The organism is Afipia felis ATCC 53690 (assembly GCF_000314735.2).
GTDB lineage: Bacteria > Pseudomonadota > Alphaproteobacteria > Rhizobiales > Xanthobacteraceae > Afipia > Afipia felis.
On the sequence record NZ_KB375270.1, the window covers coordinates 1235459 to 1688681 of the forward strand.

General features: G+C 61.8%; 428 protein-coding genes, 2 tRNA genes, 3 pseudogenes and 3 riboswitches (1 of these 436 only partly in view). Of the genes and pseudogenes, 168 read left to right on the top strand and 265 right to left on the bottom strand.

Annotated features, from left to right (window positions below; translation table 11 throughout):
- From HMPREF9697_RS05845 to HMPREF9697_RS05860, 4 genes are all read left to right on the top strand, one after another.
- A protein-coding gene (locus HMPREF9697_RS05845) for an acetate--CoA ligase family protein (protein WP_002716244.1) crosses the window boundary here: on the top strand, positions 1-1059 show its 3' end. Its footprint begins 1074 nt before the window's first position; 1059 of the gene's 2133 nt are visible here — the last part of the coding sequence; its start codon lies off the left edge, out of view; the stop codon is at positions 1057-1059.
- A gap of 12 nt (positions 1060-1071) precedes the next feature.
- Positions 1072-2268, top strand: a complete 1197-nt coding sequence (sucC, locus tag HMPREF9697_RS05850) for an ADP-forming succinate--CoA ligase subunit beta (RefSeq protein ID WP_002716245.1) — start codon at positions 1072-1074, stop codon at positions 2266-2268.
- A 4-nt stretch (positions 2269-2272) separates the two neighbouring features.
- Entirely contained in the window at positions 2273-3181 is a 909-nt protein-coding gene (sucD, locus tag HMPREF9697_RS05855) for a succinate--CoA ligase subunit alpha (RefSeq protein ID WP_002716246.1), read from the top strand.
- A gap of 134 nt (positions 3182-3315) precedes the next feature.
- Positions 3316-4053 (top strand): GntR family transcriptional regulator, encoded by a 738-nt coding sequence (locus tag HMPREF9697_RS05860; RefSeq protein ID WP_172583891.1) that lies wholly within the window; start codon positions 3316-3318, stop codon positions 4051-4053.
- An 85-nt stretch (positions 4054-4138) separates the two neighbouring features.
- Here HMPREF9697_RS05860 and HMPREF9697_RS05865 read toward each other — a convergent pair whose 3' ends face one another.
- From HMPREF9697_RS05865 to gcl, 7 genes are all read right to left on the bottom strand, one after another.
- Positions 4139-4912, bottom strand: coding sequence for a fumarylacetoacetate hydrolase family protein (locus tag HMPREF9697_RS05865; protein ID WP_002716248.1), 774 nt, complete (start codon positions 4910-4912; stop codon positions 4139-4141).
- Between the two features lie 40 nt (positions 4913-4952).
- A complete protein-coding gene (gene pyk, locus HMPREF9697_RS05870; protein ID WP_002716249.1) occupies positions 4953-6362 on the bottom strand; it encodes a pyruvate kinase in 1410 nt (469 codons plus the stop codon).
- A 66-nt stretch (positions 6363-6428) separates the two neighbouring features.
- Positions 6429-7409 carry a pyruvate kinase gene (locus HMPREF9697_RS20100; RefSeq protein ID WP_002716250.1) on the bottom strand — a complete coding sequence of 327 codons (981 nt, stop codon included), beginning with the start codon at positions 7407-7409 and terminating at the stop codon, positions 6429-6431.
- 158 nt (positions 7410-7567) lie between these two features.
- Entirely contained in the window at positions 7568-8587 is a 1020-nt protein-coding gene (locus HMPREF9697_RS05885) for a 2-dehydropantoate 2-reductase (protein ID WP_002716251.1), read from the bottom strand.
- Between the two features lie 67 nt (positions 8588-8654).
- Positions 8655-9545: a 2-hydroxy-3-oxopropionate reductase gene (gene glxR / locus HMPREF9697_RS05890; RefSeq protein WP_002716252.1), complete on the bottom strand. Its 891-nt coding sequence runs from the start codon at positions 9543-9545 to the stop codon at positions 8655-8657.
- Between the two features lie 40 nt (positions 9546-9585).
- Positions 9586-10356 (bottom strand): hydroxypyruvate isomerase, encoded by a 771-nt coding sequence (hyi, locus tag HMPREF9697_RS05895; RefSeq protein WP_002716253.1) that lies wholly within the window; start codon positions 10354-10356, stop codon positions 9586-9588.
- Between the two features lie 53 nt (positions 10357-10409).
- Complete coding sequence (gcl, locus tag HMPREF9697_RS05900) at positions 10410-12203, bottom strand: glyoxylate carboligase (RefSeq protein WP_002716254.1); 1794 nt, start codon at positions 12201-12203, stop codon at positions 10410-10412.
- Positions 12204-12415: 212 nt separating this feature from the next.
- Between gcl and bhcR the strand changes: the two genes are divergently transcribed.
- Together bhcR and HMPREF9697_RS05910 are read left to right on the top strand one after the other, a co-directional pair.
- On the top strand, positions 12416-13240 hold the full coding sequence (gene bhcR, locus HMPREF9697_RS05905) for an HTH-type transcriptional regulator BhcR (protein ID WP_002716255.1): 825 nt from the start codon (positions 12416-12418) through the stop codon (positions 13238-13240).
- Positions 13241-13291: 51 nt separating this feature from the next.
- Positions 13292-13645 (top strand): GFA family protein, encoded by a 354-nt coding sequence (locus HMPREF9697_RS05910; RefSeq protein WP_002716256.1) that lies wholly within the window; start codon positions 13292-13294, stop codon positions 13643-13645.
- Between the two features lie 30 nt (positions 13646-13675).
- Here HMPREF9697_RS05910 and sucD (HMPREF9697_RS05915) read toward each other — a convergent pair whose 3' ends face one another.
- Complete coding sequence (gene sucD, locus HMPREF9697_RS05915) at positions 13676-14545, bottom strand: succinate--CoA ligase subunit alpha (protein WP_002716257.1); 870 nt, start codon at positions 14543-14545, stop codon at positions 13676-13678.
- A gap of 1 nt (position 14546) precedes the next feature.
- The gene (gene sucC, locus HMPREF9697_RS05920; RefSeq protein WP_002716258.1) at positions 14547-15719 is read right to left on the bottom strand and encodes an ADP-forming succinate--CoA ligase subunit beta; all 1173 of its coding nucleotides are present in this window, start codon (positions 15717-15719) and stop codon (positions 14547-14549) included.
- Between the two features lie 165 nt (positions 15720-15884).
- Here sucC (HMPREF9697_RS05920) and HMPREF9697_RS20825 point away from each other — a divergent pair, with 165 nt between their 5' ends.
- The gene (locus HMPREF9697_RS20825; RefSeq protein WP_115626075.1) at positions 15885-16106 is read left to right on the top strand and encodes a hypothetical protein; all 222 of its coding nucleotides are present in this window, start codon (positions 15885-15887) and stop codon (positions 16104-16106) included.
- Between the two features lie 113 nt (positions 16107-16219).
- A pseudogene (locus HMPREF9697_RS20340) lies at positions 16220-18532 on the top strand (PAS domain-containing sensor histidine kinase); the annotation flags it as partial.
- On the opposite strand, the gene HMPREF9697_RS05925 reads toward HMPREF9697_RS20340, so the two are convergent.
- The 18 genes from HMPREF9697_RS05925 to HMPREF9697_RS06010 all read right to left on the bottom strand — a co-directional run bounded on the left by HMPREF9697_RS05925 (position 18516) and on the right by HMPREF9697_RS06010 (position 37533).
- Entirely contained in the window at positions 18516-21482 is a 2967-nt protein-coding gene (locus tag HMPREF9697_RS05925) for a bifunctional [glutamine synthetase] adenylyltransferase/[glutamine synthetase]-adenylyl-L-tyrosine phosphorylase (protein WP_002716260.1), read from the bottom strand. The pseudogene HMPREF9697_RS20340 and the gene HMPREF9697_RS05925 overlap by 17 nt on opposite strands.
- Positions 21479-22888, bottom strand: coding sequence for a sensor histidine kinase (locus HMPREF9697_RS05930; protein ID WP_002716261.1), 1410 nt, complete (start codon positions 22886-22888; stop codon positions 21479-21481). Before HMPREF9697_RS05930 ends, HMPREF9697_RS05925 begins: the two co-directional genes overlap by 4 nt.
- Complete coding sequence (locus HMPREF9697_RS05935) at positions 22872-23591, bottom strand: response regulator transcription factor (RefSeq protein WP_002716262.1); 720 nt, start codon at positions 23589-23591, stop codon at positions 22872-22874. The genes HMPREF9697_RS05930 and HMPREF9697_RS05935 overlap by 17 nt, the downstream gene beginning before the upstream one ends.
- 137 nt (positions 23592-23728) lie before the next feature.
- Positions 23729-25309, bottom strand: coding sequence for a Do family serine endopeptidase (locus HMPREF9697_RS05940; protein ID WP_002716263.1), 1581 nt, complete (start codon positions 25307-25309; stop codon positions 23729-23731).
- Between the two features lie 163 nt (positions 25310-25472).
- The gene (locus tag HMPREF9697_RS05945; protein ID WP_002716264.1) at positions 25473-26108 is read right to left on the bottom strand and encodes a pyridoxamine 5'-phosphate oxidase family protein; all 636 of its coding nucleotides are present in this window, start codon (positions 26106-26108) and stop codon (positions 25473-25475) included.
- Positions 26109-26153: 45 nt separating this feature from the next.
- The gene (locus tag HMPREF9697_RS05950; RefSeq protein WP_002716265.1) at positions 26154-26645 is read right to left on the bottom strand and encodes a cytochrome c-type biogenesis protein; all 492 of its coding nucleotides are present in this window, start codon (positions 26643-26645) and stop codon (positions 26154-26156) included.
- Positions 26646-26649: 4 nt separating this feature from the next.
- Positions 26650-28638: a heme lyase CcmF/NrfE family subunit gene (locus HMPREF9697_RS05955; RefSeq protein WP_002716266.1), complete on the bottom strand. Its 1989-nt coding sequence runs from the start codon at positions 28636-28638 to the stop codon at positions 26650-26652.
- A complete protein-coding gene (ccmE, locus tag HMPREF9697_RS05960) occupies positions 28635-29111 on the bottom strand; it encodes a cytochrome c maturation protein CcmE (protein WP_002716267.1) in 477 nt (158 codons plus the stop codon). The genes HMPREF9697_RS05955 and ccmE overlap by 4 nt, the downstream gene beginning before the upstream one ends.
- Before the next feature lie 58 nt (positions 29112-29169).
- Positions 29170-30273 carry a c-type cytochrome biogenesis protein CcmI gene (gene ccmI, locus HMPREF9697_RS05965; RefSeq protein ID WP_002716268.1) on the bottom strand — a complete coding sequence of 368 codons (1104 nt, stop codon included), beginning with the start codon at positions 30271-30273 and terminating at the stop codon, positions 29170-29172.
- Between the two features lie 115 nt (positions 30274-30388).
- Complete coding sequence (locus tag HMPREF9697_RS05970) at positions 30389-31774, bottom strand: hypothetical protein (RefSeq protein ID WP_002716269.1); 1386 nt, start codon at positions 31772-31774, stop codon at positions 30389-30391.
- Positions 31775-31922: 148 nt separating this feature from the next.
- Entirely contained in the window at positions 31923-33308 is a 1386-nt protein-coding gene (locus tag HMPREF9697_RS05975) for a sensor histidine kinase (RefSeq protein WP_002716271.1), read from the bottom strand.
- On the bottom strand, positions 33298-33975 hold the full coding sequence (locus tag HMPREF9697_RS05980) for a response regulator transcription factor (protein ID WP_002716272.1): 678 nt from the start codon (positions 33973-33975) through the stop codon (positions 33298-33300). Before HMPREF9697_RS05980 ends, HMPREF9697_RS05975 begins: the two co-directional genes overlap by 11 nt.
- A gap of 139 nt (positions 33976-34114) precedes the next feature.
- Positions 34115-34429: a PilZ domain-containing protein gene (locus tag HMPREF9697_RS05985; RefSeq protein ID WP_002716273.1), complete on the bottom strand. Its 315-nt coding sequence runs from the start codon at positions 34427-34429 to the stop codon at positions 34115-34117.
- A gap of 166 nt (positions 34430-34595) precedes the next feature.
- A complete protein-coding gene (locus tag HMPREF9697_RS05990; RefSeq protein WP_002716274.1) occupies positions 34596-34847 on the bottom strand; it encodes a hypothetical protein in 252 nt (83 codons plus the stop codon).
- Between the two features lies 1 nt (position 34848).
- Entirely contained in the window at positions 34849-35241 is a 393-nt protein-coding gene (locus tag HMPREF9697_RS05995) for a hypothetical protein (RefSeq protein ID WP_002716275.1), read from the bottom strand.
- Positions 35242-35270: 29 nt separating this feature from the next.
- Complete coding sequence (locus HMPREF9697_RS06000) at positions 35271-35513, bottom strand: Pam3-gp28 family putative phage holin (RefSeq protein WP_002716276.1); 243 nt, start codon at positions 35511-35513, stop codon at positions 35271-35273.
- 119 nt (positions 35514-35632) lie between these two features.
- A complete protein-coding gene (locus HMPREF9697_RS06005; RefSeq protein WP_002716277.1) occupies positions 35633-36163 on the bottom strand; it encodes a lysozyme in 531 nt (176 codons plus the stop codon).
- 125 nt (positions 36164-36288) lie between these two features.
- Complete coding sequence (locus HMPREF9697_RS06010; RefSeq protein ID WP_002716278.1) at positions 36289-37533, bottom strand: hypothetical protein; 1245 nt, start codon at positions 37531-37533, stop codon at positions 36289-36291.
- A gap of 203 nt (positions 37534-37736) precedes the next feature.
- Between HMPREF9697_RS06010 and HMPREF9697_RS06015 the strand changes: the two genes are divergently transcribed.
- A complete protein-coding gene (locus HMPREF9697_RS06015) occupies positions 37737-38846 on the top strand; it encodes an acyltransferase family protein (protein WP_002716279.1) in 1110 nt (369 codons plus the stop codon).
- Here HMPREF9697_RS06015 and HMPREF9697_RS06020 read toward each other — a convergent pair.
- The 13 genes from HMPREF9697_RS06020 to HMPREF9697_RS06080 form a co-directional block, all read right to left on the bottom strand.
- Positions 38817-39947, bottom strand: coding sequence for a glycosyltransferase (locus HMPREF9697_RS06020; protein ID WP_002716280.1), 1131 nt, complete (start codon positions 39945-39947; stop codon positions 38817-38819). The two genes, HMPREF9697_RS06015 and HMPREF9697_RS06020, sit on opposite strands and share 30 nt — an antisense overlap.
- A gap of 137 nt (positions 39948-40084) precedes the next feature.
- Positions 40085-41521 (bottom strand): DUF2793 domain-containing protein, encoded by a 1437-nt coding sequence (locus tag HMPREF9697_RS06025; protein ID WP_002716281.1) that lies wholly within the window; start codon positions 41519-41521, stop codon positions 40085-40087.
- Positions 41522-41527: 6 nt separating this feature from the next.
- Entirely contained in the window at positions 41528-45397 is a 3870-nt protein-coding gene (locus HMPREF9697_RS06030; protein WP_002716282.1) for a baseplate multidomain protein megatron, read from the bottom strand.
- A complete protein-coding gene (locus HMPREF9697_RS06035) occupies positions 45397-45840 on the bottom strand; it encodes an NlpC/P60 family protein (protein WP_002716283.1) in 444 nt (147 codons plus the stop codon). The genes HMPREF9697_RS06030 and HMPREF9697_RS06035 overlap by 1 nt, the downstream gene beginning before the upstream one ends.
- A 10-nt stretch (positions 45841-45850) precedes the next feature.
- Positions 45851-46741, bottom strand: a complete 891-nt coding sequence (locus tag HMPREF9697_RS06040) for a DUF2163 domain-containing protein (RefSeq protein WP_002716284.1) — start codon at positions 46739-46741, stop codon at positions 45851-45853.
- Positions 46738-47379, bottom strand: a complete 642-nt coding sequence (locus HMPREF9697_RS06045) for a DUF2460 domain-containing protein (RefSeq protein ID WP_002716285.1) — start codon at positions 47377-47379, stop codon at positions 46738-46740. The genes HMPREF9697_RS06040 and HMPREF9697_RS06045 overlap by 4 nt, the downstream gene beginning before the upstream one ends.
- Positions 47380-47414: 35 nt before the next feature.
- Positions 47415-48005: a phage tail tape measure protein gene (locus tag HMPREF9697_RS06050; RefSeq protein WP_002716286.1), complete on the bottom strand. Its 591-nt coding sequence runs from the start codon at positions 48003-48005 to the stop codon at positions 47415-47417.
- Positions 48002-48205, bottom strand: coding sequence for a rcc01693 family protein (locus tag HMPREF9697_RS06055; RefSeq protein WP_002716287.1), 204 nt, complete (start codon positions 48203-48205; stop codon positions 48002-48004). Before HMPREF9697_RS06055 ends, HMPREF9697_RS06050 begins: the two co-directional genes overlap by 4 nt.
- 3 nt (positions 48206-48208) lie before the next feature.
- Positions 48209-48520 (bottom strand): gene transfer agent family protein, encoded by a 312-nt coding sequence (locus tag HMPREF9697_RS06060; protein WP_002716288.1) that lies wholly within the window; start codon positions 48518-48520, stop codon positions 48209-48211.
- 10 nt (positions 48521-48530) lie between these two features.
- Positions 48531-48938, bottom strand: a complete 408-nt coding sequence (locus HMPREF9697_RS06065) for a phage major tail protein, TP901-1 family (RefSeq protein ID WP_002716289.1) — start codon at positions 48936-48938, stop codon at positions 48531-48533.
- Between the two features lie 32 nt (positions 48939-48970).
- A complete protein-coding gene (locus tag HMPREF9697_RS06070) occupies positions 48971-49381 on the bottom strand; it encodes a DUF3168 domain-containing protein (RefSeq protein WP_002716290.1) in 411 nt (136 codons plus the stop codon).
- Between the two features lie 24 nt (positions 49382-49405).
- The gene (locus tag HMPREF9697_RS06075; RefSeq protein WP_002716291.1) at positions 49406-49726 is read right to left on the bottom strand and encodes a phage head closure protein; all 321 of its coding nucleotides are present in this window, start codon (positions 49724-49726) and stop codon (positions 49406-49408) included.
- Positions 49723-50292, bottom strand: a complete 570-nt coding sequence (locus HMPREF9697_RS06080) for a head-tail connector protein (protein ID WP_002716292.1) — start codon at positions 50290-50292, stop codon at positions 49723-49725. The genes HMPREF9697_RS06075 and HMPREF9697_RS06080 overlap by 4 nt, the downstream gene beginning before the upstream one ends.
- 56 nt (positions 50293-50348) lie before the next feature.
- Here HMPREF9697_RS06080 and HMPREF9697_RS06085 point away from each other — a divergent pair, with 56 nt between their 5' ends.
- Both HMPREF9697_RS06085 and HMPREF9697_RS06090 read left to right on the top strand, forming a co-directional pair.
- Complete coding sequence (locus HMPREF9697_RS06085; RefSeq protein ID WP_002716293.1) at positions 50349-51107, top strand: S1 family peptidase; 759 nt, start codon at positions 50349-50351, stop codon at positions 51105-51107.
- Between the two features lie 38 nt (positions 51108-51145).
- Positions 51146-51403 (top strand): porin, encoded by a 258-nt coding sequence (locus HMPREF9697_RS06090; RefSeq protein ID WP_002716294.1) that lies wholly within the window; start codon positions 51146-51148, stop codon positions 51401-51403.
- A 30-nt stretch (positions 51404-51433) separates the two neighbouring features.
- On the opposite strand, the gene HMPREF9697_RS06095 is transcribed toward HMPREF9697_RS06090, so the two are convergent.
- A complete protein-coding gene (locus tag HMPREF9697_RS06095) occupies positions 51434-51637 on the bottom strand; it encodes a hypothetical protein (RefSeq protein ID WP_002716295.1) in 204 nt (67 codons plus the stop codon).
- A gap of 197 nt (positions 51638-51834) precedes the next feature.
- Here HMPREF9697_RS06095 and HMPREF9697_RS06100 point away from each other — a divergent pair, with 197 nt between their 5' ends.
- A complete protein-coding gene (locus tag HMPREF9697_RS06100; protein WP_002716296.1) occupies positions 51835-52035 on the top strand; it encodes a hypothetical protein in 201 nt (66 codons plus the stop codon).
- 77 nt (positions 52036-52112) lie between these two features.
- Here HMPREF9697_RS06100 and HMPREF9697_RS06105 read toward each other — a convergent pair whose 3' ends face one another.
- From HMPREF9697_RS06105 to HMPREF9697_RS06145, 10 genes are all read right to left on the bottom strand, one after another.
- Complete coding sequence (locus tag HMPREF9697_RS06105; RefSeq protein WP_002716297.1) at positions 52113-52364, bottom strand: PilZ domain-containing protein; 252 nt, start codon at positions 52362-52364, stop codon at positions 52113-52115.
- A gap of 143 nt (positions 52365-52507) precedes the next feature.
- Positions 52508-53764 carry a phage major capsid protein gene (locus HMPREF9697_RS06110; RefSeq protein ID WP_002716298.1) on the bottom strand — a complete coding sequence of 419 codons (1257 nt, stop codon included), beginning with the start codon at positions 53762-53764 and terminating at the stop codon, positions 52508-52510.
- A gap of 11 nt (positions 53765-53775) precedes the next feature.
- Complete coding sequence (locus HMPREF9697_RS06115; protein ID WP_002716299.1) at positions 53776-54267, bottom strand: HK97 family phage prohead protease; 492 nt, start codon at positions 54265-54267, stop codon at positions 53776-53778.
- A 62-nt stretch (positions 54268-54329) separates the two neighbouring features.
- Positions 54330-54509 carry a hypothetical protein gene (locus tag HMPREF9697_RS06120; protein WP_002716300.1) on the bottom strand — a complete coding sequence of 60 codons (180 nt, stop codon included), beginning with the start codon at positions 54507-54509 and terminating at the stop codon, positions 54330-54332.
- 3 nt (positions 54510-54512) lie between these two features.
- The gene (locus HMPREF9697_RS06125) at positions 54513-54710 is read right to left on the bottom strand and encodes a hypothetical protein (RefSeq protein WP_002716301.1); all 198 of its coding nucleotides are present in this window, start codon (positions 54708-54710) and stop codon (positions 54513-54515) included.
- A 248-nt stretch (positions 54711-54958) separates the two neighbouring features.
- Positions 54959-56134, bottom strand: coding sequence for a phage portal protein (locus HMPREF9697_RS06130; RefSeq protein ID WP_002716302.1), 1176 nt, complete (start codon positions 56132-56134; stop codon positions 54959-54961).
- A 13-nt stretch (positions 56135-56147) separates the two neighbouring features.
- Positions 56148-57458 carry a DNA-packaging protein gene (locus HMPREF9697_RS06135; RefSeq protein ID WP_002716303.1) on the bottom strand — a complete coding sequence of 437 codons (1311 nt, stop codon included), beginning with the start codon at positions 57456-57458 and terminating at the stop codon, positions 56148-56150.
- On the bottom strand, positions 57409-57915 hold the full coding sequence (locus HMPREF9697_RS06140) for a hypothetical protein (protein ID WP_002716304.1): 507 nt from the start codon (positions 57913-57915) through the stop codon (positions 57409-57411). Before HMPREF9697_RS06140 ends, HMPREF9697_RS06135 begins: the two co-directional genes overlap by 50 nt.
- Before the next feature lie 43 nt (positions 57916-57958).
- Entirely contained in the window at positions 57959-58108 is a 150-nt protein-coding gene (locus tag HMPREF9697_RS21185) for a hypothetical protein (protein WP_169333023.1), read from the bottom strand.
- Positions 58109-58237: 129 nt separating this feature from the next.
- Positions 58238-58654, bottom strand: coding sequence for a hypothetical protein (locus HMPREF9697_RS06145; RefSeq protein ID WP_002716306.1), 417 nt, complete (start codon positions 58652-58654; stop codon positions 58238-58240).
- 159 nt (positions 58655-58813) lie between these two features.
- On the opposite strand from HMPREF9697_RS06145, the gene HMPREF9697_RS21190 reads away from it, so the two are divergent.
- Complete coding sequence (locus HMPREF9697_RS21190; RefSeq protein WP_002716307.1) at positions 58814-58987, top strand: hypothetical protein; 174 nt, start codon at positions 58814-58816, stop codon at positions 58985-58987.
- Positions 58987-59184: a hypothetical protein gene (locus HMPREF9697_RS06155; RefSeq protein ID WP_002716308.1), complete on the top strand. Its 198-nt coding sequence runs from the start codon at positions 58987-58989 to the stop codon at positions 59182-59184. Before HMPREF9697_RS21190 ends, HMPREF9697_RS06155 begins: the two co-directional genes overlap by 1 nt.
- A gap of 14 nt (positions 59185-59198) precedes the next feature.
- Here HMPREF9697_RS06155 and HMPREF9697_RS06160 read toward each other — a convergent pair whose 3' ends face one another.
- Together HMPREF9697_RS06160 and HMPREF9697_RS06165 are read right to left on the bottom strand one after the other, a co-directional pair.
- A complete protein-coding gene (locus tag HMPREF9697_RS06160; protein WP_115622222.1) occupies positions 59199-60767 on the bottom strand; it encodes an MDR family MFS transporter in 1569 nt (522 codons plus the stop codon).
- Positions 60768-60917: 150 nt separating this feature from the next.
- On the bottom strand, positions 60918-61427 hold the full coding sequence (locus HMPREF9697_RS06165) for a YcgN family cysteine cluster protein (RefSeq protein WP_002716310.1): 510 nt from the start codon (positions 61425-61427) through the stop codon (positions 60918-60920).
- A 397-nt stretch (positions 61428-61824) separates the two neighbouring features.
- On the opposite strand from HMPREF9697_RS06165, the gene HMPREF9697_RS06170 reads away from it, so the two are divergent.
- Genes HMPREF9697_RS06170 through HMPREF9697_RS06180 form a run of 3 tightly spaced genes read left to right on the top strand, consistent with a single transcriptional unit; the run spans position 61825 to position 65268 of the window.
- Positions 61825-64089 carry a transglycosylase domain-containing protein gene (locus tag HMPREF9697_RS06170; protein WP_002716311.1) on the top strand — a complete coding sequence of 755 codons (2265 nt, stop codon included), beginning with the start codon at positions 61825-61827 and terminating at the stop codon, positions 64087-64089.
- Positions 64090-64123: 34 nt separating this feature from the next.
- Positions 64124-64702: a DUF1214 domain-containing protein gene (locus tag HMPREF9697_RS06175; protein WP_002716312.1), complete on the top strand. Its 579-nt coding sequence runs from the start codon at positions 64124-64126 to the stop codon at positions 64700-64702.
- Positions 64699-65268, top strand: coding sequence for a DUF1254 domain-containing protein (locus HMPREF9697_RS06180; RefSeq protein ID WP_002716313.1), 570 nt, complete (start codon positions 64699-64701; stop codon positions 65266-65268). The genes HMPREF9697_RS06175 and HMPREF9697_RS06180 overlap by 4 nt, the downstream gene beginning before the upstream one ends.
- A gap of 5 nt (positions 65269-65273) precedes the next feature.
- Here HMPREF9697_RS06180 and HMPREF9697_RS06185 read toward each other — a convergent pair whose 3' ends face one another.
- Positions 65274-65507, bottom strand: coding sequence for a hypothetical protein (locus HMPREF9697_RS06185; protein WP_002716314.1), 234 nt, complete (start codon positions 65505-65507; stop codon positions 65274-65276).
- Positions 65508-65703: 196 nt separating this feature from the next.
- Between HMPREF9697_RS06185 and HMPREF9697_RS06190 the strand changes: the two genes are divergently transcribed.
- On the top strand, positions 65704-66003 hold the full coding sequence (locus HMPREF9697_RS06190) for a DUF3551 domain-containing protein (RefSeq protein ID WP_002716315.1): 300 nt from the start codon (positions 65704-65706) through the stop codon (positions 66001-66003).
- A gap of 37 nt (positions 66004-66040) precedes the next feature.
- Here the strand turns inward: HMPREF9697_RS06190 and HMPREF9697_RS06195 are convergent, their stop codons facing one another.
- The 4 genes from HMPREF9697_RS06195 to HMPREF9697_RS06210 all read right to left on the bottom strand — a co-directional run bounded on the left by HMPREF9697_RS06195 (position 66041) and on the right by HMPREF9697_RS06210 (position 68535).
- Positions 66041-66691, bottom strand: coding sequence for a TerC family protein (locus tag HMPREF9697_RS06195; protein ID WP_002716316.1), 651 nt, complete (start codon positions 66689-66691; stop codon positions 66041-66043).
- Between the two features lie 267 nt (positions 66692-66958).
- Positions 66959-67312: a hypothetical protein gene (locus tag HMPREF9697_RS06200; RefSeq protein WP_002716318.1), complete on the bottom strand. Its 354-nt coding sequence runs from the start codon at positions 67310-67312 to the stop codon at positions 66959-66961.
- A 234-nt stretch (positions 67313-67546) separates the two neighbouring features.
- Positions 67547-68275: a hypothetical protein gene (locus HMPREF9697_RS06205; RefSeq protein WP_002716319.1), complete on the bottom strand. Its 729-nt coding sequence runs from the start codon at positions 68273-68275 to the stop codon at positions 67547-67549.
- A 53-nt stretch (positions 68276-68328) separates the two neighbouring features.
- Positions 68329-68535 (bottom strand): hypothetical protein, encoded by a 207-nt coding sequence (locus HMPREF9697_RS06210; protein WP_002716320.1) that lies wholly within the window; start codon positions 68533-68535, stop codon positions 68329-68331.
- Positions 68536-68747: 212 nt separating this feature from the next.
- Between HMPREF9697_RS06210 and HMPREF9697_RS06215 the strand changes: the two genes are divergently transcribed.
- Together HMPREF9697_RS06215 and HMPREF9697_RS06220 are read left to right on the top strand one after the other, a co-directional pair.
- Positions 68748-69716: a DUF2336 domain-containing protein gene (locus tag HMPREF9697_RS06215; protein ID WP_002716321.1), complete on the top strand. Its 969-nt coding sequence runs from the start codon at positions 68748-68750 to the stop codon at positions 69714-69716.
- A 129-nt stretch (positions 69717-69845) separates the two neighbouring features.
- Positions 69846-70817 (top strand): molybdate ABC transporter substrate-binding protein, encoded by a 972-nt coding sequence (locus tag HMPREF9697_RS06220; RefSeq protein WP_002716322.1) that lies wholly within the window; start codon positions 69846-69848, stop codon positions 70815-70817.
- Between the two features lie 13 nt (positions 70818-70830).
- On the opposite strand, the gene HMPREF9697_RS06225 is transcribed toward HMPREF9697_RS06220, so the two are convergent.
- From HMPREF9697_RS06225 to HMPREF9697_RS06235, 3 genes are all read right to left on the bottom strand, one after another.
- Positions 70831-71175, bottom strand: a complete 345-nt coding sequence (locus HMPREF9697_RS06225) for a DUF1491 family protein (RefSeq protein WP_002716323.1) — start codon at positions 71173-71175, stop codon at positions 70831-70833.
- A 64-nt stretch (positions 71176-71239) separates the two neighbouring features.
- Positions 71240-71869, bottom strand: coding sequence for a peptidoglycan-binding domain-containing protein (locus HMPREF9697_RS06230; RefSeq protein ID WP_002716324.1), 630 nt, complete (start codon positions 71867-71869; stop codon positions 71240-71242).
- Positions 71870-71879: 10 nt separating this feature from the next.
- On the bottom strand, positions 71880-73682 hold the full coding sequence (locus HMPREF9697_RS06235; protein ID WP_002716325.1) for a sensor histidine kinase: 1803 nt from the start codon (positions 73680-73682) through the stop codon (positions 71880-71882).
- Positions 73683-74083: 401 nt separating this feature from the next.
- Between HMPREF9697_RS06235 and HMPREF9697_RS06240 the strand changes: the two genes are divergently transcribed.
- Both HMPREF9697_RS06240 and HMPREF9697_RS06245 read left to right on the top strand, forming a co-directional pair.
- Entirely contained in the window at positions 74084-74578 is a 495-nt protein-coding gene (locus HMPREF9697_RS06240) for a DUF5330 domain-containing protein (protein WP_002716326.1), read from the top strand.
- 148 nt (positions 74579-74726) lie between these two features.
- The gene (locus tag HMPREF9697_RS06245) at positions 74727-75158 is read left to right on the top strand and encodes a SufE family protein (RefSeq protein ID WP_040307827.1); all 432 of its coding nucleotides are present in this window, start codon (positions 74727-74729) and stop codon (positions 75156-75158) included.
- Between the two features lie 12 nt (positions 75159-75170).
- Here HMPREF9697_RS06245 and HMPREF9697_RS21195 read toward each other — a convergent pair whose 3' ends face one another.
- The 5 genes from HMPREF9697_RS21195 to HMPREF9697_RS06265 form a co-directional block, all read right to left on the bottom strand.
- Positions 75171-75320, bottom strand: a complete 150-nt coding sequence (locus HMPREF9697_RS21195) for a hypothetical protein (protein ID WP_002716328.1) — start codon at positions 75318-75320, stop codon at positions 75171-75173.
- 81 nt (positions 75321-75401) lie between these two features.
- Positions 75402-76010, bottom strand: a complete 609-nt coding sequence (locus tag HMPREF9697_RS06250; protein WP_002716329.1) for a DUF6456 domain-containing protein — start codon at positions 76008-76010, stop codon at positions 75402-75404.
- The gene (locus HMPREF9697_RS06255; protein WP_002716330.1) at positions 76007-76372 is read right to left on the bottom strand and encodes a helix-turn-helix domain-containing protein; all 366 of its coding nucleotides are present in this window, start codon (positions 76370-76372) and stop codon (positions 76007-76009) included. The genes HMPREF9697_RS06250 and HMPREF9697_RS06255 overlap by 4 nt, the downstream gene beginning before the upstream one ends.
- A 92-nt stretch (positions 76373-76464) precedes the next feature.
- Entirely contained in the window at positions 76465-76878 is a 414-nt protein-coding gene (locus HMPREF9697_RS06260) for a Ros/MucR family transcriptional regulator (protein WP_002716331.1), read from the bottom strand.
- A gap of 147 nt (positions 76879-77025) precedes the next feature.
- Positions 77026-77868 (bottom strand): hypothetical protein, encoded by an 843-nt coding sequence (locus HMPREF9697_RS06265; protein WP_002716332.1) that lies wholly within the window; start codon positions 77866-77868, stop codon positions 77026-77028.
- A 296-nt stretch (positions 77869-78164) separates the two neighbouring features.
- On the opposite strand from HMPREF9697_RS06265, the gene HMPREF9697_RS06270 reads away from it, so the two are divergent.
- Complete coding sequence (locus tag HMPREF9697_RS06270) at positions 78165-79817, top strand: glycosyltransferase family 39 protein (RefSeq protein ID WP_002716333.1); 1653 nt, start codon at positions 78165-78167, stop codon at positions 79815-79817.
- Between the two features lie 120 nt (positions 79818-79937).
- Here the strand turns inward: HMPREF9697_RS06270 and HMPREF9697_RS06275 are convergent, their stop codons facing one another.
- Positions 79938-81341 carry a M20/M25/M40 family metallo-hydrolase gene (locus tag HMPREF9697_RS06275; RefSeq protein WP_002716334.1) on the bottom strand — a complete coding sequence of 468 codons (1404 nt, stop codon included), beginning with the start codon at positions 81339-81341 and terminating at the stop codon, positions 79938-79940.
- A 68-nt stretch (positions 81342-81409) separates the two neighbouring features.
- On the bottom strand, positions 81410-83059 hold the full coding sequence (locus tag HMPREF9697_RS06280) for a helicase HerA-like domain-containing protein (protein ID WP_002716335.1): 1650 nt from the start codon (positions 83057-83059) through the stop codon (positions 81410-81412).
- A gap of 562 nt (positions 83060-83621) precedes the next feature.
- Here HMPREF9697_RS06280 and HMPREF9697_RS06285 point away from each other — a divergent pair.
- From HMPREF9697_RS06285 to HMPREF9697_RS06315, 7 genes are all read left to right on the top strand, one after another.
- Positions 83622-84029 carry a DUF4332 domain-containing protein gene (locus HMPREF9697_RS06285; protein ID WP_002716336.1) on the top strand — a complete coding sequence of 136 codons (408 nt, stop codon included), beginning with the start codon at positions 83622-83624 and terminating at the stop codon, positions 84027-84029.
- 73 nt (positions 84030-84102) lie between these two features.
- Positions 84103-84957: a dihydropteroate synthase gene (gene folP / locus HMPREF9697_RS06290; RefSeq protein WP_040307828.1), complete on the top strand. Its 855-nt coding sequence runs from the start codon at positions 84103-84105 to the stop codon at positions 84955-84957.
- Positions 84954-85319: a dihydroneopterin aldolase gene (gene folB, locus HMPREF9697_RS06295; RefSeq protein WP_002716338.1), complete on the top strand. Its 366-nt coding sequence runs from the start codon at positions 84954-84956 to the stop codon at positions 85317-85319. Before folP ends, folB begins: the two co-directional genes overlap by 4 nt.
- Before the next feature lie 3 nt (positions 85320-85322).
- Positions 85323-85814: a 2-amino-4-hydroxy-6-hydroxymethyldihydropteridine diphosphokinase gene (gene folK, locus HMPREF9697_RS06300; protein ID WP_002716339.1), complete on the top strand. Its 492-nt coding sequence runs from the start codon at positions 85323-85325 to the stop codon at positions 85812-85814.
- 35 nt (positions 85815-85849) lie between these two features.
- Positions 85850-86644 (top strand): RsiV family protein, encoded by a 795-nt coding sequence (locus HMPREF9697_RS06305; RefSeq protein WP_002716340.1) that lies wholly within the window; start codon positions 85850-85852, stop codon positions 86642-86644.
- A complete protein-coding gene (locus HMPREF9697_RS06310) occupies positions 86641-87309 on the top strand; it encodes a pyroglutamyl-peptidase I (protein WP_002716341.1) in 669 nt (222 codons plus the stop codon). The genes HMPREF9697_RS06305 and HMPREF9697_RS06310 overlap by 4 nt, the downstream gene beginning before the upstream one ends.
- 309 nt (positions 87310-87618) lie before the next feature.
- Positions 87619-88980 carry a TIGR03808 family TAT-translocated repetitive protein gene (locus tag HMPREF9697_RS06315; RefSeq protein WP_002716342.1) on the top strand — a complete coding sequence of 454 codons (1362 nt, stop codon included), beginning with the start codon at positions 87619-87621 and terminating at the stop codon, positions 88978-88980.
- Here HMPREF9697_RS06315 and HMPREF9697_RS06320 read toward each other — a convergent pair.
- From HMPREF9697_RS06320 to HMPREF9697_RS06335, 4 genes are all read right to left on the bottom strand, one after another.
- Complete coding sequence (locus HMPREF9697_RS06320; protein WP_002716343.1) at positions 88936-89271, bottom strand: TIGR03809 family protein; 336 nt, start codon at positions 89269-89271, stop codon at positions 88936-88938. The genes HMPREF9697_RS06315 and HMPREF9697_RS06320 overlap by 45 nt on opposite strands.
- Before the next feature lie 233 nt (positions 89272-89504).
- On the bottom strand, positions 89505-90932 hold the full coding sequence (locus tag HMPREF9697_RS06325) for a S8 family serine peptidase (protein WP_002716344.1): 1428 nt from the start codon (positions 90930-90932) through the stop codon (positions 89505-89507).
- A gap of 39 nt (positions 90933-90971) precedes the next feature.
- A complete protein-coding gene (locus tag HMPREF9697_RS06330; RefSeq protein WP_002716345.1) occupies positions 90972-91634 on the bottom strand; it encodes a hypothetical protein in 663 nt (220 codons plus the stop codon).
- On the bottom strand, positions 91631-92200 hold the full coding sequence (locus HMPREF9697_RS06335) for a sigma-70 family RNA polymerase sigma factor (protein ID WP_040307829.1): 570 nt from the start codon (positions 92198-92200) through the stop codon (positions 91631-91633). The genes HMPREF9697_RS06330 and HMPREF9697_RS06335 overlap by 4 nt, the downstream gene beginning before the upstream one ends.
- Positions 92201-92521: 321 nt before the next feature.
- On the opposite strand from HMPREF9697_RS06335, the gene HMPREF9697_RS06340 reads away from it, so the two are divergent.
- Together HMPREF9697_RS06340 and HMPREF9697_RS06345 are read left to right on the top strand one after the other, a co-directional pair.
- The gene (locus tag HMPREF9697_RS06340; protein ID WP_040307830.1) at positions 92522-93658 is read left to right on the top strand and encodes a GGDEF domain-containing protein; all 1137 of its coding nucleotides are present in this window, start codon (positions 92522-92524) and stop codon (positions 93656-93658) included.
- Positions 93659-93710: 52 nt separating this feature from the next.
- Complete coding sequence (locus tag HMPREF9697_RS06345; protein ID WP_002716348.1) at positions 93711-94823, top strand: DUF2336 domain-containing protein; 1113 nt, start codon at positions 93711-93713, stop codon at positions 94821-94823.
- Between the two features lie 196 nt (positions 94824-95019).
- Here the strand turns inward: HMPREF9697_RS06345 and HMPREF9697_RS06350 are convergent, their stop codons facing one another.
- Positions 95020-95490: a DUF992 domain-containing protein gene (locus tag HMPREF9697_RS06350; RefSeq protein WP_002716349.1), complete on the bottom strand. Its 471-nt coding sequence runs from the start codon at positions 95488-95490 to the stop codon at positions 95020-95022.
- 169 nt (positions 95491-95659) lie between these two features.
- On the opposite strand from HMPREF9697_RS06350, the gene HMPREF9697_RS21705 reads away from it, so the two are divergent.
- On the top strand, positions 95660-96172 hold the full coding sequence (locus HMPREF9697_RS21705; protein WP_430642198.1) for a hypothetical protein: 513 nt from the start codon (positions 95660-95662) through the stop codon (positions 96170-96172).
- 42 nt (positions 96173-96214) lie between these two features.
- Here the strand turns inward: HMPREF9697_RS21705 and HMPREF9697_RS06360 are convergent, their stop codons facing one another.
- Positions 96215-96853, bottom strand: a complete 639-nt coding sequence (locus HMPREF9697_RS06360; protein ID WP_002716351.1) for an NrsF family protein — start codon at positions 96851-96853, stop codon at positions 96215-96217.
- Positions 96850-97401 carry a sigma-70 family RNA polymerase sigma factor gene (locus HMPREF9697_RS06365; RefSeq protein ID WP_002716352.1) on the bottom strand — a complete coding sequence of 184 codons (552 nt, stop codon included), beginning with the start codon at positions 97399-97401 and terminating at the stop codon, positions 96850-96852. Before HMPREF9697_RS06365 ends, HMPREF9697_RS06360 begins: the two co-directional genes overlap by 4 nt.
- Before the next feature lie 213 nt (positions 97402-97614).
- Here HMPREF9697_RS06365 and HMPREF9697_RS06370 point away from each other — a divergent pair, with 213 nt between their 5' ends.
- Positions 97615-98271, top strand: a complete 657-nt coding sequence (locus tag HMPREF9697_RS06370; protein ID WP_002716353.1) for a hypothetical protein — start codon at positions 97615-97617, stop codon at positions 98269-98271.
- Here HMPREF9697_RS06370 and HMPREF9697_RS06375 read toward each other — a convergent pair.
- A complete protein-coding gene (locus tag HMPREF9697_RS06375; RefSeq protein ID WP_040307832.1) occupies positions 98261-100099 on the bottom strand; it encodes an acetyl-CoA hydrolase/transferase C-terminal domain-containing protein in 1839 nt (612 codons plus the stop codon). The genes HMPREF9697_RS06370 and HMPREF9697_RS06375 overlap by 11 nt on opposite strands.
- A 219-nt stretch (positions 100100-100318) precedes the next feature.
- Between HMPREF9697_RS06375 and HMPREF9697_RS06380 the strand changes: the two genes are divergently transcribed.
- Positions 100319-101716 (top strand): TolC family outer membrane protein, encoded by a 1398-nt coding sequence (locus HMPREF9697_RS06380; RefSeq protein ID WP_002716355.1) that lies wholly within the window; start codon positions 100319-100321, stop codon positions 101714-101716.
- 1 nt (position 101717) lies between these two features.
- Here the strand turns inward: HMPREF9697_RS06380 and HMPREF9697_RS06385 are convergent, their stop codons facing one another.
- The 3 genes from HMPREF9697_RS06385 to HMPREF9697_RS06395 form a co-directional block, all read right to left on the bottom strand.
- Positions 101718-104846 (bottom strand): efflux RND transporter permease subunit, encoded by a 3129-nt coding sequence (locus HMPREF9697_RS06385; protein WP_040308152.1) that lies wholly within the window; start codon positions 104844-104846, stop codon positions 101718-101720.
- A 118-nt stretch (positions 104847-104964) separates the two neighbouring features.
- On the bottom strand, positions 104965-106185 hold the full coding sequence (locus HMPREF9697_RS06390) for an efflux RND transporter periplasmic adaptor subunit (protein WP_002716357.1): 1221 nt from the start codon (positions 106183-106185) through the stop codon (positions 104965-104967).
- Between the two features lie 275 nt (positions 106186-106460).
- The gene (locus tag HMPREF9697_RS06395) at positions 106461-107636 is read right to left on the bottom strand and encodes a M20 aminoacylase family protein (RefSeq protein WP_002716358.1); all 1176 of its coding nucleotides are present in this window, start codon (positions 107634-107636) and stop codon (positions 106461-106463) included.
- A gap of 129 nt (positions 107637-107765) precedes the next feature.
- Between HMPREF9697_RS06395 and HMPREF9697_RS06400 the strand changes: the two genes are divergently transcribed.
- Both HMPREF9697_RS06400 and HMPREF9697_RS06405 read left to right on the top strand, forming a co-directional pair.
- Positions 107766-109385 carry a GMC family oxidoreductase gene (locus tag HMPREF9697_RS06400; protein WP_002716359.1) on the top strand — a complete coding sequence of 540 codons (1620 nt, stop codon included), beginning with the start codon at positions 107766-107768 and terminating at the stop codon, positions 109383-109385.
- A 191-nt stretch (positions 109386-109576) separates the two neighbouring features.
- Entirely contained in the window at positions 109577-109813 is a 237-nt protein-coding gene (locus tag HMPREF9697_RS06405; RefSeq protein WP_002716360.1) for a hypothetical protein, read from the top strand.
- Between the two features lie 83 nt (positions 109814-109896).
- On the opposite strand, the gene HMPREF9697_RS06410 is transcribed toward HMPREF9697_RS06405, so the two are convergent.
- Complete coding sequence (locus HMPREF9697_RS06410) at positions 109897-111288, bottom strand: aspartate aminotransferase family protein (protein ID WP_040307833.1); 1392 nt, start codon at positions 111286-111288, stop codon at positions 109897-109899.
- Positions 111289-111411: 123 nt separating this feature from the next.
- On the opposite strand from HMPREF9697_RS06410, the gene HMPREF9697_RS06415 reads away from it, so the two are divergent.
- Positions 111412-112020: a DUF2147 domain-containing protein gene (locus HMPREF9697_RS06415; protein WP_002716362.1), complete on the top strand. Its 609-nt coding sequence runs from the start codon at positions 111412-111414 to the stop codon at positions 112018-112020.
- On the opposite strand, the gene hpnN is transcribed toward HMPREF9697_RS06415, so the two are convergent.
- Positions 111973-114576, bottom strand: a complete 2604-nt coding sequence (gene hpnN, locus HMPREF9697_RS06420) for a hopanoid transporter HpnN (RefSeq protein ID WP_040307834.1) — start codon at positions 114574-114576, stop codon at positions 111973-111975. The two genes, HMPREF9697_RS06415 and hpnN, sit on opposite strands and share 48 nt — an antisense overlap.
- Before the next feature lie 211 nt (positions 114577-114787).
- On the opposite strand from hpnN, the gene dxs (HMPREF9697_RS06425) reads away from it, so the two are divergent.
- The 4 genes from dxs (HMPREF9697_RS06425) (at position 114788) to HMPREF9697_RS06445 (ending at position 120556) form a co-directional block, all read left to right on the top strand.
- On the top strand, positions 114788-116704 hold the full coding sequence (gene dxs / locus HMPREF9697_RS06425; protein WP_002716364.1) for a 1-deoxy-D-xylulose-5-phosphate synthase: 1917 nt from the start codon (positions 114788-114790) through the stop codon (positions 116702-116704).
- Positions 116697-117674 carry a 4-hydroxy-3-methylbut-2-enyl diphosphate reductase gene (ispH, locus tag HMPREF9697_RS06430; protein WP_002716365.1) on the top strand — a complete coding sequence of 326 codons (978 nt, stop codon included), beginning with the start codon at positions 116697-116699 and terminating at the stop codon, positions 117672-117674. Before dxs (HMPREF9697_RS06425) ends, ispH begins: the two co-directional genes overlap by 8 nt.
- Before the next feature lie 18 nt (positions 117675-117692).
- Complete coding sequence (hpnH, locus tag HMPREF9697_RS06435) at positions 117693-118883, top strand: adenosyl-hopene transferase HpnH (protein WP_002716366.1); 1191 nt, start codon at positions 117693-117695, stop codon at positions 118881-118883.
- 227 nt (positions 118884-119110) lie between these two features.
- Positions 119111-120556: an outer membrane protein gene (locus HMPREF9697_RS06445; RefSeq protein WP_002716367.1), complete on the top strand. Its 1446-nt coding sequence runs from the start codon at positions 119111-119113 to the stop codon at positions 120554-120556.
- A 97-nt stretch (positions 120557-120653) separates the two neighbouring features.
- Here HMPREF9697_RS06445 and HMPREF9697_RS06450 read toward each other — a convergent pair whose 3' ends face one another.
- The 6 genes from HMPREF9697_RS06450 to HMPREF9697_RS06475 all read right to left on the bottom strand — a co-directional run bounded on the left by HMPREF9697_RS06450 (position 120654) and on the right by HMPREF9697_RS06475 (position 128110).
- Positions 120654-121376, bottom strand: a complete 723-nt coding sequence (locus HMPREF9697_RS06450) for a phosphorylase (protein ID WP_002716368.1) — start codon at positions 121374-121376, stop codon at positions 120654-120656.
- Positions 121377-121381: 5 nt separating this feature from the next.
- The gene (gene shc, locus HMPREF9697_RS06455) at positions 121382-123343 is read right to left on the bottom strand and encodes a squalene--hopene cyclase (protein ID WP_002716369.1); all 1962 of its coding nucleotides are present in this window, start codon (positions 123341-123343) and stop codon (positions 121382-121384) included.
- Positions 123344-123353: 10 nt separating this feature from the next.
- Positions 123354-124619 carry a hydroxysqualene dehydroxylase HpnE gene (gene hpnE / locus HMPREF9697_RS06460; RefSeq protein ID WP_002716370.1) on the bottom strand — a complete coding sequence of 422 codons (1266 nt, stop codon included), beginning with the start codon at positions 124617-124619 and terminating at the stop codon, positions 123354-123356.
- Positions 124619-125446, bottom strand: coding sequence for a presqualene diphosphate synthase HpnD (gene hpnD, locus HMPREF9697_RS06465; RefSeq protein WP_002716371.1), 828 nt, complete (start codon positions 125444-125446; stop codon positions 124619-124621). Before hpnD ends, hpnE begins: the two co-directional genes overlap by 1 nt.
- Positions 125447-125453: 7 nt before the next feature.
- Positions 125454-126332 carry a squalene synthase HpnC gene (hpnC, locus tag HMPREF9697_RS06470; protein ID WP_002716372.1) on the bottom strand — a complete coding sequence of 293 codons (879 nt, stop codon included), beginning with the start codon at positions 126330-126332 and terminating at the stop codon, positions 125454-125456.
- Between the two features lie 188 nt (positions 126333-126520).
- The gene (locus HMPREF9697_RS06475; RefSeq protein WP_002716373.1) at positions 126521-128110 is read right to left on the bottom strand and encodes a B12-binding domain-containing radical SAM protein; all 1590 of its coding nucleotides are present in this window, start codon (positions 128108-128110) and stop codon (positions 126521-126523) included.
- 188 nt (positions 128111-128298) lie between these two features.
- Between HMPREF9697_RS06475 and fdhD the strand changes: the two genes are divergently transcribed.
- Genes fdhD through HMPREF9697_RS06490 form a run of 3 tightly spaced genes read left to right on the top strand, consistent with a single transcriptional unit; the run spans position 128299 to position 130147 of the window.
- Positions 128299-129117 carry a formate dehydrogenase accessory sulfurtransferase FdhD gene (fdhD, locus tag HMPREF9697_RS06480; protein WP_002716374.1) on the top strand — a complete coding sequence of 273 codons (819 nt, stop codon included), beginning with the start codon at positions 128299-128301 and terminating at the stop codon, positions 129115-129117.
- 57 nt (positions 129118-129174) lie between these two features.
- The gene (trhO, locus tag HMPREF9697_RS06485) at positions 129175-129933 is read left to right on the top strand and encodes an oxygen-dependent tRNA uridine(34) hydroxylase TrhO (RefSeq protein ID WP_002716375.1); all 759 of its coding nucleotides are present in this window, start codon (positions 129175-129177) and stop codon (positions 129931-129933) included.
- A complete protein-coding gene (locus HMPREF9697_RS06490) occupies positions 129926-130147 on the top strand; it encodes a SlyX family protein (RefSeq protein WP_002716376.1) in 222 nt (73 codons plus the stop codon). Before trhO ends, HMPREF9697_RS06490 begins: the two co-directional genes overlap by 8 nt.
- Before the next feature lie 8 nt (positions 130148-130155).
- Here the strand turns inward: HMPREF9697_RS06490 and HMPREF9697_RS06495 are convergent, their stop codons facing one another.
- The 14 genes from HMPREF9697_RS06495 to HMPREF9697_RS06560 form a co-directional block, all read right to left on the bottom strand.
- Positions 130156-131013, bottom strand: coding sequence for an aldo/keto reductase (locus HMPREF9697_RS06495; RefSeq protein ID WP_002716377.1), 858 nt, complete (start codon positions 131011-131013; stop codon positions 130156-130158).
- Between the two features lie 70 nt (positions 131014-131083).
- Positions 131084-132604, bottom strand: a complete 1521-nt coding sequence (gene glpD / locus HMPREF9697_RS06500) for a glycerol-3-phosphate dehydrogenase (RefSeq protein ID WP_002716378.1) — start codon at positions 132602-132604, stop codon at positions 131084-131086.
- Between the two features lie 96 nt (positions 132605-132700).
- A complete protein-coding gene (locus HMPREF9697_RS06505) occupies positions 132701-133609 on the bottom strand; it encodes a FecR family protein (protein WP_002716379.1) in 909 nt (302 codons plus the stop codon).
- 10 nt (positions 133610-133619) lie between these two features.
- A complete protein-coding gene (locus HMPREF9697_RS06510; protein ID WP_002716380.1) occupies positions 133620-134993 on the bottom strand; it encodes a tetratricopeptide repeat protein in 1374 nt (457 codons plus the stop codon).
- A gap of 152 nt (positions 134994-135145) precedes the next feature.
- Entirely contained in the window at positions 135146-136930 is a 1785-nt protein-coding gene (locus HMPREF9697_RS06515; protein WP_002716381.1) for a glycosyltransferase, read from the bottom strand.
- Positions 136931-136990: 60 nt separating this feature from the next.
- On the bottom strand, positions 136991-140074 hold the full coding sequence (locus tag HMPREF9697_RS06520; RefSeq protein ID WP_002716382.1) for a multidrug efflux RND transporter permease subunit: 3084 nt from the start codon (positions 140072-140074) through the stop codon (positions 136991-136993).
- A gap of 19 nt (positions 140075-140093) precedes the next feature.
- Entirely contained in the window at positions 140094-141302 is a 1209-nt protein-coding gene (locus HMPREF9697_RS06525) for an efflux RND transporter periplasmic adaptor subunit (protein WP_002716383.1), read from the bottom strand.
- 1 nt (position 141303) lies between these two features.
- On the bottom strand, positions 141304-142005 hold the full coding sequence (locus tag HMPREF9697_RS06530) for a TetR/AcrR family transcriptional regulator (protein WP_002716384.1): 702 nt from the start codon (positions 142003-142005) through the stop codon (positions 141304-141306).
- A gap of 145 nt (positions 142006-142150) precedes the next feature.
- The gene (locus HMPREF9697_RS06535) at positions 142151-143662 is read right to left on the bottom strand and encodes a tripartite tricarboxylate transporter permease (protein ID WP_002716385.1); all 1512 of its coding nucleotides are present in this window, start codon (positions 143660-143662) and stop codon (positions 142151-142153) included.
- A gap of 12 nt (positions 143663-143674) precedes the next feature.
- On the bottom strand, positions 143675-144220 hold the full coding sequence (locus HMPREF9697_RS06540; protein WP_002716386.1) for a tripartite tricarboxylate transporter TctB family protein: 546 nt from the start codon (positions 144218-144220) through the stop codon (positions 143675-143677).
- Positions 144221-144322: 102 nt separating this feature from the next.
- Positions 144323-145315, bottom strand: coding sequence for a Bug family tripartite tricarboxylate transporter substrate binding protein (locus HMPREF9697_RS06545; RefSeq protein ID WP_002716387.1), 993 nt, complete (start codon positions 145313-145315; stop codon positions 144323-144325).
- A gap of 71 nt (positions 145316-145386) precedes the next feature.
- Complete coding sequence (locus HMPREF9697_RS06550) at positions 145387-146595, bottom strand: pyridoxal-phosphate-dependent aminotransferase family protein (RefSeq protein ID WP_002716388.1); 1209 nt, start codon at positions 146593-146595, stop codon at positions 145387-145389.
- A 153-nt stretch (positions 146596-146748) separates the two neighbouring features.
- Complete coding sequence (locus tag HMPREF9697_RS06555; protein ID WP_002716389.1) at positions 146749-147819, bottom strand: Rossmann-fold NAD(P)-binding domain-containing protein; 1071 nt, start codon at positions 147817-147819, stop codon at positions 146749-146751.
- Positions 147820-147902: 83 nt separating this feature from the next.
- Complete coding sequence (locus HMPREF9697_RS06560; RefSeq protein WP_002716390.1) at positions 147903-149111, bottom strand: pyridoxal-phosphate-dependent aminotransferase family protein; 1209 nt, start codon at positions 149109-149111, stop codon at positions 147903-147905.
- Positions 149112-149267: 156 nt separating this feature from the next.
- Here HMPREF9697_RS06560 and HMPREF9697_RS06565 point away from each other — a divergent pair, with 156 nt between their 5' ends.
- The 8 genes from HMPREF9697_RS06565 (at position 149268) to HMPREF9697_RS06600 (ending at position 159052) form a co-directional block, all read left to right on the top strand.
- Positions 149268-149996 (top strand): GntR family transcriptional regulator, encoded by a 729-nt coding sequence (locus tag HMPREF9697_RS06565; RefSeq protein ID WP_002716391.1) that lies wholly within the window; start codon positions 149268-149270, stop codon positions 149994-149996.
- A 267-nt stretch (positions 149997-150263) separates the two neighbouring features.
- Complete coding sequence (locus tag HMPREF9697_RS06570; RefSeq protein ID WP_002716393.1) at positions 150264-153233, top strand: FAD-binding and (Fe-S)-binding domain-containing protein; 2970 nt, start codon at positions 150264-150266, stop codon at positions 153231-153233.
- 126 nt (positions 153234-153359) lie between these two features.
- The gene (locus HMPREF9697_RS06575) at positions 153360-154070 is read left to right on the top strand and encodes a transporter substrate-binding domain-containing protein (RefSeq protein WP_002716395.1); all 711 of its coding nucleotides are present in this window, start codon (positions 153360-153362) and stop codon (positions 154068-154070) included.
- Positions 154071-154162: 92 nt separating this feature from the next.
- Entirely contained in the window at positions 154163-154591 is a 429-nt protein-coding gene (locus HMPREF9697_RS06580; RefSeq protein WP_002716396.1) for a GlcG/HbpS family heme-binding protein, read from the top strand.
- A 75-nt stretch (positions 154592-154666) separates the two neighbouring features.
- Positions 154667-155860 carry a CaiB/BaiF CoA transferase family protein gene (locus HMPREF9697_RS06585; RefSeq protein ID WP_002716397.1) on the top strand — a complete coding sequence of 398 codons (1194 nt, stop codon included), beginning with the start codon at positions 154667-154669 and terminating at the stop codon, positions 155858-155860.
- Between the two features lie 14 nt (positions 155861-155874).
- Entirely contained in the window at positions 155875-156666 is a 792-nt protein-coding gene (locus HMPREF9697_RS06590; RefSeq protein WP_002716398.1) for an enoyl-CoA hydratase, read from the top strand.
- Between the two features lie 10 nt (positions 156667-156676).
- The gene (locus HMPREF9697_RS06595) at positions 156677-157777 is read left to right on the top strand and encodes a DSD1 family PLP-dependent enzyme (RefSeq protein ID WP_002716399.1); all 1101 of its coding nucleotides are present in this window, start codon (positions 156677-156679) and stop codon (positions 157775-157777) included.
- An 18-nt stretch (positions 157778-157795) separates the two neighbouring features.
- Positions 157796-159052 carry a Zn-dependent hydrolase gene (locus tag HMPREF9697_RS06600; protein ID WP_002716400.1) on the top strand — a complete coding sequence of 419 codons (1257 nt, stop codon included), beginning with the start codon at positions 157796-157798 and terminating at the stop codon, positions 159050-159052.
- Here HMPREF9697_RS06600 and HMPREF9697_RS06605 read toward each other — a convergent pair.
- Complete coding sequence (locus HMPREF9697_RS06605) at positions 159049-159645, bottom strand: hypothetical protein (protein WP_002716401.1); 597 nt, start codon at positions 159643-159645, stop codon at positions 159049-159051. The two genes, HMPREF9697_RS06600 and HMPREF9697_RS06605, sit on opposite strands and share 4 nt — an antisense overlap.
- 212 nt (positions 159646-159857) lie before the next feature.
- Here HMPREF9697_RS06605 and HMPREF9697_RS06610 point away from each other — a divergent pair, with 212 nt between their 5' ends.
- Positions 159858-161168, top strand: a complete 1311-nt coding sequence (locus HMPREF9697_RS06610; RefSeq protein ID WP_002716402.1) for an NAD(P)/FAD-dependent oxidoreductase — start codon at positions 159858-159860, stop codon at positions 161166-161168.
- Here the strand turns inward: HMPREF9697_RS06610 and HMPREF9697_RS06615 are convergent.
- The 7 genes from HMPREF9697_RS06615 to mobB all read right to left on the bottom strand — a co-directional run bounded on the left by HMPREF9697_RS06615 (position 161165) and on the right by mobB (position 166357).
- Positions 161165-161371 (bottom strand): hypothetical protein, encoded by a 207-nt coding sequence (locus HMPREF9697_RS06615; RefSeq protein ID WP_040308154.1) that lies wholly within the window; start codon positions 161369-161371, stop codon positions 161165-161167. The two genes, HMPREF9697_RS06610 and HMPREF9697_RS06615, sit on opposite strands and share 4 nt — an antisense overlap.
- A 101-nt stretch (positions 161372-161472) precedes the next feature.
- Positions 161473-162360, bottom strand: a complete 888-nt coding sequence (gene bla / locus HMPREF9697_RS06620; RefSeq protein ID WP_430642199.1) for a class A beta-lactamase — start codon at positions 162358-162360, stop codon at positions 161473-161475.
- Positions 162361-162453: 93 nt separating this feature from the next.
- Positions 162454-162579, bottom strand: a complete 126-nt coding sequence (locus HMPREF9697_RS21635; RefSeq protein ID WP_002716405.1) for an MFS transporter small subunit — start codon at positions 162577-162579, stop codon at positions 162454-162456.
- 12 nt (positions 162580-162591) lie between these two features.
- Entirely contained in the window at positions 162592-163995 is a 1404-nt protein-coding gene (locus tag HMPREF9697_RS06625) for an L-lactate MFS transporter (protein WP_002716406.1), read from the bottom strand.
- A gap of 347 nt (positions 163996-164342) precedes the next feature.
- A complete protein-coding gene (locus HMPREF9697_RS06630) occupies positions 164343-164570 on the bottom strand; it encodes a sulfurtransferase TusA family protein (protein ID WP_002716407.1) in 228 nt (75 codons plus the stop codon).
- A gap of 5 nt (positions 164571-164575) precedes the next feature.
- Positions 164576-165829 carry a molybdopterin molybdotransferase MoeA gene (locus tag HMPREF9697_RS06635; protein WP_040307837.1) on the bottom strand — a complete coding sequence of 418 codons (1254 nt, stop codon included), beginning with the start codon at positions 165827-165829 and terminating at the stop codon, positions 164576-164578.
- A gap of 3 nt (positions 165830-165832) precedes the next feature.
- Positions 165833-166357: a molybdopterin-guanine dinucleotide biosynthesis protein B gene (gene mobB, locus HMPREF9697_RS06640; RefSeq protein WP_002716409.1), complete on the bottom strand. Its 525-nt coding sequence runs from the start codon at positions 166355-166357 to the stop codon at positions 165833-165835.
- Positions 166358-166463: 106 nt separating this feature from the next.
- Here mobB and mobA point away from each other — a divergent pair, with 106 nt between their 5' ends.
- On the top strand, positions 166464-167096 hold the full coding sequence (gene mobA, locus HMPREF9697_RS06645; RefSeq protein ID WP_002716410.1) for a molybdenum cofactor guanylyltransferase MobA: 633 nt from the start codon (positions 166464-166466) through the stop codon (positions 167094-167096).
- A gap of 118 nt (positions 167097-167214) precedes the next feature.
- Here mobA and HMPREF9697_RS06650 read toward each other — a convergent pair whose 3' ends face one another.
- Positions 167215-167919, bottom strand: coding sequence for an outer membrane protein (locus HMPREF9697_RS06650; protein ID WP_002715740.1), 705 nt, complete (start codon positions 167917-167919; stop codon positions 167215-167217).
- Positions 167920-168210: 291 nt separating this feature from the next.
- On the opposite strand from HMPREF9697_RS06650, the gene ku reads away from it, so the two are divergent.
- Complete coding sequence (gene ku, locus HMPREF9697_RS06655; RefSeq protein WP_002716411.1) at positions 168211-169077, top strand: non-homologous end joining protein Ku; 867 nt, start codon at positions 168211-168213, stop codon at positions 169075-169077.
- Between the two features lie 27 nt (positions 169078-169104).
- Here ku and HMPREF9697_RS06660 read toward each other — a convergent pair whose 3' ends face one another.
- The 4 genes and pseudogenes from HMPREF9697_RS06660 to HMPREF9697_RS20830 form a co-directional block, all read right to left on the bottom strand.
- A complete protein-coding gene (locus HMPREF9697_RS06660) occupies positions 169105-169902 on the bottom strand; it encodes a TonB family protein (RefSeq protein WP_002716412.1) in 798 nt (265 codons plus the stop codon).
- A gap of 11 nt (positions 169903-169913) precedes the next feature.
- The gene (gene exbD / locus HMPREF9697_RS06665) at positions 169914-170378 is read right to left on the bottom strand and encodes a TonB system transport protein ExbD (protein WP_002716413.1); all 465 of its coding nucleotides are present in this window, start codon (positions 170376-170378) and stop codon (positions 169914-169916) included.
- Between the two features lie 12 nt (positions 170379-170390).
- The gene (gene exbB / locus HMPREF9697_RS06670; protein ID WP_051053903.1) at positions 170391-171293 is read right to left on the bottom strand and encodes a tonB-system energizer ExbB; all 903 of its coding nucleotides are present in this window, start codon (positions 171291-171293) and stop codon (positions 170391-170393) included.
- Positions 171290-171390, bottom strand: a pseudogene (locus HMPREF9697_RS20830) (PKHD-type hydroxylase); the annotation flags it as partial. The gene exbB and the pseudogene HMPREF9697_RS20830, both read right to left, overlap by 4 nt.
- Before the next feature lie 235 nt (positions 171391-171625).
- Here HMPREF9697_RS20830 and HMPREF9697_RS06675 point away from each other — a divergent pair.
- From HMPREF9697_RS06675 to HMPREF9697_RS06685, 3 genes are read left to right on the top strand one after another with little or no spacing between them, the layout of a single operon-like run.
- Complete coding sequence (locus tag HMPREF9697_RS06675; RefSeq protein ID WP_002716415.1) at positions 171626-172777, top strand: 8-amino-7-oxononanoate synthase; 1152 nt, start codon at positions 171626-171628, stop codon at positions 172775-172777.
- Positions 172774-173406, top strand: coding sequence for a dethiobiotin synthase (bioD, locus tag HMPREF9697_RS06680; protein ID WP_002716416.1), 633 nt, complete (start codon positions 172774-172776; stop codon positions 173404-173406). Before HMPREF9697_RS06675 ends, bioD begins: the two co-directional genes overlap by 4 nt.
- On the top strand, positions 173403-174665 hold the full coding sequence (locus HMPREF9697_RS06685) for an adenosylmethionine--8-amino-7-oxononanoate transaminase (RefSeq protein ID WP_002716417.1): 1263 nt from the start codon (positions 173403-173405) through the stop codon (positions 174663-174665). Before bioD ends, HMPREF9697_RS06685 begins: the two co-directional genes overlap by 4 nt.
- Before the next feature lie 16 nt (positions 174666-174681).
- Here the strand turns inward: HMPREF9697_RS06685 and HMPREF9697_RS06690 are convergent, their stop codons facing one another.
- The gene (locus tag HMPREF9697_RS06690; RefSeq protein ID WP_002716418.1) at positions 174682-176496 is read right to left on the bottom strand and encodes a methyl-accepting chemotaxis protein; all 1815 of its coding nucleotides are present in this window, start codon (positions 176494-176496) and stop codon (positions 174682-174684) included.
- 283 nt (positions 176497-176779) lie between these two features.
- Here HMPREF9697_RS06690 and HMPREF9697_RS20835 point away from each other — a divergent pair, with 283 nt between their 5' ends.
- Both HMPREF9697_RS20835 and HMPREF9697_RS06695 read left to right on the top strand, forming a co-directional pair.
- On the top strand, positions 176780-176986 hold the full coding sequence (locus HMPREF9697_RS20835) for a hypothetical protein (RefSeq protein ID WP_147293879.1): 207 nt from the start codon (positions 176780-176782) through the stop codon (positions 176984-176986).
- Positions 176987-177048: 62 nt separating this feature from the next.
- Positions 177049-178029, top strand: a complete 981-nt coding sequence (locus HMPREF9697_RS06695) for an aldo/keto reductase (RefSeq protein WP_002716419.1) — start codon at positions 177049-177051, stop codon at positions 178027-178029.
- Between the two features lie 49 nt (positions 178030-178078).
- Here HMPREF9697_RS06695 and HMPREF9697_RS06700 read toward each other — a convergent pair whose 3' ends face one another.
- Positions 178079-178993 (bottom strand): LysR family transcriptional regulator, encoded by a 915-nt coding sequence (locus HMPREF9697_RS06700; protein WP_002716420.1) that lies wholly within the window; start codon positions 178991-178993, stop codon positions 178079-178081.
- Between the two features lie 82 nt (positions 178994-179075).
- Here HMPREF9697_RS06700 and HMPREF9697_RS06705 point away from each other — a divergent pair, with 82 nt between their 5' ends.
- Positions 179076-180563, top strand: coding sequence for an FAD/NAD(P)-binding protein (locus HMPREF9697_RS06705; RefSeq protein WP_051053966.1), 1488 nt, complete (start codon positions 179076-179078; stop codon positions 180561-180563).
- Here HMPREF9697_RS06705 and HMPREF9697_RS06710 read toward each other — a convergent pair.
- Positions 180560-182977, bottom strand: coding sequence for a bifunctional diguanylate cyclase/phosphodiesterase (locus HMPREF9697_RS06710; protein WP_040307839.1), 2418 nt, complete (start codon positions 182975-182977; stop codon positions 180560-180562). The genes HMPREF9697_RS06705 and HMPREF9697_RS06710 overlap by 4 nt on opposite strands.
- A 264-nt stretch (positions 182978-183241) precedes the next feature.
- On the bottom strand, positions 183242-183991 hold the full coding sequence (locus HMPREF9697_RS06715; RefSeq protein WP_002716423.1) for a Crp/Fnr family transcriptional regulator: 750 nt from the start codon (positions 183989-183991) through the stop codon (positions 183242-183244).
- A gap of 404 nt (positions 183992-184395) precedes the next feature.
- On the opposite strand from HMPREF9697_RS06715, the gene HMPREF9697_RS06720 reads away from it, so the two are divergent.
- Positions 184396-184671 (top strand): hypothetical protein, encoded by a 276-nt coding sequence (locus tag HMPREF9697_RS06720; RefSeq protein ID WP_244597885.1) that lies wholly within the window; start codon positions 184396-184398, stop codon positions 184669-184671.
- A 29-nt stretch (positions 184672-184700) separates the two neighbouring features.
- Here HMPREF9697_RS06720 and sucD (HMPREF9697_RS06725) read toward each other — a convergent pair whose 3' ends face one another.
- From sucD (HMPREF9697_RS06725) to HMPREF9697_RS06755, 7 genes are all read right to left on the bottom strand, one after another.
- A complete protein-coding gene (gene sucD, locus HMPREF9697_RS06725) occupies positions 184701-185591 on the bottom strand; it encodes a succinate--CoA ligase subunit alpha (RefSeq protein ID WP_002716425.1) in 891 nt (296 codons plus the stop codon).
- On the bottom strand, positions 185588-186715 hold the full coding sequence (gene sucC, locus HMPREF9697_RS06730; protein ID WP_002716426.1) for an ADP-forming succinate--CoA ligase subunit beta: 1128 nt from the start codon (positions 186713-186715) through the stop codon (positions 185588-185590). Before sucC (HMPREF9697_RS06730) ends, sucD (HMPREF9697_RS06725) begins: the two co-directional genes overlap by 4 nt.
- A gap of 10 nt (positions 186716-186725) precedes the next feature.
- Positions 186726-188153, bottom strand: coding sequence for an acylating sulfoacetaldehyde dehydrogenase (sauS, locus tag HMPREF9697_RS06735; RefSeq protein WP_002716427.1), 1428 nt, complete (start codon positions 188151-188153; stop codon positions 186726-186728).
- Positions 188154-188229: 76 nt separating this feature from the next.
- Complete coding sequence (locus HMPREF9697_RS06740) at positions 188230-189513, bottom strand: MFS transporter (protein WP_002716428.1); 1284 nt, start codon at positions 189511-189513, stop codon at positions 188230-188232.
- A 204-nt stretch (positions 189514-189717) separates the two neighbouring features.
- Positions 189718-191235 (bottom strand): tripartite tricarboxylate transporter permease, encoded by a 1518-nt coding sequence (locus HMPREF9697_RS06745; RefSeq protein WP_002716429.1) that lies wholly within the window; start codon positions 191233-191235, stop codon positions 189718-189720.
- Positions 191236-191252: 17 nt separating this feature from the next.
- Positions 191253-191795 carry a tripartite tricarboxylate transporter TctB family protein gene (locus tag HMPREF9697_RS06750; RefSeq protein ID WP_002716430.1) on the bottom strand — a complete coding sequence of 181 codons (543 nt, stop codon included), beginning with the start codon at positions 191793-191795 and terminating at the stop codon, positions 191253-191255.
- A gap of 45 nt (positions 191796-191840) precedes the next feature.
- On the bottom strand, positions 191841-192746 hold the full coding sequence (locus HMPREF9697_RS06755) for a tripartite tricarboxylate transporter substrate binding protein (RefSeq protein WP_244597887.1): 906 nt from the start codon (positions 192744-192746) through the stop codon (positions 191841-191843).
- A 221-nt stretch (positions 192747-192967) separates the two neighbouring features.
- Here HMPREF9697_RS06755 and HMPREF9697_RS06760 point away from each other — a divergent pair, with 221 nt between their 5' ends.
- Positions 192968-193843, top strand: coding sequence for a LysR substrate-binding domain-containing protein (locus HMPREF9697_RS06760; protein WP_002716432.1), 876 nt, complete (start codon positions 192968-192970; stop codon positions 193841-193843).
- Positions 193844-193955: 112 nt separating this feature from the next.
- Here the strand turns inward: HMPREF9697_RS06760 and xsc are convergent, their stop codons facing one another.
- Positions 193956-195731, bottom strand: coding sequence for a sulfoacetaldehyde acetyltransferase (gene xsc, locus HMPREF9697_RS06765; protein WP_002716433.1), 1776 nt, complete (start codon positions 195729-195731; stop codon positions 193956-193958).
- 163 nt (positions 195732-195894) lie between these two features.
- Here xsc and HMPREF9697_RS06770 point away from each other — a divergent pair, with 163 nt between their 5' ends.
- Together HMPREF9697_RS06770 and HMPREF9697_RS06775 are read left to right on the top strand one after the other, a co-directional pair.
- Complete coding sequence (locus tag HMPREF9697_RS06770) at positions 195895-196671, top strand: IclR family transcriptional regulator (protein ID WP_040307840.1); 777 nt, start codon at positions 195895-195897, stop codon at positions 196669-196671.
- Positions 196671-197588: a bifunctional enoyl-CoA hydratase/phosphate acetyltransferase gene (locus HMPREF9697_RS06775; protein WP_002716435.1), complete on the top strand. Its 918-nt coding sequence runs from the start codon at positions 196671-196673 to the stop codon at positions 197586-197588. Before HMPREF9697_RS06770 ends, HMPREF9697_RS06775 begins: the two co-directional genes overlap by 1 nt.
- A 91-nt stretch (positions 197589-197679) precedes the next feature.
- On the opposite strand, the gene HMPREF9697_RS06780 is transcribed toward HMPREF9697_RS06775, so the two are convergent.
- A complete protein-coding gene (locus HMPREF9697_RS06780) occupies positions 197680-199002 on the bottom strand; it encodes an MFS transporter (RefSeq protein WP_002716436.1) in 1323 nt (440 codons plus the stop codon).
- A gap of 31 nt (positions 199003-199033) precedes the next feature.
- The gene (locus HMPREF9697_RS06785) at positions 199034-200659 is read right to left on the bottom strand and encodes a GMC family oxidoreductase (RefSeq protein ID WP_002716437.1); all 1626 of its coding nucleotides are present in this window, start codon (positions 200657-200659) and stop codon (positions 199034-199036) included.
- 111 nt (positions 200660-200770) lie between these two features.
- Here HMPREF9697_RS06785 and HMPREF9697_RS06790 point away from each other — a divergent pair, with 111 nt between their 5' ends.
- Positions 200771-201619, top strand: coding sequence for an IclR family transcriptional regulator (locus HMPREF9697_RS06790; RefSeq protein ID WP_040308159.1), 849 nt, complete (start codon positions 200771-200773; stop codon positions 201617-201619).
- 170 nt (positions 201620-201789) lie between these two features.
- Positions 201790-202011 (top strand): hypothetical protein, encoded by a 222-nt coding sequence (locus HMPREF9697_RS06795; protein WP_002716439.1) that lies wholly within the window; start codon positions 201790-201792, stop codon positions 202009-202011.
- 66 nt (positions 202012-202077) lie between these two features.
- On the opposite strand, the gene metE is transcribed toward HMPREF9697_RS06795, so the two are convergent.
- Positions 202078-204420: a 5-methyltetrahydropteroyltriglutamate--homocysteine S-methyltransferase gene (gene metE / locus HMPREF9697_RS06800; RefSeq protein WP_002716440.1), complete on the bottom strand. Its 2343-nt coding sequence runs from the start codon at positions 204418-204420 to the stop codon at positions 202078-202080.
- A gap of 104 nt (positions 204421-204524) precedes the next feature.
- Positions 204525-204739: riboswitch (cobalamin riboswitch) on the bottom strand.
- 38 nt (positions 204740-204777) lie between these two features.
- A complete protein-coding gene (locus tag HMPREF9697_RS06805) occupies positions 204778-205446 on the bottom strand; it encodes an epoxyqueuosine reductase QueH (RefSeq protein WP_002716441.1) in 669 nt (222 codons plus the stop codon).
- Positions 205447-205697: 251 nt separating this feature from the next.
- Positions 205698-205907: riboswitch (cobalamin riboswitch) on the top strand.
- Between the two features lie 103 nt (positions 205908-206010).
- Between HMPREF9697_RS06805 and HMPREF9697_RS06815 the strand changes: the two genes are divergently transcribed.
- Positions 206011-208911 (top strand): ribonucleoside-diphosphate reductase subunit alpha, encoded by a 2901-nt coding sequence (locus HMPREF9697_RS06815; RefSeq protein WP_002716442.1) that lies wholly within the window; start codon positions 206011-206013, stop codon positions 208909-208911.
- Positions 208912-208931: 20 nt separating this feature from the next.
- A complete protein-coding gene (locus HMPREF9697_RS06820; RefSeq protein WP_002716443.1) occupies positions 208932-210053 on the top strand; it encodes a ribonucleotide-diphosphate reductase subunit beta in 1122 nt (373 codons plus the stop codon).
- Positions 210054-210138: 85 nt separating this feature from the next.
- Here HMPREF9697_RS06820 and HMPREF9697_RS06825 read toward each other — a convergent pair whose 3' ends face one another.
- The gene (locus tag HMPREF9697_RS06825) at positions 210139-211752 is read right to left on the bottom strand and encodes a DHA2 family efflux MFS transporter permease subunit (protein ID WP_002716444.1); all 1614 of its coding nucleotides are present in this window, start codon (positions 211750-211752) and stop codon (positions 210139-210141) included.
- Positions 211749-212915, bottom strand: coding sequence for an HlyD family secretion protein (locus HMPREF9697_RS06830; RefSeq protein ID WP_002716445.1), 1167 nt, complete (start codon positions 212913-212915; stop codon positions 211749-211751). The genes HMPREF9697_RS06825 and HMPREF9697_RS06830 overlap by 4 nt, the downstream gene beginning before the upstream one ends.
- 189 nt (positions 212916-213104) lie before the next feature.
- On the opposite strand from HMPREF9697_RS06830, the gene HMPREF9697_RS06835 reads away from it, so the two are divergent.
- Positions 213105-213320, top strand: a complete 216-nt coding sequence (locus tag HMPREF9697_RS06835) for a hypothetical protein (protein ID WP_002716446.1) — start codon at positions 213105-213107, stop codon at positions 213318-213320.
- Positions 213321-213339: 19 nt separating this feature from the next.
- Here HMPREF9697_RS06835 and HMPREF9697_RS06840 read toward each other — a convergent pair whose 3' ends face one another.
- The 5 genes from HMPREF9697_RS06840 to HMPREF9697_RS06860 all read right to left on the bottom strand — a co-directional run bounded on the left by HMPREF9697_RS06840 (position 213340) and on the right by HMPREF9697_RS06860 (position 221975).
- Positions 213340-216660 carry an error-prone DNA polymerase gene (locus HMPREF9697_RS06840; protein ID WP_002716447.1) on the bottom strand — a complete coding sequence of 1107 codons (3321 nt, stop codon included), beginning with the start codon at positions 216658-216660 and terminating at the stop codon, positions 213340-213342.
- Complete coding sequence (locus HMPREF9697_RS06845; protein ID WP_002716448.1) at positions 216657-218192, bottom strand: Y-family DNA polymerase; 1536 nt, start codon at positions 218190-218192, stop codon at positions 216657-216659. The genes HMPREF9697_RS06840 and HMPREF9697_RS06845 overlap by 4 nt, the downstream gene beginning before the upstream one ends.
- Positions 218152-218964, bottom strand: a complete 813-nt coding sequence (locus HMPREF9697_RS06850; protein WP_040307843.1) for an ImuA family protein — start codon at positions 218962-218964, stop codon at positions 218152-218154. The genes HMPREF9697_RS06845 and HMPREF9697_RS06850 overlap by 41 nt, the downstream gene beginning before the upstream one ends.
- A 282-nt stretch (positions 218965-219246) precedes the next feature.
- On the bottom strand, positions 219247-220938 hold the full coding sequence (locus HMPREF9697_RS06855) for a cisplatin damage response ATP-dependent DNA ligase (protein WP_002716450.1): 1692 nt from the start codon (positions 220936-220938) through the stop codon (positions 219247-219249).
- The gene (locus HMPREF9697_RS06860; RefSeq protein ID WP_040308161.1) at positions 220935-221975 is read right to left on the bottom strand and encodes a ligase-associated DNA damage response exonuclease; all 1041 of its coding nucleotides are present in this window, start codon (positions 221973-221975) and stop codon (positions 220935-220937) included. Before HMPREF9697_RS06860 ends, HMPREF9697_RS06855 begins: the two co-directional genes overlap by 4 nt.
- Before the next feature lie 122 nt (positions 221976-222097).
- On the opposite strand from HMPREF9697_RS06860, the gene HMPREF9697_RS06865 reads away from it, so the two are divergent.
- Positions 222098-224659 carry a ligase-associated DNA damage response DEXH box helicase gene (locus tag HMPREF9697_RS06865; protein WP_040308162.1) on the top strand — a complete coding sequence of 854 codons (2562 nt, stop codon included), beginning with the start codon at positions 222098-222100 and terminating at the stop codon, positions 224657-224659.
- A complete protein-coding gene (gene pdeM, locus HMPREF9697_RS06870; RefSeq protein ID WP_002716453.1) occupies positions 224656-225351 on the top strand; it encodes a ligase-associated DNA damage response endonuclease PdeM in 696 nt (231 codons plus the stop codon). The genes HMPREF9697_RS06865 and pdeM overlap by 4 nt, the downstream gene beginning before the upstream one ends.
- A gap of 29 nt (positions 225352-225380) precedes the next feature.
- Here the strand turns inward: pdeM and HMPREF9697_RS06875 are convergent, their stop codons facing one another.
- Positions 225381-226031 (bottom strand): response regulator transcription factor, encoded by a 651-nt coding sequence (locus tag HMPREF9697_RS06875; RefSeq protein ID WP_002716454.1) that lies wholly within the window; start codon positions 226029-226031, stop codon positions 225381-225383.
- Positions 226028-228439 (bottom strand): hybrid sensor histidine kinase/response regulator, encoded by a 2412-nt coding sequence (locus HMPREF9697_RS06880; protein ID WP_244600269.1) that lies wholly within the window; start codon positions 228437-228439, stop codon positions 226028-226030. The genes HMPREF9697_RS06875 and HMPREF9697_RS06880 overlap by 4 nt, the downstream gene beginning before the upstream one ends.
- Here HMPREF9697_RS06880 and HMPREF9697_RS21440 point away from each other — a divergent pair.
- Positions 228426-228569 carry a hypothetical protein gene (locus tag HMPREF9697_RS21440; RefSeq protein ID WP_244600270.1) on the top strand — a complete coding sequence of 48 codons (144 nt, stop codon included), beginning with the start codon at positions 228426-228428 and terminating at the stop codon, positions 228567-228569. The two genes, HMPREF9697_RS06880 and HMPREF9697_RS21440, sit on opposite strands and share 14 nt — an antisense overlap.
- 284 nt (positions 228570-228853) lie before the next feature.
- Entirely contained in the window at positions 228854-229417 is a 564-nt protein-coding gene (locus HMPREF9697_RS21445; RefSeq protein ID WP_244597892.1) for a hypothetical protein, read from the top strand.
- A 520-nt stretch (positions 229418-229937) separates the two neighbouring features.
- Here HMPREF9697_RS21445 and HMPREF9697_RS20105 read toward each other — a convergent pair.
- The 6 genes from HMPREF9697_RS20105 to HMPREF9697_RS06910 form a co-directional block, all read right to left on the bottom strand.
- Entirely contained in the window at positions 229938-231620 is a 1683-nt protein-coding gene (locus HMPREF9697_RS20105) for a methyl-accepting chemotaxis protein (protein WP_002716456.1), read from the bottom strand.
- Positions 231621-231656: 36 nt separating this feature from the next.
- Positions 231657-232118 (bottom strand): cache domain-containing protein, encoded by a 462-nt coding sequence (locus HMPREF9697_RS06890; protein WP_002716457.1) that lies wholly within the window; start codon positions 232116-232118, stop codon positions 231657-231659.
- Between the two features lie 203 nt (positions 232119-232321).
- Positions 232322-233098, bottom strand: coding sequence for a 3-oxoadipate enol-lactonase (pcaD, locus tag HMPREF9697_RS06895; protein WP_002716458.1), 777 nt, complete (start codon positions 233096-233098; stop codon positions 232322-232324).
- A gap of 41 nt (positions 233099-233139) precedes the next feature.
- On the bottom strand, positions 233140-233715 hold the full coding sequence (locus tag HMPREF9697_RS06900) for a cysteine dioxygenase family protein (protein WP_002716459.1): 576 nt from the start codon (positions 233713-233715) through the stop codon (positions 233140-233142).
- A 195-nt stretch (positions 233716-233910) separates the two neighbouring features.
- Positions 233911-234867, bottom strand: coding sequence for an MBL fold metallo-hydrolase (locus tag HMPREF9697_RS06905; protein WP_430642233.1), 957 nt, complete (start codon positions 234865-234867; stop codon positions 233911-233913).
- Between the two features lie 304 nt (positions 234868-235171).
- Positions 235172-235246 (bottom strand) — tRNA-Gln (locus HMPREF9697_RS06910).
- 297 nt (positions 235247-235543) lie between these two features.
- Between HMPREF9697_RS06910 and HMPREF9697_RS06915 the strand changes: the two genes are divergently transcribed.
- Both HMPREF9697_RS06915 and HMPREF9697_RS06920 read left to right on the top strand, forming a co-directional pair.
- Positions 235544-236275 (top strand): cytochrome c biogenesis CcdA family protein, encoded by a 732-nt coding sequence (locus HMPREF9697_RS06915; protein WP_002716461.1) that lies wholly within the window; start codon positions 235544-235546, stop codon positions 236273-236275.
- A 9-nt stretch (positions 236276-236284) separates the two neighbouring features.
- Positions 236285-236863: a thioredoxin family protein gene (locus tag HMPREF9697_RS06920; protein ID WP_002716462.1), complete on the top strand. Its 579-nt coding sequence runs from the start codon at positions 236285-236287 to the stop codon at positions 236861-236863.
- A 167-nt stretch (positions 236864-237030) separates the two neighbouring features.
- On the opposite strand, the gene HMPREF9697_RS06925 is transcribed toward HMPREF9697_RS06920, so the two are convergent.
- From HMPREF9697_RS06925 to HMPREF9697_RS06965, 9 genes are all read right to left on the bottom strand, one after another.
- Positions 237031-238743 (bottom strand): dihydroxy-acid dehydratase, encoded by a 1713-nt coding sequence (locus HMPREF9697_RS06925; RefSeq protein ID WP_002716463.1) that lies wholly within the window; start codon positions 238741-238743, stop codon positions 237031-237033.
- A gap of 13 nt (positions 238744-238756) precedes the next feature.
- Positions 238757-240202: an NAD-dependent succinate-semialdehyde dehydrogenase gene (locus HMPREF9697_RS06930; protein WP_002716464.1), complete on the bottom strand. Its 1446-nt coding sequence runs from the start codon at positions 240200-240202 to the stop codon at positions 238757-238759.
- An 11-nt stretch (positions 240203-240213) separates the two neighbouring features.
- Entirely contained in the window at positions 240214-242151 is a 1938-nt protein-coding gene (locus tag HMPREF9697_RS06935) for a thiamine pyrophosphate-dependent enzyme (protein WP_002716465.1), read from the bottom strand.
- Positions 242152-242179: 28 nt separating this feature from the next.
- Entirely contained in the window at positions 242180-243529 is a 1350-nt protein-coding gene (dctA, locus tag HMPREF9697_RS06940) for a C4-dicarboxylate transporter DctA (protein ID WP_051053969.1), read from the bottom strand.
- 72 nt (positions 243530-243601) lie between these two features.
- Positions 243602-244609, bottom strand: coding sequence for a xanthine dehydrogenase family protein molybdopterin-binding subunit (locus HMPREF9697_RS06945; protein ID WP_002716467.1), 1008 nt, complete (start codon positions 244607-244609; stop codon positions 243602-243604).
- Entirely contained in the window at positions 244606-246498 is a 1893-nt protein-coding gene (locus tag HMPREF9697_RS06950) for a molybdopterin-dependent oxidoreductase (RefSeq protein ID WP_002716468.1), read from the bottom strand. Before HMPREF9697_RS06950 ends, HMPREF9697_RS06945 begins: the two co-directional genes overlap by 4 nt.
- Complete coding sequence (locus HMPREF9697_RS06955; RefSeq protein WP_002716469.1) at positions 246491-247411, bottom strand: FAD binding domain-containing protein; 921 nt, start codon at positions 247409-247411, stop codon at positions 246491-246493. The genes HMPREF9697_RS06950 and HMPREF9697_RS06955 overlap by 8 nt, the downstream gene beginning before the upstream one ends.
- A 144-nt stretch (positions 247412-247555) precedes the next feature.
- Positions 247556-248725 (bottom strand): zinc-dependent alcohol dehydrogenase, encoded by a 1170-nt coding sequence (locus HMPREF9697_RS06960; RefSeq protein WP_002716470.1) that lies wholly within the window; start codon positions 248723-248725, stop codon positions 247556-247558.
- Positions 248726-248751: 26 nt separating this feature from the next.
- Positions 248752-249612, bottom strand: a complete 861-nt coding sequence (locus tag HMPREF9697_RS06965; protein ID WP_002716471.1) for an IclR family transcriptional regulator — start codon at positions 249610-249612, stop codon at positions 248752-248754.
- Between the two features lie 213 nt (positions 249613-249825).
- Here HMPREF9697_RS06965 and HMPREF9697_RS06970 point away from each other — a divergent pair, with 213 nt between their 5' ends.
- Positions 249826-250680: a sulfite exporter TauE/SafE family protein gene (locus HMPREF9697_RS06970; RefSeq protein WP_002716472.1), complete on the top strand. Its 855-nt coding sequence runs from the start codon at positions 249826-249828 to the stop codon at positions 250678-250680.
- Positions 250681-250795: 115 nt separating this feature from the next.
- Here HMPREF9697_RS06970 and fdhF read toward each other — a convergent pair whose 3' ends face one another.
- The 4 genes and pseudogenes from fdhF to HMPREF9697_RS20840 all read right to left on the bottom strand — a co-directional run bounded on the left by fdhF (position 250796) and on the right by HMPREF9697_RS20840 (position 256086).
- Positions 250796-253564, bottom strand: a complete 2769-nt coding sequence (fdhF, locus tag HMPREF9697_RS06975) for a formate dehydrogenase subunit alpha (protein ID WP_002716473.1) — start codon at positions 253562-253564, stop codon at positions 250796-250798.
- Positions 253561-255276, bottom strand: coding sequence for an NADH-ubiquinone oxidoreductase-F iron-sulfur binding region domain-containing protein (locus HMPREF9697_RS06980; protein WP_040308166.1), 1716 nt, complete (start codon positions 255274-255276; stop codon positions 253561-253563). The genes fdhF and HMPREF9697_RS06980 overlap by 4 nt, the downstream gene beginning before the upstream one ends.
- 150 nt (positions 255277-255426) lie before the next feature.
- Positions 255427-255798, bottom strand: a pseudogene (locus tag HMPREF9697_RS21760) (arsenate reductase family protein); the annotation flags it as partial.
- Between the two features lie 135 nt (positions 255799-255933).
- Positions 255934-256086 carry a hypothetical protein gene (locus HMPREF9697_RS20840; protein ID WP_157223245.1) on the bottom strand — a complete coding sequence of 51 codons (153 nt, stop codon included), beginning with the start codon at positions 256084-256086 and terminating at the stop codon, positions 255934-255936.
- 63 nt (positions 256087-256149) lie between these two features.
- On the opposite strand from HMPREF9697_RS20840, the gene HMPREF9697_RS06985 reads away from it, so the two are divergent.
- Genes HMPREF9697_RS06985 through HMPREF9697_RS06995 form a run of 3 tightly spaced genes read left to right on the top strand, consistent with a single transcriptional unit; the run spans position 256150 to position 258414 of the window.
- The gene (locus tag HMPREF9697_RS06985; protein WP_040308167.1) at positions 256150-256845 is read left to right on the top strand and encodes an ABC transporter permease; all 696 of its coding nucleotides are present in this window, start codon (positions 256150-256152) and stop codon (positions 256843-256845) included.
- A 2-nt stretch (positions 256846-256847) separates the two neighbouring features.
- Complete coding sequence (locus HMPREF9697_RS06990) at positions 256848-257570, top strand: energy-coupling factor ABC transporter ATP-binding protein (protein ID WP_002716476.1); 723 nt, start codon at positions 256848-256850, stop codon at positions 257568-257570.
- Positions 257571-257583: 13 nt separating this feature from the next.
- On the top strand, positions 257584-258414 hold the full coding sequence (locus HMPREF9697_RS06995) for an ABC transporter substrate-binding protein (RefSeq protein ID WP_002716477.1): 831 nt from the start codon (positions 257584-257586) through the stop codon (positions 258412-258414).
- Between the two features lie 65 nt (positions 258415-258479).
- Here HMPREF9697_RS06995 and HMPREF9697_RS07000 read toward each other — a convergent pair whose 3' ends face one another.
- The 6 genes from HMPREF9697_RS07000 to HMPREF9697_RS07025 form a co-directional block, all read right to left on the bottom strand.
- Complete coding sequence (locus HMPREF9697_RS07000) at positions 258480-260399, bottom strand: molybdopterin biosynthesis protein (protein ID WP_002716478.1); 1920 nt, start codon at positions 260397-260399, stop codon at positions 258480-258482.
- Between the two features lie 54 nt (positions 260400-260453).
- Complete coding sequence (locus tag HMPREF9697_RS07005; protein ID WP_244597894.1) at positions 260454-261590, bottom strand: molybdopterin-binding protein; 1137 nt, start codon at positions 261588-261590, stop codon at positions 260454-260456.
- 122 nt (positions 261591-261712) lie between these two features.
- The gene (locus HMPREF9697_RS07010) at positions 261713-263938 is read right to left on the bottom strand and encodes a xanthine dehydrogenase family protein molybdopterin-binding subunit (RefSeq protein WP_002716480.1); all 2226 of its coding nucleotides are present in this window, start codon (positions 263936-263938) and stop codon (positions 261713-261715) included.
- 10 nt (positions 263939-263948) lie between these two features.
- Complete coding sequence (locus tag HMPREF9697_RS07015) at positions 263949-264407, bottom strand: (2Fe-2S)-binding protein (protein ID WP_002716481.1); 459 nt, start codon at positions 264405-264407, stop codon at positions 263949-263951.
- Positions 264404-265681 carry a c-type cytochrome gene (locus HMPREF9697_RS07020; RefSeq protein WP_002716482.1) on the bottom strand — a complete coding sequence of 426 codons (1278 nt, stop codon included), beginning with the start codon at positions 265679-265681 and terminating at the stop codon, positions 264404-264406. Before HMPREF9697_RS07020 ends, HMPREF9697_RS07015 begins: the two co-directional genes overlap by 4 nt.
- Before the next feature lie 301 nt (positions 265682-265982).
- Entirely contained in the window at positions 265983-266687 is a 705-nt protein-coding gene (locus HMPREF9697_RS07025) for a DUF1236 domain-containing protein (protein ID WP_002716483.1), read from the bottom strand.
- A gap of 486 nt (positions 266688-267173) precedes the next feature.
- On the opposite strand from HMPREF9697_RS07025, the gene HMPREF9697_RS07030 reads away from it, so the two are divergent.
- Positions 267174-268223 (top strand): YeeE/YedE family protein, encoded by a 1050-nt coding sequence (locus tag HMPREF9697_RS07030; protein WP_002716485.1) that lies wholly within the window; start codon positions 267174-267176, stop codon positions 268221-268223.
- 36 nt (positions 268224-268259) lie between these two features.
- Here HMPREF9697_RS07030 and HMPREF9697_RS07035 read toward each other — a convergent pair whose 3' ends face one another.
- Genes HMPREF9697_RS07035 through soxC form a run of 11 tightly spaced genes read right to left on the bottom strand, consistent with a single transcriptional unit; the run spans position 268260 to position 275889 of the window.
- Positions 268260-268760 (bottom strand): GlcG/HbpS family heme-binding protein, encoded by a 501-nt coding sequence (locus HMPREF9697_RS07035; protein ID WP_002716486.1) that lies wholly within the window; start codon positions 268758-268760, stop codon positions 268260-268262.
- A 25-nt stretch (positions 268761-268785) separates the two neighbouring features.
- Positions 268786-269238 carry a DsrE family protein gene (locus HMPREF9697_RS07040; protein WP_002716487.1) on the bottom strand — a complete coding sequence of 151 codons (453 nt, stop codon included), beginning with the start codon at positions 269236-269238 and terminating at the stop codon, positions 268786-268788.
- A gap of 12 nt (positions 269239-269250) precedes the next feature.
- On the bottom strand, positions 269251-269745 hold the full coding sequence (locus HMPREF9697_RS07045; protein ID WP_002716488.1) for a DsrE family protein: 495 nt from the start codon (positions 269743-269745) through the stop codon (positions 269251-269253).
- Positions 269742-271487, bottom strand: a complete 1746-nt coding sequence (gene soxB, locus HMPREF9697_RS07050; RefSeq protein WP_002716489.1) for a thiosulfohydrolase SoxB — start codon at positions 271485-271487, stop codon at positions 269742-269744. Before soxB ends, HMPREF9697_RS07045 begins: the two co-directional genes overlap by 4 nt.
- 21 nt (positions 271488-271508) lie before the next feature.
- Complete coding sequence (locus HMPREF9697_RS07055) at positions 271509-271820, bottom strand: hypothetical protein (protein ID WP_002716490.1); 312 nt, start codon at positions 271818-271820, stop codon at positions 271509-271511.
- A 9-nt stretch (positions 271821-271829) separates the two neighbouring features.
- Entirely contained in the window at positions 271830-272678 is an 849-nt protein-coding gene (gene soxA / locus HMPREF9697_RS07060; RefSeq protein WP_002716491.1) for a sulfur oxidation c-type cytochrome SoxA, read from the bottom strand.
- 29 nt (positions 272679-272707) lie between these two features.
- Positions 272708-273019 carry a thiosulfate oxidation carrier complex protein SoxZ gene (soxZ, locus tag HMPREF9697_RS07065; protein ID WP_002716492.1) on the bottom strand — a complete coding sequence of 104 codons (312 nt, stop codon included), beginning with the start codon at positions 273017-273019 and terminating at the stop codon, positions 272708-272710.
- A 14-nt stretch (positions 273020-273033) separates the two neighbouring features.
- Entirely contained in the window at positions 273034-273531 is a 498-nt protein-coding gene (gene soxY, locus HMPREF9697_RS07070) for a thiosulfate oxidation carrier protein SoxY (RefSeq protein ID WP_002716493.1), read from the bottom strand.
- Between the two features lie 20 nt (positions 273532-273551).
- Positions 273552-273905 (bottom strand): sulfur oxidation c-type cytochrome SoxX, encoded by a 354-nt coding sequence (gene soxX / locus HMPREF9697_RS07075; RefSeq protein ID WP_002716494.1) that lies wholly within the window; start codon positions 273903-273905, stop codon positions 273552-273554.
- A 15-nt stretch (positions 273906-273920) separates the two neighbouring features.
- Entirely contained in the window at positions 273921-274601 is a 681-nt protein-coding gene (locus HMPREF9697_RS07080) for a c-type cytochrome (protein ID WP_002716495.1), read from the bottom strand.
- Positions 274585-275889: a sulfite dehydrogenase gene (soxC, locus tag HMPREF9697_RS07085; RefSeq protein WP_002716496.1), complete on the bottom strand. Its 1305-nt coding sequence runs from the start codon at positions 275887-275889 to the stop codon at positions 274585-274587. The genes HMPREF9697_RS07080 and soxC overlap by 17 nt, the downstream gene beginning before the upstream one ends.
- 172 nt (positions 275890-276061) lie before the next feature.
- On the opposite strand from soxC, the gene HMPREF9697_RS07090 reads away from it, so the two are divergent.
- From HMPREF9697_RS07090 to soxZ (HMPREF9697_RS07100), 3 genes are read left to right on the top strand one after another with little or no spacing between them, the layout of a single operon-like run.
- Positions 276062-276409 (top strand): ArsR/SmtB family transcription factor, encoded by a 348-nt coding sequence (locus tag HMPREF9697_RS07090; RefSeq protein ID WP_002716497.1) that lies wholly within the window; start codon positions 276062-276064, stop codon positions 276407-276409.
- Positions 276406-277404 carry an MBL fold metallo-hydrolase gene (locus HMPREF9697_RS07095; protein WP_002716498.1) on the top strand — a complete coding sequence of 333 codons (999 nt, stop codon included), beginning with the start codon at positions 276406-276408 and terminating at the stop codon, positions 277402-277404. Before HMPREF9697_RS07090 ends, HMPREF9697_RS07095 begins: the two co-directional genes overlap by 4 nt.
- Before the next feature lie 37 nt (positions 277405-277441).
- Entirely contained in the window at positions 277442-277759 is a 318-nt protein-coding gene (gene soxZ, locus HMPREF9697_RS07100; protein ID WP_002716499.1) for a thiosulfate oxidation carrier complex protein SoxZ, read from the top strand.
- A 123-nt stretch (positions 277760-277882) separates the two neighbouring features.
- On the opposite strand, the gene HMPREF9697_RS07105 is transcribed toward soxZ (HMPREF9697_RS07100), so the two are convergent.
- From HMPREF9697_RS07105 to HMPREF9697_RS07130, 6 genes are all read right to left on the bottom strand, one after another.
- Positions 277883-278278: a c-type cytochrome gene (locus HMPREF9697_RS07105; RefSeq protein WP_002716500.1), complete on the bottom strand. Its 396-nt coding sequence runs from the start codon at positions 278276-278278 to the stop codon at positions 277883-277885.
- 145 nt (positions 278279-278423) lie between these two features.
- A complete protein-coding gene (locus tag HMPREF9697_RS07110; protein WP_002716501.1) occupies positions 278424-280097 on the bottom strand; it encodes a gamma-glutamyltransferase family protein in 1674 nt (557 codons plus the stop codon).
- A 29-nt stretch (positions 280098-280126) separates the two neighbouring features.
- On the bottom strand, positions 280127-280669 hold the full coding sequence (locus HMPREF9697_RS07115; RefSeq protein ID WP_002716502.1) for a DUF1097 domain-containing protein: 543 nt from the start codon (positions 280667-280669) through the stop codon (positions 280127-280129).
- 16 nt (positions 280670-280685) lie between these two features.
- Entirely contained in the window at positions 280686-281999 is a 1314-nt protein-coding gene (locus HMPREF9697_RS07120; protein ID WP_002716503.1) for an amidohydrolase family protein, read from the bottom strand.
- A gap of 152 nt (positions 282000-282151) precedes the next feature.
- The gene (locus tag HMPREF9697_RS07125) at positions 282152-282784 is read right to left on the bottom strand and encodes a response regulator transcription factor (protein WP_002716504.1); all 633 of its coding nucleotides are present in this window, start codon (positions 282782-282784) and stop codon (positions 282152-282154) included.
- A complete protein-coding gene (locus HMPREF9697_RS07130) occupies positions 282781-283848 on the bottom strand; it encodes a PAS domain-containing sensor histidine kinase (protein ID WP_002716505.1) in 1068 nt (355 codons plus the stop codon). Before HMPREF9697_RS07130 ends, HMPREF9697_RS07125 begins: the two co-directional genes overlap by 4 nt.
- Positions 283849-284010: 162 nt before the next feature.
- On the opposite strand from HMPREF9697_RS07130, the gene HMPREF9697_RS07135 reads away from it, so the two are divergent.
- A complete protein-coding gene (locus HMPREF9697_RS07135; protein ID WP_002716506.1) occupies positions 284011-284736 on the top strand; it encodes a type 1 glutamine amidotransferase in 726 nt (241 codons plus the stop codon).
- Positions 284737-284751: 15 nt separating this feature from the next.
- Here the strand turns inward: HMPREF9697_RS07135 and HMPREF9697_RS07140 are convergent, their stop codons facing one another.
- The 16 genes from HMPREF9697_RS07140 to HMPREF9697_RS07215 all read right to left on the bottom strand — a co-directional run bounded on the left by HMPREF9697_RS07140 (position 284752) and on the right by HMPREF9697_RS07215 (position 301549).
- A complete protein-coding gene (locus tag HMPREF9697_RS07140; protein WP_002716507.1) occupies positions 284752-287466 on the bottom strand; it encodes a bifunctional diguanylate cyclase/phosphodiesterase in 2715 nt (904 codons plus the stop codon).
- A 169-nt stretch (positions 287467-287635) separates the two neighbouring features.
- Positions 287636-288382, bottom strand: coding sequence for a GntR family transcriptional regulator (locus tag HMPREF9697_RS07145; protein WP_002716508.1), 747 nt, complete (start codon positions 288380-288382; stop codon positions 287636-287638).
- A 108-nt stretch (positions 288383-288490) separates the two neighbouring features.
- Positions 288491-289498, bottom strand: a complete 1008-nt coding sequence (locus HMPREF9697_RS07150; protein WP_002716509.1) for an Ldh family oxidoreductase — start codon at positions 289496-289498, stop codon at positions 288491-288493.
- The gene (locus HMPREF9697_RS07155; protein WP_002716510.1) at positions 289495-290415 is read right to left on the bottom strand and encodes a hydroxyacid dehydrogenase; all 921 of its coding nucleotides are present in this window, start codon (positions 290413-290415) and stop codon (positions 289495-289497) included. The genes HMPREF9697_RS07150 and HMPREF9697_RS07155 overlap by 4 nt, the downstream gene beginning before the upstream one ends.
- 62 nt (positions 290416-290477) lie before the next feature.
- Positions 290478-291749, bottom strand: coding sequence for a UxaA family hydrolase (locus tag HMPREF9697_RS07160; RefSeq protein ID WP_002716511.1), 1272 nt, complete (start codon positions 291747-291749; stop codon positions 290478-290480).
- Positions 291750-291756: 7 nt separating this feature from the next.
- A complete protein-coding gene (locus tag HMPREF9697_RS07165; protein ID WP_002716512.1) occupies positions 291757-292083 on the bottom strand; it encodes a UxaA family hydrolase in 327 nt (108 codons plus the stop codon).
- An 85-nt stretch (positions 292084-292168) separates the two neighbouring features.
- Positions 292169-293896, bottom strand: coding sequence for an L-aspartate oxidase (locus HMPREF9697_RS07170; protein ID WP_002716513.1), 1728 nt, complete (start codon positions 293894-293896; stop codon positions 292169-292171).
- Between the two features lie 3 nt (positions 293897-293899).
- Complete coding sequence (locus HMPREF9697_RS07175; protein ID WP_002716514.1) at positions 293900-294508, bottom strand: fumarate hydratase C-terminal domain-containing protein; 609 nt, start codon at positions 294506-294508, stop codon at positions 293900-293902.
- Between the two features lie 10 nt (positions 294509-294518).
- Positions 294519-295394, bottom strand: a complete 876-nt coding sequence (locus tag HMPREF9697_RS07180) for a fumarate hydratase (RefSeq protein WP_002716515.1) — start codon at positions 295392-295394, stop codon at positions 294519-294521.
- A 4-nt stretch (positions 295395-295398) separates the two neighbouring features.
- The gene (locus tag HMPREF9697_RS07185; RefSeq protein WP_002716516.1) at positions 295399-295746 is read right to left on the bottom strand and encodes a succinate dehydrogenase, cytochrome b556 subunit; all 348 of its coding nucleotides are present in this window, start codon (positions 295744-295746) and stop codon (positions 295399-295401) included.
- Positions 295743-296072: a hypothetical protein gene (locus HMPREF9697_RS07190; RefSeq protein WP_002716517.1), complete on the bottom strand. Its 330-nt coding sequence runs from the start codon at positions 296070-296072 to the stop codon at positions 295743-295745. The genes HMPREF9697_RS07185 and HMPREF9697_RS07190 overlap by 4 nt, the downstream gene beginning before the upstream one ends.
- Positions 296069-296815, bottom strand: a complete 747-nt coding sequence (locus HMPREF9697_RS07195; protein ID WP_002716518.1) for a succinate dehydrogenase/fumarate reductase iron-sulfur subunit — start codon at positions 296813-296815, stop codon at positions 296069-296071. Before HMPREF9697_RS07195 ends, HMPREF9697_RS07190 begins: the two co-directional genes overlap by 4 nt.
- Positions 296816-296853: 38 nt before the next feature.
- Positions 296854-297864 (bottom strand): ABC transporter substrate-binding protein, encoded by a 1011-nt coding sequence (locus HMPREF9697_RS07200; RefSeq protein ID WP_002716519.1) that lies wholly within the window; start codon positions 297862-297864, stop codon positions 296854-296856.
- A 62-nt stretch (positions 297865-297926) separates the two neighbouring features.
- On the bottom strand, positions 297927-298808 hold the full coding sequence (locus tag HMPREF9697_RS07205; protein ID WP_430642235.1) for an ABC transporter permease: 882 nt from the start codon (positions 298806-298808) through the stop codon (positions 297927-297929).
- Between the two features lie 7 nt (positions 298809-298815).
- On the bottom strand, positions 298816-299613 hold the full coding sequence (locus HMPREF9697_RS07210) for an ABC transporter ATP-binding protein (RefSeq protein WP_002716521.1): 798 nt from the start codon (positions 299611-299613) through the stop codon (positions 298816-298818).
- A gap of 436 nt (positions 299614-300049) precedes the next feature.
- A complete protein-coding gene (locus HMPREF9697_RS07215) occupies positions 300050-301549 on the bottom strand; it encodes a CoA-acylating methylmalonate-semialdehyde dehydrogenase (protein WP_002716522.1) in 1500 nt (499 codons plus the stop codon).
- 136 nt (positions 301550-301685) lie between these two features.
- Between HMPREF9697_RS07215 and HMPREF9697_RS07220 the strand changes: the two genes are divergently transcribed.
- Positions 301686-302573 carry a LysR family transcriptional regulator gene (locus HMPREF9697_RS07220; protein WP_002716523.1) on the top strand — a complete coding sequence of 296 codons (888 nt, stop codon included), beginning with the start codon at positions 301686-301688 and terminating at the stop codon, positions 302571-302573.
- A gap of 38 nt (positions 302574-302611) precedes the next feature.
- Here the strand turns inward: HMPREF9697_RS07220 and HMPREF9697_RS07225 are convergent, their stop codons facing one another.
- Positions 302612-303685 (bottom strand): peptidyl-alpha-hydroxyglycine alpha-amidating lyase family protein, encoded by a 1074-nt coding sequence (locus tag HMPREF9697_RS07225; RefSeq protein ID WP_002716524.1) that lies wholly within the window; start codon positions 303683-303685, stop codon positions 302612-302614.
- Positions 303686-303913: 228 nt separating this feature from the next.
- Here HMPREF9697_RS07225 and HMPREF9697_RS07230 point away from each other — a divergent pair, with 228 nt between their 5' ends.
- From HMPREF9697_RS07230 to HMPREF9697_RS07270, 9 genes are all read left to right on the top strand, one after another.
- Entirely contained in the window at positions 303914-305296 is a 1383-nt protein-coding gene (locus HMPREF9697_RS07230) for an MFS transporter (protein WP_002716525.1), read from the top strand.
- Positions 305297-305402: 106 nt separating this feature from the next.
- Positions 305403-307187 carry an acyl-CoA dehydrogenase family protein gene (locus tag HMPREF9697_RS07235; protein WP_002716526.1) on the top strand — a complete coding sequence of 595 codons (1785 nt, stop codon included), beginning with the start codon at positions 305403-305405 and terminating at the stop codon, positions 307185-307187.
- A gap of 156 nt (positions 307188-307343) precedes the next feature.
- Positions 307344-308090 (top strand): crotonase/enoyl-CoA hydratase family protein, encoded by a 747-nt coding sequence (locus HMPREF9697_RS07240; RefSeq protein ID WP_002716527.1) that lies wholly within the window; start codon positions 307344-307346, stop codon positions 308088-308090.
- 51 nt (positions 308091-308141) lie between these two features.
- Positions 308142-309074, top strand: a complete 933-nt coding sequence (locus tag HMPREF9697_RS07245) for a histone deacetylase family protein (protein WP_002716528.1) — start codon at positions 308142-308144, stop codon at positions 309072-309074.
- Between the two features lie 70 nt (positions 309075-309144).
- A complete protein-coding gene (locus HMPREF9697_RS07250) occupies positions 309145-309396 on the top strand; it encodes an exodeoxyribonuclease VII small subunit (protein ID WP_002716529.1) in 252 nt (83 codons plus the stop codon).
- Between the two features lie 188 nt (positions 309397-309584).
- Entirely contained in the window at positions 309585-311501 is a 1917-nt protein-coding gene (gene dxs, locus HMPREF9697_RS07255) for a 1-deoxy-D-xylulose-5-phosphate synthase (RefSeq protein ID WP_002716530.1), read from the top strand.
- Positions 311502-311635: 134 nt separating this feature from the next.
- The gene (locus HMPREF9697_RS07260; RefSeq protein WP_002716531.1) at positions 311636-312367 is read left to right on the top strand and encodes a TlyA family RNA methyltransferase; all 732 of its coding nucleotides are present in this window, start codon (positions 311636-311638) and stop codon (positions 312365-312367) included.
- A complete protein-coding gene (locus tag HMPREF9697_RS07265) occupies positions 312367-313608 on the top strand; it encodes a class I SAM-dependent RNA methyltransferase (RefSeq protein ID WP_002716532.1) in 1242 nt (413 codons plus the stop codon). Before HMPREF9697_RS07260 ends, HMPREF9697_RS07265 begins: the two co-directional genes overlap by 1 nt.
- A gap of 243 nt (positions 313609-313851) precedes the next feature.
- Positions 313852-315534 carry a methyl-accepting chemotaxis protein gene (locus HMPREF9697_RS07270; RefSeq protein WP_002716533.1) on the top strand — a complete coding sequence of 561 codons (1683 nt, stop codon included), beginning with the start codon at positions 313852-313854 and terminating at the stop codon, positions 315532-315534.
- 69 nt (positions 315535-315603) lie between these two features.
- On the opposite strand, the gene HMPREF9697_RS07275 is transcribed toward HMPREF9697_RS07270, so the two are convergent.
- From HMPREF9697_RS07275 to fabI, 4 genes are all read right to left on the bottom strand, one after another.
- Positions 315604-316137, bottom strand: a complete 534-nt coding sequence (locus tag HMPREF9697_RS07275) for a hypothetical protein (protein WP_002716534.1) — start codon at positions 316135-316137, stop codon at positions 315604-315606.
- A 109-nt stretch (positions 316138-316246) separates the two neighbouring features.
- Complete coding sequence (gene aroC, locus HMPREF9697_RS07280; protein ID WP_002716535.1) at positions 316247-317326, bottom strand: chorismate synthase; 1080 nt, start codon at positions 317324-317326, stop codon at positions 316247-316249.
- A 125-nt stretch (positions 317327-317451) separates the two neighbouring features.
- On the bottom strand, positions 317452-318051 hold the full coding sequence (locus tag HMPREF9697_RS07285) for a histidine phosphatase family protein (protein ID WP_040308168.1): 600 nt from the start codon (positions 318049-318051) through the stop codon (positions 317452-317454).
- Between the two features lie 146 nt (positions 318052-318197).
- Positions 318198-319016, bottom strand: coding sequence for an enoyl-ACP reductase FabI (gene fabI / locus HMPREF9697_RS07290; RefSeq protein WP_002716537.1), 819 nt, complete (start codon positions 319014-319016; stop codon positions 318198-318200).
- 233 nt (positions 319017-319249) lie between these two features.
- On the opposite strand from fabI, the gene HMPREF9697_RS07295 reads away from it, so the two are divergent.
- Positions 319250-319735 carry a sigma-70 family RNA polymerase sigma factor gene (locus HMPREF9697_RS07295; RefSeq protein WP_002716538.1) on the top strand — a complete coding sequence of 162 codons (486 nt, stop codon included), beginning with the start codon at positions 319250-319252 and terminating at the stop codon, positions 319733-319735.
- Between the two features lie 22 nt (positions 319736-319757).
- Positions 319758-320531, top strand: coding sequence for an anti-sigma factor family protein (locus tag HMPREF9697_RS07300; RefSeq protein ID WP_002716539.1), 774 nt, complete (start codon positions 319758-319760; stop codon positions 320529-320531).
- A gap of 102 nt (positions 320532-320633) precedes the next feature.
- Here the strand turns inward: HMPREF9697_RS07300 and HMPREF9697_RS07305 are convergent, their stop codons facing one another.
- The 4 genes from HMPREF9697_RS07305 to HMPREF9697_RS07320 form a co-directional block, all read right to left on the bottom strand.
- Entirely contained in the window at positions 320634-320984 is a 351-nt protein-coding gene (locus tag HMPREF9697_RS07305; RefSeq protein WP_002716540.1) for a PRC-barrel domain-containing protein, read from the bottom strand.
- A 156-nt stretch (positions 320985-321140) separates the two neighbouring features.
- A complete protein-coding gene (locus HMPREF9697_RS07310; RefSeq protein WP_002716541.1) occupies positions 321141-321437 on the bottom strand; it encodes a hypothetical protein in 297 nt (98 codons plus the stop codon).
- 85 nt (positions 321438-321522) lie between these two features.
- The gene (locus HMPREF9697_RS07315) at positions 321523-322509 is read right to left on the bottom strand and encodes a DnaJ C-terminal domain-containing protein (RefSeq protein WP_002716542.1); all 987 of its coding nucleotides are present in this window, start codon (positions 322507-322509) and stop codon (positions 321523-321525) included.
- An 83-nt stretch (positions 322510-322592) separates the two neighbouring features.
- The gene (locus tag HMPREF9697_RS07320; protein ID WP_002716543.1) at positions 322593-323162 is read right to left on the bottom strand and encodes an RT0821/Lpp0805 family surface protein; all 570 of its coding nucleotides are present in this window, start codon (positions 323160-323162) and stop codon (positions 322593-322595) included.
- Between HMPREF9697_RS07320 and pdxH the strand changes: the two genes are divergently transcribed.
- The 3 genes from pdxH to ligD are packed head-to-tail and all read left to right on the top strand — an operon-like array spanning position 323139 to position 327300.
- Positions 323139-323774 carry a pyridoxamine 5'-phosphate oxidase gene (gene pdxH, locus HMPREF9697_RS07325; RefSeq protein ID WP_040307847.1) on the top strand — a complete coding sequence of 212 codons (636 nt, stop codon included), beginning with the start codon at positions 323139-323141 and terminating at the stop codon, positions 323772-323774. The genes HMPREF9697_RS07320 and pdxH overlap by 24 nt on opposite strands.
- Before the next feature lie 45 nt (positions 323775-323819).
- Positions 323820-324575 (top strand): SDR family NAD(P)-dependent oxidoreductase, encoded by a 756-nt coding sequence (locus HMPREF9697_RS07330; protein ID WP_002716545.1) that lies wholly within the window; start codon positions 323820-323822, stop codon positions 324573-324575.
- A gap of 58 nt (positions 324576-324633) precedes the next feature.
- Positions 324634-327300: a DNA ligase D gene (ligD, locus tag HMPREF9697_RS07335; RefSeq protein WP_002716546.1), complete on the top strand. Its 2667-nt coding sequence runs from the start codon at positions 324634-324636 to the stop codon at positions 327298-327300.
- A gap of 1 nt (position 327301) precedes the next feature.
- Here ligD and cutA read toward each other — a convergent pair whose 3' ends face one another.
- Together cutA and HMPREF9697_RS07345 are read right to left on the bottom strand one after the other, a co-directional pair.
- A complete protein-coding gene (cutA, locus tag HMPREF9697_RS07340; protein ID WP_002716547.1) occupies positions 327302-327619 on the bottom strand; it encodes a divalent-cation tolerance protein CutA in 318 nt (105 codons plus the stop codon).
- A 26-nt stretch (positions 327620-327645) separates the two neighbouring features.
- Positions 327646-328623: a magnesium transporter CorA family protein gene (locus HMPREF9697_RS07345; RefSeq protein ID WP_002716548.1), complete on the bottom strand. Its 978-nt coding sequence runs from the start codon at positions 328621-328623 to the stop codon at positions 327646-327648.
- A gap of 307 nt (positions 328624-328930) precedes the next feature.
- On the opposite strand from HMPREF9697_RS07345, the gene HMPREF9697_RS07350 reads away from it, so the two are divergent.
- Positions 328931-329608 carry a L,D-transpeptidase gene (locus tag HMPREF9697_RS07350; RefSeq protein WP_002716549.1) on the top strand — a complete coding sequence of 226 codons (678 nt, stop codon included), beginning with the start codon at positions 328931-328933 and terminating at the stop codon, positions 329606-329608.
- A 70-nt stretch (positions 329609-329678) separates the two neighbouring features.
- Here the strand turns inward: HMPREF9697_RS07350 and HMPREF9697_RS07355 are convergent, their stop codons facing one another.
- Positions 329679-330581, bottom strand: coding sequence for an extensin-like domain-containing protein (locus HMPREF9697_RS07355; RefSeq protein WP_002716550.1), 903 nt, complete (start codon positions 330579-330581; stop codon positions 329679-329681).
- Between the two features lie 140 nt (positions 330582-330721).
- On the opposite strand from HMPREF9697_RS07355, the gene HMPREF9697_RS07360 reads away from it, so the two are divergent.
- A complete protein-coding gene (locus tag HMPREF9697_RS07360; RefSeq protein WP_002716551.1) occupies positions 330722-331450 on the top strand; it encodes a sulfite exporter TauE/SafE family protein in 729 nt (242 codons plus the stop codon).
- A gap of 86 nt (positions 331451-331536) precedes the next feature.
- Entirely contained in the window at positions 331537-332391 is an 855-nt protein-coding gene (locus tag HMPREF9697_RS07365; RefSeq protein ID WP_002716552.1) for a DUF1499 domain-containing protein, read from the top strand.
- On the opposite strand, the gene HMPREF9697_RS07370 is transcribed toward HMPREF9697_RS07365, so the two are convergent.
- The 3 genes from HMPREF9697_RS07370 to ribB all read right to left on the bottom strand — a co-directional run bounded on the left by HMPREF9697_RS07370 (position 332364) and on the right by ribB (position 335680).
- The gene (locus tag HMPREF9697_RS07370; RefSeq protein ID WP_002716553.1) at positions 332364-333290 is read right to left on the bottom strand and encodes an MBL fold metallo-hydrolase; all 927 of its coding nucleotides are present in this window, start codon (positions 333288-333290) and stop codon (positions 332364-332366) included. The two genes, HMPREF9697_RS07365 and HMPREF9697_RS07370, sit on opposite strands and share 28 nt — an antisense overlap.
- A gap of 21 nt (positions 333291-333311) precedes the next feature.
- A complete protein-coding gene (locus HMPREF9697_RS07375) occupies positions 333312-334517 on the bottom strand; it encodes an acyl-CoA dehydrogenase (RefSeq protein WP_002716554.1) in 1206 nt (401 codons plus the stop codon).
- Between the two features lie 83 nt (positions 334518-334600).
- Positions 334601-335680 (bottom strand): 3,4-dihydroxy-2-butanone-4-phosphate synthase, encoded by a 1080-nt coding sequence (ribB, locus tag HMPREF9697_RS07380; RefSeq protein WP_002716555.1) that lies wholly within the window; start codon positions 335678-335680, stop codon positions 334601-334603.
- 258 nt (positions 335681-335938) lie between these two features.
- Between ribB and HMPREF9697_RS07385 the strand changes: the two genes are divergently transcribed.
- Positions 335939-336397: a DUF2147 domain-containing protein gene (locus HMPREF9697_RS07385; RefSeq protein WP_002716556.1), complete on the top strand. Its 459-nt coding sequence runs from the start codon at positions 335939-335941 to the stop codon at positions 336395-336397.
- 33 nt (positions 336398-336430) lie between these two features.
- Here the strand turns inward: HMPREF9697_RS07385 and HMPREF9697_RS07390 are convergent, their stop codons facing one another.
- The 6 genes from HMPREF9697_RS07390 to HMPREF9697_RS07415 form a co-directional block, all read right to left on the bottom strand.
- Positions 336431-337165, bottom strand: coding sequence for an ABC transporter ATP-binding protein (locus HMPREF9697_RS07390; RefSeq protein ID WP_002716557.1), 735 nt, complete (start codon positions 337163-337165; stop codon positions 336431-336433).
- Positions 337162-337914: an ABC transporter ATP-binding protein gene (locus HMPREF9697_RS07395; protein ID WP_002716558.1), complete on the bottom strand. Its 753-nt coding sequence runs from the start codon at positions 337912-337914 to the stop codon at positions 337162-337164. Before HMPREF9697_RS07395 ends, HMPREF9697_RS07390 begins: the two co-directional genes overlap by 4 nt.
- Positions 337911-338867 (bottom strand): branched-chain amino acid ABC transporter permease, encoded by a 957-nt coding sequence (locus HMPREF9697_RS07400; RefSeq protein WP_002716559.1) that lies wholly within the window; start codon positions 338865-338867, stop codon positions 337911-337913. Before HMPREF9697_RS07400 ends, HMPREF9697_RS07395 begins: the two co-directional genes overlap by 4 nt.
- On the bottom strand, positions 338867-339733 hold the full coding sequence (locus HMPREF9697_RS07405; protein WP_002716560.1) for a branched-chain amino acid ABC transporter permease: 867 nt from the start codon (positions 339731-339733) through the stop codon (positions 338867-338869). The genes HMPREF9697_RS07400 and HMPREF9697_RS07405 overlap by 1 nt, the downstream gene beginning before the upstream one ends.
- Positions 339734-339876: 143 nt before the next feature.
- On the bottom strand, positions 339877-341142 hold the full coding sequence (locus tag HMPREF9697_RS07410; protein WP_002716561.1) for an ABC transporter substrate-binding protein: 1266 nt from the start codon (positions 341140-341142) through the stop codon (positions 339877-339879).
- Positions 341143-341689: 547 nt separating this feature from the next.
- Positions 341690-341766 (bottom strand) — tRNA-Pro (locus tag HMPREF9697_RS07415).
- A gap of 95 nt (positions 341767-341861) precedes the next feature.
- Between HMPREF9697_RS07415 and HMPREF9697_RS07420 the strand changes: the two genes are divergently transcribed.
- A complete protein-coding gene (locus HMPREF9697_RS07420; RefSeq protein WP_002716562.1) occupies positions 341862-342842 on the top strand; it encodes an L-threonylcarbamoyladenylate synthase in 981 nt (326 codons plus the stop codon).
- Positions 342842-344254, top strand: a complete 1413-nt coding sequence (locus HMPREF9697_RS07425; RefSeq protein ID WP_040308169.1) for an FAD-binding oxidoreductase — start codon at positions 342842-342844, stop codon at positions 344252-344254. Before HMPREF9697_RS07420 ends, HMPREF9697_RS07425 begins: the two co-directional genes overlap by 1 nt.
- Before the next feature lie 16 nt (positions 344255-344270).
- Here HMPREF9697_RS07425 and HMPREF9697_RS07430 read toward each other — a convergent pair whose 3' ends face one another.
- Complete coding sequence (locus HMPREF9697_RS07430; RefSeq protein ID WP_002716564.1) at positions 344271-345020, bottom strand: SOS response-associated peptidase; 750 nt, start codon at positions 345018-345020, stop codon at positions 344271-344273.
- A gap of 82 nt (positions 345021-345102) precedes the next feature.
- Between HMPREF9697_RS07430 and HMPREF9697_RS07435 the strand changes: the two genes are divergently transcribed.
- The 4 genes from HMPREF9697_RS07435 (at position 345103) to HMPREF9697_RS07450 (ending at position 346854) form a co-directional block, all read left to right on the top strand.
- On the top strand, positions 345103-345600 hold the full coding sequence (locus HMPREF9697_RS07435) for a hypothetical protein (protein WP_002716565.1): 498 nt from the start codon (positions 345103-345105) through the stop codon (positions 345598-345600).
- 4 nt (positions 345601-345604) lie between these two features.
- Positions 345605-346027, top strand: a complete 423-nt coding sequence (locus HMPREF9697_RS07440) for an NUDIX hydrolase (RefSeq protein WP_002716566.1) — start codon at positions 345605-345607, stop codon at positions 346025-346027.
- A gap of 55 nt (positions 346028-346082) precedes the next feature.
- The gene (locus HMPREF9697_RS07445) at positions 346083-346460 is read left to right on the top strand and encodes a TIGR02301 family protein (RefSeq protein ID WP_002716567.1); all 378 of its coding nucleotides are present in this window, start codon (positions 346083-346085) and stop codon (positions 346458-346460) included.
- A 130-nt stretch (positions 346461-346590) separates the two neighbouring features.
- Positions 346591-346854: a hypothetical protein gene (locus HMPREF9697_RS07450; protein ID WP_002716568.1), complete on the top strand. Its 264-nt coding sequence runs from the start codon at positions 346591-346593 to the stop codon at positions 346852-346854.
- 36 nt (positions 346855-346890) lie between these two features.
- Here HMPREF9697_RS07450 and HMPREF9697_RS07455 read toward each other — a convergent pair whose 3' ends face one another.
- Positions 346891-348225, bottom strand: coding sequence for a dihydroorotase (locus HMPREF9697_RS07455; RefSeq protein WP_002716569.1), 1335 nt, complete (start codon positions 348223-348225; stop codon positions 346891-346893).
- A 177-nt stretch (positions 348226-348402) separates the two neighbouring features.
- On the opposite strand from HMPREF9697_RS07455, the gene ygfZ reads away from it, so the two are divergent.
- The 6 genes from ygfZ (at position 348403) to HMPREF9697_RS07485 (ending at position 353528) form a co-directional block, all read left to right on the top strand.
- A complete protein-coding gene (gene ygfZ / locus HMPREF9697_RS07460) occupies positions 348403-349278 on the top strand; it encodes a CAF17-like 4Fe-4S cluster assembly/insertion protein YgfZ (RefSeq protein ID WP_002716570.1) in 876 nt (291 codons plus the stop codon).
- Complete coding sequence (locus HMPREF9697_RS07465; RefSeq protein WP_002716571.1) at positions 349275-349892, top strand: DNA-3-methyladenine glycosylase I; 618 nt, start codon at positions 349275-349277, stop codon at positions 349890-349892. The genes ygfZ and HMPREF9697_RS07465 overlap by 4 nt, the downstream gene beginning before the upstream one ends.
- Positions 349889-350503, top strand: a complete 615-nt coding sequence (locus HMPREF9697_RS07470) for a YfbR-like 5'-deoxynucleotidase (RefSeq protein ID WP_002716572.1) — start codon at positions 349889-349891, stop codon at positions 350501-350503. The genes HMPREF9697_RS07465 and HMPREF9697_RS07470 overlap by 4 nt, the downstream gene beginning before the upstream one ends.
- 70 nt (positions 350504-350573) lie before the next feature.
- Complete coding sequence (locus tag HMPREF9697_RS07475; protein WP_002716573.1) at positions 350574-351080, top strand: tyrosine phosphatase family protein; 507 nt, start codon at positions 350574-350576, stop codon at positions 351078-351080.
- A 4-nt stretch (positions 351081-351084) separates the two neighbouring features.
- Positions 351085-352065: an NUDIX hydrolase gene (locus tag HMPREF9697_RS07480; RefSeq protein WP_002716574.1), complete on the top strand. Its 981-nt coding sequence runs from the start codon at positions 351085-351087 to the stop codon at positions 352063-352065.
- A gap of 125 nt (positions 352066-352190) precedes the next feature.
- Positions 352191-353528: a DUF3422 family protein gene (locus HMPREF9697_RS07485; protein WP_081602523.1), complete on the top strand. Its 1338-nt coding sequence runs from the start codon at positions 352191-352193 to the stop codon at positions 353526-353528.
- A gap of 70 nt (positions 353529-353598) precedes the next feature.
- On the opposite strand, the gene HMPREF9697_RS07490 is transcribed toward HMPREF9697_RS07485, so the two are convergent.
- Positions 353599-354123: a hypothetical protein gene (locus tag HMPREF9697_RS07490; RefSeq protein WP_002716576.1), complete on the bottom strand. Its 525-nt coding sequence runs from the start codon at positions 354121-354123 to the stop codon at positions 353599-353601.
- A gap of 122 nt (positions 354124-354245) precedes the next feature.
- Positions 354246-355232, bottom strand: a complete 987-nt coding sequence (gene acuI / locus HMPREF9697_RS07495; protein WP_002716577.1) for an acrylyl-CoA reductase (NADPH) — start codon at positions 355230-355232, stop codon at positions 354246-354248.
- 273 nt (positions 355233-355505) lie between these two features.
- Between acuI and nadA the strand changes: the two genes are divergently transcribed.
- The 3 genes from nadA to nadC all read left to right on the top strand — a co-directional run bounded on the left by nadA (position 355506) and on the right by nadC (position 359157).
- Complete coding sequence (gene nadA / locus HMPREF9697_RS07500) at positions 355506-356612, top strand: quinolinate synthase NadA (protein WP_002716578.1); 1107 nt, start codon at positions 355506-355508, stop codon at positions 356610-356612.
- A gap of 62 nt (positions 356613-356674) precedes the next feature.
- Positions 356675-358273 (top strand): L-aspartate oxidase, encoded by a 1599-nt coding sequence (locus tag HMPREF9697_RS07505; protein ID WP_002716579.1) that lies wholly within the window; start codon positions 356675-356677, stop codon positions 358271-358273.
- The gene (gene nadC, locus HMPREF9697_RS07510; RefSeq protein ID WP_002716580.1) at positions 358270-359157 is read left to right on the top strand and encodes a carboxylating nicotinate-nucleotide diphosphorylase; all 888 of its coding nucleotides are present in this window, start codon (positions 358270-358272) and stop codon (positions 359155-359157) included. Before HMPREF9697_RS07505 ends, nadC begins: the two co-directional genes overlap by 4 nt.
- A gap of 9 nt (positions 359158-359166) precedes the next feature.
- Here the strand turns inward: nadC and HMPREF9697_RS07515 are convergent, their stop codons facing one another.
- The 3 genes from HMPREF9697_RS07515 to HMPREF9697_RS07525 form a co-directional block, all read right to left on the bottom strand.
- A complete protein-coding gene (locus HMPREF9697_RS07515) occupies positions 359167-360564 on the bottom strand; it encodes a cell wall hydrolase (protein ID WP_002716581.1) in 1398 nt (465 codons plus the stop codon).
- Positions 360565-360842: 278 nt separating this feature from the next.
- Complete coding sequence (gene ppdK / locus HMPREF9697_RS07520; RefSeq protein WP_002716582.1) at positions 360843-363758, bottom strand: pyruvate, phosphate dikinase; 2916 nt, start codon at positions 363756-363758, stop codon at positions 360843-360845.
- 116 nt (positions 363759-363874) lie between these two features.
- Positions 363875-364021, bottom strand: a complete 147-nt coding sequence (locus HMPREF9697_RS07525; protein ID WP_002716583.1) for a DUF3096 domain-containing protein — start codon at positions 364019-364021, stop codon at positions 363875-363877.
- 212 nt (positions 364022-364233) lie between these two features.
- Between HMPREF9697_RS07525 and HMPREF9697_RS07530 the strand changes: the two genes are divergently transcribed.
- A complete protein-coding gene (locus HMPREF9697_RS07530) occupies positions 364234-364590 on the top strand; it encodes a DUF1236 domain-containing protein (protein ID WP_002716584.1) in 357 nt (118 codons plus the stop codon).
- Positions 364591-364669: 79 nt separating this feature from the next.
- Here the strand turns inward: HMPREF9697_RS07530 and glyS are convergent, their stop codons facing one another.
- From glyS to HMPREF9697_RS07560, 6 genes are all read right to left on the bottom strand, one after another.
- Positions 364670-366745 carry a glycine--tRNA ligase subunit beta gene (gene glyS / locus HMPREF9697_RS07535; RefSeq protein ID WP_002716585.1) on the bottom strand — a complete coding sequence of 692 codons (2076 nt, stop codon included), beginning with the start codon at positions 366743-366745 and terminating at the stop codon, positions 364670-364672.
- A gap of 2 nt (positions 366746-366747) precedes the next feature.
- Positions 366748-367656 carry a glycine--tRNA ligase subunit alpha gene (locus tag HMPREF9697_RS07540; RefSeq protein WP_172583921.1) on the bottom strand — a complete coding sequence of 303 codons (909 nt, stop codon included), beginning with the start codon at positions 367654-367656 and terminating at the stop codon, positions 366748-366750.
- Between the two features lie 161 nt (positions 367657-367817).
- A complete protein-coding gene (locus HMPREF9697_RS07545; protein ID WP_002716587.1) occupies positions 367818-368003 on the bottom strand; it encodes a hypothetical protein in 186 nt (61 codons plus the stop codon).
- Positions 368004-368016: 13 nt separating this feature from the next.
- On the bottom strand, positions 368017-368898 hold the full coding sequence (locus HMPREF9697_RS07550) for a S49 family peptidase (protein ID WP_002716588.1): 882 nt from the start codon (positions 368896-368898) through the stop codon (positions 368017-368019).
- 243 nt (positions 368899-369141) lie between these two features.
- A complete protein-coding gene (locus tag HMPREF9697_RS07555) occupies positions 369142-369945 on the bottom strand; it encodes a tRNA1(Val) (adenine(37)-N6)-methyltransferase (RefSeq protein WP_040307850.1) in 804 nt (267 codons plus the stop codon).
- Positions 369935-370162 (bottom strand): putative signal transducing protein, encoded by a 228-nt coding sequence (locus tag HMPREF9697_RS07560; protein WP_040307851.1) that lies wholly within the window; start codon positions 370160-370162, stop codon positions 369935-369937. The genes HMPREF9697_RS07555 and HMPREF9697_RS07560 overlap by 11 nt, the downstream gene beginning before the upstream one ends.
- A gap of 92 nt (positions 370163-370254) precedes the next feature.
- Here HMPREF9697_RS07560 and HMPREF9697_RS07565 point away from each other — a divergent pair, with 92 nt between their 5' ends.
- Positions 370255-371265 (top strand): polyprenyl synthetase family protein, encoded by a 1011-nt coding sequence (locus HMPREF9697_RS07565; protein WP_002716592.1) that lies wholly within the window; start codon positions 370255-370257, stop codon positions 371263-371265.
- Between the two features lies 1 nt (position 371266).
- Here the strand turns inward: HMPREF9697_RS07565 and HMPREF9697_RS07570 are convergent, their stop codons facing one another.
- The 4 genes from HMPREF9697_RS07570 to HMPREF9697_RS07585 form a co-directional block, all read right to left on the bottom strand.
- Positions 371267-372148, bottom strand: a complete 882-nt coding sequence (locus HMPREF9697_RS07570; RefSeq protein ID WP_002716593.1) for a 4-(cytidine 5'-diphospho)-2-C-methyl-D-erythritol kinase — start codon at positions 372146-372148, stop codon at positions 371267-371269.
- Between the two features lie 119 nt (positions 372149-372267).
- Entirely contained in the window at positions 372268-374013 is a 1746-nt protein-coding gene (locus HMPREF9697_RS07575) for a tetratricopeptide repeat protein (protein ID WP_002716594.1), read from the bottom strand.
- Between the two features lie 266 nt (positions 374014-374279).
- On the bottom strand, positions 374280-375014 hold the full coding sequence (locus tag HMPREF9697_RS07580) for a sulfite exporter TauE/SafE family protein (protein ID WP_002716595.1): 735 nt from the start codon (positions 375012-375014) through the stop codon (positions 374280-374282).
- Between the two features lie 43 nt (positions 375015-375057).
- Positions 375058-376716, bottom strand: a complete 1659-nt coding sequence (locus HMPREF9697_RS07585; protein WP_002716596.1) for an electron transfer flavoprotein-ubiquinone oxidoreductase — start codon at positions 376714-376716, stop codon at positions 375058-375060.
- Between the two features lie 180 nt (positions 376717-376896).
- On the opposite strand from HMPREF9697_RS07585, the gene HMPREF9697_RS07590 reads away from it, so the two are divergent.
- The 4 genes from HMPREF9697_RS07590 (at position 376897) to HMPREF9697_RS07600 (ending at position 380145) form a co-directional block, all read left to right on the top strand.
- The gene (locus HMPREF9697_RS07590; RefSeq protein ID WP_002716597.1) at positions 376897-377712 is read left to right on the top strand and encodes a uracil-DNA glycosylase; all 816 of its coding nucleotides are present in this window, start codon (positions 376897-376899) and stop codon (positions 377710-377712) included.
- Between the two features lie 28 nt (positions 377713-377740).
- Complete coding sequence (locus HMPREF9697_RS21200) at positions 377741-377908, top strand: hypothetical protein (protein WP_002716598.1); 168 nt, start codon at positions 377741-377743, stop codon at positions 377906-377908.
- 130 nt (positions 377909-378038) lie between these two features.
- Positions 378039-378821, top strand: a complete 783-nt coding sequence (locus HMPREF9697_RS07595; protein ID WP_040308172.1) for an SDR family NAD(P)-dependent oxidoreductase — start codon at positions 378039-378041, stop codon at positions 378819-378821.
- A gap of 115 nt (positions 378822-378936) precedes the next feature.
- Complete coding sequence (locus HMPREF9697_RS07600) at positions 378937-380145, top strand: MFS transporter (RefSeq protein WP_002716600.1); 1209 nt, start codon at positions 378937-378939, stop codon at positions 380143-380145.
- A gap of 16 nt (positions 380146-380161) precedes the next feature.
- Here the strand turns inward: HMPREF9697_RS07600 and HMPREF9697_RS07605 are convergent, their stop codons facing one another.
- A complete protein-coding gene (locus HMPREF9697_RS07605) occupies positions 380162-380839 on the bottom strand; it encodes a GntR family transcriptional regulator (RefSeq protein ID WP_040308173.1) in 678 nt (225 codons plus the stop codon).
- 364 nt (positions 380840-381203) lie between these two features.
- Between HMPREF9697_RS07605 and oxlT the strand changes: the two genes are divergently transcribed.
- On the top strand, positions 381204-382508 hold the full coding sequence (gene oxlT / locus HMPREF9697_RS07610; protein WP_002716602.1) for an oxalate/formate MFS antiporter: 1305 nt from the start codon (positions 381204-381206) through the stop codon (positions 382506-382508).
- A 67-nt stretch (positions 382509-382575) separates the two neighbouring features.
- Positions 382576-384171, top strand: a complete 1596-nt coding sequence (locus HMPREF9697_RS07615) for a gamma-glutamyltransferase family protein (protein ID WP_002716603.1) — start codon at positions 382576-382578, stop codon at positions 384169-384171.
- A gap of 119 nt (positions 384172-384290) precedes the next feature.
- Here HMPREF9697_RS07615 and HMPREF9697_RS07620 read toward each other — a convergent pair whose 3' ends face one another.
- The 4 genes from HMPREF9697_RS07620 to HMPREF9697_RS07635 form a co-directional block, all read right to left on the bottom strand.
- On the bottom strand, positions 384291-385811 hold the full coding sequence (locus HMPREF9697_RS07620) for a glycosyltransferase family 39 protein (protein ID WP_002716604.1): 1521 nt from the start codon (positions 385809-385811) through the stop codon (positions 384291-384293).
- Positions 385812-385877: 66 nt separating this feature from the next.
- The gene (gene rnhB, locus HMPREF9697_RS07625) at positions 385878-386642 is read right to left on the bottom strand and encodes a ribonuclease HII (RefSeq protein WP_040307854.1); all 765 of its coding nucleotides are present in this window, start codon (positions 386640-386642) and stop codon (positions 385878-385880) included.
- A gap of 53 nt (positions 386643-386695) precedes the next feature.
- On the bottom strand, positions 386696-387154 hold the full coding sequence (locus HMPREF9697_RS07630) for a VOC family protein (RefSeq protein ID WP_002716606.1): 459 nt from the start codon (positions 387152-387154) through the stop codon (positions 386696-386698).
- Between the two features lie 20 nt (positions 387155-387174).
- A complete protein-coding gene (locus HMPREF9697_RS07635; protein ID WP_002716607.1) occupies positions 387175-388329 on the bottom strand; it encodes a PA0069 family radical SAM protein in 1155 nt (384 codons plus the stop codon).
- 116 nt (positions 388330-388445) lie between these two features.
- On the opposite strand from HMPREF9697_RS07635, the gene HMPREF9697_RS07640 reads away from it, so the two are divergent.
- Together HMPREF9697_RS07640 and HMPREF9697_RS07645 are read left to right on the top strand one after the other, a co-directional pair.
- Positions 388446-388772 carry a DUF3551 domain-containing protein gene (locus HMPREF9697_RS07640; RefSeq protein WP_002716608.1) on the top strand — a complete coding sequence of 109 codons (327 nt, stop codon included), beginning with the start codon at positions 388446-388448 and terminating at the stop codon, positions 388770-388772.
- A gap of 158 nt (positions 388773-388930) precedes the next feature.
- Positions 388931-389506 carry a glycosyltransferase family protein gene (locus HMPREF9697_RS07645; RefSeq protein ID WP_002716609.1) on the top strand — a complete coding sequence of 192 codons (576 nt, stop codon included), beginning with the start codon at positions 388931-388933 and terminating at the stop codon, positions 389504-389506.
- Here HMPREF9697_RS07645 and HMPREF9697_RS07650 read toward each other — a convergent pair.
- From HMPREF9697_RS07650 to ypfJ, 3 genes are all read right to left on the bottom strand, one after another.
- Positions 389496-390455 carry a phosphatase PAP2 family protein gene (locus HMPREF9697_RS07650; RefSeq protein WP_002716610.1) on the bottom strand — a complete coding sequence of 320 codons (960 nt, stop codon included), beginning with the start codon at positions 390453-390455 and terminating at the stop codon, positions 389496-389498. The two genes, HMPREF9697_RS07645 and HMPREF9697_RS07650, sit on opposite strands and share 11 nt — an antisense overlap.
- A 162-nt stretch (positions 390456-390617) precedes the next feature.
- Positions 390618-391172 (bottom strand): molybdenum cofactor biosynthesis protein B, encoded by a 555-nt coding sequence (moaB, locus tag HMPREF9697_RS07655; RefSeq protein ID WP_002716611.1) that lies wholly within the window; start codon positions 391170-391172, stop codon positions 390618-390620.
- A gap of 1 nt (position 391173) precedes the next feature.
- On the bottom strand, positions 391174-392121 hold the full coding sequence (ypfJ, locus tag HMPREF9697_RS07660) for a KPN_02809 family neutral zinc metallopeptidase (protein ID WP_002716612.1): 948 nt from the start codon (positions 392119-392121) through the stop codon (positions 391174-391176).
- A gap of 384 nt (positions 392122-392505) precedes the next feature.
- On the opposite strand from ypfJ, the gene HMPREF9697_RS07665 reads away from it, so the two are divergent.
- Positions 392506-393636, top strand: coding sequence for a site-specific DNA-methyltransferase (locus HMPREF9697_RS07665; RefSeq protein ID WP_002716613.1), 1131 nt, complete (start codon positions 392506-392508; stop codon positions 393634-393636).
- Between the two features lie 81 nt (positions 393637-393717).
- Here the strand turns inward: HMPREF9697_RS07665 and HMPREF9697_RS07670 are convergent, their stop codons facing one another.
- Together HMPREF9697_RS07670 and mutY are read right to left on the bottom strand one after the other, a co-directional pair.
- On the bottom strand, positions 393718-394338 hold the full coding sequence (locus HMPREF9697_RS07670; RefSeq protein ID WP_002716614.1) for a glutathione S-transferase family protein: 621 nt from the start codon (positions 394336-394338) through the stop codon (positions 393718-393720).
- A gap of 1 nt (position 394339) precedes the next feature.
- The gene (gene mutY / locus HMPREF9697_RS07675; protein ID WP_002716615.1) at positions 394340-395449 is read right to left on the bottom strand and encodes an A/G-specific adenine glycosylase; all 1110 of its coding nucleotides are present in this window, start codon (positions 395447-395449) and stop codon (positions 394340-394342) included.
- Positions 395450-395476: 27 nt separating this feature from the next.
- Here mutY and HMPREF9697_RS07680 point away from each other — a divergent pair, with 27 nt between their 5' ends.
- The 9 genes from HMPREF9697_RS07680 (at position 395477) to HMPREF9697_RS07720 (ending at position 405626) form a co-directional block, all read left to right on the top strand.
- Entirely contained in the window at positions 395477-395956 is a 480-nt protein-coding gene (locus tag HMPREF9697_RS07680; RefSeq protein ID WP_002716616.1) for a DUF721 domain-containing protein, read from the top strand.
- Between the two features lie 110 nt (positions 395957-396066).
- Positions 396067-396720: a DsbA family protein gene (locus tag HMPREF9697_RS07685; RefSeq protein ID WP_002716617.1), complete on the top strand. Its 654-nt coding sequence runs from the start codon at positions 396067-396069 to the stop codon at positions 396718-396720.
- A gap of 297 nt (positions 396721-397017) precedes the next feature.
- Positions 397018-400482, top strand: coding sequence for a chromosome segregation protein SMC (gene smc / locus HMPREF9697_RS07690; protein ID WP_040307855.1), 3465 nt, complete (start codon positions 397018-397020; stop codon positions 400480-400482).
- Positions 400483-400547: 65 nt separating this feature from the next.
- Positions 400548-401528, top strand: coding sequence for a small ribosomal subunit Rsm22 family protein (locus tag HMPREF9697_RS07695; RefSeq protein ID WP_002716619.1), 981 nt, complete (start codon positions 400548-400550; stop codon positions 401526-401528).
- Between the two features lie 67 nt (positions 401529-401595).
- Positions 401596-401991, top strand: a complete 396-nt coding sequence (locus HMPREF9697_RS07700; protein WP_002716620.1) for a COG4315 family predicted lipoprotein — start codon at positions 401596-401598, stop codon at positions 401989-401991.
- 183 nt (positions 401992-402174) lie between these two features.
- Positions 402175-402735: a LemA family protein gene (locus HMPREF9697_RS07705; RefSeq protein ID WP_002716621.1), complete on the top strand. Its 561-nt coding sequence runs from the start codon at positions 402175-402177 to the stop codon at positions 402733-402735.
- Between the two features lie 50 nt (positions 402736-402785).
- On the top strand, positions 402786-403946 hold the full coding sequence (locus HMPREF9697_RS07710; protein WP_002716622.1) for a M48 family metallopeptidase: 1161 nt from the start codon (positions 402786-402788) through the stop codon (positions 403944-403946).
- A 208-nt stretch (positions 403947-404154) separates the two neighbouring features.
- The gene (locus HMPREF9697_RS07715; protein ID WP_002716623.1) at positions 404155-404916 is read left to right on the top strand and encodes a P-loop NTPase family protein; all 762 of its coding nucleotides are present in this window, start codon (positions 404155-404157) and stop codon (positions 404914-404916) included.
- Between the two features lie 44 nt (positions 404917-404960).
- A complete protein-coding gene (locus tag HMPREF9697_RS07720) occupies positions 404961-405626 on the top strand; it encodes a hypothetical protein (RefSeq protein WP_002716624.1) in 666 nt (221 codons plus the stop codon).
- Between the two features lie 7 nt (positions 405627-405633).
- On the opposite strand, the gene HMPREF9697_RS07725 is transcribed toward HMPREF9697_RS07720, so the two are convergent.
- The 5 genes from HMPREF9697_RS07725 to petA all read right to left on the bottom strand — a co-directional run bounded on the left by HMPREF9697_RS07725 (position 405634) and on the right by petA (position 412026).
- The gene (locus tag HMPREF9697_RS07725) at positions 405634-406173 is read right to left on the bottom strand and encodes an adenine phosphoribosyltransferase (RefSeq protein ID WP_002716625.1); all 540 of its coding nucleotides are present in this window, start codon (positions 406171-406173) and stop codon (positions 405634-405636) included.
- Between the two features lie 16 nt (positions 406174-406189).
- On the bottom strand, positions 406190-408346 hold the full coding sequence (locus tag HMPREF9697_RS07730; protein ID WP_002716626.1) for an anthranilate synthase component I: 2157 nt from the start codon (positions 408344-408346) through the stop codon (positions 406190-406192).
- A gap of 231 nt (positions 408347-408577) precedes the next feature.
- Positions 408578-409252 carry a dienelactone hydrolase family protein gene (locus HMPREF9697_RS07735; protein ID WP_002716627.1) on the bottom strand — a complete coding sequence of 225 codons (675 nt, stop codon included), beginning with the start codon at positions 409250-409252 and terminating at the stop codon, positions 408578-408580.
- Between the two features lie 154 nt (positions 409253-409406).
- The gene (locus HMPREF9697_RS07740; protein ID WP_002716628.1) at positions 409407-411461 is read right to left on the bottom strand and encodes a cytochrome c1; all 2055 of its coding nucleotides are present in this window, start codon (positions 411459-411461) and stop codon (positions 409407-409409) included.
- Between the two features lie 34 nt (positions 411462-411495).
- Entirely contained in the window at positions 411496-412026 is a 531-nt protein-coding gene (gene petA, locus HMPREF9697_RS07745; RefSeq protein WP_002716629.1) for a ubiquinol-cytochrome c reductase iron-sulfur subunit, read from the bottom strand.
- 267 nt (positions 412027-412293) lie between these two features.
- Between petA and HMPREF9697_RS07750 the strand changes: the two genes are divergently transcribed.
- The 6 genes from HMPREF9697_RS07750 (at position 412294) to HMPREF9697_RS07775 (ending at position 416606) form a co-directional block, all read left to right on the top strand.
- Positions 412294-412770 carry a tRNA (cytidine(34)-2'-O)-methyltransferase gene (locus HMPREF9697_RS07750; RefSeq protein WP_002716630.1) on the top strand — a complete coding sequence of 159 codons (477 nt, stop codon included), beginning with the start codon at positions 412294-412296 and terminating at the stop codon, positions 412768-412770.
- Positions 412767-413399 carry a 7-carboxy-7-deazaguanine synthase gene (gene queE, locus HMPREF9697_RS07755; RefSeq protein WP_002716631.1) on the top strand — a complete coding sequence of 211 codons (633 nt, stop codon included), beginning with the start codon at positions 412767-412769 and terminating at the stop codon, positions 413397-413399. The genes HMPREF9697_RS07750 and queE overlap by 4 nt, the downstream gene beginning before the upstream one ends.
- Positions 413400-413430: 31 nt before the next feature.
- Complete coding sequence (locus tag HMPREF9697_RS07760) at positions 413431-413799, top strand: 6-pyruvoyl trahydropterin synthase family protein (protein WP_002716632.1); 369 nt, start codon at positions 413431-413433, stop codon at positions 413797-413799.
- A gap of 11 nt (positions 413800-413810) precedes the next feature.
- Positions 413811-414698, top strand: coding sequence for an oxygen-dependent coproporphyrinogen oxidase (gene hemF / locus HMPREF9697_RS07765; RefSeq protein WP_002716633.1), 888 nt, complete (start codon positions 413811-413813; stop codon positions 414696-414698).
- A gap of 115 nt (positions 414699-414813) precedes the next feature.
- Positions 414814-416238 (top strand): outer membrane protein, encoded by a 1425-nt coding sequence (locus HMPREF9697_RS07770; RefSeq protein ID WP_002716634.1) that lies wholly within the window; start codon positions 414814-414816, stop codon positions 416236-416238.
- 146 nt (positions 416239-416384) lie between these two features.
- Positions 416385-416606: a YodC family protein gene (locus HMPREF9697_RS07775; RefSeq protein WP_002716635.1), complete on the top strand. Its 222-nt coding sequence runs from the start codon at positions 416385-416387 to the stop codon at positions 416604-416606.
- A 29-nt stretch (positions 416607-416635) separates the two neighbouring features.
- On the opposite strand, the gene HMPREF9697_RS07780 is transcribed toward HMPREF9697_RS07775, so the two are convergent.
- The 4 genes from HMPREF9697_RS07780 to HMPREF9697_RS07795 are packed head-to-tail and all read right to left on the bottom strand — an operon-like array spanning position 416636 to position 419476.
- Entirely contained in the window at positions 416636-417904 is a 1269-nt protein-coding gene (locus HMPREF9697_RS07780; protein WP_002716636.1) for a CCA tRNA nucleotidyltransferase, read from the bottom strand.
- Complete coding sequence (locus HMPREF9697_RS07785) at positions 417901-418164, bottom strand: DUF6111 family protein (protein WP_002716637.1); 264 nt, start codon at positions 418162-418164, stop codon at positions 417901-417903. Before HMPREF9697_RS07785 ends, HMPREF9697_RS07780 begins: the two co-directional genes overlap by 4 nt.
- Positions 418161-418868 carry a CoA pyrophosphatase gene (locus HMPREF9697_RS07790; protein ID WP_002716638.1) on the bottom strand — a complete coding sequence of 236 codons (708 nt, stop codon included), beginning with the start codon at positions 418866-418868 and terminating at the stop codon, positions 418161-418163. Before HMPREF9697_RS07790 ends, HMPREF9697_RS07785 begins: the two co-directional genes overlap by 4 nt.
- Positions 418865-419476, bottom strand: a complete 612-nt coding sequence (locus HMPREF9697_RS07795; protein ID WP_002716639.1) for a DUF1285 domain-containing protein — start codon at positions 419474-419476, stop codon at positions 418865-418867. The genes HMPREF9697_RS07790 and HMPREF9697_RS07795 overlap by 4 nt, the downstream gene beginning before the upstream one ends.
- Before the next feature lie 200 nt (positions 419477-419676).
- Here HMPREF9697_RS07795 and HMPREF9697_RS07800 point away from each other — a divergent pair, with 200 nt between their 5' ends.
- The 7 genes from HMPREF9697_RS07800 (at position 419677) to zigA (ending at position 430876) form a co-directional block, all read left to right on the top strand.
- Positions 419677-420678 carry an AAA family ATPase gene (locus tag HMPREF9697_RS07800; RefSeq protein ID WP_002716640.1) on the top strand — a complete coding sequence of 334 codons (1002 nt, stop codon included), beginning with the start codon at positions 419677-419679 and terminating at the stop codon, positions 420676-420678.
- Positions 420678-421610: a DUF58 domain-containing protein gene (locus tag HMPREF9697_RS07805; protein WP_002716641.1), complete on the top strand. Its 933-nt coding sequence runs from the start codon at positions 420678-420680 to the stop codon at positions 421608-421610. The genes HMPREF9697_RS07800 and HMPREF9697_RS07805 overlap by 1 nt, the downstream gene beginning before the upstream one ends.
- The gene (locus HMPREF9697_RS07810) at positions 421607-424444 is read left to right on the top strand and encodes a DUF4159 domain-containing protein (RefSeq protein WP_002716642.1); all 2838 of its coding nucleotides are present in this window, start codon (positions 421607-421609) and stop codon (positions 424442-424444) included. Before HMPREF9697_RS07805 ends, HMPREF9697_RS07810 begins: the two co-directional genes overlap by 4 nt.
- Positions 424441-426507 (top strand): hypothetical protein, encoded by a 2067-nt coding sequence (locus HMPREF9697_RS07815; protein WP_002716643.1) that lies wholly within the window; start codon positions 424441-424443, stop codon positions 426505-426507. Before HMPREF9697_RS07810 ends, HMPREF9697_RS07815 begins: the two co-directional genes overlap by 4 nt.
- A gap of 127 nt (positions 426508-426634) precedes the next feature.
- A complete protein-coding gene (locus tag HMPREF9697_RS07820) occupies positions 426635-426991 on the top strand; it encodes a hypothetical protein (protein ID WP_002716644.1) in 357 nt (118 codons plus the stop codon).
- 89 nt (positions 426992-427080) lie between these two features.
- On the top strand, positions 427081-429480 hold the full coding sequence (locus HMPREF9697_RS07825; protein ID WP_002716645.1) for a TonB-dependent receptor: 2400 nt from the start codon (positions 427081-427083) through the stop codon (positions 429478-429480).
- A gap of 181 nt (positions 429481-429661) precedes the next feature.
- Positions 429662-430876 (top strand): zinc metallochaperone GTPase ZigA, encoded by a 1215-nt coding sequence (zigA, locus tag HMPREF9697_RS07830; protein ID WP_172583892.1) that lies wholly within the window; start codon positions 429662-429664, stop codon positions 430874-430876.
- A 3-nt stretch (positions 430877-430879) separates the two neighbouring features.
- On the opposite strand, the gene HMPREF9697_RS07835 is transcribed toward zigA, so the two are convergent.
- Both HMPREF9697_RS07835 and HMPREF9697_RS07840 read right to left on the bottom strand, forming a co-directional pair.
- The gene (locus HMPREF9697_RS07835) at positions 430880-431392 is read right to left on the bottom strand and encodes a GNAT family N-acetyltransferase (protein WP_040307857.1); all 513 of its coding nucleotides are present in this window, start codon (positions 431390-431392) and stop codon (positions 430880-430882) included.
- Between the two features lie 78 nt (positions 431393-431470).
- A complete protein-coding gene (locus tag HMPREF9697_RS07840) occupies positions 431471-431956 on the bottom strand; it encodes an NUDIX domain-containing protein (protein ID WP_002716648.1) in 486 nt (161 codons plus the stop codon).
- A 113-nt stretch (positions 431957-432069) separates the two neighbouring features.
- On the opposite strand from HMPREF9697_RS07840, the gene mbfA reads away from it, so the two are divergent.
- Positions 432070-433026 carry an iron exporter MbfA gene (mbfA, locus tag HMPREF9697_RS07845; protein WP_002716649.1) on the top strand — a complete coding sequence of 319 codons (957 nt, stop codon included), beginning with the start codon at positions 432070-432072 and terminating at the stop codon, positions 433024-433026.
- Between the two features lies 1 nt (position 433027).
- Positions 433028-433924: a metallophosphoesterase family protein gene (locus tag HMPREF9697_RS07850; protein WP_002716650.1), complete on the top strand. Its 897-nt coding sequence runs from the start codon at positions 433028-433030 to the stop codon at positions 433922-433924.
- A 2-nt stretch (positions 433925-433926) separates the two neighbouring features.
- On the opposite strand, the gene HMPREF9697_RS07855 is transcribed toward HMPREF9697_RS07850, so the two are convergent.
- The 3 genes from HMPREF9697_RS07855 to HMPREF9697_RS07865 form a co-directional block, all read right to left on the bottom strand.
- Positions 433927-434496, bottom strand: a complete 570-nt coding sequence (locus HMPREF9697_RS07855; RefSeq protein ID WP_040308174.1) for a hypothetical protein — start codon at positions 434494-434496, stop codon at positions 433927-433929.
- 192 nt (positions 434497-434688) lie between these two features.
- Entirely contained in the window at positions 434689-434895 is a 207-nt protein-coding gene (locus tag HMPREF9697_RS07860) for a DUF4170 domain-containing protein (RefSeq protein ID WP_002716652.1), read from the bottom strand.
- A 38-nt stretch (positions 434896-434933) separates the two neighbouring features.
- On the bottom strand, positions 434934-436571 hold the full coding sequence (locus HMPREF9697_RS07865) for an isocitrate lyase (protein ID WP_002716653.1): 1638 nt from the start codon (positions 436569-436571) through the stop codon (positions 434934-434936).
- 179 nt (positions 436572-436750) lie between these two features.
- On the opposite strand from HMPREF9697_RS07865, the gene HMPREF9697_RS07870 reads away from it, so the two are divergent.
- The 3 genes from HMPREF9697_RS07870 to HMPREF9697_RS07880 all read left to right on the top strand — a co-directional run bounded on the left by HMPREF9697_RS07870 (position 436751) and on the right by HMPREF9697_RS07880 (position 439999).
- Positions 436751-438208 carry a helix-turn-helix domain-containing protein gene (locus tag HMPREF9697_RS07870; protein ID WP_002716654.1) on the top strand — a complete coding sequence of 486 codons (1458 nt, stop codon included), beginning with the start codon at positions 436751-436753 and terminating at the stop codon, positions 438206-438208.
- Positions 438209-438339: 131 nt separating this feature from the next.
- The gene (locus tag HMPREF9697_RS07875; protein ID WP_002716655.1) at positions 438340-438843 is read left to right on the top strand and encodes a DUF1993 domain-containing protein; all 504 of its coding nucleotides are present in this window, start codon (positions 438340-438342) and stop codon (positions 438841-438843) included.
- A gap of 76 nt (positions 438844-438919) precedes the next feature.
- Positions 438920-439999, top strand: a complete 1080-nt coding sequence (locus HMPREF9697_RS07880; protein WP_002716656.1) for an alkene reductase — start codon at positions 438920-438922, stop codon at positions 439997-439999.
- A 104-nt stretch (positions 440000-440103) separates the two neighbouring features.
- On the opposite strand, the gene HMPREF9697_RS07885 is transcribed toward HMPREF9697_RS07880, so the two are convergent.
- Positions 440104-440301: a hypothetical protein gene (locus HMPREF9697_RS07885; RefSeq protein WP_002716657.1), complete on the bottom strand. Its 198-nt coding sequence runs from the start codon at positions 440299-440301 to the stop codon at positions 440104-440106.
- Between the two features lie 387 nt (positions 440302-440688).
- Complete coding sequence (locus tag HMPREF9697_RS07890; RefSeq protein WP_002716658.1) at positions 440689-442170, bottom strand: hypothetical protein; 1482 nt, start codon at positions 442168-442170, stop codon at positions 440689-440691.
- A 122-nt stretch (positions 442171-442292) separates the two neighbouring features.
- Positions 442293-442403, top strand: a riboswitch (TPP riboswitch).
- Here HMPREF9697_RS07890 and thiO point away from each other — a divergent pair.
- From thiO to HMPREF9697_RS07925, 7 genes are all read left to right on the top strand, one after another.
- Positions 442391-443458: a glycine oxidase ThiO gene (thiO, locus tag HMPREF9697_RS07895; protein WP_002716659.1), complete on the top strand. Its 1068-nt coding sequence runs from the start codon at positions 442391-442393 to the stop codon at positions 443456-443458. It overlaps the preceding riboswitch by 13 nt.
- Positions 443449-443646: a sulfur carrier protein ThiS gene (gene thiS, locus HMPREF9697_RS07900; RefSeq protein WP_002716660.1), complete on the top strand. Its 198-nt coding sequence runs from the start codon at positions 443449-443451 to the stop codon at positions 443644-443646. The genes thiO and thiS overlap by 10 nt, the downstream gene beginning before the upstream one ends.
- On the top strand, positions 443646-444443 hold the full coding sequence (locus HMPREF9697_RS07905) for a thiazole synthase (protein WP_002716661.1): 798 nt from the start codon (positions 443646-443648) through the stop codon (positions 444441-444443). Before thiS ends, HMPREF9697_RS07905 begins: the two co-directional genes overlap by 1 nt.
- Positions 444430-445038 carry a thiamine phosphate synthase gene (locus HMPREF9697_RS07910; protein WP_002716662.1) on the top strand — a complete coding sequence of 203 codons (609 nt, stop codon included), beginning with the start codon at positions 444430-444432 and terminating at the stop codon, positions 445036-445038. The genes HMPREF9697_RS07905 and HMPREF9697_RS07910 overlap by 14 nt, the downstream gene beginning before the upstream one ends.
- A gap of 18 nt (positions 445039-445056) precedes the next feature.
- Entirely contained in the window at positions 445057-445440 is a 384-nt protein-coding gene (locus tag HMPREF9697_RS07915; RefSeq protein WP_002716663.1) for a hypothetical protein, read from the top strand.
- A 28-nt stretch (positions 445441-445468) separates the two neighbouring features.
- Positions 445469-447385: a phosphomethylpyrimidine synthase ThiC gene (gene thiC / locus HMPREF9697_RS07920; protein WP_002716664.1), complete on the top strand. Its 1917-nt coding sequence runs from the start codon at positions 445469-445471 to the stop codon at positions 447383-447385.
- Positions 447386-447710: 325 nt separating this feature from the next.
- A complete protein-coding gene (locus HMPREF9697_RS07925; RefSeq protein ID WP_002716665.1) occupies positions 447711-447986 on the top strand; it encodes a helix-turn-helix domain-containing protein in 276 nt (91 codons plus the stop codon).
- A gap of 38 nt (positions 447987-448024) precedes the next feature.
- Here the strand turns inward: HMPREF9697_RS07925 and HMPREF9697_RS07930 are convergent, their stop codons facing one another.
- Both HMPREF9697_RS07930 and HMPREF9697_RS07935 read right to left on the bottom strand, forming a co-directional pair.
- Positions 448025-448441, bottom strand: a complete 417-nt coding sequence (locus HMPREF9697_RS07930) for a DUF1801 domain-containing protein (RefSeq protein WP_002716666.1) — start codon at positions 448439-448441, stop codon at positions 448025-448027.
- 24 nt (positions 448442-448465) lie between these two features.
- Positions 448466-449512: a linear amide C-N hydrolase gene (locus tag HMPREF9697_RS07935; protein WP_002716667.1), complete on the bottom strand. Its 1047-nt coding sequence runs from the start codon at positions 449510-449512 to the stop codon at positions 448466-448468.
- A gap of 175 nt (positions 449513-449687) precedes the next feature.
- On the opposite strand from HMPREF9697_RS07935, the gene HMPREF9697_RS07940 reads away from it, so the two are divergent.
- From HMPREF9697_RS07940 to HMPREF9697_RS07950, 3 genes are all read left to right on the top strand, one after another.
- Positions 449688-450743: an alpha/beta fold hydrolase gene (locus HMPREF9697_RS07940; protein ID WP_002716668.1), complete on the top strand. Its 1056-nt coding sequence runs from the start codon at positions 449688-449690 to the stop codon at positions 450741-450743.
- A gap of 183 nt (positions 450744-450926) precedes the next feature.
- The gene (locus HMPREF9697_RS07945) at positions 450927-451607 is read left to right on the top strand and encodes a YoaK family protein (protein ID WP_002716669.1); all 681 of its coding nucleotides are present in this window, start codon (positions 450927-450929) and stop codon (positions 451605-451607) included.
- Between the two features lie 71 nt (positions 451608-451678).
- Positions 451679-452269, top strand: coding sequence for a hypothetical protein (locus tag HMPREF9697_RS07950; RefSeq protein WP_002716670.1), 591 nt, complete (start codon positions 451679-451681; stop codon positions 452267-452269).
- Between the two features lie 18 nt (positions 452270-452287).
- Here the strand turns inward: HMPREF9697_RS07950 and bfr are convergent, their stop codons facing one another.
- Both bfr and HMPREF9697_RS20355 read right to left on the bottom strand, forming a co-directional pair.
- Positions 452288-452788: a bacterioferritin gene (gene bfr / locus HMPREF9697_RS07955; RefSeq protein ID WP_002716671.1), complete on the bottom strand. Its 501-nt coding sequence runs from the start codon at positions 452786-452788 to the stop codon at positions 452288-452290.
- Positions 452789-452911: 123 nt separating this feature from the next.
- On the bottom strand, positions 452912-453181 hold the full coding sequence (locus HMPREF9697_RS20355) for a (2Fe-2S)-binding protein (RefSeq protein ID WP_081602581.1): 270 nt from the start codon (positions 453179-453181) through the stop codon (positions 452912-452914).
- Positions 453182-453223: the final 42 nt, after the last annotated feature.

A 453223-nucleotide genomic window follows, 5' to 3' on the forward strand; every position in this document is an offset into this window, starting at 1 on the left:
GAGCTTCAGGAAGAAATCGTCAAGATCGGCAAGAAGTACGACATCCGCCTGATGGGGCCGAACATTTACGGCTTCTACTACACCCCGGCCAACCTCTGCGCGACGTTCTGTACGGCGTTCGACGTCAAGGGTTCGGCGGCGCTGTCGTCGCAGTCCGGCGGCATCGGCATGGCGATCATCGGCTTCTCGCGCTCGGCCAAGATGGGCGTGTCGGCGATCGTGGGTCTCGGCAACAAGTCGGACATCGACGAGGACGATCTGCTCGCCTTCTTCGAGCAGGACAAGAACACCAACGTCATCGCGATGCATTGCGAAGACCTGAAGGACGGCCGCGCGTTCGCGAATGCCGCCAAGCGCGTGTCCAAGAAGAAGCCGGTCATCGTGCTGAAGGGTGGCCGCACGTCAGCGGGCGCCAAGGCAGCGGCGTCGCACACCGGCGCCCTCGCCGGTAACGACAAGATCTACGAGGATGTCTTCAAGCAGGCTGGCGTGATCCGCGCCCGCTCGCTGCGTCAGCTCCTCGAGTTCGCACGCGGCGTTCCGTTGCTGCCGACCCCGAAGGGCGAAAACGTCCTCATCATCACGGGTGCCGGTGGTTCGGGCGTGCTGCTGTCGGACGCTGTGGTCGACAACGGCCTCTCGCTGATGACCATGCCGGCCGATCTCGATGCGGCGTTCCGTAAGTTCATCCCGCCGTTCGGCGCTTCGGGCAACCCGGTTGACATCACCGGTGGCGAACCGCCGATCACCTACGTCAACACCGTGAAGCTCGGCCTCACCGACGATCGCATCCACTCGCTGATCCTCGGCTACTGGCACACGATCGTGACGCCTCCGATGGTGTTCGCGAAGAACATGGTGCAGATCAAGAACGAGATGAAGGCCCAGGGCTTCGAGAAGCCGATGGTCGCTTCGCTCGCGGGCGACGTCGAAGTCGAGGAAGCTTCCGAATACCTCTACCAGAACGGCATCCCGGCTTATGCGTACTCGACCGAACTTCCGGTGGAAGTGCTCGGTGCGAAGTACAAGTGGGCGCGCGGCGCCGGCCTCATCAAGTAAGGGTCCAGCATAATGAATATTCACGAGTATCAAGCGAAAGCCGTACTGAAGGAATTCGGCGTGCCCGTCTCCAAGGGCATTCCGATCCTCAAGGCTTCCGACGCCGAAGCTGCCGCCAAGGAACTTGGCGGCCCGGTGTGGGTGGTGAAGAGCCAGATCCACGCTGGCGGCCGCGGCAAGGGCAAGTTCAAGGAAGCCTCTGCCGGTGATAAAGGCGGCGTCCGACTCGCGAAGTCGGTCGACGAGGTGAAGACCTTCGTCCAGCAGATGCTGGGCGCCACCCTGGTGACGGTGCAAACCGGCCCCGCGGGCAAGCAGGTCAATCGCCTCTATCTCGAGGAAGGCGCGGACATCGACAAGGAATTCTACCTGTCGGCGCTCGTTGACCGCGAGACCTCCCGTATCGCCTTCGTGGTTTCCACCGAAGGCGGCATGGACATCGAAACGGTCGCCCACGACACCCCCGAGAAGATCGTCACCTTCTCGGTGGATCCGGCGACCGGCATCATGCCTCACCATGGCCGCAAGATCGCACAGGCGTTGAAGCTGAAGGGCGACCAGGCCAAGCAGGCCGAGAGCCTCGTCAGCAAGCTCTACGCGGCCTTCGTCGGCAAGGACATGTCGATGCTGGAGATCAATCCGTTGATCCTCTCCAAGCAGGGCGAACTGAAGTGCCTCGACGCCAAGGTGTCGTTCGACTCCAACGCCATCTACCGTCATCCCGACGTGCTGGCGCTGCGCGACGAGACCGAAGAAGATGCCAAGGAAATCGAAGCGTCGAAGTACGACCTCGCCTACATCGCGCTCGATGGCACCATCGGCTGCATGGTGAACGGCGCGGGTCTTGCGATGGCGACCCTCGACATCATCAAGCTCTACGGCGAAAGCCCGGCCAACTTCCTCGACGTCGGTGGCGGCGCTTCCGAGGAAAAGGTGACCGCTGCGTTCAAGATCATCACTGCCGATCCGAACGTGAAGGGCATTCTCGTCAACATCTTCGGTGGCATCATGAAGTGCGACGTCATCGCTGCCGGCGTCGTTGCCGCGGTGAAGGCCGTCGGTCTGAAGGTGCCGCTGGTTGTCCGCCTCGAAGGCACCAACGTCGAGGAAGGCAAGAAGATCATCCGCGAGAGCGGCCTCAACGTTCTGCCAGCCGACGATCTGGACGACGCTGCACAGAAGATCGTCAAGGCCGTGAAGGGAAAGTAAGCCAATGTCAGTCATGATCGACAAGAACACGAAGGTCATTTGCCAGGGCTTCACCGGCAAGAATGGTACCTTCCACTCCGAAGCGGCGATCGCTTACGGCACCAAGATGGTCGGCGGCACCTCGCCGGGCAAAGGCGGCTCGACCCACCTCGGCCTGCCGGTGTTCGACAGCGTCGCCGAGGCCCGCGCCAAGACCGGCGCGGACGCCTCCGTCGTCTACGTGCCGCCGCCGGGCGCTGCGGATGCGATCTGCGAAGCCATCGACGCGGAGATCCCACTGATCGTCTGCATCACCGAGGGCATTCCGGTGCTCGACATGGTGCGGGTGAAGCGTGCCCTCTCCGGCTCGAAGTCGCGCCTGCTCGGCCCGAACTGCCCCGGCGTCGTCACCGCCGGTGAGTGCAAGATCGGCATCATGCCGACCAACATCTTCAAGCCGGGCAATGTCGGCATCGTGTCCCGCTCGGGCACGCTGACCTACGAAGCCGTGTTCCAGACCACCCAGGTCGGCTTCGGCCAGACCACGGCGGTCGGCATCGGTGGCGACCCGGTCAAGGGCACCGAGTTCATCGACGTGCTGGAGATGTTCCTCGCCGACGACAAGACGGAATCGATCATCATGATCGGTGAGATCGGCGGCTCTGCCGAGGAAGACGCGGCTCAGTTCCTCAAGGACGAAGCCAAGCGCGGCCGCAAGAAGCCGATGGTCGGCTTCATCGCGGGCCGTACCGCTCCTCCGGGACGCCGGATGGGCCATGCCGGCGCCATCGTGGCGGGCGGCAAGGGCGATGCGGAATCCAAAATTGCCGCGATGGAAGCAGCCGGGATCTCGGTCTCGGCCTCCCCGGCCCGGCTCGGAAGCACGCTGGTGGAGCTCCTGAAAGGGAATAAGCCAGCAAAACGAACCGCTTAAAAAAGACTGACCAAGGCCCCTTCTGGGGCCTTGGTTTTATGGGCCAAGACCCTCTAGTATAGGAATCGGACCCTAATACCCACTAAACCGCCAGTTACTGGCATACGGCAGGAAATATGCCAGATAATAACGGGATGGAACGCGTGAAACCAATCGCCCAGCGGGCGCCCTTGTCGAAGCCGGCACCTGAACTCGTCGTCGGCCGGTTCGCACCTGAGCAAACTTTCAAGACCCGCGCCTATGAGGCTCTGAAGCAGGCCATCCTCGATATGGATATCTACGCTTCCGCCGAGCCCGCGTGGATCGACGAGCGGCAGCTCTCCGAACAGCTTGGCGTCAGCCGCACTCCGGTCCGCGAAGCCATCGTGATGCTCGAGCACGAAGGCCTCGTCAAATCAGTGCCGCGCAAGGGCGTGATGGTTCTGAAGAAGACCAAACGCGAAGTCATCGACATGATCCAGGCCTGGGCCGCACTGGAAAGCATGGCGGCCCGCCTCGCCACCCTGCATGCGAGCGACGAAGCCATCGCCGGCCTGCGCCGCCTGTTCCGGGGGTTCGACGACGCCCACAAGCCGTCCGATCACCTCAGCGAATATTCTTCGGCCAACATTCTGTTTCACCAGACCATCGTGAAGCTGTCGGGCTCGCAGGTGCTGGTCGACATGACTGAGCAGATCCTGCTGCACGTACGGGGCCTGCGTCAGATCACCATCGGCCGCGACGACCGCGCCTCGCGTTCGATCGTCGATCACCTCGCCATCATCGACGCCATTGAGAAGCGCGAGACCGAACGCGCCGTGATCCTGTCGCGCGACCACACGCTTGGCCTCGCCGACTATGTGGCCGCCCACAGCGACGGCATCTTCGAATAGGTGCCTTGGCCCTGCTTGAATCGAAAAAGCCGCCTGCGATCGCAGGCGGCTTTTTTAATGTGGTGTCTTCTGCGGAAACCGGTTGTCAGTTCTCGTACACATTATGCAGCGTGCCGATGCCCTCGATCGTCACGTCCATGATGTTGCTCGGCTCCTTCATGGTGCCTACACCGATCGAAGTACCGCAGCAGATCAGATCGCCGGGATTCAGCGTCATATCGTGCGACAGCATGCTGACGAGCTTGCGCGGCTGGAAGATCATGTCAGAGACCTTGTAGTTCTGCCGCTCCGCACCATTCAGGACGAGACGCACCGACAACGTCGCCGGATCAAGTCCCGTCGCGATCACCGGACCGAACGGACCAAACCCGTCGTAGCTCTTGGCGCGGGTCCACTGAGCGAAGCTCTCATCCTTGAAGAGGACTTCAGCCGCCGTGATGTCGTTGACGCAAGTGTAGCCGAAGATCGCCTTCTCGGCCTCTTCCTCCGAGGCGTTGGTACAGGTCTTGCCGATGACGATGCCGAGTTCGCCCTCATACACGACCTTGCCGGCATAGGCTTTCGGCCGCTTGATCGTTGTGTTCGGCGAAGTAATGCTGGAATTCGCCTTGATGAAGTAAAGCGGCTCCGGCGGAATCGACTGCTTCAGTTTCGCCGCGAGTTCACGGAAATTATTCCACAGCGCAACGATCTTGGTCGGCTCGGACGGCGGCAGCACCTCGACGCTGGAAATCGCCAGCGTCTGCCCCGTGGCCTTGGGCGATGCGAACATGTCGCCAGTATGCTCGGCGATGGTGTCCCCGCTCAGCGTACCGAAGCCCGCCTTGCCGTTCGCACGATATCGAATCCACTGTGTCATCGTTTCCCCTGCTCTTACGCCTTATGTCGCGCGCTTCCGGTCAGACGGTAACGACGCGGAGATTGTTGGTCGAACCCGATTTGCCGAATGGCACGCCCGCGACCACGACGATGCAGTCGCCGTCCTTCGCAAGCCCGCTGTCCTTGGCATGATGAACCGCATGGCTCACCATTTCGTCATATGACGCAATATCGTCCGAACGCATGCTCGTCGAGCCCCACAGCCAGGCCAGCTGGCGGGCGGTCGACTCATTCGGCGTCACGCTCAGGATCGGCGTCGGCGAACGCTGGCGCGCGATCCGGTAGGCGGTCGCGCCGCTCGAGGTGAACGCCACGATACAGGCGGCACTGATGGAGTCGGCGACCTCCGTGGCCGCCGCCGCGATCGCGTGCTGCGGCAAAGGCTCGACCTGCGGATGCAGCGCCGCGACGATGCTGCGATACGCCTTGTGCTGCTCGGTCCGGCGGATGATGCGGTCCATCGTCTGGACCGCCTGCACCGGAAACTGCCCCGAAGCGGACTCGGCCGACAACATCACCGCGTCGGAGCCGTCATAGATCGCGGTCGCGACGTCGGAGGATTCCGCGCGCGTCGGCGTCGGCGTCTGGATCATCGATTCCAGCATCTGGGTCGCGATGATGACCGGCTTGCCCGCCAGACGGCACAGCCGCACCAGATCTTTCTGCGCGCCCGGCACGTCCTCCGGCGGGATTTCCACGCCGAGATCGCCGCGCGCCACCATGATGGAATCCGACAGTGCGACGATATCCTCGATCACCGACATCGCCGCCGGCTTCTCGATCTTCGACATCACGCCCGCGCGCCCGCCAACCAGCGTGTGCGCCTCGATCAGGTCGGAGGCGCGCTGCACGAACGAGAACGCGACCCAGTCGACGCCAAGCTCGAGGCCGAAGGCGAGATCGACGCGATCCTTCTCGGTGATCGGCGACAGCGCCAGAATCGTGTCCGGCAGGTTGACGCCCTTGCGGTCGCTGACGATGCCGCCGGCAATCACCCTGGCATCGATATAGCCCTCGCCCACGCCGGTCGCCGACAGCCGCACCTTGCCGTCGTCGATCAGAAGCTGGTTGCCCGGCACGATGGCGTCGAACACCTCCTTGTGCGGCAGCGGCAGGTCGTTGCCCTTCGCAGTCTTTTCGCAGACGAAGCGAACCGTGCTGCCGTTGGTCAGTTCGCGCTTGCCGCCTTCCAGCGGCCCGAGGCGGATCTTCGGACCCTGCAGATCCTGCAGGATCGCGATCGGCGTGCCGACCTCGCGCTCGACCGCGCGGATCGCCTCATAGCGCGCGCGGTGATCCTCGTGGGTACCGTGGCTGAAATTGAGCCGGAACATGTCGACCCCGGCATCATAGAGCTTGCGGATCATCTCGGGCGAGGAACTCGCCGGGCCTAGCGTCGCAACGATCTTCGCGCGCCGATTGCGGCTCATCTTCAATTCCTTCCGTCAATATAACTGGGATATCCGGGGCACGAAGCCCCGGATGTCCGGTATTGCTTACTTCTTGCCGGCGACCGCGTGGTTGGCCATCAGCTCGAGCGCCTTCACCATGCCCGAGTGATCCCACGCCTTGCCGCCATTGGCCGCACAGGTGTTGAACAATTCCTGCGCCATCGCGGTGTTCGGCAGCGCCACGCCGAGCGCCTTGGCACCCTGCAGCGCGAGGTTGAGATCCTTCTGGTGCAACTCGATGCGGAAGCCCGGATCGAAGGTGCGCTTGATCATGCGCTCGCCATGCACCTCGAGGATGCGCGACGACGCAAAGCCGCCCATCAGCGCCTGACGCACCTTGGCCGGATCGGCGCCCGCTTTCGAGGCAAAGATCAGCGCTTCCGCCACCGCCTCGATGTTGAGCGCGACGATGATCTGGTTCGCGACCTTGGTGGTCTGACCGTCGCCGTTCGCACCGACATGGGTGATGTTCTTGAGCTCGAGGCCGAAGGCGAGATCGACGCGATCCTTCTCGGTGATCGGCGACAGCGCCAGAATCGTGTCCGGCAGGTTGACGCCCTTGCGGTCGCTGACGATGCCGCCGGCAATCACCCTGGCATCGATATAGCCCTCGCCCACGCCGGTCGCCGACAGCCGCACCTTGCCGTCGTCGATCAGAAGCTGGTTGCCCGGCACGATGGCGTCGAACACCTCCTTGTGCGGCAGCGGCAGGTCGTTGCCCTTCGCAGTCTTTTCGCAGACGAAGCGAACCGTGCTGCCGTTGGTCAGTTCGCGCTTGCCGCCTTCCAGCGGCCCGAGGCGGATCTTCGGACCCTGCAGATCCTGCAGGATCGCGATCGGCGTGCCGACCTCGCGCTCGACCGCGCGGATCGCCTCATAGCGCGCGCGGTGATCCTCGTGGGTACCGTGGCTGAAATTGAGCCGGAACATGTCGACCCCGGCATCATAGAGCTTGCGGATCATCTCGGGCGAGGAACTCGCCGGGCCTAGCGTCGCTACAATCTTCGCGCGCCGATTGCGGCTCATCTTCAATTCCTTCCGTCAATTCCCAGGACAATCATTGCCCCAGATAATCCGATTCAAGCTGCAAATAAATATATCCTGCACGACATGCGCGCGAAAACGGGCAATCGCAGGGAGAGTTTGCGCACGCCGGAGCAAACATCCGGCATGCGCATGTCAAATCAGGCCGACACCGCTTCGGGAGCGCGGACTTCATCCGGGAACGTTGGATAGACGCCGTTGGAGCGGCCCATCTGCTGCACCAGCGCCAGCACCGTGTCGATATACGGCGTCTTGATGTTGGCGAGATGTCCCATCTCCTGCACCGAGGTCAGAAGCGCATCAATCTCCAGCGGACGCCTCTTGTCGAGATCCTGCAGCATCGAGGTGCGGTGCGCACCTACACCGGCGGCGCCGTTGATGCGCCGCTCCACGTCGACGCGGAAATTGGCGCCGAAATGCTGACCGATCTGCTGCGCCTCGAGCATCATGTTCTTCGCAACCGCGCGCGTGCCAGGATCGGTCGCGACGATGTCGAGCGTGGCGTGGGTGAGAGCGGACAGCGGATTAAAGCAGAGGTTGCCCCACAGTTTGATCCAGATGTCGTCGCGGATGTCGTCATACAGGCGCGGCTTCAGCCCGCCCGCGGTGAGCGCGTCGGCGAATTTGGTCAGGCGCTCGCTCGGCTGACGATTCGGTTCGCCGAGACCGAACTGATCGCCGTAGATATGCTTGATGACGCCCGGCTCCGTGATCTCGGTCGCCGGATAGACGGTGGCGCCGATGATGCGCTGTGGGCCGATCGCATTCCACTGGCGGTTGTCGGGATCGACGCTCTTGAGCCGCAGCGAACCGAACTTCTCGTCGAGGCCATAGAAATACCACCACGGCACGCCGTTCTGCGCGGTGACGACCACCGTGTTCGGGCCGAGCAGCGGCTTGAGCTGATCGACCGACTCCCACGCCTGGTGCGCTTTCAGCGCGATAATGATGTAATCCTGAGGGCCCAGTTCCTTGGGATCGTTGGTCGCCGGCATGTCAGCCGACAATTCCTTGTCCTTGAACACGACCTTCAGGCCGTTGGCCTTGATGGCGGCAAGGTGGGGTCCGCGCGCGACGAGCGAAACATCGACGCCGCCACGTTTCATCATCACGGCCATATAGCCGCCGATCGCGCCAGCACCGAAAATACAAACCTTCATGGACCCCTCCTAAAATTATTGTTCTGGGGGATATCCGGGGCGCGAGGCCCCGGATGTCCGGTATCGCTTACTTCTTGCCGGCGACCGCGTGGTTGGCCATCAGCTCGAGCGCCTTCACCATGCCCGAGTGATCCCACGCCTTGCCGCCATTGGCCGCACAGGTGTTGAACAATTCCTGCGCCATCGCGGTGTTCGGCAGCGCCACGCCGAGCGCCTTGGCACCCTGCAGCGCGAGGTTGAGATCCTTCTGGTGCAGTTCGATGCGGAAGCCTGGATCGAAGGTGCGCTTGATCATGCGCTCGCCATGCACCTCGAGGATGCGCGACGACGCAAAGCCGCCCATCAGCGCCTGACGCACCTTGGCCGGATCGGCGCCCGCTTTCGAGGCAAAGATCAGAGCTTCCGCCACCGCCTCGATGTTGAGCGCGACGATGATCTGGTTCGCGACCTTGGTGGTCTGACCGTCGCCGTTCGCACCGACATGGGTGATGTTCTTGCCCATCAGCTCGAAATACGGCTTCACGGTTGCGAAGTCGTCGTCGTGACCGCCGACCATGATGGTGAGCGACGCGGCCTTGGCACCGACCTCACCGCCGGAGACCGGCGCATCGAGATAGCGCGCGCCGAGCTTTTCGACCTTCGCGGCGAACTTCTTGGTTTCGATCGGCGAGATCGAGCTCATGTCGACCACGATCTTGCCCTTGCCGAGATGCTCGGCGACGCCGTTCTCTCCGAACAGCACGGATTCGACGTGCGGCGTATCCGGCACCATGATGATGATGATGTCGGCGTTCTTCGCGACTTCGGCAGCGTTCTTGGCAACCTTGCCCTTCTTGGAAAGATCGGCCGGCACGCCTTCGATAGTGTAAAGGTGAACCTCGTGACCGGCGGCGATCAGATGACCGGCCATCGGCGCACCCATCGTGCCCAGTCCGATGAAGCCCAGTTTCTTTGACATCTAAAAACTCCCTCGTGGATTTCTGAAACGGCGTCAGGCGTTACTTCGGCAACCAGCCAAGCCCTGCGACCGTATCGGTCTTAGGCTTGTACTCGGCACCGATCCAGCCTTTGTAGCCGATCTTGTCGATGAACTCGTACAGGAAGGGATAGTTGATCTCGCCCGTGCCCGGCTCGTTGCGGCCCGGATTGTCCGCAAGCTGGATGTGCGCGATCTTGGGCAAGTTAGCCTCGATCGTGCGGGCCAGGTCGCCCTCCATGATCTGCATGTGATAAATATCGTACTGGTCGTAGAGGTTGTCCGAACCGACCTCGGCGATGATGTCCAGCGCCTGCTTGGTGTGGGTCAGGAAGAAGCCCGGAATGTCGCGGGTGTTGATCGGCTCGATCAGCAGCTTGATACCCTCGTTCTTGAGCGCGGAGGCTGCGAACTTCAGGTTCGAGATCAGCGTGTCGTGATGCTTCTTCGCATCGGCACCCTGCGGCAGAATGCCAACGAGACAATTGAGCTGCGTGCACTTCAGCGCCTTGGCGTAGCTGATCGCCTTGGTGACGCCGGCGTTGAACTCGTCAACGCGGTCCGGGAAGATCGCGATGCCGCGCTCGCCCTTCCCCCAATCGCCCGCGGGCAGATTGTGAAGGACCTGCGTCAGACCGTGCGTCGAAAGCTGCTTGGCCAGTTCCTCAGCCGGGAAATCGTAGGGAAACAGATATTCAACGCCCTTGAAGCCGGCCTTCGCCGCGGCGGCGAAGCGCTCCATGAACGGCATTTCGTTGAACAACATCGTGAGATTGGCTGCAAAGCGCGGCAAAGCGCCCTCCTTCATTTCCAGTTTGTGACAGGTTGCGGGATCGCCGCTGCAGCCTAGACGGGCTGCAGCTTGCGAGGATTACCCTTACCTGCCGGCACTTCGTCAAGCGGAAGGTCGAGGACCTCCTCGAACTCGACGACATTGTCGATCTCGGTGCCCATGGAGATGTTGGTCACACGTTCGAGAATGAACTCGACGACCACCGGCACGCTGAATTCCTTCATCCACTTGCGCGCCTGCGTGAAGGCAGCCTGCGCATTCTTCGGGTCGGTCACACGGATCGCCTTGCAGCCGAGGCCTTCCGCGACCTTGACATGGTCGACGCCGTATTCGCCGATCTCCGGCGTATTGACGTTGTTGAACGAGAGCTGGACCTCGTAATCCATGTCGAAGCCGCGCTGCGCCTGACGGATCAGCCCGAGATAGGAGTTGTTCACGAGAACGTGGATGTAAGGCAGTTTGAACTGCGCGCCGACTGCAAGCTCCTCAATCAGGAACTGGAAGTCGTAATCACCCGACAACGCGACGATTTCGCGATCCGGATCGGCCGCGCGCACGCCGAGCGCCGCGGGCAGCGTCCAGCCGAGCGGACCCGCCTGACCGGCGTTGATCCAGTGGTTCGGCTTGTAGACGCCGAGGAATTGGCCACCCGCGATCTGCGACAGACCGATGACGCTGACGTAGCAGGTGTCGCGACCGAACGCCTTGCTCATCTCCTCGTAGACGCGCTGCGGCTTGATCGGCACGTTGTCGTAATGGCTCTTGCGCAGCATGGTGCGCTTGCGATCCTGACACGCCGCTGGCCAGGCCTGACGCTCCTTGAGCTTGCCGGCCTTCTTCCATTCCTTCGCGACCTGCACGAACAGTTCGAGAGCCGCCTTGGCGTCGGAGACGATGCCGAGATCGGGGTTGAACACGCGCCCGATCTGTGTCGGCTCGATGTCGACGTGAACGAACTTGCGGCCCTTGGTATAGGTCTCGATCGAACCGGTGTGGCGATTGGCCCAGCGATTGCCGATGCCAAGCACGAAATCGGATTCGAGCATGGTCGCGTTGCCGTAGCGGTGGCTGGTCTGCAGACCGACCATGCCTGCCATCAGCACGTGGTCGTCGGGAATGGAGCCCCACCCCATCAGCGTCGGGATTACCGGCACGTTCAGCGTCTCCGCGAACTGCACCAGAAGATCGGACGCACCGGCGCCAATGATGCCGCCACCGGCGACGATCAGCGGCTTCTCGGCGGCGTTGAGCATCTCAAGCGCCTTCTCGACCTGCTTGCGGGTCGCCGATGGCTTGTAGACCGGCAGCGGCGCGTAGGTGTCCTCGTCGAACTCGATCTCGGCCATCTGCACATCGATCGGCAGATCGATCAGCACCGGACCAGGACGGCCCGAGCGCATGATGTGGAACGCCTGCTGGAATACGCGCGGCACGAGCGCGGGCTCGCGCACCGTCACCGCCCACTTGGTGACCGGCTTGGCGATCGACTCGATATCGACGGCCTGGAAATCTTCCTTGTAGAGGCGCGCACGCGGCGCCTGCCCGGTAATGCATAGGATCGGAATCGAATCCGCGCTCGCCGAATAGAGGCCGGTGATCATATCGGTGCCGGCGGGACCCGAGGTGCCGATGCAGATGCCGATGTTGCCGGGCTTGGTGCGGGTATAGCCCTCGGCCATGTGGGAAGCGCCTTCGACGTGGCGAGCCAGCACATGCTTGATCGAACCGCGCTTCTTCAACGCCGAATAAAGCGGATTGATCGCAGCGCCGGGAACGCCGAACGCCTGAACGATGCCTTCCTTCTCCAGAACGGCGACAGCGGCGTCGATAGCTCTCATACGGGCCATGAAGGCTCTCCCTGAATTATTTTTCTGACTGGCATACTGAATGCCAAAAGGTTTTATTCGTCAACTCATTTCAGAATATTTTTCCAGTTTTGTCTATTGATATTTTATTCTATAGGATCAATAAGTTGACCTTATAAATCGTTTGATCAGGTTTCATTATAAAAAATATTTCCGTAATATGCGAAGAAACGGCAACTCTGGAGTCAGACCCAATGAGCACGGCAGATCACCGCAAGCGCGGGCGGCCGCGAAACTTCAATCCCGCAAAGGCTGGATCGATCCAGGCGCTGGACCGTGGACTTGCGCTGCTACGGCTGATTTCGGAGGCCGACGGCCTAACGCTGACCGATCTGGCGCAGCGCTCGGGCCTCGCCCCTTCCACCGTGCACCGCCTGCTGTTCACGCTCGAGGCGCACCGCTTTGCGATGCATGACGAGGAGCGTGGGCTCTGGCTGATCGGCGTCGACGCCTTCAAGACCGGCATGACATTCCTGCGCAACCGCCGCCTCGCCGGCATGGGTCGCGAGGTGATGCGCCAGTTGATGGAGCAGACCGGCGAGACCATCAATCTCGGCATCGAGGACAATGGCGAGGTGGTCTTTATCTCGCAGATCGAGAGCCATAACACGCTGCGCGCCTTCTTCCGCGCCGGCTCGCGCAGCCTGATGCACGCCTCCGGCGTCGGCAAGGCCCTGCTCGCGGGCCTGCCCGAAGCACGCGTGAAGCAGATTCTCTACGCGAAGGGTCTGCAACGCTTTACCGATAAGACCCGCGTCGATCCCGCGGAGTTGTTCGCCGAACTCACCGAGAGCCGTGAACGCGGCTGGGCGATTGACGATGAGGAGCGCACGCCCGGCATGCGCTGCATCGCAGCCCCCATCTATAACGAACTGGGTGAAACTATCGCCGCGGTGTCGATCTCGGGCCCCACGGTGCGGCTGACCACGCAGCGCCTTGGTGAATTCGGCCCGCTGGTGATGCGTGCGGCCGACCAGATCACGTCGTCGATCGGCGGGGTCCTGCCGCAGCGCGCTTGAGCGGATGATTTTCGCGCGCTAACCAGTCTCCGGTTCACGGAAACAACAGCCATGCCCGAGACCTACAGCGGCGGATGCCAGTGCGGCGCCGTGCGATATGAAGTGCAACTCGACCTCAACGGCGTGATGGCCTGCAACTGCTCGCGCTGCGGGCGGCTCGGATCGCTGCTCGCCTTTGCGCCCGCTACCTCCTTCACCCTCCTGAAGGGCAAGGATGCGACGACGGAATACACGTTCAACAAGCACGCTATCCATCATCTGTTCTGTTCGACATGCGGAATCCAGTCCTTCGCACGCGGAACGGCGCCGGACGGCCGGGAGATGGCGGCAATCAATGTGCGCTGCCTGGATGACGTCGATATCGACGCCCTGCCCGTGCAGAAGGTCGACGGCCGCAGTTACTGACGAGCAGTGCTCGGGCTATCAGCGCGCGCCCTACAACGCCTGACGAATCGTCGCGCCGACAAGATGCGAACTTGGCGCGACCTGCACCCCTGCCCGCTCCAGCGCAGCGATCTTGCTGCTGGCGTCGCCGCGACCGTACATCGTCAGCGTGCCGGAATGGCCCATGCGCCGCTCAGGCGGCGCGTACTGGCCGGCAATCAGCGCCACGATCGGCTTCGAGGCCTTGCGGCCCTGCAGATATTCGGCGACCTCCTGCTCCTCGGTGCCGCCGATCTCGCCGATCAGCACGATCCCCTTGGTTTCGGGGTCCTCAAGAAACAGCTCGACGCATTGAAGCATGCTGACGCCGTGAATCGGATCGCCGCCGACGCCGACCGTGGTCGACTGTCCGAGGCCTTCCGCCGAAATCTGCGCCACCACCTCGCTCGTGAGCGAGGCCGAGCGAGAAACGATGCCGACGTTCCCCGGCCGTTCGCTGCCGGTCGCCATCACGCCGATCATGCAGATTTCCGGCGCGAGAATGCCCTGCGAATTGGGGCCAACGAGACGCGTTCTCGAGCCATCGAGTGCCTGACGCACCCGCACCATGTCGAGCGCCGGGACACGCTCGGTAACCGCCACGATCAGCGGAATCTCGGCCTCGATTGCCTCGATCATCGCGCTGGCCGCGTTCGCCGGCGGCACGAAGATCATGCTGGCATTGGCGCCAGTCTCGGCCTTCGCCTTGGCGACGGTGTCGTAGATCGGTAGTTCGAGATGCGTGCGGCCGCCCTTGCCCGGCGTCACGCCCGCGACAACATCGGTGCCGTATTCCATCATGCGCGCAGTGTGGTGAGTGCCCGCCCAGCCGGTCATGCCCTGGCACAGCACCTTGGTCTCTTTGTTGACGAGGATGGCCACCTCATCCTCCCTTCTGCGCAATGGCGACGACCTTGGTCGCAGCCGTCCACATGTCCGGGCAATCGATGACCGGGCAACCGAAATTGACGAAACGCGAGCGCGCGAATTCCGCGTTGTTGCCCGCGAGCCGCGCCACCACCGGCAGCGAGCGGCCGGTGCGGCGCATGGCGATGCCGAGCCCTTCCGCGATGGTGTCGCAAGGCTGCATGCCGCCGCCATGCACATTGAGGAAGATCGCGCGGGTGGCGGGGTTATCGAGCAGGAGACCGAAGCCGTAGGCCACGTCGAGACTTGTCGCCGTGGTGCGGATATCCATGAAGTTCGCAGGCTTGCCACCCGCCGCGCAGACGAGATCGACGCTCGCAAGCCCTAAGCCTGCGCCGTTGGCGACGACGCCGATATTGCCGTCCATGCTGACGAAATTGAGCTGGTGGCGCTGCGCCTCGACCTCGCGGTGGTCGATGTCGTCCTCGTCGCGCAAGGCGGTGAGTTCTGGGTGGCGGAACAGCGCGTTGTCTTCCAGCACCATCTTGACGTCGAGAGCCTGGAAACTGCCGTCGCGCAGGATCGCGAGCGGATTGATCTCGATGAGGCTGGCGTCGAGTTCGACGAAGGCGCGGCGCAGGCCGTCGACGATCTTCTCGAAAGCCGCCAGCGATCCGGCGTCGATGCGGATGCGCGTGGCGAATGCCGCAACATTGTCGGCCTGCCGTTTGGAGCCATCGCCCAGGTTGAGCCGCTCCAGACGCAATTCGCCGCGCGCCGCGCGTTGCTCGATATCGTCCCCGCCCCGCGCGCTGCCGAACAGCGTGAGATGGCCGGAAGACCCGTCGATCAGAAGCGCGACGTGCAGTTCGCGCACCGGATCGACGGCGTTCTCGATGTAAATGCGCCGGACCACACGCCCGGCCGGGCCGGTCTGGGCGGTGACGAGTTTCTTGCCGAGAAGCGAGGCCGCGACCGATTTGGCTTCCGCGGCCGAATGAACGATCTTGACGCCGCCCGCCTGCGCGCGGCCGCCGGCATGAACCTGCGCCTTGACGGCCGCAGACGTCGCGCCGAGTTCGGTGAAGATCGCCGCCGCCTGATCGGGCGTGATGGCGACCTTGCCGCCCGGCGTCGGCAGGCCATACCCCGCCAGAATTTGTTTTGCCTGAAACTCGTGCAGATTCACGCGCGCATCTCCAGCCGGTGGCTTCGACCGATGCTGCGTAGGTTCGCCCCTCGATTCAACAATAAAGGGCCTTCAGGCCGACTTCGCACCGAACGACTTTCATCACCGGAATACCAAACTCGCCGCACCTCCGCAACGCACGAGGCTGCGAGACCACCCTGCAAAATGGACGACCTGACACAACCGCAATGGCAGGCGACAGACGAACAGGACGATCATGATGGCGTGACGCCTTGCTTCGTCGCGTTTGCGAGGACGACGTCATCTGTACTCACCGCTGTCCTGCCGCGTCATCGGCATCGTGCAGGCAAACGTTCTCGGTTCGGACTCAAAAAACCGTCATTCGCGACCTCAAAAGAAGCGTTGGATAAAATTATTTTCGATTAAGGATTCGTTGACTCTCGACAGCGTGGGAAAACTCGATTCAAATCAGCTTGCGATTCGAGAGCCAGTTACGCGTCAGCTTTCGGAGGGGACAACGGCAAATCCGGGGGCTGTTAATGACGCGCGTTCACGCGACGAGTTCGTGTGTCCAATCCGATTCCATCAAAGGATTGGCACAGTCGATAGCTCAACCAGCTTATAATCGCCTGCTCATTGCCGAACCGCTTCTGCGCCGCGCCGTTCCCACGCTCATCATCGCCTTCCTGGTGACGATCCTGATCGGCGCCTTCGTGCAGGTGCTCGATCAGAACCGCCAGAAACACGCCGCCACGACGCGCGAGATCGCATCCCTCGCCGACCTGATGAAAGAGCGCATCGATCATCTCGCGGCACGCCGACCCGACCGCGCATTGTCGGCAACGAAACTCCAGTCATCCCTGCCCGATCTCGTGCCGTCATGGGCCAGCGCCGCCGGGCGGCATATCCTCATCACCGGGCTCGACCGGCAGCAGGGTGCGCAGCTCGCGCTCGACGGCAGCAACGACACCGCCTTCGACGCCATCACGCCCGCGCAAATCCAGGCGCTGGACAGCACCGGCGAAGCCGTCACCGAACTGACACTGCCCGACGGGCGGATCACGCTGGCAACCCAACGCGCGCTGAACAATGCGCCCGGCAATATTATCGTCATGCAGGCGCAGAACGCTGCGTCATGGCATTCCGACACGACGCTGCAGATCACGCTGTCGGCGACCACCGGCTTCGTCGTGCTCATTCTTGGCTTTGCTTTCCACTGGCAATCGACCCGCGCGCGTGAAAGCGACCTCATCAACGACGCCGTTCGTGGGCGCATCGACACCGCGCTCAATCGCGGCCGCTGCGGATTGTGGGATTGGGATCTGTCGCGCGGGCGCATCTTCTGGTCGCAGTCGATGTTCACGATGCTAGGGCTGGAGAGCCGTAACGACCTGCTCGCGTTCGGCGAGGTCAACGCGCTGGTCCACTCCGAGGATATCGATCTGCTGGCGATCGCCGACCAGTTGCTGTCGGGCCAGATCACCCACATAGACCAGACCTTCCGCATGCGCCACGCCAGCGGCCACTGGATCTGGCTGTGCGTGCGCTGCGAGTTGACCGAAGCCCGCGGCAATGGCGGATGCCATCTGATCGGCATCGCACTCGACATCACAGAACAAAAGAGTCTTGCGCAACGGACGGTCGAGGCGGATCTGCGCCTGCGAGACGCCATCGAGACCATTCCGGAAGCATTCGTGTTGTGGGATTCGGAAAACCGGCTGGTACTGTGCAACTCGCACTTCCAGCGTCTGCACAAGCTGCCGGATTCCGCCGTTACAGCGGGCACGCCCTACGAGACGGTGGCCGAGGTCGGTCACATGCCGGAAATCCGCGCCCGCGTTGCCGATACCGACATCTCCGCCCCCGGTTCGCGCACGTTCGAAGCGCAACTCAATGACGGAAGCTGGCTGCACATCAGCGAGCGGCGCACCAAGGACGGCGGCTTCGTGTCGATCGGCACCGACATCACCCAGATCAAGCGCCACGAGCAGCGGCTGGTGGACAATGACCTGCGGCTGACGGCCTATGTGGTCGATCTCAAGCGCTCGCAATCGGCGCTCGAGCAGCAGGCCAAGGAGCTCGCCGACCTCGCACAGAAATATGCCGAGGAGAAACACCGCGCCGAGGAAGCCAACCAGACCAAGTCGAAATTCCTCGCCAATATGAGCCACGAGTTGCGCACGCCACTCAACGCCATCATCGGTTTCTCCGAGGTGATGGGCCGCGGCATGTTCGGCGCGCTCGGCTCGGAGCGTTATCAGGAGTATTGCCAGGACATCCTGAGCAGCGGCAATTACCTACTCGACGTCATCAACGACGTACTCGACATGTCGAAGATCGAGGCCGGGCGCATGAAGCTCAGCCCCGAGGCGCTCGATCTCGCGCAAACCATTTCCGAATCCACGCGCGTCGCCTCGAGCCGCGCCGACGGTAAACGTCTGACGCTCGACAGCCGGATCGACGGCGCCATGCCGGTCATCGCGGACCGTCGCGCGATGAAGCAGATCCTCGTCAATCTTTTGTCGAATGCGGTGAAGTTTACGCCAGACGGCGGACGCATCATGGTGCGCAGCCGCAGCATCGGCGGTAGGGTGACGCTGACAATCGCCGACACCGGCATCGGCATTCCAAAGGAAGCCCTCACCCGCCTCGGCCATCCGTTCGAGCAGGTCGAAAGCCAGCTGACCAAGAGCTATCACGGCTCAGGCCTTGGCCTCGCCATCGCCAAATCACTGGTGCAACTGCACGGCGGTTCGATGAAGCTGCGCTCGCAACTCGACGTCGGGACCGTGGTCAGGATCAGCCTGCCGTGCCAAGCCTGCGAACCGGCGATAGCTATGGCCGCGCCTGCATCAGCTTCAGGAAAATCTCGCGCACCTCGGCTTGCGTCTCCCGAAGCCGCGCCTCAACCGCGGAAAAGTCGGGCGCGTCGGCAGCCCGAGTCATCACGCGCAAAAGATCTTCCCCAGCCGTATCTGGTTTGAACTTCTCCGACACGCACAGCCGCAGCACCTGCGTCAGGTTCTGATAAAGCCGAGCGGCAGGCCGCAGCACTTCCGCATCCGACGATGCCAGCACGCCGAGTTTCACCGCGTTGTCGTAGACCTGCATGGTGTTGACGTTGAGAATGCCGGGCTTCTTGGCGGCATGAATGAGCTGCAGGTACTGCGCCAAAAATTCGATATCGACGATACCGCCCGCGGCATATTTCAAATCCCAGATGTCGCTTTCACCCTTCTCGTCGGCCACCGCCTTGCGCATTTCCAGCACGTCATTGGCGATGATGTCGATGTCGCGCGGCCGCATCAGAACGCGCGCAATCAATTCCTCGATCTGCTTCTGGAAATCCGGCGGCGCGGAGATCACGCGGGCGCGCGTCAGCGCCATGTGCTCCCAGGTCCAGGCTTCGTTGTCCTGATAGTCGGCGAAGGCATCGAGCCGTGTCGCAACCGGACCTGCCCGCCCCGAAGGTCGCAGCCGCATGTCGATATCGTAGAGCACGCCGTAGTTGGTCCGCGTCGTGAACGCGCTGATGAGGCGTTGGGTATAGCGGGCGAAATACTGTGCACCGTGTAGCGGACGCGATCCGTCCGAATCCGGATGATCGTGGTCGAAATCGTAAATCAGGATCAGGTCGAGGTCCGAGGACGCCGTCATCTCCCGCCCGCCGAGCTTGCCCATCGCCAGGATCGCGGTCTGCTGGCTCCTGATGTGTCCGTGCTGCTCGGCGAACTGGCGGGCGGTGAGGTCGTGCACGGTGCGCACGATACCCTCCGCGACGTCGCCGAACGCCGTGCTCGCCTGCTGCGCGGATACGGTGCCGGACAAGATCCGTGTGCCGATCAGGAACAGGCTCTCCTGCCCGAACATCCGTAGCCGGTCGAGGAATTCCTCGTAAGAATCTGCATCAGCGAGCGTTGCGGTCAGGCGCGCCGACAATTCGTCGCGATCGGGCATCGCGCCGAAGAAACGCGGATCGATCAGCCCGTCCATGATCTGCGGATGGCGTGCCAGCATGTCGCCGAGACGCGGCGCGGCACCGAGGATTAATGCCACCAGCGCCACCACGTCCCTGTTCTGCGCAAGCAGCGAGATCAAGCGGCCACCGCGGGTCAGTGCCTGCAGGAAGCGATCGAATTCATTGACGGCGGCATCGGGATGCTCGGCGCGCGACAGGCCGCGCAACAGGTTCGGCACGAATTCGCGGAACGCGTCACGCGTGCTCTCCACCTTCAGCGCACGATATTCGCCCGCCATCCAGTGCTGCACGGTCTGGGCGACCGTTCGCGGTGTCTTGAAGCCGAGGCGGCGCAACTGATCGAGCAGCCGCGCATCGTCCGGCCCCGCGCCGTAATCGACATCGGGCGCCTTCTCCGGCTCGGTCGGATCGCCCTCGAACAGGCGCTCGTAATGTCCCTGCACGCAGTTGAGGTGCAACAGCAGATCGGCGGCAAAGGACGCGCGGTCGGCATAGCCGAAGAAACGGGCGAAACGTTCGATACCCTCGCGATCGGCAGGCAACGTATGAGTTTGCTCGTCGGCGACCATCTGGATGCGATGCTCGACGCGGCGCAGGAATTCGTAGGCGCGTGTGAGTTCGTCGCGCACGTCCTGCGCGATCCAGTTGTTGGCGGCGAGAATGTCGAGCGCGACCAGCGTCGGCCTTACCCGCAGTTCGGGATGGCGTCCGCCCGCGATCAGTTGCTGGGTCTGCGCAAAAAACTCGATCTCACGAATACCGCCGCGCCCGACCTTGACATTGTGGCCCTCGACCGAAATCTCGCTCTGACCACGGAAGCTCTGCATCTGCCGCTTCATGTCGTGAACGTCGGTCAGCGCCGCGAAGTCGAGATGCTTGCGCCAGACAAACGGTGAAATCTCCGCCAGCAGCCCTTCGCCGGACGCCAGATCGCCCGCGCAGGGCCGTGCCTTGATCATCGCCGCACGTTCCCAGGTGCGACCCTCGCGCTCGTAATAGTGAAGCGCCGCCTCGACAGAGACCGCGGCCGGCGTCGAGGCGGGATCGGGCCGCAACCGCAGATCGACGCGGAAGACATAACCGTCGCCGGTGCGCTGCTGAAGGATCCGCGCAATGCCTTGCGCGATCCGCGCGAAGAACGGCGAGGCCTCGACACTCTCGGACAATTGTCCCTTCTCGGGATCGTAGAAAACGATCAGATCGATATCGCTGGAGAAGTTCAGCTCGCCGGCACCCATCTTGCCCATTGCGAGCACGATCAGGCCGCTGCCTTCTTCGGGATGCTGAGGAACTTTGGCGAGAAGCCGCCCGCGCTCGACTTCCTGCGAGAGCAGGAAATGCACCGCACACTGCACGGAGGTGACGGCGACATCGGTCAGTGCCGACGTCACCTCGCCGACCGACCAGACGCCGCCGATATCGCAGAGCGCTATCAACAGCGCCGCCTCGGCTTTTAGATGCCGCAAGGCCTGCATCACCGCAGGCTCGTCAGTGGCGGCCGCCGCCGCATGGCGCGCCTGCGCGATCAGCGCCGTCATCTGAGCTTCCGGCTGGCACGTGAACACCCGCAGGCCGCGCGCGGGATCGAGCCGGATCAGGTCGAACAGATAGGGAGAGAATTCAGCGATGCCGTGGAGGATCGCGCCGGCGCGGGAATGCGCGCCGATAAGGTTGCGCCAGGCATCGGCCCCCTCCTCCGGGAGGTCGGCGAGCCAGCCCGCGACGCGTTGCTGCGCCTCCTCAGGCGCGAAGGATGTCGGATTTGTTACAAAACGGGCGGCCAACGGTCGGGTGTCCGTGGCGCCTGCACTCTCTGACGTCATGCCCCCGCTTGTTCCACGTCTCGCCCCGGCATGGCAAGGGTTGCGCGCACGCCGGGGTGTGCATCGTCGAGACGAAGTTCGCCTCCGTGCAGCACGGCGACCGCCGAGGCCAAACTTAACCCCAATCCCGAACCCGGCAGAGTACGGCTGGCTTCAAGACGGACGAAACGCTCGGTGGCTCGCTGGCGGTCGGCTTCGGGAATACCGTCACCGTGATCAGTGACGCTGAGCTTGACACCCTCCGCATCCCGGCGCGCTTCAATCAGCACGGACGGCTTCACATCCGGCGCGGGCTGGATCGGCTTGCCATATTTGATGGCGTTCTCGACGAGGTTGGCGAGCGCCTGGCTGATGAGCTCGCGATTGCCGCGAATGACGGCAGGCTCAGTCGCAACCTCCAGCGCAAGGCCGTTGTCCTCCGCCAGTGGCTCGTAGAGTTCCTGAATATCGCGGGCAACCGTGGCGGTATCGAAATCGACCATGTTGTCGCGCGCCTGCCCCGATTCCGCTCGCGCAATCATCAACAGCGCGTTGAAGGTACGGATCAGACCGTCGGATTCCTCGATGGTCCGCTCCAGCGCGGCACGATATTCCGTCTCGTTGCCGGCGTCGGCCAGCGCCTCCTCGGCGCGGTTACGAAGCCGCGTCAGTGGGGTTTTCAGATCGTGGGCGATGTTGTCGGAGACTTCCTGCAGCCCCGCCATCAGCGCCTCTATCCGGTCGAGCATCGCGTTGAGGTTTTCCGCCAGGCGATCGAGTTCGTCGCCGCTGCGGCCGACGGGAAGCCGCTCACTGAGGTCGCCGCCCATGATCCGCTGCGTCGTCCCCGTCATCGCGTCGATGCGGTGAAGCACGCGCCGCGCGACGAAAATACCGCCGCCGAGCCCGAGCAGCAGCACGATCGCGACCGACCATTGCGCCGCCTTGGCGACGATGCTGAACAGCCGCTGCCGTTCCTCCAGATCGCGCCCGATCAGGAGACGGAAACCGCCGGACAGTTGTGTGACCCGCACCAGCGCGAAATGCTTCTTGGAGTCGTTTTCGTCGAGGCGGTGGTAGACAGTGTTCGCCCAGCCGGTGTTGTTCATCACGCCAGGCTGCAACGAGCCGATATTGCCGGCCACCGCCTGTCCCTGCGGCGTCGTCAGCAGATAGAGATTGGCGCCCGGGCGCATCGCACGGTTTTCGATCGCAAACACCAGCCCGCGAATACCACCGCGCGAATATTGCTGGTCAAGTTCGCTCAACTCGGCGTTGACGGTTTCGGTGATCTGCTCGGTGATCATCCGCCGCGTGTTCCAGGCGAAATAGCCGAGCAGCGAAGCCGCGAACAGCGCGAACAGGAAAAGGTACACCAGCGTCAGGCGGAACGCCGTGGTGCGGATCAGTTTACCGAAGGCCGTCACGTATCATGTATCCGGCGCCACGAATGGTGTGCAGCAGCGGCCGCTCCTGCCCTTTATCGATCTTCGAACGCAGCCGTGAAATATGCACGTCGATGACGTTAGTCTGCGGATCGAAGTGATAGTCCCATACGTTTTCAAGCAGCATGGTACGCGTCACCACCTGGCCGGCATGCTTCATCAGATATTCGAGCAGGCGGAATTCGCGTGGCTGCAGAGTGATCTCGGTCGCGCCACGCCTGACCTGATGCGACAGCCGGTCGAGTTCGAGGTCGCCGACACGATAGCTCGTTTCTTCCGAAGGGCCGCCGCGACGGCGCGACAGCACCTCGACGCGCGCCAGCAGTTCGGCAAATGAATAAGGCTTCGGCAGATAGTCGTCGCCACCGGCGCGCAGGCCCTTGATGCGATCATCGACCTGGCCGAGCGCGGAGAGGATCAGCGCGGGCGTCGTGTCGCCCTTCTCCCGAAGCGTGCCGATCACCGACAGGCCGTCGCGCTTGGGCAGCATGCGGTCGACCACCAGCACGTCGTAATCGCCGGACTGTGCCAGCGCCAACCCTTCCTCGCCGTCGCCGGCCAGTTCCGCAACGTGACCAACCTCGCGAAATGCCTTGGCGAGGTATTCCGCAGATTCGCGATCGTCTTCGATAATGAGCAGGCGCATCTGCGATGGAGTTGGCTCGGGATTATTCATTGTCACCATGGCGCGACGACCGTTTTCTTGCAAGGCATTGGGAACTGAAAAGAAGATGGGCGGCGAAGCTGGGGAAACCTCACCGCCCACCCATTACCCTTCCGACGGAGGGGGGCGTTTTCCATCGAAAGGAACTTCACATGTAGTTAGCCCTTACCGACCGGCAATGCGACGAAGCGCGAAGAATCGCCGCTCCGGACACGGATCAGGACACTATTCTTCTTGTCGGCACGGGCGGTGGACAGTTCGCTGCGGATGTCGTCCGCCGTGGCGACCGACTTGCCCGCGACCTCGAGGATCACATCGCCCTCCTTCAGGCCGCGTTCGGCAGACGCACCGTCCGGGTTAACGCTCGTGATCACGACACCTTCCTTGCCGGCACCCGCGACGGATTTCGCCGGCGCGACCGTCAGGCCGAGGTTGGGCACGTCCGAACCGTTACCGTTCCTGCTGGGGCCGTTGTCATTGTCATTAAAGCCGCTCTTGATCGCCTTGGCGTTCGGCAGTTCGCCGAGCGTCACGGTCAGCGTTTTCTCGGTACCCTTGTGGAGCACACCGAGCTTGATCGAGGCGCCCGGCGCCATGCCGCCGATGGTGCGAGCCAGTTCGCGGGCATCCTTCACCGGCTGATCGTTCACCTTGTTGATGACGTCGCCCGATTCAATGCCAGCCTTCGCGGCCGGACCATCCTTCTGCGGCTCGGCCACCAGCGCGCCCTCTGCCTTCTTCAGGCCGAGGCTGTCGGCGATTTCCGGCGTGACGGGCTGGATCTGTACGCCGATCCAGCCGCGGCTGACGCTGCCCTTGTCCTTGAGCTGCGCCACCACGTTCTTCACCGTCGCGGACGGGATCGAGAACGCGATGCCGACACTACCGCCGGAAGGAGAGTAGATCGCGGTGTTGACGCCGATCACCTCGCCTTCGGTGTTGAAGGCCGGACCGCCCGAATTGCCCTTGTTCACGGGCGCGTCGATCTGGATGAAATCGTCATACGGGCCGTTGCCGATATCGCGGCCACGCGCGGAGACAATGCCAGCTGTCACGGTACCGCCAAGGCCGAACGGATTGCCGACCGCCAGCACCCAGTCACCGATACGTGGTTCGCTGTCGGACAACTTGGCAAACGGGAAGTTGTTACTGCCGCCCTCGACCTTGATGAGCGCGAGGTCGGTGCGCTTGTCGGTACCGATCACCTTGGCCTTGTAGGTCTTGCCATCGTCGGTCGTGACCTCGACCTTGTCGGCGCCATCGACGACGTGGTTGTTGGTGACAGCATAACCGTCAGCCGAAATGAAGAAGCCCGAGCCCTGCCCGGTCACAAGGTTGCCGTGCCCGCGACGACCGCCGGGGCCACCCGGGAATCCATCGGGTCCGCCGAAGCGACGGAAGAAACGCTCCATCGGCGAGCCTGGCGGGAACGGCAGATCCTCGTTGTTATCCGCCGTCTGCTTCTCCTCGATCCGCACACGCACCGAAATCACCGACGGCTTCACGCGCTCGACGATATCGGCAAAGCCGATCGGCTGCTGAACCTGTCGCACGTCCTTGTTGACCTGGGCGTGCGCGGTGCTGACGAAAGCATCCGTCGCATACGGCGTGCCGAGGCCATAAGCGGCGGCGCCGAGACCGGCGACAACGGACGCCATCAGGGCGAATTTGCGCATGGCGAGAAGGCCGCGCGGCTTTTTCTGAGGCGGGATTTTCGGGAAGTCGGCGGGATTGGTCATGGGGGTCACTCCGGTGAATCGAAATTCGTGACGCGGGGATGCGTCTTCGGAGTGAAAGATGGGGGATGCGCCCTTACGGCACTCTGTCGGGGGAATTAAGGTTTTGTAATTAAGGCGATACCGCCTGCGGGCCGATGTCGCAGGCTCCCTGAAAATAACGCCCTCAGTACAGCGTCGCCTTGACCCGTGCGGGCAATGCGGCGTCGTAAGCCTCGCCATCAAAAATCGCGGCGGCTTCGTTGCGGGCCGTAATATCGCGCAGGATCATGCCGGCCGACGGCAAAGTGCGTCTGTCGACGTGCCGCTCGGGATTCCAAAGTTCGGCTCGGACCACCGCGCGTGAACACTGAAAGAATGCCTTCTCAACATGAACGATCATGACACTCGCCGGCCGTTGACCCGCCACCGCGAATTGCGCGCGCAGATCAGGATCGCAGGACAGCTCCGCGCGCCCGTTGACACGCAAGGTCTCACCATAGCCCGGGATCAGGAAAAGCATCCCGATACGGTCGTCGGACAGAATGTTTCGGAACGAATCGAGCCGATTGTTGCCCCGACGATCCGGGATCAGCAGCGTCTTCGAATCCTGCACCGTGACGAAACCCGGCGCATCCCCGCGTGGAGAGCAATCCAGTCCCTCGGGCCCTACCGTCGAAATCACCGCAAACGGAGAAGCGGCGATCAGGGCTGCATAGTTTGCATCCACATGATCGATTTCCTTGAAGAGCGAAGCCGGAGAAGGCTGATTCGGATAAGCACTCGCCAGATCTTCGGGTGAAGCGATGCGGTCGCCGGCCATATATCCTCCAGGAAGAGCGAAAAGCGTATCGCCTAGTCTAATCGCTCAAACGGATTTTTCCACGGAGTCGTGGCTGGCGATCAGCTTTTCCAGCCGCGCTTCTTCTTCAGGCGTCAGCGCCGTAATGTCCTCGCGGCGCGAGGCCCAGCGCTTGCGGTTGTACAGCCACAACCCTGCCCCGCCACCGATCAGGACGACGGGCGTGAGCAGCCACAGGATCAGCGTGTGCTCCTTGAGCGGGGGCTTCAGCAGAACGAACTCGCCGTAGCGCGCGACCAGAAAATCCAGCACCTGCCTGTCGCTATCGCCGGCCGCGATCCGCTCGCGCACCAGAAGGCGGAGGTCTCGCGCCAGCGGCGCCTCAGAGTCGTCGATCGACTGGTTCTGGCAGACCATGCAGCGCAATTCACGCGACAAGGTCCGCGCCCGCGCTTCCTGCGCGGGGTTGCTCATCACTTCATCGGGCTGAACCGCATGGAGCGCCGATGGCAGACCTACCATCAACACAAGCGCAACAAGGACTGCGAGACGCCGCATCGCCCTACTCCGCCGGTTGCGCGACGCCGCTGAGCTTAGGCCGCGCCGGCTTCGGCGCGCCGACGCGCAGGCGACGATCCGACAGCGACAGCGCGCCGCCGAACGCCATCAGCACCGGCCCGAACCAGATCAGGAGCACCAGCGGTTTGTAATAGATACGCGCGGTGATCGAGCCATTCGGCTCGGCGGCGCCGAGCGAAATGTAAAGCTGACTTGCGCCGCGCGTCATCAACGCGGCTTCCGTGGTGGACATGCCGCGCGTCGTGAAGCTGCGCTTCGACGGCGTCATCGTGCCGACCTGAACGCCGCCCTGCCGGATAGCGAACGTCGCGATGTCCTCACGGTAATTCGGACCCTGCTGCGATTTCATGCCATCGAAGGTCACGCTGTAGCTGCCAAGCTGCGCGGTATCGTTCAGCCGCATGGTGGCGATATGCTCGATGTTCCACGTCGACTCGCAGACCACGCCGATCAGCGCGATGCCGAGCCCGGCATGCGCGAACGCCGTACCCCAGGTCGAGCGCGGCAAGCCCCGGGCACGATCCCACGATGTCCCCAGGGGCGCGCGGAACAGCTTGATGCGTTCGGCAATATCAACCGCCGCACCGATGATGACGAAAACCGCGAGCCCGATCGCAAGTGGCGCAAGCGCGCTGCCACCCTTTTCCCATGCCCAGACAATCGCAATCGTCGCCAGCGCGGCGATGCCCGCCGTCATCAGACGCTGCGCAGCACCTATGAGATCGCCGCGCTTCCACGCAAGCAGCGGACCGAACGGCACGGCCAGCAGCAGCGGCAGGAACAGCGGCGCGAAGGTCAGATTGAAGAACGGCGCACCGACGGAAATCTTCTCGCCAGTCAGAACTTCCAGCGCCAGCGGGTAAAGCGTACCGACAAAGACTGTGGCACAGGCGGTGGTCAGCAACAGATTGTTGAGCACCAGTGCGCCTTCGCGCGAGATCGGCGCGAACAGCCCGCCCTGCTTCAGCGAGGCCGCACGCCACGCATAGAATGACAGGCTGCCACCGATGAAGACGCACAGGATCATCAAGATGAAAACACCGCGTCGGGGATCGGTTGCGAACGCGTGGACCGAGGTCAGCACGCCCGAACGCACCAGGAAGGTGCCGAGCAGCGACAGCGAGAAGGTGAGGATCGCCAGCAGCACGGTCCAGATCTTCAGTGCCTCGCGCTTCTCCATCACCACCGCGGAGTGAAGGAGCGCGGTGCCGGCGAGCCACGGCATCAGCGAGGCGTTCTCGACCGGGTCCCAGAACCACCAGCCGCCCCAGCCGAGTTCGTAATAGGCCCAGTACGAACCCATCGCGATGCCGAGCGTGAGGAAGATCCACGCCATCAGCGTCCACGGCCGTACCCAGCGCGCCCATGCTGCATCGATGCGGCCTTCGATCAGGGCTGCAATGGCGAAGGAGAACGAAATCGAGAAACCAACATAGCCGAGATAAAGCATCGGCGGATGCACGGCGAGGCCGGGGTCCTGCAGGATCGGATTGAGATCGCGTCCCTCGATCGGCGGATTGGCGATGCGCAGGAATGGATTGGAGGTCAGCAGGATGAACAGATAGAATGCAGTCGCGATCCATGCCTGCACCGCGAGCACATGCGCGCGCAGCGACAGCGGCAGGTTGACACCGAAGATCGCGACAAGCGCGCCGAACAGCGCGAGGATGAACACCCACAAAAGCATCGAGCCTTCATGGTTTCCCCAGACACCGGTGATCTTGTAAATCAGCGGCTTCAGCGAGTGCGAGTTCTCGTAGACGTTGACGACGGAGAAATCCGACATCACGTGCAGCGAGACCAGCGCGAAGAAGGACAGCAAAACAAAGGCGAACTGAGCAATCGCGGTCGAGCGCGACACGTTCATCAAGGCGGGGTCGTTCACGCGCGCGCCGATCAGCGGCACGAAGGACTGGATCAGCGCCAGCCCAAGCGCCAGTACCAGCGCGTAGTGCCCGCCCTCGGCGATCATCGCACCGTCCCCGGCGCGTCAGCCGCTGAGGTCTTGCCGTAATCGTCCTTCCAGTGACCTTCCTTCTTCAGTTCGTCGGCAACAGCCTTCGGCATATAGGTCTCGTCGTGCTTGGCGAGCACGGTGTCGGCGTGGAAGACGCCGCTGGTGTCGAGCGCACCCTCCGAAATCACGCCCTGCCCCTCACGGAACAGATCCGGCAGAATCCCTTGATAAGCCACCGGCACCTTGGCATTGCCGTCGGTGACCTCAAAGTTGACCTTCAATTGGTCGCCGCGCACCAGCGAACCCTTCTCTACGAGGCCGCCGAGCCGGAATTTCGTTCCCGGTGCAATGTGTTGCTCGGCGATCTTGCCGGGCGTGGTGAAGAACATGATGGAACTACGCATGGCGTTCAGCACCAGCGCCGCGGCCACGGCCAGCACCGCCAGCGCGCCCGCAATCATCGTCAGCCGCCGTTGTTTGCGCGTCATTTCAATCCTTCGCGCACGATGCGGCCCGATCGGTCATTCGCGGTTTCCGGCATCATGTCTACCCGTCTATTCCAAGTCCCTTGAGGCCATCATTGAGCTGGCGCAAATGTTCCGGATTGTCGGCCAAAGCCTGCCTTGCATTGTCGCGCGCGGCGTTGGCTTTGTCCTTCTCGCCAAGAACCATATAGGCTCGCACCAGCCGCAGCCATCCTTCGACGTCATCCTTGTTCGTTTTGAGACGATCAGCCAGACGCTCGACCATGCCCTCGATCATGGCGGTGCGGCCGGAAGCGTCCATTCCCTTCGCCATCGACATCTGCTCTTCGGACAAAGCCGGAGGCCGGCTGCCGGATACCCGCGTCAGCGCCTCCTGAACCAGCGGCCGCCACGGCGCATCGGCCGGGGCTTTTGCCAGCATGGCACGCCAGATGTCGGCGGCCTTGGCGGGCTGGCCGTCCTGCTCCATCGCAACGCCGGTGAAATAGCGGGCCTTGCTTTCGTTCGGGTCGAGCGCGAGTGCGCGGTCGAATTCGGCCTTTGCCTCCGCAGTCACCACGCCATTTGCGGCCACCGTGAGCGCCTCGCCGAGATCGGAATGGCGGCCTGCGGTCTCTTCATTATAGGCAAGCGCATTGCGGAAGGCCGGAACAGCCTCGTCGACACGGCCGAGCTTGAGCAACACCGGCGCCAGCACGCTCCAGCCGCGCCCGTCCTTGGGATTCTTTTCGAGGATCGCCTGCACGCGTTCAACCAAACGATCAATCGAGGCATCCTGCGGCTTCATCTGCTGGCGCGCGGCCAGCGGAAAATCGGGCAACGAAGGCGAACCGATCTGGACGTAAAGACCGGCAGCAATCAAGGGCAGTCCGACCAGCGCGACGATCGACACGGCGCGACGCCAGCTTCGGCTGACGGAAAGCGTGCCGCCCTCTTCGCTTGTGGCTGCGGCCAGCAGACGACGGCTAATCTCAACTCGTGCGGCCTCCGCCTCAACCGGGCCGATCAGACCGGCATCGGCATCGCGCGCCACTTCGGCCAACTGGTCCTGATAGACGACGGTTTCGCTGGCGGACGGCCCGCGTTTGACCTGCCGCCCGAGCGGCCACAGCACCGCGAAGACCGCCACAGCCGTCATCAACGCGAGCATGAACCAAAGCGACATTCCGGGTTTCCGCACAGAACAGGCCGACGCCCGGCCGATTTCAGGATGCGGCGGGGTTACACCACGCGCAGTCAAGCTTTGCAAACAGCAATTTCAATGACATAGAACAAAAAAATCAGGTTTTGCGTGCAGATTTCCGCTCGCCGGACCTCGCGACCTCGACCGCCTTCTTCATCAGCGAGGCATAATCGGGGCCGAACAGCACTTCGCAGAAGCGTATCGCGGCCTGCGCCTGGGCATAGCGGAACGGTTTCGTTCTGGCATCGCTCGCGCGAAGCGTTTCCACCAGCGCTTCCGTCGCCTTCTCGATGTACTGCTGCAAATCGCTGTAGGTGCGCCGCGTCACCTCGTTGATGGCAAGCTCGCCCGCATAATTGCGGCAGGTCGCGACGAAATCGATGAACGCTGCGGTCTCGTCCACCTCCATATCGTCGATACGGCTGTTCGCGGTGATGTCCTTGTCCGGCCGCTGGCGCAGCAACCGCCGGACGCGGCCAGGCACGGAGCCAATTTCAGAATCGAGCGCGTTCGAAATTTCAGCCCGCATCGATGAGAGCTGCCGACCCCATGCCGAATCGGAGCGGATATCCAGCTCGGTGCGCAAGCCACGCAGACCGTCGTGGAGGACTTTCAGAAGATTGGCGGTATCGTCGAACTTTCCGCGCCGGACGTCATTGCGCAGTTCGCCCACGAGACGTGACAGATCGTGGATCGCCATGGTGACGGCTACGCCGTAGGGCGTGCTCGCTACGCGAACCTCGTCGTCGGAGGCCGCCACCGAGATGCTGACGCGGATGATCTGCCAGGGAAACATCAGCCGCTGCATCACGACCGACAGCGCGAAAGGCAGCGCCTGCGGGGTTTGCAGCGAGGGAATATTCATTGCCGTCGTGACGGAGGCGATTTGCGCGTCGGTGAAAACGCGAATCTGGCCCGGCAGGCGCGCACCGAAAATTTCGAGGGATTCGCGAATCTTGAGAACGGCGCCGATCGCGGGAATGTCCTCCACCGCGGCGGGTGTCCCGATGCGGCCGAAGCCGCGGCGGTCGGTGCCGTTGGCCGCCGCCTCGATCGCCTGCGACGCCGCGAGCTGCATGTGGCGAACGGCGCGGTCGATCTCGGCCGCCGTGGCCTGCGGATTCTTCAGCACCGCCTCATAGGCCTGAACCTCGGTCGGCGTGCCTTCGCGCGACAGCCACAGCCAGACCGGAACGAGTGAGGATCGCCGGATCTGCCCCGGCCTCACAGCGCCTGTCCCCTCGATCAGGAACGACTCGACGGGCGTGAACAGCAGGCGTGCAGGATCATCAGTACGAGGTGCAGCGTTCTCATCGGGCGCGCGCACGATCTTGCGCAACTCGGCAAGAACGATGTTGGCGATGGTCGCGTCCTCGCCGCCGCGCTCGATGGCGCGCTCGAACTCCCGCATCAGCAGCGCCTGTGATTTTGGCGGCAGCTGCGCGAGAAATTCTCTCAGGCGTTCGAGTGACGAGGGACCCATCGATGCATAAACACTGCCAGCCGCCGGGACGGGGCGACACTTCTCTCAGCCTTACCCCGCACGTCGTTAATTTCACGTTAGGGCTGACCGCCGCCTGTCGCCGACCCGGCCCCGCGATCTCAAGCCCGGTCAAGGTGTTAGCGGATGGTCACACCACCCCGGGCAACCCCAGCTCGGCCCGCAAGCCGCCCATCGGGGCGCTATCGAACTTCAAGTTCCCGCCGTAAAGCCCTGCCAGATCAACAACAATGGCGAGTCCCAACCCCGAACCGGGCTTCGATTCGTCCAGCCGCTGCCCGCGCCGGACGATTTGCGCACGCTCGGCAACTGACAGGCCCTTTCCATCGTCGTCGACGACGATATGGAGCGTGGGGTCCAGTTCGTCGTCCCCCGGGGGAACCACCGAGACGCCGATCCGGACCCGACGCCCCGCCCATTTGCAGGCATTGTCGATCAGGTTGCCGACCATTTCCTCGAGGTCCTGCCGCTCGCCGCGAAACTTTGCCCCCTCGGCGACCTCCCAGTCGATCACGATGCCCCGGTCGCGGTGGATTTTCTCCATCGTCCGCACCAGCCCTTCGATCACGGGTTCGATCTCCGTGATGGTGGCCACCACCGTCAGCCGTGCGGCGATACGCGCGCGCTCCAGATGATGAGCGACCTGGCTGCGCATGACATCGCCCTGCTCCAGAATCTTGGCCGCGAACGGATCGGAGCCGTGCGTGTTGGCTTCGTTGATAATGACCGACAGCGGCGTCTTGATCGCGTGGGCGAGATTGCCGACATGGGTACGCGCGCGCTCGACGATGGCGCGGTTCGCATCGAGCAGAGCGTTGGTCTCGCGCGCGAGTGGCGCGATCTCGACGGGGAAACGCCCTTCCAGCCGCTCGGCCTTGCCGGAGCGGATATCAGCGAGCGCATTGGAAATGCGCTTGAGCGGCGCGAGGCCGAAGCGAACCTGAAAGATCGTGGTCAGCAGGAGAACAGCAGCCAGCGCAGCGAACGTGCCACCGAGATACCAGTCGAACAATCGTGTCTCGTCGAAAATTTCGTTGGCGTCGCCCGCCACGGTCACCAGATATTTGCCATCGCTGCCAAGGTCGATCGGCCGCTCCACCATGCGCAGCGGCTGGTCTTCCGGTCCCTTGACGTAACCAAGCCGAACACCTGACGCCGTAAGAGGAATGCTCTTCTCGTCGAGACGCGGCAGCGTCGCATCCCATAGCGAACGCGACGCACGCGCTTCCTGCTTGCTGGAATCGATGCTTTCGATCTGCCAGTACCAGCCCGACAGCGGCAGTTCAAACAACGGCTCGCCCAGCGCGGGAATGCTCTTTTCAGGATTCTTGGGATCGTCCGGTGTGCCGACCTCGGCGATCAGCGTGCGCAAATAAAGGTTGAGGCGACGATCGAAGGCGCGCTCCACCGAATGGTTGTACAGCGAGGAGAGCGCGAAGCCCGTGACGGTGAGAATGAGCGCAACCCAGACCGCCGCCGACAAAAATAGCCGGATGGCGAGGGAATTAGCGCGCATCGGTCGTGGGCGGCGGCGCCAGCAGATAGCCGAGGCCGCGAACGGTCTGGATGATGTCGACGTCGAGCTTCTTGCGGATGCGACCAACGAATACTTCGATGGTGTTCGAATCGCGATCGAAATCCTGATCGTAGAGATGCTCGACGAGTTCGGTGCGTGACACCACGCGCCCGGCATGATGCATCAGATACGCGAGCAGCCGGTATTCGTGAGAGGTCATCTTGATGGGATTGCCATCCACCGTCACACGGCCGGTGCGGGTATCAAGCACGACCGGGCCACAGGACAGTTCGCTCTGGGCATGGCCGGTCGAGCGGCGCAGCAACGCTCGAATGCGCGCCAGCACTTCTTCCAGATGAAAAGGCTTGGCGACATAATCGTCGGCGCCGGCATCGAAGCCCTGCACCTTGTCGCTCCAGCGGTCACGCGCCGTGAGGATGAGGACCGGCATCACCCGCTTGTTGCGCCGCCAGGATTCCAGCACCGAAATACCGTCCATTTTCGGCAGCCCGATGTCGAGCACGACGGCGTCGTAAGGCTCGTTTTCGCCGAGGAAATGCCCCTCTTCCCCGTCGAAGGCGCGGTCGACCACATATCCCGCATCGCTCAGGGCGGCGGTCAGCTGACGGTTGAGGTCGGGGTCATCTTCGACAACGAGAAGGCGCAAGGCGGTCGCTCCGGCATCCTGAACTGAACAGCTTCAAGATGACCCGCGCGGCCGTGAATGGCAAATGAATGCCCCGCCCGGGAAAACTTACATTTTGGTCAGGAGAACGCGCAGCCGCTCGAAAGGTGCCGGATCGGCTTCAGGCCGGGCGGTTGCCGCCTTTGGCGGGAGGGCGCTCGTTCGACTTGATGAAGTGGACCCCCATCTGATCGCCATTGATCCAGGCCATCTTGCAGCGACGAAACGCGACACCGGTCGAGGACAACGCCAGAAAGAATTCATCGAGAACGAGGCCGCCCAGCGATTGCTGAAACTGGAGCAGTGCACCGTCTTCAGACACGTCGAGAATGTTGCAGGTCCGATACCATGAACCATCGATGGCGATGATCTTCATGGCGAAGCCCTTGCCGAACTGAACGCGCTCCGTTTTGCGCCTCTGCTTCTGCTGCTCCATCTCAAATACCAAGGTGCTGAATGAGGTTGCTCTATGAATAAAGTATGAAATTGAAAAATCGCTTAAATGGTACGATTGTGGCCGACCACTTGCGGGTATTTACGGCACGTATTTCGGCAGAGCGCGCCGATGGCGGTGCCGAAATACCACGATCAGACCCGACGCATTATGTCGCAGTGGTGCCATCGTCGGGCGGCAGTGTTTTCAAGAATTCATCGGTTGCCGCATTGATCTGAGCGAGAGTGGCGTCGATCTGCTCCTGCGTCGCGTTGGTCCCCTGCATGAGCCCGGAGATCGCCTGCACATAAGGCAGAGACGATACAACGCCCTCTTGGATCGCAGGTGCGACCTTGACGATGGCACTAACGATGGCTTCCGCGATCGCCACACCGGCCTGGATTTCTGCTGCGGTCACCATGTCAGTTCGCTCCTGAAGCAAGGACGGCCTGAACGTCGCTCAGTGCAGCCTGCGCGGCCGCAACGACATTGGTCACGTCGAGAGTGGGATAGGCTTTCTGAAACGCGACCGCGTTGTTCACCGCAAGTCGCGCCCTGCTCATCGCGCTTTGCAGATTCACGATCACCGAACGCTTCGCACAGATGTTCGTCGCGCTCGGCCGCGTGCCGGTCCGGCACAACGGCAGAGCCTTGTAGGCATTCGCGGCATTGACGGCGATGCCGTAGGCGTTCTCGATGCCATAGATGGTATTGAGTGCCACGGCATTGGAAATATCGAGCGACGGCAGCGTCGTCTGGCAGCCCGCAAGCGCGAGACCGCAGGCCATCGCTGCGACGGCAAGAAGCTTTCGCATGAGGTCGTCCTTTCGAATGTGAGCAAGGGTTACTGTTTGACGGTGCCGGTCGCCGCGCTGACGACCGGAACTGAAGGCCTAGCGGCAGCATCGGCGGTGGTGGTTCTGGTGCCGTACTTCACCCACACGCCCCAACCGACAGTGATGATCGAGCCGAGCGCGCCGATCAGCGTCGTGACCTGGTCGGACGACAGATATCCCTTGGTGACGAGCGGTCCGAAGGCCAGCAGCAGCACATAGCGAACGAGCTGCCAGATCGTGTCTGACGTCATGTTTCCTCCTTTGAATGCATCGAACTGCCTGACACCGTCAGGCGCAGTAGAAGGCCGTTTTGGGGTGGATCGCCGCTACATTCCCGTGCGTGCGGCGCCGAGCCTCGTGTCCTGATCTGTCAAGACCGCGCCAGCGCGAGCGCGCCTTTTACGTCGCCGGCAAACATCAGCCCTTCCGCCTTGCGACGGCGTGTCAGGCCAGCCAGCACGCGGCCTCCCGCCCTGCTCCACTTCGCAAGCTCATTCGGCACCGCGACCTTGTTTCCTGCGTTGAGCTTCTTCCAGAGCGTGGCGCTCACCGGCCCACCCGTGTTGAACGACCACGACACCAGCGCATCGAATTCATGCTGTTCGAGCGAGACGTTGCAAAGCTGCTGGACGTGCCGCTCGAATGTCTCCATATCCCCAGCCAATGCCGTATCGCACTCGGCCTGAGTCCAGATCGCCTTTCCATCGAACCGCGGCAGATGATGATTGGTGTGTCCCCACCCGATAGTGAGCACGCCGGCACTGTCCCGATAAGAACGAAAGCAGCCTGGCCTGCCTTTCACACGTGCCATGCAACTCTCGAACGCCTTCACAAGTTCAAGACCGCTTTTGCTCATCCCCATAGGCACGACGACGCGCGCCACCGAAGCAGCGTTAGGCATTGCTTAAATCCTAATTTTGAAAGTCAGTTCAAAACTGATCCGGGCGCGGGCCGCTGTGAAATACAGCAGCCATGACGCATGGGACGGCCCTTTAAGATCGGATCGGAGGACCGACCCCAATCTCCTCAGAAGCCTAGTGCGCGAAGCGGCCTTGTGATGCGCCAGCTCTTCGAATTTTCCATCTCCGAAATGCGCGCACGGCATTCAGAGATTTCTTCAAACATCGATCTATGTTTTCCCGTCAGTGACGGATGTTTCGTGGATACGAATTTCTCACTTTCCCGTTCTCGCAAAGCCCACAATTTCGAATGGTGAGGATCTGACTGAGGCAAATGATTCAATATGTCATTCAGATAAATCCAACCGTGAATGCCGATGGTGATCCTCTCGACATCTTCCGCATCGAACTCTGTGTCAAATAATTCGTGCGGCTCATGACCGCACGCGACAACCGCCATCCGCGTGAAAATGCATTTCTTGCATCTCCCGCAATTTCGACCCTTAGCATGCGATTGATAGCAAACCCTGAGATTCTTCAGAGCAACACTATAGCTGCAAATCTCTCTCACCCGCTCCACACGGGTCAGTGTGCCACCGCCCTGAAATATCGCGAACGACGAAGATCCGAGCAGATAGTTCATGGCCATGTGATTTCCAAACAGGCCAACGGATAAATCCTCCAGATAACTGGCATCGCTCGCGATGATTCCCGCGCCGCACTTCTGTTCGAAGGTGCGCATGACGCCTGACAGAATCGAACTATGTCCGTCATCCCAATTGGGACAGAAATGATCCCTCCAATTCGTGGACACGAATGCAGCCTCAGCGTTGAAGGCCGACAAGGTTCCCTGCGCGGAAGAAAACGCCGTTCTTTGTCCGGATTGATCCTCATTACTGACGTCCAATCCGCCCACGAACACGCCTAACCCCACTCGCGGCATCGCGCTCGAAAGCTTCCGGTCGTTGTGGAGGATCAGCGTCGCAGTCGCATCGACGCCGCCGCTGAACGCCAGGACCGCCGAATCGAACGAGCTGGGCTCCGAGGCATGTTGCCAGCCATCCGCAAGGACATTGATCGGCCTGTACCGATCCGGACGCCACACCGACCAAATCTCGATGAATCGCTCCAAATTCCGCGCCTGCGTGCGGGTCATCAGCCCATGAATATGTAAGTCGCGACCTTGCGATGAAGCGAACTGAGCAAGAGCGACCGCCGCAAAATCCAGCGTTGCAGGCGGAGCCGACGGCCACAAATCCGCAGGAGACTGAAAATAAAAGCTGTTCTCTGCCGAGCCTTTGTCAACGCGGACCGCAATGCGGCGAGGAGTCCATTCCTCCAGATAAACCGGAAGTGGTGCAATCTCGGTCATGTAAAAAACTGTGTCGTTGTCGATAAATTATAGGCTCATAAAATAAACGCCGATGCCCACCGAATGCAATTCCATGGATGTCGCAGCCTACTCGCGCATGGTTCCGATAAGAGCGGAACAGGCCGGTGTGCCTCCTTATTGAATGTTGGTATTTGCCGTGGTCGGCGGTACGGTTTTCGAATCTGGGGCGAAACTCTCGGCAAATGAAGCGATTTGACCAAATTGAAGGACTGCGCGGTTATCTCGCGCTCTGGGTGCTGGTCGGCCACCTCATTGGATACTCCGGAATCACCCTATCGAGACCTGTTGCGCTGTTTACGGGGGCAACGAAGGCTGTAGACGTATTCATCATCCTGAGTGGTTTCGTCATCACTCACATGATGATCGAGCGGCCCGAACCGTACCTGCCTTACATTACGCGGCGCTTCTTTCGCCTCTGGCCCGTCCTGGTCGTCGCCTGTTTGTTTGGTTGGCTCACCTACGATCTGTTCATTGATGCGCTTACGAAGGCTCCGGGAACAATTGGGATCGCCGATCTTTTAAAGAACCGCGAAGCCAGCATTTATGCTAACCCGACAGTTCACATTCTTGCCCACGCATCCATGCTTCATGGAGCAATACCGGACAAATTTCTGCCCGGCTCGGACGGATCATTTGTCGGGACGGCATGGAGCACTTCTCTCGAGTGGCAGTTCTATCTGTTGGCGCCGGCCGCTATCTGGCTTGCGCGCAAGCCAAACGGTTCGATTTTCCTTCTTCTGATCTGCGCAGCATTGATGTTTGCATACGATCGCGGCGTGTTCGGCCATTACTACCGCTACTCGACCATTGTCGGCGCATGCGGATACTTCCTGATCGGCATCACCTCGCGACTCTCGATCGAAAAACCGGAAGCATCGTGGGCACCAAAAATGGCCCTGGCCATATCGATGATGGCTCTTCTTTATCTGAACCCAAGCCCGATCATCGTATGGGGAATTTTCTATACGTGCCTTGTCAGCCGCCGGAGTTTGAAGATATTCGACGCAATCTTTTCGAACAAACCGGCGAGATATCTCGGTAGCCTGTCTTATTCGATTTACCTGGTCCACATCATCGTGCTCGGGCTGACAATGTGGATCATCACAAGGTTCAGCGCATCACTGACAAACGGTCAGATGGTCGTCGCGCTGATCCCGTTTATTCCGGTCTCCATTGCGATTTCCGCAATAGTGAATGTGACAGTCGAAAAGCCGGGGATGCTGCTTGGTCGCAAGCTGGCACAAAGACTTCGAGAAGCTTCTTCATCCAAGGAAGCCATCACGCCAGCGTAACAACAGTCGCTCTCGCCGCGCCGACGTGAGCGGGTGCGGCCACCACAAACGCCGTGGTTTGACCTCTTTTACCGCCTGCAAGAACACATCGAAAATGCGTGCCGTCTGATAATTCGCAACCGCATATGCTCTCGCCGCGTCTTCAATTGCCGTGTCGCCCTCGCTTCTGGCGAGAAGACGATCTACCGTCGCCGACAACTCCTCGATCTCCGTCAGAAAGATTCCCGGAACAGGAGCAACGCGGGAAAAGGTCGACTTGAGCGCCACAACAGGCACACCCATCGCCAGCGATTCCGCAAAAACTCGGGGGAAACCTTCATAAGTCGAGGGGTGAACCATAATTCGCGAACTGGCGACATACTGATAAACGTCAGGACCTGAGCACTGACCTACAAAATCAAAATTCTTCGAATTCAGAGACGCCGCTTGCGCCTCAATCTCGGATTTCAGAGGGCCGCTTCCAACGAAGCAGCACCTGAATTTCTCACCTAACGACAGCAAGGCTGTATGATTTTTTCGCCCCTCGAACGACCCCACATTGACGATATCGTAGACCTTCGATTTGCCTTTCGCCGTTTCGACGGCGGACCAATTGACGAATTTAGGGAAGACCGAGATCCCTTTTAGTCTCGGGAATAAGCTTGGATCGGCCTGTCCTTCGTATTCCTGCAGAACATAATCAACCCTTTGATCGATAGCCGGATGCCGTGATTCCCCACCGCAAATAAGAATGACGGGAGTCGTTTCAGGCAGCGCTTCGACTGTCGTATGACATACCGCGTAGTCTGCGGCACGAATGACAACGATATCTGGTTTGTCCGCAATTGCTTCTTGGGTGAGAGCTGCAGACGTTGATAGCTGGTCATAGGCAACCGGCCCGTCCGACGGGAAATGCCTGATTAAACCTGTATCCTCAGGCTTTGGGATATCATGAGGATAGCAGCGAAACGCGATAGCATCATAACCCTGCGTCTGAAGCCATTCGATCAGCACCTCTTCGCGGAAAGCAGCCTGGAATCCGACTGACGTCGCCGCCATAATGAGTCGAATTCGGATCGGAGGCCGTACCAAATGAGCCAAACGCTCGAAAATAACGCCCATAATCTCTTTTCAAATGAAGCACGGCTGAATGAATTTTCAGATTCCTGCTAATCCTATATCCCGAGCTTTGCTTTTCCAATTACCTCGTCAGTCTCGCTCAACAAGTATCCAGCACCCAGCGCGCGAGAGAGACTCCGTCATCCGACCTGCCCTCCCGATGCCGTCGTGGCGGACGCATTTCCGGGTAACGTTCCGCCAAACGTAAGCAGAACGCCGTTTGTATTGACGTCATATGGCTTACCTGTCGCCGAACCGGCGTATGTGCTTCCGAACGCGATAGCCGAACCGCAGCGGCTACATCCGATAAATGCATTGGTGAATGCGGGCACACCTGAGAGCGTCACGGCTCGTCCCTGGTTACGGAACAGACCGCCGGCAACCTGGGCATGATAGGATGATCCGGCGATGATCGCATAGTCTCCGACAGCCTGGACAACGCCGCCTTCCGTGACGGTGATCTGGCCGCCGGGAGCGGTGCCGAACCTAACATTGCCAAAGTAAATCTGTCCTCCTGCAGCCGCGGCGAGGCACGAACCAGAAGACGATGAAATCTCCATGTCGAGAACCGTGCAAATTGCGTTCGCACTCTGCGCGGCGAACGTCGTGGCCGTCCCCGTCACCTTCACGTTGGCCGGCGTCGTGCTGTTTCCGCGAATGACCAGGCTGGACGGCGAGATCACGCCGACGCCGGCACCGATCGCAACCGACGAGCCGGTATAACTTCCGTCAGCGAGCTGGATGGTGACGGTAAAGCCGACAAAATCAAGCGTATTGAGTGCGACAGTGAGCGCTTTCGCGATGGTCAGGAACGGCTCGCTCGACGAGAGACCGTTGTTGCTGTCACTTCCAGTCGTGGACACGTAATAGATGCGGTTGGCGGTGAGAAGCTCGCGTGCGCCGCCCGATGGAAAAGAAACCCGCCCCGTCGTCCGCTCAAACCTCAACGCGTCACGCCACGCGGTCCCATCCGCGCTCACCTTGAGATGGAAATCGTCGTCGCCCGTGAGGCCGAATTCGGCACGACCGGAAAACGCGTTGGCGAACACAACCGAGGCCGTATTCTCCGCCGTCTCTTTCGACAGTTGCAACCGGATGTCGCCGGTACCGTCATCATCTGAGTCGATCGCATGAAACAGCACGTCGTCCGAACGAACGGTGAGGAGGTTTGTCTCGACTGCGGCCGTGTTGATACCGAGATGCGGCAGATTGTCGGATGAAAAAGCGGCCCCGCCTGCGACCGTCACCGGAATCCAGTTGCTGCCGTCGAACACCAGCAACGCATCATCTGCGATTGACCAAACGCACCATCCGGCTTTCGGCATGAGAAAACGCCACGCATTGGTCTCCCACGTCGCCACCGCATTACCATGCCCGACCCACGCGCCGCCTGCCCCATTCGCGACGATATGTCGCTCGCCATCAATGGGCGACGATGGCGGCAGGACGAGCGTGGCATCGCGCACCGCGATCTGGATCGCATCGTCCAGAATCCGCAACGCCTCGTTATGCGTGACATGTTTCTGCGCCTGGCTGCCATCGATGAATGGCAGGCCAAGATTGATTGTCTCTGTCATATGACCTCAAAGCGCGAAGGTGGATTGCGCGGGACGGCCGCGGCCAACCGCACTGGAAAGCTGGAAGACCCGAATGGTGAGGCTTGTCTGCGGCCCGCCGAAATCGGCGGCTTCATCCGACGCGACATATGTTGCAGCGGGCACGTTCACCGAAAGCGTGCGCTTCACGGTGCCGCCCAACATGATGTCGATCTCGTAGGCCTCAGCATCCTCGCCGAGCGGCACCTCGACGCCCCAAGCGTCGCCGTCCTTGCGGGTGCGCCTGATCCAGGACATCGCGATGTTGCCGCCACTTTCCCGCGTGGCGCGCAGATGCACCGGCGCAAGCGGCATCAATGCCGCCGGCTGCGGCACCAGCGTCATCGCAAGCGCGGACGGGTCGTCGTGACTGCGCCCCGTGGCGACGATCCGCAGATCGACCGACCGATCCAGCGCGCCGATGCCACGCGCGATCTCGATCAGATGATCGTCGAGCAGCACGAAAGGTGCCCCCGCAGGCAACGGCACCGCAATCGCATATTCGCTCCCAGCCTGCCCGCGCAGCAACCGACTCAACCGATAGGTCTTGTCATCGACAAGTTCGGCCTGCGCGAACTGGATCACCTCCCATGCGCCGTCCGCGTTCATCACCGCCGCCGCATTGGCGCCGTTGAGCACATTGGCATCGGCCAGCGACGTCAGAGCACCGCCGTAAAGCCGCACACGCACCTCGCTGCCGCGATCCCAGCAGGCGACCGGACCAGCCGGCAGTGGGTCGAGCGTCTCACCCATCACGGAAGGGACGTAGGCCGTCGCCGCACGCTCGAAGCTCAAGCCGTCCGGTGAGCGCCACACCGTGACCGGACCGGGCCACGGGCTTGCGAACACCGCAAGGCGCGTCAGCACCGGCGGGTCGGATGAGTCCAGCATCGGCAGATCGAGCGCGAGTGCCTGCACCGGGCCGAGCGCAGGCGGGATCGTCGGCGTGCTCAGGCGCGGCAACGGCAGCGGCACGTTGAAAATATCGGGATCGATGCTACGCGCACGGGCCTGCCGCTGCTCGGTATCGATCAGTTCGCTCACCTCATAAAGCCGCCGCCTGCCCTTGATCGTGACGCCGACGACATCGCCCGGCATCAAGGTGAGATGATCCACGCCGAGCGCGAACGAAATGCTCTCCCGCCCGGCCCAGAGGTCCTGCAGCCAGATATCCGCGCGACGTGTGGCGGCAGCATCGCTGGTGACGACGGCAAGATCCGAATGCAACGCCCGGTTCGCGCCGCCAATCAGTCGCCGCGACGTGACGGCCGCGCGGCGGTAATCCACCGAAGCGTCGGTGTAGCCGAAACTCACCTCGCGCGGCAGCTCCGTCTCCTGCGCGCGCGTCAGTGCCGCCAGTGCGTCTTTCCCCGAATCGACGAGATCATCTTCCGAAATCTCCATCACCGGCGCTCCGCCGCGCGGGACGAACACGAGATCGGCTCCCACCGCTGTCGCATCGAACGCATAAGCCGCGGTCAGCGGCTCGATCATCGCCCGCGGCGTCATCGGCCGGTCGACGACATAGCCGTCGCAACCGTCGCGCAACGCGGACGCATCGACACCCTCGACAGATGCATCGCTCAGAATCGCTGCCACAGTCGCATCGAGCGGTGCGCCGCCGAGACGTCCGGTCAGCCAGTGTCCGGTCTGCCAGTTCGGCGCATCATTCCAGACATCACTCGCGAGCGGAAACACCGGATAAGGCCGCGCGTCCCAGGTCCACAGATGGATGCCGGAGATATCGATCATCCGTCCGCCATAGACAGGCGAAACAGGATTGTGTGTATCGTCGCCGCCGAACGCAGAGTCGAACGCGCCGAGCATCGCCTCGAGCATGCGACGCTGGATCAGGTCATCGCGCTGGCCGTTCGAGAAATATGGGATGTTACCATCGGATGACTTCGCATCAGGAAACACGCTCGGCTGGTTCGCGCCCTTGTCCACCGCCGGGCAGCCGATCTCGGTCAACCAGATCGGCTTGCTGCACGGGAGCCACGCAGTCGGCGCACCGAGCTCCACGCCGCCCACCCGCTCGTAATGAGCATTGCGCCACCAGTTCCAGATATCCTTGGCGCGAAACGTCCACGGCTTTCCGAGACCGTCGGTGATGGGACTGCGTGCCTGTGCGACACGTGCGATATCGTCCGCGTAGTACCAGTCATAAGCCTCGCCGCTTTGCAGGCGGCTTTTGAGATAGCCACGATCGTAGATCGTCGAAGCATCCGCCGCGTCGAGATGTCCGGCCTCGTCGCGCCAGTCAGACAGCGGCGCATAGTAGTCGATGCCGACCGCATCGATGGCGGGCGATGCCCATAGCGCATCCAGCGGAAAGCGCACCTCGGAAGCATCCGGCGTCACCACGTCCGCTCCGTATTCAGTCCAGTCCGCGCCGTATGTCACAAGCGTCGACGGCCCGACGATAGCCTTCACGTCCGCCGCCAACGTGGCGAGCGCCGTCACCACCGGATAGACACCCGCGCCGGAGCGCACCCGCGTCAGCGCCTTCAGTTCGGAGCCGATCAGAAATGCATCCACGCCACCGCAGGACGCAGCCAGCGATGCATAGTGCAAAATCATGCGGCGATAATTCCATCCGCTCGTACCGCCGCCGGAGAAGAATTGCGCAACCTGGTCGGTTGCTGCTGCAGTCCCCTGCGGCGAACCGCTCACGCCGGGCGCGGGATCGCAAGTGATGTGTCCGCGCCACGGATAGGCTGGCTGCGTGGGCGCGCCGGTCCAGGGATCGGGCAGCGCGTTGCCCGGCGGAATATCCATCATCAGGAACGGATACACCGTCACTTTGAGTCCGCGCGCCTTCAATTCCGCGATCAGGTGCCTGACACTGTCGTCGGACGGCGTGCCGCCATAGGACGGAACGCCGTCGACGCTTGAAACGAGATAGGCGTTTGGCCGCGTCACACCCGCAACCGACCATGTGCCGCCGGATGTCACCTTGATCGCATTGTCGATGCCGGGCCTGATCCTGCACGCACCCGCGCGCAGATCACTGCCAAACCATGCGACCACAATGGCGACACGCTCGAGGTTTGGACACGTCGCCTGCAGATCGTCGAGCGATGCCACCACATCGGAAGACGCCGTGGTGACGTGACGGTTTTCCGGCGCCGACTGACCAGGACCGAGCACACGAACGACCGCGGAGGTCTCGTAACCGAATTCGGTGGAGCCCGGAATGAGCGTCACCGTGCGCGTCATGCGCTCAAGCTCGCCAACCGGTCGCACGATCTCGAACGACAGTTGCGGAATGCGGTTGCCGAATTGCGCCAACGGCAATCGCTCGAACACCACATAAGCAAGCCCGCGATAGGCGGGCGCATTCGCCGCGCCCTCCTTCGCCACGATCAGATCGTCCGGCGCCTGATCCTCGCTGCCGCGATGCACACGCAACACCAGCGTCGAAGTGTCGAGCAGATCGCCATCGGCCCAGATACGCCCGACGCTGCCGATCTCGCCTTCACACAGGCCGACAGCGAAATTGGCGAAATAGGAATAGGTCGTGGTGGTCGTCGTCGCCGTCGCGCCGCCAATGCCGCCCTTGCCGCCCGCGCTCTGGCTGCTGGTGGAAACAACTTCCTCCAGTCGCGTCGCCCAGATCACCTGCCCCGACAGCCGCGCACGTCCGTATAAGCGCGGGATCGGCGCGCCTTCTGTCGAGGCCATCACATCGAGATCGGCGAGCCTTGGCCCGGTGATGCTGCGCGCTGTTGAGCCGAACAGCGCCTGATCGATCATGTTGCCCGCGAGCGCGCCGACGATGCGCCCGGCAATGGCGCCCACTGGGCCGAACACGGCACCGGCCGCGCCGCCCGCCACGGAAAGAACCAGCGCCGCCATTATTCGATGACTCCCGGAAAGCGAAACGCATAGGCAAGGTGCCGCTGCCACCACGGCGTCAGCGCAATTTCGCAGACGGCCGCGCCATCATGGGCGTGGATCATGGTGCCCTCGCCGCTCGCGATCGCGACATGCTTGGCAATGAGGCCCTCGCGCCAGCGAAACAGCAGCACGTCGCCTGCGCCGATCTCAGATGCTTCGACTCTCACGAGATGCCGCATCGCCGCCTGCGCCAGTGTTTCCTCGCCATGCGCCTCGGCCCAATCCGGCGCGTAAGGCGGTGGCAGCTCGGGCTCATCGCCGATGCAGTTGCGCCAGACGCCACGCACGAGCCCAAGACAATCGCAGCCGACATGCTTCAGCGACGCCTGATGGCGATAGCGCGTACCGAGCCAGCTCCGCGCCTCTGCAACGATGGCAGCGCGGGTCACAAGAGAAGCCATGGTTTACACCTCAGGAAACGAGCGACCCGCCGTCATTGTTGGCGGACGCATCCGCGCCCGCGATGACGAAATCGTTGCCGGGGATATGCGGAAAGCCGCGAAAGTTCACGCCGTTGGCGAAACGGTCGCGGCAGGTCTCGAAACGCTTGTCGCATCCGGCTGTGATGGTGAAAGCATCGCCGACAGCAAGAGCCTCGCTCATCGCCTGCCACAGCGAGAGTCGCACCTCGCCACCGGCCATCCGATGCTCCTTGATCTCGACCGCGAGGCCGGCATTGGCGCCGCTCGTCCAGGTCAGGCATCCGGCCGTGAACACCCCCTCGGCGAAATCGTCGAGACCATCAGCCGCAATAATGGAAGCACCCAACAGACGCGACACGGTGCCCACGCCATTCAAGCCAGCCGCCGCGAGCGCGACCTTGCAGCGCGCATCGCCGAAGTCGGCGGTGCAGCGCGCGGTGTAGAGTCGCCCGCTCTCCTGCGAGAGCTTGTCGGCGAGACCGCGCAGCTCTGCGCTGAACGCTTCGCCTTCACGCTTCACTTCGCCGAGCGTCGAGCGCGACAGCAGCACTCGTAGCGTCACATCGCTCCAGTCCACCAGCCAGGTATCGACTTGCGCGGCATCGAAGCGCCCGGCGGCAAGATCAGCCTCCGTCAACGAGTCAGACGCAAACGCGCCGGAAATCTCCGCACCGTCGATCGACAGATCGAAGCGGCTGGTCGCCTCCGATGCGCCGAAACCTGTGCCGGCCCGGCAGGTCACGCCTTCAATGACCAGATCGCCGTCGTGATCGGTAAAGCCCTGTGTCAAGCCATCACGGCGCGTCACGATCCAGCATCGCGCCAGCATGGTGACGCCGGTGTCGAGCCTCGCCTGCAGCACAGGCGGAATTTCTCTCATGGCTTGATCTCCACGAGCGGAATTTTCGGAATGGCGCCTGCGGCGAACGCCGACAGATCGACTTCGAGATAGTCGGTATCGAACCGCACCGGCACGTCGAACAGGAAGCCTGCCGTCACCGCCGCGCCTGATGGTGGACTATGTCCCGGCAGAAACGTCACGATCCCCGTCGCGGAATCGCAGGCGAAGTCGGTGCCCGCCACTACCTCCACGCCCGCCACCGCGACGCGCACGCTGCCCGGCACCGGCTTCCCGATCGGCCGCGCATAAGGCGCGTAGCTGGAGCCATAAATCTTTGTGAGCTGAAACTGCGTCTGCGCGCTGTCGCCGGTTCCCAGCATCTGGTCGAGTGGCGATGGCGCGGCTGCATCGGCTGCGGAGGAATGATCGAGCCGGTCACGCCAGCGAAAACCATAGAGCTGTCCGCGACGCTCCTCGAAAAAGGCCACCACCTCCTGCAAGGCGGCGAGCGTCTTGACGCCGTAGCCAGCATCGTAGCGCCTGCGCGAATGCGCCCAGCGCGCGTTGCGCTGCTCCCGCCCCGAGCCGAACGCGACGATTTCCGTGCGGCGCTCTGGTCCGCCCGCACTTTTCAGCGCGATGTCGAGCGGAAACAAAATTTCGTGGAAGGATGACATCGAGTTCTCCGCGCCTTAGCAGCGACAGTGAATGTTCACAGGCTGCGCTGACCGCGCGCGACAGCACGCGCGATCTGGCCGGTGATGTAACTCTCCGAGCGGCGGAAACTTCCCGGGTCCGGCGTCGCGATCTGCACCGTGATGTTGTTGACGCCGCCGCCCGCCCCCGCGACACCGAGCCGTCCGTCCGGCCCGCGCTTCAGCGGCATGATCGCTTCCGGCCCCGCTTCGCCCGCAAGACCGACGCCACCCTGCATCAGCGGAAAGTAAGTCGGGGTGCCGATCACGCCGCCGGACGCAAACGGCTTCACTGCGCCGCTCGCTGCTGCAACCGCTGTGCTGGCGGATGTCCCCATTCCTGTGAGCCCCGAGAGCAGGTTTTCGAGTCCGCCGGCGATGGAATTCTGAACCGGCTTCAGCGCCAGATTGAGCGACAGGCTGGAGAGCCGCAGCGCCAGCAATTTCAGCACGTCATCGAACTGCCTGCCGCCGGTAACGGAAACAGCGAACGCATTCGTCATCGCCCGTGAGAAAGCATCCGCGGACAGTTCGAGGTCGCGCACCCGCAGCGTCAGGCCGTCGGCGAGTTGCGACGTGCTCTCGAGGCTGTTGAATGTATCGCTCATGGTCGGGGCTCCGCGCGATCCGGAAATTGCGTCATCAGTTCATCGAGCGCCGCGCGGTCGATCGGTTCAGTGACCGCTCCGCGAACGGCACGGATGGCGAAGGCCAGTTCGCGCGGTGTCATCGCCCAGAATTGCGCGGGCGCAAGGCGCAACACGCCAAGCCCGAACCCGACCGCATCAGCCCAGGGAAACGGCTTCATCGCTCACGCCTCCTCGAAAGTCGCGGCAATCAGTTCGGCGGAAATGCGGACATAGCTCGTTACCCCACCCTCGACCCGCAACGCGGCCACCTCGTCGTCGGAAATCGTCTCGCCCGCACCCCGCAGCCCGGCCGCGATGATGCGAACAAGATCGCGCGCCGATAGTCGGCCGGTGCCGAAGCGTTCCGCCAGTGCCATCAGATCGTCAGCGCCGAACGCGCTTTCGAGTTCGGCAAGCGCGCCGAGCGTCAGCACCAGCGTGCGCGGCCTGCCACCGAGTTCGGCGGCGATCTCGCCTCGATGGGAATTCGCCATCGACCACCTCCTACAGTGCGGTGAAGGTCAGCGCGCCAGCGGATTCCAACCCGATGTCGAACGTCACCTCGCCATTGTGCTCGCCGGAAAACTCCAGGCTGGAGATCTGGAACGGCCCTTCGATGGTGCCGAAATCCGGCACCATCACCTGGCATGCATTGATCGCGCCGTCGAAGAAAGATTGCCGCACCAGCGCATCCGAAGCAGCATCCTTGAACAGGCCACGCCCGGAAATCGATGCGCGCTTGACGCCCGCCCCTTCCAGCAATTCGCGCCAGCGGTCCGCCGACTCCGCATGCGTCACGTCCACCGTCTCGGCATTGAACGCAATCTTGCGGCTCCGCAGCCCCGCGACCGTCACGAACGCCGTGCCGTCATTCATTTTCAGCAGCAAATCCTTGCCCTTTTGCGCGCCCATGGTGTCTCCTTGATGTTCGATATGTCTGACGTTCAGGCTGCCGGCTCGGTCACGGCGCGAAAGCGCACCAGTGCGTGATAGGTCTTGCCGTCGTTCTCGCGGCGGATGTCGGCCAGCGCGAAGCGCAGATTGACGAGGCGGTTTTCTTCCAGCGGCAGCGGCGCATCGTCCAGCGCCTGCAACAGTGCACCTGCAATCATGTGCGCTTCGCGGTGCCCGCCTTGCCGCGACCAGGCATGCAGCGTGAGCTGATGCTCCTGTGTCTCACCGCCTTCGCCAGACGAGTCCATCAGCCGCGCCTCGCCGAGCGTCACATAAGGAAACGCGGCATTGCGCGGCGGTTCGTCATAGACACGGGTGCCGCCAAGCACTGCCGTGAGCCTGCTATCATCACGCAAAGCGGTGTGAATGGCGGCGCGCAGCGCCACGTTGGCTGGAGTCATATCGATGGTCCTGCTGGCGTTACGTCATTCAACGCGCAACTGCGCGTCGATCTCGATGAAGCGGCGGTCGCCCGAGTCCCGGATTGCAGCGATGTGATAGACTTTCGCCCCCTCCACCAGCCGGTGCTGCAGCGTCAGGCTGAAATTCGCACGCATGGTGATGCGATAATTCTGCGTCGCGCCGTTTGCATCGGCGTCCACGCCCGGCTGCGCGGCCAGCGGCACAACTTTCGCCCAGGCGTTGCCGTAGGACGACCAGACACGCGTCACGCCGCCTTGGTCGTCCGGCGTCTCGATCGGCTGCTGCAACACCAGCCGCGTTCGTAATTGTCCCGGATCGATCATAGCGACAGCACCCGATGGGAGGCGATCAGCGCGTTGACGCTCGGCGGCATCACCGCGATGCTCGCGCCGATGGCGATCATCCCGCGATTGTCGTACCAGTGTGCGATCAGCATCCGCAGCGCCTGCATCAATGCGGGTGGCACGTCGCTACCGGCATCGCCAAATCCCGCCACCACGTCGATCTCGATTCCCGCGGCAGTGCGTCCCGGTTGCTGCAACGAACAGGCGCGTACCGCGATCAGGTTCTGCGCTGCATCGAGCACGAAGTTTTCCGGATCGATCGTGTGCGCCGCGCCCACTTCGTCATAGACGCGCGCGTCAGTCACCGCAGACAGCGGCCCCAGTTTCGGTTTGATACGCCGGTCCGGCGGCCAGCCATCCAGCACCAGTCGCCACGTCTGCGTCAGCAACGCGCAACGGCCGAGCGCCTCGACATGGCTGCGCGCCGCCGCGATCAAGCTTGCGATCAGCACGTCATCGTCGTCGGTCTCGACGCGCAGATATGCTTTTGCGTCAGACACCGAGATCGGCTCGGCCTCCGGCGGAGTCAGAAGAATGGCGGCCATCGGCTCACTTCTCTTTCAGTTGACAAAACCCTTGCGCGTGGGCTCAAGCTGCGGGCATGACGCCGCTTCGCCTCCCCCTCGCTTTCATCCTGACGTTTGCGCTTGCGCTTCCCGCGCATGCCATCACCGGCAGTCGCTCTGCGCCGAGCGCTACGATCGCGCAGTCGCTCGTCACCGTGATCGGACCAAATGGCGTTGTCTGCACGGGCGCGGTGATCGCGCCGACAGTGGTGCTCACTGCCGCGCATTGCGTGACATCGAGCGCATCGCTGCGTCTCGTCGATTATTCCTCGCAGCCGCCGCGCCTCGTCACGCCACGCAAGGCGTTGACGCATCCGCTCTACAGCGCTCAGGCGATGGCCGCGCATCGCGCCACCGCCGATATCGCACTGGTGCAATTGCCCGCGCCGATGCCGGGCAAGACGCCGGTGGCGCTCGGCACGCCGAACCTGCCTGTGGTGCCGGGCGCGATGTTCGCCATCGCGGGCATCGGCTCCAGTGCGCCCGGCGGCAACGATGTCGGCACCGCGCGCGCGGCTTCCCTCACCGTCACCGGCAAGCCCGGCACGTTGCAGATCCGCCTCACCGATCCGCTGACGCAGAACAAGCGCGCGGGCATGGGCGGCTGCACCGGTGATTCCGGCGCGCCGATGCTCGAAAACCAGGGTGGACGTAGCGTCGTCGCGGGCGTGGTAAGCTGGTCCACCGGACCGAACTTCACCAACGGCTGCGGCGGTATGACCGGCGTGACGCCACTGACTCTATATAAAGGCTGGGTCGTGCAGACGGCCCGAAGCTGGGGTACCACGTTTTGACAGCCCCGCACGACACGCTCACCAGGCGGAGACCGTTGATGCTGCGCAAATCGTTTGTTGTTCTATCACTGTCAGTGCTTTTCGCGCTGCCATGGGCAGACGGCGCCTTCGCCCAACAGCAGAAGCACAAGCCGCGAAAACATCCCGCGCCGGAAGCGGCGACAACGCTCGCACCGCGCTCCCCTTCACACAACCCATGCGCGCAGTATGGCGCGGGCTTCGTCCGCGCGCCCGGTAGCGACACATGTGTTCGGATCGGCGGTTATGTCGGCGTCGATGTTGGAGGCCGGTTCTAGCCCGCTTTTCATGCGCTGCCGCCGAGCCCGTCAGTTATGGGGCTTAAGCTTCTTCTTGTGATGAACGACGGGTTGCGCCGGCGCGGGCTGCGTCTGCAACTGCTGCCGCGATTCCTGAAGCCTGCGCTGATAGCCGGGTGAGTCCATCAGGTTCGGCGCGCCACCACGTGCGAAACACGGGGATAGGTTTGCCAGTGCAGCAAGGACAAAAGATACGAAAACCATGATGCGCATCTGGAGCACTCCTCCTCTCAGAGAACAGCAATTTATATCTTGTACCGACCAATTATCTGAATTCGAAAAGTCGTTCCGCATAAAAACCCTGTAAACACGAATTTTTCTGAACAAGCATTCAGAAAATTATGAGCGATACGCCGGAACGTCATCATCGATCGCAGGTTCACCCTCCACTGAATGGAGGAGGACTTGATATGAAGAAAATTTCTTTCGCGTTCGCAGCGCTTGTTGCGCTGGTTATTGCAGCACCGACCATTGCCTCGGCAGAAACCGTCGTGATCAAGAAAGGCTACCACCACCATCACATGGATCGCGGCTGGCATCACGGCTGGCACCATGATCGCGGCTACGGCCATAAGACGGTGGTAATCAAGGAGCATCGTCGAGACTATTAAAAACAAATGGCCCCTTCATCGGGGCCATTTCCTTTTGTGTGCGCTATGAGTGGGGCAAACCGATGTGGAGCCGGTATCTACTGAAACGCAACCCCGATCTTTCGACCGTTGGTCCAGGCGACGCGGCATTTCTTCTTGATGGCGCCGTGGATCAATTCAAAGCGCTTCGGCAACACCACGCCGGGATTGACCTGCAGGCACACGCCGCCCGCGCCATAATCGATAATGAAGCAATCGATCAGCGGCGACTTCGCATCAATCGCAATCTTGCCGGAGCTTGAAATACGCCCCGAAGGTTTGACACGCGCGAAACGTCTGTTCTGAACCACGCACCACCTCGAAACTGGCAGCCAGCATCCACGGCCCAAACCGCCATAATCGGTAACATTATGACGCCAGAAGTGAACGACTGGTTAAGCGCGGGCCGACCCGCCTGCAACACGCAGACAAGCCGGCCACTGAATGGGGCACCTCAGCTTGCCGCGAATTTCACCAGCTTGATGGCGTCGAAGTCCTGGACACCGCCACCGACCCGCTTGGTGGTGTAGAACAGCACGTAAGGTTTTGCGGAATACGGGTCGCGTAGTACCCGCACGCCGAGCCGGTCGACGATCAGGTAGCCACGTTTGAAGTCGCCGAACGCGATCGACAGCGAGTTCGCCGCGATGTCCGGCATGTCCTCCGCTTCCACCAGCGGGAACGTCATCAGCGAGGCACGCCCGCCCGCTTGTGCCGGCGGCTGCCACAGATACGCGCCGCCCGAATCCTTGAACTTGCGGATCGCGGCCTGCGTCTTGCGGTTCATCACGAAGCTGCCGTTCTGCCGGTAGCCCGCCTTCAGCGCGTAAATCGTATCGACCAGCACGTCGGACGGATTGCTGGCTGGAAACGCGCCCGCGTTGCCGCTCGCGACATAACCGAGCTTGCCCCAGGCCCATGAGGCGTTCGCCACTGTGTCGTATTGCAGAAAGCCCTTCGGCTTGCTGCTGCCGTCGCCGTTGACGAAGGCCGCGCCTTCCTGCACCGCGAAGGTCAGTTCCACCTCCGAGGCGATCCAGTCGTCGATGTTCACGGCAGAGTCGTCGAGCAGTGTCGCGGTCGCCGCCGGCATGGCGTAAAGCTCCATGGCGGGAAACGACAACGCGTCGAGCGTGGGCGACGTGGTCTGCGTGCGCGAATCCGTCTCGCCCACCCAGCCGGTCGCGGGACCCGCGGTCATGAACGGCTTCTTGTAGACGCCGCCGGAAATCTCGCGCACGGATGCGATGGCGCGGATCGGCGAAATCGCCGCGAGACGTTCCCCGATCTCGCGTTCGAGTTCGGAGGGCACGAGATAGCCGCCATCGGTACTACTTCCCGCCGACATCGCCTTGGTCTCGATCTGGCGCAAGGCCGACGCCTCGCCGGAGCGCACATAGGATTCGAATGCGCTCTTGTGTTCGCGCGCGGTGTTGTCGGTGTGGCTCACGCGGCTGCCGTCCAGCGAAGGCCGCGCCGTTTTGAGCGCCAGTTCGTCGATCCGTTTCATCTGCGCGTCGAGCGCGCCGTTGATGCGGTCGACCTTCTCCTCCAGCAGCACGTCGGCACGGCGTCCGAGGGACGCCAGGCGCTCGTCGTTCGCCGCCTTGAATTCCTCGAACATCTGCATGATCTGGTCGTGCTCGCCGCGTGCGGCGGGAGCGATGCCGGATTTATGCTCCGGCGCGTGGTCTTGAATGTCGTAATCCATATGGTTCTCCTTCATGAAGAGGTTGAAAAACGTTTGGGCCGCGCACGTCCCTTCACCGCATGCACCCGCGCGCCGGCGAGCAGCGGAAACGTGACGATCGACACTTCCCAGAGATCGACCTGGTAGAGACGGCGGATGCGGGTTTTCGGATCGATCCGCCCGCGCACGGTGCGGTAGCCGATCGATAGCCCGTCGATCGCGCCTTCACGCACCAGCGCCATCAGTTCGCGTCCGCGCGCGACTTCGGGAATGAGACGCCCCCTCGCCCACAGCCCGCGCATGTCCTCACGCAACTCGAGCCAGATGCCGACAGGTTCGGACGGGTCGTGCTGGAACAGCATCGGAATGCGTCGCAACCCGCGATGCTGCAGCGTTTGCGTGAACGCGCCCGGCATCACCATGTCGCGCGCCTGATCGACCTCGCCGAACAGGCTGGCGTAACCTTCCACCGCGCCATCGCCAGTGAACGAAACGCGCGAAGCGGATGGCAGTGGCGCATGCATGGGCGTTCTCGCAGAATGCAAGTTGGAAAAGAAATCGGTAGGATGAACTGAGGTGCGGCGCGCTACTTCACGCGGCGTGGCTTGCGCTTGGCCGGTTTGGTGGCGGCCCTCACAGGTGCGCGCGGCGCCTTGTGCTGTATCTTTTCAAGATGTGCGAGGAATTCGCGGAACACCGTGAGGTGCGCAGGTCTAGCTTTCGTCTCGCCGCTGATCGATTGAATCACCGTATGCAATTCGTCCATCATCTAATCCATCGGTTTGCGGCGGCGTGCCCGCCGGTTGAAAAGAGACAATTCGCGCACGAAATCATCGAACCGCCTCAAAGCGGCCGCGAGTTCACGCAGCGTGAAAAGAAAGGCGGCGCTCGCCGCCACGGCCCATAGAAACAGCGCCAGATGCGCGAGATCGCCGCGCTCGGCAAAGGTGCGGACAAGATCATTCATTTGAATCGCCAATCCTGGAGACGAAAAAGGCGCATCGAACTTTCGCTCGATGCGCCTTCTCTTCCGAATCTCGCTGAACCAGGCGGGAGAACCGCCCTGTCCGAAACTCAATTGAGTTTAGCGGGCGGCCTCAGCGAGGTGACAGCGCTTGGAATGAAACACTGGACCACCTCCTTTCGTTGTTGACGATGAATGGAAGGTAATCGCCTCTTTCGATTTTGCAACGCTCCCGGTGTGGGTTCCCGCATTCACTCAAATCTATCCCCACCATCAACAGGCACGTAGCCCGCCGCCTCGCGCTTTTCGTTGAGCGTGAGGAACTGCGCGCGCGCGATGCGATCCCACAACGCGTTCCGATCAGAAACCAGCGCCTCGATGCGGTCGGTGTCGACAACGAGCCGCAGTTCGTTGCCGAACTGCGGCGCCAACCACTGCGCCAGCGCATGGCCGACGCGGGACGCGAGCGGCAGGATCGTCTGCCGCCACAGCGCGCGGTTGGCTTCCTGAAAATTCGCATAGGTGTTGTCGCCGGGAATGCCGAGCAGCATCGGAGGCACGCCGAAGGCCAGCGCGATTTCGCGCGCGGCTGCGTTCTTGGCTTCCAGAAAATCCATGTCCTTCGGCGTCAGCGACATCGCCTTCCAGTCGAGCCCGCCTTCGAGCAGCAACGGCCGCCCGGCATTGGCCGCGCCCTGATAGGTATCGGTGAGTTCGCGCTTGAGCCGCTCGAACTGGGAGTCGGAGAGCACTGCACCCTCCGGCCCGGCATAGACCAGCGCACCCGACGGCCGTGCCGCATTGTCGAGCAGTGCCTTGTTCCATTTTGCCGCGGCGTTGTGGATATCGACCGCGACAGCCGCCGCCTCCAGCGGCGCCAGGCCATACTGATCGTCGAGCGGATGGAAGAATGTGAGGTGCAGGATCGGCGGCACGCGTTGCGCCGATTGATCGAACCGCACGCTGCGGCCGCCGACAGTATATTCGTAGGCCTCCGCCCATCCGTCCGTGCCCGGGACCACCTTCATGCGGTCGGGCCGCAGCACATAAAGCTCGCGCACGTCGCCATCCAGCGCCACGCCTTCGACATAGGCGTTGCCGGAGAGCAGCATGTGCGCATACAGCGTCTCGAACAGGCTCGCGCCGTCCTGCCGCGGATTGGGTCGCGCCAGCAGTTGCGACAGCGGATGCGCCTCAAGCTCGCGCGCCCCCTCATACAAAAGATAGATGCACGCCGCCGCGTTCTCCGCGATCAGCCGTACCGCGCGATGCACCACTGCGTTGGCGAGATAGCCTTCACGTGCGAGCGCCGCGTAGTCACGCGGCGTCCATCGTGCGCGGCCACCGGACGCAAAAGCCAGCACCTGCGCGGTACGGCTCGCTTTAGATTCAGGGGCTGCGAGAAGTGTTTTCAAACGATCGAACATCGTCTCTCCAATGTCAGAAACTCCGCATCCGCGGCTGACCACGCGCGCCGTGCGTCAACGACGTCAGCGCCCACACCAGCGCGTCGAGCCGATCCGGCGAGCGGCCCGACGACAATCCCGTCGGCGCGAAGTCGCACATCTCGTCTTCCAGCGCGGCGAACAGGCCCACGTGCCTCACCCGCCTTTGCTCGTAGAGCGTGGCGATTGGTTCGGCCCGCAGCCACTTGCCGCGATGCGCGCGCACCGAAAGCACCGGCACGTCGGGATCGGCCTGCGCGATGACATCGCGCACCATCTCGCCACCCTGGTTGACTTCCACCACCAGTGCGTCGGCTTCCAGCCTGCGCCACAGCGCGATCGCCCTCGCGGACCAGATTTTTGGCGCGGCCTGCGCCAGCGTGTCGTCGGCAAGAACGTAAAGCGCGCCCTCGCCCGTGATGCCCGCCGCGACGATGCCGCAGGAATCAGCACGCTTGCCCGAGGTCGCTGGCGGATCGACCGCCACGACGATGCGTTGCAACGGCGGCGCTTCGCTCACGCGGCCTTGCTCGATGACTGAGCGAGTCCACAATGCATCCGTGCGGTCCTCGATCAGCTCACCGTCGAGCTCCTGCCGCCCGAGGCGCGTGCCGGCGTAGCGTGCCATCACATTCTTCAGAAACGTCGGCGCGAGATGCAGCGCATTGGCTTTCGTCGCCGCGCGGGTCGTCACGCAAGTCTCGTCCTTCAGCAAACGCTTGATGAGCGCGGTCGGGCGCGGCGTCGTGGTGATCAACTGTCGCGGCTGCGCACCGAGGCGCAGGCCGAACTGCAGCATATCGAAAGCCGCGTCGGCATATCGCCATTTCGCCAGTTCGTCCGACCACGCGCAGGAAAATTGCGGGCCGCGCAGGCTCTCGGGATCTTCCGCCGAGAACGCATAGGCCACCGCGCCATTGCACCATTCCAATCTTTTACGAGAAGGCAGCCACACCGGCCGCTCGTCGCGGCGATGCACCGCGAGCAATCCCGAGACCCCCTCGATCATCACCTCACGGACATCGTGTTCCGTCTCGCCGACCAGCGCGATTTGTCTGGCTGGCTCCATCGCCAGCGGCGGCAATCCTAAAGCCTGCGCGCGAATCCACTCCGCGCCCGCGCGCGTCTTGCCCGCGCCGCGGCCGCCGATCATCAGCCACGTCGTCCAGGGCTTGCCATTGGCAGCAAATTCCGGCGGCCATTGATGCGAATGCGCGAACAGTTTCCAGTCGGAGGCGATGGCGTCGAGTTCGTCACTATTCAGCCTCGCCAGGATGTGCAGCCTTTGCGTCGGCGACAAGTTCATCCAGTCGCTGCGCGAGCTGGCGTCGAAACTCGTCGAGGTCGCGGGGCACTGTGTCGTCATCCTCGCAGTTCTTCTCCTCCCTGTCGCGCAACAACATCACCTCGCGCAGCGTGCGCGCCAGCGATGCCAGAGTCCGCGCGCGGCGTTCGGCCTCGGTGCGATGGCGCGGGTGCACGTGCGTCCCGCATATGATGATTTCGATCTGCGTCAGTTCGCGCTCGATGGCGCTGCTCACACGCTTCAGCAAAGCTGGTAGCGGCGCGGGTGGCGGATCGTTGAGCCGATCGACCGCGCTGCGGATATGGCTGGCGCGATTCCGCGTGGACGTAGTGTCGGCAGGTTCGGCAATTTTGTTTTTTACAGATGTTTTCTTGGCAGGAGCTTTCTTCTGGATGCCGACAACACACTTGGCCGCCGCCGGTCGCCTGACCGGCACGGTCTTCTTTCCCACAGGCATGTCGAAGAACGATCCCCTGTTGCCGTCTTGGACGGCCGCCGCCTCAGGTGCGGAAGAACACGAACCAGACAATCGCCAGAGTGAATATCGCGGCGACCGTGCTGATGACGAGCAACGCCGCTACCGACGGCCCGGGTTCAGCCTGACGCGCCTCGGTCGGCGTCTCAACGATCTGACCGTGCTGCTTTGTCACCATATCCGCCTCAAACTTCACGTTCGCGTTGAATGACGCACCATCGCTCGGAAGCGATGGTGCATGTCAGTCAAACGCGGGAAGCAAAGGCGGGTTCCTGCGAACCCAATTCTCGAGCATGTCGCAACCCTACTGCGGCAGCGTCACGCTGTCAAGGACTATTTTCCTAGATCGCAATATTGGCCGGAACGTCATCAGAAACTGGCTCAAAAAGCCAAGGATGAGCAGAACTAATCCGAGATAGAGCAAACCCGGATATCGGGCCGTTACGATGGTCGCGGATATCGCATCGTCCCCGTCGGGACACTTCCTGACCCCAATGAAGACCGTTCCCCGGGAATCGACCGCCGCCATCGTGCGGTCGCGGATGCAAACGGCATAAGCATGGCTTGTCGCCGCGTCGTCTCCCGGCATCAGCGAGGCATTCGTCTCAGTCACGAAGCGAAAATCGGAAGGCATCGCCTGCAGCGACAGCAGCAAACATATCGCACCCATGAGATTGGCAAGCCGAGCCGCCCGCTCCCACGTTCTCACCGTCCCGATCACCGCTGCCTCCGTGAGAAACCCTCGTCTCTCGTTGGTAGCCGAACGCCGTCCCCTGGTTCAAAGAGCGTGAATTGATCGGCGATAAGGCGTCCGCCCGGAACGATAAGGCTCCCTTCCCGTTCCCAACACAGAACCATGAGAGCGCAAAAGGAGAGCGCCATGACCAGGATGCCACCGGTCCCGCCCGCGCAGCGAAGTCCGAAAGGCACGGGCAGCAGCCCCAAGACCGCCCAGAGTGACGCACGTGCGGGCCACGCACATTTCGAAGAACAACACCGCCAGGACAGCATCAAGCAGAACACCCACAATCAAAGCCGTCAGCAGGATCGCTAATGTCGCGCAAGAACCCAGACACCGAGCGCTTCGGCGGCCCGGGATCGTCGCAGCAAGACCGAAAGCATCCGGAAAAATTCGTCAGGGAGAAAGAGCCAAGGCCGGGCGAGCCGACCAACACGAACTCGTCGCGCATCTCAGGCGGCGGCGGCGAGCGCGACAAGCACCACTCGCACGATCCGCGCTACAAAAGCTGAAAGGGACTTGCGGCCTACTCGGCCATCGTCGTCGTGGGTGACGGCTTGCCGCCCGCCAGTGGGCGTTCTTCCATCAAGGCGAACAGCACAGCGGATATCGCCATCAGAACCGCCGCCGCGAGAAATACGAAGCGGAAGCCAGTGATCATATCGCCGGACGCCACGCTGTGAGCGCCGGTGGCTCCTTCACCGATTGGAATATCCTGTCCGACGGCCGCGAGCAGGATCGCGGTAAACATCGCCACCGCGAAGGACGACATCAGCGCACGGAAGAAATTCATCGCGCCCGTAGCAGTCCCGACCTGCGAACGCGGCACCGCATTCTGGATCGACACCACGCTCACCGGGAAACAGGTACCGATTCCCAGCGCGAGAACGGCAAGCAGGGTCAGCACCACCCAGAGCGACGATCCCGCCAGCAACGCCATCAGCAACAGACAGCCTGTGGCGATGGACGCGCCGCCGACTGCAGCCCACTTGTAGCGCCCGGTCACCGCCATGAACTGTCCCGCGCTCCATGCGCCCAGCACCGACACCGCGACCAGCGGGATCAGTGCGATGCCTGCTTCGCTGGCGCTCAGTCGATAGACGGATTCGTAATAGATCGGCAGGTGAACGATCATCGCGATCATCGCCCCCATCGCGCAGCCGCCAGCGACCATCGAGTACGGCACCACCGAACCGCTGATCAGCGGCAGCGGCAGGAACGGCTCGTCCGTCGTGCGCGCATGAACCACGAATGCTGCCATCAGCACGGCAGCCGATCCCATCATGGCAAGGATCGTCGGCGACAGCCACGCGAACTTGTGGCCGCCCCAGGTCAGCGCCAGCAGGAAGATCACGGCGGACACCATCAGCAGAAGGCCACCCGCCCAGTCGAGCTTGCGGCGACGGTGATAGTCGGGAATTTTGCGCAGCCGGGGCAGCAACAACATCAGCGATCCGACGCCGATCGGCAGGTTGATCCAGAAGATCATCGACCAGTGCAGATGCTGCGCGAACACGCCACCGAGGACGGGGCCACCGATGCCCGCCGTCACCCACACCATGCTGATATAGCCCTGATAGCGGCCGCGGTCGCGCGGCGTCACCACGTCGGCGATCAGCGTCTGCACCAGCGGCAGAAGGCCGCCGCCACCCAGACCTTGCAGGCCCCGCGCGAGAATGAGCGTCAGCAGGTTCGGCGACAGCGCACACAGCACGGAGCCGACCAGAAACAGGATGTTCGCCACCATCAGCATGGTGCGGCGGCCATAGATGTCGGCCAGCGCGCCATAGACCGGGGCCACTGCCGTCGAAGACAACAGATAGGCGGTGATGACCCACGACAGGTTCGACACGTCGTGGAATTGCGCGCCGATGGTCGGCAGCGCCGTCGCGACGATGGTCTGGTCGAGCGCGGTCAGGAACAGGTTGCACAACAGGCTCAGCACGATCGGCAGAGCTTCGCTGTGCGGCAGCGATGCGCGGAAGGCGGGCTCGGAATCCTCGATCCGGATGGCCTCGCCCGTGATGGCGGCCAGATCGTCCGGCGCCAGCGGTTCGCCCTGCATCTCAAGTTCCGGTCGTTGGATTTTGCTCATACCGCCCGTGCGCGACTGCGCGAATTGACGTTTAAATGTATCGGAAGAAGGTCAACAACTTACCCCAGACTTGGCCACGCCGTTAGCGGGCCGCGCGCATGGGGTGGTTTCGCCCAGCGCGCATCGATCAACGTGATGTGATGACGCGACTCAGGCGCGCCGCTTCAGCCGCGCGCGCTTGGGCAAAAGCGCCGGCCAGCGCACGATGTGATCCTCGAGGTCGGCATCGTCGACGTCATCCTCCGTGCCGAACACCCGCCCCCGCACCGAAACGCCCGCTTCATGGACGGTATTGGGATCGCCGGAAATCAGCGGATGCCACCAGTAAAGGTCCCTTCCCTCCGCGACCAGCTTGTAAGCACAGCTCGGCGGCAGCCAGTTCAAGGTCCGAACATTCTCTGGCGTCAGGCGCACACAGTCGGTCACTTTGGCGGAGCGGTTCGCGTAATCGTGGCAAGCGCACAGATTTGCGTCGAGCAACCTGCAGGACACGTGGGTGAAATAGATCTTGCCGGTGTCCTCGTCTTCCAGCTTTTCCAGACAGCAGCGCGCGCAACCGTCGCACAGGCTTTCCCACTCGGAGTTAGAAAGCTGCTCCAAGGTTTTGGTTTTCCAAAAGGAATTGGCCTGGTCGGACGGCTTCTCGGGCGGCTTGGTCATCGGTTCTCTGGTTTGGCCACGCCTCTTCGGCGGCATCCCGCAGCGGCGCCAGACGGCTCGCGCGGATCAACGGCTCCAGTGGCGTGGAAACAGACCTGGAAATTAGTCCTTCCCATGAAAAACGCCAAGGGCAGCATTGGTTTATCCCCTTACCTCGGCTAGAAGAAGGCGGATTCCCGGACGTGGAGAGAGTCCGGGAACTTCAGGCCGTCTCGCGTGATCTTCTCTCCGGCGCAGGCATCGACGCGCGGAACGGGCCGACGGGCTCTTCCCTTCGATGGTTGCCTTCACCATCGCCACGGGGATGCCGCAAACGAACGTCCATGTTCGCCTGCGCCATCGCCGCCGCCAGTGTCCGGGCGAACCACGGACGCGACCGACGATTTAGGAAATTTTGGTGCGCAAGATCGTACCCAGCGAGTGGATGCAACGGATCCGGAATTTCTTTCTGGATCTCGATTCACGTTTCGATTCCACGCTGTTCTCCTCGGGCCGCGGCCTGCGCGAACTCTATGAGCGCTATTCGGCGTTCATGGATCGCTTCTATGTCGGGCGCTGGAAGCGCTGGGTGTTCATCGAGCCTTTGTCGGAGATGGCGACCATCGGCTTGGCCGGCGGCATCCTGATGCTGGCGCTCGCCATCCCCTCTTTCCGCGAGACCTCCGACGAGGACTGGCTGAAGAAGTCGGATTTGGCGGTGACCTTCCTCGACCGCTACAATAATCCGATCGGCAGCCGCGGCATCAAGCACAACGACTCGATCCCGCTCGAGGACTTCCCCGACAGCCTGATCAAGGCGACGCTCGCGACCGAAGACCGCCGCTTCTATGATCATTTCGGCATCGACGTCGCGGGCACGCTGCGCGCGCTCGTTACCAACGCGCAGGCCGGCGGCGTGCGCCAGGGCGGCTCCTCGATCACCCAGCAGCTTGCGAAAAACCTGTTCCTGTCAAACGAGCGCACCATCGAGCGCAAGATCAACGAGGCGTTTCTCGCGCTCTGGCTGGAATCGCGCCTCACCAAAAACGAGATTCTCAAGCTCTATCTCGACCGCGCCTATATGGGCGGCGGCACATTCGGCGTCGACGGCGCGGCGCATTTCTACTTCAACAAGTCGGCGCGCGACGTAAACCTTGCCGAATCCGCGATGCTCGCGGGCCTGTTCAAGGCGCCGACCAAATACGCGCCTCACATCAACCTGCCCGCCGCCCGCGCGCGCGCCAACGTCGTACTCGACAACCTTGTGGACGCGGGCTTCATGACCGAAGGCCAGGTGTTCGGTGCGCGGCGCAATCCGGCCTCCGTGGTCGACCGCCGCGACGAGAATTCGCCGAACTACTTCCTCGACTACGCCTTCGACGAGGTGAAGAAGCTCGTCGCCACCTTCCCGAAATCCTACACCGAGCGCGTGTTCGTGGTGCGCACCACCATCGACATGAAGGTGCAGAAGGCGGCCGAAGACACCGTCGAGGATCAGCTCCGCCAGTTCGGCCGCGACTACCACGCGACGCAGGCAGCCGCGGTGATCGCTGACCTCGATGGCGGCGTGCGCGCGATGGTCGGCGGGCGCGACTATGGCGCAAGCCAGTTCAACCGCGCCACCGACGCGATGCGCCAGCCGGGCTCCTCGTTCAAGCCTTACGTCTACACCACCGCGCTGCTGAACGGCTTCAAGCCGACCTCCATCGTGGTGGACGGGCCGGTCTGCATCGGCAACTGGTGCCCGCAAAACTACGGTCGCTCCTATTCCGGCTCGATCACGCTGACGCAGGCGCTGACACACTCGATCAACGTCATCCCGGTGAAGCTGTCGATCGCGCTCGGCGGCAAGGCCGGACCCAAGGCCGGACGCGCCAAGATCGTCGAGACCGCACGCAAGTTCGGCATCGTCACGCCGCTGCCGGACACGCCGTCGCTGCCGATCGGCGCCGACGAAGTCAACGTGCTCGAACACACCGTCGCCTACGCGACCTTCCCCAACCGCGGCAAGGTGGTGGCGCCGCACGCAATCCTCGAAGTGCGCACCGGCGCGGGTGACCTCGTCTGGCGCTATGACCGCGACGGGCCGCAGCCACGCCAGATCATTCCGCCTTCCGTCGCCTCCGACATGGCGATGATGATGAGCCACGTCGTCTCGGAAGGCACCGCACGCCGCGCGCAACTCGACGGCATCCCTGCAGCAGGTAAGACCGGCACCACCAATGCGTATCGCGACGCGTGGTTCGTCGGCTACACCGGCAATTTCGTCGGCGGCGTCTGGTACGGCAACGACGACTATTCCTCGACCAACCGCATGACGGGCGGCTCGCTGCCCGCCAAGACGTGGCACGACATCATGGAAGTCGCGCATCAGGGTATCGAGATCAAGGAATTGACCGGCGTGGGCGCGGGCCAGAAGCTGCCGAAGGGCAGCGTCGCCTCCGTCACCGCCGCGCCGAAGATTCTCGACGTCGGCGCCGGACCGCCACCCACGCTCACACGTCGCGGTGTGAACACCCTTGTTCATATCGAGAAGGAAATGGACGAAACCGCCAAGACCGTGCCGGTCGGCAAGACCTCGATCAACGACCGCGCGCCGCCTGCCCCGCGCGCCGCGCTGCCATTCCCCGACAGCTTCGCCTCCGCGAACGACGCGACGGCATCCACCCCGCCGAAGAAATGAGAATGGGCCCGGCAATCATGAAGGCGATGCTGCCGTGCGGCTGATTTTCGTGCTGATCCTCACCATGGCGATTGCCACCTTCGTCGGCCTCGGCCTGACGTGGAATACCGCGACACGCGGCGTCGAGATCGGCACGCTGACCATCGGCCCGTGGACGGCGCGTCCGCGCATCGGCACCAGCGAGATCGACCCTTATGCGCGCGCGACGGTCGCCCGCAGCGGCGAACTGCCGATCGGCGCGGGTGATGGCATCACCTTCCGCGCCACGGCCGACAATTCCGGCAAGAAACTCGACGGCCGCTGCGACGTGATCGTCTCGGGCGTCACGCCCGCGGCCCGGTTCTGGACGCTGACGGTCTACGACCTTAAGGGCAAGCTCGTCGCCAACGGGCTGCAGCGTTACGGCTTCACCAGCCAGGAAGTGGTGCGTGCATCCGACGGCTCCTTCACCGTGCACGTCGCGCCGCGGGCGCGCGCCGGCAACTGGCTGCCGACCGGCGGCGTCAGCCGCTACCAGCTTCTGCTGCGGCTCTACGATACGCCTGTCGGCGTCGCGACGCGCTCGCAGAAGGATGCGCCGCTGCCCTCCATCACGACGGCGGGGTGCTCATGATCCGCTGGCTGTTTGCAATCCTCGGCGGCATTCTGCTCGGTGGCGTGGTGCATCTCGTCAGTGTGCTGGCGCTGCCGCGCATCGCTTCGCAGGACGCCTATGCGCGTCTCGCGCCGATGCTGAAGCTCAATGCCGTGACGCCGCTGCCGGACGCCACGCCCGGCACCGCGCCGATGCCGTTCATGGACCCGGCCTTCGCCGCCGCCGCCTGCAAATACGATCTCTCCAGCGGCTCGATCAAGCTGAGGGTGCCGGTGAGCCAGGCCTATACATCGGTGTCGTTCTACACCAACGAGGACATCTCCTATTACGCGATCAACGACCGTTCCGCCGGACGCAAGGTGATCGAGCTCGACCTGATGACGCCGCAGCAGAAGGCAGCGCTGCCCGAGGACGAGGATATCACCGCGGCGGACCGGCTCATCATCGAATCGCCGACCAAAACCGGCCTGATCGTGATGCGCGCGCTCGCCGCCGAACCGGGACTCATGACGCAGGCTAAGGCTTCGCTGGCGGCGGCCAGCTGCAAGGTGCAGTCGGAAATCTCGCAGCCGAAGCGGCGATAATCAGGCTAGCTCTGGGCTTGAACAGCCGCTTCGCTGGGCGCGGAAAGCGCTGTGTGACGGGCTTTTTCGCGCGGACGCAGCAGCCGCCTCACGTCGAGCCGAAAAGAGAAAACACATTCGTGGCAGCGCAAACCCTTGCCGCCCTTGACGAGCCCGAGATCGCGAATGATCGACCAGCGGCCATCGCTCATCCGCACCAGCTGCAAATCCGGGTAACGCCGTTTCAGATACGAAAGCATTCAGCACCGCATAATATTACGGTCATGATGCATCGTGGACTTCGACCGTCAATTCTTGACGCTGCACTCATAACGCCACAAGAACGAATCGTGACAAGCCGCGCACCTCACGCGGCTTTGACGTAGCCGTCTGCAACCGCACGTCTGGCGCAAGCGCTATCCGACCTTTATGTTGGTTCCAACAATGGAGCTTCACATGAAAATCCTGACAGCGACCTTTCTGACAGCGGCAGCGCTCGGCGCGGTGTTGACGACAACGCCGGCCGAAGCATTCGACCGGCGGATCTGCCTGGTCGGCGGCGGCTATCCTTACCCCGGTGATTGCGCCTACGACACATATGCCCAGTGTAGAGCTTCGGCTGCCGGCCAGCAGGCCTATTGCGGCGTCAATCCGAACTTCGCCTTCGCCGAAGCCGCAGGCAAGCGCTACCGGCCGCGCGACGGCTTCGACACCACCCGCTTCATCTTCGGCGGTGGCCTTCCGTCCAACTGGTGATGGGACGCGCGGCCATGAGCCGCGCGCCCTCCTCCCGTCAGGACGTGGCGCTGTGGCCGATCCACGACGACACCTGCGGATAGATCTCCAGGAAACCGCGATAGATCATGTCGCCCGCGACATAGAGGATCACGGCCAAGCCGACATAGGCGATCCAGCGGTGCTTCTGCAGAAGTTTCGCGATGAACGAGGCCGCAGCGCCCATCATCGCGATCGACAGCAACAGGCCGAACACCAGCACCCACGGATGCTCGCGCGCGGCACCCGCCACCGCGAGTACGTTGTCGAGCGACATCGAGACGTCGGCGATGATGATCTGCCAGGTCGCCTGCGCGAGCGTCTTACGCGGTGCGCTCTCGTCGTTGGCGAGTGAGTCGACATCGACGGCCGAATGATGCGCCTGCGCGCGCAGTTCACGCCACATCTTCCAGCACACCCAGAGCAGCAGGAGGCCGCCCGCGAGCAGCAGCCCGACGATCTGCAGCAACTGCGTGGTCAGGCCCGCGAACACTATGCGCAGCAGTGTCGCCGCGCCGATACCGATCAGGATCGCTTTCGCGCGCTGCTCTTTTGGCAGGCCCGCGGCGGCAAGGCCGATGACGATGGCGTTGTCGCCGGCGAGAACAAGATCGATCAGGATGACTTGAAAAAGAGCAGTGAGAACGTCCGGAGTAATGAAGTCGAACATGAGCCGGGCTCCTTGGCTTTGCGAAGGAGCAGCTCTCGTCGCCTATCCATCAACCGCATGACGGCCGAACAGCCGCGGATGCGAGGATCGACAAAGCCTTGATCGCCAAACGCCAAAGCCATGATTCCCTGCGGGTAATCACAGATCAAGGCATATGGAATGATCAAGACGGAAAAGGGCCACTCCCACTATGTCCAGTCCGACATCGCAGCATGTGGCTGCCAGAGGGGCCCGGTCTGGTTCCTGTTAAATAATATGTCTCTCCTGCTAATGCAATCCAAAACGGTACTCGAATAAATGCTCAAACAGTTCAACGGCATGCTCGGGATCGGCCAGCACCGACGCCGCGATACCCGTGATCGCGAAGCCGCCTGCCACATCCCAGAGCGAGAGGTTGCGTGAATTGTGTCTGCTGCCGACAAACCAAGCAATGGCCGCCGCGAGCGACGCGCTGAGAAAGAACATCAGGCTCAGCGCCATCATCGTCAGTTCTGAACCGATCATGCGCACGATCAGCAGGACTGGAACGGCAAGTACGAGAGTGAGCGCCGTGAGGGTTGCGACAGGCCGCTTCAATTCGGCGAACCTGTGTTTCCACCTGCCTTCGATGGACGCAATCATATCGTCCTCTTTCTTTCGGGCTGCAAAATGCTGCGTCCCGCTCACGAAAGAGAAGCAGGCCGCCTCCCGAACAGGGGGCACATCGCCCCCGACGCAATCATCACATAACGGCTCGCACGGATGCGCAACGTGGTCATCCGCCGCGTGTCATCCGGACGCGGTTTCTCTCACGCGCGCGTGATGGCTTCTGCGCCATCGGTGCAACGAAGTGCCGCTGGAACCAGAGAGAGAAAATCAGCCGCCGACGCGCAGCACTTGCCCCACCACGGGCGTCGCGGTGGTCCAGGCGCTGGCCGCACGGCGCGCGAGCTCGGCGATCAGTGCATCGGCCTGCGCCGCCATCCGGTCGGGCGCCATGATGACGAGACGCTCCAGCGCCCAGCGATACGACGACACGCGCTGCTCGACGCATTGCTGCGCCCACTGCACCACCAGCACATTCTCGCGCATCCGCGCCTGCGCATCGGCATATTCGCGCGGCGACACATCGCCGATATAGCCAAGCGCCTTGTTGCGCTTGATGTCGAGATCGTTGAGCTTCACCGCGAGCGGAATGAACTGATCGAGCATGGTGAGGTCATTGCGCACGTCCTCCATCAAGCCCTGATAGGACGACGCCTGCGAACGATGCGGCTCGTCGATCATCTTGCGGCCGTAGCTCGTGCGGTCGAATACCACCTTCACGCGCCACGGCGCGGGAAGGCGCTGGTAATCGCCGAACACGCCCTTCCACGCCGGGCGCGAATGGGGTGGCTCGATGAAATAATAGGCCATGTCGCGCAGCGCGCGTTCGTCGTCGGTCAAAAGGAAGGCTGAGGGTCGCCCGCCGAGTGCTTCGGTCGCTTCCGCACCGACCCATTGATGCATGTCCTGATGGTAGAACATCTGCCGGGTGCGGCCGAAATCGTCGCCGACACAGCCGATCCCGAATACCAGCGGCAAAACGAAAATTGGATTGCACATCCGAACGGCCGTTCAGGTTACAGATACGCCGGACAATCCGGCGCGCGCAGAAATCAGGACCGCGCCCGACGGCGACGGCGGCGGCCCGGTGCCGCTCCCTCTTCCGGTCCACGGTCGCCGCTGGTTTCCTCAGCATGCCGTTCGATCCGGACAACGGGAAGGATCAGCACGGTCGCTGTCGCCTCACGCGGGGCCGATCCCATATTTGAGTCCGCGCGCCGCGAAGCCGCATCCGCCGGAAATTCAAGAATGGTGCCCATCGATACTGTCTCCTCGTCACGACATCACTGCTTCGTGACGCATCCGCATTAGAATTGCGCATGGTTAACGGTGTCTTAAAGCCATGCGGATGCGGTTTCTGTTTTGTCGGGCGCACAGAGGCTTGCGGCGATTAACCGTTCGGTAATCTTAACTGCGCGTTAAAAAACCCGCTCTAGATTGAAGCGATCACCTTCAACGCGCGCTGGTTTGCATGAGTACGCCTCCCCTCTTTCAAGGCTTCGACGGCCTGATGTCCCTGTCCCAGCGCGAGGGCGTGGACATCCGCCCGACGCTGCTGCGCGTGCTGACCGATCTTTATGTGCAGACGCCAGACCACACGCCGGACGAAGAGCGCCAGTTCACCGAACTCACGATGCGGTTGCTCGACGAAGTCGACGACGCCACCCGTGCGGTGGTGCGCGGCAAGCTCGCGATCTATCCGAAGACGCCGCGCGACGTTCGCCGCAAGCTGCTGATTCCACCGCCGCCATTGTATCCGCGCGACGCCGCACCATCGTTACAGCCCGCGCAAAGCGAGGCTGAGCCGGCCATGGTGGCCGCGCCGCCGCTTGCCCCGCAGCAGCCGTCGCCAATGCTGTCGATGAAGCCACAGGACGCCTCCTCGCTGATCGAGATGTTCACCGCCGCGCCGTCGCGAGAGCGCGCTAAGATTCTCGAGAACCTGCTTGATGCGCCGCTGAAGCCGTCGGCCAAGATCGATCCCAAGCGCGCAAGCCGCGCTATCGCCTCGCTCGAAGGCGCCGCGATGGTCGCCGACGCGCAGGCCTTCACCACTGAGCTCGCCGATGCACTGATCCTGCCCGCTTCCGTGGCGAAGGAGATCGTCGCCGATCCGCTCGGCGAGCCGCTCGCCTGCGCGATGAAGGCGCTCGGCATGAATGCGGAATCCTTCCAGCGCGTGCTCTTGTTCCTCAATCCATCCATCGGTGCGTCGGTGATCGACGTCTATCGTCTCGCCCGGATGTACGACATCCTGAGCGAACGTGTTGCGCTCATCATGCTGGCGGCGTGGCGCGGCTCCTCGATCGTCACGACGCGCGCCAAGTACAAATCCGTTCTTTACGACGGCGAGCGCCAGCGCGCCCGCACCGCGTCGTCCGCCTCTCCGGCCCCGTCGCCGTCCGATGCACATCAGCCGCAGCGCCTGCCGCTGAAATAACGTCCCGTTCCCCTGATCGACCGGCCTTTACAGTACTTTAGATTATCCTAAAGTACCTGAACCGTCGCGTCGTGGCGGCAATCAGAAATCGAAGCGGAAGCGTCAATTTCCGTGCGGGGAGACGAAACTATGATGGCAAAACGAATGAGCCGCCACGCGGCAGCGTTATGGCTTGCACTTTGCGGCGGAGCGATATCCGCTCATGCAGCGCAGCCCACCGCAAGCACGGATTTCTATCCGCCCTGGCAGAAAGGCGCGAACAATCCGTCGCTGGATCAGGGCTTTGAGTTCACCGTCCACGAGGCCGACAACCTCGCGGACTTCCACGGCGACATCACCAATGCGCGGCTGGTTCTGTACGTCGGCGGCAACTACTTTTTCGCGATGGCCCCGCTCGTCAAGGCGTTCGAGGCGAAGCATCCGGAGTTGAAAGGCAAGGTCTACTACGAAACCATTCCGCCAGGCCTGCTGGTGCGGCAGATGAAGGCCGGCGGCCGCATCACGGTCGGCAACATGACATGGACCGCCAAGCCGGATGCCTATTTCGCCGGCAAGATCGCGGTACAGCGCCTGATCGACAGCGGCCTCCTCGTCGGTCCGCCAACCATCTATGCGACCAACCAGCTCGCGATCATGGTGCCGAAAGGCAATCCGGCCCACGTCAAGACTCTGAACGATCTCGGCCGGCCGGACATTCATCTTGCGCTTTCAAATCCGGAATTCGAAGGCGTGGCGCGGCAGATCAAGGCATCATTCGAAAAAGCCGGCGGCAAGGCGCTTGTCGACACGGTCTATGACGCCAAGGTCAAGGACGGCACCACTGTTCTCACCCGCATGCATCACCGCCAGACTCCGGTCTGGCTGATGAATGGCCGCGCCGAAGCCGGCGTGACGTGGCGTTCCGAGACGATCTTTCAGAAGGAACGTGGGCTCGCGACCGAGAGCGTGGATATTCCGCCCGAGCAGAATGTCACCGGCATCTATTCAGGTGCGGTGGTGAAGGATGCAGCCCATCCCGAGGAGGCCAAACAATGGCTCGCCTTCCTCGTCAGCCCCGAGGCGCAGGACATCTTCGCCCATTACGGCTTCGGCAAACCCTGAGCCGCATGGAAGGTTAGGTCTTGGCGAGATCGAGGAAGTGGCGGCCCCGCTTGTCCTCGATCTCGACGATCCAGGCGTCAGGATCGAAATCGATCTCGCGTCGCAGCCGCGTCTCCACGGTCTGCTCTTCCACCGGCTGCGCGGTCGAAGCTACGAACGCCCGGTCGGACGGCTGCGCATCGTCGTAGGAGGTCTGCGGCGCGGGCGAGAACAGCGTTGCGGTACCATCCAGCAGCGCGAGCTTGACGAACACCGCCCCCGCTTCTGCCGCGCCGCGCCTGCGCACGGCAGCGAAGATCCCCTCGCCCTGCAGGCGGCGCAGATAAGCCGCGACCCAGATCTCCGATTTCAGTCTCATGCGGTGGTGATAGGCGATCCACGCAACCTAAGCCAGCGCGATATCGCGACGGCAGAAGGACGGATCAATGGATCGCCTTGCCGGTCAGCTTCGCCATTTCCGCAAGCAGCCAGTCGGAGACCTGGCCGGTCTGCGCATGGCGGCGGTCGGCCTCGAACTTGCGGATCGCTGCGCGAGTGTCCGGCCCGACCATGCCGTTGGCCTTCAACTGGCCATAGCCGTAATCGGTCAGCACGCGCTGCACCGAGATGACCCGGTGATTGGCGTTGATGAGATCGCCGAGCGGATCCTTGTGAGCGGGCGTGGGCACGGATGCCGGCGGACGCACCGAAGCCGGCGCTGCGACAGGCTTGGCGGGCTGGGCCGCCACCATCGGCTTCGGATCGATGACATTTGCAGGCGCCGCTTCCGTCTCGGCCGGGCGCGGACGCGGCAACGGCTGCGGCTGTACGGCTGCGGGCGCAGCAACCGTCGTCTCCACCGGCATCGTGCCGAACATCGGCGACGGATGATGACCGGGCTGCAGGAACATCGCGTTGACGACGATCGCGGTCATCGCGCCGGCGGCCACCACGCACGCCATCGTATCTTTCGGGCTGTGAAGCAGCACCCGCATCAGCAGGTTCTGCTCCTGTTCGATCTCGATTGCGACCGCCTTGGCGCGGCGCTTGCGACGCGGCTTGTCATCGTCCATCGGACTACCCTTACGCAATTTTCTTCACCAGCATGACATTGGCATCGGCGCGCGGCGCCGGTGCGAGAGTTGTGATATTGCTCGGCTTCGCAGCCGGCGTGAAAACCATCGGCAGCCGTACCGAAACGGTGGTGCCGCGATCGAGTTCGCTTTCGACCTTCATCTCGCCGCCGTGCAGCGACACGAGGCTCTTGACGATGGAGAGCCCGAGCCCGGTGCCTTCATAGCGGCCCTGATAGCTCGCGCCCGCCTGGAAGAACGGATTGCCAAGACGCGCGAGATCGTCCTTGCCGATGCCGATGCCGGTATCGGCGACGCGCAGCAGCAGTTCGCGGCCTTCGACCTGCGCGGACACGGTGACCGAGCCGCCTGCGCCGGTGAACTTGATCGCGTTCGACAAAAGGTTCAGCAGGATCTGCTTGAACGCCCGCTCGTCGCCAGTCATCTGCGGCAGATCGCTCGGCATGCGGGTCGAAAGATCGATGCCGTTGTCGCGCGCCTTGAGCACCATCAGATTGCAGCAGCTCGACAGCGCCTCGCGCGGTGCGAACGGCTCAGACACCAGTTCGAACTTCCCGCTTTCCATCTTCGACATGTCGAGAATGCCGTTGACGACGGACAGCAGATGCAGGCCGGATTCGTTGATGAGTCCGGCATATTCGCGGCGGCGCGCGGCGTCGAGCTTCATCTCTTCTTCGCGCGCGATCATTTCGGAGAAACCGATGATAGCGTTCAGCGGCGTGCGCAATTCGTGGCTCATGGTGGCGAGGAAGCGGGACTTCGAAGCTCCCGCCTGCTCGGCCTCCTGCCGTGCGGCCTCCAGCGCCTGTTCCTGCACCTTGCGCTCGGTGACGTCGCGCATCACGGACACCACTTCGCAGATGCCGCTGGCCTGATCCTGCGTCGGCTCCAGCGGACGACAGCGCATTTCCACCCAGACGAACTCGGCGCCGTGCGGGCTTTCGCGGCGGACGCGGAATTCGACACTGCTGGCCTCGCCGCCACGCGCGGCATCAGACAGCGCGGTGAGATAACGCGGCCGGTCCGCGACATGCACGCGGTCGAACAACCCGTTCTGCAACAGTGTCGGGCCCGGAACACCGAGCAGCACTTCGGCCGCCGGCGAGATAAAATTCAAATCGCCGTTCGCACGGTGGCGCGCGATCACATCTGAGATATTGCGCGCGAGCAGCCGGTAACGGCGCTCCTCCACTGCCAGAAGATGCTTGCTGGTGCGGGCGAGCGATTCCGCGCCGAACGCAAGACCGGCGGCATAGATCGTCGCCAGCACGATACAAAGGCCGGTGAACAGCGATGCAACGTCGCCGGACAGATGCGAAGGCGGCAGCGCGTCCATCACGTCCAGACCGACGAGCGCGACCGCGCAGCCGAGTGCCAGCGCGACCGCCACCGCCACCACACGCCGCGAGGCCGACAGCGCCGCCTCAAGCGGCACCGCGATCAGCCACACCGCCGCGAAGGAGGAAATGCCGCCGGTCTGCACCGACACGGCGAACACCAGCGCGGCCAGCGAAACGGACGACAGGATCTGCGCGACCTCAAAACGGCCGGTGCGCGACAGGAAATAGGAAATCAGGATCGGCGAGATCGCCCACCCCAGGATCATCACTTCGATCATGGAGGGCGCGCCGCGTATGGCGAGATAGACCGGCACGCCGCTGAGAACGGCAAGCCCGCCACCCATGCGCAGCGCAATGAAGGAGCGATGTCGCGCGCTTGTCATCGCATCGCCTCTTACCGAGGGATGCAGCAGCGAATCCAGATGCTCGCGCAGGATCTTGATAAGCGTCACGTGAAACTCACACCGCCGGAGCGCCAATAGCGGGCCGGCAAGCCCCCTCTTGTTGTTCGCGGGATCGTGTCAGAGCGAACTTAAGCGAACGCTAAGGCAACCACATGAACTCGCGAGCGGGCTGTCGTGATCGCGTTTTGCGGGAGTTTTACGCATGCATTTGCCGGTGATGGTGAACGCATCGTTTCACCATACGGCGGCTTATGGTTTCGAAATGGTAGACGCGGGCTTTTATCGGCCTTTTGCGACGCGCTTTTCGTCAATCGAAAATTTACGCCATACGAAACGATTCAAATTTTACGCAAATTTAGCCGTCGCAAAACACTCAAGATTTATCGGCTGGTGGTTTAACGGACGAAACAAAGCCGCGTCGGGAGAGCGCGGTGCGACGGGGATGCGTGATGTTCTTCTTGCTGCGAATGGCTTTTTGGCTCGGTCTCGTGCTCGTGCTGCTTCCGCGCGACAAGGCGCCGGAAACGGACAAGGGACCGCAGGTGAGCGCGACCGAAGCGGTGCTGGCTGCAACGGCTGCCGTTTCCGACATGTCGCAATTCTGCGCGCGCCAGCCCGCGGCATGCGCGGTGGGCGGACAGGCGGCAAGTGTGGTCGGCGAACGTGCACAGGCCGGCGCGAAGAAGGTCTATGACTTCTTCACCGAGCGTAACGAGAAAAACGACAAGGTCGAGAAGACCGACGGCGCCGAGAAACCGCAGGCCGCTCAGGAGAAGGCGTCGGACAAGGTCCAGGACAAGCAACCGAAGAAGGGTAAGCACAGCGCAATCGAGCGCAAGAACCCGGATCATACCGGCTCGATCGACGAGAGCGACGCCGCGCCGTTCCCCGATACGCTGTCGCAGGACGACCTCATGATTGCATGGCAGGGTCCGCAAATCTGACTGATTCCGGGTTGCTGCCACCCTCGCAGTCTGCGCTTTTTGCGGAAAAATCCGCTCAAACTCTCGCTTTCCGCGGTCCGCATTCTCATATAAGCCGTAAGCTACAGTGCGGAACGCACAGGCTTTTCACCCTTACGGCAATATCGGTATGACCACGATCAACGACATTCGGGACAATTTTTCGCTCCTTGACGACTGGGACGATCGCTATCGTTACGTGATCGAACTCGGCCGCACGTTGGAGCCGATGCCGGACGCCGAGCATACCACCGAGAACAAGGTACAGGGCTGCACCAGCCAGGTCTGGCTTTCGCGCAAGAACGACCGCGCCGCCGACGGCGAGCCGGTGCTGCGCTATCTCGGCGACAGCGACGCCCACATCGTGCGCGGGCTCGTTGCGATTCTTCTCACGCTGTATTCGGGCAAGACGGCGAAGGACATCCTCTCCACCGATGCGCTGGCGATCTTCGACGAGTTCGGCTTTCGCGAACATCTGACGCCACAACGCTCGAACGGCCTGCGCGCGATGGTCGAACGCATCAAGTCCGATGCACGCAGGGCCGTTGAAGCGAAAGTCTGACTTTCGGGATTTCTATTTCATTCCGCCATCGGGTTTCTTGTGACCCTTTTCGGGAATGCTGGCGCTTTGCTGCTGGGAACGGCTGGTTTTCGGCTTCCTGACGATTTCCGGCTTGTCCTTGGTCGGCGGAAACTCGACCTGCGTGATCTGAATCTCTTCCATGTTCCGTCCTCCATTGCGATGCGGAATCAACCGCCCAGCGGTCCAGACGTTCCCGAACCGGTTCCATAGGCAAGACTGGTTTCACGCCGTGAAGGATGCGTCTTCCGCAAGCCAGGTGCGGATATGCGCGCTGTCGCGCGCGTTGTCGCGAAGTCCGTAGTGCCGCGCGAGACGATCCAGCGCGAGTTGCAGCACGACCTTCGCCGAACGTGCGGGCCAGCCGCGTTCGCGCTCCACGTCCTCGAGCCCGCGCAGGAAGCAGCACACGTCGAGCAGCACACCGGACAGTTCCGGTCCGCAGGCATCGAGCGCAAGCTGCATGCGCTGACGTGCCGCCACCACCACGTCCGTCATCGTGCCGGCATCGCCGCTGCCGCAATTCCGCCCCCGCGCGATCCCGGACCAGCTCGATGTCACGCGCGGCGCGAGATGGGCGCGTGTGAAATCGGCGCGCAGCTTTTCACCGGCGATGAACTGGTTATGGCCGATCATGGTGCGCCCGTCGCGGCCCTTGCGGCGCGCCAGCCAGGCGAGCGGGCTTTCACTGTCATTGACGAGCACGCGGGCAATACCGCTCTCGGTCATGACCTCGCGCGTCGCGAGCGTCAGATGCTCGGCACGTTTCGCATCGACGCCATGAGCAACGTCTGCCGGTCCGCGCGCTTTGCTTCTAGTGCGTTGCGCCTTCATCGGCCGCACTCCGTCCGCGCAGCCGCACATTGCCGCTCCAGCGCCGCGATCTGGCCGTCGAACCGGACATTCTCGCGCCGTTCCTCGATGACACGGCAGGCATAGGCCACCGTGGTGCGGTCGCGACGAAACAGCCGTCCGATGCCCTCGAAACTCAGCGCGAAGCCGACATGGCAGAGATACATCGCGACCTGACGCGCCAGCGAGGCGCGCGGCGAACCACGCGAGCCGAATGCGAGTTCATCCGCCGTGATGCCGAATTCGGCGATCACGCAGGCGGCGACACGGCATCGGATGGTTTCGGGGTCTGGGGTGACGACAGCAGGACGCGGCGGGGAAACGGGCACTTCTGTGAACAGCATCGGGCGACCTCGCTAGGATTTTATACCTACACCCTAACGCAGCTTTTGCAACCGGGGATATCCGTTCCCGCCTCTTGTTGTGGAACGCGCGCCTAACGCTTCGCCCGGCGGCGCTGCTGGCCGAGCCCCATCTTCTTGGCGAGTTGCGAACGCGCCACCGCATAGTTCGGCGCGACCATCGGATAATCCGGCGGCAGGCCCCACTTCTCGCGATATTGTTCGGGGCTCATGTTGTACTGGCTGCGCAGGTGCCGCTTCAGCGACTTGAAGCGTTTGCCGTCCTCCAGGCAGACCAGATATTCCGACGTCATCGACTTCTTCACCGACACCTTGGGCCGCGCGGGCTCGGCGGGCACGTCCGCGCCCGTCGCCACGCGCAACAGCGCGGCATGAACCTGCGAGATCAGCGCGGGAATGTCGGACGGCTGCACGGTGTTGTTGCTGACATAGGCCGAGACGATGCCAGCCGCCATTTCAACGAAATTCTTGCCGGCCGGCTCACTCATACAATGCTCGCGCTGCTGGATGGAGGAATGCCCGCGTCGTCGCGGCTCCTCGTAACGCCGCAAAGATTAGGCGAGCCGCGCATCGCTCCGCAACCACGATTGCGCGCCGTGCCCTGAAACCTATGCCCTGAATGTGTGCAGAGGCTATCAGCGACGGTCGAGATGAGCGCGAAGCTCCTCGATCGATTCAAACCGCACGGTGCCTTCCGGCAATTGCGCTTCGATCGAACCATCCGAATACAGCGAATAGGCCATCGCATCGACCACGCCGGATTTCACCACGCTGACCTCCGGCTGTTCACGACGCGGCGGCTCCTCGCGGCGCGGAGGCTGGGTGAAACGGCGCTGCGGCCGCAAGGGATGGCGCGGCTCGTCCGCCAGACCGTTCTCCGGTGCCGGACGCTCGGATTGCGCCCACGGCGGCTCGAACAGATCGTCGTCGCGGCGCTGTGCGGCCTCGGCCTGCATATCGGCGTCCGGCGTCGTTTCCGGCGCGGGCGTCTTGCGGCGGCGAGAAGAAAACAGGAAATCGCGCTTCGGCCGCTCCGCAGGTGGCGCCGGCGGCTCAGGACGCTCGGGCAACGGCGGAAACGACGGCGTGCGGCTCGGCGGCGGAAAGTCGAACTCGCTATCCGTCTCACGTGCCATCGGCTCGTCGCGCGAGAAAAGGAAATCGCTGTTGCCGGGAGCACGCGGCGCCGGGCGCGGTTCATCAGGCATCGCAGGCTCAGGCGCCGGCACTTCGGCCACCATGATCTCCGCAAGCTCCGCCTCCTCCCGCGTGGACGCGGCGCCAAGCCGGCTGGACAGTTGTTTCACCTCGCGCGCGAGAATGCCAAGGCCCATCAGGATGAGGCCGGTCGAGGACACGACCGCGCCGCACAGGATCATCGTATTGCCGAAGGAGAATTCCTTGATCGGAATTCCGAACACGATGGCCAGCACGCCTGCGCAAAACACCACGGCCCCGGCCAGCAACAACGCAATCATCACTCAAACTCCGCCTGCTGCCTTAAGGGCCTGCAGTTTCGATCTGTCATACTAAGGTTCCAGTACCTGCCTTAGGAAAGGTAATTTTTCCTTATTGGTTCCAAAAAAGTACAAATATACCAACAATTTCCCCTGTCTGACGGCGCAGGGCGAATGAACTTTCGGCAAACCCTTATTGTTGCAACGTTTTAGGAAAATTAAGCCATAATCACTGACTATGTCCCGGCTGAACGGCGGGACTGGCCGCCTTCGGGGCTCAACAAGCGTCATCGCATTTCAACAGACGTAATCGCATCATGACATCCATCACGGCGTCCGGATTTGAGGTCCCTCTCCGGCGGCCGTTGGATCAGACATGCGATATGCTCGCCTGCGCAGCCCTTGCGGTGATCGCATGCGTCGCCGCTCTCACCTTCCGCGACTACGGCCTCGGCTGGGACGATTACACCCACGCCGAATATGCCGACCTGTTGCTGAAGATGTTCGGCTCCGGCTTCAAGGATACGAGCGCGCTCTCCTTCGCCAACCTCTACATGTACGGCGGCGGCTTCGACATGGCGGCCGCGCTCCTGCACAAGGTCATTCCGCTCGGACTGTTCGACACGCGCCGCCTGCTCGGCGCAATCGTCGGCCTGATCGGCCTCGCACTGACATGGCGTGTCACGCGCCGCATCGGCGGCCCGGTCGCGGGCCTCGCCGCACTTCTCCTGCTGGCGCTGTGCCCGACCTTCTACGGCCACATGTTCATGAACCCGAAGGACCCGCCGTTTGCGGTGGCGATGATCGTGCTGCTGCTCGGACTGGTACGGCTCGCGCAGGACTATCCATCGCCCTCGCCGCAGACGGTGCTGATCCTCGGGCTCGGTGCGGGATTGTCGCTGGGCTGCCGCGTGCTCGGCGGCTTCGGTCTTGTCTACGCCCTGCTCGCCTTTATCCCGATCTGGCGCGAGGAGATCGCGACGCTGGGATGGCGCGTGACGCTCCGCCGTTTCATCCACGCCTGCTATTTGCTGCTGCCCGGCCTCCTCTTCGGCTACCTCGTGATGGGCCTGATCTGGCCGTGGTCGATCATCGAGCCCGCGAACCCGCTGCGAGCCGTCACCTATTTCTCCGCCTTCTTCGAGAAGCCCTGGAAGGAATTGTTCGACGGCGCGATGGTGTCGGTGCCGGACATGCCGTGGTCATATCTGCCGACGCTGTTCGCGATGCAGATGCCGGAGATCTTCATTGCGCTTTGCATGGGCGGCCTCGCCATGACAATCGCGGCGGCCACACGGCGCGGCGATGCCCGTCGTACAACGATCTATATCATGATCGCGCTGGCGGCGTTCCTGCCGCTCGCCATTGCCGTGGTGAAGCGCCCCGCGCTCTACAACGGTATCCGGCATTTCATCTTTGTCATTCCGCCGATGGCGATCCTCGGCGGCCTCGCCTTTGGCCGCCTCGTCGAATGGCTGGGCCGTGACGACCGCCGCCGCAACTGGCAATTCGCAACCTACGCCCTGTTCGCCGCGACGCTCACCCTGCCGCTGGTCGAGATGGTGCGGCTGCATCCGTATCAGTACACCTACTTCAACGACGTCGCCGGCACGGTGCGCACCGCCGACCGCAGATTCATGCTGGATTACTGGGGCCTCGCGCTGAAACAGGCGTCGAATGTGCTGCGCGAGCAGATCATCGCGCGACAGGAAATCCCGCCAGTCAATCGCAAATGGAAAGTCGCAGTATGCGGCCCGCAGCGTCCCGCGCAGGTGGCGCTCGGTCCCGATTTCTCGATCGGATGGGACAGCCACGCAGCCGACTTCGCGATGACGCTCGGCGAGTTCTATTGCAAGGGCCTGCCCGCGCCGATCTATGCCGAGATCAAGCGGGACGGCGTGGTGTACGCCCGTGTCTACGACATCCGCGGCGAAAGCATCGCGAGCCTGCTGTCGGTTCCACCGCCATAGCGGGCTTGACCTCGTGCCGCAGCGCGGTACGCTTGGTCATCACCCTCTGCACGTTTCAGATTACAAACGCCGTCCAATTCCGGGCGGCGTTTTCACATGGTGAAACGAAACTGCGCAACCTCAGCGCGGTGCCTGCGCGAATGCCGCGAGGATGCGCACCCACGAGCGGATGCCTTTATGGAAGCTCTTGAGGTCGTACTTCTCGTTCGGCGAATGGATGTTGTCGTCCTCCAGCCCGAAGCCGATCAGCACCGTGTCGAGCCCCAGCGTTTTCTTGAAATCCGCGACGATCGGGATCGACGCGCCCGAACCGATCAGGAGTGCCTCGGTGCCCCACTCGTCGGTCAACGCGCGCTTCGCGGCGGCGAGCGGCTTCATGCCCCAATCGAGCGCAATGGCGGGTGCGCCCGCATGGTCAAGGAATTCGACGCTGCAATCCGCCGGAATGCGGGCCTTCACATAGGCACGGAACGCATCGCGGATTTTGGCCGGGTCCTGCCCTTCGACCAGACGGAATGAAATCTTCGCCGAGGCCTGCGCCGGGATCACCGTCTTCGAGCCCTCGCCGGTGTATCCGCCGACGATGCCGTTGATGTCCGCAGTCGGGCGCGAGGATATCTGCTCGATCAGCAGGCGGTCCTTCTCGCCCGCGGGCAACGAGAGGCCTATGGGCTTGAGAAACATCTCGGGCGTCAGGTTAAGCTTCTTCCATTGCGCGAGAATATCCGCCGGCAAGTCTTTGACGCCGTCATAGAAACCCGGAATGGTGACGCGGCCATTGTCGTCGTGGATGCCACCGAGAATCCGCGTCAGCACGCGGATCGGGTTCTGCGCGCCGCCACCGAAAATGCCGGAATGCAGGTCGCGGTTGGCGGCCTTGACGATGACTTCCTCATAGACGAGGCCGCGCAGCGCGGTGGTGATCGCGGGCGTGTTCTGGTCCCACATGCCGGTGTCGCAGACCAGCGCGAAATCCGCTTTCAGGTCCGCCTTGTTCTTTTCCAGGAAGGGACCGAAATTCTTCGAGCCGACCTCCTCCTCGCCTTCGATCAGGATGGTGATGCCGAGAGGCAGGCTGCCGGTGACGCTCTTCCATGCCCGGCATGCCTCGACGAAAGTCATCAACTGACCTTTGTCGTCTTCCGCGCCGCGCGCGACGATGATCTCGCGGCCGTCCGCATGTTTGGTGACGACGGGATCGAATGGCGGCCGGTGCCACAAATTCAGCGGATCGACCGGCTGCACGTCGTAATGGCCGTAGAACATCACGTGCGGTCCGTTCGGCACCGGGCCATCATAGCGCGCGACAATCGCCGGATGACCCGCGGTCGGCCGCACCTCGGCCGAAAAGCCGATGCTCTCGATATCGGCTGCGAGGTGCTTCGCCGCCTCGGCGCAATCCTTGTTGAACGCCGGATCGGCGGAGATCGATTTAATCCGCAGCAGAGCGAACAGGCGCTGCAAACTGCGGTCGAAATCGGTATCGACACGGTCGAGAACGGCGGAAAGATCGTCAGGCGTCATTGGTGATCCTTAAATGTCTGTCTTTCAATCGCGCCGTGCGGGCGAGGTATTTCGCGATTTTATTCCGTCTACCGCCGCAGCAGCCCCCCGAGAGCGCCGCGCACGATCGAGCGCCCAATCGAACCGCCGATGGAGCCACCGACCGACTTGCCGAGATCGGACACCACCCCGCCGACGACCTTGTTGGTCACCGAGCGCGTGACATTGCGGGCGATCAACTGCCCCGTGGAGAGACGCCCTCGCGAATTCGAGGTACCGAATACGGAGCCGACGATGGAGCCGATATGGTCGAGCAATCCGCCGCCACTGCCGGGGTCGCCGGTCGCCGCAGTCTCCAGACGCTTCTGCAGCATCTCGTAGGCGGATTCGGAATCGATCGTGGTGTCGTATTTGCCCTTCACGGGGCTTGCCGCGATGATCGCCTTGCGCTCCTCCGGCGTCACCGGCCCGATGCGCGCGCTCGGCGGCCGCACCAGAATGCGCTCCACCATCGCGGGCGTGCCGTTGCCTTCGAGGAACGAGACCAGCGCCTCACCCTTGCCGAGTTCGGTGATGACCTGCGCAGTGTTGAGCGCCGGATTCGGACGAAAGGTCTGTGCCGCCGCCGCGACAGCCTTCTGGTCGCGCGGGGTGAACGCGCGCAGCGCGTGCTGCACGCGATTGCCAAGCTGGGACAGCACCTTGTCCGGCACGTCGATCGGATTTTGCGTGACGAAATAGACGCCGACACCCTTCGAACGGATCAAACGCACCACTTGCTCGATCTTGTCCATCAGCGACTTCGGCGCATCGTTGAACAACAGGTGCGCCTCGTCGAAAAAGAACACGAGCTTCGGCTTCGGCAGGTCGCCGACCTCCGGCAATTCCTCGAACAGTTCGGACAGCATCCACAACAGGAAGGTCGCGTAGAGCTTCGGGCTCTGCATCAGCCTGTCGGCAGCAAGAATATTGATCATGCCCCGCCCGTCGGAGTCGGTGCGCATGAAATCCTTCAGCACCAGCGCGGGTTCGCCGAAGAATTTATCGGCGCCCTGGTTCTCCAGCACCAGAAGCTGGCGCTGAATGGTGCCGATGGTCGCCTTGGTGACGTTGCCGAACGATTGCGCGGCGGCACGCAGCGACGCAAGCGGGTCATCCTCGCCCGCCTTGGCCGGGACCGGGATCATCGCGTCGAGCAACGCGCGCAGATCCTTCATGTCCATCAGCGGCAGATGGTTCTCATCGGCGAGACGAAACGCGACGTTGAGCACGCCCTCCTGCACGTCGTTGAGATCGAGCATCCGCGACAGCAACAGCGGGCCCATTTCCAGCACGGTGGCGCGCACCGGGTGCCCCTGCTCGCCGAAAACGTCCCAGAATATCGTCGAGAACTGGTCCGGCTGGAACGTCAGTCCCATACCTTTGGCGCGATTGAGGATAAAATCATTCGGTTGCCCGACTTCCGCGATGCCGGAGAGGTCGCCCTTGATATCGGCCGCGAAAACCGGAACGCCCGCGCGGGCAAAACCTTCCGCCATGACCTGCAGTGTCACGGTTTTTCCCGTTCCCGTCGCGCCCGTCACCAGTCCGTGACGATTGGCGAGCGACAGCGTCAGGAAGGCTGGCTGATCGCCCTTGCCAATAAAGAGTGCAGTGTCGGTATCGGCCGATGCGGTCTGCGGTGCACCGCTCGCGCCCGGACTCGTTGACGCAGATGTATTTTTTGTCGTCTTTGCCATCGCCGTTCCTCGCTCCGATGTCTTACCGCAACCCGGCAGATATTTATTGAAGCATCTTTTCAGCTTCTTCAATGGCAATGGAACCGTTCAATGATAGATCGCGACGAAACAAATCAAATCCCGACAATAGAAGAAGGAGGTAATTCGTCGCGGGAGACTGCTGCGATGCGCGCTTTTTGTCTCTCATGATCGAAATCAACACGAATGCTATGCATCACGGCAACACCTGAGCGCGCATTGAGAGAGAATCTGAACTGTGTGAGCGTTCATCTCTTGTAATTCGCGGCGCGCCCGATCAATAATGAAACAACAAGCTTCAAGAGCCGGAAGAAACCGGAAGGATACGAACGATGGATTGCCGGATTGCATTGCGTGGGGTTTTATCGGGACGCATCTGCACCCAGACAGAAAAAAATTTGAAACCTTCTGACCCTCTCGAGCTTTCAATCATCCGCTATTCCATCTGCGCTTCAGGATTTTCTGCCCGCGACGCCGGTCGTCGCGCCAGATCGCTGCAACCGTCATCTCTGATTTTCTCGAACGTGTAACTTCTTCCATTGCAATGACATATCCGCTGATACAGATCGACGGGCTGGGCCCACTTGCGGCCTCGAAGCTGAAATCCCAGGGCATCCGCACGACCGCCACGCTGCTGGAGCGCGCCGGCACCTATAAGGGCCGCAAGGAATTGGCGGAGGCGACCGGCCTTTGCGAAAAACAGATTCTCGGATGGGCCAACATCGCCGACTGCATGCGCATCAAGGGCATGGGCAAGGCCAAGGCCGAGCTGATCCGCGCCGCGGGTGTCACCACGGTGCGGGAATTCGCGTTGCGAAACCCGGGACGGCTGGCGCAGGCGATGGCCGAGGCCAACACCAAGCGCAAACTGGTGCGCGTGCTCCCTTCGGAGCAGTCGGTCGGCCAGTTGATCGAGCGCGCCAAGAAGCTGCCGCTCAAGATCAGCTATTAAAGGCCGAAGTTTAGGGCAGCTTCCCACCCGCTTCCGGCTTGACTTGGCTTTCGGGACCGCGCAAAGCCGCGCCATGAGCTCCCGCTCCTCAACACTTGGCACATCGCAGGACGCCCGGCACGACATATTGCCCGCGCTGCTGGCGAGGCCGCATGTGCTGGTGATGGGGGTGCTCAATATCACGCCGGATTCCTTCTCCGACGGCGGCGATTTTCTCGATCCCGCGCGCGCGCGCGCGCAGGCGGAGCAATTGATCGCCGACGGCGCCGACATCCTCGACATCGGAGCGGAATCCACCCGGCCCTATGGCGCAACTCCCGTCTCCGCGGACGAGGAAATCGCGCGCCTTGCGCCCGTCCTGCCTGCCCTCGTCCGGCTCGGCGTGCCGGTTTCGATCGATACGATGAAAGCGGGCGTTGCGGCGTGGGCGTTCGATCAGGGCGCTGCCATCGCCAACGACGTCTGGGGCCTGCATCGCGATCCCGCGATGGCAAAGCTCGCAGCTGAGCGCGGCGTGCCCATCGTGGTGATGCACAACCGCGACGCCGCCGATCCCGCCATCGACATCATGCAGGATATCGCGACCTTCTTCGAGCGCTCGCTCACGATTGCCGCCAAGGCTGGGCTGCCACAGGCGCACATCGTGCTCGATCCCGGCATCGGCTTCGGCAAGACGCCCGAGCAGAGCATGATCGCACTCGCGCGGCTCGGCGAACTGGCCCAGTTCGAACGGCCCGTTCTGGTGGGTGCCTCGCGCAAGCGGTTTATCGCCAGCGTCTCGCCCTCCGAGCCACGCCAGCGCATCGGCGGCTCTCTTGCGGCGCATCTTCTGGCAGTTCAAAATGGCGCGCGGATCATTCGCGCGCACGACGTCTTTGAGACCGTTCAGGCGCTGCGTGTGGCGGCCGCAATCGGGGACAAACGGTGAGCGATACCATCTTCATCAAGGGCCTGCTGATGCACGCCCGCCACGGCGTCATGGAGCATGAAGCCGAAGTCGGACAGCGCTTCGTCATCGATCTGGAATTGTCGATCGACCTCGCGGATTCCTCGCGCACAGACAAGCTCGCCGACACCGTGTCCTATTCCGATGTCGTCAGCAGCGCGAGCCAGGCCTTCAAGGGCCAGAACTACTATCTGCTGGAGCGGGCGGCGGGCGCGGTGGCGGACGCGGTGCTGCGCGATTTCGACAAGGTCGAGGCCGTGAAGGTTACGATCCACAAGCCGCACGCGCCAATCGCGGCGATCTTCGACGATGTCGGTGTCGTCATTCTGCGCAGGCGTGCCTGAGTCATGGCAAGCGTGCTGATCGCGCTGGGCGGCAATGTCGGCGACGTCCGCGCGACGTTCAAATCCGCCATCTCCCACATCTGCGGCGCGACGCAAGGAATGCTCGTTGCGCGCTCGGCCGATTACCGCACCCCGCCATGGGGCGAGGAAGACCAGCCGCCTTTCATCAATGCCTGCATCGAGATCGAAACCTCGCTCGATCCGATGGCGCTCTTGTTCACCCTGCACCGGATCGAGAAAAAATTCGGCCGCGACCGCGCCAACGAGAAGCGATGGGGACCGCGCACGCTCGATCTCGACATTCTCGCCTACGACAACGGCACGATCCGCACGCCGGAATTGACCCTGCCGCACCCGCGCCTGTTCGAGCGTGCCTTCGTGCTGGTGCCGCTTACCGAGATCGCGCCGGACCGCGACATCGGCGGACGCACGCCGCGTCAGGCTTTAGCGGATATTCCAGCGGAAGGCATCGAACGATTGAGCGACCCTGCCTGATATCGGCAGGCGGATAATTGTTGTATAGGAAGCGAATGGCTTCATTCGCATTTTTTCGCACCATCGCCCCTGTCGCTGTTGCCAGCCTCGTTCTTGTGGGCCCCTGCTTCGCAGCCGAGCCCAAGCCGGACATCGCGATCAAGACGAACGCCGTCGATGTCAGCGTCGTGCTCGACGCGACGATCAAGGCCAATCCGGCGCTCTCCGCCGATTGTCTCGCGGAAGGCAAGCGCTACGCCGAGAAGCAGCGCAAGGAAGCCACCGACAGCAGGCGCAGCGATCCGAAATACTTTCCGAAAGACGGATATACGTTCGAACGTCAGTACCTCACCGCATCTGTTGTCGGCGGCCGCTACATCAGCGTTCTTCGGGAAGATTACGCCAACACCCACGGCGCGCATCCCAACACTTACGTCAACACGATCCTGTGGGACAATACCGCGAAGAAGCGCATCTCTATCCGGCCATTCTTCAAGGAGACCGCCGATAACGGCCCGACGCTGACCGCGATGCGAAAGGCTGTCATCGTCGCGCTGAAAGCCGAGAAGAAAGAACGCGGCATCGAGGACGACGATTCCGGTCTCGACTGGTACAAGGAGATGGGCGCAAGCCTGCTCACAATCGGTCCGGTGACGCTCGCGCCCTCGACCGAGCCCGGCAAAAGCGCGGGGCTCGTTTTTCACTACGAGCCCTATGCGGTGGGCCCTTACGCCGAGGGCCGTTTCGACGTGACCGTGCCGTGGCAGGAGTTGAAGCCCTATCTGTCGGCGGAAGGCACGGCGATTTTCGGCGGAGCGCCGCCGAAGAGCGACAACGCCAGCCCGCGATGACAACGGGCAGGATCCGCCTTCTCGTCACAGGCTTCGGCCCGTTTCCCGGCGCGCCCTACAACCCGACCGAAAAACTGGTGGACCGGCTGGTGCGCCTGCGCCGCCCCGCCTTCGCCGATGTCGAACGGATCGCCCACGTCTTTCCCGTCACCTATGAGGCGGTCGACACCCAACTGCCTGCCCTGCTCGCGCGCCACGTCCCGGATGTGCTGCTGATGTTCGGCCTCGCGACACGCACGCCCTGGTGCCGCGTGGAGACGCGGGCACGAAACACGATCACTCAGCTCTGGCCGGATGCGGATCATGGGGCGGTCCTGAGCCGCACCATTGACCCCACCGCATCCGCGACGCGCCGGTTCGGCCTCCATACGCAGCATCTGCTGCAGGCGGCGAAGACGACGGGCATCCCCGTGCGCTCTTCGATCAACGCCGGAGCCTATCTCTGCAACTATCTGAGCTGGCGCGCGATCGAAGCCACGCAGCGCCATCCCAGCGCGTTGCCGCTCGCTGCCTTCATCCATGTGCCGCTGGTGCCGCGCGACGCCGCTCATTGGCGAAAGTCAGGGGTTGCATTCGAGCAGCTTGTCGATGCCGGAGAAGCGATGCTCATGACGCTCATTCAGCGCGCACGGGCGGAGCGCTACTGCCGTCATCCTTATCCTTGATGCTATTTCTTGGCTTGGTGCTGAAAATTTTAGCCAGTAACAAATCCGGCGCTGCGGATATTAGAATAACACCCAACCCGGGAATAAAGGACAGCAAGAAGGCAGCGAAAAAATAACTGCTAATCTTAATGTCTGTTGGAATATCTCGTAACTTCATGTTTCCAGAATACCGAACTGAAAAACCGAATTCACAATCGCGAGCGCCCGAACCGGGACAGCGTCAAATTAACTTATCAAGCCACAAGCTATTGTCGCCGCGCCATCTTTCAACCTGAGGACATGCCATAAACCGGCGACAGGAGCCGCATCATGGATTTCACCCGTCGCCGCTTCATAGGTTCGCTCAGCGTATCGGCCGCTGCGCTGATGCTCGGGAATGCCGCTGCCAGAGCCGCACCTGCAACGCCGTCTGTCGGCCGTGATGCGGGCCAGCTCGGCGTGAAAGCGAACAGCCCGGACGACCAGACCGCTCCGCTGCAGCGCGCGATCGATGCCGCGGCGGCGGCCCGTACTCCACTGGTGCTGCGGCCCGGCCTCTATCGCACCGGCGAGCTTGAACTGCCGGATGGCGCACAGATCATCGGCACGCGCGGGGCCACGCGGCTGGAATTTACCGGCGGCACGGCACTTTTCACGGCCAAAGGCGTGGACGGTCTCGCTTTGACCGGGCTGACACTCGACGGCGGCGGCGTCGAACTGCCGCAACGGCGCGGCCTCATCAGCCTGCAGGCCTGCCGCGATCTCCACATCGCCGATTGCGACATTGTCGGAAGCCGCCGCAACGCCATCTGGCTGGAGACGTGCTCCGGCGACATTCGCGGCACCATTATCCGCCAGACCTCAGCGACGGCCATTGTCAGCGTCGATGCGCTCGGCCTCCTGATCGCGCAGAACGTCGTTCAGGACGCGTCCGAGAATGGCATCGAGATCCTGCGCTCGGCGCCCGGCGACGACGGCACCATCGTCACTGACAACCGCATCGAAAACATCAAGGCTGGCCCCGGCGGCTCAGGGCAGTACGGCAACGGCATCAACGCCTTTCGCGCCGGCAACGTGATCGTGCGCGGCAACCGCATCCGCAATTGCGACTTCTCCGGCGTGCGCGGCAACTCAGCCTCCAACATCCAGATCATCGCCAACAATGTCACCGACGTGCGCGAGGTTGCGCTCTATGCGGAGTTCGCGTTCGAAGGCGCGATCATCGCCAGCAATGTCGTCGATGGCTGCGCCACCGGCGTGTCGGTCGCCAATTTCAACGAAGGTGGCCGCCTCGCCGTCGTGCAGGGCAACATCATCCGCAATACCAAAGCGCAGCGCGATCCGGGGTCGGATATCGAAACCGGCGGCCACGGCATTTACGTCGAGGCCGACAGCAACGTCACCGGCAATGTGATCGAGAACGCGCCGGTCTGCGGCATCGTCGTGGGTTGGGGGCAATATCTGCGCGACGTCAATGTCGCCGACAACGTGATCCGCAACGCCTTCGTCGGCATCGGCATCTCGGCGGTGGACGGCACCGGCAAAACGCTCGTGACGGGCAACCTGATCTCGAACGCGCCGCGCGGCGCGATCGTCGGTTACGATCACTACAAACCGATCACCGGCGATCTCGCGGTGGTCGGCGCGTCAGGATTTCCGAAAATCGTACTGGGACTGAACACGGTCCAGTAGGCCGGGCTTCGGCAGACTTCCCGGAACGCGATCCTCGCTATGTTGCGCAATCGCGACCTCGATCGTCTTGTCGAGCGCGGCGTCGGGCGGCGCGAGATCTTCCCAGACTTTCAGCGCGTCGTGCGCTTCCTGAAGCATCGCGAAGAAATCGCTTTCGGTGTGATAGAGCTTCCAGCGCCCACTGCTGCCCAGTTCGTGCAGGTGATCGAGCCGCTGCTTCGCGAGAATGCGCCATCGCGCGACTACCGCGCGACCAGCGGCTGCGACCGGCTTCGGGGGAGCTTCAGACATCGCCTGTTTCCATAACAAACACGTTGCAGGAATGACGCCAGCCTTACAGGACGGCTGCGAAACAATGGTGACACAAAGCAACTTGAGGAACGCGACAGACGCGAGAAACGCAGCGGGCATCTGCCCGGTTCGGCGAAGCAATAGAATCGCCGCTTGAATGACCCATCGTCGCCACCGGATGGCTTCGGGTCAAGGTATTCGCTTACAGAAGCCTTCCAATCCGGCGCGCAAGGTTAACGCGGCGCGCGCGCAGACGGCTCGGACGCGGTGGCAACAGGGGCCGCCACCGCCGACACAGCCGCAAAGGCATCGGCCTCCCCCGCTCCGAAACGATCGTCCCGGCCGGGAGCCCCCAGATCGCGGGCCGATTGCGTCAGTGCCTGCCGCACCTCGTCGGGGGTAAGCGACGGATTGCGCGCCAGCATCAGGGCCGCAAGCCCGCTGACGTAAGCGGCCGACAACGACGTGCCGGACGAGACGCCGTATTTCCCGTCCGGCAGCGGCGCGAGGATGTCCACGCCCGGTGCTGCGACGGCGACATAAGCGCCCTGATTGGCTTTCGCGAAAATGGCGTCGGACGCGTCCGTCGCGGTCACGCCGATGACGTGAGGATCAGCACCTGGAAACAGCGGCGCGGCCTTCGGCCCGGCGTTGCCCACCGCCGCCACCAGCACCATGTTCTTGGCCGCGGCCGCCGCGAGGCCGCGCGCGATCACCGCATCGCGCGGACCAGCGAAACTCATGTTGACGATCTGCGCGCCATTCGAGGCGGCATAATCGAGCCCCTTCAGCACGAGAAACGTCGTGCTCTCCGCACCCGTTTTGCTTTCGCCAAACGCGCGGATCGCAAGCAGCTTCGCGGCGGGCGCCGCACCCTTGAGCGTGGCATGCGCGGCAATGATGCCCGCGATGCTGGTACCGTGCGCGTGCGCCTTCTCCTTGCTGTCCAGCGCGTCGAACGTGCCCGCGATCGAGCCCGCCAGTTCAGGATGAGCGATGTCGATGCCGGAATCGATCACCGCAACCTTGATCTTCTCACCGGTCGAGAGCGCCTGCGCTTCAGGCAAACGCAGCTTTGCCAGCGCGTACTGGAACGGTGCCTTGCCGCCCGGATCATCCTGCAATCGGAAAATCGAATTGCGCTGCGCCGACTTGATGCCGCCATCCGCGCTCAACTGCTTCACGACGGTGTCGACGGAGCGCCCGTCCGGAATTCGCCAGCGATAGAATGTCGTGTCCAGCAGCGCGATGTGCTGCGACTGCACCTGCCGCAGCCGGTGCTTCTTCGCGATGTCCTGCACCTGTGCGGCGGTCGGCTGCCCCGCGATCTCGATCAGCACTTCATTCGGCACGAACGTCCGGTCGGCAGCGGCAACGGGATTACGCGACGATTTCTTGGAGGCGCGCTCCGGCGGCGGCTTGCGCGTCCGCGGAGGTCCGTTTTCGATGCGATCCTCGACCACCGGACCGTAGTTCAGGTTCGGCGAATAGCGCACGCTCGGATTGATGGGAATTCGCGGGCCGACATGGATATTGGGACCGCCGACGCTTAGCCCGCGCATCTGCGCCAGCGCCGGTGCGACGACGAGCGGAGACAATCCGAGGGCCGCTGCAAGCAGTAGAGCCTGGGTTCTCCGGGTCAGATCGTGTCGCTTCGTCATGCTGTCACCCGTGATGCTGCATGAAGGAAATGCGAGAAATTATTGCGTCGCAGCGGCAAACGTGACGATCTTGTCCGCCTTGACCTTCGCGATGAGTTGCTCCGCATCCGCCGCCGCAAGTGTCTTGTCGCCGAACTTCACCGTGAACATGCCCGCAGACGGGCCCGACACGATGGAGCCGTGATAGGTACCGAGAAACGCGGTGATCTCGTTGAGGGTGGCGTCGGGCTTGAATCCCACCAGCACACGCGTGCCCGCTGTCGGGGCCTCGGACGATGCCGTCTGGTACCCGCTGCCCTGCTTCACCACCGTCGTCGAGATGATCCCGGCCTGCAGCACCAGCGCGAGCAGCGCCGCAGCCGCCGACCAGCCGAGCGCACGCGGCGACAATCCACCGAAGAACGCGCCCAGTCGGGCGATCAGGCCGGATGCGCGCGACGGATCGCGCGCGGGTTCGGCATCGATCGCAGCGAACAGCTTCTCCAGCGCATGGGTGGACGGCGCGCCGAGGTCTTCGTTCAGGAGCACGGTCTCGGCCAGTTCGTCCTGGATGACCTCGTACTGCTTCGCGAGCACGGGGTCCTTGGCGAGCGCCGCATCGACGCGTTTCGTCTCCTCGGCACTGAGCGTGCCCGCCGCCCGCCAGGGCAGCAGCGCCTCGATCTTGCCGGGCTCGGCCAGTTCCTTGTCGTTCGCCGTCATGGCCAGCCTCGCTCCACGCCGGCTTCCTTCAGAAGCTCGGCCAGTTTCTTGCGCGCATAGAACAGGCGCGTCTTCACCGTGTTCTCCGGGATGCCGACGATCTCGGCGACCTCCTCCACGGACTTCTCGTGGTAGTAGACGAGATCGACGATCTCCCGATGGTCCTGCGACAGCTTTGCCAGACAGTTGCGCAGCGCATTCCCGGTATCCTTCTTGGCGACAGCAACCTCCGGATCGTCGGATGTGTCCTCGATCGCCGCCGCTGTCTCGTCATCGAGCTCCGCATCCTTCTTCTTGCGCAGCGCCGACAACGCCTTGAACCGCGTAATCGCCAGCAGCCAGGTCGACACGGCGGATCGCCCTTCGAACTTGCCCGCCTGACGCCATACATCCAGAAACACCTCGCTGATGAGGTCTTCGGCGACCTGCTCCTTCCGCACCAGACGCAACGCGAACCGATACACCCGGACGTGGTATCGTCCGTACAAAACCTGCATCGCGAGACGATCGCCCTGGGCGATACGGCCGATCAGGGATTCATCCGAAGCCGCCTGTGTCGCGCTCAATGGCCGTCTCGCAAGGTTGGTCGCACGAGGCGGCGACCGGGTTCGATCAATCACAACATCGTCCGGGCAAACGCCGCCGGAAAGGCAGCGAAAATGCCCTTGAAGCAAAGGTTGGGCAAGCTGCGCCCGCACGGACCGCATTTCGCCGCCGAAAATCGGCTCAAAACCACGTAACGGCCAATTAAACTATTGATACATATATAAATTTTTAGGCTTTATGCGGTACCGCAGTTTGCCGTCCGAACTCTGCAAAGCAGCGCGATGATACCAAACCTAAACGCTTTGCAGACTAATTTAGCTAAGAGCTGCGGGGTTTTCGCCATGTGGGGAGCAGTCCTTCCCCTCAAATTGATGGAGTCGAACAGCGCCGATGCGCCTGCATCGGAGGTGCTGCCGCGCCGCGCACTCCAGCGCCGCCAGATCCCGACCATCATAGCACTCAGCTATTTCACCGACGCGGTGGTGCTGGCACTCTACGCCTATGCAGGCACCGTTAGCGTGACCACCCCGCTGGTGTTTCTGGTCTGCGCGCTGCTCAGCGTCGCCTGCTTCGTTCTTCTCTCGGACACGCACTTCAACGACCGCTTCAAGGATCACTATCTCGTCCTTCAGCAGATGAGCATCAGCTTCCTCCTGATGCTGTCGTTCACGTACGTCGCGCCGGAAGTCGGATGCGTGTTTCTCTGCTCGCTGTTCGTGATCGTCGCGCTCGGCTCGCTGCGCTCGACGATGCTGCAGATCGTCATCGCCTGGGGCATGCTGACCATCGGCCTCGCGTGGCTGTTCCTGTTCACGAACCTTCCGATCGGAATGCCACACGGCACGTTTGCCGAGCGCTTTGCCACCCTGTTCCTGTTCGCCGTCACCATCGGCCGTTGCATGATGGTCGGAATGTTCTCCAGCGCGCTCAGGGAATCCTTTTACACGCAGGGTCTCGCGCTCAAGGAAGCCTATCGCCGCATCGAGGAATTGGCGGAATTCGACGAACTGACAGGCGCGCATAACCGGCGCAGCATCATGCATGCGCTGGCCGAGGAGAGCGAACGCACGATCCGCATGAACAGCGCCTGCTCCGTCGCGCTGATCGACCTCGACTGGTTCAAGAAGATCAACGACCATTACGGTCACCCCGCCGGCGATGAGGTGCTGCGCACCTTCGCGATCACGATGTTCGCCAACATGCGGGCGATCGACAAATTCGGCCGCTACGGCGGCGAGGAATTTCTGCTGGTCCTGCCCGAGACGAGCGAAGACGCCGCCGAGAAGGTGGTGGACCGCATGCGCATGATCGTCGCGGACATCGACTGGAATTCAATCTCGCCGGGCGTCGCCGTGACGATGTCGGCGGGCGTGGCCACGCTGCGCCCGGGCGAGACACCAGAGAACCTTCTGCTGCGGGCCGACGTGGCGCTATATCGCGCCAAGGATCGCGGACGAAACAGGATTGAGCGCGCTTGAGGATATCGTTGCCTGCCGTGAGAAACGCGGCGGGTATTTGGGACAGAAGTCGATGGGTGTAAATACCGCCAGCGCCACCAGTCTGTTGGCAGATCTTCAAGCCGCTCTGACGCACGGAACCGTGGCGCGTCGCGTCGAAGCGCTCCGCCGCGTCACCGACCTGTTTCTGTTCGCGCCTTCCGATTATTCCGACACGCAGATCGCTCTGTTCGACGACGTCTTCCAGTGCCTCCTGCTCAAAATGGAACAATCGGCGAAAGTGCTGCTGGCGAAACGCCTGGCGCCGGTCGCCGAAGCTCCGCCGGGCGTGATCCACACCCTCGCCTTCGACGACCTCATCGACGTCGCGGCCCCGGTTCTGGTCTATTCCGACAGGCTCAACGAGGAAGCGCTGGTCCGGAACGCGCGGGAAAAGGGCCAAGGCCATCTGCTGGCGATCTCGAAACGCAAGGCTCTCGGCCATGCCGTCACCGACGTGCTGGTCGAACGCGGCAACGATGTCGTCGTCGAAAGCACGCTCAACAATCCCGGCGCCGAGTTCTCCGACGACGGATATTCACGCCTGCTGACGCGCGCCGAAAGCCACGACGGCATCGCCACCTGCCTCGGCATGCGTCCCATTCCGCGGCACTTCTACCTGCAGCTCGTCGCCAAGGCGTCGCGGTCAGTCCGGGCGAAGCTCAACGAAGCCAATCCGCATCTCGCCGATGATGTCGCCGCCGTGGTGAAGGAAGTCGCGGTCAACGCCAGCGCCGCGAAAACCGAGGAAACTCTTCGCGCGCAGACGCTCGTCAAGCTGCTCCACACCGATGGCCGCCTGAACGAAGCGCAGGTAGCGGCCTTCGCCGCGAGCGGCCGCGTCGAGGAAGTTTCCACCGCCATCGCGCTGATGACCGACGTGCCGATCCTCACCGTCGAGAACATGATGATCGAGCCGCGCGCGGAAGGACTTCTCGTTCTGGCGAAGGTTGCGGGCCTGAACTGGACGACCGTCGAAAAGATCCTGAAGGCGCGGCATGTGGCGAGCGACGAAAGCATTTCGACGAGCCTTGCCGAGTATCAGGACCACTTCAACCTGCTGCGGCCCGCGACCGCGCAGCAGGTGCTGCGCTTCTACCGGATGCGCGAGGCCGGCGCCGTTCCCGCGGCTGCGGCTGCATCCTGACGCCGCTCAGCTACTGGTCTTGATATGGATGTTCTCCATTCGGTCAGCATGCGTCGCTGCAGCAAAGGAACCTGCGTCCGATAAATGCGTCGGCGAGCGTACACAGTGAGCGCCCATTTGAAATGAAAACTCCCGACGAGCGGCATAGGCCGAACTCACCGGGAGTCATGAAGCGGCAGATCAGGTTTTGCCTGCTTTACCGAAGCGACAGATTGGCAACGCCCAAAGCCAGATTCACACCCGTGCGGCCTTCGACGGACAAGGGTTGCAGGGAAATCGCGTTATTCGACCCGCCGATCAGCACATTGGCTCCTACGCCGGGCCCAAATGACGCACTGCCGCTTGCTCCGACATAATTACCCCGCAGCGACGCACGGCCGACATGCGAGACAGGAGCGAAGACAGCCCAGACGAACCTGGCGCCTGAGGTCACGCCGACATCAAGCCCGAACCTTCTGACCGTCCCGGTATATGAATAATTTTTTCTCGTCCGATTCGAATGAAAAGTGCACCGGAGATTCTGCCGGGAGCCAATGATCATTCCGACAGTCGTTCCGGACGTACAAGTCAGTCCGCCGGCGCGAACGCCCCGGTTTTGTGCGGAGGCCGGCAGAGCAGTTGCAACCAGAGAAACAAGCGCGATGGCAGATAGCCAGATCTTCGACATTCTTTATCTCCTCAACAAAAGCGAGCGCAGTATCCATTCTCAACATCCAGTTCTGCTAATCGATAGCAGACGGCTGTTTTTAGCAACCTCTTTCTGAAACGATGTCATGAGGCAAAACGAACCCGCCGCAGACACCCGATAGATTCATCGAATGACTGCGGCGATACGAATGAGCCGTCTATCTGCGGCAATAACGACTGGCAACCGCATGATAGCGACCATGCCGGGTGCGAACCCAACAACGGCCATTGCGCCAACGATAGTTTCCGCGCCGCGCTCTTTCGTTTCCGATAACCGCGCCTGTTCCGCCACCAACGACAGCACCGATCGCAGCGCCCCGGCCTCCACCGACCGCACCGCCAACGATCGCACCCGACGCGCCACCTACCAACGCGCCACGCCCGGCGCTGCTCTGCGCGTGTGCTTCTCCGAGAAACGGAATTGTCATGATTGCAAGCAAAGACAGCAAGAACAGGAGTCGATACATTTCATACCTCCCAGATCAGTTCGCCATGGATTTGTGCAACGCGAGAAAGCCGATGCTATCTCATCCACCATCATCGGTCTTCTGAAATTGCGGTCGCATCGCAGCAGACAAAATCTCTCATATGTCATGCACGGATACGATCCGCCATTGATCTCATCAAATTCGACTAAAATGGAAGTTGGATTGAATTGGTGAATGCCCGCGATGAGCTTGCATTCATCCCCTTCTCAATTCGCTTCAGAAGCGCAAGATACGGCGGCCGATCATCGCGCCGATGAAGGTCACGAACGCCGCCGCCAGCGTGTACCAGGTCGCCACGAACAGCGGCGAATCGTCCATGCAATGGGCGGCGTAGATCGCCGCACCAAGTCCCGCGGACATCAATCCTGCCAATGCGCCCGTCAGCATCGGGCGTGAAGTCGCGCCATGCCGCAGCGTCAGCAATGCGGCAATCAGGAACGGCGCCGAAAACAGCGGAATGGACGACATGCAGGCGACCGAACTCGATCCGACCAGCCGGCCGGTCCAGTTCACGCGCTGAGGCACGGCAAAATCGGCAACGATGCCGATGCCGAGCAGACCAACGGGCAACGCGAGCAGCCACATCCAGCCGTGAAGCGAAGCATCGGGGCGCGACAGATGCAGGCTCAACGCCGCGGCCGCCGACGCCAGTGCGAGTGTGACCACGAATTTCAGATCGAAGAACGGATTGTACATCGCCGTCGCGATGTCAGGCCGCATACCGAGAGTCATCATGAACAGTGCGCCCGACAGCGGCAGCGCCGCGAACAGTCCGGCGAGCAGCCAGAGCCAGACCGGCTGTGTCCGCGAGGGATGATCGGCGACAAGGCTTGCGATCAGATCGTCGGTTTTCATGTCAGGTCTTTCCGCGCGCGGGCCGCCAGCGTGGACAATCCCCGGTGAAGGGCCACCCGCACCGCGCCTTCCTTCATGGCGAACTTCTTCGCCGTCTCGGTGATCGACAGACCGTCGACCGAAATCGATTGCAGCACGTCGCGCTGGCGTGGCGGCAACTGCTGGAGATGCGCCTCGACATCGACGCCGTTTGTCGGCTCGGGCGCTTCCTCGCCGGGGAGCACGTCGGTGAAATCGTCGATGTCGACGAACACACGGCGGCCGCGACGGCGCAGCGCATCGATCAGCTTGTTGCGCGCGATGGTGAACAGCCATGGCGCGAACGGAGCCGTTGGGTCCCAGGTGTGCCGCTTCAGATGCACGGCGAGCAAAGTATCCTGCACGATATCCTCGGACTGATCGGGCGATTGGCCAGCGCGCAATAGGCCGCGCCGCGCCGCCGCCCGCAAGACCGGCGCGATGGCCGACAGGAGCCGATGGTAAGCGGCGGTATCACCCGCATTGGCCGACCGCATCAGGTCGGTCCATTCATGTTCCTGGCCGCGCACCACGCTCCCTCAAGGCAATACGGCCTGTTTTCTAGGATGTTACGGCGGTTGATGGCAAATCGCCCGGTTCCGGCATCCCGGGGGGCGGCCTATCGCGCATGCCGCCTCGCTTTGAACCAAAGATTCCCTGCTTTTGCCGCGATCTGGCCACCTCCGAGAGGCCATTCTGATGTGGGCGCTGGGCAACACAGACAGAACAACGGAGACGGGATCATGCGACGGAGAATCCGTTATGCCCTGATCGTGGCCGCCATGGCTTTCGCGTATGTCGCGGGCAACGCCGGACCCTCGCAGGCAGCACCTCAAGGCGAGGCGGCTGCTTCCAGCGCAAAACCGCTTGCGCTCAGCAAATTCACCAAACACCGCAAGAAGCACGTACGCCACCACGCCCGTTCTTCAAAGAAGCATCACACCAGCGCCAAGGATTCCTCAAAGGTTTCTTCCAAGGCCAACAAGAACGACGATGCCAAAACCGCGAACGGGGCGGAGGCGGATACACCTATGTCGCCCTCGGTTGCCAATGCCCACGCCGAATTGACCAGCCCTCCTCCGGAGCAGCCGATGGTCGCACAGAACATGGTGCCCGACACCTCCACCCTGACCGATGCCGACAAGGCCGCAGCTGCGGAGCCTGCTCCGAGCGGCGTTCAGGTCACCACGTCCGACCAGTTGAACGACATGGACCGCGATGCTGCGGCCTCGGCCGCAACGCCGGAGCCCGCGACCGTCGCGCTCGCTCAGATCGCACCTCCCGCCGCCGCGGCGAGCGAGGACTCCGCATGGGGCAACGCCTCACTGATCGGAAAGATTTTCATCGCCTTCGGCGTGATGCTGACGCTCGCCTCCGCAGCGCGGATGATTATCGCGTAAGCGCGCCGCACAACAGCCAGCGCCAGACGCGCTCGCGCATGGTTGCGGGCGCATCCAGCCCCATGCGCGCGAGACAGTCTGCGTCATCTGCACCGCTCGCGGACATTCCTCGCCAAAGCAGCGACAGCAGCGCGGCGGGACTAGCGGAGGCGCGCTGGAGCTTTTGCAGCGCCGGGATCAGCCGCTGCTCCGTCGCGGTAAAGTCCGTTCCGAACGGAAACTCCGGCAACAATCCCTTTTCATGTAAGGGTGCAAGTGCACGCGCAATGCGCTCAGGCATGTTGGCGCGATGTGCAGGCGGAATCTCATAAGCCTGCGGCAGCTTGCCCGCCGCCTTTGCCTGCCGCATCAAGTCATCCTGAAAGCGCGAATCCGCCACGCACAGCATCGCTGCGATAACTTCGGCGTCGGATTTTCCGCGCAGGTCGGCGATGCCGTATTCGGTCACCACGATATCGCGCAGATGGCGTGGAATGGTGGTGTGGTCGTAGGACCAGCGGATGTTCGATTCCAGCCGCTTGCCATTATAGCGCGTGGCCTCGAGCGTCAGGATGGAATGCGCACCGTCCAGCGCGAAAGCTTGCGCGACGAAATTGTACTGGCCGCCGACACCACTCACCATCTGGCCGTTGCTCAGGCCGTCGGAGATCGCATCGCCGAGCAACGTCACCATCATCGCGTTGTTGACGAAGCGCGCCTTCGGCCGCCCCGCGCGCTTCGCGGTCTCGTCGCCGTAAAGCTCGTTGGTGAAGGACACCGGCATCATCCGGATGCGGTCGAGCCTCTCTGGCGGCATCTCGCGCAATGCACGATAGAACGATTTCGGCCCGAGAAAGAACGCCGCATGCAGCCACGCGCCATCGACCTCGCGGCGGATAATGCCCGCCTCGATCAAACCGAGGAAAGCCTCGAAGAACATTTCGCTGAGGCCATTCAGCCCTTCCGCGAATGGAGTCAGCGCAGCGGCAGGCGCGTCCGGCGCAAGACGCCTGACGGCGTCACGAAAATCCACATTGTGACAGTCGCGAACAATGAGACTCTGCGCCAGTGCATCGCCGACCTGACCGATTCCAATCTGCAACGTGCCGCCATCCTCGATCAACGTCGCAGCGTGCAGACCGATGGCGTATTTCGCATCTCCCACCGGCTCCGAGGGCGGCGCGAACAGCGGAAAATCTGTCTCCGAGCTGTCGAGGATGGCGTGGAACTCGGAGGCCGGAAGATCGCCCAGCCCCGGCATGAACGGCAATTCCGAGTTCACTTGCCCGATCAGCTTGAAATCGATCTTGCCCTCAGCGCGTGCTTTCAGAAGATCGAGCGTTGTGTCGGTGTTGCAACTCAGGCTGTAGCGGACCTCGCCATCGACCACGCGTTTGGCGACGAGCTGCAGTACGACGTTGAGACCACGCGTCAGCATGCCCGCGACGGCGTGGGTATAGTTCGCCGCGATATAATGCTGCTGGGCGTAGCCGTGATGCAGCCACTTGCCCGCGAGGAAGAAGAATTCCGCGACTTCGATATTCGCCGGCAAGGTCCCGGCGTGCAGCCATTTGGCGTAATCGAGCGTGGGATAGCCGCCGAATAGACGCTCGATGACGGGGCCGATGAAACGCCGCTCCAACTCGGATTTCGGTGCGGGCTTTTCCAGCGTCAGCGCGGTAAAAATCGTCAGCCGGATCGCGGAATCCGCCGCCGCGCGTTCACACAAAGCGTTGGCGATGTGATTGGCCTTGCCGAGCCCGAGCGGCAGGCCGACCACCAACCTGGAGCCGCAATCGCACAGGATCGCATCCGCGAGCGTGTGGGCGTCGGAATAGACCCTCGACATGCTCTTTTGCCCCGCCATTCCGTACCGCCGCGCTCGGGGCCGACTGTCATCACCCGTGCGGTAAGGTCAAGCAAATAAGGCGTTTCTCCCCGTAACGCGGTCGGATTGCCACAGCGGCCAACATTTTCGCGGGACAGTTTGCCGAACCCTTCTCCGGCCAGTATGACTGCCCTTCATGTTGGGGTATCCGCCGTCGCGGGACTTTTCTGATCGGGCGTCATGATTCGTTGGCATTCACGGCAGCGTTACGGAGCGGTGACGGCCCTGTTGCTGCTCGGCGCGGCGACAGGCCCTCGGTCTGCGTCCGGCGAAACGCTGCAGGACGCGCTGGTGAAGGCCTACCAGTCCAGTCCGCAGTTGAATGCCTCCCGCGCCCAGCAGCGCGCCACCGACGAAAACGTCCCGCAAGCACTTTCGGGCTACCGGCCGCAGATCATCGCAAGCCTGTCGGCTGGCCTGCAGACGGTGCGCAACACCCTGCCCGACAACGCCGTCCAGACCCAGAGCCAGAAACCCTGGCAGATCGGCGTCACCGTCACGCAGACGCTATTTAACGGCTTCAAGACCTCGTCGAGCGTACGGGTCGCCGAATTCCAAGTGTTGTCGGGACGCGAGGCGCTGCGCAACACCGGCCAGGGCGTGCTACTCGATGCCGTGACCGCTTACATGAACGTGATCGCCAATCAGGCGCTGGTCGAGACCCAGAAACTCAACGTGCAATTCCTGCGCGAGACGCTCGGCGTTGCCCGCACCCGTCTCGCGGCGGGCGATGTCACACCGACCGACACTGCGCAGGCCGAGGCCCGCCTCAGTCGCGGACTTGCCGACCTGAATGCGGCTCAGGTCGCGCTTCAGGTCAGCGAGGCGACCTACGCGCAGGTGATCGGCTCCCCACCCGGCCATCTTGTGGCCGCGCCCACGGTTGACCGCTTCATTCCGCACACCCAGCAGGCATCGATCGATCTCGCCATCAAGCAGAACCCGGCGGTGATCGCGGCGAGCTACGATGTCGACGTCGCGACCACCACGATCAGTGTCGCGGAATCCAGCCTGATGCCGCAAGTCACCGTGCAAGGCAACGTGCTGCGCCAGTCAGACGGCGACCCCTATCTCAGCGTGAAACGCTCCGATCAGGCCAGCGTCACCGGCCAGCTCACGATGCCGATCTATGACGGCGGCCTTGCTGCGTCGCAGACGCGCCAGTCGAAAGAACTGGCGATGCAGAGCCGTCAGGTTCTGGAGCAGGTCCGTAATCAGGCGCGCACCGCGGCCCTCAGCGCGTTCATCACCAATGAGGGTGCCAAGATCGCCCTCTCCGCCGCGGAAAGCGAAGTGAAGGCTGCAACGGTCGCGCTTGGGGGCGTCCAGCGCGAGGCCAAGGCAGGTCAGCGCACCACGCTTGATGTGCTGAACGCGCAAGCCGATCTCACCGCCGCGCGCAGCCGCCAGATCTTGAGCCAGCGCGATCGCGTGATCGCCTCCTACACGCTGCTCAGCGCCATCGGCAAACTCGATGTCCGTACGCTGGGCCTCAACACGCCGGATTACCTGCCCGAGGTGCACTACCATCAGGTGCGCGACGCCTGGCACGGCCTGCGCACGCCGTCCGGGCAGTAATTTATGCTTTCTCGCGTCCCCGCCGCGAGAACAGCAGGATCAGCACCGGCAGTGTGATCAGGATCACGAACGGCGCGAGTGCCATACCGGACACCACGACCAGTGCCAGCGGCTTCTGCACCTGCGAGCCGATACCCGTCGACATCGCGGCGGGCAATAGTCCGATGCCTGCGACAGCGCAGGTCATCAGCACCGGCCGCATCTGCAATTCACCGGTACGGATCACCGCCTTGAAGCGGTCGAAACCTTCGTCGATCAACTGATTGTACTGCGACAGGATGATGATGCCGTCCATGACGGCGACGCCGAACAGCGCGATGAAGCCGATCGCCGCCGATACGCTGAATGGCACGCCGCTGAGCAACAGGCCGAGAACGCCGCCCAGCACAGCCATCGGGATCACGCTCATCGCGAGCATGGTATCGACCATCGAGCCGAAATTGAACCACAGCAGCACCGCGATCAGCGCCAGGCTGATCGGCACCACGACCGACAGCCGCTTGATCGCGTCCTGCAGATTGCCGAACTCGCCGACCCATTCCATATGCGTGCCCGACGGCAGCTTCACCTCGGCTGCCACCTTCTCCTGCGCTTCGCGGATGGCGCTACCGAGATCACGCTCACGGACCGAGAACTTGATCGGCAGATAGCGTTCCTGCTGCTCGCGATAGATGTAGGCCGCGCCGGAGACGAGCTTAATGGTCGCGACCTCGCTCAGTGGAATCTGCGTGATGCCATTCGGACCCTGTGCGGCGATGCGCAGGTTCTGGATGCTCTCGGCGCTCTTGCGATATTCCGGTGCGAGGCGGACGATGATCGGGAAATGTCGGTCGCTGCCCGGCTCGTACAGATCGCCGGCGCTGTCGCCGCCGATGGCGACGCGGATGGTCGCATTGATGTCACCCGGCGACAGCCCGTAGCGCGCCGCGCGAACGCGGTCGACGTCGATCTGGATCGTCGGCTGGCCGAGCGAGGTGAACACCGACAGGTCGGTGATGCCCCGCACCGTCGCCAGCACCGATTTGATCTTGTTGGCCGTCTCGGTGAGTTCGACGAGATCGTTGCCGTAGAGCTTGATCGAGTTCTCACCCTTCACGCCCGACACTGCTTCGGCGACGTTGTCCTGCAGATACTGCGAGAAGTTGAATTCGACGCCGGGGAATTTTGCGTGAAGCTGCTCGAGCAGCTCCGTGGTGATCTTGTCCTTGTCGTGCGTTCCGGGCCACTGGCTGACAGGCTTGAGCGGCGCAAAAAACTCCGCATTGAAGAAGCCCGCCGCGTCGGTGCCGTCATCCGGACGACCGTGCTGCGACACCACCGACTGCACTTCCGGCCGTGCGGCGATCAGGCGCCGCATCTCGTTGACGTAGGTATTGCCCGCTTCAAGAGAGATGGTGGACGGCAGCGTGGCGCGAATCCACAGATTGCCCTCCTCGAGCTTCGGCAGGAATTCCAGCCCCAGCATCCGGATCGAAACAAAGGTCAGAAGCAGCAGCACGCCCGCCGTGGTAATCACGTATTTCGTGTGCGCCACCGACCATTTCAGCAGCGGCACGTAGCGCGCATGCAGCCATCGCACCACGCGGGTTTCAACCTCGCGAACATGCGCGGGCAGGATAATAGCGCTCAGCGCTGGCGTCACGGTGAAGGTCGCCAGCAACCCGCCGACCAGCGCATAGGCATAAGTCCGCGCCATCGGGCCGAAGATGTTGCCTTCGACTCCGCTCAGCGTGAACAGCGGCAGGAACGCGGCGATAATGATCGCCGCCGCGAAGAAGATCGAGCGCGACACGTCGGCGGCTGCGCTGAAAATCCCGTGGCTCTTCATGCCCATCATGGTCTCGGGCGACATCGCCTGCTCTTCTGTCGACGACAGCTCGGTGATGTTCGACAGCCGCCGGAAGATCGCCTCCACCATGATGACGGTGCCATCCACGATCAGGCCGAAGTCGATCGCGCCGACCGACAGCAGATTGGCGGATTCTCCTCGCAGCACAAGAATGATGACAGCGAAGAACAACGCGAACGGAATCGTCGCGCCGACAATCAGCGCGCTGCGCAGATCGCCGAGGAACAGCCATTGCAGCAGCACGATCAAGATGATGCCGACTACCATGTTGTGCAGAACGGTCGCGGTGGTGATGTCGATCAGGTCCTGGCGGTCGTAGATGCGCTCAATCCGCACGCCGGGCGGCAGGATATTTGAGGTGTTGATCTTCTCCACCGCATCCACGACCCGCGCGATGGTCGGCGAGCTTTTCTCGCCGCGTCGCATCAGCACAATGCCCTGCACGATGTCGTCGGCCTCGTTCATGCCGGCAATGCCAAGCCGCGGCTTGTAGCCGATCTCGACCTTGGCCACGTCCTTCACCAGGATTGGATTGCCGCCGCTTTGCGAGATCATGGTGTTGGCGAGATCGTCCACCGAGCGGATCAAGCCGACACCGCGCACCACGGCCGACTGCGCGCCTATATTGATGGTGTTGCCGCCAACGTTAATGTTGGCGTTGCTGACCGCCTGCAGGAGTTGCGGCAGCGACAGGCCCGCTGCCGCTAGCTTATTGAAATCGACCTGCAACTCGTAGGTCTTGGTCTTGCCGCCCCAGCCGGTGACGTCGATTACGCCCGGTATCGAACGGAAGCGCCGCTGCAGGACCCAGTCCTGCAGCGTCTTGAGGTCGAGCACGCTGTAATTCGGCGGCCCGACGAGACGATAGCGGTAGATTTCGCCGACCGCACTCAACGGCGAAATCGAAGGCTGCGCCCCGCCCGGAAGCGGCGGCAGTTGCGACAGCCGGTTCAGCACCTGCTGCAGGGCCTCGTCATAGGTGTAGTCGAACGAGAACTGCAGTTTGACGTCGGACAGTCCGTAAAGCGAGATCGTGCGAATGACGCGCAGGTTCTTGATGCCCGCCACCTGCGTCTCGATCGGAATCGTGATGTAGCGTTCGATCTCCTCGGCCGACATGCCCGAGCTTTGGGTGACGACGTCGACCATCGGAGCGGTCGGATCGGGATAGGCTTCGATGTTGAGTTGGTTGAACGCGATCAGACCGCCGACGACGATCGCGGCGAAAATGCCGAGAATGAGAAAGCGGCGCTCAACGGCAAAGGCAACGAGACGGTCGATCAAGCCAGCGCCCCTCGAACGAACACCGCCCGCAAACGGTCAGCACCGGCTTCAGGCCAGCCGCGGACGCTTCGGTTTTGCCACAGCCCGCGGCATCGGGTGATCGCCTGCGCCATCATTAGCTGCCGGACGCCGCGCGGTCGATGAACAACCCGCCCTTGACGACGACCTGCTCGCCGGGCCGGAGGTTTTCCGTCACCTCGACGAGATTGCCACTGGACAGGCCGACCTTCACCGGACGAAGTTCGATGGTCTTGTTCTCGTGGGCAATCCAGAGGCGAACGTTATCGGCCTCATAGATCAAGGCCTGCTTCGGCACGGCCACCGCCGGATGGTCGCCCGGCGAGAAGATCGTGACGTTGGCGAACATTTCCGGCTTCAGGCTCGCGTCGGAATTGTCGATGGTCGCGCGGATGGTCAGACGCCGCGTGGTCGGATCAATCGCGGTCGCGACGTAGTTGATCCGCGCGGTACGCGAACGCCCCGGCGACGCCAGCACGGTGAAGGAGACGTCCTGTCCCACCGCGACATCGTCGGCATCCGCCTCGCGGACGTAACCGACCAGCCACACGGTGGAGAGATCACCGATCACGAAAACAGGATCGGTCGCACCCGCATTGATATACTGCCCCGGCCCGGCCTTGCGCTGGACCACGGTGCCCGCGATCGGCGCGACGACGGTCATTTCTGGGTTGATGCGTCCCTTGTTCTGGAAGGAGGCGATGGCGTCATCGTTCAAGCCGAGAATCTTCAGGCGATTGCGCGCCGCCTCCAGCGCGGTTTGCGCCGAACGCATGTCGTTGTCCGCCTGAATCTCGGCCGCCTGCGCGGACTGGTAATCCTTCAGCGGAACTGCCTTGCCCTCGAACAACTCCTTGGCGCGCTTGCCTTGCGTCTGCGCGAGGTCGAGTGCGGAACGCGCCTTGTTGGTCGCCGTCAGCGCGGCGATAAAATCGTTCTGGGCCTGCACGGTATCGGTGGCCTCGAGCAGGAACAATGGCTGTCCCTGCTCGACATGCTCGCCCGCGCGCACCAGTAGTTTCGTCACCCGCCCCGTATAGGGCGAGAACACCTGGGTGGAGCGATCCTCATCGATGGAAATCTTGCCTTCGGTGACGTGCTCGGCGCGGAAGACTTTCTGCATCGCGGGCGCCACCGTCAGGCTCGCCCATTCCACGTCCGTCGGCTTGTAGCGGGTCGGGTCGCGCACCGCGCTGCTGGAAATATCGGACAGCTGCGGAGTCGGAGCCAGCAGATAGGAGCCGCCATAAATCGCAACACCTGCGACCAGCACGGCACATGCGCCGAACAGCGCCCTCTTGCGGCCAATCCGGGCCATGATGTCCTTCAAGGAAGGGCGTTGATCCAACACGCGAACGATCCCGTGAAAGAGGAGACGAAACAGCCATCATCCATGGCACAAAGGTCACAACCCGGTGATGACGGTATCCCGCCAACCCTGGCCGTCTATAGGGCCGGTTTTGGCTTGTCGACAATCCAAAACATCGCAGCCAGGCGGAATTCCGATCACTTCTTCGATTATGTGTTAATTCCGCTCCACAGAAAGACCGGCGGAGCCTTCAATCCCCTGAAAAAACGACGATTTCGGCCGATTCACGCGGGCAGCCGCGTTTCCACCAGCCGGACCCAGTATGACGTGCCGAAAACGGCCGCCTCGTCGTTGAAGTCGAAGGCCGGGTGGTGCCAGCCCGCGCTGTCGCCGTTGCCGAGAAAGATGAAGGCCCCCGGACGCGCCTGCAGCATGAAAGCGAAGTCCTCCGCCCCCATCAAAGGCGGCATATCGCGGCTGACGCGCTCCCGCCCGGCCACCTCGTCCGCCACCTGCGCTGCGATCTCGGTCTGGCCGGCATGGTTGACCAACACTGGATAGCCGCGCCGATACTGCACGGCGATCTTCGCCCCGGTCAGCGTGGCGATGCCGGCCGCAACCTCACGGATCCGCTTTTCGACCAGATCGCGCATCTGCGGCGTCAACGTGCGCACCGTCCCGATCAGCGTCGCGGTCTGCGGGATGACGTTGCGCGCATCACCTGCCTTGAACTGGCAGATCGAAATCACCACCGACTCCAGCGGATCGGCAGACCGCGAGACGATCGATTGCAGGGCGACGATCAGTTGCGAGCCGGCCAACACCGGGTCGATCGTCTTATGCGGCGCAGCAGCATGACCGCCGATGCCTTCGATCTCGATGTCGACATGATCGGTCGACGCCATGGCCGGGCCGGCGCGCAGCGCGAACGTGCCGACCGCCATGCCGGGCGCGTTGTGCATCCCATAAATCTCGTCAAACTCGTATTTGTCCGCCAGCCCGTCGTCGAGCATCGCCGCAGCACCGGCGCCGCCTTCTTCGGCAGGCTGAAACACCACCACGGCCTCGCCCGCGAAATTCCGCGTCTCGGCGAGATAGCGCGCCGCACCGAGCAGCATCGCGGTGTGGCCGTCATGGCCGCAGGCATGCATCCGGCCCGGCACGGTCGAGCGATACGGCGCGCCGGTTTCCTCTTCGATCGGCAGCGCATCCATGTCGGCGCGCAAGGCGACGGCCTTGATGCCGTCACCCTGCGCAGGCTTGCGGCCCTTGATGCGTCCGACCACGCCGGTGCGGCCGATGCCGGTCGCCACCTCGTCGCAGCCGAATTCGCGCAACTTCGCGGCGACGAAATCGGCCGTCCGATGCACCTCGTACATCAACTCGGGATGCGCATGCAGTTCGCGCCGCCACGCGGTAATGTCGGGCTGGAATTCGGAGATGCGATTGACGATCGGCATTCGGCGAACCTGAAAAGAGTGCGATGCACAAGGCTAACATGGCAGCGCCTCTGGCTCAAAGTGCAATGGCGGCGCGCCGGTCAGCGCGTTAAGACCGATTGACGCTTCAAAATGCCGAAGGCTCCGCCCATGACCGATCTGCTCGAAGGTGACTATGACTATATTGTCGTAGGCGCCGGCACTGCCGGCTGCATTGTCTCCAACCGATTGTCCGCCGATCCGAAAAACCGGGTGCTAACGCTGGAAGCCGGCGGCAACGACAACTGGATCTGGTTTCACATTCCCGTCGGCTATCTGTTCGCCATCGGCAACCCGCGCTCCGACTGGATGTTTCGCACCGAACCCGAGCCCGGCCTCAACGGCCGCTCGCTGCATTATCCGCGCGGCAAGGTGATCGGCGGCTGCTCGGCGATCAACGCGATGGTATCGATGCGCGGACAGGCCGCGGACTACGATCACTGGCGCCAGCTCGGCCTCAATGGCTGGGGCTGGGAGGATGTCCTGAAGTCGTTCAAGTCGCTCGAGGATCATTATCTCGGCGAGACCGAACATCACGGCGCGGGCGGTGGATGGCGGATCGAGCCGCCGCGCATTTCATGGGACGTGCTCGACGCCATTGCCGCCGCCGCGGAGCAGATGGGCATCCGCAAGATTCCCGACTTCAACACCGGCGACAACGAAGGCTCCAGCTACTTTCAGGTCAACCAGAAGCGCGGGCGGCGCTGGTCGTCGGCGCGCGGCTTCCTCAAGCCCGCACTGCACCGCCCCAATCTGCGACTCGAAACCAACGTGCTGGTCGAAAAACTCATCGTCGAAAACGGCCGTGCCGTCGGCGTGCGATACAGTCGCGACGGCAAGACCTTCGAGGCGCGCGCCAAAGGCGAGGTCATCCTCACTTCCGGCTCGATCGGCTCGGTACAAATCCTGCATCGCTCCGGCATCGGACCGCGCGAATGGCTGGAGCCGCTCGGCATCGACATCGTTCTCGACCGTCAGGGCGTCGGGCGAAACCTGCAGGATCATCTGCAGCAGCGCGCGATCTACAAGGTCACCGGCATCAAGACGCTCAACGAAGTCTATGCCTCGCTGATACAGCGTGCGTGGATGGGCATCGACTACGCGCTACGTCGGCGCGGGCCGTTGACGATGGCGCCCTCGCAGCTCGGAATCTTCACGCGCTCAAGTCCCGAACACGAGCGCGCCAACATCCAGTTTCACGCGCAGCCGCTCTCGCTCGACAAGTTCGGCGACCCGCTACACGCCTTCCCGGCAATCACGCTCAGCGCCTGCAATCTGCGCCCGACCTCGCGTGGCGAAATCAGGTTGCGCTCCGCCGATCCGATCGCGAAGCCGATCATCGCACCGCACTATCTGTCGACCGACGAGGACCGCAAGGTTGCCGCCGACGCAATTCGCGTGACTCGCAAGATAATGAAGCAGTCCGCGATGGCGCCTTACCAGCCTGAGGAATATCTCCCCGGCCCCACCGTCGGCGACGACGACGCCTCGCTCGCCAAAGCGGCGGGCGATATCGGCACCACCATCTTCCATCCGGTTGGAACCGCGAAGATGGGTCTGCCTAGCGATCCGCTCGCGGTGGTTGACGAGCGGCTGCGCTTCTTCGGAATCGAACGGCTGCGCGTAATCGACGCCTCGGTGATGCCGACCATCACTTCGGGGAACACCAACACACCGACGGCCATGATCGCCGAGAAGGGTTCCTCTTTCATTCTTGCGGACAATCGCTAGGCAAATCGTCGAATATGACACCATGATTGCTGCCACATTTGAAACGCACAAGGTGCGGAACATCTCATGTGCCGAAGACACATGACGCTGGGAATCCGGCACGCAGAGGCGGCGTCGGGCTTGTGGCGTTTGGTATTCACCCGCGTGGCATCTATAGTGCGAATCGCACCGCCATCAGACAAAGGACGAAAATGATTAGAACACTTCTCGTTGCCGCATTGCTTGCGTCCTCGACGGCTGCGGTCATGGCACAGGGACAGGGCCGCAGCGGCACGCCCGACGAGCAGAAGGCTTGTGCGAAGGACGTTTCGCGCTATTGCCGCTCGGTGATGGATCAGTCCGACCTCGTGGTCCTCTCCTGCCTGCAGCAGCATCGCGCGAAGATCAGCAAGGCGTGCGACGGCGTTCTGGTCAGCCACGGCCAGTAAGACCGCCTGCGAAATATTTCGGCCAAACAAAAAGCCGCCGCATCCCCGATGCGGCGGCTTTTTGCTGTCAGATAATTTTTACGTCACGCGGATTTGCGCACCGCGTTGTCCATCAGTGTCTTGCCGAGCGACCACACCGCGCCGGGCACGCGATGGCTCGCCGCGATCACCTCGTCGAACGAATTCTCGATCCAAGTGCAATCCTCGTCCGTAATGGTAAGCGGCGGCAGCATCTTCACCGTGTGGCTCGCATGGCCCGCGACCTGCGTCAGGATCTTGTGGTCCTTGAACAACGGAATGGTGATAAGCTGGCAAAACAGACCTTTGCTCGCCGACTCCAGCAGATTCCACGACGCCTTGAGCGCAAACGATTTCGGCGGACCGAATTCGACGCCGATCATCAGGCCCTTGCCGCGCACCTTCTTCAACAGTTCGTAACGCGGGATCATCGCGCTCAGCGTGCTGACGATGCGATTGCCGCAGCGCTCGGCGTTCTCGACCAGCTTCTCGGATTTCAGCACTTCGAGCGTGGCGATGCCCGCAGCCATCGCAAGGTCGTTCTTGGCGAAGGTCGAGCCGTGAACGACCGCGCGGTCCATGCGGTCGAAAATCTTGTCGAAGATCGCCTTGCGCATCAGCACCGCGCCGACTGGGACATGGCCGCCCGACAGCGATTTCGACAGCAGCACCATATCCGGCTCGACATTCCAGTGCTCGACGGCGAGGAAGCGGCCGGTGCGGCCGAGCCCGGTCTGGATTTCGTCGGCGACGAAGATCGTGCCGTACTTCTTGCAGAGTGCAGCCGCGCCCGGCAGGTAATCGTCGCTCGGGATGTTGACGCCTTTGCCCTGCACCGGCTCGACGATAAACGCCGCGACCTGACGCGACATCAGCGCCTTTTCCAGCGCCTCGAGGTCATTGAAGGGAATCACCGAACAATCCGGCAGGAGCGGGCCGAAGCCGCCGCGAAAATTCGCATCGTCGGTCAGCGACAGCGAACCGTAGGTCAGGCCATGATAGCCATGGTCGCAATAGATCACGCCCGTGCGACCGGTCGCACCGCGCGCAAATTTGATCGCGGCTTCGACACATTCCGTCCCTGAATTCGCGAAAAACACCTTATCAAGGTAAGGCACCTGCGCGATCAGGCGTTCGGCCAGAACACCGGCGAGCGTGGAAATATCGAGTTGGACGAGATTGGCGAATTCGCTGTCGAGCACGCTTTTCAGGGCATCGCGAATCACCGGATGGTTACGGCCGAGCGCGAACACCCCGAAACCGCTGAGGAGATCGAGGTAGCGCGCATTATCGCGATCAAAGAGGTATTGCCCCTGCCCGCGCTGGAACCCGACGTCATAACCAATGGTTTTAAGAACCCGGACGAGTTGCTCGTTCAGATATCTCGTATGGAGCGCGCCGCGCTGAAACTGGCGGTCGGCGACTATCTCGGAAATGTCTAGATTTGCTTTCACCATGCAGTACATACGTCGTTTGATGGGTCGCTCGTCAACCAAAAAAGCGTCGCGGCCCGTCATCGGCCGGATGGAACATCCAGAGAAAATACGGTTTACTTTCGTTTGCAGCCTACGCGAGGATTCATGCGGAAAATAGCTTGTTCGGCCATCGTTCTACTCGGCACCATCGGCGCTGCTCATGCCGCCGACATTCCCGGTGAATGGCGGGTGAAGGAAGGCGTAGCCACCATCCGCATTGCCGACTGTAACGGCCACCTCTGGGGCGTTGTCGCCTCGGAACAGACGCCAGGCGGAATCGACAGCAAGAACCCTGACAAGGCCAAGCAGAGCCGTCCCACCCTCGGCATGCCCGTCCTCCTCGATATGACGCCGGACGAGGACGAGAAGGGTAAATGGAACGGCCACATCTACAACGCCAAGAACGGCAAGACTTATGAATCGTCGATCAAGCTGGCGTCACCGAACCAGTTGAAGGTCGAGGGCTGCGTGCTCGGCTTCCTGTGCGGTGGCGAGACTTGGACGCGTATCGCCGAACCGGCCTCGCCGGTCGCCGCCAATCCGACAGCACCGCATGCGGGCGCGCCACATACCGGCACGAAGATGACCGGTGCCCCTCGGACCATCGGTCAAAAGGGCGCAACTCCGGCCCCGGTGCCGGGAGCAGCAACGCCCCCGGCTCCCGGTTCAGACATCTGTCTTCTCCCCGACGTCGTCGCGGGGGCGGCCCATTAGGGCCGGCTGAAACAGCACCGCCGCCGCGAGCGTCGTCACCAGCGACAGCGCCATCAGCTTACCCATGCTCGACGTACCAGGATGGCTCGACAGCCACAGGCTGCCGAACGCTGTCGCAGTCGTCATCGCGCTGAAGAAGATCGCGCGCGTCAGGCTCGACTGCAGCAGCTTGACGTGCCCTGCTCGCCACGCCGTCACATAGTAGATCTTGAACGCGACGCCGACGCCAAGCAGCAGCGGCAACGCGATGATGTTGGCGAAGTTGAGCGGCAATCCGATGAGGACGCAAATCTCCAGCGTCACCACGCCCGCGAGGATCAGCGGCACCAGCGTCAGCAGCACGTCACTGAACCGCCGTAGCACGATGTACAAAAGAACGCCGATCGACAGCAGCGCCCAGAATCCCGCCTGAATGAAGGCCATCACGATGGTGTGGCCCGATTCCAGAATCGAGATCGGTCCGCCGACCGCAGTCGGCTCGACCTTCTGAACGGCCGCCGCGAACTTGCGCAGCGTCTCGTTGTCGTTCGGATCGCCAGTCGGCAAAGCCTCTACACGGGCGCGGCCGTCCGGCGTCATCCACTCGCTTACAATCTCCGGAGGCAGCGTCTTCAGCGTGATCGGCTGGGCCTTCAGCGAATTGCGGACCTGTTCCACAACAGTGCGGTAAGGCGACAGGAATATCTCCGAAGCCTTGTCGCGCACCGATTTATCCGACTGCGCGAGCTTCGTCAGGTCGCCTGCAAGACGGTTGGCGGCCGCAGCCACGTCCGGCGGAGATTTTCCGGCCGTGCGCTTGAGGGCTGCCGCCGCATCCGTCAGCGCCGCGACGTTATCGAAATCCTCTGCCGGTGAACCCGGCTGCGATTTGAAGATCGGATCGAGCGCGCCCGCGGCCCGGCGGATCAAACCAAGCTTGGCCTGCTGATCCTCGGGCACGAAGCTTTCCAGCGTCGTGGTGCGGGATACTTCCGGCAGCTTCGAGAGCCGCTGCTGGGCTTCCTTCGCCGCAGCAAGCGATGGCGCCAGCACGTCAACCGCATTGGTTGCCGTGTTGGGATCGCGGCGCAGGTCGAGGTAGGTCGCGATCGATTCCACCTTCGGGCTGCGCAGGTTCATCGGGTTGAAGTCGAAATGCAGGAAATACAGCAGCGGAAGGCCGAGCGTCGCCACGCCGAGCGTGGTTGCCACGATGCCGATGCGGTGGTCTTCCAGGAACTTGTCGACCGGAGCGAGGAAGGCGTAACCGACCGGCTCCTTCTCGCCCGGCGGGTTGAACAGTTTCAGGAGCGCGGGCAGCACCGTCACCGCCATGAAGAACGCGATCAGCATACCGGCACCAGCGATCTTGCCGAGTTCGGATACGCCTTTGTAATGCGTCGGCAGGAACGACAAGAAGCCCGCGGCGGTGGCCACGGCGGCAAGCGTCAGCGGCACCGCCGCATGTTTGGCCGCCGCTTCCAGCGCTTCCTGCAGGTCGGGGATGTCGTAACGGTCTGACCTGTAGCGGACGCTGTACTGGATTCCGAAATCGACGCCGAGGCCGACGAACAGCACGAAAAACGCGATCGATATCAGATTGAACGAATGCGCGATGATCAGCGCCACCGCCGTCGTCACCGACAGGCCGATAGCAAGCGTAATCAGCACAGCGAGAATGATCCGCGGCGAATGCAGCGCGAGCCACAGGATGAAGATCACGATCAGGACCGTGATGATGCCGTTGAGAAGAGCGCCCTCCTGCACCGTGCCAAATTCCTCGTTGGCGATCGGCACCGGGCCGGTCAGGCGCACGCGGGCGTGAAAATTCTTGTCGAAAGACAGATCGTTCGCAGCCTGACGGATGGCGTCGGTCGCAACCTTGCCGGGCTCCAGCGCCTGATAGTCCAGAATCGGCTGGATCAGAATCAGCGAACGCAGGTCGGAGGGCTGAAGCGCCTCGTTGCTGGTGAGTTGTCGCCAGGAAAAGGTGCCGCTGCCGGTCATGAGGATCTGCTCAAGACTTTCGGACACAAGGTTAAGGGGCCGCGCCAGTGCCTCGCGCGGCAGTTTCCCCCGCTCCACGCCCTGCAGCGCGGTCTGAAGCACCCCGGTCAGGCCGCGGATGCTGGGATCGTCATGCAAAATGTCGAAAAACGGCTGCGCCGCCGCGTACTGGCCGGTGATCTTGCCGACCTCGGCCGTTGGCAGGAATAAAAGACCGTTATTCTGGAAAAACGGTGTATCGGCGGGGCGGACCACCGAGGTGAATTTGTCGGTCTGGGGGGTAAGCTTCTTCTCCAGCGCGTCGCTCGCCTGGGCAGCCAGTTCGGGCGTTGCCGCCTCGACAACCGCGATAATCAGATCATTTCGGCCCGGAAAAGCCTTCTCGTAGGCCAGCTCACGCTGCCGCCACGGCAGGTTTTCGGAAATCAATTTGTTAACGTCAGTTGAAATCGCGAAATTGTGCGATGCATATATACCGGCTATGACCGCCAAAATAACGCCAAGAAGTACGGTAAGCCATGCGTGGCGCGTACAGGTCTTGACCAAAGAGACGATAATCCTTGTCAGCACAGGTTTTCTTTCTATTTGAAGCGATCAACTTGAGGGATTGCGCGTTTAGGTAGGCCAGCGGGTTAACTCTGACCTGCCGGATAGGTGCCTTTCAGGCACACAATCGTGGCATAAGACGGAAAATTGCCGAGAACTACTGCGTTATAGCTGCCGTAATGATACACTCCCTCGCCGTTCACGTCTTGTTCTTGTACAGTTCGGATCTCCCCCAATGACTTCATCCACTCCGCTGCTCGATCAGATCAACTGTCCCGCCGATTTGCGCAAGCTCAAAGAAAGCGAGCTGCTGCAAGTTGCGCAGGAGCTGCGCGCGGAAACCATCAACACTGTTGCGGTAACGGGCGGCCATCTCGGCTCAGGTCTCGGCGTGGTGGAACTCACTGTTGCGTTACATCATGTTTTTAATACGCCCGATGACCGCATCATCTGGGACGTCGGCCATCAGGCCTACCCTCACAAGATTCTGACCAGCCGACGTGACCGAATTCGCACGCTCCGGCAAGGCGGCGGATTGTCCGGTTTCACCAAGCGCGCCGAGAGCGAATACGACTGCTTCGGCACCGCGCACTCCTCGACCTCGATTTCCGCCGGTCTTGGCATGGCGGTTGCGCGCGACCTGTCGGGCGGCAACAACAATGTGATCGCCGTGATCGGCGACGGCGCGATGTCCGCCGGCATGGCCTATGAGGCGATGAACAATGCGGGCGCGATGGATTCGCGACTGATCGTCATCCTCAACGACAACGAAATGTCGATCGCCCCGCCGGTCGGCGCGATGTCGTCGTATCTGTCGCGACTGACTTCGAGCAACACCTATCGCTCGCTGCGCGAGATCGGCAAACAGGTCGCCAAGCGGCTTCCAAAATTCGTCGAAAAGGGCGCGCAGCGCGCCGAGGAATATGCCCGCGGCATGCTCTCCGGCGGCACGCTATTCGAGGAGCTCGGCTTCTATTATGTCGGCCCGATCGACGGCCACAACCTCGACCACCTGCTCCCGGTGCTGAAGAACGTCCGCGATTCCAAGGTCGGCCCGACGCTGATCCATGTCGTCACCGAAAAGGGCAAGGGCTACAGCCACGCCGAGACCGCCAAGGACAAGTATCACGGTGTCGTCAAATTCGATGTAGCCACCGGCAAGCAGGACAAGGCCAAGGCGAACGCGCCCTCCTACACGAGCGTGTTCGGCAATGCGCTGGTCAAGCTTGCCGAGAAGGACGAGAAGATTATCGGCATCACCGCCGCGATGCCGTCAGGCACCGGCGTCGACATCTTCCAGAAAGTCTATCCCGAGCGCACCTTCGATGTCGGCATCGCCGAGCAGCACGCGGTGACGTTCGCAGCGGGTCTTGCCACCGAAGGCATGAAGCCCTTCGTCGCGATCTACTCGACCTTCCTGCAGCGCGCCTACGATCAGGTCGTGCACGATGTCGCCATCCAGAAGCTGCCGGTCCGCTTTGTGATCGACCGCGCCGGTCTCGTCGGCGCGGATGGCCCGACCCATGCGGGCTCGTTCGACCTCGCTTATCTCGGCTGCCTGCCCGATATGGTCATCATGGCCGCGTCGGATGAAGCCGAACTCGTTCACATGGTCGCGACTGCGGCCGCCATCAACGATCGTCCCTCCGCCTTCCGCTTCCCGCGTGGCGACGGTGTCGGCGTCGATCTTCCCGCCGAAGGCGTGCCGCTCGAAATCGGCAAGGGCCGCATCGTGCGCGAGGGCTCGTCGGTGGCGATCCTGTCGCTCGGCACTCGCCTCAATGAATCCCTGAAAGCCGCCGACATTCTGAAATCGCACGGGCTGACCACCACGGTCGCCGACGCGCGCTTCGCAAAACCGATCGATACCGATCTGGTGTTGCAACTCGCGCGCGACCACGACGTTCTCATCACCATCGAGGAAGGTGCAATCGGCGGCTTCGGCGCGCAGGTTCTGCACACGCTCGCCGAGGCGGGCGCGCTCGACAAGGGCCTGAAGGTCCGCTCGATGGTGCTGCCGGACGTCTTTATCGATCAGGACAGCCCCGCTGCGATGTACGCAAAGGCCGGTCTCGATGCGAAGGGCATCGTCAAGCGCGTGTTCGAAGCGCTCGGCCGTGAAAACGAAATCAACGCGGTGCAGCTTGCTTAACAAGACTCCTATCCAAACCGACACGATCCAGGTTCTGCTGGCCCAGCCGCGCGGCTTCTGCGCGGGGGTGGTGCGTGCGATCGAGATCGTCGAGCGCGCGCTCGAGAAGTACGGCCCGCCGGTCTACGTCCGTCACGAGATCGTGCACAACAAGTACGTGGTCGAGAGCCTCAAGGCGAAGGGCGCGGTGTTCGTGGAAGACGTCCACGAGGTGCCGGACAACGCCATCACCGTGTTCAGCGCTCACGGCGTCGCCAAGAGCGTGGAAGCGGAAGCGGCCTCCCGCAATCTACCAGTGCTAGACGCCACCTGCCCGCTCGTCTCCAAGGTTCACAATCAGGGCAAGCGCTATGTCGGCAAGGGCCGCCGTCTCGTGCTGATCGGCCATGAGGGCCACCCGGAAGTCGTCGGCACCATGGGCCAGGTGCCCGGTCCGGTGACGCTGGTGCAGAGCGTGGAGGACGTGGCGCAGCTCGACATCCCGAGCGACGCGCCGGTCGCCTACATCACCCAGACCACACTCAGCGTCGACGACACCAGGGACATCATTGCCGCTCTCGCAGAGCGGTTTCCCGATCTTGAGGGGCCTGACACCCGCGATATCTGCTATGCTACGCAGAATCGTCAATCCTCGGTCCGCGACCTCAGCAAGCTTGTTGATCTGATCCTTGTTGTCGGCGCGACCAACAGTTCCAACTCCAACCGTTTGCGTGAAATCGGCACCGAAGTCGGTGTCCCGAGCTATCTGATCGCCGACGGCAGCCAACTCAATCCGGAGTGGCTCCGCGGTGTCAAAACGGTCGGAATCACCGCCGGGGCATCCGCTCCGGAAGTTCTTGTCGATGACGTGATCAACGCCCTACGCCGCATCGCTCCCGTGACCGTGGATGTGGTGCCTGGGCGCGAGGAAAACATCGAGTTCAAGCTGCCGCCGGAGCTGACATCGGTCAGAGCCGGAGCACAGCTCTAATCGGAAAGACGCTTCTTCATGGCCATACCATTTTTCAAGGAAATCAAGATCGGTTCCTACCTGATGAAGCAGAAGCTTCTCGGCCGGAAACGCTATCCGCTCGTGCTGATGCTGGAGCCGCTCTTCCGCTGCAACCTCGCCTGCGCCGGCTGCGGCAAGATCGATTATCCCGATGCGATCCTCAACCGCCGCATGAGCGCGCAGGAGTGCTGGGACGCGGCAGAGGAATGCGGCGCACCGATGGTCGCCATTCCGGGTGGCGAACCGCTGATCCACAAGGAGATCGGCGAGATCGTGCGCGGCCTCGTCGCGCGCAAGAAGTTCGTCTCGCTCTGCACCAACGCGCTGCTGCTTGAGAAGAAGCTCGATCTGTTCGAGCCCTCGCCCTACCTGTTCTTCTCCGTCCACCTGGACGGCCTGAAGGAGCATCACGACCAGTCGGTGTGCCAGCAGGGCGTGTTCGACCGCGCCGTGTCCGCGATCAAGGCAGCAAAGGCGCGCGGTTTCACCGTCAACGTCAACGCGACGATCTTCGACAACTATCCGGCCGAGGAAATCGCGAAATTCCTGGACTTCACCACCGAGCTCGGCGTCGGCGTCTCGATCTCGCCGGGTTACGCCTATGAGCGCGCGCCGGACCAGGAGCACTTCCTGAACCGCAAGAAGACCAAGGAGCTGTTCCGCAGCGTGTTCGCCCGCGGCAAGGGCAAGAAGTGGAACTTCATGCACTCCTCGCTTTTCCTCGACTTCCTCGCCGGCAACCAGAGCTTCGAGTGCGAACCGTGGGGCATGCCCGCACGCAATATCTTCGGCTGGCAGAAGCCCTGCTACCTGCTCGGCGAAGGTTACACCAAGACCTTCAAGGAGCTGATGGAAACCACCGACTGGGATCAGTACGGCACCGGCAAGTACGAGAAGTGCGCGAACTGCATGGCGCATTGCGGCTACGAGCCGACCGCGGCCAATGCGGCGATCACCAACCCGCTCAAGGCGGCGTGGGTCGCGATCCGCGGCATCAAGACCGAAGGTCCGATGGCGCCAGAGATCGACATGTCGAAGCAGCGCCCGGCGCAGTATGTGTTCTCTTCGGAAGTGCAGAAGCGCCTGTCCGAAATCCGCGCGGATGAAGCGAAGGAAGCAGAAGCCAAGGCTGCCAAGCTCGCCGCCGCCAAGGCCGCTCCGGCCGCGGACGCTTCGACCGCCGCTTAAAGCTTGACGTCAAGCAAGACCCAAAAGCCCCGGATAATCCGGGGCTTTTTGTTTTGTAGTTTAAGCAAGCTGAATATTGCGCTTCGCCACAGCCCCAGTTGACGGAGGAAAGCTCCACGCAAAACGAGCACTGTGGCGTCTCGGCTACATCCTCCCCACGCCCGGTATTTTAGATTGACCACCATTACATCCGGAGTCCCGCTCCGGATGAGGGGCTGGGGCATTTCATGAAAAAGCTATTGCTGGGTTCGACAGCGCTGATTGCGCTGACCGTGGCGGCGAACGCCGCAGATCTCTCGCCGAAGACCTACACCAAGGCGCCCCTCACGGCGCAAGCCAACTGGACCGGCTTCTATGTGTTCGGCGGTGCAGGCTACGGCATGTGGTCTGCGGACCAGCAAGTCGACCCCAACCTCCTGCCGATGGACCCGTTACGCACGGGCGGCCGCGGCTGGTTCGGCACCGTCGGCGGCGGCTACGACTGGCAGTTCAGTTCAAACTGGGTCGGGGGCATTTTTGCCGATGCGCAATTCGGCAGCATGAAAGGGACATACGACATGTCCTTCCCGTACAGTGCCACTGCCGCGCCGAAGAATACCGCCAACTATGCCGCAGGTGCCCGTCTCGGCTATCTGATCGCGCCCAACGCGCTGTCCTATGTCAACGCGGGCTACAGTCATGCCGAGTTCTCAGGCTCGACCCTGAGTTCTCAGATTGTACCACCGTTCGCCTTCTCCACGGCCAAACTCAATCTCGACGGGTGGTTCGTGGGTGGCGGCGTCGAGAATTCACTCGACCTGTTTGGCATCTCCACTCCTGGCCTGTTCATGAAGACGGAGTATCGACTCGCCGAATACGGGCGGAAGAACTTCATCCTCACCGAGGGCCCGCTTACCGGACCACTTGGCTCATTCAAACCCTACGTGCAGACCATTTCGACCTCGCTGGTCTACCGTTTCAACTCGAACGGCATACCAGCGCGCATTGCCAGTGCGCCGCTTTATACGAAAGCTCCGGCGGCTGCCCCTAGCTGGACCGGATTCTATCTGTCCGGTGGCGGCGGGTATGGCCTCCTGACCAACGACCAAAGCGTCTCCAGCATCTTCGGCCCGCTGGATGCTCGCATGGGTGGCCGCGGCTGGTTCGGCACGGTCGGGGGCGGCTATGATTGGCAGTTTGCGCCCTCATGGGTCGGCGGCGTGTTTGCGGACGCACAGTTCGGCGACATCAAGACCAGTGCCGATCTCGTCGGTACAGGCCGGGCCGCGTGGCCCAAGAACGACCTCAGCTACGCTATCGGCGTCCGCGCCGGTTATCTCGTTGCGCCCAACGTGCTGTCTTACGTCAATGGCGGCTACAGCCATGCCGAGTTCACAAAGGCAGATTTCTCGCCGGATCTGACATCCTTCACCCTGCCGAAAACCAAATATGACGGCTGGTTCCTGGGCGGCGGCGTCGAGAACTCGCTGAATATCTTCGGCATCTCTTCGCCGGGCTGGTTCATGAAGACGGAATATCGTTTGGCCGAATACGGACGGAAGTCGGTCTCGGTCATTGAGAACGGTGGCGGAGCGCCGCTGCCGTATTCCTTTAAGCCCTACATCCAGACTGTCGCGACCTCGCTGGTCTATCGCTTCAACTGGAGCGGCGCGCCGATCTCGGCGAAATACTGAGGCAGAACACAATCTGAAAACAAAAGCCCCGGATCGCTCCGGGGCTTTTTGTTGCATCGAGTTTTGTGGACCGGCCCAGGCGAGCCGCAGCGAGCGCCTACTCTGCCGCCTCAGCCAAGCGAAAGCCGGAAGCGCCATCGAGACGGCTGCGATAGCTGCGCAGACCGCGCAGCGCGCGGTTGAAGTCGCGCCCCGAGTGCACCAGCGCGCGGATTTGCGAAGGCCGCCGCGCAATGCCGCGCATCACCTTCCAGACATCGACATCGCCATTGGCCTTCAGCGCAGCGGCTGCGATCTCGGGCAGCGCGCGGTGTGCGGGATCACTGATGACGCGCAGGGCCGCGAACGGCAGGCCATACTGTTCGGCGTAGCGAGCAGCGATGTGGCTTTCCATGTCGACGGCATCGGCACCGGTGGCCGAGCGCAGCGCAGCCTTGGCTTTGCGGCCGAGCACGACCTCCTCCACGCCGACAAGGACGCCGCGCATGATGCGATGCTCGCCTTCCGGCAGACCGTACAGAGCCTGGCTCAAACCCTCGGCGGCGACCCAGCGGCCCTTGGCCGCAACAATCTCGGAGGCGATGACGATGTCACCCGAACGCAACTTCGGGCTCAACCCGCCGGCCACACCAAAGCTGACGATTCCGCTGATACTCGCGGGATCAAACGACATCATCATTTCGCGGAGTTGCACCGGATTGCTGGAGCTGCAGATCACCGTCAGGCCGGGACCCGCGGCAATTCGGGCCTCCTGCTTCAATCCGGTGACGATAAGAACCGGTTTTTCGGTCTGCTGTTGTGCGGCGTCTTCGCCTGCCATGTCAGTCACATTCCAGCCCCTACAAACCGGCTGTTGCTGGTTCGCAAATTCCTATATCTGGCCATCGCCCACAAGGGGAAGAACTTAGAATATCCGTGGTATCGCAAATAGAACACACGTGGGAACCCGCCTCCGGTGTAATCGGGTTCCTGCCAGAATCCGTCCGCACGCTGAGATTGCACAAGATTTATGACGCCCTTCTGGGTAGCAGAACTATCCACCCGTCCCGCCGCCATCAGGGCCAACGTCGCCCAGGCCGTCTGTGACGCTGTGGTGCCCGACCGCTCGTAGCCCTTGTAGCCCAGCTTGTAGCTGTTCCCGTCCTCGCCCCAGCCGCCGTCCGGGTTCTGGATGGCCTCAAGCCAGTCGGCCGCCCTGGCGATCATCGGGTCGTCGTGCGGGACACCTGCGACATTCAGGGCACACAGCGCCGACCAGGTGCCGTAGACGTAGTTGATGCCCCAGCGGCCGAACCAGGAGCCGTCGGCGAACTGGGTCTTCCGCAAATACTCGACGCCACGGCGCATCGGCTCGCTGGTCTCGAGCGTGTCCCCGAGCTGCGCCAGCATCGAGATACAGCGGGCGGTAACGTCGTCGGTCGGCGGATCGAGCAGCGCGCCGTGGTCGGCGAACGGGATGTTGTTCAGGTAATATTCGAGGTTGTCGGCGTCGAACGCGGCCCAGCCGCCGTCGACGCTCTGAAGGCCGAGGATCCATTCCTTCGCCCGGGCGATCGCCTCGTCGTATTTCGTGGTGCCGTCCATCCGGCGCACGCGGTCCATCGCCATCACGACCACGGCCGTGTCGTCGAGGTCTGGATAATGCGCATTGTTGTACTGGAACGCCCAGCCACCGGGGCGAACGTCCGGCCGCTTGTCGGCCCAGTCGCCCCTCACGTCGAGCACCTGACGCGGCAGCAGCCAGTCGAGCGCGGCCTTCGCCGCTTCCAGATCGGTGTCGGCACCGCTCTCGATCATCGCATGCGCCGCGAGCGCGGTGTCCCACACCGGCGAGACGCAGGGCTGACAATAGGCCTCGTCGTCCTTGATGACGAGCAGCCGCTCGACCGATTCACGCGCAAGTGCGCGGTTCGGATCGCTCGGAGGATAACCGAGCACATCGTACATCATGACGCTGTTGACCATCGCCGGAAAGATCGCACCGAGACCGTCGACGCCGTTGAGGCGCTCGGTGACGAATTCCTCCGCCTTCTTGATGGCACGCTTGCGCATGCCCTTGGGGAAGAACGGATCGGCGATACGCAGCACGCGGTCAATGATATCGAAGCTCGTGAACCACAACTGACTCTGGTGCGGCGCCTTCGGCGTCGGGCCGATCGTCTTCGGGTCTTCGATGAACAATTCCCGAACGCCGATCCCGCGCGGATTCTTCGCGCGCGGCTTCAGCGTCATCAGCACTAGCAGCGGCACGATGACAGTGCGCGCCCAGTACGAAACCTTGGTGAGGTGGAACGGAAACCAGCGCGGCAGCAGCATGATTTCCACCGGCATCATCGGCACGGCTTTCCATTCGATCTGGCCGAACAGCGCCAGCATGATGCGGGTGAAGACGTTGGCCTTCACCGCCCCGCCCCGCGCCAGCATCACCTCGCGCGCCTTCTTCATGTGCGGCGCATCCACCGAGTCGCCAGCCATCTTCAGCGCATAATACGCCTTCACGCTCGCGCTCATATCGAACTCATGGCCGTAGAACAGCGACCAGCCGCCATTGTCGTTCTGCATGCGGCGCAGGTATTTTGCGATCTTCCCTTCCAGCACCGCATCAATTGGTTCGGCGAAGTAATGCCGCATCAAAATATATTCGGACGGAATGGTAACGTCGGCTTCGAGTTCGAACACCCAATGGCGATCGGACTGCTGGACGTCGAGCAGCGCGCGGCTCGCAGACGCGATGCTGTTGTCGAGGTGCTGCCTGTCGGGCGCAACCACAGCGGCGATATCAGTCATGGTCGTTTCGTCACTCTTGCATTTGCAGGATCAGGTCGGCGGCATGATCGCCCGAGCGGATCGAGCCTTCGATCGTCGATGGCAAACCGGTGTTGGTCCAGTCGCCGGCCAAAAACAGGTTTTTCAATTCGGTCGCGGCGCCGGGCCGTAGCGCGTTCTGCTCCGGCGTCGCCTCGAACGTCGCCCGCCGCTCGCGCACGATCTGCCACGGCGGCAGCGGACCCTCGGCCACATCGGTCGAAAGACCCGCCACCTTGCAGATATCGCGCCAGATATCGCGCGCAAGGTCCTCGCGCGGCAGATTGATGAGCCGCTCGGCGGCGCTGATGGTGATCGAGAGCCTGTCGGGGAACGCGAACAGCCATTCGATCAAGCCGCCAACTACACCCGTCAGCGCCGGAACATCGGCCGGCGGCACGTAACGGAAATGCGCGTTGAGAATGGCGCGGAATTTCGTCGGCGTCTCGATGCCGGGCATCAACCCCGAGGCTGCGCGCGCGGGCACCGCCAGCACGACGACATCGCCCGGACCGAGCGGAATCGTCTCATCGCCGAAATCGAGGCCCGTGGCGCGGAGCGGCGACCGCTCGATCTTGCGCAGTTCGTGCCCGAGCGTCAGCGACCCACCCTTCCTCCTGATGAGTTCGATCGCGGGATCGATCAGCACAGGTGAAAGGCCATCGCGCGCGATCAACGGGCGACAGGCCGCGCCGCCCGCAAGCAGCGTCTCGCGAACAATCGCGCCTGCAAGACCTGCGGAGCCTTGCGGCGGTTCGACATTGAGCGCGGCGATCAGCAGCGGCGCGACGAGGCGCTGATACAGCACGCCTTCGCAGGGAATGGTGTCTTCGACCAGCGCATCGGGCTTCGCCCAGACGAGCGGCAGCAGCGCCAGATAATCGCGGACCGTCGTATCCGGCACGCGGCGCTTCGCATCGAACAGCCAGCCCGGAAACCGGCCCGCGCCGAGATCGAGCAGCCAGCGCTTGCCGCTCGCGACATCCATGAACGGAAACTGCGCGCGCGCGGGGCCGACGAGCTTGTCATAGGTGTTCAGCGTCTTGGCATAGAGACGCACATGATGATTGCCCGACAGCATCAGATGATTGCCGTTGTCGATCACCATGTCGGTGGCGCCGTCGTAATACGAACGGCAGCGGCCGCCTGTGTATTGCGTCGCCTCGTGAACGTGGACCTCGAATCCCTGCCCGGCCAGACGCACGCCCGCGCTCAGGCCAGAAAGCCCGGCACCGATGATATGAGCGGTCTTCGTCATCAGAACACCGCGTAGCGCAAGAGGATCGACATTTTCGCAGCTTTACTCAGTTTCACGGGCTGCCGCGGCGGCGCGAAGCCGCGCGCAAGAAGCCGTTTGAGGATTTCCTGATAATATTTCGACATGATGCGCGGCGCGCGCACGGTACTGCGCGGGTAGCGCGCCATGATCTCGTCCGCTTTGGCGAAATACACCTTCACCCGTTCGACGATCGGCGCGCAGACCTTCGGCACGTTCGGATCGGCCGCGACGATTTGCGGATCGCTCGACGCGATGCCCCCGGCATCCAGCAGTTCGCGCGGCAGATAGAGCCGGCCGATGCCGGCGTCTTCATCGATGTCGCGCAGGATGTTGGTGAGTTGCAGCGCGCGGCCGAGATTATGCGACAGCGCGATCCCGTCCTCCTCCGGCAGGCCGAACACCCGCACCGACAGGCGACCCACCGCGCTCGCAACGCGATCGCAGTAGAGATCAAGCGTCGCCTCGTCCGGCGCACGAATCTCGGCGGGCACGTCCATCTCCATGCCGTCGATGACGGCAATGAAGTCTTCACGTCTCAGGCCGAACTGCTTCACGGCGGACTGATAAGGCGCGACACGCGGCGGCGGATTACCCGCATAGAGCGCATCGATATCACGCCGCCACTGCGCCAAGGCTTCGAGACGCTCGGTACGCGGGCCGTCGGAATCGGCGATGTCGTCCACCTTGCGGCAGAAGCTGTAGATGTGGAACATCGCCTCGCGCTGTGCGGGCGGCATGATGCGCATCGCAGCGTAGAACGAACTGCCGGAAGCCGTCTGGGCCGGTGAGGTATCGACGTCGGTCATGGTCAGATCATGCGCCCGTGGACAGCCGCGGTATTGATTTCACGCCGGCCGCGCGGCGGCCGATTTCCAGCCCCGATGCAATCGAAGCAAGCATCAGCATCGAAAGCTTCGACAGATGCACGTTCTCGCTGAGCGGATCGCGCGTCTTCAGAAGATTGACGATCTTTCGCGCAAAGGTGTCGATCACGGAAATCTCCATGCCGAGCCGCACATCCTTCACCTGCGAGGAGAACGATGCGCACTGCATCAGAAGCGCCTCGTTACGCTCGGCGAGCGACTTCAGGCAGGCGTGTAACGCGGGCGATGCCTTAACCGCGCCGAGATCTTCGACCGCAGCACCCGCGACTGCGAGCGCATCGAGCGGCACATAAACGCGGTTGAGATCGCGATAATCCTTGCGGCAATCCTGCAGGTGGTTGTTGATCTGCAACGCGGCGCACAGCGCATCGTTCGCAGGCCAGGTCGCGCGGTCCTCGCCGTGCACGTCGAGCATGAAGCGACCGACCGGCATCGCCGAGAAGCTGCAATAATGAATGAGGTCGTCCCAATTGTCGTAGCGCAGCTTGGTGACGTCCATGCGAAACGCAGTAAGCAGATCCTGCGCGTGGCGTGGCGACATTCCGCGCTCCGCAAACGCATGGCGCAGCGCCACCGCCTCTGCTTGCGAATTGCCGTTGCCGAGCAGTTCGGCTTCAAGACGATCGAGCTGATCGAGCTTCTCCTGCGCTGGCAGGCTGATGTGATCAGCGATGTCGTCGGCCGTACGCACGAAGTTGTAGAATGCAAAGATCAGCGCGCGATGGCGCGGATGGATTAGCTTTGAGGCAACGGGGAAATTTTCGTCCTTGTGTCCCTTGCCCGAGCGCAATTCGCCGGCAGTGGTCATGACTGACGTCCCTTTCGCGGCATCGCCGGGCGGCGTGCAGAAATGGACAAAGAATGGGCGAACGAATTCGTCACGGCGACCTAAGGCACTGTTTTCATTAGAGAAAGAGCGGCATTGCCGCTAAGACAAGCCATATTACCCCACCCTGCCGGGGAATGCGAGGGGGCCTAAAAGACTGAAAATGCGGCCTATTCCGCCGCCTGCGGCAGCGGCTCGCCGGGCTTGTCGGAATAATAGGACGCGGTCTGGCGGCCGCTCGACGCACCACGCGCGAACGTAATCAGATGATGCGCGACAAGGCTGCAACTGATGAAGCGCTCGACATCGCCCGCCTTCAGGCGCGGCCAGGCGAACTTCCAGAATTCGCGGCGATAGTCGCCGCGCACGCCCGCGTGCCAGATGATCTTCGCCATCATGGTAAGGCCGCGTTTGATGTTCGCGGTTGTAAGGCGCTGCTTGGTCGGCGGCGGATGGATGCGGTTCGGATAGGTGTGCTCGATCTGATGCTGGAAGCGCGCGAACATCTTCTCCGGCGTGTAGGCGCGGCCCATGCAGTCACGCCATGTCTCCACGACCTGTTCGTAAGGTAGCAGGAAATCGACATTGGAATCGCGATCGGTGTTCTCGATGAGGCGGCCCGCGCGCGCGAGGCGGTCCCATAGCGGCGTCTTCGGCAGCGCCTGCAGTAGATTGATGGTGAGCAGTGGAATTTGCGATTGGTCGATGAAGTCGAGAATCCCCTCGCCCGATTCATCCGTATCGGTGTCGAGGCCGAGGATGATGCCGGACACCACTTCAAGTCCGTAGCTGTTGAGCGTCTTCACACCCTCCAGAATCGGCACCATCATGTTGTGCTCTTTCGACATCGCCTTTAACGCGTTCGGATCCGGCGTCTCGATGCCGCAGAACACCGTGAGGAAGAACGCGTCGTGCATCAGTTGCAGGATTTCCGGCCGCTTGGCGATGTTCAGCGTCGCCTCGCAGGCGAACTGTACTGCATAGCCATTGCGCTCCTGCCATTCGACGAGATGCGGCAGCAACTCCAGCACAGCGCGGCGATTGCCGATGAAATTGTCGTCGACAAAATAGACCGCGCCGGAGAGCCCGTTCGCCACCATTTTGTCGAGCTCGGCCGTCACCTGCTGCGGCGATTTCAGGCGCGGGTTGCGGCCGTACAGCCCCGGAATGTCGCAGAATTCGCATTGATACGGGCAGCCGCTGGAAAACTGGATGCTGCCGAGAAAGTATTTCCGCAACGGAATGAGCTCGTAGGCGGGCAGCGGAAACTCCACCATTGCAAGACGCTCATGCGTCGTCAGCACCATCTGCTTCTGCGGCCGCGACACATCGCCCGCAAGGCGCTTGAACAGATCGTCCGTCGCATCGCCCAGTTCGCCGATGTGCAGATAATCGAACTCCGGATAGTAATCGGGACATGCGCTCACCGAAGGCCCGCCAAGCGCAGTGACGCGACCGTAGCGATGTGCGCGACGGCAGATGTCGTTGATCTGCTTGCGCTGGATATGCATGCCGGACACGAACACCACTTCCGCCCACTCGAAATCATCCACTGTGGCGGCGCGGATGTTCTCGTCGATAAAGCGTACGCTCCAGCCATCCGGCAGCGCGGCCGCGATCAGCAGCAGGCCCTGCGGCGGCATAAAAGCCTTCACGCCGTCCGTCAGCGGATAGGCATATTCAAACGTGCCGAATGACGGCGAGTATTTCGGAAAAACGCAAAGAATGCGGCGCGGCGCGAGCCCGGTCTGCTTTTTCATGCGTAAAGTCCGCCTTCCCGATTCACCTTACGAACCCGCCATAGCTTTTCGGTGACAATGGGGCAGCGCATGTCCGCCCGCCACAGCGTCCATTTTGCCCTTGCGAGACGGCTTAAGCCGCTTACCCTGACCTGCATGATTTCCTATATGGTAGGCACCGGCAGCCTTGCCGGGACAGGATACAACGCATGACCGAGCCGACAGTTTCAGCCCATCGTCAGATCTGGCGCGAAAGCGGCCTCACCGAAGGTGCACGCATCGTTCCGGAGGAAACCGCGCTCGCGATGTCCTACAACGCGGGCACCCATGCGGTGATGATGGGCACGCCGCAGGATCTGGAGGATTTCGCGATCGGCTTCAGCCTGACGGAAGGGATCATCGAGAGCGCCGACGGAATCGAATCTCTCGAGATCGTCCCCCAGGACGAAGGCATCGAACTGCGGATGTGGCTGAAGCCGGACAGTGCAACTCGGCTCGGCGAACGCCGCCGCCACATTGCGGGCCCGACTGGCTGCGGATTGTGCGGCATCGATTCCATCGCCGAGGCGATGAAGCCTGTCGCCATCGTCGGCAAAGGCATCACCGTGACGCCCGCGCAGATCATGGCCGCCATGCAGGCGCTTTATCCGCTGCAGAAGCTCAACACGCTGACCCGCGCCGTCCACGCCGCAGCTTTCTGGGAACCGGAGCACGGCATTCTGGAGTGCCGCGAGGATGTCGGTCGCCACAACGCACTCGACAAGCTCGGCGGCGCGCTCGCGCGCAGAAAGATCGATGCGAATCGTGGCGCTGTGCTGCTGACGAGCCGCGTCTCGGTCGAAATGGTGCAGAAAACCGCCTCCATCGGCGCGTCGCTGATCGTCTCGGTGTCCGCACCGACCGCGCTTGCGATCCGCATGGCGGAGCGGGCCGGAATCACACTGTGCGCCATCGCGAGGTCCGATGGCTTCGAGATTTTCACGCATCCGAATCGGGTCGCGGCGAACGAGGCTGTCGGCGTCGCCTGACAGTTTCATCGCCAGTCGCGCCTTTTCCCCTGCCCGGCTTGCCATTATAAGACCGCGATGTCCTACAAAGTCGCCGCGTTCTATCAGTTCACCCCGCTGCCGGATTTCGAGAGCCTGCGCGAGCCGCTACGCAACATGTGCGTGGCGCTCGACATCAAGGGCATCATCCTGCTCGCCGCCGAGGGCATCAACGGTACCGTCGCAGGCAACGCCGTCAACATCGACGCCCTGATGAAGCAGATCCAGCACGGCGCGCTGTTCGGCGGACGGGCCAGCAATCTCGAGCTGAAATTCTCGACCGCATCAGAGATGCCGTTCAACCGGATGAAGGTTCGGCTGAAGAAGGAAATCGTCACCATCAAGGACAACGCCACCGACCCCACAAGGCAGGTCGGCACCTATATCGACGCGACCGACTGGAACGAACTGATCGCGCGCCCGGGCATGGTGCTGGTCGACACCCGCAACGATTTCGAGGTCGAGATGGGCACCTTCGAGGGCGCGGTCGATCCGCAGATCAAGAGCTTCAGCGAGTTCAAGGATTTCGCTGATCGTACGCTCGATCCCGCGCGTGACACCGAGATCGCGATGTTCTGCACCGGCGGCATCCGCTGCGAGAAAGCCAGTTCCTATCTGCTATCGCGCGGCTTCAAGAACGTCTTCCACCTCAAGGGCGGCATCCTGAGATATCTCGAAACCATCCCCGAAGGCGAAAGCCGCTGGAAGGGCGATTGCTTCGTGTTCGACCAGCGCGTCGCGCTCGGCCACGGCCTGGCCGAACGCGCGGTGCGATCGGAGGGTGAAGACGATGAGTAACGCAGCCGAGCTGGCGGGCCGTATCGAAGCGCTGGAAATCCAGATCGCGCATCAAGATGCGGCCATCGAGGCGCTCAACCAGGTCATCACTTCGCAGTGGAAGCAGATCGACGTCCTCACGCGTGAGATGACGCGGCTGACTGATCGCGTTGCAGCCGCCGAGCAAAGCATTCCGGCATCGCCGGGCAGCGAACCGCCGCCGCCACACTACTAAATCTTGCTTCAGATCATCGGCAAATGGCTCGGCTCCCGCCCGCGCGGGAAGGCCTTGTCGATCTGCGCGATCTCCGCAGCCGTGAGCGTCAAGCCGCCGGCAGCTGCATTGTCTGCCGCATGCGCGACCGACGACGCCTTCGGGATCGTCACCACCGCAGGCCCGCGAGCGAGAAACGCCAGCGCGACCTGACGCGGCGTCGCACCATGTGCGTCGGCGATCTGCTCCAACACCTCGCCGCCTTCCGAGCGCGCGGACGGAAAATCATTGTGCCCGAACGGCGAATAAGCCGTCACCGTGACGCCATGCGCCGCGCACCACGGGATCACCGAATGTTCGATCGCGCGCTCCTTCAGATGATAGAGCACCTGATTGCAGGCGATGTTGCCCTTCCCAGCGATGTCGTAAATTTCCTGCAGATCGTCCGCATCGAAATTGCTGACGCCCCATGAGCGAATCTTGCCGTCCTTCTTGAGTTGCTCGAAGGCGCTGACGGTATCTTCCAGATCGTAACCGCCACGCCAGTGCAGCAGATAGCAATCCATCCGGTCAGTGCGCATCCGCGCCAGCGAGCGTTCGGCGGCCTTGATCGTCCCTGCGCGCGAGGCATTGCTCGGCAGCACCTTCGAGACCAGAAACACCTCGTCGCGACGGCCCTTGATAGCATCCGCCACCACGAGCTCGGCGTCGTCATACATCTCGGCGGTGTCGATATGCGTCATGCCGAGATCGAGCCCCTGCTGCAAGGTCGCCACCGCAGCCGCATGATTACCGCGATCGATGTACCAAGTACCCTGCCCAATGACGGAAACCTGCGTCCCGGTAGTGCCCCACGCTTTCTTGTGCATCTTCAGGGTATTCGTCATGATCGGCTCCCGGGTCATTATCCGTACCGCTTAGCGCATCTCGCATCGTCGCAAAAGATGTCTACGCATCTCAATACGGGTCGGGCGCGACGGGCTTGCGTTGCGCTCCCATCCACTCATCGAGCTCGGCAACTTGTTGCTTTGTAAGCCGCAGGCCAAGCTTCGAGCGCCGCCACACCACATCCTCCGCCGTCTGCGCGAATTCATGTGCCATCAGATAGCGCACCTCGCGTTCCGTCAGCGTCTGACCGAAATCGCGGTCCAGTTCAGCCAATGACGCTGCCCGTCCAAGCAACCGCCGCGCATGAGTGCCGTAAGCGCGGACCAGCCGCAATGCGTGATGCTTCGGCAGGAACGGATAGTCGCGCAACAACTGCTCCACCAGCGCATCCATATCACCTGCCGCGAAGTCCCCGCCAGGCAGCACCGCAGCGCCGGTCCACGGCGCGCCACCGCTGCGCAGATATGGTGCAAGTTTCTCCAGAGCATGTTCGGCAAGCTTGCGATAGGTCGTGATCTTGCCGCCAAATACCGAGAGAACGGGCAATCCATCCGGCACGTCGAGTTCGAACACATAGTCGCGCGTCGCAGTGCGCGCCTCGCTCGCATGGTCGTCATAAAGCGGCCGCACGCCCGAATAGCTCCAGACCACGTCGGACGGCTTCACGGATGCCGCAAGATATTCACTCGCCGACGCACACAGATAATCGATTTCCTCCTGCGTCGCGCGAACCTTGGACGGATCGCCCTCGTAATCGCGGTCCGTCGTGCCTATCAGCGTAAAATCGTCCTGATATGGAATGACGAAGATCACCCGACCGTCGCCATGCTGGAACGTATAGGCGCGGTCGTGCGCATAAAGCCGCGGCACCACGATGTGCGAGCCCTGCACGAGACGGAGATGTGCTTTTGCTTCAACGCCCGCGCGCTGCGTCAGAATTTCCTGCACCCACGGGCCGCCCGCATTCACCAGAATCCGCGCCTTGATCGTGCTGCGCACCCTGGTGGCAGCGTCCTCCGTCACAAGCTCCCAGACGCCATCCTCTCCCTGCTTCGCCTCAACGGCCTGCGTCCGCGGGCACACCGTCGCGCCACGCTCGACCGCATCAAGCGCGTTGAGGACGACGAGACGAGAATCGTCCACCGTGCAATCGGAATATTCGAATCCCGTTCTGAAAACCGGCTTGAGCGGTTCACCCGCAACGTCGCGGCGCAGATTCAGTGTTCGCGCGGCAGGCAGGCGACGTCGCCCGCCGAGATGATCGTAGATAAAAAGCCCGAGCCGCAGCAGCCACGCGGGCCGCAATCCATCGTGATGTGGCAGCACGAACCGCATCGGCGCGATGATGTGAGGCGCGATGCCCCACAGCACCTCGCGCTCGATCAGCGCCTCACGCACCAGACGGAATTCGTAGAACTCGAGATAGCGCAGGCCGCCGTGGATGAGCTTGCTCGACCATGACGAGGTGCCGCTCGCGAGGTCGTTCATCTCACACAGATAGACAGAATAACCCCGTCCCGCCGCATCGCGCGCGATGCCACAGCCGTTGACGCCGCCGCCGACGATCGCGATGTCGTAGATTTGGTCCAAGACAATCCCTGTTGGCGAGTAACCGACAATCAGGCGTCGTCTCGCCAACCGATCATAGCGGCCGAGTTTGTAAATTGAAATTACATGCCGCTGATGTCAGCAGCAGTAAGAGCCACAGCCCGGATCCGGAGGCGGAGCCTGTTGCGTCTGATTGGTCTGTGCCTTGTTCTTGGCGATATCGTTGCCGCCGTCGAAAATCGAGACATAGCCGAGCGGATCGGTCCCCGGCGGATGGGTCGGATCGGGCAAGGTGCTCGCCCCCAGTCCCTGACGGCTGGCCATCTGGTCGGTCGGCAGATCGATCGCCCCACCCTTCTGTCCCGGCCTACTGGTCAGATTGGTCATGATCTGCGCTAGCAGCCCGTCCGACACCCGGAACGGCTCCGGAATCGGATCGTTCGGGCCAGTCACGCAGGTTGCGAAACCGGGCCGCACGGTCGTCGAACCCGTGGAATTCCTGATGGTCGAGGAGCCAACGTGGCCGACGATCAATTCGCCCTTGCAGTTGGCAACATTGGGATCGGCCGCCGCGTAGTTCGCGGTGATCGGATAGACGATGGTGGCGACACCGCCGCGAATGCCCAGCGTCGCGACCGGCGTGTTGATGGTGACGCCCGCGGTGTGGCTGATCTGGCCGCCGACGAAGCGCAGCACGCCCTTCCCGACGGAAGCCACCATTTTGCCAGTGCCAGCGTTCGGATCGTAGACGTACTCATCGATCACGATACTGCTGTTGCGACCGACATTGAGTGTCGAAGTGTCGGGGAACAGGATCTGCGTCGAACCAGAGGCCGTGGTCTGGATACGCTCCTTGTGAACGACATTGGTGCCGATCGCAAGCATCCGCGCGGCATTGCCCGGCGGCGTGCCGGTGGCGTCCTGATTGACCGCGCCGACGCGACCGACGTTCTGCGCTTCAAGCAGCGCTACGCCAATCAGCGTCGAGGCGGTGGACAGAAGCACCGTCAGAAGAGGTGTCAGGCAGGAACGTACGCGCGCGTCCATCGCAATATCCTCAGAACCGGAATGTCGGCCCGGCAATGACCGAGAAATTGTTCAGCTTGTAGTTCGGCAGCGTCGAACCGTTATGATCGTACTGCAGCGTGGTCGTGAATCCGATCGACTTGGTGATCGGCGTGTTCAGGATCGCGCCGGTGCTCCACTGATTGTCACGCCGCACAGTGTCCGGGTCGATGTTCGGGTTGGCCGCATCAAACCGCGTGTTGATGTATTTGAAGTACGGCGAGATACTCCAGTTGCGCGGAATGCTGACGAAAGGCGGCGCAAACTCCCACGTCAGCGCGGCTTCCAGTCCCCATTGGTCGAATGACTGATAGACCAGTTCGGAGTCACCCCGGCGATAAAGGCCCCGCCCTTCCAGCCGCAAGGTTTGCATGATCTGCCACGAGCCGCCGACCGCGCCGGTGTACCAGTTGCCGGTCCCATAGCCCGCGAACGTCTGCAGCGGACTGTTGGTGAAATCGGCATGCCGCCACTCGAAGCTCGGCCCCCACGCAAAGCGGGTGCCGGTCGGGAAGTTCAGCGCAACGCCCGCACCACCGGTCGACATATAGGACGAACCGCCGATCCAAGTGTTGCCGCCGACCAGATACGGCTTGATCGTCGCGCCGGGTAGCAATTCGGGCGCAAGCGCGATACGCGGGCCGACGGAAATATCGAACAGGCCGACATTGAGATCGCTGAATTTGCTCTGCGCGGTCAGGTAACCGGCGAAGCGCGTTTCCAGCACGTCACCGCGCGGATTGAGATCGTAGTCGTGGCTAAGACCTGCGAGGCCGAACCAGTTGACGTCGCTTCTCTTCTGCGACGACAGCGGCAGCGCAAACAACGTACCGCCCGACAGGAGCGAGCCGGTCGCGGGTGCGTAGTTCGCATTCGATTGATAGCGCACGCCGGTCTGGAAGAAGCCGGAGAAGCGGCTCGGCTGCAATTGCTTGTTAGCATCCGGCAGATAGGCCTCGATGCGCGCGCGCGTTACCGGATCAAGATCGGGGCTCGCCAGCGCTTCCTTGAAATAGCGCTTCGCCATTTCATAGGAGCCGAGCCGGAAATACAGCGCCCCGAGTTCGTACTTCACGCGCGTCAGCTTCGGATTGTAGAACAGCAACCGCTCCAGCGCGCCGATGGCTGCCTCGTAGTCCGTATTGGCGGTGGCGACGCGGGCAAACTCGAACGTGAGATCGTGGTTCGTCGGATTGCGAACCATCTGCTGATAAAGGCGATTTTGTTCGGAGACGTCCTGCGCAGCAGCGGGCGCGGTACCGCTCAAGCCCGCGACGACGGCCACGGCCAGCAGCCCACCCGTTCGCGGCGCGGCCTTAGCCAAGGCCCAAGACCGGAAAGATCTGAAATCAGCCCAGCAACGCATAATCGATTGGTCCCCTCAGCCCAACGATGGGTTCAAAGACCATAAAAAATATTCGGAAGCAAACGGCCGCCTCGCAAATCCCTTGCAGTTTTGCGGTGGAGTCACTGAAAAGCCTCAGGGACGGATTCGCGCAACCGCCTTGGATTCCAGGCCTAAGTTCGCTCAAGCCCTGCGGCACGATACATATGCCGGACCCACCGGTTGACCTGATCGAACGTCATCCGGGCGGGAAAATCCGTCGCGATTCCATGACGTTCGAGCAATTCCGCCAAGTAACAACCTTCCGGCGGCGCAAGCCCGGAGGGAATTCCGGCACGCCGCCAGACCTCGTCCTGCAGGTGTAGAAAGCCCGCATCGGCCGCGGCGCCGTGTAGTTCGTCGCGTTTATCGGGGTTGAACAGGTCCGGCACGTTCAGCCAGGAGATCGGGCCGAGGCTCCCACCCGCCTGCGACAGAACATCGCAATCCGACAGCAGTTCGCTTAACAGCCCCGCCCCCCCGCGCTCCCATGCGGCGGGGTCGTCCTCCAGCGCATCGGCCCGCTTGCGCGCCTCCGCCATCAGCGGATGTGCTGCCGGGAATTTCAGCACCGCGACCGGCGTGCGGCGAAATATATCGGGCGCCCCGCAATAGATGTCGCCTTCCGGCAGGTCCGGCTGCAGCAGCATCACATCGGGATCGATCCACCAGCCGCCGAGTTTTTCAAGCAGCGCGTAACGAAACAGGTTGGCGTGAATACCGACACGACCGTCCGCCAGCGGACGCAGTACGCGCGCTTCCGGCACGACCTCGCGCGCATCGCGCACATAAATCCCGCCCGCGAAATGCGCGTCGCGCTGATAGGTGAAGACTTCGACGCGATGGCCGCGACGCGCGAAGCTCGCAAGGCATGCCTGCTGATAGAGCGGCATCGTCGCACCGTGCCAGAAGCTGCGGACAGTCTGCGGATTCGCGCTTTGCGTCTCGGCCGGGGCGCACTGCGGCTCTGGCTGGGACGGACGATAGAGCCGGGCGCGCGGCTCGAAGCCGTCGCGCCTCAAGGCCGCAATGAAGGTGTCCAACGCCTCGCCGGACAGAGTCGCCTCACCAACGCGATCTTTGTATTCTTCCAGAATACAATCCTCCATCGCCCAGGATGCGATGGATGTATAATCCAATCTGCCCTGCTCCGGCACCTCGATGCCGAAACGCGCGAACAGCAGATCGAGGAAGCTGCCGCGCGGCGGCCCGTAATTGCGCGGAATGCGCAGCCTGTTCCACGCGCCATTCCACAGATGCGTGAACGTCGAATCCGCCAGCCGCACCTCCAGCGCTTCACATTGACTCGGATCGAAAAACGCCAGCGCCTCATTGTATGGAATGGCGTAGGCATCCTGCGTCGGCGCTGCACAATCATTGAAGCCATGCTGTTTCAACGCCCGACTCAGCAGCGGCGTCCCGATCACGGCTCGCGTCTTGTTCGCCTGCACGTCGCCTGCTTCCGACAAAATTCGCTCTGCTTCAGGGATAATTTCGCGCAGCGCCGGAAAGCCCTTCGGAAATTTCAGCAATCCTGCAAAAGCACGCATACCGCTGGAGCGACCGAAATACATCTCTACTTGCGGGAGCCTATCGGCGAGGCAAACGATGTCGAGATCGGCATACCAACCGCCGAAACGCTCCAGCATCACATAACGAAACAGGTCCGAATGCCGCGCCCACGCATCAGGATTACCAGCATTGTAGCGATGAAGAATGTCGAGCGGCAGGACGTCGGCGGCGTCATGCAGTTCAACGCCGTCCGGCACAACGAGGCTTTTGTCATACGCGTATAAAATCACGCGCGCGCCGGCGCTGAGAAAGCTCTTCAGCGACAGGACTTCATAAAAACTGAGCGGAGGCCCGACCCAGAAAAAGCGGACTTCATCGCGATGGGAAGGCGGAGATACGGAATCCATCCACCCATTGTGACCGCCGGCCCCCGCCGCCGCAAGCGGCGGAAGCCGGCGTTAGTTCAATCAGGACGCAACGCTCGCCTCGAAAGCCTCGATATCCTTGGTGCGTTTCGAGATGGCATGCGCCGAGTGGTCGGTCGCGATCGCAACATAGACCGCAGGCAGCACGAACAGCGTGAACATCGTACCGATGGTCATGCCCGCGACGACGACGAGACCGATGGAGAAACGGCTCGCCGCGCCAGCGCCACTCGCGGTCAGGAGCGGAATGAGGCCGGTGACCATCGCCGCCGTCGTCATCAGGATCGGGCGAAGACGGACGCGGGCTGCCTTCTCGATCGCCGCACGCTTATTGAGACCTTCCTTCAACTGGAGTTCATTCGCGAACTCCACCATCAGAATGCCGTGCTTGCTGATGAGACCGATTAGCGTCAGCAGGCCGACCTGCGTGTAGATGTTGATCGTAGCGACACCGAAGAACAACGGCACCAGCGCGCCGCTGATCGCCATCGGCACCGAAATCAGGATCACCAGCGGGTCACGGATACTTTCAAACTGCGCGGCCAGCACCAGGAAGATGATGATGAGCGCGAAGGCAAACGCCACCGCAAGCTGGTTGCCTTCCTGCTTGTACTGACGCGCATCCGACAGATAGTCGTGGCCGAAACCGGATGGCAGTTGCTGCGCCTGCTTTTCCAGGAAGTCCACCGCGGTCCCGACCGTCACGCCCGGCATCGGCACGGCCTGGAAGGTCGCCGAGTTGAGCTGGTTGAAGTGCGTCAACGCATTCGGATCGGTGCCGGTCGAGATGTCGACCAGGGTCGACAGCGGAATCTGGTCTCCGTTCGCAGCGGCCACATAATAACCATTGAGCGCCTCCGGTGACAGGCGAAGCGCGCGCGGCACCTGCGGGATGACTTGATAGGAACGGCCCTGCAGGTTGAAGCGGTTGATGTAGTTGCCGCCCAGTGCGACCGCCAGCGTGTTGCCGATGTTCAGCATTGTGACGCCAAGCTCGTTCGCCTTGTTGCGGTCGATGTTCACACGAACCACCGGCTGGTCGAAGGCAAGGTCGCTGTCCGAGACGATGAACAGACCGCTCTTACGCGCGGCTGCCTTCAGCTTCTCCATCTCCTGATAGACCTGTCGGAAGTCACTGGTGGAGTTGATCACCATCTGCACGGGCAAGCCGCCTGGTCCGCCCGGCAGCGCCGGAAGGTTGAACACGAAAGCCTGCGTGCCGGTGATTTTGCTAACCGCTCCCTGCACTTCCTGCTTCATCGCAGTCGAGGATCGCTTGCGCTCGTCCCACGGCTTCAGGATCATGCCCGCGATGCCCTGGTTGGCGACGGGCGTACCGTTCAGCACGAAGGTGAGATCGGTCTCCGGGAAGGAGCCGAACACCTTACCGAGCTGGTCGCCATAGTAATTCACATAGTCGATGTTGGCGTATTTCGGCGCCTTGGTCAGCGAGAACAGAATGCCCTGATCCTCCTCGGGAGCGAGCTCCGCTTTGGAGTGGGTATAGAGAAACCCGACGAGGAACAGGATCACCGCCGCGAACAGCGCCGTGATGGGCCGATAGTCGAGCGAACGGTCGAGATGGTTTCCGTACCAGTCCGTCACCGAGCGGAAAATTGCGTCGACTTTCCGGGCAAACCATCCCTGCTCGACATGCGTGAGCAGAATCGAACACATCATCGGCGATAGCGTCAGAGCAATGATGCCGGACACGATCACGGAACCCGCCAGCGTAAAGGCGAATTCGCGGAACAGCGCGCCGGTGACGCCGCCGAGAAATCCGATCGGCGCATAGACCGCAGCGAGCGTGATCGTCATGGAGATGACGGGGCCGACGATTTCGCGCGCTCCGATCAGGGACGCCTGAACAGGCGATTTCCCCTCCTCCAGATGCCGATGGATGTTCTCCACCACCACGATGGCGTCGTCGACCACAAGGCCGATCGCGAGCACCATCGCCAGCAGCGTCAGCAGGTTGATACTGAATCCCGCGAGCAACATCAGCGAACAGACGCCGATCAGCGACAACGGAATGGTGACGACCGGAATGATGACCGAGCGCAGCGACGCCAGGAACAGGAAGATCACCACGATCACGATGACGACGGCTTCACCGAGCGTTTTTTCAACCTCGTCGATCGACGACTGAATGAACTTCGTCGAATCGTAGGCGACCTTCATTTTCAGCGTCGGCGGCAGATTGCGCTCGATTTCCGGGAACAGCGCGCGGACGCCCTTCACGATGGTGAGTGGGTTGCCTTGCGGCGTTGCCTGAACACCGATGAAGATCGCGTGCTGGCCGTTCATGGCCACGCTGGAATCGTTGCTTTGCGCCGCAAGCTCGACGGTCGCGATGTCCTCCATGCGCACCAGACCGCCGTTCTTCGACTTCACGACCATCCGCTTGAACGCCTGCACGTCGCTGAGGTCGGAATTGGTGGTGACGTTGGAAACGATAAAGAAGCCTTTGGTCTGGCCGGCGGCCGCTTGATAGTTGTTGGCCTGGATCGCCGCTGCAACATCCGCCGCGGTGACGCCGCGTCCCGCCATTCGCGCGGGATCGAGCCACAGACGCATTGCAAAGGTCTGGCCACCGAGAATGTCGGCAGAAGCCACGCCCTCGACCGTGGACAGGATCGGCTGGATCACGCGCGTCAGATAGTCAGAGATCGCCGAACCGCCCAGTTCGTCACTGGCGAAGCCGATATACATCACGGCCGTGGTCTGGCCGGTGGATTTGGTAATGACCGGGTCGTTCGATTCCTTCGGAATGAGATACTTGACCGAGTTCACCTTCGCGAGGACTTCGGTCAGTGCCTGGTTGGGATCGAAGTTGAGGCGCACGTACACCTGAATGGTGCTGGTGCCCTGCACCGAGGTCGAGGTGATGTAGTCAACGCCTTCGGCCGATGCGACAGCCTGCTCGATCGGAGTCGTGATGAACCCCTGCATCAGTTCAGGCGATGCACCGGGATAGCTCGTCGTCACGGTGACCACCGTGTTCGACAATTTCGGATATTGGCGGATCGGCAGGCTGGTCGCGGCCTTGAACCCGATCAGCAGGATGAGCAGGCTCACGACCAGCGACAGAATCGGCCGCTTGATGAAGATGTCGGTAAAGACCATGAAAGCTGGCTCCGGCTAATCAGTAACGTGGCGGCTGTGCCGGAATTGGCGGCGGCTGATCGGTCGAGACCTCAATAGCCGCGCCGGACTGAAGCTTGAGTTGGCCTACCGCGACAACACGATCGCCGGGATTGACGCCCTTCTTGATCGCGACACGCCCGTGGATACGGGTACCGGTCGTCACCGGCACACGCTCTGCGGTCAGCGATGTCTTGCCGTCCTTCTCCTTGTTCTCCTTCACCAGGAAAACGGAGTCGCCATAGAGCGTGTAGTCGACCGCTGTTTCGGGCAGCGTGACCTGCGCGGGCTCCGCCGGCAGCACAATCGAGACAGTCGCGAACATGCCCGGCTTCAGGAGATGCTCAGGATTATCGAGGGTCGCCTGCACACGCACATTGCGCGTATCGGAGCTGATCTGTGGCTCGATGGTCGTGATCTTGCCTTCAAAGACACGCCCCGGATAGGCATCGACCAGAATCTGGACCTCCTGCCCAACCGCGATGATGGCGCGATCCTTTTCCGTCACGGTGATGTTGGCATAGACCTTCGACAAATCCGTCAGCGTCACGATCAGCGTGCCAGCGCTCAGGAACTGACCGACTTCCACGCGCCGCACGCCGAGCTGCCCGTCAAACGGAGCGCGGACAAGCTTCTGCGAAATCACCGCTTCGGTCTTGGCGACGCCTGCGCTTGCCTGGTCGAAAGCGGCCTGCGCCTGATCGACAGTTGCCTGCGGGCCGAAAGACCTCGCGAGCAGCGCCTTGGCGCGGTCGAGTGCGAGCTGCGCATTCAGCGTCTGCGCCTTGTAGCTGACGAGGTCGGCCTGATCCGGCGCATCGAACAACTGCACCAGCGGGTCGCCCTTCTTCACTGTCGAGCCTGCCGTGAACAAAATCTGCGTCACGCGGCCGCTGACATCGGCGGAGACGTCCACCTGATGGACGGCGGCGAGATCACCGATCGTGGTTATCAGGTTCGGCAGCACTTCACTCTTGGCGTCCACCACGGCCACAGCGACCGGCGGCGGCTTCATATTGGCAAAAAACTGCGCGATCATGTGCTCGCGGAAAGCATTGAACCCCACAAAGAGCACCAGTAGCACGGCGAGCCCGCCGCCCACGATGATCATCCATTTACGCAGGCGCACTGGCTTGTGCGCATGCGCGGAGGATTCGGTTTCACCGACAGGCCGCTGCAAATGCGGGTCGTCTTCGGCAGGAACGGTCATGTTAGGCACTTTCCGGAACAAGATGAGGCAAGGTTGAAAAAGACAGGGCGCTGTCGAGATGGGCGGCGATGAAATCCGCCTTCACGCCGAGCGCACGAAGGATAAAGTCGTTCAGTTCACGCGCGAGCACATCGTCCGGCGGATAATCGAGCGCGGGTGTCTCGGGCAATCTCGTCAACGCGAGAGAGTAAAGAAGATGATGCGCGAACCAGAACAAGTCGATTGACCGCGTCTCAATCCGCACGGCATCGCCCGATGCCACCGCACTCTCAAGCGAGGCGGTGAATAACGGCGAGATCAGTCTCGCGACCTTCTCGAACAGCAGTCGGGCGAATTCCCCATCGTCGAGATGGCTGGAAAAGCCCAGGCGGAGCCGTTCCTCTTCATCGCGGTCCTGCTGGGTGCGGATAGCAAGGAAATGGGCGACCATTTCCCGCACCAGAATAATGAGGGTTTCGCTTGAGGGCTGAAGCGCAAGCAATCGCTTAAGGTCGGGGTCAGCCTCGCAGACTTCCGCGAGGATTTCAGCGTGCAGCGCGGCCTTGGTCGGGAAATGACGGAACAGGAGCCCTTCCGAGATACAGGCGGCGGTCGCCACCTTTCTCGTCGTGGTTCCGGCGAATCCGTGTTGCGCGAAGCATTGCTTCGCTGCGTCCAGAATCTGCCGCCGGCGCGAATCGCCGCTCATGCGCTTGAATGCCATAGAACGAAGTAAGCACTTACTTGGGTACGGTCAATTGATTTCTATGGCGCAAAATGACCGATCTGCGGCGAAATGGGGCTTTCGCTGCCTTAAATAAAGGGGCGCGGTCATCCGCGCCCCTCATTATGGATCAGGCCTGTTTGGATCAGGCTTGGGCGGGGCGCAGGACCCGTCCGATCTTGCCGATCGCACGCTCGATCGGCGTCAGGAACAGGAGCACGAACGACAGCGTCGTGATCGAGCCCACCAGCCAGTTCTGCCAGAACACCCCGAACGAACCACCGCCCGAGATCATCGACAGGCGGAAGGCGTCCTCGGCCCTGCTGCCGAGCACCAGCGCGAGCGTAAGCGGCGCGAGCGGGATGCCGATCTTCTTAAAGACGTAGCCGATCACGCCGAAGCCCAGCATCAGCCAGATGTCGAACATCGCGTTCTGGATCGCGAAGGCGCCGATCGCGCAGGACACCACGATCATCGGGGCGATCGCCGCGAACGGCACACGCAGCACCGAGGCGAACAGCGGCACGGTCGCAAGCACGATCAGCAGGCCGACCACGTTGCCGAGATACATCGAGGCGATCAGGCCCCAGACGAAGTCCTTGTGTTCGACGAACAACAGCGGACCGGGGTTGAGGCCCCACACCATCAGACCGCCGAGCAGGATCGCCGCGGTGCCCGAACCCGGGATGCCGAGCGCGAGCATCGGCAGCAGCGCCGAGGTACCGGAGGCGTGAGCCGCCGTCTCCGGTGCGAACACGCCCTCGATCTTGCCCTTGCCGAAGCCCTCCGGATCCTTGGAGAAGCGCTTGGCGAGGTTGTAGCCCATGAAGGACGCGGCGATCGCGCCGCCCGGCGTGATGCCGAGCCAGCAGCCGATCGCTGACGAGCGCACCAGCGTCACCCAGTAACGCGGCATCTCCATCCACACCTTGAGCACAACGCGTGGGCTGATTGCCGCCGCATGGCCCTTGAGCGCGAGTTGCTCTTCCATGGTGAGCAGGATTTCGCTGATGCCGAACAGACCGATCACCGCGACCAGGAAGTTGACGCCTCGCAGCAAATCTGTCGAGCCGAACGTCATGCGGAGCGTGCCGGACACGGTGTCCATGCCGATGCCGGTGAGCAGAAGCCCGAGCGCCATCGAGATGATGGTCTTGTGCTTGTCCTCGCGGCCGAGACCGACGAAGGAGCAGAACGTCAGCAGATAGACCGCGAAGAACTCCGGTGGGCCGAACCGCAGCGCGAAGGACGCAATCCCTGGCGCGACGAAGGTGATCAGCAGCACGGCGACGAACGAGCCGATGAACGACGAGGTGAACGCCGCTGTCAGTGCCTCGCCGGCCTTGCCTTGCTGGGCCATCGGATAGCCGTCGAACGTCGTGGCAACCGACCACGCCTCGCCCGGAATATTAAAGAGGATCGAGGTGATCGCGCCACCGAACAGCGCGCCCCAGTAGATGCACGACAGCATCACGATGGCCGATGTCGGGTCCATCGAGAAGGTGATCGGCAACAAGATCGCGACACCGTTGGGACCACCGAGGCCCGGCAGCACGCCGACAAACACACCCAGAATAAGGCCGACAAACATCAGGCCCATGATCTTCCAGGTGAGCAGCACCGAGAAGCCATGGAGCAGAAGCGAAAAAGCCTCCATTGAAGTATCTCCTCAGTAACCGAACAGGGCTTCGAACGGCCCCTTCGGCATGATGACGTCAAATTTGATTTCGAAGATGTAGAACATGGCGACCGAGAAGATCAGCCCGGTCAGCACCGACTTCCAGACAGGCAGCTTGCCGATGAAGATCATGAAGCCGGCGGTCAGCAGGAAGGCCGAGACGTAAAGACCCAGCCACTGCATGCCCACACAGAACGCCACCGTCGGCAGCAGCACCAGCAGCACCCGCTTGAACTGATCGCGCGTGACGAACACGTCGACGTTGCCCGCGCGCTTCTCGGCCAGCGACTTGATCACGCCATAGACGCTGGCAAGCACCAGGATGACCGACAGATAGAACGGAAAGTATCCCGGCTGCGGACCGTCTTCGGACCACCCCATGCCGGTCTTGTAGTTGTCCCAGGCCATCACGAGCGAGAACGCGCCGAGTGTGATCATCGCCCAGATATCGACCGTCAGGGTCCTGGCGAGCGGCGGAGAATCCTCTGCCGGTGCCGTCGGGTCGGTCACTTCAATTTCGATATCGTTGTTTGACATGATTGCGCTCGCGGATGGTCCTGTTTAAAGGCGCGCGTCATCGTGGCGACAACGCGCGCCTCACTAGTCCTGAATTGACGACTTCGAGTTTACTTTTCGAGTTTACTTGGCGACGAAACCAGCCGACTTCATCAGATCGGCATTGGCCTTGTCGTCCTGCTCAAGGAAATCCATCATCTCTTTGCCCGTCATGTAGACCGGCTTGAGTGCCTGCTTTTCCATGTAGTCCTTGTACTCGGGCGTTTCGCTGACCTTGCGGAACATGTCCTCGTAGAACTTCACCTGCTCCGGCGTCGCCTTGCCCGGCAGGAACATCGCGCGCAGCATCTTGTACTGCACGTCGACGCCCTCTTCCTTGCAGGTCGGAACGTCGTGCCAGGACTGCTTGTCCGTCACCTTCGCGGTGTAGGAAATACGCTCGCTGTCGAACACGCACAGTGCACGAACCTGGCCGGCGCGCCAAACTTCAAGATTTTCCGACGGGTTGTTGACGTTGGCGTCGATATGCTTGCCGACGAGCTGGGTCGCAGCCTCACCGCCCGACTTGTAGGGCAGATAGGAAAACTTCGCGCCGGTCTGCTTCTCGAGGCCGACCATCAGGATCTGGTCTTCGCGCTTGGAGCCGGTGCCACCAAACTTGAACGGCGTCGGAGACTTCTTCGCCGCATCGACGAATTCCTTCACCGTCTTGTACGGCGATTCAGCGTTGTCCCACAGGATGAACTGGTCGAACGCCATGACGTTGACCGGCGTCAGGTCACGCCAGTTGAACGGGATCTTGGCTGACAGTGGAAGCTGATAGATCAGCGAATAGGCGATCATCACCTTGTCGGCCTCGCCGGCGCTACCTTTCATGTACATCAGGGCTTCGGCGCCAGAGGCACCGCCCTTCAGCGACACGACGACCGGAGCCTTCATGAGATTGTGCTTCTGGATAGCCGACTGCAGCATGCGGGCCATCTGGTCGGACGCGCCGCCCGCACCAGCAGCCACCACGATTTCGACCGTCTTGGTCGGCTCCCATGCACTGGCGCCGCCGATACCGGCACACAACGTCAGTGCGGCGACCGCCGCCGTATTCAAAGCCTTACGCATCGTTTCCTCTCCCTGGTTTGCCCTTTGAACTGGCGCCGCTCTTTATTGGCGAGCTTATACGCCCTTGCCCGTCATGCGACGGCAACTCGTGGAACCTCTACAACAGCAGCATTGTCTTTCGATTTCAGAACATCCATCGCAGCGAGCACGCCACCGCGCTTGTGCGGAATGCCTGCGAGATCGAGTCCCATTTCAACGCCCGAGAGCGTCCCCATCAGCATCAGATCGTTGAAGTGGCCGAGATGGCCGATCCGGAACGCACGGCCCTGCAGACGGCCAAGGCCCGCGCCGAGCGACATGTCGAAATTTTCGAGGACGATCTTGCGGAAACGATCCGCATCATGACCTTCTGGCACGAACACAGCCGTCGTGACCGGGGAATATTCGCCTGCGTCAACGCAGACCGTCTCGAGGCCCCAGGCCCGCACCGCAGCGCGCGTGGCTTCACCATGAAGCTGATGGCGGGCGTAGATATTCTCAAGCCCCTCCTCTTCCAGCATCTTGATGGATTCACGCAGGCCGTAGAGAAGATTGGTCGCGGGCGTGTACGGCCATGAGCCGGCCTTGTTGGCCTTGATGGCATCGGCCCAGTCCCAATAGGAACGCGGCAGCTTGCTGGTCTTGGAAGCAGCCAGCGCCTTGTCGGAAACTGCGTTGAAGCTCAGGCCCGGCGGCATCATCAGGCCCTTCTGCGAGCCGCACACTGTGACGTCGACGCCCCAGGCGTCGTGCTCGTAACGGATCGAGCCCACCGAGGAGATGGTATCGACGAACAGCAGCGCCGGATGCTTCGCACGGTCCATTGCCTTGCGAACTTCATCAACGCGGCTGGTGACACCGGTCGAGGTCTCGTTGTGGACAATCATCACCGCCTTGATGGCGTGCTGCTTGTCGGCAACGAGACGCGCTTCGATTTCGGATGCCTTCGCACCGCGACGCCAGTCGCTCGGAATCGTCTCCACTTCGATCTGGAAACGCTCCGCAAGATTGCGCCACAGAACCGAGAACTGCCCGGTCTCCGCCATCAGCACCTTGTCGCCCGGCGACAGCGTGTTGACCATGGCGGCTTCCCATGCGCCCGTACCGGACGACGGGAAAATCAGCACCGGGTTCTTGGTGCGGAAGATGCGCTTGCAACCTTCCATGATACCCAGCGCCATTTCGGCGAATTCCGGACCACGATGGTCGATGGTCGGCATATCCATGGCACGCAGGATCCGGTCCGGCACATTGCTCGGACCTGGAATCTGGAGGAAATGCCTTCCTGTATGACCAACCATCGTTAAATCCTCGATTTTTATGGCGCAAATGACCTTATTATAAGGTCGATTTGCCGTCGGGAATGTATCCGTAAAACCCCCCCGCGCAACCATAAAATCGTTCCGTTTCATGATCCGGATCAATCTTTAGTACGATGAAATCCCTTCCCTATTTCAGGCTGCGGCCTTCTTCCGATTCGCTTCCAGCCGCCTGTCGACAAGCGCCACGATACCGTCCAGCACCGGATGGCTCATGCCGAGTTCGCGGGCCGTCAGCTGCACGAGCTTGTCGGCCCGCTCGATGTTCGGAACCCCGTTGTTGAGTGCGCGAGCGGCCGAGGCCGGACGAGTGAGACTTTCCGCCGCGGCGGCGTATTTCTCGAACGGCACCATGTCGTCGCGGGAGGCACCGAGTTTGACGCACACATCCACCACGAAATTGTAGATCGAGCGAGATTCCTCGATGTTGGAGTGAACCGCTTCCTGCGCGGTCCGCATGCCGTCCGGCGTGATGCAGCGATAATTGCCCGCCATCAGCATCGCCCATTTGGCAAGCGGCACGAACAGCGAGTCGTGGAAGCGCAACTTCACCGGCAATTCGATCTTGCCTTCCGGCACGTCGAAGCGGACGTTCTGAATGTCCTGCTCGAGATTGCGGAGCATCTGGTTGCTGGCTTCATCGTCGAAACGCGCAACCTTGAAGTTGGTCGGCAACGTCACCTGCAGGACGTTGACCGGCTCCTCCGGCGGACGGACTGCCTGCGGATCGGGGCTGCACAACGTCAGCCGGCCCGGATCGAAATTCGCCCAGACTTCCGGTGCGGTGTACGCCGGCTTCAGCGCATCGGCGTTGATGCCGGGAATGCGCTGCATGTAGGGCAGCGGCGGCATGTTCATGATCGACATGCAAGGCACCCGCGACTTCGCAACTGCATCGAGCAATTCGCGCACGCCGGCGGAGCCATACTGCGGTTCCTGCATCGCAAGGCCGATCAGATCGTAGTCCTTCGGGTTCACGTCGGCCGGGCCGGCGGCCGACACCTTGCCCGGCAGCTTGCGGGAATCGATCTCGATCTGGTCCTTGCGGCCACGGATCGGCATCCGCACGCGGAAGCCTTCCTTGTTGATGAGATCAGCTTCCGCCGGCAGGCAGACGAGCTTCACGTCGTGGCCGCCGAACAACAGCTTGGAGGCCAAAAGCGAGCCGTAAGAGGCTCCGAGGATGAGGATATTGTAGTGAGCCATGACACTTCTCCCAGGGTCACGTTACGCACTCCGTCATCTGATGGACGGATTTTGCGGTCTTGGTAGTTCGGGTCTTTTATAGTTCAGTTCTTGATGAGTTTCAGGTGGCCCGCGAGGTTGGCGCGGGTACGATCCTCAAGGATTTTCATTGCCGCATCGACGCCACCGGCGCGGTGCGGAACACCCGCAACCGACAGACCGAGTTCTACGCCGGACAGCGCACCCAGCAGCGTCAGTTCATTGCACTCGCCAAGATGGCCGATGCGGAACACCTTACCCGCGAGCTTGGTGAGACCAGCGCCGAGCGACATGTTGAAGTTCTCAAGCACGACCTTGCGGAACTGATCGGCATCGTGGCCCGGCGGCATCACCACCGCAGTCAGCACCGGCGAGTATTCTTCCGGATTCTGACAAAGCACTTCCAGTCCCCAATGCTCCACCGCGGCGCGCGTGGCGGCCGCAAGGCGCTTGTGGCGGGCGAACACGTTGTCGAGCCCCTCCTCCAGCATCATCGCGATGGCTTCGCGCAGGCCGTAGAGAAGATTGGTCGCAGGCGTGTAGGGGAAGAAGCCGTCCGCGTTGGGCTTGAGCATCTCTTCCCAATCCCAATACGAGCGCGGCATGCCGCCGGTCTTCGCCTTGGCGCGGGCCTTTTCGGAAATGGCGTTGAAGCCGAGGCCCGGCGGCAGCATGAAGCCCTTCTGCGAGCAACTGACGGTGACGTCCACGCCCCATTCCTCGTGCTTGTATTCAGCCGAGCCGAGCGAGGAGATGGTGTCGACCAGGAACAGCGCCGGATGCTTGGCAGCGTCGATGGCCTTGCGGATGTCGGCGATCCGGCTGGTGACGCCGGTCGAGGTCTCGTTGTGGACGACCATCACCGCCTTGATGGCGTGGGCCTTGTCCTGCGACAGGTGCTCACCAATCGCGGCCGGATCGGCACCATGACGCCAGTCGCCCGGCATGAATTCGACATCGAGGCCGAAGCGCTTGGCCATCTTCTGCCACAGCGTGGCGAAGTGGCCGGTCTCGACCATCAGAACCTTGTCGCCGGGCGACAGCGTGTTGACGATCGCCGCCTCCCACGCGCCGGTGCCCGACGACGGAAAGATCACCACGGGGCCTGAGGTCTGGAAAATCTTCTGCGAACCGGTCAGCACAGCCTTGCCGAGCTGGGCGAACTCGGCGCTGCGATGATCGATGACCGGCATGTCGATCGCGCGGAGCACGCGATCGGGAACGGGGCTCGGTCCCGGGATTTGAAGAAAATGACGCCCTTGGAAACCCGCCATGGTTCTGAACCCTTCTCAGCCTTCACATGTTCAATGTTAGCCAAAAGGATTGCATGTACAATTTTTGAATGCAAGTTATTTTTTGCATGCAAAAAATAACTCGACGATTTTCCCTCGCCAGATTAAAGTCACATTAGAAAAACGGCGATTCCACATATGACCGCATCCCTGCTTGCGACACTGCATTCCCATGAACCCGTGGGAAGCAAGGAAGAGACCTCCCTTCACGACGAAACGCTGTCGCGGCTGAGGGACCACATCGTCGAGGGCAACATTCCCGACGGCGGACGCATCCTCGAACGCGAGTTGTGCGAACTGCTCGGCATTTCCCGCACGCCGCTGCGTGAGGCACTCAAAGTGCTCGCCTCCGAAGGCATCGTCGAACTGCTGCCGAACCGCGGCGCGCGCGTCCGTGCGCTGAGCGAGCGCGATCTGCACGAACTGTTCGACCTGATGGGAGGCCTCGAAGCCTTATCTGGCAGGCTTGCCTGCGAAAACATCACCGATGCTGAGATCGCCGAGATCGAGCAGTTGCATCACGAGATGTACGGCTTCTATCTGCGCAAAGACATGCACAACTACTTCCGCGCCAACCAGGCAATCCATCAGAAGATCCTGGAGGCCTCGCGCAACCAGATGCTGCAGTCGACCTACGCCACCCTCGCCGGCCGCATCCGCCGCGTGCGCTACTCAGCCAACTTCGCGCGCGAAAAAGAGCGCTGGGGCGAGGCCATGCGCGAGCACGAACTGATGCTCGACGCGCTCCGGCGCCGCGCCGGCTCCGAGCTTTCCGAGATCCTGTTCCACCACCTCAGAAACAAGCGCAGCGCTGCAATGGAACCGGCGCAACAGCAATTGGATACCGCCACGCCACCTGCACATTGAGGCGTCGCAAGTTTTGCATACAAAAACTTGCGTCGTGGCGATTTCTTTTGCATTTTATCGTCTTGCCCCTACCAATCAGGCGCATTGAGCTCTTTCCGGGACGGCACAGAGAGCTGATGACCTGATTTCGGGCTCGGAAGGCAGCAGCGGTAAGAGGATATCCTCCCATGCGGCTGACCTCCGGCGAGATGGAGCCTTGCTCGGGCGTATTCGAGTGGCGAGGCCGCGGCCGCCAGAAGCAGTCGCAGAACTATTTAAGGGATGAGCATGGCGAGCGGAGCAGGATCGAAACTCGAGCGGCGGCTTCAGACTGAAATCACCGGCGACGTGATGTTCGATGCGTTCTCGCGCGGCCGCTACGCCACTGATGCGTCCTTCTATCAGATCATGCCTTTCGGCGTGGTCGCCCCGCGCACCAAAGCCGAAGCACTCGCCGCGATGGAGATCGCCCGCGGTGAAGGATACATCGTCACGCCGCGCGGCGGCGGTACCTCGCAATGCGGCCAGACCATCAACAACGGCCTCGTTGTCGACGTTTCCAAATATCTCAATAAGGTCGTCTCGCTCGATGTCGAGAAGCGGACCTGCGTGGTTGAACCCGGCATCGTGCTGGACGACCTCAACCGGCAACTGAAGAAGCACGGCCTGTGGTTTCCGGTCGACGTCTCGACCGCCTCGCGCGCCACCATCGGCGGCATGGCAGGCAACAACTCCTGTGGCGGACGTTCGCTGCGCTACGGCACGATGCGCGACAACACGTTGTCGATGGATGCTGCGCTTGCCGACGGCACCGAACTCCATTTCGGTCCGGTCGAGCGCGAATCTGCCTGGCCGAACGTCGCAGCACCCGGGCGTGATCTGTTTCGCGACCTGCTCGCGCTAGGCAGCCGCGAGGCCGGCGAGATTACCGATCGCTTCCCCACCGTTCAGCGCCGCGTCGGCGGTTACAATCTCGATGCGTTGACACCGAACGGGCCGACCAACAACATGGCGCATATCCTGGTGGGCTCGGAAGGCACCCTCGCCTTCACCACCCAGGTCGAACTGAAGCTCTGGCCCCTGCTCGGCACCAAGGTGTTCGGCGTCTGCCATTTCGGTAGCTTCTATGAAGCGATGGATGCAACCCAGCATCTGGTGAAGCTCAAGCCAATCGCGGTCGAGCTTGTCGACAAGACCATGATCGCGCTCGGCCGCGATATCGCAATGTTCCGGCCGACGATCGAAGCCGTGGTACGCGGCGAGCCCGAGGCACTGCTGATCGTTGAATTCGCCGAAGAGAGTCAGGACGCCAACTTCACCAAACTCAAGCAGCTCAGTGAGCTGATGGGCGATCTCGGGTTTGGCTGGAATAACCCGCCGCGCAAATGGGGCGGCGTGGTCGATGTGACGGAACCCGCGATGCAGGCGGCAATCACCGATTTCCGCACCTCCGGCCTCAACGTCATGATGTCGATGAAGACTGCCGGCAAGCCGGTGTCTTTTGTCGAGGACTGTGCGGTGCCATTGCCGTACCTCGCCGAATATACGGACCGGCTGAACAAGATATTCGCCAAGCACGGCACCAGCCCGACGATGTATGCCCACGCTTCCGAGGGCTGCCTGCATGTCCGTCCGGTGCTGAACCTGCGTCTCGACAAGGACGTCAAGGCGATGCGCGCCATTGCCGAAGAAGCCTTCGCCATGGTGCGTGAATTCAAGGGCTCGCACTCCGGCGAGCATGGCGACGGTCTCGTCCGCTCCGAATTCCACGAACAGATGTTCGGCCCGCGCATCGTGCGCGACTTCGAGGAGGTAAAGCAGCGCTTCGATCCACAGGGCACGCTCAATCCCGGCAAGATCGTGCATCCGCCGAAGATGGACGACCGCTCGCTGTTCCGCTTCAAACCCGGCTACAAGGTCGAAGACTTCAAGACCGAGCTCGACTGGTCGGCCTATCCCGGCGCGGCCGGCGGTTTCCAGGGCGCGGTCGAAATGTGCAACAACAACGGCGCCTGCCGCAAACTCGAAGGCGGCGTGATGTGTCCGTCCTATCGGGCTACGCGCAACGAAAAGGATGTGACGCGCGGACGCGCCAACACGCTGCGTCTTGCGATCTCCGGCCAGCTCGGCCCCGACGCGCTGTCGTCCGACGAGATGATGGAGACGATGAAGCTGTGCGTCTCCTGTAAAGCCTGCCGTCGCGAATGCCCAACCGGCGTCGACATGGCGAAAATGAAGATCGAGGTGCTGGCAGCCCGGGTGAAAACCCACGGCCTCACCCTGCGCAATCGCCTGGTCGGCTACCTGCCGTATTATGCCGGCTTCGCCTCCACCTTCGCGCCGCTGGTAAACCTGCGCAACAGGAGCACGCTGCTCCGCTGGGCGCTGGAGAAAATTGCAGGCTTCAGCGCAAAGCGCGACCTGCCGGAATGGCGGCGCGATACGTTTTCGCCGAACGGCACGATGTTCGGGCCGGAAGGCGGTCCGGAGGTCGTTCTGTTCGCCGACACGTTCAATCGCGCCTATGAGCGCGAGAACCTTGACGACGCACTCAGCGTACTGGTCGCAGGCGGTTATCGCGTGCACCTGCCGAAACCCGCCGCCGGCACGCGGCCGCTATGCTGCGGCCGCACCTTCCTGTCCGCGGGACTTGTCGAAAAGGCTCGCGAGGAGCTCAACCGCCTCGTCGCCGTTTTCGCGCCGTTTGCCGAACGCGGCGTTCCGATTGTGGGGCTGGAACCGAGCTGTCTGCTGACGCTGCGTGATGAATTGCTTTCCCTTCGCAACAATGAGGCCGCCAAGGCGGTGTCGGCGCAGGCCCTGTTGTTCGAGGAATTTCTGATGCGGGAGGCCGCGGCGGGCCGATTGCAGTTGCCGCTGAAGCCGATCGCTCCGAAGGCGATGGTCCACGGCCATTGCCATCAAAAGTCGTTCGACGCTTTCACGCCGGTCCAGAAAGTCTTGCGGCTGGTGCCGGATCTCGATGTCGAAGTCATCGAGTCGAGTTGCTGCGGCATGGCGGGCGCCTTTGGTTATGGCGCCGACACCTACAACGAATCCATCGCCATGGCCGAACAGAAGCTGCTGCCCGCAGTCCGCAAGGCGCCGAGTGAGGCGATCATCGTGGCCGACGGCACATCGTGCCGCCATCAGATCAAGGACGGCACCGGACGCGGTGCGCTGCATGTCGCGCGCGTACTGGCGATGAGCATAAAGGACGCGGCGGGCGATCCGGCTGGAGGTCGCCAGCGGGACTGATCTTCAAGCAACACAGATAGACATCGGGAGAGAGCCCATGAAAATGGGTAGGTTTCTCGGATTGATTGTAGCAAGCTGTCTTCCGTCCAAGCCGTTTCCACTCCTGCCCTGGCTGTCGAGGATCGAATGCTGAAAGAACTCGTACCGACCGGCAAGCTGCGCGTCGGCCTTGCCTATGCGCCGGCGCCAACCCCCGTCTTCGTCGCCAGAGATGGCGACAATGTTCACGGCCCCGCTTTCGACATTGGCAACGCGCTGGCGAAGAAGCTTGGCGTCCCGGTCGAGCTTCATGTCACTGCGACCACGGGCGAACTGACCGAAGCAGGCAGCGCCGGTCTTATCGACATCGGTTTCATGCCCGCCGACGAGGCACGGAAGCAGCGGCTCGATTTCAGCCCACCCTATTTCGTCATAGAAAGCACCTACCTTGCTACCGCCGACTCTGGGATCAAAACGATGGCAGACGTCGATCGTGCGGGCGTCAAGGTTGTGGGCATCGACGGCTCGACCACAATGCGAGCTGCAGCCCGAACGCTGAAACAGGCGACAGTTACTGTCGCAAAATCGGTCGACGAAGCCATGGCCAAGATGAAAGCCGGCGAAGTGCAGGCATTCGCCCTGACCCATGACGCTCTGCCGAAGCTCCAGAAACAGCTTCCAGGCTCAGTCATTCTGGATGGTGCATTTCAGACCGTGGGCGTTGCCATCGGCATTCAGAAGAACAAACCCGCCGCTCTCGCTTATGTGAAGGCGTTCATCGAAGACGCCAAAAAGGACGGCACCATCCGCAAGACATTCGACAGCGCCGGTTTACAGCAACTGACTGTGGCGCCCTGAACCGCTTCACACGTCAACCCAACACGCACGAGGCTTGATCGCCATCGAGCCTCGTGCTGAAAACATCCGATGTAATTCGTGAAGGATCGACCATGACCCTGAAGCTCGACACCGCCCGTAAAATCCTCGACGCAGCACTCGCCAAGATCGCCGAACTGAAGACCAAGCCGATGGCTGTCGTCGTGCTCGACGCGCGCGGCTGCATCAAGGCTTCCGTCCTTCAGGATGGCACAAGCCTCATGCGCCACGAAGTTGCGCACGGCAAGGCTTACGGCGCGCTCGCTATGGGGGTTGGCTCGCGCGCGCTCTTCAAGCGCGCCAACGAGCAGCCCTACTTCATCGACGCCGCCAACACCATGGCGCGCGGCGCGCTGATCCCCGTCCCCGGCGGCGTGTTGATCAAGGATGCAAACGGCGACGTGGTGGGCGCGGTCGGCATCAGCGGCGACACCTCCGACAATGATGAGATTTGCTGCATCGCAGGCATCGAGGCCGTTGGCCTGAAGGCTGACGTCGGCTAGGCCGCATCGCAGGCACGCGGCGGCGAGAGACAACCTCTCACCGCTTCATCAAGAAACGTAAAAACGGAAACGTCCATGCCTGTACCCAAGGCGTCCGCCGCGCTTTCGCGCTTCACCGTGCTTGATCTCACCCGCGTTCGCGCGGGTCCGACCGCCGTGCGGCAACTCGCAGATTGGGGCGCAAACGTCGTCAAACTCGAAGCTCCGACCGATCTGCCGGATGACGAGCAACTCGGCGGCGCAAGGCACGGCCCCGACTTTCAGAACCTGCATCGCAACAAGCGCGCGATGACGATCAACCTGAAGAATGAGGCAGGCAAGAAAGCCTTCTATCGCATGGTCGAGAAAGCCGACGTCGTGGTGGAGAATTTCCGCCCCGATGTGAAGGCGCGGCTCGGCATTGACTATGAGACGCTGCGCAAGATCAACCCGCGCATCGTCTATGCCAGCATCTCCGGCTTCGGTCAGGATGGGCCTTACGCCAAGCGGCCGGGCTTCGACCAGATCGCGCAGGGCATGGGTGGGCTGATGTCCATTACCGGCGCACCGGGCGAAGGCCCGATGCGTGTCGGCATTCCGATCGCCGACCTCACCTCTGGCCTGTTCTGCGCGATGGGCATCCTCACCGCGCTGCTGGAACGCGAGGTGTCCGGCGAAGGCCAGGCGGTGCAGACCTCCCTCCTGCATTCGCAGATCTTCATGCTGGATTTCCAGGCCGCGCGCTGGCTGATGCAGCATGACGTACCGAAGCAGGCTGGCAACAATCATCCGACCATGATTCCGACCGGCGTGTTCAAAACCTCGGACGGCTATATGAATATCGCCGCCACCGGACAGGTGATCTGGGAACGTCTCGCACATGCAATCAGCCGCAGCGATCTGATCGAGCTGCCGCAATATCGCAATCCGAAAATGCGTTCGGAAAACCGCAATGCGTTGAATGCCGAGATCGAAAAGGTCACAAGCACCGGGACCACCGCCGAATGGATTGAACAGCTGAACAAGGCTGGCGTACCGTGCGGGCCGATCTACACCATCGACAAGATGTTCGACGATCCGCAGGTCAAACATCTCGACATCGTCCAAAAGGTGCCCGGCACCGGTGAGCGCGACGTGAACCTGGTCAAGCAGCCCTTCTCGCTGTCGCGGACCCCAAGCCGTTTCGTCGCTCCGCCTCCCGAGGTCGGACAGCATACCGACGAACTGCTGCGGGAATTCGAGTTCAGCGACGAGGAAATCGCCGCATTGAAGCAGAGCAAGGCCGTCTGACAACAAGGCGCATCATGACAACGACGGACAAGATGATCGCCCGCAAGGACGGCGCGATCGGCACCCTGATCTTCAACAATCCGGCGCGCCACAATGCGGTCTCGCTGGAAATGTGGCGCGCCTGCACCGACATCATGAATGACTTCTCTACTGATTCCGCCATTCGTGTGGTCATCATCACCGGCGCGGGCGAAAAGGCATTCGTCTCCGGCGCGGACATTTCCAAATTCGCTGAGGAACGCGCCTCCAGGGATGGCCTCGAAGCGTATAACGAGGCTGTCGATGCGGGTTACGCCTCGGTCTACAACTGCCCAAAACCGACCATCGCCATGATCCGAGGCTATTGCGTCGGCGGCGGCATGGGACTTGCGAGCTGCTGCGACATCCGCATCTGCACGGACAATTCGCGTTTCGCCGTTCCGGCCGCCAAACTGAGCGTCGGCTACCGCTATGCCGGCGTGAAACGGCTGCTCGATATCGTCGGCCCCTCCTTCACCAAGGAAATCTTCTACACCGCGCGACAGTTCGATGCCGAAGAAGCGCGGATCATGGGTTTCGCCAACCGTGTGGTGCCGAACGATCAGCTCGAAACCTATGTCAGGGACTACGCCGCCACCATCGCGGCCAACGCACCGCTAACCGTCAGTTCGATCAAATTCATCGTCGGCGAAATCGCCAAGGATGAGAGTGCCCGCGATATGGCAAAATGCGACGCGATGGTCGACGAATGCTTCGCGAGCGGCGATTATGAGGAAGGCCGCAAGGCGTTCATGGAAAAGCGCAAGCCGGTGTTTACCGGCAAATGAGGATTTGAAGATGACAGGCCGCCGCCCAGCAGAACCGGGCATGACGATCGCGCAAGTCGAGACGCCGGCGCTAGTCGTCGATCTTGATGCGATGGAGGCTAACATTGCAGCGCTTGCGGCGCGTGTCGCGGCCTACCCTTCCGTGCGCGCCACGCCGCACGCCAAGGCGCATAAAAGCGTCGAGATCGCCAGGCGTCAGATGGCGGCGGGCGCAAGCCGGGTGTGCTGCCAGAATGTCGCCGAGGTTGAGGCGATGGCGGCGGGCGGTATCGACAATATTCTCCTCTCCAATGAAATCGTCGGCGCGGGAAAGGCGAAGCGTCTCGCTCAGGTGGCGCGCATGGCAAAGATCGGTGTCTGCGTCGATCACACCGATCAGGTCGCAGTGCTGGCCGATGCCGCACACGAGGCTGGCGTCACTCTCGACATTCTAGTCGAAATCGATGTCGGTATGGGACGCTGCGGCGTCACTTCTACCGCCGACGCCGTGGCGCTTGCGAAAGAAGTCGTCAAACATAAAAACCTTCGTTTCACCGGTTTACAAGCCTATCACGGAAGCGCGCAGCATCTGCGCCACCCCGAGGAGCGTGTTGCCGCCATCTCCAAAGCGACCGCCTTGGCGCGCGAGACGGCCGATGCTCTGCGCGCAGCAGGCCTTCCGTGCGATGTCATCGCCGGCGCGGGCACGGGCTCCTACGAAAACGAAATGACCAGCGGCGTCTACAACGAGTTGCAGTGCGGCTCGTATGTGTTCATGGATGCCGACTACGGCCGCAACGACACCGCCTACCCGTTCCGCAACGCGCTGTTCGTTCTGACAAGCGTCATCAGCGCCGCTGCTCCGGGCCATGCGGTGTGCGACGCGGGGCTGAAATCGCTTACTGCGGAAAGCGGCCTGCCGGTCACATATGAAGCGCCCGGTATCACCTACATCAAGGCTACCGACGAGCACGGCACGCTGCAGTTGTCCTCGCAGACAACCGTCAAGCCCGGCGACCGGCTGAAACTGATCCCAGGTCATTGCGATCCCACCGTCAACTTGCATGACTGGCTCGTCGCCTATCGCGGCGACAAGGTCGAAGCTGTGTGGCCGGTGGCGCGCGGCTGGTAACGAACGATTGGTATCGCAATGAAGCCGAGCAACCTGCAGGTCGATTCCGGGCGATTGTGGCACGATATTCATGACACCGCGAAGTTCGGCAGTACACCCAAGGGCGGCGTCAAGCGCCTTACCCTGAGTGCCGAAGACAAAGAAGTCCGCGACTGGTTTCGCACCGCATGCGAACAGGCAGGTTGCGAAGTCCACGTCGATGCGCTCGGCACCATGTTCGCGACCCGCCCGGGTCGCGACAATTCGAAATTGCCTGTCGGCTTCGGCTCGCATCTCGATACCCAGCCGACCGGCGGCAAATATGACGGCGTGCTCGGCACGCTTGCCGCGCTCGAAGTAATCCGCACCCTGAACGATGCCGGGATCGAGACCGACGCTCCGCTGTGCGTCGTCAACTGGACCAACGAGGAAGGCTCGCGCTTCGCGCCCGCAACGATGGCGTCGGCCGCCTATGCCGGTGAATACGCCACCGAAGATATTCTGGGACGCCGCGACACCGATGGCGTCAGCGTGGCGGATGCGCTCGATAGCATCGGCTATCGCGGCAGTGAGGCGGTCGGCTTGCGCAAATTCGCAGGCTTTGTCGAACTGCACATCGAACAAGGCCCCATTCTCGAAGCTGAAAACGAGACCATCGGTGTCGTCGAACGCGGCCAGGGCATCGCATGGTACGACGGATCCATCACCGGATTTGCCAGCCATGCCGGCACCACGCCGATGCCGCTGCGGCACGACGCACTTCTGGCCCTGTCCGAGCTCGCGCTCGCCGTCGAACAGGCCGCGATCACATATGGCCCCAATGCGGTTGCGACCATCGGTGAGATCAAGATCGAGAACGCATCCCGCAACGTCGTGCCCGGCGAGATTCACTTCACCATCGATGCACGCAGCGGTGCGGCGGACATTCTCGACAAACTGCATGACGCATTCAGAAAGGCGGTCACCGAGATCGCCGCACGCCGCGGCGTCGGGATCGAACTCATTCCGGTCTGGCGCAAAGAACCGACGGTCTTCGACGCAGGCCTCGTTGAGGCTATCGCGCAGTCGAGCCGCGAACTTGGCTATGCAAGCCGCCGCATGATGTCCGGAGCCATCCACGACGCCTGCAACCTCAGCACCGTGATGCCGGCTGCGATGATCTTCGTCCCCTGCAAGGACGGCATCAGCCACAACGAGCTTGAAGACGCGACGCAAGCCGACTGCACGGCGGGCGCAAACGTGCTGCTTCACACCGTGCTGAAACTCGCGGGCATCGCTGACGAGAAGAAGAGCTAGTTCGCGTTCGGCAATTGCGTGCCGAGACCCGCGATCCGCATCAAGGACTGGATCTGGCTTTTCTGGTCTGCGCGCAACTGCGCCAAGAACGGTCCGGCCGCAACCATTAACCGTTTCACCGCCTCGTGGTCGGCGTCCATCGACGATGGCTGGCGGCGAGTAATGTGCATCGCCGAGATTACCTCTTTCAACGCACTTTCTACCGGTGGCCAGTATTTCTCCTGCGCAGCGGTAAGCTTCAGACGCGCCTTGATCGCTGCGATCTGCTGATCATCAAGCAGCGCCGTCGTCGCCCGAACCGGCGCTGGCGCCGGCGCCACCACGGGCGCCACCATGAACTGCCGCGCGGTGTCCAGAAACATACTAACGCTCACGGCAGGCGGCGGCGCGCGCGAGGCCAGACGGTCTGCCTTGATTTCGGCTGTCGAGCGCACCGGCCAAGGTTCGGGCTCGGCTTTGCGCTCGGCCATAGCATCGCCGGGTTCGACAGCCGCTTCAGGGCTACCGAAATCGTCGATCACGACGATCGTGCCGATCGCCGCAGCCGCTCCGACCAGCGCAGCTATCGCAATATAGGGGGCCCAGGCCCGCACCCTTCACTCCTGTTTCTGCGACGTCGGGGAAACCATCCAAATATGGCGCCCTCGTGCCGCAGTGGCAGCCGGTGCCGCCAGTTTCGGCGCTTCTCGGCTGGAATCGGGTTTTCCGCGATTCGGCCTTCGTCTCCAACCAATTGCGGCCTGATGTCACGCTGGATTCCGGTGTTAGCCTATCAGGGTTTCAGGCCCTAGACGCGAGAAACACCATGACCCCGCCCCCAGGCACTCTGCCCCGTATCGTCATTGTTGGCGGTGGCGCGGGCGGCCTCGAACTTGCCACTCGGCTGGGCCACCGCCTCGGACACAAACAGGCGCAGATCGTGCTGGTGGACCGCAACCCCTCCCACCTCTGGAAGCCACGCCTGCACGAGGTTGCCGCAGGCCTGATCGGGAGCGGTGACGACGAAACCAACTATCTCGCTCATGGCTGCGTGCACGGGTTTGATTTTGCCTTTGGCAGCCTGCTGTCGATCGACCCCACAGCCAAGACTGTGAAGCTCGACCGCGTCCTGAGCCCGGCCGATGGCAGCGAGATTCTCGGCGAGCGCACCCTGCATTACGACACGCTGGTGCTGGCGCTCGGCAGCCGGGTGAATGATTTCGGAATTCCCGGCGTGCTCGAGTATTGCCATATGCTCGACAGCCCGGCTCAGGCTCTGAAACTGCAGCGGGCCTTCCTGGACGCGGCCATTCAGGTCGGTGCAGGCCGGCTCGACCGGGTCCGCGTTGGCATCGTCGGCGCTGGCGCCACCGGCGTCGAGCTTGCCGCCGAGTTGCACCACGCGGTCCATGCCATGGAGCGCTGGGGCGGCCTCGGCGCCAGCGGCAAGCTCGATATCACGCTGGTGGACATGGCCTCGCGCATTCTGCCAGCGGTCGACCCGAAGACTTCCAGCCACGCCACGAAGGTGCTTGAGAAGCTTGGGGTTCGTATCCTGCTGGGACAAAGCGTCGAACGGGTGACCGCCGACGCCCTGCACCTCAAGGGCGGCAAAACGGTACCTTGCGAGATCAAGGTCTGGGCATCCGGCGTATCGGGTCACGACATCGTCGCAAAACTGAAAGGCCTGTCGCTTACGCCGGGCAATCGTATCAAGGTCGATGACCATCTCGCCTGCATCGGTGCTCCGGACATCTTCGCAATGGGCGACTGCGCTGCGGCTCCTGCCCATATTGGAAATGCCCTGGTACCGCCGACCGCGCAGGTCGCACATCAGCAGGCCAATTATCTGGCAAAATTACTGGAACGCCGTCTGGCCGGACGAAGCATTGGCCCCTTCAAGTACCAGCCGCGCGGCACCCTGGTGTCGCTCGGCGAAGGCGGCGCTGCGGGCGAATTCCCAACGCTGCGGCATAGCCAGTCTGTTTTCCCGGCCAACGGCACTCTGGCCAAATTGCTATATGTGTCGCTCTATCACATGCACCGTGTTGCCTTGCACGGCTGGCTGCGAGCCACGGCGCTTTTTCTGGCCGACCGGCTGCGGCGCACCACGCTGCCGCCGGTCAAATTGCACTAGCGCGGCGCGCTCCCCGAGACGTCATACAACTCGCGCATATAAGCAAGGCCCTGCACGGCCAGACGCTGTTCGTCATGCTGACCGGCAGAAGTCAGCTCATCAATATAGCTGGTGAGCTTGATACGCGAAGCCTCCAGCTCGGCATCGTCCACGCTACGCATCATGGCGAAGGTCGTCATCACGCGATCAATCACATCGTTCATGCAAGCCTCGCTGTCGTTGGGATAATTAAGCTTGGCATACCAACGCCGGTGCATCGCAAAAGTTCCGCTTTTGCAACCGGGCGACTGACTGCGGCCTGTCCTTAACTGCGAGGTCTCAAATCAGTCGCCGCGGCGTCTCCAACTTCAGCCAGCGCGGCATTGCGCTTATCCGCAGGCGCTGCGGTTTCCGTCAGATATGCCGCCACGATGATGGGCGCTGAATCAGGTGGCCACAGAATGCCGATGTCATTGGTCGAACCGCGCTCGCCGCTGCCTGTCTTGTCACCCACCCGCCAGCCGGAGGGAAGCCGTGCCCGCAAACGCGCATCGCCGGTCTTGTTGGCCAGAAGCCAGGCCTGCAATTGCGCGGATGACGCCTTGGCCAGCGCGTGTCCGAAGATCAACTTCTGCAGGTTCTCCGCCATCGCGGCGGGCGTCGTGGTATCGCGGACATCACCGGGCACGGCCTCGTTCAAGGTCGGCTCGGTACGATCGAGCCGGGTCAGCGGATCGCCCAATGCCCGGGCAAATGCCGTGACGCCGGACGGGCCGCCAAGCATGGCGAGCATAAGATTGCCGGCCGTATTGTCGCTGAGCGTGATCGCCGCCTCGCACAGTTCGGCGACCGTCATCCCGCTCTCAATGTGTTTTTCCGTGACCGGCGAATAAGTGACGAGATCGCTCTTGGTAAAATGTACGCGCCACTCGAGCGTCTCCTGCTTCTGTTCGACACGCTTCAGAATTGCTGCAGCGGCCATCAGCTTGAACGTGCTGCACATCGGGAAACGCTCGTTCTCCCTGTAACCGAAGCTGCGGCCCGAACCGGTGTCGAGAACGGCGACGCCGAGCCTGCCTTCCACCTTGGCTTCGATGCGGCTGATCCTGTCTTTCAGATTCTCCAACGGTCCCGCAAAGACCTGAGGTGCCGAGATCCCTGCCCCAAGCAAGGCGGTCGTTCCGATCAGGAAGGTACGTCGTGTTGTCATCATTCGAGAATGTACCATGCAAATAAAAAGCCAGGACAGCTTGTGCGGTCCTGGCTTAGAAAGCCGTCAGTTGCGGCTTTCAGATGGCAACAGAAGTTACTTGAACAACTTCATCGCATTGTCGAGCGTCGACAACACACCCCAGATCAAAGGAATGCCAACGAAGCCCCAAGCGATAATGAGTTGCAGCGTGCTGGTGCCGTTTTCTTGTGTGCTCTGCATGATGTTCTCTCCTTATGCCTTGGCGCTGTCGGGTGCAGTGGCCAGCGCGCTGTTGGCAACGCTGCCCGGCTTGTCTCCAACCATCCAGTATTTGGATGCAACCGCCTTAACCAGAAGGTTGCAGATGAAGCCAACCACCAACAAGCCAGCCATGATGTACATGGTGTTGTTGTAAGCCTGTGCCTTGGGAACACCGTGAGTGATGTTGTACTCACGGAGATAGTTGACGATCACCGGACCGAAGATGCCAGCCATCGACCACGCGGTCAGCAGCAGGCCGTGGATAGCGCCGACGTACCGGACGCCAAACATATCCTTCAGATAGGCTGGCACCGTCGAGAATCCGCCGCCGTACATCGAAATGATGACAAGGAAGCAGCAGACGAACAGAACGACATTCCCGGAATTGCCGGCGAAAGGCACCGTGCAATACAGGATGAAGCCGAGCACCATGTACACGAAGTACGTGTTCTTGCGGCCGATATAGTCCGACAGCGACGCCCACGAGAAACGGCCGCCCATGTTGAACAGACTCATCAAGCCGACAAAGCCCGCGGCGGCGATCGGCGTGATCTTGCCGGGGAACATTTCCTGGCTCATCGCGGAAGCCTGACCGAGCACGCCGATGCCGGCGGTGACGTTCAGACAGAGAACCCACCAGATCAGCCAGAACTGCGGAGTCTTGACGGCGTCGTAGACGAAGACGTCGTTACGGGTGATCAGCTTCTTGCTCGTTTCCGGAGCCACGTAGCCGGCCGGAGCCCAGCCGGGCGCCGGGACGCGCACGATGATCGAACCAACGATCATGAAACAGAAATACACCACCCCGAGCACGATGAAGGTTTCCATGACACCGATGTGCGTCGGGGTATTGAACTTGCTCATCAACCAGACCGACAGCGGCGAGGCGATAAAGGCGCCGCCACCGAAACCCATGATGGCCATGCCAGTTGCCATGCCGGGACGATCCGGAAACCATTTGATCAGCGTCGAGACCGGCGAAATGTAGCCGATGCCGAGCGCGATGCCGCCCAGAACGCCATAGCCGAGATAGATCAGCCACAGGGTATGGAGATAGACACCAACCGCCGATACGAAGAAGCCGCCGGCCCAGCAGCAGGCCGCGGTGAACATCGCTTTGCGCGGGCCGCCTTCTTCGACCCAGCGGCCGAATATGGCGGACGAAACGCCGAGGAAGAAAATCGCGATGGAGAAAATCCACCCGAGCTCGGTGAGCTTCCAATCGCCGGGGGCTGATTGCGTGATGCCGATCAGCTTGGTCATCGGCAGGTTGAAGACGCTGTAAGCGTAAGCCTGACCGATACAGAGATGCACGCAGAGCGCAGCCGGTGGAACCATCCACCGGCTGAAGCCCGGCTTAGCGACCGTATTTTCGCGGTCTAAAAATGAAGCCATGTTGTTTCTCCCCTCACAGCCACTTCTAGGGTGGTCTGCTATCCCATTGGCAATCCAGTTTTCTCCGTGCCTCCGCTTCAGCGCGGACTGGGACGTTGCCCAAGGCATCGGCGAGCCGCGAGGATCACGACGCGCGGCATTTCAACTGATTTAAACCCGCCTCACTTCAGATATTCCCATCCATCGGAATGATAGATGGAATCCATCGGATTGGGACAGAACGTGGAGTTAATGTCGATCAGCCAAAGGTAGAACGACATTCATTCGGCAGGGCTATGCTGCTCCTGCGAACGGAATCCGACTTCATATTATCGGACCACGATGGAAATGCTGTTGGAGAGCTATGCCTAGCCGAGCTTCTCGATCAGGAAGATGATCCCGCCCATATCGCGCTTCACGACCTCGATACGGTCGCCCGTTTCCCCGATCAGATGAGGGAGATCGATCGCTGCGAGCGGATCGGTGCAAACGACTTCGATGCTGTCGCCGGGTTGCATGGACTTCAGCGCCTTGCGGGTTCGCAAAACCGGTAAGGGACACTTCAATCCGCTGAGATCGAGCCGGTGGGATGACATTGTCGTTACAGCAGGCTCGAATACGGAAGGAAGTTGAGCAGATCGCCCGGCTTGATGCTGGAGACAGTCTCTTCCAGTTCAACGAGGCCGTCGGTCTGTACCAGCGATGACAGCAGGCCCGCGCCTTCGCGCGGAAATTTCACGGCGTCGAAAAACCCGGCATCGCCTTGTTTCAGCGCCACCCGGATATATTCCCGGCGCCCTGCCTTCTTGCGATAATCGAATGCCGCGCGCACACGCAGCGGAACGAGTGGTATCGGAGACGTTCCCGCAAGAGCGAGAATCGCAGGCCGCACCACATAGGTAAAGGTGACGAAGCCCGCCACCGGATTGCCTGGCAAACCGATAAACGGCGTGCCGTCAATTACCCCCATCGCCACCGGACGGCCCGGCTTGATCGCCATGCGCCAGAACACCAGCGAGCCGATGATCTCGATCGCTGCTCTGACATGATCCTCCTCACCCGTCGAAACGCCGCCGGTGGTCAGGATCAGGTCACACCTTTGTGCAGCCTGTTTCAGCGCCGCTGCGAGCATCGCCCGATCATCGCGAAGGATGCCGAGGTCCATAACCTCGCAGCCGAGGCGGAGCAGCATCGCGCTCAGCATGGTGCGATTGGAATCGAACAGTTGCGCCGCGGCTCGCTCCTCACCCGGCGCCACCACTTCGTTTCCTGTCGAGAAGACGGCAACGCGCGGACGCCGGCGTACCGCAAGCTCGGTCAACCCGAGCGCCGCCGCCAGCGCAACATCCTGCGGGCGCATCCGCTTGCCTTTCGACAAGGCAATGGAGCCTTGCGAAATATCCTCGCCGGCCAGACGAACGTTCGCCCCCGGTTCGAGGCCGGGCGGCAGCAGGACGGTACCATCGCCGACCTCGACGTCTTCCTGCATGTAGACCGTGTCGGCGCCCGGCGGCATCGGCGCGCCCGTGAAAATGCGGATCACATGGCCGGGCCGGATGACTTCATTCGCTATGGCGCCCGCCGTAACGCGGTTCTGCACCTTGAATTCACGTTCGCCACCGACCGGTACATCCTCGCCGCGCACCGCATAACCATCCACGGCGGAATTCATGAAGGATGGAATGTTGATCGGCGCAATCACATCGGCCGCAAGGGTTCGGCCATCGGCAGAAGACACCTCGACGCTCTCGATGTCTTCGACCGGCGTCAGGCGCGAAGTGATGATGGCCAACGCCTCATCGACCTTCATCATCGGGCCACCGAATGCGAAACAATCATCCGAGAGTTGCGCCATGCTTCAACCCATCGTGGCACGCGCGAGAAGCTCGTCGCGATTCTCGGCATGTGCTTTCACGAAATCCGCAATCGCAGGAATGTCGTTGAGACCCAGCACCGGCAATTCGCTCTCCACGCGCACATCGGTCGCGACCGCGATGATGTTCGGATCGTTCGGAAACATCAACGGCTTGGCATTCTCGGCGCGATAGATCTCGATCTTGCGATGCTCCTGCGCCTTGAACCCCTCGATGATGACGTAATCAACGGGCGCCATTTTCGACAGCAACTCGAAAAGCGATGGTTCGGGATCACCGCGTAGCTCGTTCAGCAATGCCCACCGTTTCGCCGAGGAGATCAGCACCTGCGTCGCGCCGGCCTGGCGATGGACCCAGGAATCCTTGCCCGGCTTGTCCATATCGAACTCGTGATGTGCGTGCTTGATGACGGAGACACGCGCGCCTTCGCCGATCAGATGCGGCACGAGGCGCGACAGCAGCGTGGTCTTTCCCGCCCCGCTCCATCCGGCCAGCCCGATCACCCGCATCGCATTCTCCACTCTATTCTTAGCGTGCTATAGCGTGACTGTCGCCCGGCACAAGCCGCAAGGCGTCAAATCGATGCGGACTGCAGGAACCATGAGGACGGATCGCATGATAGAAAATGGCTATCCGCCCACGCCCGGCGTAATTCTGGCGGGCGGCCTCGCCCGCCGCATGGGCGGCGGCGACAAGCCGATGCGGCTCATTGCCGGGCGTCCTATTCTGGAGCGCGTGATCGACCGTCTCGCACCGCAATGCGATGGGCTGGTGCTCAACGCCAATGGCGATCCCGCACGCTTTAAGGCGTTCGGCCTGCCAGTTGTGTCCGATGACGTCGCGGACTTCCCCGGTCCGCTTGCTGGGGTGCTGGCGGGCCTGGAATGGGCGGTGGTGAACCGTCCTGGCGTCCAATATGTCCTCACCGCCGCAGGCGACTGTCCCTTCCTGCCGCGCGACCTCGTGTCCCGCCTGCATCAGGCCCGGCGTGACAACGATGCCGAAATTGCGGTCGCCGAATCCGGCGGTCAGATGCATCCGATTATCGCGATCTGGAATGTCGAGATTCGTCATGCCATCCGGCATGCCCTGACGGTCGAGGACTTCCGCAAGGCTCATGCCTTCGTGCGCCGATTCCGGCTGGCGCAGGCGTCATGGCCAACCGAACCGCTCGACCCGTTCTTTAATGCCAATCAAGCGGATGACCTCGCGGAAGCGACGCGGCTTGCAGCGCTCGACGGCGGGTGACAGCGCTTCGGAGGAGCAGCCTGCGATTGCAGCAGGCGAATTCCTTTATTCTCGAGGCAACAAAAAAGGCCGGCTTTCGCCGGCCTTTTCGTTGGATCGCGTGAGCGATCAGCAAGTCTTAGTAGCGGGCAACAACCGGGCCACCCCAGTTGAAGTGGTAGTTGATGCCGGCCTTCACAGTGTGAAGGTCGTCGCTGTAGCGCACGGTACCGGGAGCAAACGCCACGGTGGTGTGATCGAAGTTGTAATACTGGTACTCGATCTTCGCCGACCAGGCCGGAGCGAACATGTATTCGAGGCCAGCGCCGACGGTGTAGCCAGTGTCCTTGCGGTCAACCAGGGCCAGCGAGGTCGAGTCGATGCCGCCGTTGTCGCGGAATGCAACACCGCCCTTGGCGTAGATCATGCCAGGACCCCAGGTGTAGCCGAGACGGCCAGTGACCGAAGCCAGCCAGTCGTTCTTGATGCGGATCGCATCGGTGCCGTCGCTGAAGGTATGACGGTTGCTCGACAGCCCGTTGAATTCGCCCTCGAGACCGACAACCCAGTTCGGAGCGAACTGGTAGTTGGCGCCGACAACGCCGCCGCCGAGGAACGAGCTGTCGTTACGGGTGCCGACAATAGCCGCGTTATCCGTGGTGAAGCCGCTCGAGCCCTGGAACGCGCCGCCAACCTGGGCACCGATGTAGAAACCGGTCCAGTTGTAGATCGGGGCAACGTAAGCCGGCGGAGCCTTGGTATAGGGGCGGGCCGCGAGGTCAGCAGCGAACACCGAGGTCGAGCTCAGAGCCGCGACAGTGGCTGCAAGAAGGATCTTTTTCATAGAGGTAGTCTCCCAAACGTCCGTAGAAGTCGAATGAACGCTATTGACCACGATGCGGCGCAAAATGCTGTAGCGAAAACACCACAGTGAACTTTCAAAAACCGTAGCGTAAACAAGGCAATAACGTGGCAACACCACACGGGAACTCAGGCGAACAAATCCGGATTTTCGGTACCTCAGAACCGTTTCGCCTCCATTGGTAGATTGGTTTTCTCCTGATGGGACATGTTCCGGAACGAATCCGCCCTCGCGCCATTGAGTCGGCTGGCCTTGCGTAACCCGGAGTTAACGATGGCGCCCCGTGCGAACTGGAAGGGCTTCCTCCGTTTGTCCCTCGTCACCTGCCCCGTCGCGCTGTTTCCCGCGACATCCGAGACCGACAAGATTCGCTTCAACCAGATCAACAAGAACACCGGTCATCGAATCAAATACGCCAAGGTCGATGCCGAGACCGGCGAGGAAGTTGAGCGCGAGGACATCGTCAAAGGCTACAAGGTCGACACCGACACATATATTCAAGTCAGCGACGACGAACTCGACAACATCGCGCTGGAATCGGCCCACACCATCGACATCGACGAATTCGTCCCTCGGAACGAGATCGACAATCGTTTCCTGATTCGTCCCTATTACATTGTTCCCGACGGCAAGGTCGGCCAAGACGCCTATGCCGTGATCCGCGAGACGATCCGCTCCATGAACATGATGGCGCTCGGACGCATCGTGCTGACCAACCGCGAACACGTCATAGCGCTGGAGCCGCTGGAGAAGGGATTGATGGGCACGCTGTTGCGCTTCCCTTACGAGGTGCGCGACGAGGCCGACTATTTCGGCGACATCAAGGATGTCAAAGTCACCAAGGAAATGCTCGACCTTGCCAAACACATCGTCGAGGGCAAGACCGGCGATTTTGATCCCAGTCATTTCGAGGATCATTATGAGAGTGCGCTTACCGAACTGATCGACCGCAAACGTTCGGGCCAGAAGATCAAGGCACCGAGCACGCCCCGCGAAAGCGGTAACGTCATCAATCTGATGGATGCGCTCCGCGAGAGCCTGAAAGGCAATGCCAAATCCGCGCGTCGCCCGGCTCGCACCACTCCCCGCGCGACCAAAAAGCAGACCAGTTCGAAGGCGCGCGCCCGCAAGGCAAGCTAGAGAGGATTGGCCGCTTAAGGCAGCGCCTTATTTCTTCTTCCCGTGGGCGCGGAAGACGACCGGCAGCGTGAAACTCAATCCTTCGTCCGCAACCAGCGGCGGCGGCGCGGGCACGGGATCGGAGCGCTTCAGCATCGCGAGCGCCGCCTGATCGAATTCGGGATATCCCGAACCCTGGACAATCGTGCTCGAAATGATGTGGCCGGTCCGGTCGATTTCGAAACTCACCATGATCTTGACGCTGACATCGGAGCGATCGGTCGGATAGCGCTTGTGATGGTCGAGGTGCGCGACCAGTTCCTTCTGCCACGTCGTCTTGATGCGCTGCTTGCTCGCGCCAGTGCCTTGCGCCAGCGTCGTCGACCGATCGGATTGCTGGGCCGCCTCCGAGGTCGGCATCGCGGTCGCTTCCGCGGCTATCGACTCCGTCGAGGGCGCCTGCTGCTTGGCAGCGACATTCGGATCATCTTCTTTCGGGTCGGTGGCCTTGTCGGGAGATACCACCCGGTCCGGGTCTTCGGATTCGATCGGCTTATCCTGCGGCAGGTCGGTCTTCTTCACCTCCGCCTTCTGCTCCGTCACCTGCGGCGAAGCCGCGGAGGCTTCAGTGTCCGGTCCCGGTGGCAGGTCCGTCGCCTCACCGCGTGGCGCAAGAAATTCGAGGCCCACCTCGATGCCGGCTGCACCCAGTTCGTCGTCGTCAGCCGTGTCGGTCAGACTCGTCACCGCGATGGCCGCAACCGCGCCATGCAGGATCAAGGCCGCGATGGCGGCGAACAGCCATACGCGCCTCGACGGGTCGTTCCACAGCCGGTTCAGGAACATCGTTCTTCCGGTTATTGCGGCTTCGCCGCCGGGATGGCCGTGCCGGTGCTGTCAGGCACACCCTCGAGCGCCACCAGCGCCACTTTCAGATATCCACCGGCACGAAGGATTTCGAGAACATCCATCATGTTGCCGTAAGACACCGCGCGGTCTGCGCGCAGGAAGATACGGCGGTCCTTGTTGCCCTCTCCGGCTGCATCGAGCGCGTTCACGAGATCGACCCGCTTCACGGGCGTCTCGCCAATCGCGACAGCGAGGTCGGACTTGATGGTCACATAGGTCGGCTTGTCCGGCTTCTTCGTCGGCGTCGCGGTCGAAGACGGCAGATCCACCGGCAAGTCGACGGTGGAGAGCGGCGCCGCAACCATGAAGATGATCAGAAGAACCAGAATGACGTCGATAAACGGCGTGACGTTGATCTCATGCGTTTCGCTGAGATCGTCGCCATCATCGACATCGTTGAACGTAACACCCACGAACCGTCTCCGTTATTCGGCTGCGTGCGAGACCGCGCTATGGCCACGGTCGAGATCGCGCGATAGCAGACGGCCCGCCGCCCCGGACGCCTGGCTGACAAGCTCCAGATAGCGCTTCGTCACGCGGGAGAAGTGATTGTAGATGATGACCGCCGGGATCGCCGCGACGAGGCCCATGGCGGTTGCGAGCAGCGCTTCCGCGATGCCCGGTGCAACCACGGCGAGGTTGGTCGTCTGCATCTTCGAGATGCCGATGAACGAGTTCATGATGCCCCAAACCGTGCCGAACAGGCCGACGAACGGCGCGGTCGCGCCGATGGTCGCGAGCATGCCCATGCCGAGGCGCATCCGGCGTGCCTCGCTACGTGTCAGTTCAGCGAACAGCGACGCCGCCCGCTCCTTGATGCCCGCATCGCCGACAATGCCGGACGACAGCCGCACTTCATGAACGGCCATTGCCAGGAACGATGACAGCACGGTCTTGCCGGTGCCGAGCGCCATGCGTGCCTCGGCCAGCGTGCGCGAGTTCGACACCGCGCGGAGCGCATCCTTGAGCCGCTTCTGCGCCACGAACTGCTCACGCATTTTCGCAAAGCAGATCGTCCACGTCATCAACGACGCGAACGCGAGACCGATCATCACGAGCTTGACCACGATATCGGCCGACATGAACATCGACCACGGCGACAGATCGTGCGGAACCGCCATGCCCTTTGCAGCCTCCGCCGCTGGTAACGCCGTGGGCGCAGGTGTTGCAGTCGCAGTCGGCGCGGTCGCTGACGGTACGGCAGGCGCAGGCGAACTGACCGCCGGAGCAGCGGACTGCGCAGGAACAGCCTGCTGTGCCAATACGGGTGCAACGCCTGACAGACAGGCGATAATCGAAAGGCACGTGATCAAGCGAATGGTTTTCATACGTCGGCCCAGTAGCAATGAGGTTGCGAACAATGCCGGTCAATTTGACCGTTTCAGGGTCATCCCGACCCGGCTGTCCGATCAAGGCCTGAACGGCCCTCGGGACCGAACCTGCCAAACTCGTCTCCTTGTTAGCCCTGTATGTCCCAGGAGAGGGCTCAAGTCATTCTTCGACGTGCATTTTTTGGCTTTGAAAGGATAGAATAGGTCTAGAATTCCGCGATAGCGGTAATGCTCGCGGCCAGCCACAGTGCCCGCCTCTGCCGCTTCTCCCCCCAGCATGTTAAAATGCTTGGAGTTTTCTCAATTCCCGGTGATTTTTGGCCGTTCCCTTGCCTCTGGATAAAGAATTCGCTGATGACCGCTACACGAGCGCGCTGGCCGCACTGGCTCGTGACGGACGCTTGCGTAGCCTGCAACCGCGCCTGGGGATCGATTTCGTCTCCAACGATTATCTGGCGCTTGCGGAATCCCCCCGCCTGCGCAAGGCGGTGACTGCCGCGATCGAATCCGGCACGCCGATCGGCGCTGGCGGCTCGCGCCTGCTGCGCGGCAATTGCACAGAGCATGAACAACTCGAGGCTGATGCGGCTAATTTCTTCGGAGCGGAAAGCGCACTGTATTTCGGCGCAGGCTACAGCGCGAATTTCGCTGCACTGAGCACTCTGCCCCAGCGCGGTGACCTGATCGTGATGGATGCACTCGCTCATGCCAGCATGCGCGAGGGTGCGAAAGCTAGCCGCGCAGAAATTGTCGAGACCCCGCATAACGACAGCAACGCCGTTGCAGACGCCATCCGGGCGTGGCGGACCAAGGGCGGCAAAGGCCGACCGTGGATCGCAGTCGAGAGCATCTACTCGATGGACGGCGATACTGCGCCGCTCGACGAACTCATGGCGATCGCCGACCGCAACGACGGTTTTCTCTACATCGACGAGGCGCATGCTACCGGCGTGTTCGGACCGGAGGGACGCGGCCTGTCCGCCGCCTATGAAGGCCGCACCAATGTCGTCGCCGTTCATACCTGCGGCAAGGCGCTCGGCGCATCGGGCGCACTGGTAATGACGACGAAGCTGCTACGCGATTTTCTCATCAACCGCAGCCGCCCCTTCATCTTTGCCACCGCGCCCTCGCCGCTGATGGCGGTCGCCGTTGGAGAGGCCTTGAATATCCTGCGCGAGGAGTCCGAACGGCGGCAACGACTGCATGATCTTATCTTACTCGCGGGCGACAAAATCCGCGCGCAAGGCTGGACGCCATCCGGCTCGCAGATCATCCCCTACATCGTCGGCCACAACGAGCGCACCATGACGCTTGCGGCTGCCCTGCAGCGGCGCGGCTTCGACATCCGCGGTATTCGTCCGCCGACCGTGCCTGCGGGCACTGCACGACTGCGCATCTCGCTGACGCTGAACGTGACCAACGCGGACGTCGAATCCATGCTTGCGGCGCTCAAGGAAGAAGCGCAAACACTGCAGGCATGACCACACGACTGATCGTCAGCGGCACCGATACCGATGTCGGCAAGACTGTGTTTTGCGCAGGCCTCGCCGATGCGCTCGACGCTGACTACTGGAAGCCGGTGCAGGCCGGGCATGAGGATGGCACCGATGCGCGCCGCGTCGCCGAACTCGGCGGCCTCTCTGCCAAACGCATCATTCCCGAGCAGTATGTCCTCAACACGCCCGCCTCCCCACACTACGCGGCGCGCATCGACGGTGTGACGATCGACGCCAACACGCTCCGTCCACCGCCGCCCGGCGAGCGACCGCTCGTGATTGAAGGCGCTGGCGGCCTGATGGTGCCCGTGAACGACGATACGCTTTTCATCGACATCTTCGCACGCTGGAAATTGCCGTTGGTGCTCTGCGCGCGAACCACACTCGGCACCATCAATCATTCGCTGCTGTCGATCGAGGCGGTGAAGCGCCGGAATATTCCGCTCGTCGGCATTGCCTTCATCGGTGACGAGCAGGCCGAGAGCGAACGCATCATCTGCAAGCTTGGCGACGTCCGCCACCTCGGCCGCCTGCCCCGTCTCTCGCCGCTCACGCGCGAAAGTCTGCGTGGCGCGTTCGCTGCATCCTTCAACCTGACCGACTTCGCCTCATGACCTCACCGACCAAATCGCCGGTCTGGCATCCGTTCACGCAGCATGCGCTGTATGACGACTTTCCCACCATCGTGCAGGCCGAGGGCGCATATCTTCACACCGATGACGGCCGCCGCATTCTCGACGCCATCGCCTCATGGTGGGTCGTCACACACGGCCATTGCCACCCCGACATCGTTCGCGCGATCCAGGCAGAGGCAGCAAAGCTCAACCAGATCATCTTCGCTGCACAGACCCATCCACCCGCCGAACAAGTCGCGGAGCGGCTGATTGCACTCGCGCCCGAGGGGTTGTCGCACGTCTTCTTTTCGGACAGCGGTTCAACCAGCGTCGAGGTCGCGCTCAAGATGGCGCTCGGCTACTGGCGCAACCTCGGCGCACCGCGCGAACGCATCGTGGTGATGGAGCATTCCTATCACGGCGACACCATCGGCACGATGTCGGTCGGCGCGCGCGGTGTGTTCAACGCCCCCTACGAACCCCTGCTGTTCTCTGTCGACCGCGTGCCATTTCCGGCTGAAGGACAGGAACAGGACACACTCGATGCCTTGGAGCGTGCCTGTCGCGAGAAGCCTGCGGCTTTCATCGTCGAGCCGCTGATCCTCGGCGCGGGCGGCATGCTGATGTATCCGCCGCACATCCTGCGCGAGATGCGTCGCATCTGCACGAAAGCCGACGTGCTGTTCATCGCCGACGAGGTGATGACCGGATGGGGGCGCACCGGCACGCTGTTCGCTTGCGAACAGGCGGACGTGACGCCCGATATCGTCTGCTATTCGAAGGGTATCACCGGCGGCGCGCTGCCGCTCGCCGTGACGCTGTGCACACCCGCGATCTTCGAGGCACATTATTCGACGGACCGTTCAAAGACGTTCTTCCACTCCAGCTCCTACACCGCGAACCCGATCGCCTGCGCCGCCGCGCTCGCCAATCTGAAACTGTGGGACGACCCACAAACCCGCGAGCGGCTCGCATCGCTCTGCGCCATGCAGGAGCGCGCGATTGCGCCGTTCCGAAACGATTCCCGTTTCGAGAATGTCCGCCGCTGCGGCACCATCACGGCGCTGGATCTGAAAGTCGGAGATGCCGGCTATCTTGCCAAAATCGGGCCGAAGCTTCTCACCCATTTCAACCGGCGCGACATCCTCCTGCGCCCGCTCGGCAACAACATTTATGTGATGCCGCCTTATTGCGTCACGCCGGAGGATATCGAGCGCATTTACGGCGCGATCGCAGAGGCCGCAGCCACTCGGCCCTGATCGCTGCCGGACCGCCTCAGGCGGCCCGCACCGTTTCCAGGAATTTGGCGACTTCGGTCTTCAGCCGCCGGTTCTCGTTCGACAGCAACTGCGCCGCCGAGAGCACCTGAGAGGAGGCCGATCCGGTATCGCCCGCGCCGCGATGGACGTCGGCGATGCTGGTGGCGACACGCGAAGTGCCGGCTGCTGCCTGCTGGACGTTCAACGCAATCTCCTGCGTTGCCGCGCCCTGCTCCTCGATGGAGGCAGCGATGATGGAGGCGATTTCCGACAGACGACCGATGGTGCCGCCGATCTCCTTGATCGCAACCACCGACTCTTCCGTCGCCGACTGCATGGCCGCAATCTGGGTGCTGATCTCGTGGGTCGCCTTGGTCGTTTGGGCAGCGAGCGCCTTCACTTCCTGCGCGACCACCGCAAAGCCCTTGCCCGCCTCGCCCGCGCGCGCCGCCTCGATGGTGGCGTTGAGGGCCAGCAGATTGGTCTGGCTCGCGATCGTCGTAATCAGCATGGTGACATCGCCGATGCGGTTCGCCGCTTCCGACAATTCACTGATCCGCGTATCGGTGCGCTGCGCCTGTTCAACGGCTTCCGCCGCAATCTGGTTGGACTCCGACACCTGCCGGCCGATCTCCGACACCGAAGCCGCCATTTCCTCGGTCGCGGATGCGACCGACTGGACGTTGCTGGAGGTTTCTTCCGAGGCACTCGCCACCACGGCGCTGAGTTCCTGCGTCGCGACGCTGCTCTGGGTCAATACCATCGCTGACGATTCAAGATCGGTCGAAGCCGAGCTGACATGTTCGATGATGTTGCCGACGGCGCTCTCGAAACTCTCGGCAAGCGCATGAAGCTCGGCCTTGCGGGTCGTCGCCAGCTCGCGATTCTTGGTTTCGCGCTCGACGGCCTCCTGCTCGGCCTTGGTCACCGCCTGAACCTTGAATTCTTCCACCGCGCGCGCCATCTGGCCGACTTCATCACCACGGTCGAGGCCCGGCAACTGCACCGACAGATCGCCGCCGGCGAGTTCATGCATCGCCTTGGTCATCACGACAACGGGCTTGGAGATACCGCGACCGATCAGGAACGAGAATAGCAGACCAAACGCGGAAATGACGCCCAGCACGATCTTGAGAGTGAACTGCTGCTCTTCGAGGCGCACCTGAGAAATACCGATCTCCATGCTTTTGCGCGTGCTGCTCGCGCTCATCATGTCGGAAACCAGTTGCGACACAGCCGAAAACTGATTTTCCGCATCCTTGATGAACCTCGTATCGGCCCCGGAAGCGCCCGTCTTGTCGATGACGATTTTAGCCTTGGCTGCATAGACAGCGACGGCATCTTTCAGTTTTGCGTAGTCTTCCTTCGACAAAACCGAGCTTGGCTCATACAGGCTGACCTCGAGAGCCAACAACGCATCGTCGACACGGCTAAGCGAAGTCGTGGTGTCAAATACGTAGTCCGAGATGGCTTTGGCATCCGTCTCGGTCGCCGCCGTCGTCGTGAGGCGATACAAATTGGCATGGGCCGACCAGATCGTAGAGGTGAAGTCGCTCATCAGTTCGGCTTGGCGAACCGGACCTGACATCAGGCTTTCCTCTGACGACTGATTGTGTTGAAGCGTCTTCAGGGAATAAATCCCCAGCGCGACAAGAGAGATGACCAGGAAGAGCGGCGCGATCTGAACCTTCCAGGACAAACCGATATGCCTGACGAAGGAGAATATATTAAATCTCGATGCCACTCTCGAGACCCAACCGAAATACTTGGTCCAGCCGAAAAGATTCCTGGTCCAGCCGAAAATATTGAGCTTCTTGATCCCGCCGAGCATGTCAGCCCCTTCAAACACGAGTCATCAAAATTATCGGACAGAGAACCTTCAAATCGTTGCAGATGACATCTGCTGTTGCGCACCGCGCTGTTATCGTCGCTTCTGTCCCCGAATTCCGCATGCTTTCAACGCCGGCGAATGGCCAGCAAATCCGCAAACAGACAGATGGCATAAAATAGAGAACGGTACGTTAAAATGTTACCTCCCGACGAATGGCTAAAACGCACGAATAAGCCCTGAAATATCTGCGTTTCTTCGCAGTCGGTCATTGAACGAGGACAGATTGACGCGCCTGTCTATCGCGCTGCAAAATTCCGCTCGGCGTTTGCAACTACGTGGCGCGCAATACATCACACGAATGAAATTAGCAGAGCGCTTAGTAGATGCGACGGCTGTTATTCAGTGGCTGCATCCTGCCTCGGCGCTCATGCAAATCATCCACGCGGATCACGCAATATTTGAACCTTCCGCCGCTTCCGCTGTGCTTTAATAGCTGTGAGGCGGCTCCGGCCGCTTTTTCATATTTCGAAACGACGATACGCGAGGCTCTCCATGGAATACGTCAAGTTCGGCAAAACCGGTCTGAAAGTGTCGCGCCTGTGGCTCGGCTGCATGACCTACGGCACGCCGGATCGCGGCAAACATCCATGGACCATGCCGGAAGACGCGAGCCGTCCGCTCATCAAGCAAGCGCTCGAACTCGGCATCAACGTGCTCGATACCGCAAACAGCTATTCCGATGGCACGTCGGAAGAAATCGTTGGACGCGCAGTGAAGGACTTTGCGCGCCGTGACGAAGTCGTGATCGCCACCAAGCTGTGCCTGCGAATGCGGGACGAGCCGAACGGCGCAGGCCTCTCCCGCAAAGCCGTCTTCACCGAGATCGACAACAGTCTGCGCCGTCTCGGCACGGATTATGTCGATCTCTACCAGATCCACCGCTGGGACTACGACACGCCGATCGAGGAGACGCTGGAAGCGCTGAACGATCTCGTTCGCATGGGCAAGGTTCGCTATATCGGCGCATCATCGATGCATGCCTGGCAGTTTACGAAGGCGATCTACACCTCGCGCCTGCATGGCTGGAGTGAGTTCGTCAGCATGCAGGATCACCTCAACCTCCTGCACCGCGAGGAAGAGCGCGAAATGCTGCCACTGTGCATCGATCAGGGCATCGCCGTCGTGCCATGGAGCCCGCTGGCGCGCGGCCGTCTGACCCGCGACTGGGACGACATCAGCGAGCGTTCCAAGACCGATGCGTTCGGCAGCACTCTTTACACGCAGGCCGTCGATGCCGACAGAAAGATTGTCGAGGAAGTCGCGCGGATCGCGAAAACACGCGGCGTGCCGCGGGCGCAGGTCGCACTCGCATGGGTCGCGCAGAAGCGCGGTGTCACCGCTCCGATCATCGGCGCCTCGAAGCCGCAGCACCTGACCGATGCGGTCGCCGCGCTGTCGCTGAAACTGACCGATGAAGAGATCAAGGCGCTGGAAGCGCCTTACGTGCCCCACCGCATCGCGGGCTACGACTAACGCCTGCCCGCACACCAAGTCGCCGACCGGCAAGCCTCTCAGGAATCCATCAGCGCTGAAGCTTGGATTGCCTGAGCGGCTTTAGCTGAACCTGTTTCCATAAGGCTGCGGCGGCGGGAGATAGCCGGGTGTCGTTCAGACAAGCCAGCCCTATACGACGGGTCACAGCTGGCCTGAGGCGGCGGAATACAACTCCCTCGTACGTGTTCGGTATCGAAAGCGATGCGACAAGCGAAACACCCTGCCCTCTCGCGACAAACTCAAAAATAGAGGTCAATTGCGAGAGTTCGTGAGTGACTTTCGACTGCAACCCGGCTTTCGCGAAAGTCCGCGACACCAACCCGCCCGAGCCCGCATAAGTTAGAATAAACGGATAACGGATCAGGTCGCGCAAGCTCACCGTTTCATCGGCGGCGAGAACATGATCGGTCGGCAATACGGCAACCAGTTCGTCTGCCGTCAATATCTGGGTGTCGAGCCTGTCATTCGGCAGCGTGACGATGCCGATCTCGATCTTGCGATCGAGCAAAGCCTGCTCGATTTCAAGGTCGGTGCGTTCGATGACCTGAACTTCGATGCCCGGATAGCGCCTGCGGAACGTATCCAATATCGGCGGCAGTAATTTAAGCGACGCAGTGAGGCCGAACGACCCCAGCCGCAGGATGCCGGTTTCGAGCTTCGCCCCGCTTCGGGCGACCGACTGCACCAGATTCAATGCACTGAACACATCTCGGACATGGGGAATGATCTGCTTGCCGGCAAAGGTCAGTTCCACGCCGGGCGCGTTGCGATCGATGAGCTGAACACCGAGATTGGATTCGAGCGCACGAAGCGCATGGCTTGTCGCCGATGCCGTCATGCCCAGAACGCGGCCGGCGCTTGAGATTCCGTCCGCTTTCTCGAGCGCCAGCAGCAAGTCCAGTTGCTTCAGCGTCGGGAGACTTCCCTGTTTCTGACGGGGCATTGAATTTCACTTCAATTGTGAATGAGGATTTTGAAAATTATATTTTCCCACCCAATTTCGGTCAATGAACTGGATCTACGGAATGCGCAGCCGGTCTAACGTTGCCAATGAATTCAATGCCATACGGGCTCCGATCGCCATCATCGGCGGCGGCTTTTCCGGCGCGGCGCTGGCCTGGCACCTCCGCAAAAAGAGAGTTACCGCCGACATTGTCGTGATCGAGCCGCAGGCCGATCTCGGCCGCGGGCTGGCCTATGGCACGACGGATTCCGCGCATCGGATCAACGTACCCGCGACACGGATGATCCTCGACGCGGAAGATGCGGAACATTTTCACCGCTGGCTGATCGACACCAATTATCTCGCGACCGATCCAAAGGCCGCCATGCCTGATGGCCGGCTGTTCCCGACCCGCGAGGCTTTCGGCCGCTATATCGACGAGCAGGTGCGCAATCTGTCACCCGCGATCACGCATTTGCAGGCCAAGGCTGTAAGCGCCGTCGCCACCAAAAAAAGCGGCTTCCGCATCGCCTGCGACAATGGCGAAACCGTCGAGGCCGCCACCCTGGTGCTCGCGATTTGTCACGCGCCACCCGCAGTGCCCGGCTCGCTCCGGTCGTTGCGCTCCCATCCCCGCTTCTTTCCGGACGCGTGGCGCGAAGGCGTACTGGCCTCGCTTTCACCAGATGACCGTATTCTCATCGTCGGCACCGGGTTGACGATGGCCGATATCGTGGCTTCGCTGGAGCGCGCCGGTCATCGCGGCGAGATCGTCGCCGTCTCCCGGCGCGGACTTCGTCCGCAACGGCACACCGGCAACCCGTCGGTCTTCGAGGGCGACTTCACGACGCCTCCCGTCAGGCAACCGGCTGCGTTGTCGCGCCGCATCCGCAAGGCCGTGACGGATGCCGCGCGGGAAGGATTGCCCTGGCAGATCGTGCTCAACCGTGTCCACGAACAGGGTCAGTCGATCTGGCAAAATCTCTCGGCCTCGGGCCGTCGTCAGCTTTTGCGCCACCTTCGCCCTTATTGGGACATCCATCGCTTTCGCATCGCGCCGCAGATTCACGAGACGATCGAAAAACTCATCGCATATGGCATGCTCGATATCCGAGCGGCATCCGTGAAAGCGAACTATGGCACGCTCGATATCAGGGTCGCTCCCGTGCGGGCGAACTCCACCACGCAGCATGCGATCACCGTGGATTTGCGCGCGCGCCATGACACGGAATGGAAACCCGCGACGTTCGACGCAGTGATACTGGCGACTGGCCCCGCTCATGCCATCGCAGCCGATCCGCTGCTATCATCCATGAATGAAGACGGACTGCTGCGGGCGGATCCACTTGGCCTCGGCATCAAAGTCGACCGGCTTGGCTGCGCCATCGACGGTCAGAACGAGCCTAACCCGAACCTGTATGTCGCCGGGCCGCTTGCGCGCGGTACGTTCGGCGAACTGATGGGCATATCCGATCTTTCGAGCTACGCGGAGAAGATCGCGGAACGCATCGCGGCCTCATTACAGGCTGCGAAAAGTTGCGCGCATACCACATGGGAAGACGTGCACTAGCCGACGCGAGCCTTATCCGGCACCGCTGATGGCCGGCCGATCAGATAACCGTAAGCATCGATCGGCTGCGGCCGGCCGAGCAGATAGCCCTGCATTTCCACGCATCCAGCATCTGCCAGGAAGTCGCGCTGCGCTGCCGTTTCCACGCCTTCCGCGATAACGGCAAGATTGAGCGCCTCACCGAGACTGATGATCGCGCGAATGATGGCCGACGACTGTACGTTCTTGTGAATCTGCGCGACGAAGGTCTGGTCGATCTTGATCTTGTCGAACGGGAAAGACTGCAGATACGACAGTGACGAGTAGCCGGTGCCAAAATCGTCCATCGCGATGCGGACGCCGAGATTCTTGATCCGGCGCAGGATCGAGCAGGCGCGTGAGAAATCCTGCATCAGCACCCCTTCGGTAATTTCGATCTCGAGCCGCTTGGGATTCAGGCCTGTTTCCAGCAGTATCCCGTGAATGAGGCCCGGCAGATCGTTCTGCTGGAAGCTCATCGGCGAGACATTGATCGCAACCTGCAGCGCGTTGGGCCAGCTTGCCGCCTCGCGGCAAGCTTCACGCAAAATCCACGCATCGATGGCAACGATCAAACCAGTCTCTTCCGCTAGCGGAATGAAGGTGCCGGGAGCGACCAAGCCATTGACCGGGTGGCGCCAGCGCACCAATGCCTCGAAGCCGAATGGATTTCCGTCCGGACCGCCCTGAGGCTGGTAGTGCAGTTCGAACTGCCCGTTCTCAATGGCAACGCCGAGGTCATGCAGCAGCGCGCGCTTTTCGCGAAGCTGCTTGTCCATCTCCGGCTCGAAGAAGCGAACGGACCCCCGCTCCTCCTTCTTGGCACGGTACAGCGCAACGTCAGCATTGCTGATGAGCGTTTCCACATCCGCTCCGTCCTGCGGGAAAATGGAAACACCGACGGTACAGCCGCTGTGGATCGCGTGACCGTCGATCTGGAACGTCATCTCGAACGCCGTCAAGACGCGAGTGCAGATATCGCCGGCACGGGCCGGTTGCTCGCCCTCGGACGAAACGATCATAAATTCGTCGCCACCCAGCCGGGCGATGAACGCGCTGCCACATGCGGCCTGCAGACGTCGTGCAACCTCATCCAAAAACAAGTCGCCGGTGCTGTGGCCATAAGTGTCGTTGATCTCGCCGAAGCGATCGATGTCGAGGCTGAGCACGGTGAAGGAGCGCCGCTCCCGCACGGCCTCTTCCCAGACCTTGTGGACATGCTCGTTGAAGGCTGCCCGATTGAACAATCCGGTCAGGGAATCGTGTTGCGCCAGATACTGGATCTGCGCCTCGCTCTTGCGCTGCTCGGTGATGTCCTCATGCGTTCCGACCCAGCCGCCGTTCTCCATCGCCTGATACGAGACGCTGATGGTGCGACCGTCTACCAGTTCAAGAACCCATCGGGTGAATTCGCGATTCTCCACCGAATTCCAAAGCCGCGAGGAATAGGCGTCCAGATCCTTGACGATCGTTCCTGCCTTCTTCCTTGCCGCCAACATTTCGTCGACCGTCATGCCGACGCGAATGTCTTCCGGCGCGAGCTTGTACATCGCGAGGTATTTTCCGTTCCACAACTGCAGGCAATTGTCGGGTCCGAACATGCACAGGCCCTGCATCATGTTGTCGATCGCCGCGTTGAGCTGCATATTGCGCTCATTGATGTCGCGACGACTGCGGCGATCGGAGATCGCGCTGATCAGGCAGGCGACGACGAAAGCGGCCATTACCGAAGCCACGCCCCCCGAAAGAGCAAAAGGCGAAAGCCCGACGCTCTCTGACGTCGCCGAAGAATCCGGGATCAGCCCTATCGCGCTGATGGCAATCAGATGGTCGGATAAGATCGCCACCACCAACAGAACTGCAGCCATCCCGCCATGCCACAACGTCTCGCCGCGGCGTGCGATGAAGAAGGAAAGCGCACCGAAACCCATGCCGCATATGATCGAGAGAGTCAGCAGGTCCGGCATCCACACGATATCAGCCGGCATCCGCAACGATGCTATTCCGACGTAATGCATCAACGACGTTGCGACACCGAAGATCACGCCACCAATCAACGGCGCCCAGATGCGGTCGCCATAGGTCGCCGTGACGAATCCAGTACCCATCATGATGATTGCGATGCCAAGCGAAGCAACCGTCATCGGGAAATCGAATGAAACCGGGATCCCGGGCGTATAGGCCAGCATTCCGATGAAGTGAGTGGCCCAAACACCGCATCCGCTCACGAGACCGGCCGTAAGCGCCCAGAACAGGCGCGACGAATCCTTGTCGTCGGCATTCGCACGCTGATACATGTTGAGGGCAGCAAGACTGGTCAGCAGACAAACGCCCGCCGCCAGAAGAAGCAGCCTCCAGTCATGTTGGGAATCCAGACAGGTAATAATTCTCAGCATTTCAACGGTTGCGGTCGTTCCTAGGAACGAAAAACCTATCAACCAGCGGTATGTTGCTGCTTAACGTGTTATTCCAATGCGGTTGTTGGTAAATGCGCTGTAAACAACGGCAGAAAATGAGGCCCGGTAGCGCTTATTTCTGACGCCTTCCCGGAATTTCCGGTGAATTTCTTCTGGGATGAAGTTCGCCGTGACAATGTGCTCATAGAGCGGCCCTATGCCCCCGGCACAATGAATGCTTGCCCACGTGTCGGAGAGGCTTGCTTAGCCCGGAACGTTTGCAAACTCGGTCGAACGAAAATGCAGATAGTCGGGAGAGAAATCGCCAAGCTTGGCAAGGCCGTCCCAGTCACGAATCTGGATGAGGCGGGAATCCCATTCCAGCAATTCGAGTCGCCGCAATTCCTGAATCACGCGGTTGGCATGCACCGTCGAGATGCCCGAGGCATCGGCAACATCGGACTGCGTCCAGGGAATCGTGAACGCCATGTCCTTTGCGAGACCGACCGCCCGCAAGCGCATGACCAATTCGCAGATCAAGTGAGCGACGCGGCAGATGGCATCGCGCTGCCCAAGAGTGATAACCCACTCACGAAAGATCGCCGCGTCGACGAGCGATTCACGCCAGAACACATGCGTCAGTTGCGGCGAGGCCTGAAGCAATTCCTTGAACGCCGCGTGCGGAATGAAGGCAACAACAGCAGCACCCAGCGCGGTCACCGTATGATCGAGCTTCGGCAAGTGCAGCGTCTGCAAGTCGGGAATATCACCCGGTACATGGAACGACATGATCTGTCGCTGAGAGCCATTGGCGAGCTTGTGCCGAAACAGGTAACCGTCGAGGACGAGGATGCACTGCGTGCTGATATCGCCTTCCCGGATGAGATCCTGCCCATTGGCAAAATTCTTCACAGTCATTGGCAGCTTGGCAATTCCGCGCCTGTCGCTCTCCGTCAAACTCACCACGCTGTCCAGCCGGCGCAACAATCTCGTGTAGGGTCGTCCGGCTTCCATGCCTGCCTCTGCTGTGAGACCGAATTGGCCACCGAGGCCAACGGTTCCCCGGCATGCCAGTTCCTCCCGGCTTGGTTCCATAACCCATGTTAATGGTTACGCAGGTTGTTCTCGAAAATGGGGGTTTGCCCTTATTTTCTCGCAGCTTTTTGACCGCAGTGACGCCAGTTCCCTGAAAAGCTGCGGCCTCGGAGAAAGGAAGCCATGCCCGAACCGAGGGGCTTGCCACCTTAAAAACACCAAGCCGCCACCGTCGCGAGGCAATCGGCGGCAAGTTCGTCGGTGGGTCAGGCGACTTCGAAATACATCGGACCAAATCGTTCCAAGGCGCGCGAAAAACTTCGCGCGTTATTCTCGCGGTTCATGCAACTCAAGTTAAGGACAATCGTTGGTGGTTTTTTACGATGCCGTACGAATCCAAGATTGCGTACGAATCGTTACACACCCCACAAGGAAACCACTGCATGATTCGACAGAGTTCAAAGACATGGTCGGAGCACGACCTGAAGAAACTCAAAGATTATGCTGACGCCGGCGCCTCGCATTATCGGACGGCTGCCGCTCTCAACCGTACCGTTTCCGGCGTGCGCAGCATGGCGCAGCGCCACGGTATTCGCTTCGTCTCACCGAAAGCGGCGCGTCACGCTGCCAGAGAGACAACGTCCGCGCCGCTTTCTTGAGCTGCATTGATTAATAGGAGGCGTGCTTCTCAGCCCGCCGCCGACATTTTAGCAACCTTCGTCTGCTTAAGGATGGCGACGACTTCGGCCGGCGTATCCGCGACCTGAATGCCCGCCTTTTCAAGCGCCGCGCGCTTGGAGGCGTAACCGCCGCGTCCGCCGGTGACGATCGCGCCCGCATGACCCATCTTCTTGTCGGGCGGCGACGAGCGCCCCGCGATGAAGGAGACGATCGGCTTTTTCATGGTGCGGGCGTATTCGGCCGCTTCTTCTTCCATCGCGCCGCCGATCTCGCCGACCAGCACAACAGCGTCGGTCTTGGCATCGCGATCCAGCTCCATCAACGCATCGCGCGTGGTGGTGCCGATGATCGGATCGCCACCGATGCCGATGAACGCCGACTGGCCGAGATCGGCACGGGTCAGGTTCAGGCACATCAACGTGCCGAGGCTGCCGCTGCGTGAAATCACACCAACGCGGCCCGGCTTGAAGATGTTGGGGTTATGACCAGGCATGATGCCGACGAAGCCCTCGCCCGGCGTGACGATGCCGGCCGTGTTGGGTCCGATGATCCGGCTCTTCGACACGCGTTGACGTGCGAAGATTTCCAGAACGTCGTGGGCCGGGATGTGCTCGGTGAGTGTGACGATGGTCTCGATGCCCGCATCGATCGCGTCGATGATGGCGTCCTTTGCCATCGACGGCGGAATGAAGATCACGGAGACATCGCAAGGCGTCTGCTTGGTCGCCTCGACTGCCGATCCATAGATCGGCACGCCAAGAAACGTCTCGCCTGCCCGCTTCGGATTGACGCCGGCGGCGACATCCGTGCCCATCTCCCGCATCCGCTCCGACCAGAAAGCACCCTGCTTTCCGGTCATACCCTGAACCAGAACTTTTTGTCCGCGACGATAAATCATTGCGCTGCCTCGACCGCCGCTTTCACGGCATCTTCCATGAAGTCATAGGGTTCAATGCCAAGCCGCTCACGCACGAGCTTGACTGCTTCGTCCTCGCCGGTGCCGTGAATCGAGAAGAACACCGGCACCTTCGGCTTCAGCGTCTCCCAGGCCTTGACGACACCATCCGCCATCACGTCCGTGCGCGCGAACGCGCCGCAGAAATTGATGACGAGGCTTTTGACACCAGGGTTGGACAGCACCAGATCGAGCGCGACTTCCGCCTTGGTGTAGGCTTCGCCGCCGATCTCCAGGAAGTTGGCGGGCTTGCCGCCAAAGTGATCGATGACGTCCATGGTGGTCATGGTGAGGCCCGCGCCGTTCGCCAACACACCGACATTGCCGTCGAGCTGGATGAACTTGAGGCCATTCTCGGCGCCCCGTTCTTCCAGTGCCGTCATCTTCGCAGGTGCTGCAACCTTGGCGAGATCGGGCTGACGCATCGCTGACGAATCGTCGAGCACGAACTTGCAGTCGAGTGCCACCACGCGTCCGTCCTTGAGAACGGCCAGCGGATTGATCTCGACAAGTTCCGCATCCTTGTCCTGGAAGATCGCGTAGAGTTTCGCCAACACCTCGCCGACCGCACCCGCGGCCGAACCAAGCGGCAGGCCCTTGAGCATAGCCGCAGCATCGGCAGTGCCGAAGCCTTTGTGAATGTCCACGACGTGCTTGCGGATGGCGTCCGGATGTTTCTCGGCCACCTCCTCGATGTCCATGCCGCCTTCGGTCGAAAACAGCACCAGCGGCGCACGGCTTGCCACGTCGATCAGAACGGCGGCGTAAAGCTCGCGCTCGATCGGACATAGCTGCTCAACCAGCACCTGCGAGACGCGATGCCCGCCGATGCTCATCGACAGAATGTCGCGCGCTGCGCTGGCGGCTTCATCGGCGGTCTTGGCGATCTTGATGCCGCCCGACTTGCCGCGCTTGCCGGTCGGCACCTGCGCCTTGATGACGGATGGACCGATGGCCGTGACCGCCGCCGAAGCCTCCTCCGGCGTCTTGCAAACCCGGCCTTCCGGCGTCGGAACGCCGGCCGGCACGAGTACGTGATGCTTCGCTGCATACTCCTCGAGATTCATGTCCTACCCCTTACTTGCCGTAACGTGCCCAATGCGGCCCGAACAGCTCTTCCTCGCTCGGCTTGTCCTCCGGAATCGGCGTGACAAGGTGCGTGACGTTGATGAAGTGCTTGTAGTTCAGGTTTTCCGAGATGCTGTTCTTCTGCCAGGAGCCGCAGCCCATGGTCAGCGTGAACTCCAGGCCGCTGTCGAAACCGCCGCCATTGCCGAAAGTGTGGGCGAAGTTGACGAGCACGCGCACCACCGGAAGCTCTTCCGCGAGCTCGCGCGCGCGCTCCAGCTTGGTGGTGTGCAGGCCCATCGAGTGGCCTTTGCCCTGATGGTTGAGGATCTTGTGAACGGTGTTCTTGGCCGCCTCGAAATCCTTGGCGCGATAGACGGTCAGCACCAGCGACAGTTTCTCGCCCGAGAGCGGATAGTCGCGGCCGATGCCGGTTTCCTCAACGAGGAGGAACTTGGACTTCGCCGCCTCGTCCGGAAGGCCGAAGGCTTCCGCCAGAATCGACATGTCGCGCGCGATCAGGTGACGGTTGAGCTTGCCGTTCTTCCACAGCTCACCGACAACCTTGGCCTTGGAAGCCGGATCGACCAAGAAGGCGCCTGCCTTCTTCAGCGCGGCAATCGCCTTGTCGTAGCAGGCGTCGACGATCACCACCGAGTTCTCTGAAGAACACGAGGTCGAATTGTCGAACGTCTTGGATGCGCAGATCTTCTGCGCGGCGGAATCGAAATCGGCCGTTTCGTCGATGATGACCGGCACGTTGCCCGCGCCGACGCCGATCGCCGGCGTTCCGCTCGAATAGCCGCGGCGCACGTTATCCTGCGAGCCGGTGATGACGACGAGATCGACCGCCTCCATCAGCGCCTGGGTCGTTTCCTTGGTGATCGGCGACGGCAGGATCTGCACGAGATCCTTAGGCAGGCCGATCTGATCCAGCGCATCGCGCATGTAGTTCACAACCATTTCGGTCGTGTGCAAACCAAGCGGCGACGGCGCGATGATGATGGCATTGCGTCCCTTGATCGCCATCAGCGCCTTGTTGACCGGCGTGGCGCCGGGGTTCGTCGAGGGCGTGATCGCGCCGACCACGCCGATGGGCTTGGCGAACTTCACGATGCCCCGCTTCACGTCACGCTCGATCTCACCGACCGTCTTGGCGCGCAGCATGTCGCGCAGCGTGCCGAAGGTCTTGCGCTGCTTCTTCATGATCTTGTCCGGGACATTGCCGAGGCCCGTGTCCTTCACGGCCAGCTCGGCCAGCTCCTTGGCGTGCTCCGGCTTGTAAAGCGACCATGCGATGGCACGAACAGCTTCATCGGTGCGCGCCTGATCGGCTTCCGCAAAAATCTCCTGCGCCGCACGCGCCTTGCGCATCAACTCGGCAGCGATCTGCTGCGCGTCCGAATTCCGGTTTTGCATTTCAACGACAACACTCATGATTTGCTCCATTCATCAGAATTGTTGGGGCGCCATGCCTCGCCGGACAAACCGGCGAGGCATGGCCGTTTGAGTATCAGGCCGGCGTGGGACGCGGCACCGAAGGACTATTGCGGACATCGACGAAGCGTTCGCCGGGCTTGCAGGTGAACGCCAGCATGGCGCCGATCAGCAGGAATGCGAGCGAGCCGATGAACGGCACGTCCCAGCGCCCCGTCAGGTCGATCGCGTATCCGAACACCACCGGGGATATAATGCCGGCCATGCCGAAACCAAAGTTCATGAAGCCGCTCGCGCTGCCGGAGAACTCCGGTGCGATATCCATCGGAATCGCCCAGATCGGAGCAACGATCAGTTCCGCGAAGAAGAATGCGAAGCTGAGGCAGGTCGCCACGATGTTGAGATCGTGGAAGAACAGGATCGGCAGCATGAAGCAGAACGATCCGAGGAAGCCGAGAACGATAACGCTGATGCGCGCCTTCCCGACATCACCAGTCTTCCTCAGGATCCGGTCGCTAAGAATGCCGCCGACTGTGTCGCCGACCACACCGGCCAGGAAAACGCCCGCGGCGAACAGCGCCGACTTCTTGATGTTCAGATTGAACTCGTGAAGGAAGAAGGACGGCAGCCAGTTCAGATACAGCCAGAGAATCCAGCCGTAGCAGAAGTCCGTTGCCGTCACCGGCATCATGCGCTTGAGCAGCGGCCCCCACGGCACGGATTTGCGCGTGGCGACGACCGTCGCAGGTGGAAGACCCGCCAATTCATCCGGTGTGATCTGCGAATGCGTACGCGGATCATCGCGGAAATAGATGAACCACACCGCCGACCAGATCAGCGCGGCTGCGCCGAGGAAGAAAAATGAATCACGCCAGGAGAACGACACGACGATCATCGCAATCAGCGGCGGCGTCAGCGCGTTTCCGGCACGAGAGAAAGCATGGGTGATGCCCTGTGCGAAGGCGCGCTGATCAGGCCGCATCCAATTTGCGAGCGCGCGCGTGGCGGTCGGGAATGCAGGTCCCTCGCCGATACCCAGCGCAAGGCGCGACAGGAACAACGCGGCAAGACCGCCGACAAAGCCGGTCCAGATCGTCGAAAGACCGACGAGAACGCCGCATAACGCGAGCGTCACACGCGGCCCTAACCGGTCGCCGAGCCAACCGCCTGCGATTTGAAAGAAAGCGTAAGGATATGCGAAGGCGGAGAACGCGATCCCGAGCTGGGTCGCCGTCAATCCGAGGTCCTTCTGCATGAACGGCGCCGCGGTCGAGATGTTCACGCGGTCGACGTAGAAGATGAGATACATGAAGCAAGTAGTAAGCAGAACCAAGCGGCTCGCTTTATTGCGCATGGCCATTGGAGACCTCCCAATATTTCGCTGCTGTCCGCCAGGTTCAGTGCCCAGCTTCAAAATGACGCAGCCTTTATTCTGACCATGCTACAGGAGAGCAATTCCCATAAGGAAATTGATAATCTGCATCGCATCCATTCGCGAGATTTATCAACGAAGGCCGGCGCATGGTGCCCGCGCCGGCCTCTTTATACTATCGAATGGCGATAATTAGCTCGCCTCCGCGGGAACCGGCGTCTTCCGCTTCGCCCAGGTCCGCTGCAGGAACGGCAGCGCCAGAATAACGGCGGTGCAGGCCATCACGGTTCCCGAAATCGGACGGGTGAAGAATACCGTCCAGTCATTGCTGAAGCTGATCATGGAATTCATGAACGCGGCTTCCGTCAAAGGCCCGAGGATCACGCCGAGAACCAACGGGGCGATCGGAAACTTGAAGCGCTCGAACAGATAGCCGATGACGCCGAACCCGATCATCAGCCACAGGTCGGTGACGCTGTTGCGGATCGACAGCGCACCGACAAAGCAGAGCGTCATCACGTAAGCCGACACCACCGCTTCAGGCAGATCGAGAATCTTCACCAGCGGCCGGATCGCGAAATAGCCGACGACACACATCAGCGCGAGGCCAACGAACACCGAGGCGAATACCGTGTAGACGATCGGCGCCGACGTCATCATGACCTGCGGGCCCGGCTGAATGCCGTGCAGCATGAAGGCACCGAGAATGATCGCGGTCGCACCTGAGCCGGGAATGCCGAGCGCAAGAAGCGGCACGAGCGCACCACCGACGGACGCCGTTGCCGCCGCTTGCGGCGCGACGATGCCCTCCGCGATGCCGGTACCCATTTCCTTGCGGCGCTTGCCGAACTGGGACTCCATGCCATAGCTCACGAAGGATGCGATGGTCGCGCCCGCTCCGGGAATGAGACCAATGATATTGCCGAGGATGCTCGCCCGCGCGAACATCCACTTCAGCGCACTCATTTCCTTCCAGGTCGGCAGTTCGGTCCGGGCGTTGCCGATCTTCTCGACAGGCTTTGTCGAGAACCCGGTCTCGAGTCGCGACAACACCTCGCCAATGCCATAGGCGCCAACCATCACGACGAGAAACTCAATACCATCGGCGAGGATCGGCGAGTCGAAGGTGAAGCGCGAGGCTCCGTAGGTTTCATCGGTGCCGACCGACGAGATCAAAATGCCGACACAGAGGCTGATGAGAGCATTGGCAAGCGAACCGCTGCCGAGCGCGACGACGCTGGAGAGACCGAACACCAAGACCGCGAAATATTCCGGCGTCGAAAAACGCAGAGCGAAATGTGCAAGCGGCTGCGTCATGAGCACCATGATAATGGCCGAGAGCAAACCGCCGCCAAGCGCCGCCACCAGAGTCCAGCCGAGCGCTTTCGCAGCTTTGCCCTTGCGGCCCATCGTATACCCGTCCCACAGCATCGGAACGTCGATGGGCTCCCCCGGTATCTTGAACAGGATCGCCGTGAAAGCGCCGCCATATGTGCCCGACACATACATGGCTGTCAGCAGCACGATCGAGGCGGTCACATCCATGTGGTAGGTGAAGGGCAGCGTAAGCGCGACGCCCATCACCAAGGTCAAACCTGGCAGCACGCCGACCAGCAGACCGATCACGATGCCCACGAAGAGCATGAACATGTGGCTCAACGTGAAGCAGTTGAGGAAGCCGTTCCCCAGCTGAAGGAGAATCTCACCCATAATTATGTCCCCTCGCCTCAGGCGCCGATGATGTGACGAATGAAATCAGTGAAGGCATCGAATGGTGGCGCGCCGCGTGGCAGCGAAACGTAGGCCACGCGCATGAACAGCAGCGCTGCTCCGACCGTGATGCCCGTGCCGGTCAGCCAGATCGCAAGATGGTTGCGATAACCGCCGAGATACATGAACGCGATGAGGAAGATGAAAGTCGAAAGCAGGAATCCCACCGTCGTGACTACGGCTGCGTAGACCAGAACGAGGACGATACCGCCGATGAGCAAATGAGGGTACTTGGGGGCCTCAACCTCCGCATCCTCATCCTCTTTCTCGAAAGTCTCGGCGATGCCGTGCGTTTCCTGATTCATGCCCAGCAACCGACGTCCGATCTCGATCAGGCAGATCAGCGCCATCACGGCGATCGTCGCCTTCGGCCAGAAATCCGGACCGAGGTCGCCCTGACGCGGGGTATATTCGATCTGCTGGGCGTAGTGATACAGAATGCCGGATACAATCAGGCCGGCGACATACGGAATAGTCTGACGGAGTGCGGTGTTTCCCATAACGTCGCCGACCTGTCTTGTTGCGTGATGATTTTCAGCAGGCGATTAGTTCGCCGCTGTCGCTTTCTTCATGTCTTCGAGCTGTTCCTTGACGAAGGCATCAGCTTTCGTCGAAGGCTCGAAGCTTGTCGGTTCACCGAACTGTTCCACGAGAAACTTCTTGTACTCGGGCATTTCAGCAACCTTGGCGAGCGCGTCGGACAGCTTCTTGACGACGTCCGGCGGCGTTCCCGCACGCACGACGATCGAGCGGAACTGAGGCAGCGCGATCTTGTAGCCAAGCTCGTAAGACGACGGCACGTCCTTAAACGCATCGAGGCGCTTTTCTCCGAACAGGAGAATCGGACGCATCTGCTTGCTGCTCAGGAACTGAGCGACGTCACCGGCCTGCTCGTAGAGAGCATCCGCATGGCCGCCGAGGATCGAGACATAGCGCTCGCTCGGCTTCGCGAACGGCACCTGCACGACCTTCACGCCGCCGCTCTTTTCAACGACGCTCAGAGAGAAGTCGTCAACGCTGCCGAAGCCAAGCGTCGCGACCTTCAGCTTGCCGGGATTGGCCTTGGCGTCCTTCTCGAAATCGGCCCAGGTCTTGTACTTGCTGTCTTCCTTCACGAAGATGAAGGACGGCCCCTTGATCATCACCGCCACCGGCGTGATGTCATTCATGGTCCAGCGCGGCGACTTGCCGGCGAGAAGCGCGTGGCTGTCGGCGATATAGACCGCCATTGAATAGCCATCGGCGGGCGACGCCATCAACTTGGCCATGCCGGTCGCACCGGTGCCACCGGGCACGTTCACAACCGGAATGCTTTGCCCGATGATGGGCTCCATCAGCTTGCTGACGAGACGTGCAAGCTGGTCCGCGCCGCCACCGGGGCCCCACGGAACGATCAATTCTATCGGACGTTCAGGATAGCCCGCGGCTGCAGCGGGGCCACTCAGTGGCATGCTGCAAAGAAAAGCCGCAGACAAAACAGCAAGAGCCTTCCCAGCCCAACGGGCTGGCTGTCGTATCGCCTCCATGGTCACCTCCCAGCGACGGTTTTTGTAGACTTTATCGGTGGGCTTGGTTGCCCACTTCACATAAAATCACTTTTTCGTATGGTGCACGATGCAGCACTCGTGACAAAATTGATTAGCTGCATGAGCATCATTCGCGGAATTTATCAGTGAATCAAGACCTCGACATTTCGCTACTGCGAACGTTTGTCGCCATCGTCGATACGGGCGGCTTGACTTCGGCAGGAAAAAAAGTTGGCCGCACGCAACCTGCGATCACGCATCAGATCAAACGCCTCGAAGGAGTCGTTGGTCGGACGCTGTTCGGAGAAAACCGGCGGCAACTCGTCCTAACCCCTGATGGAGAGGTGCTTCTTGAATTTGCGCGCTCGATGTTGCGCCTCAATGACGAAGCGCGCGGACGATTCTCGACGCCGGGAATCGCCGGTCACGTCACACTCGGCACGCCGGATTTATATGCCGCCTACCTGCTGCCGGAAGTTCTCGACAACTTTTCTCGGTCGCATCCAAATGTGGAAATCCATTTGCGTTGCACCCGCAGCGTCTATCTGAGCGCTGCGCTGGAGCGCGAGGAAATCGACATCGCCCTGATGACCAACCAACCGGGCTTCCGGCGCGGCGAACTGATTCGTCATGAACCCGTGGTGTGGGCGGCCAGCCTGAACGGAACGCAGGAATTACGCCGTCCGTTGCCACTCGCGCTCCTGCCGCAGGGCAGCGTCTATCGGCAGATCGCGATCGACGCGCTCAACACCGCTGAACTCCCGTGGACGCTTCGCTCGATCTGCGACAGTTTCGCCGGGTTGCAGGCCGCAGTCCTGTCCGGAATCGCGGTCTCGGCGTTTCCACGCTGTACCATCACGCCGAACATCCGCGTTCTGAACAAGGGCGATGGATTGCCGGAGCTGCCGTCCATCGAGATGGTGCTGCATCGCAAGGAGCAAGGCATTTCGGAAGCGGCCGAGCAATTGGCCCGCTACATCGCGCGCGAACTCGGCAATGTCGCGCCCTCCGGAGAAGGATAGCAACGCGAAGTGCGGCATCACCACGCATCTCCGTCCACAAAAAAACCCGGCCACGAAGGCCGGGTTTCTTGTTTCAGGCCGGATCAAATCATCCGGCTCGATGCGATGACGGTTACGAAACCTGCTGCGGACGCATGTCCTCGCGGTTGATGCCCGCAACCTTGACAGGCTTTTTCATCGCATCGCGGCGGAACGGCTCGCCCAGCTCCTGATTGAGCAGCACTTCGATGAAGGTGGTGATGCCCTTCTTCTGGTCTTCGCAGGACTGACGCAATGCGTTGGTCAGCTCTTCCTGAGTTTTGACCTGAACACCCTTCAGCCCGCATGCGGTCGCGACCTTGGCGTAGCTCAGGTGCCGGTCGAGTTCGGTGCCGACGAAGTTGTTGTCGTACCACAGCGTCGTGTTGCGCTTCTCCGCGCCCCACTGATAGTTGCGGAAGATCACCATGGTGATGCCGGGCCATTCTTCACGACCGACCGAGCTCATTTCGTTCATCGAAATACCGAACGCACCGTCGCCCGCGAAACCGACGCACGGCGTGTCGGGGTTGCCGATCTTGGCGCCGATGATTGCCGGGAAGCCATAGCCACACGGACCGAACAGGCCCGGCGCCAGATACTTCCGGCCTTCGTCAAACGTCGGATAGGCATTGCCGATGGCGCAGTTGTTGCCGATGTCGCTGGAGATGATGGCATCACGCGGCAGACCGGCCTGAATCGCACGCCAAGCCTGACGCGGCGACATCAGTTCCTTGTCACGAACGCGCGCATCCTTGTTCCAGCTGGTGCCCGGATCATCGTCCTCGTGATCCATGCTGGACAGAGTCTGCAGCCACTTCGACTTGGTGGTGTGGATGAGCGCCTTGCGCTCCTCGCGACCGGCATTGCCGGCGGTCGAGGTCAGCTTCGCGAGGATGCCCTGCGCGACCTGCTTGGCGTCGCCACAGATGCCGACGGCCACGGGCTTGGTGAGGCCGATACGGTCGGGGTTGATGTCGACCTGGATGATCTTGGCATCCTTCGGCCAGTAGTCGATGCCGTAGCCCGGCAGCGTCGAGAACGGGTTGAGACGGGTGCCGAGCGCAAGCACGACGTCAGCCTTCGCAACGAGCTCCATCGCGGCCTTCGAGCCGTTGTAGCCGAGCGGACCGACGGAGAGGCGGTGACCGCCGGGGAAGGAGTCGTTGTGCTGGTAGTTGTTGCACACCGGCGCATCGAGCTTTTCAGCCAACGCGACGCAATCAGGAATCGCACCGCCGATCACCACGCCCGCGCCGGACAGGATGACGGGGAATTTGGCGTTCGACAGGAGCTTCGCGGCTTCCGCAATCGCGTGTTCGCCGCCCGCCGGGCGCTCGAAATCGACGATCGCAGGAAGGTTGATGTCGATCACCTGCGTCCAGAAGTCGCGCGGGATGTTGAGCTGGGCCGGCGCGGAGAGACGCTTCGCCTTCATGATAACGCGGTTCAGCGTTTCGGCGACGCGGGAAGGATCGCGCACTTCTTCCTGATAGCAGACCATGTCGCGGAACATCGCCATCTGCTCGACTTCCTGGAAGCCGCCCTGCCCGATGGTCTTGTTCGCCGCCTGCGGCGTCACCAGCAGCATCGGCGTATGATTCCAGTACGCGGTCTTGATCGGGGTCACGAAGCCGGTGATGCCCGGGCCGTTCTGGGCGATCGCCATCGCCATCTTGCCGGTGGAACGGGTGTAGCCGTCGCAGATCAGGCCGCCGTTGGTTTCATGGGCGACGTCCCAGAAGGTGATGCCGGCCTTCGGGAACAGATCCGAAATCGGCATGAACGCCGAACCGATGATGCCGAAAGCATGCTCGATGCCATGCATCTGAAGCACTTTCACAAAGGCTTCTTCCGTTGTCATTTTCATAGGCGAACCCTCTCTTTTTACAGTGTCTGCGGGGAGTGCTGGTCCTGACCGGACCTCAGGATTTCCAGCCGTATGTGCCATGCAGCTTGACGAGACGCAACGAATATCTCAATTTCAATTTTAAGATGTTTCATTTATCGGAATAACGGTGTATAGCATGGGTATGAACGAGCTTTTTGGTGCCCTGAAGCCATTGGCCCTGCTGGAGGCCATCGCCGGATTGCAACATCCTGCGAGTCTCGCCGAACTGGCGGTGACCGTCGGCGTGCCGAAGCCCACGATGCATCGCTGGCTTGGCTCGCTCGAACAGGCGGGCCTTATTCAGCGCACGCCCGACGGGCGGCGCTATGAACTCGCCATGCGGGCGACTCAGCTTGCATTCTCCATTCTTTCGAACCGCCCCGGCGGCACGCTCCGGCACGAAATTCTGCGGCGCGTGGTGCAGGAGGTCGGTGAATCCTGCAATCTCACGGTGCTCGACGGCACGCAGGTCACTTATCTCGACCGCGTCGAGTCCAAATGGCCGCTGCGCATCACGTTCCAGCAGGGCTCGAAAGTCCCCGCTTACTGCTCCGCGAGCGGCAAACTGTTTCTCGCGCTGATGCAACCGGCCAAGCGCGATCTCGTTATTTCCGAAATGAATTTCGAACGCATGACGGACAACACCGTCACGGAAAAGTCCGCTCTGCTGAACGAGTTGTCAGAAATCCGTCGCGATGGTTACGCACTCGACCGCGAAGAATTTCTCGCGGGTCTCGTCTGCCTCGCCGTGCCGATCATTCACCAGAAGGGCCGCAATCGCGTCTGCGCCGCGGCGCTGGCGATCCAGGCTCCGGTGACGCGGATGTCGCAAGCCGAAATGATCAAGAAAATTCCACTGCTGCAAAATGCCGCCAAGGCCATGAGCGCAACTATCAGCGCCGACGTCGGAGCCACCTGATGCCATCCCCTTCATCTCACCCGAAACTCGATGCTCTCGAACAGGCCGCGCGCGGCAAGGGCCGCCTGAGCGTCGCCGTCGCCTACCCCTGCTCGACCGATGCACTTGGCGCCGCCTTGTCGGCTTACGAAGAAGGCATCATCGACCCGATTCTCGTCGGCCCGCGACGCCGGATCGAGGCTTGCGCGGCAGAGTTGAAGGCCAGCCTCGATAACGTGCGCATCGTCGATGCCGACGACGATCCGATTCTGTCCTCGCGCGCTGCGGTGGCACTCGTCAGCGCGGGCGAAGCGAAGTCGCTGATGAAGGGCTCGCAGCACACTGATGAGCTTCTCGGTGCAGTGGTCTCGCGCGAGGCGAACCTGCGTACCTCGCGGCGTATGAGCCATGTGTTCTGGTTCGATCTTCCCGCCTACCACAAGCCACTGATGATCACCGACGCCGTGGTCAACATTCAGCCGGGCCTGAAGGAAAAGGTCGACATCCTCGCCAACGCGGTCGATTTCGCACACCGCATCGGCTTCGAGGCACCGAAGGTCGCGATTCTGTCGTCGGTCGAAACCGTCAATCCGGATCTGCCATCCACCATGGATGCCGCCGCGCTGACCAAAATGGCCGACCGCGGCCAGATCGCGGGCGCCATCGTCGACGGTCCGCTGGCGTTCGACAACGCAATTTCGGCGCAGTCCGCCAAGACCAAGAAGATCGCGTCCGCAGTTGCGGGCGATCCCGATCTCCTGATGGTGCCGAACCTCGATGTCGGCAACATTCTCTACAAGTCGTTCATCTATATGGGCGGCGGCGAATGTGCGGGCGTCGTACTCGGCGCGAAGGTGCCGGTGATCCTGACGAGCCGCGCCGATTCACGCCGTGCACGCATTGCATCCTGTGCGCTTGCGCGGCTGAGCCTCGCGTAACAGCCATTCCCTTCCCGTAAATCTCGACGATCCTCAAAACAAAACGGCCCGGTCAGAGACCGGGCCGTTCGAGTTTGTAGCGTCGTATCGCTTACGCGACCAGCGCCGCCGGAGCGGTGCCACCCGCCTCGATGCGCTTCCGCGCCAGGCGGGAAATCCATATCGCTGATAGCGCGCTGATCGTACCTGCAAACACGCAGTACCAGGCTATCGCCCAGCCCGCATTCCCCGCGTAGCGTTGCACCAGATAGGTCGCGATGATCGGCGTAAGGCCGCTCGCGAAGATTCCGGAGAACTGGTAGACGAACGAGATGCCGGTGTAGCGCACCTGCGGTCCGAACAGATCGCAGAACAGCGCGGCTTCAGGTCCGTAGATCGACGCATAGAGAATTCCGAACGGAACAATCAGCGCCGCCCACACGAACACGACCTGGTCCGGATGGGTCATCCAGATATAGAACGCCGGCAAAGCCGAGAGGCCGGTAATCAGCGAGCCCCAGGCGTAGGTCTTGGTGCGGCCCACGCGATCCGACACATGGCCGAAGTACGGAATGAACGCACACATGATCAACGCCGCGGCGCAGACGCCCAGCAGGGCCTCGGTACGCGGAATCTTGAGCTGCGAGGTCAGGAAGGCAATCGAGTACACACCGAAGATGTTGAAGAACACGCCGTCGATGTAACGCGCGCCCATGCCCGCGACGATCTCCTTCGGATATTCCTGGATCATGGTGGCGAAAGGAATCTGCACTTCCTTCCGGCTTTCCTTGATCTTGGCGAACTCCGGAGTCTCCATGATGTTGAGGCGGATATAAAGTCCAACCAGCACCAGCACGAAGCTCAGGATGAAGGCAACGCGCCAGCCCCACGCGAGGAACTGCTCGTTGGTCAACGAGTAGGACAACAACGCCACCACGCCGGACGCAAGACACAGGCCGATCGACAGGCCGATCTGCGGCAAGCTCGCATAGAGACCACGCTTCTCCGGCGAAGCATATTCGTATGTCATCAGCACCGCGCCGCCCCACTCGCCGCCAAGGCCGATGCCCTGCAGAACGCGCAGCACCAGCAAGGCGATCGGCGCCCAGATGCCGATCTGTGCGTAGGTCGGCACCAGACCGATCAGGAAGGTCGCGACGCCCATAATCATCAGCGTGAGGACAAGCATGCTCTTACGGCCGATGCGGTCGCCGAAGTGACCGAAGATCACGCCGCCGAGCGGACGGGTCACGAAGCCCACCGCGAACGTCGTGTAGGCAAGCATCGTTGAGATCACCGGGTCGCCGGACGGGAAGTAAAGCTGATTGAAAACGATGCCGGCAACGACACCGTAGAGAAAGAAGTCATACCATTCGACGGTCGCCCCTATCAGAGATGCGAGAACGACGCGTTTTAAAAGTGCCTTATCTGCCATGTTGGCTCTCCCCAGTTAACAGGATCATTCCTTAAGCTGCGATCGAACTTTCTTTCGAGTCCGCTAGAATCATATCGGATGCCTTTTCCGCGATCATCACGGCCGGTGCATGCGTATTGCCGGAAACGAGGGTTGGCATGATCGAACAATCGACCACGCGCAGACCTCCGATGCCGTGGACCCGAAGCCGGTCATCCGTCACGGCCATCGAATCCGATCCCATCTTGCAGGTGCCAGTGGGATGGAAAATCGTCGCACCGTATTCACGTGCGAAATCGAGAATCTCGTCGTCGCTGCGCACATCCGCGCCGGGCTTGTATTCCTCGACGAGATAAGGCTTGAGCGCACTGGTCGACGCAAGGCGGCGTGCGTACTTGATCGATTCCACCGCGCAAATGCGATCGGTTTCGGCCTCGAGATAGTTCGGCCGCATCGACGGCGGTTCCATCGGGTCGGTCGATTTGATCTCGACCGTCCCGCGCGACTCGGGCCGCAACTGGCAGACCGAGAACGTGCAGCCCGACCACGGATGCGGCTTGCCGCCCGCCATGTCGGCTGACAGCGTGCCGAAATGAAACTGGATGTCCGGCGTTGCCGAGCCGGGCAGAATCTTCGTGAACAGACCACCCTGGTTGATGCCGATGCCGAGCGGACCGGTGCGCGTCAGCAGCCACTGCAACCCGATCTTGGCCTGGCTGAACAGCGTCCGCAGATCGTCGTTCGTGGTGATCGGCTTCGAAACTTTGTACATCAGGCGCAGTTGCAGATGGTCCTGCAGATTCTGGCCAACGCCCGGCAAATCATGCACCACGTTGATGCCGTGCTTCTGCAGAAGCGACGCAGGCCCGATGCCCGAAAGCTGCAGGAGCTGCGGCGATTGCAGCGCGCCTGCCGACAGGATCACCTCACGCGACGCGCGCGCTTCCCGCTCGACACCGTTCTGACGATATCGCACGCCGACCGCGCGGCGGCCTTCGAGAATGACGCCGGTCGTATGTGCGTCCGTCTCGATGCGGAGATTGGCGCGGTTGCGCGCGGGTTTGAGATAGGCAACCGCTGACGAAATCCGCAAGCCGTTATGCGTGAACAGCTGATAGTAGCCGACGCCTTCCTGATTCCCGCTGTTGAAATCCTCGGTGCGCGGCACTCCAAGTTCACTTGCGCCGCGAATGATGGCTTCCATCAGTTCGTGCTTGCCGCCGATGTCGGACGACCACAACGGCCCCTTGTCGCTATGCGTTGCGTTTGCGCCGCGGCTGTTGTGCTCCGACTTCATGAAATAAGGCAGGACGCTGTTCCAGTCCCAGCCGGTGTTACCGAGCTGTGCCCAGTGATCGTAATCCTCACGCTGACCGCGAATGAAGATCAACCCGTTGATCGAGCTCGAACCGCCGAGACCGCGACCGCGCGGCCAGTAAATCCGGCGATCCTTCATGTTGGGTTCGGGATCGGTGTAGTAGCCCCAGTTGTAGGCCTTGTGGAACATCGTCTTCCCGTAACCGATGGGAATGTGGATCCACAGGTAGTTGTCCTTCGGCCCTGCCTCCAGCAGCAACACCTTGTGACGGCCATCGGCGCTCAACCGGTTCGCTAGCACGCAGCCAGCCGAGCCTGCCCCCACAACGATGTAGTCAAACTGATCGGCCGTTCCCACCATCACGTTTATTCCATTTATTGAGACGATTTATCTTGAAGATTGAACTTCGCACAAAATGTTGTCAACGTAGTCGCGTGGTTTTTGGCTCACTCAATGGAATCGGTTTTGAAAATGTCCACGCAAACGACGACCTCGGTTTCGGAACGAGCCCTGCTCCTGCTCGAAACCATCGCCCAAGCGAAAGAGCCGCCGACGCTCAACGAACTGATGACCGCGATCCGATTGCCGAAAGCGACGACGCACCGCTTCGTCGCGCTGCTTGAGCGACTTGGATTCGTTCAGCGCGCCGCGGATGGACGACGTTATGAGGTCGGTAGCCGCCTCCTCGCCCTCTCACTCGATGGTATGCGTCGCTCGTTCGATCTCGCGCCACGCCGCGTCATCCTCTCCGGGCTGGTGAAAGAGATCGGCGAGACCTGCAACATCACCATGCTCGATGGCGAGCGCCTGATTTATCTCGATCGCGTCGAATCCGATTGGCCGCTGCAATTCCGCCTCAGCGTCGGCTCACGCGTGCCTTTGCATTGCACGGCAAGCGGCAAGCTGTTTCTCAGCCTGGCGCCAGCGCCACTGCGCAAGGCGCTGTTCCGCACGCAGCCGTTCCAGCGCTACACCGCGCGAACCCTGACCACCACGGAACAACTCGAGACCGAACTCGCACGAATTCGCCAGACCGGTGTCGGCACCGACAATGAGGAGTTCATGGAAGGCATGGCGGCCACCGCCGTTCCGATCCGGGATTCGCGCGGACGGATCTGTGCCACCGTCGCGGTGCATGGTCCCGTCACGCGACTGCCGCTCGCACGTGCGCTCGCATTGGTGCCCGCCTTGAAGAAAGCTGCCAAGGCTCTCGAGCAGACTCTCCTGTTCGATAACCCCTCTCCTGCTTCCGGTTCGTCGGCCAACGCCGCAGATGCACCGGCTTCTGTCCCACAGCATGCGGTGCATCCTGCGGAATAACAGCGCAGGCTGGGGCTTTATCAGCAATATCGGGCGACAGCGAAAAACCATGCTACCGGCATAGGTGAGGAAGCAGCTTTGTTCCTCACCGGCGGACAAAAATGCCGGTTTGTTTTCTTGAAAGCCGCGGTGGCGCGGGAGACAATTGACCTCGCACAGAAGGTCTCACGATGCCGCAACATTTATCTGCCGATCCGGCCAAGCATCCGGTGTGGAGCGAGCATGGCGCCGTCGCAAACCGCCGCTATTCCCCGGTGGTGCGCCTCGGCACCGTCGCGTTCTGGACCCTGATTGCAGGATTGCTGCTCGCGCGACTTCTCGTCGCCGATCCCAACACGTCCGAGACAACGGCTTCCACGCCGCAGACGCAGACCACCACCGCGCTTCGCTGACATCAAGATAGACAACCGGCGCCATCCGTCAGATGACGCCGGTTTTTTTATTAAGCCTGTTTCGTATCAGGCCTGCGCCCTCAACTCGCGCGCGGCCGCAACCATGTTCACGAGTGCAGGCCGCACCTCATCCCATTTGCGGGTCTTCAGCCCACAATCGGGATTGATCCAGAGCTGCTCATCCGCAAGACGATTGCGCGCGAGCTTCAGGAGCTCCGTCATCTCACTGATCTCAGGCACGCGTGGCGAATGAATGTCGTAGACGCCCGGACCGATTTCGTTGGGATATTTGTAGCTCTTGAAAGCGTCGAGCAATTCCATCTTGGAGCGCGATGTCTCGATCGAAATCACGTCGGCATCCATCGCGCCGATCGCATCGATGATGTCGTTGAACTCCGAATAGCACATGTGCGTGTGGATCTGCGTCTCGTCCTTCACGCCGGAGGCGCAGAGACGGAAGCTGCCCACCGCCCAGTCGAGATAGGTTTTCCATTCAGAGCGGCGCAATGGAAGGCCTTCGCGCAGCGCCGCCTCGTCGATCTGGATCATCGTCGCACCAGCCTTCTCGAGGTCGACCACCTCGTCACGAATCGCCAGCGCGATCTGGCGGCAGGATTCGCTGCGCGGAATATCGTCGCGCACGAACGACCAGTTCAGGATGGTGACCGGGCCGGTCAGCATGCCCTTCATTGGCCGCTCGGTCAGCGACTGCGCGTAGGACCACCACTCCACCGTCATCGGCTTGGGACGCGAGACATCCCCGAACAGGATCGGCGGACGCACGCAGCGCGAACCGTAACTTTGCACCCAGCCGTTCTTGGTGAAGACGAAGCCCGAAAGCTGCTCGCCGAAATACTGTACCATGTCGTTGCGCTCGAACTCGCCATGCACCAGCACGTCGAGACCGACTTCTTCCTGCCAGCGGACAGTGCGCTCTGTCTCTTCGCGCAGGAACTTGTTGTAGTCCGTGTCCGACAGCGCACCCTTGGTGTGGGCGGCGCGCGCCTTGCGAACTTCGCTGGTCTGCGGGAACGAACCGATAGTCGTGGTCGGGAAGGCAGGCAGCTTGAACTTCTCACGCTGCGCTTTCGCCCGCGCCGCGAATGCGCTCTTGCGCTTCGCCATGTCGGATGTGACCGCCTTGAGGCGCTCGGCGACGACCTTGTTGTTGACCTTAGGCGAGGTCTTGCGGGCGGCCGCTGCGGCAGCGGACGCTTCGAGTTCGGCGACGACACTGGCGCGGCCGGATGCGAGCGCCTTGCCCAGCGCGGACAGTTCGCTCATCTTCTGTAGCGAGAAGGCGAGCCAGCTTCGGACGTCGGCATCAAGCCCGGTCTCCACGTCGAGATCGATCGGCACATGCAGCAGCGAGCACGAAGGCGAGATCTCGACCTTATCGTTGCCGCGCGCGGCGACAACCGGCTCGATGCGATCGAGGATCGCTGGCAGGTTGGCACGCCAGATGTTGCGGCCGTCGATGACGCCGAGCGAGAACACCAGATCAGACTTTGCCTTCTTGATCGCAGCCTCAAGCTGTTCCGGCGCGCGGATCAGATCGAGATGTAGACCGGCGACCGGCAGTGCCATGGCGGTGTCGAAATTATCGCCGAGCGCACCGAAATAGGTGTTGAGCATCACCTTGATGTCGGGCACCTCGCGAGCGATCGTGGCATAGGCATTCCCCAGCGCATCGCGCGCGGCCGTGTCGAGATCGAGCACCAGGCATGGTTCGTCGATCTGCACCCACTCCGCGCCCTCGGCCGCGAGGCGCTTCAGTACCTCGATGTAAACCGGCAGCAGTCCATCCAGCAGCGACAGCGGATTGAGGGATGCATCCTTGCTCTTGCCGAGCTTGAGGAACGTGACCGGGCCAAGCAGCACCGGCCGTGTCTGATGGCCGAGCGCCTTGGCTTCCTTGTACTCGTCGATCGGCTTGGTGGACGACAGCGCGAAGATCTGCCCCTTGCTGAATTCAGGCACCATGTAGTGATAGTTGGTGTCGAACCACTTGGTCATCTCCTGCGCGGGCACGCCGTGACCGGTGTGATGCACATGGCCGTGCGCACAGGTCTCGGCGCTGCCTTCCGCGCCGCGCGCCATCGCAAAATAGGTCGCGAGCGATACGTTGCCGCCCTTCCAGCCGTAGATTTCCGGAATGGCACCGACCATCGCACTGGTGTCGAGCACATGATCGTACAACGAGAAATCGTTGGACGGGATGACGCTAACCCCGCGCGCCTTCTGGCGTGCCCAGTTCGCAGCTCGCAACTCGGCCGCAGTTGCGAGCAAGGCTTTCTCATCGATCTTGCCCGCCCAGAAGCTTTCCAGTGCGGTTTTCAGTTCGCGGCGCGGACCGATGCGCGGCGTACCAAGCGTGGCGACAGCGAGAGTGACAGACGAATTCGACATGGCTTCGAAACCCCGAAATACGAGAAACGGCGGGGATGAAGTGCGCGCACGCCAACCGAAGCGCGCGAGCACCTCAGGACTACGCCCACCGGACACCCCGCCCGTGGAAACATCTCGTCGCGGCAGGTCTCCTGGCTTGCGGGTCGCGGCCCACACCCGTCTTCCCAAAGCAGGAACGCTTCAGTGACACGATTGGATGCAGGCTCGCCGCTCACAGTTGCGGGGGCAGCGCCGGAATTAGCGCTTTATGCGCTTCACCGGCTTCCCTCTTAGCTTCGTCTTCAAGATGATGACGAAGACCACGACAGGTCGAAATATGACGTTGGGAAAAAATCAGTCAACGCGCGAGGGGTGGGATTATCGCTCGCCCTCGGTGGAATCCTGCCCATAGAACTTCACCCCGAGCTCGATCGGCTCTCGCCCGCAGGCCCGGCGGTGGGCATTGCTATCGCGCAGCGAATACACGCAGCCGCAATATTCCTGTTGGTAGAATTCTTCGCGCTTGCTGATGTCGATCATGCGCGCCGAACCGCCGCCCTTGCGCCAGTTGTAATCCCAATACTCGATGCCGTCGTACTTCGAGGCCGCGCGCTTTCCGCAATCATTGATCTGCGCCATGTTCTTCCAGCGCGAGATGCCGAGCGAACTGGTGATGACGGGGAAGCCGTGCTCGTGCGCATAGAGCGCGGTGCGCTCGAAGCGCATGTCGAAGCACATGGTGCAGCGGGCGCCGCGCTCCGGCTCCCATTCCATGCCCTTGGCGCGCGCGAACCAATTATCCTTGTCGTAATCGGCATCGATGAATCCGACGCCGTGCTTTTCGGCGAAGCGCACGTTCTCATCCTTGCGCAGCAGATATTCGCGCTCGGGATGGATGTTCGGGTTGTAGAAGAAGATGGTGTAGTCGACGCCGGAGGCCAGCATCGCCTCCATCACCTCGCCCGAGCACGGCGCGCAGCACGAATGCAGCAGAACTTTCTTCTGCCCACCCGGTGGATTGAGGATCGGTCGAACAAAATCATTCATCGCGTGGCTCGCCTGCAAAGGCTTTGTCGGTGATGGCTCTATCTAATGAGAGCCTCTCTATCCGTAAAGCGCGGTCGATTCGGGGATTCGATCGGAACAATCCTATTCCGCCGAATGTCCTTGGCCCCGGAACCAGAATCGCCGCACTGTGGTCAGCGCTGAAAGGCTTGAGGTTTTTACCAAGCCTCGGCCTGGCTCCGGGGATAACGGGGACCGTTTTAATCATTCCTTGACTCTTTCGGCCAAAGATCACCACATATAGATGTCACGGTTCCACTAGGCTCAAAATCTAGTGGCTAAGAGGGAAGCCGGTGAACCGCACCCGATGCGGAAATCCGGCGCTGCCCCCGCAACTGTCAGCAGCGAGCTGCTTCGCCATTACGTCACTGGCCTTGGCCGGGAAGACAAAGAAGCCGCAACGACCTGCAAGCCAGGAGACCTGCCGCGACACCGAAAAATCGTCCACGGACGGGGTGTCCGGCGGCCGCCAGCAATCGGCATTTTGCCGAGCGCTCAAGCGCCTCGACTCCCCGCCTTCCGCAATCCGCATCACGGGGCCTGTCGATGTCGCTGAACCTGCAAACTGCCAAAACTGAAAAAGTGCCGCTCATCCAATTGAGTCTCGATTCGCTGGCTTCGTCGCCGAGCGAACCGGCCATGCAGATCATACGACGCAACGGCACGGTGTCTCGCTTTGACCCGTCGAAGATTTCGATCGCGATGACCAAGGCGTTTCTTGCGGTAGAGGGACACACGGCGGCCGCATCGCGTCGTGTGCATGAGGCGGTCGAGCAACTGACGCACGAAGTTGTCGCCACCCTCACCCGCCGTCTCGGCGAAGGCCGCACCTTCCACATCGAGGATGTGCAAGATCAGGTCGAGCTCGCTTTGATGCGCAGCGAACACCACAAGGTCGCGCGCGCCTACGTGCTCTATCGCGAAGAGCGCGCCCGCGAGCGCGCCGCCGATAAAGCCACCGCGACCACGTCAAACGAGCCCGCGCTGCAGATGACGCTCGCGAACGGCACCCGCGTGCCGCTCGACCTCAAGCGCTTCGAACTCATCATTCGTGAAGCCTGCGAGGGACTCGACGCCGTCGATCCCGCACCGGTGCTCGCGGAAGCCCGCCGCAACCTCTATGACGGCATCAGCCAGGATGAGCTCGCGCTCGCCTCCATCATGGCGGCGCGCACACTGGTCGAACAGGAACCGAACTACGCCTATGTCAGCGCGCGTCTGTTGCTCGACAAGCTGCGCAGCGAGGTTCTGAGCTTCGTTCACGGCACGCCGAGCAACGCCTCTCAATCCGACATGGCGACGCGCTATGCCGAATATTTTCCGGCTTACATCAAGACCGGCATCGAATCCGAGCTGCTCGATCCGGAATTGGGCCGTTTCGATCTCGCCCGGTTGGCGGCCGCGCTGAAGCCCGAGCGCGACCTGCAATTTCAGTTCCTGGGGTTGCAGACGCTCTATGACCGTTACTTCCTACACGTGCATGGCGCGCGCATCGAGCTGCCGCAGGCGTTCTTCATGCGCGTCGCGATGGGCCTCGCCGTGCGCGAAATCGACCGCGAAGCGCGCGCGATCGAATTCTACAACCTGCTGTCGTCGTTCGACTTCATGGCCTCGACGCCGACGCTGTTCAATTCCGGTACGCTGCGCCCGCAACTCTCAAGCTGCTTCCTCACCACCGTCGCCGACGATCTCGACGGCATCTTCAAAGCGGTGAAGGACAATGCGTTGCTGGCGAAATATTCCGGCGGCCTCGGCAACGACTGGACGCCGGTGCGCGGCCTCGGCGCCCACATCAAGGGCACCAACGGCGAAAGCCAGGGCGTGGTCCCGTTCCTGAAGGTGGCCAATGACACCGCCATCGCCGTCAACCAGGGCGGCAAGCGCAAGGGCGCGGTGTGCGCCTACCTCGAGACATGGCACATCGACATCGAGGAATTCCTCGATCTGCGCAAAAACACCGGCGACGACCGCCGCCGCACTCACGACATGAACACCGCAAACTGGGTGCCCGACCTGTTCATGCAGCGCGTCGAAGCCGATGGCGAATGGACACTGTTCTCGCCGAACGAGACGCCGGACCTGCACGACCTTTACGGCCCGGCCTTCAAGACCGCTTATGAAGGTTACGAAGCGAAAGCCGCGCGCGGCGAAATCCGCGTCTTCAAACAAGTGCGCGCCACCGACCTGTGGCGGCGCATGCTGACCATGCTGTTCGAAACCGGCCATCCGTGGATCACCTTCAAGGACCCATGCAACCTGCGCTCGCCGCAGCAGCACACCGGCGTCGTGCATTCCTCGAACCTTTGCACCGAGATCACGCTCAACACCTCGGCGGATGAGGTCGCTGTGTGCAACCTCGGCTCGATCAACCTGCTCAATCACACCACGCGCGAGGGGCTCGACCGGGACAAGCTTCAGCGCACCATCACGACCGCAGTGCGGATGCTCGATAACGTCATCGACATTAATTTCTATACCATTCCCGAGGCGCGCCGCTCCAATCTGAAGCACCGCCCCGTCGGCATGGGCCTGATGGGTTTCCAGGATGCGCTGCATGTCCAGCGCATTCCGATTGCGTCCGACGCCGCTGTCGCCTTCGCCGACGAGAGCATGGAAATCATCAGCTATCACGCGATCTCGGCGTCGGTCGATCTCGCCGTTGAGCGCGGTCGCTATCCGTCCTTCGACGGTTCGCTGTGGTCGCAGGGTATCCTGCCGATCGACTCCGTCGCTATTCTTTCGAAGGCACGCGATGGCGCTCCACTGAACGCGTCCGCAACACTCGACTGGTCGAGCCTGCGCGAGCGCGTCCGCAAGGACGGCATGCGCAACTCCAACGTGATGGCGATCGCGCCGACGGCGACGATCTCCAACATCTGCGGCGTGGCGCAATCGATCGAGCCCTCCTATCAGAACCTGTTCGTCAAATCGAACATGTCGGGTGATTTCACCGTCGTGAATGAGCACCTCGTGCACGACCTCAAGTCACGCGGCTTGTGGGACGAAGTGATGGTGTCCGACCTGAAATATTTCGACGGCAGCGTCGGCCAGATCGACCGCGTGCCGGACGATCTAAAGGCACTGTATGCGACCGCGTTCGAAATCGACACCTCATGGCTGATCGAATCTGCTGCACGGCGGCAGAAGTGGATCGATCAGGCGCAATCGCTCAACCTCTACATCGCCAATCCGTCGGGCAAGAAACTCGACCAGCTCTATCGCCTCGCATGGCAGCTCGGCCTGAAGACCACCTATTACCTGCGCTCGCGCAGCGCCACGCATGTCGAGAAGTCGACCCTGAAGGGCACCGACGGCAAGCTCAACGCGGTGTCCGCATCGGGAATGCTGGCGCACGCGCCGATTATCATTCCGAACGCTACCGCGCCCGACCTTGATGGCGTCCATGCCTGTTCGATCGACAATCCCGACTGCGAAGCCTGCCAATAAGAACAAGAAAGGAAAGTACGATGCTCGACTGGTCAGATTCCACAGCCGCACCTTCACCTGCCGTCGTGTTCAACACCGAGCAGCCCTCCGAGCAGACGGGTCTCGGTGAGATCGACCGCTCCGGCGGCCGCGTGTCCGTTGATGAAAAGCGGATGATCAACTGCCGCGCCGACGTCAATCAGCTGTTGCCGCTGAAATACAAATGGGCATGGGAGAAATATCTCTCGGGCTGCAACAATCACTGGATGCCGACCGAAGTCTCGATGCAGGCGGACATCGCGCTGTGGAAATCACGCGACGGCCTCACTGAGGACGAGCGTCGCGCGATCAAGCGCAACCTCGGCTTCTTCGCGGCATCCGAGAGCCTCGTCGCCAATAACATCGTGCTGGCGATCTACCGCCACCTCACCAATCCCGAATGCCGGCAGTATCTGCTCCGGCAGGCCTTCGAGGAAGCGGTGCATACGCACACCTTCCAGTATATCGTCGAAAGCCTCGGCCTCGATGAAGGTGAGTTGTTCAACATGTACCGCGAGGTGCCGTCGATCACCGACAAGGCGGCATGGGCGCTCAAGCACACCCAGAACCTCGACAACCCGGACTTCAAGACCGGCACCGTTGAAGCCGATCAATCGTTCCTGCGCGATCTCGTCGCCTTCTATGTGGTGTTCGAAGGCATGTGGTTCTATACCGGGTTCGCGCAGATTCTCTCGCTCGGCCGGCGCAACAAGATGGTCGGCATCGCCGAGCAGTATCAGTACATCCTGCGCGACGAGAGCATTCATCTCAATTTCGGCATCGACGTCATCAACCAGATCAAGCTTGAAAACCCGCATCTGTGGACCAAGGCGTTCCAGGAAGAGGTGCGCGGCATGATCCGTGAGGCTGCCGAGCTTGAAGCCGCTTACGGCCGGGACACGATGCCGCGCGGTTTTCTCGGGCTGAACGCAGCTCTGTGCGAACAGTACATGCACTTCATCGCCAATCGCCGCTGCGCGCAGATCGGCCTTGCGCCAGTGTTCGCGGAAACCGAGAATCCCTTCCCGTGGATGTCGGAAGCGATGGACTTGAAGAAGGAGAAGAACTTCTTCGAGACCCGCGTGATCGAATACCAGAACGGCGGCGCACTGAGCTGGGAATAGCCATCACGGGCACAGGTGACATTCTCTCAAAAGGCTGCCGCGAACGGCAGCCTTTTTCGTTGCAGCACAACCATAACGGTAACGGCTAATGCCGCGCCGGAGCGTTCATGTCGATCGATCTGAGCGTGAGAGCGAGCGGCGCCATGACTGCGCCGATCAAAGAGAGCCACCAGAACACGTCGATATAAGCCAGCAGATTGACCTGCTGCTGCAACATCTGAGCGATATAGGCGAGCGCCTGTGCCGCCGCGTCCGTCGCATTGGAGCCTTGCGCCTCGAAAAAGTGCGTCACGGCGGCGAGGGTCTGCTGATAGCCAACATCGGACGGCGCAATGTGTTCGATCAGGCGGCTTTGATGGAATTGCTGGCGCTGCGCCAGAATGGTCTGCACCATCGCCACTCCGATCGATCCTCCAAGATTGCGTGCAACATTGATCAGGGCCGATGCCTGATTCGTCTTTTCGGGTGGCACGCCTTCATATGAAGCCGTGGTGATGGGAAGGAACAGCAGCGGCAAACCGAGCGCGAGATAGATTCGTGACATCGCGGCATAATCATAGGTGATGTTATCGGTGAGACCGGTGAGGTGCCACATCGACAGACCTGCAATCGCCGCACCGGCCGCAATCAGATACTTCGCCTGCACGAGCCCGATCAGCTTTCCGGTGACCGGCATCATTACGAGCGTTACAAGCCCTCCCGGTGAAAGTACCAGCCCTGCCAGCATGGCTGTGTAACCCATTTCGGTCTGCAGAAATTGCGGAAGGATCTGCGTCGTCGCCACCACGATGGCACCCGTTCCCAGCATCGCCAGAAAGCAAGTGCCGAACTGCCGCTGGCCCAGCAGCCTGATGTCGACGATGGGATCGTCGCGCATCAACTCCCAGAAGATCAGCGTGATCAGACAGGCGGCGGAGAGGACGGCGAATGCCACGATCATGTTCGACCCGAACCAATCGTTGCGCTGCCCCTCGTCGAGCACGAATTCAAGCGATCCCAACCCGACGGCGACGAGGGCGAACCCCACATAATCGACGCGCAAGCCTTTGCGGAGGAGCTCCTTTCGCTCCTCCTCGGCACCCGATGGTTCGCTCACCATCGTCCCGACCAGAAACAGTGAAATCAAACCCATCGGCACGTTGATGAGAAATACCCAATGCCAGGAATAGGTATCGCTGATCCATCCGCCAAGCGTGGGACCAACGATCGGCGCGACCACAACCGCAATGCCGTAAATCGCAAATGCCTGTCCTCGTTTTGCCGGAGGAAACGAGTCGGCAAGGATCGCCTGTTCACTCGTCGCCATCCCGCCTCCGCCAAGCCCTTGCAGGATACGAAACAGAACAAGCGAGTGAAGATTCCAGGCCAGGCCGCACAACAGCGACGCAACGGTGAAGACCGCAACGCAACTCATATAAAAGCGCTTGCGGCCGATGACGGTCGAGAGCCAACCGGAGATCGAAATCACGATGGCGTTGGCGACGAGATAGCTCGTGATGACGTAAGTACTCTCATCGAGGCCCACCGCCAGACCGCCTGCGATATAGCGAAGCGAGACATTGGCAATCGTGGTGTCGAGTACCTCCATGAAGGTGGCGATCGAAACCACGAATGCGATCAGATAAGGATTATGTCCTCCCGCGGCCGAGCGCTCAGGAGACCAGCCTCCTGCCGCTCCCCCTTGAACTGCATCGCTCATCGCACTTTTGTCCAGGGCACGACGGACATGCCCGGACCGATCGGAATATCCGCCGGCCAGTGATCGACAATGATCTTCACCGGCACACGCTGCACCACCTTCACGTAATTTCCGGTCGCGTTCTCAGCCGGTAACAGACTGAACGCCGTCCCCGAACCGGGCTGCACCGATGCGACATGACCCGTGAGCTTGCGATCCGGATAGGCATCGATGGTGAATTCCACCGGCTGACCCGGCCGCATGTATTGGAGCTGCGTCTCCTTGTAGTTCGCAACGATCCACACATCGTCCGGCACGAACATCATCAGGCTTTGCCCTGCCGTAACGAAAGAGCCGACCGCGCCGGACAACCTCACCACATGCCCGGCCTGTGCGGCGGTGACACGGGTATATTGAAGATTAAGGTTCGCCTGATCGAGCTGGGCCTGCGCCTGCTGCAGCGAGGCACGCGCACCTTCGAGCTGTGCTTCGAGCGTTGTAATTCCGAGCCTGGCCGCACTCAGCGCTGCATTACTCCGCGTCATATTCGCTTCCTGAGAGCGGAGATTCGAGCGCGTCTGCTGCTCGTTCTGCACCGTGCCGGCGCCCTTCTGCACAAGGTCTTTCGCGCGGCCTTCTTCCTGTTGTGCAAATTCAAGCTGCGCCTTGGCCTGATCGACCTGCGCCTGTGCCTGATCGATCTGCTCGTGCTGGCTGTCGATCTGTGCCTTGACGTTATCGATATTCGCGCGCGCGACGGCGACCTGTGCCTTCGCCTGATCGGCAGCATTCCGGTAATCACGATCATCGATCCGGGCCAGAAGTTCACCCGCTTCGACATGCTGGTTGTCCGTGACGGGAACCTCGACTACATAGCCGCCGACTTTCGGAGCCACAGAGAAGCTGCGCGCGGCGACGAACGCATCGTCCGTGGATTCATAGTCCCGGACATCAAGCCAGTATGCGAGGCCGCCGACCAACACAGCAAGGAGAACGACGGCAATGACGGCCGTCAGCTTCCAGTGCTCGCGCATGCGATCCATCCGTGACGGCGCGGGCTTATGCTCATCCTTCGGTTGGCTATCCCTGTCGCGGTTTTTCAGCGGATCGGGCTCATTGGGGCGAGCCTCGGCCCGTTGAGGCTTTTCCGCGTCGGTCTTCCGCTCTGAGGTTCGCGCGTCCAATGCAAAGTGCCTCGGATTTGTCGTCTTGGGGTGACGTGCGAAGCGGAACTTGGTTCCCGGAACGGTGGCCCTCCTTCATCAAGAACTTGCGCACTCAGATCACGGCCGCTCGACTGCGCTTTTGAGGCTCCCTGGAACGTCATCCGTCCTCGGCTATTTAATTTTTAAAATCCGTTCCGGAGGAAAATCATGGGGCTCGCGACATATGCCGTCATCGACCACACATCGAAATGGGTCGTTCTTCACGACGGGGAGCCGGAAGGCGACTTCGCAACTAAGGAAGCCGCTTTTGAGGCCGCCATTGCGGCAGCGTCTCTGGCCGTTCGCGAAGGCCATGAGGTGCATGTCAGCGTGCCGGGGCGGGAGCCCGGAAGAGGAACGCTTGGCATTCCCACCGAAGGGTAGTCGCGCGCCTTTTCACTCTTCAGTGAAAATCCCGAGACGCAGGAAGAATCCGCACCTCGCGGGGATGCCCCGCCTTAACTGTCGCAACCAGTCGTTTCTCACCTGTTTCCTCTGATGGATTCATATCCAGATACGGCCGCAGGGTGTCGTTCGCGAGCCCGATCAGATCGGAGGTTCGATCGAACAAGCGATCCGCAACCAGATGAACCACCTTGTCGGGGCTGCTCTGGATGATGCCCTCGACCTCGACGAGCCGCGCGCCCATCACCTCCTTGCGGAATTTTTCCATCACCTTCGGCCAGACGACGATATTGGCGATGCCGGTCTCATCCTCCAGCGTCATGAAGACGACGCCGTTCGCGCTACCCGGCCGCTGGCGCACCAGCACAACGCCCGCACAGCGCACGCGCCGTTTGTCGTTCTCATGAGCAACCGTCGCGCATGAAACTACACCCTCTTCCGTGAACATCGTGTGCAGGAATTCCATCGGATGCCCCTTCAAGGACAACCGTATCGTCTGATAATCGGCGACCACCTCTTCCGGGAGCGGCATTTGCGGCAATGGCTGCGCACCTTCGTCCGGCTGTTCGCGGGCAGCTGCCGATTGAAACAGCGGCAGCGACACGTCGTCCGGCAACCGGCGAACGGCCCACAGCGCGCTGCGGCGATCCAGCCCCAGCGAGCGGAATGCATCGGCATCGGCCAACAGGATCAGCGCGCGCTTCGGCAGGTTCGTCTCGCGCGCGAAATCCTCCAGCGAGGTAAATGGCTGCCTCGATCGCGCTTCAACGATCGCCTCTCCCCAGTCTTCCGATTTTGCCTTGCCCTGCACCCGGCGCCATCTCTCCTCATCCGGATCAGCGCATTTGAATCCGTCGATCTGCCGGAAGCCGAGGCGCAGCGCGTGATATTTGCCGCTCTGCCCTTCCAGAGCGTTCTGTGAAAAGCTGTGCGAGACATCGACCTCGCGGACGTCGACGCCGTTCTGACGCGCATCGCCGACGATCTGCACAGGCGCGTAGAATCCCATCGGCTGCGAATTCAAAAGCCCGCAGGCAAATGCATCGGGGTGGAAGCATTTCAACCAGGCCGACACATACACAAGCTGGGCGAACGCCGCCGCGTGGCTTTCCGGAAAGCCGTAACTGCCGAATCCTTTGATCTGGTCGAAGCAACCTTGCGCGAATTGCGGATCGTAACCGCGCGCGATCATGCGGCCGACCATGCGCGTCTCGAATTTCGGCATGGTACCTACATTACGAAATGTCGCCATCGCGCGGCGCAACCCATTCGCTTCCGCAGAGGTGAATTCCGCCGCCGTCATCGCGATACGCATAGCCTGCTCCTGAAACAGCGGAACACCAAGCGTCTTGCGCAGGATAGATTTCAGTTCGTCCGGATTTCCACCTTTGGGATAGGGATATTCGATCTCCTCTGGCTTCATAGACCGCCGCTTGAGATAGGGATGCACCATGTTTCCCTGGATCGGCCCCGGCCGGACGATCGCGACTTCGATCACGAGATCGTAGAATTCGCGTGGCTTCAGCCGCGGTAGCATGGTCATCTGCGCACGGCTCTCCACCTGAAACACGCCGATGGATTCGCCCCGGCACAGCATGTCGAAGACCGGACCGCTATCGTCGTTCTCCGCCTTGATATCCGCCAGTTCGTAACGCCTGTCCTTGTGCTCCGCGATCAAATCAAAACACTTCCGGATACAGCTCAGCATGCCAAGCGCCAGCACATCGACCTTCATCATACTCAAAGTATCGATGTCATCCTTATCCCATTCGATGAAGGTGCGATCCTCCATCGCAGCATTTCCGATCGGCACATAAGTGTCGAGCCGGTCCTGCGTCAGCACGAAGCCGCCGACATGCTGGGACAGATGGCGCGGAAATTCGATCAGTTCCGTCGCAAGCTCGACAGCGCGTACGATCATCGGATTGGCCGGATCGAACCCGGCCTGCTTGACCTGCATCTCGCTGAGGCCATGGCCCCAACTCCCCCACACCGTATCCGCCAGCGCAGCGGTGACATCTTCCGTCAGTCCCAGCGCCTTGCCTACATCGCGAATGGCACTGCGCGGGCGATAATGGATCACCGTCGCGACAATTGCTGCGCGATTCCTTCCATAACGCTGGAAGACGTATTGCATCACCTCCTCGCGGCGCGAATGCTCGAAATCGACATCGATATCGGGCGGCTCAAGCCGCTCCTCGGAGATGAAGCGCTCGAACAGCACGTCGGTTTCGGCGGGATTCACCGAGGTGATGCCGAGCATGAAGCAGACCGCCGAATTAGCGGCAGAACCGCGCCCCTGACATAAGATGCTCTGCGAGCGGGCATAGCGCACGACGTCATGCACCGTGAGGAAGTAATGCGCGTAACCGAGCTTTTCGATCAGACGCAATTCCTTTTCGATCGTGCCGCGCAATTTCGCATCGACGCCTTCAGGGAAATATTGCCTGATACCCGCCTCTGTCAGATCGCGCAGATGCTCCTGCGCTGTCTTCCCCGGCGGAACCGGCTCGTCGGGATATTGATACTTCAACTGGCCGAGCGAGAAATCAATGCGGTCGGCAAAGCGGATAGTCTCTTCCAGGGCATCGGGATAATCCTTGTAAAGACGCACCATCTCCTTGTGCGGCTGCAAATGGCGTTCGGCATGGGCTTCGAGCTTCCTGCCGATTTCATGAATGGTGGCCTTCTCGCGAATGCAGCTCAGCACGTCCTGCAGCGCCCGGCGGCGATGAAAATGATACAGAACGTCGTTCGTCGCGATCAACGGCACGTGCGCCGTGGTCGCCAGCCGCTCGAGACGCGACATCCGGCGACGATCGTCTCCGTGGAAGAACATGGTAGCCGCAAGCCACACACCTTCCACTGGCAGCTTTTTCAGTGCATCGAGCGTTCGCAGGATCTTACCACCGTCGAGCCTGTAAGACGGCATCAGAACCAGCAACTGGCCTTCGCTGAATTCGGCGAGGTCATCGAAGCGCAGAAGGCATTCGCCTTTCTCCGCGCGCAGCTTTCCCTTGCTCAGCAACCGGCACAGACGGCCGTAAGCCACGCGATCGCGCGGATACGCCAGAATGTCCGGCGTGCCGTCGTCGAACACCAGACGCGTGCCGACCAGCAGCTTCGGATTGTAACGGACCTTACGATTCTTGTTGCCCAGTTCGCCATAGGCACGCACCACGCCCGCCAGTGTGTTCCTGTCGGCGATGCCGATGGCATAAAGACAATAGCGGCTGGCCTTGTGGACATATTCCTGCGGATGCGAGGCCCCGCGCAGGAACGAAAAATTCGTGGTGACGCCAATCTCCGCGTAGATCATGCGAACACTCCCTGCATGAACCAGCGAAATTCAATCGTTTCCCTGCGATGGATGCCTTCGCGATAAAGCCAGAACCGGCAGCCCTCGCTGTCCTCGATACGGAAATAATCACGCGCGCGCGCTTCCTTGTGTTCGACCGGGTCGAGTCCGGCCGCAAGATTCCACCATTCCGGCGCGATACGCTCGGGCCCTTCCACCTGAATGATCCGATGTTGCACCCTCCGCCACCTGAAATGCGCCGGAGGCCCATGTGGAAAATCCGCGATGACATCGATCGGCTCGGGATGAACGAACATCCGCAACGGCCGCAACGGCGGCTCATTCTCGTACCGCTGCGGCCATTGCGCCGATAAAATCTTCGGCAAATGATGCTGCGCCTGCACGGCCAGCGCCGCACGCTCCGGAATATGCGTATCCTGCGGCAGATACACCTTGATCCGCGAACCGCCGAGCCGTGCGGCCAGACGGTCTATCAGCGCGGCCACATCGTCATTGTCCTGTGCGCGGGCATCGAGATCGCGTTGCTCCTGCACGACGTCTTCGACGCGGCTTGCGGACAGGCGGATGAGATCGAACCCGAATCCCGGATCGATCGGATCGGCCAGCGCGCCGAACCTCTCACGAAACAGGCGCTCCATGACGCCGACGCGCGTTACCGCCTGGCCTGCCTCGACGGCAATGGTGCGCACCGCGCCGTCGGTACGAAAGAAGCTGGCCTCCAGCCGTCGGGCGCCCTTGCCCTGCCGCTCCATCATGCCGACGAGTTTCTGCGCCAACCCCGATAGTGTCGCAGCGACTGCATCTTCGGTCGCGACCGGCTCAGGAAAATGCTTTTCCACCATGAAGTCCGGTGGCACCCGGCGCGGACTGATCGGGGCATCGCATTGCCCGAGCACTTCGCGCAGCAAATCGGTGAATGCCTTGCCGAACCGCGCGGCGATCTCGCGCGGTTCACGGGAGGCAACATCGCCGATGGTCTTCAGCCCCGCACGGCGCAGTCCGCGCGTGATCGCATCTTCCACGCCGAGCGCGAACACCGGCAGCGACCTGACGGCTGTTGCCTCTTCGCCTTCCGGCACGATCCGGCTGCGCGTCGCCCGCGTCAGCGCACGCGCGCAGGCCGGCGTTCCGGCAATCGCGGCGTTCGCGGCGAAACCCTGCCGCGACAGTGAATCGCAAACGCGCGACAGCATCGCCGCCTCGCCACCGAACAGATGCGCACAGCCGCTGATATCGAGAAACAATCCGTAAGGCAGATCGAGTGCCACCAGCGGCGTGAAGCGGTCGCACCAGTCCGCGATATCGGCAAGCACCTGCATATCGGCAGCTTCGTCGGCGTCAAATACTTCGATGTCGAGACAGATCGCGCGCGCATTGGCGAGCGGCGCTCCGATCTCAAGCCCGAGGGCCGCCGCCGCATCGTTCATGGCGACGACCTGCAGCGCATTGTTGCGTTTGTCCGCGATGATCCAGGGGTTACGGAAAAACGCGTCATCCGGCCCGGCGCATGCGCGCGACCGATCCTCCCGCATGAGCCGGCGCTTGATGCGGTCGGTCGGCAGGCGCGGCAACCAGAGGCTGAGAATACGTCGCCGGTTCACGGAAGATACGCTCATCACAATCCCACTCCATGATCCATCGCCCTGTCTGCCCATGCCGGTTGCGAACGAGTTCTGCATCGAGAACAGGCGCGCCCCAGGCAATCCAGTCCGGTCCGGGCGGAGAACGCCTTGCACGCACGATCCAGCGCGTTTCCGCGGTGCTGATGACGGGTTCGCTTGACGTGGAAAGCATCACGCACGGCACGCCGCTTGATCGGGCCGCGAGCGTCAGCCTGCGGCTTGCGACGAGATCGAATGTCTTCGCGCCACCCCACAATTCGAGGATCACCGCGCCCAGCGCATCGCAGGCCAGCGCATCGGCGGCGACCTTCAACCCTGTTTCCGCATTGGGCACGCTCACCAGCACCAGCCGGCGCGGGTCGAGTCCCAGTTCGGCAAACCCGCTCATCGACAAGGCGCCGGCTTCGGTTTCCGCAAAATCCTGTTGCACCCAAAGCAGCGGCCTGTGGTTCGACAACCGCTCCGCGATGCCCGCGACAAAGCCGGTTGCGGCGACCGATTGCCGGGTCTCGAGGGCGAACACCTCATGCAGTGCGCCGCGCAACAGGCCGCCCTGCAGCGTCGCATCCGCTCCGGCATGACCGAGCGCCACGTGTTCGGCATGCAGCGGCATGGTCTGCGCCTCGAGATGGCGGATGGTGTCCTGCAAGGACGCAAGCGTACTCATACGCGCGCTGGTCATGCGCCCGGTCCTGAAATCCAAGGCCTTCCTCGCTTGTCTCAACGAGGAGCGGCCATCTATGTTCATGTTATGTTCTAGTATAGTCCTATCGAGGCAGGGTAAGTCAACCGGAGTCTGAGGAGCCGTTTTTCTTCAACAAAATCAAATATATTCAGGCCCTGGAAACTTGCCGGATCGCTCCGCTCTGGTGGTCGCGATGGGCGCAATGGCGGCGCAATGCGCGTTCTCGACGAACTCAAGCTGGCCGCCTCTTACCTGAAGAATGTTTAGACGCGCGCTTGCTCAACCGACGTGCCGTTTGGCCGCATGCTCGGCAGGCCCAGAAGAAACGTCTGTCTTCAGAAGCCGCTCCAGTGTCTCCAGCCGGTCTGCTTCGCCCGGCGGCTTGTCCCAGCGCAGGCGGTTGATGCGCGGAAAGCGCATCGCGACGCCAGACTTGTGGCGCGGCGAACGCGCCAGCCCTTCGAACGCAACCTCCAGCACGAGCCCCTTGTCCGGCTCATGCACGACGTGACGCACGGGGCCGAATTTTTCCGTGGTGTTGCGGCGGACGAAACGGTCGATCTGGAGTAGTTCCTCGTCGGTGAAACCGAAATAGGCCTTGCCGACCGGCACAAGCTGATCGCCCTCCTCCCCGTCCGTCCAGACACCAAAGGTGTAATCCGAATAATAAGACGAGCGCTTGCCGTGACCGCGCTGGGCATACATCAGCACGGCGTCGATGACATGCGGATCGCGCTTCCATTTCCACCACTGGCCTTTGGGACGGCCCGGCAGATACGGCGCATCGCGACGCTTCAGCATGACACCCTCCACAGCGTCGGCATCATCGCCCGCACCGGCGCTCGCAGGATCGGCGCGCGCGGCCGTCAGTTCGGGCCATGTCGAAAAAGGCACACGCGGTGACAGATCGATGCCCGGATCATCCAGCCGCGCGATGAACGATTCCAGATGTTCGCGCCGCTCGGCGAACGGCAATTCGCGGAGGTCGTTTTCATCGTCTGCCAGAAGATCGTAGGCGCGCAGATGGATCGGATAATCCTTCATCAGTTTCGGCGTCACGCTTTTACGGTTGAGCCGCTGCTGCAACACGTTGAAGCTTTGCACGCGCCCCTCACGCAGCACCAGCAACTCGCCGTCGATGGCGCCGGGCAACCGGAGCGACGGCACCAGATCCGGAAAACTCCGAGTGATGTCCTCGCCGCTGCGTGAATAAAGCCGCGCAACGATCTCGCCATTTTCATTGCGGCCGCTCACCGCCTGCACGCGGATGCCGTCCCACTTCCATTCGGCGATGAAGTCCGCGGGATCAAGAGCATCGAAATCGGCATCCTCCACCGCATGCGCCAGCATCACCGGACGGAACGGCGCCGGGTCGCGGTTGACCGGCTTGTCGGCGTGGCCTTCCAGCCAGGCGAACAGATCGAGATAAGGCGGTGCAAGGCCCGGCCAGATCAGTTCGATCTCATGCGGGTCCTTGCCGCCGAGCGCGGCGGCGGCGGTCTTGGCCAGCCGCGAGGAAACGCCGATGCGAAGGCTTCCCGTGACAAGCTTGAGCAGGGCCCAGCGCCCGGTCTCGTCGAGCTGGTCGAGCCATCGCACGAGTTGCGCAGGCAACTCGGTCTTGCCGAGTGTATGGAAGGTGGTGACGACCTCGCTCAATGTGGGGGACGGCTGATTGTGGCCGGGCACGCCGCGTTCCGGTGTCGGCCACATCAGCGCGACGGTCTCGGAGAGGTCGCCGACATAATCGTAGGAGAGCGCAAACAAGGTGGGATCGGTGCGTTCCGCAATCAGATCGCGGATCAATCCCGGCTTGGCATGACGAAACGACAGCGCACCGGTCAGCGCGGCGAGCGCATAGCCGCGATCGGGGTCTTCGACCTCACGGAAGTAAGCTGTCATCAGCCGCAGCTTGTTGTTGCGGCCTGGCTCATAAGCAAGACGATCAAGCAAATGGGCGAAACGGTTCATGCGGCGCCGCCCTCTTCCGCAACCACGCTCGCCCCTTCATCTTCCTCGCCATAGCCGACGAGATCGAGCGGCCGTGCTTTCAGCCCCTTGGTTTCGCACCAATGCACCAGCGCATCTTCCTGCCCGTGCGTTACCCAGACTTCGCCCGCACCGGTCGCGGCGATGGTCGCGGTGAGACCATTCCAGTCAGCATGATCTGAAATAACGAGCGGCAGTTCTATGCCCTTCTGGCGCGCGCGGGCACGCGTGCGCATCCAGCCCGAGGCGAAGGCGGCCACCGGATCGGGAAAGCGTCGCGTCCAGATATCGGTGATGGCGGATGGCGGCGCCAGCGTGATGGTACCCGCCAGATCGGCCTTCCTGGCATCACGGGCAAGCCGCAATTCGCCAAGATCGATGCCGCGGCTCTGATAATAGCGCGTGATACTTTCCATCGCGCCGTGCAAATAAATTGGTGCGCCGTAACCGGCTTTGCGCAACAGCGCCATCACGCGTTGCGCCTTGCCGAGCGAATAGGCCCCCACCAGATGCGCGCGCTCGGGAAACAGCGAAACGGAATCGAGCAGCTTGCGGATTTCGCCGTCCGCATCGCCATGCCGGAAGATCGGCAATCCAAATGTCGCCTCGGTGATGAACACATCGCACGACACGATCTCGAACGGCGTGCAGGTCGGGTCCGGAGCATCCTTATAGTCCCCGGAGGCGACGATACGCAGGCCGCCATGATCCACCGCGATCTGTGCCGAGCCGAGTACATGGCCTGCGGGATGGAAGCTGACCTCGATCTTGCCGAGCTTGAGAGGCTCGCCATAGGAAATCACCTGCGTCGAGCCAGCGAAATTATCGCCGTAGCGCAGCCGCATGATGTCGAGGGTTTCCTGCGTCGCCAGCACCGCACCATGACCCGGCCGGGCATGATCCGAATGGCCGTGGGTGATGAGCGCCCGCTCCACCGGCCGGACAGGATCGATATGAAAGCCGCCCGGCTTGCAGCAAAGCCCGGCGGCGGTGGGCAACAGGATATCCTGGGGGCGCATGCCGATCATATAGGAGGCGCGGACGGGGTTGGGAGTAGCTCTCCTGCTGGGCGGACGGGAATTGGCGGCGGAACTTGCGCCATCCCCTCGACCTGAGAGGTGCGGCAGCCTACTTTATCGGCGTGGCTCTGATCGAACCCTCATCCCTCCATCCTCTGTTGCCGGATGCGTTTTTGCGCTGGTTTGCCGCGCGCGGCTGGGCGCCGCGCGTGCATCAGCTCGCACTATTGGAAAAGGCGTTCGAAGGCCGCTCGACTTTGCTGATTGCGCCGACAGGCGCGGGCAAGACACTGGCGGGATTCCTGCCGACACTGGTGGAATTGGGATCGCCCAAACCCTCCCGCTCCAGACTCATTTCCACCGGGCGTGACGTCCGGCAGGGCGAAGGCCTCCACACACTTTACATTTCGCCACTGAAGGCGCTCGCGGTCGATATCGCACGTAACCTCGAACGCCCGATCGCCGACATGAAGCTGCCGATCCGGGTCGAGACCCGCACCGGCGACACACCCGCCTCCCGCCGTCAGCGGCAACGGCGCTATCCGCCGGACATCATGCTGACGACGCCGGAGCAGCTTGCGCTGCTGCTGTCGTCCGATGATGCGCCCTATATGTTTTCGTCGCTCAAGCGCATCGTGCTCGACGAACTGCATGCACTGGTTACCTCGAAGCGCGGCGACCTGCTCGCACTCGGCCTCGCACGGCTGTGGACGCTTGCACCGCAGGTAACCGCCATCGGCCTGTCCGCCACGGTGGCCGAGCCCGAGTCGCTGTGCCGCTTTCTGGTGCCGCAAAAACAAGGTGAGACGCGTGCAGCCGATCTGGTGATTGCTGATGCAGGGGCCGCACCGGTCGTCGAAATGCTCGACACACGCGAGCGCCTGCCCTGGGCCGGGCATTCGGCACGCCATGCGCTACATGAAATCTACGATCTGGTGAAGGCGAACAAGACCACGCTGATGTTCGTCAACACCCGCTCGCAGGCAGAGATGCTGTTTCAGGATCTGTGGCGCATCAACGACGACAACCTCTCCATCGCTTTGCATCATGGCTCGCTCGACGTCGCGCAGCGCCGCAAGGTCGAGGATGCGATGGCGGCCGGCAAACTGCGCGGCGTGGTCTGCACCTCCTCACTCGATCTCGGCATCGACTGGGGTGACATCGATCTCGTCATCAATGTCGGCGCGCCGAAAGGTGCTTCGCGCCTGATGCAACGGATCGGCCGCGCCAACCATCGCCTCGATGAACCTTCGCGTGCGGTGATGGTGCCTGCCAATCGGTTCGAAGTTCTGGAGTGCCGAGCCGCCATCGACGCTGTAGCGGAGAACGCGCAGGACACCCCGCCGCTGCGCTCCGGCGCGCTTGACGTGCTGGCGCAGCATGTGCTCGGCCGCGCTTGCGGCGAACCATTCCTTGCGGACGAACTCTATGACGAAGTGCGCAGCGCCGCGCCCTATGCGGAATTGGCGCGCGCCGACTTCGACGACGTGATCGATTTCGTCGCCACCGGCGGCTATGCGCTGAAAAGCTACGAGCGCTTCGCGCGCATCAAGCAGGATAAATCGGGACGCTGGCGTGTCGCCAATCCGAAAGTGCGGCAGAGCTACCGTCTCAATGTCGGCACCATTGTCGAGGAGCCGATGCTGAAGGTGCGTCTCGTCCGCGCGCGACGTGGTGGTAGCGGCGTGACCGGACCGATCGCGCGCGGCGGACGGCTGTTAGGTGAGATCGAGGAGTATTTCATCGAGGGCCTGGTGAGTGGCGATACCTTCGTATTCGGCGGCGAGATCGTGCGCTACGAGGCACTGGTGGAAGATCAGGTCTATGTCTCACGCGCCAACGACGCCGACGCCAAGGTGCCGTCCTACATGGGCGGCAAGTTTCCGCTCTCGACCTATCTCGCCGAGCGCGTGCGCCTGCTGCTCGCGGACCGCAAGGCATGGGCGGCATTGCCCGAGCAGGTGCGCGACTGGCTGTCGCTGCAGGCGGCGTTCTCGCAAGTGCCGGGGCCGCGCGAACTGGTGGTTGAAACCTTCCCGCGCGCCGACAAGCATTATCTCGTCTGCTATCCATTCGAGGGACGCCTCGCGCACCAAACCCTCGGCATGCTGCTGACGCGGCGGCTGGAGCGTGCCCGGGTGCGACCTTTGGGATTTGTCGCCAACGAATACGCGCTGGCGGTCTGGATGCTGGGCGATGCCTCGGCGATGATCCGCAACGGCCAGCTCGATCTCGATGCACTGTTTGATCCTGACATGCTCGGCGACGATCTTGAGGCCTGGCTCGCCGAATCCGCGCTGATGAAGCGCACCTTCCGCACCTGCGCGGTGATCTCGGGGCTGATCCCGCGCCGTTTCGCCGGCGAGGAAAAATCGCGGCGGCAAGTGCTGTTCTCGACCGACCTCGTCTATGACGTGCTGCGCAAGCACCAGCCTGACCATGTACTGCTGCGCGCTGCCCGCGCCGACGCCGCCACTGGCCTTTTGGACATCCGTCGCCTCAGCGATATGCTGGCGCGGATCAAGCGACGAATCACCCATCGGGAACTCGACCGGATTTCCCCACTCGCAGTGCCGGTGATGCTGGAAATCGGGCGCGAGGCGGTCTATGGCGAAGCCTCCGACGAACTGCTGGCGGAAGCCGCCGAGGAACTCGTGAAAGAAGCAATGGCGCGGGACTCATGACGATTGCTTCAGCTACCTCGGCTGCACTGCATGTCGTGCGCGTCGCCGGCATCGACATGATTGCTGATCTTTCTGGTGCGCTGTTCTGGGTCGACGAGCGCCTGCTCGTCGTCTCCGACCTACATCTGGAAAAAGGCTCAAGCTTCGCCACCCGTCGCGTGCTGCTACCACCTTACGACACCGCTGCAACACTGGCGAAACTGCAGGCGGTAATCGCGCGGCACGATCCACGCACGGTGATCGCGCTCGGTGACAGCTTCCACGATCGCGACGCACATCATCGGCTCGATGCGTCCGACCGCGCAACGCTGACGCAATTGCAGGCGCGGCGCGACTGGATCTGGATCGCCGGCAATCATGATCCGGCACTGCCCCGCGATATCGGCGGCACGGTCGCCGATGAAGTCCAAATGGGACCGCTGACCTTCCGTCATGAGCCGACCGGCGCGTATGGTGAAATCGCCGGCCATCTACATCCCAAGGCCCGCGTCAGCCGCCGCGGCCGCTCGATCGAACGGCGCTGTTTCGCCAGCGACGGCGAGCGCGCAGTGATGCCGTCATTCGGCGCCTATACCGGGGGCCTCAGCATCCGCGATGAAGCGTTCCGGGCCATCTTCCAGACCTCCGGCTTCATCGCTCACCTTCTCGGCGACCGTCAGGTTCATCGCATCACCGCTGCTCGGTGTTATTGAGCGACGCGCGAGATCAATCCCGTTTGCGCCTATTGCTCCTCTCCAACAATCGCAAGCCGTTCCGCGAGAACTGCAGCCTGCGTCCGGGAACCGACGCCCAGCTTCCTGAAAATCGTGGAGACGTGCCCCTTGACGGTCTGCTCCGCGATATTCAGTTCGCCGGCAATTTCCTTGTTCAAACGTCCCTGAACGATCATCGACAGGATGCGCATTTGCTGGCCGGATAACCGCGCGAATCGATTTGCAAGATCGAGATCGCCCTCCGCAATCGCGCCACGCCCACCGATGTTCGGAGGAATCCATATTTCGCCACCCAATATGCGGGATACGGCTTCCGCCATCGTCGGTAAGCTCAGTGATTTCGGGATATAGCCCGACGCGCCATATGCGACCGCTCGGCGGATCGTCGTCGGATCCTGCTTGGCTGAAATGATGGCGACCGGCAGCGTCGGATGTTGCGCCAGCAGCATGAACAGGCCGGCGAAGCCTCGCACACCTGGCATGTTCAGATCCCATAGCACGAGGTCGATTTCGCCCGCATGCAGCGTCAGTGTTTGCAGCACCTCGTCGAGCGAGTGACACTCCAGCACCTCGATATTCTCGATGACGCTTCCGAGAGCGGTGCGCAATCCCGCCCGAACAAGCGGATGGTCGTCCCCGATGATAATGCGTGTCGTCATATCAGCCCTTCTTCCATCCCGTCGTTCTGCTTGTGAAGCCGCACGCTGGACAGGAAACGTCGCAACGATGCCGGCTTCACAGGTTTGAGCAGGAGTTCGCAGCCGAGCCCGCGAACAGCCTCGTGGGTTTCGGGGCTGCGGTTACCGGTGACGACGAGCGTCGGCACGTTCAGCGTTTCGTTTTGCAACTTGCGAATGAATTCAAGCCCCGTGCGATGACCATCAAGGTGATAATCCACGAGCGCGACGTCGGGCTTGTGTTTCCGGGTCAGCAATAACGCGGCTTCAATCTCGTTAGCTTCGAGCACTTCATGCCCCCAGCTTTTGAGCAGAGCCGAAAGGCTCCGCAAAACATCGTGCTCATTCTCCAGGCAAAGAACGATCAGGGAATCTCCGGCTACAAGACGCGCCTGTTCTTCCTTCTCACGTTGTGGTGCGGGGCCGTTTGCAACAGGCACGTCCACCGCGAAACAGGAGCCTCGGCCCACCCAGGAACGCACATCGATGTCGTGTCCAAGCAAACGGCAAACTCGTTGCACGATCGCCAGTCCCAACCCCGCACCTTTCTCACTTTGCGCTCCCGATTCAAGACGCAGGAATTCCTGAAAAATCCTGCCCCGATTTTCTTCCGAGATGCCCGGACCCGTGTCCCATACCTCGACGCGGAGCGTGTTTCCCTTCCGCCTGCAGCCCAACAGCACCCTGCCCGTTGTCGTGTAGCGGATCGCATTGGAAAGAAGGTTCTGGATCACACGACGCAGCAGATGCGGATCGCTTGTTACCGTGGCAGAACACGACACGACCTTAAGCTTGATCTCTTTCTGCGCGGCGAGCGGCGCAGCCTCCATCGACAGATCAGACAATAGATCGTTGATCGCGAAGTCGACCGGCTGGGCGCGGACAGTCCCGGAATCATACGCCGACATATCGAGAAGCGTATCGAGAAGATGCCCGGTCGAGTGCAACGCCTTGACGGCGTTCTGGAGCAGATCGCGCTTGTTCTTTTGATTGCGATCCGGAAGTGCGTCGATACGCAACTCCTCGTCCAAGGCTGCCAGAAACAGACGCGCTGCGTTCAAGGGCTGAAGCAGATCGTGACTGACTGCGGCGAGAAACTGGCTTTTTCCCTGATTTGCACGATCAGCCTCGGCTTTAGCCCGAGCCAGATCTTCAGTCCGCTCCATAAGCCCCTCGTTCGCCAAACGAAGCGCAGTAGCGGACCGGTGCCGCTCAGTGACATCCGTATAAGTCGAGACGTATCCGCCGTCTGGAATGCGGTCGTACACGATCTCAAGCACCGTCCCGTCATGTCGGGCCCGTTCGTACACGTAAGGCCAGCGCTGATGATTGAGGTCGCGGTTGACAAGAAGCGCCCTCAGATCCCCCGGTCCGTACTCGCCGCGCTCCATATTGAAGGCGATCAGTTCGGAGAGCGTTCCTCCGACGCGAATGATGTCTCTGGGAAGGTCCAGCAGTTCCAGAAAGCGGCCGTTCCATGCCGAAACGTTCAAATCCTCGTCGAACACGCAGATGCCTTGAGGGACGCTCTCCAGCGCGCCTTGCAGCACACGGCGGTTAAACCGCAGCGCTTCCGAGGCCTCGTCGAGCATCGCCATGGCCGCGCGGCGGGAGAGCGAATGACCTTCGAGATAGGCCGCGACCACAACTCGCGCCGAAGCCGCTCCGATCGCACCGGCCAACAGGTTCTCGGTAAAACGGATTGAATCGACATCAACGAACCCTCCGGCATCGAGCCGGACATCCCCGCCCGATTTGCGTGCCGCTAGATATCCGTCGAATGCCGCAGATCCCCGTTCCGGGCCGACAAACCGCATGGCCAGCGATTTGAGATCTTCAAGACGCAGCACTACAGAGCGCGCGTTGCGCGGATGCAGCCCGCGTATCGCGCCCGTTGAAAACAAAACGGCCTGATTGCGTTCGAGCGTGGATTGCGAGCCGAGATACGAGAGCGCGACGAAGACCAATACGTTGGCGCTCAGGCTCCAGAGCGCGGCATGGGATATCGGGTCAAGCCCATCAATTCCGAACAACGCATGCGGCCGCAACCATGAAATTCCGAACGGCCCCTCTTGCGCGATTAGCAAAATACCGGGCCACATCGACCCTGCAGACGGCAGCAGCAGCGTGTAGGCCCAGATACATAATCCCACGGTGATGCCGGCTGCGGCACTCAGCTTTTTTGCGCGTTGCCAGAACAGACCGCCGATAAAGGCAGGCCCGAATTGCGCCACGGCAACAAACGACAACAGCCCGATAAGGCTCAACGGATAAGCCTTATCCACGGTTCGATACATGAGATACGCCAGTCCGAGGATCACGACGACAGCCGTGCGCCGGACTGTCAACAGTATCGAGGACACCGGAAGATCGCGGATGAAGCCCGGCATTCCGGTCCTGAACAAAAGCGGCATCACCACATCGTTGCAAACCATGGTGCTGAGAGCGACCGAGGTGACGATGACCATGCCCGTCGCAGCAGACAGTCCGCCGATGAAGGCGATGAGACTGAGCACCTGATTTCCGGAATCGACCGGCAACGTAATCACGAACAGATCCGGATCGACGCTTTTTCCAAATCTCAGCAAACCGGCTGCGGCGACAGGAAGAACCGAGATGCTGAAGATCGCGAGATAAAGCGGATAAAGCCAGCCCGCCGTTTTAACGTGCCGCGGCGAATGGTTCTCGACGACCGAGACATGAAAGGCTTGGGGCAGACATAGGAAGGCAATGAAGGACAGTATGACGTTGCTGATCCACGCCGGCTGCAGCGGATCGAACCGCAACAACGTATGCAATTCCGGATGAGACGAAAATTCGGTGATCAGGCCGCCCACGCCGCCGAAGAATTCGAAGACGACGAAAATCGCGATGACAAGAAACACCGCGAGCTTGACGAGGCTCTCGAAAGCAACGGCAAGCATCAACCCGCGATGATGCTCGCTCGAATGAATATGGCGGACGCCGAAAACGATCGAGAACAGCGCCATGGAGGCCGCCACCCCGAACGCCGAATCCTGCAGAAATCCCTTGGCCTGGTACGCGGCGCGTTCAGGAATATCCACGAGCACATCGAAGCTCGTGCCCACAGCCTTCAATTGCAAAGCAATATAGGGCAGCACACCGAGCGTTGCCGCGATGGTCACGAAGGCGGCGAGAAGCTGACTTTTGCCGTACCGCGCCGCGATGAAGTCCGCGATCGAGGTGACGTTTTCGGCCTTGGCGATCTCGATGACTCGGGTCAGAATCTTTCGGCCGAAGACGAGCACCAAAGTCGGCCCGACATAGATAGAGATGAATTCAAACCCGTTCAGGGTGGCGCGGCCGACCGATCCGTAAAAACTCCACGACGTGTTGTAGATCGCTAACGTCAGAACGTATGCCGCCGCCGCGAAGCGGGAGCTGATCGCAGGAAATGACCCGTCCGCCGCCTTCCTGTCAGCCCACCAGGCGATGACGAAAAGCGAGCCGATATAAATCGCGGATGCTGTCAGTATCCACCAGGATTCCAAGATCCCCCACCCTCAGCCCATCCCCGGAAGGATTCCATCAGGCTGAATTCCCGCATGCAAGCCCAACTATGAGAACGCCCGCACTTTGAGTGCGGTGCGACAAGGCGACGGCTCTATTCCGGCCTTCCGGTCCGGGCAGCATTCCAATGAGGGTACGGCTCCCCGGCAACGGAAAATGGTACGCATATCGACCCGACGAGCGGGCAAAGCGGCTGATGTATCACGGTGATTTCTCCCCATCCGGTGCGCCTGTTGCCGGCGCATCCCGGCCCGATATACACGGCGGGGTCCTACAAGGCGTCACCTACATTCCGTCCAACGGACCCACCTACTTTGGTAGGGCCATGCCCGCGGGAAGCTTGGAAAGGTGACGCAATCAGGCGGCACGAACGACGGAGAGAAACTGGTCGACCTGAAGCCGCAAGGACTCTGCCTTACCCAGCAAATCCTTGGCAAAACCGGAGACCACAGATGATGCCTTGCCGACTTCACCGGAAGTATCCGTCAACTCCATGATGCGCGCAGTGATATGGTCGGCGCCTTTCGCAGCCAATGCAACACTGTCCGAAATCGTTCGCGTCGCGGCCTGCTGCTCTTCGACCGCGCTCGCCATGGTGGCCGCCGCGAGATCGACGTTGTCGATAGTCGAGCCGATTTCACGAATGGCTTGCACCGCGCTGTTGGTGGCATCCTGAATGGCGGTCACCTGACTGCCAATGGTCTCTGTCGCTTCGGCCGTCTTGTTCGCCAGTTCTTTCACCTCGGAGGCGACGATAGCAAACCCCTTGCCTTGCGCACCAGCCCGCCCCGCTTCGATCGTCGCATTGAGCGCGAGCAGATTCGTCTTGCGCGCGATCTGATGGATCAACATCACCACCTCGTTGATCCGCGTCGCATCCTGCGCCAGACCGTCAATCGTGCGATTGGCGATCCGCGCGCTTTCGGCAGCACTCGACGTCATGTTGGACGAAACCTGCATCTGTCTCGATATCTCATGGATGGTGCTCGAGAGTTGTTCGGCCGAGCTTGCCATCGTCTGCATCTGTTGGCTGGATTCCATCACGCTATGAGACGCCGAGAGAGCCTGCTCATTGGCGCTTGTAGACGAGAGCGACATGCTATCGGCCGCCGCGCTCAATTCATTCGCAGATAGAACGAGCGTCTGGATCAGCGCTCGGACCTCGGTATCGAAACACGTGACCGCGCTTTCGAGCGCTGCACCGCGCTGACGCTGGCGTTCGAGCGATGCACGCTTCTCCTTCTCCAGTCCTTCGTTGCGAACCGCGCTTTCCTTGAACACAAGAACCGCGCGCGCCATCGCCCCGATTTCGTCGCCGCGTTCGGCGCCTTCGACGTCGGTGGAAAGATCTCCGGAAGCCAGTCTCGACATCATATCCGTCAGGCGGGATATCGGCTTCTTGATCGCCGCAGTCAGCTTGAGCGTCACCGCGGTGAGAGCCACGGCGAAAAACAGGATCAGGATCACAGACCCCCTTCCCGCAGAGGAAATTTTCGAGATGAAACCATCGAAGGTCTCGCTGCGCGCGGCGTCAGACTCAGCACCGAGTTGTTCGATCGCACGGTCGAGGGCAGAAAACGCATCTTCGGCCGGCGCCATGAAAGTCAACCCGAGCGCGGCGTCGGAGGCCATCATCTCGGCTGCGCCCGTCGCCTGTTCATCCCATGTCTTGATGCCGGTATCGAGACGATGCGCCGCCTGAGAGTCCGTTTGGGCCAGCACATCGCGTTGCTTGCGCACATCTTGAATGAAACGCGCAAGCTCGTTTCGCCGCTTGTCGATCGTGCCCGCATTTTGTGAGTTCGCCGAGTACGCCGCGATATCGTATAGTTTGGTTTGAGCGCGGCTGATATCGGAGCGGAGCTTGGAGACCTGTTGCGCACGTGCAAACGCTACCTGATTGAGATACTCGACATCCGATCGCAGGCTTTGCAGGATCAAATAGGAGCCGAAGGCGAGAGACGAGAGCCCAAGCACAGCAAAAAAAGGCGCAATCGATAATTTCTTCGCAAGAGATGCGTTTGCAATCCAGGCTTTCATCTTTCGCCTCGGCTTCATATTCATTTTTTGAAAATATTACTTGTAAATTCCGACGCCGCAGATCTGATCGCCGATGCCGCGAACGAACGAAGTTTTGGCGTCAATCTTCTTGGTGGTGGGATTCATCCACATGTAATCAACCCACCCTTCCTTCTTGTCGGCAACGACCTGCTTCATTTCCCCGCCGAAAAGCTTTCCGTTCGCGTCCTTGATCTGCAGCAGGTCACGCCCGATCAGAGCCGGGTTGTTGCCGTGAGCCGTCCAGTGGCCGTCGGTCTTGTTGAAACAGAACAGGTAAAGGTCGCGGTCTACGAAATTGGTCTTGTCGTTTGTGAAATCGGCCAGCGCCTTTTCCTTACCAGCCTCTTTGTAATGTTTTTCGGCCTTGTTCATCAGCTTGACCGCATCTTCCGCATTTCCCTTGTCGGCAGCAGATGCGGCACCGATCTGCAAACATGCGGCTGCAGCAAGTACGAAAAAAAATTTCGAGCAATTCATATTCGGCTCTCCATTCGAGGCGGTGGCCCTCTCGACCATCCGCACCGATAAACTCTTGGAGCGCCGTTAAACGCAGCTTAATAACATACCTCTCGACCCCCATACCTTAGGTCCGAAAGTGCTCATACAATATGGGGATGCCACATCAGGACTCGCCATGATGTTTCGGACATGTCTGCCTTCATAAAGCAGCGCGGCTCACATCATCCGAGAAAAGACGACACAAGCTGCGTGAACTTCGCGGCTGCCTCGACATTTGAAATGTGCGCGGCTTCGATGATTTCCAGTCTTGCGTTTGGAATTTTCGACTTCAACAATTCGGCAGCTGGAATGGGCGTCGACTTGTCATGTTCGCCAGCGATAATCAACGTCTGGCACGCGATCTGCGGAAGCAATTCCCGCTGATCGAGCCTGCTCAGTGTCTCGCAACAGCCTGCATAGGTAGTGGGGTCGGTCGATATCAGCATCTGACGCAGCGAAGCGACGATATCGGGATGGCTTTGACGGAATCCTTCCGTCAGCCAGCCCGCGAGCACCGCATCCGCAATCGACGCCAGGCCACTTTCCTGAACGGCCTTGATACGATTGAGCCAGTTGGTCGGATCGGCGACATAGGACGTCGTGTTCGACAGAACGAGGCGCTCGATACGCTCCGGCGCCATCACTGCCATCCACTGGCCGACGATGCCACCCAGAGAAATGCCGCACCAGTGAGTCTTATCGACGCCGAGATGATCCAGAATAGCAACGGCATCCTTGCCGAAACGCTCGACCGAATAGCCCGCGTTCGACGCTGCGGACTTTCCGTGGCCACGTCGATCATATCGGATGACGCGAAACCGCTCGGTCAGCGCTGCCATTTGCGGCTGCCACATCTCGAGCGAACATCCCATTGAGTTCGAGAGCATCAGGGATGGCGCATCTTTTCTGCCGTCCACCTGCACATTGATGGCGCAGCCATCCACATCAATAATAGGCATAACGCTCCTGGATCAGGAAAAATCGAACGGTGCGGAAGTTCTCAGGACACCCAGACGTTGGGCACGATGTCGGAGGAATATCCGCTCCGGAATGTATTGGTCGCGCCACTGGCGTCGAACGAGTGGCGATTGATCGCGCCAATATTTCCACCATAGAGATGAAGGCTGACGGACGGTTTGGACTTCAACCCGTTGGACACCTTGTGAATGTCACCGATCGCCGGCGACACCATGTCGATCGCGCCGGACTCCAGCACCTCAAGCCCGCCGGTTTCATGAAGCAGCCCCTCTCCCCACTCGTAGCGCTGGGAGACTTCCGACCCACGCAGGACCCCGATGATACCCCAGACCGTGTGATCGTGGATCGGAGTCTGCTGGCCCGGTCCCCACACAAAGCTGACCAGTGAAAAACGCTCCAGCGGATCGCAATGCAGAAGGTATTGCCGATAGCTTTTTTCGTTGGGCTCAGCGAACTGCGACGGCAACCACTCATCCTTCGCGAGGAGCTGCTGCATCAACGGGCTGGCTTTCTTGAGCATGTCTGGCTCGTCCAAACCTTCGCCCGCCAGCCGCGTCATGTCAGCGATGAAATCCCTCAAAGGTTGAATGCTCGCCATTTCGATCTTCCTTACTGTCTTGAATCTCTCATCCGGCCCCCATGCATTCAAGCCGGGTGGTTGTCGGAACGACCGAGAATCCATTGTTGAATGTCGCGGAGAAGCAGTCGCATTGTCTATTTCATTATTCTCAAGGACTTTTCTGCATTGAACAACAATCGACTGTCATCCGGCAAGATGCCGTCCTGATGCCCATTACTTTTTGAACTGCGCTCCTTCCAGCTCCAGAAATATTCGGTACGCATTCCCCCGGTTGTTACTCTCGAATGCGGGCATGTCTTTGTACTTCGACCAATCCGTCGCCGCATAGGCGGTGTCGAAATCCGTCCAGTTGGCAACCGCTTTTTCCATGGCGCCGCGAACATAGGCCAGATAATCGCGCGTGAACGAGATCGCCTCCTTGGCTGCGGCCGATGGCTTGCCGTGCCCCGGGATGATGTATTTCGGATCGCGCGCAAGGACGTCGTTGAGAGCCTTCAGCCACTGCGACGTATTGACGTCGTCGCTGTTCACGAACGGAACGCGTCCGTTCTGAACAATGTCGCCGGCAAACAGAACGCCGTCAGGCTCAACCATCATCATGATGTCGTTGCTGGAGTGCGCCGGACCCGCATAAAACAGCGAGAATCGCTTTCCACCTAGCGCAATGGTCATGCGATCGTCAAACGTCACATCTGGTGGAACAACGCGTGTCCTGTCGTTGACCCAGGGCGCCAGCGCATCCTTGCGCTGATCGAGTCTCGAACCGGCACGATCGTCTGCATTGTCCCCCTGCTCACCGTATTCTGAAGACCGCTCCTGCGCCACGATGATCGCTTTCGTATGGTCGCGGAACGCCTGCAGGCCATAGATATGATCTGCGTGGTAGTGGCTCATCACGACATATCGCACGTCCTCATGTGTCCGCTTTCGGATGTCCTGAAGCATCGCCCAGCCGAGTGATGGCGTGCCCAGCGCATCGAACGCCACAACGCCACCACCGGTCAGAACATATCCGGCATTTGACGTGTTGCCCTGGTTTTCCTTGGTAGGAATTCCGGTATTGCCGATGGTGTAGAAAATATCGTGGCCAGGGACCTGTTCGAATTGAATGGGCTGGTTCAGGGGAGCGTATTCGGCGCCTTCCTCCACCGCCGAAATCGGGCCATTCATCCCCAGCACAAACGCGATGACCACCAGCAGTTTGCCCCCGAGCTTCCGCCTCATGAACGTCTATCTCCTCGCCCTGTTTTTATATTAGCTTGTTCTAAACAAGCACTCGCGAGGTTTGCCGTCAATCGGAGCAGCCCTGCTGCGCAAGCGATTCGGGTAAGCGTCTGACGCCTGCGAGGACACACTTCGATCCAGATGTCGGAACGCAATCGGAAGGGAGATGCCTCAATCCGACGCTTGGGAGACAACCATATTCGCGCCGAGGTGGGCGCTCGCCGTCAAAAGGCGCGTCAAGCTATATGACTGGCTGGGGCGGGAGGATTCGAACCTCCGCATGGGGGAATCAAAATCCCCTGCCTTACCACTTGGCGACGCCCCAACAGATCAGACGGTGCCCCCGAGACGGGGATGCCCGGCGCGCCTGTCAGGATAGACCTGACGTGTTTCGCACCACGCGTTGTCTATAGGCACCGCGCCGTGGTTTCAACCGCCAAAAGCGAGGTTTACGCGCGAAATTGTGCTGAAATATCAGAGAAATGAGCCGTTTTGCGGCCCCACGCGCGAGCTATGATGGTTTGCAGTCGGCTGGGTAAAACACATTGAAACTTGATTGGCTCAATGGCTTTCGGGCAAAGCACCCGATACTGACAACGACAAAAATACGGTGAGGGGGAAAATGCTGGATATCTCTTTGGGCAGTGCGCTGCTGGCGGGCCTGCTCTCATTCATTTCGCCGTGCGTTTTGCCGATCGTGCCCCCCTATTTTGCCTGGATGGCCGGCGTCAGTTTTGACGATCTGCGCGATGGGAGGACCGAACGCTCCCAGTTGCGTCTGGCCGCGATCGCTATCGCATTCGTTCTCGGATTCACCACGGTCTTCGTCGCATTTGGCGCGACGGCGAGTTTAATCGGGAAGACCGTCGCGCAATATTTCGACACACTGTCCGTCATTGCCGGCCTCATCATTATCGTGATGGGCCTGCATTTCCTCGGCTTGTTTCGTATCGAATTTCTTTATCGCCAGCTCCGCATGAACGTCGACCGGAAGCCGGCCGGTTTGCTCGGCGCCTATATCGTCGGCCTGGCGTTCGCCTTCGGCTGGACGCCATGCGTAGGGCCGATCCTGGCAGCCATTCTTCTGATTGCGAGCAGCGCGGGCTCCGCCATGCACGGAGCACTACTTCTGACGGCGTATTCCCTCGGGATCGGCATCCCTTTTATTCTGGCCGCAATCTTCATGGGACGATTTATGCACTTGTTTTCCCGCTTTAAAATGCATCTTGATAAGGTCGAGAAAATCGCCGGCGGTCTTCTTGTGCTGACGGGCATCCTCTTCGTCACCGGGAAGATGTCCGAGATTTCAAACCTGCTGATCAAAATGTTCCCGGCGTTCCAGACACTCGGGTAGGAGCTGAAAATGTTGAGAACTTCGATGATGGCGGCGTGCCTGGCTCTCTTCACGCTCAACGCGGCTCACGCAGGCGAGGTCGGCGAGGATGGATTGCATCGCGAGCCGTGGTTCTCGGTGACGTTCAAGGATATCGCCGAGGACATCAAGTCCGCAGCCGCGGAAGGCAAACGTCTGGTCATCATCTACGAACAGCGCGGCTGCATCTATTGCAAAGAAATGCACGAGAAGGTGCTGTCCGACCCGGAGGTCCGCGATTACGTCCAGAAGAATTTCATGGTGGTGGAATATAATCTGTTTGGCGACGAAGAGGTGACGGACCTCGATGGCACCAAGCTCACCGAGAAAACTGCCGCCCGCAAATGGGGCTTTATGTTCACGCCGACGATCGTGTTTCTTCCCGAGACCGCGCCGCAGAATACAACCGTCAGGGATGCTGCCGTCGCGACGATGCCGGGCGCCTTCAAGAAGGGCACGTTCCTCGACCTTTTCCATTGGGTACGAGAAAAGAAGTACGAGACCGGCGAGTCCTTCCCGAACTACCACATTCGCATGTCCAAGGACCGAGCGGCGAGCGCAAACGACTGAGACCGAGGCGTTTCGACGGATATGTCAGGCACTTGCCGTTAGACAGATCGTGGATGGGTAAGCGCATCACGCGCAGATATCAAAGATCGAAATCTCAAAAAACAATTGGGCCGCCCATGCATGATGGACGGCCCATAACGGTCTCTCGACCCACAGGTCGGATGTCTTCAGGCATCCTTTGAAGGCTTGAGAAACTTGAAGTCGCACCCCTCGTCCGCGCCGAGGATTTCCTGCGCGTAGAGTTTTCCGTATCCCCGCTCCGGCACCGGCGGCTTGAACGGACCGGCAGCGGCTTTGCGCTTGGCGAGTTCTTCAGGAGAGACAAGAAGATCAATCGCACGGTTCTTTACCGACAGCCGGATGCGGTCGCCGTTGCGGACGAACGCCAGCGGTCCGCCGGATGCAGTGTCGGGCGTGATGTGCAGGATGACGGTGCCGAATGCGGTGCCGCTCATACGGGCATCCGACAGGCGCACCATGTCCTTGATGCCCTTGGAGGCGAGCTTCTTCGGAATTGGAATGTAACCCGCTTCCGGCATGCAGCTTGCCGAGAACGGACCGGCGTTCTGCAACACGAGATAATCGTCAGGATTGACGTCGAGGTTCGGGTCGTCGATCCGCTTCGCCATATCTTCCAGCGAGTCGAAAACGACCGCCCGGCCCTCACCCTCGAACAGCTTTTCGTCGGCCGCCGAACGCTTGAGGATCGCGCCCTTCGGCGCCAGGCTGCCGAACAACGCTACCAGACCGCCGACCGGCTCGATCGGATTGCTGGCGCTCGCGACGACGTCATGATCGACCCAACCATCATCGGCTGCCAGACGCTCTCCGAGAGTCTCGCCGGTGATGGTCAGGCAATCGAGATGAAGGCTGTCCTTGATCTCCCGAAGAACCGCGCCGACGCCGCCTGCCGCGAAGAAGTCTTCCATGTAGTTGGCGCCGGTCGGCTTCAGATTGACCAGCACCGGCGTCGTGTCGGAGAGTTCGTTCAACCGGTCGAGCGAAATCGAGATGCCAGCGCGTCCCGCGATAGCGGTGAGATGAATGATCGCGTTGGTCGAACCGCCGATGGCGAGCAGAACGCGCAACGCGTTCTCCACCGACTTCTCGGTGATGATCTTGTCGGGTGTGCGCCCGCTGCCGATCAGTCCAACGGCGGCGATGCCAGTGGCTTCCGCCGCGCGCAGACGATCCGCATGCACCGCCGGAATCGCGGCCGTTCCCGGAATCATCATACCGAGCGCTTCGGCGATGCAGGCCATGGTCGAAGCCGTGCCCATCACCGCGCAGGTGCCGCTGGTGGTCGAAAGACGGCCTTCAATCTGATTGATCTCGTGATCGTCAACCGTGCCTGCGCGATATTGCGCCCAGAAGCGGCGGCAGTCCGTGCAGGCACCAAGCCGTTCGCCCTTGTGGCGGCCGGTCATCATCGGCCCGCCGACAAGCTGGATCGCGGGACGTCCCGCCGAAAGTGCACCCATCAACTGTGCAGGCACAGTCTTGTCGCAACCGCCCATCAGCACGACGGAGTCCATCGGCTGGGCGCGGATCATCTCCTCGGTGTCCATCGACATCAGGTTGCGGAAGCGCAGACTGGTCGGGTTGAGGAACACCTCGCCGAGCGAGACCGTGGGGAATTCGAGCGGCAGGCCGCCCGCTGCAATCACGCCGCGTTTAACGGCGTCCAGCATTTCAGGGAAATGCCGGTGGCAATTGTTGAAGCCGGACTGCGTGTAGGCGATGCCGACCGTCGGCCTCGCCAGCATCTCATTGGAATATCCCATCGACCGGGCGAAGGACTTGCGCAAATAGAGCGCGAAATCCTTGTCGCCGTAATTGGTCAATCCGTTGGCAAGGCCACGGACAGTCTCGTCACTCATTGGTGTTTTTATCCTAGATCAGGCGCGTCTTGATGAACTTGGCCTCGAGGTAATCCTTGATGCCGATGCTGCCGCCTTCGCGCCCCATGCCGCTTTCCTTGATGCCGCCGAACGGCGATTCCGCGGAAGCGATGGCCACTTCGTTCACGCCCACCATGCCGACTTCTAGCACTTCCGCAGCCAGAGTCGCCGTCCGGAGGTTTCGTGAAAAGACATAGCCGGTCAGGCCGAAAGGCGTTGCATTCGCGCGTTCTACCACCTCTTCGAGCATCTTGAAACGCGCAATCGGAGCGATCGGCGAGAACGGCTCGTCCTGCATGATGCGGGCCTCGTCCGGCACCTCACCGAGCACGGTCGGCTCGTAGAAATAGCCGCGCAGGAAGCCGGCAGGCACCCTGCCGCCGGTCAGCACCTTGGCGCCCTTCTCGATCGCGTCCGCGACAAGCTTCTTGGCGTGGTCGAGACCGCGCGCATTCGCCATTGGGCCAAGCGTCACGCCGTCCTGATCGAAACGGCCGATCTTGAGCTGCTTGGCGACATCGACGAACACCTTCGCAAAGCGATCATAGGCGGCATCCTGAACGTAGAAACGGCTCGGCGACGCGCAGACCTGTCCGCAATTGCGGAACTTGCCGCGCGCGCAGGCCTCGGCCGCCGCCTCGACATCCGCATCCTCGAACACGAGAACCGGCGCGTGGCCGCCAAGCTCCATCGTCGCCTTCTTCACGCCGTCGGCACACAGATGCAGCAACTGCTTGCCGACCGGGGTCGAGCCGGTCAATGACACCTTGCGCACGATCGGCGACGCGATCAGCTGCTGTGCGATCCGTGACGAATTGCCGGTCACCATGTTGACCACGCCGGGAGGAATGCCCGCGTCGTGGCAGGCGCGCAAGATCGCCGCAGCGCTCGCAGGCGTTTCGCCCGCGGGCTTCAGGATCACCGAGCAACCTGCCGCCAGCGCCGCCGCGATCTTGCGCGCTGGCAGAAGCGCCGGGAAATTCCACGCCGAGAACGCCGCGACCACGCCGACTGGCTGATAGATCACCGCCATGCGGGTCGCCGCATCGCGGCCCTGATAGGCTTGGCCGAAAATGCGCTTGGCTTCCTCGCCATACCATTCGAACTGCTCGGCACAGGCCGCCCATTCGCCCTTGGCTTCGGCAAGCGGCTTGCCCGCCTCAGTCGCCATCACGACGCAGAGTTCGTCGATCCGCTCAAGCAGGATATCCGAGACCTTGCGCAGCTTCGCAGCGCGCTCCCATGGCGGAGTATTCCGCCAGGTTTCAAAACCCGTCTGCGCGGCAGCGAGCGCCTGATCGATATCCTCCGGCGTTGCATCGGGAATGTGGCCGATGGTTTCGCCGGTCGCCGGATCGAGCACACCCTTCTTCTGGGAACCCGTCCCCCAGGTCCAGCGGCCGCCGATGTAAAGTCCGTAATTGCGCTCGTGATACATGTTCGCTTCCGTTACAAATCCTGCTGCAGCCACTGGTCCTGAACGTTCTCGCACCAGTTGCCGACATTCCATTCGCCCCACGCGCCAAGCTCGCTGAGCGGATCCTCGCCCGCATAGACCGGCACATGCAGGACGCTCAGGCCCTGATGCGCGTGAGCCTGTTCCAGAGCGGCCTTGAGTTCATCCGCCGTCCAGCCGCCATGGATCGCCTTCACGCCACCGACAGCCGAGGCGAGTTGGACGTAATCCACCGGCACCGCATCGTTGGTCCGGAACTCCTTGCCGTATTGCGCTAACTGCAGGCTGGTGATGGCCGCCATTCTGCGATTGTCGAAGATCACGACCATGCCGTGCACACCGTGCTCGACGGCATCGATCAGGATCTGCGGGTTCATCATGAAGGAGCCGTCACCCGTGAAGGCAATGCCGTAGCGCGGAGACAATGTACCGGCCGCCGCGAGCAGCGCGCTGGTCGCAAAGCCCATGTAGGACGCGCCGCTTTCGGTGAAGGTATCGCCGGTCTTATCGTCTTCCACGATCTGGAAGCCGTTAGCCTGCACGTTGCCCGCATCGAAATACTTCGCTGCACCGATACGCTTGGCAAAATCAGCCACCACCTTGATGGCGGCCGGTTGCGCCAGCGCGGGGCGCTGCCAGACGGCGTCATTGATCGGCGCAGCCGCATAACGCTCGGCCTTGTAATCCGTCCATTCTTTCTTCTTCGCGGCGCACGCCTTCAGCCAGCTTTGCTTGGCGGCTTCGTTGGCCGACGTCCGGCCTGCGAGACGCTTGGACAACGCGTCGGCGATCACCGAAATGTCGCCGATCAACGCCGTGGTGTGGTTGTAGTGCGTCGCGTCGGCGATATCGCCGTTGATATTGATGACATGACGCGCGGATTTGTAGCCGATGCCGGAGCAATCCGCCTGACACACCGCGCGCGATCCGATCACGATCACGAGGTCTGCGTGGCGCATCGCGTGATTGCCCGAGATCGAACCCTTCGAGCCGCCGACATGCATGTTCTTCGGATCGTTGTCCGCTAGCACGCCCGTCGAGCCCGGCGACGTCACGACGACGGCACCCGCAGCTTCCGCAAGACGACGGATCGCGGCATCATGTCCGCGCGTGCCTCCACCAGCCTTGATCATGACGCGGGCATGCCCTTCGATCAGATCGCAGGCTTCGTCATATGCGCGCGTATCGGCCGGCGCGACAGCCGGCAGCACCGGCCGCTCCGGCAGCGATCCAAGATTGACCTCGGTCTGCACCGGCTGCGTGTTGATTGGCAGCATCAGATAGAACGGGCCGGCCTTGTAAGGATGGAACACGCGGTTTGCACCGCGACGCAGGGCTTCGCGCAGCGCCTGCGGCGTATGCAGGGTGTAGGACTCCCCCATATCCGCCGTCATGCGTCCGAACACGCCCTGTGCAGGCTTCGGCACCTGCTGCATGTTGTAGCCTTCGCCGTAGGTCGTCTCGTCACCATAGATGTGATAGACGCCGACGCCATTCGAAGCCGCCGCCAGCGATCCGGCCAGCGCCTGCAGCGCGCCCGGACCGATGGAGGTGATGACGGCAGGCGTTTCACCATAGGTCCAGCGCAGCGCCGTCGCCGCGTGGGCCATTTCAACCTCGTTGCGACAGTTGATGGTGCGCGTGACGCCTTCCGCATCGTAAATCGCCAGGACGTTCGCGATATCGGTCGAACCATGACCGAAGATCGCGAAAAACGTCCGGACGCCCTGCTTCAGAAGCCCCAGAACAAGGGCTTCGGACAGCGACAGTTCAGCCGACTTTTCCAGCGTGCCGTCAGCCAATGCATCGCTTAACGAACCGGCCTTGGCGATCGCACGGGCGCGCTTGTGCACGGCCGCTTCTTTCGACGATCCACCGGTCTTCGCCGTTTCCGTGATGCGTTCTGGCGTCACTACCGCAACGTTGCTCATGTCGCTATCCTTCTCAATTCAACAGACGTTACTCGGCAGCCTGCATTTCCGCGTGGGGATTATTCCACGCGAGCGTTTCATCGGTTTCGACAAAGCCGGCAGCCAGCTCCGCCCTCGCGACATCCATGTCGATGGCACCGACCCAGCGACCAACAACCAGCGTCGCGATGATGTTGGAGGTCAGGTTGGTCGCCGCGCGGATTTCGGCCATGAAACGGTCGACGCCGAGCAGCAGCGCGATGCCCGCCACCGGGACTGCGTTGACGACCGGCAGCGTCGCTGCCAGTGCGACGAAACCACCGCCCGTCACACCCGCCGCACCCTTCGAGGTGAACAGCATCACGAACAGCACAGCGAGCTGATGCCAGATCGTCAGTTCGACGTTGAACGCATGGGCCAGGAACAGAACCGCCATGGTCATGTAGATCGCGGTACCGTCCATATTGAAGGAGAACCCGCCCGGCATGACCAGACCGACCACTTCCTTCGACACGCCGAGCTTTTCCAGCTTCTGCATGCAGCGCGGCATCATCGTTTCCGCCGAAGTCGCGGCAAAGACGAAAATAATCTCGTCCTTGAAGTAGTTCATCACCCGGGCGATGCTGAACCCGCATAGTCGCAGGAAGCCACCCAGCACGACCACCACGAACAGGATGCTGACGATGTAGATCGAGGCAACGAGCTCGCCGAGGTTAAGCAGCGTCTTCGGGCCATACTTGCCGACAGTGAACGCCATCGCGCAGAGAGCTGCGATCGGCGCATAGTACATGATGATCCGCACCATGCCGAACAGCGCCACCGACGCGGCATCCAGGAACGAGATGATCGGCTTGCCGCGTTCGCCGGAGAAACTCAGAGCGAAGCCGAGCAACACCGCGATGAACAGCACCGGCAGGATGTCACCATGCACGAACGGTTCGACGAATGACTTCGGCACGATCGACACGAAGAAGTCGGTCAGCGTCATGTTCTGGGCAACCTTCGCGTACGACGCGACGGTGTTGATGTCGAATGAGGCCGGATCAGCGTTGATGCCCTGGCCGACCTTCCACACATTGCCGACGATCATGCCGATGATCAGCGCGAGCGTGGAAGCGATCTCGAAGTAGATCAGCGCCTTGAGACCGACATTCGCCACTTTGCGGATGTCGCCCATCTTGGCGATGCCGATGACGATGGTGGTGAAGATGATTGGCGCAACGACGACCTTGATGGCGCGCACGAAGACATCGCCATACGGCTTCAACTGAATGCCAAGGTGCGGATAAAAATGGCCGATCGCCGCACCGACGAGCACGGCGATGATAACCTGAACATAAAGCTTGCGATAGAAAGGACGTTTCTCTCCCGCCTTTTTCGCGGCGAGCGCCTTCGCCATCGCAACGTCATTTTTATTATCAACCAAAGTTGCCGTCATTGACTTTCCTCCTCCAATTCCCCAATCAGAGCGTTACGCACCCAACGGTGCTTCGATGCGCTTCTTCGCGAGCGCTTCCAGTATCTTCTCCGGCGTCGCCGGAAGAGACGTGATGCGGACGCCGATGGCGTCGTAGATAGCGTTCATGACAGCCGGGATCGTCGGCACCATCGCCGGCTCACCGATGCCTTTAACTCCGAGCGGCCCGATCGGATCGGGATCCTCGACGATCACCGAAGTGACATGCGGCACGTCGACCGAGGTCGGCAGGATGTACTTGGCGAAGCCGGGCGTCGTGGTGTGCCCTTGCGCCAGCTTGTAATCCTCCATCAGGCCCTGCCCGAGCGCCTGCACGATGCCGCCTTCGATCTGCCCTTCGACACCGCGCGGATTGACGGCGCGGCCGACGTCGTGCGCGGCCCAGACGCCGAGAACCTGCACCTCGCCGGTGAGCGTATCGACTTCAACCTCAGCCACCTGACAGCCAAACACATAAGCCTGCCAGGGCGTGCCGCTGCCATCGACTGGATCGAGGCCGGTGTGATGCGCGGTGAAGTTGGCGGAGCCAACCACGACGACGCCGCGCTTTTTGATGTGCTCGACGGCGTCAGCCATCGTCTCGCGCAGATTGGTCTCGTTTGCCCAGACGTAGCCGTTTCCGGTCTCGATCGTCTCGGGCGGAACATCCCACATCTCGGCTACGGCGCTGACGAAACGGCCTTTCGCTTCGCGGCAGGCCATCGCCACCGAGTTTCCGATCATGTAGGTTTGGCGCGTCGCGCCGGCGTGTGCCGCTTCCGGCGAGCGCGCGGTATCGTTGTCGCCGATCACCACGTTCTCGGGCTTCACGCCGATTTCTTCCGCCGCGATCTGCGCCAGCACGGTGAGAATGCCTTCGCCGATCTCGGTGACGCCGGTCACGATCTTCACCGTGCCGCCGTCGTCGATCTCGGCCCAGGTTCCGGCCCGGTCGACTGCCGCAGTTCGTGCAATGCCGTACCAGCCGCCGGCCATGCCGCGGCCGCGTTTCTTCACGCTCATGCTGCACCTCGCTGCTTTACAGGCTCGGGCGCGGCGACAGGCTCGCGCGGCGTCACGGTGCACGGAGGACGCGTTCCCTCGCCGCCAAGGTCGGAGCGCTTGTCGCCACGAACATTCGGCGTGCCGCTTTCCCATCGGGATGCATCACGGGCAGCAACCAAAACCTGCTCCATGCTGCACGAGTTGAGGATATGCTTGGTGTGCGTCCGGTCCCCGGTGTGCATCACGTTCTTCAAACGCAATTCGAACGGGTCTATACCCAGACGCTCGGCGCAGAGGTCGAGGTGGGATTCGGTCGCGAATTGCGATTGCAGCGACCCGAATGCACGGAAAGCACCGGACGGCGTGTTGTTGGTGTAGACGCCGTAGGTGTCGATCTGGAAATGCGGAATGTTGTACGGCCCGCCGCCCAGGATCGCGCCCTTGCGGATCACGCCTTCGGTCGACATGCCGTAGGCGCCGCCGTCGTAAATGATCCGAATTTGCGAGGCGACAATCTTGCCGTCCTTGGTCAGGCCCATCTTATAGGTGGTGCGGGACGGATGGCGCTTGGCTGTGGTCGCGATCGATTCCTCGCGGGTGAATACCAACCGCACGGGTCTGCGGGTCTTCATCGCGAGCAGCGCCAGCATGCCCTGATAGATCATGTCTTCCTTGCCGCCAAACCCGCCGCCCACCGGGCTCATGATCATGCGGATCTTATTGATCGGCAGATTGAGGATGCGCGACAGCATATGGCGGTGATGCGTGATGTTCTGGCTCGGCGAATGAACCGTAACGACACCGTCGTGATCGACATAAGCGACGCCCGCCTCGGTTTCGAGATAGGCATGCTCGACCTGTTGGGTCTCGTAGGTCTGCTCGACGATCACATCCGACTGCGCGAAACCGTCTTCGACGTTGCCGTTGCGGATCGGGATGTGTTTGACGAGATTGTCCTGGGCGTAATCGTGAACCACAGGAGCGCCCGCGACCATTGCCTCGTCCGGATCAAATACCGCCGGAAGCAACTCGTATTCGACCTTGATTTTTTTGACAGCTTCGCGCGCCGCGGCCAGCGTCTCGGCAGCGACCGCAGCGATCTGCTCACCGACATAACGCACCTTGTCGCGCGCCATGATCGGCTGGTCGGCGACGAACACGCCGAATCCATCCTGCCCCGGCACGTCGGCACAGGTGACGATCCCCTCGACGCCCATTACCGCTTCGGCGTCCGTGGTATCGATCGAAACGATGCGCGCGTGCGGATGCGGGCTGCGCAGAACCTGCACATGCAGCATGCCCGGCAGAACCATGTCGCCTGCGTAGCGCAGCGCGCCGGTCACCTTGGACGGCGCATCGATACGGCGAACGTTGACGCCGATATACTTGCCGTCTTCCATGTCCAGATCGTCGAACGCATTCGCCGACAGCTTGCCGTTGAGGAAATCGCGCGCCATTTCCACGGCGTCGAAAATCTTCTGATAACCGGTGCAGCGGCAGATGTTGCCGCCAAGCCGCTCCCGGATTTCATCGCGGTCGGCATCCGGATTGAGGCGCAACGCTGCCGTGGCGGCCATCACCATGCCCGGGATGCAGTAACCACACTGGCTTGCGCCGGCCTTGTGAAAGGCTTTCTGCACGGCCGACATCTCGCCGGACCTTGCAAGGCCCTCGACCGTCTCGACGGTCTTGTCTTTGAGTTTCGCGGCCGGAAGCAGACACGACTTCACCAGCGCGCCATCAACGAAGACGGAACACGTGCCGCATTCACCGGCGCCGCAGCCCTCCTTGGTGCCGGTCATGTTCAGGTCGTCGCGCAGGAAATCGAGAGCGCGCTGCGACGGATCGACGTTCTTTTTGACGCGGCGGCCGTTAACGGTCGCCTCGATGGACAACAGGTCAGCCATTGGCGACCTCCTCTGCAATCGCGCAGGCGTTGTCATTTGCGCCTGCTTTCTTCATAGCCTTCGCAAGCGCCCGCACCAGGAAACCGGGCGTCACCTGCTTTCGATATTCCTGCCGGCTGCGCGACTGAATGAAGACGTCGGTCGCAGCCATGACTTCGTGCAGCAGTTCGGCCGACACCGCCTGTCCCGCCAGCCGCTCTTCGGTCGTGGTCATGCGTTTGGCCGTCGGGCCGACGCCGCCGATCGCGAGCCGCACGTCCTGGAACGACCGGCCGGAAGCATCCATGCGAACCAGCGCGGAGAGACAGACAACCGAGATCACCAGCGAACGACGATGGCCGACCTTCTCGAAAGCGCCGCCGTAGCCGCGCAGCGCATCGCATTCGACACCGAGCAGAATTTCGTCGTGCTCAGCGGCCGTCAGCCCGGGGCCTTTCAAAAATTCCGACAGCGGCATACGGCGGCGGCGGATTTCGCCATCGCGCAAAACTGCCAACTCAACGATGGCATTGGCGGCAAGCAGCGGCGGAATACCGTCACCCGCCGGAGAGGCGTTGACGATATTTCCGCCGATCGTCGCCGACTCGCGGATCTGGCTATCCGCGAACCAGATCGCGCAGTCCGGCATGCCAGGCGCAACTTCGATCAGGTCGGCGCGATCCAGAAAACGCTGGAACGGCGTCGCCGCGCCAAGCCAAAGGCGATCGCCTTGCACCTTGACGGCCTTCAATTCAGGCACGCCGGCAATGTCGATCATCACAGGCACATGCACATCGCCCGCACGGCCTTCCCTCGCCCACGGCAAGAGATCGGTCGCACCGGCCACGAAACGGAACTGACCGGCACTGGCGGCAGCGGCCGTCAGCGCCTCATCAAGCGACTCGGGCGTGATGTATCGATCACAACTCAACATAGCCCGTTCTCCGCTACTTCCTCTTCACCGGCGCGTAGAATGTGCCTTCGATTTCGAAGACATCGTTCTGGTTCAGTCCGGTCACCTGAATGATGGTGCGCGGCGGACATAATCCGCCGCGCTACTGGTGCAATGCGGTTTCGATCACTCCGCAGCGATGCTGTTGAGCGCCGCATGGCCGCGTGTCTTCACGACGACCTTGATCGCGTCCTCGACACGCTCGCGGGCGTAGCGCAGCGCTTCCGGCAGGTCTTCGAGCGCGAAGGTGTGAGTGTGCACCTTGGTCGCGTCGAAACGCTTCTGCGCCATGAACGCTTCGGCGCGATGCGTGGCGCTCTTGCCCTCGCCGCGGATGCCGAAGACGTAGATGTTGTTGCGGACGAGATGCGCGATATCGACTTCGGCCGGCTTGCCGGGGAAAGCCGCGAGGCAGATACGGCCGCCGCGATTGACCATGCGTGCCGCTTCGTTGATCGCGTTCGGAGCGCCCGAGCACTCGACCACATAGTCAACGCCCTTGCCGCCATTCAGCTCGCGCACCTTGCCGACAACGTCCTTCTCATTGTTGACGTTGATGACGTAGTCCGCACCGAGCTCCTTGCCGATCTGCAGGCGGTTATCGCGCGTCCCGGTGAGAATGACCGGCTGCGCACCGAGCGCCTTGGCGACTGCGACGCCGAGCAGACCAATCGGGCCCGGACCGGTGACGACAACGCTCTCGCCCGCGATCAGGCCGCCGAGTTCGGTCAGGCCGTACATCGCGGTGCCGGCGGTGACGACCAGCGTCGCCTCTTCGTCCGACATCGTGTCTGCAACGCGCACCAGCGTGTTGATGTTGTTCACCGCGTATTCGGCGAAGCCGCCATCGGTCGTGAAGCCGTTAGCGCGGTGTCCCTTGTCGAGATCGCCGTAGTTCAGGCCGTAGTTGTGGCACGAGGTGTACATGCCCTCGCGGCAGCGCTTGCACTGGCCGCAACCGGCGTGGATTTCGACGGTGACGCGCTCGCCGATCTTGTACTCGTCGACACCCTGCCCGAGCGCGACGACCGTGCCCATGTATTCATGGCCCGGCGTGAAATTCTTGTTGTACGGCAGACCGCCCTGGATCATCGCAGGCGGACCGTGATGGATGATTTCGAGGTCGGTCGCGCAGATCGCAACGGCGTCGATGCGAACCAGGACTTCCGCCTTCTTCGGCACCGGCACCGGCTTGGTGCCCAGCGTGAGCTGATCGGGATCACCGAGAACCCACGCGCGCATGGTGTCCGGAATCGGGAAATCGGGCGAGGTTTTGACCTTGTCGTGCTGATACATTCTTCTTCTCCCTGAGATTGTTGTGACTATTCGGCGGCCGTTTTGGCGCCGCCGTGAAGGATCGCGCCCGGCGCGCCCAGCTCCATCGACAGTTCATCCGTTACCGCAATGAGATGGGTCCGGATCTGGTCGAGATAGTCCGGCGTCGCGCGAAAGATCGGCGACGACACGCTGATCGATCCCACCACCGCGCCGGCATGATCGCGAACTGCAGCGCCGATGCAGATGACGCCCGGCTGGAATTCCTCGCGATCGACGGCAAAGCCGTTGCGACGCGTCAGCCGCAGCTCTTCCTTGAGGCTCTCGACACTGGTGATCGTGTTCGGGGTGAACGCGGTCAGCCCGTGGGTCGCAATGATGCGATCGACTTCGGTCGGCGGCAGCCACGCAAGAATGGCCTTGCCGGTTGCCGTCGCATGCGCGGCGTTGGTCTTTCCGCCCATGCCGGCATCGACGCGCACCGCATAGCGGGAATCGCGGCGCAGCACGTTCATGAGATCGGTGCCCTGCATCACCGCGAGTTGCACCGCTTCGCGCGTCTCGTCGTTGAGACGGTCGACGTAAAGCTGCGCGCGGCGTGGCAGATCGACCTGACGCAGGCAGGCGGCGCTGAGATGCAGGATGCGCGAGCCCAGCGTGTAGGTCCGGCTTCCGATCCCGCGGGCGACGTAGCCCCAGTTATAAAGCGTCGAAATCAGATGATGGCAGGTCGAGACGTTCAGACCCGCGGTCGCGGCGATATCGGTGAGCTTCGCCTCGCCACCGGCATCCGCGATGATGTCCAAAATCAAGAATGCACGGTCCAGTGCCTGGATGCCGCCCTTGTCCCGCCCGATGGGCGGACGGGCGGGCATAATCCCGCGGACCTCGGCTCGCTCCTCGTTCATGCGCCTTCCCGATCGCCTGGTTGTTTTTTTCTATTCACACCGGGGTAACGCTTGGGGTCAAACAAATTTTCACATAGTCATGCATGTTTTTATTAGGTGAAAAGATTCGCCGTTTCGGTTCCTTTTCTGTTGATTTTGATGCACCGCGAAGGGGTAATCGTCGGCCACTCCCGGAAGTGCGTATACTCAGCCGGCACATCATCAGGTGACGACATGCCCCAACTGCCCCTCGCCGAACTCATTGAACTTGCAGTAGCTTTGATCGCGGTGGGGGCTCTGGCGGGATTTCTGGCCGGCCTGTTCGGCGTCGGCGGCGGCGCCATTCTCGTGCCGGTGCTCTACGAGCTGTTCCGAATCATGGATGTGCCGCTCGAAGCGCGAATGCCGCTCTGCGTCGGCACCTCACTCGCGATCATCATGCCGACCGCCGTCCGCTCCTATCTAGCGCACCGCAACCACGGCAGCGTCGATATGAATATTTTGCGAAAATGGGCGATCCCGGTCCTGATCGGCGTCGTTCTCGGATCGGTCATCGCCCGTTACGCACCCGAGCGGGTGTTCAAATATGTGTTCGTCGCCGTGGCCTGGTCGGCGGCCTTTCGCCTTATCGTCGGCCGTGACAGCTGGCGGATCGGTGACGATTTCCCGGCCGGCCCTCTGATGCGGATCTACGGACTCATCATCGGAATCCTCTCCACACTGATGGGAATCGGCGGCGGGCTGTTTTCGAATCTGCTGATGACGCTGTACGGCAAACCGATCCACAAATCGGTCGCGACATCGTCGGGGCTTGCGGTGCTAATCTCGATCCCCGGCACGATCGGCTACATCTATGCGGGCTGGCCAGCGGCCGCGAAATTTCCGGCCAGCACCATCCTGCAGTTTCCGCTCGCGATCGGGTACATCTCGCTGATTGGCGCCATCATGGTGATGCCGACGAGCCTGCTCACCGCGCCGTTCGGCGTGAAGGCCGCGCACGCGATGTCCAAACGAACGCTGGAAATCGCATTCGGCCTTTATCTTCTCATCATGGGCTCGCGCTTTGCGATCGCGCTTGTCTACAAGTGAGCCTGCGGCACGATCAAACGCGCGGCCGACGGAAGCAAAGCTGACAGCAGCTTCAATCATCTCCGCATAAAAAAAGCCGCCCGATCGGGCGGCTTTTTCAATCGCGTTGCGAGCCTTACTCCGCGGCGGTCCGGATATCGATCTTTTCCACGCGCGCGGCGCAGAACTTGAACTCCGGAATCTTGCCATACGGATCGAGCGCCGGGTTGGTGAGCAGGTTCGCCGCCGCTTCCGCGTAACAGAACGGCATGAACACCATGTTCTCCGGCACATCGCGGTCGGAACGCACCTTGACCTCGATCGCGCCACGGCGCGTCTCCAGCCGGATGAAATCGCCCGGCCAGATCTTGAGGCGACGCATGTCCTTCGGCGACATAAAGGCCGTGGCTTCCGGCTCGATGCTATCGAGCACATCGGCACGGCGAGTCATCGAGCCCGTGTGCCAGTGTTCGAGCACGCGCCCGGTCGACAACACCATCGGGTAATCCGCATCCGGTACTTCGTCCGGCGGCGTAACGTGTGCGGGCACGATCTTGGCGCGGCCGCTCGCCGTCGGGAAGCCGGTGGTGAAGATGATCTCGTTGCCGGGCTTGTGTGGATCGTCCACCGGATAGGTGACCGCGCCTTCACGCTCCAGACGCTCCCAGGTGATGTTGTTCAGCGACGGCATGAGCTGTGCCATTTCGTTGAATACGTCGGCAGGTCCCGAGTAAGTCCAGCCGCAACCCATGCGGTTGGCGATCTCCTGGATGATCCACAGATCCTGGCGTGCATCGCCCGGCGGCTTCACCACCTGACGCGCGAGCTGAACGCGGCGGTCGGTATTGGTGAAGGTGCCCACCTTCTCTGCGAAAGCCGAAGCCGGAAGAATGACATCGGCGTGGAAGGCCGTTTCGGTAACGAACAGATCCTGCACCACGAGATGCTCAAGCTTGGCGAGCGCTTCGCGGGCATGCTGCAGATCGGGATCCGACATCGCCGGGTTTTCGCCCTCGATGTACATGCCGGTGATGGTGCCGGCGTGGATCGCATTCATGATCTCGACGACGGTGAGACCCGGCTTGGGATCGAGATCCTGATCCCAGAGCTTTTCGAACGCACCACGCAGGTCAGCACGGCCGACCGGCTGGTAATCCGGCAGCAGCATCGGAATGAGGCCCGCGTCGGAAGCACCCTGCACGTTGTTCTGACCGCGCAGCGGATGAAGTCCCGTGCCCGGACGGCCGATCTGGCCGGTGATGAGCGCGAGCGCGATCAGGCAGCGCGAATTATCGGTGCCGTGGATGTGCTGGCTGATGCCCATGCCCCAGAAGATGATGGAGGACTTCGCCTTGGCGTAGAGCCGGGCGACTTCCTTCAAAGTCTCGGCCGGAATGCCGCAGATCTTTTCCATCTTCTCCGGCGGGAATTCCTGAATCTTCACCTTCAGCTCCTCGAAGCCTTCGGTGTAGCCGGCGATGTACTGCTTGTCGGTCAGGTCTTCGTTGATGATGGTGTGCAGAATGCCGTTCAGCATGGCGACGTCAGAGCCCGGCTTGAACTGCAAGTGCTTGTAGGCATGCCGCGACAGCACCTGCTTGCGTGGATCCATGACGATGAGCTTGGTGCCCTTCTTCGCCGCATTCTTGAAGAAGGTTGCGGCGACCGGGTGGTTCACTGTCGGATTCGCACCGATGATGATCACCACCTCTGCATCGAGCGCTGCCGAGAACGGCGCCGACACTGCGCCGGAGTTGACGCCTTCCATCAGCGCGGCGACAGACGACGCATGGCACAAGCGCGTGCAGTGGTCGACGTTGTTGGAGCCGAAACCGGTGCGCACCAGCTTCTGGAACAGATAGGCCTCCTCGTTCGATCCCTTGGCAGAGCCGAAACCGGCGAGCGCCTTGACGCCCTTCTCATCACGAATCTTCACGAGGCCCTTGGCGGCGACGTCCAGCGCCTCCTCCCACGTGGCTTCGCGGAAATGCGTGAACGGATTGGCCGGATCGACCTGATCCATCGCATCCTTCTTCGCGTTAGGCAGCCGGATCAGCGGCTTGGTGATGCGATGCGGATGATGGATGTAGTCATAACCAAAACGTCCCTTGACGCAGAGACGGTTATGGTTGGCAGGACCGTCACGACCTTCGGCGTAGACGATCTTCTCGTCCTTGACCTGATAGGTGACCTGACAGCCGACGCCACAGAACGGGCAGAGCGAGTCAACTTTCTTGTCGGCATAGACAGTGCGGGTGATCTGCTGCTCGTCAAGCAACGACGACGGCATCAGCGCGCCGGTCGGGCACGCCTGCACGCATTCGCCACACGCAACGCAGGTGGATTCGCCCATCGGATCGTCGAAGTCGAACACGATCTTGGAGTCATGGTTGCGATACGCCATGCCAATGACGTCGTTGACCTGAACTTCGCGGCAGGCGCGAACGCACAGGCCGCACTGGATGCAGGAATCGAGATTGACGCTCATCGCCGGATGGCTGTGGTCGCCGCTCCAGCGTTCGGCAGCCGGAAAGCGGCTTTCGGACACTTCAACCTTGTCGGCCCAGTTCCAGAACTTGGAGTCCGGATCGTGCGAAGTTTCGCGCGCCGGCTGGTCGGCGACGAGAAGCTCCATCACCATCTTGCGCGCGGACTTTGCGCGCTCGCTGGCAGATTTCACCTTCATGCCAACCGTCGGCGTCCGCTTGCAGGACGCCGCGAGCACGCGCTCGCCTTCGATCTCGACCATACACGCGCGGCAGTTGCCGTCGGCACGGTAGTCCGGCTCCGGCGAATAGCACAGATGCGGAATCTCGGTCCCTTCGCGCTTCGCCACCTGCCAGATCGATTCACCCGGCGCGGCTTCAACCATCTTGCCGTCGAGTTCAAACTGAACCTTGCTCATTCTGCAGCCTCCTGCGGCGCGAACTCTTCAGGGAAATATTTAATCACCGAGGTCAGTGGATTCGAGGCCGCCTGCCCCAATCCGCAGATCGATGCATCGCGCATGGTCTGACTCAGTTCGTTGAGCAGGTCGCGGTTCCACGCGCGGGATTCCATCAGAACCGCTGCCTTCTGGGTTCCGACGCGGCACGGCGTGCACTGGCCGCAGCTTTCATCCTCGAAGAACTTCATCAGGTTCAGCGCGGCGTCCTTCACGTCATCCTTGTCGGACAACACGACGACGGCGGCGGAGCCGATGAAGCAGCCGTATTTTTCCAGCGTACCGAAATCGAGCGGGATGTCGTCCATCGAGGCCGGCAAGATGCCGCCCGATGCGCCGCCCGGCAGATAGGCACGGAATTTATGGCCATCGGCCATGCCATCGCAGAACTCTTCGATCAGTTCCTTGATGGTGACGCCGGCGGGCGCGAGCTTCACGCCCGGATTCTTCACGCGGCCGGACACCGAATAGCTGCGCAATCCGTGGCGGTCATTGCGACCCTGCGCCTGCCACCAGTCGCCACCCTTTTCGACGATGTCGCGCACCCACCACAACGTCTCGACATTGTTGATAAGCGTCGGCAATCCGAACAAGCCGACCTGGAACGGATACGGCGGCTTGTGACGCGGCATGCCACGCTTGCCCTCGATGCTTTCCAGCAGCGCGGATTCCTCGCCGCAGATATAGGCACCGGCGCCACGACGCAGATGCAGCGCCGGGCCGCCTGCCGGAAGCCTGGCGATTTCGCGCGCCAAAATTTCGCGGCACGCCGGATATTCGTCGCGCAGATAGATATAGACCTCGGCCGCCTCGACGACATGCGCACCGATCAGCATGCCTTCGATGAAGCGATGCGGATCAGTTTCGAGATAGAAACGATCTTTGAACGTGCCGGGCTCGCCCTCGTCGCCGTTGATCGCCATCAGGCGCGGACCGGGCTCGCCGAGCACGGCGCGCCATTTGCGTCCCGTCGGGAAGCCCGCACCACCGAGACCACGCAACGACGCGCCTTCGAGCGCCTTGAGGATGTCTTCCTTGGAAGTCTTGCCCGAACGCAGCGCGTTCAGCAGCGCGTAACCGCCCTGCGCCACGTACGAATCGTAGTCGACATAATCAGGCACATGAACATGCATGTCGTGCTGCTTGACTGCAGCCAGCACGTTATCGACCGTCGCGTTGTCGATGAAGTTGTGCCCGACTTCCGCAGCCGGAGCCGTATCGCAACGGCCGACGCACGGCGCACGAACGACGCGCACACCCGGACCTGCCTTGTTCTGCAATTCCTTCAGCAGCGCTTCGGCGCCAAGCATCGCGCAGGTCAGCGAGTCGCAAACACGGATGGTGACGGGCGCGATATCAGGCGCGCCTTCCTTCACCACATCGAAATGCGCGTAGAAGGTTGCAACCTCGAACACTTCCGCGAATGCGAGCTTCATCTCGTCGGCCAGCGCAGCGAGATGGGCCGCGGAAATCTGGCCCCATTTATCCTGAATGAGATGGAGATACTCGATCAGCATGTCGCGACGGCGCGACTTGCCTTCAAGCAGAAACTCGATTTCCTCACTTGCCTTGGGATCGATCTGGCGGCCTTTCGGCGTGGCTTTCGCGCGCCGCTTACCCTCGCCAGGATGCTCGAAAGGAATGACTTTTTGGGATCCTTGGTCGTGACTCATTAGAATGCCTCTATCTTTCATCAAGTCATACCGCTGCTGGGATACCATATGCAAGGAACTGTTGAGTTCCTCGGCCGTAAAATCGGCCGCCAGAATGTCGCTCCAAGCGGCTAGATCGACCGGCCTGTCCAAAAGAGACAACACGCTGTCCGGTGGACGGCATACCCGGACGCCTTTCGGCGTTTCGACGATCGGATAAACCAGCAACTCCGGCGCGCGGGACATAAAGTCGAGCAGCGCATCATCGGTCCATTTCGGGTTGCTCAGGTTGAAATCCGCAAACCGCACGGATTTGCGGAACAACCGTCGCACCGGCACGCCCATCTTGCGCGCCAGATATTTCAGGCGAGCGGGACTAGGCGGCGTCTTGAAATACTCAACGACGGTTGGCGTTTCTCCGCTCGCGAGAAGCAACGCCAGGACCTGCCGCGAGATGCCGGATGCCGGATTGTGATAGATGGTCACAACCTTCGGCCGCCGACTGCTTTTTGTTTTTAAATTAACAACGGTGCCGCCGGGCATGGAACCCTCAGGGAAGCCAACCCGGTCAGCATGCCAAACAGTTGATACACCATCAATAACTTGCTCTGTCGCAGGGCAAGGAAAACACCCTCATTATCGGAATAGACTATCGTAAGCTCGCAAATTTCCGCCGGTCTATTTGCTTTTGTTATCGATCCGATCTTCGCCCTTGTGATGGGGGTCACGGTCGAGTTTATCTGGTTGCGGCGACGGCTTCGGACCATCTTTCGAGCCGCCGTGTTTGCCGCCCTGATCCCATACGCCGGGAAGATCGTTTTCCTTTTTCATCCTGTCTTCCCTTCATCTGGTTTGAACGATGGCTCCATCGCCAGATTCCGTTTCGGTGTGCTGATGTCCAATCTCGTTGCCGCCTTTGAGCTTGTCCGCTCGTTCGATGCCAGCCTGTTCCAGATCATCGGGCTGTCGCTGTTCGTGAGCCTGTCGGCTGTCGCATGGGCCGCGTTGATCGGTGTGCCGCTCGGAGCTCTCATCGCTCTTAACGCCTTTCCCGGCCGCACGTTCATTATCGTCGTCATCAATGCGCTGATGGGCTTGCCGCCGGTGGTAGCCGGTCTCGTCATTTATCTCACCTTGTCACGCTCGGGCCCGCTCGGATCGTGGGGACTGCTGTTCACGCCGTCGGCTATGATCATCGCGCAGACGCTGCTGGTCACGCCGATCATTGCGGCGCTGACGCGGCAGACCATCGAAGACGCATGGGTCGAGTACCGTGACGAATTGACCGCGATGAACATCGGTGTCTTCGCCCGCGCCATAACCCTGATCTGGGATTGCCGGTTCAGCCTGATGACGGCGCTGCTCGCTGGGTTTGGCCGCGCCGCTGCCGAAGTCGGTGCCATCATCATCGTCGGCGGCAACATCGACGGCTTCACCCGGACGATGACCACGACCATCGCGCTCGAAACCTCGAAAGGCGACCTTCCGCGCGCCATCGCACTCGGCGGCGTGCTGGTCGGCATCATTATCGTGATCAACGCGCTTGCGTGGAGCACGCAACGGCTCGGCGCACGCTTCTCGGAGGCATGACGATGCTCGCCATGACGTCCGATCTTCCCATAGCGCTGGAACATGTGAGCATCGTGGCGGGTGGGATCTCGATCCTCACGGATGTTACGCTAAGATTCTCCTCCGGCGCGCCGACGGTACTGATCGGCCCGAACGGGTCCGGCAAAACCACGCTACTGCGCGTCGCGATGGGGCTTCTGCAACCTTCCAGTGGAAGCGTGACCTGGGGCGGCCAGGAACGGGTCGCGCCACAGCGCCGCGCGATTGTATTTCAACGTCCGGCCATGCTGCGGCGAACCGCTGCCGCCAACATCGAATATGCGCTGGCGAGCGTGAACATCGAACGCGATCTCTGGAAGCAGCGCACGGAGGAGCTTCTGGCGATGGTCGGACTGTCCGGGTTAGGCGAGCGGCCCGCGCGCAAACTCTCAGGCGGCGAACAGCAGCGGCTTGCTCTCGCCCGCGCGCTCGCCCGCAGTCCGGAAGTGCTGTTTCTCGACGAACCAACGGCGGCACTCGATCCCTATTCCACCAAGGCTATCGAGGATGTTCTTGCAACGATCTCGGCGAAGAACATCAAGATCGTGATGTCGACACATGATCTCGGCGAGGCACGCCGCCTGGCGGGCGACATCGTGTTTCTCAATCATGGCCGCATCGTCGAAACGGGATCAGCCACGAACTTCTTCACTGCTCCGATAACCGGCGATGGACAGCGTTTTATCGCCGGCGAACTTCTGATCTAGGAAAGGAAAGCACATGAAACGACTGCATACGCTCGCGGCACTGGCCATTCTCGGCATTCTGTCGATGATGCCGGCTTCAGCGCAAGACAAGTCGATCGTCGTTGCCTCGACAACCTCGACGCAGGATTCCGGCCTGTTCGGGCACCTGCTGCCGGCGTTCAAACAAAAGACCGGCATCGACGTCAAAGTCATCGCGCAGGGCACTGGACAGGCGCTCGACACCGGTCGGCGCGGCGATGCCGATGTCGTCTTCGTGCACGCCAAATCAGCGGAAGAAAAATTCCTCGCCGAGGGACAAAGCACCAAGCGCTATCCGGTGATGTATAACGACTTCGTGCTGATCGGACCCAAGAGCGATCCCGCCGGCATCAAGGGCACCAAGGACATCGTCGCCGCACTGAAGACGATCAAGGAAAAAGGCGCGCCATTCATCTCGCGCGGCGACCGCTCCGGCACGCATATCGCCGAGCTGAAGCTCTGGACCACCGCGGGCATCGACATCGCGAAGGACAAAGGCCCCTGGTACAAGGACATCGGTCAAGGCATGGGCGCGGCGCTCAACACCGCGTCGGCTGCGAATGCTTACGTGATTTCCGATCGCGGCACTTGGCTGTCGTTCAAGAACCGTGGCGATCTCGTCATCGCGGTCGAAGGCGACAAGCGGCTATTCAACCAATACGGCGTGATGCTGGTCAATCCGGCGAAGCATCCGAACGTCAAGGCCGAGCTCGGACAGCAGTTCATCGACTGGCTGGTCTCGCCGGAAGGCCAGAAAAATATTGCGGACTATAAGATCAACGGCGAGCAGCTGTTCTATCCAAACGCTAACGATCCAAACGCCTGAGGTCGGCCAAAATTTAATCGCAATACGCGGCACCATCGGGTCTTTCCCGATGGTGCCGTTCTGCTTTAGACCGGCCGGAAACCTGCCTGCTCGAGCGCCGCTCGCGTCTCCTTGGAGCGCAATGATTCCAGAAATGCCGCGACGCCGGGCCGGTTCTTCCGTGCCGTGACCAGCGCGAAGTCGTAATGCTCTTCCGCGAACGGGATGAAGCCAAGCCCGGCAGCATACGCGACAGGCGCGATCGTCATGCCCCAGTCGGCGCGATGCTGCGCGACAGCGGCCGCAACGGCGTTGTGCGATTTCGGCTGATTCCAGTAGCCTTCGGGCCGACTGCCGCCGAGCAGACGGTCGATCAGGATGCGCGTCCCCGCCCCCTGATTGCGGTTGACCATCATGCATGTCGGGTCGGCGAGCGCGGCTTTCACCGCGCCCTTGGCATCGAGCCCCTCGAAGCGCGTATCGCCACGCCGGAAGACGATGCCCTGCATGCGGCGATAGCCCGGGACCAATTCGAGACCGGGCTTGAGAAACGGCGCGTTGTAGACGTCGGTCTTTTCATCCAGCAGATGGATCGGCGCCATATCGCATTCGCCACGGCTCGCCGCAGCAAGGCCGCCAAGACTGCCTACGGAAATCGAACGCACCGACAGATCGGCACGCGCGAGCGGCGCGGTGACGATATCGAGGCCTGTACAGTGGCTGCCGATAACCACCAGATCCGGCACGCGGACGTGCGGCGTGAACAGCGTCACTTCGGCCTCGGTGCCAGCGGCCATCTGATCCGCGAGCGCATCAATTCGCAGGAAACCATCAGCCTGCGCGAAAGCGGTGATCGCGCCCGAGCCCTTGCCCGAGGGATAGGCGATCAATCCGTCGTCGCCTTCCACCAGCGACACCATCACGAACTCGGTACGGCCAAGCTCGGATGCGATCCGCACCGGCACGCGCGCCTGCACCTTGGCGTCCGCGCGCGGCGGAAGCCCCGCCATGCGCCGCAGCACCGGCACGATCATGTCGTGAAAGGTGAACATCGCAGAGGTCGGAAAGCCAGGGAGGATTACCACCGGTTTGCCGTCGCACACCGCCAGACACAGCGGCTTGCCCGGCTTCAACGCGACGCCGTGCGCGATGACTCCCGGTTTTCCGAGTCGCGACACGATGCGATGCGAGACGTCGCCGGAGCCTTTCGACGTGCCACCCGAGAGCACGAGCATGTCGCTATTGGCAAGAGCGGAGCGCATGCCCGCTTCGAGCTTGGTTTCATCGTCGGGAAATGAGCCGGCGAACCACGCGATGCCGCCATTCTCGTTTACCGCAGCCGAAACGATCGGACCGTTGGTGTCGTAGATCGCTGCCGGCCTCAGACTCTGTCCCGGCGCGACGAGTTCGTCGCCGGTCGACAAAACCGCCACCTTAGGCTTGCGCACCACGGAGATTTGCGGAATGCCGCACGCCGCGAGCATCCCGATCTCGCGCGATCCGATCATCGTCCCCGCGCGCAACAGCACTTCGCCGCGCGCGATGTCAGACCCCGCATAAGAAACGTACTGCCCCGGCGATGCGGTGCGGTCGATATCAATGGCGCCCTCGCCTGCAGGCTGGGTGTGTTCGATCATCACCACGGCATCCGCGCCGCGCGGCACCGGACCACCGGTCGCGATCGATGTGGCTGTGCCGGAGGTGACGAGCAGTTGCGGCGCGACGCCACAAGCGATCACCTCATCGTTCAGCACAAGGCGAACGGGCCGGTTGCCGGTGGCATCCTTCAGGTCGGTAGAGCGAACGGCAAAACCGTCGACATTCGAACGGTCGAACGGCGGCACGTCGATCGGCGCAACGACATCGTGCGCGAGTGCACAGCCAATGGCGTCGGCCAGCGTGCGTTGCTCCGTCACCGGACGGCGCGGAAAAACAGCCGCCTCAAATCGGGCCAGCGCATCCTCGCGGGACAACACTGTGAGGAACTGTTCCTGGTCAACGCTCACGGCGCATACCTCGTTTTGCGGAAATCGTTATGCTGCATATCGACTATATAGGTCTTAGCCGAGCGGATAGGCAGGGCAAAGCGCCCCTGCGGGAAATCCTTCGCTGTTGCCCGCCACCAGCATCCACGCATCCGCCCGCGCAAGCGCCTGCAGCGGAAGTTCCCCGACCGAGAGCGGCAGCCACGCTTTGTCTTCGCCTGCAAGCAAAACAATGTCGGCGATGCCAGGCGCAGACGCGATCTTCCGCGCGATCGGCCGGGCCACCGTTGGGCGTTGCCGCATCGTCAACCGGTCGAGCACCGGCAGGACCAATGTCCACCAGACCGCCAAAGCATCTTCCAGCATTCCCGGCAGCGCGATGATCGGCACAGGCCCCCGACGGCCGACCGCGGCCGTTCGTCCCGGCAACACGGCAATGCCGTGGGTGATGGTGACACCGGCATCCTGAAGGGTTTCGACCGTCGCATCCGTTTTTCCCGCGCCGGTGCCGCCGATGGTCACGATCAGATCGGCATCCGCTGCACTCAGCAGCGAAGCAATCGTCGATGCCGTGCGCGAAGCAGACTCCGTTCGCGTCACCAACGCGCCAGCCTCCGCTGCAAGATCGGCAATATACTGCGCCGTGGAGGATTGACCGCTTCCGCCAGACATATTGACGAGTTGCAGGCGCGGCACCCGCACCGATAACGAACGCAGCCCCAGTTGGGTTGCAATCAGAACGTCGAGCGGCCGTATCATCTGACCACATTTTATAACGGACGCCCCCGCTGCGATCTCATCCCCTGTGCGGCGCACGCCCTGCCCCGGCCGCGCTTCGGCCACGACCTGAAAAATTCCGTTCTCATGATGGACCGATTGCGGCTCGATCACGCAGTCGTATCCTGCGGGGAGCGATTGACCGCACTCGATCCAGACGGGCGACTCGATCAGAAATGCCGGCGAATAAGAGGATGCGCCGACAATGTCGAGTGAGCGCGCGGCCCAGCCGTCGATCATCGCAACAGTGTCAACGGGCAGTTCACCCGACGCCATGAGCCCGGCGGAAATTCTGCCGAGAACCTCGTCGATCGGCTGCTCACATGCAGGGACCGCCTCAAGCCCTTCAAGCAAACGCTTCAGCGCATCGTCGAGCGAAGTAAGAGAAGTGATTGCGCCCATTGCATCCCTGATCGAGGTCGCGGCCGATGACATCACCGGACCGCCGTAACCGGATACAGGCCGTTATATACATTCGCTGAGAGCCGTACAGCACATACGGGCCGAAGCGGTCCGCGCGGTAATAGCTGCCCGCGCGGGTTCGCTCGATCGCAATATCAGGTCGAGCGCAACGCCGCCCTGACCTTCTCGGGCTTAAACGGCACGGAGCGCATGCGCGCGCCGGTCGCGTCGAAAATCGCGTTGGAAATCGCCGATGAAACAAGAGCGGACGTCGGTTCGCCCACGCCCCATGGCTTTTCCGTCGGCCGGTCGATCAGCTCGATGACGAGCTCCGGCAATTCAGAGAAGCGCAAGATCGGATAACTCGCCCAGTCGAGGCTCGTGATCATGCCACGGTCAAAGGTGATCTCCTCCTTCAGCGTGCGGCTGACGGTCTGGATGACGTTGCCTTCGATCTGCGCACGCACGCCGTTCGGATTGATGATCTGTCCGCAGTCATGAACCACATAGACCTTCTTGACGCGGACATCGCCGGAGGTGCGATCCACTTCGACATCGGCCACCAGACCGACATAGGTGCGCACCAGTTCGTATTTCACGTAACTGACGCCGCGCCCGCTCACCACGTCGCCCTTGATGTCGGTACGAGGCGACGGACGTTTCTCCCACTTCGCGACTTTCGCGAGCCGCTCGAGCACCTCGAGGCCGCGCTTGTCGGCTGGATCGGTATACTTGACGCGCAACTCCAGCGGGTCCGCCTTCAGTGCCGCCGCGATCTCGTCGAAGAATGCCTCGTTGGCGAAGGTGTTCTGCATACGACCCGGCGCCCTGATCCAGGACGGACGGAACGGCGTCGTCTCAAGGCGGTGGCAGACGGTCTTGATGTTCGGAAATTTATAGCCGATCGCGGAATCGTTCACGATGCCGCCGGGCGCCAGCTTGCCGACGACGGGACGGTCGCTCAGCGTCGCGGCGACGAGATCGACCATGCCGGCCGCACCCTGCGGAATGAAGAACTCGCTTTCCCAGGCGGTGACATTCCCGGACGCATCGATGTTCGCCCGCAGATCAATCAGAGTCGGTGGTCCCTTCGGGTCCCAGCCGTGCTCGTCGGCGCGCGACCACTGCACGCGCACCGGCTTTTCCATGATCTTCGCAAGCAGAGTTGCGTCGGCCGCAGCATCTTCATGGCCGTTCCGGCCGTAACAACCCGCACCATCGACATAGATGCAGCGGACGTCCGCGTCCGGCATCTTCATCATCATGGCGAGCTGCTTGCGCAGATTGTGCGTCGCCTGCGACGCCGACCAGCAGGTCAGCTTGCCGTCCTTGAATTCAGCCACCGCGCAGGACGGACCGATCGAGCCGTGGGTGTGAATGGCGAAATCGTAGGACGCCTTGATCTTCTTGCCGTCAGCCGCCATCGCCGCGGCGCTGTCGCCGATGTTGCTGGTCACGTCGTCGCTCACGATCTTGGTCGAGCGGACGTGCTCCCAGAGCTTCGCCTGATCCGGCAGCGTTTCGGACTTCGACCATGTCGCCTTGATCTCGCGCGCGGCGCGCACCGCCGCCCACTCCGTCTCCGTCACCACGGCGAGGAAGTTTCCGTCGCGCACGACCTTGATGAGGCCCGGAATGTCCTTCACCGAGCTTTCATCCACGCTTTGCAGCGTCGCGCCGATCGTCGGCGGGCGGACTACGCTTCCATGCACCATGCCCGGTACGCGAAAATCCTGCATGTAGGTGAATTTACCGGTGAGCTTCTCGGGAATGTCGCGGCGTGGAATCGCCTTGCCGACGATCTTGTAATCGGCAGGATTCTTGGCCGGAGCAGCAGGATCGACCTTCAGCATGAAAGTCTTGCCACCGATCAGTTCGGCGTACGCGACGCGCCCGCCTCCGGATTTCGCCGAGATGACACCATCGGCGACGACAAGGTCCTCCTTCGCGGCGCCGAGGCGTTGCGCGGCCTGGTCGAGCAGCGCGCTGCGTGCCGTCGCGGCGGCCTGTCTGATCTGCATGCCGCCAGCCTGGATCGACAGGCTGCCAAAGGTTGGGCCCTGATCGGGCGTGAGCGTCGTATCGCCTTCGATGGTCGTGACGTTGGCAAGCGGCACATCGAGTTCTTCGGCGACGATCTGCTGTATGCCGATCCGTATGCCCGTGCCGAGATCGACCTTGCCCGAATAGACCGTAACCATACCCTTGTCGTCGACGGCGAGGAACGTATCGACCTGATCGAGCGCGACAGGCTTGGCCGTCGCTGCTTCGTTCGGTGCCAGCGCAAACGCCTCGGAGGGCGGTACAAGCGAGAAGGCGACGACCAGCGCGCCGGTGCCCTTCAGAATGTCACGACGGGAAGGCTTGAGATGTACATTCATGACAGCCTCCTCAAGCAACAGCTGCGCGCTTGATCGCGCGCATGATGGCCGCGTGGGTGCCGCAACGGCAGAGATTGGGCTCCATGTGGCGGCGAATCTCTTCATCCGTCGGATTTGGTTTCTTGTTCAGGAGAGCCTGCGCCTGCATCACCATGCCGGAGATGCAATAGCCACACTGCGCCGCTTCCTCGTCGATGAAAGCTTGCTGCAGCTTACCGGGCTTGCCATCCTTCATCAGGCCTTCCAGCGTCGTGACCTCACGGTCGCCGACGGCCGTGACCGGCAGCACGCAGGAAAACGTCGCGCGCCCGTCGATGTGAACCATGCAGGCGCCGCATTGTCCGAGCCCGCAGCCGAAGCGCGGGCCGTGCAGTTCGAGATTGTCGCGCAGAACATAAAGAAGCGGCGTCGAGGGATCGGCGACGTCGATCTCCTGCGACTTGCCATTGACGCGCAGCGAAACCTTCATGGCTGGGCTCCTTCCTGCCTGGCTTTGGCGATCTGGGAATTCACGTCGGTCCATTGCGGCTGGTCGGTGTAGCGCGCGCGGACATACTGAACGACGGAGGCAATCTGCTTATCAGTCAGAATGCCTGCGAATGCCGGCATGTAGGGTCCACCGCCAGTGCGGTAGGCCTCGATGCCGTGCATGACCACGCGAACCGCGTTGGCCGATTTCGGCTGCTGGACGGCGGTGCTGTAGGACAGCGAGATTGCCTGCGACGGCCCGACATCCTGCCTGTCGTTATGGCATCTGGCGCAGGCGCCGTCGTAGATCGCGACCACATCGGCAGGCTGGTCTTTCAGAACCTTGCCACCAACGGGGACAGCCGCCTTTGCAGCTTCCGTGCCCGGCGAGAGGCTCGCGATGTAAGTCGCGATCGCGCGAACATCATCCTGCGAAGCGCGACCGAGATTCTTCGCCACATCGGCCATTGGCCCGGCCGCCGCACCGTGGAGCCTGTGCCAGCCCGTGGAGAGATATTCGGCGAGTTGATCGACGGTCCACTTATGCGCCGTCACCAGCGAAGCATTCAGCGGCGGTGCATTCCAGCCTTCCGCAGCACCGCCGGCATAGGCACTGCCTTTCTTCTCGCCGCCGAGCGCGTTGCGCGGCGTGTGGCATGAACCGCAATGACCAAGACCCTCGACCAGATAGCGTCCGCGATTCCATTCGGCGCTCTTGGTGGAATCAGGCTCCAGCCCATCGCGGTGCAGGAACAGGAGTTTCCAGCCAGCAACGATCGGGCGGAAGCTGAACGGAAAATCGAGCTGGTTCGCCGGCACGACATTGCGCACCGCAGGCTTGCTCATTAGGAAAGCGTAGATCGCGTGGATGTCCGCATCCGTCGCATGCGTAAAATGATCGTAGGGAAATGCGGGATAAAGCTGCTCCCCTTCGCGATCCACGCCCTCGCGCATGGCGCGCTTGAACGCTTCCTCCGACCACGAACCGATTCCTGTCTCACCATCGGGCGTCAGATTACTCGCGTAGATCGTGCCGAAAGGTGTGGGAATGGGTCGTCCGCCAGCATAGGCAGGCCCGTTTTCGGATGTATGACAATCGGCACAATTTCCGATCGAAGCAAGTTCTGCTCCATGATCGATCGCTTTGCGGTCCGAGTTGACCGCGGCGCTGGTGGTAACCGGCGCGATGGCGGGGCGCCACATCAGCGCATAGCCGCCCAGGATAACCAGAATTCCGACAGTCACCACTGCCAGAAGAACACGACGTAACGTCATCAGCTTCTACCCCACGGCATATCCAGGAAGTAGTCGGCCAGGAACTTACATGAGTTCTAAACTGATGGCTACGATGCAGCGTACAAGTTTTTGTGCCGCTCACAATCAATCGCGTCACCAGGTATGCTGTCACCTGCGACAGATTGCATTTTATCAAAAAGCGGAATTTACGTCGCACTGTTGTGCGGCGCCGGCCTCGAGAGAGACGGACCGAAAAGAAACGATGCAGCGCGATTTCGCGCACGAGGAGGGCTCTGCCAAACCGAGCCCTCCTCGCAAACGTCAATTCAGTTCGCACACATCAACTCAGGATGTAGACGATCTCATGCGTTTCCGGCTCTATGATTACATAACGACCGCCGACCAGAATGAACTCGTAGCCGCGCCATTCCGGATAGATCGCAACAACCCTCTCGGGGATTGGATAGAAGTGCACCGAGGTCGGGACACGCGTACCGACGGAGACATTGAAGTTCACGTTGGTCACCGCCGTCACCTTCTCCTGCTTGATGGCGGAGGTGATCTGGCTGCGCTTCTCGACAGGCGGCGCACCCTTCGCCGCGGTCGCCGCATTGCCGGTCGTCTTGCTCTCCGCACCCGACTTCGACTCCGAAGCGGAGTTCTTGCTCATCCGCTCATGCTCGCTGTTCGCGGCATTGTTGTTTTTAGCTGCGCCCTTGTTGTCAGTAGCGCTGTGCGAGCTTGGTGATTGACCGGTTTTATTCTCTTGCGCCGACCTCGGATGACCCTTTGGCGCGTTCTCCTGCGCCCTCATGCCACCCTTTGGTGCGCCATGAGACTCGGTGGCTCCAGACCCGCCGCCTTCCGCGCTACCACGCGCAGACGTACTGCCGCCGCTTCCCATGGATGCGCCGCCGCTTGCTCCGGATGAGGCACCCGTGCCTGCGGCTCCACCAGCCCCGGCATTGGGGTTCTGTGCACTCGCTACGCCACCGGCCATCAACAGTGCGACGGCTGCCGCCGACATCAACAATTTGGTTTTCATGATTTCCTACTCCATTTCGATTGATTGATACGGTGGAAACAGGTCGCAAGCAGACGTCTGCAACGGCGAAAACAAGTTTCGCCTCACAGCGCCCTGCATCGAAAAATGGTTTAAGCTATCGCAACCCTGTCCCTGACTTGCGGCACGAGTGTCCTCGTGCGGGGAGACAAGCGGGAGAATTTATGCACGTTCCGGATTTACGGAAAAAAGCCAGTGCTGCGATTTTGGATCGCAAGGCGGATGATGGGGCGTGCCACTGTCGGCGCATACAAAATTCTCAAATCCGTCAACGTCGAGCAAAAGCGGGTTTTCCTACCCCAAAGGCCGGAAGCACAGCCTTTCACAAACCATCGGATTGATGGCATATTCTTCTACTTTTTGATTGTCGTATAAAATTCCATTTTTAATTTCATGGACTTATGGACCGCACCATCCAGCGTGCATAGAAAGATGTTCTCCTTTCCATAGTAATGGCTCGTGACCGTCATGATCGACCTTTCGGTGGCTTCCGGCTTTGTGATCGGACTGGTGTTTGGCGTGGTCGGCCTGCTCAGCGGCTTCTGCCTGATGAGCAGCCTGCGCGATCTGTGGACCTCAAACGACACCCGCAAAATCCGCAGCTATGCGACTGCACTCGCCGTGGCAATCATCGGCACGCAACTCCTTGTCGGCACCGGGCTCGTCAATATCGGCACGTCGATCTACCTGCAGCCGTCGTTTTCCGCGCCGCTGATCTTCTTCGGCGGCCTGCTGTTCGGCCTCGGCATGGTGCTCGCCAATGGCTGCGCCTCGCGCGCATTGGTGCTGCTCGGCAAGGGTAACCTGCGCTCACTCGTTGTGATTACCGTGATCGGCATCACAGCGCAGATGACGCTGAAGGGCCTAATCGCACCCGCGCGCATCGCATTCCTCGACTGGACGAAGACCGCGCCGACCGCCGTATCCGTCCCTGCCCTTCTGAACACCATGGGGCTTGACGATACCGCCGCGCGGCTTATCGCAACGCTGATCGCAAGCGGCGCGCTTCTGATCTACGCGTTCTCGGACAAGCAATTCCGCCGTTCCTACGGCCAGATCGCCGCGGGTCTCATCATCGGCTTGCTGGTGGTTGCCGGCTGGGCCGCGACCGGATGGTTCGCGGCGGACGACTTCAATCCGATTCCGGTTGCATCGCTGACCTTCGTGTCACCAATCGCGGATTCCGTGCAGTACACCATGCTCTCCACCGGGCTGGCGCTGAACTTCGGCATCGCGCTCGTGGTTGGCGTTCTGGTCGGAAGCCTCGCGACCGCGACGCTAACGGGACGCTTCGCGTTCGAAGGCTACACCTCGGTCACGCATACCGGCCGCTCGCTCGCTGGCGCAGCCTTTATGGGCATCGGTGGCGCGATGGCTTACGGCTGCTCAATCGGCCAGGGCCTGACCGGCGTTTCGACGCTGGCAATGCCCTCGTTCATCGCGCTTGCGGGCATCCTTTCCGGCGCCGCGTTCGCGATCCATAGCAGGACACGGCTGCTCGCGTTCGCCTTCCGCTGAGCACGCGCGGCTCTGGCCGCGCGTCACTCTGGAAATTTAGAAGTCGAGTTTGTCGCGGATCGCGTCGATGCCGGCGCGCGCGCACTTCTCATCCTTGTCACCGCCCGGCGCACCGGACACGCCGATCGCTCCCAGCAATGTATCGGCCGTCTCGATCTTCAAACCACCGCCGAGCATCGCGACCCGCGGCAGATCCGCAAGCCGCGGATCGAGCGTACCGTTCTTGATCGAAGCTGCGAGCTGCGAGGTATCGGCGCGAAAACCGACCGTGGTCCATGCCTTCCGCGTCGCCGTATCGTTGGCCGGAAGCCCCGCATAACGATCACGCAACAGAACCTGCGTTTCACCGAAGCGATCCACCACCACCACGGAGACCTGATAGCCATCCGTGCGGCATTGCTTGAGAGCGGCCTGCGCAGCTTCCAACGCCACATCGGGCGTCAACGATTTGTATGTCACGGTCGCGTCTTCCGCCTTCGCAGCCGAGACCATCATCGCGCAGGAAAGGACACACAGCAGACTTCGCGGCACACGCATTTCGGTCACCTCTTGTGAGAGAGTGTTACGGCTTGATGTAGGTCCAGCCCTGTTCCTGCAACTCGCTCAACCGCACCACGCCCGAGGGAACGACGCTCGCCTGCGGCACGATCGCAATCGGATGGCCTTCCTTCTTCTCCATGCCCTCCTTGGTGTTGCCACACGCGGAGAACGTCACTTTCGAGGGGAATGCCATCTCGGAAATCTGCTTCAGGCGATCCTTCACCGGCGACTTGTCGTCACGGAACATGTTCAGCCCCGGCCCGTAAGCCACTACCTCGACCTCAACCGCTTCGCTCTTGTCGCCATAATACTTCATGATGTTGGTGACGTTGTTGAGCGCCAGATTCATCGTGGCGGGGTCGTTCTGATCGACCTGAATGGCGATGCGATGCGGCTTGGCATCGGCCGCATGCGCAGCGGAGAACATCGAAAACATAATTGTAAAGGCCGCAGCCAGCTTCCAGAAAGTCCGCATATCGGAATCTCCTTAGGGACGAACGATAGTATAGCTCTTTTCCGCAAGCGACAGCAGGAACGGCACACCTGCCGGAACCTCCTTCGCCTTGGGATTCATCTCCGGCCGTTTTCCGGTTTTGCGCTCGATCGTCTCGAGCGTGTAATCGCAGATATTGAACGTTACGCCCTGCGCGATGAGGCTGTCGACCTGTTGCCGCCGCGGGCTGTCGGCCTTCAGCAGATCGATGCCGGGACCAAACGCAACGACCTGGACATCGATCGAGTCCGGCCCGTAGACGGTCAGCAGCTTGTTAGCGATGCTGACGATCAGCCCTTCCTTCACCGGATCATTGTCCGACAATTGCAGGGCGATGTGATGTTCGATGAACGGTCGCGCTGCCGCCTTTGCGGCGAGCGCTTCGACGTCTTTGGCATCCTGCGCATAAGCGGACCCTGCTCCAGCCACGACCGATACACCCCAGACAAGGGCGGCCGCGATCAGAACAAGTCCGCTTCGCTTCATCATGCGTGGCCTGCGTACCCCGGATTGTCGTCGACACCCGTGATCGCAACCTGAGAGCCGGTCGATTTCGGCTTTGCTTTTCCGTCGCGCAGATAGCTTGCGACGGTCTCCCAGACCGGTGCGCCCTTCTGCTCGTTGAGCGACGCCCAGCCTGCAACCTTGTAGGACTTGGCCGGATCAAGCGCCGCGCCGTCGAATTTCATCTCGGAAATCCGATTGCCCGAAGATTCGTTCGGCGCACAATGATACGACATACCGCCGGTGCGAACCATATCGCCACCCTGCTGATAGTACGGATCGAGGTTGAACAGGTTGTCGCAGATATCCTCCAGAATGGCCTTGATCTGCTCGCCGGTCATCGGCTGCACGTAGACCTCCGGGTAGGTTATCGCGGTCTGCGACATGATATCGCCCATCGTGATCGCCTGACCGCTCAGCACCGTGGTACCCCAACGGAAGCCGGGCGACAGCGCGATCTCCGCATCGAGCTGCTGACGCAGGGCGTCGCAGATCATCTCGTCCATCGTACCGTTGAAATTGCCGCGGCGATACAAAAGCCGGTCGGCATTACCGACCTTCTCGTCCAGCATCTTGGCATGAGGTGCGCGCAGTTTGTCCACTAGCGCAGCCATCTCAGCATCGGCCTTCAACTCATTCGTGAATACCGGCAACAACCGATAGTTCACATTCTTGACGGAGCCCTTGCCGAGCTCGAGATCAAGCACGCCGAGATATTTGCCGTTCGAACCCGCATTGGTCACGAGCGTCTTGCCGCCCGCGTTGGCGATGCTGATGGGCTGCGGCACAGCGTCATGCGTATGGCCGCCGAGAATGACGTCAATGCCGCTGACACGGCTCGCCAGCTTGAGATCGACATCCATGCCGTTGTGCGACAGAAGCACTACCGCATCGACCTTCTCGTCGTTGCGCAGGCGATTGACGACCTTCTGCATCTCGTCGTCACGAATGCCAAACGTCCAGTCCGGCGTGAAGCGTTTCGGATGCGCGATTGGAACGTAAGGGAAAGCCTGGCCGATGATACCGATCCGGTAATCGCCCATCTTCTTGATGATGTAGGGCTTGAACACCCGGCCGGTGTCGCGGTCGAACGCCTCGGCGTCGTTGAAAGCCGCCTCTTCCGTCAGGAAGACGTTCTGGGCGATGAACTCGCCTTTGAAGTCAGCGAGGTTCTTGCGAAGCGTCTTCTCGCCATAGGTGAATTCAAAGTGGCCGGTCATCGCGTCGATGCCGAGCAGGTTCGCGGCCTGCACCATGTCCGCACCGCTCGTGAGCTTGGCAATGCCGCTGCCCTGCCACAGATCGCCGCCGTCGAGCAGAATGGAATGGTCATCCGGCACGGCACTGCGCAGCATCTTCACCAGCGTCCGCAGATGCGCGAACCCGCCCATCTTGCCGTAACGCTGCGCCGCCGTCTCGAAATCGAGGAACGTGAAGGCATAGGCCTCCGGCGTGCCCGGCTTCATTCCGAACTTCTGCAGGAAGTGCTCGCCGACCAGATGCGGCGGATTCCCCTTCATCGAACCGACGCCGATGTTGACGCTCGGCTCGCGGAAGAACACCGGGCTCAACTGCGCGTGCGTGTCCGTCATGTGAAGGACGCGCGCATTGCCTGTCGGCTTGAAGTCATAGAGCGACGAACCAGCCGCGCGGCCGGCACGCGGCAGCGACAGGACAGCCGGCATCGCCACCGCAAGTTTCAGAAGTTCTCGTCGGTGGATCGGCATTTTCACTCTCAACAAGCTTGGTTAGCGGATGACGGCGTCCGGCCAGAGCTTCACCTCGCGCTCGGTCTGCGCGATAGATGCATTCGCCAGTGCCTCGGCTTTTTTCGCCAAAGCGGTCGCGGAATCGAAGTTGCCTTCGTCCGCGGCCTTCTTGGCGCCCTTCAGGGCGGCAACGGTCGTGGTCCACTGATTTCTCAGTTCGCCCGCCTTCTTGTTGGCCGCCTCGGCCTTTTCATAAGCCGCCTTGAACGTGTCGGCGGTTTCCGCAGCGTGCGCGGAGGTCAGCGCCATCAGAACGGCCGCGCCCGCGATAATCGATGTCATGATCCGCATGGTCATCTCCTACGGCCGCGCGCCCGGACCCGTGATCGGGATCCCGTTGGCCATGTACGACAGATAATACTCGACGTTGCGGTATTCGGGGTCCTGCGGCTTCAGCGGCACACCACGCACCTGGCTGTTGCAGGTCGTGAAGCGGCGGCTGGTCGTGCCCATCCCGCCCCATTCGGAGCGATAGATCGGCATCGCGTTGAGGATGCCCAGCGCAGGCGCGAGGACTTCGGCCCGGATGTGCTCGCCCGGCGCCTGAACGTGGCAGCTCGCGCAGGAGAAATTGAACTGCCCGCGACGCTGATAGAAATACTGCTTACCCTTTTCGTAAGCTTCCAGCGCCTTCGGATTGTCCTTCGGAATCTTGATGTCGAACGGCTTGCCGCGCGATGTGTAGGCCATATAGGCCGTCACCGCCGCCATGTCGTCCTTCATGTAATTGTAGGGTTGCTCGCCGTTCTTCTCGAGGCATTGATTGACGGCGACTTCAAGCGTGACGACCTGATTGGTCTTGTCGTCGAAGTAAGGATAGTTCTGACGAACACCAATGCCCTTGTTCTCGAAACAATCGGCAAACGTCTTGCCGTTCTTGAAGGGCTTCTCGAACAGCTCCTTGCCCTTGTCGAGCGCGAAATCGTAGGGCGGGAAGACTTCCTTCTCGATCCACTGCTTCCGCAATCCCTCATTCATCGAATAGGGACCGTTGGCAAAATCATTGAGTTCAACCTTCGGAAACTTGTCCGTAAAGAATTTCCGGAAGGCCTGAAAATCCTTCTCCGGCGACGATGTCGTCACTTCGGCCCGCACCATGTGCGGACCTGCGAGTGTCGCCAACGCTACCAACAATGCGAGCCCACGCATCATTCCAACCCCTCCTGCCGGTTCGACCCTCACATAATCTTGGCGGTCGTGGTGTCCGTAGCACCTTTATTGTCAACCCAGGTGATCTTCAGGTCGTCGCCCTTCTTGCCGCCTTTGAAGGCGAACTTGACGAACGGATCCTTGGAGACGGCCGGGCCCCACAGCGCGGTGAAAACCGTCTTGCCGCCGGTCTCGAACTGAACCGTCTCGATGTGATGAGCCGGGATGAGTTCGCCCTTGGAATCCTTGACGAAACCGGAGTCCATCGGGTGCTGCACCAGCGCCTGAACTTCGGTGGTGTCGGCGCCAGCGATGGCGCGTACGCGAATAGTCGATGCCATGATCTATTTCCTCCTCAGCCGCCGCAGCCGCCGACAGTGACCTTCACTTCCTTGGTCGCGCTGTAGAGCTTGCCATCCGCCTCGACGATGGCGACGACCTTGCTGGTCTTGGCCATCTTCAGGCGGTTGGACACCGACGGCAGCGTACCTTCAGGAATCTTATACGACGCAGCGAGCGCATAAGGATTCTCAAGCACCAGCACCGAAATCGCCGTTACCTTCGGCAACGTCGAACTGACGCTGATCGGCACGACAGCGCCGTTCTCGGCGATCTCAGGCGCATCGAGCTTGACCTTGTCGGACGCTTCGGCCGACTTGCCATACAGCGCCTTGAGAGCGTCGGCTTCGTTCTTCTGCTTGAAGGCATCGGCCGGCCAGCCCGCGGCATCGGCCGCGAACGCCGCGACCGAGCGCATGACGTTGAGGCTCGCGCCGAACACCGTCGCAAGCGCGGCTCCCTTCAACAGACTTCTGCGCGACGTGCGCAGGTCGGGAAGTTTTGCGATAAACATTCGATTTCCTCCGGTTTTTCTTAGAGCTGATAGAGAAAGTCGACGATCGCCGAGATTTCTTTATCAGTCAGAATAAGGTTGCGGCCGAAAGGCGGCATGACTGTCTGTGGATTGCGCGCGGACTCGTCTTCGATGATCGCGGTCAATTCCTTGCGGTTCGGGAAGCGCGCTTTCATGTCGCTGAGCTCCGGACCGATGGAGCCCGGAAAATCGCCGCCCTTGAACTCGTGGCAAGTAATGCAATTGCCCTTGCTGCGATCGAGCGCCAGCGCCTTGCCATCGAGCGGCGCCGTCGGTTGGGCGAAAGCCGCAACAGGCGCAGACAGCACAATCAGGGTTGCTGCAGTTGCGAGATGAAGACGATTAAAATGCATCCTGCGCGCTCCAAATTACTTCGGTTGCATATCATCGAGCGGACCGGTGGTCCGTGGCGTCAGGCTCTGTCCTTCAGCCGTCGAAACAATCTTCAGTGTTGATGGATCAACACACTTCGTCATGCAAGGCTTCATTGCCGTATCCGGGCGAGGATCCTGCCAACTAAAGCTATCATGGTTAGGCATTTTAACTTTTGGCAAGGAATCTTTGTCGGCGACAAAATCGGCCGGAACAATATTATTGAGATTCAGGACATAGGCCGTCAGCGCGTACACATCGTCTGCCGACAGGGTGCGCGGCGAAGTGAACGGCATAGCGCGATTGATGTAATCCCAAAGGGTGGGAGCGAACGGCCAGTAGCTGCCGACGGTCGGTTCAGGACGATCTGCAGTGAGCGTTCCGTTGCCGCCCGCGAGCTTGGGATAGCGCCCCTCACCCTCGCCGAAGGTCCCGTGACAAACCGCGCACTGATCGGCGAAAACCTCGGCTCCGTGGTTCACGTCGCCCTTGCCGGGCGGCAATCCCTTGCCGTCCTCGCCGCGCGCGTCGATATCCCAGCCCTTGATCTGCTCGGGCGTCGCAGGCGTGCCGTAGCCGAACGGCTTGTGAGCTCCCGCCGCAATCGCGGGCACAGCGTTTGCCGCCAGCAAAGCGGCCGCGAACATCACAGGACGCACGTTAGCCAAGCTGGACATCGTAAACGCTCCCATCGGGCTTCACCTGCCAGGTCTGGATCGAGTTGTTGTGGTAGACGGAATTCGTGCCGCGAACCTTTCGCAGCGCAGCGAGCGTCGGCTGCACAAAGCCGGTTTCGTCGACCGCGCGCGATTCGAGGAAGGCGGGCTTGCCGTCCCAGCGCCACGGAAACGTAAAGCGCGTGAGCGCCTTCGAGAGCACCGGCTCCTTCAGCTCGGCCTGCTGCCAGTTCGCGCCACCATCGGTGGAGACGTGAACTTCCTTGATCCTGCCGTTGCCGGTCCAGGCGAGACCGCGGATCTCGTAGAGACCCGGTCCGCTCAGCGGCACCTCCGGGCACGGGAACGTAATCACCGACTTGGCGTCGATCAGCCAGGTGAAACCGCGCGATTTTCCGTCCGGCATCAGGTCGGTGTATTTCGAGGTTTCCTCGCGGGTGTACCAGGGCTTGTCGCCCACCTTGATACGCCGCAACCACTTCACGCTGACATTGCCTTCCCAGCCGGGAACGATCAAACGCAGCGGATAACCCTGCTCCGGCCGCAGCGCTTCGCCGTTCTGCGCATAGACCACGAGACAGTCGTCGAGACATTTGTCGAGCGGCAGGCTTCGCGCCATGTGGGCGCCGTCCGCGCCCTCAACGAGAATCCACTTCGCTTCCTTCTTCAGACCAACCTCTTCGAGCAGCGTTGAGAGCTTCACGCCAACCCATTCCGCGCAGCTCACCATGCCGTGCGTGAACTGCAGCGAGTTGAGCTGCGCGCCGCGCCATTCCATGCCACCATTGGCAGGGCATTCAATGAAATGGATACGGGACGTCGACGGAAACCGCATGATGTCCTTCATCGTCAGGATCAGCGGGCGATCCACCAGCCCGTGAATCATCAAACGATGCTTGTCGGCTTCGACGTCGGGGCGACCCGCATGGTAGCGTTCGAAGAACAGGCCGTTGGGGGTGATGATGCCATGCAGGCTCTGCAGCGGCGAGAAACTGATCGAGGATTCGGTGCCGGCCGTGAGCCAGGGCACGTTGCGGCGGATCACGCCGGCCTGCTCATCCGAGGGCTTGCCGTAGGGCCGATCGACAACGCCGGCCCCGATGGACTGCGACCATTCGTTCTCGGCCGGCGGCGCCGCGTCATCCGCGCGCGCAGTCGAGCCATTGAGCAGGGCCGCGCCTGCGGCGGCTCCAGCCATTTTCAGCAAATGCCGCCTGGGGATCTGGACACGCTCCGACCCAGCAGCCAAGGACGCCTTACGGGCATCCTCCAATGAAGAGAAAGGCACCAGATCTCCTCCCTGTGCGGTCAACCATTTCTATGGGACCATTTATTTTGCTTATCGTTGGGAAAGCGAATATCATCCGATCCTAATTTAGTCAACGCTAAATCAATCGATTGGCGTTCTGCCCACAAAATTGATATGATGAATCACAGAAAAATTTTCAGGACCGATTTCGATGACTACGGCTCTCGCTGCGAAGACGCGCGCGACTAAGTTACGTCCCGATCAAATATTGGAACAGCAGGCGCGCGAGGTCTCCCGACTCCTGAGCGTGCTTGCGAACGAAAATCGCCTGCTGATCGTTTGCTATCTCATGATGCGAAACGAAATGAAGGTCGGCGAGTTGGTCGACGCATTGCATCTCAGCCAATCGGCACTCTCCCAGCATCTTACCAAGCTGCGCGAAGAAGGACTTGTCGAATTCCGGCGCGAGTCGCAAACGCTCTACTACAAAATCGCCGATGAGCGCGTGACCAAGCTCGTCAAGGTTCTCAAGAAGCTGTACTGCGACGACGCCATATGAAGAATTTGCTGCGCGTAACCGTACTGGCGTGGGCGATGTTGCCCGCCGCCCTGCTCGCTCAAAGCAAGACGCCGGATTACGCGCCGCTCGACCGGCCCATTACGGTGGATCAGGTTCCCGGCAAGGATATTTTCTACAGCATCGGCAGCCCCGGCATTCCGGGCAAGGCCAACGAGGGCAACACCTCCAACGCCGGCTATGTTGTAACGCCGGAAGGCGTCGTCGTATTCGACGCACTCGGCACGCCCTCGCTCGGCTGGGCGCTGCTGCAGGACATCCGCAAGCGGACCGATAAGGACATCCGCTACATGGTGGTCAGCCACTATCACGCCGACCATATCTACGGCCTGCAGGCGTTTCGCGATCACAGCCGCGCCATCATCATCGCGCAAGAAAATTCAGCCGATTATACCGAGAACAGGGAAACCGCCGACGAGCGCGCGGACGAACGGCTCGATCAACGTCGCGACGCACTTGCCCCGTGGGTCGACGAGCACACGCGGATTATCCCGCCCGATATCATCTTCGACGACAGGCTCACGATTTCGCTTGGCGGCAAGCATTTCTCGCTGATTTTCGCGGGGCCCGCGCATTCCAAGAGCGACATCATGATGATGGTCGAGCCCGACGGCGTGCTGTTCGCGGGCGACATCGTTCAGAACGGCCGCATTCCGTTCATGAACAGCGACGACGTCAGCACCGCGCACTGGCTCAAGGCGCTGGACGATGTGCGCACGCTCAATCCCAAATATATCATCCCGGGGCACGGCAAGCCGTCCGAGGCTGCGCAGGAAGCTATTGCGTTCACCCGCGATTACATCCTGTATGTGCGCAAGGCGATGAGCGAGGCGGTTGCGAACTGGGTCGATTTCGACACCGCCTACAATTCGACGGACTGGTCCAAGTACAAAGGCTACCCGGCGTTCGAAAGCAACAACCGGGGCAACGCGTATCGCATTTTCCTGGAGCTTGAATCGTCTCAGTTCAAGAAATAGGACGATTGCCTCCGAGAGTTCGAGCGAGAGGATATTGATGACGTCGACTATCCGGATACAGGCCCATCTGATTGGCGATGTGACCGAGGTTCAGGCCTTGATCAAGCACCCGATGGATTCCGGATTCGCCAAGGACGCCGACAACAAACTCATTCCCGCGCACTACATCGAAACTCTCAGTTTCGAGCATAACGGCAAGGTCGTCTTCGCCGCGGACTGGGGACCAATGGTGGCGCGGCAGCCCTACGTCAAATTCTCCTTCAAGGGAGGCAAGGCGGGCGACGCTGTCACGGCGCGATGGACCGACAGCAACCGTGTCGTGGACAGCACGAAGACGACGATCAGGATCGACTAGATTTTTGATCCATTCGCGGGTCATTCCGGGGCGCGAGCATCACGATCAAACCCACAAATAGAATGGCTGGCAGCGCGGATGAAAGAAACCCACGTCTGCCAGCCACTTTTTAAAAATTAAAACTTACTTCTTGTTGCCGCTGGCGTCGAACTGCTTGAGGAAAGCGATCACGTCGGCGCGCTTTCCGGCCTGCGAAATGCCTGGAAACGACATCTTGCCATGCGGCGCGAGAGTCTTCGGATTGGTCAGATAATTGTCGAGCGACGCTTCGTCCCAGACCTTGTTCTGGTCCTTGCCGGCTGCGAGATCCGCCGAATAGTTGTAGCCCTCGGCCGTGCCCCATTTGCGTCCCACGACACCGTTCAGCTCGGGACCGACTTTATTCTTGGCACCGGGGCCGATCGCATGGCAGGCCATGCAAACCTTGAAAGCCTGCTCGCCCTTGGCCGGATCACCGCCTTCGGCATGAGCGGCGCCTGCAAAGGCGACAAGGGTGGCAGCAGCAACGATCCAACGCATCTTCTTCTCCTTGGCTTGCTTTTATAGCTGGCTGCGGCCGCACGAAAGGCAACCGCGATGGCGCCATCTATATCACGATGCGCGCGATCTACAGCATAAACCAAGACGGGAGATATTAATTCTTCTAATGGTGATGCAAACTTTGTTACAAACCGATCGCCAATCCGTCGCTGCGTGGATCGTGGGCACCCTCAATCAACCCATCGTCATGAATGACGATGGCTCCGGCCTGCCCTCCCAACGGACTGTTCGCCGAGATCATGCTCGTTTCGTGGCCGCGCGCAGCCAACTCCTCAGCAGTCGCCGCGCCGACACTCTCCTCCAGCTTCAGCGTGTCCCGACTATCGGAAAACGTCTTGCCGAGCAGGAAGCGCGGCCGCGTCAGGGCGGCGAGCGGATCGAGTCCGTAATCGAGCAGCCGGGTCAACAGCACCGTCAGCGTCTGTGGCTGGCCGTCCGCGCCCTGCGTGCCGTACAGAACATGCGGTTTGCCGTTCTTCATCGCGAGGCCGGGATTGAGCGTGTAGAATGGGCGCTTGCCCGGCGCGATGGCATTCGGGCTGCGCGGATCGATGCTGAACGCGGCTCCACGGTTCTGCCAGAGCACGCCGGTGTCGCCGGCGACGACACCGCTGCCCCAATCGAAATAAGTGCTCTGCAGAATGCTGACGCTGCAGCCCTGCGCGTCGGTTGCAGCGAAATAGACCGTATCGCCGGTACGGAACAGATGCGGCCACTGCATCGCCTGCGCTGTGATCGCAGCCGCCTTGTCCTTGAGCCGGGATTTCGCAAGGCGTTGCGCGATGTCGGCGGCGGCAAAATCCGGATCGGCAATGCCGTCACGATCGAGAAAGGCCTGCTTCACCGCTTCGACGCAGCGATGATAATACTCTGCGCTCCCCTCCTCGACGCCAGCGAAGCCGAGCTCGTTGAGGATGCCCATGATTTCCAGCGTCGTAATGCCCTGCGTCGGCGGCGGCGGCGCGAGCAAGGTCACGTCCCGGTATTCCAGCGACACCGCCTGCTCCTGACGGCTGAAGGTTTTCGCAAGGTCGGCGGCCGTCAGCGGCGATCCGACGCTCTGCAGGCCCTTTCCGATCCGTGCGGCCAGTTCGCCTTCATAGAATTCGCGGGCGCCGTTACGCGCGATCTGCTTCAAGCTGCGCGCGAGATTTTTCTGCACGAACAGGTCGCCGGGCTTCGGCGCCTTGCCGCCAGGCAGAAACAATTCGGAAAATCCCGGCCAACCGGCGAGTTCTTTCTCCCGGAATGACGTCCAGAACAACTGCGACGCCGTGACCGGAAAGCCCCGCTCCGCATAAAGGATCGCAGGCTCCAGCAGCGAGGCAAAACTTTTCGCCGTGCCTTTATCCTTCGACCAATGATCGAGCGAATAATTGTAGGCCTGACGCCAGGAATCCACTGCGCCCGCACTGACAACCGTCGATGGCGCGCCGCGTGCTGCGATCGGCTCCTTGTAATGCGGCAGATTCTCCGCAGCTTGCCCCAATCCGAGTAGAACCGTGTTGCGGCCCTGCGCGTCCGCGATCATCCAGATCGCATCGCCACCGATGCCGCAGAAATGCGGATAGGTCACAGCGATCACTGCGCCCATCGCAATCGCGGCCTCGATCGCGTTGCCACCTTCGCGGAGGACTTTCGCGCCCGCCTCACTGGCAAGTGTATGCGGACTCGTCACCATTCCGGTGCGGGATTGCGCCAGTTGCGGGCCGCCCGTAGCAGGAGATGACGACAATGGGTCTCCCGGCACACGCCGAGCGGCGTTCACCTTCAACGCGTGCTGGGAAAAACCTGTCATTGCCGTCGTCCTTTCAGTTGCCGGGTCGCTTACGACACGGCTTCTTTAACGCGAGAGGAAGAGTTCTCCTCCGCAGCATGATGATGGTGAGCACCGAATGTCGCGGTGAGCCACGCATAGATCGGGCCGAGTGCATTCATCGCCAGCGAAGCAAACAGCGCCGCATACGGATCACCCGGAATAGGACCGAACTTTCCGAAGTAAGTGGCGAAGAACGAGGCGAAGCCGAAGAACATGCCGGGAATGAAGCTGAACGTCGAAATGCGCCCGAGCGACATCATTGTCCCGTTAAGCGTGAACAGGATCACGCATTCCGCCACGATATAGGCATTGCCAGTGAAATACTGCGAGGCGATCTTGAAGCACACCACGATGGCGCAGGCGAAGAAGCCGCCGATCGCCATCGTCGGATAGAACTTCTTCATCACTGCAGACGTCGGTCCGCCGGCCGCGAAGGTCGCGGCCCAAGTGATGAAGATCGCCCACGGTGGGAAGTGGAACGAGGTCATGGCGATGAAGATAGTGGTCACTGCGAGCAGCGACGCGACAATTTCTGCTGGTAGCTTGTTCATGTTGGTTTCCTCCTGATTAGTGTGTTGCTGAAGCCGTCTTCTTGGTTTTGGCGTGAGCGTGCGGCTCCGCATGGGCATGGCCGCAAGTGCGGCAAATCTTCGTCTCATGTTTCGTCATCGCAGCGACGCGGCCGCGCTTGAACACCCAGGAGCGCGCCGGGATGTCGAGAAGCGCATCGGCAACAACCTGCGTATCGAGGATCATCAGATCCGCAGGCTTGCCGACAGCGAGGCCGTAATCCTTGCCGATACCGACCGCGCGGGCCGCATCGGTCGTGCTCATCTTAAGAATTTCCGCCTGGTGATCCGGCGTGCCAAACTGAATCAGATGCGCGAGCATATTGCCGATCACGAGTGGGTCGGCCTTGCCGAACGGCGTGAAGGCGTTGCGAACATTGTTCGACGCATAGGCGACATTGACGCCGCCCGCCCGCAAGGCCCGCACCGGCGTGAGGCCGCGACGCTGGTTCACGACATCCTTGCGGCCGCCGAGGTAAACGTCGGTCGCCGGCAAGGTGATGATGGCGATGTCCGCTTCCCGCAGAAGATCGATCAGGGGCTTCAGTTTCTCCGGCTCGAGCGAACCGGGGCTCGTCACATGGCCAAGCGCAACACGGCCCTGATAACCGGTCTCAATGGTTTTGCGAGCGGTGTATTCCGCGGACATAAAGCGCTGGTCGCTTGCATCGTCCGAGAAATCGGCATGCATATCGACCGGCAAGTTATGCTTCATCGCCATCGCGAACACTGTGTCGATGTGCTTTTTGGTATCGTCCCAGGACACTTCGTTGTAGGGACAACCGCCGACCACATCAGCGCCAAGCTCAATCGCCTTTTCCATCAATTCGACGACACCCGGCGTCTTGAGAATGCCTTCCTGCGGAAAAGCAACGATCTGCAGATCGATCAGATCGCGATATTCCTCGCGCAGTTCAACCGCTGTCTCGACGCCGATCAGGTTCTGGATCGGATCGACATCAGGATGCGCCCGGATCAGCGTCGTGCCGCTCGTGATCGCCATGTCCAGCACCCGGCGCGAACGCTCCAGCACGTCCTTGCGTTCCTGTTTGGATTTCAGGATGCCGGTGACGCGGATTGCTTCCTCGAGCGTGCCCAAACGAGCCGGCATACGGCGGTGGAGAAATGCTTTTTCGAGGTGCAGGTGAGCCTCGATGAAACCAGGCAATGCGACGCAGCCCCCTGCATCGATTTCTTCCGTGCCGGTTCGGTCGAGTTGTTCCTCGATGGCCGCGATGCGGCCATCCTTGATTCCGATATCGACGAGCGGCTTGTCGTCTTCGATCCGGACCCTGCGGATAATCATATCCATGTTGGTCGCGCTCCCTATGAAAATGCCGTTTTCCGGCTTTTTGCCGTGCCTTATGCGATCCGTGGATTCGTTGGCATCTTGCTAACCATGACGTTAGCGGCCCGCTGCCTCGGCGGTAATCGGCGGTGTCCTAAGCGCGTCTAGGAATTTTCCTAGACCGGACCCGGCCCCAGACCGTGGCGCATTGCGTAGTGGACGAGATCCACCACTGTCGCGGCATCGAATTTGAGCAGAATATTGGTCTTGTGCGTGCTCACTGTCTTGACGCTGAGGTCAAGCTTGCGGGCGATGTCAGAGATCTTGCGGCCATCGACCAGCAGATCGAAAATCTCCCGTTCGCGCGGCGTCAGGCGACGATGCGGCTCGTCTTCGGGCGGCACCTTCGAAGGGGCCGCCTGCGTCGCCGTTGCGCTGACGAACATCTCATCATTGGCGACCTTGCGGATCGCCTGAATCAACTGCTGGCTGGCGCTGTTCTTGGTGACGTAGCCGGCCGCGCCTGCCTTGAGAGATTCGATCACATATTGATGCTCGTCGTGCATGCTGAGCACGATCACCCGCCCGCTTCCAATCTTCGCCACCACATCGGTCAGCAACGCAATGCCGCTGCGTCCCGGCATCGACAGATCGAGCAGGACAACATCGCAGGGCGAGGACAACAGAGCGAGAAGCTCCTGCCCATTGGTGGCCTCGCCGACGATTTCGAGGTCGTCGTGCTCGGCCAGAATCTGCTTCAGACCTTCGCGGAAGATCGCATGGTCGTCGGCGAGGACAAGTCGGATCATGATGGCAGTCTGTCCTGCTCCGGCGGACCGTTCAACGGCAAATGCACGGACACGATCGTGCCGCCCTGCGGGTTGTCGCTGATGGCGACCGCTCCGCCCAAGGCCCGGGCGCGTTCGCGCATACCGACCAGCCCGAGCTTGTTGCGCTGGGAGGCGCCCTGGTCGATCCCGCGCCCGTTATCGGTGATCTCGATATGCAATTCCTGTCTCTCGTGGGTAACGACGACGCTCGCGCGTTTCGCCTCGCCGTGGCGCATCACATTGGTCAGCGCCTCCTGCACGATCCGAAATGCTGCGGTCGAAACCGCGCTGTCATAACTGACATCCTGCCGGTCGAATGACAACGTGATATCAAGGCCGCCAAGTTCAGCGGAGTTCTGCGTCAGCCATTTCATCGCAGCGACGAGCCCCAGTTCGTCCAGGATCATCGGCCGCAAATTGACGGCGATGCGACGCAAATCGGTTACCGACCGATCCACGATCGACACCAGCCGATCGACGCGGCCCTGCAGGACATCCTGCGAGGCCAGCCGCTCGCGCAGCCAGATCAGCTCGATCTTCAGCGCGGTCAGCGTCTGGCCCAGCTCGTCATGGAGTTCGCGCGAAATCCTGGCCTGCTCCTCCTCCCGCACCGATTGCAGGAAAGACGACAGCTCGCGAAGTTGCGCACGCGAGCGGATCAATTCATCGGCCGCCGCCTTGCGTTCGGAAATGTCGCGCGAAATGCCGACGGTGCCAACGATATGCCCATTGCCGTCGCGGATCGGCGATTTGATGGTCTCGAACCACAGCACGCGGCCGTCGGGATCGGAACGGCTTTCTTCATAACGCCGCCGTCGCCCGCTCTTTACGACGGCCCGGTCGGTCTGCATATAAATATCGGCAAGATCGGAAGGCCAGATATCGTACGGTGTCTTGCCGATCACTTCGTCTTCCCGCAACCCGATGATCGCGAGATAGGCCGAATTGACAGCGAGATAGCGGGAATCGCGATCCTTCAGCCATGCCATGTCGGGAATGTTATCGAGCAGCGCGCGCTGCTGCTGTTGCTCAAGGTCACGCACCGGACACCATCCGAAAATCCCGCAAGGCTCGGCGAACAGGTTACACCGGCTCTTGTTCTGCGCAAATAAAGTGCAATCGGCCTGTCACGCGGCTGTTGCAGATGACTCGCGCCACGCCAGCAGATAGGTTCCGGTTACCTCGCGAGCTACATCGATCCTCTCATGCGTATTCTTGTCTTTCAACACCTCGCCATCGAACATCCCGGCATCTTCCGTCAGTTCTGGCGTGAGGACGGCCATCATTCGATCACCGTCGAACTGGATGAAGACGAGGCCATTCCCGCGCTCGAAGATTTCGATCTCATGGTGGTGATGGGCGGGCCGCAGAATGTCTGGCATGAGGAGCGCTGCCCCTGGCTGGTGCAGGAAAAGGCCGCGATCCGCCGCTGGGTCCAGGAGATGCAGAAGCCCTATCTCGGCATCTGCCTCGGCCATCAATTGCTGGCTTCGGCGCTCGGCGGCAAAGTCGGCAAGATGCCCTCGCCGGAAGTCGGCCTCGCTCCCGTGACGTTGACCCGCGAGGGGCTTTCAGATCCCGCTCTCGCGGGCTTTCCGCAAGCCGTGGAGGCTTTTCACTGGCATGGCGCGGAAGTCTCCGAACCTCCCGTGGGCTCCGCTGTTCTCGCCTCCAGTGGCCTTTGCGCGGTGCAGGCGATGCGTTGGGGGAGGCACGCCTATGGCTTCCAGTATCATTGCGAGATCGAGCATTCGACGGTCGACGACTGGGGCCAGATTCCTGCCTACAGAACGAGTCTTATCAAGGCTCTCGGCGAGGACGGAGCCAGCCACCTGGCCGGTGACGTACTACCTCGTCTCCCCGGCTTTCATGCCTCGGCGCGTCAATTCCATCGTAACCTGATGAATATCGTCGGCTCCGGCCGTCCGTGATGCAAACGCGCGACCTCAGGTCGCCTTGGCGAACTGAACAGGTGAGACCAACTGCGTCAGTTTTCCCTCGGCTACCGGGGGGCTGAAGAAATAGCCCTGCATCTGGTCGCAGCCGAGCTCATTCAACGCAGCCAGTTGATCCGCCGTCTCGACGCCTTCCGCAGTCGTTTTCATGTTGCGTGCTGCGGCGATGTCCACCACGGCCTTCACGATATGCGACGCACCTTCGGGCTCGGTGATGTTGTTGATGAAGCAGCGATCGATCTTGATCTTGTCGAAGGGGAAAAGCTGCAGATAGCGAAGCGAGGAATAGCCCGTGCCGAAATCGTCAAGGGCGATGCGCACGCCGAGACCGCGAAGCTCATGGAGGATCGACAGCGCCTCCTCGTCGTCGCGGATCAGTACCGCTTCGGTGATTTCGAGTTCGAGACGGTTTGCTGGAAGTCCTGACGAGCCGAGCGCACTCGCGACATTGAGCGCCAGCGTATGGCCCTTGAACTGCACCGGCGAGACGTTCACCGCAAGGCGGATGTCGTCGGGCCAGTTCGCCGCCGCGTGGCACGCCGTTTTCAACACCCACGAGCCGAGCTGGTCGATCAGGCCGGTTTCCTCCGCGATCGGAATGAAGTCAGCCGGTGACACCAGACCGTGGCGCGGATGACGCCAGCGCACCAGCGCCTCACAACCAAGAACCTTCCGGGTTTTGACGTCGATGAACGGCTGATAGTGAACTTCAAATTCCTGATGGAAAAGCGCATTGCGAATTTCCATTTCCATGTCGTGACGTTTCTGAGCTCGGACCTTCATTTCCGGCTCGAAGAAACGATAGGTCCGCCGCCCGCTGCCCTTCGCAGCATAGAGCGCAAGGTCGGCGTTGCGCAGCAAGCCTTCGAGCTCCGAGCCGTCGCACGGCGACATCGCAATGCCGATACTGGCATCCGCATTGAGGTGATGACCTGCGCACTCGTAAGGCACGCGGATGGCGGTATGCACGCGCTCGATCAGCGAAATGAGGTCGGAGCGTTCCCGAATTCCGTGCCGGACGATGGCGAATTCATCACCGCCAAGACGCGCGACGAGATCGTCCGGCTCCATGCAGTCGCTGAGCCGGCTCGCGATCGCCACGAGCAGTTCGTCGCCGACAAAATGACCCAGCGTATCGTTGACCTGCTTGAACTCGTCGATATCGATGGTCAGAACCGCGAGGTTCTCTTCCCTCTTCAGCATCGTCTCGAGATGATCGCGGAACATCGAGCGGTTCGGAAGATCGGTCAGCGCGTCATAACGCGCCATATGGGCGATGCGGTCTTCTGCACGCTGCCGCTCGGTGATGTCTTCCAGCGTCGACACCCAACCTCCGCCGGAGATCGACTGCAGCGCTGTATGAATCACGCGCCCATCCGGAATATTGGTTGTCAGCGAACCGCTGCTCGACACCAACTTGAGCACCTTGACGCAATATTCGTCGACATCGCCGGCGAACATCCCGTGTTTCTTCCGGAGCGCCATGATCTGTCGCAGGCTGCATCCGGCCTTGATCGAGCCGTTCGGCAGGCCGAACATCTCCACATAGCGGCGGTTGAAAATCACCAGCCGGTGATTGGCATCGAACAGCAACAGGCCCTGCTTGAGATTGTTGACCGCCGTATCGAGACGCCGCTTCTCCAGCATCAGTCGCCGCTGGGCCGCGTTGTGCTGGGAGATGACACGCCGCACGATGAAGAGAACGATCAATGTCACCGCGATCGACGCCGCGAGCGCGATCAGAACGAGGCCACGGGTCTGCTCATGCCAATCCGCCAGCGCAGCGTCGACCGTCTTGGTGGCGATCATGACGATCGGGAAATTGTCGAGCTTCCGGATCGATCCAACCTGCTGCACGCCGGTCACCGGGCTTCTCACCATCAGCGAACCATGATTGGTGAATTTCAGGACGCCTCGAAATAACGGCCCGTGTTTGAAATTCCGCCCGATCATGGATTCCACGTGCGGATAGCGGGCGATCATCGTGCCATCTTTATGGAACATCGAAATCGCCGCGTCCGGCCCCAGCGACAACGAGGCGAAGAATGCTTCGAACCGCGCGGGTTCGACGCCGCGGGCGATCATGCCGAGAAACTCGCCCTTCGAATTAACCAGCCTGTGCGCGAACACCGTCGTCCATGCGCCGGTGATGCGGCTATGCACGGGATTCACCACGAGCTTCAGCGAGGAGGAGCCGAATTTCAATTCGTTGAAATGGGTTCGGTCCGCAACGTTGATGCTCGGAACAGGCCACATTTCGGAGGAGTTGATCAACTGCCCGTCCGCGCCGAAAATATTCACACCGCCAACATACGGCATCGAGCGAAGCTTGCCGGCCAATCTCCTGTGGAAATCCTCGCTGGAGATTGTGCGCAGGAATTCCTTGGGCGACTTGTCTTCGATCGCACGGATCTGGGCCATGGCGTCCTCCTGGATCACCTGCCAGTCCTCCAATTGCTGATCGAAATGACGCGTCAGGAGTTGCAGCGTGTTTTCCAATTCACGCTTGCTGTTCGCCAACGCCCGGTCACGCGAATTATTGATGGCCAAGGCCGTGCCCAGCACGATCGCCGCGACGATCATGACTCCGCTCACGATCAGCCAGAAAATCGGGCTTCGTTGCTGCGGCCGGGCGGCGCGATCGATCGCTTCAGCGATCTCGGGCGCATCGAGGCTGCTCTCTTGATATGAATCGCGTTCTGCCATCATCCCTCTACGGGGGTGATTGCATACCGAGGCGAAGTGGAGATCGTGTTAGCAGGAGCGGTTAGCGGGTAGTTAAACCGTTGCCAAAAACAGACATCACCGATGAGGGTTAAGGCTTTCCCTCTGAAAATATCGAAAATGATATCGAAATGACGGCCCTTACAGACGCTTAAAGCACTTCCGCGCCGTAACGGCAGCGTCGGGTGTCGCAGCGGCTAATGCGTAGTTCGACCGGACGACCGCTAACATCGGTCGCGATACGATGGACCTCCAATAGCGGCGCCCCGACCTTCAGGCCCAGCCTCTTCGCTTCATCCGCAGTCGCGGCAACAGCCGCGAGCTGCTCGCCAACGCGCACGATGCTGATACCGAACCGCTCCTGATAGATGACGTACATCTCCTCATCCATCTGGATATGCGCCTCGACGGATAGATCGGGCATCACCTCCACCGGGACATAGATCCGTTCAAAAATCGCGGGCTTGCCGTTCAGGCTGCGCACGCGGGTGATCGCGTGGAGCATGGCTGATGCATCGACTCCCAGATCGTTCGCCTGATCGCGCGTCGCGCGCTGGATACGCTGCGACAGCACCACACTCGTGGGAATGATCCGGCTACCATCCGGCTCCACCATACGGAAAAACTGATACAGCGCGCGATCGCGGGAATGGCGCGCGACGAACGTGCCGACGCCCTGCCGACGCACGATCATGCGGTCGGCTTCCAGCGCGTTCAGCGCCTTCCGCACAGTGCCCTGGCTGACATTGTATTCGGCCGCGAGCTCGTATTCGCTCGGCAGCATCTGCCCCGGCTTCCAGCTTCCGGCGCCGATACGCTTGACGAGAAGCGTCTTCACCTGCGCGTACAGGGGAAGGTATTCGGTATGGCCGCCAGATACTGTCGTTTCGTTGCTCACCAGTTCCTTCACCGTTTCAAACGATTCAAGCCGATAAGTAACAGAAGCCGTCTTCGGACCGAAGTGCTTCCCGCCCGATCGGGCGGCTACGCACAACCAAATGACCCATCAGGCCTTGACCGACGCCGCCTCCGTCAAAATCGATTCGATTTCAGGGCCAACCGTCAGGCCGTCGCGGGCCGCCTTGGCCCGATTCGCAAGCCGCCGTGAACCCGGCAGCCGCGCACCCTGCTGTCCCTCGATTGCCGCGACCAGCGTCGCCATCCGTTCGCCGAAACGGCCATGTCCGAATCCCGCCGGATCGATTGTCAGCAGCAACTGTCCGGTCAGCGGCGGACCGCCTTTGTCATCGAGGAAGGACGACGCTTCGAATGCCAGATGCGCGCCGGGAATACAGGCCGCCAGAATTTCGACCATGAAGGCCAGCGCCGCGCCCTTGGCGTCACCAAGTGGGATCATCGTTCCCTGCAGCGCCTTCACAGGATCGGTCGTGGCCTGCCCGTCGGCATCCAGCGCCCAGCCTTCCGGAATGCTCTCGCCCTTCTGCTTGGCCGCCACGATCGGTCCGCGCGCGACTTTCGACAGCGCGAGATCCACCACGGCCGGCTCACGGCCCTCGAGAGGGGCTGCAAAAGCAATCGGGTTGGTGCCGAACACCGGCTCGCGTCCACCCCATGGTGCCATCGCGCTCGGTGTGTTCGCGAACAGCAACGCAACCAGCCCCTTTTTCGCCAGCGCTTCGCACGGCAGGCCGGCGGCACCGCAATGGTTGGAATTGCCGATGGCGGCGACCGCGATGCCCTGCTTGGCTGCAAGCGCGGGCAATTCCGCGAGAGCAAGATCAATTGCCGGATAGGCAAATCCCTTCGCCGCATCGATCGCCAGAACGCTTGGGCGCGGATTCGATGCTGTCGGCTTCGCCTTGCCATCGATCTTGCCGCTTTTCACCATGGCGAGATAAGTCGGCACGCGCGACAGGCCGTGACCCTTAAGGCCGTCGGCTTCCGCCGTCACCAGCGCACGCGCGACCGACGCAGACGTATCCTCGCTGCAGCCGTGGGCAACGAAGGTACCCGCCACGCGCTTGGTGAGATCAGCGAGAGACAGCGTGCTCATGCGTTCAGGACCTTCTTGACGTTCTCGACCGTGACCCACGACACGCGGGTGTTGGATTCCACGGTGACGCCCGCAATATGCGGCGTCAGAATCAGATTCGGCACATCCGCGAAGACGTTGCCTGCCTTGAGCGGTTCTTCCACGAACACATCGAGTGCGGCGCCGCCGAGCTTCTTCGTCTTGAGCGCCGTCGCCACAGCGGCCTCATCCACCACGCCGCCGCGGGCGGCATTGATAAGGATCGCATCGGGACGCATCCGGGACAGCGCAGACGTATCGATCATGTTGCGGGTCTTGTCGTTGAGCGGCACATGCAGGCTGACGACATCGGCCAGAGCCAGCAGGTTTTCCAGCGTCTGGCGCTGCACGCCGGCCTGCGCGAACACTGCGTCGTCCACCAGAGGATCAAACGCGATCACCTTCATGCCCATTGCCGCTGCGAGTTTCGCCGTGAGGCGCGCAATGGAGCCGAAGCCCACCAGCCCCATCACCTTGTCGGCCATCTCCCGGCCGATCAGCGTATTGCGCGGCCATTTGCCGGCGACGACGCTACCCGTCGCCATATAGGCGCCGCGCAGCAGCATCATCGCGCTCGTGATGACATATTCGGCGACCGACAGATCGTTCGCGCCGGACGCCGGCAGCACAGCGATATTGCGTTCTTTGCAGGCTGCCAGATCGATATTGTCGAGCCCGACGCCAAGCCGACCGACAGCTTTCAGCTTGGGCGCGGCATCCAGCAGCGCGCCACGCACCTGCGTGCGGTTGCGCACGATAATCGCCCGCGCATCCTTGAGGCGAGCGTTCAAATCATTCGGATGATCGACAAGATTAGGGTCGTAGAAATAATCGAATCCCCGCAACCCTTCGGTGATTGCCGCCTCGTCCATGAATTCGCAGATAACGATGTCAGACACGCGGCCCCCAGATCAAAAAAGAAAATGGCGGACGGCGTGGTGACGCCGCCCGCCTTCGTGGTTTAAGCGCTGCGATACAGCTTGGTCAGCGAGAACTCGCGGTGACCAAGAGACTCCGCCGCGGTCAAGCGGCCGTTCGCGGTGCGCACGATCATGTCGATCAGCGCGTCACCGGCCTGATCGAGCGTCATGTCGCGGCGCAGAACGCCGGTCACGTCGACGTCGATGTGCTCGCCCATGGTACGCACGGTCTTCGGATTGCCGCTGATCTTGATCACAGGAATGATCGGATTACCGATGACGTTGCCCTGCCCCGTCGGGAAGGTGTGGACCACATAACCGGCCGCCATCATCAGCGTCACGCACTCAGCAGCAGCCGACGAGGTGTCCATGTAATAAAGGCCAGGACCCTTTGCCGGGGCTTCCGCAGGCTCCAGCGCGTCGATGTACATCGACTTGTGGCCGATCTTCTCGAGATTGCCGAGCGCCTTCTCTTCGATGCTCGACAGACCGCCGGCAATGTTGCCTTTGGTCGGCTGAGAATCGGAGAGGTCGTCAGTCTTGTGAGCCTCGATCACGTCGTCCTGATACGCCTTCCACATTTTGTACCATTTTTCCGCGACCTCCGGCGTTGCCGCACGCTCCTTGCAGAGGTGCTCGGCGCCGGTGATTTCCGAGGTTTCGCCGAACACGCCGTAAATGCCGTGCGGGATCAACTTGTCGTACATGTTGCCGACGGTTGGGCACGACGACAGGCCCGTGGTGGTGTCGGACTCGCCGCACTTGGTCGAGACCCACAGATCCGAGATCGGGCACAGTTCACGCTCGAGTTCGGTTGCCCACTGCACGAAGCGCTTGGCTTGATAGCTCGCGCGCGAGATGGTGTTGATATCACCATGGGTTTCGATACCGAAACCGACCACCGGCTTGCCGGTCTTGGCGATGCCTTCGACCACGCGGCTGGTCCAGCCTTCCTCGATGCCGATGACGACCACTGCCGCGACGTTCGGGTTCGAGCCTGTACCGATCAGAGTGCGGAAATGAACCTCGAGGTCCTCGCCGAACTGCAGACGGCCATAGGCGTGCGGGATGGCAATCGTGCCCTTGATGTTATTGGCGACGGCCTCGCAGGCGGCGTTCGACAGATCGTCGAGCGGGAGGATGAGAACGTGGTTGCGGACGCCGACGCGGCCGTTTTCACGCCGCCAGCCCCAGAACTTCGCGTTCTTGAAATCCTTCGAAGCGCGCTTGCCGGGAAGGCTCTTCGTCGTCAACTGGTCCGTCGCGCCTCCGACGTAAGGCGACTTCATTTCAACGATATTGCTGAGCGACATGTGAACCTCACCAACGCTTGGTCTTGTGATTGTGGATATGGACGTGACGGCCCTGCGGCCCGTCGCCGACCATTCTGCCGACGTCCTGACCGTACTTGATGACGGTGTCGCCCTTCTTGAGGTCGACCAGCGCTACCTTGTGACCGATCGGAATGTCGTCCTTCACGTCGATGGTGAACGTCGTATCGTTCTCGGTGATGACGCCGAACGCCTTGGTGCCGGCCTTCAGGTCCTCGACGACAACGACCGCAACATTGTCCTTCGGGCTGTGAGCCAGCACGTGGGGCATGTTCGGCTTGTCTTTGGCGGCTGACGCCGCTCCCGGAGCATTCATTCTTCCTTCTCCCTGCTCATCTGAATGGGTTTCAGGTCCCAAGTCTTGTATAAGATAATAAATACATCGGTCAAGCAGAACCGACCTATTCCGCCGCCTCCGAAAGCAAGGTTTGCCCCGGTTTTACGCGGGTAAACGCCACCGGCGCGGTGGAAATGTCGATGTCGCCGCCTTTCATTCGCACCACCGTGTAGTGCGAGGTGTCGAGGTCGGAGGCTGACGGATAGTCTTCACGGAAATGTGCGCCGCGGCTGTCGGTGCGCGCGGTCGCCGCCGCGCAGATTCCGCGACTGACCTGGACGAGATTTTCGAGATTGAGTCGGTCCATCCAGGTCAGGTTGTAGCGGCGGTCACCATCCGCCACGCCGGACCGCGCGACCTGCGTCGCGAGATCGTCGAGCGCCGCAGCACCACGCGCGAGGCCTTCGCCCGTGCGTAGAATACCGACATCGTTCCACATGATGTCCATCAGCGCCTCGCGCATTTCGGCGAGATCGCCCGACGGCTTGCCGAGCGGCGAGAACGCACGGTCGAGAGAGGCATCGATCACGGACTGATCCGGATCGGCATGCACGCCTTCCTTCGTAACCGCGCGCGCCATCGCATCGCCGGCGACGCCGCCAAACACCGTGGAATTGGCAACGCCGTTGCCGCCGAGACGATTGGCGCCGTGCACGCCGCCGGTGTCCTCACCGGCCGCAAACAGGCGCGGCATCGCCGTGCTGCAATCGAGATCGAACACCACGCCGCCCATCATGTAGTGCGCGGTCGGAATCACCTCGACGAGACCACCGGCCAGATCGAAACCACAATCAGCGCAGCGCTCCACCATGCCCTTGAAGGTGCGCCGCACGTGATCGGGACCGAGATGGCTCATCTTGATGTGCACGCCGCCGTGCTGCGTCGCGTAGCCCTTGCGGATCTGGTACATGATCGAACGGCTGACGATGTCGCGCGTGGCGCGTTCGCCGCGTTCGTCGTAATCGAACATGAAGCGTTCGCCGCGCGAATCCAGCAACTGCCCGCCCGCACCGCGCAGACCCTCTTCCAGCACCGTGCCGGTCATGCGCGTGCCCGCACCCGCGAGTAGGCCGGTCGGATGGAATTGCACCATTTCGAGATCGCGCAGCGAAAGTCCCGCGCGCATCGCCATCGCAAGACCGTCGCAAGTCTTGTCGCCGGACGGCGTATGATATTTGTACATCGTCGGACCGCCGCCGGTCGCGAGCAGCGTCGCCTTGGCACGCACCAGCAACGGCTCGCCCGTGCGCATGTCGAGCATCAGGACGCCAGCAAGGCCCGAGCCGTCCGCCGCCGGAATGAGATCGAGCGCGCGATGGTCCTCCATCCGCCTCACGTCGCGGCGCCAGATCTGCTCGGACAACCGGTTGATGATCTCGATGCCGGTGAGATCGCCCTTGTGCACGGTGCGGTCGAAGGTCTGGCCCGCGAACGCCTTCTGGTGAACGCTGCCGTCGGGATTGCGGTCGAAGAAGCAACCGAGTTCGTTCTCAAGCTCGCGGATGCGGATCTGCGCCTCGACGACAAGCTTCCAGGCAAGATCCTGATTGTTGAGCCATTTGCCGCCCTCGATCGTGTCCATGAAGTGACGTTCGACCGAGTCGCCCGGCGCCAGCGCGACGTTGTAGCCGCCCTGCACCATGCGCGTGCAGCCGCATTTGCCAAGCAGCCCCTTCACCGCGACGGTGACGTCGAGATGCGGCGCGGTCTTCTTGGCGTGAAGCGCGGCAAAGAGCCCTGCCCCACCCGAGCCGAGGATCAGAATGTCGGTATCGACCGTACGCAGCGCCATGGTTCACACCGCTCCGATGCTTTTGAGAACCGCATCGCGGCGGCTGGCGACATCCTTCTGCAGATCGGCGTAGAGCGAGCCACCATGCGAATCCATGCCGACGAGCAGCGGGCCGAAATTCCTGATCTGGAATTTCCAGAGGCTTTCGGGATGCAGGTCGTCCATATCGATATCGACGATCTGTTCGATCCAGGTGGTCTCGAGCGCTGCCGCGCCGCCGACGATGGCGAGATACGCGCCGCCAAACTCAGCGAAAGCCTTCAGCGTGTCCGGACCCATGCCGCCCTTACCGATGATGAGACGCACACCTTCGCGATCCATCAGGTCATGAGTGAAGCGCTCCATGCGCATCGACGTGGTGGTGCCGATACAGAACGGCTTGTAACCCACCGGCGCCTCGTTCGAGACCGGCACCCGGTGCACGTTCGGCGCGGTATGGATGACCGCGTGGCCGTCGAGATCGAACTTGGTCTCGCGCCCCTTGTCGAACATGTGGATCAGGGTCGCGTCGCGGATGCCGAACAGCGTCTGTTCGAGCGTGACAGTGTCGCCGATCTTCAGGCTGCGCGCCTTCTCCTCGGTGATCGGCATTTCAAGAATATGATGCGCCATGATCCTGCCCTCACGCCGAAAACGCGATGCCGCCGGGCGTGATCGTCGCCCGTGCGCGCCGTGCCGAATGGCACTGGATGTTCACCGCAACGGGATTTTGCGTGATGTGGGTCGCGGCGACCTCCACATGCACGGCGAAGCTCGTCGAGCGTCCGCCAAGGCCCTGCGGGCCGATGCCGAGCTCGTTCACGGCCTTTGACAGTTCCGCCTCGATCTTGGCACCCTCCTCGTCGCTGCACTTCGAGCCGAGCGGGCGCGTTGCCGCGATCTTGGCGAGATGCATGCAGAGATCCGAGGTGCCGCCGATGCCGACGCCGACGATGGTCGGCGGGCAGACGCGGCCGCCCAACTCGATGACGCGATCGATCACGAATGCCTTCACCGCCTTGATGCCGTCGGACGGCAGCAGCATTTTCAGGAACGAGCCGTTCTCCGAGCCCGAGCCTTTCGGAATCATCTCAATCGAGGCCGTTTCCGGGCGCTCGTCGAAATCAACATGGATGATCGGCACGCGGATGCCGCTCGATGTCTGGTTGTTTTTGCGGGTGATCGGATGCACCACGGAGGAGCGCAGCGAGCATTCCGTGGTGGCGCGCTCGCAGCCTCGGCGGATCGCCGCCTTCAATTCTGCGCCGTCGAACTCGACATTACGGCCGATCGTCACGTTATAGATCGGAATGCCGGTGTCCTGGCACAGGATGTTGTTGGTGCGCTCGGCGACCGCGATGTTCTCCACCATCGTATCGAGAACCGTCCGGCCGATGGTGCTGGTCTCGTTGCGCACGAGCGTCTTGAAACCGGCCTTGATATCGTCCGGCAACATTTTGAGAGCCTGCACGTAGAGCGTTTTGCAGATCTCTTCGACTTCTTTCATATCAATCTGCATGGCACTACATCCCGTTCAAGAGAAACAACACACCGACCGCCGCTGATGCGGCGACGCAACTTGAAACCAGCACCGCGCTGCGGTCGCGCATCGCGAACCACTCGATCGCGAGCACCCGAAGGCCGAGCGCCATGTGCACCGCAAGCGCCGACACCAGGCCCCATTCCGCGATCAAGGCGATCCGCGAATGGGTCAATGCGAGAAAGCTGTCCAGCGCGTTTGCACCGTTGAGCGCCGTACCGAGTGCGAGAAAATGCATCGGCAGAAAGATCGCCAGCGCCACGCCGGACAGACGATGCAGCATCGCCGCAATGAAACCCGGCTTGAGATGAGAGCTTCGTATCAGGCTCATGCGCCGTACACCGCAAGTGCGGCCCTCACTCCAAGGATAACAAGCGAAACGGAAAATAGTGCCATTACCAGATCGAGCGAGCGACCGCGCCAGTGCAGCCACTCGCGCAGCACCGACCGCAGACCGATCGGCGCATGGATCGACGCCGCAAGTACGAACGTTAGGTAGAAGGCGAGGAACGCGCGGTTGCCGTGGGTGCGCGCCAGAATGTCGCCTGCCGTCAGCCCGCCGCGCACGGCGTAGATGATGGTGATGAGGTGCACCGTCACCGCGAAAGCCAGAATGAACGCGGTGCCGCGCTGGGCGAGATAGAGAACCGGGTTCATCGCCGCCTCCAGAGCCTGTTCGAGGTCGCGCGCTTCAAGCCGGCGATCGAGAACGTCGGGGACAGATGCTTAGGACAGAATTCCGTACAACTCATGTGGCTGTGACAGGAATGGCAACCGGCGTCGCCGGTGACGGCGGTCAGCCGCGCGTCCTGCCCGCGGTCACGGACGTCGTTGACGAGCGTCCAGGCCCGGTTCAGCGCTGCCGGTCCGAGATAGTCCTCGTTCCACGACACCACGTCGCAGGCCGAGTAGCAGACGCCGCAATTGATGCACTCGATGCCTTCGTCGACCGCCTGACGCTCCGGCGAGGCAGGCTCGACGACGGCAAAATCCTCGGGCGGGTTATCTCCCGGCTCGAAATAGCCGTGCGCATCGCGCCATTTGTTGAAGAACGGCTCCATGTCGACCGCCAGATCCTTGACGACTGGCAGGTTGCGCAGCGGTTCCAGCTTCAGCGGACCGCTTTCGAGCTCGTCGACGCGGGTGCGGCAGGTCCAGCGCGGCCGTTCGTTGACGACCATGGCGCAGGAACCGCACATCCCGACGCGGCAGGCGAAACGATAGGACAGCGTTTCGTCCTGCGTGTGCTGGATCTCGGTGACGACATCCAGCACTGTTTGATTGGCGCGCGCCGGAACTTCGAATGTCTGGAAGGCGCCATCCTTGTCACCTCGCCAGACCTGTACGGTTAGTACAGGACCCGGCGAGGTGTCGTTATTGCTCTTTGATTGAACACTCATGACGCAGGTCAAGAGCCTCCGTGAGTTATTGTTAGTTGTTAGCTGCCGTTGGCGTTGTGGATGCCCGGGAAGTAGATGTCCTTCCAGGACTGGGCCTTGGCAGTGACGAGACCCGCACGATTCATGTAGTCGAGATAGGACATCACCTTCTTCGGCGTGGTGGTCCATTCGTTCACCGGATCACGGATGATCTTCTCCGCATCGGCAACCGGGATTTTCGAGTTCTCCGCCTTCACCCAGATCGCAGCCGCCTTCGCCGGATCCGCCTTGATGTTGGCGATTGCCTCTTCAAGTGCACCCAGGAACGCCTTCATGACTTTCGGGTTGGCTTCGACGAACTTGGTCGTCGCCCAGACCGAGTTGAAGGTGTGCGGTCCGCCCAGCACATCGTAGCTGTTGAGCACGAGATGCGCCTTCGGGTCCTTCAGTTCGAGATCCTGGAACGGAGCCGAACCGAAATGGGCGTCAACTTCCGAGTGACCACCGAGCATCGCCGTCATGGCGTCGGGGTGGCTCATCGACACGGTCAGCGAATCGAGCTTGTGACTCTGACCCACACCGAACGCCTTCTCTGCCGCCATCTGCAGCGTGATCGCCTGGATCGAGACCTTCACCGCGGGAAGACCGATCTTGTCCTTTTCGGTGAAGTCCTTGATCGTCTTCACGTTGGGGTTGGTGGTGACGAGATAGAGCGGCATCGCGTTCAGCGCGGCGACACCCTTCACCTTGTAGTTGCTCTGGGTCTTGCCCCAGATCGTCAGCAGCGGACCGACGCCGCCGCCGGCAAAGTCGAGATTGCCGGAAAGCAGCGCTTCATTCATGCCGCTGCCGGCACTGAAGCGCAGCCACTCGACCTTAAGATCGTTGATGCCTTCGGCCTTGGCGTGTTTCTCGAAGAGCTGCTGCTCCTCCATCATCGTCAGCGGCAGATACGAAATGCCGTACTGCTTGGCGATGCGAACGGTATTCACCTCGGCATGAGCCGCGGTGCCGGTCAGTCCTGCGATCAGACCGATCGCTGCCATCGTCTTAACAACTGATTTCAACATCCTGTCCTTCTCCTCACAAAAAGCCGGGTGTTTGTTGTTGTTGTCCCGGCAAATGCCCTTACTTACGACTGCATGCCCCAACGATCGATGGTGTTGGCTTCGATCGCACGGAAGATGATGTTCTCGACCACCAGACCGATGATGATGACGGTCAGAAGACCGGCGAACACCGTCGGGATGTCGAGACTGTTCTTGTTTTCGAAAATAAACCAGCCCAATCCGCCCGAGCCAGACGACACGCCGAACACCAGTTCGGCCGCGATCAGCGTACGCCAGGCGAACGCCCAGCCGATCTTCAGGCCGGTGAGGATGCTCGGGAACGCCGCCGGGATCAGAATCTTGCTGATGTAGCGGAAACCACCGAGCCCGTAATTGCGCCCGACCATCTTCAGCGTGCGGCTGACCGACAGGAAGCCGGAGTGCGTGTTCAGCGCGATGGCCCAAGTTACCGAGTGCACCAGCACGAACACCAGCGAGCCGTTGCCGAGGCCGAACCAGATCAGCGCCAGCGGCAGCAGCGCGATCGCCGGCAGCGGGTTGAACATCGAGGTCAGCGTCTCGAGGAAGTCGGTACCGATGCGCGTCGTGATCGCCAATGCCGTCAACAGCGCCGCCAGCGTGACACCGACGGCGTAACCCATCAGCAGCACCTTGATCGACGCCCACGCCCGCGCGGGCAGAACGCCGTTCCCGATATTGGTGAAGAACGCGCTCATGGTCTCGCTGAACGTCGGGAACAACAGATTGTTGTTCAGGTAGCGGCCATAAGCCTCCCAAATGAGCGCCAGAATGACGAGGATGACGATCTTGCGCAGCCACGACTGATTGTAGAGCCGGCCGATCAACGGCAACGGCTTTTCTACGACCAGCGGCACCTGCGAAGTTTCGGATGCATCCCGCACGAATTCGGCGCGCTGCGGCGCCACGATCTTCTGGGCGGACATGGTCACGTCAGACATTTTCCGCCTCCTCGATGGTGTCGGCAAACAGCATGGTCTGGATTCGTTTTTCGAGCTCGGCTGCTTCCTCGCCTTGCGCGCCGCCGTTCAGTTCGGCCTTCACCTGACCCGGATGCGGCGACAGCAGCAGGATGCGGTTGCCGATCTTGATCGCCTCGGGAATCGAATGCGTGACGAACAGCACCGTGAAACGGGTTTCGTCCCACAGCATCATCAGCTCGTCCTGCATCTTGCGGCGCGTCAGCGCGTCGAGTGCGGCGAACGGCTCGTCCATCAGGAGAATGTCCGGCTCCATCGCCATGCCGCGCGCGATCGCGACGCGCTGCTTCATGCCGCCCGAGAGCATGTGCGGATAACTTTCCGCAAACTTCTCCAGGTTGACCTTGCGGATGTAGTGCATCGCCTTCTCCTCGGCTTCACGCGCGCCGAGTTTGTTCGTGCACTGCAAGGGAAACATCACGTTTTCCTTGACGCTCTTCCAGGGCAGCAGCTGGTCGAACTCCTGAAACACCATCATCCGGTCGGGACCGGGATGGCGGATCACCTTGTTCTTCAGCTTCATCTCACCTTCGGTCGGGGCCATGTAGCCGCCGACGGCCTTCAGCAACGTCGATTTGCCGCAGCCCGAAGGCCCCAGCAGAATGAAACGATCGCCCTGAAAGACTTCGAAGTCGACGCGATAAGTCGCGGTCACGAGGTGGTCTGGCGTCTTGTACTGAAGCGTGACGCCTTTCACCTCTAAAAGCGGTGCAGTGTTCAATCGTTCCTCCCGGCCAACGCGCGCAAGCATCTACGTGCCCCTGCCCTGTCGAATTTGAAAGAGATGGTCTCTCCAATGATGGAGCGCGGAAGGCAACGTTTCCCTCGGCAAAAGGCCGTTCCTGAAAACAAATGGCCCGACGCCGCCAAGCCGCATGGCTTGACGATCTTGCCGGACCGATTTGCAGGCTACGTGCCGTCTCATGCCGTTGCGCCTCTCCCGCTGAACCGGGGCTATCCGCCCTCTTGTTCTGTCCAGACTGCCATCGTCTAGAAGGCCTGTAAAGATATCATATGTCTGATATAAGACTGGAGACCCAACTTTTTGGGTTCCGTCCCGCCATGCAGGACAATGTCGCACCTGGCATGCCAGATACGCGACATAAAAAATCAGCCGGCGAAGACCGGCTGATTTCCTGTTTACAGATTAACTACGATGTCGAAATTCGAAACGAACGCGTCTTTCGTTACGACATATTCGGAATTGCGAACTCCGCACCAGAGGCAACACCCACCGGCCACCGGCTCGTGATGGTCTTCAGCTTGGTGTAGAAGCGGATACCTTCCGGGCCATGCATGTCATGGTCGCCGAAGAACGACGCCTTCCAGCCGCCGAACGAATGGTACGCCATCGGAATCGGAATCGGCACATTGATACCGACCATGCCGACCTGAATGCGATGCGCGAATTCGCGTGCTGAATCACCATCGCGGGTGAAGATCGCCGTGCCGTTGCCGTATTCGTTTTCGTTGATCATTTTCGCCGCGGTCTCGTAGTCCGGCGAGCGCACCACCGACAGCACCGGCCCGAAAATTTCGTCCTTGTAGATTTTCATGTCGGTCGTGACGTTGTCGAACAGCGAGCCACCGAGGAAGTAGCCGTTCTCGTAGCCCTGCATCTTGAAGTCACGTCCGTCGACAACGAGCTTGGCGCCTTCCGCCAAACCGGTGTCGATGTAGCCGTGAACGCGATCGCGATGCGTCTTGGTGACCAGCGGCCCCATCTCGGCTTCGAGATCGGAGCCCGGTCCGATCTTCAATCCCCTCACCCGCGGCGTCAGCTTTTCGATCAGGGTGTCGGCGGTCTTCTTGCCGACCGGCACCGCGACCGAAATCGCCATGCAGCGTTCGCCGGCGGCACCATAGGCCGCGCCCATCAATGCATCGACCGCCTGGTCCATATCCGCGTCGGGCAGGATGACCATATGGTTCTTCGCGCCGCCGAGCGCCTGGCAGCGTTTTCCTTCATGCGTCGCGGTCTGGTAGATGTAACGGGCGATCGGCGTCGAGCCGACAAAGCTGACGGCGGAAATATCCGGATGCTTCAGCAAGGCGTCGACCGCCTCCTTGTCGCCCTGCACTACATTGAAGGCGCCGTCCGGCACGCCGGCTTCCTTGAGCCAGTCGGCCATCAGGAGCGAAGCGGACGGATCGCGCTCCGACGGCTTCAGCACAAACGTGTTGCCGCACACCAGCGCCACCGGGAACATCCACATCGGCACCATCACCGGGAAGTTGAACGGCGTGATACCGGCAACGACACCCAGTGGCTGGCGAATGGCGTAGCTGTCGACGCGGGTGCCGACATCCTCGCTGTAATCGCCTTTCAGCAGATGCGGCGCGCCGGTCGCGAACTCCACCACTTCGAGGCCGCGCTGCACTTCGCCGCGCGCGTCTGTCAGCAGCTTGCCGTGTTCCTGCGAGATCGCCTTTGCCAGTTCCTCGCTCCGCTCTTCGACGATGCGCTGGAATTTGGCGATGATGCGTGAGCGGCGCAGCGGCGTCATCGCAGACCATTCGGGAAACGCGCGGCGCGCTGCCTCAACCGCCTGATCGACTTCCGCCGTGCTCGCAAGCGCGACGTTCGCCACCTGTTGGCCGATCGCGGGATTGAAAACCGGCGCGGTACGGCCGCTTTTGCCAGCGACGCGCTGGCCGTTGATATAATGAGAAATGTCCGAGGCCATGATTGTTCTCCCGATGCTGTTGCTTGAGGGAGATTTTGCTCCTCGCAGCATCCCGAACCAACTCCTACTATTGCCCCACCGTTGTGCAAAAATTAAAGTACCCCCGGCAGGCAGGAAGCCGGAATCGGAATACTGGATGGATTGGGATCGCGTGCGGATTTTTCTCGAGGTGGCCAGAACCGGCCAGATCCTCGGCGCAGCCAAGCGGCTCGGTCTCAACCATGCCACCGTGGCGCGACAACTCAGCGCACTCGAACGCGAGATGAAGACCCGTCTGGTCAAGCGGGACACCACCGGCTGTACGCTGACGCGATCGGGCGAAGCCCTGATGGCGACCGCCGAGAAGGTCGAATCCGAATTTCTGCGCGTCGGCTCGCAGCTTGCCTCGACGTCCGACCGGGTGACGGGAACCGTGCGCGTCGGCGCGCCGGACGGAATCGGCAACTACTTTCTGGCCGAACAGTTAGGCGCGCTCGCCGCGGTGCACCCCGAACTGATCGTGCAGCTCGTGCCGCTGCCGCGCACCTTCTCTCTATCTAAACGGGAAGCTGACATCACGATCATGGTGGAGCGGCCGAAGGAAGGCAAACTCATCACAACCAAGCTGACCGACTATTCGCTCAGCCTGTATGCGTCGAAACAATATCTCGACCGCTGCCCGCCGATCCGAACTGAGAGCGATCTCGCAGGCCATCTGTTCATCACCCAGGTGAGCGATTTCGTCTACAGCCGCGCGCTCGACTATTCATCCTACTTCGATACCGTGATGTCGCGCCGTTACGAATGCGGCAGCGTCGTCGGCCAGGTCGAGGCCGTGCGCGCCGGGCACGGCATCGGCATCCTGCACGATTATGCGATCCGCCGTTATCCCGAACTGCGGCGTCTCTTGCCGGAGATCCGTTTCGTGCGGACGTACTGGCTGGTGTCGCACCCCGACACGCACGGCACGCGGCGCGTGCGTGAGGTGCACCGCTACATCGCCTCGCGCGTCCGGGCCGAGCGGCGGCATTTCATGGGCGATTGAACCGCGCCATCAAACCACCGCAGCCATTTCGCCGCGTATTACTTCGGCTGCAAAACAAGCTTCTGCACACGCCAGTTCAGAAGCTCCGCGACATAAAGCGTATTCTCCGACGGGCACGCGATCGCATGAACCCACCCGAACTGCTTCAACTGCTTGCCCGACTTGCCGAGGACGCCGAGCAACTTTCCGTCCAGCGTCATCTTGTAGATCCGTCCCGGCCACGCATCGGAAGCATAAAGCACCTGATTGGGACCGGGCGTGATGCAGATGGCCCAGGGTGAATCCGGCGCAAACGTGCCTTTCTTGATCGTGGCCTCGTCAGGAATGTTGCCGATCGCGGGCTTGGCATCGGCCGGCACAGGCACATCGATTTTCATCTGCCGCAGGAATTTGCCGTCGCCGTCGAACACCTGAATGCGGGCATTGCCACGATCCGCAACATAGACGTTGCCCTTGGCATCGGTCGCGATGCTGTGCGGCGTATTGAATTGACCCGGCTCGCTGCCTTTCTCTCCCCATGATTTGATCCAGTTGCCGTCCTTGTCGACCTTCGCCACGCGCGAATTGATATAGCCGTCGCTGATGTAGGTGTTGCCGGCCGCATCCCATGCGACATCGGTGACCTGCCGGAAACGTCCGTCCTCAGCCGGAAGCGGCGGATTGGGATGCTTCAGCGGGCCGGTCTCCTCATCGGAGGCTTCCTGTTTGCGGCCGAACACCATCAGCACCCGTCCTTCGGGGCTGAACTTGATGACCATGTCCGAGCCTTTGTCGGTGACCCAGATGTTGTCCTGCGGGTCGACCTTGACCGTGTGAGCGAACGACCACGCGTAGAGATTCTTGCCGATCTCGCGGATGTATTTGCCGTTGGCATCGAACTCCAGAAGCTGCGTCGCAGCTGCCGCATAGGCGGGTCCGGTCGTATTGCCGCGTGACAGAACGAAGACATGGCCCTTGGAGTTGACCGCAACGCCGGAGACTTCCCCGAAATACATATTGTCCGGCAAGCGAAGCGGATTCGGCACCGAATTGAACGGAATGACCGGCGGGTTGTCCTGCGCGAATGAAGCCGAGGTCGACAATACCAGTAAAACGGCTAGCCACAGTTTCATGGTTCTCTCCCGGATGATTTTTTGTTGGAGCGGGCGCCAGAACCAGACAGGCGCGCCGCTCTCGCAGGCTAACGCCAAACCGCGCAGCGACGGGCGGATTTGCAATCACATTTTGTCGACTTGCGTTCCGGTCGCTCCGCGCGGCATGCATGCACCCCTTCCTGCAGCACCAGTGCTGCCGCCCGGGCGCTCCCGTTAAATAGGTCGTATGAAAGAGATTCTTTGCGCATGACGAAAGCCGTGCTTCCGCCATACGAGCCTTGTGTGCCCGACGGCCTGCCGCCCGCACAACGCCGCTGGGCCGCCGCCGTGATCTTTATTGCGATTGCGATGTCGGCGCTCGACACCGCGATCGCCAATATTGCCCTGCCCACCATCACGGCCGACCTGCACACGACACCCGCCGACGTCGTCTGGGTCGTGAATGTCTATCAGATCGCGCTGGTCGTAGCCTTGCTGCCGCTCGCGGCTCTCGGTGAAATCATAGGACTGGAGCGCGTCTATCTCGGAGGGCTGCTGCTCTTCACCGCTTCCTCGCTCGGATGCGCCTGCGCATCGACCCTGCCGGAGCTGTTGATCGCGCGGGGGCTGCAGGGATTGGGAAGCGGCGCGATCTCGGCGGCCAACATCGCGCTCGTCAGCTTCGTCTACCCGCGCAGTCTCGTCAGCCGCGGTTACGGATTGAATGCGATGGTGGTCGGCGTGTCGTTTACGCTCGGCCCAACGGTGGCGTCCGCGATCCTGTCCTTCGCATCGTGGCCGTGGCTGTTCGGCGTGAACGTGCCGATCGGCATCATTATTCTGATCGCCGGGCTCAAGGTTCTTCCGAAGACGCCCCGTGCTCCCCATAAGTTCGAACTTTCCAGCGCGTTGCTGGCCGGAAGTTGCACCGGACTTTTCATTTTTGCTCTCAGCAGTGCCGCGCATCGAACCGATCCGATCTACGTTGCCATTGAACTGGCCGTTACCATCGCGCTCGGTGTCTTCCTCGCGCGCAGGCAGGCCGGGCACCCAGCGCCGATTCTTCCCTTCGATTTGTTCAAGCGACCGATGTTTTCATTGTCCACGGCAACGGCAACGGCCGCCTTCATGGCCCAAAGCCTCGCCTTCGTCGCGCTGCCCTTCTACTTCGAGACCGTGCTGAACCGAACGGCGGTCGAAACCGGATTCTTCATCACGCCATGGTCCTTGATCGTCACCGTCATGGCCCCGATCGGCGGACGGCTGGTCGAACGATTCCAGGCGGCGTATCTCTGCGGTGGCGGCCTGCTCGTTCTCGGTCTCGGCATGGTGCTGCTGGCGACGATTCCGGAATCTCCGACCGTTCCCGACATCATCTGGCGCATGCTGGTCTGCGGCTGCGGCTTTGGCTTCTTCCAGACGCCAAACATGAAGGCGATCATGAGCAGCGCACCCGCCACGCGCAGCGGTTCGGCGTCGGGCGCACTGGCGACAGCCCGGCTGTTCGGGCAGACTCTCGGCGCGGCGCTTGCCGCCCTGTGCTTTTCGCTGTTCGATCATCAGGGAGCGGCCTACGCCCTGGGCCTCGGCGCCGTAGTTGCCTCGATAGGCTCGTTCATCAGCTTCATGCGCCTGTTCGCCCGCCGCTAAGACGCCCACGATCACACCCGGCGAAATGCCGCGCGCGATTTTCAATGAGGCTATGATCACGTAAAAGGGTGCTTGAAGGATAATCCAGTCGAGGGAAGATTCGGTCATGACCTATCGCGCGCCCGTCGAGGACATCCTGCTCGCTCTCAACTACGGCGCCGCGCTGAATGAGGCGATCCGCGCCGGGCATTACCAGAACTACGATCCCGAAACCGCGGGCGCGGTGATCGAAGAATCCGGAAAATTCGCAAGCGAGGTGCTCGCGCCCCTTAACCGCGTCGGCGATGAACACGGCGCGACGCTCTCGGATAAGAAAGTCACCACGTCGCCCGGATGGCGCGACGCTTACAGAGGCTGGACCGAGGCTGGCTGGAATTCCCTCACCGGCCCGGAAGAATTCGGCGGTCAGGGTCTGCCGATCGTGCTGCACGCCGCCTGCAGCGACATCTGGAGCGCGGCGAACATGGCGTTCGGGTTGTGCCCGCTGCTCACGGCGGGCGCGATCGAGGCCATCTGCGTCCACGGTGCTGACGATCTCAAGCAAACCTATCTCGCGAAACTCGTTTCGGGCGAGTGGACCGGCACCATGCAACTCACCGAACCGCAGGCCGGGTCCGATGTCGGTGCGCTGCGCACCCGCGCAGAGAAACAATCCGACGGCAGCTATCGGCTCTCTGGCACGAAAATCTTCATCACCTATGGCGACCACGACATGACCGGGAACATTGTGCATCTCGTGCTCGCCCGCCTGCCCGGCGCGCCGGACGGCACCAAGGGAATCTCGCTGTTCGTGGTGCCGAAATTTCTGGTCAACGCGGACGGCACGCTCGGCGCGCGCAACGACATCTATGCCAGCGGCCTCGAACACAAGCTCGGCATTCACGGCTCGCCGACCTGCACCATGACGATGGGCGACAAGGGCGGCGCGGTCGGCTATCTGCTCGGCGAAGAGAACAACGGCATGGCCTGCATGTTCACGATGATGAACCAGGCACGCCTCGGCGTCGGTTTAGAAGGCGTCGGCATCGCGGAGCGCGCCACGCAGCAGGCGCTCGCCTATGCCCATGAGCGCAGGCAGGGCCGTGCGCTCGGCCACAAAAGCGGCGAACCCGATCTCATCGCCGTGTATCCCGACGTAAAGCGCAACCTGCTGACGATGCGCGCCCTCACCGCCGCCGCGCGCACGATCTGTTACGCGACGGCGGTCGCGATCGACGTCTCGCATCAGGCTCAAAACGAAGCGGTGCGCGAGAAAGCCGATGGTCGCGCAGGTCTGCTCACGCCGCTCGCAAAGGCCTTCTCCACCGATATCGCCAACGAGGTCGCGGCGCTCGGCGTGCAGGTGCATGGTGGCGCGGGCTTCATCGAGGAAACGGGTGCCGCGCAATACGTGCGCGATGCCCGCATCCTCACCATTTATGAGGGCACCAACGGCATTCAGGCCAACGATCTCGTGATGCGCAAGCTCGGCGCCGACAAGGGCGCGGCGGTGCGAGACCTGCTCGACGAACTCGGGCAGATCGTCGCACGGGTCGAAGCATCGAACGATCCAACGTTCGGCGCGACCGGCGCAATCCTGCGCGAGGCGCTCGGCTCGGCCGCGCGCGCCAGCGAATGGCTGCTGGAAAGATTGGGCAGCGCGCCGAACGAAGCGCTCGCGGGTGCGACACCTTATCTCCGCTTGCTTTCGCTTGCGACCGGTGGCTGCATGCTCGCGCGCGAAGTGCTCGACGGACGTGCCGATGAGACCCTGCGCGAGCGCGCCTTACGCCGCACGCCGCTCGCGCGTTTCCTTGCCGAGAACCTGGTGGTGCAGGCTCCGGCGCTGGAGCAGGCCATCGTCCGAGGCAGCGGCGCGATCAATGACGCCGATATGACGCTCGCGGATTAGGCAGTTTGCACGATTTTTCCAGACATTTTTCGCCTACGCTCGCGGCATCGATCTCCCCAAATCATTCGGCAAAACCGGCGCTTGCCCATATGGGCCACCGAGCGGATGATATAAGGTAAGATCGAAATAACCGCCCGCCCAAGGCCAAGGATTCGCATGCCCGACCACATCGTTGTCACTGACGAGGAATCGATTCGCATCATCAAGCTGCGGCGGCCGGAAAAAAAGAACGCGCTCACGCAAGGCATGTACGACGCGATGCGTCATGCCATCGACACCGCGCAGAACAATCCGGATATCCGCTGCATGGTGTTCACAGGCGGTGCCGGCGTCTTCACCGCCGGCAATGATCTCGAGGATTTCCAGAAAGCGGGCGCGGGCCAGCCGCGACCGATCAGCGCCGTCAAATTCATGTACTCGCTGGTGCAGAACACCAAGCCTATCGTCGCCGCCGTCGACGGCATCGCGATCGGCATCGGCACAACAATGATGTTCCATTGCGACTATGTGGTCGCGAGCACCGCAGCGTCGTTCTCGACTCCCTTCATTCATCTCGGGCTCGTCCCCGAAGGTGCGTCGAGCCTGCTCGCACCGATGACGATGGGCTATCAGCGCGCGTTTTCAATGCTGCTGATGGGCCGCCCCGTCAGCGCCGAGGACGCCGAACGGGCAGGCTTCGTCAACGACGTCGTCGCGCCCGGCCATGCCGAGGTCGAGGCGCTCAAGGTCGCGCGCGATATCTGCGCGCTGCCCGCCGAGGCGCTGGCGACCTCGCGAAAATTATTGCGGCCGCCGTCGGAAGAACTCTTGCGCCGGATCGATCAGGAGAGTCATCTGTTCGGCGAGCGGCTCTCCTCGCCGGAGGCTGTTGCCGCATTCGCAGCATTTTTCGCGCGTAAATAAACTCAGGTTCGCACCCGCAGGTTTGTACCCGTTCCACTGCAAGGATTGTCCATGTCTACTCTTTTGCTCACGCATACCGCTTCCTCCCTCAATCACAAGGTGAGCGAAGGCCATCCGGAGCGTCCCGACCGCATCCGCGCGATGGAGAAGGCGCTGAGCCAGGACATCTTCAAGCCCTTAGTGCGCGAAGAGGCGCCGATGGGCGACATCGAGACCGTGAAGCTGTGCCACGATGAAAGCTATGTCGACGAAATCCGCGAGATGTCGCCGAAACAGGGCATCGTCTATATCGACGGCGACACCATGATGTCGCCCGGCACCTGGGAAGCAGCAATGCGCGGCGTCGGCGGCGCCAATGCCGGCGTCGATGCTGTCGTCAGCGGCAAGGCACAGAACGTCTTCGTCGGCACCCGCCCCTGCGGTCATCATGCCGAACGCAACCGCGCAATGGGCTTCTGCATCTTCGATCAGGCCGCGATCGCTGCGCGCTATGCGCAGACCAAGCATGGCATCGGCCGCGTCGCCGTGGTCGATTTCGACGTGCACCACGGCAACGGTTCGCAGGACATCTTCTGGGCCGACCCCACCGTGATGTACTGTTCTACGCACCAGATGCCGCTGTTTCCCGGCACAGGCGCAACACAGGAGCGCGGCGAGCACGACACCATCGTCAACGCGCCGATGCATCCGGGCGACGGTGGCACGATATTCCGTCAGGCATTCGAGGGCGTGATCCTGCCGCAGCTTCAGAAATTCTCGCCCGAACTCATCATCATCTCCGCAGGCTTCGACGCGCACTGGCGCGATCCGCTCGCCAACATCCAGCTCGACGAAAAGGATTTCGGGTGGGTGACGAAGAAATTGATGGACGTCGCCGACAAGAGCGCAGGCGGACGAATCGTCTCCGTGCTTGAAGGCGGCTACGATCTGCAGGGTCTGCACGATTCGATCGTCGAGCATGTCAGCGCCCTGATGGGGCACTGAACGCGCCACATTGCGTCCGCAAATCAAACCTACGCTTCCAAGCGCCACAGGATCGACCGGGGAACACTCTATGGCCACCAACACCCAAGCCGACATCAAGACGATGACGTTCGAGCGCGCAATCGAGGAACTCGAAACCATCGTCAAGCGTCTGGAAGACGGCAAGGTGCCGCTGGAAGAATCGGTCGCGATTTACGAGCGTGGCGAAACGCTGAAGCGCCGCTGTGAGGAACTGTTGCGGCTCGCCGAGGCACGCGTGGACAAGATCACCACGGACGCCACCGGCGCGCCCGTGGGCACCGAGCCGCTCGACGTGCGCTGAGCCCCTTTAGGGCGAGCGAAACCCTCCATATTGGCTCCCGCCAGCCGCAGGACCGGCATGCCGCATTGCGCCATTTTCCGGCCTGCGGGCACATTGGCATGACTTTGGAATTGGTATAAAGCCTCGGCACCCACGGCGCGGCCACAGGCCAGACGGCCGTCTCCCTTTATTTTCAGCAAGGCTTGACCGTGTCCCAGACCAGCACGACCCCGTTGCTCGATACCATCCCGACCCCAGACAAACTGCGCGCCTTGACGCCCGAGCAGTTGCCGCAGGTCGCGGACGAACTGCGCCGCGAAATGGTCGATGCCGTGTCCGTCACCGGTGGGCATCTCGGCGCGGGTCTCGGCGTGGTCGAACTGACCGTCGCCCTGCACTACGTGTTCAACACGCCCGACGACCGCATCATCTGGGATGTCGGCCATCAGGCCTATCCGCACAAGATTCTTACCGGACGCCGCGACCGCATCCGCACCCTGCGTCAGGGCGGCGGCCTGTCCGGTTTTCCGAAGCGCGCCGAGAGCGAATACGATGCATTCGGCACCGCGCATTCTTCCACCTCGATCTCGGCCGGTCTCGGCATGGCGGTGGCGCGCGACCTGCAACAGGGCAACAACAACGTTATCGCCGTCATCGGCGATGGCTCGATGTCGGCGGGCATGGCCTATGAGGCGATGAACAATGCGGGCGCGCTGAACTCGCGGCTGATCGTCATCCTCAACGACAACGACATGTCGATCGCGCCACCCGTGGGCGCGATGTCCGCCTATCTGGCGCGGCTGATTTCGAGCGAGACCTACGGCACCGCGCGCGAGATCCTGAAAAACATCGCCCACCGGATGCCAAAATTCTTCCAGGATCGCACGTTGCGCGCGGAGGAATACGCGCGCGGCATGGTCGCGGGCGGCATGCTGTTCGAAGAACTCGGCATGTTTTATGTCGGTCCGATTGACGGCCATAACCTCGATCATCTTCTGCCCGTGCTCACCAACGTCCGCGACAACGGCACCGGTCCCGTGCTCATCCATGTCGTCACCAAAAAGGGCAAGGGCTACGCACCGGCGGAGGAATCCGACGACAAGTATCATGGCGTGGTGAAATTCGACGTCGCCACCGGCAAGCAGTTCAAGACGAAGTCGAATGCGCCCTCCTACACTTCGGTGTTCGGCAACAGCCTCACCAAGGAAGCGCAAAAGGACGACAAGATCGTCGCCATCACCGGCGCGATGCCCGGCGGCACCGGCGTCGATATCTTCGCGAAATCCTTCCCCGAACGCACCTTCGATGTCGGCATCGCCGAGCAGCATGCGGTGACGTTCGCCGCAGGCCTCGCAACCGAAGGCTACAAGCCGTTCTGCGCGCTGTATTCGACCTTCCTGCAGCGCGGCTACGATCAGGTGGTGCACGACGTCGCGATCCAGAATCTTCCGGTTCGCTTTGCGATCGACCGCGCGGGCCTTGTCGGCGCGGACGGTCCGACCCATGCGGGCTCGTTCGATAATACCTATCTCGGCTGCCTGCCGAACCTCATCATCATGGCGGCCGGCGACGAAGCCGATCTCGTCCACATGGTCGCAACGCAGGTTGCAATCGACAACGCGCCGAGCGCGCTGCGTTATCCACGTGGCGAAGGCCTGGGCCTTGAATTGCCGGATGTCGGCGTGCCGCTCGAAATCGGCAAGGGCCGCGTACTGCGCCAAGGCACGAAGGTCGCGTTGTTCTCGTTTGGCACGCGCCTCGGTGAATGCCTGAAGGCCGCCGATGAACTGGAAGCCCAGGGCCTGTCGACGACGGTGGCCGACGCGCGCTTCCTCAAGCCGCTCGATATCGAACTGACGCTGAAACTCGCCCGCTCGCACGAGGTCCTGATTACGGTCGAAGAAGGTTCGATCGGCGGCTTCGGCACCCATGTCATTCAGGCGCTCGCCGATCACGGCGCGCTCGACAAGGGTCTGAAGATTCGCTCGATGGTGCTGCCCGACATTTTCATCGATCAGGACAGCCCGGCGAAGATGTACGAACAGGCCGGGCTCGATGCCAAAGCCATCGTCGCCAAGGTGTTCGAGGCACTCGGCAAAGGTGCGGCGTCCACCAAACTGGCGTAAGAATCCGATATCGTCATGCCCGGGCATAGCCCGTCGAAGACGGGCGTGAACGCCCTTATGACCTGGGCATCTGCCTTTTGATGGATTGCCGGGTCTAGTCCGGCAATGACGACAACGGGACGGACAGGATGGCCATGACCGAACGCAAACGCGCTGACGTTCTTCTGGTCGAACGCTGCCTGTTCGAAAGCCGCGCTCGCGCGCAGGCGGCCATCGAGGCGGGTTCTGTCACCGCCAACGGCAAGGTCATCACCAAGGCTTCGGAACCGATACTCGTCGACGCAGACATCAGCGCCGAACCCGCGCATCCGTGGGTATCGCGCGGCGGCGTCAAGCTCGCGGCGGCGCTGGAGCACTATCCCCTCGATATCGAGGATCATGTCTGCGTCGATGTCGGCGCCTCGACCGGCGGCTTCACCGAAGTGCTGCTCGCGAATGGCGCGAGCCTCGTCTTCGCCATCGATGTCGGCACCGCGCAGCTGCATCCGAGTCTGCGCGGCAATCCGCGCGTGATCTCGATGGAGAATACCGACATCCGATCGCTCGAAGGCCACCGCCTCGAAAGGCGGCCGGATGTCGCGGTGATCGATACGAGCTTCATTTCGCTGAAGCTCGTGCTGCCTGCTGTGTTCTCGTTCGCCGCCGCTCCGCTGCAGATGCTCGCGCTCATCAAACCGCAATTCGAAGCCGGACGCGCACAGGTGAAGAAAGGTATCGTCCGCGACGAGGCCGTTCATCGCACGATCTGCGACGACATCGCGGCATTCGCCGCCGCACAAGGCTGCACCGATATCGAGGTGTTTCCCTCTTCTATCGAAGGCGGCGACGGCAATCGCGAATTTTTTATCGGCGCCCGGCGCGGCTGATGTCGATGGAACGCCTCACCATCGATCATGTCGGCCAGCAGGGCGACGGCATCGCCCTCGATGGCGCGCGCAATATCTACGTGCCCTACACGCTCGGCGGCGAAACCGTCGAGGTCACCGCCGCGTCCGAACGATCCGCGGACCGGCGTGATCTTGTGGAGGTCATCACTCCAAGCCCAGAGCGGATTGCACCGTTCTGCGAGTATTTCAGTGTCTGCGGCGGCTGCGCGATCCAGCATTGGCAGACCGATGCCTATCGCAACTGGAAGCGACAACTTGTCGTGGACACGCTGAAGCAGGCGGGAATTGCGAGCGAGGTCGGCACGCTGGTCGATGCGCACGGCACCGGTCGCCGCCGCGCCACGTTTCACGCGCGGCAAGGATCGGGTGCGCTGCGCGTCGGCTTCGCGGCCGCCGGTCGCCACGAAATCGTGCCGATCACCCATTGCCCTATTCTCGATCCGGCGATGGACGGTGCTATCGGCGTGGCCAATGCCCTTGCCGAACTCTTGAAGCCGGTCGGCAAACCGCTCGATATCCAGATCAGCGCCACCGAGAACGGCCTCGATGTCGACATACGTGGCTCCGGCCCGCTCGACACTGCGATGCTCTCGAAACTCTCTGGGTTGGCGAAACAGCACCGCCTCGCCCGCCTGACGCGACATGGCGAACTCGTGCTGCTTCAGGCGCCGCCCACCATCCGCGTGGGTCGCGCGACCGTGACGCTACCACCCGCCTCCTTCATGCAACCGACACAGGCGGGCGAGGAAACGCTCGCCACGCTCGTTACGGAGCGATGCAAGGGTGCGAAAAGGATCGCCGATTTGTTCTGCGGCTTCGGACCGTTCTCGCTGCGCCTTGCGGAAAAATTCCGCGTCTCGGCGTTCGACAGCGACGCCAAGGCGGTCGCCGCGCTGAACGACGCCGTGCGTATCACGCAGGGCCTGAAGCCTCTCGCAGGCGAGGCCCGCGACCTGTTCCGCCGCCCGCTGGTGCCGCAGGAGCTGCGGGACTTCGACGCCGTGGTGTTCGATCCGCCCCGCCAGGGCGCGGAGGCGCAAAGCCGCCAGCTTGCGGCCAGCAGGCTGACGCATGTCGTCGCGGTCTCCTGCAATCCCGCGACCTTCGCGCGCGATGCGAAAATCCTGCTCGGCGGCGGCTTCAAACTCGGCAAGGTGGTCCCGGTGGACCAATTCCGGCACACGCCCCATGCCGAGGTCGTCGCCGAGTTCACGCGCTAGGCTGGATTTCTCAGCGGAGCCGTTCGGACGATGGCAAACCGTCGTCGAACTGTCGTGAATCGATCAAAATTTACCAACACTTCACACTAACAATATACCTTTCGACGCGCGGACCCGCCTCATCGCGAGGCGGCCGGTCCGACTGGAACTTGCCATTATTCCTGCCGCGCCAGCCCATTTTGAGGGCGATCCGGCCCTTACGTCTCCTTTGCGTATTTAAGGCTCAGTCTAAGGACTCCAATCATGCTTTCCAGGCTCTCGATCAGCGCCAAACTCATCGCCCTTGTTTCCGTTCTCCTGGTCTCGCTCGCCGCTCTCGGCACCTTTTCCGTCAGCGAGATGCACACGATCAACAAATCGACCCAGGAAATCCAGACGAACTGGCTGCCCAGCATCCGCCTTCTCGGCGAAATGCGCACCCAGGCCGCACGCTACCGCGCGGTGCTGCGCGATTACCTGACCGGGCCCGACGAGACCGTGATGATCGATATTCAGAAGAACCTTGACGCGCGGGCACACGACTTCATCAAAGCCTTCGAAAGCTACGGCAAAATGACTAAGTCGCCTGAAGAACAGGCGATGTACAAAGACCTCGGAAATGAATGGAAGAACTTCAAGGCCGGCTCCGACGAAGTCGTCGCCGCAGCGCGGAAATACGATTTTGCGCAGGCGCGCGAGCTGAACGCCACCAAGGTTGTGAAAGTCGGCCGCGCCATGGACGGCGCTCTCTCGAAGATCGTGGCGCTGAATGACAAGGGTGCCGACGACGCTGGCGATCGTGCGGCACATGATTACAATCGGGCCTTCGTCGTCGTGCTCGGCGGGCTCGCCCTTCTGATCGTGATCGGCGCAGGCGCCGCTTTCCTGATCGTGCGCGACGTTGCCAAGGGCATCGCCTCGGTCGTTCAGCCGATGCAGTTGCTGGCGCAGGGCGATCTCTCTCCGGAAATCCCGCATCAGGGCGCGAAGACCGAAATCGGCAAGATCTCCGCCACGCTTCAGGTATTCAAGGACGCGCTGATCGCCAAGAAGGCCGCCGACATCGTCTCCGCTAACGAAGCAACCGCCAAGATGCAACGCGCCGAGACCGTCGACGGCGTCACCCGCAAGTTCGAGAGCATGATCGGCGAACTGGTGGCGTCTCTCGCCTCTGCGTCCACCGAAATGGAATCGTCGGCCGGAACGCTGACCAAGGCGGCCGACGTCACCCAGCAGCTATCGACCTCAGCTGCCAATGGCTCGCGTACGGTGTCGGAAAGCATCCAGTCGACCGCAGCCGCGACCGAGGAGATCACCTCCTCCGTCGCTGAGATCGGCCGTCAGGTCATGGAATCGAGCCGCGTGGCGCAGCGCGCCGTGCAGCAGGCCGAGAAGACCAACTCCAGCATCAGCGAATTGTCGGCGGCGGCCGCACGTATCGGTGACGTCGTCAAGCTGATCACCGCGATCGCGGAGCAGACCAATCTGCTCGCACTCAACGCCACCATCGAGGCGGCGCGCGCCGGTGAAGCCGGTCGCGGGTTCGCGGTCGTGGCTTCCGAGGTGAAGGCGCTCGCGTCACAGACCGCGAAGGCGACCGACGAAATCGGTGCGCAGATTGCCGGCATGCAGGCTGCGACCGACGACTCGGTGACCACCATCAAGGAGATCAGCGCGACAATCGACCAGATCTCGGAAATCTCCTCCGCCATCGCCGCCGCCGTCGAGGAACAGGGTGCGGCGACGCAGGAAATCGCCCGCAACGTGCGTCAGGCCGCCGAGCTCTGCTCGCAGGTCGCCGTCAACATCGACGACGTCAGCCGCGGCAACAGCGAAACCGGCGCAGCCTCCTCGCAGGTGTTCTCCGCCGCGCAGTCGCTGGCGCAGGAAAGCACCCGGCTGGAAGTCGAGGTGCAGGGCTTCATCAACCAGATCCGCGCCGCATAAAGCAGCACGGAGCTTGCAAACAAAACGGCGGCCGATCGGCCGCCGTTTTTATTTTGCTGTCAGCATTTCCTACTGACAGACGTTCACAGTCCTCGCATGCCAGCCGCTCCTCGTGTGGTAGCGCTGAAGCTGATAGCACTGGCTGTAATCGTTGTAGGCATAATCATCGCCGTAATAGTCGTCATCGTAGTAGGCGCTGTCATACGGCCAGTCGTCGTAATAGCCGCCATAGCCGTAACCGAAGGCGAACACCGGGACCCGACCATGATGGCCGTGGTGGCCATGCCAGTTGCCGCCCTGATTCCACTGACGGTAAATCATCGCATTGTTACTCGGCCCGTGGACTGCATTGCGCGTCATGCCGGGATTGACCGCCGCAAAGCTGTTACGCATCCCGCCGCCACTCGCGAAGCTGTTGAAGCCACCACCCCCGCCGCGCGCAAAGCCGCCACCGCCACCGAAGTGAGCACCGCCGCCGCCACCCATGTGGCCGCCACCGCCTCCACCACCATGACCGCCGTGGCCCTGCGCCAGCGCAGCACCGGGATCGAACGCCGCCACCGCGGCGAGCAGCGCCGTTCCCATCAGAATTTTTCTGAACATCGTCGATCTCCACCTTCCGTAACCGTGGAGATAATGTGCCAAGCACCTTTTCTTTCCCGCGCGCGACGCAGAAAAGCATCAGTAATCCGTGAACAGGAACCGCGAAGATTTAGCCGTTCTGACCGCGATGGCGCAGGAAGTGGTCGGCCAGCACACAGGCCATCATCGCCTCGCCTACCGGCACGGCGCGGATACCGACGCAAGGATCATGACGTCCCTTGGTGACGATCTCCGTCTCGGCGCCGGAGCGATCGACTGTGCGACGCGGCGTGAGGATCGACGATGTCGGCTTCACCGCGAAGCGCGCCACCACCGCCTGCCCGGTCGAGATACCGCCGAGAATGCCACCGGCGTGGTTCGACAGGAACACCGGACCGTTATTGCCGTGACGCATCTCATCGGCGTTGTCTTCACCGCGTAGTTCGGCCGCGCCAAAACCGGCGCCGATCTCGACGCCCTTCACCGCGTTGATGCTCATCATCGCGGCCGCGATGTCGCCGTCGAGCTTGCCGTAGATCGGCGCGCCCCATCCGGCCGGAACATTCTCCGCGACCACTTCGATCACTGCACCGATCGACGAGCCGCTCTTGCGGATGTCGTCGAGATATTCCTCGAAGAATTTCGCCTTCACCGGATCGGGACAGAAGAACGGATTGCGCGCGACTTCGTCCCAATTCCAGTTGGCGCGGTCGATCTTGTGCGGACCCATCTGGACCAGCGCCGCGCGCACCTTCACGTCAGGAACGACCTTGCGCGCTACCGCGCCCGCCGCGACCCGCGCCGCAGTTTCGCGCGCCGACGAACGGCCGCCGCCGCGATAATCTCGGATGCCGTATTTGGCGTCGTAGGTGTAATCGGCGTGGCCCGGACGATATTTGTCCTTGATGTCGGAATAGTCCTTCGAGCGCTGGTCAGTGTTCTCGATCATCAGCGCGATTGGTGCGCCGGTCGTCACCTGCCCGCGCTCGGTCTCCATCACGCCGGAGAGTATCTTGACCTGATCGGGCTCCTGCCGCTGCGTGGTGAAGCGCGACTGGCCGGGCTTGCGACGGTCGAGGTCGTCCTGAATGTCCGCGGCGGTCAGCGGAATGCGCGGCGGGCAGCCGTCAACCACGCAGCCGAGCGCCACCCCGTGGCTCTCGCCAAAGGTGGTGACGCGGAACATGTGACCGAAGGTGTTGAAGGACATGAGGTTAATCCGGGCCGCATTCGCTACGTAATGTAGCGAATATCGCTACGTTTCGTAGCGAGAACTCGCGAGAATCGCAAATACGCAATCGCATCAGAGGAGAATAGACGCGTACAGCACCGGCCTTAACTATGTTTGGTGATCTTGCCGTCCTTGAAAACGTAGACCACACCCTGCTCGACATAGATCTCGGCGGCGTTGATGGGCGTCTCGACCTCCAGCGCGGCCATCAGCGCACGGCAGGAGCCGCCGTGCGAGACCGCGACGGTGTCTTGCAACAGTGAATCGTACCAGTCGCGCATCCGCAGCGCGACGGAGGCATAGCTTTCGCCGCCCGGCGGCGGGACGCCCCATTTGTCGGCCTGACGCTGCGCGAACAGTTCGGGATGAGATTGCTCCATCTCGATCAGGGTCGAACCCTCCCAGTGGCCGTAGCCAACTTCACGCAGCCGATCGTCGAGTTCGTAACCGTGCGGTGGCACGCCGATCTCTCCGCGCACAAGCTCCATGGTCTGGCGCGCCCGGCCGAGCGGCGAGGACACGAACGGAATCCGCTCGGGATGATGAGAATCCGCGGCCAGAATTCCGGTCAACAATTCACCGGCACGAACTGCCTGTTCCTTCCCGAGCTCGTTCAGCGGAATGTCTTGCGTGCCCTGAAAGCGGCCGGTGGCATTCCATTCGGTCTGGCCATGACGGATGAAGTAGATGACGGGGTTGGGCATCGAAAGATCGGTTTCCAAAAAGGGCATCGCCGGGCATAGCCTGTCAAAAACGGGCGTGAACGCCCTTTTGCTCCGGCGATCCATCAAAGATGATTTGTAAAGGATGGATGCACGAATCAAGTCCGCGCATGACATCCCGTTCCGGCTTATTCCTTCGCGAGCGAAATGTCCGGCGCATCCGGCCGCTTCATACCGACGACATTATAGCCGGAATCGACATGATGAATCTCGCCGGTAACACCGCGCGACAAGTCGGACAGCAGATACATCGCGCTGTCACCGACCTCCTCCTGCGTCACGGTCCGGCGCAGTGGTGAATTGTATTCGTTCCACTTCAGGATGTAGCGGAAATCGCCGATGCCCGATGCGGCAAGCGTCTTGATCGGCCCGGCGGAAATCGCGTTGACGCGGATGTTCTTCTCACCGAGGTCGGCGGCGAGATAGCGCACGCTCGCCTCGAGCGCGGCCTTCGCCACACCCATGACGTTGTAGTGCGGCATCCACTTCTCGGCGCCGTAATAGGACAGCGTCAGGATAGAGCCGCCCTCGGTCATCAGGTGTTCGGCGCGTTGGGCGATCGCGGTCAGCGAGTAGCAGGAGATCAGCATCGACTTCGAGAAGTTCGCTTCGCTCGTGTCGAGGTAGCGGCCGTCGAGTTCATCCTTGTCGGAAAACGCGATGGCATGGACGACGAAATCGATCTTGCCCCATTGCTTCTTGGCCTCGGCGAACACGGCGTCGATGCTCGCGCCATCGGTCACGTCGCAATGGCCGAGCGTGATCGCGCCAAGCTCCTTGGCGAGCGGTTCGACGCGCTTCTTCAACGCGTCGCCCTGCCAGGTCAGCGCAAGCTCCGCGCCCTGGTCGCGGCAGGATTTGGCGATGCCGTAGGCAATCGAGCGATTGTTGGCGACGCCAAGGATAATCCCCCGCTTGCCGCGCATCAGGCCGATATTGTCCGCCATGAAAGCTGTCCGTTTTGGCTGAAAAAATGGAGGCCCGTCTTGGCATAGGCGGTCTGGCCGGGCAAGGCGGGAATCGGCCAGACTGGGGCACGGCTGGCGGTTCACGCCCACGCCTTCATTCCCGGCCGACGGGGCGGGAATAGACGTGTTTTCACGGTGTTATAGCTGACAACGCAATTCTGCTGCCCGGCGAACCGCTTGCAGGCCCAAGACAGGTCCATGACCAGCTTCACATGACCAGCTTCCGCGACAGCGTCGAAACCATGATCCCCGCGCTGCGCCGCTATGCGCGCGCCCTGACGCGCGACACCGATATGGCCGATGACCTCGTGCAGGACACGCTGGTGCGGGCGCTGCGCTCGGAGAAATTGTTTCTGGGCGGCGACCTGCGTGCGTGGCTCTATACGATCCTGACAAACCTCAACCGCAACCGCCGCCGCTCGCTGGCGCGCCGGCCGGTTCTGACCGAGTTGCATGATACACCCGAGCCGTCCGGCACCGAGGCGGAGGGCCGCGACATCGCCCGCGCGCTTGCGACGCTGCCGGAAGAACAGCGCGCGGTTTTGCTTTTGGTCGCGCTGGAGGGCCTGAGCTATCGCGATGTGGCCGACATCCAGGGCGTGCCGATGGGCACCGTGATGTCACGCCTCGCCCGCGCCCGCGCCCAGATCCGATCCATCCTTGAAGGCGAACGCCCCGTGCTTCGCCGCGTCAAATGAACCTCGTGGAAAAGACACAGCAATGATTCACGATACTCCCATCACCGAAGACGAACTCCACGCCTATGTGGACGGCGAACTGCCGCCCGAACGGCGTGAGGCCGTGGAAGCGTGGCTTAACGCGCACCCCGACGATGCTGCGCGAGTCTATCAGTGGCGCGTGATGAGCGACATGCTGCATGAGAAATATGACGGCGTTGTCGACGAGCCGATTCCCGCGCGCCTCAATCTCGACCGGCTCGATACCCGCCCGCGACAATGGATTTCTATGGCCGTCGCCGCAACGCTCGCTGCGTTCGTTATCGGCGGCGGCGCGGGCTATGCGCTGCGGGGCCTCACCGCGCAGCCGTCTGCCGTCGCGAGCCTCACCGGCGACGCGCTGGAGGCGCACCGGCTTTACGTGGTGGATGTGCGTCATCCGGTCGAAATTCAGGCCAGCGAACGCGCCCATCTGCAGCAATGGCTGACCAATCGCTGCGGGTGGCAGGTGCGCGCGCCCGAACTCGATGCGCAGGGACTGAAACTCGTCGGCGGACGGCTGCTCCCCGGCCCCACCGGTCCGGCTTCGTTCTTCATGTACGAGAATGCGGCGGGCGAGCGCTTCACGATCTACGCCTCGCGCGCGACCGACGAGACCACCAACATGCGTTATGCGGCCAAGGATAAGGATGGCGCGATGTACTGGGCCGACAAGGGCGTCGGCTATGTGGTAGCGGGGCCGGTCGACAAGCAGAAGCTGACGCAGGTCGCACGTCTCGTGTTCGACCAGACGGACCCGGCGGGACAGAAGCTTTAATCAAACGTCATTGCGAGCACAGCGAAGCACTCCAGAAGTCTCAAAGCTGGATTGCTTCGTCGGCCCTGCCTCCTCGCAATGACGACGATTTAAATTAATTCGTCACGCCCCGTAATACTCACCGACGGACTTGGTGCCCGCTGCCCAATCCCATTCGGTGCCTGCCTCGTATTTCGGCCCGGCCTTCAACTTCTCGACCGGGATCATGATCTGATAGCCGCCAAGCTCGACGTTGTACTTCAGCGCAGGCCACGGCAGCGGATAATGCTCATCGCCGATGCCGAGAAAGCCACCGAAGCTCAGGACCGTAAACGAAACGCGGCCGCTGACCTTCTCGATCATCACGCGCTCGATCACACCGATCTTTTCGCAATTGGCATCGAACACCGACGTACCCTGTACGCGGTCGCTCCCGATCAACGTCGATGTCGAACGGTTGAGGTCGGTCGGCATGGCCAATACTCCTTGTCACAACAATGAGTTAATGCCCGCACCGGCAGCGTGGTTCCAACCTCGTGGAGGTGACAAAATGCATCATGGCCGGAGCAGGCTCCGGCCATGATGCATCAATGACGATGACAAATTGCTGTTTTGCAGGCTGCACTCGTTTTAAGTGCTACGTCCCGCTTCGCGCTGAGCCGCGAGAAAATCGGACAACTTCTGCGCCTTGCTGCGCGTGTCCTTCACGGCCTTCGCTTTCGTCTTCTTCACGACCGGCGGAGCGCTCGCGGCCTCCTCGGCTTCCTTCGCGAGGCGCAAGGCACGCAGCCTTTCCATGTTCTTTCGGACGGCAATTGCCTCGCGTTCGAAATCGGCGAGCGCCTTGTCACCCTCGATGCGGGCGATGCGCTGCTTCTCCGCGCGGGCGATCTGTTCGGGAGTTTGGGATTTGGCTGTTTTGCTCATCCCTTGAATATAGGGAGGAACCCACAGGTTTCCACCCGTGGCGGGACGACAAAAGACTCATTTTTGCCTTTTTTGGAAAACGGCTTTAGCCGAGCCCGCTGCGCGGATTGTAGACGTGGCTGGTGCGCCACTTTTCCATCAACGCTTCAAGTTCCGCGTCGTTGCCATCCGGCAGCACGATACGAACCGTGACATAGAGATCGCCGCCGGCCCCCTTGGCCGGCAAACCCTTGCCCTTCAGCCGGAATGTGCGGCCGCTGGAGGTGTTCTTCGGAATCGTCAGTTCGACCGCGCCCTTCAGCGTCGGTACGCGCACCTTGCCGCCAAGCACCGCTTCATACAGCGTGACCGGCAACTCCACACGCAGATCGTTACCTTCAATCTTGAAGAACGGATGCGGCGCGATGTTGATCGTCAGCAGCACATCACCGGGCGGATGACCGGGTGCAGTGTCGCCCTGCCCCTTCAACCGGATCTGTTGGCCTGACGTGACGCCTGCCGGAATCTTGACGTTGAGTTCTTTGCCGTTTGGCAAACGAATGCGCTTGTTGGCGCCGTTTGCGGCTTCTTCCAGCGACACGCTCATTGTGGCCGCGACATCGAGATCGACGCCGACACCGGAATCGAATTCAAAGCCGCCGCGGCCGCCGCGCGGACCTCCGCCCATGCCGGCAGCACCGGCGCGACCGCCGAACATGCTGGAGAGAATATCCTCGAAACTGTTCGCGCCTGCAGCGCCGCCGGGGCCACCGCCGGTGAAGGAGTATTCGAACCCACCGGGCCCCGCGCGCCCCTGAGCGCCGCGCGCACCGAACGGCGACCCTGCACCTTCGAAGCCTTGAAAACGTTGTTTGCCTTCGGCGTCGATCTCGCCACGGTCAAACTGCTTGCGCTTGGTCTCGTCGCCCAAAATCTCGTTCGCCGAATTGATCTCGGCAAAACGCGCCGCCGCTTTCGCGTCGTTCTTGTTGGCGTCGGGATGGTGTTTCTTGGCGAGCTTGCGAAATGCGCTTTTGATCTCGGCAGCGCTTGCGCTTCGCTGCACCCCCAGGACCTCATAGGGGTCGCGCATCCGTGGTCTCTCCTTTGAGCAATACGATCGGGCCGAACGGCCCGGTTATTAAATGGGAACGCTCCAGCCCCGTTGCAACCGTTTTATGACCGCTTCCAGGGCTTCATGTTACGGATTTCCCACGCCCCCGCGGTGGATTTGCAAGCTTCGCCCTGCAGCCAGCCCTCATTGGTGCCGCGGACATAGCTTGCGAGGAAATCCCGGCAGGTGCGGCCTCCCTCACCGGTATAGGCGGATGCCAAAGGTGTCACCGAACCGCGCGCGCCGGTCTGCGGATTTTCCCACGGCTGGCTCGCATCCTTGGTGCCGCGCGTCAGCACGTCAGAGGCGGCATTGCGCGCAGCGGCGAGGTCACCGTCGGTCAGATTGGTGTCGTCTGTCAGACGGATCGGGACAATCGAGCCGGTGATGTCGTCGGCGGCCACCACAGGCGTTTCCTTCGCCTTGTCGCCCCCGAACATATCGCCGAGCCGGTAGCTGCATCCTGCCGCGCAAGTGCCGAATCCGGCCAATAGCACCACTACCGCGATCCGGCGGATCGGCGATATCCCCCCGCGACGGCATGCCGTATAAGGGGGATTGGGCGCGCAATCGAAAAGCGCGGTCGGACGCAACGCGGTACTCCAGACATGAACGGTCCAGACAGCATCCAACAACAAACTCCGTTAACATCCGGTGATTTTACGGAAAGCACGGAGCCTTTTGAGCTTTTTTCGGCCTGGTTTCAGGAGGCGAGAGCCTCTGAGCCCAACGATCCCAATGCTATGGCGCTGGCCACTGCCGACGCGGACGGGATACCGGACGTCCGCATGGTGCTGATGAACGGCATCAGCCCCGAGGGGTTTGTGTTCTACAGCCACATCAACAGTGCCAAGGGGCGCGAGCTGGCCGCAAACCCGAACGCAGCTTTGCTGTTTCACTGGAAATCGCTACGCCGGCAGGTGCGCGTCCGTGGGCCTGTCAGCCCCGTCAGCGATGCTGAGGCCGACACCTATTTCGCCACTCGTCCGAAGCAGGCGCAGATCGGCGCGTGGGCGAGCAAGCAAAGCCAGCCGCTCGAGAGCCGCCTCGCCTTCGAGAAGGCTATTGCGCTCAATGCGGCGAAATATGCGATCGGTGAAGTCCCTCGTCCGCCGGGCTGGAGCGGATGGCGGATCGTCCCGCAAACGATCGAGTTCTGGCACGACCGTCCCTTCCGCCTGCACGACCGCATCGTGTTCCAGCGCGAAGGTAACGGCTGGATCAAGACCCGGCTCTATCCTTGAACGATTCCACTGGCGTCTCTCTTTTTGTAAGTGAACAATCCTGTCATGACCGCACCAACTTCCAATCAGCCACGCCGGACACTGCTGCTCACCGGCGCGAGCCGTGGCATCGGCCATGCAACCGTCATCCGCTTCTCCAGCGCAGGCTGGCGGGTCATCACCTGTTCGCGCCATCCGTTTCCCGAGCAGTGCCCGTGGGACGCCGGACCTGAAGATCACATTCAGGTCGATCTTTCCGATGTCGCCGACACCGAGCGCGCGATTCAGGAAATCCGCAGCCGTCTGGAAGGCGGCCAGCTCCATGCGCTGGTGAACAACGCGGCAATCTCCCCGAAGGCCGAGGGCGGCGGCCGGCTCGGCACCATCAAGACCGACAACGAGACCTGGGCGAAGGTCTTCCGCGTGAATTTTCTCGCGCCGGTATTTCTCGCGCGCGGCTTGATCGAGGAATTGAAAGCCACCAAGGGTTCGGTGGTGAACGTCACCTCGATTGCTGGCTCGCGCGTGCATCCGTTTGCCGGCGCGGCCTATGCGACATCGAAGGCAGCACTCGCCGCGCTGACTCGCGAGATGGCGTACGATTTCGGCAAGGTCGGGGTGCGCGTCAACGCCATCGCACCCGGCGAGATTGATACCTCGATCCTTTCGCCTGGCACGGAAAAGATCGTCGAGCAGCAAATCCCGCTGCAGCGGCTCGGCACGCCCGACGAAGTGGCGAAGATCATCTACGTGCTGTGCACCGAGACCTCATCCTACGTGAACGGCGCGGAAATCCACATCAACGGCGGACAGCACGTCTAGCGCGGGAACCTGAACGCGGCCTTGCGGGTTTGTCCTCATCCCTCGCAAGGCGCTCCCCGTGGCACGCAAAAAGCTCTCGGTTTATCGCACCAAACGCGACTTCACGAAAACCGCGGAGCCAAGCGGTGCTGCGAAAGTCGCGCGTGGAAAATTGCCGCGCTTCGTCGTCCAGAAGCATGATGCGACCCGGCTGCATTATGATTTGCGGCTCGAGTTCGACGGCGTTTTCAAGTCTTGGGCCGTGACGCGCGGCCCTTCGCTCGACCCGAAAGACAAACGCCTTGCCGTCGAGGTCGAAGATCATCCGCTCGACTACGGCGATTTCGAAGGCACGATCCCGAAAGGGCAATACGGCGGCGGCACGGTGATGCTGTGGGATCGCGGCTATTGGTACAGCGACGATCCGGAAGCAGGCTTCAGGAAAGGCGATCTCAAATTCGCGCTTGAGGGTGAGAAGCTGCATGGCGAGTGGGTGCTGGTGCGCATGCGTCATGATCGCAGTGGCGGCAAACGCACCAACTGGCTTCTCATCAAGCACCGCGACGACTATGCGCGTGAAGGAGATGAGAACGACATCCTCGATGAAGATCGATCGGTTGCCTCCGGCCGCACGATGGCGCAGATCGCGCAAGGCAAGGGGCGCGGACCGACGCCATTCATGATAGCCAAATCCGGCCGCGCGAAGGCCGACCGTGTCTGGCAATCGAACCACGGCATGGCCGCGAACCTGCGGGCCAGGTCCGAAACGAAAACGCTCACGCCATCCAAACGCGGAACGCAGGCGAAAGCTGCACGTAGGGTCGAGCGCCTGCCCGACTTCATCGCACCGCAACTGTGCAAATCCGTCTCTCGCCCTCCCAATGGCAGCGAATGGATTCACGAAATCAAATTCGATGGCTACCGGATGCAACTGCGCATAGAAGACAAGGAAGCTACGCTGCGCACGCGCAAGGGTCTTGACTGGACGGATAAATTCCCGGCCATCGCCAACGCCGCCGCCAAACTACCCAACGGCATCCTCGACGGCGAGATCGTGGCGCTCGATCACAACGGCCATCCGAGCTTCGCATCGCTGCAGGCTGCGTTGTCCGATGGCGCCACTGACCATTTGATCTTCTTTGCATTCGATCTCCTGTTCGAAGGAGATGCTGATTTGCGGCGACTTCCTTTGAGCGAACGCAAAGTACGCCTGAAATCACTCCTGAATAACAGCACCGGCAACGGCGTGATCCGCTACGTCGAACACTTCGAGACGGGAGGCGACGCGGTTCTGAAGTCGGCCTGTCGCTTATCGTTGGAAGGAATTATCTCAAAACGCACCGATGCACTTTATCATTCCGGCCGCGCCGAAAGCTGGGTGAAGGCCAAGTGCCGTTCTGGGCATGAAGTCGTCATCGGCGGCTGGAAGACCACTGCCGGCAAATTCCGCTCGCTGATGGTCGGCGTGCCGCATGATAACCACCTCGCCTATGTTGGCATCGTCGGCACGGGATATGGTCAGATTGTCGTCAAGCAGATCATGCCGGAGTTGAAGAAAGTCGCCTCGACGACCAATCCATTCGGCGGCAAGAACGCGCCTAGGAAAACGACCGGCATACATTGGGTGAAGCCCGAACTCGTCGCCGAGATCGAATTCGCCGGCTGGACCGGCGACAACATGGTGCGTCAGGCCGCGTTCAAGGGACTTCGCAAGGACAAGTCGGCGGGCGAAGTGCAAGTGGACGAGCCGTTCGCCACAACAGTCGCCGAACCCGCGCCACGCAAGACCCGCGCGAAAAAATCAGCCAGCACATCATCGAAAGGCAGCGCAGTATCGTCGAAAAGCAACGCCGTCGTGATGGGCCTGACCATCTCAAAGCCGGACAAACCGCTATGGCCCGACGACGGCAAGGGCGAGCCGATCACCAAGCTCGATCTTGCCCGCTACATGGAAGACATCGGCGAGCATCTGCTGCCGCATATCGAGGGGCGGCCCTGCTCCATCATCCGCGCACCGGACGGCATCGACGGCGAGACATTCTTCCAGCGTCACGCCATGGCCGGAATGTCGAACCTGATCGACGAGGTCCGCGTCTCCGGCGACAGAAAGCCGTATATCCAGATCGACCGCATTGAAGGACTTGTGGCCGCAGCCCAGATCGGCGGCGTCGAGTTTCACCCCTGGAATTGTGCAGAAGGCGAACCCGAAGTGCCGGGCCGTCTCGTGTTCGATCTCGATCCCGCCCCCGATGTCGCCTTCACCGAAGTTATCAAGGCCGCGCGCGACATGCATGATCGTCTCTCGTCGCTCGGGCTTGAGAGTTTCTGCAAGACCACCGGCGGCAAGGGACTGCACGTCGTCGCGCCGCTGAAAGACACAAAGAAAGATCGCATCGACTGGAAAACGGCGAAGGCGTTCGCGCAGGCGGTCTGTCAGGCAATGGCCGCGGACGATCCGAAACGCTATCTGCTCAACATGTCGAAGGCGAAGCGCGAGGGAAGGATCTTCCTCGACTATCTGCGCAACGATCGGATGTCGACAGCGGTCGCGCCGTTCTCGCCGCGTGGGAGAAAATTTGCACCGGTTTCGATGCCGCTGACATGGACGCAAGTGCGCCCCGGTCTCGACCCGGTGAAATTCAGGCTGCGCACCGTGCCGCCACTTGTGAAAAAATCCAAAGCCTGGGCGGATTACGATCGCGCCGCACGCTCGCTCAAAAGCGCAATCAAAAAGATCGGAAGGTAAGCTAGCCGACTTCGCGCAGGAGCCAATCTCGATATTTCCCACTGACACCATCGACCGGCAGCCGGACGATCTCCGGCGTATCGTAAGGGTGATGATCGAGAAGAAACGTTTCGAGCGCGGAATATTGAGCGGCCAGCGTCTTGAACAGGATCATCTGTTCGCCATCCTCGACGATCTTGCCCTCCCAGCGATAGCAACTCGAGATCGGAAGAGTCTGCGCGCAGGCTGCGAGACGAGCCTCGATCACAGCTCGCGCTAGCTCTTTCGCCTGCTCCGCGCCGGCCACAGTGGTCATCACGATGCAAACGTTGTTGGTCATCGCAAATCGCGCTCAACGTCTCGAAGCTACAGCCACTTCTTCCACTTGAAGAACATGTAAGGCAACACCGCGGCGAACAACATCGCAATCAGCGCCAGCGAATAGCCGTGCTGCCATTCCAGTTCCGGCATGATCTTGAAATTCATGCCGTAGATCGAGGCGATCAGCGTTGGCGGCATCAGCACCACCGCCATCACCGAGAACAGCTTGATGATGTTGTTCTGCTCGAGGTTGACGACGCCGAGCATTGCGTCGAGCACGAAGGTGATCTTGTTGGACAAATAGGACGCATGGTCGGTGAGCGACTGCACGTCACGCTGCATGGTCTTGAACTGCGCCTTCTGCTCCTTGCTCCAGCGCCCGTTCTGATCGAGTTCGACGGTGACAAAGGAAATGACGCGCCCGATCGAAACCAGGCTTTCGCGAACCTTCGAGGTCAAATCACCCTTGCGACCGATGGTCAGAAGGATCTGGGAGTATTTGCGGGCGTGGCCGCGATCCGCCGAGGGCTCGAAAATATCGTTGCTCACGGTATCGACGTCCGATCCGAGGCGTTCGAGAATATCGGCGGAGCGATCGATGATCGCATCCAGCAGATCGAGCAAGATGGTGTCGCCCGTAATACCGGACGGACATGATCGTCCGAGCTTGGCAGCTACCAGCATGAAAGGCTTCGGTTCGTCGTAGCGCACGGTGACAAGACGATGCGCGGTCAGGATGAACGACACCGGCGCGGTGCGCGGATTGCTGCCATCCGTGCCGCACATCAGGGTCGCAGTCATGTAACGCGCGCCGTTCTCGACATAGAGACGCGAGGAGATTTCGATCTCCTGCATATCCTCGCGGGTCGGGATTTCGATGCCGACCAGCTTCTCCACCGCCTTGTCCTCACCGGGAACCGGCGCCTTGAGGTCCAGCCAGACGGCATTTTCGGGCAGCGCAGCGAGGTCGACGGTGTCCAGTTTTTTCAGCGAGCCTGCCGAAGGTGCGAATACGGACAGCATAAAAATGGCCCCTGGCTGCGGCGGGATGTCACCTCGCCAGAACGCAAATTCGTTCGATTCGGGCAAGCCGGGGAGAAGCGAAAGGCCCGGGAAATGCCAATTCCGTGATTAGGGAGCGCCCCTCAAGGATGCTTGTCGCACAGAAGTGCGGCACCAATGTCACAGGTCGGATGCTGCGTAGCAAAACGCGCGCCGAATCTCTGGAATTGGGCGAAAACCTGATGTTTATAAACTGAAGCGATACTGCGGCGGCGCGTCGCTCCTTAGAGCCGTTTTTGATCTTTCGCCGCCACCGGGATTTACATCGATGCCGTCGATCGTTTCCAAGTTTGCCGTCCTCGCCGCCGGCCTGATGCTGGCGGGCTGCATGCAGACAGCCCATTACGAGGCTATGAACGAAAACCTGCTCAAGCCGCGCGACAAGGAATATCTGGCCAAGGTTTCCTACGTCAAAACGCCGGTCGCTGAGCCGTTCCGCCGCGCCATCGTTGAATACCACCGCAAGGAAGCGCCCGGTTCCATCGTGGTCGATTCCGACAACCACTACCTTTATTACGTCCTCGATGGCGGCAAGGCGATCCGCTACGGCATCACTGTCGGCGAGGAAGCCATGGCCTGGTCCGGCATTGCCAAGGTCGGCGCCATGACCGAATGGCCGGATTGGCACCCCACGCCGGGCGAGATCAAGCGCCTCGGCGTTCCGACCTTCGTCAAGGGCGGCCCGGACAATCCGATGGGTTCGCGCGCGATCTATCTGTACTCCGGCGGCAAGGACACGCTGTTCCGCATTCACGGCACCAACCAGCCGGAATATATCGGAGCGTCGATTTCCTCAGGCTGCATCCGCATGACCAACGAGGACGTCATCGACCTGTACAACAAGGTCAAGATGGGTGCGATCGTCGTCGTGCTCGATCCCAAGCAGGGCGACTCGCCTTACAATTCGAAGATGGCGCTGCAGGGCGGCGGTTCGACTTACCAGTAAGTCCTGCAATCCATCCGAAGAACAAAACGCCGCCCCACGGGCGGCGTTTTTCATTGGGCGTACATGGCCGCTAACGCGCGGGCGTGTCGCTCTGTTTTTCCGCAGCATCACCGGAAGCCGCAGCGCCCTGTCCCTGCCCTTCGGCACGCGGCGCTTCCTCGGGCCGCTCCGCAGGGAGCAGCGGTGACGTCTCCGGCAGCGGATCGTACACATTCCACTGACACAGCTTGAAATTGTTACGGCGCTGGGCGAGGTCGAGGTGGATGTGGTCCTCGTGATACCAGTCTGAGCCCGGCCCAAGCACGGTGGTGAAGCGGGTACACACCGACCACAGCACCTTCTCGCGAATCTCGCGCGACAGTGTGCGGTCAGTCAGTGACAGCTTGGTGCCATTGGCAAGGTCGAGGCTGCGGACATCAATCGCATTCGCCTTGCCGTGCTCCGACAGCTTGGCTCCCTTTACCCGGTTGCGCCCGCGGCACTCGTAGGAATCGAAATTGTCGAGGCCGCTGAGAATGGAGCCGAGCCCTTCCGCAAGCGGCGCGGCATCGTCGCGCACCCAGTCCGCCACAGCCTTCGCCATCTCACAGCGTAGCGTCGCCGCCGGTTTGAGGCTGACGCGCTGGCCGCCTCGCAACACCACCGCCTCGAGTTTCACCAGATCGTCGCCACCACATCCACTGGCCTCATGAATCGGCGCGATCGACGGTGCGATGGCAATGTCATCGGTCAATGCGCGACGGCAAGCCGAGAGCTCAGGTGCGGACGGCGGTGCGGGAGTGACGGTCTTGTCCTGCTCCGGAGTGGGCGCAGCGTTCGGTACTTCGGCTGCTGGAGCCTCCGCAGGGCGGGGCCGCGGCAATGGCGTGGACGCCATTGCTTCATTTGAAATGGCGCACGACAGGCCTAACGTAAGAACCGCAACGCCTGCGCTCCAGCGCAGTCCCGCGCGATGACTTCGGCAATACGGCATCGGCGGGCAAGGCATTCCGGAATTCGAATTCCTGCAGAACGATAAAAACGGCGGCGCAACCGCGCCCTTTCACACAAGCATAGAATGCTATGCGGCCGCTACCAATTCCGGCCGCCGCATCGATACGATAGAACGGCAGCATGGGGCTGATTCTTGTTCTTATCGTGGGGCTCGCGGCCGGTATCCTCAGCGGGACCGTCGGAACCGGCTCCTCCATCATGCTGGTGCCGGTTCTAGCCACGATCTACGGCCCGAAGGCGGCCGTTCCGATCATGGCCGTCGCGGCGTTGATGGCGAATCTCTCCCGCATTCTGGTGTGGTGGCGCACGGTCGATTGGCGTGCCTTCACCGCCTACGGCATCACCGGCGGACCGGCTGCATATTTCGGCGCGCAGACGCTGCTGATCCTGCCGAGCCGCGCCGTCGATCTCACCATCGGACTGTTCCTGATCTCGATGATTCCGATCCGGCACTGGCTCGCCAAACGCATGATCCGGCTGAAGCTGTGGCACCTGGCGATCGCGGGTGCGGTGATCGGTTTCCTGACCGGGATCGTGGTCTCCACCGGGCCGATTTCCGTTCCGGTGTTCCTCGGCTACGGGCTGGTGAAGGGGGCCTTTCTCGCGACGGAGGCCGCCTCCTCGCTTGTGATCTACGTCGTCAAGGTGCTGACCTTCCAGACAAGCGGCGCGCTGCCGTGGGACCTCGCGCTGAAGGGGCTCATCACCGGCTTTTCGATCATGGCAGGCACGTTCATCGCCAAACCGTTCGTGCTGCGCCTCTCGCCGGATACCTTCCGCCATATCATGGACGGACTGATGCTGATCTCGGGCCTGACCATGATCTGGAATGCGGTATTTGCGGCGTGAATTCGCCGTTCTGCGGCTTCCCTCACCGCACGGAAATGCGCTAGGTCAGGCCATCGGCGCATCCCCTAGCGCCCGTGGATCGTCGAATGGCCCGCCGCTTTTCCGCCGCCTATCAGAAGGAGCCGATCTCCGCCCTCGCCTCCTGGGCGCGGCGGATGGCGATCTTCTCTCTGGTCGCTACCCTCGCTTCGGTGTTGGTGGTGCGTTTCGGCTTTCTCGATTTCCGTCCGGCGCTCGCTACCTTCTTCGGGGCGCTCGCGCTCGCCGGTATTTCCATTCTTCTGTGCTTCGCCGCGTTCGCCGCCATCTGGCAGAACGGATCGCGCGGCATGACGCGCGTTTTGTTAGCGCTGCTGATCAACGCCCTGATCCTGGCCTACCCGGCCTATCTCGCAATCCAGTATCAACGCCTGCCGCGCCTTTACGACATCTCGACCGATCCGATCGATCCGCCCCGCTTCGATGCGCTTGCCCGCCTGCGCGCGGCCGACGGCGCTAATCCCGCTGCCTATGCCGGGCTCTATTCCGCCGAACAGCAGCGCAAGGCCTACCCAAACATCGAGCCGATCCTGCTCGATTTATCGCCGCAGCGGGCCTACGAGATGGCGTTGCACCTCGTCACGCGCCGTAAGTGGCTGATTATCGACGACCGTCCACCCGTGCCGCCGCAGCGGATCGGACGGATCGAAGCCGTGGCGCGCACGCTCGTCATGGGGCTGCGCGAGGACGTATCGATCCGCATCACGCCCGACGACGATGGATCGCGTGTCGATATGCGCTCGTCCTCACGCTATTTCGAGCACGATTTCGGCAGCAACGCCGCGCGCATCAGCGCCTTCGCGAGCGACCTCAACGACGCAGCCGACAACGCCAAGCCTGAAAAAAAGATTTTCGCGCCGGCCAAGCAGCAGCCTCAGCCCAAGGGCACCAAGAGGCGATAAGTCTTGTCGATAGTTGGCGCGCCGTCGGTCGCAACGATGCCACGCTCGACCAAGTCCTCCAGATGCGCCAGCACCGAATAGCCTGCCGCATTCACGAGCCGCGGATCGATGCCGATATAGCTCGCGCGCACGATACTCGGAATGTCCGCTTCGCCCTTCGCAAGACGATGCAGGATCGATGCTTCGCGCGCCCTGCGGTGTCGGAACATAAACTCGGTGAAACGCGGACCTTCGGGAATTTCAGGTCCGTGCCCCGGAAGATAAAGCTGCTCCGGCCGCGCCGCGAGTTTCTCAAGCGATGCCATATAATCGATCATTGCACCGTCCGGCGGAACAACGATAGTGGTGGACCAGCCCATGACGTGATCGCCGACGAACATGAGCGATCGTTCGCGCCAGGCGAATGCCATGTGGTTCGCGGTGTGACCCGGCGTGGCAACGGCCTGCAAGGCCCATCCGGCACCCTGAACCGTCTCGCCGTCCTTCAATTGAACATCGGGGCAGAAATCCACATCGTTGGATTCCTTGCGGGGCGGCTCGCCTTCATGCATCGGACGCGCGGGGCGATGCGGCCCTTCCGCATAGACCGTGGCGCCGGTCGCCTGCTTGAGCCGCGGCACGGCGGGAGAGTGGTCGCGATGGGTGTGGGTGACAAAAATATGCGTCACGGTCTCGCCGCGAACCGCATCGAGAAGTGCGGCAACATGCGCGTCATCGTCTGGCCCCGGATCGATGATCGCGACACGCCCCTCGCCCACGATGTAGCTCACCGTGCCGGTGAAGGTGAAAGGACCGGGATTATTGCACAACACGCGCCGCACACCCGACACGGGGCGATCGACAATTCCGGGTTTCAGCGGAAAGTTGCGATTGAACAGAATGTCGTCATCGGCGGACATGCGCGTTGACCGCTGCCCGCCTTACATGAAGGCCTGAATGCCGGTGATTGCGCGGCCCAGGATCAACGCGTGTACGTCGTGCGTGCCCTCATACGTATTCACGCTTTCCAGATTCTGCGCATGGCGCATGACATGGAATTCGCTGGAAATGCCGTTGCCTCCGTGCATGTCGCGCGCGACGCGGGCGATGTCGAGCGCCTTGCCGCAATTGTTGCGCTTCATGAGCGAAATCATTTCAGGCGCGAACTTGCCCTCATCCATCAGGCGACCGACCCGCAATGAGCCTTGCAGGCCGAGCGTGATCTCGGTTTCCATGTCTGCAAGCTTCTTTTGCATCAACTGGGTGGCGGCGAGCGGCCGGCCGAACTGCTTGCGGTCGAGGACATATTGGCGAGCGCGCTGGAAGCAATCCTCAGCCGCGCCCATCACGCCCCACGAAATGCCGTAGCGCGCACGATTGAGGCAACCGAACGGGCCGGAAAGACCTGAGACGTTGGGCAGGAGCGCGCTTTCCGGCACCACCACGCCGTCCATCACGACTTCGCCGGTGATCGAGGCGCGCAGCGACAGCTTGCCGGAAATCTTCGGCGCCGACAGACCCTTCATTCCCTTTTCGAGAATAAAGCCGCGGATCTTGTTGTCGTGCGCCTGCGACTTCGCCCAGATCACGAACACATCGGCGATCGGCGCGTTGGAAATCCACATCTTCGAGCCGGTGAGCCGATAACCGTCCGACACTTTCTCGGCGCGCGTCTTCATGCTGTCGACGTCGGACCCGGCGTCAGGCTCGGTGAGACCGAAGCAGCCGACCCACTCGCCGCTCGCGAGCTTCGGCAGATACTTCTTGCGCTGCGCCTCGTCGCCGTAGGCATAGATTGGATACATCACCAGCGACGACTGCACGCTGTTCATCGAGCGATAGCCGGAGTCGACCCGCTCAACCTCGCGGGCGACAAGACCGTAGGCGACATAACTCGCATTGGCGCAGCCATATTCCTCAGGCAGCGTAATGCCAATCAAACCAAGCTCGCCCATCTCGCGGAAGATATCGCGATCCGCCGTCTCGCCTTCGTAAGCCTCGCGCACGCGCGGCAACAGTTTTTCCTGCGCGTAGGCATGCGCGGTATCGCGGATCATCCGCTCGTCTTCGGTCAATTGATCGTCGAGCAGAAACGGATCGTCCCATTTGAATACGGGTTTGTCCTTCGCCTGGGAACGCGCGCTCATGATCGATCTCTCGTCTCTATGGTCCTGAAAATTCTAGCATGCCATTGCGCCGGCCGTATACCGGCAGCTCTACGATATAGTCGTCAGCTCTCGAACGGCTCGTTGCCGACGATTTCGATGCCGTAGCCCGACAGGCCCTTGTAGGCATGGACCGCCGACGTCAGATGACGGATCGACGTTACCCCGAGATCGCGCAGGATTTGCGCACCGATGCCGACTTCGCGCCACTGGCGATGCCGATCCTCCTCGGTGGAGTGATGCTGCTGCTCCAGTGGTGCCACCGGCACGCCGACGACGCCGTCGCGCAGATAAACGAGAACGCCGCTGCCATTCGCCTTGAACCGCTCCAGCACCTTCTCCAGGCGACGGGAACTAAAGAAAATATCCTTGATGACGTTCGGCTTGTGAATGCGGGTGAGCACGCCCTTGCCGTCGCCAACCCCGTTATAGACGAACGCCGCGTGATAGACGGGATCGAACGGCGAACGATAGGCGTAACCCTTCAGGGGACCGATCGGAGAATCCGTCGTGAAGGTCGACACCCGCTCGATCAGCTTCTCGCGCGCCTGCCGATAAGCAATCATGTCCGCGATGGTGACGTGTTTCAGGTTATGCTTCCTGGCAAAGTCCGCCACCTGCTGGCCCTTCATCACCGTGCCGTCGTCGTTCATCAGTTCGCTGATGACGCCGACAGGCGGCAGGTCGGTGAGCTTGCACAGGTCGACGGCCGCTTCGGTGTGACCGGAGCGCAGCAGCACTCCGCCCTCGCGCGCGATCAACGGAAAAATATGCCCCGGCCGCGCGAAGTCGGCTGCGCCCGCGTTCGGATTGGCCAATGCACGGCAACACGCAACCCGCTCGTCGGCGGAAATGCCGGTCGTCATGCCAGGCTTGTAGTCGATGGAGACCGTAAAGGCCGTGGTGTGATTGGAGTCGTTATGGGCGACCATCGGATCGAGCCGCAGCCGTCGCGCATCCTCGACCGTCAACGGCGCACAGACGATGCCCGAGGTGTGGCGGATGATGAACGCCATCTTTTCCGAAGTGCAGAGGCTGGCGGCGACGATCAGATCGCCCTCGCCCTCACGATCTTCATCGTCGGTCACCACAACGATCTCACCCGCGGCAAAAGCCTTCAGGACTTCGGGAATGGAATTCGGCATTTTACGGTTCTCTGGCGCGATTCGATGGATCGTATGACGCACCCTGACGCCTCGCGCAACGGCTGCGTATCAACGAATCCTTACCCATCCGGTTCGAATGGTACAATTGGAATTCCGTAGATTTTTCATAGACTCTGTTCACAGCCTACCATTTGACGCATTGAACATCGGCGTCCGATCGCTCATATCCAGAACAGAAGCTCGGCCGCTTTCGCCGCAGCTCATTCCTTTAAATCATCGGTCATCTGCGCGAACCTCATGACTCTGCCCGTCACTCGACTTCTGCTCGCCGGTCTCGCAAGCATTGTCACGATCGCCGCCACCTCGCTTCCCGGCAAGGCGCAGGATAAAAACGCCGTGACCGGAATCTGGGTCACGGAAAAGGGCGATGCTAGGGTTCGGATCACGACCTGCGGCGCCGGTATTTGCGGCAAGGTCATCGCCTTACGCGAACCGACCGACCCGGAAACCGGCAAACCCGCGACCGACAATAAAAATCCGAACCCGGCCCTCGCCCAGCGCCCGGTCATCGGGCTCAATCTCTTCAACGACATGCGCGCGACCGGCCCCGCCAGTTGGGCGGGCCGCATCTACAATGCGGAAGACGGCCAGTTCTACGCCAGCAAGGTCATGCAGGAGGGTCCGACGCGGCTGCGCGTGGAGGGTTGCGTCGGCGCACTGTGCGGCGGCGAAACCTGGAGCAAGGTCGGCAACTAAGCCGTCCCTCCTTCTGCGGTTTGGCCCGCAGAATTACGTGCCGGGCTGCGGTTCCCAGTTCTCCGCGCTCGCACCGGCCAGCGCCCGGACCCGTTCTTCGTCGCGGGCGAACTCCGAGGCTATTCCCGAATACACCACGCGGCCATCATCGAGCACGTAAGCGCGGTCTGAAATCTCGACAGCCGCACGCACGTTCTGCTCGACCAGCAGCACCGAGATGCCCTGCTCCCGCGCGCTCTGGATCACCCGAAAGACTTCCTGCACGATCAAAGGCGCAAGCCCCTGCGACGGCTCGTCGAGCAGGATCAATTTCGGATTGAGCAGCAGCGCGCGCGCAATGGCCAGCATCTCCTGCTCGCCGCCCGAGAGCTGCCCGCCCTTGTTGGCCTTGCGTTCCGCAAGCCGCGGGAACAACTCGAACACGCGCTCGATCGTCCACGGGCCGGGCCGCTCGGCGGGCACTTTCAGATTTTCCTCGACCGTCAGGTTCGGGAAGATCTTTCGCCCCTCTGGCACGAACCCCACCCCCAGTGCCGCGATGCGATAGGGATTGAACTGCGTCGTGGTCTGGCCGAAAATCCGCACCGTTCCCTCGCGCGCCTTCGTCAGGCCCATCAGGCTACGCATGGTGGTGCTTTTGCCCGCACCGTTGCGGCCGAGCAGCGACACGATCTCGCCTTCCCTCACCTCGAGACTGACGCCGCGCAGGATGTGACTCTTGCCATAATAGGTGTGAAGCCCTTCGGCCTCGAGCACTACGCTGGTCATGCCGCGCCCTTTCCGAGATAGGCTGCCTGCACAACCTCGTTGGCAGCGATCTCCGGCGGCGTGCCTTCCGCCAGCATCTTGCCTTCGGCCAGTACGGTGATGCGGTCGGCCAGATGGAAGACGACACGCATGTCGTGCTCGATCAGCACGATGGTGAGCTTCTCGTCGCGATGCAGTTTCCGGATCAACTGAGTGACATCGTAGGTTTCCTGATCGCCCATGCCTGCGGTTGGCTCGTCGAGCAGCAGCAGCTTCGGGTTGAGCGCAATCGCCATCATGATCTCGGTCGCGCGCTGGTCGCCATGCGAGAGTTCGCCTGCGATACGATCGGCCTTGTTGGTGAGCCCGCCCATTCTCATGAGATCGGCGACCCGCGCGGCCACCTTTTCGCCTCCCTCGGCCGGCATTCGGAATGTGAGGCGATACCCTTCCGCCACTTCGACGGCGACCCGGATGTTCTCGTAAACCGACAGCTCCGGAAATATCTCCGTGATCTGGAAGGTGCGCGCCATGCCGCTCCACACGCGCTGCACAGGCGGCATATCCGTCACATCGGTTTCATTGAACGTGATCTTGCCGGCACTCGGGCTCAGAAAGCCGCTGATCATGTTGAAGAACGTCGTCTTGCCGGCTCCGTTGGGGCCGATCACCGCGCGCAACTCGCCCGGCTGCACGTTCAACGAGACATTGTCGACCGCCACCAGACTGCCGAACCGTTTCGAGACTCCCTCGATGCGCAGGATGCTCATGACGTGGCCCTCCGTTTCAGCGCGCCAAGCACACCGCGCGGGAAGAACAGCACGATCAGCACGAAGAATACGCCGACGAACGACATCCAGTTCTCGGTCTGGCTCGACAGATAATCCTGCAGCACGACGAAGATCGCAGCGCCAATCAACGGCCCCCAGAACGACCGCATACCGCCCAGCACCGCCATGATCACGAAGTCACCGGATTGGGTCCAGTACAGCGCGCGTGGATCGACGAAGTTGTTGAGCAGCGCGTAGAGCGCGCCCGCGAGACTGACGAAGGCGCAGGAAATCGTCCACGACATCCAGATATGCCGGTCGATCGGAATGCCGAGGAAGCGCGCTCGCCGTTCGTTCTCGCGGATGGCGATCAGCGTATGTCCGAAGGGCGAACGCAACACCCATGCCATCACCGCGACCGCGATCGCGAAGATCGCGAGCACGAAGAAATAGAACAGCCGCGAATTGCCCTGAATGTCGAGCGTGGTGAACCCAAGGTCGATCGGCAGGCGCCCCCATCCGGTCAGGCCGTCGTCACCGCCCGTCACCGAATGCCAACGGAACGCGATGAAGTAGAACACCTGCCCAAACGCGATGGTGACCATGGCGAAATAGACACCACGCAGGCGAATGATCATCGGGCCGATGATGGCAGCCGCGAACGCGCCGATCAGCACGCCGAAGATGATCGCAAGGCCTGTGCTCGGATAGAGATAACGCAGCATCAGACCCGCGCCGTAAGCGCCGAGGCCGAAATATGCGGCATGACCGAAGGAGAGAACGCCGGTGTAGCCGAGCAGGAAGTTCAGCGACATGGCCGCAAGGCCGAGGATGACGACGCGGGTACCGAGTTCGGTGTAGCCGCCGATGGCCGGAAGCCAGTATGGCATTGCCACCAACGCAACCCAGACGACGATGTTCGCAAGCAGTTTGTTGCGATCGAGGGTGTCCATCAGAAACGCCCCTCCTCGCCGAGAAGGCCGCGTGGCCGGACCAGCAGCACCGCTGCCATCATCACGTACATGATCGCTTCCGTTGCAGAAGGAAAGAAAACCGTGGCGAGACCGGATGCGACGCCGATCAGCAAGCCGCCGAGCAGCGTTCCCGGCAGACTGCCGAGACCGCCGACAATGATCGCCACGAAGCTCGGCATGATGAGCGAACTGCCGATGGTCGGCTGCAGGCCGAGCTGGCCGACCGCAAGCACGCCGGCTAGGCCTGCGAGATAAACGCCGATGCCGAAATTGAGATTGCGCAGGATACGCACATTAACGCCAAGAACCGACACCGTTTCGAGGTCATGCGTGCCGGCACGGATGCGGATGCCAAGCCGCGTGTAGCGCAGGATCAGGAATATCCCGGCGACCGCGATTGCAACGATCAGCACCATGAACAGCCGATAGCCGGTGAGAAAGAAATAATCCTGGCTGAGTGGCGTCACGAGCCAGCCCGGCACCTGAAACGGCAGGCTCTGCGCGCCCCAGATGAACCGCGCCCCATCCTCCAAGATGAAGGCAAGGCCGAATGTCAGCAGCAGGCTGTAGAGCGGATCACGTCCATAGACCCTGCGGATCAGGACTCGCTCGACGATCAACCCCAAAACCGCGGTGAGCACAGGTGCAACGATGAGCCCACCCCAGAAGCCGATATAGGGGATCAACGTATAGGCGATGTAGCCGCCGAGCGCGAGAAATCCGCCATGTGCGAAATTGATCGTCCCGGAGAGATTGAGGATCAGCGACAGGCCGAGCGCCATGAGTGCGTAGAACGCGCCGACGATAAGCCCGTTGAAGATGTTGAAAAGAACAAGTTGCGTCATGTCAGGAAAATGCCGTTGGCCTGTCCACAACTCCGCTCGTCAAAGCGGCAGTATGCAAACCCGCGAGGACGATATCGACACACCCTTGGACGATCCGAACCGCGAGGACACGGCCCGGATCGCTTCCAATCAGGCAGGCCGGATCAGGCAGGCCACGTCATCTTGCAGCCGGTGTCAGCGACTGACGGAGCAGCTTTGCTGCCATCCACTTCCATGTCGACGACGAAGAGATCTTCGGGATCGTCCTTACCCTTCGCTTGCGCGTGTCCGACATACAGCGTCGGCATGAGCTGATTGTCGCCCTCACGATAAACCGTGTCTTTCGGCATCAACGCAATTTCCGGCGGTAACTTGAAGCCCTGCAGCGCCTTGGCCATCTTCACCGTATCGAGCGACTTGGCGTTTGCGGCAGCGAGAGCGCAGGTCCAGGCCGATGCGAAACCGAACCACGTACGCGCGGTCGGCACGTGGCCACCGGTCTTCTTGCGGATGTCGGCCACGAACTCAGCGACATGCGGCACGTTCGGCTGCTTCCAGTACCACTCGAACACCCAGCTTCCGATTCGCGCTTCCGGCGGCAGGCCGTTAAGTGCTTCGAGCTCCTGCTGGGCGCCCGCAATATGGAAACGCTTGTCGAGGCCGAACTGCACAGCCTGCTTCAGCGTGTTCACCATGTCCTCGCCCGACGTCAGCACGATGATGACTTCAGGATTGGCTGCCTGCGCCTTGATCAGATATGACGAGAAATCGGTGGTCTGCAGCGGCACGAGATCGCCACCCACCTTCGTTCCACCAAATTCCTTCAAGCTGGCCTCAAAGCCCTGCTGAAGCGTGTGGCCGAAGGCATAATCCGGCGTGATGAAGTACCACTTCTTGCCGTACTTCTCGAACAACACCTTCGAGATCGAGTTGGTCTGCATGCGAGTGGTGTTGCAGACGCGGAAAACATTCCAGTGGCAGTTCGAACCGGTGATCGTATCGGTGTGACCACCCGGAACGACATGAAGAATCTTCTTCTCATAGGCGACGTTCGCCATCGCCTGCGCCAGCGCCGAGTTGACGTTGCCGAGCAGAAAATTCACTTGGTCACGGTCGATCAGCTTACGCGCCTTCTGCACCGCGGTGCCGGCGTCGCCGCTCGTTGAATCCTCTACCAGCAGTTCAACCTTGCGGCCGAGAATGCCGCCCTTGGCGTTGATCTGTTCGACAGCAAGCTGCGCGCCGATCATCTCGTTCTTGCCGGTCGCGGCGTAGGTACCGGTCAGCGGATTGTCGAGACCAATTTTGACGGTGTCGGCGGCCCACGACGTAACGACAAAGGGGGAAGCAACCTGCGAAACACCCGCCAGCGCGGTTGCTTTCAACAAAGAGCGACGGCTCAATTTCGGCAATTCGAACTTCGAACTCATAAATCGTCCTCCCAGATGTGATCTTTTTTGCTTTAGGCCGCGCTCATTTTTTGATTTTGAATTTTTTTATGACGCCAATGCTGGCTCAAAGAATGCAAAATTAAAATCCAGATATCGCCTCATGTCGAGAACGTGATGGAAAACTTTCGTCTCAGTTCGACGACGCTTTCGGATGCCTTTCTGTTTTGCATATCGCGTTGCGATAAAGACAACGCACTGCAAAATCAGCCGAGGTCATTCCTTGCAAACGAATTCAAGGCTCGCAAAGAAATTTGTGCTGCTAGAATTTTTAGAAGCCGAGGAATATTTCTCGATCAACGGTGTCGAACGTCATCCAGCAAAATACTGACTGACGATCATCGTGCCGCGATATCTCGCTCACGCTTCAGCGCCCAAGCCGTTAAAGGCAACGCCCGTCCTTGGGTGGAGCGTTCGGGGAGAAGACCATCGACGATGGCGGCCTACCCGGCCCGGAATCGGCAATCACGCCCGCAGCCATGTGCGAGGCGCTCATAAAATGACCGGAATGAAGCGGGGACGGGCGGAATGGTCGGAGTAGCAGGATTCGAACCTGCGACCCCCTGCTCCCGAAGCAGGTGCGCTACCGGGCTGCGCTATACTCCGACGTGAGGCCGGTCTTATAACCGTGCCTCCCGGTCCCTGCAAGGCACCTGAGAAGCACTTTGACGCCGCCCCTTCCAACGCCCATAAAAGGGCCGATGGCCCTGATTTTGACCACAAAAACCCTTCCCGCAGCCGCCGCGGCACGCCCGGCGGCCGAATGCCTCGCCGCTGGCGGGCTCGTCGCCTTCCCGACCGAGACCGTCTACGGCCTCGGCGCTGACGGGACCAACGGCGAGGCGATCGCACGGCTCTACGAGGCCAAGGGACGGCCCTCCTTCAACCCGCTCATTGCCCATGTTCCGACGCTGGAAGCCGCCAAGCACGTCGCCATCTTCAACGAAATCGCCCTCAAACTCGCCCGGGCTTTCTGGCCGGGACCGTTGACACTGGTGCTGCCCAAGGCACACGGATGCCCGGTCGCAAGCCTTGCCACGGCGGGCCTCGATACCGTCGCGGTACGGATCCCGGCCCACCCGGTCGCCCAGGCCATCCTGCAGGCACTCGGTGCCCCCATCGTCGCCCCATCCGCCAACCGCTCGGGCCATGTCTCGCCGACCACGGCCGCGCATGTGCGTCACGACCTCGACGGCCGAATCGACATGATCGTCGACGGCGGGCCGGTCAGCGTAGGCCTCGAATCCACCATCGTCGGCTGCATCGGCGCACCCACCCTGCTGCGGCCCGGCGGCGCGCCGCGCGCGGATATCGAAGCCGTGCTCGGCGTGACGCTCGGCCGAATCGAAACCGCGCCGGGACATGACAGCCCGCTCGCACCTGGCATGCTGGAATCGCATTATGCGCCCAAAGCCGCCGTCCGGCTCGCCGCAACAACGCTCGATACCAACGAAGCGCTGCTCGCCTTCGGCGCACCGCTGCCAGGCGCGCGACCCGAGCGCATGCTCAACCTCTCGCCACGCGGTGACCTGATCGAGGCGGCAGCCAATCTGTTCGGTCATCTTCGCGCACTGGATGAAACCGGCGCGCAGACGATCGCGGTGATGCCCATTCCTGCACATGGCCTTGGTGAGGCGATCAACGATCGCCTGCGCCGCGCCGCAGCCGACAGGCCAGCATGATGACAGCCTCTTCTCTCTCCCCAGATCTGCTGGCGCGCTTTTCCGCCATCGTCGGCGACAGGCATGCCATCGCGGACGGCGACGAGAAGACGCCCTACCTCATCGAGGAGCGCGGCCTCTATCAGGGCCGCTCGCCGGTGATCCTGCGTCCGGGTACGACGGACGAAGTCGCCGCGATCTGCAAGCTCGCCAGCGAAACCCGAACACCATTGGTACCGCAGGGCGGCAACACCGGCCTCGTCGGCGGACAGATTCCTCACCACGGCGAAATCCTGCTCTCGCTGCGCCGCCTCGACAAAGTTCGCGAGGTCGATCCGTCCTCCAACACCATGATCTGCGAATCCGGCGTCATTCTCGCCAACGCGCATGTCGCGGCGGAGAAAGCCGACCGCATCTTCCCGCTGTGGCTCGGCTCGGAGGGAAGCTGCACCATCGGTGGCAATCTTTCCACCAATGCGGGCGGCATCGCCGCGTTGTCTTACGGCGTGGCGCGCGATCTCGTACTCGGGCTTGAAGTCGTGCTCGCCGACGGCCGCATCCTGAACGGCCTGTCGAAACTGAAGAAGGACAACACCGGCTACGACCTGCGCAATCTTTTCATCGGCGCGGAAGGCACGCTCGGCATCATCACCGCCGCGGTGCTGAAACTGATGCCGAAGCCGCGCACGGTGGAAACGGCATTCGTCGGCCTCGCCTCGCCCGAAGCAGCGCTGAAGCTTCTGGAGCTGTCGCAATCTTCCGCAGGCCCTACGCTGACGAGTTTTGAGCTGATCGCCGATATCGCTGTCCAGTTCGCGCTCAAACACGGCCCCGGATTGCGCGCACCGCTGTCGGACTCGCATCCGTGGTATGTGCTGATGGAAATCTCCTCGCCGCGCGACGACGCGCGCGCGCTGATCGAGAACACCCTGGAAGCGGCGATGGAAGCGGGCCTTGTCGACGACGCCGTGATTGCCGCCAATCTCGACCAGCGCCAGGCGTTCTGGACGCTGCGCGAAGTGATCTCGCCAGCGCAGAAGCCCGAGGGCGGCTCGATCAAGCACGACGTCTCGGTGCCGGTGGCGGCGGTCCCGCAATTCATCGCCGAAGCCGACGCGGCGGTGACGAAACTCATTCCCGGCGCACGGGTTGTGGCATTCGGCCATCTCGGCGACGGCAACATCCACTACAATGTCAGCCAGCCGCTGGATGCCGACAAGAATGCTTTCGTTGCGCGCTGGCACGAAGTGAACGATGTCGTCCATGCGATCGTGCGCAAGCACGGCGGCTCGATTTCCGCCGAGCATGGCATCGGCCTTCTCAAACGCGATGAGCTGCCGCGCGTGAAGGATCCGGTTGCGCTCGACCTGATGCGCACGCTCAAGCGCACGCTCGATCCACTCAACATCCTCAATCCGGGTAAAGTGGTCTGACGGCAGGCTCGTCTGACTAGAACAGCGAACCTTGCCTCTCATCCACCGCACGCGCAGCGCGTCGCGGCGAGGTTTCCACCTTCTCCGGCTCTGCAGCCTCCGACGGATCAACTGGCAACAGCAATCCTGCATGATCGTTCGCAACGCGATTGACCTCGCTCGAGACCGGATGCCACGCAAGACTCCCTGTCGGAGGCGGCTGTAGCAATGCGATCGCCTGTTGTGTGGCGACCTCTCCCTCAAGCCAACAGTCATAGTCGCGCGGTGCAATCACCACCGGCACACGTGCATGCAGATGCGCCATCTCCTGTCGGGCGGCGGTTGTCACGATCGCTACGGTGTCCTGTTCTTCTCCATTTGGACCAACCCAGGTTTCAGCGAGCGCGGCAAATCCCATCGGCGCGTCGTCACGCGGATGAATGAAGAAAGGCTGCTTGCGGCCATTCGCATTCTGCCACTCGTAGTAACCGTCGGCGGGCACGAGGCAGCGCCGCCGCCTGATGGCGTTGCGGAAGGCTGGCTTCTCCAGCACGGTCTCGGAGCGGGCGTTGATGACGAGAGAGAACGTCTTTGGGTCTTTCACCCATGCCGGGATGAAGCCCCAGCGCATCAGCTGGAAATGCCGCCCGCTCTGCTCTCCAAAAACCACACCGATGGGTTGGGTCGGCGCGATATTGTATCGGGGCGGGAAATTCGGCTGTTCGGTATAATTGAATGCATGCCGCAGGATCGCCGGAGCCGACGTCAGCGTAAATCGCCCGCACATGCCTCCCCCTTTAACAGGATACCGATCATTAATTGCCGCCCGGTAGTGTTAGTCGGTCTGCTACGATCCTTCAAAGCCTCCGATGACGTTATCCCGAACGACAACCTCGACGAACCCACCCGATGCCGCCCAGGCGGCACGGCGTCAGTTGTTGAAGGACAACAACATCAATCCGCGTACGGGCCTCGCCACCGACTACCTCAACCATTTCAACGAAGCGATCATGCTTCTGGAAATGATCCCGGACATGCCCGAATGCACCGAGGATTTCCTGAGTTGGCGGCCGCTCACCTATCGCCAGCATTTCGAGGCCTCAAACCTCAAGGCGAAGGAACTCGCAATCCAAGCCTATGAGCAGGCCGACCTCGCCCTGAAAACCGAATTCGACCGGGTGATTGGCTCGATGCGGGATATTCTGGTCGCCGTAAGCGAAGGCATGCGCCGTACAAAACAGGACGCAACCCGCATCAAGCTCGCCACCGAGGCCATCGGCTGGATCCAGCCTCTGCTTGCGATGGCCGGCGCTTTGATCCACGGTGTGCCGGACGGAACCGACATCGACAGCATCATGGAAGCCTGAAGACGTGACCGACTCCATCGCCGCAAGACCGCAGGTTGCGGTCAGCGCAGGCATTTTCCGCGACGGCAAGATCCTCCTGACGCGCCGGGCCAACAATCCGAAGGGATCGCTCTGGACGTTCCCCGGCGGCCGCATCGAGTTCGAAGAAACCATCGCCGAGGCGCTCAAGCGCGAAATCCTCGAGGAAACCGGACTGACCATCGAGATCGCCGGATCGGCCGGGGTTCGCGAAATGCTGCACAAACAATCTGGACATGGGCATTTCATCATCCTGCCGTTCGCGGCGCGTTGGGTATCCGGCGAGGTCACGCTCAACGACGAGCTTGAGGAAGCTTGCTGGTTCGACCCGAACGAGACCACCGACCTGATGGTCACCGACGGCCTGCATGAGGTGATCGCCACCGCACGCCGGGTCGTAGGCATCTGAATCGGTGTTGCACCGCCTTGCCCCCGCCATATCCGGAAGGCTAAGACCAGCCGCCATGCTGCGCCGTTTCCTTGCCGTGCTCCTGACCTGTTCGATCCTGCTGCCGGCGGCTGCCCGCGCAGAGGACGCAGCCGCGCCATTCGACGCCGACCTGCAGCGGCTGGCCGAAATCCTCGGTGCGCTGCACTACCTGCGCGGCATCTGCGGAACCAACGACGGCCAGAAATGGCGGACCGAGATGCAGGCCCTGATCGAGGCCGAAACGCCCTCCGGCGACCGTCGCACCCGGATGATCGCGAGTTTCAACCGCGGCTATAACGGTTTCCGGCAGACCTACCGGACCTGCACCCCGGCCGCCCATCTGGTGATCCGCCGGTATCTCACCGAAGGCGCCGACATTTCCCGGAACCTGACCTCGCGCTACGCGAACTAAAAGTTATCGACAGCCCTCCCCTTTAAATTAACCTTTTCGCAAGAACTCGCTGGGATGGCCCGCTCTGCATGTTAAAGCTCGGGAACATTGCCACGGCGCTTGTGCGCCCGATTCCGGATTGTCTTCTTTCATGTCGCATTCGCCTCTTGCCCCTTCCCGCGCTCCTCTCCCCGACCGGGAGCAGAAGCAGGCCGCGCTAACCTACCTGAACGAGGCATGGGCCGAGGCGCTCCATGATGGCATCGACGGCGACTGCCTCGCGCAGGCGAGCCTGTTCGCGGCCTTCGCCGAACTGGTGAATACCTATGGCGAAGACGCGGTCGCGAAATTCGTCGAGGGCCTGCCAGCGCGCGTACGCAGCGGCGAGTTTTCGCTGGTGACGTTCAAGCAGTAACGAACTGTTCCGGCGAGGCTTTCACCTCGCCTCCTCTTACGGCTTCAGTGTTTCCATGAAGCGCACCGGCTCGCCCTGCGACGGCGTCGCTAGCTCACCCTGCCACATCACCCGCTGTCCGCGCACGAACGTGCCGACCGGCCAGCCTTTCACCTTCATGCCATCGTAAGGCGTCCAGCCCGCGCGTGAGGCCGTCCACTCGTTGGTGATGGTCTCGCTGCGCTTCATGTCGACCACGGTGAAATCCGCGTCATAACCGGCGGCGATGCGGCCCTTACAGGCGATGTTGTAGATGCGCGCAGGCCCCGCGCTCGACAAATCGACAAACCGCGCGAGCGACAGCCGCCCTGCGTTCACATGGTCGAGCATGATCGGCACCAGTGTCTGCACACCGGTCATGCCGGACGGCGACGCCGGATAGGTCTTCGATTTTTCATCCAGCGTATGCGGTGCGTGATCGGAGCCGAGCACGTCGATGATACCCTGCGAAATGCCGCGCCAGATTCCGTCGCGATGGCTCGCATCGCGCACCGGCGGATTCATCTGCGCACGGGTACCGAGCCGCTCATAACATTCGGGCCCAGCCAACGTGAGATGATGCGGCGTCGCCTCGCAGGTCGCGACATCCTTGTGGTCGCGCAGATAGTCGATCTCCTCTTTGGTGGAGATATGCAGGACGTGGATCCGCTTGCCGTATTCGCGCGCGATGCCGACGAGTCGTTGCGTCGCGATCAATGCGGCCTCTACATCGCGCCACACCGGATGCGAGCGAGGGTCGCCTTCGATCCGCAAATTCTTCCGCTCGTTGAGGCGATATTCGTCCTCGGCATGGAATGCGGCGCGGCGGCGGATCACGCCGAGGATTTTGCGCAGACCGTCATCGTCCTCAACCAACAGGCTGCCGGTCGACGAGCCGATGAACACCTTGACGCCCGAACAGCCCGGTGCGCGCTCCAGCTCCGGCAAATCGCGATAATTCTCGCGGGTACCACCGATGAAGAAGGCAAAATCGCAATGCATGCGGTGATGGCCAGCCCTGACCTTGGCGGTGAAGGTTTCCTCCGTGATCGTCAGCGGACTGGTGTTCGGCATCTCAAACACCGCCGTCACACCGCCCATCACCGCGCTGCGTGAACCGGTCTCCAAATCTTCCTTGTGGGTCAGGCCAGGTTCGCGAAAATGCACCTGCGTGTCGATCACGCCGGGCAGGATGTGCAGGCCCTTGCAGTCGATCACCTCGCCTGCGCTGGCATTATCCGGCACATCCAGCGCGGCTATCCTGCCTGCCGTCACACCGATATTGCGCACGCCCTCCCCGTCCTGATTGACCACGGTTCCGGATTTGAGAAGGAGATCGAAGGTTTGAGCCATTATCCTGATTGCCGCAAATGCTGAGACGCCACAATTTACCCCGCGCGGACCGGCACGGGGCTTGTTGCGCGCACCTTACAGCCTTACGTTTCGCAGCGATATCGGCGATGCGCGATTCTTCGCAAAACTTCTGCCGGTCAAAGCCTCTCGATCAAGAACTCGCCGATCAAGTATCCCATGAAATCCGCATTTCTCACCGATCGGGGCGTAGTCAAAGTCAGCGGCGAAGATGCCCGCCACTTTCTCAACGGCCTTGTCACCACCAATGTTGACCTGATCCAGCCGGGTCTCGGGCGTTTCGGCGCGCTGCTGACGCCGCAAGGCAAGATCATCGCCGATTTTCTGGTCACCGAAGTACCAGCGGGTCACGGCGGCGGCTTTCTGCTCGATTGCCCGAAATCGCTGGCGCAACCGCTCGCCGCGCGCCTTGGCATCTACAAGCTGCGCGCCAAGGTCGCGATCGAGAACCTGTCGGATGCTTTCGGTGTGCTCGCGGTCTGGGACGGACAGCCGCAGATGACGCCTGACCTCGCCTTTCCCGATCCGCGTAACGAGGCGCTCGGCTGGCGCGTGCTGGTGCCCGCGGAGTTGGCGGACAAAGCCGCCACCGCGATCGGCGCGGAGATGGTCGACGAAAGCGAGTACGAAGCGCATCGCATCAGATGCGGCGCGCCGCGTGGAGGCATCGACTTCGCCTATAGCGACGCCTTCCCGCACGATGCCAACATGGACCGGCTGCATGGCGTCGATTTCGACAAGGGCTGCTATATCGGCCAGGAAGTCGTCTCCCGCATGCAACATCGCGGCACCGCGCGCACCCGGATCGTCCGCGTCGGACTCGACGGGTCTGTTGCGGCGGGAACGCCGGTGACGGCGGGCGACAAAACGCTGGGTACGCTTGGTTCATCCGCGGGCGAACGCGGTCTCGCGCTGTTGCGCATCGATCGTGTCGCCGATGCGGTGGAGGCAGGCACGCCCGTTCTTGCGGCCGGTCATCCGCTCTCCTTCGTCGTGCCGCAGGACATCCAGCCGCCGAAGAAGGCCTCCGCATGAACGCCGCACAAACGAAGGCAGCCAAGGTTTCACGCTGCGCGTGGCCGGGCGAAGATCCTCTCTATGTCGCCTATCACGACGAGGAATGGGGCGTGCCGGAATATGACGACCGCGCGCTGTTCGAGAAACTGCTCCTTGATGGCTTCCAGGCCGGACTGTCGTGGATCACCATTCTGCGCAAGCGCGACAATTTCCGCAGAGCCTTCGACAATTTCGATCCCAAAAAAATCGCACGTTACGACGCGAAGAAAATCGCCGCGCTGATGAACGACGCGGGCATCGTACGCAATCGCGCGAAAATCGAAGGCGCGGTGAAAAGCGCGCAGGCATACCTCGTCATCATGGACGAAGGCCCCGGCTTCTCCAAGCTGCTGTGGAGCTTCGTCGACGGCGAGCCGAAGGTGAACCGTTTCCGCAGCAGAGGTCAGGTGCCGACATCGACTCCGGAATCGATTGCGATGTCAAAGGAACTCGTGAAGCGCGGCTTCAAGTTCGTGGGTCCCACCATTGTCTATGCCTTCATGCAGGCTACCGGCATGGTCAACGATCACATGGTCACGTGCCATTGCCACGCAACCTGCGGCAAGCCCAAACGCGCGCGCAAGACCAAATGACCGCGAAACATCCCCCCGCAAAACCCGCCGCCCGCGCGTGGCAACGCATGCTGTCGGGACGGCGGCTCGATCTGCTCGATCCCTCGCCGCTGGATGTTGAGGTCACCGACGTCGCGCATGGCCTCGCCCGCGTCGCGCGCTGGAACGGGCAAACTCATGGCGCGCATATCTTCTCGGTTGCACAGCACACGCTGCTGGTCGAGGAAGTACTGCGCACACGTTCACCGCGCATCGACCGCCGCGTGCGGCTTGCGGCGATGCTGCACGACGCGCCCGAATACGTGATCGGCGACATGATCTCGCCGTTCAAGGCGGTGATCGGCGGCTCTTACAAGGCGGTAGAGAAGCGGCTGCTCGCGGCGATCCATCTGCATTTCGGCCTGCCCGCTGTCCTGCCCGCGGACATCGAGGCTCTCATCAAGACCGCTGACATGGGTGCAGCCTATCTCGAGGCGACCTCGCTTGCGGGTTTCAGCCAGGCCGAGGCAAAGCGCCTGTTTGGCCGCGATCCCAAGCTCACCCCCGCGACCATCGAGAATTATCTCACGCCGTGGTCCGCCACCAAGGCGGAAAGGCAGTTTCTCGCGCGCTGCCAGTCGCTGATGGCATAATTGTTCCGGTTTTTGTGCGCTTTCGCAGCGCTGCGCCCTGACGTATAGAGGGCACAGTCCAGAGGCCATAATGATCCACGTCTGCTCGCTCGCTGAACTTCATCCGACCGTCGCCGCCGTTGGTGCGAGCCATATCATCACCGTGCTAGGCAAGGTCGAGAGAGCGGTGACGCCTGTCTCCGTGCTCGACGCCAACCATTTGCGCGTGTCGATGGACGACATCACTGAGGCCGCCGACGGCTTCACGCCTCCCGCCGCCGCGCATATCAACACCACGCTCGATTTCGTGCGGCGCTGGGATCGCCGCGCACCACTTGTCGTCCATTGCTTCGCCGGGATCAGCCGATCGACCGCCACCGCATTCATGGCTGTCTGCGCCCTCAATCCCGAGCGCGACGAAAACGATATCGCGAACGCCATTCGCGCCGCCTCTCCGAGCGCCAGCCCAAACAGGCTGATCGTCCAGCTCGCCGATCGCGCGCTCGGACGCGAGGGCCGCATGATTCGCGCCGTCGAGCGCATTGGCCCTGGCGCCGCCGTGCTCCAAGGCCGCCCATTCCAGATTAATCTTGAGTGAGGCGATGGCAGAGAAGTCGCTGACCCCCATCGAGATCGGCCTCACCGCCGCTATCGTATCGATCAACGACAATGAGCCTCTGATCCTCACGGCGCCTGGCACCGGACAGGATGAACTCGCGGGCCTGCCGTTCGGTCCGTTTGACGCGGTCAGCCATCGCACCTTCGAGATCGGCCTGCGGGCCTGGGTTGCCGAACAGACCGGCCTGCAACTCGGCTATGTCGAGCAGCTCTATACCTTCGGCGACCGCGGCCGGCACACCACCGATCACACCGGCGTCCATGTCGCGTCCATCGGCTATCTTGCGCTGACGCGTTCGGCGGACGGCGATTCCACGCCACAGGTGCCGGGCGCGACATTCGAGCCGTGGTACCGCTATTTCCCGTGGGAGGACTGGCGCATCGCCAAACCCACGATGATCGATCGCGAAATCCTGCCCGCGTTGCAGGCATGGGCGGCGGCATCGGAGGCACCCAACGCCAACCGCGCACTTGGGCGTGCGGACCGCGTGCGGCTTTACTTTGGCGCCGAAGGCACCCATTGGGACGAGGAACATGTCCTCGACCGCTACGAGCTTCTTTATGAAGCAGGCCTCGTCGAAGAGGCCATGCGCGATGGCCGCTCGGCGGCACTGGCACGCAAATCACTGCCTCCGCTCGGCGTCGCTATGCGCTTCGACCATCGCCGCATTCTCGCGACCGCCATCGCACGGCTGCGTTCCAAGCTGAAATACCGCCCCGTGGTGTTCGAATTGCTGCCGCCTGAATTTACGCTGACGGAATTGCAGCACACGGTGGAGGCAATCTCCGGCCGCCATCTGCACAAGCAGAACTTCCGTCGCCTTGTCGAAGCGGGAGCACTGACAGAACCCACCGGCGAGATGTCGACGCGAACGGGCGGCCGCCCTGCGGCTCTTTTCCGGTTTCGCCGCGAAGTTTTGCAGGAGCGCCCTGCTCCGGGCCTGCGGGTGCGTACGCGCAGATAAACCAAGCCTGCTTAAAGGGCTTTACACCGCGCCCCAGGCGCTCGAAAATTTATCGGCTTCAGATATTGCCGTGATAATGATTTTCCGATCAGCCATGCGGCTGCAAACCCATGGCGACGAGGTAGATGCCGTTGACTGATAAAGCAAAGACCGCCGAGCGGCCTAACGAGCCGGCAACGCTGGCTCCCCTGGTGCCGCACCGGTTACGCGCGGCCATTCTCAACGAACTGCATGCCCGCCCCTTCACCGCGCTGCCGGTGCCACGACGCGTCCTTCATTTCGGCTTTCACACCAACGAGACCGCCGCACAAATCGACCGGCAAAACCTGCTCGCCTTTTGCATCGCGCGTGGCCTTCCCGGCCCGCTGCCGTCGGAGAAGCATTACCGCGTTTCGCTTGGCGCGACCGCGCTGCGCTGGGAGCAGCACTCCGAATTCACCACCTACACCTGGGAGATGCCATCCGCGCTCACCGACCCGCCGTTTACGCCGAGCGTCGCGGTGCTGGAGCCGCAGACTCGCGCCATTTCGCAGCCCGGCCCGCTGCTGGTCGCAATCGACCTGCATATCCTGCCAAAAAATCCGGACCACATTCCGGTCGAACAGATTTTCGATCGCGCAAGCCTCGCAAGCGCCGAGAACACCGATGGCAGCGCCTCCTACGCGAGCGACTTCCGGCTCGATCCCTCGGGTTTTGTCCGCATTCTCATTACCGACAACGGCCTCAGCAGCGAGCGTGCCGGCGCTATCGTGCAGCGCGTGCTCGAGATCGAGACCTACAGGGCTTTTGCACTACTGGGCCTGCCGGAAGCGCAGCGGCTGTCGCCATCGATCAGCAAGATCGAACAGAAACTCGCGGACGTCACGCAGAAGATGCGCGAGGCCAACGACCTCGGCAGCAACCGCCAGCTCCTCGACGAACTCGCAGCACTCGCCGCCGATCTGGAGGCCGGTGCCGCCGCCAGCGTATTCCGCTTCGGTGCGACACGCGCCTATGACGAGATCATCCATCAGCGCCTCGAGACCATCGGCGAGCGCAAGATGGGCGGTTTGCCGACCTGGAGTTCGTTTCTCGCCCGGCGCATGGCGCCCGCGATCCGCACCTGCACCACGACCGAGGCGCGGCAGAGCGAGTTGTCGCTCAAGCTGTCACGCGCCGCCGACCTGCTGCGCACCCGCGTCAATGTCGAACTGGAAAAGCAGAACCAGGAACTGCTGAAATCGATGAACGAGCGCACGCGCATGCAGCTCAGGCTGCAGACCACGGTCGAAGGCCTGTCTGTTGCTGCGATCACCTATTATGTGGTGAGCCTGTTCGGCTACGTCGCCAAGGCAGCCCACGAGACCGGCTACATCCACATCGAGCCAGCGTACATGATCGCGGCGTTCATTCCGGTCGCGGCACTGGCGATCTGGACGACCGTGCGGCGCATTCGCAAGCACCACATCTCGCACGATCAGTGAGAGTCCATAGCGTCTTCAAGCGAAGTGGATACCGCCTCGCGTGAAGAAACGCGTCGAAATTAGATAATACTTAGTCGGTGCTCTTGCGCAGTTCCGCAACAGGCTCGGAATGCACCTCGGCGCGCGCGGCTTCCGCACGCGCTTCGGTTCTGTGCGGCGCGTGCAGCGAGCGCGGCTTGCGGATCATCCGCGTCAGGAAGGTGCGGACATTGCCCTGGCGGTGGAAATCGCAATAGGCGAAGCCGAGGCCAGACACGGAGCCGCGGAAGCTGACCTCATCGTATTTGTTCAAATTGAAGCACGGCTCGAATGGCAGGCCCTTCACCGAAGCGCAGACCGATCCGTTGCGAACCTGAAGCGTGTTGCTCGGCAACCGCATATGGCGCAGCGGACCCGTGCCGCTGAACTGCACCGATCCGGCCGCAGAGCCATCCTCGTAAATGCGTCCGGCGCCTTTGGTGCCGTCGAAGCAGGTGAAGGAGAACAATTTGTTGGCGACGAACTTGCGCGCCTGACCAGCATCCATCTGCTCGGCGAAAGCGGGCGCGACTGCACACCCGGCAAGTGCAACACCAAAAGCCAATCGCGCGAACATGCGAACCACTCCAACTCGTGACATTCGGGATGAGACCGCGACAAATGCCGATCTTAAGTCCCTGATTACCATATCAACCATGGCAACAATGGAGCACTATGGTTTGCAAAGCCTGAACATCCTCAGGCTATTTTCACCACCACGCGACCGCGAACCTTGCCGGCGAGAATGTCGGAACCGGCGGCGATCACCTCGTCGAGCGAGATTTCCCGTGTTATTTCAGCGAGTTTTCCCTTGTCCAGGTCCTTGGCCAGCCGGGCCCAGGCAGTTTCCCGCAAGGGCAGCGGGCACATCACGGAGTCGATGCCCAAAAGGCACACTCCACGCAAAATGAAGGGTGCGACCGTCGCCGGCAGATCCATGCCGGCGGCAAGTCCGCAGGCGGCGATAGCACCATGAGCCTTGGTCATCGACAGAACGTTGGCCAGCGTGGTCGAGCCGACACTGTCGACACCTGCCGCCCAGCGCTCCTTGGCGAGCGGCTTGGCTGGACCCGACAGTTCGTCGCGGCCGATGATCTCCGCCGCGCCGAGATCCTTGAGATAGGCACTTTCGCTGGCGCGGCCGGTCGAGGCGATCACATGGAAGCCGGCCTTCGCCAGCAGGCTGACCGCGACCGAACCGACACCGCCTACCGCGCCGGTCACGATCGCCGCGCCGTCCTTCGGCGTGATGCCGTGCTTCTCCAGCGCGAGCACCGACAGCATGGCGGTGAAACCCGCAGTGCCGATCGCCATCGCCTCACGCGCGCTCATGCCTTCGGGCAGCCGCACCAGCCAGTCGCCCTTGACGCGGGTCTTCTCCGCATAGGCACCGAGATGGGTTTCGCCCATGCCCCAGCCCGTGCCGATCACCTTGTCGCCCGCCTTCCACTTCGCGTGCTCAGAGGAGATCACGGTGCCGGCAAAGTCGATTCCGGCGATCATCGGGAAGCGCCGCACCACCGGGCCTTTGCCGGTGAGTGCGAGGCCGTCCTTGTAATTGAGGGTGGACCATTCGACGGCCACGACGACGTCGCCCTCCATCCACTCGCTTTCGTCGAACTGCGTCAGCGACGCGACGGTGCCTTTGTCGGCTTTGTCGATGCGGACGGCTTTGAACGTTCCCACAATTTGCTCCCTCATTCGTGCAGGCGAACAGTAGTAGCGAGGAACGGGGCGTCAAATCGACGATGGTGTTATGCAGAAGCTCTCCTATTCCCGGCCGAATAAATTTGCGGGAAGGTCTGGCGAGAGCGTCAAAGACCTGTTATATTTGTTTTGCTCCGATTGAGAACAACTGATCGCCATACCAGCGATGCGCTCAGTAGGAGCTAATGCACCGGCGTTCGCCGGTTTTCTCAGACGCCATATATGCTCAATTCGAGTATATAGGAGATAACAATGCCGCTGACTGGACTGTTTGGCCCCGAAGACTTTGGCGCTCCCGCCACCTCCAAGAACCCGGTGGCTGCCCGCTGTCCGTCACGCGAGCGATTCGCTTCGCTTCCCGCGCCCTCGCTGGAATGGACTCCCGAGGTCGAGCGTGCGACCGCGCATCTCTACGAACGCGTGAAAGAGGTCATCCCGCCGGTCGAGTGGCCGTTCATGGCGCCGTACATCAAGGCGATCAATGAATTGAAGCGCGAGCGCAACGCCGTAATCCTTGCGCATAACTATCAGACTCCAGAAATCTTCCACTGCGTCGGCGACGTCGGCGGCGACTCGCTGAAGCTCGCCATCGAGGCGACGAAGGTAAAGGCCGACGTCATCGTCCAATGCGGCGTACACTTCATGGCCGAGACCTCGAAGATTCTGAACCCCGCCAAGACCGTACTGATCCCGGATTCGCGCGCGGGCTGCTCGCTCGCCTCCTCGATCACCGGTGAGGACGTGCGCCTGCTGCGCGAGCGCTTCCCCGGCGTGCCGGTGGTCGCCTATGTGAACACCTCGGCCGACGTAAAGGCGGAAGTCGATATCTGCTGCACCTCCTCGAACGCCGTTCAGGTCGTCGAGAGCCTCGGCAGCGACACCGTCATCATGCTGCCGGACCAGTATCTGGCGAAATATGTCGCCTCGAAAACCAAGGTGAAGATCATTGCCTGGAAGGGCGCGTGCGAAGTGCACGAGCGCTTCACCGGCGATGAACTGCGCAGCTATCGCGCCGCCGACCCCGATGTGCAGATTATCGCGCATCCGGAGTGCCCGCCTGACGTTATCAAGGAAGCGGACTTCACCGGCTCGACCGCGCACATGATCGACTGGGTCCGCAACAACAAGCCGAAACGCGTCGTCATGGTCACCGAATGCTCGATGGCCGACAACGTGCAGGCCGAGTTGCCGGAGATTAACTTCGTCAAGCCGTGCAATCTCTGCCCGCACATGAAGCGCATCACGCTGCCGAAGATTCTCGACAGTCTGCTCTACATGCGTGAGGAAATCGTGATCGATCCGATGATCGCGGACAAGGCCCGTCGCTCCGTCGAGCGGATGGTCAATCTGAAAAACTGACCAGAAGCCGGAAAGCCGGCGGCCAACGCCGACCGCCGGCCGGCACATCAAAGGCAAACGACATGAGACAGAAGGAAGTCGCGCAGGTACAAGCGCCCGATCATGTCGTCATCGTCGGCGCAGGCCTCGCCGGGTTGTTTTGCGCGCTGAAACTCGCGCCGCGCCCCGTCACCGTCATCTCCGCCGCCTCGCTCGGCGAAGGCGCATCCAGCGTCTGGGCGCAGGGCGGCATCGCCGCAGCCGTCGGCGAAGGCGACACACCGGAATCGCATGCACGCGACACCATCGCGGTGGGTGGCGGCATCGTCGATGAAGCGGTGGCGCATCGGCTCGCCAGCGAAGCCGCTGAACGCATCAACGACCTTCTGCGCTACGGCGTGCCATTCGACCGCGATCTCGAAGGCAGACTTGCAGTCGGCCGTGAAGCCGCGCATTCCGCCCGACGCATCGTCCATGTTCAGGGCGACCGTGCGGGCAAGGCCATCATCACCGCGTTGATCGAAACAGTGCGCAAGACGCCATCGATCAAGATCATCGAAGGCTACAGCGCCGAGGAATTGCTGGTCAAAGACGGCGCAGTGACCGGTCTGCGCTTACGCAACACCGCAAGCCGGGAGGCACTCGCACTGCCCGCGCGTGCCGTGGTGCTCGCGACCGGCGGCATCGGTCATCTTTATGCCGTCACCACCAACCCTGCGGAATCATATGGCGGCGGCCTTGCCATCGCCGCCCGCGCGGGCGCGGTGATCGCTGATCCGGAATTCGTGCAATTCCACCCCACCGCCGTGATGATTGGTAAAGACCCTGCCCCGCTCGCGACCGAGGCGCTGCGCGGCGAAGGCGCGACGCTCATCAATGGCGACGGCGAGCGCTTCATGCTCAAGATCGATCCCCTCGCCGAGCTTGCGCCACGCGACATCGTCGCGCGCGGGGTGTTCGCGGAGATCGCCGCTGGGCGCGGTGCGTTCCTCGACGCCACCAAGGCTGTCGGCGCGGCATTCGCCCAAAAATTTCCGACCGTTTATGAAAGCTGCCTTGCGGGCGGAATCGATGCCGCGACACAGCCGATCCCGATCGCGCCCGCCGCGCATTACCACATGGGTGGCATCGCGGTGGATGGTCACGGACGCTCGTCCATCCTCGGCCTGTGGGCCGCGGGCGAAGTCTCCTCCACCGGAGCGCACGGCGCCAACCGCCTCGCCTCCAATTCCCTGCTGGAAGCCGTGGTCTATGCCGCGCGCATTGCCGACGACATCCGTAGTCTGCACTGGCAGGCACCGGACCCGATCGCATCCATCGGAAAAGAACTCTCGGCTGCACTCGAAAAGGATCTCGAGACCAGATTGCGCGAGACGATGAGCACGCATGTCGGCGTCATCCGCGACGCCGAGGGTCTTGCAAAGGCCATCGGCATTTTCGGCGAGATCAAAACCGCGTCGAACAGCATCGCGCTGCGCAATATGGCGACGACGGCACTGCTCGTCGCGACATGTGCCTATGTCCGCGAGGAAAGCCGTGGCGCGCATTTCCGCTCCGACTTCCCCGAGGCCAGTCCCGACTTCGCCCGGCGCACCATGACGACACTGTCCGCCGCGCAGCACATCGCGGCAGAGCTCGTGCGCATGCCGTCAGTCGCCGAAGTGATTGGAAGCCTGGTATGACGACAACGACATCTCCCGTTTCGCTGATGTTTCCCGATGGCTTTCTGGCACAGCCGACCATCGCGGAGACCGTGCGGCACGCACTCGCGGAAGACCTCGGTCGAGCCGGCGACATCACCTCTATCGCAACGATTCCAGAAACGACGCCTGCCCGCGCAATCATGGTTGCGCGACAGCCCGGCGTGATCGCGGGCCTGCCGCTGGCGGTAGAAACATTTCAGCAGCTTGCACCCGATATCAAAATTGAAGCCCATGCCCGCGACGGCGCCCCTGTTGTCCAAGGCAAATCACTGCTTACCATCACCGGCCCTGCCCGCGCTGTTCTGTCCGCCGAACGCGTCGCGCTCAATTTCGTTGGTCGTCTGTCCGGCATCGCCACGCTGACAGCGAGCTATGTGAAAGAGACCGCAGGCACGAAGCTGCGCATTTGCTGCACGCGCAAGACCACGCCGGGACTGCGCGCGCTGGAGAAATACGCCGTGCGCTGCGGCGGCGGCTTCAACCACCGCTTCGGCCTCGACGACGCCATCCTCATCAAGGACAACCACATCGCAGTTGCAGGCAGCATCACAGCTGTGCTGAAACGCGCGCGAGCGGTCGTGGGGCATCTGGTCAAGGTGGAGATCGAAGTCGACACGCTCGATCAGTTGCGTGAGGTCCTTGCGACAGGCCTTGCCGATGTCGTGTTGCTCGACAACATGGACATCCCAACCCTGCGCGAAGCGGTTGCACTCGCGGCGGGCCGTGTGGTGCTGGAAGTGTCGGGCGGCGTTACCGTGGACCGCATTGCCGAGATCGCGAAGACCGGCGTCGACTATGCCTCATCCGGCGCACTGACCCATTCGGCGCCGAACTTCGACGTCGCGCTGGATATCGAGGTGTAAGCGCAGCGACTAGCGCTTGGCTTCCAACTCGGCCGAGCTTTTCGCTTCCTGGAGCAATTCCTTGGAGATTTCCGCCGTCTGTGCGGCATTGCCCCAGCTCGGCGCATCCTTGCCGTCGCCCCACGCCTTCGGTCTATAGAAGGTATGGACGCCAAAGCGGTACATCTTCTTCATCTCATGCACCCATGACGGGCGCACCCAGTAAGCATGATAATGCGTGGACTTGCCGACTTCCGGCAGCCACAGCTTGCCGTCGAGCGTCGCTTTGGCGATCCGCTTCGCACGCTCCCACATGTCCGGCTCGTTGATGACGTCACGGACATTGTCGCAGGCGAAGGTGAACTGGCAGGCGAGATGGCGGCCCTTGTTCTGGTAGACGACCCCGCAAATCGTGGTCGGATAGAAGCCCGAGAACACACGGTTCATTACCACCTGCGCCACGGCGATCTGGCCGCGCACGGCTTCGCCGCGCGCTTCGAAATACACCGCCTCCGCAAGGCACTTCTCCCCCTTGGCTCGGGCCTTCGCATCGAGACGAAGCCGCTGTGCCGGGGATTCCTTATTTACCTCGCCCTTGGGCGCAATCGATTCACCACCCGCTGACAGATCTGCGTTGGGAGTCAGCAAGACCTGTTGTTTCAGATCCGGATCACCGCCGGGCATAATGACGACAGGTTCTTCACCAGGCTGCCAGCGCTCCAGCGCTCCGCCGCTGTCGCCCAGCGCGGAGCTACCGAAGAACAAGGTCGCCGTCTTGATCGAGAACGGATCACGCGGCGCGACCGCATGACTGGATGTGGCGTGAAGCACGGCCAGCGCGCTCTCATCCAGCGTGCTGTCATCGGGCTTGGCCGTATCGTATTGCGGCAGGCGCGGCGAGTTCAGCGCTTCCTGCAGTTCCTGATCGAGCGGTTCGCTTGAAGAAGCGTTCTCCGCAGTGGCCTTTTCATCCCCGTTCGGCGCCGGTGCGTTCTGCGACGCAGGCGAGACCGAATGCACAGGCGGCACCGCCATCGGCAAGCGATCGCCCTTCGCGGCGCGCATCACGGCGGGATAGTCGGACGATTGCAGCGGACGCACCGCCGGAGCGAACGGATTGCTGCCAAGCGAGCCGGTGATGTCCGAACCACGGCCAGGATTCGAACCAAGGCTCACGAGCGTCACGGAAGCCGCATCAGGCACATCGGTACCGATCGGGCGGACGAAATTGAAGGAGGCGATCCGCAGCGAATTGCGCGGCATCGCAAACAGATGCTGCTGCCAGCGCTGCGCGACGCCCGGCTGGTGCACGAGCTGCGAGGCGATGTCCTGATAGCCGATTTCGGTCGGCGCCATCGCAAGGAGGCAGAAAACAAAACTGAAGGGCGCAAGATATGCGCCCTTCAGTCTGTTACGCAACATAACCATCATTACGCTCACGCAACAACACTACACACACGCGATCTCCTCGCACATTCAGTGCAATTTGATCGTTTTTGGTGTTATCGAATTAAAGTTGCCGCTGGGTTAATCGCGGTGCAGCCGCGCAACACGCAATATCATCGCGCCGTTTTGGCGATCACGCCGTAATGCTTGGTAAACGGCGACTTCCACAGTGTGGTAAACAATCAGTCAACGTACAAAAACTTAAGGCCGCGCCTTCTTGATGAAGGCGCGGCCTTAAAATCGTAGAATTGCAGAGCGGCTTAGGCCTGGCTGGCGACCGTCATGCCGAGTGCGGCCTGCGCCGCGGCAAGGCGCGCGATCGGCACGCGGTAGGGCGAGCAGGATACGTAGTCGAGCCCGACCTCGTGGCAGAACACCACCGACGCCGGATCACCGCCGTGCTCGCCGCAGATGCCCATCTTCAGGTTCGCGCGCACCTTGCGGCCGCGCTGCGCACCGATCCGCACCAGTTCACCGACACCGTCACGATCGAGCGAGATGAAGGGGTCCGTCTCCAGGATGCCCTTGGCGACATACGGGCCGAGGAACGAGGCCGCGTCGTCACGGCTGATGCCGAAGCTCGTCTGCGTCAGGTCATTGGTACCGAAGGAGAAGAACTCCGCCGTGGTGGCGATATCGTCCGCCTTGAGGCACGCACGCGGCAACTCGATCATGGTGCCGACCTGATAGTTCAGCTTGCCACCGGTTTCCTTGATCACTGCCTGCGCCATCGCATCGATGCGCTCGCGCACGATGTCGAACTCGGCGCGGGTGGCGATCAACGGCACCATCACTTCGATCACCGGCGGCTTGCCGGTGCGCTTGGCAGCCTCGACGGCCGCCTCGAAGATGGCGCGCGCCTGCATTTCCGCGATCTCCGGATAGGCGATCGCGAGACGGCAGCCACGGAAGCCGAGCATCGGGTTGAATTCGGCGAGCTCCCGCACGCGGTCCGCGATCTTGTGCGGATCGGTGTTGAGAACACGCGCCACTTCCTCGATTTCGTTCTGCGTATGCGGCAGGAACTCGTGCAGTGGCGGATCAAGTAGACGGATCGTGACGGGCAAACCCTTCATGATCTCGAACAGTTCGACGAAGTCGGCGCGCTGCATCGGCAGAAGCTTCGCGAGCGCCGCGCGGCGGGCCTGCTCGTCTTCGGCCACGATCATCTCGCGAACGGCACGGATGCGCGTTTCCTCAAAGAACATGTGCTCGGTGCGGCACAGGCCGATGCCTTCGGTGCCGAACTTGAGCGCGGTGCGCGCGTCCGCCGGAGTATCGGCGTTGGCGCGGATCTTGAGCTTGCGGAACTGATCGGCCCAGCCCATCAACGTGCCGAACTCGCCGGACAGTTCCGGCTCGATCATCGGCATCTGCCCGGCCAGCACCTGACCGAGCGAACCATCGATGGTGATGATGTCGCCCGCCTTGAAGGTGCGGTTGCCGATCGACATTGTGCCGCGGCCGTAATCGACACGGATGCTGCCCGCGCCGGAGACGCAGGGCTTGCCCATACCGCGCGCAACCACGGCAGCGTGCGACGTCATGCCGCCGCGCGTGGTGAGAATGCCCTGGGAAGCGTGCATGCCGTGAATGTCTTCAGGCGAGGTTTCGACGCGCACCAGCACGACCTTGCGGCCATCGGCGTGCAGCTTCGCAGCCTCGTCCGAGGAGAACACGATCTCGCCCGATGCAGCACCGGGCGAGGCCGGAAGACCGGTCGCCACGACATCGCGCTTGGCGTTGGGATCGATGGTCGGATGCAGCAACTGATCGAGCGAGGCGGGCTCGATGCGGGCGACGGCATCCTTCTTCGAAATCAGGCCTTCGTTGGCGAGTTCGACCGCGATGCGCAGCGCAGCCTTGGTGGTGCGCTTGCCGTTGCGGGTCTGCAGCATCCACAGTTTGCCCTGCTCGACCGTGAATTCCATGTCCTGCATGTCACGGTAGTGCTTTTCGAGCTTCTGGTAGATGCGCGTCAGCTCCGCGAAGGCATCCGGCATTTCGGATTCCATCGACGGTTTATCGGAGCCCGACTCCTTGCGTGCGGATTCGGTGATTTCCTGCGGCGTGCGGATGCCGGCGACGACGTCCTCGCCCTGCGCGTTGATGAGGAATTCGCCATACAGCTTGCGCTCGCCGGTCGAGGGGTTGCGCGTGAACGCAACGCCGGTCGCCGAGGTGTCGCCCATGTTGCCGAACACCATCGATTGCACGTTGACCGCGGTACCCCACGACTCAGGGATATCGTGCAGGCGGCGATAGGTGACGGCGCGCGCCGTCATCCACGAGCCGAACACCGCGCCGATCGCGCCCCAGAGCTGCTCGTGCGGGTCCTGCGGGAAGTCCTTGCCGGTCTCGCGCGCGATCGTTTCCTTGTAGCGGCCGACGATCGTCTGCCAGTCGTCGGCGGTGAGATCGGTGTCGAGCGAGTAACCCTTGCTGTCCTTGTAGCTGTCGAGCACATCCTCGAAGTGATGATGCTCGAAGCCGAGCACCACGTTCGAGTACATGGTGATGAAACGGCGGTAGCTGTCATAGGCGAAGCGGCGATCGTTCGCATTCGCCGCCAGCGCCTCGACCGTCGTGTCGTTGAGGCCGAGGTTGAGGACGGTGTCCATCATGCCCGGCATCGAGGCCCGCGCGCCCGAGCGCACCGAAACCAGGAGCGGGTTCTTGGCATCGCCGAACTTCTTGCCGACGATCTTGCCGACCGATTCCAGCGCCTTCTCGACCTGCGCCTTCAGCTCCTTCGGGTAGCTCTTGTTGTTAGCGTAGAAGTAGGTGCAAACCGCGGTCGGAATGGTGAAGCCGGGCGGTACCGGAAGGCCGAGATTGCACATCTCGGCGAGGTTGGCACCCTTACCGCCGAGCAGTTCGCGCATGCCCGCTTTGCCTTCGGCCTTGCCGTCGCCGAAGAGGTAAACCCACTTTCCGGCCTTCACGGCGGTCTTGGGACTCGCCACGCGCTTGGCGGCTGAGGATTTCAGCGCCTTGGCCTTGGTTACGGCCTTGGCTGCCTTGGTGGCTACCTTGGCCTTTGCGGCGGCCTTTTTGGGAGCCTTTCGAGGCGGCGCCTTGCCGACCTTCTTACGCGCCGGCACTGACGCTGCGCGCTTTACTGAAGACTTTGCTTTTGCAGAGGATTTTTTGACCCGGGAGAGAGCTTTTGCCATGACCGCCAGTCGCTGGATGGAATTGGAAAGCAGGCGCGTTACACCACGGTTTCAAGGCGTGATGCAAGGCGCGCCTAATGCATAGCTGGGTGCTGGAATACCGACTTTCGGCTAGTTCAGCGAAGAATACCCAAACCCACGATCCCGACAAAAATCAAGTAGATCGCGACAATGAAATTCAGAAGGCGCGGCATGATGAGGATGAGGATGCCCGCGATAAGCGCAACAACCGGCTGAAGGTGGGCAATTCCTGAGATCGTCATTGCATCGTCTCCTGAGAATGAAGGGGAAATCGTCGCGAGCGCATTGTCGTGAGCGCGATAGACGATCAACGACGATTCTGAAAGCCATCGGTTCCCGCCGCGCACAAAAAGACCCCAATGAAGCCACGAGTGGCGCAGGAACGCTCGTCTCCTCCATGGATTGTCTGGCATCGGCCGCAGTATGCGGCCTTCGTTTTGAGAGGAGATAGACCATGCGTAAGTCAGCACTTGTTCTTGCCGTCCTTGCCGGTACCGCGGCGGTACCGGCCGCCGTGCAGGCGCAGGGCATCATCGTGCGCGACGGCGCGACAACCGGCATGGTCGTGGACGACGGTGGTATTGCACCCGACCTGCAACCGCGCTTCCGTGAATACATCGTGCAGGAAAACGTCCCGAACTACACCGTGCCCGGCCAGGTGATGGTGGGCGTGACGCTGCCGGAGATGGGCGTGTCATACTACGATGTGCCGCAGCAATACGGCGCGCACCGCTATCGCTACACCCGGGTGAATAATGAATACGTTCTTGTCGATCCTTCGACGCGACGGGTCATTCAGGTCATCGAGTAAGCCGACGCTCCAAAAATGGCGAAGCCGTCCAGTGAATGCTGGACGGCTTCGTGATAGGCGATCCACAGGGTCGTAAAACTCAATCCTGGATCTTCGAGAAGTCCGCGACCGCGTGCGTCGCTTCGCGGATTTCATTGAGGAGCTTCAGACGATTTTCACGCACCGCCTTGTCGTCGTCGTTGACCTTCACCTTGTCGAAGAAGGCATCGACAACGGGTCGCAGCTTCGCCAATGCGGTCATGGCCGCAGCGAAATCTTCTTTCGCGACGGCAGCACCCGCCTCGGCCTTCACCTGATCGATGGCGGCCGCGAGTTTCTTTTCCTCATCCAGCCTGTAGAGCTTCTCGTCCGGTGCGCCGGTGAAGGTGCGCTTGTCCTTCTTCTCCTCGATGGCGAGGATGTTCGAGGCACGCTTGGTGCCCGCGAGCAGGTTCTTGCCGTCGTCGGTGTCGAGGAATTTGCCGAGCGCCTCGACACGGCGCACGACCATCAACAGATCGTCCTGCCCTTCAAGGGCGAACACGGCGTCGACGAGATCGTGCCGCGCGCCCTGCTCGCGCAACTGCACTTTGAGGCGGTCAGCGAAGAAGGAGAGCAAATCCTTTCCGTCATGCGGTTTAGCGGCCTTCGCAAATGTCCCCAGCAGCGGCAGACGAGTGCCGTTATCGACGATAAGCCGAATTGCGCCCAACGCCGCACGACGTAGCGCAAAGGGGTCCTTCGAACCCGTCGGCTTCTCGTTAATCGCCCAGAAGCCTGTGAGAATGTCGATTTTGTCAGCGAGCGCCACCGCAATCGCCACCGGATCATTCGGCACGCGGTCGTTCGGGCCTTGCGGCTTGTAATGATCTTCGATGGCCGCTGCGACGGAAGCATCCTCGCCCTGAGCCTGCGCGTAGTACTTGCCCATCAGGCCCTGCACTTCGGGAAATTCGCCGACGACCTCGGTCAGCAAATCCGCCTTGGCGAGTTTCGCCGCGCGCTTCACCTTCTCGACATCCGCGCCCACCAGAGGCGCAAGCTCCGCAGCCAAGCGCTCGATGCGCGCGATGCGCTCAGCCTGCGTACCGAGCTTCTCGTGGAACACGATGTGCTCGAACTTCGACAGCCGCGCTTCGAGCTTGGTCTTGAGGTCTGTCTCGTAGAAGAATTTCGCGTCCGACAACCGTGCGCGGATGACCCGCTCGTTGCCCGCGACGATGGCGGCGCCGCCGTCGCTTGCCTCGATATTCGAAACCAGAATGAATTTCGGCGCGAGCTTTCCCGTCTTCGGGTCGCGCACCACGAAACATTTCTGGTTGTTACGGATGGTGGCACGGATCACTTCGCCGGGGATCGACAGGAATTCCGGATCGAACGAGCCCATCAACACGACCGGCCATTCGACGAGTCCCGCCACTTCCTCCAGCAGCGCCTCGTCCTCGACGAGTTCATAACCCTGCGCGAAAGCCAGTTCCTTGGCGTCCTCACGAATGATGTTCTTGCGGCGGTCAGGATCGAGCACGACCTTGGCCGCTTCCAGCTTCGAGACATAATCGTCGAAGCGGCGCACGGAAAACTCCGCCGGTGCCATGAACCGATGGCCGCGCGTCACCTGCCCCGCTTCGATGCCGCTGACATCGAACTTCACCACTTCCGGGTCTTCGGTCTCGGGCCCAAACGTCGCGATGATCGAATGCAACGGCCGCACCCAGGTCAGCGCGCCCGGCTTCGCGGAGCGTTCGCCCCAGCGCATCTGCTTCGGCCACGGGAAGGTGCGCACCACGAGCGGCAGGATTTCCGCGATCACGTCGATCGCAGGACGGCCCGGCTTCTCGATCAACGCGATGTAGAAGTCGCCCTTCTTCGGGTCCTTCTGGATTTTGGCTTCATCCAGCGAGTTCAGACCGGTGGCCTTGAGGAAGCCCTGCACGGCAGCATCCGGCGCACCGACCTTTGGTCCCTTGCGTTCTTCCTTCAAATCCGGCTGACGCGCGGGAAGACCATGAACGGTGAGCGCAAGGCGGCGCGGCGTGGCGAACGCTTTCGCGCCTTCATAGACAAGGCCCTCGGCAACGAGCTTGTCCGTCACCATGCGGCGCAGATCGTCCGCCGCCTTCGCCTGCATGCGCGCGGGAATTTCTTCGGAGAACAGCTCAAACAGAAGATCGGGCATGATTACGCTCCACCTGCTTCGGTGGCGATCCATGCCTCGCCGCAGGCTTTAGCAAGCTCGCGGACGCGCAGGATGTAGCTCTGCCGTTCGGTGACCGAGATCACGCCGCGCGCATCGAGCAGGTTGAAGACGTGGCTCGCCTTGATGCATTGGTCGTAGGCGGGCAGCGCCATCAGGTGGCGCTCCTTCTTCCCATCAGCCCATCCAGCGTCGAGGTATTTTTTGCACGCGCCTTCAGCCATCTTGAACTGCTCGAACAGCATCGCGGTGTCGGAATGTTCGAAATTGTGCCGCGAATATTCCTGCTCGGCCTGAAGGAACACGTCGCCATAGGTCACCTTCTCGGCACCCTCGCGGCCGTTAAAGTTGAGATCGTAGACGCGGTCCACGCCCTGCACATACATCGCAAGCCGCTCGAGGCCGTAGGTGAGCTCGCCCGCGACCGGCGCACATTCGACGCCCGCGACCTGCTGGAAGTAAGTGAACTGCGAGACTTCCATGCCGTCGCACCAGCATTCCCAGCCAAGACCCCATGCGCCGAGCGTCGGACTTTCCCAATCGTCCTCGACAAAGCGGATGTCATGAAGCGCAGCATCGACACCGATGGCGGCCAGTGATTTCAGATAGAGGTCCTGAATGTCGGATGGCGACGGCTTCAGGATCACCTGAAACTGATAATAGTGCTGCAAACGGTTCGGGTTCTCACCGTAGCGGCCGTCCTTCGGGCGGCGCGAGGGCTGCACGTAGGCAGCGTTCCAGCGCTTCGGCCCAAGCGCGCGTAGCGTCGTCGCCGGATGGAACGTGCCCGCGCCTACTTCCATGTCGTAAGGCTGCAGAATCACGCAGCCGTAATCGGCCCAATAACGCTGCAATGTCAGGATCAGGCCCTGAAACGATTTTTCGGGGCGCATGTGCGGCGGAAGCGTTTCCATCGGATATTCTGCAATCAGTTCAAGGGCGGCAAAGCCGGGCGGGCGCGGCGGACCGTATCGGCGCGGGGGGCAGGAATCAAGGAGAGCCCGCAGAAAACGGCCTTTATCATGGAATCAGACGGTGCGAATGCCACACATGTCTAGTGCGGACGGTATGTGCCCGTCTGCGGGTCGCGTCGAAGCCTGACAGCATCCTTCTGGTCGGAAGCTGCCTGCTCGCGAATCTCGTCGAGTTCGCGGTTGACCCGGCGGCCCTCCTTCATCGCGAGCCGCAACAATGCGGCCCCGCCCATCACGCCTAATGCAATCAGAACCAGCGGCGGCATCTATCCCTCACGCTCACAACCCGTAGCGCGCCCATAATGCGCGCGTCTCCAGGGCGGAAATCAGATCGTCGGCAAAGCCCGTGCCGATCACCGCACCCGCACCCGGCTTTCTGCCTGCGAGACTCGACAGCAGTCCGCTCTTCGGCGCAATCACCGGCATGCGAACCCGCTCGCCGTAACGCGTGCGAAGAACGCTGCGCAGATCGCCGATTCTATCCGCGAGCCCGAGTTTCACCGAGCGTTCGCCCGCCCAGTATTCGCCGGAGAACAGAAAAGCCTCCTCACCCTGAAGCCGTGCACCGCGACTCCTTTTCACGAGGTCGATGAAGCTGTCATGGATATCGCGCTGGATCGCCTTCAGCCGCGCAACATCGTCCGGACTCTCCGGCAGGAACGGATCGAGGCTGCTCTTGTGCTCGCCCGAGGTGTAAATCCGGCGCTCGATGCCGACCTTCTTGATAAGATCCTGAAACCCGAATGTGCCGCCAATGACTCCGATCGATCCCAGGATCGAGGACGGATCGCAGAAAATCTCGTCGCCCGCGCAGGCGATCATGTAGCCGCCCGAGGCTGCAACATCCTCGACGAAGACCAGCACGGGAATCTTCTTCGCCTCCGCAAGCTGACGAATGCGGTTGTAGATCTGATGCGACTGGACAGGCGAACCGCCCGGCGAATTGATCACCAGCGCAACCGCTTTGGCCCGCTTGGTCTCGAACGCCTTCTCAAGCAACTTGCTCACGCCCGACAGTGTCAGGCCCGGGCGCAGCGGCGTGACCGTGCCGATAGTGCCGCTCAGGCGAACGACGGGAACGACTGCCCCGCGGAAACGCTCGGGCAGGAAACGGGTCCACCCGTCATTCAGCGCATTGTGATCGTGATCCTCATTCGTCATGCAACGCCTTTCGCATTAACGCCTTATTATCCCTGAAATGGCACTCAGGCGCGATCCGGTACGCCACTTGCATTGCATACCGAGACAACGCCTTCGCCCCGAGCTTCCGGCTAAGGCCAGCCGAAAGGTGCTTCGATGAAAATCTATCTGATGGTGTTGATGATAAGCGCACTTTTCACGGCTATCCGTTTCACTGCGGTCCAAGATAAGAACCCGAACTCGCTTCCGCAGTAAGCAAGGCGCCTATTTTTCAAGCATCTCGCGTGCCGTTTCGCCGCAAGGTCCGGAACCGAGCGCACCCCCTTGCAGCACATGCTCCGCCGCAGTCGTGGGACGACCCTGCCGGTCGTTCAGAACCAGTCCAGGCAAAATCTGTAACGGCCCCCGGCTTCCCTTGATCGCACGCACCAGAACGCGGATCGCCGCCGTACCCGGCTTCGGATAGATCGGAACCACCTCGACCGCGCCGAAGCCGCGCTGGAGAACGTTCAGCACACGATCCAATTCATCCGCTCGCCAGATCAAGGTCAGGCAACCGCCCGGCTTAAGGATACGACGCGCAGCCTTGATCCAGACATCGAGCGTCTCGCCCGCATCGAGATGTGCTGCGCGCTTCGCCTCGTCGGGTGAGGCACGGTGACGATCCGCCGCATGAAACGGCGGGTTCATCATCACGTGATCGGCATGGTCCGGCGGCAAGCCCGCATCCACAAACGCCGCCGCATTCGCACAGATGTCGAGCAGGATGGTTCGCGCCGCGATGTCGTTCGCTTGCGCATTGGTTTGCGCGAGATCAACGAGCGCTGGATCGATTTCCACCAGAGTAAGGTTTATGCCTTCGACCCGACGCGCCAGTGCAAGACCCGCAGCCCCCGCGCCTGCCCCGAATTCAATGGCATGGTCGCCCGCATGCGCCGGGACAGCCGCCGCCAAAAGGATCGCATCATGGCCCGAGCGATGGCCCCGCCTGAACTGACGAAGGCGAAGTCTCCCCGCGAGAAACGCATCTTCGGTCAGATCGGAGGGTGGGAGCGGATCAGTTCCCATCGCGCAATTCGTGTCCAAGCCCGGCCTCGGTCAACAGGCGGCGCGCGGCGGCATCATCGCTTTCATGCACGAGAATACGTCGGGGAATCGCCCCAGCCGACCCTTCCAGCACGCTCATATTGGCATCCAGCAGCAGGTGCCTGATGTTCGCCCCGTCGAGCAAGGCGCCCACCGCCGACACCATGACTATATCGTTTGTCCTCAATAACTCGCGCAATCCTGCTTCCTCCTCGCCGCCGACCGGGGACGCTCTTGCCGTGGGACGCGGCAGTTTCTATTGTCCGGCCAGCCAGAACCGGGAGACCCTGCGTGGCAGTTATTGTACCCTTTGAGGGCCATTCTACCCCATCGATCGACCGGCTTGTTGCGCTCGTCGCAGACGACATGGCGGGGGTCAATACGACCATTCTGTCGCGAACCGGCTCCGAAGTCACGATGATCCCGGAAGTCGCCAACCACCTGATCTCCTCGGGTGGCAAGCGGCTGCGTCCGATGCTGACGTTGGCGATGGCTCAACTCGCAGGCTATGTCGGCGACGGCCACATCAAGCTCGCCGCTGCGGTCGAATTCATGCACACCGCGACCCTCCTGCACGACGATGTCGTGGACGAGAGCGAACTGCGCCGGGGCAAGCTGTCCGCGCGGATGTTGTGGGGCAATGAGGCGAGTGTTCTGGTCGGCGACTTCCTGCTCGGCCAGGCCTTCCGCATGATGGTCGAGGTCGGCTCGCTGCGCGCGCTCGACATTCTATCATCCGCCGCCGCCACCATCGCCGAGGGCGAGGTGATGCAGCTTGCGGCCGCGAAGAACACCGCCACCACCGAGGACGAATATCTCGCGGTGATCCGCGGCAAGACCGCCGAACTGTTCGCCGCCGCGAGCGAGGTCGGCCCCGTGATCGCGAACCGGCCGAAGGCGGAGCAGACCGCATCCCGCTCGTTCGGCATGAATCTCGGCATCGCCTTCCAGCTCATCGACGACGTGCTCGATTACGGCGGCAAGGCCGCCAAGCTCGGCAAGAACGTCGGCGACGACTTCCGCGAAGGCAAGATCACCCTGCCCGTCGTGCTGGCCTTCCGCCGCGGCAACGATGTTGAGCGCGATTTCTGGATCAGGACGCTGGAGCGCGGCGAAGTCGCCGACGCCGATCTCGATCACGCCATCGGCCTGATGACCAAACATCGTGCGCTGGAAGACACCATGCAGCGTGCGCAGCATTACGGCGCGATGGCCGTCGATGCGCTGGCGCTGTTCCCGTCATCACCGATGAAAAGCGCGCTCGAACAGGTCGTGGCCTTCTGCCTGGCGCGTTCGAACTGAGCTAGTCGAGTGTTCCCGCGTGAACCCACCATTGCGGATGGGTCAGCGCAATGACCTGCGCGGCCCGGTCTGCCGCGGCGGCGTCCTCATACAGCGCAAAGCATGTTGCGCCCGACCCCGACATTCGTGCCAACTGCACGCCTTCCGTCTTGCGCAAGGCCGCGAGCACTTCACCGATCACAGGCTGAACGCGCAGTGCTGGCGCTTCGAGATCGTTGACCCCACCTGATAGCTGGATGATCCATTCTCCGGCCGATGCGCCTGCCTTCGGCAGCGTCACCGCTTCGAGAATTTCATCGACGCCGACGCGCAGTTCGCCCGCGCGCAGGCCGAGTGCGCTGAAGACATCCTTGGTCGCCACTGCAACTCGCGGATTGACCATCACACACGACAGCGGCGGCAGATCGAGCATGGTCAGATTTTCGCCGACGCCACCCATCACGCACGCATGCGAGGCGATGCAAACCGGCACGTCCGCACCCGCAAGGCGTCCCGCCTCGAACAGACGCGCATCGTCGAACGCGATCCCATTGGCTTTCGCGAGCAATCGTAGCGCCGCCGCAGCATCCGCCGAACCGCCGCCGATCCCGGCTGCCACCGGCAGATGCTTGTCGAGCGTGAAATGACCGAGCCGCAGTCCGGGCACCTGCTCGGCCAGCAACCGGGCCGCGCGGAGCACGAGATTATCATTGGTGTCGCCGCAGGCCGCGCTCCCGGGCCCAGTGATGGTGAGGCCGAGATCGCCCGGCTCCAGCGTCAAGCTGTCTGCGCAATCGGCGAAAGCCGCAATGCTGTCGAGATCATGATAGCCGTCCGGGCGCCGGCCCAGAACGCGCAGCGTCAGATTGACCTTGGCGCGCGCGATTTCGGTGAATGAAGCCATGCCCATCTCTGGTTAATGCCCGCGTTCTCGCCGGCTTTCAGATTTGCAAACCCATACCAAGACGCAGATGGCCGGGACAAGCCCGGCCATCCAAGTTCAAAATCCGACTTTGCGGCACATTAGCCGCCCTTGTCGTCTTTCTTCTTGTCATTGTCGCTGGCATTGGACGCCGCCGCAGGGCCGGTCGGCAAATCCGGCAGACCATTGGCGATCTTCGCCTCGATCTTCGGCAGTTCCTCGGCCTCGGGCTTGAGGTCCCGCGCATGCGCCCACTGATATTTCGCCTCCAGCGTCCGGCCGACACGCCAATAGGCATCGCCGAGATGGTCGTTGATGGTCGGATCTTCCGGCTTGAGATCGATGGCGCGCTCAAGCGTCTTCACGGCGTTGGCGTAGTCGCCGATGCGGAAGTACGCCCAGCCGAGTGAATCCACGATGTAGCCGTCGTCGGGACGCTGATCGACCGCACGGCGAATCATCGCCATGCCCTCGGGCAGATTGGTGCCGCGATCAATCCATGAATAGCCAAGATAGTTCAGCACATGGGCCTGCTCGGGCTGAAGCTCCAGCGCTTTCTTCAGATCGGCTTCCGCTTTCGGCCAGTTCTTCGAGCGCTCCTCGCAGATGCCGCGGAAATAATACAGAACCCAGTTCGGCTTCGATGCGTCGGAGGCATCGATCGCCTTGGAATAAGTACCGCTGCAATCAGCGAACTTCTTGCGCGCTCGCTCGATGTTGCCGAGCGCCATCAGCGCCTCGGTATCCTGCGGATCCTCCGCAGTCACCGACTTCAGAATCGCCAGCGCCTCGTCGGTGCGATCCACCGCATCGAGATCGGTCGCCATCTGAATCTGCGCGTTGCGCCTCAGCGGCGAATTGGCCGGCATGCGCTCGTAGACCTTGATCGCAAACTGCGGCTTCTTCACCGACTCATAGAGATCGGCGAGCGACAGCAGCGCGAGCGGATGGTTCGGGTGCAGATACAGCGCAAGCTGCAGGTAAACCAGCGCAAGGTCTTCGCCGCCGCGGCGCGTGAGCGAGGAGCCAATACCATACAATGCTTCGGCAGCGCCCGACTGCGGCGTATCGATCTGCGGCGGCAGCTTCTTCCCGGCCTTCAGATCTTTCATCGCGTCGACGATCAGCGGATGGCGCGGCACCTTCTTGTCGAAGGTCTCGAACACCTGCGCCGCCTCGGCTTCCTTCTTGTTGCGCGACAGCCAGCGACCGTAGGCGTCGACGATCCGCAACGCAGTGTCGTCGAGCTTGTAGGCCGCCTCGAAGCGGGCGCCCGCATCCTTCTGCCGGTTGGCGAGTTCGTCAATCAACCCCGCATGGAGATTCTTGAAGATCGGATACCACTCCGGACCCGTGAGCTTGTCGATGTTGGCAAGCGCGGCGGAGGTGTTGCCTGCACCCTGCATCGCGTAGCTCGCCAGCAGCGTCGCGACGAGATCGGTGATCGGGCCGCGCACCGACTGATTGAAGTTCTGCTGGGCCGCCGAATAGCGCTTCAGCTTGAGCGCATGAACGCCTTCGACCAGCCGCGCCACGCGGTTGGTCTTGTCGATCGCGAGAATCTTGCCCGCGAGCTTCACCGCTTCGTCCATCTCGCCGTCGGCGACGGAGGAAATGAAGGCGCGGTCGAGAAGATCAGGGTTCTTCGGATCGACGCGAAGCGCGGCACGATAGAACGATGCGGCAACGCCGGCATCGCGATCAGCGCTGGCATGACGCGCGGCAAGATAGCTGCCTGCCGGGCTCAAGCCCTGCAGGTCGCGCGCAGTCGGATAAGCGGACAAACCGTTATCGATCGTGGGCGCGGTTTCAGCGAAGGCGGATGACGCAACCGGCGCGACGATCATTGCCGCCGCCAGCGCGGCGGCAAGCGCCGCGCGAGAAGAACGAGTTGAGGAATTCACGCGCACCGTCTCCGTCAGGATGGGTTGAAAACGCAAGGCCGCCCGGGCGGCTCAGGGCACCGCACAATGGCCCGTTTGCATGCCATCCGCAAGGATTCGGAAAGCTCCTTTGGAGCGTTCCAGCAAACATGGCCGTATCGTGGCGTCCCCTAAAATGGCGAAACTGTGCCGGTCCCTGCCCGGAGCACCGTGCAACCCGAGACTGCGCCTCAGAAGTTCTTGATGATGAGCAGCAGCCCGGACAACACCAGGGTCAGGTAGACAAGAGTGAGCAGACTCTCGCTCTTCAATCTGTCGTGAAGATAATGGCCGAGCTTCACGCCAAGGAAGGCAACCGACAACAGCATGGCCGCCCACAGCCAGATATGGCTGTTGTTGTACAATCCGCCAACGGCGAAAATGCCGAGACGCAGCAGCGTCGTCAGCAGCAGCAAACCGAGGATAGTCGCGCGCAACTCGCTCTTGTCGAAGATGCGGCCGGAGAGATAGGCGACATAGATCGGACCGCCGGTCCCGAAGGTCGCCGTCAGCGCTCCTGCCAGAAGACCGAGCGGCACCGCGACGAACTTGTTCAGCTTCCCGGTCTGCTGCTTCGCCAGCAAACGATAGATGCCGTAAGCGGTGATGAGCACGCCGAGCGTGAGCAGTAGAATCCGCTCGGGAAGAAGCAGCAGCATGGTCGCGCCGCCGATCATGCCGAGGATGGTGGTCGGCAACAGCGCGATCAGTTCCGGGTAGTTGGCATGCTGACGGAACTTGGCCGCGTTCCAGACCACGAACACCGCGTCGAGCAAAGCCACCAGCGGCACGAAGAACCGCAGCGAGGCGACCATCGCCAGAAACGGCATCGCGATCATGCTCTGGCCGAAACCGGTAATGCCGAACAGCGTATAGGCGCCGAACAGGATCAGGGCGGTGAGCCCGAAGGAAGTCACGTCATGCATGTCAGCTCAAACCCGTCCCGTGTTCGCAAGCATCGTCGGCCGCTCACATGCCCTGATAGTTCGGCCCGCCGCCGCCTTCCGGCGGCACCCAGACGATGTTTCCGTTCGGGTCCTTGATGTCGCAGGTTTTGCAATGGACGCAGTTCTGCGCATTGATCTGGAAGCGCGGACCGTCCGGCGCCTCGAGCCATTCATAGACGCCGGCCGGGCAGTAGCGGTTCGAGGGCCCGGCGAAGACGTCATGCTCGGACGATTTCTGCAGCGCCATGTCGAGCACCTTGAGATGGACCGGCTGGTCCTCCTCATGATTGGTGTTGGACAGGAACACCGACGACAATCTGTCGAACGTCACCTGCCCGTCCGGCTTCGGCGCGGGACGCGGCTGGCATGCACTCGCGGAGCGCAGCGATGCGCTATCGGTCTTGCCGTGCGACAGCGTTCCGAACGGCGAGAGGCCCAGCAGCGTCTGCATCCACATGTCGATGCCGCCAAGTGCCACGCCGAGCACGGTGCCGAACTTCGACCACAATGGCTTGACGTTGCGGACGCGGAACAGATCGCGTCCGACTGACGACTCCCGCCAGCCCTCCTCATAAGCCGCCAACTCGTCGTTGGCGCGGCCGTCAGAGAGCGCCGCCGCCACATGACGCGCAGCGATCATGCCGCTACGCATCGCGTTGTGAACGCCCTTGATCCGCGGCACATTGACGAAACCCGCCGCGCAGCCGATCAACGCACCGCCCGGAAATGAAAGCTTCGGCACCGACTGATAGCCGCCTTCGGTAATCGCGCGCGCGCCGTAAGACAACCGCTTGCCGCCTTCCAGCACCGGACGGATCGCGGGATGGGTCTTGAAGCGCTGGAATTCCTCGAACGGCGACAGATACGGATCGTCGTAATTGAGATGGACCACGAAACCGATGGCGACGAGATTCTCGCCGTAGTGATAGAGGAATGAGCCGCCGCCGGTCTTGCTGTCGAGCGGCCAGCCGAACGAATGGCGTACCAGACCGGGCTGATGCTTCGCCTTGTCGATCTGCCAGACTTCCTTGAGCCCGATGCCGAATTTCGGCGGCTCGCGATCCTTCGCGAGATCGTAATGCGCGATCAGTTGCTTCGTCAGGCTGCCACGCGCGCCTTCGGCAAACAGCGTGTACTTGCCGAGCAGCTCCATGCCGCGCGTGAACGAGGCCTTGTGCGAGCCATCGCGCGCAATGCCCATGTCGCCGGTGGCGACGCCGCGCACCTCGCCCGCTTCGCCATAGACGATTTCGGTCGCAGCAAATCCCGGATAGATTTCTACGCCCAGCGCCTCGGCGCGCGCGCCGAGCCAGCGGCACAGATCGCCGAGCGAGCCGATGTAACAATGATGATTGTTCATCAGCGGCGGCATCAGGACATTAGGTAGCGTGATCTCGCTGCCCGCCGTCATCCAGGCGAAACGGTCGGTGGTCACGCGGGTCTTGAGGGGGCAATCCTCATCATCGCGCCATTCGGGAACGAGATCGTCGAGACCGGCTGGATCGATCACCGCGCCTGAGAGAATGTGCGCGCCGACCTCGGAGCCTTTTTCGATCACCACCACATTAAGCGTGGGATCGACCTGCTTGAGACGGATCGCCGCGCTAAGCCCTGCGGGGCCTGCGCCGACGATGACGACATCGAATTCCATGGAGTCGCGGGGCTGCGGCTCTTCGCTCATGTGGGGCTCGGCTGGTCCTGCTGGGCGTGGATGGAATGAATCTAAAAAAGCCTTGTACGATTTTCACAAGCAGGACAACCCTGCCGAAATTCATTGCTGCTGTGCGCGCTCCAAAATCCGTTTTGTGGAACGGCAAATCGGGACTCTCATTCCCGGCCCGGACGCTTTACATTGTCGCCCATGATCACCGAGCGCCCTCCGACTCCGCATGAATTGCTGGCTTTCTATCTGGAAGCCGGGGTTGATTGCGCGCTGGCTGAGGAGCCATCCGACCGCCTGTCGGAGAGCGAGCCGGAACCTGCGCCCGCGCCACGGCGCATCGCGCCATTGACGGCAGTACCCGCCGCGCCTCTCGTTGCACCGCAACCAGATCTCGCGCCCGCGCCCGATGCCGCCATCGAATCAGCGCGCGAACTTGCTCCGAAGGCAAAGACGCTGGACGAGTTGCGGGGCCTGCTCGAACAGTTTGACGGCTGTGCACTGAAAGCCACCGCGACGAAGCTGGTGTTCGGCGATGGCAATCCGCAGGCGCGTGTCATGCTCGTCGGCGAAGCGCCCGGCCGCGACGAGGATCTTCAGGGCATTCCCTTCATCGGCCGTTCGGGCAAGCTGCTCGACCTGATGCTCGCCTCGATCGGGCTCGACCGCACCGGCGCCTACATCGCCAACGTTATTCCGTGGCGACCGCCGGGCAACCGCGATCCCTCCCCTCATGAAACGCAGATGTGCCTGCCTTTCATCAAGCGACAGATCGAGCTTGTCGATCCGGACGTTCTGGTCTGTCTCGGCAAGCCGTCATCGCAAGCGGTCCTCGACCTCAAGGACGGCATCATGAAAACGCGCGGTCGCTGGTTCGATTACAACACCGGCACGCGCACCATCCGCGCGATGGCGACATTCCACCCCGCTTATCTGCTGCGCCAGCCAATCTACAAGCGGATGACGTGGAAGGATCTGCGCACCATTCAGGCCGCGCTGGCGGCGGGTGCCAAATAGAATCCGGAACGCCCGAGAGGCGATGGAAATGAGCAGATACGTGGTGTCGGCTCTTTGGGTGGCGGCCATGGTGGCCATCATCGTCGGCGTGGACATTATGTTCTTCAGGAATCGCTTCTGGGAACGCCTGATGGTGAATGTCGGCATCGTTCTGGTGTTCGCCGCCCTTTATCTTGTCTTTTTCAGACGCCCGTGACTTCGGACGTCCAAGACGCCAGCTTCTGACCGAACGAACCTCAACCTCAGACAATAAAACTTGAAGCTACGGCACTTTGCCTGCTGGTGGATAAACCTACATGGAGGTCGTCAAACCTCAGGGGACCTTCATGGCCGCAGAAAATACCGAACATTCAACGACAAAGATCGCACTCGTCACCGGAGGCAGCCGCGGGCTCGGCCACAACACCGCGCTCAGCCTGGCGCGCCGGGGCGTGGACGTTATCATTACCTATCACTCAAATCAGGTAGAAGCCGACGCCACCGTTGCCGCGATCAAAAAGCTCGGCCGCAACGCTGCAGCGTTGCAGCTCGACACCGGCGCGATCAAAACCTTCCCGGACTTTGCAACGCGGCTGAAGACCGCACTCAAAGACAATTGGGGGGCGTCGCAGTTCGATTACCTCGTGAACAACGCTGGCATCGGCCTCAACAGGCCGTTCGCGGAAACCACCGAGGCCGATTTCGACCGGCTGATGAACATCCATTTCAAGGGCGTGTACTTCCTGACCCAGACGCTGCTGCCGCTGATCGCCGACGGCGGACGCATCATCAACCTCTCCAGCGGCCTTGCCCGCTTCAGCCTACCGGGCTTTTCCGCCTACGGCGCAATGAAGGGTGCCATCGAGGTGCTGACGCATTACCTCGCAAGGGAACTCGGTCCGCGCCGCATCACCGCCAACACGGTCGCGCCCGGTGCGATCGAGACCGATTTCGGCGGCGGCCATGTCCGCGACGACGCTGAAGCCAACCGTCAGGTCGCAAGCGCGACGCCGCTCGGCCGTGCGGGGCTGCCGGACGATATCGGGCCGATGATCGCCTCGCTCCTGTCGGACGACAACCGCTGGGTCAATGGCCAGCGCATCGAAGTCTCCGGCGGCATTTTCGTATGATCGAAAGCGACGGCCCCCTCGGCGAAAATGCATAGGGGGTCTTCACTGGAGGATGGCTGTTCTGTTTCGGCCGAACATGCGAGAAAAACTTTCTCCATGCAGTGCCGGAATGAAGATGACAGCCATCGCCGCCGAAGTTCATGACGACCGAAAGGCCCGCGCCAATGTTGCGCGGCTGGCCATCGCCCAGGCGCTGACCGGCGCGAACAATGCCGTGGTCTTCGCAACTGCGGCCATTGTCGGCGCCTCGATCGCGCCAAGCCTGTCGCTCGCGACATTGCCGGTGACGGTTTTCGTGGTCGGCATGGCGACGGGCACGCTGCCGACCGGATGGGTGTCCCGCACCTATGGCCGCCGCGTCGCCTTTATGATCGGCTCCGGCTTCGGCGCGCTCTGCGGCGCGCTCGCCGCAATCGCAATCATTATGCAGTCGTTCCCGCTGTTCTGCGCCGCCACCTTCTGTGGCGGATTGTACGGCTCGGTCTCCCAATCCTATCGCTTCGCGGCCGCCGATGGCGCAAGCGCGGCCTTCCGCCCGAAGGCGATCTCGTGGGTGCTGGCCGGCGGCGTGTTCGCGGGCGTACTCGGTCCTCAGCTTGTGCAATGGACGATGGATGTCTGGTCGCCGCATTTGTTCGCGGCAAGCTTCGCCATTCAGGCAGTCGTCGCGCTGGTGGCGATGGCGGTTCTGTCCACCGTGGATGCACCCCGCCCTGCGGCGGCGGATATTCATCGCGGCCGTCCGCTGTTCGAGATCATCGGCCAGCGCGATTTCATCGCCGCCGCGCTGTGCGGCACTGTCGCCTACACCATGATGAATCTGGTGATGACTTCCGCACCGCTGGCGATGCGGCTGTGCGGGCTGCCGATCAGCGATTCCAATTTCGGCATCCAGTGGCATATCGTTGCGATGTACGGGCCGAGCTTCTTCACGGGCTCGCTGATCGCGCGTTTCGGCGCGCCGGTGATCGTGGCGATCGGGCTCGCGCTCGAAGCGACCGCAGCGACGATCGGCATGTCGGGCATCACGCCGATGCATTTCTGGGTGATGCTGATCGTGCTCGGACTGGGGTGGAATTTCGGCTTCATCGGTGCATCCGCGCTGGTGGTGCAGACCCATCGGCCGGAGGAACGCAACAAGGTACAGGCGTTCAACGATTTCCTGATTTTCGGGATGATGGCGGTCGGCTCGTTCGCCTCGGGCCAACTGCTCGCCGATTACGGCTGGAACGTCGTCAATGCGGTGGTGTTTCCACCGGTCACGATCGGCCTCATCTGCCTCGGCCTTGCTCACTTGATGCGCAAGCGCGCGCCTTCTCTTTAGGCAGGCTTAGTCGACGTCAGCCCATGCCGAAGAACATCAGCGTCTTGCGGGTGTATTCCTCGGCGTAGTCCACGATCTTGTCGGAACCCTCGCGCGCGCCGGCCTCGTCGTTCTCGGCGATCCGCCGCGCGACGAAAGCATGCAGCGTACAGACGCGCTGCAGATCGCCGAACTGCTTGAAATGCACGTACCAGAAGCGCCGGGTCTGCGCCTCGATCGGCGTGATCGCCTGGGCGGCGTATTTGTTGCGCGCTGTCGCGACGATCAGCGAATTGAATTCGCGGTCAGCCTCGACGAAGATATGTCCGTTGTTGGTGGCGGCGGATTTCTCGAACATCAACGCCAGTTCGCGGAAGCGCTTGCGTTCGGCCTCGCCCGCGAAGCGCGCCGCGCGACCCGCCAGCACGTTCTCGATGCCCTTGCGGACTTCGATCATCGCGAGCTGATCGACGAGATCGATCTCCGACACGAATGCGCCGGAACGCGGCACGATCCGCACCGTCCCTTCGAACGACAACCGCTGCAGCGCCTCGCGGATCGGCGTGCGGCCGATACCGAGCTTGGCGCTCAGGGTTGCCTCGGAAATGCGTGAACCGGGCGGCAGCTCGTGTGTGACGATCATCGCCTCGATCAAGCGATAGGCGATCCGCGACTGCGGCTCGTCGTCATTATCGGAAACTTCGGGAAGACTCATGGGCTGCATCATAAATGCGCGCGCTCACCGCTGGTGAAAAAAGATAGACGGGACAGTGCGAAGCGCACATCCCGCCGGGCGAATAGCCCTCGCGGGTTCACAGCCGTCCGCGTCATCCTCTGAGCGGATGCACGCTTAAGGCTTCTCCGACAAACGTTCAACGCCGCGTCACGACGCATTGGCCTGCTTCCTGCTTGGAACGCTGTGGATGTCCGCCGGACGCTTCCGGCGTCCGGCCCGCAAAGGCCTTGTTTGTTGTTTCCTTTCTGGCATAATCGTATGTCTCTGACATATCAGAAACATAACAGAACAAGAAAACAAGGCCCAGCGGAAACGACCCATTCACAAACAAGGGAGCGGTAAAATGACGACTACGAACGCACCGGCTGCAACGACGCCATCCTCGCGATGGTTTCAGTTGTTACTCGGCATGATCGCGATGATGGCGATCTCCAGCCCGCAATATGTTTGGGCCCTGTTCACTGGCCCGCTGACGGAAAAACTCAACGCACCGCTCGCGGAAATCCAGGTCACGTTCTCGCTGCTCATCATGCTGCAGACGTTCCTGTCGCCGGCACAGGGCTACCTTGTCGACCGCTTCGGCCCGCGCCTGCTGTTGTCTTTCGGCGCCGCTCTCACCGGCTTGAGCTGGGTCCTCGCGGCGAACACCTCGAGCCTGCTCGGCCTCTATATTACCTATGGCGTGCTCGGCGGTATCGGTACTGGCATCATCTACGTCGGCGTGGTCGGCATGATGGTGCAGTGGTTTCCCGACAAGCGTGGCCTTGCCGCGGGCCTCGTCGCTGCGGGCTACGGCTTCGGCGCAATCCTGACCACATTCCCGATCTCCAGCAGCGTCAAGGCGAATGGCTTGTCGAGCACGCTCATGACCTTCGGCATCATCATCGGCGTTGTCGGCGTTCTCGCTGCACTCGGCATGCGTCGCCCCGACAAGGGTACGCCGCACGTCGCGGCCGATGCGCAGGCGCATGGTCTCGTGCAGGAAACCCGCGACTACGCGCCGCGCGAAATGCTGCGCAGCCCGATCTTCTGGCTAATGTTCGTCATGATGACCATGATGTCGACCTCCGGTCTAATGGTGATCTCGCAGATGGGCGCCTTCGCCAAGGACTTCGGCGTCAAGGACGCGCTGGTGTTCGGCCTTGCGGCGCTGCCGCTCGCATTGACGATCGACCGTTTCACCAACGGTCTGACACGACCGTTCTTCGGCTGGGTCTCGGACAAGATCGGCCGCGAAAACACGATGTTCATCGCCTTCGGCATGGAAGGCATCGCGATGACCATCTGGCTGATCTACGCGCACCACCCGCTGACCTTCGTGCTGCTATCGGGTGTGGTGTTCTTCGGCTGGGGTGAAATCTTCTCGCTGTTCCCCTCGACGTTGACCGACACGTTCGGCACCAAGAACGCCACCACGAATTATGGCTTCCTGTACATGGCGCAGGGCGTCGGCTCCGTGCTTGGCGGACCGCTCGCTGCCGAACTGCATCAGATCACCAATTCGTGGAACGTGGTGTTCGGTGTCGTGATCGTGATGAACTTCCTCACCGCGATCCTGGCGCTCCTCGTTCTCAAGCCGATGCGCACCAGCCACCGGCGACAGAATGCCACCGGCAACGCCACGTTGGCAGCCCGCGGCACTGCCTGACAAACACCTGCCGGGGCGCTATATGCGCCCCGGCGTTTCTCCCACCCGAAGGATATCGAGTTCAAAAATGCTCCAGACCGTTCGCTCCACCCGCGGCATGGCCGTTGCCCCTCACTCATTGGCCGCACAGGCTGCGGTCGACGTCCTGCGGGCAGGCGGCAACGCCATCGAGGCCATGGTCGCCGCAGCGTCCACCATCGCGGTCGTCTATCCGCACATGAACAGCATCGGCGGCGACGGCTTCTGGACCATCTCCTGCCCCGGCAAGCCCGTGGTGGCCATCGAGGCCTGCGGCGCGGCGGCGAGCAGCGTTTCCTGCGACTACTATTCGGCCAAAGGCTGCGCGACTATTCCCTCGCGCGGACCGGACTCCGCCAACACCGTTGCCGGCACCATCGGCGGCTGGCAGGCCGCGCTCGACATCAGCAAGGAATGGGGCGGTCGCCTACCGCTCGGGCGCCTGTTGGATAACGCAATCTTCTACGCCGAAGACGGCATCGCCGTGACGCGTTCGCAAAGCGTCACCACTGCCAAGAAGCTTGCTGAACTGAAGCCTCTTCCGGGCTTTGCCGACACTTTCCTGATCAACGGCAAGGTGCCGGAAGCCGGCGAACGCATGCGCCTGCCCCAACTCGGCAAAACGCTGCGCGCGCTCGCCGAGGACGGCCTCGACAGCTTCTATCGTGGTCGCCTCGCCGCGAGCATCGCGAAAGATCTGAAGGCGCTCGGCAGTCCGGTGTCGGCGGAGGATCTCGCGAAGTATCGTGCAACGGTGCGCAAGCCGCTCGTGCTCGAACACAGCCTCGGCCAAGTCTACAATATGACGCCACCAACGCAGGGTCTCGTCTCGCTCATCATCCTCGGCCTGCTCGACCGCCTCGACATCAAGCGCTTCGGGCCGGAAAGCGCGGAATACATCCATTGTGTGGTGGAGGCGACCAAGCAGGCCTTCATGATCCGCGACAACCACATCACCGATCTCGATTACATGAAGGCCGATCCGCAGTCGTTCCTCGCGCCCGAACATCTCGACAAGCTGCGCGCAGCCATCCGCATGGACAAGGCACTGCCGTGGGGCAAGGGCAAGGGTCCAGCCGACACGGTGTGGATGGGTGTCATCGACGGCGAAGGACGCGCGGTGTCGTTCATCCAGAGCATCTATCACGAGTACGGCAGTGGCCTCGTGCTGCCGGAGACTGGTCTCAACTGGCAGAACCGCGGCTGCTCGTTCTCGCTCGACCCACAGCACATCAACGCACTGCTACCGAACAAGAAGCCGTTCCACACGCTCAATCCGGCACTCGCGCGGCTGAACGACGGCCGGGTGATGGTCTACGGCACGATGGGCGGCGATGGCCAGCCGCAGACGCAGGCCGCCGTGTTTACGCGCTACGCCGTCTACAATGAAACCATGCAGGCAGCGATCACCGCACCGCGCTGGCTGCTCGGTCGCACATGGGGCGATGATACCGACAGCCTCAAGCTCGAAGGCCGCTTCCCCGAGGAAACCCGCCGCAAGCTCGAAGCGCTCGGCCACGAGGTCGAGATGGTCGAAGACTTCGATGAGATCGTCGGCCACGCCGGCGGCATCGCGCGCGATTCCAACGGCGTGTTCGAAGGCGGCAGCGACCCGCGCAGCAACGGCGCTGTCGCTGGTTTCTAAAAGTTCGTCCGCAGCGTCGCAGCGCGCGGCTGCATCCTGCGGATGCGCGCGGCGAAGCGATCCGGGTGATTCCTACCCTACCCGGATTGCTTCGCCCGCAATGATAAAAGAAGAAGTCGCTATTTCCCCGCGCGCGGACGCACCACACCCCAGCCGATACGCAACGGCTCGAGCTGCCCCTCGATCAGGCGATCGAAAGTCCGCGGCACTTCGGCGACAAGGCCGGGGAATGTCTTCGCAATGTCCTCGGGCGGTGCGCCGACGGTGTCGTGCGCACGCCAGACGACAAGTCCACCACCGGTGTTGACGGTGTCAGCGTCGATCCACGGCGTCTTGCCGGGAAGATCAGAGAACAGCACCCGCGGCCGCGACGGCGCGCCGAGCCCGATCAGCGATGCGATCTGCGGGTCGCCGGCGACAACGGGCAGCGGACGATCGGTCCGCAGCCTGTAATTGTCGGCGAAGAATTTTCCCATCGCGCGCGCGGGCAGCGACGTCTGCACTTCGTCCGTATCGATCCAGGGCTGCACTAGCACTGTCGCCAGAACCACGATCACCGGTACTGCCATGGCCACCAGCCAGATCGTACGCAGCACCTGCTGACGGCGCAGATAAATCAGGTCGCCGCCCATGATGACGGCGAGAAGGCCGATCAGCAGCAGCGCCACGCCCTCGCCGCCTGCAACATGATCGAGCCCGAAAGCGGGAGACGCGAGCGTGAACAGCAGCGGAGGCACCACGCCGAAGAAGACCACGAAAGGACGCGCCAATGGATCGACCGGCGGACGGAAGATCGCGGGCGCATCTTCTCGCCAGTTTTCTGCCTTGGGCTCGAAGACGCGCGTGTTCGCGACGATCAGCGCGACGACGCCGAGCGCCGATAACAGAAGCGCGCCGAACAGTTTGCCTGACTGCTGCGCATAGGTCCCCACCGAAGTGAACGTCGGATGCGGGAAGGCGGTGCCGCTGCGCGCGAGCCAGATCATATAAGGCAGCGCGATGACCGCGATCACGAGCAGCCCGAACAGCGGATCAATCGAGCGCAGCGCAGCGCGGCCCCGCGCAGTCGCAAGCGCAAACAACAGGAGCAGCAGCAACAGAACCGGCGCCATGACCGTAGTGAGGAACAGAAGCCCGATTTCGATCGACAACGCGAACCATGCGCCGCGCTGCCTCTCTCCGATTACCCGCCATGCATGCAGCAGCGTGAGCGCCCAGAGCGGCCGCGCGAGGGTGTCGGGACCGAATTCCAGCCCCGGATAGCTGAAGGCAGCAATCGCAAGCGTGAGCAATGCCGCGAGCACGCCCTGCTGCGCGCCGACCAGAGCACGCGCGAGCGTGAACAGAGCCGCCATCATCACTACGAAACAGATCTGCGCCAGCAGATAGACGCCGAAGGCGTAACCACCCACCGCACGGAACGCGACGTCGGCAAGCCAGAACGACAGCGGCGGGCCCATTGTCGTTCCGACCTGATATTCGCGGCCGAAAGCCAGCGCGGTGGGCACTTCGCCGGGCGGGCTGAGATAGAGCGCCGCAGGCAGGATCAGCCACACCAGCGCGAGCGCAAGCACGGCACTCCAGAAAATCCAGCGCGGCTTGGCGCGGACGAGTTCGACGATCAGGGAGGTAAAGCGCATCGCGCGGGCGAACCGGGGCGGGAGGGCAAAAAGACCGTTCAGCGCTTGATAAAGGGCTGCGTCCGATCAGGCAACCTGAACGGCCGCCTCCTCCGCCACGATCACCGTTTCGGTCACTTCAAGCAAAGACGTGTCGGACGGCAGCGTCGTGCCGTTGAGCCTCGCATGCGCCGCTGCCACGGGGGCGAAATGCCGCCGATGATGCGGCGTCGGGCCATGCTCTTTGAGTGCCGCCAGATGCCGGGGCACGCCATAACCCATATGCGAATCGAAGCCGTATTCTGGATGGATCTGGGCCAGCCGGCACATCAGACGGTCACGCGTGACCTTCGCCACGATCGAGGCCGCGCCGATCGACAGCAGCAGGCCATCGCCGCCGATCACCGGCTCGCAGTCGCACGGCACCGTGATCTTATCGCGGCCGTCGACGAAGACATGACGCGGTGCCTGCGGTAGCCCCTGCACCGCGCGCGCCAGTGCCCACAGTGAGGCGCGCAAAATGTTGTCGCGATCGATCCGCCACGGCGGTGCGGCGGCGACCGACACCATCGCGGTCGCGCAGATCTGCTCGAACAGGGCTTCGCGCTCCTCCGCATCGAGTCGCTTGGAATCGTCGATGCCCTTCGGAATACGATCTGGGTCAAGAATAACGGCGGCGGCGACCACCGGCCCCGCGAGCGGACCCCGCCCCACCTCGTCGCAACCAGCTACCGGCCAGATGCCCTGCTTCAGCAAAGCGCGCTCGCGGCGAAAGCTCGGCCGTGTTGCTGCAGTAGCGCTCCGCGCATTTTTTGGCGCACGTGGAACCGATGATGTCTTGTCGCGACTCATGCAGCGATGTTTGCGGGCTGAGGCGCGCCCACGCAACCGGAAATCCCCGCTATTCAATCCGCCAGATGAACGAGGTTGTCGTCGCCGACCTCGATGCCGGGCGCCACCACGACCTCCCAAGGATGTCCGTCGGGATCGGCGAAATAACCGGAATACCCCCCCCCATAATCAGTCCGGTGCGCTGCCTTCAGCAAGGTGGCGCCTCGCACCAGCGCGAATGCAAGGACCGCATCCACCTCCTGTTCGCTCCCGCAATTCCATGCCAGTGTCGAACCACGAAACGCCAAAGGCCGCGGCTCGTCAGGAAGCGTCGCGTCTCGCGCGAGTTTGTCCCACGGATACAGTGCAAGCACGGCACCGCCGGTATCGAAGAACGCGACCTCCTCGCCGGTTGCCCGCAGCTTTCGTGCAAATCCCAGCGCCTCATAGAACGCGATGCTCCTGCTCATATCGCCGACGCCCAGCGTCAGAACCGTGAATCTGGCGACCGGTTTCGGCAACACATCACTCATTGACCCACCCCTCATTGCCATCAGAACAGATCCAGTTGCTCCTCGCTTTTCGCCGGCTGCACGAAATGCGACGTGGAGAGTTTCACCCGCTTGCGGTTGAGCCCGAGCCGCTCGCAGGCAATCTCGAAGCGGCGGCCGATCATCCATGCCATCGGGCCGGTACCCTTCATCCGCGTGCCCCATTGTGAGTCATAGTCCTTGCCGCCACGCATATCGCGGATCAGCGTGAAGACGTGACGGTAACGGTCGGGATAATTCGCGATCAGCCATTCGCGGAACAGGTCGCGCACCTCAAGCGGCAGCCGCAACAGCGTGTAGTTCGCCTCCTTCACCCCAGCATGGGCAGCAGCATCGAGAATGCGCTCCATCTCGGAATCGTTGAGCGCGGGAATGAGCGGCGCCGTCATCACCACGGTCGGAATGCCGGCAGCGGACAATTGCCGCAACGCCTCCAGCCGCCTCGGCGGCGTCGAGGCACGCGGCTCCATGGTGCGCGCGAGTTTCGGATCGAGCGAGGTCACCGAGATCGCTACCTTGGCGAGGCCCTTCTCCGCCATCCGCGCAAGGATGTCGATGTCGCGCGTCACCAGCGCTGACTTGGTGACGATACCGACCGGATGACCGGTCTTTTCCAGCACTTCAAGAATGCCGCGCATAATTTTGTGCTCGCGCTCGATCGGCTGGTACGGATCAGTGTTGGTGCCGATCGCCATGGTGCGCGGCTCGTAGCCCGGCACCGTCAGTTCCTTTTCAAGAAGCGCGGGGGCATCCGGCTTCATGAAAAGCCTGCTCTCGAAATCGAGGCCTGGCGACAGGCCGAGATAGGCGTGGGTCGGCCGCGCGTAGCAGTACACGCAGCCATGCTCGCAACCGCGATAGGGGTTGATCGAACGATCGAAACCGATGTCCGGCGAGTCATTGCGCGAGATCACCTTGCGGGCGGTGTCGAGCCCGACCGTGGTCTTGAACGGCGGCAGCTCGTCGAGGCTCTGCCAACCGTCATCGAACGCAGCGCGCGCCTCTCGTTCATATCGCCCGCTGGCATTGGTCTGCGCGCCCCGGCCGCGGCGGCGCGCGACATCAATGGCGACACCGATCTCGGTGAAACCAGAAAGGCCCGCCGCCGGAGCGGCGGAAAGCTGCGGAAGTGGCTCGGATGGTATGGCCCTGTTCATACTCAAAGGATAATCGTCATTTAGAACAAAACAAGAACATTTTTTATAACATCCCCAATGGACCTCGCATCGGAGCGCGGCGTTGTCGGCGGGGCAAAATTCATGAGGAGGATTCGATGAAGACGTATCTTCTGACAGCAGCAGCCCTCGGTCTGGCAACCGCGAGCATCACCTCGTTCAGCAGCGCGCCCGCGAACGCCGGAACCGTCTGTCTGACCGACACCGACAGCCCGAACACCTATCAATCGTGCAGTTTCTACAGTTTCGGAGCCTGTCAGGCATCTGCACAGGGAGTCGGCGGCTCCTGCGTGAGCAACCCACGCGGGGACGAAGACAGTTACGGCTATATCGGAGGCCCATCAGCCGCGTTCGGTATGGCCTATAACCGCTATGAAGGCCCGCTCTATCATCGTGGCTACTACAGCTCCGGCGATCGCTGGTGAGTTTTTAGGCACCTGATCTCCAACGAGCCGGAGCGAGACGTCGCACTGTCCCGTTTCACATGCACTTCCGCGCGATGTATCTTGCATGGCGTGGGGTTCTTTGCCTGCGCATGAGATGCTAAGGCAACGTCGTTTCTTTTGACGACGGAGCGCGCCCGATGATCAGCATCGTCATTCCGACGCGAGGCAACGAAGCCGAGACCGTCGCCACGCTCGCGGCGCTGGTGCCGGGCTCGGCCGCGGGCATGGTACGCGACGTCGTGCTGGTCGATCGCGGCGGCGGCAACGGTGACATCGCCCGCGTCGCTGATGTCGCGGGCTGTCGCTTTCTCGCATTCGATGGTTCGCGCGCTGATGCCATCGCAGCGAGCGTCAAACTCACGCGCGGCTCCTGGCTGATGTTCCTGCATGCGGGCGCCGTGCTCGAATCCGGTTGGATCGACGAGACCGCGCAGTTCATCGAAAGCGTGAGCATCAGCGGCCGCCACCGTGCCGCTGTGTTCCGCTACGCCCGCTCGCCCTACGCTGAAGGCGGCATCGGCTCCGCCATGCGGCAGATCGCCCGCGCCGTCATCGGCCCTTCCGCCAATCAGGGTCTGCTGATCGCACGCGATCATTACGACCGGCTCGGCGGTTACGCACCGGGCGCGCGCGGCGCAGAATCGAAATTGCTGTCGAAGATCGGCCGCTCCGGCCGCGCGCGGTTGCGCACGCGGATTTTTGTTACGGCCTGACTTGGCCAAAGCTCGATTGCCGGCCGCGGATATGAGCAGCCACAATGATCGACAGAATCGCGACGACCACGCCGGCAATCACATCCACGATGTAGTGAGCGCCGAAGCCCGGCGTGCCGAGAATCATCAGCAGATTGAGCGGAACGCTGAGCCAGCGCAGACGCGCGAGCGGCCAGAGCGCCCAAGCGTAGAGTATCGCGCTCACCGTGTGGAAACTCGGAAACGAGATCAACCCTTCGAAATCGCACAACGGAATGAATTTCTGGACACCTGTGCGCAAAGCTTCGAGCGTAGGGAAATAGCTCTCCACACGCAGTGAGAGTTCACCATATCCGATCGTCGGCAGATCGACGTGGACTAACGCATTTGTCGCCGGAACGAATGCCGCGATGATGCAGGTCATAGTGAGCGATAGTCCATAGGCCACGCCATAAGTACGGCATCGCTCCTCCTGACCCGACAACACCAGAGCGAACGGCACGACCACAAATTGCGTCAGAAGCGACGCATATCCCAGATAGACAAAGCCGAGCAGTCGCGGATGGTCGACGAGAAATTTCAGGTAAGCTTCGCGATAAAATCCGATACTGAGATCGAACGCATGCAGTTCCACATCACGATATGGAAGTGGAATGGCCGACACCGCATAGGACAACAACAACCCGAGGATCATCATCAGCGTGATCTGCCCGAACAAGATCAGGGCGTCGGCGATCACGGGAATTTTCCGAACGAAGACATAGAAGCAGGTCAACAACGCGTAGCATGCTGCGACAATCAACAGCGCCGGATTGCTGGCAGTATCCAGACTGAGTCCGGTCTTCCACAACATCGCGGCGAGGAGCCACGCCATTCCGGCCACGACGGCCCAGACAACCGTGTCTGGACGACGAGCAGCCAGACCGGCCTCACCAGCCGTACGGTCCATGACGATATCCGAAGAGGTCATGCGGCCTCATGAAGCGTGATGGCGGCCGTGAAACTTGTCGGCCTATCATTGCGTGCGTCGTCGGTGAAAACGTACGCGCGAGACATGAAACAACCCTGAAAAAATACTTACAAATAGCAGGGAAAATGCCCGCACATGCACTGCCACGCCATGCAAGGGAGCTCAGGCCTTCGCCTTGCCGCGCTTCAGGTGTTCGTCCAGCCGCGGCATGATCTCCACGAAATTACACGGCCGCGTGCGGTAATCGAGCTGATGCACGAGGATGCCGTCCCAGCCATCGCGGCAGGCGCCCGGTGATCCCGGCAGCGAAAAGATAAAGGTCGTGCCCGCAATACCGGCGGTCGCGCGGCTCTGGATCGTGGACGTTCCGATCTTGGCGTAGCTCATCATATGGAAGGCGATGGAAAAACCATCCATCCGCTTGTCGAACAGCGGCTCGACCGCCTCCGGCGTCACGTCGCGTCCGGTGAAACCGGTGCCACCGGTGGTCACCACGACGTCGACGCCATCGTCCGCGATCCATCGCTTCAACTGCGCCTGAATCTTTTCGACATCGTCGGTGACGATCTCGCGCGCTGCGAGACGATGCCCCGCCGCCGCGATCCGCTCCGCCAGCGTCGTCCCCGATTTATCATCGGCAAGCGAACGCGAATCCGAGACGGTCAACACCGCGATGTTGAGCGGAATGAACGGCTTCGACTGATCGAGGTTCGTCATATCAAAGCGCACTCGCGCCGAACGTGTTGCAGGCTGACACGGTACCCTGCTGGTAGCCGGTCATGAACCAGCGCTTGCGCTGCTCGGCCGAGCCGTGAGTGAAGGAATCCGGCACCACGCGACCCTGCATCTTGCGCTGCAGGGTGTCATCGCCGATCGCCGCAGCGGTCCGCAACGCACCGTCGATGTCGCCCGGCTCGATGAAGCCCGGCCGCTTCTTCGCCTCGCGGTTGACCCAGACACCGGCGAGACAATCCGCCTGGAGTTCGACCTTGACCTGGATCGCATTGGCTTCCGCCTTGCTGCCCGCCTGCTGCTGCAGCGCGTGCGCCTTGTCGAGGATGCCAAGCAGGTTCTGGATATGATGGCCCGCCTCATGCGCGATGATATAGGCTGCGGTGAATTTGCAGGCACTGCCCTGACAGCCGCCGAATTTCGTCTCGATCTCCCGGAAGAAGCCGGTGTCGAGGAAAATCTGCCGGTCGGGCGGGCAGTAGAACGGCCCCATCGCCGATTGCGCCATGCCGCAGCGGCCGCCATTGGTGGCGTTGCGGAACAGGACGATACGCGGGCCCTTGTAGGTTCGGCCACTGGCCGAGAAGATTTCGTCCCAGCGGTCGTCGATCTCGCCGAGCACGCCGGCGATCATACTGCCCATCTCGTCGGTCGGTGCACCACGCTTGGCCTGCGAGGACGGCCGGTCGCTTTGATAGCTGGGCGCCTGTCCGCCGCCGCCAGTGAGGATTTCCGCGCCGCCGATCAGAATCCGTGGATCAATGCCGACAGCCCAGCCGATCAGGCCGAGAACCACCACCGTGCCGATACCGAGCCGGCCGCCGCCGCCCATCGGGAAACCGAAGCCCCCGCCTCCGCCGCCAAAACCGCCGCTACCACTATCGTCGCGCCGATCGTCGATATCGTCGCTGCGGCGGAAATCGTCATAACGCATCGGTCTCTCCTAGGGCCTTGGATATTCATAACGGCCGACGGCGGGAATCGTTTGATGCATGATGCAACAACAACCACGCTCGCGAGCGGATTTTAGCGTCCCCGGCAATTCTTGCCTAGTCAAACCAGCGGCCCGGTCGTGCACTGGCCGACTTCGTGCCGCCACTGGGCGCGGGCGCTGCGAGAGTCGATGTCTCGGAAGGCCGCGTCCTGAAGCAACGCGATACATTTTCGATGATGCGCGCCGCGGATTCAAAAATAAAAAATCAAGTTTCGAAAACGGAAAACGATTAAGTCGATTTTTACCTTGGACATTCATGGTGAAGACAAGTCGGATTTGTTGGTCCCGCGTCGCCGACTGCGTCGCCTGAGTCAGGTTTGAGTCATGGTTGTGTCGCGTCGCGGGGCGTCTGCAAGGGCGCCCCGCACTAATTTTGAAACCTCGCCGTCCTCGCGCATCGTCATCGGCGATTGCGTCGCAGAGATGACGAAACTGCCTGCGAGCTCCGTCGATCTGGTGTTCGCCGACCCCCCCTATAACTTGCAGCTCAAGGGCGAACTGAAGCGCCCGGACGAGTCGCATGTCGATGCGGTCAATAACGACTGGGACAAGTTCTCATCGTTTTCCGCTTATGATGATTTCACGCGCGCCTGGCTGCTCGCCTGCCGCCGCATCATGAAGCCGACCGCGACGATCTGGGTGATCGGCTCCTATCATAACATCTTCCGCGTCGGCGCGATCATGCAGGATCTCGGATTCTGGATCCTCAACGACATCGTGTGGCGCAAGTCCAACCCGATGCCGAACTTCCGCGGCCGCCGTTTCACCAATGCGCACGAAACGATGATCTGGGCGGCACGTGACGAAAAAACCAAATACACGTTCAACTACGATGCACTGAAAGCGGCGAACGAGGACGTGCAGGCCCGCTCCGACTGGCTGATCCCGCTGTGCACCGGCGAGGAACGCCTCAAGGGCAAGGACGGCAAGAAAGTGCATCCGACGCAGAAGCCGGAAGGCCTGCTGGCGCGCGTGCTGCTCTCCTCATCGAAGCCCGGCGATCTCGTGATCGATCCGTTCAATGGCACCGGCACCACCGGCGCGGTCGCCAAGCGGCTCGGCCGCAGCTACATCGGCTTCGAGCGCGACAAGACCTATGCCGCCGCCGCTGAAAAGCGGATCGCGGAAATTCTGCCGCTGCCGGGCGCGACGCTCGCTCCGTTCATGACCGCGCGCGAAGCACCGCGCGTCGCGTTCTCCGAACTGGTCGAGCGCGGCATGATCTCGCCAGGCGACAAGCTCGTGGATTCGAAAAAGAAGCACGCCGCTCTGGTGCGCGCCGACGGCGCCATCATGCTCGGCGACAAGGTCGGCTCAATTCATCGCATGGGCGCGGTGGCGCAAGGCTCGGAAGCCTGCAACGGCTGGTCCTTCTGGCACGTCGAGACGAAGAAGGGCCTGCGCCTGATCGACGAATTGCGCGCCGAAATCCGCCGCGAGATGCAAACGGCCTGAGCCACAAAACGATCCTGCAAATAAAAACGGACGCCGCAAGGCGTCCGTTTTCGTTTGGTAATTGCAGATCGTGCGACGGCCTCAGGCCTTTTCCCTGTCGAGCACCTTCTGCACCGCCGGGCGCTCCTTCATGCGCTCGCGATGCGCGCTCACCTTCGGAAATTCCGCGAGATCGACGCCATCGGCCTTCGCCCAGTTTCCGATCGTGAACAGATATGGATCACAGACGGTGTAGGCTTCGCCCATCACCCAGGGGCCGCGCAGCATGTTCTGCTCGATCATGGCGACGCACGCACGCATGTTCTCGGGCACCTTGCGCTTCATGTCCTCCAGCGAACTCTCTTCGCTGGCCCAGCGTGCGCCGCGTCCCTTGTGCGAATGGGCGATGTGCACGCTCGAGCAAAGATAGCTGTTGAACGACTGCACCTGTGCGAACGCAAACGGATCGTTCACAGGCGCGAGGTTCGCCTTGGGGAAGGTCTGCGCGATGTAAGCGAGGATGGCGGGCGTCTCGGTCAGCACGCCCTGATCCGTCACCAGCGCGGGCACGCGGCCCTTGGGGTTGATCGCGAGATATTCCGGAGAATTCTGCTGGTTGGCTTTCATGTCGACGCGGTGCGCGTTGTACTGTACGCCCGCTTCCTCCAGCGCGATATGCGATGCCAGCGCGCACGTTCCAACCCCATAGTAAAACTCGAGCATTTCAGTCTCCCAATCCGTGCGCAATGACCTTGCGCATCACATTCGGCAACGCCTCGTCTTTAAGCGTCGCGATTTTGACCCAGCGCATTCCGTGCGGCGCTTTGGTCTTCGGAGATACTTTGCTCACATATACGGACAACTCCAATGGAAAATGCGTGAAAACGTGCGTCACGTGACCCACTTTCCTCCGCCAGCGCGACATATCTTTTAAAACCGGCGCCTGAGCACGCGCCGTTGTCTCATCATGTGCAACGAGCCAATCCGAGCCCGGCACTTCGGTCATGCTGCCGAGCAAACCTTTCTCGGGCCGCGTGCGTACCAGCAGTTCCTCGCCGCGCGTGACGACGAACGCAGCGCCCCGCCGTAACGCGCCGGTCTTCTTCGGCGCTTTACGCGGAAACGTCTCCTGTTCGCCTCGCATGCGCGCGAGACAATCATCGCTCAGCGGACACAGCACGCAGGCTGGTTTCTTCGGTGTGCAGATCGTTGCGCCAAGATCCATCAACGCCTGCGCGGAATCGCCCGCGCGTGATGATCCGAGCAGTGTCGCGGCGAGACGCTGAATCTCGGGCTTCGCTTTCGGCAGTTCGTCGTCCACAGCGAACAGGCGCGATATCACCCGCTCGATATTGCCGTCGACCGGCATGGTCTGCCGCCCGAACGCGATCGCCGCGATCGCCGCCGCCGTATAGGGACCGATGCCGGGCAATGCGCGCAGGCCATCCTCGGTATCGGGAAATGCGCCACCATGCTCGCACGTCACCGCCACCGCGCAGGCGTAAAGGTTGCGCGCACGCGAGTAGTAGCCGAGCCCGGCCCACATCCGCAGCACATCGTCGAGAGATGCTGCCGCCATGTCGGTGACGTTTGGCCAGCGGTCGATGAATTTGAGGAAGTACGGACCGACCGCCTTCACGGTGGTCTGCTGCAGCATGATCTCCGACAGCCAGACGCGGTAGGGATTGGCGAGTTCGCCGGGCAGCGCACGCCACGGCAGCACACGGCGATGGCGGTCGTACCATTGCAGCAGCAGTTCCGCGCGCGAGGCGGATTTCCTCCCGCCGGACGCCGTGACTTTGTTTCGCCGGGCTGTGGCGCCTGCTAGAGTCATGGGACTTTTTAGGCATCACAGGCAGTCATGAGCAAGCCCGGCCGTCTTACCTCCAAGCCGTTATCCGCGCTTCTTGCAGGCGTCTTCAACGACGCCTTCAAGCGGCAGGGCTTTGCCTCGCGTGAACTGGTGACGCGCTGGAGCGAGATCGTGGGTGCAGACATCGCCGCCTATGCCGAGCCGTTGAAGATCCAGTGGCAACGGCCGGTCGAAGGCCAGCCAGATATCCCGGCCACGCTGATCCTGCGCGTGGAAGGACCACGCGCGCTGGAAATCCAGCATTCTTCGACCGTCATTCTAGAGCGCGTCAACCGCTTCTTCGGCTGGAATGCAGTCGGCAAAATTGCGCTGCGGCAGGCGCCGCTCGCGCACCGGGAGAAACGAAAGACCAGAAAGCCTCCGAGCGAGGCCGCCATCGCTGAACAGGCCCGCGAACTGGACACCGTGGACAACGATGGTCTGCGCACCGCGATCGCGCGGCTAGGCGCCTCGATCAAGCGAAATTGACGCCTTCCAGCCGGGTCGGACGCACCCGGCATTGCCACAATTGTGGTTTCAAGCTAGCAGACAACCCTCACCCCGCGCCCCTGCGCACACGCAATCCGGAGTTTCCAGCGATGATCACGCGCCGTACCTTCAATACCGCTCTGGCTTTCGCAGGCACTGCGGCCGCGATCGGCGCATCTCCATGGCAATTGATCTCCGCGGCAAACGCGCAGGAGCCGGCGCAGATCGCCAAGCCGAGCACACTCGGCGACATGGCGCTGGGCTCAAAAGACGCCCCGGTGACGATCATTGAATACGCCTCGATGACTTGCCCGCACTGCGCAGCGTTCGAGAAGGAAGTCTTCCCGCAGATCAAGTCGACCTACATCGACACCGGCAAGGTGCGCTTCATCTTCCGCGAGTTTCCGCTCGATCAGGTGGCGCTCGCAGCGTCCGCGCTGGCGCGCTGCGTCGCCAAGGACGATTCGAACAAATACTTCGCCATCATCGGCATCCTGTTCAACCAGCAGGCGGATCTGCAAACCCAGGCGTTCCAGACCATCAACCGCGTCGGCAAGCAGGCAGGTTTCAGCGAGGCGATGATCAAGTCCTGCGTGCAGGACGACCTCACGGTGCAGAAGGGCATCCTTGCCGACCGCGAATATGCCAACAAGACGCTGAAGATTGACTCCACACCGAGCTTCTTCATCAACGGCAAGCTGGTGAAGGGCGAAACCTCCTTCGACAGCTTCAAAGGCATGATCGACCCGCTGCTCAAGAGCTGAGCGGGTCCAGCCTCGATTCCGGAACCGACGTCCGGAGGGGCAGTATCCGGCGATTTTGTTCGCTTTTCCTTCTCCTGGAACCGCGAAAATCGCCCTAAAACCGTTGGAAAATCGGCCGAAATCCCCCGGAAACGAACGCGGGGACGTTGCCCTGCCCCCGCCTGCTGGCCATTGTCCGGCCTGAACGGTGGCTTTGGGTGATTCGCTCATGCCTCCGGTCGCCGGATGGCAATGACATCCGCAATGGATATGGGTACGGCAGGCCCCGCGAGGGGCCGCCAACAGAGTAAGTCTCGCATGAAACTGACGCGCCTTCGCCTGCATGGATTCAAATCGTTCGTCGAGGCGACCGATTTTCTGATCGAACCCGGCCTCACCGGCGTGGTCGGACCGAACGGCTGCGGCAAATCCAATCTGGTGGAAGCGCTGCGCTGGGCGATGGGCGAGACGTCCTACAAATCGCTGCGCGCCGCCGACATGGATGCGGTGATCTTCTCCGGCTCCGGCAACCGCCCCGCGCGCAACCACGCCGAAGTCGTGATGACGATCGACAATTCAGATCGCTCCGCCCCCTCCTCGGTGAACGATTCCGAATTGCTTGAAGTCTCGCGCCGCATCGAGCGCGAGGCCGGATCAGTCTATCGCATCAACGGCAAGGACGTCCGCGCGCGTGACGTGCAGATCCTGTTTGCCGACGCCGCGACCGGCGCGCGTTCACCCGCCCTCGTCCACCAGGGCAAGATCGGCGAAATTATTCAGGCCCGTCCCGACCAGCGCCGCCGCGTGCTGGAAGACGCCGCTGGCGTCGCCGGTCTTCACGCCCGCCGCCACGAGGCCGAGCTGCGCCTGAAGGCGGCCGAGACCAACCTCACCCGCGTCGAGGACGTGATCGGCCAGTTGTCGAGCCAGATCGACGGCCTGAAGCGGCAGGCGCGGCAGGCCATCCGCTATCGTGAGGTACAGGCCAAGGTCCGCAAGGCCGAGGCGTTGCTGTTTCATCTGCGCTGGCTGCAGGCCAACGAGGATGTCGCCGAATCCGGCCGCACCCACGACCTCGCCGTGCGCGAGCAGGCCGAGCGTGTTCAGCACCAGGCCGAAGCCGCGCGCATTCAGGCGATCCGTGCTTCCGAGTTGCCCGCGCTGCGCGAGAACGAAGCGCGCGCTGCCGCCGGTTTGCAGCGCCTCACCAACGCGCGCGACATGCTCAACCGCGAGGAGCAGCTGGCCAAGGAGCGCGCCGCCGAACTCGATCGTCGCCTGACGCAGTTCACCGCCGACATCGTGCGCGAACAGCGCCAGTTGTCCGACGCCGACGTTGCCGTCGAGCGGCTCGGTGCCGAGGAAGAGACTCTCAAGGAAGAGATCAAGACGCGCGTCGAAACCCGCAGCGGCGCGGACGCCAGGGTGGCGGAAGCCGACGCCGCACTTGTCGCCGCCGAGCGCACCTTCTCCGAACTCACCACCGCGCTCGCCGATCTCACCGCGCGCCGCCGTCAGATCGAGGCCAACGCCCGTACCCATGCGGAACGCCTCGCCCGCATCGACCGGGAAATCGCCAATGTCGGCAGCGACGTCGAGAGGCTCGACGCCGAGACTGGCAGCCTCGCCGATCTCGAAACCCTCGCGCAGGCGACAGTCGCCGCGCAGGAAACGCTCGCGCAATCCGCCAGCACCGTGCAGACCAGCGAAGCCGCGCATGTTGCCGCGCGCGCCAAGCTCGACGGCTCGCGTTCGCCTGTCGTCGAAGCCGACAAGCGCGTGCAGCGGCTGGAGACTGAAGCCAAGACCATCGCCAAGCTCGTCACCAGCGAAACCAAGAATTTGTGGCCGTCGATCATTGACGGCGTCAGTGTCGCCAAGGGTTACGAGAAGGCGCTCGGCGCCGCGCTCGGCGACGATCTCGACGCGCCAACCGATGCGTCCGCGCCGATGCGCTGGTCGAATCTCGGCATCATGGCCGACGATCCGGCGCTGCCCGATGGCATCGAAGCGCTCGCCACCCACGTCAACGCGCCGCCGGAACTGGCGCGGCGTCTTGCGCAGATCGGCGTCGTCAGCCGCGAACGTGGCGCAGAACTTGTCAGCCGCCTGAAGACCGGCCAGCGACTCGTCTCCACCGAAGGCGACCTGTGGCGCTGGGATGGTTTCGTTGCCGCTGCGCATGCGCCGACCGGCGCGGCGCGGCGTCTGGCCGAACGCGCTCGTCTCGCCGACATCGAGCACGAAATTGAACAGGCTCGCGCCGATGCGAGCGCCAAGCGGCAGGCGCTGGAAGCCGCCGAGTCCGAACTGAAATTCGCCGCAGCCGCCGAGTCCGCCGCGCGCGAAGCCGCCCGTGCAGCACAACGCGATGCCGATGCCGCGCGTGATCGCCATGCGGCCGCCGAGCGCGAGATCAACCGCCACGCCGCGCGCCGCTCCGCACTCGCGGAAGCGCAGACCCGCCTTGCCGCCGACCGTGCCGAAGCCGATGGCGCTCACACCGTCGCGACACAGGCCATCGCCGAACTGCCCGCGAGCGACGAGACGGAAGCACAACTCGCCACTGCGCGCGGCGCGATGGACGAGAAGCGCCAGAGTGCCGCACAGGTGCGCGCCGAAGCGCAGGCGCTCGCCCGCGAGGCTGAACTCGCCGACCGCCGCGTGCAGGCTATCGCCTCCGAGCGCAACGAATGGCAGACCCGCAAGAACAACGCCACCGCGCAGATCGCAACCATCGAGGAGCGCACCGCCGAGGTGCAGGCCGAGCGCGAGCAACTCGAAGACGCGCCGGCCCTGTTCGCCGAGAAGCGCCGCGGCATCATCAATGAGATCGAGACCGCGGAGGCCGCGCGCCGCGAGGCCGCCGATGCGCTTGCCACCGCCGAAAACCTGATGGCGGAAACCGACAAGGCCGCACGCGCCACGCTCGAAGCGCTGTCTGCCGCGCGCGAAGCCACCGCCCGCGCCGAGGAGCGCATGGAGGCGACCCGCCGCCGCCTCGAAGACATCGAGCGCGAAATCCGCGACATGCTCGAGGTCGAGCCGCACGGCGTGGCCGCGATGGCCGAAGTGACGCCCGAAACCGAGTTGCCGGAAGTCACGTCCGTCGAAACCGATCTCGAAAAGTTGCGCCGCGACCGCGACCGGCTCGGTGCCGTCAACTTGCGCGCCGAGGAAGAGCTGCGCGAGATCGAGACCCAGCACACCGGCCTCACCACCGAACGCGACGACCTCGTCGAAGCAATCAAGAAGCTGCGCACCGGCATCCAAAGCCTTAACAAGGAAGCCCGCGAGCGCCTGCTGACCTCGTTCGAGACCGTGAACGATCACTTCAAGCGGCTATTCACCGAACTGTTCGGCGGCGGCCAGGCTGAGTTGCAATTGATCGAGAGCGACGATCCGCTGGAAGCGGGCCTCGAGATCATCGCCAAGCCGCCCGGCAAGAAGCCGCAGTCGCTGTCGCTCCTGTCCGGTGGCGAACAGGCGCTAACGGCGCTGGCGCTGATCTTCGCGGTGTTCCTCACGAACCCATCGCCAATCTGCGTGCTGGACGAAGTCGACGCACCGCTCGACGACCACAATGTCGAGCGATTCTGCAACCTGCTGCACGAGATGACGAGCTCGACCGAGACGCGCTTCATCATCATCACGCACAATCCGATCACCATGGCGCGGATGAACCGGCTGTTCGGCGTCACCATGGCCGAGCGCGGCGTATCACAGCTTGTGTCCGTCGACCTCGACGGCGCGATGAAGGTGCTCGACCAGAACGTGGCGTAACGCCGCGAAGCCTGATGCGCCGTTCTTCGCGCGCATCAGGATGGCCAAACGTGTAACATCGCTTCATGGCCGCCTTTGATCTTCCGCCCGACTTGAAAGCCGCGCTCGTACGAAAGTCCGAAGGACTGTCGCGCGTTGACGCAGCGAAGCGCGCAGGCGCGATTTCGGAGAGTTATCGCGGCGGCGGCACTTCCGCGCCGATCCGCACCGAGCGGGACGCGCTCGCCTATGCGTTGGCGCGGATGCCCGCGACCTATTCCGCGATTGCCGCAAGCCTCCACGCACTGCGCGAACAGCGCCCTGATTTCGTACCCGCGACGCTGCTCGATGTCGGCGCCGGTCCCGCGACCGCAAGCTGGGCGGCGGCACAGACGTTCGAGTCACTCACGAGCTTTGCCGCCATCGACGCTAACACGGCGTTGCGTGCGCTCGCCTGCGACACGGTTGAAGACAGCCGCCTTGCGTCGATGCGCTATGTTGAAAACGACGTGCTTGCCGGACTCGCGGCGATGGAGAGTGCCGATCTCGTGATCGCGAGCTACGTCATCAACGAACTCGGCGATGTGGATCGTGACGCGCTCGCGGATCTGATGTGGCAAAGGGCGCGCGATACGCTTTTGGTGATCGAGCCGGGCACGCCTGCGGGCTATGCGCGGATCCTCACGCTTCGCACCCGGCTCATCGCACAAGGCGCGCATGTGATCGCCCCCTGCCCACACGACAATGCCTGCCCGCTCACTGCGCCGGACTGGTGTCATTTCTCACAGCGGCTGTCGCGCTCCCGCGCGCACAAGCAGCTCAAGGGCGCGGACGTGCCGTTCGAAGACGAGCGATTCATCTATGTGGCGCTATCGCGACTACCGCTCATGGTAAATACCGCTCGCGTGCTCGCACAGCCGACGCTCAACAAGGTTGCGGTCAGCGCCAAGCTCTGCACCAAAGCCGGGCTTTCGCTGGTGTCCGTGCCCCGTCGCGACAAGTCGGCCTACGCCGCCGCGCGACGGTGGGACTGGGGTGACGCCGTTCCAGGCAAAGTCGCGGAATAAACCGGACCACCCGGAGTTTGTCCCTGTGACGCGTCCGCGTTTCGTAGTTCTCACAGGGAGTATCCATATGCCGACAACCTCGCTCAAGATCGCCGCCGCACTCGCTTTTACCGCTGCCTTCGGCACGCTCGCCTTTGCGCAGGCCGCAGCCCCGGCCAAAACCGCCCAGACTTCGAAAGGTCCTGCCCTCGTCGATGCCAAGGGCATGACGCTCTACACTTTCGACAAGGACTCCGCCGGCAAGTCCGCCTGCAACGGCCCCTGCGCTAACAACTGGCCAATCCTTGCCGCATCCACCGACGCCAAGGCCTCCGGCGACTGGACCGTCGTCACCCGCGACGACGGCAGCAAGATGTGGGCCTACAAGGGCAAGCCGCTCTACACCTTCAAGCAGGACACCGCCGCCGGCGACGTGAAGGGCGACGGCTTCCTGAACGGCGCCTGGCACATCGCCAAGCCGTAATCATCCGCCGGACCATCTGCGAACACAGCTCAGTCCCGCAACCCGCCTCCGCAAGGGGGCGGGTTTTTCGTATCCCGCCTGAACTCATCTGCCCTGCAGACACCAATGGACGCACCCTGCGCACATGCAGGGAACGCCTATATCTGCTAGCGTATTCCTTTCGTCCTCAGGGAGTTTGCTCTCATGTCGTCCAGCTGGATTATCATCGGCATCATTGTCCTTCTCGTGCTTTTCGCTTTCGGCGCCTACAACCGTCTTGTGGCGCTATCGCAGCGGGTGAACCAGGCGTTCGCGGACATCGACGTCCAGCTCAAGCAGCGGCACGATCTCATTCCCAATCTGGTCGAAACGGTGAAGGGCTATGCCACTCACGAGCGCGGCACGCTCGACGACGTGGTGAAGGCACGCAACGCCGCACTCTCGGCGCAGGGACCGGCGCAGGTCTCCGCCGCAGAAGCCCAGCTCTCCGGCGCGCTCGGCCGCCTGATTGCGCTGTCGGAGGCCTATCCTGATCTCAAGGCCAACGCCAACTTCCAGCAGTTGCAGAGCGAACTCTCCGATATCGAGAACAAGATCGCAGCGAGCCGGCGTTTCTTCAACAACGCCGTGCAGGAATACAACACGGGCATCCAGCAGATGCCAGCGGCGCTGTTCGCGGGAATGTTCGGCTTCAGCCGCAAGGAGTTTTTCGATCTCGGCGAAAGCCGCGGCCAGCTTGAGCAGGCGCCCTCAGTCAAATTCTGACAGGCCGTCCGCTCGCCCGCTGACATCGCAATCCGGCAAGGCCGCGCACCATGGCTGCATACGGTCTCTACACGCATATCGCATCGAACAAGACGCGTTCGATGCTGCTACTCGCCGGATTGTTTTGCCTCATCTACGTGATGGTGTTCGCCGGTGCGCTGATCGCCGAGGTGATGAGCGACAGCCGCCTGACGTTCGAGGCCTACATCGCGCTTGGCCTGCGCGATCTGGTCCATGCGCTGCCTTATGCCACCATCGGCACGGTCGTCTGGATCGTGATCGCCTATTTCTTCCATCAGAAGATCATCGACATGGTGACCGGCGGTCACGACGTGACGCGGCAGGAACAACCGCGACTCTATAACCTGCTGGAGAACATGTGCATCTCACGCGGCATTCCGATGCCGAAGCTGAAGATCATGGACAGCGACGCGCTCAACGCCTTCGCCACCGGCCTCAATAAGCAGCAATACGCTATCACGGTCACGACCGGCCTCCTCGCCGCACTCGACGATCACGAGATCGAAGCGGTGCTCGGCCACGAGCTGACCCACATCCGCAACGGCGACGTGCAATTGATGGTGGTCGCGGTGATTATCGCCGGCGTGATCGGCTTCTTCGCCGAACTGTTCTTCCGCCTGTTCGTCAATTCGAGCTGGAATCTCGGCGGCATCTCCCGGAGCCGATCAAGCAGTGACGGTGAACGAAGGGGCGGCGGTGGCGGCGGGGCTGCCATGGGCGTGTTCCTGATCGCGGTGCTGCTGATCGGGGTAGCATGGACGCTCTCCCAGATGGTGCGGTTGGCACTGTCGCGCTCGCGCGAGTTCCTCGCCGATGCCGGATCGGTCGAACTGACCAAGAATCCGGACGCGATGATCTCCGCGCTGCGCAAGATCGAGGGTCGCGGCGAACTGCCGGGCGCGACATCGGCGGTGATGGAGATGTGCCTCGACAATCCGCGCGAGGGATTTGCCGACCTGTTCGCGACCCATCCCTCGGTCGAGGCGCGGGTCGACGCGCTGGTGCGCTATGCCGGAGGCCACGATCCCGGACCGTTGCCGTTGCCGGCGCCGGATTCGGGGGATGGCGAAACGGAAGTGTCACAAACCCGGCCCCTGGGCCCATGGGACGGTGCCCAGATTTCGCACCCACCCGCCGCCAATTCCCCCATTGGCCCCTGGGGGCCACGCCGCTGGCCCTGGCGGCGCTGACAACCCACAGTTTTGGCCCCGAGCGGGGTGTATCGGGCAGGTAAAGAATTGAATTATCCGCTGTTTCTGCCATGTTCCGAAGGAGCAGGCGAAGGCATGATCCCGGAGGGCGAGACGGCCCGTTTCCGGACTGATCTTGCTTTGACAAGAGGATATACGTGATCCCGGACGGAATCGGTCCGGGCATAACGGGCGTTAAGGAAATCTCATGGCGAAGCCGGCAGTTATCGTGGTAGGCGCGGACAAGGGCGGGGTCGGCAAGACCACGGTGTCGCGCACCGTTCTGGACTATTTCACCGCTAACAACATTCCGACGCGGGCGTTCGACACCGAAGCGCCGCGCGGAACGCTGAAGCGCTTCCACCCCGAGGTCACCGAGATCGTCGACGTCACGACGACGTCCGACCAGATGAAGATCTTCGATACACTCAACACGGCGACGGCCAACGTCACCGTGATTGACGTGCGCGCAGGCCTGATGTCGCCCACCCTCGCCGCGTTGCGCGACATTGGCTTCCTTGATGCCGCCCGCTCCGGCCAGATCACCTTCGCCGTATTCCACATTCTTGGCCCATCGATCGCCTCGCTCGACGAGATCGCCGAAACCGCGAACTTCATGGATGGCGCGAAGTATTTCCTCGTGAAGAATTTCATCAACAACACGAGCTTCTTCGAGTGGGATCAGGCGACCTACAACTCGTATTTCAAGCGCATCAAGAACGCGACCGAGATCACGATTCCGAAGCTCAACGAAATGGCTTATGAGCAGGTCGAAGTCTCGTCGGTGCCGTTCCTGAAATTCGTGGCCAACAAGGGCCCGAGCGACGAGACCGCGAATTACTCCTTCGTGCTGCGCGGCTATGTCCGGCACTGGCTCGGTAATGTCTGGGGCGAGTTCGACCGCATCAAGCTCACCGATATCGTCGGCAGCACGGACAAGGGCTTCACCCGTCCGGCCGCCGCAGATTAAAAATAACAGCCGCGCCAGACCACGGCTTTCGGCTGGTTTCAACGATGCCGCGTACGCCCGTCTACATCGTCTGCTCGCCGCGTCCGGATGTCGGCAAGACGCTGATTTCACGCGTGTTGAGCGAATTTCTGCTGCTGCAGAACGGCAATATGCTCGCCTTCGACATCAACCTGCGCGAACCGTCGCTGCTGGACTACCTGCCCCGCACCACCGAGACCGCCGCGATCAATGACACCCAATCGCAGATGGCGTTGATGGACCGCCTCATCGTCAACGACCGCGTCTCGAAGGTGGTCGACCTCGGGCTGCATGCGTTCGACGATTTCTTCAGGCTCGTCGATGAGATCGGTTTCATGAAGGAAGCAATCCGACGCGGTATCGAGCCGGTTGTGCTGTTCATTCCCGACTCCACCCGCACCTCGTCCAACGCGTGGGCGACGCTGCGCAAGACCTTCCCCGTCTCACCGCTGATCGCGATCGATAACGAGCATGTGCTGCATGGCGAGGCACCGAAGGATTTCGCAGGTGTCAGGCCGCTTCATGTCGCGGCGCTGCCCGCTTTCCTGCGTTCGATCGTGCAACGGACGAACTTCTCGTTCACCCACTATCTGCGTACAGCGCAGGATTCATCGTCCGAACTGCATCAGTGGACGCGCGCGAACTACACCAAGTTCAGGAATCTGGAGAAGCGGCTGAAGCTGCAGGACTGACCAACGGTCAGTGTCCGTCGAATTCCATCAACGTGCGCACCGGCACGTTCATCGCGCGCAGTTTCGCTGCGCCGCCGAGTGCCGGCAGATCGATGATGAAACACGCCGCGACGACTTCCGCACCGATCTGGCGCAGCAGCTTCACGGCGCCTTCCGCGGTGCCGCCGGTCGCAATCAGATCGTCGATCAGGATGACGCGCTCGCCGGGCTTCACCGCATCGGCGTGCATCTCCATCTCGTCGAGGCCATACTCAAGAGAATAAGCGATGCGCACGGTGGTGTGTGGCAGCTTGCCCTTCTTGCGGATCGGCACGAAGCCCGCCGAGACCTGATGCGCGACCGCGCCGCCGAGAATAAAGCCGCGCGCTTCCATGCCCGCGACCTTGTCGATCTTCGAGCCCGCCCACGGCTGCACCAGTTCGTCTACCGCGCGGCGAAACGCCCATGCGTTGCCGAGCAGCGTGGTGATATCGCGAAAGATGATGCCCGGTTTCGGATAATCCGGGATCGCGCGAACCGAGGCTTTCAAATCGTCAGCAATGGTCATGGATGCTTCCGCCATTTCACTTCTGCCCCAGCCGGAAGGCGTTTTCCACGATCTTCAGCCCGACATCGCCTTCCAGCGACATCAGCGATTCAGGATGGAATTGCACGCCGCCGACCGGCAGATCCTTATGCTCGATCGCCATCGGAATGCCGTCCTCTGTGCTCGCGGTGACAACCAGCACCTCCGGCATGGTGTCAGGCCCCACGAACAGCGAATGATAGCGGCCGATGGTGAGTTCGTTCGGCAAGTTGCGCATCAAGGTTCCGCCGCGATTCTGAATCCGCGAGGGACGCCCGTGCGCAGGCTGCGCGAGTTGGCCGAGTTGGCCTCCGAAATATTCGCCGATCGCCTGCACGCCGAGACAGACGCCGAAGATCGGCATCTTCTTTTCCAGCGCCTCATCGATGAATTTCGAAACGCCGAAATCCTCCGGCCGCCCCGGCCCCGGCGACAGCACCAGCAGGTCGAACTTCTCGTTCTTGAGCCGCTGCATCGCATGCAGATGCCGCGTCACGCTGACATTCGCTCCCACCTGCCGGAAATAATCCGCCAGCATGTGGACAAAGGAATCGTCGCAATCGACCAGCAGCACGCGCTTGCCCGAACCGGTCGCATCCGGAGCGAATGTCGAGAGCGCCTTCGGCGGATCGCCGCGCAGCGCTTGAAACAAAGCCGCCGCCTTGGTCTGGCATTCTTTTTCTTCTGCGACAGGATCGGAATCGAACAGCAACGTCGCACCGACGCGCACTTCAGCCAAACCATCCTTCATGCGGATGGTGCGGATGGTGAGGCCTGTGTTGATGCCGCCGTCGAAGCCGAGGAAGCCTAGCGCGCCCGCATACCAGCGACGCGAGGAGCGCTCGTTGTCCTCGACGAACTGCATCGCCCACAGCTTCGGCGCGCCGGTCACCGTCACCGCCCAGCAATGAGTGAGGAAGCCGTCGATGGCATCGAAACCGGGGCGCAGCATGCCCTCGACGTGATCGACCGTGTGAAACAGTTTCGAATAGGTCTCGATCTGCCGTCGTGCCAGTACCTTGATCGAACCCGGCACGCAGACCCGCGCCTTGTCGTTGCGGTCGACATCGGTGCACATGTTGAGTTCGAACTCGTCCTTCTGCGAGTTCAGCAATTCCTGAATCTGCTTGGCATCGCTGATGGCGTCGACGCCCCGCGCGATGGTGCCGGAGATCGGACAAGTCTCGACGCGTTTGCCGTCGGAACGCACGAACATCTCGGGCGACGCCGAAATGAGAAACTCGCCGTCGCCGAGATTGAGCAGTGCGCCGTAAGGCGACGGATTGATGATGCACAGCCGCTTGAACACTTCGGCCGGGGTGCGTTCGCATGGCTCGGCGAACAATTGCCCGGGCACTGCCTCGAACAAATCGCCGCGCGCGAACGCCTCGCGGGCCCGCTCGACAGTCGCCTGATAGACGCCCGGCGCGTGGTCGGCAAAACCTTCGCGCTTGGTCAACGCATAAACGCTGTCGGGCGTATCGCGTCCCTGCCCGCGCGTGGTCGCGCCGCCATAGCCGAATTCATACTCGACCACGACACCCCGTCCGGTGGCGCGGTCATAGGCGAGCAGCTCATCGGGAATGTAGAGCACGATGTCGCGCTGGTCGGCGTCGCGCTTGCGCTTCTGCTTGAGGTCCTCGATCTGGAACACGAGGTCGTAGGCAAACGAGCCGAACAGACCGAGCAACGGCTCGCCCGCGTAGCTCATCGATGCGATGATCTCGCGCACCAGCGACATGATCGAGGCGCGCCGTGTGCGCTGCTCCTCCTCGACCGGCGCATCGCCGCGCACGATATGGCCTTCGATGCGCTCGGCGGTCTTGGACGTGATCGCGACGGCAGGATTGTTCAGCGTCGCGGCGAGAAAGGCGATCAGCACTTGGCCGCGCGCATTCAGCGCGTCGATGAAGAATTTTTCGCCGACCGATTCCAGCCGCAGCGGCGGATTGGCGAAGCCGAGATCGAAACTCTCGTAGCGCCCCGGCACCGTGGTGCCAGACGACAGCACCACGCCGCGGCGGCGGTCGAGGAGATCGATCAGCGCATCCAGCTTCTGTCCGCCGGAGAACGACGTGACCCGCCGCGAGACCTCAAGGCCCCGCGCCGTGGTGTAATCCGCCGTGGCGGGAAGGGAAAAAACCGTCCTGTTCATGGGTTCCTCTTAAGAGACTTCCACCAGGAACGCCACACAGGACAAACAAAAAGACCGCCCATGCATGGCGGCCCTAACGTGATTTCAAGCAAAATCGCACCGGCCACCTTTTACAAGGTGCGCCACCAGATCAGGGACGTGCGGGTTGCTGCGATCATGGGCGGCAAATCATCACCCGGACGGGCGGATGTCAAGGGGAGCAAACTCCCCTGCACCCCACCGGACTGCCTCTCACCCCAGATGCTTCTTGAAAAACTCGATCGCCCGACCCCACGCCAGTTCCGCCGCCTGCCGGTCATGGACCGAGGCGCGCTGCTCGTTGGCGAAGGCATGGTCGGCGTCGTAACGGAAGAACTCACACGATTTGCGTGCCTTCTTCAGACCTTCCTCGAAGGCGCTGACCGCCTGCGGCGTGAAGAAATCGTCCTTGTTGGCGAAGTGGCCCTGCAACGGCACCCTGACATCAGCCGGCTTCACCGCCTCCGGGGACGGCACGCCATAGAACGACACTGCGGCCGTCAGCTCGGGAATTTTGGCTGCACCGATGATGGTAATCGCGCCGCCCATGCAGAACCCGGTGAGGCCGACCTGGGCGCCGTTGCGCTTGAGGTATTGCACCGCGCCGCGCACGTTCTGCTCGGCAGCTTCGATGAAGTTCAGTGAGTTCATCTCCTTCGCGGCGGCATCCGCGTCATGATACGGCACCACGACGCCCTCGAACAGGTCCGGTGCCAGCGCATCGAAGCCTGCCATCGCGAAACGATCGGTCATCGACTTGATCTGTTCGGACAACCCCCACCATTCCTGAATGACGACGACGCCCGGTGCATTGCCGCGCGCGGCGTTGGCGAGATAGCCCTTGGCTTCTTTGCCGTCGGGACGGGAAAAGCTGATGCTGGTACCCATAAAAAACCTCGGAAGTCGCAATGGAATTGACGCAGACAATGCCGCCTGCGGCGCTGGAGTGCAACGAGGCAAAGCCGCGCTGGTTCAACTGTCGCCCAACGAAAAAGGGCTCCCGAAGGAGCCCTTGATCTTTGCGAGGCCTTAGCGAAAGCGCTTAGTGCGCGTCGGCCCAGATCTTGCGCTTGGTGAAGTACAGCAGACCCGACAGCACGATCAGGAACAGCATCACCTGCATGCCGAGACGCTTGCGGTCCTCGAGACGCGGCTCCGCAGTCCACATCAGGAAGGCGGCAACGTCCTTCGAGTACTGCTCGACCGTTGCGGGCGAGCCATCGTCGTAGGTGATCTGACCGTCGGACAGCGGCGGCGGCATCTTGATCGAATGACCCGGGAAGTACGTGTTGTAGTACGAACCCTCGGGCAACGCGAAGTCCGCCGGCTTTTCCTTGTAGCCATTCAGGAGAGCGTGGATGTAGTTCGGTCCCTTCTCCTGGAACTGAGTGAAGGCGTCGAAGACGAACTGCGGGAAGCCGCGTTCATAGCCACGGGCCTTCGCCATCAGCGACAGATCCGGCGGAGCTGCGCCACCATTGGAGGCACGGGCCGCCTGCTCGTTCGGGAACGGCGCGGGGAAGTAGTCCGCGGGGCGACCCGGACGCTCGAACATGTCGCCTGCGTCGTTCGGACCGTCCTTGACCTTGTACTCAGCCGCGAAGGCTGCCGCCTGCGCCGCAGAATAACCCGGACCGCCCGGATCGGCGAGGTTGCGGAACGCCACGAAGTCCAGCGAGTGGCAGTTCGAGCAGACTTCCTTGTAGACCTTCAGGCCGCGCTGCAGCTGGCCCTGGTCGAACTTGCCGAAAGGACCGGCGAACGACCAGTTCATCGACGGCGGCGTGCTGCCATGATCGGCGGCCTTGGCGCTGTCCATGCCACCCATCGCCAGCGAACCGGCAACGGCAAGCGCGAGGACTGCGGCAACCTTGCCGGACTTGGCAAGCACGTCGTCGGCAATCGAGTTCGGCAGCGGACGCGTGGTTTCGATCCGCGACAGAACCGGCAGCACGATCAGGAAATAGGCGAAATAGATCACCGTCAGCACACGGCCGGCGATGACATAGATGCCCTCCGGCGGCTGCGCGCCAAGATAGCCGAGACCGATGCAGGTCGCGACGAAAATCCAGAAGAACTGCTTGGCGAGCGGACGATACTTCGACGAACGCACCTTGCAGCTATCGAGCCACGGCAGGAAGGCCAGCACGATGATCGCGCCGAACATCGCGATGACGCCGCCGAGTTTGCTCGGGATCGAACGCAGGATCGCGTAGAACGGCAGATAATACCATTCTGGCACGATGTGCGCGGGCGTTACGGCCGGATTGGCCTGGATGTAGTTATCCGGATCGCCGAGATAGTTCGGGATGTAGAAGATGAACCAGGCGAAGAAAATCAGGAAGCAGGCCATGCCGAACGAGTCCTTGACGGTCGCGTAAGGCGTGAATGGCACGGTGTCCTTCTCGGTCTTCGGCTCGACGCCGGCCGGGTTGTTCTGGCCCGCGACGTGCAGCGCCCAGACGTGCAGCACGACAACGCCCGCGATCACGAACGGCAGCAGGTAGTGCAGCGAGAAGAAGCGATTCAGCGTCGGGTTACCGACCGAATAGCCACCCCACAGCAGGGTCACGATGCTGTCGCCGACGTAAGGGATCGCCGAGAACAGGTTGGTGATGACGGTCGCGCCCCAGAAGCTCATCTGGCCCCATGGCAGCACGTAGCCCATGAAGCCCGTGGCCATCATCAGCAGGTAGATGATGACGCCGAGAATCCAGAGGATCTCGCGCGGCGCCTTGTAGGACCCGTAATAGAGACCACGGAACATGTGGATGTAGACGGCGATGAAGAACATCGATGCGCCGTTGGAGTGGACGTAGCGCAGCAGCCATCCATAGTTGACGTCGCGCACGATCAGTTCGACCGACTTGAACGCAAGATCGACATGCGGGGTGTAGTGCATCGCCAGGATGACGCCGGTGATGATCTGCACGCCGAGCATCATCGAAAGAATGGCGCCGAACGTCCACCAGTAGTTGAGGTTGCGCGGCGTCGGATAGGCGATGAAGGACGAATGGATAAGGCCGCCGATCGGCAGGCGTTGCTCAATCCACTTCAAGGCTGGATTTTGCGGGTCGTAGGTAGAGGGTCCGCTCATGAGTTGCGATCCTGGAAGGTGGAGGCGACTGACGTCAGCCGATTTTGATCTTGGTGTCGGAAACGAAGTTGTACGGCGGGACGTACAGATTGAGCGGCGCCGGCCCCTGGCGGATGCGGCCCGAGGAATCGTACTGCGAACCGTGGCACGGGCAGAAGAAGCCGTCGTAATTGCCTTCATGCGCGATCGGGATGCAGCCGAGATGGGTGCAGATGCCGATCACGACCAGCCAATTGTCATGGCCTTCCTTGACGCGGGACTGGTCGGTCTGCGGATCGGGCAGGCTCGACACGTTCACCGAGCGCGCCTCCTCGATCTGTTTCTTGGTGCGGTTCATGATGTAGATCGGCTTGCCGCGCCAGAACACCTTGATGTCCTGCCCTTCGGCAATCGGCGACAGATCGACTTCGATCGGAGCGCCGGCCGCGATGGTCGAGGCATCGGGGTTCATCTGGGAAATCAGCGGCCAGACAGCCGCCGCGCCGCCCACGGCAGCCACGGCTCCGGTCGCGACGAACAGGAAATCACGGCGCGTCGCCGGATGTGCCGAAGAAGAAGCAGTCACGTTTGCAAACCCTTTCCGAACTGCAACCGCCCGACGACCCCTTTTATTGCGCGGACGAACGCGCCGGAAACGTCAGCCGGTGCCCGCGGGCCTCGCGGGAGCAGAACTCACTTGTTCTACTCAGCCGGGCAGAACAGGTGATCTAGAATCGATCTATTGGCACCCTTGCCGATTGAGCGCAAGCCCGGTATCGGCTCCCGCTCGTGCGATGCGCAAATTCGGCGCATAGCAACGGTTTTTGCCCCCTTTTTTCCGAGCCTGATCGCCATGCGGATCGCCCTGTATCAACCGGACATTCCCCAGAATACCGGGACGATTCTTCGGCTCTGCGCGTGCCTCGGGGCCGAGGCGCATATTATAGAACCGGCGGGCTTTCCGGTGAGCGACCGCCATTTCCGCCGTGCCGGGATGGATTATCTCGATCGGGTTTCCATATCACGCCATGTGTCATGGACCGCGTTTCGCGCATGGCAGCAGGCGGATGGCGGGCGGCTATTGCTGTTGACCACCAAGGGCGCCACCTCCTATCTGGCCCATCGCTATGAAGATACTGATATTCTTCTGCTCGGGCGGGAAAGCGCGGGCGTGCCGGACGAGGTCGCCGCGTGCGCTGACCGGAAGCTGGTGATCCCGATCGCGGACGGTATGCGCTCGCTCAATGTCGCCGTCAGCGCCGCGATGGCGCTCGGCGAGGCACTGCGACAGACGGCCCACGCTGTCACAAATGGAGACAATACGCCGTGAGTTATGCGGTGAAGGAAATCTTCCTGACTTTGCAAGGCGAAGGCATGCAGGCTGGCCGCCCGGCCGTGTTCTGCCGCTTCAGCGGCTGCAATCTGTGGAGTGGCCGCGAACAGGATCGCGCGGATGCCGTATGTCAGTTCTGCGATACCGATTTCGTCGGCACCGATGGCACGCTTGGCGGACGCTATGCCACCGCCGACGATCTCGCAGAGCGAATCGCTACGACCTGGGGGCCTCATCCCGACCATCGTTTCGTGGTGTTGACCGGCGGCGAACCGATGCTGCAGATCGATGACGCGCTGATCGGAGCGCTTCATGCGCGCGGCTTCATGATCGCGGTCGAGACCAACGGCACCCTGCCCGCGCCTCCCGGCCTCGACTGGATATGCGTCAGCCCAAAGGCCGACACTGAACTCGCAATCCGGCAGGGGCACGAATTGAAACTGGTCTATCCGCAGACGCAGAACGCGCCTGAGGATTACACCGCCCTCGCCTTCCAGCATTTCCTGCTGCAGCCGATGGACGGGCCTGATCTGGCGCAAAATACGAAGCATGCGATTGACTATTGTCTGCGCCATCCGCAATGGCGGCTCAGCGTGCAGACCCACAAGACCATCGGGATCAGGTAAGAGAACAGATGAGTTGGAGTAACCGTTCGTAATGTGGGAACTGACCAAATCCTTTCACTTCGAGGCCGCGCATTCGCTGTCCGGCACGACGCTTGGCGACATCAGCCAGGAAATCCACGGCCATTCGTTTCGCGCCGAGGTGACCATTCGCGGCACGCCCGATCCTGCGACCGGTATGGTGATGGACCTCGGCCTGCTGGAGCGGCGGGTCGCCGACGTGCGCAAGGAGCTCGATCATAAATTCCTCAACAAGATCGAGGCGCTCGGCCTGCCGACGCTGGAAAATCTGTCGCGCTACATCTGGGATCGCGTCCAGGGCGCGGGCGAGGTGACGCGCGTCAGCGTTCATCGCGACAGCTGCGGCGAGAGCTGCACCTATTTCGGGCCACAACCCAAATGATGGATTGAAACATGGACGTCTCCCTGCTCGAGAATCGCAAGACCACCGCCCGCGCATGGTTCGAAAAGCTGCGCGACGATATCTGCGCCTCATACGAGCGGCTGGAGGATGAAGCGCCCGCCTCGCTCTACGGCGACAAGGCGGGACGATTCGAACGCACGCCGTGGGAGCGCAGCGACCACACCGGCGCGCCGGGCGGCGGCGGCGTGATGTCGATCATGCGCGGGCGATTGTTCGAGAAGGTCGGCGTGCATTGCTCGACCGTGTTCGGCGAGTTCGCTCCCGAATTCCGCGCGCAAATTCCCGGCGCGGCCGACGATCCACGATTCTGGGCCTCCGGTATCTCGCTGATCGCCCATCCGCGCAATCCGAACGTGCCCGCAGTGCACATGAATACCCGCTTCGTCGTTACCACCAAACGCTGGTTCGGCGGCGGTGCGGACCTCACCCCAGTGCTCGACCGGCGGCGCACCCAGGAAGACCCCGATACCATTTCCTTCCACGAGGCTTTCCGCAAAGCCTGTCACGCTCACACGGCGGTTGCGCCCTACGACAAGTTCAAGAAGTGGTGCGACGACTATTTCTTTCTCGCCCACCGCAAGGAGCCGCGCGGCATCGGCGGTATTTTCTACGATTGGCTGGAATCGGGCGACTGGAATGCCGACTTCGCCTTCACCCAGGACGTCGGCCGCACCTTCGCGGCGATCTACCCTGAACTCGTGCGGCGCAATTTCGAGACGCCGTGGCAGCCCGCCGACCGCGAGGAGCAACTCGTGCGTCGCGGGCGCTATGTCGAATTCAACCTGCTCTACGACCGCGGCACCATCTTCGGGCTGAAGACAGGAGGCAATGTGGAGTCGATCCTGTCCTCCATGCCACCCGAAGTTAAGTGGCCGTAAACCACAGTTCCCACGGGCTTTGCCGTCCACTGTGGCCCGCGGGCTACATCGCGTTTCGGTAAAATCCTCTAGCTTTTGGGCAGAATCCAATTCTGGACCGGGTTTGGGGATTTTCATGAAAAAGTTTCTGTTGGGCTCCGTTGCCCTGATCGCTTTGAGCACCGCCGCCAACGCGGCCGATCTCGCTGCCCGTTACACCAAGGCGCCTCCGATCGCGCCGGTGTCGAACTGGACCGGCTTCTACGCGTTCGGCGGTTTCGGCTACGGCCTGATGGAATCCGACCAGCACTCGACGACCAATGGCATTGCCACCGCGCTCGATAGCCGCATGGGCGGACGCGGTTATTTCGGCACCGTCGGTCTTGGCTATGACTATCAGCTCACCCCGGCCTGGGTGGTCGGCGTGTTCGGCGATGCGCAATGGGGCGACATTCGCGGCAGCCTCATCGACCTGAACAACGGCATCACGGCTCGCCTGAAGAACGACGCCACTTATTCCGCTGGTGCCCGCCTCGGCTATCTGGTTGCGCCGAACGTGCTGTCCTACGTCAATGCCGGTTACAGCTACGGCCAGTTCAAGGGCGCAACCTTCGATGATGGCGTCACGACCATTGGCAGCTCGCACCGTAACGGCTGGTTCATTGGCGGCGGCGTCGAGAACGATCTGAACTTCTTCGGCATCAAAGCGCCGGGCTGGTTCATGAAGACCGAATACCGCGTCACCGAATATGAACGGAAGAACAACCTGTACACTGATGGCAGCGGCAACGGCATGTCGTTCAAGCCCTACGTGCAGACGGTGTCAACCTCGCTGGTCTACCGCTTCAACTCGCACGTGACGCCGGGCACCGACGCCGGTACGCCGTTCTATACTAAGGCAGCGCGCACCGCGGCTTACAACTGGACCGGCTTCTATCTCGCGGGCGGCGGCGGCTACGGCCTGTTCTCGGCCGACCAGCATGCCCTGTTCGGCGGCGGACCTATCAGCACCGACACCCGTTCGGGCGGCCGCGGTTACTTTGGCACCATTGCAGGCGGTTACGACTGGCAGATCAACCCGACCTGGGTCGTCGGCATCTTCGGCGATGCCCAGTTCGGCGACATCAGCGGCTCGCTGGCGGATGCAACGATCGGTATGACTGGCCGCCTGAAGAACGATACCAACTACGCAGCCGGTGCGCGCCTCGGCTACCTGATCTCGCCGAACGCACTGTCTTACGTCAACGCCGGCTACAGCCATGCCGACTTCAAGGGCGTGACGTTTGATAACGGCCTCGTCACCAACAAGTCGCACCGTGATGGCTGGTTCATCGGCGGCGGCGTCGAGAACGACCTGAACATCTTCGGCATCAGTGCACCGGGCTGGTTCATGAAGACCGAGTATCGCGTGGCCGAATACGACCGCAAGACCAGCCAAGTCTACGCTCCGGACGGGTCGCTTACCCCCCTCGGCATGACGTTCAAGCCCTACGTCCAGACGGTGCAGACCTCGCTGGTCTACCGCTTCAACTGGGGCAGCCCGCTGGTCGCGAAGTACTAAGACCGATCAGGTTCACCTAGATCAAGGAAGCCCCGGAGCATCGCTCCGGGGCTTTTGTTTTGCATTCCATGATTCTGCCACCCGCACTTTGTCGCGCCGTCACACCGCCCTGCTACGCAAGGCTTCATCTCAAAAGGAGACGAACCATGACGCTGAAAGCGGGTGATGTTGCCATTCTCAAATCGGGCGGGCAGCCGCTGACGATCGCCGCAGTCGACGGCGACAATGTCGAATGCCTCTGGATGGGTGCTGAAGGCGATCTGTTCCGGGAAACGCTGCCCGCCATCGCACTCGAAGTCGTAGAAATCGACCGGTCGGATGACGACGAGGACGAAGACGACGAAGATGATGAGGACGAAGCGGCCTGATCGGCGCGAACCTCATCTCCTGAAAAGACTCAAAGCCGGTGATCGTGCCGGAAGCGCTCCAGCGTCTGCTCGGCAATCGCGGCAACGCTCTCGGCATCAAGCGGAAAATTCGCGGCGAGCCATGCATCTTCCGCGAGCGTCAGAACATGACCGAGCGCCGGCCCCTCTTTCAGTCCGCGCGCGATGAAATCCGCCGCCTTCAATGGAAAGACTGGCGCGCTCCAGCGCCGCGTCAGCATTGCGAGATCGCGCCAGCGTGCAGCGGAGAAATCCTGTCCCGCGCGCGCCCACGCCAGCATCACGCGTTCAGTGTAACGGTCCGCGCCAAGGCGATAGATGCGGCGGCGCGCGACTTCGTCGCTCATCTCCCGCATCCGCCACCAGCGATGCCCCATCGAGTCCAGCCGCTTCGTCTCCGCGTTGGAGAGCCGCAACCGCACGGACAGGCGCTTGGCGTCTTCAGGCGTCGCGACCGTCAGCGCACCAAGGCGGCGAATGGGATCGGCGGCGAAACCCAGCATCCGCTCGGCCTCCACCATATTGGCGAACGGACCATGATAACTGACGCCCGCAGTGATGCGCCCAAGCAGGCCACCATCCTCCATCGCAACCAAAGCGTCGGCGGCGCCCTTCGCCACGACGAGCTTAAGCATTTCCATCCGCAGCCGTTCCGCTGACAGCGACGCCAATCCGTCGCGCGCGGCGATACAGGCCTCCACCGCGGCGCGATCCGGCTCGCCCTGCCCATAGGCGGCGTGAATGCGGAAGAAGCGCAGAATGCGCAGGAAATCTTCCGCGATGCGCCGCGCGGGATCGCCGATGAAGCGCACGCGCCGCGCCTCGATGTCGGCGAGACCGCCGACGTGATCGTGCACCTTGCCGTCCGCGGACAGCGACAGCCCATTGATGGTGAAGTCGCGACGCTCGGCATCCCGCACCCAGTCGCGGCCGAACGCGACCTTGGCCTTGCGGCCGTAGGTCTCGACATCCTCGCGCAGCGTCGTAACCTCGATCGGTGTGCCTTCGATCACCAGCGTCACGGTGCCGTGCTCTAGGCCGGTCGGCACGCATTTGATCCGCGCGGCGCGTGCGCGGCGCACAACTTCCTCAGGCAACGCCGTGGTCGCGACATCGATTTCGCCGACCGGGAGATTGAGCAGTGCGTTGCGTACCGCACCGCCGACGATCCGCCCTTCCTCACCGTCCGCGTTCAGAAGCGCAAGCACGCGCGCAGCCGGACCGGAGGTGAGCCACGCACCGATGATCGTGGCGGTTGGGGTAGCGGGCCGCTCGCTCATTTATCGGCCCCCGGAATGAACTTGCCGTTGTCGACATGCGCCGGCGTATAAGTTGCGCCCGGCGGCGCCCCGGAAAAATTCGCCAGTAAAACGAGACTTAAAATCACCAGCAGGCAAGCGCCGGTGGCCAGCATCACCACGATCCGCAGTGGCCATGATGAGCGATGCAGCACGTCGCGGCGGCTTGCGAAAACAAACAGCGCATAGGCCACGAACGGAATCAGGAAAATCCCGATTTCGGTCAGCAGCGGTCGGATCATGGTGTGTAGATCCGCTCATACAATACGCGCAGCATGCCTGCCGTCGCGCCCCAGATGTAGCGTTGCTCGTACGGCATTTCGTAGAAATAGCGAAGCCGTCCGCGATATTCCTTGGTACCCTGCTTGTGGTTCGCCGGGTCCATCAGGAATGCGAGCGGCACCTCGAACGCATCATCCACTTCGTCCGTGTTGATGGTGAGGTCGAAGCCCGGACGAATCCGCGCGAGTGTCGGCAGGATTCGGAAACCGAAACTCGTGGAGTAAACATCGAGATAGCCCACGGGATCGATGAAGTCGCGTGCGAGGCCGACTTCCTCCTTCGCCTCGCGCAGCGCGGCGTCCATCGGCGAGAGATCCTTTGGATCGATCTTGCCGCCGGGAAACGAAATCTGTCCCGGATGGTCGGCGAGATGACCGGCGCGCGTGGTGAGCAGAACGGAAGGCTGTTCGTGCTCGACGATACCAATCAGCACCGCCGCCTGCCGGATCGGCTTCTCGCGCGCGACGATCTCCAGCATCCAGTCGGTGCCCCGGTCGCCGGTCTTGGCGACGATGCTCGGATCGGACAATGCGGGGGGCACCTCGAAATTCAGCCGCGCGCGAGCGCGCTTGAAGAATTCCTTCGATCCCATGTCAATCGAAGCGCGGTGCGGAACCGGAAGCGCATTGGCACCCGCTTTGTCTTTCAGAAAGCTGTCGTTCAAGCCGGACCCTTTAACTGCGCGGCGTCGGCGATCGCGAAAAACGCACCGCCCGAGGCTACGCCAAAAATCTCCTCACCGCCGATCTGGCGAATCTCGCCGCGATCGACCAGTTCATAATATAGCGGCCGCGTCAGCTTTGCCCACAGGCCCGCGCGGACGTGAAGATAGGGCGCAAGACCGCCCCGCGGCGCGTCCTCGAAGCGCAATCCGTGGTCGGCATCGCAATCGACCCAGTCACCGACATTGGTGCGAAACGACAAAAGCGGCAATCCGCCCTGTTCCCCTATCCTCATTTCGACAGCCTGAAACGGCGCATCGTCCACGACGATGCCTATTTTCTCCACCGGCGTGACCAGAAAATAGCGATCGCCCTCGCGTTTCAGCACGCTGGAGAACAGCCGCACCAATGCGGGACGCCCGATCGGGCTGCCGAGATAGAACCAGGTGCCATCGGAGGCGATACGGATATCGAGCTCGCCGCAAAACGGCGGATTCCATCGTTCCACGGGCGGCAGGCCGGATGCATTGACGCGCTGCGCCGCCGACGCCAGCGCATCGAGACGCTGGCCGCTCTCCTCCGCGCCTGTCGGCTGCCCTTGCTTCGCCATTGTTTTCCCTGACCGTGCGCAATCTGGCACGATTTAGGCACGATTTTCCACATCCAAACGTTCACGCCCAATCGACGCAACGTGATGGATGTCATCCCGTTGGGCCGTTAAAATGGGGACGGTGGCGCGCGGACCGAATATTTCCCGCAGGTACGGGCTAACATCATCCCAATCCGCGAACAAAGCGGCAAGGAGCAGGAATGAACAGCGCAGATGTCGAGAAACTGGAAGACGTGATCGTTCGTTCCGCCGAGCAACTGGCGGGCAGCATCCGCGCCGCGCGTCAAGCCGTCTCCACCGTGATCTTTGGCCAGGAGCGCGTTGTGGACAACGCGCTGGTGACGATCCTTGCGGGCGGCCATGCACTGCTGATCGGCGTGCCGGGTCTCGCCAAGACCAAGCTGGTCGAGACGCTCGGCGTCACGCTCGGCTTGGACGCCAAGCGCGTACAGTTCACGCCTGACCTGATGCCGTCCGACATCCTCGGCGCGGAAGTTCTCGACGAGAGCGCGGCGGGCAAGCGCTCATTCCGTTTCATCGCCGGTCCCGTATTCGCCCAACTTCTGATGGCCGACGAGATCAACCGCGCCTCGCCGCGCACGCAGTCGGCGCTGCTGCAGGCGATGCAGGAGCAGCACATCACGGTGGCGGGCGCGCGGCACGACCTGCCGGCACCGTTTCATGTGCTCGCCACGCAGAACCCGCTCGAGCAGGAAGGCACCTATCCACTGCCCGAAGCGCAGCTCGACCGCTTCCTGATGGAAATCGACGTCGGCTATCCCGACCGCGAGGCCGAACGCAAGATTCTGTTCGACACCACCGGCGCGGAGCAGACGACGGCGAAGGCGGCGATGACCGCCGACACTCTCATCACAGCGCAGCGGCTAGTGCGCCGACTGCCGGTCGGCGATTCTGTGGTCGAGGCGATCCTCACGCTGGTGCGCTCGGCGCGTCCGGGCGAAGACGGCGGCGAGCCTGCGAAATCCATCGCATGGGGTCCGGGCCCGCGCGCGAGCCAAGCCCTGATGCTTGCGGTGCGCGCCCGCGCACTGCTCGACGGCCGCCTTGCACCCTCCATTGATGACGTGCTCGAACTCGCCGAGCCGGTCCTGAAGCATCGCATGGCGCTGACCTTCTCCGCCCGTGCCGAAGGCGAAACCGTCACCGGCGTGATCGGGCAGTTGAAAGCACGGATCGGTTGATGGCCGCGGCCCTCAAACCGGCGCTCACCGAAATCGAAGCGATCCGGCGTGCCGACGGCGAAAGCCGCTCGCTCGCCGCGTCGATGCCGCGTCTCGTGCTGGAAGCACGGCGGATCGCTGCAACGGTGATCCACGGATTGCATGGGCGGCGACGAGCAGGCACCGGCGAGAATTTCTGGCAGTATCGTCGCTTCGTCTCCGGCGAGGCGGCACAGCGCGTCGACTGGCGGCGTTCGGCGCGCGACGATCACTTGTACGTTCGCGAGCAGGAATGGGAGGCCGCACACACGGTGTGGCTGTGGCCGGACCGTTCCAGATCGATGGCCTTCGCGTCCAAGGCGGCGCGCGACAGCAAGCTCGAGCGCGCCATCGTGCTGAGCTTTGCGCTCGCTGAACTGCTGGTCGCGGGCGGCGAGCGCGTCGGCATTCCCGGCCTGATGCGGCCAAGCGCAAGCCGCGGCATCATCGACCGGATGGCGCAGGTGCTGCTGCACGATGTGTCCACACGCGACAGCCTGCCGCCGGGCTTTGTGCCCGCCTCGCTCGCCGAAATCGTGGTGCTCTCGGATTTCTGGTCGCCGCTCGACGAGATCGCGGCGATGATTGCGGGCCTGTCGGCGTCCGGCGCACGCGGCGTATTGCTGCAGATCGTCGATCCGGCAGAGGAAACCTTCCCCTATTCCGGCCGCGTCGAATTCAATGAACCCGAAGGCGGGGGCGCGATTATTGCGGGGCGCGCGCAGAACTGGAAGGACGATTACACCGCGAAGCTCGCGCAGCACCGCGACAGCATCCGCGCGGAAACCGCACGGCGCGGCTGGCTGTTCTCCACCCATCGCACCGACCGTTCCGCTGCTGAACTGCTCTTGTATCTGCATCAGGCGCTTGCCGCGTCGCGCGAAGGCAACGCCAGATCGGGATGGCCGGCATGACCGGATTGCCGCTCTCCTTCACCGAACCGTGGCTGCTCGCAGGGCTGATCGCCCTGCCCGCGCTGTGGTGGCTGTTGCGCGTGATCCCGCCGCGCCCGGTGAAGGTCGACTTTCCACCGACCCAGCTGTTGCTCGACATCAAGCCCCGCGAGGAAACACCGTCGCGTACGCCGTGGTGGTTGACAATGTTGCGGCTTCTCGCTGCGGCGTTGGTCATCTTCGCCGCCGCAGGACCGGTCTGGAATCCGAAGGGCGGCGCGGGCGCATCCTCAGGCCCGCTGGTGATCCTGCTCGACGACGGCTGGAGTGCGGCCGCAAGTTGGGAAGCGCGCATCCGCTCCGCCGATGAACTGATCTCGCAGGCCGATGCATCCCGCCGCGCGATCGCGCTCGTGCCTCTGTCCGAACCTGCACGCGACATCAGCCTGATGCCCGCAGGCACCGCGCGCGTCGCGCTGCGTCAGTTCGCGCCGAAACCCTACGGCATCGACCGCAGCATCACGCTCCCGCTCATCAAGCGTTTTCTCGGTGAGATCGGCGACGCCAGCATCGTCTGGCTTGATGATGGAATCGATAGTGGGCGCGGCGCAGACTTCGTGGGCGGCTTGCGCGACGCCATCGGTGACCGCGCACTGACGATCTATGAGGGTGGCACGCCGCCCGCGCATGCGCTCGCCGCCGCCGAGAATGCTGCCGCGAAAATGACCGTAAAGGTGCTGCGCGCGAGCGGCGGTATCGAGTCCGGCATCGTGCGCGCGCTTGACCAGAAGGGCGCGCCGATCGGCGAGACACGTTTCGCGTTCGACGCCGCCGCGCACGAGACCGAAGCAGCGTTCGATCTTCCGGTCGAATTGCGCAACGATATCGCGCGTCTTGAGATCGCAGGTGAGCGTTCCGCGGGCGCCGTTCAGCTTCTCGACAAGCGATGGCGGCGGCGCGCCATCGGCATCGTCTCCGGCGCCAGCACCGATATCTCGCAACCCTTGCTGGCCACGACCTTCTATCTCACCAAGGCGCTTGCACCGTTCGCCGATGTGCGCACAGCAGAACACAGCGCGCCCGACGACGCGATCAAGCAGTTGCTCGATCAGAAAGTGCCGATGCTGATCCTCGCAGATGTCGGCACGCTGTCACCGGAATTGCATGCGCGGCTCGACGACTGGATCGCGCAAGGGGGCGTGCTGGTTCGTTTCGCAGGGCCTCGCCTCGCGGCCGGCGACGACGATCTGGTGCCGGTAAAGCTGCGGCGCGGCAACCGTAGCCTGGGCGGTACGCTGACGTGGGAGAAGCCGCAACACCTCGCGGCCTTTGCAGCTGATGGACCATTCGCCGGTTTGCCGGTACCTGACGACGTCACTGTGACGCGGCAGGTGCTCGCAGACCCCGATCCCGCGCTCGCCTCAAAGGTCTGGGCCTCGCTTGCCGACGGTACGCCGCTCGTCACTGGCGAACGGCGCGGCAAAGGCGTGCTCGCGCTATTCCACGTCAGCGGCGACACCCGGTGGTCGGATTTGCCGCTGTCCGGCACGTTCGTCGAAATGCTGCGCCGGATCGTCGACATGGCGGGTTATGCGGATGTCGCCGGAAGCAGCTTCAATTCCGACACCAAGGTCGAGACGGTGGCGCCGACGCGCGTCCTCGATGGCTTCGGCGCCTTCACCGCGCCACCCTCCACCGCCAAGCCGGTGAAGGCCGATTATCGCGGCCGCGCCAGCCTCGATCATCCGCCCGGATTCTACGGCCCGGTCGACGGTCCCGTTGCAGTGAATACGCTCGCAGCCACCGACCGCCTGACGCCGCTCGATACGTCATCGCTCAACGCGACACGCGCGAGTTACACTAACGCCGAACCGCGCGACCTGCGCGGGACCCTGCTCTCGCTCGCGCTTCTGCTGTTCGTTCTGGATGCGATCATCATCGCTATCCTCGGTGGCGCAATCGCCGGATTGCTGCGGCGGCGCACCGTTACCACGGCGCTCGCTCTGGCTGTTATGCTGAGCGCGTTTGGTCCGCACGCTCTCGATGCGCAAACCCCGCCCGCGAAACCTGCGGCAACCTCGAACGCCGCCAAAGACGACTTCGCCATCAAGGCGGTATCGCAGACGCACCTCGCCTATGTCGTCACTGGCAATGCCGAGGTGGACAACATCGTCAAGGCGGGCCTCAGTGGCCTGTCGCTGTTTCTCGCGCAGCGCACGGCACTCGAGGCGGGCGACCCGATCGGCGTGGATCCGGCCAAGGACGAACTCGCATTCTTCCCGCTGATCTACTGGCCGGTGATCGCGGACGCGCCGAAGCCATCGCAGGAAGCGATCAACAAGCTCGACGCCTACATGAAGAACGGCGGCACGGTGCTGTTCGACACCCGTGACGCGATCGACGCGCCGCCGACCTCGAACGGAGAATCGCAGACGCCGGGCATGATGGCGCTGCGGCAGATCCTATCATCGCTCGACATTCCCGAACTGGAGCCGATCCCGCGCGAGCATGTGCTGACGAAGACTTTCTATCTGCTGCGCGATTTTCCGGGCCGCTTCACCTCGGGCCAGACCTGGGTGGAAGCGCTGCCGCGCGATGGCGACGATGACGGCGTGGAACGCCCCGCGCGCGGTGGCGACGGCGTCTCGCCCATCATCATCACCTCCAACGACCTCGCCGGTGCGTGGGCGCTGCGGCCCGACGGCCAGCCGATGCTTCCGCTGACACCGGGCGAGCCGCGCCAGCGCGAATTCGCGTTCCGGGCTGGCGCCAACATCGTGATGTACACCCTGACCGGCAACTACAAGGCTGATCAGGTCCATGCCCCTGCTCTGATTGAAAGGCTCGGGCAATGACGCAGTACGGCATCGCGTTCACCCCCCTGGTCCCCATGTTCGTGCTGTGGCTCGGGCTTGCGGCGACGCTTGTCATCGTGGCGGTCTCGCTGCTGCGTCGCGCGCGCGGTGCGTTGTGGCGCACAGCCGCGCTGGCCATGATCCTGCTCGCGCTCGCCAACCCCTCCTTGACCCGCGAGGCGCGTGAGCCGCTCTCCTCGGTCGCCGCCGTCATTGTCGACAAAAGTCCAAGCCAGAGCTTCGGCGACCGTGCCAAGCAGACCGACCGGGCGCGCGACGCGCTGCTTGAGAAGCTGCGCGCCATCAAGGGCCTCGACGTACGGGTGGCCGACGCCGGACAGGCGGATGGCGAGACCGACGGCACGAAACTGTTCTCCGCACTCTCGGCCACGCTCTCCGATGTTCCAACCGACCGCATCGCGGGCGCGTTCTTCATCACCGACGGACGTGTGCACGACGTTCCGGCCAATGCCGCAACACTCGGCTTCCAGGCGCCGGTCCATGCGCTCATCAGCGGCCATTCCGGCGAGCGCGACCGCCGCATCGCCATCGTCTCCGCGCCGCGCTTCGGCATCGTCGGGCAGGCGCAGACCATCACCTTCAAGCTCGACGATCAGGGGGTGACGGGCGAGCGCGCCGAGGTCACCATCCGGCGGGACGGCGAAGTGCTGAGCCGCCGCACGCTGACGAGCGGCGAGACCGGGCGCATTCGGCTCGAGATTCCCCATGCAGGCCAGAACATCGTCGAGATCGAAGCGTCGCCTCTCGAGGGCGAACTGACGCCGGTGAACAACCGCGCCGTGGTTTCGATCGACGGCGTGCGCGACAAGCTGCGCGTGCTGCTCGTCTCCGGCGAACCGCATGCGGGCGAGCGCACCTGGCGCAACCTGTTGAAGTCCGATGCAAGCGTCGATCTGGTCCACTTCACCATTCTGCGTCCGCCGGAGAAGCAGGACGGCACGCCGATCAACGAATTGTCGCTGATCGCCTTCCCGACGCGCGAACTCTTCCAGCAGAAGATCAACGAGTTTCAGCTCATCATCTTCGATCGCTATGCCCGACAAGGTGTTCTGCCGACTGCATATTTTGACAACATCACGCGTTACGTGAAGAACGGCGGCGCAGTCCTCGTGGCGGCCGGACCGGACTATGCCAGCCCGACCTCGATCTGGCGCACGCCGCTCGACGCCGTACTGCCGGCCGAGCCTGTCGACGTCACCGAGAAGGCCTTTCACGCCCGCCTGACCGACATCGGCAAGCGCCATCCGGTCACGCGCGGACTACAAGGTGCGGCGAGCGACCCGCCGCATTGGGGCCGGTTCTTCCGCATCGTCGATACCCGCAATCCCACCGTGCCGCCGGTGATGGAGGGTGCGAACGGCGAGCCGTTGTTGCTGTTGTCGCGGCAGGGCGAAGGCCGCGTCGCGCTGCTGCTCTCGGATCAGATCTGGCTGTGGGCGCGCGGCTATGAAGGCGGAGGGCCGCACCTCGACCTGCTGCGGCGGCTGTCGCACTGGCTGATGAAGCAACCCGAACTCGACGAAGAGGCGCTGCGGCTGAAAACGCAAGGCCACGATCTCGTCGTCACGCGCCAGACCATGGCCGACACCGTCAAGCCCGTGACGGTGACATCACCTTCAGGCAAGATCCGCGAGGTCACGCTCGCCGCAAGCGAGCCCGGCGTGTGGCGCGCAACGCTTCCCGCCGACGAACTCGGCCTGTGGCAGGCAACCGATGGCTCACTGAAGGCGCTCATCAGCGTCGGGCCGACGAACCCGAAGGAATTCTCCGAGGTCACCTCGACGACACAGACCCTCGCGCCGCTGACCAAAGCAACCGGCGGCGACACGCGACGAATTTCAGAATCCGGCACCGTCGAACTGCCGCGCATTCTGCCGATCCACGGCTCAACCGTGTTCGAGGGCTCCGGCTGGCTCGGCCTCAAGATGCGCGATGCCAGCGTGGTGCGCGGCATCGGCGCCTTCCCGGTGTTCGCAGGCCTGATCGGGCTCCTGCTGCTGCTCGGCGCCTTCGCAGCCACCTGGGTGCGCGAAGGACGGTAACCGCAAAGCCACAGATGGCGACGGCCTGCGCCGCCATCCCCAGCGCCAGATTGACATCCCCGGAACTTCCGATGTTACATTGTAACATCCGGTGACCTTAAGTCCCGGCATGGGGAATTTGTCTGTCATGGACTGGGTTCGGTCGAAAGCCAAACGGCTGTCGTTGCTGGCGCTCTTCGCGCTGGCGATGCAGATCGGGCTGTCGTTCGGCCACACCCATGTCGCGGCGTGGTCCGCCGATCGGATCCAGATCGCCGCCAATTCCTCGACCGGCGGTCCTTCCGCCCATCACGACGCCGACGCGATCTGCGCAGTTTGCGTCACCGCCGCGATGGCGGCGAGCGGCCTGCATGCGGCCGCACCCGTGCTGCCGCTTCCTGCGTCGTTCTCGACCGTCGCCTTCGCGCTGCAGGCACTCAACGACGCGCCGCCCGCGCGCACCGCTGCATTTCATTCGCGTGCCCCTCCCCCCGTCCTGACCTGACCTCCATTACGGCCGTTTTCCAGCGGCCGCATTTCAATCACCCGCGACCGCTGCCGATGTGCAGTTCGCGGTGTCAGGATCAGTTCAAGATGTCCCGTTTCCACCTTCGCGCTTCGCTCGCCAGCGCCTCGGCGATTTCGCTTGCCGTGTTCGGCCATTCCGTCCACGCGCAACAGGCGACGCCGCCCGCGGCCCCACCCGCTTCAACGCCCGCGCCTGCCGCTTCTTCCGGCACGGTGCTGCCGGAAATCATGGTGCATGCACCGAGCCCCATCGACCATCACAGGCATCGCCCTGTCGTCGCGGCGAGGCACGGCAGCGGCTCGGCGCGCGCTCACGGCAAGCCGAAAGAAAAACCTGCCGCGCCCGCTGTTGCCGAGAACGCGCCTGCGCCTGCACCATCGCAGGGCGCGCTGCCGATCGTCACCGATCAGTTCGCGACCGTGACCGTTGTGCCGAACGAAGAAATCCGGCGCAGCGGCGCGCAGACCTTCGGTGACCTGCTCAACGACAAGCCCGGCATCACCGGTTCGTCCTTCGCGCCGGGCGCATCAAGCCGTCCGATCATCCGCGGCCTCGACGTCAACCGCGTCGGCATCGTCGAGAACGGCATCGGCAGCAACGGCGCATCCGATCTCGGCGAAGACCATTTCGTGCCGATCGATCCGCTCACCACCAATCAGGTCGAGGTGATCCGTGGCCCGGCCACGCTGCGTTACGGCTCGACCGCAATCGGCGGCGTGGTCAGCGCCGTCAACAACCGCATTCCTGACGCACTGCCCTGCAACCCGGTAACGCCCGCGCAAACCTGGGGCTACGACGTGAAGGCGCCGCCTTCGACATCCGGCTACTGCGCCAATTTCGAAACGCGCGCGGGCTATTCCAGCGTCGACAACGGCCGTGAAGGCGCGGTACTGCTGGATGCGGCAAGCAGCAACTTCGCGATCCATGCCGACGGCTTCGACCGTAAGACCGATAATTACGCGATCCCGAATTCGCCCTACCGTTTCGATCCGACGCGGCCCTTCAACGGCACGCAGCCGAACTCCGGCACGCGCTCCTACGGCGGATCGGTCGGCGGCACCTATTTCTTCACCGGCGGCTATATCGGTGCGGCGATCCAGCAGAATAATTCGCTCTACCATATCCCCGGCATCGACGGCGAAGAGCACAACACGCGCATCGACGCCAAGCAGACCAAGTTCACAGCGAAGGGCGAGTATCGTCCGGACGCGGCCGCAATCGACGCGATCCGCTTCTGGGTGGGCGCGACGGACTACAAGCACAATGAAATCGGCCTCGGCGACGACGGCACCGACGGCGTGCGCCAGACTTTCACCAACAAGGAGCAGGAAGGCCGCCTCGAGGTGCAGTTCGCGCCTGTGAATGTGAAATTCGCAACGATGACCTCGGCCGTCGGCGTGCAGGCCTCACATCAGGAACTGACTGCGCCGAGCCCTGACGACATCGGCAGCCCGTTCAATGGCCTGTGGGATCCGAACAGCAACACCCGCGTCGCCGGTTACTCGTTCAACGAATTCGCTTTCAACAACACCACCAAGGCGCAGATTGCGGGCCGCATCGAGCACGTCAACCTCTCCGGCTCGACGCCGTCCTTCATTCCAGAGTTGTTCAACGACACCTCGGCTATCGGACCTGCGGTCGCGCGCAATCTCTCCTTCACGCCCGCGAGCGGCAGCATCGGCCTGATCCATAACCTGCCCTACGGCCTCGTTGCCAGCATCACCGGGCAATACACTGAACGCGCGCCGAAGCCTGCCGAACTGTTCTCGCGCGGCGGTCATGATGCGACAGTCACGTTCGACATCGGTAATCCGAACCTGAAGGTTGAGACCGCGAAGTCAATCGAGATCGGCCTGCGCAAGAACACCGGGCCGCTCCGGTTCGAACTGACCGGCTACGACACCCACTTCGATGGCTTCATTTACCGCAATCTCACCGGCAACACCTGCGACGGCACGGCGTGCGTGGCGAACAACAGCCTCGAACTCAATCAGGCGATCTACTCACAGCGCAACGCGCATTTCCGGGGCGCGGAATTCCAGTTCCAGTACGACGTGATGCCGCTGTGGTTCGGAACGTTCGGCGTCGAAGGGCAGTACGATATTGTCCGAGCAACGTTCGACGACGGCAGCAACGTGCCGCGCATCCCGCCGCAACGGCTCGGCGGCGGCGTCTACTATCGTGACGCCAACTGGCTCGCGCGCGTCAACCTGCTCCATGCCTTCGCGCAGAACGACATCGGCGGTATCGAAACATCAACGCCGGGCTACAACCGGCTGAAGGCCGAACTGAGCTACACGACCAAGCTCGCCAAGACCGACTGGTGGGGGGCGCAGGAAGTTCGTGTCGGCATCGTCGGCGACAACCTGCTCAACGAGGACATCCGCAACGCGGTGTCCTACACAAAGGACGAAGTGCTGCTGCCGGGCCTCGGCGTGCGGCTGTTCGCCAACATCAAATACTGAGGCTCTCTCAAGCCTGAGCAAAACGGCCGCCCACGGGCGGCCGTTTTCGTTGGGGGTCTTCTTGCATTTGAGGCTTCTCTTGACATCTAAGGCATAAAGTATGTTATGTTATAACATAACATATGAGGAACGATGTCCTATCGCTCCAGGCTCGATGCCCTACACAGGCTCTTTGATTTCGATGCAAAAACTCCCCGTCACAGTCTTGTCCGGCTTCCTCGGTGCGGGGAAGACCACGCTGATGAACCATGTCCTCAACAATCGCCGCGGTCTGAAGGTGGCGGTGATCGTCAACGACATGAGCGAAGTCAATATCGATGCCGATCTGATCCGTGAGGGCGATGCCAACCTGTCGCGCACGGACGAGAAGCTCGTCGAGATGACGAACGGCTGCATCTGCTGCACGCTGCGCGACGATCTTCTGAAGGAAGTCCGCCTGCTCGCCGAAAGCGGCCGCTTCGATTATCTGCTGATCGAATCGACCGGCATTTCCGAGCCCTTGCCCGTCGCCGCGACGTTCGACTTTCGCGACGAAAACGGCGACAGCCTGTCCGACGTCGCCGCGCTCGATACCATGGTCACCGTCGTCGACACAGTGAACCTGCTCAGGGACTACGCATCGGTCGAGTTTCTCAAGGATCGCGGTGAATCCGTCGGCAACAATGACAAGCGGACCCTGGTCGATCTGCTCGTCGAACAGATCGAGTTCGCTGATATCGTCATTCTCAACAAGATCGACGCTGCGAGCGCCGGGCAACGTGACGCCGCGCGCAAGATCGTCCGCGCGCTCAATCCCGATGCCGATATCATCGAGACCAATTACGCGCGCGTGCCTTACCATCGGGTGCTCAATACAGGCCGGTTCAATTTCGAGCGCGCGCAACAGCACCCGCTATGGGCCAAGGAGCTCTACGGCTTCGCCGACCACGTGCCGGAAACGGAGGAATACGGCGTCACGAGCTTCGTGTATCGCGCGCGCCGCCCGTTCGAACCGGTCAAATTCCAGCAATTCCTGCGCGAAAGCTGGCGCGGCGTGATCCGTGCCAAAGGGCATTTCTGGCTGGCGACGCGCCCGCAATGGCTCGGTGAGCTGAGCCAAGCCGGCGCCATCGTCAAGACCGAGGGGCTCGGCTTCTGGTGGGCGAACGTGCCGGTGGAGCGCTGGCCCAACGATCCGTTCTGGCGCCAGACGTTGAAGAAGAACTGGAACGATATTTACGGCGACCGCCGTCAGGAAATTGTATTCATCGGGACGGGCATGGACGAGGACGCAATCCGCGCGCGGCTCGATGCCTGCCTCGTCAACGGCAAGTCCGGAATGCACACCGATGAATGGTCGGCGTTGCCGGATCCGTTTCCGCGCTGGCTGCGTGCGGACGAGATCCCGGCCGAGTGAAGCTTACGGCGCCGCACGCCAGTCCGGACGGATCGCGCCGCTGACGCCCTCGAATGCACCCTCTTCCAACTCGCGTACCAGAAGCCGCGCCGGGTCCACAGGGCCCGGCATCGCAGTGATGCCGCTCGGAATCCGCTTGAAGCCCATGCGGCTGTAATACGGCTCGTCCCCCACCAGCACGACAAGGCGATGGCCTTTCGCTTTCGCCTGGTTCAGCGCGTGCTCCATCAGCGCGCCTCCGATGCCGCGCCCCCGGAACGGCGGCTCGACGGTCAGCGGCCCGAGCAGCAGCGCGGGTGTGTCGCCGATACAGATCGGCAATTGCCGTACCGAACCGACCAGCAGCGTGCCGATGCGTGCGGTGAACGACAGGTCGAGCAAGTGACCGACATGCTCGCGCAGCCGGTAGGCGCTGAGAACGAAACGGCCGGGGCCGAAGGTACGCTGGTGGAGCCGTTCGATCGCCTGCGCGTCGTTCGGCGTCTCGGCCAGAATGGTGAGAGAGAGATCGGTCATCGCCCGCGCGAATAGCATTTGCCGCGCCGCCGGTCCATCGGCCAGTTTTCCGACGGGAGGCGGGTTTGGCTTCGCCCGTTAACTCCAGTCCGCCGGAATTGTCCTGTTTTCGAGCACTTCGGCAATCCTTGACCGCGTCCCCCGCGTGGTGTCGGGCGGCAGATCGGCAGGATCGAAGAAGCCGCAGGCAATAATCTCGTGGTTCGGCTCCGGCATTCTCTCCTGACGAAAATCGCGCACCACATAGACCGCAACATGATCGCGGCGCGAGACATGGCGGTTGAAATAGACGCCATGCAGGCGCGGCTCGCCGGTGAGTTCGATGCCGCCCTCCTCGTGCAACTCGCGCCGCAGCGAGTCGATGATGGTTTCGCCCGTCTCCACTCCACCGCCCGGCAGATGCCATCCGGCGACGTAGCTGTGCTTGACCAGAAAGACGTGCCCCCGGGCATCGAGCACCACCGCACGGGTGCCCAGCGTCATGCCGCGCGCGAACCGCGCATAAAAATGAAACACACGGCGGATCACCGGCTCGAATCTCAGCCGCAGTGACTGGAGGTTCATCGAAAAATCCTGCGAATGGAAATCATCTGCGAACCCCTTGCGTCTTGCTGCTTGCGCCGCGGCGGACTGCTTGCCACAACCGTTTTCACTGCACGCTCAAGGATATCCTTGCGATGAAGAAATTTGCGGATCTGACGGAGCGCGAGATGCTGGCGCTCGCCATCTCCAACGAGGAGGACGACAGCCGTATCTATCATGGATTCGCCGAAGCCCTCGCCGAACAGTTCCCTGCCTCCGCCGCGATCTTTACGAACATGGCGAGGGAAGAAGAAGGCCATCACGACCGCCTGCTCGAACTCTACCGGAAGACCTTCGGAGATTATCTGCCGCTGGTGCGGCGGCAGGATGTCTCGGGCTTCATCAAGCGCAAGCCGCTGTGGCTGATGCGGCCACTCGGTCTCAATGCGGTACGCCAATATGCGGCCCAGATGGAAGTCGAGGCCGCGCAATTCTATCGCAAGGCCGCCGATACCACGCACGATGCATCACTCCGCACATTGCTCCTCGGCCTCGCCGAGGAAGAAGAACGCCACGAGGCGCTCGCCGAGGAATTGACCGAGCAGCACCTGACGCCCGATGCGCTCGCCGCCGAGACCGAAACCCAGCGCCGTACTTTTCTGCTGCAATACGTCCAGCCCGGTCTGGTCGGATTGATGGATGGTTCGGTCTCGACACTGGCGCCCCTGTTCGCCGCTGCCTTCGCCACCCACCAGCCGTTCGCGACATTCCTGGTCGGGCTTGCGGCGTCCGTAGGCGCCGGCATTTCGATGGGCTTTGCCGAGGCGCTGTCGGACGACGGAGCGCTGACCGGACGCGGCTCGCCATGGATCCGCGGCACCGTCTGCGGCCTGATGACCACGCTCGGCGGCCTCGGCCACACGCTGCCCTACCTCATTCCCGACTTCACCATCGCGACCACGCTGGCCGTGATCGTCGTCGTGATCGAACTGGCGCTGATCTCGTGGATTCGCCATCGCTTCATGGACACGCCTTGGCTACAGGCTACATTCCAGATCGCAGTCGGCGGAACGCTGGTGTTTCTCGCCGGCATCCTGATCGGAAGTGCCTGACGTGAGTTTCACCCTCGCCCATCTATCCGATCCGCATCTCGGCCCGATGCCGCCGGCGCGGATTGCCGAACTGCTCGGCAAGCGCGCCATCGGCTACGCAAACTGGAAGCGCAGACGTCACGCGATTCATCGTCGCGACGTGCTGGCGCAAATTCTCGCGGACATCCACGCCCAGCGCCCCGATCACATTGCGGTGACGGGCGACCTCGTCAACGTCGCGCTGCCGGCCGAATTCACGCAGGCACGCACGTGGCTTGAAGGGGTCGGCTCCCCGCAGGACGTTTCGTTGGTGCCGGGCAATCACGATGCCTACTCGCGTGCGGCGGGGGGCCAGTTCGCGCTGTCATGGGCGGATTACATGCACGGCGACGGGGAGACCGCAGTTCGCTTTCCCTACCTGCGCCGCCGCGGACCGCTCGCTCTGATCGGCCTCACCACTGCCGTGCCGAGCGCGCCGTTCATGGCAACGGGGCGGATCGGCCACACACAACTTGCAGGCCTCGACGAGATGCTGGCGCGAGTCCAGTCCGAACAACTATGCCGTGTTGTGCTCATCCACCATCCCTTGCGTTCGGCGCGTGGGCGATGGAGCGCGCGCCTGACCGACGCCGCCGCGCTGATCGATGTCCTCAAGCGTCACGGCGTCGACCTCGTGCTGCATGGCCACGACCATCGCCACGCCACCGTCTGGTTCGAAAGTCAACGCGGCCGCTTCGCATCAATCGGCGTGCCATCAGCTTCCGCCTCATCCGGCGGTCATCACCAGCCGGCGGCGTATCAGTTGATTTCAGTTGAACGCGTCGACAACGGCCACTGGAGTATCACGCGCCGCGTGCGCGGATTCGGCGGCAACGCCTCCGATGGAATCGTCGAATTGAAAAGCGAGCGGCTTCGCTAAGCCTACATGCTCCGCAGCGCTGCGATCAGTGCGATGCCGAACAGCCCCGCCATCCCGATAACGACGCCAAGCACGAACGGCCAGAACCGGCTGGCGGGCTTCTCCGCGACAACCGCGGTGCGGGCTGGTGCGATAATATCCGCAGGCAGCGCCGAGACCAGCGCGTGATCGCGCTCGATGATCCGGCGCGCGATGTAATCAGTAATGGCATCGACCATCACCGGCACGTCGTGCGATTCGGCGAGCACGGTGCGGCCGAATCGACTGTCCTGCACGAAACGGTAAATCCGCTTGTCGCGTCCCATCGCGACATGGGCGATGGAATCGATCCACAGCCGCGGGGTATCGCCCTGGCTGATGCCCCGATCGAACAGATCGATGCCGGGCGGAATCTCACTGAAGAGCTGGTCGAGCGCCTCGTTGAGGATTTCGAGCCGCGCGGCTTCGGCGTCGCGCAGATCGACCACGACCCCGGTGCGGTCTGCCGCCTCGATTCGTGCCTTGTGCAGCGCCGCGCGCAGGCTTCCCACGCCGGGGTTCCTTGCCGCTCCGTCGAGACCCTGATCCGCCATGCGGTTACCCTTCACCATCCGAGAGGTTAACCTAGCAGTAACCAAAACGGCCCGCTACAGCCTTGAAAAACCATCCCCTCGGCGATTGTTTCCCTCCTCCGGGGGCGTCCCAAAAGAAAAAGCCCCGCCTTTTGAGGGGCGGGGCCAGTAGAGAGTTCGACGCAAGATTGCGCCTCACCCTGGGAAAGATGTTTACGCGCTCACGCGCTGCGGCTCCTCTACGATGGAAAAGCGCACGCTGCCGCGATGGCGATTTTCCTCCGACACCGCGCGCCAGGCATCCTCGGCCTCCTTGCGGGTCTTGAACGGCCCCTGGACCTGGGCCGAACCATGCACGAGCTTGTGGAAGTTCATCGAACCGAACTCTCCACCGATCACCCAGTAACTGCTGCCACTCATCTGAGCCTCCATTGGTCAGGTTGAAGTCGGTTCAATCGTCAGAACTGGTTCATGGTGTTGTGAATGCCGCCCGCCTTGAGGGCCGCTTCACCGGCAAAATATCCCTTGTGGTCGTCGCCGATGTCGGAGCCGGCCATGTTCTGGTGCTTGACGCAGGCGATGCCCTGGCGGATTTCCGCGCGCTGAACGTTTTTCACGTAGCCGAGCATGCCCTGGTCGCCGAAATAATCCTTCGAGAGGTTGTTCATCGTCAGAGCCTCCGTGTGATAGGTCGGCAGCGTGATGAGGTGGTGGAAGACACCGGCCCGCTTCGCCGAATCCGCCTGGAACGTACGGATCAATTGATCGGCTTCGATCGCCAGCGGCGTGTCGTCGTATTCCGCCTTCATCAGCTCAGCACGGTTGTACTTGCTGACGTCCTTGCCGGCTGCCTTCCACTCGTCAAACACCTGCCAGCGGAAATTCAGCGTCCAGTTGAACGACGGCGAGTTGTTGTAGGCGAGCTTCGCGTTCGGGATCACCTCGCGGATGCGATCGACCATGCTCGCGACCTGCGCGATGTTCGGCCTCTCGGTCTCGATCCACAGCAGATCGGCGCCGTTCTGCAGCGAGGTGATGCAATCCAGCACGCAGCGATCCGCACCCGTGCCCGGACGGAACTGGTACAGGTTGCTCGCCAGTCGCTTCGGGCGCAGTAGCTTGCCATTGCGGCTGATGATGACGTCGCCGTTGCCGATCTTGGTGGCATCGACTTCCTCGCAATCAAGGAAGCTGTTGTACTGGTCGCCCAGATCGCCCGGCTTGTGGCTGACCGCGATCTGCTGGGTAAGGCCGGCGCCGAGCGAGTCGGTGCGGGTGACGATAATGCCATCCTCCACGCCGAGTTCGAGGAACGCGTGGCGACAAGCGCGGATCTTCGCGAGGAAGACCTCGTGCGGCACGGTGACCTTGCCGTCCTGATGGCCGCACTGCTTCTCGTCCGACACCTGGTTTTCGATCTGCAATGCGCAGGCGCCCGCCTCAATCATCTTCTTGGCGAGCAGGTAAGTCGCCTCAGCGTTGCCGAAGCCCGCATCGATGTCGGCGATGACCGGCACGACGTGAGTCTGGAAGTTGTCGATCTTCGCGATCGCCGCTGCTTCCCTGGCCTTATCGCCGGCCTCACGTGCCGCATCGAGCTCGCGGAAGATGTCGTTGAGTTCGCGCGAGTCGGCCTGACGCAGGAAGGTGTAGAGCTCTTCGATCAGCGCGGGCACCGAGGTCTTCTCGTGCATCGACTGATCCGGCAGCGGCCCGAATTCCGAGCGCAGCGCTGCGATCATCCAGCCCGACAGATACAGGTAGCAACGGTCGGTCTTACCGCCGAAGTGCTTCTTGATCGAGATCAGCTTCTGCTGCGCAACAAAGCCGTGCCAGCAGCCGAGCGACCTGGTGAATTTGGTGGGGTCCGCGTCGTACGCGGCCATGTCCGCACGCATCAGGGCGGCCGTGTAGCGCGCAACATCGAGACCCGTCCTGAAACGGTTCTGCAGACGCATGCGGGCAATGGCTTCCGCCGTGACGCCGCTCCAGGTGGGCTTGTCCTTAAGCAAGGCTTCAGCCGCCTTGATCTCGCTTTGATAGGAAGACGAACCCGGGATGGCGTGGGCGGTGATATCGCGCGTCTGATAATTCATTTTATTGCCTACATTTGTTACATGGCATCGCCGAAGAGGACCCTTGCATCCAACGCTACAGATCGAATATCGTCTAGATATACAGAAACTCGTTCGTGATGGGTTGTACGAGTTTTACAAGTTATAGCCGGTTAACTTGTAAATCTTGTAACAATAAAGCGGGCGCGGAGGAGCCGGACATGCGCACCCCTACTGAGACGGGCAGAAAACTTTTCGTCGGGCCGCGCTTCCGCCGCCTGCGCAAACAGCTCAACCTGTCACAGACGCAGATCGCCGAGGGGCTCGGCCTCTCCCCGAGCTACATCAACCTGATCGAGCGCAACCAGCGTCCGGTGACGGCGCAGATGCTGCTGCGCCTCGCCGAGACCTACGATCTCGACCTGCGTGACCTCGCGACCTCCGACGAGGACCGCTTCTTTGCCGAACTGAATGAAATCTTTTCCGATCCGCTGTTTCGCCAGATCGATCTGCCGAAGCAGGAACTGCGCGATCTCGCCGAGCTTTGCCCCGGCGTCACTCACGCCTTGCAGCGGGTCTATGCCGCCTACACCGAAGCGCGGCGCGGCGAGACGCTGGTCGCGGCCCAGTTCGCCGATCGCGACAAGGGCGGCGGCCACGACTATGAGGCCAATCCGATCGAGCGCGTGCGCGACCTGATCGAAGCCAACCGCAATTACTTCCCCGAACTGGAAACCGCCGCCGAGACGCTGCGCGACGAAATCGACACCGATCCGCAGGGCCTGCGCGCGGCTCTCATCAACCGGCTGCGCGAAAAACATTCGACCACGGTGCGGATCATGCCGGTGGACGTGATGCGCGAGACGCTGCGACGCTGGGATCGCCATCGCCGCCAGGTGCTGATCTCCGAGCTGGTCGACAGCGCCGGGCGCACTTTCCAGCTCGCGATGCAGCTTGGCCTTTCCGAGGCAGGCGCGCAGTTCGAGTCCATCATCAACCGCGCCGGGCCGCTCGACGACACCACGCGCAAGCTCTACCGCATCACGCTTGCGAATTACTACGCGGCGGCGGTGATGATGCCCTACCAGCCATTCCTGAGCGCCGCCGAGACGCTCGGCTACGATCTGCACGTGCTGACCCGGCGCTTCAATGCCGGTTTCGAGCAAGTCTGCCACCGCCTCACCACGCTGCAGCGGCCGAACGCACGCGGCGTGCCGTTCTTCCTGCTGCGGGTCGACAATGCGGGCAATGTCTCGAAGCGGTTTTCGTCGGGCACATTCCCGTTCTCGAAATTCGGCGGCACATGTCCGCTCTGGAACGTGCACTCCACTTTCGACACCCCGGATCGCCTGCTGCATCAGATCATCGAACTCCCGGACGGAAGCCGCTACTTCTCGATCGCGCAGACGCTGCGCCGTCCCGCCGTGCCGTGGCCGCACGTGCAGCCGCGCTTCGCCATCGGGCTCGGCTGCGAGATCCGTCATGCCTCGAAGCTCGTCTATACCGCAGGCCTCGACCTCGACCGCGCCGAGGGCACGCCGATCGGCGTCAACTGCCGCCTGTGCGAGCGGGAAAACTGCAGTCAGCGTGCCGAACCGCCACTGACGCGGACCCTCATTCTCGACGAGACCACGCGGCGCGTGTCATCGTTCTCGTTCTCGAGTGCGCGGGACATGTAAGTCGGGGATTACCGCAGTTCGGCTGCCGGATCATTGCGCCTGTTGATCACGGGAGTGTGCCTTGTACGCGTCCGCTGACGCACTACATCCGGCTCGCCTGTTTCACCGCATGAATTCCCGAAAGGCCTCCCATGTCATTTTACGATGGTACCGCTCCGCTGTTCACCCACGCGCTGATCGCACTCTCGAAGGTGCTCGCCAAGGGCGAAGCCTATGCGAAAGAGCAAGGCATTGCGCCCGAAGTACTGCTCAATGCGCGGCTTTATCCGAATATGTTTTCGCTGACACGGCAGATCCAGCTTGCCTGCGATTTCTCCGGCAAGGCCTGCGCCCGACTCGCCGGAACGGAAGTCCCCTCCACGCCCGATACCGAAACCACCTTCGAACAATTACAGCAGCGCATCGCCAAGACCATCGAAGGAATCAAGTCGATTCCCGCCGCAAAGTATGAAGGCGGCGATACCCGCGACATCACTTTCGGCACCGGAGGGAACACCACCCAGACGCTGCCGGGGCAGAAATTCGTCAACCACGTCGCGCTGCCGAACTTCTTCTTCCATTGCACGACGGCCTACAACATCCTGCGCCACAACGGCGTTGTACTGGGCAAGCTGGATTTCCTCGGCGCGAACTAACGCTCACGCTGACGAATTTTCAGCCCGATCAACATCGCCGTTTCTTTTCAGGTGCATCGACCACCAGGCCTTTGAAATGACCTCATCGAAACTTTTCGAGCCTTACCGACTCGGTGCCATCACACTCTCCAACCGCATCGTGATGGCACCTCTCACACGCAACCGCGCCGCGAGCGGCTTCGTCCCGGGCCCGCTCGCTGCCGAATATTACGGCCAGCGCGCATCCGCGGGCTTGCTCGTCACCGAGGCCAGCCAGATTTCACAACAGGGTCAGGGCTATCAGGATACGCCCGGCATCTATTCAAAAGACCAAATCGCCGGCTGGAAAAAGGTGACCGAGGCCGTGCACGCCAAGGGCGGCCACATCTACATCCAGATCTGGCATGTCGGCCGGATTTCTCACACCAGCCTGCAGCCCGGCAACGGTGCGCCAGTCGCGCCTTCCGCGATCCGCGCCAACAGCAAGACTTTTGTCGGCGGCCAGTTCGCCGAAGTCTCGCAACCGCGCGCGCTGGAGCTCGGCGAAATTCCCGGCTTGCTCGATACATACAAAAAAGCTGCCGTGAATGCGCTCGAGGCCAATTTCGACGGTGTGGAGATTCACGGCGCCAACGGCTATCTGCTTGATCAGTTCGCGCGCGATGGTAGCAACAAGCGTACCGATGCCTATGGTGGGTCGATCGAAAATCGCGCACGGCTGATGCTGGAGGTCTCGCAGGCGGTGGCCGCTGAAGTGGGTGCAGATCGGACCGGCATCCGGATTTCACCCGTGACACCTGCCAATGATATTTCGGACAGCAATCCACAACCGCTGTTCGATCATATCGTCGACGGCTTGAGCGCGTTGAAGCTTGGCTACCTCCATGTCGTCGAAGGTGCGACCGGCGGCCCGCGTGACAATGTGACTTTCGACTACGGCAGTCTGCGCAGGCGCTTCAACGGCACCTACATCGCCAACAACGGCTACGATCTGGCCCTGGCAAACAAAACACTCGCCGCCGGAAACGCCGATCTGATCGCGTTCGGCAAGGCGTTCATTTCCAACCCCGATCTGGTCGAGCGCCTGAAGGCGGGCGCGCAGTTGAACCAGTGGGATCAAGCCACTTTCTATGGCGGCGCGGCCAAGGGTTATACGGACTATCCTGCGCTGGCCTGAGTTACGTTCAACAGAAAAACAAAAAGGCCAGCGCTCAGGCGCTGGCCTTTTTGTTGTCAGCTTTTTTATTTTGCCGTTCGGTCAGACCAATTGAAGCTGCTGCCTCAGGCGGCAGCTTCGGCCTTGGCCTTGCCGCTCAACAGCTCCCGCGCCACGCGCTCGGCTTCGCGCGCGCTGCGAAACAAACGGCCTTCCAGTGGATTGAAGCGGTGGCTTGCGGCGAAGAATCTGAATCCCGCCTTGTCCCTCACCACGATTCCCGCCGGCTCGGAACTGACTTCGATAATATAGGTGTCTGACATTTCGTCCTTGTCCGGATTACTCCGGCCCCCTGATGGCGCACTAACGCAAGATGACTGAAAAGGTTTCAGGCGGATGAGCGTTGACACGCAGCCGTCATCGCGCAGGCCGCATCGACGGTCTGGCGCAGCGATACTCGCAGAGGCGAGAGAACATTCGGGGAGAGATGTTCGGCATTCGAAGTCATCGTTATCAGGATCAGCATGATGAAAGGCTGCCTTTCGGTTGCTTCGTGCCATAAGCATATAACTGATTTGCGACAGAGCGAACGACGAAGTGACGCATCGTCGAAAATAACACTGCATATGCTGCGTTGCAGCCGTGCACGAGAATAAACGCTGCGTCGCGACAAGAATCGCGGGAACCAGATTTTTATAATTGGAACAATTTCAATGCAGCGATTCAGTTTTCGCTGTTATTGCGGTGCGCACATGCACCACGGCGCGATCGTCGGCATAGACTCGTTTCCAGCCGGGAAGGTGATCGAGCAGCTTGACCGCTGGCGTATTGGATGTCAGCAGCGTCGCATCGATGTCATTTGTCTTGAGAAGATTCAAAAACAGATCGACATCCTTCAACGCAAACGCATTCAGCGTATCGACGACGTATTGTGCGCCATAAAGCTCGGCACGCCCGTCGATGAAAACAGGAATCCGTTGCGTAATCAGATACCCGCCCAATCCCGCGGTGTTGAGAACGCGACGCGGATGCTGCGCCTTCAACGCCTCCACCGCGGCAACAGGTGTGATCTTGCTGTAAGGCATGAACGGATGCATCGCCGTGAAGATCGCGCTCGCGACAACAACGACGGCCGCCAACGCCGCGATACCCGCAGATGCAGCGTTCGCCCGCTGCTCAACCCGCGCGAGCCGCCATTGCGCGACGAGAGGTTTTGCGATCACCAGCGGCGTCAGCAATGCGAAGATTTCGTTGCTTCGGTTGTGCGACAACGCCATGAACAGAAGCCCGAGCACGAGCAGCACGCGCGGCCATGACAGTGTGAGACCGCGCGCCAGCAGACCGCCGATGCAGACCATCACCACGATTTCGAAAAATTCGGGCTTGGCGAAATTCGCAGGCTGCCACTCCGGGATCAGCGCCATCGCCTCGCCAAGATCGAGAATCTTTCTGGCGGCGAGAATGGAATTCCAGCCATAGGGCGTGAGGCACGCGGCCGCGAGCGTCGCAAGGCCGAACGCGAACCAGCGCACGAACAGAACGCGGCGCGCGCTCGCCTCCGCCTCCCACATCGCGACAAGCGCGAAGGGTCCGACCAGCGCCACGCCGAACACAAAACTGCCGTGCAGATTGGCCCACAACACCATCAGCGGCAGCCATATCATGGAAGGCGCGCGTCGCGCGTCGTCTGCTGCAGCAAGACCGCTTGCCCATGCGAGCATGACCGGCAGCACCAGCACATGCGGACGGGCGAGAAAATGCCCCATCGACATCAGCACCGCCGCGAGCGCGATCAGCACCGCATGCCGCGGAGCAAGCCATTTGCTTAGCAGGTGAACGAAAAGCGCGAACGCCGCAGCGATGGAGAGCGCCGAGGTCCACACCGGACCGGCCCAGCCCGCAATATTATATGAGGTGGCGAAGATCACCTGTGCCAGCCACGACGTCGAAATCCACGGCTCACCGGCTTTGGTGAACGAATAAATATCCGTGTGCGGCCAGGCGCGATGATCGAGAATCCATTGCCCAACCTCGATCTGCCAGTAGGTGTCGGCATCGTAAAGGAGGCGGTTGCCGCCGATCACCAGCAGCACGAAAGCAGCCGCGCCAAACCATGCCCATGCCGGAACTGCAGCGAGCGAACTTTCGTTGGCGCGTGACTTGCCGGCAGCGTCGATGCTGGTGAGGCTCATGGCGTCCCTGGAACGGTGGCGGTTCCACAACCTTTAAGGCGCACGGCCATAATTCCAGGTAAATTCTGAAACCTGGATTACATCTAAAGTATTGACCCCTAGGGGGCCAAAGCCTATCGTTAACGTGTTCCGAGGGGGGCTCCGTCACAGGAGCTGAGATACCGCGATGGTGCGGTGACCCTTTGAACCTGATCCGGGTCATGCCGGCGAAGGGACAGGGATGTTTCAGAAATCGGCGTCGTCGGACGCAACTCATCACATTCAGGACGCGGCAAATCTTCAGGACGCCGCAAACCGCCGCATCACCATCGTTGGCGCGGGCGTGGCAGGTGCATGGCAGGCGCTGTCGTTTGCCAAGGCGGGCTACAGCGTCAAAGTAATCGAGCGCGATGACGCGGCGATGACGTCCGCCACCAGCCATTTCGCGGGTGGCATGCTGGCGCCATGGTGCGAGCAGGAAACCTCCGAACCCGTCATCACCCGCCTCGGCATCCGCTCGCTCGACCTGTGGCGCACCGAACTGCCCGACACGCCGTTCAACGGCTCGCTGGTGGTGACGCATCCGCGCGACCGCGCCGATTTCGATCATTTCGCCCGCATCACCAGCGATTACGAGCGACTGGACGGCGCCGCCATCGACAAACTCGAACCGTCGCTCGAAGGCCGTTTCCGCGAGGCGCTATTCTTCCCCGCCGAAGGCCATGTCGAGCCACGCCGCGTGCTGCCGCAACTGCACGAGAAGATCACCAAGGCCGGCGGCGAAATCCGCTTCAACAGCGAGTGCGAACCTGAGACGGTCGCAAGCGATGGCGGCCTCGTGATCGATTGCCGCGGCATCTTCGCGCGCGATGCCGTCTCTGATTTGCGCGGCGTCAAGGGGGAGATGATCATCGTCGAGACCGACGAAGTCTCATTGTCCCGCCCCGTGCGTGTAATGCATCCGCGCTGGCCGCTTTACGTGATTCCGCGCGGAGATCACCGCTTCATGATCGGCGCGACCTCGATCGAGAGCGAGGACAATCGCGTCAGCGTCCGCTCCGCGCTCGAACTGCTGTCAGCGGCCTATGCATTACATCCCGCCTTCGGCGAGGCGCGCATTCTCGAAATGGGCGCGGGCCTGCGCCCTGCCCTGCCCGATAATTTGCCGCGCATCGCAATCGACGGCAACCGGATCAACGTCAACGGGTTGTATCGCCACGGCTTCCTGCTGGCGCCCGCGCTTGCTGAGCTGACGGTGAACTACGTCGCGCGCGGCCTAATCGACAATGAGGTGATGCAATGTTCGTAACCGTAAATGGCGAGCGCCGCGAGATCAAGGCGACCCATGTGCAGGAGCTTCTCAACGAGCTTGAATATGAAGGCACGCATCTCGCGGTCGCACTGAACTACGACGTGGTGCCCCGCGCACGCTGGAGCGAGACGCCGCTGAACGACAACGATCTGGTTGAAATCCTCACGCCACGGCAGGGAGGGTAATGGTGACGCAAGACACTGTGAAATTCTACGACAAGGAATTCTCCTCGCGCCTTCTCATCGGCACGGCACTGTATCCGTCGCCGAAAGTGATGCAGGATTCGATCCGCGCCTCCGGCAGCGAGATCGTCACCGTTTCGATCCGCCGCGAAACGGCAGGCGGCAAGACCGGCGACGCCTTCTGGTCGCTGATCCGCGAACTCGGCGTCACGGTTCTGCCGAACACCGCGGGCTGCAAGAGCGTGCGCGAGGCCGTGACCACCGCGAAGCTCGCGCGCGAACTTTTCAACACGTCCTGGATCAAACTTGAGGTCATCGCCGACAATGAGACGCTGCAGCCCGACGTGGTCGGTCTCGTCGAGGCAGCGGACATTCTCATCAAGGACGGCTTCCAGGTTTTCCCTTATTGCACTGAGGACCTGTCGGTGGCACAGCGCCTCGTCGATGCGGGGTGCCGCGTGGTGATGCCTTGGGCCGCACCGATCGGCAGCGCACGCGGCATCACCAATCGTGACTCGCTGAAACTGCTGCGCACCCGCTTGCCTGACATCACCCTGGTGGTCGATGCCGGCATCGGCGCACCGAGCCACGCCGCACAGGCGCTCGAACTCGGATTCGACGCCGTGCTGCTCAACACCGCGGTCGCCAAAGCCGAGCGCCCCGTCGATATGGCGAATGCATTTCGTCTGGCTGTCGAAGCGGGCCGCGCCGGGTTCAAGGCCGGGTTGATGGAAGCCCGCGACCTCGCCTCACCCTCCACTCCTGTCGTTGGGACACCGTTCTGGCATGCCGTATCCTGATCGTTTTTATCCTGTCGTCGATACGGTCGCGTGGGTTGCGCGGCTGGCTAAACTTGGCGTCGGCACCGTGCAGTTGCGCGCCAAGGAGCTGGACGATGCCAAGGCGAATGCGCTCGTGCGCGACGCACTCGATGCCGTGCGCGGCACATCGACGAAACTCGTCGTCAACGATTACTGGCGCGCGGCGATCGATAACGGCGCGCAGCATCTGCATCTCGGCCAGGAAGATCTCGCGGACGCCGACCTCGCGGCGATCCGGAAGGCGGGGCTGACGCTCGGCATTTCGACCCATGACGAGGAAGAACTTGCCAACGCACTCGGCGCGAAGCCCGATTACGTCGCGCTCGGCCCGATCTTCTTCACCACACTGAAGTCGATGCGGTTCGCGCCACAGGGAATCGAGCGCATCGCTATCTGGAAAAAGGCCATCCGCGATATCCCGCTGGTCGCGATCGGTGGCATCAAGCTCGAACATGCCGCTGACATTTTCGTCGCCGGCGCGGATTCCATCGCCGTCGTCAGCGATGTCACCCAGAACGCCGACCCGGACGCGCGCGTCAAGGCATGGCTCGATACCGTGGCAGTTCCCGCATGACTTTGATGGAGGCATACGATGCAGACATCAGTCTTTCTGGCCAAGCTCATCGGCCCGACGATGACTGCGATTGCGCTCGCCGTGCTGTTCAATCGCGATCGCTTCCAAGCCTATGCGCGCGACATCATCGATCATCCGGTGCTCCTCTTCCTGTCGAGCATCGTCTTTCTGCCGGCTGGCATCGCCATCGCTCTCGTCCACAACGTCTGGAGCAGCGACTGGCGCGTGCTGATTACGATCTTCGGATGGCTACTCATCGTCAGCAGCCTGATCCGCTTGCTCGCGCCGGGTTTCGTGGTCACGCAGGCCCGCAACATTGTTCGCGCCCCTTCCATGCCGGTGATCGCCGGCGGGATCTGGCTCGTGATCGGACTGATCTTCTGCTTCTTCGGATATCACTGAACAAATCACCCCAACGGGAGACAACGCCATGAACATTCGCTCCAACCCAGATTCGACCTTGCCAGCCGTCACCACCGGCCCGCTGCCCTCGTCCCGCAAGATCTTCTCGACGCCGGAGACCGCACCGGACCTGCGCGTGCCGCTGCGCGAGATCATCCTGTCGAAAAACGCGGGCGAGCCGAACCTGCCGGTTTACGACACCTCCGGCCCCTACACCGATCCGAACGTGCTGATCGACGTCAACGCCGGTTTGCCCCGCACTCGCATGCAGTGGGTGAAGGAGCGCGGTGGCGTCGAGGAATATGAAGGCCGCGAGATCAAGCCGGAAGACAACGGCAATGTCGGCGCCAAGCATGCCGCCGCTGCCTTCAAGGCGCACCATAAACCGATCCGCGGTGTCGGTGACGCGCCGATCACCCAGCTCGAATTCGCCCGCGCCGGCATCATCACCAAGGAGATGATCTACGTCGCCGAGCGCGAGAACCTCGGCCGCAAGCAGCAATTGGAGCGCGCGGAAGCCGCCCGTGCCGACGGTGAGTCGTTCGGCGCCGAAGTGCCGCTGTTCATCACGCCGGAATTCGTGCGCAGCGAGATCGCGCGCGGCCGCGCCATCATCCCAAGCAACATCAACCACGCCGAACTCGAGCCGATGATCATCGGCCGCAACTTCCTCACCAAGATCAACGCCAATATCGGCAACTCCGCCGTGACGTCGTCGGTCGAGGAGGAAGTGGACAAGATGGTGTGGGCGATCCGTTGGGGCGCCGACACCGTGATGGATCTCTCCACCGGCCGCAACATCCACACCACGCGCGAATGGATCCTGCGCAACGCGCCGATTCCGATCGGCACCGTGCCGATCTATCAGGCGCTGGAGAAGTGCGACGGCGATCCGGTCAAGCTGACCTGGGAGCTTTACCGCGACACACTCGTTGAGCAGTGCGAACAGGGCGTCGACTACTTCACTATCCATGCTGGCGTGCGCCTGCCCTACATCCACCTCACCGCCAACCGCGTCACCGGCATCGTGTCGCGCGGCGGCTCGATCATGGCGAAGTGGTGCCTCGCGCACCACAAGGAGAGCTTCCTCTACACCCACTTCGAGGAAATCTGTGACCTGATGCGCAAGTACGACGTGTCGTTCTCGCTCGGCGACGGCCTGCGTCCGGGTTCGATCGCGGACGCCAACGACCGCGCCCAGTTCGCCGAACTCGAGACGCTCGGCGAGCTCACGCAGATCGCGTGGAAGAAGGGCTGTCAGGTCATGATCGAAGGCCCCGGCCACGTGCCGCTGCACAAGATCAAGATCAACATGGACAAGCAGCTCAAGGAGTGCGGCGAAGCGCCGTTCTACACGCTTGGGCCGCTGACCACCGACATCGCGCCGGGCTACGACCACATCACCTCCGGCATCGGTGCGGCGATGATCGGCTGGTTCGGCTGCGCGATGCTCTGCTACGTCACGCCGAAGGAACATCTCGGCCTGCCGAACCGCGACGACGTGAAGGTGGGTGTCATCACCTACAAGATCTCGGCGCATGCCTCCGACCTCGCCAAGGGCCACCCGGCGGCGCAACTGCGTGACGACGCCCTGTCTCGCGCGCGCTTCGACTTCCGCTGGGAGGACCAGTTCAACCTCGGCCTCGATCCTGAAACGGCGGTCGCCTATCACGACGAGACGCTGCCGAAGGAAGCGCACAAGGTCGCGCATTTCTGCTCGATGTGCGGACCGAAGTTCTGCTCGATGAAGATCACGCAGGACGTGCGCGACTATGCGGCGACGCTCGGCGACAACGAGAAGGCCGCGCTCGGCCTTCAGGCCGGCATGACCATGAAGGGCACTATCGAGGACGGCATGGCGCAGATGAGCGAGAAGTTCAAAGCCATGGGCAATCAGGTCTATGTCGAGGCGGACGCCGTGAAGAATAGCAACAAGGCGCTGTAAGCAGCTACACCGCTCCAAGAATGGAAAGGCCGGGCAAATGCCCGGCCTTTTTTACGTCTGTTGTCTTGTCCATTTTGCCGCGCCTGCCGTCACGGCGCACCGAAACTAACGCGATACCTTTCCGCCAAACCCTTTGAAACGATATGTTTTTCGTTGCGGCCACGCTCTCGCCACAAGGTTCCCACCCGGTTCCAATTCATCAGCACCGATAAGGGGTTACACGATACTTTAAGTATTTATTAACCATACGGGGCGACCCTTGTGGTGGGGATTGGGGCTTCGTTTCTTCCATCCCGGTTCAGGCCGGGAAACATCGGAGGTACCGATGAACCAGACATCATCGCTCCTAACACTGGAGTTGCCAGCCAAACCGCCGCTCGCTCCAGATCAGATCATCCCGTTCCTGATCGGCGCAACGGTTGGCGAAATCGAACGCGAACTCGTCCTGCAGACGCTCGCCCGCTGCGACGGCAACCGTACACACGCGGCGCGCGTCCTCGGCGTGTCAGTACGCACGCTGCGGAACAAGATCAGACAATACAACACCGACGGACTTGATGTGCCGGGATCGAAGCCGGAAACTCCGCTCCGGCACAGTTGAGCATCAATAGTCTCGTGCCGTCCGGATACGGCGCGAGACTATTTCCTCGCCGCATTCTTTGACGCCTTCGCTTTCTTGGCCGCAGGCGCCTTCTTCCTGCTCTGATTGTACGCAGCCGCCGCACGGACGAGAGCTTTCAGCGCACGCGCGTTGACTTTGTCGCCCTCAAAAAAATCGATCGCGCGCCGCTGATTGCCTTCGAGACCCGCATTGAACAGTCTGTCCGGATCGGGCAGTCGCGCGCCGTGGTCGAAGGTCAGCTTCACCTTTCCCTTGTGCGCATTGGCGACCGCGATGATGCCGTCGCGTGACCACACCGGACTGCCCATCCACTTCCATTCCTCGATGATCTCCTTGTCGGCATCGAGAATCGCTTTGCGCAGAGCGGCGAAGGTCGCGCCGCGCCAGTCCGCGATGCCGGCGATCAACTGGTCGATTTTCTCCGATGGTGTCATGCGGCCTCACACTTCCATTGCCACCTAGAAAGGCGCCTTGGCCTTTTTGAACTTGGTCGTGACATTGCCCGCCAGCGCGATGTCGTCAGGGTCGAGCGCCATCACCGGCGCGCCTTGCTTGAGGTCGAACTTCATAAGATCAGCCCAGATCAGGCTTGGCGATGTCGTCAGTTCGAAGAAATACCATCGCTTGCCGAGATCCATCGCCGTCCGGTACTCGGTGTTATAGATACCGAAATCCTTATAAGGCGCGCCGAACGGCACGGAGACATTGCGCGCGATCGCGAGCACACCCGCGACGGCCTCACGGTCATTCTTCGGCTCGGGCAGCATCGAGGCATAATAGGTCGCGCGCTGGAAGCGATCCTGCGGGTTGACGTTGCCCGGAAGCGGCATCGTGCTCGACGGTTTCGAGAAGTCCTGCTTCTTCAGCAGCGCAAGCTGTTCGTCGTATTTCGGGTCGTTGGTCATGATCGTGTACTGGCGGCCGTGATGGATCAGCGGCTTGCCGTCGACATATTCGACGATGGCGGAATCTCCGCTCGCATCCTCCATCGCGAGGTGCACCGTCGCCTTGCGTCCGCGCGCCTCCACCATCACGATCTGGACCTTCTCCAGAATCTTCAGCGCCTCGTCGACGCTCGCGGCATTGTCGAGAACGTATTGCCCCCACAGGCCGGCATGAAGGCCCGGCTTGCTGACGTCGCGCGGCCCGAAATCGGTGGCGTTGAGATAAAGCAGATGAATGCCGACGCCCTTCTCGTTGATGCCATCGACGGCACCCAATCCATAAACCGTGGTGACGATACTGCCGTACTTCGCCGTCCACTTCGCGGGATTGTCCTGAACGGCTTTGGCCGGGCCGCGGCCGATCAGACCACCGTCGTGTTTTGTGCCGCGCGGAAACACGACGAGCTTCGGCTCAGTGCTTTCGGGCCAGTCCATGGTTCGACTGACAAACGTCGACAGCTTGTTGTTATTCCAGAGAATGCGCGTGCAGGCGTCCGAATTCCGGATCAGCACGATCGATGCGGCCACGCACAGCGATACGGCAAAGAATTGTTTTTTCATCAAAGTCTCCCGGCTTTCATGTGACGCGCTCTTATCGATTAAACGCGGCGAAGCATCATCGACCTAGCAATTTATTCCATCGCCTCTCACAAAAATCTCACCTCGTGCGATTCTGGTGTCATGGTACTTTTCTCAGCGAGTGGCCCGGCAAGTGGCCGCCTTGGGGAGAAACAATATGAAATTGTTCTACGCCTGCCTCGCGATAACTCTCGCCGCTTTTTCGCTCGGCGCAGCCAAAGCTGCCGATTATCCCCCACCGAAACAGGGCGACTTCATCGCCAAGAATTTCAAGTTTCACACCGGCGAGACCATGCCGGAGCTGAAGCTGCATTACACCACCGTGGGCGAACCCACGGGGCAGCCGGTTCTGGTGCTGCATGGCTCCGGCGGCAGCGCGCAGACCATGCTGACGCCGACCTTCGCGGGAGAGCTGTTCGGTCCCGGCCAGCCGCTCGACGCCACCAAATATTTCATCATCCTTCCGGATGGCATCGGTCATGGCAAATCCGCCAAGCCGTCCGACGGCATGAAAACCGCGTTTCCAAAATACGACTATGACGACATGGTCGAGGCGCAGTATCGCCTCGTGACCGAGGGACTTGGCGTCAAGCACGTGCGGCTCATCATTGGTAATTCGATGGGCGGCATGCACACATGGCTCTGGGGCGAGAAGTATCCCTCCTTCATGGATGCACTGGTGCCGATGGCCTCGCAGCCGACCGAGATGGCGGCCCGCAACTGGCTGTTACGTCGCGCAATGCTGGAGACGATCCGCAACGATCCCGGCTACATGAACGGCAACTACACGACGCAGCCGCCGATGATCAAATACGCGGTGGCGGCGTTCGGCCTCGCGTCGGCTGGCGGCACGCTCGGTTACCAGACACTCGCGCCCACCGGCGAGAAGGCCGACAAGATGTATGATGCACGCATCAATGGGCCCTTCCACGCCGATGCCAACGACTTCGTCTATCAGTGGGAGGCGTCGCACGACTACAACCCCTCCCCTGCGCTGGACAGGATCACAGCGCCGGTTCTGCTCATCAATGCGGCCGACGACGAACGCAACCCGCCGGAAACCGGCGTGACGGACGCCGCGATGAAGCGCGTGAAGAACGGGAAGATTTATCTCATTCCGGCGAGCACACAGACGCGCGGCCACCTGACCACGGGGAATGCGAAGTTCTACAGCGAGCCACTTCGCGATTTCCTCGCCCAAACGGCGAAGTGAGGCAGGCGCGGTACCGCTCCGCCCTTGCAACAAACAAAAAGCCCCGATCCCTGGCCGGGGCTTTTTGACATTTTTTTCAGCACGGCGATCAAAATCAGAGCCACTTCCGACGTTCGCGCGTCTTGCCGGAATCATTCCGCTCGGCATAGTTCGAAGGGCAAGGATTCCTCTGCGAGGCGCCGCATGAAATACCTGACCCACCCGCTCACCATCGCGATCCTGCTGGCGTTCAATGGCGGTGTCGTCGACACCGCGGGCTTTCTCGGCCTGCACGGCCTGTTCGTTGCCCATGTCACCGGCAACTTCGTGACGATGGGCGCGGCGATCGTCGGCGGCGGTCAGGGCTTCATCGGCAAACTGCTGGCATTGCCGGAATTCGTGATCGTGGTGGCCCTCGCCCGTCTCGCCGGGACGACGATGCGGCGATGGAATTGGCCGGCCATGCCGATCCTGTTCGTCACCATGATCCTGCTGCTCATTACATTCAGCGGCATGGCCATCTGGCACGGACCATTCTCCGATGGCGACTCGCCGATCGCGCTGTGGACCAGCGCTGCGGGCGTCGCCGCGATGGCGATGCAGACCGCCGTGCAGCGGGTGCACCTCGCTGACATGCCGCCCTCCACCATGATGACGGGCTCCACCGTGCAGGCGACGCTCGACGCGGTCGATCTCATCACCCATGCCCATCCCGAACAGAAGGCGGCCACGCGCGCGCGGTTCAACCGGCTGTGCGGCACCATCGCGGCCTTTGCCTGCGGCTGCGCGATTTCTGCATTGCTGTTTTCCTATGTCGGCTTCTGGTGCCTGCTTCTCGCCATCGTCGTCGCCATGTGCGCCACCGACCTGCAGTCGTCCCGCTAGGCTTGCACGCGCAGGCTCTTGCACCGAGCCACGTCCGGCTGCAGACTGACGGCTCTCGTGGGGGCGCGAGTGTGCATAAGAGGATAGCATCCAGCATCGCGATTGCGGCGCTCGCAGCTTCTGTGGCTGCGTGCAGCACGCGCGATTCATCCGTCTTCCAGAACGAGGCCAACACAACCGCTGCCGGCAACTGGCGGATCGAACGGACGCCCGACCGCATCACCGGCGTGCCGGTGCCGAGTGCGCAGCTTGCGACGACACAGTCCTCCAACAGCGCGGCGCCTCATTCGAAGCCCGCAGTCATTCAACTCACCTGTTTCGAGAACAGGCCGATTGTCCGCTTCTCATTCGAGTTCAAGATCGGCAGCGATCTGAATTCAGTGCTCGGCTATCGGTTCGACGACAGACCCGGCCACGACAACGTGCCCTCGCGCGTGCTGCTCGGCTACAGGGTGATCGTGATCGAGGATAGCGCAGCGGTGGCGCAGTTCACGGACGAATTGTCGGCGTCCAAGTCACTGGTGGTGCGGATCAGGTCGCTGAATGCGGGCCGCACCGTGGCGGACTTCCAGACCGACGGCGGCAAGGCCGCGATCGATGCCGTCCTTACAAATTGTCCCGCAGCAGCGGAGCCGATGCGGGACAAGAGAGCAAAATCGTAAAACGCGTTATGGAAGCGATCAGCCTTCGCCCGGCGGATTTTCGTCGCCGATATGGCCCATGTGACGCTGCTGATAGAGCTGGATGCCGATGCGCTCGACGAGATCGAGCTGGGTTTCGAGGAAGTCGATATGGCCTTCCTCATCCTTCATCAGCGATTCGAACAGGTCACGCGACACGTAGTCCTTGACGCTGTGGCAGTAGGTGGCGGCTTCCTGATAGAGATCGCGCGCGCCGTGCTCGGCGGCGAGGTCGCACTCCAGGATTTCCTTGACGTTCTGGCCGATGCGCAGCGGATCCAGAACCTGCATGTTCGGGAACCCTTCCAGGAACAGGATGCGATCGGTGAAGCGATCGGCGTGATGCATCTCCTCGATCGATTCCTTGCGCCACTGCTTGGCCATTTCCTTCAGACCCCAATTATCCAGCAGACGGAAATGGAGCCAGTACTGGTTGATGGCCGTGAGTTCGCTCCGCAGACCCTTGTTCAGATAATCGACAACCTTCGGATCACCCTTCATAGCCACTCCTCATTCCAAAACGGGCCAAAACCTAATTTAGAACGTTTCTAAATCAGATTTGGAGCCCGGGCAAGCCTGCACGGGCGCATGAGGTCGTCGGTGGAAAACGTGAGGGCTACGGGATCAGGCCGCTTCGGTGAGGGAAGCTTCTTCAACGGAATCAGTGTTGTCCGCCACAGCAGCGGTATGCGGGCAACCGGCGCAGCAGGATTTGGCGCAGGTCCCGAGAGCTTCGTCCATGATCTTGCGGATGGTGCGGGCACAACGGCCACACTGGGCGCTGCAACCGAGGCACCCATAGACCTGCCCTGCCGTCCGGGGAGGCTGCTTTGTGTCAGTGACGACACCGCGAACATCGTGGTCGCTCAACACATTGCAGGAACAGACGATCATCAGCACCAACATTTGGCGGTAAGAGAGGCCCTCTCCGATATG

Coding starts and splice junctions, on each gene's coding strand:
- sucC (WP_002716245.1), top strand. CDS start 1,072: ATGAATATTCACGAGTATCAAGCGAAAGCCGTACTGAAGGAATTCGGC.
- sucD (WP_002716246.1), top strand. CDS start 2,273: ATGTCAGTCATGATCGACAAGAACACGAAGGTCATTTGCCAGGGCTTC.
- HMPREF9697_RS05860 (WP_172583891.1), top strand. CDS start 3,316: ATGGAACGCGTGAAACCAATCGCCCAGCGGGCGCCCTTGTCGAAGCCG.
- HMPREF9697_RS05865 (WP_002716248.1), bottom strand. CDS start 4,912: ATGACACAGTGGATTCGATATCGTGCGAACGGCAAGGCGGGCTTCGGT.
- pyk (WP_002716249.1), bottom strand. CDS start 6,362: ATGAGCCGCAATCGGCGCGCGAAGATCGTTGCGACGCTAGGCCCGGCG.
- HMPREF9697_RS20100 (WP_002716250.1), bottom strand. CDS start 7,409: ATGAGCCGCAATCGGCGCGCGAAGATTGTAGCGACGCTAGGCCCGGCG.
- HMPREF9697_RS05885 (WP_002716251.1), bottom strand. CDS start 8,587: ATGAAGGTTTGTATTTTCGGTGCTGGCGCGATCGGCGGCTATATGGCC.
- glxR (WP_002716252.1), bottom strand. CDS start 9,545: ATGTCAAAGAAACTGGGCTTCATCGGACTGGGCACGATGGGTGCGCCG.
- gcl (WP_002716254.1), bottom strand. CDS start 12,203: ATGGCCCGTATGAGAGCTATCGACGCCGCTGTCGCCGTTCTGGAGAAG.
- bhcR (WP_002716255.1), top strand. CDS start 12,416: ATGAGCACGGCAGATCACCGCAAGCGCGGGCGGCCGCGAAACTTCAAT.
- HMPREF9697_RS05910 (WP_002716256.1), top strand. CDS start 13,292: ATGCCCGAGACCTACAGCGGCGGATGCCAGTGCGGCGCCGTGCGATAT.
- HMPREF9697_RS20825 (WP_115626075.1), top strand. CDS start 15,885: ATGGACGACCTGACACAACCGCAATGGCAGGCGACAGACGAACAGGAC.
- HMPREF9697_RS05925 (WP_002716260.1), bottom strand. CDS start 21,482: ATGACGTCAGAGAGTGCAGGCGCCACGGACACCCGACCGTTGGCCGCC.
- HMPREF9697_RS05935 (WP_002716262.1), bottom strand. CDS start 23,591: ATGGTGACAATGAATAATCCCGAGCCAACTCCATCGCAGATGCGCCTG.
- HMPREF9697_RS05940 (WP_002716263.1), bottom strand. CDS start 25,309: ATGACCAATCCCGCCGACTTCCCGAAAATCCCGCCTCAGAAAAAGCCG.
- HMPREF9697_RS05945 (WP_002716264.1), bottom strand. CDS start 26,108: ATGGCCGGCGACCGCATCGCTTCACCCGAAGATCTGGCGAGTGCTTAT.
- HMPREF9697_RS05950 (WP_002716265.1), bottom strand. CDS start 26,645: ATGCGGCGTCTCGCAGTCCTTGTTGCGCTTGTGTTGATGGTAGGTCTG.
- HMPREF9697_RS05955 (WP_002716266.1), bottom strand. CDS start 28,638: ATGATCGCCGAGGGCGGGCACTACGCGCTGGTACTGGCGCTTGGGCTG.
- ccmE (WP_002716267.1), bottom strand. CDS start 29,111: ATGACGCGCAAACAACGGCGGCTGACGATGATTGCGGGCGCGCTGGCG.
- ccmI (WP_002716268.1), bottom strand. CDS start 30,273: ATGTCGCTTTGGTTCATGCTCGCGTTGATGACGGCTGTGGCGGTCTTC.
- HMPREF9697_RS05970 (WP_002716269.1), bottom strand. CDS start 31,774: ATGGGTCCCTCGTCACTCGAACGCCTGAGAGAATTTCTCGCGCAGCTG.
- HMPREF9697_RS05975 (WP_002716271.1), bottom strand. CDS start 33,308: ATGCGCGCTAATTCCCTCGCCATCCGGCTATTTTTGTCGGCGGCGGTC.
- HMPREF9697_RS05985 (WP_002716273.1), bottom strand. CDS start 34,429: ATGGAGCAGCAGAAGCAGAGGCGCAAAACGGAGCGCGTTCAGTTCGGC.
- HMPREF9697_RS05990 (WP_002716274.1), bottom strand. CDS start 34,847: ATGGTGACCGCAGCAGAAATCCAGGCCGGTGTGGCGATCGCGGAAGCC.
- HMPREF9697_RS05995 (WP_002716275.1), bottom strand. CDS start 35,241: ATGCGAAAGCTTCTTGCCGTCGCAGCGATGGCCTGCGGTCTCGCGCTT.
- HMPREF9697_RS06000 (WP_002716276.1), bottom strand. CDS start 35,513: ATGACGTCAGACACGATCTGGCAGCTCGTTCGCTATGTGCTGCTGCTG.
- HMPREF9697_RS06005 (WP_002716277.1), bottom strand. CDS start 36,163: ATGCCTAACGCTGCTTCGGTGGCGCGCGTCGTCGTGCCTATGGGGATG.
- HMPREF9697_RS06010 (WP_002716278.1), bottom strand. CDS start 37,533: ATGACCGAGATTGCACCACTTCCGGTTTATCTGGAGGAATGGACTCCT.
- HMPREF9697_RS06015 (WP_002716279.1), top strand. CDS start 37,737: ATGAAGCGATTTGACCAAATTGAAGGACTGCGCGGTTATCTCGCGCTC.
- HMPREF9697_RS06020 (WP_002716280.1), bottom strand. CDS start 39,947: ATGGGCGTTATTTTCGAGCGTTTGGCTCATTTGGTACGGCCTCCGATC.
- HMPREF9697_RS06025 (WP_002716281.1), bottom strand. CDS start 41,521: ATGACAGAGACAATCAATCTTGGCCTGCCATTCATCGATGGCAGCCAG.
- HMPREF9697_RS06030 (WP_002716282.1), bottom strand. CDS start 45,397: ATGGCGGCGCTGGTTCTTTCCGTGGCGGGCGGCGCGGCCGGTGCCGTG.
- HMPREF9697_RS06035 (WP_002716283.1), bottom strand. CDS start 45,840: ATGGCTTCTCTTGTGACCCGCGCTGCCATCGTTGCAGAGGCGCGGAGC.
- HMPREF9697_RS06040 (WP_002716284.1), bottom strand. CDS start 46,741: ATGAGAGAAATTCCGCCTGTGCTGCAGGCGAGGCTCGACACCGGCGTC.
- HMPREF9697_RS06045 (WP_002716285.1), bottom strand. CDS start 47,379: ATGTCATCCTTCCACGAAATTTTGTTTCCGCTCGACATCGCGCTGAAA.
- HMPREF9697_RS06050 (WP_002716286.1), bottom strand. CDS start 48,005: ATGAGCGATACATTCAACAGCCTCGAGAGCACGTCGCAACTCGCCGAC.
- HMPREF9697_RS06055 (WP_002716287.1), bottom strand. CDS start 48,205: ATGAAGCCGTTTCCCTGGGCTGATGCGGTCGGGTTCGGGCTTGGCGTG.
- HMPREF9697_RS06060 (WP_002716288.1), bottom strand. CDS start 48,520: ATGGCGAATTCCCATCGAGGCGAGATCGCCGCCGAACTCGGTGGCAGG.
- HMPREF9697_RS06065 (WP_002716289.1), bottom strand. CDS start 48,938: ATGGGCGCGCAAAAGGGCAAGGATTTGCTGCTGAAAATGAATGACGGC.
- HMPREF9697_RS06070 (WP_002716290.1), bottom strand. CDS start 49,381: ATGACTCCAGCCAACGTGGCGCTGCGCGCCGCCATTCACACCGCTTTG.
- HMPREF9697_RS06075 (WP_002716291.1), bottom strand. CDS start 49,726: ATGATCGATCCGGGACAATTACGAACGCGGCTGGTGTTGCAGCAGCCG.
- HMPREF9697_RS06080 (WP_002716292.1), bottom strand. CDS start 50,292: ATGGCCGCCATTCTTCTGACTCCGCCGGAGGCCGAGCCGATCTCGGTG.
- HMPREF9697_RS06085 (WP_002716293.1), top strand. CDS start 50,349: ATGACGCCGCTTCGCCTCCCCCTCGCTTTCATCCTGACGTTTGCGCTT.
- HMPREF9697_RS06090 (WP_002716294.1), top strand. CDS start 51,146: ATGCTGCGCAAATCGTTTGTTGTTCTATCACTGTCAGTGCTTTTCGCG.
- HMPREF9697_RS06095 (WP_002716295.1), bottom strand. CDS start 51,637: ATGCGCATCATGGTTTTCGTATCTTTTGTCCTTGCTGCACTGGCAAAC.
- HMPREF9697_RS06100 (WP_002716296.1), top strand. CDS start 51,835: ATGAAGAAAATTTCTTTCGCGTTCGCAGCGCTTGTTGCGCTGGTTATT.
- HMPREF9697_RS06110 (WP_002716298.1), bottom strand. CDS start 53,764: ATGGATTACGACATTCAAGACCACGCGCCGGAGCATAAATCCGGCATC.
- HMPREF9697_RS06115 (WP_002716299.1), bottom strand. CDS start 54,267: ATGCATGCGCCACTGCCATCCGCTTCGCGCGTTTCGTTCACTGGCGAT.
- HMPREF9697_RS06120 (WP_002716300.1), bottom strand. CDS start 54,509: ATGGACGAATTGCATACGGTGATTCAATCGATCAGCGGCGAGACGAAA.
- HMPREF9697_RS06125 (WP_002716301.1), bottom strand. CDS start 54,710: ATGAATGATCTTGTCCGCACCTTTGCCGAGCGCGGCGATCTCGCGCAT.
- HMPREF9697_RS06130 (WP_002716302.1), bottom strand. CDS start 56,134: ATGTTCGATCGTTTGAAAACACTTCTCGCAGCCCCTGAATCTAAAGCG.
- HMPREF9697_RS06135 (WP_002716303.1), bottom strand. CDS start 57,458: ATGAACTTGTCGCCGACGCAAAGGCTGCACATCCTGGCGAGGCTGAAT.
- HMPREF9697_RS06140 (WP_002716304.1), bottom strand. CDS start 57,915: ATGCCTGTGGGAAAGAAGACCGTGCCGGTCAGGCGACCGGCGGCGGCC.
- HMPREF9697_RS21190 (WP_002716307.1), top strand. CDS start 58,814: ATGACCAGGATGCCACCGGTCCCGCCCGCGCAGCGAAGTCCGAAAGGC.
- HMPREF9697_RS06155 (WP_002716308.1), top strand. CDS start 58,987: ATGTCGCGCAAGAACCCAGACACCGAGCGCTTCGGCGGCCCGGGATCG.
- HMPREF9697_RS06160 (WP_115622222.1), bottom strand. CDS start 60,767: ATGAGCAAAATCCAACGACCGGAACTTGAGATGCAGGGCGAACCGCTG.
- HMPREF9697_RS06165 (WP_002716310.1), bottom strand. CDS start 61,427: ATGACCAAGCCGCCCGAGAAGCCGTCCGACCAGGCCAATTCCTTTTGG.
- HMPREF9697_RS06180 (WP_002716313.1), top strand. CDS start 64,699: ATGATCCGCTGGCTGTTTGCAATCCTCGGCGGCATTCTGCTCGGTGGC.
- HMPREF9697_RS06185 (WP_002716314.1), bottom strand. CDS start 65,507: ATGCTTTCGTATCTGAAACGGCGTTACCCGGATTTGCAGCTGGTGCGG.
- HMPREF9697_RS06190 (WP_002716315.1), top strand. CDS start 65,704: ATGAAAATCCTGACAGCGACCTTTCTGACAGCGGCAGCGCTCGGCGCG.
- HMPREF9697_RS06195 (WP_002716316.1), bottom strand. CDS start 66,691: ATGTTCGACTTCATTACTCCGGACGTTCTCACTGCTCTTTTTCAAGTC.
- HMPREF9697_RS06200 (WP_002716318.1), bottom strand. CDS start 67,312: ATGATTGCGTCCATCGAAGGCAGGTGGAAACACAGGTTCGCCGAATTG.
- HMPREF9697_RS06205 (WP_002716319.1), bottom strand. CDS start 68,275: ATGTGCAATCCAATTTTCGTTTTGCCGCTGGTATTCGGGATCGGCTGT.
- HMPREF9697_RS06210 (WP_002716320.1), bottom strand. CDS start 68,535: ATGGGCACCATTCTTGAATTTCCGGCGGATGCGGCTTCGCGGCGCGCG.
- HMPREF9697_RS06215 (WP_002716321.1), top strand. CDS start 68,748: ATGAGTACGCCTCCCCTCTTTCAAGGCTTCGACGGCCTGATGTCCCTG.
- HMPREF9697_RS06220 (WP_002716322.1), top strand. CDS start 69,846: ATGATGGCAAAACGAATGAGCCGCCACGCGGCAGCGTTATGGCTTGCA.
- HMPREF9697_RS06225 (WP_002716323.1), bottom strand. CDS start 71,175: ATGAGACTGAAATCGGAGATCTGGGTCGCGGCTTATCTGCGCCGCCTG.
- HMPREF9697_RS06230 (WP_002716324.1), bottom strand. CDS start 71,869: ATGGACGATGACAAGCCGCGTCGCAAGCGCCGCGCCAAGGCGGTCGCA.
- HMPREF9697_RS06240 (WP_002716326.1), top strand. CDS start 74,084: ATGTTCTTCTTGCTGCGAATGGCTTTTTGGCTCGGTCTCGTGCTCGTG.
- HMPREF9697_RS06245 (WP_040307827.1), top strand. CDS start 74,727: ATGACCACGATCAACGACATTCGGGACAATTTTTCGCTCCTTGACGAC.
- HMPREF9697_RS21195 (WP_002716328.1), bottom strand. CDS start 75,320: ATGGAAGAGATTCAGATCACGCAGGTCGAGTTTCCGCCGACCAAGGAC.
- HMPREF9697_RS06250 (WP_002716329.1), bottom strand. CDS start 76,010: ATGAAGGCGCAACGCACTAGAAGCAAAGCGCGCGGACCGGCAGACGTT.
- HMPREF9697_RS06255 (WP_002716330.1), bottom strand. CDS start 76,372: ATGCTGTTCACAGAAGTGCCCGTTTCCCCGCCGCGTCCTGCTGTCGTC.
- HMPREF9697_RS06260 (WP_002716331.1), bottom strand. CDS start 76,878: ATGAGTGAGCCGGCCGGCAAGAATTTCGTTGAAATGGCGGCTGGCATC.
- HMPREF9697_RS06265 (WP_002716332.1), bottom strand. CDS start 77,868: ATGATTGCGTTGTTGCTGGCCGGGGCCGTGGTGTTTTGCGCAGGCGTG.
- HMPREF9697_RS06270 (WP_002716333.1), top strand. CDS start 78,165: ATGACATCCATCACGGCGTCCGGATTTGAGGTCCCTCTCCGGCGGCCG.
- HMPREF9697_RS06275 (WP_002716334.1), bottom strand. CDS start 81,341: ATGACGCCTGACGATCTTTCCGCCGTTCTCGACCGTGTCGATACCGAT.
- HMPREF9697_RS06280 (WP_002716335.1), bottom strand. CDS start 83,059: ATGGCAAAGACGACAAAAAATACATCTGCGTCAACGAGTCCGGGCGCG.
- HMPREF9697_RS06285 (WP_002716336.1), top strand. CDS start 83,622: ATGACATATCCGCTGATACAGATCGACGGGCTGGGCCCACTTGCGGCC.
- folP (WP_040307828.1), top strand. CDS start 84,103: ATGAGCTCCCGCTCCTCAACACTTGGCACATCGCAGGACGCCCGGCAC.
- folK (WP_002716339.1), top strand. CDS start 85,323: ATGGCAAGCGTGCTGATCGCGCTGGGCGGCAATGTCGGCGACGTCCGC.
- HMPREF9697_RS06305 (WP_002716340.1), top strand. CDS start 85,850: ATGGCTTCATTCGCATTTTTTCGCACCATCGCCCCTGTCGCTGTTGCC.
- HMPREF9697_RS06310 (WP_002716341.1), top strand. CDS start 86,641: ATGACAACGGGCAGGATCCGCCTTCTCGTCACAGGCTTCGGCCCGTTT.
- HMPREF9697_RS06315 (WP_002716342.1), top strand. CDS start 87,619: ATGGATTTCACCCGTCGCCGCTTCATAGGTTCGCTCAGCGTATCGGCC.
- HMPREF9697_RS06320 (WP_002716343.1), bottom strand. CDS start 89,271: ATGTCTGAAGCTCCCCCGAAGCCGGTCGCAGCCGCTGGTCGCGCGGTA.
- HMPREF9697_RS06325 (WP_002716344.1), bottom strand. CDS start 90,932: ATGACGAAGCGACACGATCTGACCCGGAGAACCCAGGCTCTACTGCTT.
- HMPREF9697_RS06330 (WP_002716345.1), bottom strand. CDS start 91,634: ATGACGGCGAACGACAAGGAACTGGCCGAGCCCGGCAAGATCGAGGCG.
- HMPREF9697_RS06340 (WP_040307830.1), top strand. CDS start 92,522: ATGTGGGGAGCAGTCCTTCCCCTCAAATTGATGGAGTCGAACAGCGCC.
- HMPREF9697_RS06345 (WP_002716348.1), top strand. CDS start 93,711: ATGGGTGTAAATACCGCCAGCGCCACCAGTCTGTTGGCAGATCTTCAA.
- HMPREF9697_RS06350 (WP_002716349.1), bottom strand. CDS start 95,490: ATGTCGAAGATCTGGCTATCTGCCATCGCGCTTGTTTCTCTGGTTGCA.
- HMPREF9697_RS21705 (WP_430642198.1), top strand. CDS start 95,660: ATGAGCCGTCTATCTGCGGCAATAACGACTGGCAACCGCATGATAGCG.
- HMPREF9697_RS06360 (WP_002716351.1), bottom strand. CDS start 96,853: ATGAAAACCGACGATCTGATCGCAAGCCTTGTCGCCGATCATCCCTCG.
- HMPREF9697_RS06370 (WP_002716353.1), top strand. CDS start 97,615: ATGCGACGGAGAATCCGTTATGCCCTGATCGTGGCCGCCATGGCTTTC.
- HMPREF9697_RS06375 (WP_040307832.1), bottom strand. CDS start 100,099: ATGTCGAGGGTCTATTCCGACGCCCACACGCTCGCGGATGCGATCCTG.
- HMPREF9697_RS06380 (WP_002716355.1), top strand. CDS start 100,319: ATGATTCGTTGGCATTCACGGCAGCGTTACGGAGCGGTGACGGCCCTG.
- HMPREF9697_RS06390 (WP_002716357.1), bottom strand. CDS start 106,185: ATGGCCCGGATTGGCCGCAAGAGGGCGCTGTTCGGCGCATGTGCCGTG.
- HMPREF9697_RS06395 (WP_002716358.1), bottom strand. CDS start 107,636: ATGCCGATCGTCAATCGCATCTCCGAATTCCAGCCCGACATTACCGCG.
- HMPREF9697_RS06400 (WP_002716359.1), top strand. CDS start 107,766: ATGACCGATCTGCTCGAAGGTGACTATGACTATATTGTCGTAGGCGCC.
- HMPREF9697_RS06405 (WP_002716360.1), top strand. CDS start 109,577: ATGATTAGAACACTTCTCGTTGCCGCATTGCTTGCGTCCTCGACGGCT.
- HMPREF9697_RS06410 (WP_040307833.1), bottom strand. CDS start 111,288: ATGGTGAAAGCAAATCTAGACATTTCCGAGATAGTCGCCGACCGCCAG.
- HMPREF9697_RS06415 (WP_002716362.1), top strand. CDS start 111,412: ATGCGGAAAATAGCTTGTTCGGCCATCGTTCTACTCGGCACCATCGGC.
- dxs (WP_002716364.1), top strand. CDS start 114,788: ATGACTTCATCCACTCCGCTGCTCGATCAGATCAACTGTCCCGCCGAT.
- hpnH (WP_002716366.1), top strand. CDS start 117,693: ATGGCCATACCATTTTTCAAGGAAATCAAGATCGGTTCCTACCTGATG.
- HMPREF9697_RS06445 (WP_002716367.1), top strand. CDS start 119,111: ATGAAAAAGCTATTGCTGGGTTCGACAGCGCTGATTGCGCTGACCGTG.
- HMPREF9697_RS06450 (WP_002716368.1), bottom strand. CDS start 121,376: ATGGCAGGCGAAGACGCCGCACAACAGCAGACCGAAAAACCGGTTCTT.
- shc (WP_002716369.1), bottom strand. CDS start 123,343: ATGACTGATATCGCCGCTGTGGTTGCGCCCGACAGGCAGCACCTCGAC.
- hpnE (WP_002716370.1), bottom strand. CDS start 124,619: ATGACGAAGACCGCTCATATCATCGGTGCCGGGCTTTCTGGCCTGAGC.
- hpnD (WP_002716371.1), bottom strand. CDS start 125,446: ATGACCGACGTCGATACCTCACCGGCCCAGACGGCTTCCGGCAGTTCG.
- hpnC (WP_002716372.1), bottom strand. CDS start 126,332: ATGACCACTGCCGGCGAATTGCGCTCGGGCAAGGGACACAAGGACGAA.
- HMPREF9697_RS06475 (WP_002716373.1), bottom strand. CDS start 128,110: ATGAAAAAGCAGACCGGGCTCGCGCCGCGCCGCATTCTTTGCGTTTTT.
- fdhD (WP_002716374.1), top strand. CDS start 128,299: ATGACCGAGCCGACAGTTTCAGCCCATCGTCAGATCTGGCGCGAAAGC.
- trhO (WP_002716375.1), top strand. CDS start 129,175: ATGTCCTACAAAGTCGCCGCGTTCTATCAGTTCACCCCGCTGCCGGAT.
- HMPREF9697_RS06490 (WP_002716376.1), top strand. CDS start 129,926: ATGAGTAACGCAGCCGAGCTGGCGGGCCGTATCGAAGCGCTGGAAATC.
- HMPREF9697_RS06495 (WP_002716377.1), bottom strand. CDS start 131,013: ATGACGAATACCCTGAAGATGCACAAGAAAGCGTGGGGCACTACCGGG.
- HMPREF9697_RS06505 (WP_002716379.1), bottom strand. CDS start 133,609: ATGGACGCGCGCGTACGTTCCTGCCTGACACCTCTTCTGACGGTGCTT.
- HMPREF9697_RS06510 (WP_002716380.1), bottom strand. CDS start 134,993: ATGCGTTGCTGGGCTGATTTCAGATCTTTCCGGTCTTGGGCCTTGGCT.
- HMPREF9697_RS06515 (WP_002716381.1), bottom strand. CDS start 136,930: ATGGATTCCGTATCTCCGCCTTCCCATCGCGATGAAGTCCGCTTTTTC.
- HMPREF9697_RS06520 (WP_002716382.1), bottom strand. CDS start 140,074: ATGGTCTTTACCGACATCTTCATCAAGCGGCCGATTCTGTCGCTGGTC.
- HMPREF9697_RS06525 (WP_002716383.1), bottom strand. CDS start 141,302: ATGACCGTTCCTGCCGAAGACGACCCGCATTTGCAGCGGCCTGTCGGT.
- HMPREF9697_RS06530 (WP_002716384.1), bottom strand. CDS start 142,005: ATGGCATTCAAGCGCATGAGCGGCGATTCGCGCCGGCGGCAGATTCTG.
- HMPREF9697_RS06535 (WP_002716385.1), bottom strand. CDS start 143,662: ATGGAGGCTTTTTCGCTTCTGCTCCATGGCTTCTCGGTGCTGCTCACC.
- HMPREF9697_RS06540 (WP_002716386.1), bottom strand. CDS start 144,220: ATGTCAAACAACGATATCGAAATTGAAGTGACCGACCCGACGGCACCG.
- HMPREF9697_RS06545 (WP_002716387.1), bottom strand. CDS start 145,315: ATGCGTAAGGCTTTGAATACGGCGGCGGTCGCCGCACTGACGTTGTGT.
- HMPREF9697_RS06550 (WP_002716388.1), bottom strand. CDS start 146,595: ATGGTTGGTCATACAGGAAGGCATTTCCTCCAGATTCCAGGTCCGAGC.
- HMPREF9697_RS06555 (WP_002716389.1), bottom strand. CDS start 147,819: ATGGCTCACTACAATATCCTCATCCTCGGAGCCTCTTACGGCTCGCTT.
- HMPREF9697_RS06560 (WP_002716390.1), bottom strand. CDS start 149,111: ATGGCGGGTTTCCAAGGGCGTCATTTTCTTCAAATCCCGGGACCGAGC.
- HMPREF9697_RS06565 (WP_002716391.1), top strand. CDS start 149,268: ATGACCGCATCCCTGCTTGCGACACTGCATTCCCATGAACCCGTGGGA.
- HMPREF9697_RS06570 (WP_002716393.1), top strand. CDS start 150,264: ATGGCGAGCGGAGCAGGATCGAAACTCGAGCGGCGGCTTCAGACTGAA.
- HMPREF9697_RS06575 (WP_002716395.1), top strand. CDS start 153,360: ATGCTGAAAGAACTCGTACCGACCGGCAAGCTGCGCGTCGGCCTTGCC.
- HMPREF9697_RS06580 (WP_002716396.1), top strand. CDS start 154,163: ATGACCCTGAAGCTCGACACCGCCCGTAAAATCCTCGACGCAGCACTC.
- HMPREF9697_RS06585 (WP_002716397.1), top strand. CDS start 154,667: ATGCCTGTACCCAAGGCGTCCGCCGCGCTTTCGCGCTTCACCGTGCTT.
- HMPREF9697_RS06590 (WP_002716398.1), top strand. CDS start 155,875: ATGACAACGACGGACAAGATGATCGCCCGCAAGGACGGCGCGATCGGC.
- HMPREF9697_RS06595 (WP_002716399.1), top strand. CDS start 156,677: ATGACAGGCCGCCGCCCAGCAGAACCGGGCATGACGATCGCGCAAGTC.
- HMPREF9697_RS06600 (WP_002716400.1), top strand. CDS start 157,796: ATGAAGCCGAGCAACCTGCAGGTCGATTCCGGGCGATTGTGGCACGAT.
- HMPREF9697_RS06610 (WP_002716402.1), top strand. CDS start 159,858: ATGACCCCGCCCCCAGGCACTCTGCCCCGTATCGTCATTGTTGGCGGT.
- HMPREF9697_RS06615 (WP_040308154.1), bottom strand. CDS start 161,371: ATGAACGATGTGATTGATCGCGTGATGACGACCTTCGCCATGATGCGT.
- bla (WP_430642199.1), bottom strand. CDS start 162,360: ATGATGACAACACGACGTACCTTCCTGATCGGAACGACCGCCTTGCTT.
- HMPREF9697_RS21635 (WP_002716405.1), bottom strand. CDS start 162,579: ATGCAGAGCACACAAGAAAACGGCACCAGCACGCTGCAACTCATTATC.
- HMPREF9697_RS06625 (WP_002716406.1), bottom strand. CDS start 163,995: ATGGCTTCATTTTTAGACCGCGAAAATACGGTCGCTAAGCCGGGCTTC.
- HMPREF9697_RS06630 (WP_002716407.1), bottom strand. CDS start 164,570: ATGTCATCCCACCGGCTCGATCTCAGCGGATTGAAGTGTCCCTTACCG.
- HMPREF9697_RS06635 (WP_040307837.1), bottom strand. CDS start 165,829: ATGGCGCAACTCTCGGATGATTGTTTCGCATTCGGTGGCCCGATGATG.
- mobB (WP_002716409.1), bottom strand. CDS start 166,357: ATGCGGGTGATCGGGCTGGCCGGATGGAGCGGGGCGGGAAAGACCACG.
- mobA (WP_002716410.1), top strand. CDS start 166,464: ATGATAGAAAATGGCTATCCGCCCACGCCCGGCGTAATTCTGGCGGGC.
- HMPREF9697_RS06650 (WP_002715740.1), bottom strand. CDS start 167,919: ATGAAAAAGATCCTTCTTGCAGCCACTGTCGCGGCTCTGAGCTCGACC.
- ku (WP_002716411.1), top strand. CDS start 168,211: ATGGCGCCCCGTGCGAACTGGAAGGGCTTCCTCCGTTTGTCCCTCGTC.
- HMPREF9697_RS06660 (WP_002716412.1), bottom strand. CDS start 169,902: ATGTTCCTGAACCGGCTGTGGAACGACCCGTCGAGGCGCGTATGGCTG.
- exbB (WP_051053903.1), bottom strand. CDS start 171,293: ATGAAAACCATTCGCTTGATCACGTGCCTTTCGATTATCGCCTGTCTG.
- bioD (WP_002716416.1), top strand. CDS start 172,774: ATGACCACACGACTGATCGTCAGCGGCACCGATACCGATGTCGGCAAG.
- HMPREF9697_RS06685 (WP_002716417.1), top strand. CDS start 173,403: ATGACCTCACCGACCAAATCGCCGGTCTGGCATCCGTTCACGCAGCAT.
- HMPREF9697_RS06690 (WP_002716418.1), bottom strand. CDS start 176,496: ATGCTCGGCGGGATCAAGAAGCTCAATATTTTCGGCTGGACCAGGAAT.
- HMPREF9697_RS06695 (WP_002716419.1), top strand. CDS start 177,049: ATGGAATACGTCAAGTTCGGCAAAACCGGTCTGAAAGTGTCGCGCCTG.
- HMPREF9697_RS06700 (WP_002716420.1), bottom strand. CDS start 178,993: ATGCCCCGTCAGAAACAGGGAAGTCTCCCGACGCTGAAGCAACTGGAC.
- HMPREF9697_RS06705 (WP_051053966.1), top strand. CDS start 179,076: ATGCGCAGCCGGTCTAACGTTGCCAATGAATTCAATGCCATACGGGCT.
- HMPREF9697_RS06710 (WP_040307839.1), bottom strand. CDS start 182,977: ATGCTGAGAATTATTACCTGTCTGGATTCCCAACATGACTGGAGGCTG.
- HMPREF9697_RS06715 (WP_002716423.1), bottom strand. CDS start 183,991: ATGGAAGCCGGACGACCCTACACGAGATTGTTGCGCCGGCTGGACAGC.
- HMPREF9697_RS06720 (WP_244597885.1), top strand. CDS start 184,396: ATGCCGTACGAATCCAAGATTGCGTACGAATCGTTACACACCCCACAA.
- sucD (WP_002716425.1), bottom strand. CDS start 185,591: ATGATTTATCGTCGCGGACAAAAAGTTCTGGTTCAGGGTATGACCGGA.
- sucC (WP_002716426.1), bottom strand. CDS start 186,715: ATGAATCTCGAGGAGTATGCAGCGAAGCATCACGTACTCGTGCCGGCC.
- sauS (WP_002716427.1), bottom strand. CDS start 188,153: ATGAGTGTTGTCGTTGAAATGCAAAACCGGAATTCGGACGCGCAGCAG.
- HMPREF9697_RS06740 (WP_002716428.1), bottom strand. CDS start 189,513: ATGGCCATGCGCAATAAAGCGAGCCGCTTGGTTCTGCTTACTACTTGC.
- HMPREF9697_RS06745 (WP_002716429.1), bottom strand. CDS start 191,235: ATGGGTGAGATTCTCCTTCAGCTGGGGAACGGCTTCCTCAACTGCTTC.
- HMPREF9697_RS06750 (WP_002716430.1), bottom strand. CDS start 191,795: ATGGGAAACACCGCACTCCGTCAGACTATTCCGTATGTCGCCGGCCTG.
- HMPREF9697_RS06755 (WP_244597887.1), bottom strand. CDS start 192,746: ATGCCACTGAGTGGCCCCGCTGCAGCCGCGGGCTATCCTGAACGTCCG.
- xsc (WP_002716433.1), bottom strand. CDS start 195,731: ATGAAAATGACAACGGAAGAAGCCTTTGTGAAAGTGCTTCAGATGCAT.
- HMPREF9697_RS06770 (WP_040307840.1), top strand. CDS start 195,895: ATGAACGAGCTTTTTGGTGCCCTGAAGCCATTGGCCCTGCTGGAGGCC.
- HMPREF9697_RS06775 (WP_002716435.1), top strand. CDS start 196,671: ATGCCATCCCCTTCATCTCACCCGAAACTCGATGCTCTCGAACAGGCC.
- HMPREF9697_RS06780 (WP_002716436.1), bottom strand. CDS start 199,002: ATGGCAGATAAGGCACTTTTAAAACGCGTCGTTCTCGCATCTCTGATA.
- HMPREF9697_RS06785 (WP_002716437.1), bottom strand. CDS start 200,659: ATGGTGGGAACGGCCGATCAGTTTGACTACATCGTTGTGGGGGCAGGC.
- HMPREF9697_RS06790 (WP_040308159.1), top strand. CDS start 200,771: ATGTCCACGCAAACGACGACCTCGGTTTCGGAACGAGCCCTGCTCCTG.
- HMPREF9697_RS06795 (WP_002716439.1), top strand. CDS start 201,790: ATGCCGCAACATTTATCTGCCGATCCGGCCAAGCATCCGGTGTGGAGC.
- metE (WP_002716440.1), bottom strand. CDS start 204,420: ATGTCGAATTCGTCTGTCACTCTCGCTGTCGCCACGCTTGGTACGCCG.
- HMPREF9697_RS06805 (WP_002716441.1), bottom strand. CDS start 205,446: ATGAATGATTTTGTTCGACCGATCCTCAATCCACCGGGTGGGCAGAAG.
- HMPREF9697_RS06815 (WP_002716442.1), top strand. CDS start 206,011: ATGTCGCTGAACCTGCAAACTGCCAAAACTGAAAAAGTGCCGCTCATC.
- HMPREF9697_RS06820 (WP_002716443.1), top strand. CDS start 208,932: ATGCTCGACTGGTCAGATTCCACAGCCGCACCTTCACCTGCCGTCGTG.
- HMPREF9697_RS06825 (WP_002716444.1), bottom strand. CDS start 211,752: ATGAGCGATGCAGTTCAAGGGGGAGCGGCAGGAGGCTGGTCTCCTGAG.
- HMPREF9697_RS06835 (WP_002716446.1), top strand. CDS start 213,105: ATGGGGCTCGCGACATATGCCGTCATCGACCACACATCGAAATGGGTC.
- HMPREF9697_RS06840 (WP_002716447.1), bottom strand. CDS start 216,660: ATGATCTACGCGGAGATTGGCGTCACCACGAATTTTTCGTTCCTGCGC.
- HMPREF9697_RS06845 (WP_002716448.1), bottom strand. CDS start 218,192: ATGCGGGAGGATCGGTCGCGCGCATGCGCCGGGCCGGATGACGCGTTT.
- HMPREF9697_RS06850 (WP_040307843.1), bottom strand. CDS start 218,964: ATGACCAGCGCGCGTATGAGTACGCTTGCGTCCTTGCAGGACACCATC.
- HMPREF9697_RS06855 (WP_002716450.1), bottom strand. CDS start 220,938: ATGAACCGTTTCGCCCATTTGCTTGATCGTCTTGCTTATGAGCCAGGC.
- HMPREF9697_RS06860 (WP_040308161.1), bottom strand. CDS start 221,975: ATGCGCCCCCAGGATATCCTGTTGCCCACCGCCGCCGGGCTTTGCTGC.
- pdeM (WP_002716453.1), top strand. CDS start 224,656: ATGACGATTGCTTCAGCTACCTCGGCTGCACTGCATGTCGTGCGCGTC.
- HMPREF9697_RS06875 (WP_002716454.1), bottom strand. CDS start 226,031: ATGACGACACGCATTATCATCGGGGACGACCATCCGCTTGTTCGGGCG.
- HMPREF9697_RS21440 (WP_244600270.1), top strand. CDS start 228,426: ATGAAGCCCGGCATTCCGGTCCTGAACAAAAGCGGCATCACCACATCG.
- HMPREF9697_RS06880 (WP_244600269.1), bottom strand. CDS start 228,439: ATGCCGGGCTTCATCCGCGATCTTCCGGTGTCCTCGATACTGTTGACA.
- HMPREF9697_RS21445 (WP_244597892.1), top strand. CDS start 228,854: ATGAGACGAAAATTCGGTGATCAGGCCGCCCACGCCGCCGAAGAATTC.
- HMPREF9697_RS20105 (WP_002716456.1), bottom strand. CDS start 231,620: ATGAAAGCCTGGATTGCAAACGCATCTCTTGCGAAGAAATTATCGATT.
- HMPREF9697_RS06890 (WP_002716457.1), bottom strand. CDS start 232,118: ATGAATTGCTCGAAATTTTTTTTCGTACTTGCTGCAGCCGCATGTTTG.
- pcaD (WP_002716458.1), bottom strand. CDS start 233,098: ATGCCTATTATTGATGTGGATGGCTGCGCCATCAATGTGCAGGTGGAC.
- HMPREF9697_RS06900 (WP_002716459.1), bottom strand. CDS start 233,715: ATGGCGAGCATTCAACCTTTGAGGGATTTCATCGCTGACATGACGCGG.
- HMPREF9697_RS06905 (WP_430642233.1), bottom strand. CDS start 234,867: ATGAATGGCCCGATTTCGGCGGTGGAGGAAGGCGCCGAATACGCTCCC.
- HMPREF9697_RS06915 (WP_002716461.1), top strand. CDS start 235,544: ATGCTGGATATCTCTTTGGGCAGTGCGCTGCTGGCGGGCCTGCTCTCA.
- HMPREF9697_RS06920 (WP_002716462.1), top strand. CDS start 236,285: ATGTTGAGAACTTCGATGATGGCGGCGTGCCTGGCTCTCTTCACGCTC.
- HMPREF9697_RS06925 (WP_002716463.1), bottom strand. CDS start 238,743: ATGAGTGACGAGACTGTCCGTGGCCTTGCCAACGGATTGACCAATTAC.
- HMPREF9697_RS06930 (WP_002716464.1), bottom strand. CDS start 240,202: ATGTATCACGAGCGCAATTACGGACTTTACATCGGCGGCCGCTGGACC.
- HMPREF9697_RS06935 (WP_002716465.1), bottom strand. CDS start 242,151: ATGAGCAACGTTGCGGTAGTGACGCCAGAACGCATCACGGAAACGGCG.
- dctA (WP_051053969.1), bottom strand. CDS start 243,529: ATGGCGAAGGCGCTCGCCGCGAAAAAGGCGGGAGAGAAACGTCCTTTC.
- HMPREF9697_RS06945 (WP_002716467.1), bottom strand. CDS start 244,609: ATGAGCGTGAAGAAACGCGGCCGCGGCATGGCCGGCGGCTGGTACGGC.
- HMPREF9697_RS06950 (WP_002716468.1), bottom strand. CDS start 246,498: ATGGCTGACCTGTTGTCCATCGAGGCGACCGTTAACGGCCGCCGCGTC.
- HMPREF9697_RS06955 (WP_002716469.1), bottom strand. CDS start 247,411: ATGTTGAGTTGTGATCGATACATCACGCCCGAGTCGCTTGATGAGGCG.
- HMPREF9697_RS06960 (WP_002716470.1), bottom strand. CDS start 248,725: ATGTATCAGCACGACAAGGTCAAAACCTCGCCCGATTTCCCGATTCCG.
- HMPREF9697_RS06965 (WP_002716471.1), bottom strand. CDS start 249,612: ATGAACGAGGAGCGAGCCGAGGTCCGCGGGATTATGCCCGCCCGTCCG.
- HMPREF9697_RS06970 (WP_002716472.1), top strand. CDS start 249,826: ATGCCCCAACTGCCCCTCGCCGAACTCATTGAACTTGCAGTAGCTTTG.
- fdhF (WP_002716473.1), bottom strand. CDS start 253,564: ATGAGCAAGGTTCAGTTTGAACTCGACGGCAAGATGGTTGAAGCCGCG.
- HMPREF9697_RS06980 (WP_040308166.1), bottom strand. CDS start 255,276: ATGAGTCACGACCAAGGATCCCAAAAAGTCATTCCTTTCGAGCATCCT.
- HMPREF9697_RS20840 (WP_157223245.1), bottom strand. CDS start 256,086: ATGAAAAAGGAAAACGATCTTCCCGGCGTATGGGATCAGGGCGGCAAA.
- HMPREF9697_RS06985 (WP_040308167.1), top strand. CDS start 256,150: ATGTCCAATCTCGTTGCCGCCTTTGAGCTTGTCCGCTCGTTCGATGCC.
- HMPREF9697_RS06990 (WP_002716476.1), top strand. CDS start 256,848: ATGCTCGCCATGACGTCCGATCTTCCCATAGCGCTGGAACATGTGAGC.
- HMPREF9697_RS06995 (WP_002716477.1), top strand. CDS start 257,584: ATGAAACGACTGCATACGCTCGCGGCACTGGCCATTCTCGGCATTCTG.
- HMPREF9697_RS07005 (WP_244597894.1), bottom strand. CDS start 261,590: ATGTCATCGGCCGCGACCTCGATCAGGGATGCAATGGGCGCAATCACT.
- HMPREF9697_RS07010 (WP_002716480.1), bottom strand. CDS start 263,938: ATGAATGTACATCTCAAGCCTTCCCGTCGTGACATTCTGAAGGGCACC.
- HMPREF9697_RS07015 (WP_002716481.1), bottom strand. CDS start 264,407: ATGAAGGTTTCGCTGCGCGTCAATGGCAAGTCGCAGGAGATCGACGTC.
- HMPREF9697_RS07020 (WP_002716482.1), bottom strand. CDS start 265,681: ATGACGTTACGTCGTGTTCTTCTGGCAGTGGTGACTGTCGGAATTCTG.
- HMPREF9697_RS07025 (WP_002716483.1), bottom strand. CDS start 266,687: ATGAAAACCAAATTGTTGATGTCGGCGGCAGCCGTCGCACTGTTGATG.
- HMPREF9697_RS07030 (WP_002716485.1), top strand. CDS start 267,174: ATGATCGACCTTTCGGTGGCTTCCGGCTTTGTGATCGGACTGGTGTTT.
- HMPREF9697_RS07035 (WP_002716486.1), bottom strand. CDS start 268,760: ATGCGTGTGCCGCGAAGTCTGCTGTGTGTCCTTTCCTGCGCGATGATG.
- HMPREF9697_RS07040 (WP_002716487.1), bottom strand. CDS start 269,238: ATGCGGACTTTCTGGAAGCTGGCTGCGGCCTTTACAATTATGTTTTCG.
- HMPREF9697_RS07045 (WP_002716488.1), bottom strand. CDS start 269,745: ATGATGAAGCGAAGCGGACTTGTTCTGATCGCGGCCGCCCTTGTCTGG.
- soxB (WP_002716489.1), bottom strand. CDS start 271,487: ATGCCGATCCACCGACGAGAACTTCTGAAACTTGCGGTGGCGATGCCG.
- HMPREF9697_RS07055 (WP_002716490.1), bottom strand. CDS start 271,820: ATGCGGATCATGACATCGATTATCGCGGGCGCGGCCGTTCTGATGGCG.
- soxA (WP_002716491.1), bottom strand. CDS start 272,678: ATGCGTGGGCTCGCATTGTTGGTAGCGTTGGCGACACTCGCAGGTCCG.
- soxZ (WP_002716492.1), bottom strand. CDS start 273,019: ATGGCATCGACTATTCGCGTACGCGCCATCGCTGGCGCCGACACCACC.
- soxY (WP_002716493.1), bottom strand. CDS start 273,531: ATGTTTATCGCAAAACTTCCCGACCTGCGCACGTCGCGCAGAAGTCTG.
- soxX (WP_002716494.1), bottom strand. CDS start 273,905: ATGCATTTTAATCGTCTTCATCTCGCAACTGCAGCAACCCTGATTGTG.
- HMPREF9697_RS07080 (WP_002716495.1), bottom strand. CDS start 274,601: ATGTCCAGCTTGGCTAACGTGCGTCCTGTGATGTTCGCGGCCGCTTTG.
- HMPREF9697_RS07090 (WP_002716497.1), top strand. CDS start 276,062: ATGACTACGGCTCTCGCTGCGAAGACGCGCGCGACTAAGTTACGTCCC.
- HMPREF9697_RS07095 (WP_002716498.1), top strand. CDS start 276,406: ATGAAGAATTTGCTGCGCGTAACCGTACTGGCGTGGGCGATGTTGCCC.
- soxZ (WP_002716499.1), top strand. CDS start 277,442: ATGACGTCGACTATCCGGATACAGGCCCATCTGATTGGCGATGTGACC.
- HMPREF9697_RS07105 (WP_002716500.1), bottom strand. CDS start 278,278: ATGCGTTGGATCGTTGCTGCTGCCACCCTTGTCGCCTTTGCAGGCGCC.
- HMPREF9697_RS07110 (WP_002716501.1), bottom strand. CDS start 280,097: ATGACAGGTTTTTCCCAGCACGCGTTGAAGGTGAACGCCGCTCGGCGT.
- HMPREF9697_RS07115 (WP_002716502.1), bottom strand. CDS start 280,669: ATGAACAAGCTACCAGCAGAAATTGTCGCGTCGCTGCTCGCAGTGACC.
- HMPREF9697_RS07120 (WP_002716503.1), bottom strand. CDS start 281,999: ATGGATATGATTATCCGCAGGGTCCGGATCGAAGACGACAAGCCGCTC.
- HMPREF9697_RS07125 (WP_002716504.1), bottom strand. CDS start 282,784: ATGATCCGACTTGTCCTCGCCGACGACCATGCGATCTTCCGCGAAGGT.
- HMPREF9697_RS07135 (WP_002716506.1), top strand. CDS start 284,011: ATGCGTATTCTTGTCTTTCAACACCTCGCCATCGAACATCCCGGCATC.
- HMPREF9697_RS07140 (WP_002716507.1), bottom strand. CDS start 287,466: ATGGCAGAACGCGATTCATATCAAGAGAGCAGCCTCGATGCGCCCGAG.
- HMPREF9697_RS07150 (WP_002716509.1), bottom strand. CDS start 289,498: ATGAGCACGCTGTCTCTCGCTGATCTCACCAAGCGCGTGGCGGGTACC.
- HMPREF9697_RS07160 (WP_002716511.1), bottom strand. CDS start 291,749: ATGTCGCTCAGCAATATCGTTGAAATGAAGTCGCCTTACGTCGGAGGC.
- HMPREF9697_RS07165 (WP_002716512.1), bottom strand. CDS start 292,083: ATGAATGCTCCGGGAGCGGCGTCAGCCGCCAAAGACAAGCCGAACATG.
- HMPREF9697_RS07170 (WP_002716513.1), bottom strand. CDS start 293,896: ATGGCGCTGCGTACGGTCGATACCGACATTCTGATCCTCGGCTCGGGT.
- HMPREF9697_RS07175 (WP_002716514.1), bottom strand. CDS start 294,508: ATGGCGCATCATATTCTTGAAATGCCGATCACCGAGGAGAAGGCGCGC.
- HMPREF9697_RS07180 (WP_002716515.1), bottom strand. CDS start 295,394: ATGCAGATTGATATGAAAGAAGTCGAAGAGATCTGCAAAACGCTCTAC.
- HMPREF9697_RS07185 (WP_002716516.1), bottom strand. CDS start 295,746: ATGAGCCTGATACGAAGCTCTCATCTCAAGCCGGGTTTCATTGCGGCG.
- HMPREF9697_RS07190 (WP_002716517.1), bottom strand. CDS start 296,072: ATGAACCCGGTTCTCTATCTCGCCCAGCGCGGCACCGCGTTCATTCTG.
- HMPREF9697_RS07195 (WP_002716518.1), bottom strand. CDS start 296,815: ATGAGTGTTCAATCAAAGAGCAATAACGACACCTCGCCGGGTCCTGTA.
- HMPREF9697_RS07200 (WP_002716519.1), bottom strand. CDS start 297,864: ATGTTGAAATCAGTTGTTAAGACGATGGCAGCGATCGGTCTGATCGCA.
- HMPREF9697_RS07205 (WP_430642235.1), bottom strand. CDS start 298,808: ATGTCCGCCCAGAAGATCGTGGCGCCGCAGCGCGCCGAATTCGTGCGG.
- HMPREF9697_RS07210 (WP_002716521.1), bottom strand. CDS start 299,613: ATGCTTGCGCGCGTTGGCCGGGAGGAACGATTGAACACTGCACCGCTT.
- HMPREF9697_RS07215 (WP_002716522.1), bottom strand. CDS start 301,549: ATGGCCTCGGACATTTCTCATTATATCAACGGCCAGCGCGTCGCTGGC.
- HMPREF9697_RS07220 (WP_002716523.1), top strand. CDS start 301,686: ATGGATTGGGATCGCGTGCGGATTTTTCTCGAGGTGGCCAGAACCGGC.
- HMPREF9697_RS07225 (WP_002716524.1), bottom strand. CDS start 303,685: ATGAAACTGTGGCTAGCCGTTTTACTGGTATTGTCGACCTCGGCTTCA.
- HMPREF9697_RS07230 (WP_002716525.1), top strand. CDS start 303,914: ATGACGAAAGCCGTGCTTCCGCCATACGAGCCTTGTGTGCCCGACGGC.
- HMPREF9697_RS07235 (WP_002716526.1), top strand. CDS start 305,403: ATGACCTATCGCGCGCCCGTCGAGGACATCCTGCTCGCTCTCAACTAC.
- HMPREF9697_RS07240 (WP_002716527.1), top strand. CDS start 307,344: ATGCCCGACCACATCGTTGTCACTGACGAGGAATCGATTCGCATCATC.
- HMPREF9697_RS07245 (WP_002716528.1), top strand. CDS start 308,142: ATGTCTACTCTTTTGCTCACGCATACCGCTTCCTCCCTCAATCACAAG.
- HMPREF9697_RS07250 (WP_002716529.1), top strand. CDS start 309,145: ATGGCCACCAACACCCAAGCCGACATCAAGACGATGACGTTCGAGCGC.
- HMPREF9697_RS07260 (WP_002716531.1), top strand. CDS start 311,636: ATGACCGAACGCAAACGCGCTGACGTTCTTCTGGTCGAACGCTGCCTG.
- HMPREF9697_RS07265 (WP_002716532.1), top strand. CDS start 312,367: ATGTCGATGGAACGCCTCACCATCGATCATGTCGGCCAGCAGGGCGAC.
- HMPREF9697_RS07270 (WP_002716533.1), top strand. CDS start 313,852: ATGCTTTCCAGGCTCTCGATCAGCGCCAAACTCATCGCCCTTGTTTCC.
- HMPREF9697_RS07275 (WP_002716534.1), bottom strand. CDS start 316,137: ATGTTCAGAAAAATTCTGATGGGAACGGCGCTGCTCGCCGCGGTGGCG.
- aroC (WP_002716535.1), bottom strand. CDS start 317,326: ATGTCCTTCAACACCTTCGGTCACATGTTCCGCGTCACCACCTTTGGC.
- HMPREF9697_RS07285 (WP_040308168.1), bottom strand. CDS start 318,051: ATGCCCAACCCCGTCATCTACTTCATCCGTCATGGCCAGACCGAATGG.
- fabI (WP_002716537.1), bottom strand. CDS start 319,016: ATGGCGGACAATATCGGCCTGATGCGCGGCAAGCGGGGGATTATCCTT.
- HMPREF9697_RS07295 (WP_002716538.1), top strand. CDS start 319,250: ATGACCAGCTTCCGCGACAGCGTCGAAACCATGATCCCCGCGCTGCGC.
- HMPREF9697_RS07300 (WP_002716539.1), top strand. CDS start 319,758: ATGATTCACGATACTCCCATCACCGAAGACGAACTCCACGCCTATGTG.
- HMPREF9697_RS07305 (WP_002716540.1), bottom strand. CDS start 320,984: ATGCCGACCGACCTCAACCGTTCGACATCGACGTTGATCGGGAGCGAC.
- HMPREF9697_RS07310 (WP_002716541.1), bottom strand. CDS start 321,437: ATGAGCAAAACAGCCAAATCCCAAACTCCCGAACAGATCGCCCGCGCG.
- HMPREF9697_RS07315 (WP_002716542.1), bottom strand. CDS start 322,509: ATGCGCGACCCCTATGAGGTCCTGGGGGTGCAGCGAAGCGCAAGCGCT.
- pdxH (WP_040307847.1), top strand. CDS start 323,139: ATGAACGGTCCAGACAGCATCCAACAACAAACTCCGTTAACATCCGGT.
- HMPREF9697_RS07330 (WP_002716545.1), top strand. CDS start 323,820: ATGACCGCACCAACTTCCAATCAGCCACGCCGGACACTGCTGCTCACC.
- cutA (WP_002716547.1), bottom strand. CDS start 327,619: ATGACCAACAACGTTTGCATCGTGATGACCACTGTGGCCGGCGCGGAG.
- HMPREF9697_RS07345 (WP_002716548.1), bottom strand. CDS start 328,623: ATGCTGTCCGTATTCGCACCTTCGGCAGGCTCGCTGAAAAAACTGGAC.
- HMPREF9697_RS07350 (WP_002716549.1), top strand. CDS start 328,931: ATGCCGTCGATCGTTTCCAAGTTTGCCGTCCTCGCCGCCGGCCTGATG.
- HMPREF9697_RS07355 (WP_002716550.1), bottom strand. CDS start 330,581: ATGCCGTATTGCCGAAGTCATCGCGCGGGACTGCGCTGGAGCGCAGGC.
- HMPREF9697_RS07360 (WP_002716551.1), top strand. CDS start 330,722: ATGGGGCTGATTCTTGTTCTTATCGTGGGGCTCGCGGCCGGTATCCTC.
- HMPREF9697_RS07365 (WP_002716552.1), top strand. CDS start 331,537: ATGGCCCGCCGCTTTTCCGCCGCCTATCAGAAGGAGCCGATCTCCGCC.
- HMPREF9697_RS07370 (WP_002716553.1), bottom strand. CDS start 333,290: ATGTCCGCCGATGACGACATTCTGTTCAATCGCAACTTTCCGCTGAAA.
- HMPREF9697_RS07375 (WP_002716554.1), bottom strand. CDS start 334,517: ATGAGCGCGCGTTCCCAGGCGAAGGACAAACCCGTATTCAAATGGGAC.
- ribB (WP_002716555.1), bottom strand. CDS start 335,680: ATGCCGAATTCCATTCCCGAAGTCCTGAAGGCTTTTGCCGCGGGTGAG.
- HMPREF9697_RS07385 (WP_002716556.1), top strand. CDS start 335,939: ATGACTCTGCCCGTCACTCGACTTCTGCTCGCCGGTCTCGCAAGCATT.
- HMPREF9697_RS07390 (WP_002716557.1), bottom strand. CDS start 337,165: ATGACCAGCGTAGTGCTCGAGGCCGAAGGGCTTCACACCTATTATGGC.
- HMPREF9697_RS07395 (WP_002716558.1), bottom strand. CDS start 337,914: ATGAGCATCCTGCGCATCGAGGGAGTCTCGAAACGGTTCGGCAGTCTG.
- HMPREF9697_RS07400 (WP_002716559.1), bottom strand. CDS start 338,867: ATGGACACCCTCGATCGCAACAAACTGCTTGCGAACATCGTCGTCTGG.
- HMPREF9697_RS07405 (WP_002716560.1), bottom strand. CDS start 339,733: ATGACGCAACTTGTTCTTTTCAACATCTTCAACGGGCTTATCGTCGGC.
- HMPREF9697_RS07410 (WP_002716561.1), bottom strand. CDS start 341,142: ATGAGTTCGAAGTTCGAATTGCCGAAATTGAGCCGTCGCTCTTTGTTG.
- HMPREF9697_RS07420 (WP_002716562.1), top strand. CDS start 341,862: ATGGCCCTGATTTTGACCACAAAAACCCTTCCCGCAGCCGCCGCGGCA.
- HMPREF9697_RS07425 (WP_040308169.1), top strand. CDS start 342,842: ATGACAGCCTCTTCTCTCTCCCCAGATCTGCTGGCGCGCTTTTCCGCC.
- HMPREF9697_RS07430 (WP_002716564.1), bottom strand. CDS start 345,020: ATGTGCGGGCGATTTACGCTGACGTCGGCTCCGGCGATCCTGCGGCAT.
- HMPREF9697_RS07435 (WP_002716565.1), top strand. CDS start 345,103: ATGACGTTATCCCGAACGACAACCTCGACGAACCCACCCGATGCCGCC.
- HMPREF9697_RS07445 (WP_002716567.1), top strand. CDS start 346,083: ATGCTGCGCCGTTTCCTTGCCGTGCTCCTGACCTGTTCGATCCTGCTG.
- HMPREF9697_RS07450 (WP_002716568.1), top strand. CDS start 346,591: ATGTCGCATTCGCCTCTTGCCCCTTCCCGCGCTCCTCTCCCCGACCGG.
- HMPREF9697_RS07455 (WP_002716569.1), bottom strand. CDS start 348,225: ATGGCTCAAACCTTCGATCTCCTTCTCAAATCCGGAACCGTGGTCAAT.
- ygfZ (WP_002716570.1), top strand. CDS start 348,403: ATGAAATCCGCATTTCTCACCGATCGGGGCGTAGTCAAAGTCAGCGGC.
- HMPREF9697_RS07465 (WP_002716571.1), top strand. CDS start 349,275: ATGAACGCCGCACAAACGAAGGCAGCCAAGGTTTCACGCTGCGCGTGG.
- HMPREF9697_RS07470 (WP_002716572.1), top strand. CDS start 349,889: ATGACCGCGAAACATCCCCCCGCAAAACCCGCCGCCCGCGCGTGGCAA.
- HMPREF9697_RS07475 (WP_002716573.1), top strand. CDS start 350,574: ATGATCCACGTCTGCTCGCTCGCTGAACTTCATCCGACCGTCGCCGCC.
- HMPREF9697_RS07480 (WP_002716574.1), top strand. CDS start 351,085: ATGGCAGAGAAGTCGCTGACCCCCATCGAGATCGGCCTCACCGCCGCT.
- HMPREF9697_RS07485 (WP_081602523.1), top strand. CDS start 352,191: ATGCCGTTGACTGATAAAGCAAAGACCGCCGAGCGGCCTAACGAGCCG.
- HMPREF9697_RS07490 (WP_002716576.1), bottom strand. CDS start 354,123: ATGTTCGCGCGATTGGCTTTTGGTGTTGCACTTGCCGGGTGTGCAGTC.
- nadA (WP_002716578.1), top strand. CDS start 355,506: ATGCCGCTGACTGGACTGTTTGGCCCCGAAGACTTTGGCGCTCCCGCC.
- HMPREF9697_RS07505 (WP_002716579.1), top strand. CDS start 356,675: ATGAGACAGAAGGAAGTCGCGCAGGTACAAGCGCCCGATCATGTCGTC.
- nadC (WP_002716580.1), top strand. CDS start 358,270: ATGACGACAACGACATCTCCCGTTTCGCTGATGTTTCCCGATGGCTTT.
- HMPREF9697_RS07515 (WP_002716581.1), bottom strand. CDS start 360,564: ATGGTTATGTTGCGTAACAGACTGAAGGGCGCATATCTTGCGCCCTTC.
- ppdK (WP_002716582.1), bottom strand. CDS start 363,758: ATGGCAAAAGCTCTCTCCCGGGTCAAAAAATCCTCTGCAAAAGCAAAG.
- HMPREF9697_RS07525 (WP_002716583.1), bottom strand. CDS start 364,021: ATGACGATCTCAGGAATTGCCCACCTTCAGCCGGTTGTTGCGCTTATC.
- HMPREF9697_RS07530 (WP_002716584.1), top strand. CDS start 364,234: ATGCGTAAGTCAGCACTTGTTCTTGCCGTCCTTGCCGGTACCGCGGCG.
- glyS (WP_002716585.1), bottom strand. CDS start 366,745: ATGCCCGATCTTCTGTTTGAGCTGTTCTCCGAAGAAATTCCCGCGCGC.
- HMPREF9697_RS07540 (WP_172583921.1), bottom strand. CDS start 367,656: ATGCGCCCCGAAAAATCGTTTCAGGGCCTGATCCTGACATTGCAGCGT.
- HMPREF9697_RS07545 (WP_002716587.1), bottom strand. CDS start 368,003: ATGCCGCCGCTGGTTCTGATTGCATTAGGCGTGATGGGCGGGGCCGCA.
- HMPREF9697_RS07550 (WP_002716588.1), bottom strand. CDS start 368,898: ATGACGAATGAGGATCACGATCACAATGCGCTGAATGACGGGTGGACC.
- HMPREF9697_RS07555 (WP_040307850.1), bottom strand. CDS start 369,945: ATGGGAACTGATCCGCTCCCACCCTCCGATCTGACCGAAGATGCGTTT.
- HMPREF9697_RS07570 (WP_002716593.1), bottom strand. CDS start 372,148: ATGGCTTCATTCACCGAAATCGCGCGCGCCAAGGTCAATCTGACGCTG.
- HMPREF9697_RS07575 (WP_002716594.1), bottom strand. CDS start 374,013: ATGATCGTCGCGCCGGTTGCGTCATCCGCCTTCGCTGAAACCGCGCCC.
- HMPREF9697_RS07580 (WP_002716595.1), bottom strand. CDS start 375,014: ATGCATGACGTGACTTCCTTCGGGCTCACCGCCCTGATCCTGTTCGGC.
- HMPREF9697_RS07585 (WP_002716596.1), bottom strand. CDS start 376,716: ATGAGCGAAGAGCCGCAGCCCCGCGACTCCATGGAATTCGATGTCGTC.
- HMPREF9697_RS07590 (WP_002716597.1), top strand. CDS start 376,897: ATGATCACCGAGCGCCCTCCGACTCCGCATGAATTGCTGGCTTTCTAT.
- HMPREF9697_RS21200 (WP_002716598.1), top strand. CDS start 377,741: ATGAGCAGATACGTGGTGTCGGCTCTTTGGGTGGCGGCCATGGTGGCC.
- HMPREF9697_RS07595 (WP_040308172.1), top strand. CDS start 378,039: ATGGCCGCAGAAAATACCGAACATTCAACGACAAAGATCGCACTCGTC.
- HMPREF9697_RS07600 (WP_002716600.1), top strand. CDS start 378,937: ATGACAGCCATCGCCGCCGAAGTTCATGACGACCGAAAGGCCCGCGCC.
- HMPREF9697_RS07605 (WP_040308173.1), bottom strand. CDS start 380,839: ATGAGTCTTCCCGAAGTTTCCGATAATGACGACGAGCCGCAGTCGCGG.
- oxlT (WP_002716602.1), top strand. CDS start 381,204: ATGACGACTACGAACGCACCGGCTGCAACGACGCCATCCTCGCGATGG.
- HMPREF9697_RS07615 (WP_002716603.1), top strand. CDS start 382,576: ATGCTCCAGACCGTTCGCTCCACCCGCGGCATGGCCGTTGCCCCTCAC.
- HMPREF9697_RS07620 (WP_002716604.1), bottom strand. CDS start 385,811: ATGCGCTTTACCTCCCTGATCGTCGAACTCGTCCGCGCCAAGCCGCGC.
- rnhB (WP_040307854.1), bottom strand. CDS start 386,642: ATGAGTCGCGACAAGACATCATCGGTTCCACGTGCGCCAAAAAATGCG.
- HMPREF9697_RS07630 (WP_002716606.1), bottom strand. CDS start 387,154: ATGAGTGATGTGTTGCCGAAACCGGTCGCCAGATTCACGGTTCTGACG.
- HMPREF9697_RS07635 (WP_002716607.1), bottom strand. CDS start 388,329: ATGAACAGGGCCATACCATCCGAGCCACTTCCGCAGCTTTCCGCCGCT.
- HMPREF9697_RS07640 (WP_002716608.1), top strand. CDS start 388,446: ATGAAGACGTATCTTCTGACAGCAGCAGCCCTCGGTCTGGCAACCGCG.
- HMPREF9697_RS07645 (WP_002716609.1), top strand. CDS start 388,931: ATGATCAGCATCGTCATTCCGACGCGAGGCAACGAAGCCGAGACCGTC.
- HMPREF9697_RS07650 (WP_002716610.1), bottom strand. CDS start 390,455: ATGACCTCTTCGGATATCGTCATGGACCGTACGGCTGGTGAGGCCGGT.
- moaB (WP_002716611.1), bottom strand. CDS start 391,172: ATGACGAACCTCGATCAGTCGAAGCCGTTCATTCCGCTCAACATCGCG.
- ypfJ (WP_002716612.1), bottom strand. CDS start 392,121: ATGCGTTATGACGATTTCCGCCGCAGCGACGATATCGACGATCGGCGC.
- HMPREF9697_RS07665 (WP_002716613.1), top strand. CDS start 392,506: ATGGTTGTGTCGCGTCGCGGGGCGTCTGCAAGGGCGCCCCGCACTAAT.
- HMPREF9697_RS07670 (WP_002716614.1), bottom strand. CDS start 394,338: ATGCTCGAGTTTTACTATGGGGTTGGAACGTGCGCGCTGGCATCGCAT.
- mutY (WP_002716615.1), bottom strand. CDS start 395,449: ATGACTCTAGCAGGCGCCACAGCCCGGCGAAACAAAGTCACGGCGTCC.
- HMPREF9697_RS07680 (WP_002716616.1), top strand. CDS start 395,477: ATGAGCAAGCCCGGCCGTCTTACCTCCAAGCCGTTATCCGCGCTTCTT.
- HMPREF9697_RS07685 (WP_002716617.1), top strand. CDS start 396,067: ATGATCACGCGCCGTACCTTCAATACCGCTCTGGCTTTCGCAGGCACT.
- smc (WP_040307855.1), top strand. CDS start 397,018: ATGAAACTGACGCGCCTTCGCCTGCATGGATTCAAATCGTTCGTCGAG.
- HMPREF9697_RS07695 (WP_002716619.1), top strand. CDS start 400,548: ATGGCCGCCTTTGATCTTCCGCCCGACTTGAAAGCCGCGCTCGTACGA.
- HMPREF9697_RS07700 (WP_002716620.1), top strand. CDS start 401,596: ATGCCGACAACCTCGCTCAAGATCGCCGCCGCACTCGCTTTTACCGCT.
- HMPREF9697_RS07705 (WP_002716621.1), top strand. CDS start 402,175: ATGTCGTCCAGCTGGATTATCATCGGCATCATTGTCCTTCTCGTGCTT.
- HMPREF9697_RS07710 (WP_002716622.1), top strand. CDS start 402,786: ATGGCTGCATACGGTCTCTACACGCATATCGCATCGAACAAGACGCGT.
- HMPREF9697_RS07715 (WP_002716623.1), top strand. CDS start 404,155: ATGGCGAAGCCGGCAGTTATCGTGGTAGGCGCGGACAAGGGCGGGGTC.
- HMPREF9697_RS07720 (WP_002716624.1), top strand. CDS start 404,961: ATGCCGCGTACGCCCGTCTACATCGTCTGCTCGCCGCGTCCGGATGTC.
- HMPREF9697_RS07725 (WP_002716625.1), bottom strand. CDS start 406,173: ATGACCATTGCTGACGATTTGAAAGCCTCGGTTCGCGCGATCCCGGAT.
- HMPREF9697_RS07730 (WP_002716626.1), bottom strand. CDS start 408,346: ATGAACAGGACGGTTTTTTCCCTTCCCGCCACGGCGGATTACACCACG.
- HMPREF9697_RS07735 (WP_002716627.1), bottom strand. CDS start 409,252: ATGGGTACCAGCATCAGCTTTTCCCGTCCCGACGGCAAAGAAGCCAAG.
- HMPREF9697_RS07740 (WP_002716628.1), bottom strand. CDS start 411,461: ATGAGCGGACCCTCTACCTACGACCCGCAAAATCCAGCCTTGAAGTGG.
- HMPREF9697_RS07750 (WP_002716630.1), top strand. CDS start 412,294: ATGCGGATCGCCCTGTATCAACCGGACATTCCCCAGAATACCGGGACG.
- HMPREF9697_RS07760 (WP_002716632.1), top strand. CDS start 413,431: ATGTGGGAACTGACCAAATCCTTTCACTTCGAGGCCGCGCATTCGCTG.
- hemF (WP_002716633.1), top strand. CDS start 413,811: ATGGACGTCTCCCTGCTCGAGAATCGCAAGACCACCGCCCGCGCATGG.
- HMPREF9697_RS07770 (WP_002716634.1), top strand. CDS start 414,814: ATGAAAAAGTTTCTGTTGGGCTCCGTTGCCCTGATCGCTTTGAGCACC.
- HMPREF9697_RS07775 (WP_002716635.1), top strand. CDS start 416,385: ATGACGCTGAAAGCGGGTGATGTTGCCATTCTCAAATCGGGCGGGCAG.
- HMPREF9697_RS07780 (WP_002716636.1), bottom strand. CDS start 417,904: ATGAGCGAGCGGCCCGCTACCCCAACCGCCACGATCATCGGTGCGTGG.
- HMPREF9697_RS07785 (WP_002716637.1), bottom strand. CDS start 418,164: ATGATCCGACCGCTGCTGACCGAAATCGGGATTTTCCTGATTCCGTTC.
- HMPREF9697_RS07795 (WP_002716639.1), bottom strand. CDS start 419,476: ATGGCGAAGCAAGGGCAGCCGACAGGCGCGGAGGAGAGCGGCCAGCGT.
- HMPREF9697_RS07800 (WP_002716640.1), top strand. CDS start 419,677: ATGAACAGCGCAGATGTCGAGAAACTGGAAGACGTGATCGTTCGTTCC.
- HMPREF9697_RS07805 (WP_002716641.1), top strand. CDS start 420,678: ATGGCCGCGGCCCTCAAACCGGCGCTCACCGAAATCGAAGCGATCCGG.
- HMPREF9697_RS07810 (WP_002716642.1), top strand. CDS start 421,607: ATGACCGGATTGCCGCTCTCCTTCACCGAACCGTGGCTGCTCGCAGGG.
- HMPREF9697_RS07815 (WP_002716643.1), top strand. CDS start 424,441: ATGACGCAGTACGGCATCGCGTTCACCCCCCTGGTCCCCATGTTCGTG.
- HMPREF9697_RS07820 (WP_002716644.1), top strand. CDS start 426,635: ATGGACTGGGTTCGGTCGAAAGCCAAACGGCTGTCGTTGCTGGCGCTC.
- HMPREF9697_RS07825 (WP_002716645.1), top strand. CDS start 427,081: ATGTCCCGTTTCCACCTTCGCGCTTCGCTCGCCAGCGCCTCGGCGATT.
- zigA (WP_172583892.1), top strand. CDS start 429,662: ATGCAAAAACTCCCCGTCACAGTCTTGTCCGGCTTCCTCGGTGCGGGG.
- HMPREF9697_RS07835 (WP_040307857.1), bottom strand. CDS start 431,392: ATGACCGATCTCTCTCTCACCATTCTGGCCGAGACGCCGAACGACGCG.
- HMPREF9697_RS07840 (WP_002716648.1), bottom strand. CDS start 431,956: ATGAACCTCCAGTCACTGCGGCTGAGATTCGAGCCGGTGATCCGCCGT.
- mbfA (WP_002716649.1), top strand. CDS start 432,070: ATGAAGAAATTTGCGGATCTGACGGAGCGCGAGATGCTGGCGCTCGCC.
- HMPREF9697_RS07855 (WP_040308174.1), bottom strand. CDS start 434,496: ATGGCGGATCAGGGTCTCGACGGAGCGGCAAGGAACCCCGGCGTGGGA.
- HMPREF9697_RS07860 (WP_002716652.1), bottom strand. CDS start 434,895: ATGAGTGGCAGCAGTTACTGGGTGATCGGTGGAGAGTTCGGTTCGATG.
- HMPREF9697_RS07865 (WP_002716653.1), bottom strand. CDS start 436,571: ATGAATTATCAGACGCGCGATATCACCGCCCACGCCATCCCGGGTTCG.
- HMPREF9697_RS07870 (WP_002716654.1), top strand. CDS start 436,751: ATGCGCACCCCTACTGAGACGGGCAGAAAACTTTTCGTCGGGCCGCGC.
- HMPREF9697_RS07875 (WP_002716655.1), top strand. CDS start 438,340: ATGTCATTTTACGATGGTACCGCTCCGCTGTTCACCCACGCGCTGATC.
- HMPREF9697_RS07880 (WP_002716656.1), top strand. CDS start 438,920: ATGACCTCATCGAAACTTTTCGAGCCTTACCGACTCGGTGCCATCACA.
- HMPREF9697_RS07885 (WP_002716657.1), bottom strand. CDS start 440,301: ATGTCAGACACCTATATTATCGAAGTCAGTTCCGAGCCGGCGGGAATC.
- HMPREF9697_RS07890 (WP_002716658.1), bottom strand. CDS start 442,170: ATGAGCCTCACCAGCATCGACGCTGCCGGCAAGTCACGCGCCAACGAA.
- thiO (WP_002716659.1), top strand. CDS start 442,391: ATGTTTCAGAAATCGGCGTCGTCGGACGCAACTCATCACATTCAGGAC.
- thiS (WP_002716660.1), top strand. CDS start 443,449: ATGTTCGTAACCGTAAATGGCGAGCGCCGCGAGATCAAGGCGACCCAT.
- HMPREF9697_RS07905 (WP_002716661.1), top strand. CDS start 443,646: ATGGTGACGCAAGACACTGTGAAATTCTACGACAAGGAATTCTCCTCG.
- HMPREF9697_RS07910 (WP_002716662.1), top strand. CDS start 444,430: ATGCCGTATCCTGATCGTTTTTATCCTGTCGTCGATACGGTCGCGTGG.
- HMPREF9697_RS07915 (WP_002716663.1), top strand. CDS start 445,057: ATGCAGACATCAGTCTTTCTGGCCAAGCTCATCGGCCCGACGATGACT.
- thiC (WP_002716664.1), top strand. CDS start 445,469: ATGAACATTCGCTCCAACCCAGATTCGACCTTGCCAGCCGTCACCACC.
- HMPREF9697_RS07925 (WP_002716665.1), top strand. CDS start 447,711: ATGAACCAGACATCATCGCTCCTAACACTGGAGTTGCCAGCCAAACCG.
- HMPREF9697_RS07930 (WP_002716666.1), bottom strand. CDS start 448,441: ATGACACCATCGGAGAAAATCGACCAGTTGATCGCCGGCATCGCGGAC.
- HMPREF9697_RS07935 (WP_002716667.1), bottom strand. CDS start 449,512: ATGAAAAAACAATTCTTTGCCGTATCGCTGTGCGTGGCCGCATCGATC.
- HMPREF9697_RS07940 (WP_002716668.1), top strand. CDS start 449,688: ATGAAATTGTTCTACGCCTGCCTCGCGATAACTCTCGCCGCTTTTTCG.
- HMPREF9697_RS07945 (WP_002716669.1), top strand. CDS start 450,927: ATGAAATACCTGACCCACCCGCTCACCATCGCGATCCTGCTGGCGTTC.
- bfr (WP_002716671.1), bottom strand. CDS start 452,788: ATGAAGGGTGATCCGAAGGTTGTCGATTATCTGAACAAGGGTCTGCGG.
- HMPREF9697_RS20355 (WP_081602581.1), bottom strand. CDS start 453,181: ATGATCGTCTGTTCCTGCAATGTGTTGAGCGACCACGATGTTCGCGGT.